Source organism: Dysosmobacter welbionis (assembly GCF_005121165.3).
In the GTDB taxonomy this organism is placed as follows: domain Bacteria; phylum Bacillota; class Clostridia; order Oscillospirales; family Oscillospiraceae; genus Oscillibacter; species Oscillibacter welbionis.
The window spans coordinates 1132741-1574874 of sequence record NZ_CP034413.3 but is presented as its reverse complement, the minus strand read 5'-3'; the positions used below and the strand labels follow the sequence as shown (position 1 = coordinate 1574874).

Sequence of the window (442134 nt, the reverse complement as noted above, 5' to 3'; positions counted from 1 at the left end):
GCTGGATGGCCCGCTGGGATTTTTCCAGCTGCAGCTGCCGCAGCCGGCCCGCGTAGTAGACGCCCGCCGCAGCCAGCAACGCCACCAGCAGGCTCACCGCCACCCCCAGCCACAGGCTGATCTGGAGATACCAGGGCCGCAGGGGCGCCAGGGAGACGGTCCAGACAGAGTTGAACAGCTCCTGCGCGTGGTCCACAGTCCGCACACCCTCCGGCAGCGGGTCCGCCGTCTCGAGAATCACCTGTTTCTGTCCGTCGTCCGGATTGATGCGCCAAATTTGGCAGGCGAAGCCCTGGGCATTTACCCGCTCCACGGAGCTTCCGGACAGGGCGGCCGGAAAGTCCAGCGTCACGGAGACAATGCCCCAGAAATACCGCTGGCCCTGTTCGTCCGTCAGAAAGACCGGCAGCCGCCCGGCGATGCCCAGGCCGCCCTGGATCAGCTGGAAGGGGCCGGCGATATACAGCGCCTCTTTTTCGATGGCAGCTTGAGCCTCCAGATTGCCGGCCCCGTCCCCGTACATGTTCAGCCCGACGACATCCTCGTTTCCCTCCAGGGGAAAGACACCGTCCACGATCCCGTCCGGCGCGAAGAGGACGTTTCGCACATAGTCCTCCCGCAGCAGGACATGGGCGACCCTGCCGAAGTCCGAATAGTCCCCGCTGGTCTGGATGAGATAGGCCTCCAGAACGCGGGTTTTGCTCATCTCGGAGAGCATAAACTCATACGTCTCCGCCCCGATGGCGCTGGCGACATAGCCCATGCGGTCCCGCTCCTGGTTCCGGCGGCTCCACTCCATGCAGCCAACAAGCACCAGTCCGGCCGCCAGGGCCAGTACAAAAGCCCGTCCGGCGTGAATCAGAGGCGTCCGCTTTGCGGTCCGCACCAAGGCGATCCCTCCCTTTTTTTGGCACCTGCCTTTTTTATTAAAGAATACGTCAAATCGGCCCGCAATGCAAGCAGAGGGCCGGGGCCTATCCGTCGGTGTCAGAGCAGTGTTCTGCCGCGCAAAATCCATTGGATACATAGACAGCCGGCCGGAAGGTAAAATATAGAGGATAATTGTACGGGAGGCGATATGCAGTGCAAGACTATACCATCACAGGAGAACAGCTCCAGGCGTTCAGGCAGCGCCTGGTGTGGGAGGAAAAGAGCCCCGCCACCATCGAGAAATACCTGCGGGATGCGGCGGATTTTACCGCCTGGCTGGACGGCCGGGCGGCGTCCAAGGCGGCGGCGGGGGCCTGGAAGGCCGCCTTGCTGGAGGCGAAGCTGGCGCCGGCCACCATCAACGTCAAGCTGGCGGCGGTCAACCGGTTCCTTGTATTTCTGGGCTGGCCGGCGTTTCGGGTGAAGCCCCTGCGCATCCAGCGGCGGCTGTTCCGGGACGACAGCCGGGAGCTGACGAGGCCGGAGTACCTCCGCCTGCTGGAGACCGCCCGCACCCAGGGCCGGGAACGGCTGGCGCTGCTGCTGGAAACCATTTGCGGCACCGGAATCCGGGTGTCCGAGGTGCGCTATGTCACCGTGGAGGCCGTGTACCGGGGAAGGGCCGAAATCTCCTTGAAGGGCAAGATCCGGACCATCCTGCTGCCGGGCAAGCTCTGCCGCAAGCTCCTCAAATACGCCAGGAAACAAAAAATCGCTTCCGGCGAGATTTTTCTCACTAGAAACGAAAAAGGCATCTCCCGCCGGCAGATCTGGGCGGAGATGAAAGCGCTGTGCGACAAGGCGGGCGTGGCACCTAGCAAGGTGTTTCCCCACAATCTGCGGCACCTGTTCGCCAAGACGTTCTACCGTGTCTGCCGGGACGTGGCCAGGCTGGCGGACGTTCTGGGCCACTCCAGTATTGAGACGACCCGGATTTACCTGATCTCCACGGGCACCGAGCACGCCGGGACTCTGGCACGGCTGGGGCTGATCTGTTAGAAATAGGACAGAATCGCCATTCCGATGCGGATGGCTGCAAAAAAATAACTAGACATACATAATTGATTTTAACAGTAACCAAATTCTAGCACAAAGCACCGCCAGCCGCAAGAGCTTTTACCGATTTGGGCAGCATAAAATGGCCGGAAAAGCGTCGAATTTTGTCCGGCTGCTGTCTTTGCGCCATTTTTGAGCCCGCGCAGGCTGCGCGGGCTTTTTTGCGCACATTTGCCCCTGGTCTGCAGGCCCTGTTTCGGTCCCTTACAGGAGGAAATGGCGATTCTGTTGACAGGAGGCGGGGAGATGAGGAGTCCAGAGGCTCTGAAGCCGCGGGAGACACACCGCACACCGGACTGGCCCGGCGCCGAGCTCAGCATGGAGACCATCCGGGCTTATCTGGCGGACCTGTCCGGCAGGGGACGCCGCAAGGGCACGGTGCAGATGTACAGTGCCAAGCTGCGGGCCCTCTATGACTACCTGCCCCCGGACAAGCAGATCTCCCGGGGAACGCTGGCTGCTTGGCGAGCATTCCTGCTGGAGGCAGGGTATTCCCCCAGCACCGTGAATACCCACCTGTCTGCCGCCAACGGGCTGATGGAGTACATGGGGCGGCGGGACCTGCAGTTGGTGGGGCAGCTGGAGGCGGACAAGGGCCTCCAGCCGGAACTGAGCCGGGTGGAGTATCTGCGGCTGCTGCAGGCTGCCAGGATACTGGAAAAGGAGCGGACCTACCTGCTGGTGAAAATATTCGCCCTGGCGGGCATCCGGGTGGGGGAGCTGCCTCAGGTGACCGTTGAGCGGGTGCGGGCCGGGCGCCTGCCGGTCCGTACCGGCAGGGAGCGGCGATACGTCCCGTTGCCCGCCTGTCTGCAGGGGGAGCTGCTGGACTACGCCCGGCGGCAGGGCCTGACGGCGGGGCCGGTGTTCTGCACCCGGAACGGGAAAGGCATGAGCCGGACCCAGGTGACGGAGGAGATCCAGACCCTGTGTCATGACGCCCGGGTAGAGGAGGAAAAGGGAACGCCCCGGTGCCTGCGGAAGCTGTATCTGGCTACCCGGGCGGAGGTGGAGCGCGGCGTGCGCCTGTTGGCGGAGCAGTCCTACGAGCGGATGCTGGACACGGAGCAGCTGGCCGCCGGGTGGGCGGAGGGAACCGGTCATTCCATCCATAAGGATGTTTACATATAAGATCACTGAAATATAAAAGGAGGAGAAGTGATGAAGAAACGGATCTTGTCAGCATTTCTGGTCCTCTGTATGATGCTGACAATGGTTCCCACTGCTGCCTTGGCGGCAGAAGACCCTGGCGGCGGCAACGGGAGCGACCGGGTCCACACAGAGAGCAACGACGGCGTCGTGGTGGACAAGACGGTCAACTATGATGAGGACGGAAATTATTCCCTGACCCTGGAGGCCTATGTCACCAACGAGGTGACCAAGGGAAGCAAGACCACACCGCTGGATATTGTGCTGGTGCTGGATGTCTCCGGGTCGATGGATGATGACCTGGGAGAGAGCACGTGGGAATATACCCCCACTGATGAACAGAGATGGTCGTATAGCGACATCAACGGGTCTCGGTGGACGACGTATTATTTCCGCGATGATGACGGCAACTACTACGAAGTGGAAGCTGAAAGTGATGGTTCTTGGGGGAACCGGCAATATTCCATCGGGTATTATACCGGCAGCGGGGTTTACCGGGACTGGAATCAGCTCGGTACTACCAGCAGGAACCAGAATGCCAACCTTTGGACAGGTACTCTTTACACGCGCCAAGAGATAACGACTTCCAAGATGGAGGCCATGCAGAGCGCTGTAAACGGCTTCATTGATCAAGTGGCCGAAAACGCGGCGGGTGCAGACAATGACGTGACCCACCGAATCAGCATTGTCAAGTTTGCGGATGACTCCTACGCGGACAGCGTCGGAAACGACCGCCAAGACGACTATTATGCCTACAACTATACACAGATCGTCAAGGACTTTACCACCGTCGATGCGGCGGGCGTTCAGCAGCTGACCGGCGCAATCGAAGCGCTGGAGCCCGCCGGCGCCACCAGCGTAGACTACGGCCTGACCCTTGCGCAGGACGTCCTGGACGGACAGTGGAGACACGACGGCGGCGAGTGGTGGGTCGAGGATCCGACGCTGACCGGCGCCCGGCAGGACGCCAAGCAGGTCGTGGTGGTCTTTACCGATGGTGAGCCCAACCACGGCAACGACTTTGATGACGATGTCGCAGCAACCGCTGTCAATCTGGCCCACGATTTGAAAAACAACGGCGTGACCGTGTACACCATCGGTATGTTTGAGGATGCGGATCCCGATGATATACGGGACAACTTCAACAAGTACATGAACGGTGTGTCTTCCAACTATCCCAATGCCACGGCAACAAATCGGTTCGGACAAGCAAGCTGGAATTTTTGCAATCTTGGCACCCGCGTGACGGAAGGCAACTACTACTTCGCGGCGGACGATGCCGAGGAGCTGGAAAACGCTTTCAGCACCATCGCCGATAACGTGAGCACCTCCAAGGTGGCGGCCGGCGCGAACACGGTGCTGTCCGACACGCTGTCGGACTTCTTCACCTTCCCGGAGGGGCTGACAGGCAGTTCCGATGCGGTGACGGTCCAGTATGCGAAGGTCACTGGGCAGGACCAATACGGCAAATATACCTGGGATTCTCTGCAGACGCTTGATGGCGTTACCCCTGTGGTAAATGCCGACAGCAAGACCATCACTGTGGAGGGCTTTGACTATACAGACCATGCGGTGACGAAGACTACTGAGAACGGCAACGTCACTTGGTCCGGCGGCAAGCTGGTCCTGACGTTCCCCATCCAGCCCGATGTAAACGGCAGCTGGAGCGACGCCGATACCTATGTGACAAATGACACGGGCGAACACAAGGCCGGTCTGAGCGGCTACATGGTGGATGAGAAGCCGAATCAGTCTCTGGAGCTGACGGAGTCCCCCGAAGCGCCGGTGGAGACGTATCAGGTGTTGTATGTTGCCAACGCCGATGATGCCGACGGTACGGTCACGGACCCCAAGTACTACATCACCGGCGGCGAGGCCATGGTGCTCCAAAACATGTTCACCCGGCCGGGGTATGAGTTTACCGGGTGGAACACCGAGAAGAACGGCGCCGGAACGCCTTATGCGGCGGGGAGTGCCATCACTATCAAAAACACCGATGTGACCCTGTACGCCCAGTGGAAGTCCTCCACGGCCAGCTATCGGGTAGAGTACTATCAGCAGAATTTGAAAGATGATAACTACTCGATCGTTGCAGCTGATACATTGACACCCTCTGGTACTGTCGGAGATACTGCCACTGCTGAAATCAAGGAATACGAAGGCTTCACTTATAATGAAAGCCGTTCGAATTCCTCCGGTATCATCGCCGAGGACGGCACGCTGGTGCTGAAGCTGTACTACGACCGGAACGAGTACACAGTGACGTATGAGTATGAAGGTACAGTCCCTGCGGGTGCGCCGGAAGTGCCGGGTGAACAGACCTGCAAGTACGGTGAGACTGTGGAACTGGCAAAGATGCCGGATGTCACAGATTACCGCTTCAGCGGCTGGTATTCTGAAGATGTTGCGCTGAGTGGAGGTTCATTTACAATGCCCGATCATGCTGTTGCGCAAATGTCAATAGGTAAGCGTAACAAAAAGTAAAAAAATTTTCAAACGGCCTCGATCAGTGCCCGGAACATGTCCGCGCTGCTGTACCATCCCAGGATCTTGCGGGGGTATCTGTTCAGCCAGTCCTCCACCATTTTTACCTCCTTTGGGGAAACTTTATCAAAGTTTGTCCCCTTTGGAAACTTCCGCCGGATCATCTGGTTTTGCTTTTCGTTGCTTCCTCTTTCGCTGCTACAATATGGGTGACAGTAGTACATTTTCGTGCGCTTCGCCCGCTTTTTTAATACGGATTGCTCCAGGCCGGCGCAGTCCGCGAACTCTGACCCATTGTCCACGGTGATTGACTTAAAAACAGCCGGGAACAGTTTCCCATATTTCCGCTCTATTGTGTTCAAGGCCCGCACCACGCTGCCGGCGGTCTTGTCCGGGATCAGCCGCATAATCTCCTGGCGCGTTACCCGCTCGGTCAGCACCAGGAGGCACTTGTGGCCGCCGCGGCAGGACACCACCAGATCCATCTCCCAGTGTCCCGGCTCCTGGCGTGTGTTGACTTCCTCCGGCCTTTTCTCTATGCTGTCCCCCTTGGAGGCGGATTTCATGCGGTGGATGTGCTTGGTTTTCGTCTTTCTCCTGGACCCCTTAAAGGGCAGATCCTTGTTGGTCAGTCGCGCAAAGATCCTCTTGTCCACATAGGAATACAGAGTTTGACGGCATACCCGGATCCCAAAATCCCCGTAAATCTCCGGGTGGTTTTCAATTTCATGCAGGGCGGCGGAGGGGCTAAAATCTTGATCCACGATCAGCTCCTCCAATTTCTCCGCATAATCCCTGTGATTTCCGATTTTCAGGCCCGGCCCTTTCGCTTCCATATTGGCCCGGTATCTCTGGTGTGACCGCTCCGGGATGTACTCGGTTACCTCGATGTAATCCGCGTTCATGTATGTATATGTCCCGCGCTTTATCTCCCGGCATACGGTGGCCGCGCTCACATGGAGGGCCGCCCCTATCTCCCGCAGGGTGGCCCCCTCTTTTTTCATCTTTGCAATTTTGTTCCGGTCATGCTCTGTCAGGTGTTTATATCCTTTCATGGGGCGGCCTCTCTTTCTCTGTAATATGGCAATAGGCCGGCGTGGTTCTCTCTACCACGCCGGCCTATTCTTTGCCCAGCAGCCACAGCACGGGGACCTCCAGGACCTCCGCAATGGCCACAGCTTCAAAGTCCGTCACAATTCTGCTCCCGCTCTCCATGCGGCTGATCACATCCCGCTCCACCATGATCCCCCGCAGTTGCAGCAGCTTGCATAGGTCTGACTGGGAAAGCCTCCGTTTCTGCCTGGCCTCCCGGATCCTGTCCCCGCACAAATTCCTTTTTCCGTTGATCTCGTAAAACTTCACCGGCGCCCCTCCGTTGTGGTTATGGCCCACATTTTTCTTGATATTACCACGGGATCGGCGTCAAACCCGTGGTAATAATCAGCAGAATAAAATATAGGCCCCACAGAGGGGAATTATCCATGTGATTGCCCCGGCGGTATTATTCCCCCAGGATTTCGTCCGCCAGTTTATCCATTGCCTTTTCCATAAACTCGTTCAGGCTACACCCGGCGGCCTCCGCCGCTCTTTGGTATTTCTCTTTCTTCCCCCGCTTTACATAGGGATAAAGCCGATCATAATTTTCGGCGTTATATTTGTTTTTCGCCCTCGTTGCGGCTGTTCCTTTTCTCTGTTCCATGCGATCGCCTCCTTGATGGCATTTTACCACCGTTTGTTATCTCACGCAAGTATATAACTTTCACAAACTCGCGTGAGTATATTTGTACAACATTCCATCTTGTTTTGATACTCACGCGAGTATATAATAATAATCAGAAAGGGGGTGGTTGATATGGGCAAGAAAAAACGCCGCAGGCGAAAGCCTACGGCGCGGCCCTCCAGAAAGGTTGACTTGCTGGCCGACATTCTGGCGGGCACGATCTCCGGCCTGATAACAGCGGCAATCCTCAAATTGCTTGACTGGTAAAGGCCAGGGGTGCGGGGCCTCAACCCCGCACCCCAAATATAAAACAAATCATCCAGCTTTGTCAATAGGAGGGCAAACGATGAAATTTATAATTTCTCTGGTGATCTTTGTGGCGGTGTTCGTCCCGCTCCGGCGGCTATTCCGCAGAATTTTGAAAGGTGGTAAAGATCATGTTGATTAAGCAGAACGGGAAATATGGTGCCATGGTTGGCAATATCCGGGTTTTCACCATGGAGCGGGCCGTGGAGGTCTATAAGATGTTCGCCGCTCTTTGCTATGCGGATCTCACCATGGAGGCCAGCGTGGTCCTTTCCAATGTTGGGGACGATATGCACCGCCTGGGATTTACTTGGGCCGAAATTGAAGATATGGAGCTGGAGGCAATCGCCTGATCCGGTGGATCAGGCGCCCTCTGGCGGAAAGGGGCCTTTTATGAAAATTAGAGAATACGCCAAATCGGTTGGCTTTGAAGTGGTCGGAAAACTGACCCGTCACCCTGAATGGGAATACGAAACAAACATGTATGATGGAAGTAAGCGACACAGCGGCGTGAAATCCTACTCTGATGACGGTGGCAATGTGTTCCATGTTGGAAATGGAGGTATTTGCATTGTCTCCGCTGATGATAGTGTAATTTAATCTATAATATAGCCCCCGGCACCATGTAGGTGCCGGGGGTCCTCTTTATTCCGTCTTGTCTTTTCCCCAGTTGGTGATCTGCTCCAGGGCCTCCCGGAGCTTATCAAATCCGAACATGGCCGCATAGCTGACGAACAGGCCCAGGGCCACCGCGCCGGCCACCATGTACCAGGTGACAGCCCAGCCCATGATCTGGCAGGCCGCAAAGAACGCCACCAGCGTGACGGCCATGGCCACCACCACCGCCAGGATATTTGTTGGGATCTTATCCCATGTGATTTTCTTGACCACCTGGGTGATGATGTTGGTGATCACGGTCAGGATCAGGGCCGCCAGCAGGATGGCGGACACCGCCAGGGGAATGTACTGCATAATGGTTTCCATGTGTATGTCCTCCTCTGATTATTTCACAGCCCCGCCCAGGGCGCACAGCAGCAGGTCCAGGGAGGGGAATGTGTTGTAATTGGCCAGCCAGAACTCCGGCGTATTGATCACGCCGGCGGCCACCAGGGCGGCCACGCCCTCCTCCGGCGTATTGGTGCGCGTCCCGGCCTTTGTGATAGTCTGCGCCGCCTTTTTCAGCAGGATCCCCAGGTATTGGACTTTCCCGGCCTCCGCCGCGTCTGCCCAGTAGTCCGGGGAATTGATCACGCCCAGCGCCTCCAGCTTGTCGGCAGCTGCCTGGGCCGTGTCCTGGAGCATGATCACCTGTCCCACCCGGATCAGGTTTTTGTTTTTGATGGCGTTGATCTCCGCCAGGGTGTCCACCGTCGTGCCGTATGTATTGGCGATCTTGGAAAGGGTGTCCCCGGACTTCACCGTGTAGATCGTGGCGCCTCCCGTTGTGTCGGAGGATCCGCCGCCCATTTTCTTTGCAATGGCGGCAAAGTCCGGGCAGATAAAGCCGCGGATGTATTTTCCATTCACCGCCATGGTGCGCTTTCCCACTTTTCCGCCGGACATGTTCCCCTCTGTCACCACGAAAGTGGAGGCTCCCGCCTGGGTGACAATCCCGATGTGGTCCCCGGATCCGGTGTTGTCGCCGGTTCCGCTATCGTCCCAATCGTACACGCAGGCGTCCCCGATCTTTGGCGTGTGTGCGTCGTTCTCAACCCAAATTCCCTTGTTCTTGGCCACCACGGTGAACTTTTCCACGCCGCACTCTGTCCCGGTGTACTCCGCAATCCCCGCCTTGATATACGCCGCGCTGACGGTTGCCGCACAATAGGCGTCTTTCACCTGCATTTTGTAGCCGCGGGCCAGCGGCTCGTGCCCGTTGTAGATCTCCAGGATCTCCAGGTGCTTGGCGCTTCCCTTTGTTGCGCCCACCCATGCGTTGATAATGTTGGCCACATTCTGCCGCAGTTGGTTCTCTGTCATTGGTAAACCCTCCTTAAATCCCCACATCGGACGGTTCCGCCCGCTCCGTGGGTGGTTCTTCCTGGTCGGCCTTTTGGCCGTTCCCGCTCGTTCTGGCGGCCTCCGCCGCCTTGTCCTTGTTGGTCTTGATCCATCCCATTACGCCGTTTTCAAGGCCGCACACGCCGAACACGCAGCCCGTCAGGGTGTACGGCTCGGCCCCTGTATGCCAGAACACCGCCAGATCCGCCACGGTGTAGGCAATCAGGATCACGGCCTCAAAAATCAGCACCTTGTCCATGACGCCCATCTTTTTGGGCGGTCCGGTCTTTGTCTGCCTCCGCAGGGTCCGCACCCTTTGGCGCAGGTGCCGGACGGTGGCGCCGCAGATCAGAAACCCCAGGGCGGTGCCCAGGGCCATGGCGGCAGCTGCCACAATCAGGCTTTTCACGGCGTTTCCTCCTTTAGAAAATCGTGCTTGATCAGCCGGTCATCATATACCCGGCTGATATTGGCCACGGCATGGGTGGTCCGGTTGTTCTGGTAGTCCGGGTTTTCCTTGCAATATTTTTCGTATTGGTCGATCTCCGCAAGAATTTCAATAAATTCCTCCCGCGTGTGTGGAATGTCCCGCAACAGTTCATTGTTAAATTGCAGGATCCTGGCCCGGTGCGCGTCCGCCGTCCTGGCTCCGTCCATTTTTATGTGGGCGTCCAGGATCTCGCGGGTTTCATCCAGCTTTTCGATCACATCCTTGTTGATGGCCCGCCCGATGGCCCGCGCAACAGCGGACCACGGATCCAGCTTAATGGGGGCAATCTGGATCAGCGTCATGGCCACCAGGATGATCCCGCCGCCGGTCAGCACCTCCGCCGCCGTCATGGGGCCACCTCCCCAATGGCCCGCGCATAGTCCCGGCGGACTGCCGCGATCTCCTCCTCGTGGTGGAGCGCGTGGAGCTGCGCCAGCTCCATGGCTTGGGCCTGTAAAATCACATTCATTCTGTCAATGATGGCGCACAGCTCCGTCACCAGCCGTGTGTTATCCATGGCGGTCACCCCCTTGCGCCGATCAGCGCGGCAATGTGCCGCAGGTCATCCACCGGGGCCTCGAAAAATGCGTGGCCCCACAGAAAATGATCCTCATGCTCCGGGTGCCGGTATTTCTGGCACACGGGATCCTCCCATACCAGATCCCAGCGCCGTTGATGGTCCTTGTCCCGCTTCTCCAGCCGTTTTGTGATGGCCAGCGTCAGGGCGCCCCGCTCCTGGCCCTGCCCGTCATCATTCCTGGCAAAATACAGGTGCGCCTTTCGGCTCGTTACTGCGCACAGCTGGCGCCCTTGATAGGTCAGGCGATCCTCCACGGCCTCCACCTCGGTGCCATAGGGTAGATTGACCGGCCCGGTGATGGTGTCGATCCTCGCCCGCCGCTTGACAATATAGGCTTTCCCCATGGGTTACGCCTCCGTTTCTGTTTCGGTTTCCTCTGCCTCTGTCCACCCGTACACACCAGGCTCCCATACATTTGCCGCCACATTACTGATCCAATGTTTCCCGTTGTGGCTCACTTTTGCGCCCTGGTCGTAGGCATCGTGTGCCCCCAACGGCTGTGACCACTCCGGCCATTCCTCTGCCGGATCCGAAATGCTCACCCACAGGCTCACCGCCGTGTCCGGTGTCCAGTCAGCTTGACTTGTGTGCGCCTGGAGGCATTTGTATAGTTTCCCGTCCGTGTAGCGCCGGATCTGTCCCGCCGTATAGTTGACTGGGTAAGCCCACGGGGAAAACAGGTCCGCGTGTTCTGCCGCTGTCACATTGTCGATGGATCCGGCCTCCGCCATGGTGGTGAATACGATCCCGTTTGTGGTGGCCGTCCGCTCGATCTCCTCCCCAGCGTCCGTTTCCTCCAGGATCACGCTCTCGGCTCCCTCCACGGCCTCCCGGCCCAGCAGGTGGTACACGGTCCCGCCGTAGGCAATCCCCGTCGCCTGGTCCTCCTGGCACAGCACAAAACACCCGTTTCCTGCCTGCCGTACATAGGTGGGGGCCTCGATCAGCGCCAGGGCCGCCCCGTCTTTTACGATCCGATACATGGTTTTACCTCCTCGGTTTTCCTGCCCTTGATGAACAGGGCATAATACAGGCGGCGCAGTTTCAGCACCCGCCCATGGTCGTTGAATTGCTCATAGTAGGCGATTGGGCCTTTCAGCCATTCCGCCACCTGCTCCACGATCTTTTCCCCAGTGTCCACCTGCTGGCGGAAATACCGCAGCTTGCGCCGCGCCCGCTTCATGCCGTCCCGGCACCCGTGTGTGATGATCCTCCCGCTGGGCAAAATCTGAAACTTGGCTTTACAAAAACGAAAGGGCTTGTCCAGGTCAATCACATGGCATTTGTTCCGGTTCACTTGCAGCCCCTTGGCCTCGGCCCGGCGGATCGCTTCCGCTTTCACCCGCTCCGCCCGCTCCCGGCTCTCCAGCACCGCGTCGTAATCGTCCATGTAGTGGCTCATTCCGTGGATCGAAAGCTGGCATTTCATCCAGTTGTCCAGGAAAGAGGGAAGCGCCACCATTTCCTGCTGGCTCGGCTCCACGCCCAGCGGCATACCCACACCGCCCGGCACCGCTGCCACCACCAGATCCGCCAGCGCCCGCAGGTTTGGATCCAGGATCAGCTCCCGGTGTCGTTCGTATATCAGCGCATGGGGCGCCTCCGGGAAAAAGTGGTGAAAATCCATCAGGAACATGGCCCCTGTTCTCCCGTACCTCCGGCAATGCCAGCGCAGGTGTTCCTTTAGCCTCTTGTAATGAAAATGCAGGCCCTTGCCCTTTTGGCTGGCGCCGTTGTCGTAGATCATGCCGGGGCAGTAGAGCGGCGCCAGTACCTCCTTGGTCAGCACCTTGTGGATCTGCCGGTCCGTGATGTGCGGCGCGTCGATGATCCGAAACTTTCCCCGCTCACACAGCGGGAATGATACGGTTTTTCCCGGCTTCCATTTGCCGGTTAGCACCTCGCGCCGGCGTTTCGCCGTGCCGGAAAACAAGTGCAGTTCAAAGTTCTGTGTGGACGCTTTCCAGCGCACCCCATTGCAGCACTTTTTCCCATGCTTAAACATGGTGTGGTAACTGAAAACGCCCTCCAGGCCGCCCAGCCTGTCGCTGCGGGTTTGCCTGTTCCGCCGCCGTCGTTCCTGGCGGCGTTTGTAACGCGCCTCCCGGCGCTCCTCGCTGGTCATAATAAAAAGTATTCGCCCTCCGCATAGTTGTCTTGTAGGTGCGCGTATAAACTACTTTGGCCCGACACATGAAACGGGGATAGCGCAATACCCCGCCATGCAAGCAGCGTCCGTGTTTGGCCGTCAGTGGGCAGTTTTAGGCATGACTGCCAGGGAAGTATTCCTCCTTTTATACGGGTTCGGGACGCGCACCGCGTCCGCTTTCAACCCATTCTATAAAATCCGGGGGCCACGGCCCTTGAATTGTCGGCGTTGTTGTTGTTGGCCGTGCCGTCCGTATTGACAAGGCAGAAATTGTTGCTGTTCGACGCATTGACGGACCGGCACCACGCATTGACCGCCGCCGCCTGCCGCCCTGCCACACGGCACTTGTTCAGAAATACACCCGTGTATGACCTATTTCCGCTTTTTATCGCTCTCCATAACTCCCTTTAGGAGATCGGCTTCCTGGTTAATCAGATCCCCCAGGTCCTGGCTCATATTGTCCAGTCGCTCCATGGCCTCCTTGGCCGGCACCTTGTGGCCCTTTCCGTCCGTGAAAGCGCCCTGCGGATTGCAGTACAAAATTTGATAGCAATGGGACAGGCGCACATCCAGGGCCGAAAGGTGGGCCATGGCCTCCAGGTGGTGGCTTTTCCGCAGATCCTTGCGCAGCTGGTCCGACGGATAGATCTTGTTTGCTTCCTCCGCGTGATCCATGACCTGCCCGGCCAGGTGTGCGGTGTCCGCCGCAATCAGCCGGGAATATCGCGGGGACACCCTCGAAAGAAAATCCACGGTTTTCACATAAATCTGGTTGGCCACATTCACATATTCCGCTTTGCTTGTGGTCCTCTTATCTTTCAGAACGGACACGGTGGTGTCCTCCTCTCACAGTGTTTGCGGCCCCGTTTCCCGCCCGCTTTCGCGGACGGGATAGGGGCGGGATCCGCTGCGGCGGATTAGGCGGCAAAGCCGGGAGCCACGGCCCATGAATCGTCGGCGCCGCCGGTGGCGGCCGTGCCGTCCGTATTGACAAGGCAGAAATAGTTGCTGTTCGACGCATCGACGGACCGGCACCACGCATAGACCGCCGTTCCCGTGTTGTCGTGCCTGTAATGCACCTTGCTGTTGCCCGCCTGGTAATAGGCATACTGCTGTTGGTAATTCTGCTCCGCGCTGTTTGCGTAGCTCCGGCTTCCGTGGTATTCAAACTCCGCCAGCAGGAAAAGCCAGTCGGTGGTGGCCGTCACATAGCTGGCCGTGTTGGATCCGCCGCCGGTGTTGTCGCTGTACTTGGTCACAGACTTCATAACGGCTCGGAGATCCGCAGGCAGGGCCGCCAGCAGCGTGTTTGCCGGCGGGCTGGAGGGTGTCCCGGTGTTGCCCAGGATATTCCGCCGCATGTTGGAGCTGTTCCAGCCTCCGGTATTGGTCCGGCTGGTGTTCATGTTGAAGTACCCGGACCCGCTCGGATAGCTTCCGTATTGGCTATCACACAGGCCCACCAGCTTGTTGGAGATTTTCCCGATCTGGAAGTGGATCCGGTTGCTCCCCTCCCGGCTGCTGTTGTGGTTGAAACCCAGGATAAAGACGGCAATGGACAGGTTGGAAAAAGTGAAATTCCCCACTTTCCCGTTGATGGTGATGGTCTTTGTGTCGCCCACATCCCAATAGTTGTCCCCCTGGCCTGCGTCGGAAACCGCCTTGATGGTGGCCCACGAATTGCTGTTCAGGGTGGAGCTGATCGTGGTCACGGTGATGGCCTGGGTGGTGGTCTTGGTCACGCCTCCCTCGCTGTACGAAATGGTGATCGTATTGTTTCCCGCCGCCAGGGCGCCAGTGGGGGAATAGGTGTACCCGCTCACCGCCGCGCTGCTGTCATCGGTGTAATAGGCGGTCACCACCATGCCGGCGGTGCTGAAATTCTCCCCGGAGAAATAGCTGGTCCGGCTGGGCGGCGTGGTTACGGCGATATGGTCCAGCACCTTGGCCACCGTGATGGTCTGCGTGTCCGTTTTGGTTACATCGCCCTCCGTGTAAGAGATCGTAATGGTGGTGTTGCTCATGCCCAGGGCGGTGTTTGGGGAAAAGGCGTACCCGGTCACCGTCCGGCTTTGCCCGTCGGTGTAGTGGGCGGTTACCACCATTCCGGTGGGGTCGAATATTTCCCCATATTTGTACGCCGTTTTTGTGGGCGGCGTGGTGATCTCAATGCTGGACAGCACCCGTACAGTCACTGGGACGCTGGTGGTTTTCTGGATCCCTGCCCTCTGATAGTTCACGGTGATGGCCGTGGTGTCCTTGGAAATGCTGGTGGGGGAGAATGTGCAATCGTTGGTCACATTTTCGGTTGTGTCATCCGCAAATGTCGCCGTTACCACCATTCCGGTGGGGTCAAACGCTTCTCCGATGTAATAGGTGGTCTTTGTGGGCTGCGTGGTCACCGCCACCCCGCTTGTGATCATCAGGTCCACCTCATACAGCAGGGCGCCGGTTACCTCCACCTCCTGGCTGGCGCTCTCTCCGTCCAGTGTTGCGGTTACGGTCCATTCCCCGATGTGTGGCAGCTCAAACTCCGTTGTCCCCGTCCCTTGCAGGGTGGTTTCCCCGTCCGAACAGGTAACGGCGGCACCCGCGCAGGTGGTTACCTTAATACTGGGGCTTTGTACGCCTATGGCCTCTTTCAAACTCTGGAGGGTGGCCCTCATGTGCTGGCCGCTGGTGTGGTCATAGAACGGGATGTAATCCTGCGTGGTCATGGCCTCCGCCGGCGTCAGGGTGTTGGTGGGCGGCTGGTAATCGGTGCCCGGTGTGGCCGCCCCTACGCTGTATGTGTCCCCGCCCTCTCCGGTGGCCTTGGTCCCTTTCAGCAGGCCCTCCACCTTGATGGCGTCCTGCTTGTCTTTCAGGGCGCCGTTGTGGGCCTCCGGGTCCTCGTTGTGATCGTCGATCAGATCATCCAGACTTGCCTCCAGCTGCGGCTTTAGGGTGTCGTTGAACAGCTCCGCCACATCCTCGGCGGTCATCCATGCCTCCGCCGGATAGGACACATCAACCTCCACGCCGGCGGTCACGGTGATGGAAACGGGGTATCGGCGCACATCCGGGGCGGTCCCCTCCACATAGGCGCTCACATACTGCTTTTGATCTCCCAGGGATCCGTAATAGACCATTGTTTCCGCCACGGTTTCGGTCTTTGCGTACACGCAGAAACCGCCGATCCAGAAACCCTCTTGCAGCCCTCCGTTCAGGTCGCTGCGGTATTCCACCACCATGTTGACGGCGGCTCCGTCCACCGTCGGCGTGATGCTGGTTCCGTTCGGGCCTGGGTCAATGGGGGCGGTAAGCTGCCTGGCCGCGTTTGCGCTTTCCGCGGTCCCCTTGTCCATGACCACCTTGGTGATGGTCAGCTTATCGCCGGCCACCATGTTGGCCAGCATGTTGTTGCCGGCCTCCGTGATTACAAATCCGTAAAACATTTTTTCCTCCTTAATCCGCCGCCGGGATGGCGGTCTGCATAATGGACCCGAAAACCCCGCCCGCTCGGATCGGTGCCTCCAGGTTGTAGTCCATGGGCGCCGCCGGCAGGGCGGTGGACATGTAGCCCCGCCCCATGGCCCCCGTGATGGTCAGGACCGCGGGATCCATGACCGCAATGGTGATAATGTCATCCAGCCAGGAGGAAAGGCGCTTGACAGAGGACAGGACCCGCCGGAACTCCTCCAGCTCTCCCGGCCCCACCTCGCCGCCGTCCCCGACATAGGCTCGGAAATGATGCGGCTCTCCGTCGTACTCGTACCACTCCTCGATGTACCCGGTTTCAAAAATGGTTTCAATGATCCGATTGACCGCCGCGGGGGTGCCCATCTGCGTGTAAAACAACAGGGACCCCTCGATCAGCGCCCGCTTGGTTTTGATGGAATAGTTTTCATCATAGGACGGGGTGCGCAGCTCCACCGCCATGTAATCCAGTAGCCACTCCGGCATGGTGGCAATGGCCGCATAGGTCCGCGCTGCGTCAGAGTATGCGCACAGTTTTTCCACCTGCCGCCCTACCGCGTAGGCAATCGCCTGGACTTCTACCTGGCTTGCCAGGTTCTCCGGCGCAATATCGGTAAACCGGCTCCCGGAAAGTTTAATCATCTTCCAGCCCCCGTAACTGATCACGGCCTCGCCCTGGAGGGCGGACACTTTGGTGGCGGCCACGGCGGTGTATGTTGGGGCCGTCACGGTCACCCGCTTGGCGCCCGCCTCCATAATAAGCGCCACCAGCTTGGACGGGTTTATATCTCGCCCAATGGTCCGCTGCCATGTCTTATAATCTTCCACGGCCTGGGCCACCGCCGCTTGAATGGTCACGGCCTTGGCGCTGTCGCTCCGGTTTATGTAGTATGTCAGGTTGATGGTGTATTGGACCTCCTCCGGGGCCGACACATTGACCAGATCCGTCATGGGGCGGATCGTTTTGTCGTTCAGGTAGCCTTTCAGACCGTTGATCATTTCCGGCCCCGGTGTGGATCCGTCCGCCATGATGAAAACAATGTCCACGGTTCCCGCTTCCTGGTCGCTGGTGGCCACCACATCCCCTATGGCGGGGTTGTACGCTTTGGAGTGGTACAGATAGCCGTCCTCCGGTCCTGCCGTAGAATAGGCGCCAGGCGCCAGATAGACCCGCTCCGCCAGGTCTGCGTCGCTCTCAATCTCCGCGCCGCCCTCCGTGGTGGTGGTGTTGGTTACGCTGGCCACATAGGGGACAGGATCCACAATGGTGGACAGCTCTCCGGCGGTCAGCCCGTTTCCTGCGCTTCCTGTTTCCGTGCAGGTGGCCGGCACATCCACGGTGGTGCTGCCCGCCGGGATCTCTGCATATTCATCCGTGGCAAAGTACACCGCCCCGGAGGAGGCCACCCTGGTGCCCTGCGGGATTGCCGTGGCCGTTTCCCGCTCCGCCGAAAGGGTAAAGCGCAGGGTGCATGTTGCCGCCGTTGCCTGGTTTCTGGTCACGCCCTTAAAGATCGCCAGATTGTCCAGAAAGTCGGAATAGCTGTATTTCAGCAGGCTTTGTTTGCCCTGGCGGTCTATGTACTGCATGGCCTGGTAAATCTGCGCCGCTGCGGCGTATAGGATCATACGGTGGACGCTGGCCCGGTCCAGGGAAACAGCCACGCCCTGGGCGTTTGTCATGTATTCCTCATAGTCCGCCACCATTTCGCTGCGTACATCTTCCACAGTCTTATTGTCAATGAAACTGATCTCTGGCGTGTTTTCGATTGCCGACATATCAGGCACTTGTGATCACCACCTTGGGAAAAAATTGTCCCTCGCCTCCGTGGGTCCACTCCACGGATTGCACCCGCACCTCCGGGATAAATTGGGCCGTCTTTTTTGTGATCTCCGCCACATACAGGCTTTTTGCTACCTCCGGCGGCATGTCCACAAAATCCATGTTGATCCCAAACTCCCGATCCAGCGGCATGGTTCCCTCCCTGGTGGAATACAGCAGGGCCAGTTTTCGGTCCAGCTCCGCCAGCTTGTCGGAGGCGAAAGTGAATTGTAGTTGAAAATCGTATGGTGAAATATTCATGCGTACTCCTCCAGGGTGATGGACAGTGTGGCTTTCGCCAGCTCCCCGCGGTTAAATATGGTGTTCCATGTTTCGCTGGATCCGGTCAGGCGGAACGGGTTCCCGCCCACCGGCCTGTTTCCGATCACCAGATATTCCGCCGTCCCTGCCTCCACCATGCCCTCCACCCGCTCCAGCACGGTCCTGGGGCGTACCCCCAGGCCGGCGGACAGGTAAATGGGCAGGGTTACACTTTGGAGGCCAGGCCCCAAAAACTCCGCTTTCGGCTTTGCTCCCATGGTTTCATGGATTGCCCAGCGCCCGGAGATCTCCCTGGTCATTTCCTGGAGGATCAGGGCCGTTTCGTCGCTCACCTCGAACACGATACGGCTCCCCAGTGTTCCAATGGTCACAGTTTATCCCCCTATCCGAACATTAGAGCTGCCGCCCGTCACGGTCCCGCTCCCGCTATGTGCCGCCAGGGCGTCGCCCATGCGGGCCGCCGCTTTCCCGTTGATCCGTACGGTCCCGCTCCCAGCTCCCACGGTGCCCTCGCTGGATCCACAGCACCCGTCCCGCTCGGTGGTAATGCTTCCCACCGTAGCGGCAGCCAGCCCGTTGATCCGCACGGTCCCGGAGCATGCCCCGGAGATCTCCCCGCTGAACTGCTCCGGGGAATGTGGCGGCACATGCCCCGTGTGTTCCCCCGCGGTGGTCCCTGCCACCGCGTCGGTTATCCTTGCCGCCTGCGGCATGGCTGTTCCTCCTCTAATTCAGGTCAATGGTGGCCCCGTTGATGGTTACGGCGCCGCCCGCCTCTATGTTGATGGCTCCGGCACATTTGATGGTTAGTGTGCTTCCGTCGTACCGGATCATGGCTTTCCCCGGCGTCCGGTCCAGATCCTTGCGGAACAGGCCCGCCGCACCCTCCGGGGCTTGTTGTTGTTTGACCAATACCGGCCCAGCACCAGCCCCGCCTCGGTTCCGTTGGACAGGTGCAGCACCATGACTGGATCGCCCACCTGGGGCATGTTGTACTCCGTGCAAAGCATTGGCAGGGGTGCGGTTACGCTATCGTCTTTGTCGTGATATGCCACCCGCACCAGGCCGGCGGCGTAGTCGATGGACGAAACCTTTCCCACTCGGAAAATATCGTTTGCCATGTGTCCCTCCTCTCAATCCGCCGTCAGTGCGTTGGCCGCGCTGATCAGCAGGGTGTCCAGCCACGCCAGGGAGGTGTAAGCGGTTGCCCAGTAGTCGGGGGAGTTGATCACGCCGGTTTTTGTCAGCACATCCAGCGCCGCGTCCACCGTTGTGATACTTGTCCCACCCTGGTTTACCTTGATCCTGGTGGCCATGTTCAGGATCAGGCCGTCCAGGTTCTTCACATCCTTGTAATGGGCCACCCAATATTCCGGGGAGGCCATGACGCCCACGGCAGCCAGCCTCTCGGTGGCGTCCTTGATCACTTCCTCGGTCATGGCTTCCACCAGTGACAGCTCCAGGTCCATGGTGTAGCCGTTCCCGACATGGTGGGTGATACTGTCGATGTAATACTTTCCAGACAGGCGCCCCAGGCCCACCACCGTGACGCATTGGGTGGCCACCAGCGTGGCATTTCCGGTGATGGTCATGGAAATGGTGGTGTGTCCGTGGTTCGCGCTGTCCACCGCCGCCTGGATCTTTCTCTCTGCGTCTGCCAGGTTGTCGGCCTTTCCGGATTGTTTCAGGATCCTTGTGCCCGTTCCCACCGTGGCCTTGATCTCCTCCTCGGTGATCGGGTCCGTGTAGGTGTATTCCCCGCCGGTGTAGGTCCCGGCCAGGGTCTTTTTCCAGCTCCAGCTTTCAATGTCGCTCTCCCGGATTGTCAGCACCGGGTCCTTTTTCTTGTATGCCTCGCGGTCAAATACCACGATTTTTGAGCATACACTTTCATGGCGTAGCCGTAGCTCTCGCACACCTGCATGTAAAAGTCACAATCTGTCTGGCTTGACTGCTCAATGGATTGGATCGTGAATGGCGTCCCCTCCACATCCCAGGCCAGAGTAATTCCGGCCCGGCTTGCAATCTCTTTCCCGATCTCCTGGACCGTGACTTTCTCCCATGTCTTTGTCCGTTCGGTTTCCCGAAATGCACCGTCCGCCGGTACAGACACGGCGGATATGGTCCCGGTGATCGGCCACCCCGCAAACTCGAAATTGTCCAGGATGAAAAACCCGCAGGGGAGGGTGCGGTTGTCGCCCTCCCGGTCCCAGTTGGAAATTTTGATGGCGGCCTCCAGCGTGTCGCCCTCCAGCGGCAGCCACGCCACCGTCCATTGGCGGTCCCTGTCGTGGATCGAAATATCCAGGCTGTCCGCTTCTCCGCTTGCTGGATCCGTGTATGTGATCTCTGTTGTTTGGCCCAGCATTTTGCTTTTGACTGCCGCGCCGTTCCAGGTTAGATCCACCTCCGCGCTGCGTGTTTTCATGCCTGCGTCCTCCAGATCGGCAGATTGGCCGTTTCGTCATCCTCCGGCGGGTCCGGCGTTTGCAGGACCGTTCCCGCCCCAAACACGAAAATGTCCAGCAGGGGAAAATTGTTCTGCATAAGCCAGCCGGTATATTTTTCACTTCCATATACCTTGTGCGCGATAGCGTCCCAGGCGTCCCCCTGTTGGGTGGTATAGGTTCCTGCCATGCGTGGCCCTCCTTATGCCGGGGAAAAACTCTTGCGCCGTTCCTCGGCTTTCATCTGCTTATACATTTTCTTGAACTCCGCAAAACTCATTCTTGCGGCGGCCACAGCTTCCTCCTTGGTCGTGTTCCCGTAGAAGTTGAACACGGGGGACCATACGATGTGATCCCCGCCGGCGTCCTCCTGGCCTCCTCCGCCGCCCTGCGGTTTCGGTTTGGTCCACTCGTCCAGCAGCTCCGCCAGCTTGGACAGCGGCATGACCGCCTCCGGCTCCCCGCCCTCGCCGATCATGGCCAGTGTTGGGGCGGTTGCAACGCCGCCGGCGGCCAGCGCCGGGATCGTCGGAATGTTGAAACCCAGCGTCGTTCCGCCCACGCCCGGCACCCAGTCAGGGATCGTCACGGATATGCTGTTGATCTTGGAAATAACCCAGTTGATGGCGGAGATCACCGCGTTAATGGGAACTTTTGCCAAATTCACGATCATCCCGAAAACGGATCCGAAAATATTTACCACATTCTGCCATGCGGCGGACCAGTTGCCGGAAAATACATTCGTGATAAACTCGATCAAATTCGTCAGAATTGTGATCACATTTTCGATGTACGGGGCCATGGCCACAAACGCCGCCTCCAGGCCGCCCAGCACGACGGTGCCCAAATTGGCCAGGACGGGGGCCAGACTGGTGGCGATCAGGCTCACCAGGTTTCCAAATGCCTGAATGAGCGGTTGCACCCTCTGCCAGATCCCCATAACGGAATTTCGGAATTTTTCGCTCCGGTTCCACAGGATCACAAAAGCGCCTGCTACCGCCGCAATTATGGCAATCACCACAGTGAACTGGCCGCCCAGCAGGCCCACCACCGTTTTCAGTAGTCCGCCTTGCTTAATTGCCGTTCCCAGCACCGTGCCGATCCCCTTAATGGCTCCCGCCGCCTGCCCTGCGGTTTTCAGGGCCATATAGGCCCCCACCGCGGTGGCAATGGCTCCGGCCAGGGTCAGCAGCATGTCCTTGTTTTCTCCGATCCATTGGGCCGCGGTCTTGGCCGCCGGGATCACATTGCTTTCCACATATCCGCCCAGCTTTTCCACAGCGGCCTGCACATTGGGGATAACTGTTGCTGATAGGAAATTTAGGCCGTCTAATATGTACGGCTCCAGCTGTTCCCCGATGGTCCACAGGATCTCCTCCGCCTGTCGTTTCACGCCCCGCATGGCGCTTTCCAGGTCGTTGTACCGCACAGAATTGATCTGATCCAGTGCCCCTTGGGTGTCATAGGCCGCCGTGGAGGCGTCCGCCATGGCCTGCATGGCCTCCGCCCCCAGGTCCTCCCACATGGTCCCGAACAGGGAAACGCCGATGGCGTCCCGCTGCACCTGATCGTCCACATCCATTAGTGTGTTCAGCACATCGTAAAACGCCTTGTTTGCCGCCTCTCCGCCGCCGGCAAAGGTTTCCATCATGTCGCTGGCGTTGTAGCCCAGGGCTTGGAACGCCGCCACCGTGGTGTCGCTCCCGTCAATGGACCGGATTGAAAACTCTTTGATGGCGTCGCCCACTTTGTCCAGGTTCCAGGCCGTGCTATCCGCGCCAGATTGCAGCAGTTGGAACATGCTGTCTGCCGTAAATCCCAGCTTGGAGAATTGGCTGGAATATTCGTTGATGGTGTCGATCAGTTCCCCGGAGTAGTCAAGGCCGTTTTGCGCACCCGCCGCAATCAGGCTAAATGCTTCTTTCGCGGATCCACCAAAATTCTTTTGGATGGCCGCCGCGGCGCGTGTGCTTTCCTCCACGCCATACTCGAAAGTGTCCTGGAGGGCCAGGGCCGCCTCCGTTGCCTCCACAATTTCGTCCGGCGAGATATTTTTCATGTTGCGGTCCACCAGGGACACGGCGTCCGCCACATCTTGCAGGCTTTCCCCGTAGTTGTCGGTGTACACCGTGTCCATGGCGTCCTGCAAATACTCCAGTTGCTCACCGGCGGCTCCGGTGGCCGCCGCCATGCTGTTGGCTGCCTGCTGGTGTTCCGTGTAGGCTTTCACGGAGGCTACGCCCACCGCGCCGATGGCCGCCGTTGTCACTCCGGCGGCCACCTTTGCGGCTTTGCCGATCTTTTCCGCTGTCTTGGCCAGTTCTCCCAGCTGTTCGTCTGCGTCCAGGCAGGCTTTTTTCAGGGAGCTGTCCACCCGTCCGGCGATTTTGATTGCCAGATCATAGACTTTTCCTCTTGCCATACAGTTTGATCGCCTCCTCCGCTATGTCCTGTAATTCCTGCACGGACAGGTGCATGAAATAGTCCACACCTGTCCGCAGCAGGAACGAAAGCCCCACGCAGGCTTTTCTAATTTCTGGCGGGGTTAGTCCTCTCCATCCCCGCCGTAGAGAAAACCCGTGACCATGTTTTTCAGCTTAATGCCCTCCTTGGGGGGCAGGCCCTTGAAAAACTCCACCGGCTTGCCGGAGGCGCGGGCCGCCATGTAAATGGCATAATCCACGGTCATTTCCGCCACAGGGTTCACAATGCCCAGTTTGGTCATGATCTTGCCCATGGCGCACAGGTCCTCCGCCGTCATGTCCTCCATGGCAGACAGGTCCACCTCGGTGTACTCCTTGCCCTCGAACATATACGGCTTTCTGAATTTCAGGATCAGGCTCTCCTCCTGGTCCTCCGCCGGCTCCTGGGCGGCGTTGGTCTTAATTTCGTCCATTTAGCACATCTCCTTATACTCTGCCAGCAGGTCCACGCCGTTGACCTTGTATGTGGGGTTCATCTTGTCCAGCTCCAGGACGCTTTCCCCGTCCACCTCAATCAAGATGTAAAGGATGTTCAGGGTCACACCGCTGTCCATAGTGCTGGCCCGTTTCAGTTTGCCGCCGGTCAGCTTTGCGGCCCGCCCGCTGACCACCACGCGGATGGACTTGGGCACGATGTTGCCGGAGCTGTCGATCTCCTGGGCGGCGCCCCGGATCGTCAGCTGGACCGCTCTGGTCTGGTCCATCATGTTGGTGGCCTCTTTGTCCAGAGTTCGGAAAGGGATCTCCAGCTGCATGTTTCCGAAATAGCCGATTGTGGGATCTTCGATCTCTCCCAGGATCCCGGCTCCGCTCACCGTTTCGCTTGTGGCCTCGAAGTCGGGCAGGGTCAATTCATCCCCCACGCCCAGCAGCTTGTCCCCGGCGTTGTACACATTGTAGTTGTTGATTTTGGTGGGGATATTCTTGCTCATGGTTTAGTCACTCCCTCCTGTCAGTGCGGCCTCCAGGGCCGCGGTGTCATATTCGCGGATGTTTACGATCTTCTCCGCGGGGATGTAGGGCGCCAGGTAGGTGTGTGTGGTCAGCTTTCCGTCCAGCAGGTCGGTGATCGGGTTTTCATCGTCCCGGAACTCAATGCGATACCCGGCGCAGTAGTCGCGGGCCACATACCCGTTTCCGATGATGTTCTGGCTGTCCACGATGGACTGGATCAGGCGCTTATTGCCCGGCTTGTCCACTTTCTGCCAGTAGGTGAGGATGAAATTATTTCCATCCCAGTCAAAGAAGCGGCGCACCGCCAGCCAGCGGTCTTTCGGATCCGTGGTAGAGGGGTAGGCCGCCGTGTTGTTTCCCCACAGTTTGAAGCCGTTGGAGTTGATGGCGGTGATCACGCCCTGGCCGTTTAGCAGGTTGGCCTGCTCCTGATCCAGCGCCACCTCGGTGCCGTCATCCAGCACGGTGGCGGTAATGTTCAGGGCCTTATTGGACGGGCTTTCAAACGGCACATCTCCGTTGGTTGCGTCGGTGTTGGCGGTTTCCGCCGCCGCCAGCGCGGACAGGCAATAGATCTTTTCGCCCACCGCGCCCTTGGGCCAGAAAACCGCCGCATGGTTGGAACTTGCGCCCAGTTTTTCCTTTGCCGTTTTCACATCGGTGTACACGGTTGCACCGGAGCTGTTGGCGGCAATATCCAGATATGTGTTGCAGTCGAAATTCCCGTTGATTTTGGTGGTCTTTGCCTGGAGGGCCGCCGCCACCACGGGATCGTCGGACCAGCCAGGGGCCAGCAGAATACCAGGGACCAGTCCCAGCTTGGGGTAAATCTGGCGCACCAGCTCCAGGCCGGTTTCCGCCCCGGTGGAACTGCTCACGCCACCCACAATATCCTCCTTGGTTACGCCGGCTGGGTTCAGGCTCGTGGAGGAAATGGACAGGCTTTCCGCTTCCTGCGCACTCTCGGAGATCAGTGTGATCACCACATTTCCGTCATCGTCGTGAGCCGCCGTGTAGTCGGTATCTTTCACCAGTGCGGCGTCCCCGTTCTTGACCTCCATGGTGCTGATCAGGGCATAGGGCACAGTGTAGACCGCCTGCCCGTCAGTCACATTAACGCTGGTCGCCTCGTTCTGCTTGATGTGCTTGGAATTGTTCGGATCCAGCACATTCACCAGAACGATGGGGGCATTGTTGAAAACCCGGAAATTCACATCAATGCTCTGACAAAGCGTGAAATTCTCGAAGTCGTCGGAATACCCCACGGCGGCCTGGCACTCCGCAAAGCTGTAACACAGTTTCGGTGTGTTTGCCGCCTTGGCCGGATCGTCCGCCAGGTGAATGGGGGCCGTTCCGAAAATCACCTGGAGGGCGGCGCTGCTCTGGATCGGCGTGGTCAGGCTCGTGGCCTGTTCCTGGTTGTACACGCCATGCTGATAGGTTGCCATTTGCTTTACCTCCTGTTATTTCTGCCTCTGCGCCTCGCGGTACAGTGCGTAAATGCGGCCATGTTTCATTTCCAGCTGCTTCATGGCCTCCGGCAGCTGATCCAGCGGTATGGTTAGGGCGCGCAGCACCGGCCTGCGCTCCTGGGCCGCTTTCAGCCCCGCGGTGACGCCGCCCCGGTAAAATGTGAACTGCTTGGCCACGCCGGGAATGGTTGGACCGCAGTACACCAGGGTTCCGGCCTCCTCCGCCGCCTTTGCTTGCTTCTTTGTTGTCATGCCTCTGGCACCTCCTTGTGGACCGCCGGCGCCTGGATCCGCAGGGACATTGCTGTGAGATAAAGCGGGTGGGTGTCCTCCTCTTGGGTGACCCACTCCATGGGGTAAAGGATCTCCCAGCGATTGCCGATCACGGCGCAAGCGGAATAGTGATGGTAAATTTTGTTGATGATGTGCAAGGCGTCCCGGTAGCCTTGGCGCCCCGGATCCGGGTCATAGACACAGGCCACCAAAACCGCGTCGATGATCTGCGGATCATCGTCGCTTTCTGTCTTTCCGCCCCGGAGACGCACCACCACATACGGCTCCGGCGGCGCCTCCTTGTCTATGGCTTCATCGTCCCCCCGGCGGATCGGAACATCCTGGGGGTAAATCTGGATCTCCCGCTCCACGCCCAGGGAATTTTTCAGCCGTTCATGGCTGAAAAGCTCTTTTAGATCCGCCACCATGGCGTCCTGTAAAAATTCTTGCGTCACGCTGCCGCGCCTCCTTGACTTGTTACCGATTGTGCCTTATAATCACCTTTGTGGTAATAATCAGCATATCGGCGTATGAAAAGGGTGGATGAAATGAAAGGGAAAGGGTTGTACATTGCTGCCGGCGTGGTTTTGGTCTTGGCGCTTGTGTGCCTGTTCACCGGCGAAATTCAAGCGTTTGGTGGCGGCGTTGTAATTGCCGCCGCCTTGGCCGCGTATGGCCAATGGAAAAAGGGGCACCCGGAAACAAGCGAACTCCGCACAATAGAGGGGCGGGAGGGGAGCGAAACGATCCGGGAAACTGTTTCGTATTCGCTTGTGTTTCCGGTCAGAAAAACAGAATTGGTTTCCATCCGCAGCAGGCGGTGCCCGGTTGGCCACTCGTTTGGGGAATGGAACGAAAAGGTACACCGCGGTGCGGCGCAGTCGGACCGCTTTGAAAAGGCGTCCCATGAATGTCTTGGGTTGATCAGCTATGATGTGGACACCGGGACCGCAGAGGTCAGCGGATCCACCGGCACCAAATACACCACAACGCTGGATTATTGTTCATGCCCTGATTTTGAAAAGCGCAGTAAACCGTGCAAGCACATATATTTCCTTGCTTTGCAAATGGGATATACCAGCGAAGATTTTTATAATAACTGACCTCCCGGCGGCCCTGCAAAATGGGGCCGCCTTTTTATGCCGCATTTCCGAAACTGCCCAGCGCCCGCTCTACTTCTCGCTGGATGTGCCGTTGCAGGATGGCGTAATAATCCAGTTCCGCCTCCTCATAGCTCTTTCCATACAGCATTGGGACCGCCGGGGCCATAAGGGATCTTACGGGCAATCTGCTGCGGCCTACGCGCTGCACAATGGCCGTATGCCCGCTTTGGAATGTGGTTTGAAACGCTTTCCTCCCGTCTACCTCCAGCGCGGTCATGGCGCTTTCGTTCAGGACTTTCAGCATGGCCGCCGTTGTTTCGGTGTTCTTCCTGGTCATGTAGGCCATGGCCTCCACCATGCCACCCCTGGAGATCAGCGTGGCGGTACTGGAGGATCCGGTGGCCCGCTCCAGGTACATCCCGCCGCGGTCCTTTTTGGTTAGGATCTTCTTGTCGCTGATTGCATAGCGTTTCCTTGCTCGTTGGCCAATTTTCTTTTTCATCTCGTTGGCCGTCGCGTTGATGGCGCTGGCCAGTACGCTGGGGGCTTTCAGCTTATTGGGCAGGGTGTCCAGCTGCCGGATGATTTTTTCAATCTCCGCCTGGGTGTCGATCTGCAAAATTGTCTGCGTATCGCTCACGATCTCACCGCCTCCAGCGTGATGGCCAGCATGCCGGCCTCCTCTGTGCAATCAGCCACCCGGAACAATCGCCCGTCAAAGTCGATCTGTTTCCCGTAGGCGGGGCGCGGTCCATATTCATCTTTGGCCACATAGATCAGGCGGCGGCTTTTATATGTCCCATCCACTTGGATCCCCATTTTCGATTTGTCCCGCTCCAGCAGTTCGTTTTCATCTACCACCACGGTCATGGGCTTTCCGTCTATGGTGTGGGTGTCCGCATGCTCCTGTTTATTCAGGAACACATCGAAAATGTCAGCCGCCACAAGATCCTTGAAACTGGGGGCGCCCATCAGTGGGCGCTCCCGGTTTCGGTTTCAGGGACCTGGACGGTGGCTGACGCGATCAGCTCCGCCCGCTCCTTGTTGTTCTTGGCGTCGGAAATATCAATTCCCAGCTGTTCGGCCAGCTTCTCCAGGCCGGACTTTTTCATGGTGGACAGTTGGTCGGGATCCAGGTGTCCCTCCACCATTTTGGCCTCCTGGCCGTTTTCCTTGCCCTCCTGGCTCTCGTTCTGTCCCTGGCTATCCTGGGACCCGTCCGTTTTCGCCGCGTCCTCCTGGGCGCTCTGCTGCGGCTCTGCGGCCTCTCCGGTCCACTTTGCGCTCTTTGCTCTCAGCCAGGCCGCCACCATGATCCCGTCGCTGGCGGGGAGGGCGTCACCTGGGGCGTACATGCGCCCCAGGTAAAGCACGGACCGCTCTGCAATCAGTCTTTTCATGGCCCGTTACCTCCTTACTCCCTCGCGGTTGCGGTCAGTGTGCCGGATGTGCTCACGGTAATGTCATACACTTTCCCGCTCGTATCTTTCAGCGCCAGGCTGTCATGCACGGCGGCCACCTCCGCGGCTGCTCCGTTGGGATCCCCGATATTGACCAGCACGGTGGCGTCACTTGCCCCCGCGTCTGCGGCGGCATAGCCGGCAGGGACATTTCCCGCCGCCACCGTGGTGATCTTCTCCTCGCTTTCGTCGAAGTAGAGGGCGGCGCCCATGGTCACGGTCACAGAGGCGGCCTTTTCCATGATAAACACGCCGGTAACATGCAGGGCGCCGGTTTCGCCCTTGGCAATGTCATTTCCCGCTACGCCGATCCGGCCTCCCAGGCTCACCACCTGGCCGTTGGTCACGGCCTCCTTGGTGGCGGTGTAGTCCAGGGTTTCGCCTTTCTGCCAATATCTCGCGTTCATTGATCTTTACCTCCTTACTCGGTGATGGCCACACCGTTGTTGCGGACGATTCCGCGGTGGTCCATGACGGTGATACCCCAATCAAGCCAAATGTCCCACACAAAGCCCAGGTAACCGGCCTTTTCACTCCGGCGGAAACTCGGTGTATCAACGCCGTTCAGATAGTCCACCTGGACGCTCTTGGCCGTGGACTTGTCGCCTACGATGTACCAGGGCACCGCACTGGTTCCGGCCAGGGCATTGATTGTGCCCTCCTCCACCACCTGGAGCTGGGTCCGGTACTTGTACAGCGCGTTTGCGGTGTGGCTGCCAATTCCGTCCACATCAACCTGCGCGGTTTCAAGCAGCTGGGACATAAGGAAGCCGTACCCCACAGGCACCAGAATGAATTTGGGCTGTACCATAATGCTTTCGCCGAAAGGATCCGTCTGGCGCAGCAGCTTCATCATCATTTTCTGGACACTCTCAATGGTGGGGGCCGTTCCGGTGGAGATCAGGTTCTTGTGGGCGTCATCAAACAGGGCCACACCGTCATATACGGCCGGGTTCTTCACGATGACCTCATACACCTGCTTGTTGATCTTCCGCTTTGCCACGCGGGCATACTGGCCCGGCATTTCGGACAAAAAGCCAATGTCATCATTGATGAACGCCTCGCGGGTCATGGTGAACTGCGTCCCGTAGGTGTCCAGCTTGCGCAGCGGGTTCATGCTGGTGTCCAGGCTGCTATGCTTCAGCTCTCCGCCCTCGGTCACCTTGTCGAACTCCCCGCCGCCGATGGTGTATTCATGGGCCTTGCTGGGCTTGAAGTCCGGCAGGCTCCCCTTGCTGGTCCACAGGTCAAAGGTGGTGAGCACATTCTGGTACTGGTGAACGATGGATTTCTGGATCGCCTGGTCCAGAATGGCAGGGAAAGAGGCCGTGGGGGAAAGGAACTGGCGCACCGCCATGTCCCACAGGTCATTCTTTCCCATGCGCAGCAGGGAAGTGGTGGTTCCCTCGCCGCTCCGGGCCATGCACTCGATCATAAGATCCCGCACAGACATACCGCGCAGGCTCTCCGCCTCTCTGGCCGGATTGCTCACGGGAACGCCGGCCCGCAGCAGCAGGGCGTCCACGGCTGCGTTTCGGAACTCATTCCCCTGGCCGTCATCGGTCCGGGTTGCTACGGGGCCGCCGTTTGCGATCATGAAGTCCACCGCCGCCTGGCGCACCTGGTCCATGGTGTGGCCGCTGCGGATATGCTCTGCGGGGTCCATGCCCACCTGGCGGCACAGTGCCACAATGTCGCTGTTGCGCTGGCGCTCCGCCTCGACGGCCTGTCTGGTTGCGTCGCTTCCGCCGTCCTGGCCCTCTGCGCCGGCAGGATCCCCGGCGCCGCGGCTGCCGTCTGCGGGAGACTCCGCGCCGCCCTGGGTTCCCTCCTGGCCGCCTGCGGCGCGGGCAGCGTCAATCTTGCCCTGGAGCTGGTCAAACTCCGTCTGCTCCTCGCGGGACAGGCCCCGGCCCTCGTTCCGGGCCTGGGTCACAATCGCCTGCTGTCTGGCGATCATTTCCTGAATGGTCATTGCTCTTTACCTCCTAAAAGTGTTTTGATTGACTTGGATCTGCCGCTCGTATGCGGACAGGTCCGGTGCCGTGTCTGCGTCGGAACGGCCTACGCCCACGGTGGCGTCTGCCGGCACGGAAACAATGGACACCTCCAGGGGCGTCCACCGCCTGGCGATCTGGCACGGTCCCTGAAACCGTCCATCGGCGGATGTGGCGCCGGGGCGCACCTCCTCCCAGCTGTCCACGCTGTATCGGACAGAGGTGGTTTTCAGGGTTCCGCTCTGCACCTTTCCGAAAACTTTTTCTGCGTCGGCGTCGGTGTCAAATTCCACCTCCGCCATGCCGCGGTTATTTTCGATCCAGGCACGGATCACCCGTCCCACCACTTTGTCCACATCGTGGTTGAACAGGAGAACGCCCACGCTGTTCAGGCGCTCCAGGTTTACGGCTCCGGCTGCATGGTCCAGGATCTCCATGCCAAAATAGCGCCGGTATGGCTCCTCGCTGGAAAAGCTAATTGTCCGTCTGCGGCTGTCCTGCCCCTCCTCCTGTCGGGTTAGAATTTGCCCCATGCACCTGGTCCCCTGGTTCCTGTCCTGCGTTCTGCTGTTCTGCTGCTGTTCCTTGGCCATAAATTACACCCCCCATCTCAATGCCGGCTTTACGGCCATATTTCAGGACCTCGGCCATTTCGTTTATGGCGTCTTTCCAGTCCTTGCCCTGTTCGGCTGCGACATCCTGGAATGTCTTTTGCCCCGTGGCCAGGGCGGTTTTTGTGGCGGTGGTTTCCTTTGTGGGGTCGATCCACTTTTTCGGTGCTTGCACCCACTTGTGCGCCATGTAATCCGCCTTTTTATCCCAAAATCCGGGCGGGTTGATCAGCCCGGTGAGATAACAGGAAATAACAAAGGTTTCGTAGATCTCGCTCATGATCTCGGTCAGCAGCTCGATCTCCTCGGCAAATGTAGCTTCGTCCTCATTCGCCCCTTGCCTTGCGCTGGAATAGTTACTTTCCGACATATCCCGGCTGGTGGCCTCGTAGCTCATGCCTTGGCCGGCGCCGATCAGGCGCCATTGCATTTTCAAGAATTGGGAGGCGTCCGATCCTGCGCTCTTTGGTTCCACAGTTTCGATACTGTCCCCACATTCATTTCTTTGATCATGCCAGGAGTTAGGCTCTTTCCCTCGTATGTCACACGGTCACCGTTGCTCACCACGCCGCCGCGTCCAAAACCTCCCGTTGGGGTTGCGCGTTTGATGAATACGGCCAGGCATGCGGCGATCCGTTCCTTGACGGAAACGGCTGTAATAAATTCGTTGGTGTCCCGCACCCTCGTAATGGTTGGGGCCAGGTCCGACACCTCCCGCAGTTGGCTGGGGCGCCGCTTTGTCCAGTATGGGATCACATATTTTGCCTCTATGTACACCGGGGTGGTCAGTTTCCAGCCCTCCACATCGTATTGCTGGATAAAATACCCCACCGCCCGACGGGCCGGATCGTACTCGATCCCACCCACCACCGTGTTTCCCTTGTGCCTCGGTATGGAGGCGGTGGTGTCCAATTCGTCTACCTCGATCATTTGGAGTTTGAACGGCACCAGGCCGCCCCGCGTGTATCTCTTAACGAACAGGATCCCGCCGTCCACCTGCTTTCTTGTGGCTGCCATGCGCATGATCTGGTTGAAAGACTGGGACGCGGTTATGTCGCAGTTTTCTTTGCGGCACCATTGTTTCCACAGTTTCCCCAGCTGATCGTTCAGCAGTTCGCTTTCTGTTTTCGGTTGGAGTTTGTACCCCTTTCCAAATACATTCCGCCGGAACGCTCGGATCACAGACTGGCCTATGTCGCTGTTTCTCTCCAGGTCGCGGGCACGGGCGCGGATCACATCCCGGCTGTAACGGTCCGTCAGCTCCGCGCTCTCGTTGAAAACCCTCCACCCGGAATTTAAGCGCCCATGGCTTGCTGCGTCATACCCCCGCAGCTCCTCCAGGGCTTGCCGCCACGCTTCCCGCTTATAGCCAGCTTCCGGCGAAATGGCGGTTATGATGTTGTCCAGAAACCCCATTGGCTGCCGTCACCTCCCGTCAAAGTAGGCCACAAAGGTCCGATCCAGCAGGTGGGAGGGGGTGCCCGCTGCCACCTGGGCCTCCAGATCGTCCCGCATGGATTTCAGCATGGACAGGTCCGCCCGTGTCAGGGACCGGCTGCCGATCTTGTATGACTGGCCTCCCACCAGCACCGCCGCAATGGCTTTATTTACCTGCTCCAGCATTTCCGCCGGCTTCATCTGCGTGTTTTCCATTTTGTCCTCCCGTTTTATACCCAGCTTTCATTTTGCCGGATCCAATTTTCCTCCGGTGTCGGCGCAGGCTCCGGCTTTTTTGGCTTCTCCGGCTCTTGGCTTTGCAGGTAGAGGGATCGGACGCCCTGCATGTCCGCCGCCGCCGCCGCGTACACCTCGCAGTCCAGATAGTGGTTATCTGCATGGGTAGTTTTTGGCACCCATTTCTGCACCACTTTCCCGTTTACTCGCTCGGTCACTTTATGCTCCGCGGTAACCTGCTCCGCATAGTCCAGATCGCAGTCCTTGTAGACCATCCATGATCCGCGCCCGTTTGGCTTCCTCATGCGGGCGGCGATCATGTCCTTGTATTTTCCCCCGTCCACCAGTACCAGTGTCATTCCGTTGGCATTGCTTCCTGCCTTGTTGATCGTGGATAGGCGATAGTTAGACAGCATGGTGCTGGTTCCTTTGCTTGGCAACACCCAATCTGAATTTAGTAGGCAAAAGTCGTAAACTTCATCCGTCTGGTCTCCGCTGTCCATCAAGGCCAGGGACACCACAAGCCGCTGTCCGTCCGGGTGTATAAACTCGGTGTTCATGATCTGCGCCACCTCGTTCATGGAAAGCGCCTGTCCGTGTGCAATGTTCTGGCTGGTCATGTAATCTCCCCAGGCCCGGATTGTCCAGTAAAGGCAGTTTTCCTGCACATCAATGCCGGCGGTGATCAGCTTTGTCCATTTCGGCAGGTCGTATGCCTCCACCTCGGTCTGCCGTTCCAGCACCAGCTCCGCATTGGTGCGCAGTTTGGTGTCCTCCCACGGCTCCGCCAGCCAGCTGTTGACAAAGTTTTGCAGCAGCTCCGGGTCATCTTTGCAACGCAGGAACTCCTTGGCGATCTCTGAAAACCGCGTGAAAGGGGAGTACAGGGTGTTCAGCCAATAGGCCACGCTGGAGGGCCTGGCGGCGGTCTGCCGGACCGTCTGCCACCTGCCGGCGGCCAGCATTTTCCCCTTGTCCTGGTCTGTGATCACGGCCCCGCAGGCTTGGCAGGAATACGCTGCCATTTCTGCCCGCTCGGCGCTGTCCGGCACATCGTCCTTGCTCGGCCATTTCAGCTGTGCAAAAACAAATTCGATGTACTCACCGCAATGGGGGCATGGTACGAAATAATGCTTCTCCGCTTCTGCCTCCTCCTTGGCTTTCCAGATATGGCCGGATTTTAGCGTCGGGGTGGAGGCCATGAAGATCTTGCGGTTTGTGGTGTAGGTCTTGGTGCGCTCTATGGCCAGGGAAACCGGATCCGCCTCTTTTTTGGAGGCTCCCGGAAATTTGTCCACTTCGTCAAGAAACAGATACCGGATCGGGGTGGAGGACAGGGATGCCGGACTGTTTGCTCCCGAAAGAAAAACGAACATGGTTTCAAATTTCAGCTTTAGCTTTTGACTTTCCGCCTCCCGGTACTTGGCTGCCAGCGGTTTGCATTGCCGGATCATCGGCTCCAGTTTCGCCTCCACCGTCCGCCCTGCCAGTTCCTTGGAGGGGTAGACGATCATAGTCGGTGCTGGGTCTTGGTCAATGGCGCTTGCCAGCATATTCTCCAGGGCCGTGGTGCCTCCCACCTGGGTGGGCTTTACAAATACGATCCGCTCCACATCCTCGTTGGAAAAGGCGTCCATGATCTCCGCCAGATACGGGGTCACGCTGTTGCGGAATGGCCCCGGTATGGCGTTGGTGTCGGGCAGGACCCGCCATTTCTCCGCCCATTTGGAAACCGGCAGGCGTTCCGCTGGCCGCAGGGACAGGAGCGCCCGGTGGATCCACGATGGCACCGTGTACGGCTTTACCCTGTACGGCCTCATGGCTCTGCCTCCTCCGGTCCGATCTCCGCCGCGTCAACGAATACGGCCAGCATATCCTCCAGCTCCTTGCGCATTGCCCTTTCCATGGCCCTGGCCGTTTGCGGGTCCGCATATCCGGCTATGGATTTCACGGCGCGGGGTGGGATGTTCATGGCGAATTTCTTAAACATGGCCATGAAGTCCGCCAGATCCCTGGTGGCCTCCTCTGCCTTGATATATTTCCCCTCGGCAATGGCGGTTTTCAGCTTGTGGAGCTGGCCCTGGCTTTCTTTCAGTTCTACCTCCGCCTCCAGCTTCCGCAGGTTCAGCTCCGCGGTGGAGCTGGCCGCCGCCGTTTCCTGGGCCTTTTGCTCGATGTGGGCAATATAACGCTGGATCGTTTCGCAGGTTTTATATTTTCGGGCGCCGCCGCCGGGCGGCACCTCGGTTTCCAGCACACCGTCCTGGGTGAGCTGCTGGATCCGCCGGGTGGTTTTCCCCAGCAGTTTGGCCACCGCCGTGGTGCTTGCCCATTCCGGGACAGCAGTTAGGGCCGCCGGCGCTTTTTCCGCCTTGCTGTCCGCTCCTGTTTTGGCCGTTCCGGCCCTCTTTTTCCCCGCCACCGGCTGCACCTCCTTTTGTGCCGCTGGCCCGGATCGTCCCGCTCCGTCGGTTTGTCATCCTCCGCCGCGGACGATTTCGCGTTTTTTACCGCTCCTTTTCCTGCCCATACCCCCTAAAGGGGGTATGCTTTCCCCGCTTTTAGTAAATGCGTAACGAAACACCCCTGAAAATTTTGGATTTTTTGCGGAAAATAATCGGGCTTCACTTGCCCCGCAAAGATTTATTTTCCAGAAAGGACCCAAACGGGGGAGGTGGTTGTGATTTTCCGGTGCGCCCAGGGCCACCCCATCGGCATAGGAGGCCCTGGGCACCACCCGGATCGGGCCGGCCCGCCGCACTCTGGTACAATGCGGCAGGACAGGGTGAAAGGAGAAAAGCCCCTGCGGTTCTGCTCCCCGGCCCATGGTGTGAAAAAACACAGAGGCCGCCAGGTTCTTCACGCCCTGGCGGCCTCTCTCTATGTTGCGGGGGTTCTGCTCTCTTGCCCCTGCCGTTTTTCCACGATACCAGCATAACACAGGCGAATGTCCGATAGTGTCCGAACTTTTCAAATTGGCCCACTTTTTTCTCCGCCGGTTCCGTGTCCCCTGTCCTGCTCAAAATCCTGCACCAATTTCTGCGCCCGCTTATTGGACAGGATCGTGTCCAGGGCTGCGTTGTAGTAGTCGTTCACCCTGGACCTGCTCATGTGTACCTCTTTGCAGATCCGTTCCCATTTCTTGCAGTCGATGTGTCGCAACTCCACCACGGTGCGCTCCATGCTGTTCTCCGGCAGCAGGTCAATGAGATCCATTACCATGGTGACGGCCCGTCCCATGGCGGTCCGCTGGGCTTCTATGCGGTCCTCCACCTCCGCAAGCCGAAAGACAACGGACACGGCCCCCTCGCTGTCCGCTGCGGGGTGTGAGGCCGGCATGGTCATGTATGTGGATCCAGGTGCCGGCGCCCGCAGCTCCCGCGCCAGCACATCATGGCGGCGCTCCAGCATGCGGCGGCGCTCTCTCGCCATGTGGTACTGCTGCAAGTATTCTTTTACGGCCTCGCGGGTAGCCCCGCCCGTTGTCTGCTGGTTCATGCTCACACCTCTGTTATGTCAATTCCGCGCTGTTCTTTCATCAGTTTGCGCTTGATCAGGTATTCCCGCGTCCTGGTTGGCCGGCTTTTCACATCCTCCACCACCAGGCGCCCGTCCCGCTCCCTGTATGTAAAATCCGCCCTGTATCTGATAGCGCGGATCCTCCGCCCCTCCTGGTCCGTGTATGCCTCTTGCAAAGTAAAATCCACCTGGAGGCGCAGATCCCGGATTTCTCCGGCCTGCTGGCGGAGGATCAGGTGGTCGTATCTCCTGGCCTCTTTCTGGCTGTCAAAGCGTATGACGGCCCCGGAGGAGGTGACCCGCTCGGTGGGGTTGTTTCGATACTTCATCGGCTTCCCCGGATCCTGCACATCGGCGGCGGAGGGCATAGGCCCCCGCCGCGTCTGTTGCTTCCTGTATTTTTCCATGGCCTGCTGCTGATACTTTGGCGGCAGGTCTGAAAGACTGATTGCCATTTATTCGTCCCCCTATTCCTCCTTATCGTCCGGGATCTCTATGTACTGCCACGACATGGGCGGGCGGGTCAGCCCGAACTCCGCCAGCGGACTGGGCATTTCGTATTCCTCCGCCTCTCCCACGATCCAGCCATACAGGGATTTTCCGCCGGCGTATTTCTCCAGGTCCTCCGCCGGCACACAGGAGCGGGAGGCCAAATAGCGAAAACAGTTGCTTTTTACCCACCCCATGCAAAGGAACTGCCCCAGCACCGCCCCGGTCCCGCTCACATAGGCCAGGACCAGCAGCGGCCACGGCTCCGGCCCTCCGGCTCCGGCCCGCGGGGCCGTTTTTCGGATCTCCAGATCTTTCTCGCCGGCCAGGATCTTCTCCCACCATTCCGGCTTTATGCTCAAAAGCACCGCCCGCATGATCAGCTCCCCTTTCTCTCCGGCGGCCACGGCCCGATTTCGTCCATTATGACCAGGCCGGTTTTCAGGAGGCCGGCGGGGTAGTAGTACGGGCATTTCATCTGCTTTTCTGCTGTCCGCCGCAGCAGCGGGACCGCCTTTTTCAGTTCATTCACGGCATAGGACAGGCGCCAGCGGGCGCAAATATATGCGTCGTGATCACCCAGGGCGCAATACTCGCAGATCTCCGGCCTTTTCTGTTCACTCATTTCTGACCACCTCCCGGCATAGGGATAAACCGGCATTGATCCACGGCAAACTCCGCCACATAGCCGATTGCTGTACAGGCCAGCATAATGTCCGCCATAAGATCGTCCGCGTCCTCCTGTCCGCGTCCGTCCCGGTTCATGTTCCGCAGGTTCCGCGCCATGATCTGGCCAAACTCATGCAGATTTTCGGCGGCCTCCAGCCACCGCTCTTTTTCCACGGTGTAGCCGATTTCTATTTTGTCCACGGTTCACACCTGCCTTTCAAAGCGCCCCATGAAGTTGGCGGCCCACTTTGCCGTTTTACTCTCTCGGTCATCCCATGGGAAAGTGGATGGCGGGAGATCCGGGAAGTGCGCCCGGAGGTTGTCCTTGAAAAACACGGGGATCTCATTCTCCGCGCAAAACTGCACGATCTGATCCACCCATTCCCGCCGCGGCACCACTTTTTCCCGGCGGTTCCCGGTTTCAGCTCCCAGGATCACCCATTGCGGCAGTCCCTCCGCCTTGCTCATGTCCACCGGCCCCAGCAGCGGCTCCATGGACCAAAAGCTGTTTATTGCCACCCCCTGCATGGTGTACATGGCTTCTGCGTCCTCGTTTGCCACGGTGCTGCCATACCAAAAATTGCTCTCATGTGGAAGCAGGGCCATGTGGTCCAGCTCCAGGTATCTGGCCGGGTTCTTGGTCAGAAACAAATAGCGGTGCTGCGGGGCGCGCCTGCATGCGTCCAGGACCTCCACGATCCAGGAGGTGGGCACCCATCTGCCAAACAGGTCCGCCATGCTGCACACAAAAACCGTCTGCGGCTCCTCCTGGCGCTCCGGCTGGTTCAGCCGGTAGCGGTGCATGGTAGGCTCAAACCCGTATGGGTAGGGCGTGGCCTTGATTTTCTCCGTCAGCACATGGAGGCCGCCAGGCAGCGGGGCAGGATCCGCACACCCGGCGTCAAAGCGGCGGGCGGTCCGTCTGGCGTAGCAGTATGGGCACCCATGGCGGCACCCAGTTACGGGGTTCCAGCTCATGGTGGCCCAGTCAATTTTCGTTTTGTTCATGTCGCTTTCCTCCGTTCAGTTGCAGCATTTTTTCTCTCACCAGCTTGTCGATCACATGGCCCCGCTCCCGGTAGCCGCACATGGCCGCCAGTTTGTCCAGGTTATATGCCGTCTGCGCGGTCACCAGGACGCTGATCCGGCGCATGTTTTTCTTTCCGTTCATGGCTCCACCTCATTCCGCCGTCCGTTCAAAACGGATTTTCATTTGTGCTGGGTACAGGTCTACCTCCGGCCTCCGGCGTCCGGTCCATCGTAGGCCGCCGGCCTGTCCTACGCATTTCCACCCAGCTGCCCGCAGGCTTGCTCCGTTTTCGCTCTCCAGGATGTATGTCACCAGGCGCTTATACCCCATTGCCCGCGCCGCCCTCCACGCTGCGGCATACAGCATGGAACAGGCGTTGCGGCTTCCGTCAGTACAAAGGCGGTTTACCTCCAGGGTCCACCCATCATCCAGGTGGCGTGATACCGGGCGCCCTATAATGGCAACGCCCACGATCCGCTCTCCGTCCGAAAGCCCTATGGAGAATTTATGCCCGGCCACCGGGCCATGATGGCGGTGGTTTTGCTCCACAAAGGCGTTGGCCTCCCGCAATGTCATGGGGACGATTTCCAGCATTACACCGCCACCGCCCTTTCCAGTTCCTCCATGGTGCTGATCTCCACCCCTGCGCACCACTCCGGCAGGTTGGCCCGCACCAGCGCCGTGGCAAAGGGAGGGGGCACGGCGTTGCCACATCTGGCCACCTGCTTGCTTTTCCCGTAGGTTTGGCCGGTATAGTCCCGCTCGATCTTGTAATCATCCGGGAAACCGTTGGCTCGGTACAGTTCCCGCGGCGTCAGCATGCGCAGGCCAATGTCCGCCATGAAATACCATACGCCGCCGATCTGGAGTAGGATCACATCCTCCGGCCCCAGGTCATAGCCGCAATATGTATTCAGCAGCTCCCGGATCTCCGGCCAGTGTTTGAGATCCGCGCCCGGCTCCGCTCTTGTGATCCGCGTGGTGACCACTCCATGATGGCCTCCTCCGGCGGTGATGGTCTGCACTGGCTCCGTGGCAGGCCCTCCCAGGTTGGTGCCTTTCATCTTGACCAGGTGCGCAGTTGTCAGGCCCTCGTGGTCCTTGGATATTACCGTGTGGAGCGGGTCTCGGATGTTCTGGCCGTGCTGGTCGTTCCCGTAGTATTTGACCAGGCTTGCCGCCGTCAGGCCGTAGCGGTTGGCTGCGTCAATGGTCATGATCGGCCCGGTGATCTCCTGGCCTCTCACATGTTCTGACTGCTCCGTGTGATACTGGATCAGGGAGGCCCCCAAAAACATTTGACCGCCTCCGCCGCCGGTCCGTGCCGTGTCTATCGGCTCATTGACGGGGTGCCCCGTGGAGTTGGTGGTGTTTGTCACCGTCCACGGCACCATGGCCGGGCCGCAAACTCCATGCTTGCCTTTCCCCACCGCCGTGGGTGCTGGGTCTGCGATATTGTGAACTCGCGGGGCCTGTCCGTCCCGCTCCCCGTAGCCCATTGGTACGATAAACGGGGCAGCGGATTTGATCACAAACTTGTCCACGCCTCTGGCTACCCGGCGCATGGTGTTTGGGCGGAGGGGCCGCTGGGCGGAAAGGCCGTATTTCTCCCGGATTTCCTCCCGCGTGTCGAAAATGGAGGGGCATGGGAGGCTCCAGTCTATGATCTCCGCCGCGCTCCTCCACGGCTTTTTCCGCCCCTCCAGCACCTCCCGGCTGCCCGCTGGCGCGTGGGTTGGTTCCGGCCACACAATGGGCCGCCCGTCGCAGCGGGCGATCAGGAAAAACCTCTTGCGCGTTGTCGGCGCTCCATAGTCCGCCGCCACCAGTTCCCGCCACTCCGCGGCATAGCCCAGGCCCTCCAGTTGGGAAATAAACTGCTTGAATGTCTGCCCGGCCTTTGACTTCACCGGGCGCCCGCGGCGTACCGGCCCCCAGGTCTGGAACTCCTCGACATTCTCCAGGATGATCACGCGGGGGCGGACCGTCCCAGCCCAGCGGAGGACGATCCAGGCCAGCCCCCGGATCCGTTTGTTCACGGGCTTCCCGCCCTTGGCCTTGCTGAAATGCTTGCAGTCAGGGGAGGCCCACAACAGGCCCACCGGGCTGCCGCCGGTGACTTCGAGCGGGTCCACATCCCACACGCTGGCCTGATAGTGTACGGTGTGCGGGTGGTTGGTCTTGTGCATTAAAATGGCGTCTGGATCGTGGTTGATCGCTATGTCCACCACCCGGCCCGTGGCCAGTTCAATTCCCGTGGAAGCTCCACCGCCGCCGGCGAAACTGTCCACAATCTTTTCCTCCCACATGCTGATCTGCGCTTTGCTCACTGTCTGCCGCCCCCTGTCATGTCCATGTATAGGGCGCAGTCTTTCCCAATCCTCTGGCAGTACGCCCATTCCACCATGGCGCCGCGGCTCTCCCGGTAGTCCGGCAGGAACACGGCCAGATCCGCCGCGTTCAGCATGGCCATGCAGATCTGCATATAGTCCGCGTCTGTCAGTCCGTCCGGCAGGGTGGCAGGGTTTAGGACTACATGCCCCATTCCCTCCAGCGCCTTGGCGGCCTCCCGGAACTTTGCCCGGTATTTTCTATCCCCGGCGATCCTGCCGGCAAGGTAAATTTTCATGGCGTCCTCCTATTCGTTGAAAACCTCAAAATATTCCTGGTATGGGTAACCGCTGATTTCATGCCACCCGCTCCGCGTGGTGGATCCGTCATCGAACATGTACAGCACGGCGCCCTTGCTTGGCTTCGGCTCCTTGCGCCAGGAGGAAGCGGCCACGGTGGTGTATGTAATCACGGGCTTGGCCATGTTTTGTGTTTTGCTGTACCTCTTGCCCCGCTTCCCGATCTCCCGGTACTTCTCCATGGTTGACCGGCTTTCTTTGACCAGATAGGCCGCCAGCTTTGCATGGTTCCCGCGGCGGTCCAGCGGTTTGAAGCTGACGCCCCCGCCGCCCCTCGGCACAAACTCCCACGCCTCCGTGATGATCTCCGGGTCCATGTGCGTTATTACCACATGAATGTGCGGATTTGTCATCCTTTTGGTTTCGATGACCACCACGGCCTTGTACTTGATCCCGCGTTTTTTGCAGATCTTCCGCAGGTTCCGCAGGAAAACGGCTTTGTGTTCCAGGATTTCCTCAAAGCTGGTGTCCTTGGCGTAGTAGTGGAGGACGGCGTGGAGATCTCGGTGGCCAAAATTGGCGTTGAGGTCCCAGCGCAGGTGCTCCTCTGCCACCCGCTCGTTGATCTTGGCCTGCTTTGCCGATGTGGTCCCGTGGTTCGGCCCCCTCTGGACCCCCTTGGTGTGGATCCGGTATGACTGCATTTTCCTGTGTTCGATGGTGCGGCCAGCTTTCACCCGCCTATGGACATAGGCCATGGTGTTCTCCTCCTTTTGGTCTGCTGGTCACTTTACTAATTGCTCTTACCGGAGCTATACGGGGCCGCAGCCCCGTCAAATTTTGCGGCTTGCAGGCCGTCCGGGAGTATGCTATAATACAGCTATCCAGGACGGCCTCCGCGCCGCCTCGTATCTGTCCACCTGCGCCGTGTTATCAGCACCAGGCGCAGGTGGTTTTCATTTCCCTAAAAATGTATATTGTGATCAGATACTCCCTCGCCAAATATGGACAGTTGCGCGGTGTGTTGTTGGAACCGCTTTTCCTGGGCCTCGAAATACTCCCGGTCGATCTCGTATCCGATAAAATCAAGCCCGGCGTCCCACGCGGCGATCCGGCTTGACCCGCTCCCCAGGTGTGTGTCCAGGATCCGGTCCCCGTGATTTGCGTAGTGTTGAAAAATCCAGGCATACAGGGCCACCGGCTTTTGGGTCGGATGTATCTTAAACCCTTCTTTTTGAAACTGTGCTCGATTTATAATCACCACCCTTGTCGGTGTGTCGAATGTGGAATACGCCAGTTCGCAGTCGCTCATTGTTAGCCCTTGTTGCCCCTTATACCAAACAATCCATCCTCTATGTGCTTGTTCAAGAAATGGTGTGAAGTAATTCCCTCCAAAAATGACTTGTCTTTTCGATACCCGTTCTAATTCTCGAAAGTATTTTTCTGGAGGAATATTTTTATCCCAGCCCTTTTTCCCGAAATTTCGGTTTTGAATTTTTGAACATTTCTTTGTTTTCCCTAGCCCTAAATTCATATTGGCTGCATCTATCCCATACGGGGGATCTACCACGGCCAGGTCGAAACATTGATCCGGCATGGAGCGCATGGCCTCCATGCAATCCATATTAAAAGCCCGGTTCTCCATTGGCCTGCACCTCCAGCTCCAGCCACCACGCTGGGCTGTTCCGCTCCGCTTCATGCGGGCATACCTGCGGGCAGTCCGTTGTTTGGCAGTTGTCGCAGAAAACCCGGTGGAAAGCGTCATCCCACGGGGCTTCCAGGCAGGGGAGGGAGGCCAGGAAAGCGGCCAGCACCTCCGGGGAGGCGGTGATCCGGTCAAAATTCGTCTGTGGCATTGTCACGCCTCCTCTTTATGGAGATCCACGCCCTCCATGGCGTTCCATACGGCCCGCTCCCATTCCTTTGCCCAGCTTGACCGGGCCTTTCTCACGGTGTCCAGGGCCACCACTTCGTTGTCCCCGCACCATAGCAGGCGGTCCCCGTCTACCACAGTTGCCTGCCCATGCTCTGCAATTTCCCGCTCCATGATCTCCAGGTCGGACAGGCTCACGCCGTAGCAGGCGCCGCCGCCCTCCGGCTGGAATATCTGGTAACCCTGCATGATCACGGTGGCCATGGTCACCGTGTCTGTGCGTTCCCCGGTTCTCCAGTGTGAAGTTTCGTCCCTGGCCACATCCGGCATGATCAGCTGCGGATCCCCGTCCTTTATGATGGACATGGGCGCCGTGTCCGGTATCATGCCCATGTGTTCCACGATTGTGGCCAGCACCTTGCGGGGCAGGGCCGCCCGCTTGCACTGGACATACCATTGCTCCGTGTAGATTGCCATGCTATCGTCCTGGGTCACCACCGCGTACCCGGCGGACCTATACGCCCGCTTGATACAGCGCACCAGGCCGCTTTCGTTGATCAGCATTTCGCTCCGCCTCCTTATTTATATAATGTAGGCATTGGGACCGCCTTTTCTCCAGGTGCCGCCCACACCTTTGCGTCCCGGATCTCCGTCCAGTCGCAGCCCCATACCTCCGCCGCGTTCAGGATCGCCGCCAGGTTTGAACTGTGCGGGACCACTACGGACCCGCGGGCCGGGTGTACCACTCTGGCGCGGCCCGGTGCCTGCCAGCGGTGGATCCGTGCCCTCCGCTCTGCCGCGGCCCGTATTCCTGCCCGGCTTATATCCCATTCCATGCGTTCACTGTGACCTCCCACCGCTCCATGGCTTCCACCACGGCGGTGGAGTAGTCGGTGGAGGTGATACCCTCCGCCCAGGCATTTTCCGCTCCGCTCACTCCCATGTTGTACGCCATAGCCGCCTTGTTTGCGTCCCCGTATTCCTGCATGTACATTCCCAGCAGGTAGCACCCGGCGGCAATGTTCCCGGAGGGGGTGGTGGGGTCCAGCTCGGTTTCTGCCTCCAGGTTGATCCAGTATGTATTCTCCGGGCCTGGGTTCAGCTGCATGATCCCCACCTCGCCGGCGGCGCCCACCGCGCCCATATCAAAGTGGCTTTCAACCTCTGCCACGGCCAGGGCCAGGGGATAGGGGCACTCATAGGCCGCGCAGTAGGTCCGCATGTAGTCCTGGTATTCGTAGCACATAGGCACCGCCACGGAGAAATACCCGGAGGCCAGCAGGGCCTCCTCGATTTTCTCCGCCTCCAGCGGATCCTCTCCCTCGCCGTCCCACATGTCCGGCTCTGCGGTCACCAGGGCGACCGGCGTGGAAGTAACGGCGGCGCCGGTGATCTCTGCCTCTGCGGCTTCCGCCGCCGGCTTGGCCGTGATGGTCATGATCACGGAGGCCAGGAGCATGACCACCGCAAGCGCGCCCAGGGCCAGGGTGATCAGCCTCCGCCTTGCGATCCGCCGCCGGCGTTCCTCTGCCCGTGCTTTTCGCTCATGCTCCGCTTTTTTCATGGTTCTTGCCTTTACCGTTTCCTCCCACTTTTTTGCCGCCGCACGGCGCTGGATCATGTCCACCGCCTTGTCGCGGTCCTCCCGGTAGTGCCTTGCCTCCAACGCTCCGACACGGCGTTTCAGATCGTCCACATCCTCGGCCACCCCGTTGTACTGCTCCATGGCGCGGCGGTATTCTTTGGCCTTTCTCTGGCTCATGTCAGCATGTCCTCCTTTTTCCTGCGGTGTGGCCAGCCGGTCACCTCGTAGGTGTACCCGAAACGCCGGCGGCCACATTCCGCGCAGGTGATTTTCTCACACCGCCCTCCGGCGGCCTTTACGGTCTTTCCGCGGTTCTCCAGGGCAATGGCACATGGCTTGCAAAGCTCCTTTTTCATTGCCCGGCCTCCCGTTCGTCGATCCAGGCGGCGCACATGTCCGCTTCCTGCAAACGCCACACCCACGGGGAGGCCGCCATAGCCGCCGCCATGGCGCGGCTGTCTGCCTTGGCCGCGTCATCGTATGCGCCCATGTGCCACCGGATGGCCAGCGCCTCCTCCGGCAGCAGGACCATGTGGCGCTGGATCAGGTACAGGCTTTTCTCTCCGTGGCCCAGGGGAGGGGGTCCTTGTATGTATATCCCTCATAATCCTCTCAGCGGCCAGTTTCCGGGTTCTTCCGCCGCTTGGTTTCCATGTGATAGCAGCCCACCTTGCACACATCATGCAGCAGGGCAATGACCGCCACCGTTTCCTCCTGTTCTTCCGAAAGGCGGCATTTCCCCGGATCCTCCTTGTCCGCCAGATCGCGGATCGCAATATTCCGCAGGCGGTAGTACACATTAAGGCTATGGACAAGCAGGCCGCCGGGGTGTGCCCCGTGGTACTTCGTGGAGGACGGGGCCGTGAAAAAGTCTGTTTCCTGCTCCAGCCAGTCCAGCATGGCGTCCGCATAGTCCCGGTGGATATTGTTTTGAAAAATGTCCTTGAAATGGGTCTGCGCCGTTTGCAGTCCGTTCATTTCCAAAAAATTCATTGTGATACCTCCACACCCTGAAAGGTTTCCTTGATGATTTTCCCGCGAACACGAAAGGCCACAATGTGAAACCGGCCCAATGGGTGGATATAGTCCACCTGCCCCTGCCTGGGCCGCCGGATCTCCTTTCCGTGCTCCTCCTCGAATATTGTCTGCGGCGTCCGCACCACCACCATTCCGATCTCCAGCCTGGCCGGGCGCCCCTGTCTTTTGTCCATGGTCTGCTCCTATTCTGCGGCCTCCAGGGCCTTGTGTCGCGTGTGCCGGTCCATCCCGTTCATCATGGAGTGGATCTTCCACATCCGTTCCATATCTTCCCATTCCTCTTTTTCCGCCTCTGTTGGTTCCGCGGCCAGCTCCGGCGGCGGGAAAAGCCTGTTTTTCTGGAGAAACGCGCTGTAAAACAGTTCCATTTCCTCTTTCATGGCCTCGTTATAAAAGGCAAAATCTGCCTCGATCTCGATGTATTGGGCCGCTGTACACTTGATCCCCACTTTTTTCCGGGATCTTCCCGTGTATTGACCCATGCACCCGAAAGAATGGCCCGTACCCAGGTGCATATAAGCCAGCTGTCCCAGCAGTCTGCGCTCCCAGTCCGTTTTGTAGCGGATCCAGTGAATGGTGGCCTTTGTGTCCTCCAGGTCCTCCTCGGTGATCCCGTACCTTTTCATAAGGGCGGCCAGGGTGCGCTCCGCGCTCTCTTTCTCCCCGCCCTCGCCGCGATCCGCCATGGCCTTGACCTTTCCCAGCTTCTCCAGCAGTCTTTCCCGCTCGGTCATTTATTTGATCGTCCTTTCTTCCGGCGGCACCTCGTTTCCCCAGGCGTCCCAGCCCTCCGCCCTCTGGCGGGCGAACATTTCCAGGCGGGGCACATCCCCCAGCAGTTCCACGATCCGCCGTCGCGTTTCATCCGGCTTTTTGCTGTGCCCCTCGAAAGGGGCCTCAATGATCTGGTGTACCTTGTGGCTGCGGATCCGCTCTTTTGCCTTAAACCCAGGCGATACCCCCAGCAGGCACACCTCTGCATTGGCGCGGGTGTAGGCTCCCATGCCCCAAAAGTTGGTCCCGCTCCTGGCGTATTTTTTCACCCACACAAAAGCCGCGGTCTTATACTGAAACCCCCATGCCTCCAGGACCTTGATCCCCTCGGCAATGTTCGGGAAAGTTGCCCATAGAAAACAGGCTGCCCCCCCCCCGCAGATTTTCCGCACCGGCAGATTGCATATATCCTCGGTTGCCATGGTTGGGTACTGTTTCAGTGCCGTGCCCCGGCTCTTTTCCGTGGTCCCGTGCTGCCGATACTGCCACGGGGGATCCGCATAAATCACGCTGTATTCCTTATCAGGTAGCGGGAGAAAGTCCACCATTGTCGGCACTCCTTTCTACCCGCCGGCGCTCTGCCGCCGTGATGAACTCCTCCACCATGCCCCGCTCCCGGAGATCCCGGAGGTTCAGGGCGTGTGTGGTTCGGTTCACCGTCTTTCCGGTTTCTCCGCTCCTGATCTCAATGGACAGGAGCGGGCGGCCCATGCAGGTGGAGAAAAAGGCATGTGCCGTGTCCCATTCCTGCGTGATCCAGTCCAGGGCATAGTCCGGGGTTCTCGGATATTTGGTGAAGCTGGTCCCGCTCCGCATGGGAGGCAGGTTCGGCACAAATTCCGCCACCAGCTTGTACAAACTGGTTTTTGTGGCTTTCAGTCGCAGCATTACAGGATCTCCTCCCGATACCAGGCCAGGATCCGCTTTGCGTACTTCTTGCGGATCCGCTTCTTTTTGGTGTGGTGGTAGCGGGCGGCCAGCGGCCTGTTGGCCGCCTCCGCCCACCGCAGGGCCTTGCGGAACTCCTCTGCCGCCCGGATCGCCTCCCATGCGTCTACCATCGCTCTGGTGGCCTCCGCCAGCTTGTCGCAGAAAATGCCGAACGCTTCCGCCATAAAGCGGGCCGCTTCATTGAACTGCTCCACCGTAAAGCCCATTGACGCAAGGAGCGGCGGTGCCTCCGTGCTCTCCATCTGTTCCGGCGCTGCGGTGATCTCCGGTAGCGTGATTTCTCCGGCGTATTGCACCGGCTGCCCGTCTATGTAGACCGCTGCCTGGGCGGTGCCTTTCCCGTCAGGTCCCATCCGGCCAGCCCTCCCCGCGTTCAAATCCCAGGAGCGCGTTGTGTCCCAGGCTTCCCAGGTTTCCCCGCAGCGCCTCCAGTTCCAGCAGGGTGTTGTATGAAATTCCCGCCGCCTCCAGGTGGCCCCGGAACTCCTTGGCCTCTTCCACGGCTTTGCGGAGCGCCTGCCGTTCCCGTTCTGCCTCTATCGCGGCAAACTCCGCCCGCAGGTCCTCCAGGTCAATCTCTCCGGCTGCGATTGCCTGGCAGAACTCCACGGCCTCCTCCCAGGTGAATTTTCTGTAACCCGCCGTGCTGATCGTTCTTGCGGATCCCTTTGTGTCGTAGCAGCTTACGGTGTGTTCCCGCTCCGGCATGTCCCACGGGTGATAAATCCGAAAAATGATCCCGTTCTGCCGTCCGATCATGGTGCCGCGGGCTTCCCACCGCCACTTGATTTCCTTTCGTTTTGCCATGTCCGGCTCCTTTCTCCGCCCCTTGCGGGGCTTGATTTTTCTGGATTGTTCGATTAGATCCAAAAGCCGGGGGCCACGGCCCTCGAACCGTCGGCGTTGTCGGTGGTGGCCGTGCCGTCCGTATAGACACGGCAGAAACTGTTGCTGTACGACGCATAGACGGACCGGGTGTAATGCGGCCATGTCCGCCCGTTCCACATCTTCACGCGGTCCCGCTCGGTCTTGTAGACCGGCAGTTGCTCCTCCGTGGGATCGTCGCCAGAGGCCCATGTCCGACGCCCGAAAAACTCCGTTGCGCTATGCAGCCACAGCAGATCCGTGGTTACCAGCTCCTTGTCCTCTACCGTCTGCCGAATGGTCCGGGGTGTAATGATGGACACCAGGTCCTCCGGGAGATCCTGGACCAGATCGGTGTTGCACCACTTCCGTGCGTCGCTCTCTTTCCAGGACACCGGGCGCACCAGCAGGCTCTCATACATGGGACGCTCTGCCACGCCGTCCACAAAGCCCATCCACACCCGGCCCGGTTCCACCTTTTCCACCATGATGGCCACCTCGGTGCCGCTCCGCAGGTTGAAACGGATCACATCCCGCTCCGCCAGCAGCTTGTCCAGCACACCCATCTCTCTGGCCCTGGCGATCTCCGCCCAGCTGATTTCCTCTTTCGTCTGTTTGATCATGGTTGCCATTGCTTTTTCCTCCTTTGCATTTACCCGCCCCCAGGGCGGTGGGGTCCCTCATTCACTGGCGGCCCGCGCCCTGTTCAGGGGCTTTCCGCGCCGGCGGAGGCTTTCCTGGAAACGACGCTGGGCCAGATCGGGGTTGTATGACTGGCGGCTGTTCTTGTCCAGGGTGCCATTGTTCCCGCGACGCAATTCCTGATAGATTGTTTTAGGCGCCACGCCCACCAGGGCCGCGATCTCCCGCACCGACGCATAAGCGGCCCACTTCTCTGCAATCAGCTGCCGATCCGCGGGTCCCAAATATTTGTTGCTCATGGTCCTTTCACCTCCGTTTTTTCATAAAAAATAAGAGTAACAAGGGGTTTACCCTTTGTTACTCTTATTAGTAGCATTTTCACCGATCATGCTGTTGTGATCGAGGGCAGCTTCTCTCAGCTCAACAGCTATACGGTGACTTACGACTTGAATGGCGGCACAACAACAAGTCCCCAGACCGTATTTCCCGGGCTGGCTTACGGCGATAAGACACCGAGAATTGAGGATCCGACTAAAGAACCCAGCGAACTTTATTCGTATGAGTTTACCGGATGGTCTCCTGAAATAGCGGATACTGTAACCGGGGACATTACGTATAGAGCGGAGTATACGCGCACAGAACGGGAATTTACCGTAACCTATTATCTGGACGGGACTCTCTACGCTGAACCAGAGTCCTACACCTACGGGGAAACCGTTGTAATCAAGAAGCAGGCAGAAGACGCTACTGAATGGACTACAAATGACCTTCAGGAAAGCGACATTATTGAAGGCCTGTTCTACATGCCTGAGCACAACGTTGTCTTCACCGCAACCACCGACGGCACGGTGACGCCCGACGAGTGCACATACACTGTCGTGTACCATTATGTGGACCGAGATGGGAATGAAGAAACAGAGACCGATCCCAAGGATAGGCCGTCCACGGCAGGCACGCCGGTCAGCGGGCTGTATAACACTGACCGTACGTCTTATAACGGTAGCACATACATCTTTGACCGGGCGGAACTGAACGATGTCGAGATTGTAGACGGTGAGACTCTCCAAGCAGGCCATAACTCCATCGACGTCTACTATGACATCGACGAGCTGGGTCCCGACGACGAACCCGACGGGACCCCCGACAAGGACCAGATTGTCTTCACCTATGTCAGTGCCGATCACGCTATGGGCTTTGTAAGCCTGGAGAAAGAAGTCGTCACCAGAGACCAGACGACCGGCATGGCCTCTCCGACGGGAGCTGTGGCGACAGCAGAAGAGGGCTGTGAGTTCGTGGAGTGGACCGATGACTACTATCATAGAACTGACACGAACGCGGGAATGAAGTCCCTGGCAGGCTTGCCCTACGACGAGGACACCACCTTCACAGCGAAGTTCCAGAAAGCTGGAGAGGAGCCGGGGAATACCATCTCGGTGATTTTCCTTGCGGAAAACGGCACGTTCAGCAATGAGCAGACCACCTACACGGCAATCGTGGAGGTTAATGCAGATGGCAAGTATCGCCTGGCCGAAGGCGATATCTTGGAGGCAACACCTGATACAGGCTATGGGGATCCCAGCTGGACCTGCAACTATGAGGACTGTGATGCTCCGAAGATCGGAGACCCGGTAGAGGATTGGGATCTCTTTGTTGTGACCTTCCACCCCGCAGGGGTCGTGCCGACCCAGGTCACGGTTACCTATGCGTGGGCCGGCGATCACCCGGAGGGCGTGGAACTGCCTGAAACGGAAACACTGGCTGCCGGCAGCAATTACACCATTCAGCCGCCCAGTGAATTGCAGGTTTCAGACGAGCAGGGGACCTGGTATTTTATCGGCTGGTATGACAAAGTCGGTGTCCCTTACGGCGGAACGATTTCTGCCATCGATGCCGACACCACTTTGTACGGGCGCTGGGATTTCCAGGCGACTCCCGAAGAGCCCGAGCCCGATCCCGGAGACGGCCGTTTTATGGTGATCAAAGAGCCGGATCAGACCTCTGTCACCGTGGGCGATCCCATCACTTGGACCATCACCATTGCCAGCATGACGGATGAGACGTTGACCCTGGATGTGACTGACAAGTTGGAAGGTGTGACGCTGACAGATGAGGAGGGCAATACGGTCACCAATCCGGTTATTGTCGAAGGCTGGACCTATGCAACGCTGTACGCCAGCTATCAGACCTCACTGGACGATGTGAACCAGAAGATCGTGAACACCGTGGTAGTCACGGACACGGAACATCCGGAGGATCCCCGGTGGAGGTCCCGGCGGACCCCGTGGAGGTGAAGCCCTATGCCATCACCATCACGCCGGCGGACATTGTGATCTACACCGGCGGAACCGGATACAGCGGTGTGCTGGACGATGCGGGCGATTTTGTCGGCAGCACGGAACAGGGCCTGCCGGAGCCGGGTTATCACATCGATCTGCCCGACTCTGTGGAAGCGTGGCTCACCAGCCATGGCGTGGACCTGACGCAGGCTGCAAACCTGGCGGACTACCTGAGCTTCTACTATTATGACCAGGAGACTGGTGCGGCGATCCGCCGCTGGGATCTGATGGACCAGGGCGTCTACTCGAGAGATGCAACCGGCAACGTGAGCCGCTATGTATATAGCCTGAGCCCGAACCAAATCGAGGGTGAAAATGAAGGCGTCAAGGTCCGGCTCCAGTTCACAGATGACGGCAACATCATCACTACCGACAACATCCGAATGGAAGAGGGCGTTGTTTCTGCCAACTATGAGATGACCATCTACGACGGCGGTCTGAACCAGAGCGAGATTCAGGCGGTGTTCTCCGCCGGCGGTGATACGCTCGTCTGCAGCGTTGATATCGGTACCGGCCATCTCTTGGTCAAGAGCGTCACAGACGAGGGCACTTCCACCAACGAGATCGTGACCAGCGCCGACACTGTGGACGCGAACCAGATCACTGCCGTTGACAACGGCAATGTGACCTATTATGTCAATGACAGTGAGGTCCAGGTGGATCCCGGCCGCGTGCAGCTGCTAGTGGACAGCGTCTCCAACAGCGACGCGTTCGACGCCGCCATGGGCGCTGACGCCCTTGCAAAAGTCGCGGCCACGGACAACACGCTATCCGCCCCCCAGTACGAGATGGCCTATCTGGACCTGGTGGACACCCAGAACGGCAACACCGTGGTAACCCTGGGCAACCAGCAGGCGCTGACCATCTACTGGCCCATGCCCGCCGACGCCGACGAGGACGGCGCGTTCTACCTGGTACACTATACCGGCATGGACCGTGAGAGCGCCAGCGACACAGGCGACTTGGCTGGTACCGCGCATACTGTGGAAAAGATCCAAGCTACCCGCGACGGCGACCATCTGGTCTTCACTGCCGGCAGCTTCTCTCCCTTCGTGCTGGTGTACGAGAAGGAGAGCAGCGGGGGCGGCGGCAGCACCGGAGGCGGCGGTGGAGGCGGCAGCCGGCCCACCCTGAACACGGAGGACCATTACTCCTATATCATCGGCTACTCCGACGGCACGCTGCAGCCCTACGGCACCATCACCCGGGGCGAAGTGGCCACCATCTTCTTCCGCCTGCTGACGGACGACACCCGGGAGGAGTACTGGAGCCAGGTCAACGACTACACGGACTGCAGCTCCGACCTGTGGTGCAACAACGCCATCTCCACCCTGACCAACATGGGCATCATCGACGGGTTCTCGGACGGGACCTTCCGGCCCTATGCCAAGATCACCCGCGCCCAATTTGCCAAGATCGCGGTGGGCTTTTTCGAGACCACCCGGGAGGACTACCAGGGATACTTCACCGATGTGGATATTAACGCCTGGTACACCGAGTACGTAGAGGCGGCAGCCCGCGTGGGCCTGATCGAGGGCTTTAATGACGGGACCTTCCGCCCCAACACCAACATCACCCGGGCACAGGCCTGCGTGATCGTGAACCGCGCCCTGGGCCGCAGCCCGGATGAGGATCGGCTGCTGGACGAGGACGAGATGATCACCTGGCCCGACAACAATCCGGAGGACTGGTTCTATGCCGACATGCAGGAGGCGACCAACAGCCACGACTACACCTGGGTGACCGTCAGCGGTGACAAGGTCGAGAAGTGGACGGAGAAGCTGGAACAGCGCGACTGGGCGGCTCTGGAGCACGCCTGGTCTACGGCTCACTCTGCCCCCGGCGGCGAGGTGACCAAGTAAGCGCGTACTCTGGCAGAATTTGATTCCCCAAAGGCCGTGGGAGAGGCATTTGCCTCTCCCACGGCCTTTTGACGGCCTCCGATGGCGCATCGGGACTCTTCGTGGCCAGCGGTCGCGCCGGCGACATTCCGGAGGCGTGATCCTCCGGAGGTGGAAGAGGAAAAGCGGCCGCCAAAACTTTTTTGCCCTTTGGGGCGTCTTATAAGACAGCCGGAGTCCCACAGAGGATGACGCCGGCAAACATCTTGAGGAAAGGATCATAAACGATGCAGAAGAAGCTCATTTTCTTGGCATTAACAGGGCTCCTGTGCCTGTCCCTCGCAGGCTGCGGCCAGAGCGGCAGTACCTCGCCGGAGGGGGGCAGCTCTCCGCAGGCGGAGCAGCCCGCGGAGGAGACCGCTGGAGAAGATGGGGGCCGGACCCCTGAGGAGGACGGTGCGGATACGGAAGCGCCCCAGTATACAGATAATTTTTCCATAGATACGGAGGCTGTTACAGCATTTGCAGAGCAGATCCAGGCCGCAGTGGCGGAAAAGAATCTGGAGGCGCTGGCGGACCTGGCGTCGTATCCGCTGTACATCGGCTTTTCCGATGGAGGGGAATCTGTGGAGTCCCGGGAGGACCTGATCGCACTGGAAGCGGACCGGATCTTCTCAGAAGAGCTGGTCTCTGAGATCGCCGGGGCGGACCCCGGGGGGCTGGCCCCCAGCAAGGCAGGATTTGCCCTGTCCGCCAGCGGCAGGCCCAATGTGGTGTTCAGTGTTGTCGATGGCAGACTGGCCATTGTGGGAATAAATTACTGACCTGCTCTTCCGCAGGGGACAAAAGGCGGCTGGCGGCGGGGGAGGCGTCGCTGCCGGAAAAGCTGGAGCTGCTGGGCAGGACCATCCGGTATCCGGAGCTGGACGTCTATTCCGCCACCCAACTGCTGGAACAGACGGAGGAGCATAGCAAGGCCTAGGCGGAGGCGGCGTGGTGTATATCCAGGCCGACGGCAGTCTGGCCGCCGGTATGCTGTATTTGCGGGGCGGCCCGGAGCACCGGGATGACCATTGGATGATGGTGGACAAGGGCACGGGGCTGCCGGTGTGGATCGACTCCACACTCCGCTCGGCAAGGGGTTCCCTGGGCACGGCGGAAGCGCTTGGACAGGCCTTCCGCAGAGGTCTCAGGCTGGAGATCTGACAGTACGGCCCGGCCCCAGATGGAAGGTGGAGGGCCGCAGCGGGCGCGTCAGTGTGGAGCTGATGGGATTTGTGTGGGACCTCTCCGGGAAGGAACCGGCCTCCCGTGCCGCAGAAGGGAAATGATGCAACAATGATGCCTTTTTGCGGCTGCTTTGCCGGAAACAGGGCTTATGGTATCGGTATCAAAAGGGAACAGGCGCCCGGACGGGTGCTGCGGATGAATATGGAATGGAGGAATTCATCATGAAAAAGAATCGGATGCAGATTTCCACGCTCCTCACACTGCTGCTCTGTATGCTGCTTCTCACTGCCTGCGGCGCGTCTGCCGCGGAGAGTGAGGGGACGGATCCGGAGACTCCGCCGCAGGAATCGGCGGCTGCGCCGGAGACGGAAGAACCGTCTGCCCAGCAGGAGGACGTCACGCTGGAGGAGCTCCTGGGAGAGGACTATGTGAATTACCTGACGGAGACGATCACGATGCAGATGGCCAACCGCATGGACAAGGACCCGGAGGTCCGCTACTTCCCGATTGAGGACAACACGCCGTTGAGCGACTATGTGACCATCGGCGGGACCACGAAGTTCGAGGTGGACGAGGAGGGAAATCCGGTGATTTACTTCCCGGCCGGAACCGTGACGGATGAGGCAAATGGCGAGCAGAGCTTTCGGATCCCGAAGCTGTATCAATAACCGGAGAAACTGAAAACAGGCCGCCGGCTGCAGCCGACGGCCTGTTTCATTATTTCTGGGCAGAAAAGAACTGCCGTCCTGAAAGGGGGGGCTGCATTGCCGCCATCAGAGCAGGAATACTTTTGCAGACTCCAGCCAGAGTGGGCACAAGATCAAAAGGCGCCGGTTTACACTCCGGCGCACCCTGGTGGCAGGCGCCAACATCGCCGGCTTCAAGCGGGTGGCTGAGGCCATGATGGAGCAGGGCGTATTCTGAGGCAAAGCATCCCACGGCTCTTCAGCCGCATAGCAAGGCGGAGCGTGAATAATGGCGGACATGAGCAGATGGCTGATGTGAGAGATGGCATACCATCAGATATGTACCAGAAATGGGAACGGGCATCCGATAAGAGCACTCTGGTGAAGACCCGGGCGAAAGGCCCTGAAAAAGCCGGGCAGAGCTGCTGCGGACAGACAACATGGTTCTGACAGACCCACCTCAAGCAGAGATAGTAAAGAAGCACAAAAGCCAGCACCGGGCAAGATATTTCCTGTCCGGTGCTGGCTTTTGCTGTACGGATCACGCTGTAAGCTGGAGGAGCTGCTTCTATGCACCCATCTGAGCGTTTCTTGTTCTAAGGAATTCTATGTTTCAGCATTCTGTGTAAGGAAGCGTTTGTAAAGAGCGGCTGGCCGATGGGATATACTTCCGGACTGATGATCTCCGGGGGGCATAACACCGGAGAATGGCTCCCGGTCTTATCTTGACAGGCCAACGGCCATAGACTTTGCAGCCGGCCTGTGAACTTCATGCAGCGGTGCTGCGGGGAAGGCGATGCGTCTATCAATTCCTCCATATTGGAGGGAGAGGAGCTCATTCGTCACCGCTCTCCTTCATTTGCAGCAATTTGATTAGATCGCTGGTCATTCGGTCAACCAGAAGCAGCTGGGCAGGGGAGAGCCCGGAGAGCTTTTCCATAACGGAGGCTGCCAGCAGATTGGAGTCCGGAAGGAGGGCCCTGCCCCGCAGGATCCACTCTGTGGAGGTTCCAAGAACTTCACAAAGATGAATCACAGTTTCCAGAGAGGGGCCGGCCAACCCCCGCTCGATTGTGGAGATGAACTGCGTGGAACGGTCAATCCGCTCTGCCAGTTCCTCCTGCGTCAGCCCAGCTTGCTCCCGGGACTGCTGGATCCGTCTTCCGATTGCGATGTTCAGCGGCTTCTTTCCCTGCATGATGATATACTCCTCAATATAATATCATCAGTTTACGCATAATAATGCTTGACTTAAACGAAATGTTATGCTTATAATTCTAAGTGTAATATACTTAGTTTTTGCGGAAGCGGTGAAGGATGATAAAAGGTAGCTGCCCTTTTCCAGCCATTGGCTGGGAGAGGGCAGCGTTTGCGTTATCCGGAAATCCAAATCATTCTTCTGATTTGTTACATAAGGATAACCTTTTGCCGCCGCCCGCCAAGAGAGGCATTATGCGAAACGAGTTCCGCCAGCCGGATGAACAGAATATGCGCCAGCTCCTGCACCAGCATCCGGAGGACCTGCCGGGGCTCATCCTCCGCCTGGCCTGGCTTCAGGGGCTCAGCCGGGAGGAGATCGTCGCCCTGAAATGGGCCCAAGTGGATTTCCAGGAGAGGAGTCTGTTTCTGGAGGACCGGACGGTCCCGCTGGAGGAAGAGACTGCCGGATGCCTCGCTGCCCGCTTCGAAAATGGCGGCGCGGTGTCTCCTTATGTGGTGATCTCCGATAAGTTCCGGGAACCTCTGCGGCCGGAGTCCGTCTCCCGCATTGCCAGAAATGCCCTGACTGCGGGAGGCCTGCCTCAGCTCCAATTGAAAGATCTGCGGCGGGACTACTTTTTCCGCCAGCTGGAGCAGCACGACTGGCCCTATGCCGTCCGGGTCAGCGGTCTGTCGGTCTCCACCTTCCAAGCCTGCTTTGCCGGAGACACCCCGCACAAAAAGCGTTCAACACAGGCAGGGCAGCAATTCGATGAATTCCGTCTGTGGCAGGTCCTTCAAAAGGAGGACAGCTCCGCCGCGGGCATTGCTCTGTGGATGAGCTGGCAAATGGGCGTGCAGGGCAAGGAGCTGGTGAATCTCACCTGGGACCAGGTGGATTTAGAGCGGGGGCTGCTGCATCTGCCGGAGCGGGACATGCTGCTGACCAATGCCGTGCGGCGGCTGCTGGAAAAAGTGCAGAAGGTCCGCTCCCCTGGGGAGGATCCCCATGTGCTGCTCTCCCCCCAGTCCCGGCGGCCTATGGATTTGGCCCGGCTGTCCAAGGTGGTGCAGACGGCGCTGATCCGGGGAGGTCTGGAAAATATCACGCTCCGGGACATCCGGGCGGCAGGCGGACAGCGGGAGGACGACCAGACCCTGCTGGAGTGGACCCGGGCCCATGGCAGCATCACCCGGCGGGATGTGATGGCGCTGCTGAATCTGTCGGACACTGCGGCATATCTCCGCCTTCGCCGGCTGGTTGGCCGGCGGGAGCTGGAGCAGGTGGGCAAGAAATACTATCTCCCCGGAACAGTGGTGCCGGAGGAAAAGCAGTGGGAGGTGATCTCAGCCTATCTGCAGGAGGCGGGGTTTGCCTACTGCCAGGATGTAGCGGAGCTCCTGCACGTCGGAAAGCGCAAGACGGCAGGTATCCTGCGGCGGATGGTGAGGGACGGCCAGCTGCTGCAGTTTGAAAAGCGGTATTATCTGGCGAAGCAGCCTGGGCAGAAGCAGATTCAATGAGGGGCGGCGAAGGGCTTCGCCGCCTCTTTTATTCTCCGCGCCAAGGTTACAAAATATAACAAATTCAAAACGTATTGCGTCCATAAGTTTTCGTTTGGATTAAAAACGGGCTGAAACTGTGGACTTTTTAGAGAAGTTTGGATAGAGTTGCCTCAGCGGGGACGCCGGGGCGGATGCGACTCTTCGGCGAATGCGCCGGCAGGGCTAGCGCCGGCGGAGGCATCGAATGGGCCCGGAGGCCGCGGCGGACCACCGCAAATTTCAAAAGGAGGAGAAATCCCAATGAAGAAGTTCCTTTCTCTGGTGCTTGCTCTGGTGATGACCATGTCTCTGGTCACTGTCAGCGCCGGTGCCAAGGACTTCACAGACAGCGAAGACCTCAGCGGCGAAGCCTATGCGGAAGCTGTCAACGTGATGTCCGAAATGGGAATCATCGACGGCTATGCCGGCGGTGCTTTCCAGCCCCAGGGAACCCTGACCCGTGGCGCTGCCGCCAAGATCATCGCCTGCATGATGCTTGGCAAGACCACGGCTGAGGCCCTGGGCACCCAGGCCGCGCCCTTTAAGGACGTGCCCGTGGGTTCCACCTTTGCCGGCTACATCGCCTACTGCGTGGAGTCCGGCCTGATCGACGGCTACGCCGATGGCACCTTCCGGCCCTCTGCGCAGCTGACCGGCTTTGCCTTCCTGAAAATGCTGCTGACCGCTCTGGGTTATGACAGCGCCATCGAGGGCTTCACCGGCACCAACTGGACCGTCAATGTGGCCTCCCGCGCCATCGAGGCCGGTCTGACTAAGGGCAATGAGAACTTTGTTGGCACCCGTGCCGCCACCCGTGAGGAGGCCTGCCTGTATGCCGTCAACGCTCTGAAAGCCACCCTGGTGGAGTATGAAAACAAGGGCACCGACGTCACCGTCAACGGCGCCACTGTTGCTATCGGCGCTTCCAAGCCCACCTACGTGACCAGCAACATCCACGACGCTGCCACTTCTATCAACGACGCCACCGACAACGTGAAGAACGGCTGGACGGTTGAGTTCGCTGAGAAGTATCAGCCCGACCTGGCTCTGAAGGACACCGCCGACGACTTCGGCCGTCCGGCCCACACCTGGACCTGGAAGAAGGCCGAGATCGGCACCTATGTGGACTTCGACAAGATGGTGGCCGAGTACACCACCAAGGTCACCGGCGAGGACCTGTACAACCTGCTGGGCAAGACCGCCATTGATGACAACACCCTGTTCGTCTATGTGGACGGCGAGGATGAGAATCTGGGTGATGCCGCCTTCGGCAAGGCCGACATGGTGAAGAAGAACGACGAGACCATCGGCCGGACCGGCAACGGCGTGCTGACCCAGGTGTTCCTGGACACCCAGGACGACGAGATCACCGTGGCCATCATCAACACCTATCTGGCCAAGGCCGCCGAGGACTACGACGAGAAGAACGACGACGTGGACCTGGATGTCTACTATGTGGACAACAACGGCACCAGCCGCAAGCCCGTCTACATGAAGACCGCTGACGAGGATAAGCCCCAGAAGCAGACCATCTCTGTGGACGGCGAGGACTTCGCCATCGAGGAAGTGGCTGAGAACGACCTGTTCCTGGTGACCATCGCCCAGGGCGTGATCCAGACCATGGACGCTCCCGAGGTCCTGTCCGACACCAGCATCTCCAACTTCCGCCTGGAGAAGTATGTTACCGCCGGTGGTACCCAGTATGACTACGCTGACACCGTCATGTATGATGAGGAAGTGCTGGATCAGTATGACGACGCCAATATGAAGGACGTCACCTACAATGTGATCCTGGACGCCTACGGCTACATGATCGGCATTGAGCAGAACGAGGATCCCGACCAGTACGTGTTCCTGACCGGCATCGACGGCAAGAACAGCAACCTGTCTGTGCGGAACGCTGACGCCAACGTCATCTTCATGGACGGCAACATGGATACCGTCACCGTGAACATGACCAAGAGCGACATCGACACCACTGGCAAGAACCTGTCTCAGCTGAACACCTGGTGCACCTACACGGTCAACAACGACAACGTGTACACCCTGAAGGAAGTGGCCGTGTCCACCTCCAAGAACGTCATCGACGATGACACCGATGTGGCCCAGTATGCCCAGGATGTGGGCAGCAATGGCGCTACCATCGATAAGAAGCACGTGTCCCTGAAGGCCGCCAACAACAGCAGCTACGTCTACGGCAACGACGACTCCGTCTACCTGAACGTGGAACTGAAGAACGTTGAGGTCGAGGATACCACTGGCGGCGATCAGCGCCAGATCGTGGACGACGTGGAGTCCGTCACCACCGGCGTGAAGAACGTCAACCTGGTGATGGAGGACCTCAAGAAGGATGGCAACTACATCGCTCCTGCCGCCGAGATCTACACCCTTTACAATGATGACGGCTATGTGATCGCCGCTGTCACCATCGGCGAGAACGAGGGCACCTCCTCCAACTACGTCTATGTCACCAGCAGCAACGTGAACCGCGAGGCTTACGACGATGAGACCGAGTGGACCTGGACCCGCGAGGTGGTCGTCAACGGCGAGCTCGTGGAGATCTCCGAGGTCGGCGACTCCCTGGAGTGGATCGGCAACGCCTCCAAGAACCAGGGTGAGATGGCTCAGGGCGAGTGGTTCGAGGTCAAGTATGACGCTGACGGCAATGTCCGTAAGGTCGAGGCCATCGACTTCTCCAAGGCTGCTGACAAGTTCGTCGACGAGGTCGAGGACGTGGAGGACGCCGTGGAGGACTTCGACACCGTCCTGCTGTCCGACACCAACACTGTTGAGAAGCTGACCTTCAAGAACGGCACCCTGTACACCGACCGGAACGCCACCAAGGGCTTCTCCGTGTCTCCCGAGGTGAAGGTGGTTCTGTCCCTGGCCGACAAGAAGGGCAACGAGTTTGATGATGTGGATGACTCCTACACCGGCTACAACGGCCTGGAGAAGGCTCTGCGCGACATGAATGCCCAGGGCACCTTCGGCACCGGCGTGGTCGAGGTGAGCGCGATCCTGGATAACGGCGTGGCCACCAGCATCGTGATCAACGACAAAGCCAAGGCTGGCTCTGATGTGAGCAATCCCACGGTTCCCGAGGGTGAGTTCCTGCCCGCTTCCTGGAATCCGACTACGAAGGGGATCGAGCTGCGCTACTATGAGAAGTCCATGAGCGACAGCGAGATCAAGGCCGCCATCGAGGACCTGCTGGGCGCTCCCGTGGATCGCCTGAACAAGTTCATGGGCTATGTCACCCTGGAGAACGGCGACATGTACCGCGTGAACTTCACTCAGATCGAGGTCGTGGCCATCAGCATTGACGGCGAGGTTGTCAGCTATCCCGACAAGGGTGATGCCGCCAATCTGACCAACATTCCCGCTGGCAACTACTTCGACATCAATGAGAATCCCGATGGCTTCATTGGAGGCAGCAACAGAGGTCTGCTGACCGTTCCCAGCACCGGCAAGGTGACTGTGAGCAACACCAACAAGGACCGTGAGTTTGTCACCGCCTACGAGCTGGATATTGACGGCACGATCACCTCCGATGTGTCCGCCGAGGTCAACGGCAAGACCGTTTCCGACGGCGACTACATTGCCGACGGTGAGGTTGTGGAGCTGACCTTCACCACCGCTGGCGACTACACCGTGAACGGTGAGCTGGTCCGCGCGGCTGCCAACGACACCTATGAGATCGAGGCGACCGAGGCCATCATGGTGAGGAGTGTTTCCAACTACATGACTGAGGAAGATATCGCGGACATTGTGGATGCCTATAATCCTGGTACTCCCACTGGTGCGACCATCACTCGGAGCGGCGACACTCTGAACATTGTTCTCAACAATACCGTATCTGATTGGACCGATGTAAGCGGCACTGGCTTGTTTGTTCTGGCAGAAGATCTGCTGGAGGATAACTCCATCCTGATTACTTTCCCGGATGGATCTGCCGAGCGGATTGATAAGGGTACTAATGCAGCTGCGGCAGCTGCTCAGCTGACTCCGAAGCTGGGTAATGTGAGCGATCTGACGCCTACTCCCATCGTGATTACTGTCACGGTTGAGAACGCTGGCAGTGGCGCTTCTGTGGAGTATACTGTAAATCTCAGCCAGGCTGACTAAGCAGTATAGCTTCAAAAGTTTCTCAAGCAAAGCGGAGCCCCCCGGATTTCCGGGGGGCTTCCCTTTTATTCGTCCACTTCCAGAATCGTCACCAGACTGTAGGTCTGCCCGCTGGTGTTGCAGATGTAAATGGCGTTGGGGTAGTCTGGCGTGGCGGTAAATTTGACGCTGTTTTTGACCCATTTGACGGGCACAATTTCTCCTCTGCATCGACCTGCTGTATGCTGCGGACTCTTTCGGCACCCATGCAGGGAGGAATCTGCGCCATACAGGAGGATATCCTGCGGGGACGGAACGTGGAGCACGAGGGGAGGCCCTTTTCCAGCACGGAGAATCTGGAAGCCACGATGCGGAAGGGGGCGTGGTTCAACCTGTTCTGTCTGGACATCTGTATGGCTGGCAAGAGCGGCATGGAGTTTGCCTGGGAGCTGCGGTCCTGGGACGAGAGGGCGGGAGTCTTTTTTATCACCACCGCAGCAACGCATATTTGAAGGCGGGCTATCAGGCCACCCCATTCAATATCTCTTTAAACCAGTGCAGCGGGAGGAGCTGGCCGAGGCCCCGGAGGCGGATCTGCGCCAGCGGCAAGTACCCCGGACATTGACGCTGCGCGGCAGCGGCCGTGCTCTGCGGAATGGAATTGATGGCGGAATGGCCCGTGTAAACTTGAGGGGCCAGCCAGGCCAGCCGTTCCCCATCTCCTCCCGCTGGCGCTGCTGCCCCCGGCCTACGCCGCGGTGGAGGCTGATTGATGCGCAACCGCATGCTGGAGTTCCATGGACTGGTGGACAGCCGGGGCAATCTCATTACAGATAAGAAGATCACCGTGGATGGGGGAACTACACTCCGGAGGAGCTGAAACTGGTCCTGGACATCGAAAAATACTTGGCCCATGTCCAGGCTGCCTACTTTACAGAGCGGGACATCGCAGAGAAACAGCGGGACAGCTTTTATAATCCGGCCGACCCCTGGGACAATGGTGACATCTCCTTCACCGGCGGCATCCAGCCGCTGATGGTGAACGCCCTGACGGACGAGGGGCCTTCCGGCATCGACTACAGGGAGCGCGGGCCGATGTGGAGGTGGAGCAGACCGGAGCGAAAAGCAAAGCTCTCCATATCCATCAATCACCATCACACTGAACCGGCACAGAACGCGGACGTGGGATGTATGCCAGGGCTGCTCCTCCCGGCCGTGCCGGCATTGCCCTGGTGGCTCTCAACGGTGGCCAGAATGTGGAAAACGCGAATGGCCTTACCGTGGCGCGCCTTCCCGACGCAGAGAGCACCGCCCTCCGGTTTAACTTTGCTGTGGGACAGGCTCCCTTCCTGGTGATCCCACAGAGCGGTCGGACCATCACGCTCCGTCAGGGCGGCGCTGTGGCGGTGAACTGGTCCAACAACCGGCGCCAGAAGAACGAGGGCACTGCGCCAAAGTACGCGGGCTTCAGGCCCCCACATCCCATGTGGCGGTATTGTATCCGGATCTCACTGGCGGAGGGATAAAAATGTGGATCTGCTCCCATGGGACCGGACACACTGACCACCACCAGGGAGAACCAGACCTTTTCCTCTGTCACTCCGCCCTGGGAGATGGTGCGGGCGCCCATCTATGAGAGCGGCGCCTGCAGCTTCCGGGTGGCAGGTGTACGCAGTGTGCTGGGAGCAGTATTACGGCAGCTGCAATCCGCCCTGCTGGTCTTTGGGAAGGTGGTTCTGGGAACGATTTCTCACCCGCTTGGGGAAAAAGAAAAGCGTCCGGCTTGCCGCAAGGCAGCTAAACGCTTTTCGGCGGGTATCTGAAATGGGGATAAAACCCATGAATAGCGCTGCATGGCGGGCCGGGGCACCGCCAACGGGCATGTGCCGACACCGGCGGGCAACTGCCGCGCCATGCAAAATTCTGCGGATGCCTTTCGTCCTGCAGCAAAAAATGCTGGATGGAGGAAAAAGGAGGTCTTTGTGCCACAAGTCTGCCGCCGGTTTTCCATGGAAGTCAGTTGATGGTTCGCAGGCGCTGGAGAAATTCCTGGTTTTCCGTCTTTTCGCAGATCGCGTCAATGTTGGAGGAGATGACCCAAACCGCCATCCCGCGTTCTGCGCAGGCAACCAGCAGGTCGATAATCAGTTCATGATGCGCCGTCTCCTGCCCGGAAAAGGGAAAAAAGCAGACCAGCAGCTGCGGATTCAGCAGATACCATTTGAAATAGGAGAACCGGAGGCGCGCCGGTAAGGACCAAGTGCGCAGAGGCCGCAGCAGATCCTCTCGGGGAAACCATCTGGAGGCCTCCTCCAAAATATTCTCCGCGACCCGCCGGCGAACCAGACGGTATCCGGCCTTGGGAAGCAGGCAGGTCGTCAGGTTGTCCAGCGCGGTGAGGTTGTCAAACAATACACCGCCGGGACGGTCCGGCCGTTCGGTCTGAATCCCGATCTCCGTGCCGATCTGCTTTGTCATCTCTTCATGTGTCTGTGCCTGCCCGTTCAGCCACAGCATCCCACTCAGCCAGTTCCTGCCGCCCAGAAAGCACTCCCGGAGTCTGGCAGCAGCCGTGTAGTTCTCGTCCCGGAAGTAGGCGATCTCTCCGCTGTGAATCTGGCAGGTCAGCGGCGCCATTCCCGGAAAAGTGAGACCCTCCAGCCGCAGCACCTGCTTGTCTTCCCAGCGGCACTCTGTATGCTCCGCTCCGCGGTCCCGGGGCTTCCAGCCCAGAACTGCATAGAGCTGCTCCCCGTACTCCTCCGGGTAAAGCCGATAGCAGGTCCTGCGGTCCCGGATGACGTCGATCCGGTCACAGTAGCGGTACATGAATGTCTCGTCCAGATCCAGCAGGAATACCGCCGTCCCTTGGCGCAGCAGCAGCTGTACGCACTCCATCAGTTTTTCCACATCCCGCCGCCGCAGGATTTCTGTGATCCGGTCCAGGACCAGCAACTCTCCCCGCCAGAACCACACCCGAAATACACAGAGGCGGTAATAATCCAGCAGGGAGAGGTCGGCAAGCCGGCTCTCCAGCGGCACACGCAGTTCCATCCGCTGCCGGATCTCCTGGCTCTCCGGACTGTGCAGGCGCCGGACCGCGCCCCATCTCTGCGGCCAGCCGGCCGGACGGTCCAGCGCCAGCAGGAAGTCCCGCACCGTCAGCTCCTGCGAATGGAACCGGTGCCAGTTCACGATCCTGGCGTTTTGCAGGATCCAGCGTTCCAGTTCCAGCGGGCCCACCCGACGGCCGCAGGAAAAGGCCCGTCCCCGCTCCAGGTGTGTGCCGCCCTTGAACAGGTCCAGATATGCGGTGCCGGAGGTAAAATGGTCGTCCACATAGACCCCGATGCACTCCCCCCGGGAAATGGAGATTTCAAAACGGTAGAATTCGTCCTCCCTGCGGAAGCAGCCGTTCTCCACCCGGATCAATTCCTCTCTCACGGTTCTACGCCTCCCGGAAACGCAGCGGCAACGTCACGCAGCACTCCGTGCCAACGCCCGCGGCGCTGAACAAATGCAGGCCGTAGTCCTCTCCGAACATGAGCCGGATGCGGCTGTTGACATTCCGCAGGGCGATTCCTCCGCACGGCTGGGTCATATCCGCGCCCCCAACTCCGCCGAACTGCGCGTTGAGCCGCTCCACCTGTTCGTCCGGCATCCCTACGCCGTCGTCCCGCACCCGCAGGAAAAATGTCCGGTCGCTGTTTTCCACAATGATGCGGACCGTGCCGTGGCCCAGTTTGCCCTCCAGCCCATGTGATACTGCGTTCTCCACCAGAGGCTGCAGGATGAGCTTCGGCATCCGCACTTCCAAAAGCCGCTCGTTCTCCAGCTCCAGTTCCAGAGAGATTTTGTCACCGAATCGGCAGCGCTGGATGGTAAAGTAGTTTTCCGCATTGTCCAGCTCATCTGAAAAGGTCACATACTCCTGGACATTGGAGATGGTGTATCGGAAAAAGGTCGCCAGAGCCTCCGTGGTCTCGGCAATATCCGGACAGTTCGCCAGCAGGGCGTCTGTGCGGATGGCCTCCAGGGCGTTATAGAGGAAGTGGGGGTTGATCTGGTTTTGCAGCGCCAGATATTCCGCCTGTTTCTGCCGCAGTCTGGTGATCTCCTCTCCGTGAAGCCGCTCTTCCACATCTGTGAAAAATGCGCTCAGATCCAAATCCCGGTGCCAGTCCATCTGCAAAACGGCCTCCAGGTCCCGCTCCCGCCGGTAGCGCCGCAGCGCCCGCCGCAGTTTCCAGTCCGTCCACGGCCACATGGTATCACCTACTTATAAAGTTTCTTATAATCTGACGGGCTCACACCGGTAAGCTTTTTGAACAATCTGGAAAAGTATTTGAGATCCCGGTACCCCACCTGCTCTGCCACATCCTGCACAGACAGCTCCTCACCGCACAGCAGCTCCTTAGCTTTGCTGATGCGCAGCTCCGTCAGATAGTCCATGAAGTTCTGCCCGGTCTCTTTTTTGAACAGTGTGGAAAAATAGGTGGCGTTGAAGCCCACGGCGGTGCTGACATCCTCCAGCCGCAGGGCCTCCTGATAGTGCTGCTGGATATAGTGCTTTGCCTCTGTGATCGGCCGCATCTCCCGCAGGGCTTTCGCCTCCTTCAGCCGCTGGATCTCTGCCTGGATGCCCTGCCGCAGCAGCCGGTATACTGCCGCCATGTCCGTGCAGTGCCAGAACCGCTTATCCATCTCCTCCTCCAGGGGCGCTTCCGTTTCACCGCTTTGGCGCATTCCGTAGAGGCATGCCTCCAGAACCTGGCGGAACCAGTCCTCCACCATCTGCCCGTTCAGGTCCGGCAGCGCCTCCACCGTCCGGCAGCTCTCCTCCAGCTCCTGCACAAAGCGCACCTCATCCAGGCACTCGGCCGCCACCTGAAAGCTCTTTTTCCGGGACGCGTCCATCTGATACCGCCGGGCCAGATCCGGCATCTCCAGCGCGGCATCCCGCCAGGACTGCGGCCGGCACAGCCGATCCCTGCACAGCCAGAGCGCCTCCCGCATGGATTCCCCCACCTGCTCCAGAGAGTCCCTCCGGCTGCCCAGGCAGACGGTGGCCTGGACATTCCAGAACAAGTCCCGCTGATTTTCGATCTCCTTGCGGATTTTGGTGAAGCACTGCGTCACTTCCACCGCATGATAGGCCCGCAGGTACAGCAACACTGCGATCCCGGCATGGCCCAGCGAGGCCGCGAACTCCTCCGTCAGCAGGCCGCTCTCCCGCCGCACGATTTCCAGCGCATGGCGCAGCAGGATCCGGTAGCCGTCCTGATAGGATTCCGCATCGGGCACATCCACCCGGATCACTGCGGCGGCGTAAGTGCCGCTCCCAAAGTGAAATCCATACTCCCCGTTGGCCTGCCCGGCGCTCAAAAAGGAGGTGCCACGCTCCGCCGTTCCCAGCAGGGCGTCCAGCAGCAGCTCCTGCTGGTGTTCTCCGCTCCTTTTCAGCTGGAATTCCAGCGCGGCTTCCTGCCCCATCTTCTCCTTGAGGCGCAGCAAAATGCCGGTGAGCTCCTCCTGCTTGAGGGGCTTGAGCAGATAGTCCTCCACGCCGTATTTCAGCGCGTTCTGGGCATATTCAAATTTCCGGTATCCGCTGATGACGATGAAATGCAGCTTGGGCTGGAGGGCCTTGGCCCTCTGGATCAGTTCGATGCCGTCGCAGCCGGGCATCCGGACGTCCGTGATCAGCAGATGCGGCTGCTTTTCCCGCACCAGCTCCAATGCCCGCAGTCCATCGTTGGCGGTGCCTGCGATCTCGTAGCCAAGCGCCTCCCAGTCGATCAGCTTCTGCATCAGCAGGATCACCTTGTTTTCGTCATCGGCCAAAACGACCCGCAGCATCCGCAGCACCTCCCACGCAGATTCTGATAAGGAAAGGGAAAACGAACCCGTTTTCCCTTTCCCTGTCATTATACGCTATTTCTCGGTATTTGCCAAGAATTTTTGGAGAATCAGCGGATCAATTTGTCGCTTTTGGCAGCTTACTCGTAATCCGCCACGTTGGAGGAGTCAATCCACACGCTGTCCGCGATGATGAGATTGTTCTCCAGCGTGCCGCCGTCCAGCAGGGTGACAGCAGCTTCCACGCCGCTGGAAGCCATCAGACCGCCGTCCTGCGCCACGGTGCCGGTGATGCGGCCGTCCTTGATGGCCTCATAGCCGTCGGGGGTGCCGTCCAGGCCGGTGATGACGATGCCGCTGTTGGCACCGGCGGCGTTGCCCGCGCCCACGGCCATGCCGTCGTTCTGGCAGACGATGGCGTCCAGATCATAGGCAGACAGCCAGCTCTCCACGGTGGACTGGGCCTTGGCGGTGTCCCATGCGCAGTCCGCGGGAGCAATCACTTCCGTCATGTCCGGATAGTTGGCCAGAATATTGCGATAGCCCTCCAGGCGTGCGGTCGTGTCGGTGGTGGAGGAGGGGCCGGTCAGGATGGCGATGTTGCCCTTGCCGCCCAGCAGATCCGCTACATGCTGCATCTCATTCTCGCCGGCCTTGACGTTGTCGCCGCAGGACACGGCAGAGATGCCGGCGGACTCCCAGTCGGTGCAGGCGGATACGATGTTTATCATGATGACGCCGGCGTCGGCAGCGGCCTTAGCGGCGTCGCGCAGGCCATCGGGATCCACGGGCTCGAACAGGATGGCGTCATAGCCCTCGGACACGCACTGCTCGATCTGGCTGATCTGCTTGGCAGCGTCCTGATCGGCGCTCAGAATGTTCAACTCCACACCCAGCTCATCGGCCTTCGCCTGTGCGCCCTCGGTGACGCCGATCTGGAACGCGTTGGTCTGGTGCTGCTGGATGAGGGCAATCTTATAGGCGCCGTCTCCGCTCTCGGCGGACGCATCCCCACCAGTGCTCTCCTCGGTGGTCTCGGTGCCGCTGCTGCAGCCGGTGAGGGCGGCCAGCGCCATGGCGCCGGTCAGCAGCAGAGCCAGAAACTTCTTCTTTTTCATGTTCTTTCCTCCTTGAAATGTTTGGTTCATTTCGATATATATCAAGAGCAGGACGGGGAACGCCCCTCTCTCAATACCGTTCAGCGTTTCTTGCTCTTGCCCTTCACGTCGATCAGCACAGCCAGTACGATGATGGCGCCCTTGACGATCTTCTGCCAGTGGGAAGACACGCCCATGATGTCCAGACCGTTGGCAATGACCGTGATCAACAGACAGCCAATCACCACGCCCCAAGGCTTGCCCACGCCGCCGGTCATAGAGACGCCGCCCACCACGCAGGCCGTGATGGCATCCATCTCATAGCTCTCAGCCGCTGTGGGCTGGGCAATGGTAACACGGGAGGTCATTAAAAAGCCGCTCAGGCCTGCCAGAAGCCCCGCGATGGCAAAGGTGGAGATGCGGATCTTGGTGGTGTTGATGCCGGAGACCTGCGCTGCCAGCAGATTTCCGCCGCAGGCATATACCCGGCGGCCGTAGACTGTCTTCGACAGCACGAAGGAGCAGAGCAGAATGGTAATCACCAGAAAGACCGCCAGCATGGGAATGCCGAAGATCGAAGACGCCGCCACAGCCTTGTACGATTCGCTGATTCCGATGATGGGTTTGCCGTCGGAGATCAGGAGGGCAAGACCACGGACCGCCGTCATGGTTCCCAGTGTCATGATGAACGGAGGCAGGTTGCCCACGGCAACGCCCACGCCGTTGACAACGCCCACGGCCAGGCCGCCCAGCATGGCTACGATCAGCGGCACGAAGATCGGATACTGTCCCTGGCCCAGCATGGCGGCCAGGATGCCGGTGAACGCGACCGTTGAGCCCACTGACATATCAAAGCCGCCCGCGATGATGACGAACATCATGCCGAATGCCAGAATGCCGTTGATAGAGGCCTGCTTCAGAATATTGACCAGGTTGGCAGGCTGGATGAAGCTGGGCTTCAGGCAGGTCAGCACCACCACCAGCGCAATAAAAATCACGAAGATGAAGTATTCGCTGATCAGCGATTTTGCACGACTCTTTTCTTTCATAGTTCTTCCTCCCTTTACACCTTGATGGCAGAGGCCAGCGTCATGATCCGCTCCTGGGAGAATTCCTCCCGGCTGACCTCTCCGGAATAGTTGCCCTCGCACATGACCATAATCCGATCACAAATACCCATCAGTTCCGGGATCTCCGAAGAGATCATGATGACCGCCTTGCCCTGGCGCACCAGATTGCCCAGCAGCAGGTAGATATCCCGCTTGGCACCCACGTCGATGCCGCGGGTGGGCTCGTCCAGAATGATGATGTCCGGATCGTTCAAAAGCCACTTTGCAATGACGATTTTCTGCTGATTGCCGCCGGAGAGGTTTCCAACGATCTGGTCTGCGGAAGGAGTCTTGATGTTGAGCTTTTCGATATACTCCTCAGACGCGCGGCGGGCTTTTCCCTTGTTGTAGAGTCCGTGGGTCAGGAGCTTTTTGATGGCCACCATGGCAATGTTGTCGTTGACCGTGCCGCTGAGATTCAGTCCCGTGACCTTTCGGTCCTCGGTGATAAGCGCAACACCCTGTTTGATGATGTCCTCCGGAGAGGAGATCTTCACCCGCTTGCCGTGGACAAAAATCTCTCCCTGTGAAAGGGCGTGCATGCCAAAGATGCCTTCCACCAGCTCGCTGCGCCCAGCGCCCACCAGCCCGCCGATTCCCAGAATTTCACCGCGGCGGACGGACAGGCTCACGCCCTTGACCTTGTTGTCGGCCCGGACGATGTTTTTTGCCTCAAAGACGACCTCGCCGATGTCCGCCTCCAGCTTTGGATACACATCCGTGATCTCCCGTCCCACCATCATTTTAATGAGCTGGCCTTCGTCCAGCTCCGTTGTGGTGCCTGTCCCGATGTACTGTCCATCCCGGTAGACGCTGACCCGGTCGCAGATGGAAAAGATCTCCGCCATACGATGGGAGATGTAGATGATGGCAACGCCCTTCTCCTTCAGGCGGCGGATATGTCCAAACAGCAGCTCCACTTCCCGGTCGGTGATGGCGGCAGTGGGCTCATCCATGATGATAACCTTGGCGTTGACGGAGATCGCCTTGATGATCTCGATGAGCTGGCACTGGGCAACTGTCAGGTTCCGCAGCGTCTCCTTGGGCGAGACGTGCAGTCCGCACTCCTCAATCAGCTTCTGAGCCTGTTCAATCTCGGCCTTTTTGTCCACCAGACCGTTCTTGCGCAGTTCCCGTCCTACGAAGATGTTTTCGTATACGGTCATATCCAAGATGGGATTGAGCTCCTGGTGGATCATGGCCACGCCCATGTCCATGGCTTCCTTGGGGTTGGAAACCATATAGGGCTTGCCATCAAACAGGATCTCACCACCGGCATCCCTGGTGTAAATCCCCATCAGGATTTTCATCAGGGTCGATTTACCGGCTCCGTTTTCTCCCATCAACGCATGGACCTCTCCCGGCCGTACCTGCAGCTGGACATGGTCCAGCGCCTTGACGCCTGGGAAGGTTTTGCTGATATCCTTCATTTCCAAGATATACTCCATGCAGTTCTCCCCCCTCACATATACCTCTTTGTGATTATTTTATCGAACACCCGGCATTTTTGGAACGCCTGTTTTTCACATGACAGGGGAGGATTTTTGGCTTTTTTTCAAAAACGTCATTTTGTGTAAATGTGTAAGTGCTTTTTTGTTATATGTTTACAAAAACCTTCTGCATCTGCAGAGCAGGCGGCACTTATGCACGGTCAGACATTTTCACTGAACGTCTGGAAGTCCCTGTGACATATAAAAATAGCCACACCTAAGGGTGTGGCTATTTTAGTGTGGCTATTTTATATCAGGCGCTGAGAAAAGGTACATATCTCAAAGTCCTGCGGCATGGGGGTGTAGACAATGTGCGTGCTTTTTTAAAAGGCTGACACGCTGACAACGGAATCTGGTATATGAGGCATTGCATCCTTGATACCGGTACGGCAAAGCTCCAATAAAAATTTTTTGTTTTTATTTTCGGGTAACCTTATATAAAAGGCCAATAGTCTCTCATACATCCATCTGGCTTCACTTTTCTCCTGCACGCTATGAAATCCAGAAAGCGCAGGATTGCTGGAGACTGACGGACGCAGGCCGGCGGCCCCGTGCGTGAAAAAGGGGCCTGCGCTCATACCCGTTCCCGCTCTGTTGTGTGCTGTTGTGTCGGGAAGGTACTGGCTCGGTATTCCGCCTGCCTCGTGACTTCTGCCTGTGACGTTTCTGTTCTGTGTCCGCCTGAAAGCGGAACGGCACATGTCAGGCTGAAACTATGCCGCATCGATCAAAGAAAGGTGCTCCTCAGCACAAAAAACCATGTGTACAGTGAGAGGATTGTAAAAGCACCAGGGATAGATCTTTTGCGGGATACCGTTTCGGCCTTCCGTCCAAAAGCTGCCCGACTGTTTGGAGCCGGGGACCCGGATATCCAGACAGCTTTTAAAATGCTCCTAAATGGGTTCATGATTATCCCCGGGCTAGGCTGAACACATGAAACGGGACTGGTTTGCCGCATGTTTTGCGCGGGAAAATCAGATTGTTCCCCGCCTCACACTGCCGAAAGGCAATGAAAATCAAATATAATTTGTCATAAATCTGTCATCAGAGAGGCACAAATCCCTTAGAAAACAGACGTTTTTCATGACATCTTATTGGAAAGGAGGGGAAATTCCGTAACAGAGAAGGAACGGCTCCAGCTTCGTCTGCAGCCGAAGACCCGGGAGAAAATCGAGCGCTGGCAGAGCGATGCCAGCTGCTGCAGCATGAGCAAGTCCGTGGAAAAGGCGGCGAACTTCTACACGGCCTACTTGACATCAGACGATAGTAGCGTGCTGCTCTCACCAGCGATCCAGTCAGCCATCGACGGTCAGCTGCAGGTGCTCAAAAAGCAGATCAGCTACAAGAGGTATATTGTGACGGAGATCATTCCGAATGACCGTCGGCCTACCCGCAAGCAGGACCAGCTTATCACAAAGCCGACGAAAGACTTCATGGATGTGAAAGAGCTGCTGGAGTATGAGGACTATGTGCAGAAGCCAACAAAAGCTCATGCGTCGTCACTCATCACCCTGATACTGGAGGAATACTGGAAACAGGTGCAGCAAACGGACGGCTATCTGAAGTACATCGCAATGCAGCCTCGCGCGGAGCGTCTCGGCTATAACAACGCACAGGCATGGCGGGCTTTGCTCCGTGCTCACCACAATGACATCGCAGCGGCTATGCACTTTCACGTGAGCTATATCTTCCAGCACAATGCGGCTGCCGTGACTGCACAGCCGAGGCTGCACATCGACTGCAAGCAGATGCAAGAGCTCCAGAAGCTGCGGATCGCTCTGGGCCATCAGCCAGACAACCACGAAGAAGAACAAACCCGGTCCCGGGGCGGCATGACCATGAAGGGGTGGTAAGGTTCTGCACTGCATAAAACTCAGATGCGAATTCTGAAAATTGTTTCTGCTTTGAATAATTACAGATTCTTTCGTGATACTCCGTCTTTTTATTGCTGATTTAAAATTGCTCATGTTGCGGCGCGAAACTGTATAACTTTTTCCAATCGGGAGCCTGTATGTAGGAGGACTTATTCCTTACTTCACACAGGAGGCCTATTTATGACCGAAGAAAATTACAATTACCGAACCAGTCAGGCGCTGCTTCGCAATCAGTTTCCCGGCAACGGAAAGTTGAAAATCCCCATCATTCCCATGTTCCAAGAAAAGCCCGGAGACTTTGACGACCTTTTGTTGATAGGCTTCGACAAGACCCATTTGGAGGATCAGAATCATCTTGACCGGATGGTTCACTTCTTCCTATATGACTATCGTTTTGAGCGGGTTTGGAAGCACCCAGATAATGACGTCGAAAAACTGTCCCGCTACCGTGCGGTGCTATCGCCGGATTTCAGTATGTACCTGGAGATGGCGCCTGTCATGCAGATTTACAATGTATTTCGTAATCGCTGGTGCGGTGCATATTGGGCATCCAAAGGAATCCGGGTGATTCCTGCCGTCAACTGGGGAGACGAATCTACGTTTGATTTCTGCTTTGAGGGGATTGAAAAAGGAAGCGTTGTTGCTGTCTCAACTTATATGGCCACAGAGCATGACAACTGCTGTGACCAGAAAGAATGGTTCATAGCAGGATATGACGAGATGCTGCGGCGCATTGAGCCGGAAAAAATCATCTGTTACAATACACCGTTTCCTGAAATGCAGGGCAATATCATCTACGTGGATTACGAGCGTAGTTTCCGTGGTGAAGATTTGGACGCCTTTAAAATCGGCAGCACATCGAGTGGTGATCGTGATACAATAGAGCCGTACCTGATTGGCAAAGGCGGCGGCAGTGCTTATGGCGCAGACTGGAAACCAAACCCTAAAAAACCAAACGATTGGAAGTTCTTAGGGAATCCGGGCGATATCAATCAGACATATAATAAACACGGAGAGCTTTATGAGACCCATATTGGCCCAGATGGTAAAGCCGATTATGAGATTCATCATTCAGACCATGGTAACCCGGGGGAGCATGTAAATCCCCACGCCCATGAAATTATATGGACACCAACAGGTCCAAGCTTTAATCCTATGGATATGCCATTGAAGCGATTCATACAAAGAAAGGAGATTGTTTCCATGACTCCTTTGATTCCCGCTAATACACCCGAACAGAATCAATTTGTTTCAATCAGTGATTTTAAATGGTGTGTGGACAAAGGCGGTGAAATCGACTTTATTTGGGATGGGAAAGAATACGGGATCAGCCATTCCAGGGGACGAATCATTGCCTACCTGTGGGGGCAGCCTGATACTACACAATACTTCGCAACAGCTGACGATGTCCTGAACTATATGGTAGGATCTGACCGCCTGCGCGATGTGATCACGCAGGTTACTGTGCTTGACCGGACTATCTAAGATAAAAGTGTCTTGTCTGCTGCTTATAAACCACCGGTATTACCGGATTTCACAGGCCGTTTCATGACACGCGGACGATTGGAGTATCCTTCGGGGTACTCCGATTTTTTATTGTTAATTGGAAAGCGGAGCCGATTGCTCTGGCCATCGGCGTGGATGCCAAGACCCGCTCCGGCATCCTGGACCACACCAAGGCCAGCTTCCCCTTGGACACCTACGCCAACGTCACCGACGATATACAGCGGCAGGCGGCCCAGGTGATGGACACCTTCATGACCGAGATCTTCGGAAAGGGGCTGATACCATGGCAAAGCGGCGAAAGCCCGGCAGCGGCAATCAGATCGGCGACCACCTCTGGGAAGGGCGGTATTCACCCGGAGGGCCGGACGGCAAGCAGAGCTCCCGGAATGTCTGCGGCCATACCCCGGAAGAGTGCGAGGAGAAGCTGAGAGTTCTGATTGCCGCCATGAAAGCGAAAAAGAAACTCCCGCGGATGCGGGAGTTTTCCTGTCTGTGGTATTTCTGTAGTCAATCAAAAACACCAAAAAAATCGGGGCACTGCAAATACGCAAAAAGCAAAGAAAAGAACCTGATTTCTCGTGAAATCAGGTTCTTTTTGGCAAAGACTACTGGACTCGAACCAGCGAGCTTCTGCGTGTGAATCGTACGCTTTTCAGTTGAACTGTATGGCTATATTGGTCGCTTTTTGCTGAAGAAGTTGCATGGGATGAATTTTTTAGATGTTTGATTCTGAGGGGGAACCCGAAAATCGGACGAGAAATTGGAAAGGACAACCGGGCCTACGATGGAAGTCCATATAGATGCGAAGATAAACTAGGTGCGGAAAGAACGGGTTGTCCTGTCCTTTTCGCTCTATTTGTTGTTTTTAGCTGTTAACGAGGGTAATTATCATCCGATCTACTCCACTGCCTCTATCTGCGTTTTTCCTGTTAGGGGCCGATGCTTGGGGCAAGTTCCCATCGCAGCGGATTTGAAGCTGCCATGCTCGGCACGGTCTGTATCTCAAAAAATTGGTTACCTTATCGGACCTCGATATGTCCCAGCGATTCCGCCATGGCCTTGTCAGAAAGCTCCTGCCCTAGGCCAGGCAGATCCGGCACAGTCAAATAACCGTTTTCCGGTACGTAAGCGTACTTTCCGTAGGACACACAGTCAGGATGCGCTGCCATATGGTAGGTTTCGTGGATGTAAAAATTGGGGATGGCGGCTTCCAGCTGAATGGCAGCGGCCTCCGCGATAGGAGTTCCGGCTACATGGCACTGGACGCGGACATCATAAATGTGTGCCAGGTCGCAGATCTTCTTGGCCTCGGATAGGCCTCCGCAGTTGGTGATATCCGGCTGAATCACAGAAATAGCTCCCTGTTTGAGCAGCTGTTCAAAGCCCCAGCGGGTGTGGAAACGCTCACCAGTGGCCAACGGTGTCTCGACTCTCCGGGCGATCTCTCCGTAAAGGGCGGGATTGAAGTTAGAGGTGGCCTCTTCGATCATCAGCACGCCGTACTTGCGGGCGATCCGCTCCAGCTGCACGGCCGCGGTCACATCGGTCCCGCAGAGATTTTCCAGGATGATGCCCAGCTGGTCACCGCACCGCTCCCGCACTGCTGCCAGGCGGGATTCTGCAAGATCCAAAATCGTTTTCTCCAAGGGACCGGTGGTCATCTCCCGGGGCAGGGGCTTTGCCTGCTCGTCAAAAGCCACGGCATTGAATTTGACGGCAGGATACCCGTCCTTCTGGATCTTGGCGCAGGTATCGGCCAGCTGCTGTATAGTGGCCTGTAGGCGGTAATCATCCAGATAACCCAAATGGCACTGGGAGAGATAACACTTGAGTTTGTCACGATGCTTGCCGCCCAGCAGAACATAGATGGGGACCCCCAGCTTTTTGCCCTTGATATCCATCATGGCGGTGTCCAAGGCACTCATGGCGGAGTAGACCGTCACACCGCCTCCGCTGAGGTGTCCCCGGAGCACATTATGGATGTCCTCCCAGATGACCTCGTTGTTCATGGGGTCCTTCCCCAAGACCAGCTGAGAGAGGTCCTTGAGCATATAGGCCACGCCGTTTTCACCGGTTCCTACGGAAATGCCGGCTTCACCATACCCGCAGATCCCTCGTCCGTATTGACACGGCACACCGCCGGACGAAAAGGGAAGGGGGAAAACTCCTCACCGACATGGCGCAGGAGGAAAATGTCGACGCTTGTAATCTTCATGGTTCAATCCTTTCTTGGAGTGCCAAAAATTTATCCCTCCGGTTTTGTGCGTGGGCCCCCATCACATTTTTGGCAGATACCGCGTCATGCGCACAAAAGGCCTGTATCAGTCGCTCATGGTATGGAATACCTTCCTCCGCGCCCAGGGTCACATAGGTGCGATGCATGACCGGCTGGAGAAACTCCAGTAAAAGCGCGTAAGTCTGAACCACCAGGGAATTCTGCGTGATCATCGCGATTTTCGAGTGAAATTCCACGTCCACATTGGTCAGCGCCTCCAGATCGTTTTGATCCTTGGCGGCAATCAGGCGCTTATGGATCGCTTGCAGTTCCGCCAGCTCCTCCTGGGTGCAGCGCTGGACAGCCATGGCTGCCACACTGTCCTCAATGAGGCATAGAAAATCCAGCACTTCCACAATATCTTCAAACTGCAAATCGCCGATAGGCACGATATTGAGCATGTAATTGCCGGAAATCTGCCGCTTGACATAGGTTCCGGTGCCATTTCGGGTCTCTACCATCCCATAATCAGCCAGTGTACGGATGGCCTGGCGGACAGAGCTCCGACTGACGCCTAACGTTTCAGTCAACTCCTGTTCAGAGGGCAGCTTTTCGCCTTCCTTCCAGGTCCCCTGGAGGATCTGGTCCCGCAGCTGTTCAAAAACCTTCTCTGCAATATTCACTCGCGTAATCTGTTTGAGAGCCATAAAGTCCACCGTACCTTTTGTCAAAGTTTGGTATGTATGGAAAATGCATACAATCCTTTACAAAATTATCCTAACAAATACAAGCATTGTCAAGGCTGGGTTTCGCCCAAAATCCAGAGTCTTCTGCACAGGACCAAGGAAATCGATTCACAGCTCTCTGAACACTCTGCCTCATATTCTCTTTCTGCTGTCCAGAGAAGACCAATCCGGAAACAGTGCGATCCGCACCGCCAGTCTCATCACCGGCTCCGGCTCATCGGTCAGGTGGGACAGTAGCCAAACATTCGGGGCCAAAATGATTTTGAAAGAGGCAGGGGGGCTTTTCACACCCCCTGCCCTCTCTATATTGCTTATTCCGCAACGGAAGCAGTTTCCACCTGTGCCAGCAGGCTGTCCACCAGATCGGTGCCGATTTGTTCGCGGACCAGATCGTAGACGTTGGCGGAGACATCAGCCATCTCCTGAATCATGGCGGGCTCCAGAGTGATGATCTCCAGGCCGGCATCCTGAATGGTGGACTTCTGTCCTTCGATGCGCTCGTCGGCCATTTGACGGGCATACTGATGGGCCTCAGCAGCGCACTCACTGACCAACTGCTGGATATCAGCGGGCAGGGCGTCATAGGTGGCCTTGCTGCCCACCATGTTCAGAGTGTGCAGCAGATGATTGGTCTCAATGACATAGGCCTGGGGCTCATACAGCTTGTTGGCCACGATCAGGTCATAGGGGTTCTCCTGAGCGTCCAGAGTACCTTGCTCCAGGGACATATACAACTCGCTGAAGTCAGCGGGAGTGGGGTTGGCGCCCAGAGCCTGCCAGTAGGCGATGTGGTTGGGATTCTCCATGGTACGGATCTTGATGCCGGAGAAATCAGACATCTGGCGGACCGCCTTGCTGCTGGTCATGACGCGGAAACCGGAATCGGCATAGCCGAACAGCTTCAGTCCGCCGGCTTCATAGGCGGCCTGCAGCTCCGCCAGAATGGGGCCGTCCAGCACTTCCCGGGCGGTTTCCAGGTCGGGGAACACGTTGGGCAGGTCGAACAGGGCGGCCTCAGGGATATAGTTCACCAGAGAGCCGGTCATGCCCACGATGAAGTCCACGGAACCGGCAATGCAGGACTCCGTCAGCTCCGCGTCGCCGCCCAGGGCGCCGTTTTCATACAGTGTCACGGTGACAGCACCATCAGAGCGATCTTCGATCAACTCCTTAAACTTGGCTGCCAGCAAATGGTTGACGGAATCCTCCGCAGTGTTGGTGCCTACAGAGAAGCTGTAAGTTTCCCCGGCGGCATCCCCGCCAGGCTCCTGCTGTGCAGTCTCTCCGCCGCCGCAGGCGGCCAGAGACAATGCCATTGCCAGGGATAAAAGCAGAGCCAATAACTTTTTCATGGGAATATCCTCCTTAAAAATAATTAGAACTATGAACGGGCAGCTGCCCGGAGCTCTTACTGCAGCAAGAACATGCTGATCTGGGGCACGAAAGTGATCAGCAGCAAGGCGATCAGGAACGCCAGGATAAAGGGAACTGCCTTTCTGGCGATATCGAACACAGATACTTTTGAGAGGTTGCTGGCCACAAACAGGTTGGCGCCCATGGGCGGGGTCACAAAGCCGATGGCCAAGTTCACGCACATGATGATGCCGAAGTGGATGGGATCGACCCCGATGGCCTCCGCCACCGGCAGCAGCACGGGGGTAAACACCAGGATTGCCGGACCGGTATCCATGATCATGCCCACAAACAGCAACAGTACGTTGATCAGCAGCAGGATAACCACCTTGGAGGAGATGGCACTGAGCACCGCCTCGCTGACGATGGTGGCTACATTCATCAGCGTGATTACACGGGCAAAGGCCACGGCCGCGGATAGAATGATGAGGATAGGGGCATAGGAATGAATGCCTTCCAGCATGATTTTCGGAAGATCCCGGATCTTGATGGTGCGATAGATAAACAAGCTGACGATCAGAGAGTAGAAGATGGAGATGGTAGCCGCCTCTGTGGGGGAGCAGATGCCGCCGTAGATGCCGCCCAGAATGATGACGGGGGACATCAGCGCCCAGAAGCCCTCTTTGAGCACTGTGCCCAGGCCTTTTGCCCGCAGTTCCATGCATTTGGCGTTGAGCTTGTCCTTATCCTCTCCATGGATCTTACAGTAGATGTAAGAATAGACCATCAGGCACAGGGCGATCAGCACACCAGGCAGGAAACCGGCCAGGAACAGCTCGGAAATGGAGGCGCCGGAGGCGTTGCAGTACATGATGTAGGGGATACTGGGGGAATGATGATGCCCAGACTGCCGGACACGGCCACCAGTGCGGTGGCAAAGGTCAGGTCATAGCCCACACTGGTCAGCAGGGGGATGCACATAGAACCCACGGCCGCGGTAGTAGCGGGGCCGGAACCGGAGATGGCACCGTAGAACAGGCATGTAATGGTCACCGCGCAGGGGAGACCCGCTGTTCTGTTGCCGACAAAATACGAGAACACATTGAACAGCCGCTCAGAAATCTGCCCCTTCGCCATGATCACGCCAGCGATGATAAACAGGGGAATCGCAAGCAGGGGGAAGTTGTTTAAACCACTCACCATGGAGCGGACCGCAGCGTCCGCCGTATAGGGGAAACTGGCGTCCACAATGGAGGGAAGCAACGTCACAAACGCGAAAGATACACAGATGGGTACCGTCAGTACCAGCAGAAGGACCAATACTCCGAAAAACAACGCCAGAGACATTTAGGGCGCCTCCTTTCCGATTACGATTTTGGTTTCCGCCACGATCCGGCCCAAAGACCGGAAAATGGAGAGAGTCAGACCCAACAGGGGACCCGCATAGACGATCGCCAGGGGTAATCCCAGAGCAGGGCTGGTCTGTCCGGCGGAGGACGTCACCATGTGCCAGGCGTTGACCGACAGCATAGCAAACACCACGGAGCAGAACAGGTACACCACCATATTCAATCCCGCCCGAACGCGCCGCGGCATCCACAATACGAAAGCGTCAATGGAGATGATGGAGCGGCACTTGATGGAAAGACTCAGTGTGAGAAAGCCCGTCCACACAAATAAATATCTGCTCACTTCTTCGCTCCAGGTCAGGGAGTTGTTGAACAAATAACGGCAAACTACCTGCAATCCTGATACTAGCGTGATGACCGTAATGATGATGCACAGCAGAACTTCCTCAAAATTGTCCCAAGTCCATCGAAGTTTTTTCATATTGCCCTCCTTAAAAAGTTCTCCCTAATAACTAATCGATAGGACGTCATCTGTCTGACAGCTGATAGTTAAATAATAAATTTCATTTTATCTTTTGTCAATAATTTTACCTTTTGTTTCTCTGATTTGGCTGACTAACCAAAAAACGGAGAGATCTTTTGTCTCTTATACCAGTCGACCTGGATATAGACCCTATTCGATCTGGGGCGGCAGTTGGTTGCAGGGCTCTTTGATCTCAAAGAGGTTAGAATAAACATGCAGTTTTCTTCATACGTAAGCCTGTATTTGAGAAAACTCTCAGGAAGGAAACCTATGAGCAAGGAGGCAACTGGTGAAAACGGCGCTGTTCTGGGGAGCGGTGAATATTGGAACCGCGTAAACCGCGCCGCTTTTTTTGGCACGCTGATGCAAAGACCGTCAGAAACGAATTACCACGAAACATTACGGGAGATGGGGAACCGTGCCGGCGCCGCAGTGGAAGAGATCTACGACGACTTGCAGGAACACATAAACGTCATTCGCAATATATCCTCTGATCGAAGGAGCGCACTTGCCAAGCAGGTACAATCACTAATATGATGTATGCAGGATGTCCCGCAGTTTTTGCAGCCATAGCAGTGACTGCATAGAAATCCTGAATCTATCCTCTTTTTATCTCCCAGGCAGTTCTTTTCGTGATGATCGGGCTATCCAAACAGCAATTCAAAAAATTAAGAGCGGTTCGGACTTCTTTACCAGTGAGTGTCTTGATTTACTTCAAAAGGCTGTGGATTGGAGTATTTCCTTTGCGGCGGGAGGGATGCAAGAAAGACTGCATTTCCGCAGGATATTTCACAGGGAAAGGATAAAGAATTCTTACGGGATGTACTGAACACATACCGCAGCAACAATAAATCGGCAGATCTGCGGGGGCGTTGTGGGTATTCCATTGGCAGCAGAGAATATCTGAACTATGCGGAACGGAAAGTCCCTTTGCAGGATCTTCCTGCCATATGCAGCGATGACTACGATGGAGGCATAAAGGGCTCCTTGGAAGATATCGTGCGCCAATTACAGCGGGATTTATCGCAAAACGAACGAGAGAACAACTATATCACAGACGATACAGCCCGCAACCTGCATGCCGCTGTTAGCGAACTGGAACACTGCGGGATCAGCACAGGCATTTCTGACAGCATGATCGAGCGGCTGGCATGGTTTGTGGGTGGCAATGCAGCAAGAACTCGACGAATTGAATTTAGGCGAGCGGCTGCTGGAGGACGGAGTTTGCGGAAAAAAGACTGACGGTGCTCGTGAGAGCTTTCTGGCTGAATTAGCGCGAGGCACCTTTCCAACTCTGGCATGGCTTGACCCGCTCCAAAGCAGTTGGACGAGGATTCTGGCTGCAACAAAAATCGCACGGAATGGACGGGATTTTCCATATTTTGTATTCTTTGGAAGTAATATGCCGCTTTTCGGTGCCGATTTGCACTCCCATAGAGGGAATACAAGCTATTACCTTATCAATGTGGATCCTCTCACAAATGCTTCGGCGTGGCAGAAAAGGCTTCCATCCGGACTGGATCATACCGAGATTTCCAAAGTAGTCAGGATCGCAGGGAGAGTGCTGTTGGTCGCGGGTGCAGCACTGGATGCTTTGGGGCTATGTGATGTCATTGACGGAGATCTGCATGACGCCCATCAGAAAATTGGCAAAAAGACTTATAGTACAGCTGCAAGTATTGGCGGCAGTTGGGCAGGAGGTGCACTCGGCGCCAAAGGCGGCGCTCTGGCAGGTGCTGCAATCGGTACGGCAATTTTGCCGGGACTTGGCACTGCTGTGGGCGGGATTGCCGGCGGATTGCTCCTTGGTGTTGCAGGTTCCTCTTTGAGAAAATGGGTAATTGATATCACAGATGTGGGAGAGTAACTATGGTTTTCCGAAAACGAAAAGAAAGAACTGACAGGTTGCTTAACGAACTGCACCTAGGGGAGTTTTGGCTGATGCCCGGAGCGTTCCGGGCAGAGGAAGCAACTGCCGGTATGATGGGATCATACGGACTACCCGGAGGATATGGGGCGCTGGCGGCCTCGGCCGAACAGGAGGAAGCACTGCGCCCCTTCCATACGATTGTACAGCCACTGTGGAAGAGGTCAGTGCCGGGCTACCTGTGGCGCTGACCGTGTCGGACTATACCGGACATACCTGTGCCCTGTGGGAGGCGCGCTTTCCAGAACTGCGCCAAATGGCGTTGGAACAGTGCCGTTGGTTCAAAGAAGAGGAGGTGGGCAAAGGGGAAAGGCATATATTTCTCTTTGACCGGCTGCCGGCTGCCCAAAGGATTGTATACATCGCTCTATCAGTGTATCCAACCAGAGATTCCCCGGGCGGATGTCTATCTGAATTGTTCTATTCTGAAAAAAGAGTTTCCTCTTCATTTTGATGAAGGTTCGACTCCGGAGAAGAGCGCTCTTCTAAACCTGCATGTGGATTGGGGACATTTGGTACTCATTATACAAACCGCACCAGACTTTCCGATCAAAAAGCTCGCCAAAGAGCTTGCAGACGCGTGTGAGATGGAAGGCCGGATTTTTTCTGGCCATACAAAAAGACTGTAACCATTACGGCAGCACCGGGCAGGGATTTCCTGCCCGACACTGTCCAGCTCTATCAGATACTATCGCCGTATTGGTCGGAGAAGAAGCTAAAAGTTTAAGCATGTTTTTTGAGACGAATAAAAGAAAAGTCCCTGATTTTACATAAATCAGGAACTTTTCGACGGAGACTACTGGACTCGAACCAGTAACCTCCTGCGTGTGAACAGCTTTATGAAACTTTTTTGATTGTTTCCGGCGGTTTTTAATCATTTCTGCTCCATTTCAATTGTTTCCCGGGCGTGATTTACTGTGCAAAATCCGCTTGTTCCACAAACTCCTGTGGTACAAGCTGTGGTCTGACTCTGTTATGTCGGCTAAAGTTCCGATTACTTATTAGTGAAAAAAGAACATCCCAATCCCCAGGGGCAAGCGGACAAAAAGATGGACTGGAAAAAGGCGGAAGAGATGTATTCTTACGAAGAAAGGAAAAGCAATGGTACAGTTTAGTCCGGAAGAAAAAGCGGAGGTATCATTTCTATATGGGTGAGATCTGCTCAGCCGTGGAAAATACCCTTTGGCGGGATTTTCATGCGGGCTTGCTCATCGTCAAATGGGTTATTGACATTAGGAGTTCCTTATCCCCGCTGGCTGAGAAGCGGCGAGTATCCGATCGCCAGTTTAGACTGGGAAGGGCGTTACCGCTGGTAGGGCTAAATTCAAAGCTTGGAGCAGGCTGAACTCACTTGCTCCATGTCTCAAAGGAGGTCACTTCCCCGACAATGCAGTCTGCGTAGGAAGGACGGTTGAAGAACGAGCTGTTTTACGGGAGTTTCTAGGAAAGCACATCTGTTTTCTAGTTCATTAGCAGTGTAGATCCCTGCATGAATATGGTATAACGATGGCAGAATCAAGCTATCCTTGGGGGCGATGAGATCTGCCACATACAGGCGCACCTTGAAACTCCCCATTTAGGTCCAACTTCTTGTTCGCATCTCCCTGGGCTCCAATACTCAAAATTTGTACCGCAGTAAAGTGTATAGGAGGTGAGTAAACCAACTGGAGTGGGCTTTTATCTTTGCTCGGGATTGTTATAAAGCCTATATCTAACCCACGCGGTACGCAAGACTGTCAGGAAAAGCTGTTCATATCTGAAATTCCCAGATTTCAATACAAGGCCTAGTTCCAGCTGTTCGATGGGCTACAGTTCCAGCACGCCAGGAGCGATATCTTGCCACGCCTGATTTTTGCCGCCAACTACTGCAATGTCTACCATAAACTTCCATACGGCTTATTAACCCTTGGATATACGTTCCGCGCCAGATCGCTGGCAGTCACTTAATTCAACAGGATTTACAGCGGAATGCCTCCTGTTTGCAGATTTTATAGCTTCTTGCAGTACGGTTTCCGTCTGTTCACCAGACAGCAGTTGTTCGGGATCAATACGAACGGCACTTACTCTGCTTTCCAGGTAAGCCTACACTTACCTTTGTACCATGGCGGAATAGCTTCCAGAGAGAATTAGGTGAGGTAAAGTCTCATTAGCCGCCAGTTCTTTCAGATTCAGCTTGCTTTTCGCACCTTTTCTGATGAGGCATCTAAGATATACCAGTAGTCCGGAACCACCAGTCAGCAGCGGTAAATGTCAAAATTTTCTGCAGCCTGTACCCCGTTTCCATAGTGCGCCCATTGACCAGCTATGACGGATACAACACCGTACACCAGCTGCTGGTCAGTTCCAGCGCTACTTTTCCGTTTCCAGTACCATCCAACAAAAAGCCTGTAGTCCGGCTTTGCAAAAATGACGCGGCTTTACTGCCGGTAAAATTATTGGCAATGCAGCCTATCCAGAGCTGGTTGTCATTCCAATCCGCAATTTTCCTTTAGTAATGGTGTCGCCAGCGACTTTAAGCCGGCAGCTGCACGCCCGTATTTAAGCATGGAGCTTACGCCAAATCGTATTTCTGCTAATTCCCAGCCGCCTTGCCGCAGCGGACTGGTTCATGTTTTCCTCCATCAGTACATGCTGAATAATATCCCGCTCAATTTCCTCCAGCGGTTTTGTGATATCAATTCCACTGTAATTCAAGTATTCCGTCTCCTCCGGGGGAATAGTATTGTCATTTAAAAGCAGGGTCTGTGCCTCTTTCAGAGTAATCTGTGCTCCCTGTGCGGTCAACACTAATTGCTGAATAAACGTTTTTAACTGGGATAAATTGGTATTCCAATGCTGCTGTTCCAGCAGAGCCACGACCCCTTCTTCAAATCCCCGGATACTCTTTTGATATTCTTGATTTGCCGCAGTTAAAAAAATCTGTGAGAAGTCCGTAATGGAATCAGGAAATTCCCGTAGAGGTGCCAGGATTACATGGAGAGACGAAATCTTCTGGTACAACGGATACAAGAACTGGTCATTGGACAGAAGATGGTGGATCCTATTCGTTGCCGAAGCGATAATAAAGTGCCGCTGATCCGCAGCAGAATCAACTATGTAGGCGCTCAACTCCTGCTGCAGTTCTATTGGAAGTAAGTGAATGTTCTCCAGATATAATGTGCATCCGTTTTCATTCAAAGGTGATGCAGTTTTATCCAAAAATGCATTCCAGCGTTTCCTGGTCAGTAGGTTGCAGCGCACAAAGATGAACGGAGCCATTGGCTCCTTGCGCAGGCCATGCAAATAATAGGCCAGACTGCTTTTTCCGGTACCATATTCTCCCAAAATCAACACAGGCGGCGGAGACACGGATGCGGTGACAATCTCCGCCACCGCTTGTACCCGTGGGTTATTCTTTTGAAGAGTATTGATAAATTCCGGGGACAGTGTCACTGAAAGCGGTTTTTCGATGGTAATGTCTGCCTGGGAGGCATATCCCTTATGCATCAGTGAAATGAAGAACAGGAAGCAGTCCTGATTGCGATAAGAAACCCTTTTGCCGATAATTTCGATTCCCTGTGTTCCGATTTTTTTACAGCCCCTATCGGTGGACTGCTGCAAAAGCACCGGAATAAATAGCAACAACTCTTTTTTAAAGGTTTGATGATCGGTAATCTCAAACGCGCGATTGTCAACAATTACGTTGCCTATCTGGTCCATCAGGATAATCCGGAATTTTAAATTATCAATAACTGTCTGAAAAATCTGAGTGATCTCCTGCCCCTTTTCCATCAACTCCGAATAATAGATGGCTGCAATAACGGACTGGCGGATACAATCCTCTGATGACAGAATTAGGAGTCCCCGAAGTCCGTTTGCCATAGCAGCATTTACGGAAGGCACATCCCCAATAATCAAAGAAAATCCCCGGTCAGCCAGTTCCGCCACCCGTTCCTTAACTTCTGCGTAGCGCACCTCGTAAATCTCCGTGTTTTTCAGTTGAAGCACTTCAAATACTTTTTTGACGGAATTAATAATGCTGGAATATCCGACCACCGCCACACGCTGATCGCTGAATCCCGGTTGGTTAATAGCCCGCAGGATATCCAATAAGGATACATCCACTTCCACCACCGGCACAGAGGTAAACTGCCGAAGAATCGCCGCAATTGCACCACGAGTAATGATTGCGTCAAAGGCGTTAGGTGGATAGGAGTTAAAAATAGAGATTGCCGTAAACTCATCTCCGGTATGCATCTCAAAATCCACCGTAGGAAACTCTTGGATGACGGGCGCGGCAGTCTCTTGGAAGGACAAATATGGGGCAATGATTAATATACGGAATCGTTTCATGGGCCTCCTCCCTCCATTTTTATTCGATTCAAATTGTAGCATATAGCAGGTTTTGTGGCAAGTAAAATCTTATTTGAGTTAATATTGCTACAAAATATAGCATTATTTTGCAACACATACCTTGATGAATGCTATTTCTCTCTGTAAAATTACGGTATAAAGCAATCTGCACAGCATCATTTTTGTGCATTTTGCTCACTCGAATACAATACCATTTAAAAAAATGGAGGAGGGCCAAGATGGACTTGAGCTGTGATTATCTGAAAATGAAACACCCGATCGCCCAAAAGGCGCTATATGCGCTGCTGGAAGTCAAGGATTCGGACCTTCGTTTGGATACGGTATATCAGGGAAACCACGCTGTAGACCAGGGAATCCACATCGGTGGCACCTTCTCAGAACTGATTCCACTGATCGCGCTTTTTTACGGAGGTTTCATTCATGTAAATGTGGAAGACCCCACTGCTCGTGAAAGTGACATCTACGTACAGAGCAAGGGACACGGTATAGCCGGTATGGCATCGGTCTTTTCGGATTTTGGTTTCTTTGACAGAGCGCTTTTGGAGAATTCCCGCGGAAGTGACAGCGATCTGAATGGACATCCTGGCCCTATCCTGCCAGGAGTACATATCGCGACGGGACCTTTAGGGCAGGGCATCAGTGCCGCTGTCGGCTTTGCCATGGCGCAGAAAATAGAGGGTGTTGGGCGGACATTCTGCCTGATGGGAGACGGGGAACTGCAGGAGGGCATTCCATGGGAGGCATTCATGTTTGCCTCTGCCAAAAATCTGAACAATCTGTGCATTCTCATCGATCACAACTATGGACAAAACGATGACTCTCACCGTCTCATGCTTTCCATGGGTAGCTTGCGAGAAAAATTGGAGAGCTTTGGTTTTGATGTTTTGGATGTCAACGGTCAGGAGTACGAGCCGATTTACCATGCGTTGGAGCACTTCCAACATCGGATCGACAGCCGCCCCATGGCCATCATCTCTGAATGCCGCAAGGGTGAAGGTGGTTTCTCCAAAGCCACCGAGAGCCACAAGACCACCGTGGGGCAGGATCTGGCGGAATGGGAAATCCATCAGCAGACGCTCCGCAGGGAAACCCGCATTAAAAACTTGTGTCATTTTCTACAGGCTGCAAAGGTGCGTGCGCCGGAGGAATATGAGCAACTCCTGCACTGGGCTTCCAAGATGGGGATTGATGTACAGCAGGATGAAAATGGCCCTGTGGGTGTTATACGCCGCTATTCTCAACGCCGCACCAAACGGGCTGCTCCCCGAGACAAGACTCTGCATTACCAGGAGCGCGACCTACCCGATCCCAAAATCGGAGATAAGCTGCAGTGCAGCAAAATTGCCGCGGATATGGTAGCAGCCTTTTCCAGAGACCCGAAAATGATTACTTTGGACGCGGATATGGGCCTGATCTCTGGTCTTCAGCCCGGTATGCTGAAACATGCTGGAAACCGCGGCATCAATGTAGGCATTGCTGAATCCAACATGAGTGGCATCGCCGAGGCCTTTGCCGCAAAAGGCTATAACGTCTGGCACTCCACTTTTGGCGTCTTTTTTGACTGGCGAGTTTTGCGCCGGATTACGGTCAGTCAGCAAGAGCGAATGGAATCAATTTCCAAAAGTGACGGCTGGCTGTCCGAGGGCCATCAGCTGGATATTACATTGTTCTCTACCGCTAGCAACATTGACACCGGTGTTAACGGCGCCACCCATATGAGCATCGACGATGTTACCGCGCTTATGCAGCTGCCTCACTTGCGGGTAATCGATGTAGCCTGTCCCCGAATGATGGTGGCGGTCATGAAATGGATTGCCAAGGGTAGCAAGGGGCTGGTGCTACTTCGGCTCACACGAGCCGCTTCTGAAACCATTTACCCTGAATCCCTGCAATTTGAATACGGAAAGGGCTATGTCCACGGAGATCCTCATGCGGACACCGTCATCATCACTAGTGGCCGAGGCATTTATGAGGGACTCAACGCCCAGAAGGCGTTACGGGAACAGGGACGCGAGATCGCCGTGGTGGACATGCCTTCCTTTGATGCAGATCTGGCTGCGCAGCTGACCCAACAAGGCAAACGAATCCTATTTGCCGAACAGAATAACGGTTTCCTGTTTGCCTCTTATCTGGACGAAATGTACCGGCGAGGAATCGCTTGGTCGCCGGAAAAGATTACCACCCTCAGCACCCGCACCAGAGAGCGAAAAGCACGGCATCTGCACTCCGGAACCTATACACAGCTGGCAAAACTCTGTGGCCTGTCTGCAGAGGATCTTGTAAATACGATCACATTTGAAATGTAAAGGAGGGCGCATATGGGCTTTGACATGAATGCTTTTTCCCTGGCAGGGAAAAAAGCCATTGTTACAGGTGGCGCAAAAAAGACCGGCCTGTGTTATGGTATGGCTGTCGCACTTCATGACGCCGGTGCAGAGATTGTCATTCTGGACGCAAATTCACAGGTTGAAAACACGGTGGCAGAATTGGGTGGCGCCAAATCTGGATACCACGCCGTGGTAGCAAATCTATTGGACCTCAACGATCTCAGCAACGGGTTTCAGCAAGCGATTTCAGCTCTGGGTGGACGGCTGGATATTCTGGTCAACGGTGCCGGACTTCAGTATCGCTGCCCCTCCGAGGAGTTCCCCGAGGACGCTTGGGATCGCATTATGGGGGTCAACATCAAGGGCGTTTTCTTTATGAGCCAGCTGGCTGGCAAGGTGATGCTGAAACAGGGCAAGGGAAAAATTATCAACATCGCCTCCACCAATTCTTTCATCGGCCTGCGGAACATGCCGGCGTATGTCTCCAGCAAGGGCGGCGTCAAACAATTGACCATGGCGCTCTCCTCTGAGTGGAGCGGTCGCGGCATCAATGTCAACGCCATTGCTCCCGGCTACATGGACACCGAAATGAGCAAGGATCTGCAGCAGATGGAACAGGGCAAACAGCTCACTAAGCGGATCCCTATGGGAAGATGGGGGCATCCCGAGGATCTGATGGGTACTGTCGTATTTCTGGCCTCATCTGCTTCCGACTACATTAGTGGTGTGACGCTCCCGGTGGACGGAGGTCATTTGGCAAGTTAAGGAGGTGGGTAAATGGCCATTCGTAAGCGCAACGATTTCATTTTAAGCATTCTCTCTTTTGCAATTGGATTGTTCCTGTTCGCATCAGAATCAACTGTTAGTGGTGTCATGCTGTTTGTCGGACTTCCCTTTCTGGCGGAACCCCGCACCTTTATTCAAGGCATCGGTATTCTGCTGATGGTATTCAGCATCCCTCTGTTTCTCAAATCAATCAGTCTGAAGGGTGAGCGGGACTCTGGCAAATTCAGGTTGAAAAAGGAAACGATCATTACTCTGATTGCGCTGCTCCTTTTCGTTCCCGCCTATGAACTAATCGGTTTTCCCATTGCTTCTTTCCTGCTCACTTTCTGTCTGAGCGTTGTGTATGGTCTTTGTGAAGAATCGCAGCGGGAGGAGCATGAACGTACCAGCAAAAAAAAGTTCTATCTTATCCGGTTTGTCTATTCTCTTGTTGTCGTAACCGTTCTGGTCCTCGTATTTACACAGATCCTGCATGTCAAGTTCTTCTGAGTCCGTTCTTTCCTACATTTCGTTATTTTGCTTAGGAGGAAAATTATATGAAAAAGAAAAATATCTTGGCACTGGCCTGCGTATTTCTTATGATGATCGGCATTCTGTCGGGCTGCGGTGGCGGTGAAGAAGCCGCTTACCCGGCGGAAGACATCTCGTGTCTGGTCCCCTACGCCGCTGGCGGCGGCACCGACAACATCGCCCGTGCTGTGGCGGCCAACATTGATCTACCTGTGTCCATCGCCTGCTCCGTTATGACCGGTGCCGGCGGTTATACCGGTTCACAAGAATTTTCCACACAGCCCGGCGACGGCTATCACATTATGTCTCAGAGTCCCCTGGACCTGATTTGCTACTATCTGACCGGTGTCAGTGAGGAAAAACTCTGGGAGAAGATGGAGCCGCTTCCCTGCATGGTAATCGATCCCGGCATCGTGGTTACCAATCCCAACAGCGGGATCAACAGTGTGGAGGATCTAAAAGCAATGGATCCCGCTGAACTGACTTGGGGATTCATCGGTGCCCGTCAGCAGATGGTCACCATCCAACTGCTCCAGGGGCTCGGCCTGGAAGGTGCCACCCAGGTTCCCTACGACAGCGGTGCTGACGCCATTACTGCCATCATGGGCAACCATGTTGATGTCAGTTTCATGCAGGTGGGCGATCTGGGCTCCGCCGTGGAATCCGGCAATGTGAAACCCCTGCTGATTGTGGACGAAAAGCGCTGTGAAATTTATCCCGATATTCCCTGCACAGAGGAACTGGGAATTGAAGCCACCGGCGCCCAGTATCGTGCCTTCTTCGCCACCAAGGATACCACTCCCGAGCAGATTCAGTATCTGAACGATAAGATGGCAGACCTTCAAGATGACCCCGATTATCTGGAGGCTCTGGAAGGCTTTGGCTTCCTGCCTGGCTTTATCCCGGCCGATGAGATGGGGGCGAAAATTGAAGAGTGGTACAACATCTTTGCTCCGATTTATGAGGAGTACCTCAAGTGACTCGCTTCTCACCCGCGCAAAGCAACGTCAAATCGCTCTCGCTGCTTGAAATATAGGAGGTGTCGTGAATGCAGCTATTTGCAGAGGGCTGGGCTTACCTCATGGCGAACCCAATGTCGTTTGTCTATATGACTGGAGGCATCCTGATGGGTATCATCTTTGGATGCATCCCTGGCTTGACGGCTGTTTTAGGCGTTACGTTGATGATTCCTTTTACCTACGCCATGTCTGCTGCGGAAGGCCTTTCCACTCTTATCGGCATTTATGTTGGCGGCATCAGCGGCGGCCTAATCTCTGCGTGCCTGCTGAAAATTCCCGGGACCTCAGCATCTCTTGTCACCACCTGGGACGGCTATCCCATGGTCAAGCGTGGCAAGCCGGAGGCTGCACTGTCTCTTGGTGTGTTTGCCTCCTTGATTGGTGGCACATTTTCTGCTATTGTCCTGGCGACCATAGCGCCGCAGCTATCCAAGGTCACATTAAAGTTCGGGCATTGGGAGTATTTTGCACTGATTTTTTTCAGTATCTGCGTAGTGCTCTCCATGGTCAGTTCTAGCGGAGCCAAAGGCGGAATCGGATTGTTTTTCGGCATGGCTATCGGCTCTGTGGGAATTGACCAGGTCACCGGCGTAAACCGGTTGATGTTTGGCCAGTGGCAGCTCAGTTCCGGCATTGGCCTGACCGCTTTTCTGATGGGGCTGTTTGCCATCAGTGAGGTTCTCAGCCAATCCGGTGAATTGTCCGGACTGCGGATAACAACCCGGGTGCGGCGTGTCCCCTTTATCCCCCCAAAGGATGAGCGGGATGAAATGTGGAAAGGCATCACCATCGGCTCTCTGTTAGGTACCTTCACCGGTATTTTACCGGCCGTGGGTCAGGATACTGCCACAGTGCTGGCCTATAACCAAACCAAAACCATGTCCAAGCACCCGGAAAAATTCGGAACCGGATATGCTGCCGGTATCGCAGCATCTGAGAGCTCCAATAACGCTGTCAACGGCGGAGCCCTGATCCCCTTGTGCTGCCTGGGGATCCCAGGCGACAACGTGACAGCTGCTCTGATTGGCGGTCTTATGATCCACGGTCTGCAGCCTGGACCCATGCTGGCGGTGGACGCCCCGGAGGTGATTGGATGCATTATGCTGGTGTATTTTCTGGCAAATATTGTAATGTATCTGATGGAAACCGGCCTGATGAACATTTTTGTTCAAATGATCCGGATTCCCAAGTCCCTTCTTTTTCCTGCTATTTTGGTCTGCTGTGTTTTGGGCGTCTACGCCATCAACAACCGCATTTTTGAAGTGTTGGTAATGGTAGTTTCTGGAATCGTTGCCTATTTTCTGTTGAACTATTTCAAACTGGATCTGATTGCAATTCTGCTGGGATACCTGTTGGGGCCACTTCTGGAAACCTACTTGCGGACAGCCATGATCGCCGACCAGGGAAACTTGTTGGCTTTCACACAGCACCCCATTGCGCTGGGTCTCATTGTTGCGGCTGTTATTGTCTTAGCGGGACAGGCCTTCTTCCGAAAGTCCCGTAGAAAAAAGCTGTTGCGTTAGCAGGCAATACCTCCGCGCAGGAATAAGGCAACAGGCCGGCCCGTCTTTCCGGCGGGCCGGTCCTTCCTTTCATCTGACATTCAATTTGAAAGGAGCATATTTGACATGAAAGCAGCTGTTCTAACAGCACCGTATGAGATTACCGTTGAGAAGCGGGGAATGCCTCAAATTCAGGGGCCACAGGACGTTTTATTTAAGATTTTGCAAACTGGTATCTGCGGCTCTGATATGTTGGCATTCCGTGGAGGGCATAAAACCGTGCAATATCCCCGAGTCCTGGGGCACGAGTGTGTAGGTGAAGTTGTCGCAGTTGGCTACGAGGCGGAAAAGAAATTTCTCCCCGGCGATCTCGTTACAGTACAGCCTCAGTTGATCTGCGGTACCTGCTATCCGTGCCGGCACGGCAGAATCAACGTCTGCACCCACAAGAAATTTATGGGTATTAACGAAGACGGTTTTTTCACGGAATATTATAAATGTAACCAATTTAACATCGTGAAGCTGCCGCAGGGAGTAACCCATGACATGGGTATGCTGGTAGAACCCTTTGCCGTAGGAGCTAATGCAGCGGAACGGGCCGGAGCTGAACAGGGGAAAAATATTGTAATCGTGGGCGCAGGTACCATCGGCAACTGCACAGCACAAATAGCTGTGGCTAGAGGCGCTAACGTTTTAATTACAGACATTAAAGACGGACGGCTTCAATACGCACAGGACTGCGGCATAAAAAACTGCTGCAACACCAATCGGGTTTCTCTTGCGCAAGCCATCGATGGGGCATTTGGTTCTGCAGGAGCAGATGTATTGATTGACTGCTGCGGAATCCCAGAAATGCTGCAAAACATGGTGTGTTGCGCACAAAATGCTTCTCGCATTGTTTTGGTAGGCACATATGGGCGGGATATTCTGATGAATATGACACACCTGCAACGAGGAGAAATCGATATTATCAGCGTCATGCAATATGTCCGACGGCACTACCTACAAGTATTTGACCTCATGCAACGGGGAAAGCTGCATCTGGAGGGCTTTATTGGGGCCCGCTTTCCTCTGTCAGGCCTTCAGCAAGCTTTTGACTATCTTCATGAACCAAATACGGATGTAATGAAAGTTGCAATTATGGTGCAGTAGGATTGACTGCTGCCTCCACCACGCGGCACGGAGAGGCGTACCATTCAAAGGCCACTGTTTGTTTCCTGGACCCCACGGATATAATGAACCTGATTCAGCATTTACAGTTTGCATTACATAGTAGTGCGTTTGCTGAAGTGGGAAGATGAAATTAGTTTTGGCTGAAATAAGTACTTTGACATTTCAAAGCTTGCGCCGCAGTAAACAGTACAGAAGTCCGGAACTGGCCCATATCACCAGCTCCGGGCTTTTCTCTTTCTGAAGATCACAAAAACCTCTCCCATTCGACACGGTTCGACCGACAAAAAATTCCAGCATGATATAATCAAACCAGGCGCAAGCCTAAACTCGTAGCTTTCCGGTGAGGTCCACACCCCGGTGGGACCTCAGACGTTCATGGGCCTCGTAGGGCACCATCACCATCCCTGTACGAAGGAAACTTCCATGAAGGTCTTCAGTTTTTGGCGCTGTGCCGGCAGCGCGGGTGTGTGACTTTCCGTCGAAAGCGGAAAGGACACAAATGAACGACTTTGTCGTGATTCCTTATAGTGGGCAGCAAGTATCAGTGCCAAAGGAGGTCGCAGACTTCCTGGAGCAGGATCGGAAACGGGAACAGGCGCAGGAAAAGCAGGACGAAAGGCATCTGAGTAAAAGTGAGTTTGAAACGGTGCTGCCCGGCTCGGAATGCGTCAGGCGTCCCGTGGAGGATCCTGTACTCTGGACCCTCCGCCTTGAAAGTCTGCAAAAAGCCATGGAGGTTCTGGATCACCAGAGCCGCGAGTTCATCGATTTCCGCTATGACAGGGGTCTGACCATGGAGGAGATCGGAAAGTTCTACGGCGTGTCCAAAATGGCGGTATCAAAGCGGCTGAGAAAGCTCCACCAAAAGCTGAAGGGCTCTGTCATCTGACAGAGCCCTTCAACTTTTTTTGTTTTCCGGTTTACAAATGCCCTTTGAGTGTCCTAGTAAGTGAGGGGCAATGGTTTCCGCGTTGTGAGAACGCAGCGAGTTGACGTGAGACACACATTGTAAACAAATTGAAAATCTCGCAAAAATAGGTTGTAAAAAACCGTGATTTTATCCCTACCCCTTATGAGGGGATTTTTTCTCCTGCGCTCATGTCTCTGATGGATCTGAGAAAACCATCGTGCCCCAAACGACGCTTCCACACATCGGAGATATGGCTGAAGGCCGCAGCCATGAATGACAATTGAAGGAAGAGGTACAGGATTATGGATGGAACCAAATTCAACCGCAGGTTTTTGAAAATGCTTCTGAAGATGCAATGTGAGAAAGAAACGCTGGACTGTGTGATCCATGAGATGAGAGCTGTGCTGGGAGAGAAGATGCCGGAGGAAGATGCCGTGCGGGCGTATCTGAAAGACCCCGGCAAAAAAACAACCCTCACAGTGGGCCAGCAGGTCCTTGCCATGGACAAGCTGCTGGAAGACGCGGAGGTAAACTTCCACATGATTTGCGACATGGTGCGCTACCAGAACATGAAGGAAGCGGGGATGGTCCACTCTGTGGATGAGTTCCTGCAGCTCCTTCGTTCAGGCAGAACACAAAACGAGTAAAGGAGGTGCACAAGCATGAAGCTGTCGGAGTACAAAAGCTATGACGACCTGCCGCTGTTCCTCAACGCGGAGATGGTGGCGAAGGTGCTGGGCGTGTCTCCGTCATCCGGATACGAACTCCTGCATGAGGACGGCTTCCCGGTGCTGCGGGTAGGCAACCGTATGGTGGTGCCAAAAGACGCGTTCATCCGGTGGGTGGAGTCACACACAGGAGGTGGCGGATGAGAACACAGAACAACTACTTCACGATGCCCAACGAAGTGTTCCAGCTGGGACTCAGCGCTGGGGAGCTGGCGGTATACAGTTACCTGCGCCGCTGCGAGGATCGCAGGACACACCAGTGCTGGCCCAGCTACCGGACCATCGGCAGCGCGGTGGGCATGAGTGAAAACACGGTGCGAAAGTACGTACTGGCCCTGGAAGAGCGCGGCCTGATCGTCACCGAGCCCACAGACGTGCGGCTGAAAAGCGGACGGCGCCGAAACGGAAATCTCAAATACACCCTGCCGTCTATCCAGGAGGTATTGCGGGACTACTACGCCCGGCAGCGGAGTACGCTTGAGGCCCAGACAGAGCGGCAGCGGGTGCAGAAGATGCTGGCAGAGCAGCAGGCAGAAGACTCCCTGTGAGCCCCCTGTGAGGCCCTGTGTGGAGTGGCTTGGGACTCAGCAGGGTCCCAGCCCCTCCCGGGGATTTTGGACGAATTTGGGCCGGTTTCGAGGCTCTGCGGAGGACGAAAGAAAATGCTGGATAAAGAACAGGCGTCACAAGCGCCGCTCTGTTCGGTCATTTCTGCCCGTAGCGCGGGCAATTACGGGAGTTTCTGTGGCTTCAAAAATGGAGTCAATATCCGGGCCGTGATATCATCTCTGCGGTCGTTATCCCCCAACGCATACTCCCACAAAGAAAAAACAGGGGTCACACCCAGAAAGAAGACCATTATGGGAAAAAAAGAGAAGTTTCCCCTCTACCTGTCACCGGAGAAAAGACCATTCTGGAGCGCCGGTATCAGGAGGACAGGAGCCGGAGCATCACCGACTTCATTGAGCGGGCGGTGGACTTTTATCTGGACTACCTCAGCGCCAACAACGCTGGATTGTTTCTCCCTACCTCCATCAAGTCCTATCTGGACGGCCTGTTGGACCAGCTCGAAGGCCGGATGTCCTCTCTGCTGTACAAGCAAGCGGTGGAGCAGGATCTGGTGGCTGGTATCCTCGCCGACGCATATCAGTTCAGCGGCGAGGAGCTGCGCCGACGGCGGACGGAGAGCGTCCAAAATGTGCGGAAGACCAATGGCTGCATCTCGCTGGAGCAGCGGGTGCGGGAGACTTGGGAGGATGGGGATGAATGGCAAGACTGATCGTCAAAAGTCCGTATATCAAGTGCGGAGGTAACCAGGGCGCAGACGGTTACATGCGCTACATCGCGACACGGGAGCGGGTGGAGATCATCCCGGATGACCGTCCGCCAACCCGCAAGCAGGAGCAGCTCATCACAAAGCTGACAAAAGACTTCCCGGATGTGAAAGAGCTGCTGGAGTATGATGACTATGTACAGAAGCCTACAAAAGCCAATGCCTCGTCGCTCATCACCCTGGCGCTGGAGGAACACTGGAAGCAGGTGCAGCAGACGGATGGTTACATGAAATACATCGCAACACGTCCTCGTGCAGAACGACTGGGTGACCATGGCCTGTTCGGTGACGCGGATCGTGTGGACCTGGACACCGCCATATCGGAACTGGAGCACTACACCGGCAACGTCTGGACGTACATCCTCTCTCCGCACCGGGAGGACACCACACGCCTTGGCTGCGACAATGCCAAAGCATGGCGGAACCTGCTCCGCGTCAATCGCAATGGCATCGCCGCCGCCATGAACATTCAGCTGAACCACTTCCGCTGGTATGCCGCCTTCCGCGACGAGGGAAAGCATCCCCATATGCACATGATAGCGTGGTCAACACAGCCAGGAGAAGCGGACCTGACGTGGGATGGTTACCCGCAATATCAAATCCGCGCTCACCAATCAGATCTTCAAACAGGAGATGCTCCACACCTACGAACAAAAGTCGCAGTCCCGGGACGAGCTGGTGCGGGGAGCCCGCCGCATGATCCGGCAGCTTACGCAGGAGATGGCGCAAAGTCTCTGCGCGGCTCCTGAGATTGAGCAGAAGATGGAGCAGCTGGTCGGACAGTTGGAAACGGTCAAGGGCAAAAAGTCCTACGGATACCTTCCCGAGTCCGTGAAGAAAACTGTGGACGAGGCGGTGGACAAGCTGGAGGAACTGCTGGTGGTCCGTGAGTGTTATGACCAGTGGTGCATCCTCCAAAATGAGGTGGAGAACTACTGCCACGATAAGCCCAGAGAACGAAAAAAGCTGGCCCAGGAGAAAAAGTTTCGGCAGATCAAGAACGCTATCATCCAAGAGGCGGAGAATATCCGCCTGGGTGTGATGACATTCGAAGATGAAAAGGTGGAAGATCGAGACGAGTGGGTGGAAAATTGGGAGGTCTCCTACGAGTGCCTGCGGCTACGGGCCAAGATCGAAGACCGCAAGCTGCCGCTCGATCAGCGGGACGAGGCGGTGGGAGATCTGGAGTAGCTGGCAGAGTACGGCGATATCCATGCCAAATACTTCCTGGGACTGCTGTATCGGGACGGCGGGCTGCTCATCCCGGACGCTGAGAAAGTCAGGCATTGGCTGGAACAGGCGGCAAAACAGAATCTTCCGGACGCGCAATACCCCCTGGGCCACCGGCCTGATGACCACGAAGATCCGGAGATGGATCGTGTCAGCATGGGCGGCATGACCATGAAAGGATGGTGATTGTCCGCAATCTTTACGGAGTCCATTGATTATAGAGCACTCCCTTCACCAGATGGTGGGGAAATAAATCAACAAGACGAAGTATAACAAATAAAAACCTCTCCTACGGCTGGAGAGGAGAAATGATATCCAGTGAAAAAAGGAACATTCAAATCTTACGAAGATCTGCCGCTGATGCTCTCGGTTCCTGAGATGGGAGCGGCGCTGGGAATCTCCCGTGCCGGGGCTTATGAGTTGGCACGGTCCGAGGGTTTTCCCGCACTGAGGATCGGCACCCGCATTGTGATACCCAAGGACAAACTTCAGGAATGGGTAGACAAACAGACCGAAAAGATATGATATGAGGGCAATCGTTGATTTGCGGCGAGGCAATGTGGTAAAATACAACATACAAATCAAAGAAAGGGGTGTTCCTATGAAGGATATGTCGGCACAAAAGCAGGTCTGCTCAATAGGGACAGGCGGGGAGCCGGCGGAAGCCATGCGGGAACGCTCATGGGAATATGGGCTCCCACCTTACCTCCAGCATGATCTGGACGCATACAAAGAAGGCCTTGCGGAGGGGTCCTCTCTGCTGGACTGTCTGTGGGGAGAGCTGTACGGAAGCATCAACATCGCGGAGATCAACGATGGCGCGATCACACATGAACATGCCAATTATCTGCGTCAGAAGTTTCTGTGGGGTGAATGAAGTGCCTGATTTTACAAACTGCAAGCGTGTGCCCGGACGTGCTTATAACGGTGCCAACGGAAAGAAGATCGCAATCGAACATCAGGGCGAGCAATATATGCTGAAATTTCCTCCTTCCGGTCAGGGAAAGAGAACGGAGCTGTCCTACACGAATAGCTGTATCAGCGAACACATCGCCAGCACCATCTTCAACATGGTTGGGATCCCCGCGCAGGAAACCATCCTGGGAACGTATGATGTGGGGGGAAAGACGAAGATCGTCTGCGCCTGCAAAGATTTTACCGCAGACGGAAGTAAGCTGTTTGACTTCTGCTCCATCAAGAATACCGTCATCGATTCTGAATATGGCGGCACCGGAACGGAGCTGGAGGACATTCTGGATACCATTGAAAAACAGCAGTACGTGAATCCTGTGGAAGTGCTACAACACTTTTGGAATGTCTTTGTGGTGGATGCGCTTCTGGGGAATTTTGACCGACACAACGGAAACTGGGGATTCCTGTATCACGATGACACCCAGACCGCAACGCTGGCCCCAATCTATGATTGCGGCAGCTGTCTGCTGCCGCAGGCAGATGCCCAGGTGATGCGGGCGGTCTTGTCAAATCAGGATGAGCTGAATGCCCGGATTTACCGCTTCCCGACTTCTGCCATCAAACAGAATGACCGGAAAATCAACTACTATGATTTCTTGATGGCAACTGGAAACAAGGACTGCAATGCGGCGGTCATGCGCATGATGCCGCGATTCCATCTGGATAAGATGCTGGCTTTCATCAGAGAAGTTCCTTTTCTGGATGAACTGCAGCGGCAGTTTTACCAGACTTATCTGTCTGCCCGAATGGAAAGAATCATGGTCCCTGTGCATCGGCGGATTATGGAGCAACAGCAGCATCTATCACCGAGACTTCATATGTGAGTGTAAAGTTCAGGACCGCTTCCGAATTTTCGGAAGCGGTCCTGAATTTGCTAACAATTTGATAACTCTGCCCGGTTGGAGTAGCTATTGAGGTCAGGTCATAGTATTGTGTGTCGCTGATAGGAGGCGATTCATGATGCGTGACTATATGAAGGCCCTCTGCTGCAGGTTCGAGACGACATCCCGGAGGGCGGAGTATCTGGACAGGAAAGTCGAACGGACCTACAGGCAGCTCACCCGTCTGCTGGATGAGCCGGAGCGGAAACTGCTCCTGAAGATGGCGGATCTGGAAGACGCTCTGCGGGAGGAAGCGTGTCTCAACAGCTTCATCTCCGGTTACCGTCTGGCCCAGGGTATCCAACAGGAGCTGCTGGCAGACCCAGTCGCCGTACAACTTTGAAAACGAGGACGAACAACGGGCGTGTGAGCTGGCGAGAAAGGAGAGATGATGAATGGGGAAGAAACGCGCCAACAGCGAGGGCAGTATCCGCAAACGGAAAGATAGTAGATGGGAGGGATTCTACACGGCCTCCTATGACCCGGCGCCCGGGAAGCAGAAAATTAAGAATGTCCTGGGAAAGACTCAGGCGGAGATCAAGGAGAAACTGAAAAAGGCCATCGCGGACAGTCAGCGACTGGATATGAACCGTAGCGGCACCCACACGGTGAAAAGCTGGGTGACGATGTGGTACGAGGTCTATGCCGAGCCCCGGCTTCGGGAGAACACCAAGGACTACTATCTGAATTACATCAATAACCACATCATCCCCAACTGGGGGACATCAAGCTGGACAAGCTCACCACGATCCAGATCCAGAAGTTCTACAACGATCTCCAGAAGAACGGGCGGGTGCAGCGGTACCAGCACATCCAGCTGAAGAACAAGGGACTGAGCGTCCGGGTGGTCCATGGCATCCATACCTTGCTGAACAACTGCTTGGAGCAAGCTGTGGCGGAGCGGCTGATCCTGGTGAACCCCGCGAGAGGCCGCAAGCTGCCAAAGATGGAGAAGCGGGAGATGAAGGTACTGCCGGAAGAGAAGATCCGCCCCTATCTGATGGAAGCGGACAAGCGGGGACTGCTGGCACCCTTCTACCTGGAGCTGACCACAGGACTGCGGCGGGGAGAACTGCTGGCCCTCCTCTGGACGGACCTGGACGTGGAGAAGCGAACCATCTCCATCACGAAGCAGGTGACTCGCACCAAGGGAGAATTGGTGGTGAGCCAGCCCAAGACCCACAATTCCATCCGTGTCCTGCCGGTCTCGCAGCAGGCGGTGGAGCTGCTGGTGGAGGAGCACAAGAAGCACCCGGGAAATCCCTACATGTTCCCGTCGCCCAAGACGGGAGGAATGTTCGATCCGGATTCCTTCCGGCATACCCACGAGAAGATCCTGAAAGCCATCGGCACCGAGCATATTCGGTTTCACGATCTCCGGCACACCTTCGCAACGCTGTCTCTCAAGAATGGGGTGGATGTGAAGACCCTGTCCAGCACCCTGGGGCATTACAGCGCGGGCTTCACCCTCAGCACCTACACCCACGCCACGCCGGATATGATGCGAGAAGCAGCGGATACCATGGGCGATGTGATAGGGAAGGCAATATGAAAATACACCTTTGTGAGCACATACACTCACAAAGGTGCATTTTTAGAAATTAAAACGGCAATTCATCATCTTGAACAGAAGAGGCATCTTCTGTTTCCCACTGAATCAGGGTTTTAACCCGAGACATTGGCAATCGTAATAATTTATAATTATCATCAAATAGATCCAAATCAAGCGTAATTGTTTCTTTCATACCATCATGTACTCTGGTGTATCTCCAATATGACTCATCCGGAGCTGCAATATCATCGGAAAATCCAACTACTTGCAGAAATTCTTCCAACCCAGATTGGTCTAAAACAATAAAGGTGGAACTTTTCATACCCAACAGAGATCGAATATAGTAAATGGTATTGTTGGTTGTAAAAAAGGTTCCGTCCAAAACTGAAACATTCTTTCGGTTTCTTTATGAAAAGAAGATAGGAGGTCTTTAAATTGTTCAGTGGTTTCCTGTAAATCATAAGCTGTTTTAGCTTCTGTCAAAGAAGCATCCCTAGCCAAAAAGTTCTGAAATAATCCAGCAAATTGGCTTTTTAGGGAATTAACAATATCGGTTGTAGTTTCGAAAGATTCAATCGGGTTATTTTTAATTGCGAGACGCAGTTCCTCAATAAACTGATGAATTTTAATGTTATCCGCATATGCGGGCCTAAAGGTGCCCGAATCCTTGTTTTGCATGTATGTCCGGTTTTCTATATATACATCTTTAGCGATGAAAATATAAATTTTCTTTTTATTCTTGATAGCTGTGCGAAGTTCCTCCATGGTGATTGAAAAATCGCCTGTGGAAGCCTGAGTCCCAAAATGATTTCCAATAATACAGATTACAATATCGCAAGTGGTCAATTCACTATAACAACTATTTTCAATAGTGTCTGTTTGCGTATAAGCTACACCGCCCCTATCATGCATAACTGGCGTATACCCAAGTGATCTAATAAAATCTCCGATATCATTCCGGACATGCTTCAAATCATAATATGTTGAACTAATAAAAACACGCGGCGCAGCCATGATGGATACTCCTCTCTGTTTTTGAAATTATTTTTAGTATAACATTTCGACTTGTTATCTACAAGAAACTTTTGCGCAGAAAGTCCGATTTTAGAACATAAAACAACAAAATACGACACCACTAGGCAAAATCATTTCGCCCGGAGCTGTGTCCCTTCTGAAACTATCCCCGAATTGGTCAGTGTATTGGTCGGAGAAAAAGTAGAAAATTTGGAGAAAACTTTTAGAGCCTGAGGCAAAAGAAAAGTTCCTGATTTCTTGCGAAATCAGGAACTTTTTGGTGGAGACTACTGGACTCGAACCAGTGACCTCCTGCGTGTGAAATATAGTATTATACTTTCTCAAAACATTGTAGAATGGTTAAACCGAGTAATTTCAAGGAAAATCGAAACTTAAATCGAGGAAAATTTTTAAAAACTTTTTTCGGTTACTAACAAATTTCTAACAATTTTCGACTGCCTGTATCAATTCATCTGCGTCTGTATGCACATAGATATTTGCTGTGGTACTGTAATCCGCATGGCCCAGGATTTTTTGCAAGGTCTCCGGAGCCATTCCCTGTTTTCTTGCCCAGCTGGCATAGGTGTGCCGGGTGCAATGCGGGTTTTTCTGCGGAATGCCCAGTTTCTTCAACAGAGGGTAGTAATCCCGTTTGCGGTAGTTTTCCGGGCGGCGCTGGCCGGTATATCCAGACAGGAGTAGTGGCCCGGTTGCCTGTTGGGCGAAATAGGCAAAATAGCCGCGCCCTTCTAGACGGATAGGAATGATGCGATTGCGTCCGGCCTCTGTTTTTTCTCCGCCTATAACATAGGCACCGTGGTAGTCCGCAAGAGGCAGTGAGAACAACTCCCCAATACGCATACCTGTATAAATCAGCATAAGAACGATTTTTGCCGTTTCGCTGTTATCAGCTTCCAGTTTTGCGATTTCTTGGTCTGTAAAGATGTCTTTTTCTTTTTTGACGTTTTCCGGGAGCCGGACGAATTTGGCAAAGTTGGTGGTGCAGATTTCCTCCCGGATGGCCCATTGTGACATCTGCGTAATCAACTGCTTGTACTTTGACACGGTGGAGTGCGATTTCTGCATGTGTGGGTCTAGGGCCAACTGAAAATCTGCTGTGCGGAGGTCCCTGAATTTCTTCTCGTGGAGCGGGGTAAACACAGCAAAGGCCCGATTGTATCCCTCAATTCCTTTTTCGCCGATCTCCTGATAATGCTCAGCTTTCCACACCTCAAATACCTCGGCAAATGTCATGTTGTACCGCTCAGACAAGTCCCGACCAGACAGTTTTTCCAGAGCCTCTGTAGCGTCTGTTTTGCGCTCATAATACCCGATGATTACTTTATTTTTGGCAGCTACCCAAGGACGGCGCCGCCGGCCGGACAGCTTATAAACTGTTCCGGTGCCATTCGCACGTTTCAAGGCCTTCCGTGGGGGAGTGCCAGTCTGTTTCTTTCCGCAGGCAGGACAGTATGTCGCCCCTTTAGGCAACTCCGCTTTGCAACGTATACAGTTCAAAAAGACACCCCCTTATAAGTACGCCGCCAGGGGAGACCTGACGGCGGTTTTTTATGCTTCCCAATGATACCCGCAATTTTGGCAAACACACACAGATTTTTGCTTTTGTTTCAGTTTTTGTTTTTTGGGCGCAAAAATTTTTACAATTAAAGCGGGAAGTGTAAACACAAGCCATTTAATAAAAATCCACCACCAACCAATGCAAATCCACCATATAATCCCGTGATGTTTGTCTACTAACTGCGTTTCGGTTACCATTTGAACGCTGACGTTTTCGCTTCCACATTTAGGGCATTGCATAGTTTTCCCTCTCTCTAAAAAATTTTATTTTTGTTGCACGCTTCTGTGCAATTTCGACACAACGTTAAGCATATATTGTAAACAAAAAGGAGGAATGTCGGATGAACCTTGAAAAAGACCTGATCCAGATTATCAGCAAAAGCACAAACAAGGAGGCCGCTATTCTGACTGCGATGGAAGTAATCCACGCTGAACTAGAACGGCTTTTATCTGAGCCAGAATTCCCGCTTTCAGATCATCAGGCAACAAGCGGAAAATCTGAATAAGTTCTTCTTCCATCCCGTCTACCTTTTCGGTGGGCGGGATTTCTTTTTGCCCAGTCAGAAAAGAAACTTCAACTCCGAACAAATCTGCAATTCTTTGGATGGTCGTTTCTGCTGGAACAGTTTTCTCGTTTCTCCATTGGGAGACCGCTGATGCTGTTACGTCAGCCTTTTCATAAAATTCTGCTTTTGTCATTTTTCGCTCTTTACGGAGCCTATCAATCTGAGCGAGAAAATAAATAATGTCCATAAAGTCCCTTTCAAAATCACTTAATAAAATTAAGAATAAGGGCTTGACATTAAGAGGCCAATGCTATATACTTAATATTGTTAAGTGATTAAGCCACAAAAAACCAGGCCCACTTAATATTGGGCTTGCACCGTTTTCTATTGTCCTGACAATCCAATATTAAGCGGTGCAGCCCAAGATGTCAAGTAATATTAAGCGTTTTGGGGGTGAAATTTTGAGATTTAAGGAATGCAGGGAAAAAGCGGGTCTTTCACAAAGGGAAGTTGGGGACAGACTTGGTATTTCCGATTCTGCTGTTTGCCTTTGGGAGAGAGAACAGGGCGGATCACTTCCTAGAGCTAGTATGCTCCCTGCAATCGCAAAGCTCTACGGCGTCACCGTAGACAAGCTTCTTTCGGATCAGGGCGAAGGGTGAGGGGAGGTGAGAGAGATGGACAATCAGCAGATATTAGAGACGCTCGAAAAGCAGCTGCAACTACTTTCCGAGCGTTCCAAGAAGTGCATATCAGATAGCGACTTGGTAGCACTTTCTAATGCAATGCTTAGCATTAGTCAGTTGCTTTTAAATCCTTGAACCATCCAGATTTAGCTTTAATTCGGTGGTCTTTAAGGATTTCATAGTACGCTTCTTGATACATAGTATGAATTTCTGACGGTGTTTTTTCTCTAAGGTCTTGATTTTGCAGATAAAGCATCGCAAGTGCCTCTGCATAGCTATCAGGAAACGTCTTGAGAGTTTCATTAGACATAAGGCTCACCCCCTTTCTCCCCTCATCCTATCACATTCAGGGAGAAAGGACAATAAAGATGCCCCCGCCAGTGCTAGCGACACCGACGAGGGCTGCGGAACCTATTGAGTAGACCAACAGGCCCGCGAGGTTATTATACACGCCTCCGGGTCAAATGACAAGGAGGTTTTTATGAACGAAAAAGACAGCATCAAAGACCTGGAAGCCCAGGCGCGCAACACCAAACATCTGATGGACAAGCTTAACCGGGCGGCCTACGGCATGACCTTTGACGAGGCTCTGCGCCTTCGCCCGTCAGACCCGAACAGCAACCACGACCATCAAGAAAAGGAGGACCCGAATGTCTGAGTCAAGATACTACCGCGACAACCTCGCGGACATTCTAGAATTCACCGAAGGGCGGCACCTGCTGTCCCTGGAGGATGTCCGGCGATTCACCGGCATCAAGAAATACAGCACTTTGAAGAACCGCTTCCCCTTCAACGGCTCCAAAATCTCCGCCGCCACCCTGGCCCGGAGTCTTTCGGAGGTGTCGAAATGATCCTTCAAATCATCGTTCTGACCGCTGGAGCCATCTCCCTGACAAACGGTCTCTTCTGGATACTGGACAGACTGGAGGGCCACAGATGAACATTGGAGACAAGCTGTGCCTGGAACCCACCATCCCCACCAGCGCCTTTGTGACCGCAAGGACAGGCCCGCATCCCTGCCGGGTAGTCTCCATCAACGAGCGGCACCATCATTTCACCGTGGAGTTCGATTTCCCCGAAGGCAGCTTCCGGGAGACCTACAAGGAGGAATAACGCATGGACGAACAAGAGTTGAAAAATATTTTGGACAAGCACTTTAAATGGCTACGAGGCGAAAATGGCGGAAAACGGGCCAACCTGTTCGGGGCCAACCTGTCCAGGGCCGACCTGTCCGGGGCCAACCTGTCCAGGGCCAACCTGTTCGGGGCCAACCTGTTCGGGGCCAACCTGTCCAGGGCCGACCTGTCCGGGGCCGACCTGTCCGGGGCCAACCTGTCCAGGGCCAACCTGTTCGGGGCCAACCTGTCCAGGGCCGACCTGTCCAGGGCCGACCTGTCCAGGGCCGACCTGTTCGGGGCCAACCTGTTCGGGGCCAACCTGTTCGGGGCCAACCTGTTCGGGGCCAACCTGTCCAGGGCCGACCTGTCCGGGGCCGACCTGTCCGGGGCCGACCTGTCCGGGGCCAACCTGTCCAGGGCCAACCTGTTCGGGGCCAACCTGTCCAGGGCCGACCTGTCCGGGGCCGACCTGTCCGGGGCCAACCTGTCCAGGGCCAACCTGTTCGGGGCCAACCTGTCCAGGGCCGACCTGTCCAGGGCCGACTACATTGAAAAGGCAAAAAATTTATTTTATCCCATTGCCTGCCCGGAAATCGGCGCTTTTGTCGGCTGGAAAAAGGCAAGGGTCAAAACCAGCGGTCATGAGTGCATTGTAAAGCTGGAAATTACCGAAGATGCCGTGCGCAGTTCCGGAACAGGCCGGAAGTGCCGCTGCTCAAAGGCAACCGTTTTGGAGATTCAGGATTTAGAGGGGATTGTATTGGAGCAGGTCGCCGTCAGTGATAGAGATGAGAACTTCCATTACATTCCCGGAACTGTGGTCTCCGTTTCGGATTTCGACGAAAACCGCTGGAACGAGTGCAGCACGGGCATCCATTTCTATATTACCCGAGAAGAAGCGGTGAGGCATATCCTATGAAAAAGCTGACCCGCGAAGAGCGGCGGCGCCGGAGCCAGAGGCGGCAGCTGATTACATATCTCCTATTTCTGATCTTGCTGCTGGCGTGGCTGGGAAGCTACCTGATTATGACGGTGAAAGCAGATCGGCCCGCCATGCACAAGCCGGAGCCCGCCACGCAGGACGGCAGCCTACCCGGCGACGATACCCCGGCCCTGGTCCGCTGTTATCTCACCGAAGAGGAGCAGGAGGCCGCGGAAAACGAGCTGATCGAGGCGGCGCTGCTGTCCCATGCCGTCCGCCTGGATGATGTCACCGTCACCCACTACTGCACCTGCTCCCGCTGCTGCGGCAAGTCCGACGGCATCACCGCCAGCGGCAGAAGGGCCACGCCCGGCGTCTCTGTGGCCGTGGACCCGTCCATCATCCCATTGGGTTCTGATGTCCTGGTGGACTACGGAGACGGAGAACTCCACTATTACCGGGCGGACGATACCGGAAGCGCCGTGAAAGGCGCCCACATCGACCTCTGCATGGAGAGCCACGAGGCCGCCATCCAGGCCGGAGTCCGTACCGCTACAATCTATTTCATCGAGGAGGGAGCTATTTGACAAGAGAAAAACGTATCAAGGCATTCACGATGCGGATCGACGGCCACAACTGGCAGGAGATCGCCCGGGAAATCGGATACGCGGACTGCACCATCAAGAATGACCTATCGGCCTGCATCCGAATCCCGCCCCGGCCCCCGTCCGTGCTGTATCCGGTCATCCGAAGGTACATTGTAGAAAACTATGGCGGCGTGGTCAAGAGCTTCATTCAGGACGTGGGCAGCGTCTCATACGCCCAGGCATACCAGATGCTCTCCGGGCGGTTGGCTGCCTCCAAGCCATTCCGGGACAGTGTGGCTCGTCTCATGGGTATTCCCGCGGAAGATGCGTTCCGGATCGGGGGCGAGTCATGAAGCACTGCCAAATCTGCAATGCCTACTTTGACGCCCCTATGGTCCGGGAGGGCACGGACCCCACCGTATTCCCCGGCTACCGCTACCGGGAGGAGCTGTGTCCCGTCTGCGGCCAGTCCTATATCGAGGACGCCGCCGTCTGCCCCATCTGCAAAGACTATATGCCCGCTGGGGTCATCCTCTGCAAATCCTGCCGCCGCTCCCTTCTATCCCGTTTCCGGGGCTTCGCCGACACTCTCCGGGAAGAGGAAGAGGACCAGCTGGACGAGTGGCTGGACGGCCGCAGCATCAAGGAAAGGAGCGAGTTCCGGTGATCCAGTTTGATGAAAAGTCCCATACCTATACCCTGGACGGCGTGGAACTCCCCAGCGTTACCCACATCTGCCGCTTTCTGGCATACGACTACAAATCGGATAAGCCGTGGCTGGCGGAGACCGCCGCCCGCCGGGGGACCGCCGTCCATGAAGCCTGCGCCCTGATCGACTATGGCGAGACACCGGAGGAAACGCCGGAGATCGCCGGGTATCTGAAAGCCTACCGCCGCTTCCTGAAAGACTACCGCCCGGACTGGGAGCTGATCGAGCACCCCATGGGGAATCTGGAATTTGGTTACGCAGGAACGCTGGACCGATACGGGACGCTCTATGATGGCCGCAGCTGTATCCTGGACATCAAGACTGGCCAACTCCACGGCCCATCTCTCCGGGCCCAGCTGACAGCCTACCAAGAATTGATGCCCCCATGGCATAGTACCCCGGATTATCTCTATGCTCTGAAACTCTCCAAGGATGGGACCTATGAGCTCACGGAAGTCCGCTATGACCTGGAACTGCTGAAAATCTGTCTGTTCATGAATCAGGCAGTGGAAAGGAAGAACCACGCATGAGTGAAGAAATAATGCTCTACAGCTATAACGCCGCGCCCCTGACGGTGCAGCGCAAGCCCCATACCGGGGACTATGAAATCTCCGTGTTTGGCTGCCAGCCGGAGACCCTACGCCGTGGCATCGACTTCGGCGTGATCCGCAAGAAGAACGGGGAGGCCATGACGAAGCACCCCACCCTGTTCAAGGCAGGCGCCGAAAAAGTTGCTGTAGCCTACGGCCTCTGCCAGCGATACCACATGGAGAGCAAGATCGAAAACCAGGAGACTGGATTCTTCTTCTATGCCGTCCGCTGTGACCTGGTGAAGATCGTGGATGGCAAAGAGTACATCATTACCAGCTCCTACGGCTCCGCCAACACCCGGGAGGGCCGCACCGGCAGCCAGTCCCCCTACGACGGCGCCAACAGCGCCCTGAAGATGGCACAGAAGCGGGCCCTGGTGTCCGCCGCCCTGTCCCTGGGATGCATGTCCGACAGCTTCACTCAGGACATTGAGAGCGACACAGAGGATGCCGGGGCCTACTTCGCGGACAAAGACCCGGAAAAGCCCATTACCCCCGCCCAGGTCAAGTTCTTCTACACCTGCGCCAGCCGCCACGGATTTACCAAACAGGAGGCCAAGGACTTCCTGCGCTCCCACGGCTACGACAGCGCCAGCAAGATCAAGTCCGGCGACTTCGACGCCCTGGTGGACGCTCTGCAAAAGGAGGACTCCTGATGTTTATCAATGGCATTACGGACTATGACCGCAGCGGCAACGAGGTCAAGACCGGACTCGTCATCGCAAAGGCCACCTGTGACGGCGATATCCGCATCACCAGCAACGGCAAGGAGGTCGGCTCCATCTCCGTCCGGGCCTATGGCCGCAAGGACGGAACCGCCGCTTTCCTGACTGTCAAGGGCTGGGGGCATCTGGCCCGCCAGCTGTCCGTTATGGTGAAGGGCGACCGGGTCATCGCCGCCGGGCGGCTGGAGAGCCGGGAGTACAACGGCAAAACCTATACAGACCTGATAGCGGACTATGTGTGGCCCACAGAAAAGGAGTCCCACTTCCCCATCCAGAGCGGCGGCGTCAATGTCTCAGCCGCAGACTTCGCCGAGATCGGCGAAGAGGACGGCAAACTGCCGTTTTAAGGCGGGTGAACTGCTTGGAACGTGACCAATTTACCTTTTACCGCAGCTTCTGGGAGGCGTTAAAAGTGCTTCCGAAGAAGGACCAGCTTCCCTTTGTGACGGCGATTTGTACTTATGTGTTCGAGGGAGAAAGCAAGCCATTAACAGGACAGGCATCCGCTTCCTTTTTGCTTGTAAAACCGATACTTGACAAAGCAAGCAAAAAGGCAGCAAACGGGAAGCGAGGCGGAAGCAAACCGAAAGCAAACCGGAAGCAAACGGAAAGCAATATAGAGGGAGAGATAGAGGTAGAGGGTGAGGTAGAGAGAGAGGAAGAGAATGAGAACGATAGTTATACTCCCCCTACCCCCTCTTCCAGGGGGAAACGCTTTTCACCTCCGACAGTCGATGAAGTCAGGGCATATTGTCAGGAGCGGAACAACGGGGTAGACCCAGAGTCGTTTGTTGCTTTCTACGCCTCCAAGGGCTGGAAGATCGGTCAGTCTCCCATGAAGGACTGGAAACAGGCTGTAATCACCTGGGAAAAGCGCAGGAAGCAGGAAGGGAAGGAAAAACCTACTGCCCAAAGCATGAACGACGAGACGTGGAAGTACATCCGGGAAATGTATCACCACAAGGAGGAACCATGAACAGCAAACAAAAAGGCAAGCGCGGAGAGCTGGAATGGGCCAGCTATTGCCGTGGGCAGGGCTATGACTGCCGCCGCACGGCTCAGTATTGCGGGAACACCGGGGACGCCTCTGACGTTGTAGGGCTGCCCGGCATCCATCAGGAAGTCAAGCGTGTGGAGCGGCTGGATTTGGAGGCAGCCATGGCCCAGGCCAAGCACGATGCGCCTCCTTGGGAATATCCCATTGTAGCCCACCGGCGGAGCCGCTGCGAGTGGCTGGTGACGATGCGGGCGGAGGACTGGTTTTCCCTGTACCGGGAATGGGAGGCAAGTCATGACAACTAAGAAGCTGCAAACCATTCTGGAGATGGTGGACCGGGGATGCCTCCAGAAGGACATTGCCAAAGCGGTCAATGTGTCCGTTTCGACCGTCAGCATCTGGGCCCGGAAATATGGGCGTGTGCGGATACCGCGTCGCTACTGCCTGAAGATGTACACCATCTACGGCAAGGACGGGCAATACGCCTTTGAGGGCACCGCCCGAGAGTGTGCGGAATATCTGGGCATCCAATACCAGTCCTTCCGGCGGATGGCGTCCCAATACCAGCGTTACGGCAAGGGCCAGTACGCAGTCTATCCGTCGGAGGTGGAAGCATGAGAGCCGCCCGCTGGAAAGGAAGAGAGCATGACTGAGCATTTTGCATCATGGTCCGGCGGCGCAGACAGTACGGCAACAGCCCTGCTTGCTCTCGAGCACGGGGAGCCTTTGACAGCCTTGGTATACTGTGAGGTCATGTTTGATGCGCATACCAGCGGAGAGGTCCCGGAACATGCAGATTTTATCCACGGGATAGCAATCCCGTGGTTTGAGGAACATGGCGTGCGCGTGGAGGTTCTGCGATCTCAAAAGACGTTTATGGACGTGTTTTGGCACCAGATCAAAAAGGGGTTGCGGGCCGGAAAGTATCAAGGATTCCCGTCGCCGGGGTTTTGCAAGGTGCAAGATCGCTGTAAGACACCTCCGCTGGGCCGGTTTCGCCGGGCGCATAAAGGAGCAGTACAGTATATCGGATATGCAGCAGACGAGGACGAAAGACTGCTGCGCCTGGGCGGGCAGAAAATATCCCTGCTGCAGAAATACGGATACACCCAGAAGGATGCGCGCGAACTCTGCCGGAAATACGGGCTCCTCTCTCCAGCCTATGAGTTCTGTAAGCGTGGCGGGTGCTTCTTCTGCCCAAATACCAGTGACAATGAGTTCCGACATTTGCGGGCACACCATAGGGAGCTATGGGATAAGCTCTTAGAGCTCCAACACGTGGAAAACGTTGCTTTCCCTGGGCGGTTCCGGACAGATGACAACATCATTTACATGGGGTCCAGGTTTGACCTGGAAGAACGGCAGATCACATGGGAGGATTTAGGACTATGACGGATGAAAAGCGCGCCCTGCTGGGCGACAAAGAGGCGGCGAAGCTATGAGAGTGCTGGTGGCTTGTGAAGAGTCTCAGGAAGTGTGCAAAGCATTCAGGGCGCTGGGGCATGAAGCATACAGCTGCGACATTGAGCCGTGCAGCGGAGGCCATCCTGAGTGGCACATCCAATGTGACGCGTTGGAGATGCTGAAAATGCAGTGGGACATGATTCTGGCGTTTCCGCCTTGTACATATCTGTCGAACGCCGGAGCAAAACACCTGTTCAAGGGGGGCGTTCTCAATCAGGAGCGCTATCGGACAGGGCTTGAGGCAAAAGCATTTTTCTTGAGGTTTCTGAATGCCGACTGCCCGCACATCTGTGTGGAGAACCCAGTATCCAGCAAGATTTATGAAATGCCGCCGCACACCCAGGAGGTCCAGCCGTGGATGTTCGGACACCCGGTTCAGAAAAAGACCCGCCTGTGGTTGAAAGGACTTCCTCCTTTGGAGCCAACTAACATTGTTGACCCGAAATGCAGCTGTCACGAAGCTGGAACATGGTTCATGCGAGGTGGGAAAGACCGACAGAAGAATCGGGCCAAGACCTTTCCAGGCATAGCTCAGGCAATGGCAGAACAATGGGGAGGAATTTGTAATGGATGACGTCAAATTAGCCATGCTCGGAAATAAAGATGCTGCGAAGCGGCTGACGGATGCGGGGGTGCTGGTGCCATGTCCTATGTGCAGAGGACAGGCAAGGGTGCGGAACGAACGTTACTATCAGCCAAATGTCCGCAGAAATGTGATCTGCATGAAATGTTTTACGAACAGCGGATGGTATAAGACGGAACACGAAGCCCGCCTGGCCTGGAACACCCGCGCGCCGATTCTGAGCGCGGAGGAAATGGAGATGCTGGAGGGGATCAAGATGGAAGTGGAGATGGTGATGAAAAGGATGGAGGTCCTGAACGATGCGGATTGAGCGCAAGCGCTATGTGGTCATGCGGAAAAACAGAACAGAGGTCTGGTGCGGTCTAGCAAAGGCTTTTAGTTTTCGTCCCATATCCGAAATAAAAGACGTATCCGTCAAGACATATCGTTCTGAGGCGCAGGCTAGAAGCGGCTGTTCTTCGTGGGACAGAGACTTTGAAGTTGTTCCGGTAATCGAGATGATTGCGACTGAGGAGGCGCTGAAAGATGGAAGAGTTTGATTGCAAGAAGTGCCTGCACGAAAAGGTATGTGCGCTGTGGGCGAGCCGAGAATCGCAGAACGCAAGCTGTTTCTGTACGGATGGGTGTGATTACTTCACGCCCACCCTCACCCCGCCGAACGAGCCGCTGACGCTGGAGGAACTGCGGGAGATGGACGAGCCTGTGTGGGTTGCCTGCAAACCCATCGAGGGCGGGAACGGGTACTGGTGTCTGTGCCAGCATGGGCATATCATCACACCTGCAGGTAGCATTTACAATGTAAAGGAAATCCCGCATTGGGTGTTTTACCGCCGCCCGCCGGAGGGAGAGGATGAAACATGACAAACGCAGATAAAATCCGGGCCATGAGCGACGAGGAACTGGCGGACATTTTTCTCAGAGCCGACTTTTGTAAGTGTTGTGAGCATGAAAAAGGCGGAGTATGCAATTTCATCTGTGCTTATCCAAACATTCCGATTTATGAAGGGTGCAGGCAAGCTGCATTGAAGTGGATGAAGCAACCAGTGGAGGTGGACACCTGATGGACATTGAGAAGCTGATTGAGCAGCTAAACGGATATTTTGAAGGGAAGGACCTGAAAAGAGGCGTTGCACTTGATGGCGCCACCACCCTCTCCACGCTCCGGGCCGAAAACGAGCAGCTGCGGGCCGAGCTGGAACAGGTGAAGCGGTGTATTGAAATTGTAGAAAATCAGAGAGATCAGATGAAGCGGGAGAGGGATGCGGCAGTAGAGGACCTGCACAAACTTTGCCCCGCATGGAAGTGGGACGGCGAGGAGGGCTGACATGAAAAAGCGTAAATACTACCGAAAGTGCGGTATCTGTGGGGAACGGTATGAGCAGAGCGAGATGGTGAGAGATGAATGTTCTCCCACTGGCTGGATTTGCTTTGACTGTTGCATGGGCGTACACCCGGAGTATGAGGAGGACTGACATGAAGCGGCTGACATACTTTGACGGCGGGAAATGGCGGCTCAAAATTGGCAACACCGAATATAGCGGTAAAACCGTTTTCCTGACCCGCGAGGAGGCCGCACTACGGAGGGAGCAGGATGGTTGATTGGGCAGTCATTAGGAGACTTGGGCTTTCCTTCCCTGGATGGTTCATCAACGCCCAGGGGGAGTTTATCGCCCACCAAAAGGCAAATGTGTATTTCAATATCAGCACTTGCAAGAGCGAACTGGATGTAAAGTGCAAGGTGTTGGAGTGGTTTTCCCGCGCGGCTTGTAAGTCCACGCCGTTTCGCCGTGCAGTAGATAATACAGCCCTTCATATTTTCTTCCTGAATGGTATAAATCAATATCTTGACACTAGGTTCAGTGTGGAGGATATGCGAGAGATTTACACTTATCTCGGGAACGCTTGCGACCATCAAAAAACGATCCGATTTATAGAGAGCGGCTATGATATGACCGTATTGGAGGAGCAGGATGGAGAATAAAACTATACCGCCGATGTATCCCGCTGAATTTGTCGAACGGGAATTAGGGATTAGAACTGACTGCTATAACCACAGCTGCCCATTCAGGGTGAATGATACCAGCAACGCCAACCGCTGCGAGTGTACGGCCTGCCCGAATCGGTGTACGGGCGATTTTTCCATTGCGTGGAACCGGACGCTGACGGATGAAGAGCTGGAAATCATTAAACGGATTGCAGACGACCACGAACAGAGGTGGAGAGAATGAAGGAGTACATCGAGAGGGCGGAAGCACTCGACATCTGCCAGAAAGAATATGAAGATCGGCTTAGAATGGCAGACTATTGCGGCGATACCGTGGCTTGGAATATTGGCGGAGCAATCAAAGGCATCCCCGCCGCTGACGTTGCCCCGGTGCGACACGGGAGATGGAATCCAGAAATCCATCATACATATATTCCAGTTGAATATGACCAGAATGGGGATCCTATTCTCCATGAATACACATCATTTCGTTGTAGCTTATGCGGAAGAGAGGAGCTAAAAGAAGAACCATATTGTCATTGTGGTGCCCGCATGGGCAAGGAGGCCGACCATGAAGTTTCGGAGTAAGACGGGCGAAGTCGCACTTACCATTGAACAGGCATTAGCGCAGTTTTGCGATAGCAAAGAAGATTGCGACTATTGCGAGATTCGGGAACCCGTGCAGCAATACGCAGGGACAAAGAGGCCGTGTCATGAATACGTAAGAGCCAACCCTCACGAAGCCGCTCGCCTGATGGGCTATGAGGTGGTGGAAGATGGAAATGTACTTACAAAAAATGATAGCAAAGGTGAAAGTTTGGAGGCCAACATGGACAAACCGAGAATTTGCGAGGTGCTGGGGTTGAGGTAAACCAGAACTTCCAGTTTAATGACTTCCCATTTGATGAGCCGAAAAGTTATTTTGTCGGTACAGATGGAGAGATCAGAAATGCACATGGTGGAGAAGTGACCTCCGGAGAACTTTGTTACATTATCAATAACGCTGATTGCATCATCTGCAAGCCCCGCTTCACCGAGCAGGAGGTGGAGAGGGCGAAGGCAATCAAAGTTTTGCTCCCGGAGATCAATGCAATAAAATACGATGGTGCATGGACGCAGTGCCTGGAAATTGTAGACGGCACATATTTTCAGAGAGAAGTAATCACCAGACATCTGTTCCCGTCTGTTGAAAAGGGTCATGTATATACCCTTGACGAGATCATCGGAGGTGCTGGAAATGCCTGACTGGACCCGCATCTCCGCCCCCATCGAAGCGGAGCAGGACGGTGGTGGATTAAGAAGGAGGATATGGATGGTTCGTAGATACCATTTCCCTGGTGATATGTATTCTGATGCGCAATGGGAGTGGATATCGCTCAAACGCGCAGAGGGGTACTCCATGCGGCAGCTATCAACTTTCTTGGGGCTTAACACGGATGCGATTTTAACGGCGTTGCGGGTCCGAGGATTAGCACCGCAGGAAAGACCGACAGAGCCGCTTAACAGAGACGAGTTTAACGCATTGGCGGAGGTGGACGATGCCAGCTAAGCCGGTGGTATCTGTCAGCAATGATGGGACCGTTACTGAATACCCGTCTGAAAAAGCCGCCGCAGAGGCCCTTGGAGTTGCCAGGAGTCAAATATCCGTGGCCTGCAATACATCTTGGCGATGCGCCGGCATGAAGTGGTACAGGAAAGGAGAGATGCCCGGTGAATGAGTTCCCGGAACGGCTTAGGCGGTTAAGGGAAAGAAACAGGCTGAGCAGATACAAGCTTTCCGAGCTGTGCGGGATATCGTCTGACCAAATCAGAAGGTATGAACTTGGGAACAGAAAACCAGGGACGGACGCTCTGGAGGCAATAGCTGATTATTTTGAAGTGTCAACAGATTACTTACTTGGACGAACAGACTATCCATGCGTAGTTAAACCTTTATCGTCTCATAAGAAAATTTGAAAATTCCTCCTTTTTGAGGAATTGCCAGTTGAACTTATGCGACAATGGAGCATGAGGGAGTGACTTCCCCATGCTCCTTCTTTTTCCTCCCCTTTCGGGCTGTGACCAACCACGGCCCAAAGGACAACCCACTCCCCCGGCAGGGTATCTAGTGAGCAGATATTAAACGGAAAGGAGTACCTCTCTTGTACGTTTCCTGCCGGGGGACTCCCTTCAAATATGCCGCACGAGCGTATCAGCCCACGATCAGGGCCGGAGGGTCGCGCCCTCCATGCGGCGCCAAATAGGGCGTGCCTGTCTCGCTGAAAAGATGGGAGGGACGGGATCGGGGATGCAAACAAAGATAAAGCGTCATCGTATTGGAGAAGTGTCCAGCAAGTACGGATACAATCCGGGACAGTTTGACCAAGACCTGGAAGCCCGTAAAGCCCGCTCAGACGCGCTGTGGGCGGATTTTCTGGGATGGATGAAAGGACACGAGATAACCCTGACGAGGCCAGAGTGCTGTTCAGGAGGCTGTTTGAAGAGTATTTGAAGTAGGTGAGGTGATATGCCGAATGAACAGAACCTTATACCGATGGACCAGAGAAGCCAGAAGGAAGCCAGAGAGCTGGGCCGAGAAGGCGGTCGTGCATCCGGCGAAGCCCGCCGACGCAAGAAAAGCCTGAGAGAAGCGGCGGAATTATACCTGTCTCTGCCGGTTTCCGACAAAAGAGCATGGAACAAATTAGCCAAAGATGGCGTTGCCCCAGAGGATGTGGACAACCAAATGGCGATCATCGCCGGGCTGTCCATCAAGGCCGCTAAAGGAGACGCCAAGGCGGCAAAGGTGCTGTTTGACCTGCTGGGAGACCAAAGTAAAACGGAGGACGAGGTTAAGGTGGTAATCGATGTCTGAAATCAGATTGTCAACAGTCCTTGGCCCAGCGTTCCACTTGCTTGCTCGAGATGTGTTCCAACATGGCCACACTCATTATGATCTGTCTGGTGGGCGCGGCTCTCTGAAGTCATCTTGCGTTTCGCTCCTTGTTCCGTTGATTCTACTGACCAATAAAGGGACACATGCGCTGGTCCTGCGCAAGGTTGCAAACACCATTCGAGACAGCGTATATGCTCAATATCTGTGGGCCATTGGCGAACTTGGAATGGCGGACTATTGGGAAGCTAAGGTCCAGCCGATGGAACTGATTTATAAGCCGACAGGACAGAAGATTATGTTTCGTGGCGCTGATGACCCCATGAAGATCAAGTCTATCAAGGTGCCTTTCGGATATATCGCCGTCACCCACTTTGAGGAAAAGGATCAGTTTGCAGGGCGGGCGGAAATCCGAACCATTCTTCAATCCACAATGCGTGGCGGCTCTAAGTTCTGGAACTTCGAGAGCTACAACCCGCCGATCAGCCGGGACAACTGGGCAAACAAAGATAGCCTTGAAGAGAGAGCGGACAGGCTGTGTCATAAATCCACATACTTGGAAGCCCCGCCAGAGTGGTTGGGGGAACAGTTCCTGCGAGAAGCGGAATACCTCAAAGAAACGGACGAGCGGGCATATCAGCATGAATATCTCGGGATTCCGGTTGGTACGGGCGGGAATGTCTTTGAAAATATCGACGTTCGAGAGCTGACAGACGAAGAAGTTTCCGCATTTGACCGGATTTGCAACGGCGTGGACTGGGGATATTTCCCGGACCCGTGGGCATTCAATCGCTGCCATTATGACGCGGCACGGCGTGTGCTGTATATCTTCGATGAGCTGACTCGAAACAAGATGGGCAACCAAGAAACGGCAAATCTACTCCTTGAAAAGGGCTTGACCAGAGAGGACCGCATTGTTGCAGACAGCGCGGAGCCGAAAAGTGTAGCGGACTATAAGAAATTCGGCCTGCACTGCACGGGTGCTATTAAAGGGCCTGGAAGTGTGGAGTATTCCATGAAGTGGCTGCAATCCCTGAAATCTATTGTGATTGACCCAAAGCGCTGTCCGGATACCTGCGAGGAGTTTATGGAATACGAATACGAGCGGACGAAAGACGGCGACATTATCAGCGGATATCCTGATAGAGACAACCACCATATTGACGCCGTCCGCTATGCTACGGAGCCAATCTGGAGACGGCCTGGGCAACAGGCAAAAAATACTTACATACCTCTTTATGCACGGAGGTGAGATGTTGAGGACATATCAAGACCTGCTGGCGGTGGGTGAGAACGAAAAAGACCGCATGGAATTCGTGCGGGGAGCCGTTCAGGACCATACTTCCAGCGATGATTATAAGATTGCCGCTGCTGCGGAGGCGTACTATGCAAAGCACAACCTGACCATTGAGAAGTTCCAGAAATTCCTGTACAAAGCCAACGGGCAGGCTTATCCTGATCTGTTTTCTGCGAACTACAAGCTAAAAACCCTGTTTTTTCGGCGGTTTGTCATTCAGCAGGTGCAGTATGTGCTTTCTAATGGCGTTACCTTCGAGCAGGATGGCACGAAAGAGCGGCTTGGAGAGACATTTGATAGCAGACTGTCCCAAATGGCTAAGAAAGCCATGGTGGACAAGGTGGCGTTTGGCTTCTGGAACTATGACCATCTTGAAGTTTTTAGCTACGCTGATACTCCGAATGAGCCAGGATTTGTACCGCTGTACGACCAGGACGATGGTTTTCTAAAGGCCGGAATTCGCTATTGGAGCCTGGAAGAGACACAAACGAAACGTTATACCCTCTATGAGCTGGACGGATACACAGAGTACATCCAGCGTAAAGGCGAAGACATACAGGTAAGCCAAGACAAGCGCCCCTATCGGCAGACGATCCGCCGGTCAGAAGTGGACGGGGAAACTGTGGAGAGCGGCGACAATTACCCTGGATTTCCGATCATTCCCATGTATGCCAATGATCTTCGTCAAAGTGAGTTGGTTGGAATTCGGGAGTCCATTGACTGTTACGATTTCGTTAAGTCTGGGCTTGCCAACGAAATTGACGATTCCAGCGGCATTTACTGGGTTTTGAAAAACTCCGGCGGCATGGATGACGTAGACATCGCCCGGTTCCTCGATAGGATGCGGACATTGAGAGCCGCAACGGTGGACAGCGACGACGGAGGCGGGGCAGAGGCTCATACACTGGACGTTCCATACCAGGCGCGGGAGGCCATGCTTACAAGGCTGCGGAGTGACCTGTACGAGGATTTCCAGCTTGTGGACATGGATAAGATCATGAGCGGGAACCTGACCGCCACGGCCATCCGAATGGGATATCAAAGCCAAGACGATAAATGCGGAGATTTTGAGTATTACATCCGGGACTTTATCGGGAAGCTGCTGGCTTTGCTTGACATTGACGACACGCCGTCTTTCCAGTGGAACCGCATTGCAAACCAACTTGAAGAAACGCAGATGGTCATGACTGCGGCTACTTATTTGGACTCTGAAGCCATTCTCCGTCATTTGCCTTGGCTGACAAACGATGAGGTAGATGACATTTTGGAGCGGAAAGATGCCGAAGCAATGGACAGGCTGGGGGTGACGAATAATGCCAACAGACCTGGGGCACCAGTGGACGGATCAGGAACTGGAACGGCTGGAACGGAGAATAGCGAGGGTCTACTGGGAAGCCTGGGATGACCTTGAAAAAACAGTCATCGACTACTTTGAACGCTTCCAAGAACGGGACGAACAGATGAAAAAGCTGATCGGAACCGTTCAAAATGGTAAGGAATGGACAGAAGAAGATTATAAACAGTGGCGCTTAAACCAGATCGGACGTGGAGAACGGTTTGATGATCTAGCCACAAAGGTTGCGGAGCGGTACACAAAGGCAAACGAAACCGCAATAGCTTATGTCAATGATGATACGCCTGGGATCTACTCCTTGAACCGAAATTATGCCGCATACACGATTGAACAAGCGGCGGGTGATGTGGGGTTTACACTATGGGACGAACAGACCGTAAAGCGATTGATCATCGAAGAACCAGACTTGATGCCATACTATCCGCCGGAAAAGGCTGTCAAGCGTGGTATCGACTTGGCCTATGGGAAACAGCAGATCACCGCAAGCGTCACAAGCAGTATCTTACAGGGCAGCAGTATCAAGAAGATAGCTGATGACCTGCAAAACCGGATATCTGACATGAACCGGACAAGCGCCGTGAGAGCGGCTAGAACCGCCGTCACAGGCGCGGAAAACGCCGGGAGGATGGACAGCTATGTGGCGGCGGCTAAGATGGGGATCAAGGTTAGAAAACGGTGGATAGCGACTAAGGATAACAGGACCCGTCACAGTCACGCCATGCTGGACGGGAAAACCGTTGACTATGACAAGCCCTTTGTGTCTGACCTGGGGAGCGAAATGATGTTCCCGGGAGACCCGCAAGGCGCAAAGCCCGGTGATCTGTATAACTGCCGGTGCAGCATGAGAACCGTCGAAAAAGAGGGAATAGAGGCAGAACCTCGTCAAATGCGAGTAAAAGGGCCGGATGGGCGCTATGTGTTGGTGAACGAAATGACCTATTCCGAATGGGAAGAGTGGGTGAAAAGCCGTGGCGAATAACAGCGAAATGCGAATTGACGTTGTAAACAACTCCGCCCAGGTGGGAGAAGCGTTTCGCGCGGCTTGCCTGCGGGCCTTGGAGCGCTGCGGGATGGAGGCGGAAGGGTATGCAAAGGACCTTGCCCCGGTTGACACTGGGCGGCTTAGAAACGGCATTTCACACGCAGTTTCTGAAGATGAAATGGCCGCTTACGTCGGGACGAACGTCGAATACGGCGTTTACCAGGAATTAGGCACCGGCATTTATGCGGAGGGCGGAGGCGGACGGCCCACGCCGTGGGTGTACCAGGACGCACAGGGCAACTGGCATTGGACAAGGGGCAATCAAGCACACCCGTTTTTGAAACCGGCGGTGGCAGACCACCCGCAGACCTACCGGAATATCATAGAGGATGAACTGAAAAATGGATGAAAAAGCATGGGCCATTATCAAGGCCATCATTACCAAAGGAAACGACGCCGTAGTCCGAAAAAAAGGAGATGGGTACATCGTTCTGGAGGACAAGCGGGAAATCAAGTTCCAGGCAAAAGAAAACCGCCCCGGTTAGGGGCGGAAGAAAGGCATTAGTCAACTAATATTTCACGAAATCTTTCTTTGTCATAGTGCACAAGAACCGTGCTTCCACCAGAGCGCAGAGAAACTTCATACCCATATCTGGATGGGACGAGCGATAGCGAGAGAGATTCGTTGCAATCAGCGAACTTGACTTCCCCGGACTTGTGCAATAAATCCCACAACTTGTTAAATCTCGTGTTGTTCATCTTTTTCCCTTTCTGCCCTCGTGACCTCCGGGGCGGGTGGTGTGGTTCAGTATTTGTAATATACAGCGGGTTGCCCCTCGTCGTTTGTGAAATGATACCAACGGGTAACACCATCTTTACAAAAGCCCATGTTCTCAACATCAACCAATGTGCATATGCCGGCGGATTTGTCATGTGTCTCTATGTAGTATGTAGACTCGGCACGAATTTCATCAAGCGTCATGCGCACTCTTTTCATTTTCTTTCCCTCCCGGCCTGTGGCCTGTCGTGGTTTGTTCCTTGTGAGTATAATATAACATGGTTTAACCATATATTCAAGCGGCAAATTTCGCAAAGTTTAACCATATATATTGTGCGGATTGTACATTGTTAAACCATATAAAATCATGTAAAATGATTTTGGAGGTGGTACAATGGCACTCACAGAGGCACAGAAAAGAGCGAATAACAAATACATTGCTGAACACATGACTGTTTTAGGGTGTAAGGTCCGAAAGGAATATGCGGACAAGGTGAGAGAAAAAGCAAAGGAAGAAGGGACCAGCGTCAATTCAATATTGAAAAGGGTGCTTGATGAATTTTTAGAAAAGTAAACACTGAACCCTGCTCTAATTGGTGAGCGGGAAGGACCGTTGGGGTCAACTTGTAAGGGTTTCTTGCAGGTTGGCTCCTTTTTTATTTGGTAAAACCCGCAAAGTACAGCGGTTTTTATATCACAGTCGCCCCCGAAGTACTGGGGCCGAAGAAAAGGAGACTGATTATGGCACTGACCAGACGTGCCCTGAAAGCGATGGGCATCGACGAGGAAAAGATCGACGAGATCATTTCCATGCACAGCGAGACCGTGGACGGCCTGAAAGCGGACGTTGCGAAGTATAAGGCCGACGCAGAAGCCCTGCCCGAAGTACAGAAGCAGTTGGAAAAGGCGCAGGCGGATCTGGAAGCGGGAAAGAAAGACAGCTACAAGGTCAAGTATGAGGCCCTGAAAGAGGAATTCGAGGGCTACAAGACCGAGCAGACCAAAAAGGAGAGCCGCGCGGCCAAGGAAAAGGCATATCGGGCGCTCCTGCAAGAAGCCGGGGTAAGCGAGAAGCGCCTGGAATCCGTGTTGAAGGTCTCCGACGTGGACAGCGTGGAGCTGGACGACAAGGGGGCCATCAAGGGCGCTGACAAGCTCACAGAGAGCATCAAGAGCGAGTGGGCGGACTTTATTACTACCACGGAGACCAGGGGCGCGCAGACCTCCAATCCCCCGGCAAACAACAACAGCGGTGCAATGACAAAGGCCGACATCTACAAAAAGGATGACCATGGACGGTATGTTTTGTCCGCCGCAGAGCGTCAAAAGGCGCTCATGGAAAATCAAATTACTTGAAAGGACTGAATTGAATGGCAGCTACCAATGTTGAGAGCTTTACTACCCCTCGCGATTCGCTCCCCAATGTATATACCACCGTGACCGCCCGCGAGGTGGACTTTGTTACCCGGTTCAATGACAACTGGGAGGCCCTGCGGAACATCTTGGGCATTATGCGGCCTATCCGCAAGACGCCCGGCACTCAGCTGATCTCTTACACCGCAAGCGTGGATCTAGAGGATGGCGAAGTGGGCCCCGGCGAGGTAATCCCCTATTCCAAGACCACCATCGTACAGGCCAAGAAGGATGACATCACCATCCAGAAGTACGCCAAGGCTGTGCCCATTGAGGATGTGGACAAGTACGGCGCGGAGATCGCCGTGGAGAAGTCCGACGATGCGTTCCTGACTAAGCTCCAGAACGTGGTGCTGGGTGACTTCTACACCTTCCTGAACACCGGTTCTCTGGCCGGCACCGCTACCACCTGGCAGGCCGCTCTTGCCCAGGCTCAGGGCAAGGTGCTGGACAAGTTCGCTGGAATGGCAAAGGACGTGACTCAGGTCGTTGGCTTTGCCAATATTCTTGATGCTTACGACTACCTGGGCACTGCTGACATCACGGTGCAGACCCAGTTTGGAATCAACTACATCCAGAATTTCATGGGTTACTCCACGCTGTTCCTGCTGCCCGCCACGATCTCCGGCGGCTCTGGCATTGCCCGGAATACGGTTCTGGCGACTCCTGTGGAGAATATCGACCTGTACTACATCGATCCCGGCGACAGCGAGTTTGCCCGGCTGGGCCTGAACTACACCACTCAGGGTGAGACCAACCTGATCGGGTTCCACGCCCAGGGCAACTACTCCACCGCTGTGGGCGAGAGCTACGCCATTATGGGCATGAAGCTTTGGGCTGAATATCTGGATGGCATTGCCAAGATTACCGTATCGGCGGGGGGTTAATCGGGTCTGACACTTTAACGCTCTTCCCCAGCAGTCAGACCCTATTGGGGAAACAGGTATCTGAATTGGTCGGTGATGATCTGACAGTAAAAGCCGATGGTTCTGTAACTGGTACATTTCACTATGTGACTGGGTATTCCGAGTTCAGCAGTTTGCCAGGTGAAGATAGCGGCTATTACTTCCCCTTCCACCTGACCAAAACCGGGACCAATATGACCTTCAAGAAAAACGGAGAGACCACAAAGGACAAGATTGCCTTTGACCCGGACATTGTATTCCGGGTGACAAAGAATGACACCTTTGAGGTGCTTGTGGACGATGCCAGCGTTGTGACATTCAAATTCTCTGGGGTAACATTTGAACCGCAGGCAAAAGCAAAAACCAGATCGAGAAAGTGATAGGAGGGCGGCGTGATGCTTGAAACCGTTTTGATGTATCTGAACAACTGGTTCGCCGTGGGCCGGTATGACGATACATACATCATCGAGGACGGCGGCATTACGCTGCCTTTCCTCGCAAATGGGCAGTATTTTCGAATTGTGGGGAGCCTGTTCAACGATGGGGTTTATCAGTATCCGGCGGAGCTGACCGATGAGACGTTTACCGGCTCTGTGTGGGCGCTGGCCATTCCAAAAGCATTGTTATCCACGGTAGAGGAAATTACCGCCTGGACGGCCAAAAACGGGGATGGCGGGGCGTACACGTCGGAGAGTTTCGGCGGGTACAGCTATTCCAAGGCCACAAACTCAAAGGGCGTTGCCGTGGGCTGGAGGGACGTGTTTGCCGCCCAGCTTGCCCCCTGGAAGAAACCGGCGGGAAGCTGGCAGTATGCAAACCCGAACCCGCATATGACTCCGCCGGAGCCGCACAAAGACAACCCGTGGAGGTGAGAACGTGTCTTTGCTTGATGATTTTGCACGCACCTGCGTGCTGATGGAAAAAAAGCGTGTGCCAGATGGAGCAGGCGGCTACATGGTGCAATGGGAAGAAGGGGCGGAGTTCACTAACTATCAGGCGCTGGACACCTCCATGGAGGCCAGAATCGCGGAAAAGCAGGGTGTCACAAGCCTATATTCCGCGCTGGTGGACAAGGATTTCCCCATCGAGTACAACGATGTGTTCAAAGACACGGAGACCGGCCAGACCTACCGTGTGACCTCCAACCCGGAGGAAAAGCCTGCTCCTAAATCGTCCACGCTGCCTCTGAAATACTTCACGGCGGAGAAATGGGGCCTGACCACATGACCAAGAACAAAGCCCTTTATGCCTGGTTCAACGAGGGGGAAATCCCGTTTTACCGTGCGTCCTCTGTTCCGGACGATGTGATCATGCCCTATGGCACATACGAGTATATCGAGTCCGCATTTGACGCCGGAGAAGTTGGCCTGACTGCCAATCTGTTCTTTCGGACGGAGAGTGAGGCGATACCGGACGAGGCAGCACAAGAGCTGTCCAAGCGCATCGGATACGGCGGCGTGACAATCCCTTGCGATGAAGGTTATATCTGGCTGAAACGCGGTTCTCCGTTTGCACAAAGCGTTGTTTACGAAGAAGATCCGGCCATTAAGCGCCGGTACATCAACATTACCGCTGAATATCTGACATTCAGCTGAAAGGAGGCCCAAAATGGGCAAATTTACTGTCATCCCGCAGAGCACATTTGAGGAACTGCAGATGGACGCCGGTGTAATTCTAACAAGTTTTGATCCGTCCACACCGGACGCACCGTCTGATGAAGACATTGTGTGCGCTACTACCGGCGGTATCAATATTTCGTGTGTTCCCACTTACTCCGATATGGGCGAGGATGTGGACAACTGCCCCGTGAACATGATGGAACTGAAGCACCTGGACTCTTGGGAATGCACTATGAGTTTTACGGCGCTTGGCACGTCCCCGGAAGCAATCAAACTGGCCCTCGGAGCGGCGGACATCGGCTCTCCCGATACCACAAAAGTTACTCCACGCCGGGATCTGCTGCAGACCGATTTCAAGGATATCTGGTGGGTTGGTGACCGGGCAGACGGCGGCATGGTTGCTGTTTGCCTGAAAAACGCTCTTTCCACCGGCGGATTTTCGCTCCAGACCACCAAAAATGGCAAGGGCCAGGTCTCTGTGGAGCTGACCGGCCATGTGTCCATGGACGCACAGGACACCATGCCTATGGAATTTTACTCTGCAGCACCGGAGGAAAGCACCTGATGAGACTGTCTGATATCAAGGGCGAGCGGACATTGGACGTGATCGCCGACATTATCGATCCGATAGCCAACATTGCAGAAGACGAAGTGGCATCGGAGCTGTTCAAACGGGAGAAGCTCCCAGAGGGCATGACGGCCAATAAATTCCTGTTGCAGAGGGCAAGAAAGGCCGCTCCTGCCCTCCTGAAGGGCCACAAGGGCGACATTATCTCCATCTTGTCCACCATCGAAGGGACCACTCCAGAGGCATACACAGGCACGCTAAACCTCGTCAAGCTCATCAAGGACACGATTGATCTGCTGACCGACGAAGCATTTACGACGCTTTTTATCTCGGCGCAGAGCGGGGATTTCTCTGGCTCTGCGCGGGAGAGTACCGAGGCCGGAGTGTAAAAGCATTTTCCAGGTATGTCTTTGCACGGTTTGAACAAGACGCAAGAGAAAAGGCGTACCGGGTCTATGTAACTGACGTGCTGAAAATCCTTGCGGAGAATACTGCAAAATACTCCGGCGGCAGTTATATGAAGATCAGGTATTACGACCTTATTCGACCGAAGCCGGAGGAAAACCGCACCCCGGAAGAGATCATCGGGAACATGAAAGAAAAAATCGCACGGATAGGGGGTGGAGACGCTGAACCTGTTTGAATTATTTGCCCGGATTATTCTGGATACAAGTGATTATGATGATAACCTAGACGAAGCCAGCAGAAATACAGAGTCGTTTGCTGACAAACTGAAAAACGGCCTGTCTACGGCAGCAAAGGTAGGCGCAGCGGCTTTGACTGCGGCTGCTTCTGGAGTAGCGGCACTCACAAAATCCTCTATTGACCAGTATGCGGAGTATGAGCAGCTTGTGGGCGGCGTAGATACTCTGTTTAAGGATGCGTCCGATACGATCCAGCAATATGCGTCGAACGCATATAAAACTGCTGGCGTATCTGCAAACACATACATGGAGCAGGCGACAGCGTTTTCCGCCTCTCTGATCCAATCTCTGGGCGGGGATACACAGGCGGCGGCTGAGTACGCCAATCAGGCCATCATGGATATGTCTGACAATGCTAACAAGATGGGCACGGACATTGAGAGCATCCAGCAGACTTACCAATCCCTCATGCGCGGAAACTACGCTATGCTGGACAACCTGAAACTGGGGTACGGTGGCACAAAGTCCGAACTGGAACGCCTGGTTGCGGATGCAGAGGAATTGACCGGACAGGCATTAGACCCATCTAAATTCTCCGATGTGATTACTGCTATCCATGCGGTGCAAGAGAACATGGGAATCACTGGCACTACTGCTAAAGAGGCCGCAACAACCATTGAAGGCTCTGTCGGGATGATGAGAGCAGCGTGGGATAATCTGCTTGTCGGCATTGCAAATGATAACGGAGACCTAGGAAGCCTTACATATGAATTTGCGGACACTGTCGAAACTGCGCTAAGTAATATTCTTCCAAGAGTAAAAATAATTTTGGGCGGAATTGGGCAAGTTATTGCAGATATGGGCACAATAATTGCTCAGACGCTTCCTGAAATGATTTCCACAGTTTTACCATCGCTTATCAGCGCCGGGGCGCAGCTTCTTGTGGGTCTGGTGGCGGGCATTATCAGCGCTCTTCCCCAACTGGCGGCGTCTGTTCCGGAAATTGTTTCTGCCCTATACACAAGCATTGTTTCCGCTGGGCCGCAGTTGGCAACAGCAGGCACACAGCTGCTCTCTATGTTCACAAGTGGAATCGAAACCGGAATTCCGGATTTAATTTCCAGATTGCCGCAGATCATAGAAGGAATCCTGAATTTCATTGCAGAAAATCTCCCATCTATCTTGGACATGGGCGTTCAGATTTTGACTTCTCTGCAAGATGGAATTATAAACTCCATTTCGTCTCTTGTTTCGTCTCTGCCGCAGGTTATCTCCGCCATTACTGGGTTTATAGCAGATAATCTCCCAGCCATTGTGAACGCCGGAATTAGCGTGCTTGTAAACCTTGCATCCGGCATTGTATCTGCTATCCCACAGTTGGTTGCTGTATTGCCACAGATTATCTCTGCCATTGTGAACGGTATTGGAAATCTAATGGGAAGTATTGTAGATATCGGTGAAAACATTGTGCAGGGAATTTGGGAAGGCATCCAGAACATGGCAACCTGGATTAAAAACAAAGTAACAGGATTTTTCTCCGGGATTGTCGATGGAGTAAAGGGATTGCTTGGCATCCACTCCCCGTCCACGGTCTTTGCAGACATGGGCAAAAACATGGCCCTTGGACTAGGGGATGGCTGGGACAATGAGTATAGTCATATTCGGCGCGACATTGAGAATGGCTTGAATTTCGGAACCGCTAATGTTGACTACTCCTCTTCCATGTTGGGCCGGTCGCAGTCTGGCTTATCCAATGCATTTAATAACATAGCGGCCACAATGGGCCAGAACTTTACAATCACGGTGCAGTCGGTCCTTGACGGTAAAGTTATCGGCGAAACTGCTTATCAGTATAGCCGCAATAAACAGCGGGCTTACGGAACGTAGGTGATGATATGGATGTAACATTCAAGATCGGGACGCTGGATTTGGCATCGAAGCTGTCCACATACAAGGTAATGTGGGAAGTTTCCTATCAGAAGATCATTACAACCCTCGACAATGTGGAGCATCCGTTTTCTGCACCCAAAAGAGCGATTGTGGATTTCTCTCTTTTGCCCCTTGACGATGACTTGGCCTCGTCTGTTTACGATGCGCTGGCGGAACAAACGCAGACAGTGATATTTACTGATCCATACACCGCTTCTGATCTGGTGCGAACCATGCGCCTGACTAGCAATTTAGAGGCATCCTTTGGGTTAAAATCTGTCAACGGAAAGCGGTATTACAAAGGCGGCGAGTTGCAGATGAGGGCAAACTGATGCAGCTTACAAGTGATCTCTATAAAGAAATACTATCTAACCCGAACCACCACAAGGAAACAAAGCTGGACGTTGCTGGTGTGGAATATGGGCAGGAAAGCATTGTCTCTGTTCGGACGTCAGGCGGACTTTTTACCACCCCAGGAATCGGAAATTGCGCCGCCCGGCAGATTGACCTTGAAATACTACCGACCGGAGCTATCCCGAGACAGGCTCAAATAAAAGTTTTTGTTCGGTTGGCCTTGGGGGAACAGCGGTCCGAATGGTTGGAAAAAGGCGTATTTTTTATCTCCACCAGGACGAAAGACAAGCGAACGGGAAGCCTGACTATTACTGGATATGACGCTATGTTGAAAGCAGAGTCGGTATGGCTCAACTCCGATTATGATACTGAAAACTGGCCCATGTCACAGCAGGAAGCGGCAGAAGATATTGCCTACCGGATGGGGGTAGAGGTAGACCCTAGAACGGTTCTGACAACATCATTCCCTGTGGATTATCCCGTGGACGAAAACGGTGACTTGACCATGCGGGAGGTACTGGGCTATATCGCCGTATCCAACGCCGGGAATTGGATTATCACCGATGAAGGGAAATTGCTGCTAGTGAAGTATGGCGACATTCCTCCAGAAACGTATTATCTGGTTGAGGAAAACGGCTTTGCAATCACGTTTGGGGGTGACAGAATCCTTGTCTGACAAATTTTTTTTGGGGCCCCACGTCGGGGAGCTAGAGACAGGAGACATACCCGCCAACATCAGCAGAGTCAACTTGTCCGTAGACAGCGACCATTACTATACCGCTGGAGACGATACCGGCCGGGCTATCGAAGTAACCTGCCCATGGGGCACGCAGGAGATGGCGAACAGTATCCTGGCCGCTATCAGCGGGAAAACATATCAGCCTTATACAGCGACGGATGCACTTTTGGACCCTGCAGCAGAAATCGGGGACGCGGTGACGGTAGGCGGATATTATTCGGTAATCGCCTCTATCAACAACTTATTTGACCGAGCCTGCGCTCCAACCATTTCCGCCCCTGAATCGGACGAAATTGACGATGAATACCCTTATGAATCCAAAGAACGCCGTGAAACAAACCGACAGCTCGCCCAAACCCACTCCCTAATCACCAAAACCGCCGAAGAAATCCGCCTGGAAGTCGCAAATGAGATCGACGGGTTGTCTGCATCTATCAGTGTCCAGCTTGACAGTATTACCAGCACTGTACAGGGACTTGGAAATCAGGTATCTCAGATTCAGCAGACAGTCAACTCTATTACGCTTGACGTCACAAACGGAACCGCATCGTCTCAAATCCGGTTAGAAATCAATGGAATCACAGTCGCGTCTCAGACTATCAGGTTCACAGGAGATGTAGTGTTTGAATCCGATCTTTCAGATGGGACAACCCTAATTTCTGGGGGTTGTATTCGAACTGGTGAAATTAGTGCCAACTATATCCATTTGGGCGGAAAAATGGACGTGTACCGGACAGCCAGTGGAAGTTCATTTGGCGGATATATTGGATATATGTCTGGCATGACAGCATCCGGCAGCTCAACGGCGGGAATCGCCATTGCCAGCAGCAACGAGGCGGCAGTGGTGATCTGCACCACCAACGGCGCCCGGATGGGATACGACGGCGTTTCCACGGTGGTGTGCACCAGTACGCAGGTCTCCATCACCGGGGACACGGTATTCATCAATGGGGAGCCGGCCACAACCTCCGACGCGCGGCTGAAAACAGAAAAGCAATATGACGTGGAGAAATACCTGGGTGTATTTGACCGGCTGAAGCCCTGCACCTTTGTCTATGATGGGCACAAACGCCGCCACTTTGGCCTGATCGCCCAGGAAGTGCAGGAGGCCCTGGCGGACGAAGGTATCCCGGAGAGCGACTTCGCGGCGCTCTGCACGGAACTACCCAGCGAGGAGCATCCGGACGGCCTGTACACCCTGCGATATGGAGAAATCCAGATTATGGCGATTGCCAAAATTCAGCAGCTCGAAAAAAAGATTAAAGATTTGGAGGGAAAATTGAATGGCCGATTTGACTAAAATCCATGAAGAGGCATCCAGTGCCTATGCAATCTTGTCCTCACTGACTGTTAGCGGAGACGCCGTGGATGCCATTGCAGCTATTAGAGCTAAACTGCGCCGCGTGGTGGAACTATCCGCTCCGGAGGAAACGGAGAAGAAGCATGGCTGACAAAACGATAGGTTCTCTTCCCGTAGCTTCCCAACTTGATAATGATAGCCTGCTAGTTGTAGAGCAACAATCACAGGCGCGTAGTATCAAGGGAGAGCTAATCAAAAAGTTTGCGCAAGCTGCGGCTGCAGAGTCAGTTTCGGCGGCTCAAAAAGCGGCAGAAGAAGCGCAGCTTGCAAAACAGGGAGCTGACGTAGCCAAAGAAGCGGCAGAGGAAGCAAGGACAGGCGCGGAAAACGCGAAAGATGCCGCTGAGACCGCCAAAAACGCCATTGAGAATATGACCGTATCGGCAGAAACTCTACCGCCTGAAAGCAACGCCACAGCCACCAAAACAGCGGTTGCAGAATCTTTCCACATTGCTTTCGGGATTCCGCGAGGCAAACAGGGGGAGCCTGGACCACAAGGCCAGCAGGGAATTCAGGGTCCGCCCGGCCCTCAAGGCCCCAGCGGCGTAGCTGTTGCGGCTGAAGGGCAATATGCTTTCAACATAGACGAAAATGGGCATTTGATCTTGTACTATACCGGAGATTCCGCGCCCGACTTTGAGATTGGAGAGGACGGGCATCTCTACCTAAATATTGCTTAAAGGAGGGCTGTATCATGCCGCAGATTGATTTGGGCCAGGTTGTAGGCCCACAGGGAGCACAAGGGGAACCTGGACCGCAGGGCGCACAGGGTATCCAAGGGCCTGCTGGACCAGCAGCTACTATTAATGGTGTCAATGCATTAACCATTGAAGCAGGAGACAATATCGAGTTGTCTCAAAGTGGCTCCACAACTACATTATCAGTCCCGACGGATGCTGTACCAACAGAAGACAGTACAAAACCTGTCCAGTCTGGAGGTGTACTGGCGGCTTTGTCCAATAAGGCACCCGCGGGGTTTGGCTTTGGGGATGCGGTGCAGAGCATTGAAACCACCAGCGCAGGAGAATCCTATGAGACATACTGCGCCAAGGTAGACGCCGTACTGGACGGGATGCCTGACAAGACCGCAAAACTGGTGCTGGCCTATCCGCCTGCGGTGTACGGCAAAGCGGGTACTACGATATCGCTCTTATATAAGGGTGACGCCAACTATGCAGTGCTATCCAATATCGGCAGTGCAGACACGGCGCTGTGCGGATGGCGGATGATAAAATTAAAAAAATCATCGTCAGACCCGTCTGCTTGGCAGCCGTTTGAGTGGGAGCATCCCCCCATGCAGTTGGGCGTCGAGTACCGCACCGTGGAGCGGTACAACGGCAAGCCGATACACATCAAGGCGGTGAGTCTCGGGCTGCTAGAAAATAATACTTCTAAAAGTGTGGAGCATGGTATATCTGATTTTGAGTCATGCGTTGAATGCAGCGGATTTAGTGGACCTATAAATCTTGTCGGGAGCGGTGGTGTTGATTCAATATATGCAACAACTTCTCGTGTCGGGATTGATACAAATGGAAGTTTTAGTAGTGCAGCAACATCATCTAAATTAAATACTGTTGCGATTATCAAGTACACCAAAACCACGGATTAAGGAGGGCACCATGAAGATCATCAAATATCAGTTGGCAACAGAGATCAACCACGGCACCCCTGAGGAACCGGACATCGAGACGGTGTTAACTGCTGTTGTTGTGTCCTATACAGAGGAGGCTTACGCCATCGCCCAGGCGGAGGCATACCAAGGGCAGATTACCGTGGAGGACGATGGACAGCCGGAGCCGGAACCGGGAGCCGAGGACATTACTCTTGATATGCTGGCAGACCATGAGGAACGCCTGTGTATGTTGGAACTCACCACAACCACTGTATGACAGGAAAGGAGCAGGACCATGACAACTGTATACAATCTTTGCAAGCTGCTGATTGACCGGGGCCGCACTGACGGCCTTCAGGAGAAGATGGACGTGTATCTCGCCGCCGACAGGCTGACCCCGGAGGAATACAGCGCCCTCAGTAAGATGCTGACTGCGGAGGCGGCAGAGTAAAATGGACGAGAAGTGCATCCTGGACCCGCAAAGGGATTGCCTGGGCCTCCAGAAAGCCAACATGCTGGAAAAGCAGATGTCGGAATGGCGGGAGGCGTCCCGCAACACCCACAAAGAACTCTTTAACCGGATGCGGGAACTGGAAAAGGCGGAGGCCGCCCGGAATGAGCAGTACGACAATATCATGGAGAAGCTGGACCGGCTGATCTCATGGCAGGAGGCCGAGCAGGCCAAGCCGAAAAAGCGGTGGGAGGCCATCGTGGACAAGTCCGTGTGGGCGGTGCTGGCGGCGGTAATTGCGTTTGTTTTGGCCCGCATTGGGCTGTAAAAAAGCGACGCCCCCGAAGGAGCGCCGCGAGTGCCCCGATATGGAAAAAAGTAAAACCACATCAATAAGGAGGGGGGCACACCTGCATCTTACATCATCATCAACCGGCGGTCAAGCCGGAAATTTGAAAGGAGCTACCAATCATGAACAAGACCATCAATAACATCATCGATGACTTCAAGAGCGGCAAGATTACTGTGGAGGATGCCAACAAGCTGCTGGTTGAGGCTGGCGCCGGATTCTCCCTGAACCCCGAAAAGAACCCCGATGGCGGATGGACCGAGGCAGAGATGGCGGAGGGATTCCTTCCCGGCGAGGAAAAGGAGCCTCTTCCGGACAAGGTAGACATGGGCCGAAATCAGGCGCTTGCCGGACAAGTGGTTCGCCAGAATACCAAGCGCGGAAAGTTTGATGTGACCTATGATGCAGACGGTTATGCCGTCAAGGCCATCCGAGTGTAATCGGGAGGTCTGATATGGACATTTCCTCTCTTGGCATCACCGGAGTGGCGGCTATCACCGTCATCTGCCTGCTGATTGGGCAGGGCGTGAAAGCGTCCTCTCTGGACAGCAAGTTCATCCCTATCATTTGCGGTGTCTGCGGTGCTGTGCTGGGTGTGGTAGGTATGTTCCTTATGCCGGACTTCCCGGCCACGGACTACATCACTGCGGCGGCTGTGGGCATTGTGAGCGGTCTGGCTGCTACCGGAGCCAACCAGGTAATCAAGCAGCTGGGAAGTGACAGTAAATGAGCTACACGATAAAGGAGCAGCTGGCGAACTCCGGGAACTATGGCGGTTCCCGGAATGCCAGCCAAATCCGGTATCTGGTGTACCACTACACCGGGAATGACGGGGACAAGGCGGCAAACAACGCCGCGTACTTCCAGCGGAACATCGTCAAGGCCAGTGCCCATTACTTTGTGGACGATACCACCGTATATCTGTCCGTCCCCGATCTGAAGATTGCGTGGTCCGTCGGCGGCAGCAAGTACGCCAACGCCGACAAGACTGGCGGCGGCACCATGTACGGCGTCATCACCAATACCAACTCTATCAGCATTGAGATGTGTGACACCATCCGGAACGGTGTCTATCAGGCCAGCGAGGCAACCCTTGCCAACGCTGCCGCTCTGGGCCGGGAGCTGATGGAGAAGTATCACATCCCCATTGAGAACGTGTACCGTCACTTTGACGTGACTGGGAAGCACTGCCCGTCGTACTTGGTGAACGCCCAGAAGTGGGCAGAGTTCAAGAAGAGACTGGAGGTCAAGATCATGGACAATACACCCAGCGGCGCCCACAAGGAGGGCGTGGAATGGGCCGTAAAGAACGGCATCCTGACGGGCAACAGCGAGGGAGACCTGATGCTCTCCCAGCCCGTTACCCGGCAGCAGATGTGCACGATGTTGCATCGGCTTTGGGAGCTGATCGAAAGGACGTGAAACTGTGGCAACTGCCCGTGTCAGATTACCGGATAGCCTGGATGGCCTTATGCGCTCCGAGATGGAGACGGCCATCCGGGAAGCTAATCTTGGGAACGACGATACGGACATTGCCCGGCGCTACCTGATCGACCAAGTCCCGCAGATCGACATTGCAGCGGAGTTCGGCTGGGAGCGGTCAACCATCTCTTATCGACTCAAACGGATTCTCCGCAAAGTTGAAAGCACAGCTCAAAAACTACATTTCACATAATTTCACCTAAACCCCGCTTGGGAACCACCCAGGCGGGGGCTTTTTTTGCGAAAATATCATCAGGAGGACGTAAGGAACAAGGGCTGGTACACGTCGCCGCCCTCCTTGCGGCCTCCTGATTTCAATGATAAGGACGTGTTTTAAGTTGATTCTGAATGGTTCAGAACTGGTGGCCCGGTTGGTGGCCTGTGGCTTCACGGAGTCCACAGCAAGAGACACCTGCGAGAAGTATGCGGCGGAGGGAGATTTCTCCGGATTGGAACGGTTTATCCGGCAGAATGAGCTTTTGTATGACGACCGAAAGCAATATGTTTGAATTTTACAATCCGAACCCCTACGAGAAAAATGTGGGGGATTGCACCGTCCGGGCCATCTCGAAGGCGCTGGAGCAGGACTGGTACAGGACATATCTTGGCCTCTGCATTGAGGGCGCTGTGAGGGGTGATATGCCAAGCGCCAACGCCACATGGGGCGCTTACCTCCGGCGGCATGGCTTCCGGCGGGACATGGCGCCCGAGGATATGACCGTGGCGGAGTTTGCGATGGGGCATCCAAACGGGACTTACATTCTGGCCCTGTCCGGCCATGTGGTATGCCTGCAGGATGGTGTGATCTACGATACATGGCACAGTGAACACGAAACTGTGCTGTACTACTGGCAGAAAGGATGACGTGAGATGCCGAACTATCCCTATTACTATCAGCCGTACCAACCGTATCAGCCGCCTATGGCGGACCAGCTGACGCAGCTGCGGCAGTCCTATCAACCCATGCAGCAGCCGCAGCAAGCCCCGGCATCTCCGTCTATTGTGTGGGTGCAGAGCGAGATGGAGGCGGCAAATTATCTGGTGGCGCCTAACTCTGCCGTTACCTTGTGGGACAGTAACGCCCCAGTGGTCTATCTCAAACAGGCGGACGCAAGCGGCAAGCCCAGCATGAAGATATATGACCTTGTAGAGCGCAATCAGAGGCCCGTACAGGCCCCGCAGGCTCCAACGGTAGAGTATGCGCCCCTGTCCCGCTTGGAAGCGTTGGAGGCCCGCCTGGATGCGCTGGCGGCAAAAGATAAGGAGGATGCAGAATGAACCCGTTTTATCAGGCTATGGGCGGCAACAGACAGCCCAACATGATGCAGCAGTTTCAATCCTTCATGCAGCAGATGCGGGGCAAAGACCCCAACGCCATGATACAAGAGATGGTATCCTCTGGACGCATTTCCCAAGATCAGCTCAACCAAGTCCAAAAGCAGGCCCAGCAGATGCAGGGCATGTTTGAGGGGATGCGGGGTATGTTTGGGAAATAAACAGCAGGGGCATTAAGCCCCCGCCGTTCGGTCAGGTTTTGTGTGGACTGGCTCTGTCATCATTCTCTCAATGCTCCAGCCACGCACATATCGGTTGTGAAATGTGACCCAGTTAATTCCTAATTCTTTTGCCCATTCCACAAGCGTTTGAGTCCGTCCATTGTACTCAATCACAATGTTATCGGACTTGTTTATATTCTGCGTTTTCATCGTTGCCCAGCGGCAGTTCTCAGGACAATAGGGGCCGTCATTATCCCTTCTGTCCAGCGTATAACCCTCCGGCCTACCGCCAATAGAATCAGACCACTCAACAAACTTGAAAAATCATGCCATTCTTCGCAAACATAAATCCCACGGCCACCATAACGGCGATAGATTTTTGACTTCTCATTGTAACACCGTTGCATCATCTGTCGCCAGATTCCATACAAGGGATGCTTACTGCGGCCGTCTTGTTTGGTGTAGATGGTATTTCTGAGACAACCGCAACTTTTTACGGCTCCGTTTTTGAATTGATAAGGCAATACATCAATTGTCCCACCGCAATCACATCGGCATCGCAACCTCCAACTGGTATCGTCTGGCTTTCTTTCAGCCAGTCCAATTACAGTCAAGTAATTGCTCCGTTTTCCGATGTACTCGTTCACATCGAAATATGGTTTATAGATTCTTTTTTGTTCCATCGCATTTACCCTTTCATGCGCCCTGATTGTCAGATTGCGTGGAAACCGTCAGGGTAACGGCTTGTCGGGAGCGACCCTATCCACGCATAACAATTATAGCACAAAAACATCAAAAAGTATATAGATGCGGCCGCATTTATAAATATTTTTACAAAGGAGAAAGTTATATGTCTCTTAGTAATGACGCAACTCTGACTATGCCGGTAGCTCCTGCGTATTCCGCTGGTGGCTATGGCGGCAATGGTTCCATGTGGGGTGGAGACTGGTCTGCCTGGATTATTTTGTTTCTCATTTGGGGGGCCTTTGGAGGCGGCTGGGGTAATGGCTTCGGCGGAGGTTTTGGCGGAGCAAACGGGCCTGGATTCCAGGGTTACGCTACACGCTCCGACATCAACGAGGGCTTCGCCCTGAACGGTCTCCAGAACGGCCAGACCTCCATCCGGGATGCCGTGAGCAACGGCTTCCATGGCGTGGATACCGCTGTGTGCAACCTGGGCTATCAGACGCAGGCGGGCTTTAACGCCCTCGGCGCCCAGCTGGCGCAGTGCTGCTGCGATACTCAGCGGAGCATTGACGGTGTCCGCTATGACATGGCTACCCAGGCTTGCGATACCCGCAACACCATCCAGTCCAGCACCCGCGACATCATCGACAACGCCAATGCCAACAGCCGCGCGATCCTGGACTTCCTGACCCAGGACAAGATCGCTACTCTGACGGCTGAAAACCAGAGCCTGAAGTTCCAGGCTTCTCAGGCGGCGCAGAATGCTTTTATTACCGCTAACCAGGAAGCGCAGACTGCCGAGCTGATCCGCCGCATCAATCCCATGCCTGTCCCGGCCTATCAGGTGCCCAATCCTTATGCCGGATGCGGCTGCAATCCCTGTGGCTGCGGCTGCTAAAACCCAATACATCAACTTGTAAGAAAGGCTTACATGTTCGGCCCCGTGCCGATTTTGAACCATGCGGCGGGGCAACAGCCTCGCCGCTATCTTTTTGAAAGGAATGAAGTTTATGGCTGAATACAGCAACAGCGCAATCGTAACCGTTGCCGCTGGTCAGAACGTGCCTTTTACTGAGGAGGCCAACACGGGCAAGCCCTGCATTGTGCATCGGGAAGGCGCTGGGCTGGTGACTCTTCGCGGGCTTACGAACCAGTGCCGCGCGAAATTCAAAGTCTCCTTTGGAGCGAATATTGCTATCCCTACTGGTGGGACCGTGGAGGCCATCACGGCAGCGATCTCCATCAATGGTGAGGCGCTGAACGCTTCCACCGCTACCATCACCCCGGCTGCCGCAGAGGATTTCTTCAATATTTATGTTTCCGCTGTGGTAGATGTCCCTCGCGGCTGCTGCGTCACTGTCGCCGCAAAGAACACCAGCACACAGCCCATCCTCGTTGCCAACAGTAATTTTATTGTTGAGCGCATCGCGTGAAAGGAGAACCGATATGGAATATCTGTATGACCTGAAAGAAAAGCTCTGCAAGGAGCTGGAGGAATATGCCCAGAAAAGCAACATGAACGCCGGGGACCTGGAGATGGTCCACAAGCTGACGGATACCATCAAGAACGTGGACAAGATCATGATGCTAGAGGAGGGCGGTTACAGTCAGGCAGCCGACATGGACTCTCCTTCCAGCTATGCCAGAGGCTCCAGCTATGCCAACCGTGGCAAGCACTATGTCCGGGGCCACTACAGCCGGGACGGCGGCTACTCCCGTGACGGGCGCGGCGGATACAGCCGCCACGACTCCAAAGAGGCTATGATGGAGCAGGCTCAGGAGATGATGGATAACGCTACTACTGAGAGGGAGCGCGACGCCATTCGCCGCTTTATGTCCGAACTGGGTCGGGATTGATAGGGGGTGCCCCCTATGCTAGACCCCAAAGAGATCGACATTGAGATTGCACGTCTCGAATATGGAGAAAGCAGCTATCCCGCATACGCTAAATTGGCAACCTTGTACACCATCAAGAACCAGATGCAGAAGCAAGAACCGGAAATGCAAAATCGCACCTATGAGCAAGCCTATTCTGCGGCTCCGGCTGAAATACCTGTAGAGGTCGGGAGATACGGAGACAGCGAATTTCTCCGCGAGGTTGAAGGGAGAAACGAGGAGCAGGTATGGGGCATTATGGATGACTTGATGGACACGCTACAAGTTGCTAACCCCCGTGTGTATAACGGGGTAATGCGGAAGATTAGAGGATTGTAATGTTACTTACACGTTACTAACAAACATAAAATCTTTTGAATAAAGAGAAACCCTAGAACCTTTGCGGCTCTAGGGTTTTCTTTGGTGGAGACTACTGGACTCGAACCAGTGACCTCCTGCGTGTGAAGCAGGCGCTCTAACCAGCTGAGCTAAGCCTCCATACGGATATGTAATTTTTTTCTGCCCATAAGACGCCGTGCACAACGGCGTCCTATGGGATGGTGACCCGTACGGGATTCGAACCCATGTTACAGCCGTGAAAGGGCCGTGTCTTAACCACTTGACCAACGGGCCATTTGGAAGTCCATGAAGCGCCGGGGCGCTTCATGGATCTGGTAGCGGCACCTGGATTTGAACCGGGGACACTGCGGGTATGAACCGCATGCTCTAGCCAACTGAGCTATGCCGCCAAATGTCTAACCCGAACGGGCATCAATTACTATACCAGAAGGCGGCGGCGTTTGTCAAGTGTTTCTTCGAAAAAAATGAAAAATTTCAAAAAACCGGAAGCAGAGGAGAGACTCGCTGCCGCTGGCAGGGTGCCCCGAGGCCGGCAGCCCGGATACGGTGGGAATGAGGCCGGGCGGCTCCTACCGCCCGGCACCGTCTTTTCAAAAATCCACTCATGTCATCGGGCGGACCGGAACGCATTGTAGAGCCGGAAGAGATCCTCCAGGGCGGCGCACAGATCTGCCCGGGCGGACTGGCGGGCTACCTCCCAGGGCACGGCGCGACGGTTGGTGGACACGATAGCGGTGACGCCCTCTTGATAGGCGTCCTCCGCGCCGGGGGCCACGTCGCCCACTACGGCCACCACCGGGATCCGTGTCTGCCGGGCCCGGTGGGCGATGCCGATGACCACCTTGCCCCGAAGGCTCTGACAGTCGATACGGCCCTCGCCGGTCAGGACCGCGGTGGCACCAGGCAGCAGGGCATCGAAGCCCACGGTGTCCAGGACTGTCTCGATCCCCATCTGCAGGCGACTGCCCAGGAAAGCCATCACACCGGCTCCCATGCCGCCGGCGGCGCCAGCACCGGGAAGGTCTGCGATCTCCCGGCCCAGGTCCTGGCGGATCACCTCCGACAGGTGGCGCAGATTCCGGTCCAGACGGGTCACCATATCAGGGTCGGCCCCCTTCTGGGGGCCGAAGACGGCGCTGGCGCCATTGGGACCGCAGAGGGGGTTGTCCACATCGCACATGGTCACGATCTCCACACCGTTCAGCAGGGGGAAGCGATGGGACATGTCGATCCGGCACAACCGGTCCAGCGTGCCGCCTACAGGGACGTACTCCGCCCCGGTGCCGTCCAGAAAGCGGACGCCCAGAGCGGCGGCACAGCCGCAGCCGCCGTCGTTGGTGGCACTGCCGCCCAGGCCCAGAATGATGCGCCTGGCGCCGTCCCGGATCGCCGCCAGAATCAGCTCTCCCACGCCGTAGGTGGTGGCTCCCTCAGCACAGAGACGGCCTTCCATCAGGGGCAGGCCTGCGGCGGCGGCCATCTCGATCACGGCGGTGTAGCCATCGGCCAGCAGACCGTAAAAACCAGAGATCTTACGAAAATCCGGACCGGTGCAGGGCACCTCTACCCGGTGGCCGCCCATGGCGGCCAGAAACGCCTCCACGCTCCCCTCGCCGCCATCCGCCACGGGAATGGAGACCACCTCTGCATCCGGCACGTGGCGCAGAAGGGCCTCCCGCATCAGCTGGCAGATCTCCAGGGAGGACATGGTCCCCTTGAAGGAGTCCGGCATGAGAATCCACTTTGACATGAGTTTCCTCCTCTCTGGATGCGCGGGGCGGGCGGAAGGCCCGCCCCGGTCCGGTCACGGGTTGACCACGTTGATGGGGGCGCCCTGAAGGTAGGCCCGCACGTTGTCCACGGTGCAGTCCATGATGCGCTGGCGGCTCTCCCTGGGGGCCCAGGAGATATGGGGGGTGAGGATGCAGTTCTTGGCGGTCAGCAGGGGGTTGTCGCCCCGGATGGGCTCTGTGGACACCACATCCAGCCCGGCGGCCGCCACCTTGCCGGAGTTCAGGGCGTCCGCCAGGTCCTGCTCCACCACCATCTGGCCCCGGCTGTTATTGATAATGATGACCCCGTCCTTCATCTTGGCGATGTTCTCCCGGTTGATGATGCCGGTGTTGAAGGGGAACAGGGGCATTTGGAGGCCCAGAACGTCGGACCGGGCGAACAGTTCGTCCAGGGAGACGTACTCCACCCCCAGCTGCAGAGCTTCGTCCCGCTGGCGCATGTCGTAGGCGATGACATGCATCCCCAGGGCCGATGCGATGGCGGCAGTGTGGATGCCGATGTTCCCGCAGCCAAGCAGGCCGTATGTCTTTCCCGCCAGCTCGATCAGGGGGTAGTCCCAGTAGCACCAGTCCGGGCACTGTTCCCATTTCCCGCTCTTTACCGTATCATTATGATAACCGATGTGATGGCAGATTTCAAGCAGCAGGGCGATGGCAAACTGGCTGACGGAATGGGTGCCGTAGACCGGCACGTTGGAGACAGGGATGCCCTTCTCTTTTGCGCAGGCTATGTCGACCACGTTATAGCCGGTGGCCAGCATGGCGATGAAGCGCATGGAGGGACAGGCGTCCATCACTCGGCGGGAGATGGGGGTCTTGTTGGTGAGGACCACCTCCGCACCGCCGATCCGGGAGATGATCTCGTCCTCATCGGTGAGGCTGGTGCGGTCGTAAACCGTCAGGTCTCCCAGCTTCTCCAATTCTCCCCAGCTGAGATCGCCGGGGTTTTCCGTGTATCCGTCCAAAATGACGATGTGCATTTCATTCCTCCTGTCTGTGTGTCCCCCGGCCCGCAGGGGCCGGGGGACAGCCGATTCCACTGGAAAGTCAGCAGGATTGCAGCAGTTCCAGCGGGACGCCGTACCTGACGGCCAGATCCGCGAAGTCCTGCTCAATGGCGGGGCTGATGTCGATACCCTCCCGCTCCGCCTGCCGGGTCAGATGGAACTCGATCTCCCCGGGGATCATGATCTCCCGGAAGCCCGGTGCCGTGGGGGCGGCCTTCAACTCATCATACATGGCGTCGGTCCGCACGACCACGGCCTCGCCGGAACTCTTTCCCACCACAGCCACGGTCTCAAATGCCTCGGAACCGTAGTCGGCAATGCCGGTGGCCTGGTTGATATTCAGGCAGGTGTGATAAAACAGGCAGGTATAACCGTCGGGAGAGGCGTTCTTGACTTCCTCGGAACCCAGCGCTCCGCCATTGCCGGTGATATTGGTGACGACTACGGTCTCACCCAACACATCCTCCAGATATTTTGCATATGTGCGGGCATTAAAGTCAGTGTCGCCCCCGGCGCCCATGGGAACGATCATGTTGATGGATTTGGTGGGCCAGTCAGTGCCGCCATCCTCCGAAGAGGCGTCATCGGCCGGGGTATCCGGGCTGTTGCCGCAGTGGCCGGACTGCGACGCCATGATCGCTCGGGGTGCCATCTATCTGGACCTGTGCTGCCGCTCCCTCTCTATCCGGGTGATCGAACTGATTATCAACGGAACGGACATTGTCAATATCCTGCTGTAGCTGCGGCAGAAATACGGCCCGGTTCCAGCTGCCATCCAGGTTTTGCAGCTCTCCCGCCGGGAACAGTATCTGGGAAAGCCGGCATCCTCCGTGTTCTCCACCCCGGCGTTGAGCCGCATCGTGTCCGCGACGGAGAACACGGACGAGATTATCGCTTACAAAAACACCCACCTGTCCGTCAAAACGAAAAACATGATGATGCACGGCCTCCGGGCTGGAACTGTGGTTTCCCTGCTGAACGCCGCGCAGATCCAGACCACGGAGGACCAGCTGCGCAAAAAGCTCCACTACAAGGGACACAAGGCCAAGTACACCTTCGGGGATATCATCACCCGCAGCCCGCGGATGATAGCCTGTATCCAGGAGGCCAAGGCCTTTGCCCAGACGGACTCCAATATCGTGGTGGTGGGGGAGACCGGTACCGGAAAGGAGCTGTTGAGCCAGAGCATCCACGCCTGGAGCCGTCGGTCACAGAACAACTTCGTAGCCATCAACTGCGCCGCCCTGCCGGAGAACCTGCTGGAGAGCGAGCTGTTCGGCTATGTGGAGGGCGCCTTCACCGGCGCCACCAGGGGCGGTAAGCCGGGCCTGTTTGAGATCGCCCACAACGGCACCATCTTTTTGGACGAGATCTCGGAGATCCCCCTGGGACTTCAGGGGCGGCTGCTGCGGGTCCTGCAGGAGCGGGAGATCATGCGGCTGGGGGACAGTCAGGTGACTCCCATCAATATCCGGGTGATCGCGGCCACCAACAAGAACCTGGAGTCGCTGGTCCGGGCAGGTAAATTCCGCAGCGATCTCTATTACCGCCTGTATGTCCTGTAGCTGAATCTGCCCCCGCTGCGGGAGCGGCAGGAGGACATCCCGCTGCTGACGCAGAGCTTCCTTCGGAACTTCCAGGCTCGGGAGGGCGACGGCTGTCCGCTGGAACTGAGCGATGGCGACTGCCGTCTGCTGCAGAGCTGCCCCTGGCGGGGAAACATCCGGGAGCTGCAGAATTTCTGTGAGCGGCTGGCGGTGCTTTACCGGCCTGGCGTCTCTGTATCTGGCCTGATCGCCCATCTGCTGGAGAGTGCCGCCTCTCCCGAGACGCCGCCCCCGTGCCCGCCGCCGATGCCGAAGGCCGCCCATACCAGGATCGACCTGTCCTATGAGGAGTTGCTGGCCGTTCTTCAGGAATGCGGCGGGAACCGGACGCAGACGGCGGCAAAACTGGGGATCAGCCGGGGGACACTGTGGCGGCTGCTGAAGAAGTATCAGGTCGGACAGACATGAGCAGAGGCATAGCCCATGACGCATGCCGACTGCGGTTTCCAGAGTATGGGCAGGGGAGGGCAACGCTGATGGAACCCCAGCGTACGAGAAAAAGCCCTGTGGCTGTAAAGCCAAAGGGCTTAATGGTTGCTGGTACTCAGTATGTGCAGCATCTGTGCCGCTGGTGGAAGCGGGGCGCCGCTGCAAAGCCTGTCACCCCCACTTTCCTGCCATCACAAGCTTCGTATCCTGTATTCCGGCGTTATAGCCGGAACGCAAGCGATTCCCGACTCCGGCTCACCCCGCTCGAAGGCGCAGTGGAGGACTCAATGCTTGATGCTTGTGCTCCGCCGACAAGCCGAGTCTCCACGAGAAAAGCCCCCTGGCGAAAGCCAGGGGGCTTGATGTTTTTTGCACTTAGTACATGCCGCCCATCTCGCCGCCGGCGGGGGCAGCGGGAGCGGGGGCTCGGGCTTATCGGCCACCAGAGACTCGGTGGTCAGCACCATGGCGGAGACGCTGGCGGCGTTCTCCAGGGCGCTGCGGGTCACCTTGGCGGGATCGATGATGCCGGCGGAGACCATGTCGCAGTACTCCTCCTTGTAGGCATCAAAGCCGTAGCCGGTCTTGCCGGAGGTGCGGACCTTCTCCAGGATCACGGAGCCATCCAGACCGGCGTTGGCAGCGATCTGACGGATGGGAGCCTCCAGGGCCTTGGCCACGATGCGGACACCGGTCTTTTCGTCGCCCTCCACGCTGGAAAGCAGAGCCTCCACGGCGGGGATCACGTTCACGAAGATGGTGCCGCCGCCGGCCACAACGCCTTCCTCAACAGCGGCGCGGGTGGCGTTCAGGGCGTCCTCGATGCGGAGCTTCTTCTCCTTCATCTCGGTCTCGGTGGCAGCGCCGACCTTGATGACGGCCACGCCGCCAGCCAGCTTAGCCAGCCGCTCCTGCAGCTTCTCCTTGTCATAGTCGCTGGTGGTGGTGGAGATCTGCGTGCGGATCTGGCCCACGCGATCCTTGATGGCCTGGCTGTCGCCGGCACCGTCCACGATGGTGGTGTTCTCCTTGGTGACCTTCACCTGGCGGGCGCGGCCCAGCATATCCATGGTGGCGCTCTTCAGCTCCAGACCGACCTCCTCGGAAATCACGGTGCCGCCGGTCAGAATGGCGATATCCTGCAGCATCTCCTTGCGGCGGTCGCCAAAGCCGGGAGCCTTGACACACACCACGTTCAGGGTGCCGCGCAGACGGTTCACGATCAGGGTGGACAGAGCCTCGCCCTCCACGTCCTCCGCGATGATCAGCAGCTTCTTGCCGGACTGGACGATCTGCTCCAGGATGGGCAGGATGTCAGCGATGACGGAGATCTTCTTGTCGGTAATCAGGATATAGGGATCGTCCAGGTTGGCCTCCATCTTCTCCATGTCGGTGGCCATGTAGGGGGTGATATAGCCCCGGTCAAACTGCATGCCCTCCACGACCTCGGAATAGGTGTCGGCGGTCTTGGACTCCTCAATGGTGATGACGCCGTCGGCAGAGACCTTCTCCATGGCGTCGGCGATCAGCTTGCCGATCTCCTCGTCGCCGGAGGACACAGCACCGACACGGGCGATGTCCTTGGAGCCGTCCACGGTCTTGGCCTGCTTCTTGACCTCGGCCACCGCGGCTTCCACGGCCTTGGCCATGCCCTTCTTCACCACGATGGGATTGGCGCCGGCGGCCAGATTCTTCAGACCCTCATGGATCATGGCCTGGGCCAGCAGGGTGGCGGTGGTGGTACCGTCGCCGGCCACGTCGTTGGTCTTGGTGGAGACCTCCTTCACCAGCTGGGCGCCCATGTTCTCAAAGGGATCGTCCAGTTCGATCTCCTTGGCGATGGTCACGCCGTCATTGGTGATGAGGGGAGCGCCGTACTTCTTGTCCAGAACCACGTTCCGGCCCTTGGGACCCAGGGTGATCTTGACAGTATCGGCCAGAGAGTTGACGCCGGCTTCCAGGGCCTTCCGGGCCTCGTCGCCGCGCTTGATGAGCTTAGACATAGTAATCAAACCTCCTGTAATAGAGCTTCATGTTTCATAAATTAGGGATGGGGAGTTAGGAATTGGGAATTTTGGCGTCCGGCAGAGCCAAACGATTTGAAATTGGCCGTTGCAGGCGGCTCCACAATTTCCGATTCCTGATTGCAAGCGGGAGCGGGAGATTTATTCCACGATCGCCAGAATGTCGTTCTGACGGACAACCACGTACTCCACGTCCTCCAGGGTGACCTTGGTGCCGGCGTACTGGCTGGTGATGACCTTGTCGCCGGGCTTCACGGTCATGACAACGTCCTTGCCGTCCACGTTGCCGCCGGGACCCACGGAGATGACTTCCGCCACGGAGGGCTTCTCCTTGGCGCTGCCGGTGAGGATAATGCCGCCCTTGGTGGTCTCCTCGGTCTCCACCATCTTCAGAATGACACGGTCTGCGAGCGGAGTGAGTTTCATAATGGGGTTCCTCCTTATAGAAATAAAAATTTGAAAAACAAGTTCAGCGTTAGCACTCATATCATTCGAGTGCTAACGCTGCTATCATAGCGCAATGTTTTCCATTTGTAAAGGGGGTATCTATGAAGAATTTGTGAATTCCGAAAAAATCTCCCTCTCAGAAGGGGAGCGCATGGGAGCCGTCCTGCTGGACAGGAGAATTCAACTGTCATGACCAGCTTTCTGCCCAAACGGCTGCCTCAGGCGGACTGACGGCTTCACATCTCACTGTGCCGCATGAAACAGCTCTGCTTGGGGTTACGCATTCTTCACGGATACGATTTTCACCGGCGCAAATACTGTACAATTCACGGGAAAAAGTTTCCAAATATAAAGAAATTTTTGATTTTTATCAAGTGTTCCGTATAATACGAGGTTTCTTTATATGCTGTTGTTGCGGGTTATCCCATACCTCCCTGAAAAATTTTTCAACACAGCATCCGGCCTCGGTCAATGGTCGAGATGAACGGCAAGCCGCCATGGACAGGAGCGGAGGCTGACGCGCCTTTAATGCAATATTTTTATGGCTTTTTCACTGTTCAATAGGAAGTAAGCTTCTTAAAATTTCTCTTGACATTTTCGCTGCCCTAATTTAATATGAAGTCAGCTTCCTAAGAAGTTAACTTCCTATTTGAGGAGTGAGGAGCGTGAAAACGATTATCAAGGATTTGCGAACTGCCGCAGGATTGACGCAGCAGCAGCTTGCGAACCGGGTTCGTGTGACAGTAAGAACGATCAATTCCATAGAAAGAGGCGAATACAATCCATCGCTTGTTCTGGCCTACAAGATCGCACAGGTATTTCATACGACCGTTGAAGAGTTGTGCTGCTTGAAAGAAAATGTAGAATGTGAGGAAAATCAGGATGAAGATCACAAATAAGAAAATGTTTATCCGGGGGATTTTATTATTACTGCTTGCCGTTGGTATTGGAATATCAAGATTTTGTATATTTACCGAGGCTACGCATGGTATTCCAAAGGCGGTTATCGGCATAGGTATCTGCTTACTTGCAGCTCTTTATCACATGGTAATGGCCCTGCATATTGACGGCGAGGACGAGGGAGCGGAGGAAAAATAACTATGCAATTATTTGGCGGAAAGGGTAAGATGCTGGGCCTGCTCTTGGTATTGGCTGCCTTCGGCAGCTTTTATCTGGGTGATATTACCGCGTTCACAACCTCGCAAAAAGCTATCGCAGGGGTTGCTCTCTTTATTATTGTTCTGCTGGCCGGCATTTCCCTTCTGAAACCTAAAAAAACGGAAGAGGATATGATTGCGGAACAGGATGAGAGAAATCAGTATATCGAATTGAAATGCGCTGAAAAAGCATTTCGGGTCGCACTGTACGCTTCATTTATGACCATTATAGCCGGCATGATTGCCTTTGGCCTGACAAGGGAATATGCCTTTATCTGGTTGGTTATGGGGGGATTGTGCCTTACGGAACATCAAGAATTGCCTATATCGTTTCTGCATTCCGATACGACAAGCCATAAATGGAAGCAGGAAAGCACTGAATGAAAAATTAAGAGGCCAGGACACCTCCTTCGGGTGTGTCCTGGCCTCTATTTATCAATTATTCTAGTTGACTATTATACCGTGCCGAGGCGCAGCGGTTGAATGATCGTAGGATGCCTATAATAGCAGAAAAGCTGTGGAATATCGACGCTTCCTTGGCTTTCGGTCAAATCCTGCCGTGGCATTGGGACTGCACCCCTTCGGCCCGAAGAAGTTCACCCGCTTCTCCGCGAGTACCAGCCGCACCTCCCGGCTCCGGAGGCTCTCCCCGTCCAGACAGGTGACGATGTCCGCCTCCCCGGGGCTGGCGGTGATCACCACCTGCCGGGACGTCACCATTCGGGCGATGTGGGGAAATTTCCAATACTCCCCGGCGGAGTAGGCCGGGAACAACCGGGCGAAGGTGCGCTTCGGCACGTTTTTCACCAGGATGGTCTCCAGCACTCCGTCGTCCATCCGGGCCTCCGGCACCGGCATGGAGCCGCCGCCGTAGTACCGGCCGTTGCACATGGACACCAGAGCGAAGTCATCCTCCAGGACCTCCCCGTCCAGCTCCACCCGCCACCGGCGGCCGATGGGCTTGAAGAGAAAATTCACCGCCACGGACAGCAGGTAACTCCCCCGGCCGGAGAGGCCCGGCACATTTCCGTACCGGTGGACGGTGTCAGCAATGCGGGCGTCAATGCCGCTGCAGGCGATGGTGAGGCACAGGCGGCCGTTGCAGTCGATGAGATCCAGGGGGAATTCCGGCCCGTCCCACAGATGTTCCGGGTCGGAGAATTTTGCAGCGTCCGGGCCGAAGTTCTTCAGAAAGTCGTTGCCTGTGCCGGCGGGGATTACCGTCATGGCGGCGTTGGGAAACCCGGCGATGCCGTTGGCCGCCTCGTGGACGGTGCCGTCCCCGCCGCAGGCGTAGATGCGCACCGGCTCCCCGGTCTCTGCCAAGGCGCGGGAGAGGACCTCCGCTCCGCCGGGGCGGTCCGTCAGCAGGCACCGGCAGTCCAGATTGTGGGCCGCGGCCAGACGGTCCGCCAGGGCGCGGATGCGGGCAGTCTGGTCCTGCTTCCCGGCATGGGGGTTGATCAAAAAGACATGGCGCATGACAGGCCCCCTTGGCGAAATATGAGATAAGAGTGAAGAGATGAAAGATGAGGACTGTCAGCGGCGATCTCTCCTGTCTTTTAACCTTTGTCTGGCTCTGTCTTTGCGCCTCCGTGGTAGAAGAAGGCGTCGCATTTGAGCATGCCGTTGTAGAGCTTGCGTTTCTTCTCCGCGCTGCGGCCGAAGGCGCGCTCAAACTCTGTGTGGGAGGAGAGCACCAGCACGCGCCAGCCCGCCGGCAATGTCCGGGCAGCTTTGCCGAAGGAGCGGTACAGGGCCTCCGCCTCTCTCTTTTCCAGCAGCCGCTCACCGTAGGGCGGATTGGTCACCAGCTGGCCGTAGTCGCTGTCCCGGTGGAACTTTCCGGCATCCGCCACCTCGAAGCGCACGCAGTCGTCCACCCCCGCCAGCTCCGCGTTGTGGCGGCTCAACTCCACCGCACTGGGGTCGATGTCCCCGCCCCAGATGTCGTACTGGCCGTGGAATTCTTGATCCATGGCCTCTTCGGCCGCGTCCAGCCACAGCTTGGCGGGGAGGCTCTGCCACTTTTGGGCGGCAAAGCGCCGGTCCAGGCCTGGGGCCCGGTTTTTGGCGATCAGCGCCGCCTCGATGGGAATGGTGCCGCTGCCGCAGAAGGGGTCGCAGAACGGATCCCTCCCCCGGTAGCGGGAGAGCAGCACCAGGGCGGCGGCCAGCGTCTCCCGCAGGGGGGCGCCGTTGTTGTGGGCCCGGTAGCCCCGCTTGTAGAGTCCGTCGCCGGAGGTGTCCAGGTACACGGCTGCGGTGTCCTTGATGAGGGCGAACTGGATCTGATAGCGGTCCCCGGTCTCCGGCAGGGTCTCGCAGCCGTAGGCCTGGCCAAGCCGCTTGGCAGCGGCCTTTTTCACAATGGCCTGGCAGGCGGGGACGGAGTGGAGCTGGGAGGAGATGGAGTAGCCCTTCACCGGGAACTCCCCGTCCCGGGGGATGCAATCCTCCCAGGGGATGGCGGCCACGCCCTGAAACAGCGCCTCGAAATCCGGGGCCGGGAAGCTGGCCAGCTCCACCAGCACCCGGGCGCCGCAGCGCAGGTTGATGTTCAGCCGGGGGATGTCCGCCGGGCCGCCGTCGCAGTGGACCCGGCCGTTTTCGGCCCGGACGTTTTTCAGGTCCAGCCGCCGCAGCTCGTCGGCCACCAGGGCCTCCAGCCCGAAGAGGCAGGGAATGGTGTATTTCATGGGGTTCCTCCTTGGCGGGGCATACAGATGCCCGTGGATTTTCATTGGAGCCGGTGGAAGAGAGGCTCTCAGGGGGCGGCGTGGCCCAGCGTTCTGCGCTCCACGCGAATGGTGTAGACCTCCGACCCGTCGGCGCTGCCATGGCATCCCGGTACCGTGGAAGTCGCCACATTCCAACCCATCTGGCGGCGCATGTCGTTGGCGAACTTTTTGATGTTCTGCTTGCTCAGCGTACAGCCGCAGCGGAAGACAACATTCACATTCGCATAGCGGGATGTTCCGTCATCCATCGGGCTGAGCGTCCACGCCAGATCGTGGACATGGGGGTCCGGCCGCTCCACGCCAAAAGCGTCTGCAAATGCATTCAGATCGTCAATCTCGAAGAGGTCGCTGCTGTATTCCCCGGGCCAGACGGCATAGAGCCGGATCTCTCCGGCAGCGGCCCGGCGGTAGGCCTCTGCGGCAGAGGAGAAATCGTGGCCCACCTGCGTGAGACTGCCCGCAGCATCCAGAGACAGGTAGCAGACCAGGCTGCCTCTGTATGGAAAGGGATTGGCCTTCGCACTTCTTGGCTGACGCATGGAACATCCTCCTTGCTGCCTCCGCCTCAGCGGGGCGTTTTTCCTATTATAATGCAGACTGCGGAAAATGTCGAGATGCCCGCCGGCTCTTGCCGCAACTGCCGCCGGCGGGCCGGGAGGTTTTGTAACCAAAATGAAATGGTATTTGCAAAATGGGCATGATACAATAACGATAAACGCCGCCGGAGCCGCACTTCCCGGACGGAAACCTGAAGTTGCACGGGATTTTGCCGGATGCAAAGCAGAGTTGGTGGAAACGGCGGGGCGGTTCTGCTAAAATGACAGACAGAGAGGAGAGGCGTATGGCATTTGGAGAGCGGTTGCAGGAGCTCCGCCGGGCCCGGGGCATGACCCAGGAGGACTTTGCGGCCCAGCTGAAGGTCTCCCGGCAGGCGGTGAGCAAGTGGGAGTCCTGCCGGGGATACCCGGAGCTTGAGAAGATCATCTATATCTGCAACCGCTACGGCGTCACCATGAATGACCTGTTCTGCGAGGAGGTCCCCCTGGGCGGCCAAGAGACGCCGGCGGCGCCGGAGCGGATGGAGTCCCGGACACTGAAAACGGCGCTGGGAGATTTTGTGAGCAACCTGTCCCCGGCCAACAAATGGGCCGGAGTGGGGGGCTGGCGGCAGTGACTGCCCTGGTGGCCCTGTGTATGCTGTATTTGAAAGGAGGCGGAGACAGCGAAATGACGGCATTGTGGATTGCGGCCATCGTGGTCTTTGGCGTGGTGGAGGCGGTGACCGCCGGGCTGGTCTCCATCTGGTTTGTGCCCGGCGCCGTGGCGGGTCTGATCGCCGCCATGGCGGGGGCGGGGCTCCTGATCCAGCTGGTGCTGTTCCTGGCGGTGTCGGCGGCGGCCCTGGCGGCCACCCGGCCCCTGGTGAAAAAGCTCTCCGCCGGGCGGGCTGTGCCTACCAACGCGGACCGGGTGCTGGGCCGCACCGCCAGAGTCACGGAGACCATCGACAACGACAGCGCCTCCGGCGCCGTCTATGTGGACGGCAAGACCTGGACCGCCCGCAGCGCCGACGGATCGGTGCTCCCGGCGGGCAGCCGGGTGGAGATCCGGCGGATGGAGGGTGTGAAGCTCATTGTGGAAGCGGCGCAGAAAGCGCCTGATAAAAAAGAGGAGGTTGTGTGAATATGATGGATGTGCTCAAGTGGGTTCCGCTGTTGATCCTGGTGGTGCTGATCCTGATCCTGCTGATCGGGAACATCGTCATCGTCCAGCAGTCCAAGGCCTATGTGGTGGAGCGGCTGGGAGCGTTCCGGACCGTGTGGGGCGTGGGACTGCACCTGAAGGTGCCCTTTGTGGAGCGGGTGGCCAAGAAGGTGTCCCTGAAGGAGCAGGTGGCGGATTTCGCGCCCCAGCCCGTCATCACCAAGGACAATGTCACCATGCAGATCGATACGGTGATCTACTTCCAGATCACGGACCCGAAGCTGTATACCTACGGCGTGGAACGGCCCATGAACGCCATTGAGAACCTGACCGCCACCACCCTGCGGAACATCATCGGCGAGATGGAACTGGACCAGTCCCTGACAAGCCGGGACACCATCAACGCCAAGATGCGCGCCATTCTGGACGAGGCCACGGACCCCTGGGGCATCAAGGTCAACCGGGTGGAGCTGAAAAACATTATCCCGCCCAAGGAGATCCAGAACGCCATGGAGAAGCAGATGAAGGCGGAGCGGGAGCGCCGGGAGTCCATCCTCCAGGCGGAGGGGCAGAAGCAGTCCCAGATCCTGGTGGCGGAGGGCGAGAAGCAGTCCCTGATTCTCAAGGCGGATGCCGCCAAGCAGGCCGCCATCCTGAAGGCCGAGGGCGAGAAGGAGGCCCGCATCATGGCCGCCGAGGCGGAGGCCCAGGCCATCATGCAGGTGCAGACCGCCCTGGCGGACTCCCTGAAGCTGCTGAATGCCGCCGCCCCCAATGACCAGGTGGTGAAGCTGAAGGCTCTGGAAGCCATGCAGAAGGTGGCGGACGGCAAGGCCACCAAGATCATCATTCCCAGTGAGCTCCAGGGGCTGGCAGGACTCGCTGCCAGCGCCAAGACGGTGTTCGACACAGAGGACCCCAAGGGGGAGTGAGGGAAAAGCAGTACAGGCGCACAGCAAAAGCTGTGCGCCTGTATTTTGCAAATTGGGGCAGAGGGCGCAGCCCTTCATGTCCATTGCCGGGACGATGGGAGCCGGTGCCGGAAGAGCGTATTCCCATGATCCCATACAGACCCGCGCCGTAAGGGCTTCGGTCGGGACCTGCTGCGGCCGGGAGGGTCAGGTGCAGTCTGCGTCCCGCTGAATTGCCCGCGGCGGTCTGGAGTTCTGCCCTGTCTACGCGGGGAGGTTCGCCCAATGAGAGGCGCACCCCGGAAGCCCGGTTTGGGGCACAGTGATTACAGCGATTTTTACCCATTAACCGCCGGTTAAAAGATCGTCAGAAAAATTGAACACCTGTCGATTGCAGCGCACCGCCGGAGATGGTATTCTGGGGACAGATCACAAGAGGGGGCTTTGCCATGCAGATCCACGAGATTATCCGCACCCGGCGGACGGCACTGGGGCTGACACAGGAGCAGCTGGCGGGGAAGCTGGGGGTATCAGCCCCGGCGGTGAACAAATGGGAAAGGGGAAACTCCTACCCGGACATCACCCTGCTGCCGGTGCTGGCCCGGACGCTGCGGGTGGACCTGAACACACTGTTGTCCTTTCGGGAGGACTTGACGGAGACGGAGATCGCGGAGTTTTTGAACCGGCTGTACGAGGTGTCCCGGACCGATGGGTGCGGCGCGGCCTTTTCCCTGGCAGAGGAGAAGCTGCGCCAGTTCCCCAACAGCGACGCGCTGGCATACAGCGCTGCGGGGCTGCTGGAGGGGCTTCTGACCCTGTTCCCCGGCACCGATGAGACAGCCCGGCCCGGCCGGGAGGACTTTGTCGCGGGCCTGTACGAGCAGGCCGCCCAGAGCGCGGACCCCAAAATCCGGGAGTGGGCGACCTATACCGTGGCGAGCCGCTGCATCGCCCGGGGGGATCTGGACCGGGCGGAGGCGCTGCTGGACCAGATCTCCAACACCCATCGGGACAAGCGGGAAGTGCTGTCCGCCCTGCGGCGGAAGCAGGGGCGGACCGAGGAGGCCTGGACCCTGCTGGAGCGGGAGCTGTTCGACCGGGCCCACGGCATCCAGACCACGCTGCTGTCCCTGATCGAGATGGCCCAGGCAGAGGGAGACCGGCAGCGGGCCCAGGGCTTTTGCGACGCCGCCCGGCGGGCGGGAGAGGCCCTGGACCTGAGCGATTACGCAGTGCTGTCCGCCCCCTTCCAGCTGGCGGCGGCGGAGCAGGACGGCCCGGCGGCGCTGGACCTGCTGGACCGGCTGCTGCATAGCCTGACAGTGCCTTGGGATCTGAGCGCCTCGCCCCTGTACCGGCATCTGGCCACCAAGGAGGCCGCCGGAGAGGCCCAGTCGGTGCTGCTGGAGCCCCTTCTGGACCAGGTGGAGGCGGACCCGGACTGCGCCTTCCTCCGGGAGATTCCGGAGTATGGGACGATGGTGGAGAAGTACCGGCGCGCCGCAGATGGGGCATGAGCTGGCGGGACCCGCCGGGCGGCGGATGAGACTGTCCGGTTCCGCCGGTGCCAGGGCGCGGCGTGCCGCAGTTCTGCATTCCCCGCGGGCCGTGCAGGAAAAAGAAAAAGCGGAAGGACGAAAGTCCTTCCGCTTTCATGCGTCTCAGCCGAACAGGGCATCGCCGCTCTTGAAGCCCAGGCCGGGGTGGAAGTCGAACTTCACCGCGCCCACGGCCACGTCGGGACCCACGGCCCGCTGGATGCGGGCGATGCCCTCGTTGCCGAAGCCAGCGCACAGCTCCATAGCGGTGACGCCTACGGCGGCCAGCTCCTTCGCGGCAGCCTCCGCCTCAGCGTAGGTCTTGCAGCCCACCACGTTCAAATGGATGCTAGGGGTGGATACCACGGTGCGGGTGGTCTCATCGGCATCGCCGATAAGAAAGAGAAATGCGGCTTGCAGTGCCATTGTTATGTAGACCTCCCTGAAAATCAAGAATCAGAGCGAACAGATAAGAGATGCCGCTTTCCCTGCGGCTCTCTTATCTGCACACCCGTTATCTGGTATGTCACAGTCTGGTGACCACGGGGATAACCATGGGATTGCGCTTGGTGGTTTTGAACAGGTAGCTGCTGACGGCGGACTTGACGGAACCCTTCAGTTCCCCGTCATCCCGGCCCCGCTTGCGGGAGACGTTCTCCGCCGCGTCCCGGGCCACGCTCTGCAGTTCCTTCATCAAGTCCCCGGACTCCTTCACGTAGATGAAGCCCCGGGTGATGATCTCCGGCTCGCTGAGGAGGTTGCCGTCATGGGCGGAGATGGGCAGAACCACCACCACCATGCCGTCTTCTGCCAGGCGCTTGCGGTCCCGCATGACCACGGCGCCCACGTCGCCCACGCCGGAGCCGTCCACATATACCTCACCGGAGGGAACGGTGCCGCCCAACTTAATGGTCTTGGCCGTGATCTCGATGACGGAGCCATTGTCGGCAATGGCGATATGGTTGCGGTCCATGCCCATGTCCTGGGCCAGCTGGGAGTGGATCTGGAGCATCCGCTGCTCGCCGTGGAGGGGGATGAAGAACCGGGGCTTCGTCAGGGCGTGGATGATCTTCAGCTCCTCCTGGCAGGCGTGGCCGGACACGTGAAGCATGTCGGCCCGATCATAGACCACCTTGACGCCCTTGCGGAACAGCTCGTTGATGACCCGGGACACCGTCACCTCGTTGCCGGGGATGGCGCTGGCGGAGATGATGACCTTGTCCCCGGCGCCGATCTCCACCTGCTTGTGCTGAGAGAAGGCCATGCGATACAAGGCGCTCATCTCCTCGCCCTGGGAACCGGTGGTGACGATGACCTGCTTGTTCTTGGGCAGGCCCTTGATCCGGTTGATGTCCACCAGGGTGTTCTTGGGCACCTTCATATAGCCCAGCTCTGTGGAGACCTTCATGATATTTTCCATGGACCGGCCCGTCACGGCCACCTTCCGGCCGAAGGCCGCGGCGGCATCCAGCACCTGCTGGATCCGGTGGACGTTGGAGGCGAAGGTGGTGACGATGATCCGGTCCTCGCATCCCTGGAACTGGCGCTTGAAGGTGGCGCCCACCGTCTTTTCAGAGGGGGTAAAGCCCGGACGCTCCACATTGGTGGAGTCCGCCAGCAGTGCCAGGACGCCCTCCTTCCCCAGCTCGCCGAAGCGGGCAAGGTCGATGACCTCCCCGTCGATGGGGGTGGAGTCGATCTTGAAGTCGCCGGTGTGGACGATGGTGCCCATGTGGGTGTGGATGGCAAAGGCCACGGAGTCGGCGATGGAGTGGTTCACATGGATGAACTCCACAGTGAACTTGCCGGCCCGGACGCTCTTGCCCGGCTCCACCGTGATGAGCTTGGTGCTTTTCACCAGCCCATGCTCCTCCAGCTTCAGCTTGATGAGCCCCGCGGTGAACCGGGTGCAGTAGATGGGCATGTTCAACTGCTTGAGCACATAGGGAATGGCACCCACGTGATCCTCGTGCCCGTGGGTGATGAACAGACCCCGGATGCGGGCCCGGTTCTTGATGAGGTAGCTGACGTCGGGAATGATGAGGTCGATGCCGTACATGTCGTCCCCGGGGAAGGCCATGCCGCAGTCCACCACGATGATCTCGCCGCCGTACTCATAGGCGGTCATGTTCTTGCCGATCTCATTGAGACCGCCCAGGGGGATGATTTTCAATTTTTCTGCCATAGATCGATGATACTCCTTTGAAAAAATATGTAAAATACCCCCATAACAGCGGAAATGGCGCAAAATGAGCGCACGCAAACAAGAGACGCCCGTAGCCTGCGCGGCCCCGTTTCGCCGGCAGGGGTTCGGTCACGTCATTCCGTTGAAACCGTATGGGGTTTTATTTGACTGAGGCGGAGCGGCGCTCCGCACCAGTGAAATACTGTGGAACTGTGTAAAAAAGGGCGGAAAAGCAGTTGCTTCTCGACGCGCACTTTGTTATACTGAAACGAAGGCGCGGCCCAGGCAGAGGCACGCCCCGCGGCGCTCCGACAGCCGGCGGCCTGCCGCCGGCGGACACGGAAGGCCGCACCATTCTGCCCCTAGTATAGCACAGGTCAAGCGTTTTGTATACATTTTTTTCAAGAAAACCAAGATGACCGGCGGAAGGGCCGGAGAAAGGGAGTGAAGGGACATGCGGGCAACGATCAAGATGATCGCAGAACGGGCGGGCGTCTCCATCGGCACGGTGGACCGGGTGCTCCACGACCGGCCGTATGTGAAGGAGGAGGTCCGGCGGCGGGTGCTGGAGGTGATGGAGGAGCTGGATTACCAGCCAAACCGGGTGGCCAGCGCCCTGGCCACCAGCGGCATGGCCCGGCATTTCGCTATCATCCAGCCCACGTGGGAGAGCTATGTGGGCGAGGCCATGGCCGCTGGCGTGGCGAAGTTCCGGCAGGACCGTCAGGACTACAATGTGAGCGTCACCATCCACCCGTACCGCCAGGGGCGGATGGAGGACTGCCTGCACCTGCTGGACACGCTGGCGGAGGAGGTCCAGGGGATCGCCCTGTGCGCCGCGGACTGCCCCCAGGTGCGCCAGAAGCTGGAGCTCCTGGCGGAGCGGCGGATGCCGGTGGTGACCTTCAACTCCGACATTGCAGGCGCCCGGCGGCTGTGCTACGTGGGGGAGGACGCCCACCACGCCGGCCGGGTGGCCGGGGACATCGCCGCCAAGTTCCTCAGGCCCGGAGACCGGATCCTGCTGGTGTACGCCGACCACGGCTACGCCGGACACAAGGGCCGGGCAGACGGCTTTCTGGAGCGGCTTGCGGAGCGGGGGCTCCGGCAGGAGGACTGCCGGGTGGCAGAAACCCACGACAACTATGATGAGACACTGGCAGCGGTGACCGCCGCTTTGGCGGAAGAGCCGGACCTGAAGTATATCTACATGGCCAACCGCTCCGTGCCTGCGTGCATGGAAGCCCTGCGCGGGGCCGGCCGGATGGGGCAGGTGCGGGTTCTGGCCCACGACAACAGCCCGGAGACGCGGACCTTCCTGCGGGAGGGACTGCTGGACTTCATCATTGACCAGAACCTGACCTACCAGAGCCGCAAGGCCCTGTCGCTGCTGTTCGACGCAGTGGTGGAGCACCGGACGCCGGAGCGGGACTGTTTCTATCCGGAGAGCCCCATCCTCACGGCGGAGAACTGCTGAAAGACTTTCTCCGGCGCCGGCTTCCCGCGGAGGCCGACTCTGGGGGAAGCTGTTTTTGGGAAAAGCTGTGTACGCAAACAGAAGGAGAACCGTGTCATGGAACAGACGAAAAAGCCGCTGCCTGGAGCGGTACTGCTGCTGGCGGCCCTGGGATTTGTGCTGGGGACCTGCGAATTTGTGATTGTGGGCATTCTGCCGGAGATCGCGGAGGGGCTGAACACCTCTCTGGCGGCAGTGGGAAAGCTGGTATCGGTGTTCGCCGCCTGCTACGCGGTGGGGACGCCTGTGATCACTGCAGCTACCGGCGGAATCTCCCGCCGGAAGCTGCTGGCGGTGCTGATGGGGGTGTTCCTCCTCACCAGCGCGGCAAGCTTTGCCGCTCCTAATGTGGCGGTGCTGTATGCCACCCGGGTAGTGGCGGCGCTGGTGTCCGGTACGCTGACGGCGGTGGCCATGCTCTATGCCAAGGAGGTCGCCGCCCCGGAGCAGACCGCCCGGGCCATCTCGCTGGTATACGGTGGCTTTTCCGTGGCAGCGGTGCTGGGAGTGCCCCTGGGCACTGCCGTGTGCCAGATCCTGGGCTGGCGGTGGACCTTCGCCGTGATCCTGGCTATGGGCGCAGCGCTGCTGCCGCTGCTGCTGCGCTCCCTGCCCGCGGTGCCGGCACAGGCGGACAGCGGGCTTCTGAAGTCCTTTTCCATCCTGTGGGACCCCCGATGCTCCCTGTGTGTGGGGATGATCCTGTGCAGCGCCTCCGCCACCTATATCGTGTACACCTATCTCTCGCCGATCCTGACAGAGACACTGGGGCTTCCAGCGGGGGCGGTGAGCCCGCTGCTGCTGGTGATGGGAGCGTGCAGCGCCGCCAGCAATCTCCTCTCCGGCCGGCTGGGGGAGCGGGGCGGCCTCCGGACCCTGCCCATGGCCTTCGCCGCCCAGACGGTGCTGTTTGCCCTGCTGCCGCTGCTGCTGGGAAACCGGTGGGCGGGCCTTGCGGGGGTCTTTGCCATGGGGCTGCTCATGTACCTGCTGAACACCCCGGCCCAGATGCACGCGCTGTCCCTAGCAGAGCAGGATTACCCTTTCGCTTCCAGCCTGTGCGCCTCCGTACAGCCGGTATCCTACAACTTCGGCATTGCTATCGGCTCTTTCATCGGCAGCGCCGTGCAGGAGGGGTGGGGATTCCGCCCCTGGGCCTGCCGGCGGCAATGTTCGCCCTGGCGGCACTGGGGCTGAACCTGCTGCTTCTGCGCGCCAACGGCCGCCGGACGGCCGCGGCGGCATCCTGAGGACCATCAAAACAGGCTCGGGCCGGATCAGCCCGGGCCTGTTTTAACAGTTGCTTCTTGTGGGAAAAACTGCTATACTATTCTTCAATATGGGTATGTATGCGTCCCTTTCAAAAGGAGACCTGATCGAGATGAACAACAAGAAGCTCTCCCGCCTGCTGGAGCCCAATCTCAAGCTCTACTTCCTCTGCATGATCGTCTTCGCGGCGGCCACCGCCACGGTGAGCCTGCCTCTGGGACTGGTGGAGATCGCCTGCACCGTGGGCCTGTATGCCTATTTCACCAACCGTAACCAGAAGCGGCGGCAAAACATCCTCCAGTACATTGATAACGTTACCGGCAGCGTGGATACCGCCAGCAAATCCACCCTCATCAACTCTCCGCTGCCCATCATGGTGTTCCGGCCGGACACCGGCGAGGTGATCTGGAGCAATGAGAACTTCCTGCAGCTGGCCGGCGTGCGGGAGCACCTGTTCGAGATGAAGGTGGAGGATGCAGTACCGGATTTCCCCGTTCAGTGGATGCTGGAGGGAAAGCAGGAGTGCCCGGACCGGGTGGTGATGAACAGCCGGCGGTTCCGGGTGTACGGCAGCCTGGTGCGGGCCAAGGGCCGGGGGGCCGAGCAGAACCTGGTGGCCACTACCTACTGGGTGGATACCACAGAGGCCGACGACCTGCGGGAGCGGTACACCGCCACCCGGCCGGTGCTGGCCATTTTGATGGTAGACAACTACGAGGACCTGATGAAGGCATGCGCCGATACCCAGCGCAGCGCCGTGCTGGCCCAGATCGACGAGAAGCTGAACAACTGGGCCGCCTGCGCCGACGGCCTGCTGCTGAAGACGGAGCGGGACCACTACCTCTTCATCTTTGAGGAATGCCACTACGACCACTTTGTGGAGGAGAAGTTCTCCATCCTGGATGCCATTCGGGAGATCAAGGTGGGGGATGTGTGCCCTACCCTCTCCATCGGCATTGGCAAGGATGCCGACGCTATGGCGGAGCTGTACCGCAACGCCCGTCTCAGCCTGGAGATGGCCCTCAGCCGGGGCGGAGACCAGGCGGTGGTCCGGGGAAAGGTGGACTTCCAGTTCTACGGCGGCCGCAGCAAGTCCACGGAAAAGCGCACCAAGGTGAAGTCCCGGGTCATGGCCAGCGCCCTGAACGAGCTGATGGCCGACGCGTCCGAGATCTATATCATGGGCCACAGCTTTGCGGACATGGATGCCGTAGGCGCCGAGGCGGGGCTCTACTGCATTGCCCGCAAGCACGGCAAGCGGGCCCAGATGGTCATTGATCTGGAGCACAACGCCGCCGGAGCGGTTTTGGCCAAGCTCCAGGCGTTGCCGGAGTATGCGGGGGCGTTCACCTCCGGGGCGGAGGCATTTTTGAAAATGAGGCCGGGCGCTCTGGTCATTGTGGTGGACACCAACCGCCCCGACATGGTGGAGAGCCCCCAGCTGCTGGAGTCCAGCAACCGGGTGGCGGTGATCGACCACCACCGCCGGGCGGCCAGCTACATCGAAAACGCTGCCTTCAGCTTCCACGAACCCTATGCCTCCTCCGCCAGTGAGCTGGTGACGGAACTCTTGCAGTATCTGGTGGAGCCCGCCGATCTGCTGCGGGAGGAGGCGGAGGCGCTGCTGGCCGGCATCGTGCTGGACACGAAGCACTTCACCCTGCGCACCGGCGGCCGGACTTTTGAGGCGGCGGCCTTCCTCCGCCGGGCGGGGGCCGACACCACCGACGTCCAGCGGTTGTTCCAGAGCGATCTGAGCGAGATGGTGTCCCGCTACGACATCATCCGCCGGGCGGAGCTGTACCGGGAGGACATCGCCGTGGCGGCCATCGACCAGGAGGGCGTGGACCGGGTGACGGCGGCCCAGGCGGCGGACGAGCTGCTGAGCCTCAAGGGCGTGAAGGCGTCCTTTGTGGTATTCCCCAGTGGGGAGAACGTGCAGATGTCCGCCCGTTCTCTGGGAGAGGTGAACGTCCAGGTGATCCTGGAGGCCCTGGGCGGCGGCGGCAACTCCACCACTGCCGGCGGCCGTGTGGAGAACACAGATGTGGAGACGGTGAAGAGTCGTCTGCTGGAGGCCATCGACGCGTATTTTGAAAAGTGAGGAGGAGCGCGGCCATGAAGCGATTTCTTTCCACATTTGGCATCTGCTTGGCGCTGGTGGAGGCATTCATCTTTTTCGGAGGATACCAGCTCTTTGATTTCAGCCGGCGCTGGTATTTGGCAGGCGCGTCCATCGCCCTGGTTCTGGCGGTGCTGGTGTGCATTCTGGTTCATCAGAATGACCGGCTGGAGGCGCTGGAAAAACGGACCCGGCAGCTGGAGGAACAAATTCAGAAACAGAACGACTAAAAGGAGACGTTATCATGAAAGTGATTTTACAGCAGGATGTGAAGGGCCAGGGAAAAAAGGGCCAGATGGTGGAGGTGTCCGAGGGCTATGCCCGGAACTTCCTCCTGCCCCGGAAGCTGGCCATCGCCGCCACGGCGGACGCCATCAACACCATGAACCTGAAGGAGAAGGCCCGCAAGGCTGAGGAGGCCCGGCAGAAGGCGGAGGCGGAGGCCACCGCCGAGAAGCTGAAGGAGTGCATGGTGAAGCTCACCGCCAAGGCCGGCAACGGCGGGCGGCTGTTCGGCGCCGTCACCACCAAGGAGATCTCCGACGGGCTTAGGCAGCAGTTCGGCATCGACATCCCCAAGCAGAAGCTGGTGCTGGACGAGCCCATCAAGGCGTTCGGATCCTATCAGGTGAAGGCCAAGCTGGGGTTTGAGGTCAACGGGACGGTGTACGTCTCCGTGTTTGAGGAAAAATAAAGGGAGTTCCTCTGTTTGGGGGCACGCTCTGGGGGAGAGGAATGGGCCGCCATTGCGGCAGTCTCGGGGGCTCCTGCGCCCGCAGGGGTGCGCCCCCGCTCTCTTTTTTGGCTGTGCCAAAAAGAGAGTGCGCCGCGCCCGGTGGAAGAGAAAAGGCGCTTGGCGCGCTCTGGTACAATGGCCCTTCGCGCTTTCCTAACCCAAACAGGTGGACTCCTATTCACGGCGAGGTGACAGTAAGATGGCAAACGAAGACCTTCTCCTGCGGCAGATGCCCCACTCTCTGGAGGGGGAGCAAGCCGTCCTGGGCTCCATGCTCATCGACGCGGACTGCGTCAAGGATGTGATGGACAAGCTCCGGCCGTCAGATTTTTACCTCCGGCAGAACCGGGAGATTTTTGAGACCATCTACTCCATGTTCACCTATGCCAAGCCCATCGACGGCATTACCGTCTGTGAGGAGATGCAGAAGGCGGGCACCTACGACGAGAACACCACCCGTTCCTATCTGGCCCAGCTGATGGAGATCACCCCCACCAGCGCCAACGTGATGGAGTACGCGGCCATCGTCCGGGACAAGGCGTTGCTGCGGGGCGTGGCCCAGGCCGCCGCCGAGATCACCGCCATGGTGCAGGAGGGCGTGGGCGAGGCCTCCGAAATTCTGGAGGCGGCGGAGCAGAAGGTTTACGCCGTCCGCCGGGGCCAGAGCGCCCAGGACATGGTGCCCCTGCGGCAGGTGCTGCCGGAGGTGCTGGACCGGCTGGGAGAGATGAGCGAGAGCGAGAATCACCTGCCGGGGCTCTCCACGGGTATGTCCGCGGTGGACCAGAAGATCACGGGCCTGAACAAATCGGACCTGATCCTGCTGGCCGCCCGGCCCGGCATGGGCAAGACCTCCTTTGCGCTGAACGTGGCCCTGAACGTGGCCAAGGCCGTCCACAAGACAGTGGCCGTCTTCTCTCTGGAGATGAGCCGGGAACAGCTGGCCACCCGCTTGCTGGCCTCCGAGGCATTGGTGGAGAACAACCGCCTCAAGACCGGCGCCCTGCGGGAGACCGACTGGGAGAAGATCGCCGGGGCCGCCACCATCCTGAATAAGGTGGATATCCGGATCGACGACAATCCCATGCTGTCGGTGGCGGACATGAACGCCAAGTGCCGCCGGCTGGATGATCTGGGCCTGGTGGTGATCGACTACCTGCAATTGATGACCTCTGCCGGCGGCAAGGGCTACGCGGGGGAGAACCGCCAGCAGGTGGTGTCCGACATCTCCCGGATGCTGAAGATCATGGCCAAGGAGCTGAACGTGCCGGTGATCTGCCTGAGCCAGCTGTCCCGCGCCAGTGAGAAGCGGGACGACAAGCGGCCCATGCTGTCGGACCTGCGGGAGTCCGGCGCTATCGAGCAGGACGCAGACATCGTGCTGTTCCTGTACCGGGATGACTATTATAATGAGGATTCGGAGAAGCACAACATCGCTGAGTGCATTGTGGCGAAAAACCGCCACGGTGAGACCGGCAAAGTAGAGCTGCGGTGGATGCCGGAATACACCCAGTTCTCGACCTTGGATACGAGGTACGACGAGGACTGAGGTCTGTGCTCTGCTTTGCAAAGCCGCACGGACGTGCGTCAAGTGTTTTGGCGGGGCCAAAACCTTGCAGGGGGCGGACTTTGTCTGCCCCCGGTCAGTGGCCGCCGGGGTCCCCCGGCGCGTTCAGACGTGCCGGGGGAGGAGCTGCGGTGGATGCCGGAATACACCCAGTTCTCGACCTTGGATACGAGGTACGACGAGGACTGAGGTCTGTTTTGGGAGAGGTGAGGTACGGACATGGAGGAACTGCTGTCCCACTGTCCCCGGTGGGTGCTGCCCGGTCGGGGGCGTCCGGCCCTGTGTGCCGTGTCCGGCGGGCTGGACTCCATGTGCCTGCTGGACCTGCTGGACCGGTGGTGTCGGGAGCGGGATGGCCGGGTAGTGGCTGCCCACTTCAACCACCGGCTGCGGGGCGCGGAAGCCGACCGGGATGAGACCTTCGTCCGGGACTGGTGTGCCGCCCATGACATCGCATTCGTCTCCAGCTCCGGGGACGTCCGGGGCCTTATGGAGCGGGAGGGCCTCTCCCTGGAGGAGGCGGCCCGGAAGCTCCGGTACGATTTTCTTCGCCAAGAGGCGGAGAAGCTGGGGCAGCATATCAAAATCTACACAGCCCACCACGCCGATGACAACGCGGAGACCATTCTTTTCAACCTGATCCGGGGCACCGGCGTGGCGGGCCTTACCGGCATGGCCTACCAGCAAAACGGCATTTGCCGGCCACTGCTGGACGTGACAAGGGAAGAGCTGGCGGCCTACGCCGCCGCCCGCCACATCCCCCACGTGGAGGACACCACCAACGCCGACCCCGGCGCCGCGGCCCGAAACTTCCTCCGGCTGGAGGTCATGCCCCGCTTGAGGCAGATCAACCCCAGAGCTGTGGAGCACATCAACGACGCCGGACGCCGCCTGCGGGTGGCGGACCAATCACTGGAGGAAGAGGCCGCCCGCCGTACTGCCCATGTGGAGGTGCAGGAGGGGCGGGTGACCTTATCCCGGCAGGCATTGGCAGAGGCCACGGACGCCGTGCGACCCCGGATGCTGCTGCGGCTCTTCGACCTTTTGGGCGTGGGGCGGAGGGATATCACAGCCGCCCATCTGCAGGACATCCTGCACCTGACCCGGGATACCCTCTGGGGCCGGGAGAGCCGGGTGGACCTGCCCCAGGGCGTCACCGCCCGGTACTGCCGGGAGTGGCTGATCCTGGAGACCCGGCCCCAGCTTTTGACGGAGGTCCAGCTGTTGCAGGAGTGCCCCGTCGCCTGGGGCGATTACCGGATCACCCTGCTGGATCACCGGGAGGGGGAGGGACTTGCCCTTCGGCCCTGGCGGCAGGGGGAGCGGATGGGCCTGACGGTGGGCCCTGCGGCGCCGGGAGACCGTCTGGTTCTGCCGGAGACCCACGGGGGCGGCCGCAGCATCAAACGGCTGTGCATGGACCGCCGGATCTCCCTCTCGGAGCGGGACCGGCTGCCGGCCGTCTACGCGGGAGGATGCCTGGCGGCGGTGTGGCGGCTGGGCGTGGATATGGCGTTTGCAGCACCGGAGGGGGAGCCCTGCCGGTTCATTCAGATTACCGAAGCGGCAAAGGAGAGAGATTTGATATGAAAAGCGAGATGGAAAGGGATATCCTGAAGGTCCTGGTGACAGAGGAGGAGCTGAAGGCCCGCATCACCGAAATGGGCGCGGAGCTGTATGAGCAGTTTCATGGCAAGAACCCGCTGTTTCTGGGCGTGTTGAAGGGGTCTTTCGTATTCATGGCGGACCTGGTCCGGGCTTGCCAGGTGAAGAGCGACGTGGAGTTCATCGCCGTCAGCTCCTACCAGAACGCCACTGTGTCCTCCGGCCGGGTGCAGATCACCCACGACCTGCAGCAGGACATCACCGGACGGCACCTGATCATCGTGGAGGACATTCTGGACTCCGGCAACACCTTGGCGTTTTTGAAGGACTACTTCATGACCAAGGGAGCGGCTTCCATTACCATCGTGACGCTGCTGGACAAGCCCTCCCGCCGGACTAAGGCCATCACCGCCGACCTGGCGGGGTTCGTGGTGCCGGACGAGTTTGTGGTGGGGTATGGGCTGGACTACTGCCAGCAGTACCGGAACGTGCCGTACATCGGGGTTTTGAAGCCGGAGGTATACTCCGGGGAGTGAGGCGATACGCCCTGTTTTGGGCGGACTCCGCCCAATCGTAACATGAAAACAGTCTCCCATTGCGTCCCAGGCAATGGGAAAGGAGGCTTCTGCTCGTGACAAAACAAAGACGGCTATCCAATCTGAGCTTCGTACTGCTGGCCCTCGTGATCCTGCTGTGTGTCAACTGGCTCTGGCAGAACGACAACCATGTGGACCAGCTGGAATACTCCCAGGTCCGCCAGCTGTTCCTGCAGGAAAAAGTGACGGGGCTGACCATTGACAGCGGCGGCACACTGACCCTGGAGCTGCGGGAGCCGGTGAACGGCAGCGAGACCGTGCGGTATGAGCTGTACAGCTTCCAGCTGTTTTATGACGACTTCAATGACCTGGTTCAACAGCAGTATGCGGAGGGTATCATCCAGCACTATGATTACCCGGAGCCGGTGCGCACCAACTGGCTGCTGGAGCTGCTGCCCTTCCTGCTGACGGCGGTGATCCTGGGGCTGATGTGGTACTTCCTGGTGATTCGGCCCCAGGGAGGTGGCATGGGACCGGACAAGATGGCCAAATTCGGCTCCGCCCGGACCCGGATGCTGACGGACAAGGACAAAAAGGTCACTTTCGACGACGTGGCCGGCGCCGATGAGGAGAAGGAGGAGCTCCGGGAGATCGTGGAGTTCCTGAAGGACCCCAAGAAGTACCTGTCTCTGGGGGCCCGGATTCCCAAGGGCGTGCTGCTGGTGGGCCCTCCCGGCACCGGCAAGACCCTGCTGGCCAAGGCCGTGGCAGGGGAGGCCGGCGTGGGCTTCCTGTCCATCTCCGGCTCCGATTTCGTGGAGCTGTACGTGGGCGTGGGCGCCAGCCGCGTCCGGGACCTGTTCGAGCAGGCCAAGAAGAACGCCCCGGCTATCGTGTTTATTGACGAGATCGACGCTGTGGGCCGCCAGCGGGGCACGGGCCTGGGCGGCGGCCATGACGAGCGGGAGCAGACCCTGAATCAGCTGCTGGTGGAGATGGACGGCTTTACCGCTAACGAAGGTGTGGTGGTCCTGGCGGCCACCAACCGGGCGGATGTGCTGGACCCGGCGTTGCTGCGGCCCGGTCGGTTCGACCGGCAGGTGTACGTGGGCCTGCCCGACATCCGGGGCCGGAAGGAGATCCTGGAGGTCCACGCCAAGGGCAAGCCCCTGGCGGAGGATGTGGACCTGGGCCAGCTGGCCCGGGGCACTCCGGGTTTCACCGGCGCGGACCTGGAGAACCTCATCAACGAGGGAGCCCTGCTGGCCGCCCGGAAAAATCAGAAGTTCATCACCATGCAGGATCTGAAGGACGCGGAGATCAAGGTCATCGCCGGACCGGAGAAGAAAAGCCGGGTGATCCCCCAGCACGAGCGTGAGCTGACCGCCTATCACGAGGCGGGCCACGCTGTGGTGATGCACGCTCTGCCAGATCAGGACCCGGTGGCCCAGATCACCATCGTGCCCCGGGGCCAGGCGGGCGGCATGACCATCTCCCTGCCGGAGGAGGACCGGTCCTATCTCTCCCGGCGGTATATGGAGGATCAGATCGTGGGTCTCTTGGGCGGCCGGGTGGCGGAGAAGCTGTGCCTGGGAGACATCTCCACCGGTGCCAGCAACGACATCCAGCGGGCCAGCCAGATCGCCCGGAAGATGGTGGCCACCTATGGCATGAGCGACAAGATCGGCACCGTAGCCTTCGAGTCCGGCCACGACGAGGTGTTCATCGGCCGCACCATGACCCAGGGCCGCAGCTATTCCGAGGCGGTGGCCGCCCAGATCGACCAGGAGGTCCAGCGCCTGGTGGCGGATGCCTATGACCGCTGCGAACGGATCCTGAACGACAACCGCGACAAGCTGGAGGCCGTGGCGTCCTATCTGCTGGAGCATGAGACCATGGAGCGGGAGGCGTTTCTGGCCGTGTTCGGCGAACAGCCGTTGTCCCTGAAAAAAGAAGAGGTCTGAGAAAAGGCCGCCGTCCGGAGAACCGGACGGCGGCCTTTTTACAAAAAGCGGGGAATAAAGCCGCCGCAACCCTCCAAAACTGTTGGAGTGACGGGAAAATGCATCAACGCAGTCACTGGAGTTTGGCAAAATTACCAATTCGCCTGTCTCTCTATCGAGGACAAATGACCGCATTTTTCTCTGCGATTTTTTTGAAACGTCCACAACAGAGGGACAAATGACCGGAATATGCGGAAAAATCTTGAACTTTTTTGAAAGAGAGCGGAAAACTTTCTGTGGATTATTCATCTTGCAAAGCCTGGAAAAAACCTGTAAAATGCCTTTCATACATGAGGGAACAGCGATCCTTAACCATTGATAGGAGGAAAAGAAGCATGAAGAGAGTTCTTGCACTGGCTCTGGCTATGGTCATGGCTCTGAGTCTGGCCGCCTGCGGCGGCAGCGGCGACACATCCACCGGCGACTCCGGCAGCAGCGGGGGAATGTGGTCCGCATCGGTGTGTTCGAGCCCGCCACCGGCGACTCCGGTCCCGGCGGCAAGCAGGAGATGCTGGGTATGCAGTATGCCAATAAGGAGACCCCCACGGTGGACATCGGTGGCACCACCTACAACGTGGAGCTGGTCTACGCGGACAACGGTTCCACTACCGACAAGGCGCCCACCGCCGCGGCGGAGCTGGTGAGCAAGGATGTCAGCCTGGTGCTGGGTTCCTACGGTTCCAGCGTGGCTATGGCCGGCGGTCCGGTGTTTGACGAGGCGGGCCTGGCCGCCATCGGCGTCACCTGCACCAACCCCAATATCACCGCAGGCAACGACTATTACTTCCGGATTTGCTTCCTGGACAACTTCCAGGCCCAGGTGCTGGTGAATTTCGCAAAAGACAAGTTCAGCGCACAGAAGGCCTACTGCCTGGGTGAGTTGGGCAACGAGTACGACCAGGGCCTGATCGCCTTCTTCGAGCAGAACTTTGACGGTGAGGTCATCAAGGACTCCTTCCCCACCAACACCTCCGACTTCACCACCTACCTGAACAAGGCCGTGGCAGAGGATGTGGATGTGATCTTCTGCCCCGTCTCCATCGCCTACGCCACGCAGATCGTGGGTCTGGCCGCCTCCATGGGCCTGGATATCCCCCTGCTGGGCTCCGACACACTGGACAGCAACGTGGTGCTGGAGGCCGCGCAGGGCAGCAACGTACAGCTGTACGTGTCCACCTTCTACCAGGAGGGCGGCTCTCCCAAGTTCGATGACGGCATCAAGGCATGGCTGAACGAGGACTCCACCGCCATGACCAACAACGGCGGCAACGATACCATCGCCGCTGTCACTGCCATGGGCTATGACGCCTACTATGTGGCGCTGGAGGCCCTGAAGGCCGCCGGCTCTACCGACAAGGCCGCCGTGAAGGCCGCGCTGCCTGACGTGACCTACACCGGCGTGTCCGGCTCCATCGCCTTTGACGAGCAGGGCGACGCCATCCGGGACACCGCCTATATCAAGACCGCAGACACCGCCAACAACGCCTGGACGCTGGAGACGGTCCAGACTGTGGAATAAGCCTGCCATCCGGCCAGCCTGGCGGGGTATCCCCCGCCAGGCGGCTTGTTCTTGCGCGAGATGGGACCGCCTCGAAAGGGGCCGCAGCCCGGCCTTTTTGGAGACGGTCCTTCCCGCTCGCCAACTCTGAAAGAAAAGGGGGTATCCCTGTGCAATACGGAATTTCCATCCTGCTCTCCGGCATCTCGCTGGGCGGGCAGTACGCCCTGATCGCCATCGGATACACCATGGTTTACGGCATCCTGCGCCTGATCAACTTCGCCCACGGCGACGTGTTCATGGCGGCGGGATTAATCATGGTCTATCTCAGCGCAAGCCTGCCCATCGGCGTGGCGCTGCCGCTGATGATCCTGCTGACGGTGCTGCTGGGCTTTGTCATCGAACGGGCAGCCTACAAGCCGCTGCGCAGCGCGCCCCGGATGAGCGTCATGATCTCCGCCATCGGCGTCAGCTATCTGCTGCAGAATTTGGCCACCTATATCACCGGCGGACTGCCGCAGATGTACCCCAGCCTGCCCGGCCTGTCCAGTCAGATCACCATTGCCGGCACCTCCACCAAAATGGTGACGGTGATTACGCCATTCCTGGTGGTGGCGCTGGTAGTGGTGCTGACCCAGCTCATCAACCACACCAAGATCGGCATGGCCATGCGGGCCGCCTCCCGGGATTTTGAGACCGCGCAGCTGATGGGCATCAAGATCAACAACATCATCAGCTTCACCTTTGTCATCGGTTCCTTCCTGGCGGCGGTGGGGTCTGCGCTGTACTTCACCAACTATCCCTCCATCGTGCCGCTGTCCGGCTCCCTGCCGGGCCTGCGGGCCTTCGTGGCGGCAGTGTTCGGCGGCATCGGCTCCATTCCCGGGGCCGTGGTGGGGGCATTCCTCATCGGTCTCAGCGAGACGGTGATCAAGAGCTCCAACTGGAGTGTGTTTTCCGACGCGTTCACCTTCGCGCTGCTCATCATCATCCTGGTGGTGAAGCCCACCGGCCTGTTCGGTGAGAAGTCCACCGACAAAGTGTAAAGGGGGCGTCACGATGCTGCAAGAAAAAAAGAGCAAACGGGGCGCGTGGATCGCCCTGGGCTGCGTGGCGGCCCTGCTGGTCCTGGTGATTGTGCTGGAGAACACCATGCAGCCCACCAGTATGCTGTTCACCGTGCTGAAGAAGGGGGCTGTGTACGCGCTGGTGGCGGCCTCCCTGAACCTGCTGAACGGCTTTACGGGCCTGTTCTCCCTGGGGCAGGCGGGCTTCATGCTGCTGGGCGCCTACACCTACGCCATTCTGACCATTCCCTCTGCCGACCGGGAGAGCGTCTACTACCTCTACGGCGGCTCGGCAGTGAATTTCTCCCTGCCGGAGCTGTTCGGCGGCGGCGCCCTGGGTCTGATCCTGGGTGTGCTGGCGGCGCTGATCCTGGCGGGCTGTGTGGCGGCGGTGATCGCCTGGCTTATCGGCCTGCCGGTGCTGCGGCTGAAGAGCGACTACCTGGCCATCGCCACCCTGGGCTTTGCGGAGATCATCCGGGCCATCTTCCAGTGGGACCGGCTGGGCCCTGTCACCAACGGCGCCAACGCGCTGAAGAGCTTTCCCACCTTCTCCAGCTTCAACATCGAGAACGCCAATGGGGAGGTGGTGCTGCGCCTTTCCACCTTTGTGCCCTTCCTGCTGGTGGCAGTGTGCATCGGGATCATGGTGTTGTTGATCAACTCCACCTATGGCCGGGCCTTCAAGGCCATCCGGGAGGATGAGGTGGCCGCCGAGGCCATGGGCATCAACCTGGCCAAGCACAAGCGGATGGCCTTCTGCATCAGCTCCTTCTTCGCCGGCGTGGGCGGCGGCCTGTTCGCCATGTTCGCCAACCAGGCCCAAGCCAAGACCTTCACCACCTCCATGACCTACGAGATCCTGCTGATCGTGGTGATCGGCGGCATCGGGTCCATCTCCGGCAGCTGCATCGCCTCGTTCCTGTACGTGGCGGCCAGCGAGTGGTGGCTGCGGTTCCTGGACACGGAGACGTATATCGGCGCCTTCAAGGTGCCCTTCCTGCGGACCGGCTTCCGGATGGTGGTGTTCTCCATCATCATCATGATCGTGGTGCTGTTCTTCCGCCGCGGCCTCATGGGGGACCGGGAGCTCTCTGATGTGGCCCGGAGCCTGCGGGCCCGCCTCTCCGGAAAATCGAAAAAGAAGGAGGCGGCGAAATGAGTGAGAAGATCCTTCGTTTGGAGAATATCACCATGCAGTTCGGCGGCGTCATCGCCGTGAACAACATGAATCTGGAGGTAGGCGAGGGGGAGATCGTCTCCCTGATCGGCCCCAACGGCGCGGGCAAGACTACGGCCTTCAACGTCATCACCGGCGTGTACCAGCCCACCAACGGCGCGGTGTGGTACCGGGGGAGAAGATCGTGGAAAACTACCCCCAGGGCAAGATGCGCAAGCTCTACAAGGGCGAGCACGCCGGGGAGTACACCCACGCCCTGGCCCCCACCCCGGACAAGATTACCCGGATGGGCATGGCCCGGACCTTCCAGAATATCCGTCTGTGGAAGGACCAGACGGTGTTCGACAACGTGCTGACGGCCATGCACTGCCGTGCGACGTGCAATCTCCTCACTGCGACCTTCCATCTGAACCGGCAGGAGGAGGCGCGGCAGCGCCAGCGGGTGGAAGAGCTGCTGGCGGAGGTGAACCTCAGCGACGTTTCCGGGGAGAAGGCGAACTCCCTGCCCTACGGCAAGCAGCGGCGGCTGGAGATCGCCCGGGCCCTGGCCACGGATCCGCAGCTGCTGCTGCTGGACGAACCGGCTGCGGGCATGAACCCCCAGGAGACCGACGAGCTGACGGCCTTCATCGGGGAGATCCGCACGAAGTTCGGCCTGACGGTGTTTCTGATCGAGCACCACATGGACCTGGTCATGGACATCTCCGACCGGATCTATGTGCTGGACTTCGGCAAGCTGATTGCCGACGGCACACCGGCGGAGATCCAGAACAATCAGCGCGTCATCGACGCGTACCTGGGGGTGGCGGAAGATGCTTAAAATCCAACAGCTGCGGGTGTCCTACGGCGGCATCCAGGCTCTCCGGGGCATCGACCTGGAGGTGCCGGACGGCAAGATCGTCACCCTGATCGGCGCCAACGGCGCGGGCAAGTCCACCACCCTGCGGACCATCTCCGGCCTGGTGAAGGCGGAGTCCGGCTCCATCCAGTGGAACGGGGAGGAGCTGCTGGGCAAGCCCATCGACAAGATCATCTCCGCGGGCATCGCCATGAGCCCGGAGGGGCGGCGGGTGTTTGCGGACCTGACGGTGCTGGAGAACCTGAAGCTGGGAGCCTACCTCCGCAAGGACAAAGCGGAGATCGAAAAGGACCTGAAATGGGTCTATGAGCTGTTCCCCCGGCTGGAGGAACGGAACTGGCAGTCCGCCGGCACCCTCTCCGGCGGCGAACAGCAGATGCTGGCGGTGGGCCGGGCCCTGATGTCACGGCCGAAGCTGATGATGCTGGATGAGCCGTCCCTGGGCCTGGCGCCGCTGGTGGTGCAGGACATCTTCTCCATCATCCGGGAGATCAACCGCCAGGGCGTGACGGTACTGCTGATCGAACAGAACGCCAACATGGCCTTGAAGATCGCGGACCTGGCCTATGTGCTGGAGACGGGGAACATCACCATGTCCGGCACCGGCGCGGAGCTGCTGGCCAATGAGAAGATCAAAGAGGCGTATCTCGGCAAGCACAGATAACAGCAGGAGAGAGGCGGAAGCCTCTCTCCTGTTTTTGCGTTTCCACTGCCGATGCCGCGGGACCCCGGAGGCGGCGGGGAGACGCCGCGGCCCGAAGGAGGGACGGGCGGCCTTTGCGGAGAACATGTGGGGAGAACGGACGATTCGTCCGTTCTTTTTTTGCGCGGATTTTTCGGAACGGCGCATGAAATGCCAAAATCCAGAGACCCTAAACCAGAGCGATTTCCCTGTACCTTTCCGATGAACAAAGGAGTGAGCTTTTTGGAAACCGGAATTCACAATACCTCCGAGATCGGGCGGCTGAAAAAGGTCCTTCTCCACCGCCCTGGCGGTGAGCTGGAAAATCTGATGCCGGAGTATTTGGAGCGGCTGCTCTTTGATGACATCCCCTATCTGAAGGAGGCCCAGCGGGAGCACGACGCCTTTGCCGACTGCCTCCGGCAGCAAGGAGTGGAGGTGGTCTACCTGCGGGATCTGGTGGCGGAGTCCATCACGGACGCCGACGTGCGGGCCGACTTGATCCGCCAGTTCCTGGAGGAGTCCGGCGTCAAGGACGACCGGCTCCGGGAGAGCCTGGAGGACTTCCTCTCTGCCCTGCCGGACAAGGAGATGGTGTCTGCCATGATGGCGGGCGTCCGCAAGTCCCAGCTCCGGGCAAACAGCGCCCGGCTGGGGGACTATCTCTCTGCCGCCGGGGATGATTACCCCTTCGCCGTAGATCCCCTGCCCAACCTCTATTTTACCCGGGACCCCTTCGCCACCATCGGTACCGGCGTGTCCATCCACAAAATGCACACCGCCACGAGAAACCGGGAGACCCTGTTCGGCAAGTTCATTTTCGAGCACCACCCGGACTACCGCAACGCCCCCAGGTGGTACGACCGGGGCGAGACCTCCTCCCTGGAGGGGGGCGATATCCTGATCCTGTCCCCTCAGGTGTTGGCGGTGGGCATCTCTCAGCGGACGGAGGAGGACTCCATCGACGCCTTGGCGGAGACGGTGCTCTCCGAGAGCAAGACCTTCCGCAAGCTGCTGGCCTTTGACATTCCCAAGAGCCGGTCCTTCATGCACCTGGATACGGTGTTCACCATGGTGGACCGGGACAAGTTCACCGTCCATCCCAACATCCTCCAGCAGATTACGGTGTTCGTCATGGAGCTGGACGAAAACCGGAAGATGAAAATCCGTCAGGAGGACGGCCGGCTGGAGGACATCCTGAAGGAGCACCTGGAGCTGGATAAGGTGACACTGATCCCCTGCGGCCAGGGCAGCGAGATCGACGCCGCCCGGGAGCAGTGGAGCGACGGCTCCAATACCCTGGCCATCGGCCCCGGCGAGGTGGTGGTGTACTCCCGGAACTATGTCACCAACCGGGCCCTGGAGGAGGCGGGCATCCGGCTCCACACCATTCCCAGCGCAGAACTCTCCCGCGGGCGGGGCGGACCCCGGTGCATGTCCATGCCGCTGTGGCGGGAGGATCCGTAAGCATTCGCGGAGCGTGAATGGGCCGCCCCGGCCAGGGAGGGCTTGTCCAGCGGGATGCACCCCCATGTCGTCGTCGCAAAGTCCGCTCAGCCCCGTTTCCGTGTACGGCGAAAACTGCGCCCGCTCCCTTGCACCCCAAGGGCACTTCCGCGCCCACTCCGTGGGCTTGGGCGCTCCTCCTCTCCCCACCGTGCGGGGCGCGGCGGGACCCCTTATCGGTCTTGCCAAAAGAGAAACGGGCCGTGCACGGTCCAAAGAGAAAGGCGCCTGGATGCGCTCTGGTGCAGTGGCCCTCCGCGCTGAAGGGGGGGCGGCGAATCGGTGCCTGCTCCGATTTGGCCTTGCCTTCGGGCACGCTAGGCCCTTCTGCAATTCCCTCGACTGCCGTCCCGTGGCGGATGGTGCGGAAGTTGCCGGGATGCAAGGACGCATTTGAACTGCTTCGCTTTTCCTGTCTCGCGCTACGGCGCTCCGGGGATTTCCGTCATCAGTGTTCCACTGGTTCCTCCTTCCGCGCGTTCGGCTTCGCTACGCACTGCCCTGGCGGTCATAGAAGCTGCAGCTTGGCCCTATGCTGAAACTCTCATTAACCACCGGCCAGCGGCAGCGAAAATCAGCGCAGCGTGTATCCCGGACTTCCCCGGGCTGGAGGGGTTCACAAGGGCCGGACGTTTCCCTCTCTGACCGCCGCAAGGGATCGCCAACCTTCCCCCGCCGAAACATGTTTTCTTTTCCGCCGGGAGCAGTATCCCCCACAGCCCCTGTTCGGCGGTCCACATCTGTCCCCTCAAAAAGTCCTCATCATGAACAAGATAAAAAGGAGTGCATTTTATGGCAATCAATTTGAAAGGCCGGAGTTTTCTGACTCTGGAAGACTTCACCCCCGCGGAGATCCGTTATCTCCTGGACCTGGGCCACGACCTGAAGGCCAAGCGCCGGGCCGGCATCTGCGACCCAACCCTTCAGGGCAAGCACATCGTGCTGCTGTTTGAAAAGACCTCCACCCGCACCCGCTGCTCCTTCGAGGTGGCTGCTACCCAGGAGGGGGGCCACGTCACCTATCTGGACGCCGGCAGCAGCCAGATGGGCAAGAAGGAGTCTCTGGAGGACACCGCCAAAGTGCTGGGCCGGTTTTTCGACGGCATCGAGTACCGGGGCTACGACCAGAAGGTGGTGGAGGATCTGGCGAAGTACGCCGGTGTGCCCGTCTGGAACGGTCTCACCGACGCAGACCACCCCACCCAGATCCTGGCGGACATGATGACCATTGAGGAGCACTGCCACAAGCCCCTGAACCAGGTGAAGGTGGTGTTCCCCGGCGACGTGCGGAACAATATGTGCTACGCCTGGATGATCGGCGCCGCCAAGATGGGTATGCATTTTGTGGGCCTGGGGCCCCAGGAGCTGGCCAAGGAGATGGACGGCACACTGGTGAAGCGGGTATTCGCCACCGCACGGGAGAACGGCGGCCTCATCGAGATCACCGACAACATGAACTCCCTGAAGGATGCGGACGTGATCTACGGCGACATCTGGGCTTCCATGGGCGAGGAGGACCTGATCCCCGAGCGGGCCAAGCTGCTGACTCCCTACCGGGTGACGGAGGAGACACTGAAGGCCACCGGCAACTCCAACGTGCTGTATCTGCACTGCCTGCCCTCCTTCCATGACTTTGAGACCAAGCTGGCCAAGGAGTGGCAGGACAAGGGCGTGGACATCCGGGAGGTCACCGACGAGGTGTTCCGCAGCCGCCACAGTGTGGTATTCGACGAGGCGGAGAACCGGATGCACTCCATCAAAGCTGTGCTGGTGGCCACCATCGGAAGATAATTCATGGAAAAGGCGCCGCCTTTTTCGTGAGAGCGTTTACAGCTATCTGCATGTACTCGCTTCGCTTGCACACTTGATAGCTGGGAAGGATGTTTGCCGACACGCGTGCTGCCGGCAAACATGATGGAAATGATGTTGACGCCGCGGCGTCAAAACAGAAGCGGGGTAGATATCTTGAATCAAAAAAAATTCCACATGCCCACAGCCTATACGATCCTGTTCCTGCTGCTGATCCTGGTGGCTGCCGCCACCTGGATCATCCCGGCGGGCAGCTATGACTACGTGGACGGCGTGCCGGTGGCGGGGACGTACCACACGGTGGAGCAGAATCCCCAGGGAGTGGGCGACGTTCTGAAGGCAGCTTTTTCTGGCTTTTACGACGCGGTGGACGTGTGCATCTTCATCCTGATGGTGGGCGGCTTTCTGGGCGTGGTGATGAAGACCGGTGCCGTGGACGCCGGCGTGGGCAACGTCATCCGCCTGCTGGGCGGCCGGGAGAAGTGGCTGATCCCCATTCTGATGCTGCTGTTCGGCTTGGGCGGCACCACCTACGGCATGTGGGAGGAGACCATGGCCTTTTATCCCCTGCTGATCCCGGTGTTCCTGGCGGCCGGGTACGACGCGGTAGTGGGCATCAGCGTGATCCTGCTGGGGGCCGGGGCCGGCGTCATCGCCTCCACGGTAAACCCCTTTGCCACCGGCATCGCCGCGGGCTTTGCCGGGGTCTCTCTGGGAGAGGGTATCGTGCTGCGGCTGCTGGAGTGGGTGGCCTTTGAGGCGGCGGCCATCTGGTTTGTGATGGCCTACGCCGCGAAGGTCAAGAAGAACCCCTCCAAATCCGTGGTGGGCGTGGGCGCGGGCAAGATCCAGGTAAGCATGGACCAGCAGGTGCCCTTTACCGCCAAGCGGAAGGTCATCATGGCCCTCTTTACGCTGACATTCCTCATCATGGTCTATGCTGTGGTGCCCTTTGACGAGATGGGCCTGTCCCTGCCCGCTCTGGGCTGGTGGTTTCCGGAGCTCTCCGCCCTGTTCTTGGTGGCAGGTGTCGTCATCGGCCTCATTGACCGGATGAGTGAGGAGGAGCTGGTAGAGACCTACGTGGCCGGCTGCGCGGACCTTTTAGGCGTGGCCTTTATCATCGGCATCAGCCGGGGCATCACTGTGCTGATGAACGACGGCGCCATCACCGACACGGTCCTCCACTGGGGAGAGCAGGCCCTTTCCGGCGCCGGGGCCATCAGCTTCACGCTGCTGGTGTTCGCCCTGTACCTGCCCCTCACCATCCTGATCCCGTCCTCGTCGGGCCTGGCGACACTGTCCATCCCCATTGTGGCGCCCCTGGGCAAATTCGCCGGGGTGGGCGGCGATCTGGTGGTGACAGCGTTCCAGTCCGCCTCCGGCCTGGTGAACATCATCACCCCTACTGCGGCGGTGGTGATGGGCGCCCTGGCCCTGGGCCATGTGCCCTACGACCGCTGGGTGAAGTATGTGTGGAAGCTGATACTCTGGTTTTTGCTGCTGGCCCTGGCGTTCCTGGTGGCGGGTGTGCTGCTGGGATAGAAAAAGCAAAGCGCGCACGGTTTTCCGTGCGCGCTTTTTTGCCATATCCAAATGCCGGAAGATGGCGGTTCCGGCGGCTGACTGCTGTTCCGGAAGCGGCCTTCCGCGGAGGCGCCTGATGGGGAAGGACGTACCTCAGTACCCCACGATGAGGCCCTTTTCCATGGCATAGAAGCTGGTGAGTCCCCGGCAGGACAGCAGGTCCACCTGTTTCACCGGCAGGTCTGCCAGGATCTGCCGCTTCAGGGCCATAGCACCCTCCAGGTTCTCACAGTGGGAGATTACCACCTCTGCGTCGGTGCAGTCCTTGCTGGCCTTCATCAGGGCGGTGATGGCCCGGTAGGTCTTACCCACGCCCCGGGCCTTATCCGCCACATGAATGGTGCCCTCGGCTGTGGCGTCCGCAATGATGTGGATGCCCAGGGAGCGGAGCAACGTGCCCACAATGGGCCGCATCCGGCCATTTTTGATAAGGTTGTCGAAATTCTCCAGGGTGAAGCAGGTCCGCAGGGTGGCCTGATAGCGGTGGAGCTGCTGGCAGAGAGCGTCGAAGTCCCCATCATCCCCCGCTGCCTCCATCAGGGCCTGGGCCCGGCGGATCAGCAGCACCATGGTCCCGGCGGCGGCGCGGGAGTCGATGACGCAGATCTGCTTTTCCGGGTGCTCCTCCAGCACCATCTCCCGGGCGATGCAGGCCGCGTGATACGTGCCGGAGAGCTGGGAGGAAAGCGTGAAGCAGACGGTACGGTCCCCCCGCTCAAAGGCCCCGGCAAAGTCGGCGGGGGAGGGGCAGGCGGACGAGGAGGCAGCCTTCTCCACCGCCATGGCGGAGAGCAGGGCGGGAACCGACAGGGCGTCATCGTCCACAAATTCCCGGCCGCCCACCTGGATGCGCAGAGGCACGGTCTCAAACCGGACGCAGCTGCTGTGGAAGGAAGCTGTCCGCAGGTCGCAGCTGCTGTCGCTCACAATATTCCATGTCATAAAGAACACCCCGAAATCTGATTTTAAAAACGATATCTTCTGCCACCATCATACTGGAGGAAGGGAGAATTGTCAAGGATGGATTCGGAAATCTTGACAGGCGGAAAAAATAGTGCTATGCTGGAACAGTTCTTATAAGAACTGTTTTAAATAAAATGAAAGGGGGCGGGCGCTGTGGCAGTGAGCAGTACGCAGCTGCTGCGGGTTATCCAGCAGTTCCGCCGGTATTACGATAGGCATTTCTCAGAGCTTCTGTCCCGCACCGGGCTCTCCATGCGGGAGATTCATGTGGTGCTGTTTCTGGCCAATCATCCGGCACATGACACTGCCCGGGACGTGACAGAGCTCCGGGGACTGGCCAAGAGCCAGGTGTCCGCCGCGGTGGACCTGCTGGCGGCGCGGGAGCTGCTCCGCCGTCAGCCGGACAAGGCAGACCGCCGGGTGATCCATCTGGCGCTGACAGATGCGGGCGCGGCCCTGGCCCGGGAGGGGCAGAAGCTCCAGAGTACCTGCCTGGACGCGCTGTTTGCCGGTCTGACACAGTCGGAGGCGGAGCGATTTCAGGAACTGCTGGAAAAGGTTCTGACCAGCGCGGAAGTGCGGTTGAAGGAAGGAGGCAATACATGAGCCGTCGAAATGTGGACCTGGGCAGCGGGAGCGTGGGAAAGCTGCTGTTTTCCCTGGCCGTTCCTACCATCACCTCCCAGATCGTCAACATGCTGTACAATCTGGTGGACCGGGTGTACATCGGCCACATGCAGCCGGTGGAGACTGTGGGCAAGCTGGCCCTCACCGGCGTGGGGGTGTGCCTGCCCATCATCATGGTGATCTCCGCCTTCGCGGCCCTGATGGCCTTCGGCGGCGCACCCCGGGCCTCCATCGCCGAAGGGCGGGGAGACCTGAAAGAGTCGGAGCGGATCATGGGCAACAGCTTCACCATGCTGGTGGCGGTGTCCGTGGTGCTGACTGTGGTCTTTCTGGTGTTTGCGGAGCCCATGCTCCGCATCTTCGGCGCCAGCGACAACACCATCGGCTACGCCCTGAACTATATGCGCATTTATGCCCTGGGCACCATCTTCGTCCAGGTGACCCTGGGCATGAACGCCTATATCACCGCCCAGGGCTTCACGGTGGTGGGCATGAAGACTGTGCTGATCGGCGCGATCCTCAATACGGTGCTGGACCCCATCTTCATCTTCGCCTTCGGCATGGGGGTCCGGGGCGCGGCCTTGGCCACCATTCTATCCCAAGCGGTCTCCGCGGTGTGGGTGCTGAAGTTCCTTACGGGCAGCAAGACCAAGTGGCACCTGCGGCGGGAGCACCTGCGGCCCCAAGCCAAGGTGGTGCTGCCGGCCCTGGCCCTGGGCGCTTCCCCCTTCATCATGCAGTCTACGGAGAGCCTCATTACCGTGTGCTTCAACTCCTCACTGCTGAAATACGGCGGGGACATCGCTGTGGGTGCTATGACCGTGCTCTCCAGCATCATGCAGTTCGCCATGATGCCCCTCCAGGGCCTGACCCAAGGGGCCCAGCCCATCATCAGCTACAACTACGGCGCCCGGAATCCGGGGCGGGTACGGCGTGCCTTCCAGGTGCTGCTGATGGCCTGCCTGGCCTACTCCCTGCTGCTGTGGGCGCTGGTGCAGCTGTTCCCCCAGCTGTTCGCCCTGATGTTCACCTCGGACAGCGAGCTGGTGAGCTATGCCTCCTGGGCCCTGCGGATCTACATGGCGGCCACCGGGATCTTCGGCATCCAGATCGCCTGTCAGCAGACTTTCGTGGCCCTGGGCAACGCCAAGATCTCCTTGTTCCTGGCAGTGCTGCGGAAGATCATCCTGCTGATTCCCTTCATTTATATTCTGCCCAACTTTTTTGCGGATAAGGCTTTTGCGGTCTTTCTGGCGGAGCCGGTGGCGGATTTCCTGGCGGTGTGTACCACAGCCACCATGTTCGCTGTCCATTTCAAAAAGAGCATGACCGCGCTGGAGGGAAAGCCCGGCGTGTGAACTGAAAACCCGATGCAGAGAGCCGGCCGCCCTTGGGGCGGCCGGCTTTTTTGCGCGGGGGAGTGGACGGCAGGCATCAGGCCCCGAAGATCTCCGCCAGCAGGTCCATGGCCTCTGGCAGCGCCGCCGGGCTGAGGCCGGCATAGTTCACCACCAGCGTGTGGGCGTAGGCAGGGGAGGGGATGGCGGCGTACTCCGAGAGAAAGCCCAGCCGGACGCCCAGGGCCGCAGCCCGGTCCCGCAGGGCCCCGTCGCTCTCCCGGGTGTCCAGCCGCAGGAGAAAGTGGAGCCCCGCCCCCTGCTCCGAGATCGTGATCCGGTTCCGGAAGGGGCTGGACCGGAAGGAGGCCAGAACCGCGTCGTGACGGGTGCGGTACTCCTTGCGCATCCGAGCCAGGTGCTGCTCGTAGTGGCCCTGGTCCAGGAACCGGGCCAGCACGTGCTGGTCCAGGGCGGGCACCGTGCAGGAATAAAAATCCAGCTCCCGGCGGTACTGCTCCAGCAGGCGGGGCGGCAGCACCATGAATCCCACCCGCATGGAGGGGGAGATGGTCTGGGAGAAGGTGTTCATGTATACCACCCGCCCGGCGGTGTCGATACTCTGGAGGGTGGGAATGGGACGGCCTGTAAAGCGGAACTCGCTGTCATAGTCATCCTCGATGATGATGCCTCCAGCCTTCTCAGCCCAGCGGAGCAGGGCCTGCCGCCGGCCGATGGGTGTCACCAGTCCGGTGGGATAGTGGTGGGCGGGAGAGAGATGGACCACACTGGCTCCCGCCGCCTCCAGGGCCTCCGGGGGAACGCCCTGGCCGTCCAGGGGCACCGGGCGGCAAGCCGCGCCGCACTTGCCGTACACCTGGCGGATTTTGGGATAGCCCGGATCCTCCACGGCAAAGACGGCCTCCCGTCCCAGCAGCTGAGCCAGCAGCAGATACAGGTACTCCGCCCCGGCCCCCACCACGATCTGCTCCGGCGGCACAGCCATGCCCTTATACTCCCGCAGGTCCCGGGCGATGGCCTGCCGCAGGGCGGGCAGCCCCTGGTGGGGCACTGGGCGCAGCAGGGCTTCCCCGTCCTCGGACAGCACCTGCCGGGTCAGACGGGCCCAGGCCGCCGCGGGGAAGCGGCTGGCGTCCACCTGGTTGCTCTTCAGATCCAGCCGCCAGACCGGGGCCTCCGGCGGCGCCTCAGGAGCCGGAGGAGCGGGGACGGCAGGCCGGGGCCGCTCCACCTCCGCCACAAAAAAGCCCCGTTTGGGCTGGGTGTACACATAGCCCTCCGCCTCCAGCTGCTGGTAGGCCCCCTCCACCGTCATGACGGAGATGTGCAGGTGCTCCGCCAGGGCCCGCTTGGAGGGCAGCCGCTCCCCGGCCGTCAGGGTGCCGTCCAGGATGTCCCCCCGGATGCAGCGGTACAGGTATTCATACAGCGGCGCTCTGCCGCGGTTTTCCAGGGCGTAGGTACGCATGGGCTTCCTCCATCTGACCTGATAAAAAATTCAGAAATTGACGCTTTTAATCATATCATATTTGTTCTATGATGGCAACAGCAAATGGGGCGCGAGACGGCCCCGCCGGAAGGAGAAGAGGATATGGAGAAGACAGCGGAGCAGGAGACGGCCAAGACCTTCCAGCGGACACGGATGGTCGTGATGGCGGCGGCCTTTGCGGCGCTGGCCTGCGTGGCCACTATGGTGGTGAAGGTGCCGTCCCCCACCGGCGGCTACATGAACCTGGGGGACACGGTGGTGCTGCTGGGCGGATATCTGCTGGGGCCAGCCTGGGGCGCCCTGGCGGGCAGCATCGGCCCGGCCCTGGCGGATGTGCTGCTGGGCTCGCCCATCTACGCACCCGCTACCCTGGTCATCAAGGCAGGGATGGCGGCTTTGGCGGCCGCGTGCCATCAGGCGTTCGGAAAGGGACGGGGTCCCCTGGGCCTTGCGGCCTGCGGCATCATGGGAGAGCTGCCCATGGTGGTGGGCTACTGGCTGTACGACGCCCTGCTGCTGGGGAGCGCGGCTGGTGCCGCGGCAGGTATCCCCAGCAATCTGGTGCAGGCTGCCTTCGGCATCGCCGCCTCCACACTGCTGGCGGCGGCTCTGGGCCGCAGCGCCTACGTCCGGCGGGAGTTCCCCCGGCTGTGATCCCCGCAACATGGAAGAAAGCTCCCCCGGCGGGCCTTTGGCCCGCCGGGGGAGCTTTGCGTCTGAGGGAGAATCTGAAAGATGCTTGTGGAGGGGGCCCTTGGCGCGGAGGCGGACCCCGGAAGGAGGCCGGATGGCGCAGAGCCCCCGGCCCGGCCCGCAGGCGAGGTCTCCTGAAAGAGAGGCCCCCAGCGGGTTCTAAAACCCGCCGGGGGCTTGTAGGCTTAATGGGGCGCTCAGAAGCCTCCCCAGCCGCTGTCAAAGCTGCCGGGATCCTTGGGGGCCGCGCCCTCTCCCACGCCGGAAGTGTGCTTGGCGGTGTCAAAATAGCCAAGCTCCGTGCACTGGTAGACCGGTAGGTAGAACAACGCCACCAGCAGCGGCCAGACACAGCCCAGCACCACCTGCAATCCTACGGGCATGGGCAGGGTGATGGCATAGACCTGGGCGGGGTTCGCCAAATAGTAGCCGGGGTCCTGGAAAATGCAGGCGTAGATATAGCCCGTCTGCACGACGGAGGTGAGGGACGCCAGGAGGAGCCAGCCGATATAGCTCAGATCCAGCATGAACAGCTGCCCCTTGTAGCCAAGAGTCTGCTGCTTGCTCATGTTCAGGGCCTCCATCACCCCGATGCCGGGGTTCTCATAGAGGTTGTACAGGGCGAAGCGGTAGCGGTAGGCGGCGATGATGCCTGGAATGACGAACAGCAGTGACCAGAAGAACGTGAAGAGGTAGATCACGATGTTCAGCAGGATGACCTTGCCCACAAAGGAGAACCCGTCGAACAGCGTCAGGTATTCCGCCCGCTCGCCCCGGCGGATGGCCATGCAGTACATCACGAAGCCGGAGGCCAGGACCATGCTCATCAGGCCGGTGAGGATGGAGATGAAGGTGCCCAGCAGGCCCGGATTCATAAGACCCATGAAGCTGTCCGCCAGGTTCAGCACCAGCACCAGGGCCAGGTACAGGCAGGTCATCCCGCGGGGGCTGACCTGGGCGGAGCGCAGCAGCTCCTTCATCTCCTGCTTCAGATGCTTTCGGTCGATCAGTTGTGCCATCATAATATGTCTTGGCCTCCAGATAATTTGAAAATGGGGCGGCCGGAGCCGGACCCGTATCACCAAGCATATCATGTTTCTTCTGAAATAACAAGAGACGGCGTAAAAATGGGAGGGAATGACAGAACTGGATAAAACGTGTGAAAAGTTGCAAAGATTCTGTATAAAGAAGCATATTTTTTTCAAAAGTTGTCGTTCACAGTCTGGACATTTTTCAAAAATAGGTGTAGAATGAGGCGCAGTATGTGATAGTGTCGCCTGCCTGGAGACCCCCTCTCTTGGGAAGGGGAGGGGCCGTGCCCTCCTGCCCGGGCCGACTATCAAGGAGTAAAAATGAGGTGAAGACAATGGCACAAGCTTTCTTTGGCGGCGTTCATCCCCATGATATGAAGGCCGCAACCAATGAAAAGGCCATCGAGCAGCTGGCTCCGCCGGCTGTTGTGGTCATCCCCATGTCGATGCACTTTGGCGCGCCCTGCACGCCCCTGGTCAAGGCCGGGGACCACGTGAAGGTGGGCCAGAAGATCGGCGAATTCCACGGATTGGGCGCCCCGATCCACGCCAGCGTTTCCGGCACGGTGAAGGCAGTGGAACCCCGCCCCTATTCCATGGGCGGCAACATCACGTCTGTGGTCATTGAAAACGACATGCAGGACGAGGTGAGCGAAGAGGTCCAGGCCCCCGCGGATCCCAATGCCCTCAGCGTGGAGGAGATGGTGGAGATCGTCAAGAACGCCGGCATCGTCGGCATGGGCGGCGCTACGTTCCCCACCCACGTGAAGATCACCAGCGGCATCGGCAAGGTGAACACCGTCATCATCAATGGCGCGGAGTGCGAGCCCTACATCACGGGCGACCACCGCACCATGCTGGAGCGGCCCGAGGAGATCATTGGCGGCGCCAAGTTCCTGGCCAAGATGTTCGGCGTGGACAAGGTCGTCATCGGCGTGGAGGACAACAAGCGCAACGGCATCGACGCCATGAACAAGGTCATTGCCGAGCAGAAGGCCCCCGTGGTGGTGGAGCCCCTGCGCTGCCGCTACCCCCAGGGCGGTGAGAAACAGCTCTGCCAGGCCATCACCGGCCGCCAGGTGCCCCCGGCGGACTGCCCGCCGATATCGGCTGCGCCGTATTCAACATCAACACCACATGCGCCATCTACCGGGCCCTGACCACCGGTATGCCCGTGGTGCGCAAGATCGTCACCGTCTCCGGCTCCGGCGTGGTGGAGCCCAAGAACTTGGAGTGCCCCATCGGCACCCCCGTCTCCAGCCTGTTGGACGCCTGCGGCGGCCTGAAGGACGGTACATACAAACTGATCGCCGGCGGCCCCATGATGGGCATGGCCCAGTACACCGCGGACATCTCCGTGGCCAAGGGCACCGGCGCCATCCTGGCCTTCTGCGAGAACGAGGAGAAGACCGTGGAGAATCCCCAGTGCATCCGCTGCGGCAAGTGCGTGTCCGTCTGCCCGATGCACCTGGAGCCCCTGTTCATGTACCAGTATGCCTCCAAGGGCATGGTGGAGGAGCTGAATGACGCCCACATCATGGACTGCATGGAGTGCGGCGCCTGCTCCTACATCTGCCCGGCCCGGATGCACCTGACCCATATGTTCAAAACCGGCAAGCAGCTGGTGAAGGACAAGGCGGCCGCTGACCGGGCTGCCGCCGAGGCAAAGAAAAAGGCCGAAGAAGCAAAGGAGGCCGCTGCGAAATGACTGACTACAAGAATCTCAAACTGATTGCCACTTCTTCTCCCCACATCCGGGCGGCGGAGAACACCCGCTCCATCATGCTGGATGTTATCATCGCCATGATGCCCGCCCTGATCTGGGCCATTGTGAAGTTCGGCTTCCGGGCCCTGACTCTGACTGCCGTGTCCGTGGTGGGCTGCATGTTCTTTGAGTGGGGCTATCGCAAGCTCATGAAGAAGCCCCAGTCCGTGAACGATCTCTCCGCCGCGGTTACCGGCATCCTGCTGGCGTTCGTGTGCCCGGTGAACATGCCCTACTGGATGATCCTGGTGGGCGACTTCTTCGCCATCGTGGTGGTCAAGCAGCTGTTCGGCGGCATCGGCAAGAACTTCGTCAACCCCGCGCTGGCGGGCCGTGCCGCCCTGGTGGCCAGCTATGCCGGCACCATGAGCGGCGCCTGGGCGGATCCCCAGGCCGGCTGGGTGCCCCTGGCCGGCACTGCCGACGTGGTTACCGCTGCCACGCCTCTGGCCTATATGAAGACCGGCGACATGGCCGGCCTCACCAGCCAGTACAGCGTGACGGATATGTTCCTGGGCAATATCGGCGGCTCCCTGGGCGAGATCTCCGCCCTGCTGCTGATCGTGGGCGGAGCGTATCTGATCTGGCGCAAGGTCATCAGCTGGCAGACCCCCGCGGCCTACATCGCCACCGTGGCCGTGCTGACCTTCCTGTTCCCCAAGGGCGGCGCCGACAATCTGCAGTTCATGCTGTACAGCATCTTCGGCGGCGGCCTGATGCTGGGTGCCTTCTTCATGGCCACTGACTACACCACCTCCCCCGTCACCAAGACCGGCCAGCTGATCTTCGGCCTGGGCTGCGGCCTGCTGACGGTGTTCATCCGCTACTTCGGCTCCTATCCCGAGGGCGTGTGCTACTCCATCATGATTATGAACCTGGTAGTGGCGCTGATCGACAAGGCTGTGAAGCCCTCTCGCTTCGGCGTTGTGAAATCCGCTAACAAGGAGGCGGCTGCGAAATGAGCAACGAAGTCAAGACCAAAGAAAAGATTGATATGGACCCCAAGTACATCGTAAAGCTGACTGTGACCCTGCTGGGGACCTGCCTGATCGTGGCACTGCTGCTGGGTCTGGTCAACGGTGTGACGGCCGGCCCCATCGCTGAGATCAACCAGCAGAAGACTGAAGCGGCCATGCTGGCCGTGGTGTCCGATCCGGACAACACCACCTTCTCCGACGCGCTGGAACTGTCTGGCGACATGACCGCTGCGGCCACAGCTGCCGGCGGCACCCTGAACGAGATGTACGAGGTCCAGGTGAACGGCGAGGCCGCCGGCTATGCCGTAAAGGTCACCGCCTCCGGCTCCCAGGGCAGCATTGAAATGATGGTGGGCGTGGACGCGGAAGGCGCCGTCACTGGCGTTTCTGTCGTCAACCACTCTGAGACCTCCGGCATCGGCACGAAGGTCGTGGGCAACGAACCCACCGCCTCCGGCGTGGGTGTGCTGGACCAGTTTATCGGCAAGAGCGCGGCGGACGGCACTCTGACGGTGGGCACTAACGTGGACGCCATCACCGGCGCCACCGTCTCCACCAAGGGTGTGACTGCCGGCGTGAATGCGGCGCTGGCTGCCGTGGCTGCCATGGGCTGAGAAGGGAGGAGCAATTCATGAATTTAGGCAAACAGTTCAAAGAGGGACTGATCACCAACAACCCTGTGCTGGTGCAGGTGCTGGGCATGTGTTCCACCATGGCCATCACCACCTCGTTCTTCAACGGCCTGGGCATGGGCGTGGCGGTCACCGTCATCCTGACCCTTTCCAATGTCATCATCGCGGCTATCCGCAAGATCGTGCCGGACAAGATCCGTATCGCCATGTTCATTGTGGTGATCGCTGGCTTCGTGACCTGCGTGGATCTGCTGATCCAGGCATTCGTTCCGGCCCTGTCCGAGTCGCTGGGCGTGTTCATCCCCCTGATCGTGGTGAACTGCATCATCCTGGGCCGGGCGGAGTCCTTCTCCTACAAGAACGGTGTGGCCGCTTCCTTCTGGGACGGTATCTTCCAGGGCTTTGGCTACACTGTGGTGCTGATGGTTATGTGCATCATCCGTGAGTTTCTGGGCGCCGGCACCTTCGGCGGCGGTATCCTCAACGGCGGCGATGGTATTCAGATCCTGCCGGAGCAGTTCCCCATCGGCATGCTGACCCTGCCCGTCGGCGGCTTCCTGGTGCTGGGCTGCCTCATTGCCCTGATGCAGTGGGCGCTGTCCAGACCTAAGAAAAATAAGGAGGAGAGCAAATAATGGATCAAATCTATGAACTCCTGGCAATTACGCTGGGTGCCATTCTGGCAAACAACTTCATCTTCTCCCAGTTCTTAGGCATCTGCCCCTTCCTGGGTGTTTCCAAGAAGGTGGACACCGCTGTGGGCATGGGCATCGCTGTGACGTTCGTCATGGGACTGGCTTCCGCCGTGTGCTATGCGGTCAACGAGTTCGTCCTGGTTCGCTTTGGACTGGAGTATATGCAGACCGTGACCTTCATTCTGGTCATCGCATCCCTGGTCCAGTTCGTGGAGATGTTTTTACAGAAATCCATGCCGTCTCTGTACACGGCTCTGGGTGTGTATCTGCCCCTGATTACCACCAACTGCGCCGTACTGGGTGTGGTGCTGCTGAACGTGCAGAACAACTATAACTTCATCTCCTCCGTAGTTTACGGCATCACCGGCGGCCTGGGCTTCCTGCTGGCCATCGTGCTGTTCGCCAGCATTCGGGAGCGGCTGGTGTTTGCGGACTATCCCAAGGCGTTTGAGGGCTTTCCCATCGCCCTGGTCACCGCTGGTCTGATGGCCCTGGCGTTTATGGGCTTCTCCGGTTTGAAGGTCTGGTAAGAGGAGGCAAGAGGAAAATGGATATCGGAAATGTCATTGCTGCCGTTGTGGTGCTGGCTGTCCTCGGCGCCGTGTTCGGCTTCATCTTGGCAGTAGCCTCCAAGGTCTTTGAGGTAAAGAAGGACCCCCGGGAAGAGGAAATCCTCAGCCATCTGGCCGGCGCCAACTGCGGCGGCTGCGGCTTCCCCGGCTGCGCCGGCTGTGCCGCCGCCATCCTGGCGGGCACGGCTCCGGTGAATGCGTGCGCCCCTGCCGGCGCGGAGAATGCTGCCGCCATCGCAAAGATCATGGGCCAGGAGGCTCCCTCCGGTGAGCGGAAGGTGGCTTTTGTCCGCTGCAACGGCGGCACCAACGCCGCCAAGCGTTATGAGTACGTCGGTGTGAAGGACTGCCTGTCCGCCACCAAGGTGGCCGGTGGTCCCCTGGAGTGCCAGTTCGGCTGTCTGGGCTTCGGCTCCTGCGTGTCCGCCTGCCAGTTCGGCGCCATGTCCATCGGTCCCAACGGCGCCGCCGTGGTGGACCCGGACAAGTGCACCGACTGCATGGCCTGCGCCAAGGCCTGCCCCCGCCATCTGATCACGGAGGTCCCTGTGTCCAAGAAGGTCCACGTGGCCTGCGCCAACCAGGACAAGGGCAAGGCTGCCATGAGCGTCTGCACTCACTCCTGCATCGGCTGCGGCCTGTGCCAGAAGGAGTGCAAGAAGGACGCCATTCATGTGGTGAACGGCGTGGCTGTCATCGACTACGACAAGTGCGTGGGCTGCAAGCTCTGCACCAAGGTCTGCCCGCGGGACGCCATCCTTCCCATCGCCACCGCGGAGGAGAAGGAGAAGTACAAGGCCATCAAGAAGGCCCAGGCGGAGAAGGCCGCTGCCGCGAAGGCTGCGGAGACCGCTGGCGCTGCCCAGTAACGTAGAGTAAGTGAAAAAACGATCCCGGCCGAAAGGGCCGGGATCGTTTTTTCACAGGGGGATATCCACCTCGTACGCCTGATCGATCAGAATACAGGGATACCCCCAGGTCTCGCACATCTGCTGATAGTGCGCGTTATCCAGGAGGAGAGTCTCTTTCGTACAGGTGGAATCGTCAATGCGCCGCTCTGCCGCACAGGCATATTTTTGTATGTCTGCAAAATGGGTCTCGATATATGCCTTGGTCATCACAAGGCAGCAAAAGCGGATTTCCCGGAGATAGGACGGCGTAAAGTCCTGACTCCAGCGTGGGGGGACATAACAGCCCTCCACGATCAGATCCTGGCGGTTTTCAATGGCGGTTTTGATGATCTCCCGCACAATCGGCCACAGATAGGACTCCAGCTCCTGGTCATCCTCCGGCGTGAGGCGGGTGTTGCCGCTTCGGATAAGTCCCATTTTCAGAAGATCCATGGAGAGACAGGGACAGCGGTATGTCTGAAGAAGTCTCTGGGCCAGCAGGGTTTTGCCTGTGTGCGAGGCGCCGGTAATCAAAAGAACCATCTGCGGATCGCCTCCTCTCCTATTCGGGTTGCGGTCATCTTAACACATGGACCGGATTGCCGCAAGGTGTGCTGGAAAAACGGCGGAAACCCTTGCTTTTTTCCGCGAAAGTCCTATAATGGACAATATCTAACAGGCAGAGTAGGGACATACGTGTACATCCAGTGCTGGAGAGACGGGGAGTTGCTCTTCGGACGAAAGGACCGCGAGTCCGCAGTGTGTGTCCCGCATCCCGCTGCCGCATACAGGGACCCTTTCGGCCTTCCTCTGTGCGGCATCTCCGAATTTCGGACTGCCAAAACAGAAGGAGGTTTTTTATGTACGCACATCCCTTTTCCGCCGACTACTGGCGGGACGCGTCCCGGGAGGTCCGGGACCTTCGGAAGCTGCTGTTCTCCGCCCTGATGATCGCCCTGTGCATTGTGCTGGCCCAAGTGCCCTCGGTGCCGCTGTTCGGCGGGGCCAAGGTCACCTGGGGCTTCCTGGCCCGGTCCGTCTGTGCCTGGGTCTGCGGCCCGGTGCTGGGCCTGCTGTTCGCCTTTGCGGAGGACATCCTCAGCTTCTTCCTCACTGGAGGAGGCGGCTATCCCTTTTTCCCCGGCTATACTCTGACCACTATGCTGGGTGTGCTGACCTACGCTCTGTTCCTGTACCGGGCGCCCCTGCGGGTCTGGCGGATCTTCTGCGCCAAGCTGGTCACCAATGTGCAGAACGTGGTGCTGGGGGCGCTGTGGATCGCCATTCTCAACAGCAACGGCCGCTTCAGCCTGGAGGCCTGGTATGCCAGCGCGTCTCTCAGCGCGGTGAAAAACCTCATCATGCTGCCGGTGCAGACGGTGCTGCTGGTGCTTCTGCTGCGGGCGCTGCAGCCGGCCCTTCAGCGGACGGGGATGCTGCCCCGGCAGGGGGCGGGGGCCAGGCCGGACTGAGCGGACAGGGGGACCATGTGAGACGAAAAACCGGCCGCGGCAGGCGGCCGGTTTTTGATTTGCGGAGCCGCGGAAAATGTTCAAAAATCCGATGGCATTTGTTTACAATTTGTTTATATCCATCCGTTGACAATGAAGGCGCGTGGTGGTAAACTCGTTTTAGCACTCCGGAGAAAGGAGTGCTAAAACCAGCGTGAGACAGCTTGGACCAGAGGTGCTTTTTGTGGAACTCACGGACCGGAAAAAGCAAATACTGAAAGTGGTGGTGGAGGACTATGTCCGTACTGCAGAGCCGGTGGGTTCCAAGGCCATTGCCGCGGAGATGGGCGGCGTCAGCTCCGCCACCATTCGCAACGAGCTGTCGGATCTGACGGAGCTGGGCTATCTGGAACAGCCCCACACCTCCGCCGGGCGGGTGCCCTCTCCCAAGGGTTACCGGCTGTATGTCAACGAACTGATGGAGCGCCAGCGGCTCTCCATCGCAGAGACGGAGCGGATCAACCAGTCCCTCCAGATGCGGATGGAGGAGCTGGACCGGGTGATCTCCCAGGCGGGCCGGGCGGTGAGTTCTCTGATGAACTACCCCGCCTATGTGGCCGCCACCGGCAAGAAGCAGATGACCGCCCGGCGGTTTGAGCTGTTGCCCGTGGATGAGCACAGCTGCATCGTGGTCATGATGATGGGCGACAACCGGGTGAAGAGCCAGCTGCTGCGGATGCAGCTGAAGGTGGACACCGAGCAGATGCCCACCCTGGTGAACCTGCTGAACAGCAACTTCACCGGGATCTCCGCAGACGAGATGAACCGGCGGCTGATGGATGTGTCCGAACAGGTGACGCCCCAGATGTTCCTGCTGTTGAGCCAGACCATCGCCTACGCGGCGGATGTGCTGCAGGAGGCGGGGCAGAAAGAGGTGTTTACCGTGGGCACCAGCCAACTGCTGAAGCTGCCGGAGTTCCGGGACGCAGACAAGGCCCACCAGCTGATGAGCTTTTTGTCCGACAGCAAGGAGAATCTCCCTGTGCCGGACGAGGGGCCCATGAAGATCCTGATCGGTCCGGAGAATGTCAGCGAGGCCCTGCAGGACACCAGTGTGGTGGTGGCCAGCTATGACATCGGCAACGACATGCGGGGCCTGATCGGCGTGGTGGGACCCACACGAATGGATTACGGAACCGTGGCCGCCCGGCTCTCCGGCTTTGCGGAGGGATTGACGCGGCTGTTCGGCAAACAGGAATTACCCCCGAAGGAGGATGCAAAAGAATGAGCGAAGAGACGAAGCAGCCGGCGGAGGAGACGCCGGAAGAGCCGCAGGAGGCTCCTCAGGAAGAGGCTCCCCCGCGGAGGAGAAGGTGCCCGATGAGAAGGCGGAGAAGGCCGCCAGGGGCAAGAAGAAAAAGGAAAAGACCTACACCCTGACCCGGGAGCAGATGGAGGCGGCGGAGCTGGCCGCCCGGCAGCTGGAGTCCGTGAAGGATCAGTTCGTCCGGCTGACGGCAGAGTACGACAACTACCGCAAGCGCACCGCTAAGGAGAAAGACAATCTCTACCAGGACGCCAAGGCGGACACCATCAAGGAGTTCCTGGCGGTGTACGACAACCTGGAGCGGGCTGTGGCCACTGAGGGCGATGAGGACTCTCCCCACAAGAAGGGGCTGGAGATGATCTTCCACCAGTACCAGGAGATCCTGAAGAAGCTGGGAGTCACGGAGATCGAGGCCCAGGGCCAGCCATTTGACCCGGAAAAGCACAACGCCGTTATGCACATCGATGATGAGAACCTTGGGGAGAACGTGGTATCCCAGGTGTTCCAGGCGGGGTTCCTGCTGGGTGACAAGGTGATCCGACACGCTATTGTGCAGGTGGCAAACTGAGCGAATTCGAGAGGGGGACTGTGTCCCCCCTCGACCTTCCCCCGCACCAGGGACATCGGCCACTGGCGTGTGCGCCCAAGGCGCACGAGCCAACGTGTTTTTGTCAGGCATATATCCTGACAAATCATTGCAATGGATTCGCCTGGCGTGAATGAAAACAACAATCGCAAATTTTTATTTGTTGAGATAGAATTATTTGATCATAAATTGGAGGCAATCATTATGTCTAAGGTTATCGGTATCGACTTAGGTACGACAAATAGCTGTGTGGCCGTCATGGAGGGCGGCGAGGCTGTGGTCATCCCCAATGCGGAGGGCAACCGGACCACCCCGTCCGTGGTGGCTTTCTCCAAGACCGGCGAGCGCATGGTGGGTCAAGTGGCTAAACGCCAGGCCATTACCAATCCGGACCGCACCATCTCTTCCATCAAGCGGGAGATGGGCAGCGATTATAAAGTGACCATTGACAGCAAGAGCTACACCCCCAGGAGATCAGCGCCATGATCCTCCAGAAGCTGAAGGCGGACGCTGAGGCCTATCTGGGTAGCACAGTCACCGAGGCGGTCATCACGGTTCCCGCCTACTTCACTGACTCCCAGCGCCAGGCCACCAAGGACGCCGGCAGGATCGCCGGCCTGGACGTGAAACGCATCATCAACGAACCTACCGCCGCGGCCCTGGCCTACGGCGTGGATAAGGAACAGAGCCAGAAGATCATGGTGTACGACCTGGGCGGCGGCACGTTCGATGTGTCCATCCTGGACATCGACGACGGCGTGATCGAGGTCCTGGCCACCGCCGGTAACAACCGCCTGGGCGGCGATGACTTCGACGAGTGCATCATGAAGTGGCTGGTCAGCGAGTTCAAGCGCACCGACGGCGTGGACCTGTCCACCGACCGAGTGGCTATGCAGCGGCTGAAGGAGGCCGCCGAGAAGGCCAAGATCGAGCTCTCCGGCGTCACCACCAGCAACATCAACCTGCCCTATATCACCGCCGACGCCAACGGCCCCAAGCACCTGGACGTGACCCTGTCCCGGGCCAAGTTCAACGAGCTGACCGCCCATCTGGTGGACGCCACCATGGGCCCCGTGCGCCAGGCCATGTCCGACGCGGGCCTGAAGCCCAGTGACCTGAGCAAGGTCCTGCTGGTGGGCGGCTCCAGCCGGATCCCCGCCGTGCAGGAGGCCGTGAAGAACTTCACCGGCAACGAGCCCTTCAAGGGCATCAACCCCGACGAGTGCGTGGCCATGGGCGCCGCCCTGCAGGCGGGCGTCCTCACCGGCGACGTGAAGGGGCTGCTGCTGCTGGATGTCACACCCCTGTCCCTGGGCATTGAGACCATGGGCGGCGTGTTCACCAAGCTGATCGACCGGAACACCACCATCCCCGTGAAGAAGAGCCAGATCTTCTCCACCGCCGCTGACAACCAGACCAGCGTGGAGGTCAACGTCCTCCAGGGCGAGCGGGAGATGGCCGCGGCCAACAAGTCTCTGGGCCGCTTCCACCTGGACGGCATCGCTCCGGCCCGCCGCGGCGTGCCCCAGATCGAGGTGACTTTCGACATCGACGCCAACGGCATCGTCAACGTCTCCGCCAAGGACCTGGGCACCGGCAAGGAGCAGCATATCACCATCACTTCCTCCTCCAACATGAGCAAGGAGGACATTGAGAAGGCCGTCAAGGAGGCCGAGCAGTATGCTGCCCAGGACAAGAAGCTGAAGGAGGAGGTCGAGGTCCGCAACCAGGCCGACCAGATGGTCTACCAGAGCGAGAAGACCCTCTCCGAGATGGGCGACAAGATCCCTGCCGATGACAAGAGCAAGGTCCAGGCCGGAATCGACAAACTGAAGGAGGTTCTGAAAGGCACGGATACCGCTGCCATCAAGACCGCTACCGACGAGTTGACCCAGGCCTTCTACGCCGTCAGCGAGAAGCTGTATCAGCAGGCCAATCCCCAGGGGGCCCAGGGCGGCGCCCAGCAGCAGGCCGGCCCCGACGCCGGCGCCCAGCAGGGCCAGTATTATGACGCCGACTACAAGGTGGTCGACGATGACGAGAATAACAAGAAGTGATCAGATGCCATGCGGCCGCGCGGGCGGGGACACCCCCGCCTGCGCGGCACGCTCTCATGAATTAGGAATTAGAAATCAGGAATAAGGAATTGAGGTGTCCGGCGGAGCCGGACGGATTTCAATTCATCCGCCGGGAGCGGATTCCACAATTCCTAATTCCTAACTCCCCATTCCTAATTGAAAAGTTGGTGATTCTATGGCAGAACAGAAACGCGATTATTACGAGGTCCTGGGGGTTTCCCGGGAGCCTCTGAGGATGAGATCAAAAAGGCCTATAAAAAAATGGCCCGGAAGTATCACCCGGACCTGAATCCGGGGACAAGACGGCGGAGGAGAAGTTCAAGGAGGTCAACGAGGCCTATGAGGTCCTCTCCGACGCGGACAAGAAGGCCCGGTACGACCAGTACGGCCATGCGGGCGTTGACCCCAACTTCGGCGCCGGGGGCTTCGGCGGCGGATTCGACGGGAGCTTCGACTTCGGCGACCTGGGGGACATCTTCGGCAGCTTTTTCGGCGGCGGCTTCGGCGGCGGGCGGCGCACCAATCCCAACGCCCCCCAGCGGGGCGAGAGCATCCGCATGTCCATCGCCATCAGCTTCGAGGAGGCGGCCTTCGGCTGTGAGAAGGCAGTCACCGTGGAGCGGTATGAGACCTGCGACACCTGCCACGGCAACGGCTGTGCCCCCGGCACGTCGCCGGAGGTGTGCCCGGACTGCCACGGCACCGGGACGGTCCAGGTCCGGCGGCAGACGCCCATGGGCGTGTTCGCCACCTCCTCCCCCTGCCCCAAGTGCGGCGGCAAGGGGCGGATTATCCACCAGCCCTGCAAGGACTGCCGGGGCAGTGGTATGGTGCGCAAGAAAAAGACCATTCAGGCCAGCATTCCCGCCGGCATCGACAACGGGCAGACCATCTCCATCCGTGGACAGGGCAACGCCGGCAAGAACGGCGGCCCGGCAGGCGACCTGCTGATTACCATTACGGTCCGGCCTCACGAGCTGTTCCGGCGGGAGGGCACCTCCGTCCTGTGCGAGGCGCCCATCACCTTCACCCAGGCGGTGCTGGGTGCGGAGCTGGAGATCCCCACCATCGACGGCAAAGTGAAGTATACCCTGCCGGAGGGCACCCAGTCCGGCACCACCTTCCGCCTGAAGGGCAAGGGCATCCCCTCCATCAACGGCCGGGGCGGGGCGACCAGTATGTCACCGTCTACATTGAAACCCCCAAAAATCTGAACAAGGAGCAGAAGGAAGCGCTGAAGAAGTTCGCCGAGACCATGGGCGAGAGCAATTACGAGGAGCAGAAGAAGTTCTTCAAGAAGTTCAAAAAGTGAGGCACGTATGTATTTAGCCGACTACCACGTCCACTCCCGCATCTCACCGGACGCCTCCGCCTCCATGCAGGAGATGGCGGAGGCGGCCATCCGGCTGGGGTTCCAGGAGATCTGCTTCACAGACCATGTGGAGCCCATCCGGTTCGGCACCACCGAACCCCGGGGGCCTATGACTGGGATCCCATGATTGCGGAGTTCCGCGCCGCCCGGACGGCGGTGGGGGACCGGATCACGTTGCGCCTGGGCGCGGAGCTGGGAGACGCCGTGTGGGGCATCAGGCGGATGGAGTCCATGCTGGCGGAGGCCCCGCCGCTGGACTTTCTCATCGGCTCCATCCACACCCTGTCGGAGAAGATGGAGGGCCGGGACCTGTATTTCCTTACCCCGCGGGATGAACAGGAAGCGCGGGACTGCCTTGCCGACTACCTGGGCCAGGTGCGGAAGCTCGCGGAGTGGGGGCGATTCCAGGTACTGGGCCATCTGACGCTGCCCCTGCGGTATTTGAACGAGAACCGGGGGATGCATGTCAGCTTCGACGGGTTCGAGGAGGAGATCGCGGAGATCTTCCGCCTCATCATCCCCAAGGGCATCGGGATCGAGCTCAACACCAACCGGGGCAACACCCCGCTGCCGGACGAAAAGTGGCTGCGGCTGTACCGCTCCCTGGGCGGCGAGATCGTCACCCTGGGGACGGATGCCCACACGCCGGGGTTTGTGGGCTGTGCCGTCCGGGAGGGGCAGGCGCTGCTGCGGGCCTGCGGATTCCGCCGTTTTGCCGCCTTCCGGCAGGGGAAACCGGTGTGGCATGAATTGTGATTTGCTTTTCAGGGGAAAACTGGCTATAATAAATCCATTCCAGCCCCATTCCTCTCCGAATGGGATGACTTGATTTGAAAAGGAGAACGATCACCATGAAAATCGCTCTGGGTTCTGATCACGGCGGCTACGCGCTGAAATGCGACATCATCCAGCTTCTGGAGAAGCTGGGCCATGAATACAAGGACTTCGGCTGCTACTCGACGGAGAGCTGCGACTACCCCGACTTCGGCGAGGCGGCGGCCCGGGCTGTGGCCTCCGGCGAGTATGATCGGGGCATCGTCATCTGCACCACCGGCATCGGCATCTCCATTGCCGCCAACAAGGTGCAGGGTATCCGCTGCGCCCACTGTGCCGACTCCCTGGAGGCGGAGATGACCCGCCGCCACAACGACGCCAATATGCTGGCCATCGGCGCGGGGTTCACCGGCAAGAACCTGGCGGAGCGGATGGTGGAGGTGTTCCTCTCCACGGACTTTGAGGGTGGCCGGCATGAGCGGCGCGTGAACAAGCTCAACGCCATCCAGCCCTGACGGGCAGGGGCAATCTCCTGGAGAAGAGGTGACGGACATGGGAGGCACCAAGGGCTACCGGAGCTACCGGGGCAGGACCTCCAAGGGGAAGATCGCGCTGGCAGTGCTGCTGGTGCTCATCATCCTGGCGGCGGTGGGCTTTCTATGGCTGCAGGAGTATATCGTCTACGATAGGGACGGCAGCTTCCACCTGGAGTTGCCATGGAAGACGGAGACGCCCCCCGCGGAAGAGGAAGTGCCCCCAGAGGACGTAGAGATTACCATTCAGGAGCCGGAGAAGCCGAAGGCTCTGGCTGCCTTCTCTGCTTCCGCCGCGCCGCTGACCCAGGCGGGCTGGAAAGATGCCTGGCTGGGAGCCTCTGTGATGTCTGCTCCCGCCTATAACGCTGCTGCCGTCACGCTGAAAGACAGCACCGGACACATCTACTTTGCTGCCACTGGCGCCGCGGCCGGCACCGTGAGCACGGCGGAGGACACGGCGGCGGCTCTGGCGGAGGTGACGGAAAGCAGTTACCACTCCATCGCCCGGATGAGCTGCTTCCTGGACCCCATTGCCGCCCGCGCGGACGTGGAGGGCATGGGACTGAAGAACACCGGCGGCTATATCTTCTACGACGGGAACAACGGAAACTGGCTGGATCCCAGCAAGCCGGCGGCCCGGCAGTACCTGTGCACCCTGGCGGCGGAGCTGGCACAACAGGGTTTTGATGAAATCCTGCTAACGGATGTGGGCTATCCCACAGTAGGGAAGCTGGACAAGATCGACTACAACGGCGCCGACCGGGCGGCCAGCATCCGGCTGTTCCTGGAGGAGCTGCGCAGCGCTCTGGGTGAGTATGGTGTGGCTGTCTCCATTGAGCTGCCGCCGGAGGTCATCACCTCCGGCGCCGACGACACTGCCGGCCTGGTACTCTCGGATATCGCCCCGCTGGTGGACCGAGTCTACGCCGTCACCACGGTTGACCAGATCCCCGCGCTGGAAGCGGCGGTCAGTGCCGCCGGTGAGGACACGGACTTCGTGGCGGAGCTAACGGGCCACAGCCCTGATGTGACCGGCAGCTGCCTGATCCTTGCAGATTGAAGACAGATGAAGAGGAGAGCGCCCGTGCCGATTGGCACGGGCGCTTTTCTGGAGCTTCCTCAGCGGTGCGCCTCCTCATAGGACCGCAGGGTCCCCTCTGTCAATCGGGAGAGCTTATGGAGCCGTTCATTCACCATATCCCACATACACATGGGCAAGTGATCCCGGTGACCACGGTGCAGCGTCACGCACTCAAAGCAGTTGCCGTGGTGAGGGCAGGCCTGCTTGCAGGGGCAGTGGTCACCGCTCTCCCGCACCTGCTTCAGAAATTCCCGCTTGATGGCCATGGCTTCCGCATGGCGGCCCTCCCGGTCCAGCTCGTTTTGCTCAATTGCAAGTTCATTGCCATCGATCTTCATGTGTCCGCTTCCTCCTCAAATGTAAAGACTTGACCGACTCTGTTAACGTACACAGTTCGGGATGTGAAAGAAGTATAGCATGACAGGAATTGATTTGTAAAGTTAAAATTTCCCCACTGGTGCATGGGCAGAAAGCGGCGGATATCCGCCAGCTCCAGGAAGTACCGGGGGCCACGGAAGCCGTCCTCCCCCAGACGGGGATCCAGAGGCAGCATGGCCAGATCGATCTTCCGGCCCCGGAGAGGTTCCGCATACCGCCGGAAGTCCGCTTCCATGTTCCGGTTCCAGACGGGGTCCTCGCCCTCCCAGTGCCACCAGTTCAGATCCCCGGCATGAAAGACCGTCCGGCCTTCCGCCGTCACCAGAAAGGCCACGCCCTCGTCGGTGGAGGGCAGTGCCTCCACGGTGACGCCGGGCAGGGGAGAGGCGCTCTCCCCGCCGGAAAGCACCCGGCAGTCCGCGGCGGCTTTTTCCGAGAGTCCCCATTTCTTCCGGTTCCGGTCTGTCAGATGGATGCCCTTGCCAAGAAGGAATCGGACATCCCGCTGCCCGTCATCCAGAGCAAAAATCCGGGGATCAAAGTGGTCTGGATGGCGATGGCTGGCAAAGACCAGCAGGGGGCCTGATGGCAGGGGGGGCAGGTCCCCCTTCCACCAGTCAAAGAGCAGCGTGAGACCGGGCAGCTCCACCAGAAAGCCGCTGTGGTCCAGAAAGGTGACGTGCATCATTTGAACTTTACAGCCGTTCCGTAGGCAATGACCTCCGCCGCCCCTGCATCACGGAGGCAGAGGCGTACCGCAGGCCCACCACTGCGTCGGCTCCCAGAGCCTCTGCCGCGTCCACCATGCGCTTGGTGGCGATCTGCCGGGCCTCCACCAGCATCTCGGTGTAGCCGGTGATCTCTCCGCCCACCAGGGTCTTCATACCGGCCATGAAATCGCGGCCGAAGTTTTTGCTGTACACCACCGTGCCCCGCACGATGTCCAGGGCCTCAAATTCCTGGCCGGGAATGGTCTCAATACTGACGAGCTTCATATAATTCTCCTCCTTTGATCTCTTTCAAGCGGTCCCGCAGGGCCAGCCCCAGCGGGATCAGCCCTGCTGCCTGGACAGCGGCCAGAACCGCCAGCAGAACGGATGCCGCACCGCTGGGGAAAAAGGCCTGCCGCACCCACAGCAACACCGCGGCCGCAGCCAGCAGCCATACGGCCGTCCCTGCGGCGGACACCGCTGCTTGTCGACAATCCCGCCGCTCAGTAGTTCCGCGCATCGTCTTCCTCTCCCCGCTCAATCTCCCGGACCCGCTGGACCAGGGCGATGACCACACCGACCACCACTGCCGCCGGGATGGCCACAAAGAGCGCCAGCACCGGCAGGGGCGGCGCACCGGCCGGATCCACCTCGAAAGCCCAGAGGAAGAGCCAGATCAGCCCCGCCATCAGGACTGACATGACGATGGCGACCACGATGGGCGCCACGAAGCGGCGGCGCCTGGTGTCCTGCTTCTGCTTGTTCATAAAGGTCGTTCCCTCCTGTTCCATCTGGGCCATCCGATCCAGCAGGGACTGGGCGTCCAGCTCCTCCAGCCGCTCCCTGCGGTCTGTGAGCGTCCCGCAGAAGCGGATGGCCGCTTCCAGATTCTGCCGCTCCCGCTCCAGGGACACCAGATGGCGGCGCATACCGTCCCCCACGGTGTAGGCGCCGTGCTGCATCTGCCGGATCTCCTCCAGCGGAAGGCCCAGCTTCCGAAGCAGCTTGATCCGCCGCAGGACCTCCACCTCAGTCTCCCCATAGTCCCGGTAACCGTTCTGGCTGTTCCGCCGGGGGAGAGCAGTCCCTCCGCCTCATAAAAGCGGATGTTCTTCCGCGTGATGCCCACCAGGGCTTCCACTTCATTGATTTTCAAGGGATTACACCTCATCTCTGGGGACAGGGTACACCTTCCACCCGGGGGAAAGTCAAGAGACTTTCAAAATTTTTGTACAGGGGGTGGGAAGTTGGCGCCGGATGTGGTACAATAACCGCAATGCGGCGATTGTGCGGCTGGACAGGCTGATACAGCGGCGCAAGTTCGGAAAGGGTGCCATATCCATTCTGCGGATATGGTACAATCATACCATGTGCGGTGAGAATTTGACAACCAAAACTGTTTTACAAGATTTGCCGGGGCCGCTGTTGGCGTGGTATCGGGCCAATGCCCGGGACCTGCCCTGGCGGCGGACCACAGACCCGTATCAGATCTGGGTCTCGGAGATCATGCTGCAGCAGACCCGGGTAGCGGCGGTGCTGGGGTATTATGCCCGCTTTCTGGAGACATTCCCCACGGTGGAGGCTTTGGCAGCCGCCCCGGAGGAGCGGCTGATGAAGCTGTGGGAGGGCCTGGGCTATTACAGCCGGGCCAGGAACCTGCAGAAGGCCGCCAGGATCGTGGCGGAGCAGGGCGGCCGGTTTCCGGACACCTACCAGGACCTGCTGGCCCTGCCGGGGGTGGGGGACTACACCGCCAGCGCCATTGCCTCCGCCGCCTTCGGCCGACGGGAAGCGGCGGTGGACGGCAACGTGCTGCGGGTGGTCATGCGGCTGACGGACTGCCGGGACGATATTGCCGATCCCAAGGTAAAAAAGGCCGTGCGGGCACAGATCCAGGCCGTCATGCCGGAGGCTGAGGCGGATATCCGCGTCTTCAATCAGGCCACCATGGAGCTGGGGGCCACGGTCTGCGCACCCAACGGCCCGCCCCGGTGTCTGGAGTGTCCGGCCATGGCCTTCTGCAAGGGCCGCCTTCGGGGCACGGCAGAGGATCTGCCAGTGAAGGGGGCCAAAAAGCCCGCCGGGTGGAGGAGAAGACGGTGTTCCTGCTGGTGCGGGACGGAAAGATCGCCCTGCGGAAGCGGCCGGGGACCGGGTTGCTGGCGGGCCTGTGGGAGTTTCCCAACGTGGAGGGAGCCCTGGACGAGGCTGCCGCCGGAGCGGCGGTGTCCGTCTGGGGCCTGGAGCCCAGGCGGTGGGAGAGCCGACTGACGGCGAAGCACATCTTTACCCATGTGGAGTGGCACATGACCGGTTACACCCTGGAGGTGGCGGGAGACGGCCCGGCGGACTTCGTCTGGGCAGATGCCGGAGCCCTGTCGGACCGGGCGGTGCCCTCCGCCTTTGGGCGGTATTACACGGAAGCGGCAGCACGCTTGAAGGAGGAGTGACGAATGGGCTGGCTGGTGGGACTGCCCCTGGGGCTGTTTCGGCTGCTGGGGAGTATTTTGCTGGTGGCGCTGCGGTTTGCGGTGCCCATTCTCATTCTCGTGGCGGTGATCTTGGTGGTGCGGCATGTGCGGAGGCGGTCCGCCCGGTACCGGGCGGAGGACGAGGACAGGCAGGAGCCGAAATTTCACGGCCCTGTGTATACGGTGGATTATGAGGAGGTCCCGGACTCCGAGGACCAGAAGAAGGACGAGGGCAACTGAATGGAACTCATCAACCTGGCGGGCATCGCCCTGCTGGCCCTGCTGATCCGCAAGCTGGTCTGGTGCCTCCGGTGGCTGTGGTGCTATTACCATGGGAAGGAGACGCCGGAGCCCGTCTCCTTCCTGCCCCGGCGGACGGGGGAGACCTTTGAGGAACGCATCCGGCAGGCGAGAGAGCAAAACGAGGAGGATTCGTGATGCCCTTCTGGAGGAAAAGCGAGGATCCCTGGGATATGGAGCCGGAGAAACGGCGCACCTGGACAGCGGGGGAGCCCCAGCCCCCGGCCGCCGACGGGGAGGCGTGGAAGGTCCCAGGGGAGAAGGAGACAGCGGAGGAGCAGACGCCGTCTGCCATGACCTGCCCCTGGTGCGGGCAGGAGATGCGGATGGGGTATCTGGTGGGCGGAAGGGACGCTGTCCGCCTGGTGTGGGAGCGTCCCGGCGCGTTTCGCCTGGCGGATGCCGACGGAACCCTCTACCTCCGGGGGGACGGTTCCTTCTGGAGCGATTACAAGCTGGCCTGGCACTGCGGGGCGTGCCGCAAGCTGGTCCTTGACACGGCCAACTGCACCCGGGCGGAGCATCTGACCTCCGAGGAGATCAACCGCCGCATCATCTACGGGGCTGATGCAGAGCATTTATCCGAAAGCCGAGAGGAGGAGTGACCGTGCCCTTCTGGAAGAAAAGCGAGGATCCCTGGGACTATGAGCCGGAAAAGCCGTCCCGTCCGGCGGAGCCGGGGCAGGAGGAGAAGGACTGCGCTCCCAGCCTGATGGACGAGCTCCGGGACTGGAACGAGGAGCGGAAGGAGAAGAAGGCCCTGCGGGAGACCCCGCCCCCGCCCATGATCTGTCCTTGGTGCGGGCAGGAGATGGAGGTGGGGACGATCACTGGGGGACGGGACAGTGTCCAGTGGTGGCCCGGCTGGCCCAACCGGTTCTTTGGTGCCAGCGGCCCGGAGATCGATATCCTCCATGAGGGGAGCCTTTTCAACAGGTACAAGACCGCCTGGCTCTGCCGCAGCTGCCGCAGGATGGTGATGGAAATTCCGGAGGAGGAGATCCCCAAGCCCCTGACGTCGGAGAAAGCGGCGGAGCAGCTGGAGGAACAGCGGCGGCGGGAGGCCCAGCGGAAGATCGACCGTGGGCTGCAGGGCTGAGGATCCCTCCCGGCGGAGGGGACCGGCACCAAAGAGAAGGCGGCGGAGTGCCGCATAAGAAGATACATAGAGAGGGAGAAAACAGACAAATGGCACAGCTCTATTTCAAATACGGGGCCATGGGTTCCAGCAAGACCGCAAACGCCCTGATGACCCGGTTCAACTACGAGGAGCGGGGGCAGAAGACCCTGCTGGTCAAGCCCCGGCTGGACACCCGGGACGGGGACCACATGGTGGTTTCCCGCATCGGCCTCACCTATCCCTGCATCTACTTTGACGAGATGCAGCAGCTCTCTGTCATGGAACTGCAGCAGAACGCCTGCGTCATCGTGGACGAGGCCCAGTTTTTGACCCGGGAGGAGGTCATGTACCTGGTGGGTCTGGTGGATGACCTGGGCATCCCCGTCATCTGCTACGGCCTGCGGGCGGACTTCAAGGGGGACCTGTTCCCCGGCAGCGAGGCCCTGCTGGTGATGGCCGACAAGATCGAGGAGGTCAAGACCATCTGCTGGTGCGGCAAGAAAGCTACCTTCAACGCCCGGTTCGATGCTGCCGGCAAGGTGCTGAAGGAGGGTGAGCAGGTGGTGCTGGGGGCCAACGACCAGTACATCGGGCTGTGCCGCAAGCACTGGATGGCCGGGGACCTGGGCCCGGACTTCCGCCCCGAGGACCTGCTGTGATCTGCCGCCTGTGCCCCAGAAACTGCGGCGAGGAGCGGACGGAGACGAGGCGGGGCGGCGTGTGCGGGATGCCCAGCGTGCCCGTGGCGGCCCGGGCCATGCTCCACCTCTGGGAGGAGCCGTGCCTGGTGGGGGAGCGCGGCGCCGGGTGCGTGTTCTTCTCCGGCTGCAATCTCCGGTGCTGCTTCTGCCAGAACAAGCCCATCTCCCAGGGGGAGGTGGGAAAGGTCCTGACGGCGGAGCGGCTGCGGGAGATCTTTCACGAGCTGATCGGACAGGAGGCCGCCTGCCTGGACCTGGTGACCCCCACCCACTTCACCGACGCGGTTCTGGAGGCCCTGGGGGACGAGGAATGGCCCGTGCCGGTGGTGTGGAACTGCGGCGGCTATGAGAAACCGGAGACCCTCCGCCGTCTGGAGGGGAAGGTACAGGTGTATCTGCCGGACTTGAAGTATGGCCTCTCCGAACCTGCCCGCAAATACTCTGGCGCGGCGGACTACTTTGACTGGGCCAAGCGGGCCATTCTGGAGATGTTCCGCCAGACCGGGCCTTACCGGATGGAAAACGGCCTTTTAAAGCAGGGTGTGTTGATCCGACATCTTCTGTTGCCGGGAGAACTGGAGAACACCCGAAGAGTCATCGACTGGGTGGCGGAGAGCTTCCGCCCGGGGAGGTGCTGTTTTCCCTCATGAGCCAGTATACGCCCCAGCCAGGGGCAGAAGGGAAACTGGCCCGCCACGTGACCAAGGCGGAGTACCGGGCGGCAGTGGAGTACATGGAAAACTGCGGGATCACCGACGGCTACACCCAGGAGCGGACGTCGGCCAGGGAGGAGTACACCCCGGCCTTTGACCTGCGGGGAATTTGAGTGCCTGCCTTCAGACGCGGTATGGACAAATTCCATGGCCTATGTTATGTTGGAAAAAACAAGACCGAGGGGGCGGAGAGATGATCCGCGGCAAGTGGAAGTGGCTGTTGATCCTGCTGGCGGCGCTGGCTGTGCTGGTGGGGCTGATGGCTTTGGAGACCCTGCTGGGCAGCGTCCGCAAGTGCGGCTGAGCCCCGGCGGCCCTATTTGCAGAGGAGGGATTTCATGGCCCGAAGCGTGAAGCGAGTGGTACTGGTCCTACTGGCGGCGGCCGTCCTGGCCTTTGCAGCCTGGATGCTGTGGCCCCGCTCCATCGGGGATGCGGTGGATCTGGAGGGCGAGGATTTTTACGGCTTTTTGGTCACCCTCGATGTGCGAGACGGGCAGAGCCAGACAGACTCTGAGAGCTATACTGTCTCTGCGGACAGCGAACAGGCAGAGGCAATCCTGGAGCTGTTGGATCAGTACACCTATCATTTCTGCTGGGATACACTGACAGTCGCAGACGTTATTTCGGAGATCGGCGACATCATCGTGGATCTGGATGCCAGCGGGGACCTTGAGCGGAAGTTTTCCGTCTCCAACGGCACCGGCAAAGCCAGGGTCAACGGCCGGGTGGTCCGTATCGGCTATTTTGGCAGTGGGCAGGCCGCCGCACTGTGCGAACAGCTCTCCGCTATCCTCCGGGGCGAATCGGGGGTTGCAAACTGAATCCCGTGTCTTTATAATGAGAGGGCTGTCCGGTGCGGACAGCCCGATTTTTGTGTGTTTTGGGAGAGACCTGCTATGAAGCTGGAGAACAATCTGGGCACGGACGCCATCCGGCCCCTGGTGCTGCGGATCGCCATACCCAGTATGCTGGCCCAGTTCGTCAGCGTGCTGTACAGCATCGTGGACCGCATCTACATCAGCAACATCCCCTTGGTGGGGGAGACCGCTCTCGCGGGCGTGGGGGTCTGCGGGCCGGTGGTGACGCTGATCGGCGCATTCGCCTCTCTTATCGGCGTGGGCGGCGCGCCGCTCATGAGCATCCGCATGGGGGCGGGTAAAACGGAGGAGGCCCGGCGGATCCTCTCCAACAGCTTTCTGATGCTGTGTGTCTGCTCCGTGGCGCTGATGGCGGGGGTGTTCCCCCTGCGCCAGCCCATGCTGATGGCCTTCGGCGCAAGCGATGCCACCTACGGCTACGCCAATACCTATTTCACCGTCTATCTCTGCGGGACGGTGTTCAACCTGCTGGCTCTGGGGCTGAACCAGTTCATCATCTGCCAGGGCTACGCCCGGAAGGGCATGATCTCCGTCATGCTGGGGGCGGCACTGAACATCGTGCTGGACCCGGTGTTCATCTTTCTCTTTGACATGGGGGTGGCTGGGGCTGCCGTGGCCACGGTCCTCTCTCAGCTGGTTAGCTGCCTCTATGTACTGCGGTTCCTCTTCGGCAAGTCTGTGCCCATCGCCATCACTTTCGGCGGTTACGACGGGCGGCTGATGCTCCGCATCCTGGCGGTGGGCATGACGCCCTTCCTCATCATCGGCGTGGACAACATCATGATTATCTCCATGAACGCCATCCTCCAGTCCTATGGCGGGGCGGAGCTGGGAGACCGTCTGGTGACCTGCGCCACCATCGCCCAGAGCTTCATGCTGGTGGTGACCATGCCCCTGGGAGGCATTTCCGCCGGCACAGGCACCATCCTGGCGTACAACTACGGCGCCCGGCGGCGGGACCGGATCCTGAAGGCCCAGGCATTCATCGCCGGACTGTGCGTGGCCTATGTGACGGCCCTGTTTCTGCTGGCCCGTCTGGGGGGAGCTCTCTTCGTGCGCCTCTTCACCACGGAGCCGGAGCTGGCAGCGGAGGCCCTCTCCGCCATCCACATCTGCACCCTGGCCCTGATCCCCCTGGGGCTGCAGTACGCCATTGTGGACGGATTCACCGGCATGGGAAAGGTACAGCTGGCCCTGCCCCTGTCCGCCTTCCGGAAGGCGGTGTACTTTATCGCCCTGTTTGCCCTGCCGGCGGTATTCGGCGCCCGGGCCGCATTCTATGCGGAACCCATCTCCGACATCGCGGGGCCGGTGGTGAGCATCGCAGTCTATGCCCTGTGCATCCGGCGGATTCTGGATTTCCCCGCGGACCCGCCCGCTGCGGAGAACAAGTCCACGCTGCCATCCTGATCGACAAAGCGGCACAGCCGAAGGCTGTGCCGCTTTGTTTGTATAAGATCGTCGGTTCAGACAGAGATGGAGAATTGCTATAAGGGGACACGAAAAGAAGGGACGTCCGCTCCGTATGGAACCAACGACCGCTCTGCAGAGCAGGGGCTGCTGCGCCGGCTTTCCTCATTCGCCGTCCTCCCCTCCCGGCGATCCCCCAGCTTCCGCAGGGACTCCAGGGCCTCGGCAAAGGCTTTGGCGCTGGCGGAGGGGTTGCCCCGCAGGATGCGCAGGGACTGGCGATAACGCCTGGCGGTGCGGGCGCGGATGGAAGCTTCCCGGTCCCGGAGTCGGTCCAAAAGCTGCTGGACTTCCGCCCGGCGGGCCTCCAGAGACTCCTCTGTCAGGTCCCTGGCAACTGCCAGCCGGTCCCGGTAGGCCTCCAGAGCCTCCTGGATGTTGGCAAGGGCCGTCAGCTTGGCATCGGTCCGGCGGCGCAGGGACTCCTCCAGCTGGGCCTGGCGGCGTCGGGCGCCCTTGGCATAGGCCTCCTGAATCTGGCGGCGGGTGTCCTCCCAGCGCTCCTGCCGGAGCAGCCGCTCCACCTCCGTGCGCTCCCGGAAGCGGCGCAGGTCCTCCTCCGCAAAGGCGGAGATCACCTCCACCCGCTTGGCAAGGCGGCGCAGGTCCTCGTTCTCCTCCGTGAGGCGGGTGAGGACCTCCCGCAGGTCCATGGCGGCCTGGAAGGACCGGACTGCGTCTACGGTGACGGCGATGGTCAGCAGGAACGCCAGAGGATCCACCAGGAAGGCGGGCAGCCGCAGCACCAGATCCTCCACAGGCGGGTGCAGAAACCGCACCAGCAGGATGGAGAAGGCGCCCCAGGCCAGGGAGCTGGTGAGGCAGATATAGCCGTTGAGGTTGAAGGGCTGCTTGGAGTAATCCCAGTAACGGACTTTGAAGAGGGCCTCCATGGCGGCACCGGTGACATACTCCAGCGCCGTGGCGGCCAGCATGCCCAGCAGGAAAACCAGCCACAGGCTGTCCCGCACGGGGATGGTGGCCAGCAGGATGATGACGGCGCCGGTGCCATAGATGGGCAGCATGGGGCCGTGAAGAAAGCCACGGTTCACCCACTGGCGCCGCTTGGCGGAGACGTAGCAGGATTCCCACACCCAGCCGAGAAAGCAGTAGAGAAAGAAGAACAGCAGCCACTGTCCCAGGGAATAGACGTACATAAGACCTCCGGTTTCAAATGAGGGAGCCGCCCGTCCCGCCGGGGCTCTGGCGGGACGGGCGGCGGGTTCGTCCGGTCAGTGCTGTGCCGCGCCCTCCGCGGTCTCCGGCGCCTCCGCCGCCACGGCCACCCGAACCTCCAGCACCCGGCGGTGGTCCACCATGGTCACAGTGACGTCCAGGCCCTCCGCCTGGAAGTGGTCCCCCACCAGGGGCAGGCGGCCCAGCTGGTCGATCACCCAGCCGGAGACGGTGCTGGCGTCGCAGTCCCCCTTGATGGAGAACAGATCGTACAAGTCGGAGAGGTCGGCGCCGGCGGCCACCAGGAAGCTGCCGTCGCTCTGCTTGCGGAAGGACTCCACCACTTCATCGTGCTCGTCCCAGATCTCGCCCACCAGCTCCTCCAGGATGTCCTCCATGGTCAGCAGGCCCTCGGTGCCGCCGTACTCATCCACCACGATGGCCATGTGGGTCTTTTTTTTCTGCAGCGTCCGCAGCAGCAGGCCCAGGTCCGCATTGGCGGTGGTATAGTGGACCGGCGTGATGCAGCCGGAGATGTTGCCCTGGCCCCGGTAGCGGGCGGCGTTGAAGTCCTTCTCATGGATCACGCCCACGATGTCATCCACGTCCTTGTGGTACACCGGCAGGCGGGAGTAGCCGCTCTCAGCGAACACGGCGGCGATCTCCTCCATGGAGGCAGAGTCCTCCACCGCCACGATGTCCACCCGGGGCGTCAGGATGTCCCCGGCCTCCAGGTCGCCGAACTCGATGGCGGAGCGGATCAGCTGGCTCTCGTGCTGGTCCAGACCTCCCTCGTTCTCCGCCTCGGATACCATGGTGATTAGTTCCTCTTCCGTGATGCCCTGGTCCTCAGAGGGGTGGAAGATCATGTTCAGCAGCCGCTTCCACTGGGAGAACAGGAAGTTCAGTGGCCGCAGGACCAGCAGAAACACCCGCAGGATGGGCGCGGAGAACATGGCGAAGCTCTCCGCGTGCTCCTTGGCCAGGCTCTTGGGGGAAATCTCGCCGAAGATCAGCACCACCAGCGTCAACACCACCGTAGAGACGGTGGGGCCGTAAGCCGCATACAGCTTGGTGAACAGCACTGTGCCCACAGTGGAGGCGGTGATGTTCACGATGTTGTTGCCGATGAGGATGGTGGAGATCAGCCGGTCATAGTCCTCCACCAGGTCCATGGCAAGAGCAGCCCGGTGGTCGCCGGACTCCGCCCGGCTCTTCATCCGGATCTTGTTCAGGCAGGAGAAGGCGGTCTCCGTGGCGGAGAAATAGGCCGACATCATCACCAGCAGGACGATGGCCACGGTCATTGATATAGTGGAACTGTCCATGGGAAAAATCATCACTCCTCAAAAAAATCAGCGGATCCCTGAGGCCCAAAACGCGAAAAGGGCAGTCTCACCCCTTGGGGCAGACTGTCCTTCTGAAAGACACCTCGGTATGTATGGGTGGGCAACGGAGGTTCGTCCACGCGGGTTCACAGATCCTTCCTGGCCGGCAGGCCAACTTACTTATCTGCTAATATACCATAACAACGGAAGGGATGCAACACTGATTTTTCAGGTTCTTGCACCCAGGGCGGAGATGCGGGAGATCAGCGGCAGTCTCCGGTTATAGAGGTTCACGAACCGGCCAACCGCCAGTGCGGAAAAAATGGTGCCGATCTCCAGGCCCTGGAGCTGATGGAAGAAGAGCAGGGAGAGGAGCAGGGCTGTGGACACCAGCGTGGCGTCGAAAGCCGTCTTTACATTGCCGAACTGTCGGCCGGTGACGACTGCGATGGCCTGGACGATCCCCTCGCCGGGGACCATCAGCACCCGGGGCGCCACCTCGACGCTGATGCCGAAGCCCAGCACGGCGCAGCCCACGGCCAGCGCCAGCAGCCGCATGGGCAGCACACCGACCTCCATCCAGGAGAGGAGTCCCATGCTCACATCAATGAACAGGCTGAACACCACATTCACAGCAACCTGTAGGAGCTGAACGGGACGGAAGTCCTTCCGCAGCAGCAGGACCTGCGCCAGAATGAACAGCATATTCATCAAAAAAGTGAACTGTCCCAGCGTGACGGGAAAGCGGAGGCTCAGCACATAGGGCAGGCTGGAGATGGGGGAGGTCCCCAGCGCGGCCTTGGTAATCAGGGCCACGCCGAAGGCGTTCAGCAGGACCCCGGCAGTGAACCAGCCATAGCGGGAGAGAGCGATTTTTATGGAGTGCATCTTGTTGGATCCGTCCTTTTTCGCAGAATACAGGGGGTACCGGTCAACGTGTCAGCCGGCGTCCAGAATGGCCTTTACAGCCTCCCGGGTGGAGCGGGCGGGAAACAGCTCATAGCCCACCAGCCCTGTGTAGCCGGCGGCCTCCAGCGCCTTGTAGACCCGGGGGAAGGCGATCTCCCCGGTACCGGGCTCACGGCGGCCAGGGGCGTCTGCCGCGTGGACATGGCCGAAGGTATCGGCGTACTGCCGGATGGTGTCGCAGAGGCGGCCCTCGTTCAGCTGCATGTGGTAGATGTCATACAGGACCTTCAGGCGGGGAGAGCCGATCAGGCGTACCAGCTCCGCCGCCGTCTGCGTGTCCCGCAGAAAATTACCGGGGTGGTCTGTGGAGATGTTCAGCGGTTCCAGATAGAGGGTGACGCCTGCCTCCTCCGCCAGGCGGGCGCTGGCGGCAAGGCCCGCGTACAGGGAGCAGAGCTTCACCGTGTGGGAGAGGTCCTCCCGGGGCGCCAGCACCACGCCCCCCAGCCCCAGACCGTTGGAGTGGACGGTGACGCCGGAGGCGCCCAGGAACCGGGCCGCCTCCAGAGAGCGGTGCAGAAAGGCCAGATACGCCTCCCGCTGGGCAGGGTCGATCAGAGAGAGGTCCGCGTCCCCGTTGAAGCCGCAGACAGGGATCCCGGCCCGATCTGATGCCGATTTGACGGCAGAGAGGTCCCGGTCCGCCCAGCTCCAGAACTCCACGGCGTCAAAGCCGTCCTCCTTTGCCGCCTGGAACCGGTCCAGGAAGGGCAGCTCCAGGTACAGCGTGTCAATGCAGGCGGAACGTCTCAGCTTCATGGGGGGCCTCCTCGCAAAGAGACATCCTGTCCGCGGACAGGATGTGGAATATGATTACTTTACACCCTGGGGCAGGAGCTGTCAACAGGCACCGTTTCCATCTTCCGGCTTCACCGGACAGCCCTGGCCGCCTGAATAGAGGCCGACCGGGAAGGGCTGTGCCCGGCGGCATTTGCCTGGACGGGCCCCGGGGGAGACCCTTTCCTGAAATCACAGGGGATTGGAGTCGATAGCGCTTTGCAGCACCCGGCAGATTCCGAAAAGACGCTCTCCATAAGGAGAGGCCGGCGCGGATGCGCCGGCCTCTGAAAGGCGAAACTCACATCAGGTTGTAGAGGATCTTGGCCATCTGACCCCGGGTGATGTTGGCTCCGGGCTGGAACGTGCCGTCCGCATAGCCGCTGATGACGCCCTGGGCCGCCATGGTCTGGATGTAGTAGGTGGCGTAGGCAGGGATGGAGGCGGTGTCGGAGAAGGTCAGATCGACAATGGCGTAGCCCTTCTCCTGGGTACGGCCGATCATGGCGGCGGCCTGGGCCCGGGTCAGGGACCCGCCGGGATTGAAGTACAGCCGTCCGTCGCTGCCGGTGGAGCCGTTGATGATGCCCTCGGTGTACAGGGCCTTCACCGCCGTCAGGGCGTAATCCCCGATGGAGGCGTTGTCCGCGAAGGGCAGCGTCACGCTCTCATACTGGGTGCCGTCCAGCCCCAGGTAGCGATACAGCATCACCGCGAACTGCTGGCGGGAGATGTTGTCGTTGGGCCGGAAGGTGCCGTCGGCATAGCCGGTGGTGATATTGGCGTTGTACAGGAAGTCCACATAGGTGGCCGCCCAGTAGTCGTTGATGTCCGTGAACTTGTGGTCCACGCCGTAGGGCTCCACATCCACGGAGGCCCGGCCGATGTTGCCGGAGAGGTCCCGGGCGGTGATGGTGATCCGCATGGCCTCGTGGCTCTCCCCGGGGCCGGGCAGGGCCACGGTCACAAGACCGGTGGCGGGATCATAGCTGCCGTAGGGGGCGCCGTTGTAGGTGACGGTGACGCTGCCCGCTGGCAGGATGCCATCCACCGCGTCGGCGACCGAGGCGGTCACCTGCCAGAGGGAATTGTCGAGGGAGGCGGAGACCACAGGCGCCGCGTTGTCCGGCGTGCCGGAGGCGGTGGCGGTGATGTGGTCGATATAGATGGTGCCGGAGAGCTTGTCGCCGACAGAAACCGTACCGTCTGCGGCGGTGGTGGCGCTGACCTGCAGACCCTGAATCTCGAAGTGTGCGCCGGGGAGGGTGACGGTGACCTGTTTCCAGCCGGTGAAGTCCAGCGGGGTTACCTGGAGGGACTGATAGCCTGCGGCGCCATCGTTGTACAGCAGGGACAGGATGTTGCCGGAGCCGTCGCCGTAGACCCACAGGTGCAGGGCAGTATAGGTGCTGCAGTCGATGCCCGTGGACTTGGAGGCCCGCCACTCGGCGGTGTAGGCGCCTTGGGATGCGCCGGTTTCGGTAAGAGTGTAATCCACCTTGGCGGAGCCGCTGCCCATCCGCACGGTGTCGGCGCTGTGGTTCAGACTGAAGTCCATGTTGCTGCCGCTGCCCCGGAAGATGGTGGTGCTGCCCTCAAAGGACTCCACCTCCATGACGCCGCCGGCGGAGACCGTGCCGGAGCTGGAGACGGTGACGGGGATGGAGACTCTGGCCCGGCCGGCGGAGACCGTGATGGTGCCGGTGCCGGGCGCGGCGGCAGTAAAGAGGCCGTGCTCATCCACCGTGCCGATGTCGCCGGTGACCTCCCAGGTGAAGGCTTCTGGATCCGCCTTCAGGGAGATGTGGTTGTAGGCGGCGGTGGCGGCCAGCTGGGTGGTGGTGCCGGTGGCGGCATTCAGCGTGGTGAGCGCGGTGCCGCTGCTGTCCCGGATCACCACGTCCGTGGGATCCTCGATGGCGTAGACGGTGGTAGAGCCTTCTCTGCGGCCGCTGGAGGCGGTGACGGTGATCTCACCGCCCCGTTTCGGGGTGGTGAGGATATTGCCGTCCAGCTCCCCGTCGGAGGCCTCCAGGTCGTAGTCATAGTCCTCGTCCATGGGGATGTAGTTGGTGTCTACGGCGGCGGCGGAGATCTCTACCTTGCTGCCCGCCAGAACGTAGGCGTTGTCCGCCTGGACGTAGAAGTGGCCCAGTTCGCCGGTGGGCTCATTGGTGGCCACCAGGAACAGGTGGTTGGCCACCGCCCGCTCACTGCCGTCGGAGGGACGGTTGATGGTAGCGGCGGTGGTGTCGTCGGGCTGCGTCACGGTGATGGTGGTGGAGCCGCCGCCGTCCAGGCCGATGGCGGCCACGCAGCCCAGCTCGATCATCCGCTGGGCCACCTGGCTCAGGCTGGCGCCGATGGAGTGGCCGGACCGGCGGCCGTCGATGGTATAGAACACCACGGTGCCGTCAGCTGTCACACCCACCGCCGTGCGGGGGTTCACCCCGGAGGGCAGACCGGAGACCACGGCGCCGTCCTGCACCAGGGAGTATAAGGCACCCACGGCGTACTGCACATCGTTCCACGCCTCATTGGCGGCGGAGACGGTGACGGTCACCGTGGCGCCCACAGGGATGTTCCGCAGGGCGTCGGTGTAGTAGGTGTTGGAGAGGGCGTTGGCGGAGAGGACAATCTGGTCCGGCCCGATGGCCGTTGCGGAGGTGGCCTCGATCACCTGGTCCACCACCAGCGTCATGGTGCCGCCGATGGAGAGGGAGCCGTCCACGATGGTGCACAGCACGTCCACGCCGGCCTCGGTATTGCCGGTGGTGTGCCGGTTGTTGAAGTCGTATGTATAGAGGTAGATGCCGCCGGTGGAGACCCGGGCCTTGTTGATGCCGGCCACCGTGCGGATGATGTCCGTGAAGTACCCGCTGCTGTCCGAACCCTGATAGCCCAGGTTGGCGGAGATGGAGAGTCCGGGCTTGCCGATGACAGCAGAGCCATCCTCCCGGAAACCCATGGCGTAGTAGCCGCCGTCGCTGCTGAGGACCTCTCCCTCCGACACCAGGATGCCGATGGGCAGGCCGTTGGAGGTGTTGAAGAAGTCGCCGTTGATGCCCGCCGCCACCCGGTAGCCCTGGCTCTCCAGTGCCCGGGCCGCAGAGGTGACCGTGGTGCGGGTGGTCAGGGAGTCCCCGAAGGTGACGATGGGCGTCACATCTGCATTGGGCTCGTATGTGACGACGTTCTCCGTCCGCAGGTCGGAGTACGCAGTACTCCAAAACACATTGGTGGAGAGCTGGGTCTTCTGGTTCAAAAGAGTGCCCTTGGAGGTCAGGTCCTCGCCCATGGCCTCGGACGCGGCGGCGGTGAGGCCCAGGGAGCAAAGAAGCGTGAACGCCAAAAACAGGGACAGGGTTTTGCGCAGGGTGTTTTTCATGTCATACCTCCATAAGCTGCAGCTGAGATGGTCTACATAATCCTCTTCAGAATAGCATAAACAGGCGGAAAAGTAAATGGGAATGGGGCAACAAAATCCACCAGATTGCACAGAGTCTCCCAAATACAAGACGGCGTCTGCGGGAAAAAAGTTCCGCCCGCCGCAGAAAAGACTTGGAGAAACCGGCGCGGTGTATTACAATAAAAGGGAACAGCGGGCGCAGCCCGCGGAAAAGGAGGAAGCGCATGACAGTCAATGTGGACGCCTCCCGGTGTATCGGCTGCGGGATGTGCGCGGCGGCGGTGCCGGCCGTGTTTCAGATCCAGGGGCGGGTGTCCGTGGTGCAGGCCCAGCCCCGGACCCCGGCGGAGGAGGCGGGGGCCTTCGACGCGGCCAACGGCTGCCCGGTCAATGCCATCCGGGCCCGGAAGGCATGAGAAAGAACCGCCCGCCGGAGCATTCCAGCGGGCGGCTTTTTTCATTCAATCCAGGTTCACCCGGAAATCTCCCCGGGCGGCGGCATCGGCCCGCCGCTGTTTGTCCGCGGCCAGGGCATCCAGCATCCCACCGATGATCTGGTTGGACACCAGAAAGCCCCGGGGCGTCAGGTGCCAGCGGCCGTCCTCCTCCACCGCATAGCCGGCCCTGGCGCACTGGTCCAGGAAGGGCAGAAAGCAGGTGAACCGGCGGCGGAAGCGGCGCTCAAATGCCTTGGGGTCCAAACCCGCCGTGGTCCGCAGGCCCAGCATTACCCATTCGGTGTCCCGGTCCAGGGGTGGGATGCGGTCGCTCTCCGACAGCATGGGGGCGTGGTCCCGCACGCCCCGGATATAGCCCTCCAGATCCTTTGTGTAGGCGTACCGCACGCCGCCGAAGTCCGAGTGGGCGCCGGGGCCGAAGCCGGCGTACTCCCCCAGGGTCCAGTATTTCAGATTGTGCCGGGAGGCGCAGCCCGGCTTTGCGAAGTTGGAGATCTCATACTGCTCATAGCCCTGGGCCTTCAGGAACTCCACCGTGTAGAGATACATGTCCGCCTGGGCGTCGTCCCCCGGCAGACCCGCGGTCCCCCGCCGGGCAAAAAGGGGCGTACCCTCCTCTACCTTCAACCCATAGCAGGAGAGATGCTCCGGCGTCAGGTCCAAGGCAGCGGAAAGGTTTTTCTGCCACCCCTCCAGCGTCTGATGGGGCAGGCCGTAAATCAAATCCAGGGAGAGATTCTGGAACTTGGCCTTCCGGGCGGCCTCCACGGCGGCTTCCGTCTGAGCCATGGTGTGCACCCGGCCGATCTCCGAGAGCTCTTCGTCATCGGCGGACTGCATTCCCAGGGAGAGGCGGTTGAACCCGCACCGGCGCAGGGTGCGCAGCTCTTTCCAGTCCCCGGCGGAGTCGGGATTGGCCTCCAGGGTGATCTCCGCCTGCTTGTCCACCTTGTATTTTTTCAGAATGGTCTTCAGGATCTTCACCAGCCGCTTGGTCCCCAGATAGCTGGGGGTGCCGCCGCCGAAGTACACGGTGTCGACCAGATGGCCCGCCGCGAAGGGGGCGGTCTCCGCCAGATGGGCGCACAGGGCATCCGTGTAGTCGTCCATCCGGCTCTCGGACCGGGGCAGGGAGTAGAAGTCGCAGTAGACGCACTTGCTCTTGCAGAAGGGAATGTGGATATACAGGCCCAGCGGGGCGGGCATGGGTCTCATGGGGATTCCTCCAAACACACAAATCTTCGGGCAACAGTGTACTCCCTTCCGCGCAGGTTTGCAAGTGCGTATAGTTTCCGAACAAGCAGGAGACCCTATGGGAAAATGGCCTGGAGGGGATTTTCAATGAATATGACGCCGCAGGAATACCAGCAGTATGTGAAGCAGAAGGCCCCAAGTCGCCGCTGCTGAAGGATACGGTCCTGGCCTTTGTAGTGGGCGGGGCCATCTGCGTGGTGGGCCAGCTGATCCTGAACGGCTGGACTGCCGCCGGCCTGGAGGAAAAGACGGCGGGCACCGCCACCTCCTGCACGCTGGTGTTTCTCTCCGCCCTGCTGACGGGGCTGAACCTGTACAACAAGCTGGCCCGCTTTGGCGGCGCCGGGACGCTGGTGCCCATCACCGGCTTTGCCAACGCGGTGGTCTCACCGGCCATCGACTTCCGCAGCGAGGGATTCGTCACCGGCATGGCGGCCAAGATGTTCCTGATCGCCGGGCCGGTGATCGTGTTCGGCACCCTGGCCTCGGTGATTTACGGCGTGGTCCTGGTGCTGCTCGGCTGAAGCGGGAATGCCATGCCGTCCCGCTTTGGGGATGCTGCACCCACAGAGGCTTCCTATATCCTAAATATATCCGATCTCAAAAGTCAGAAGACCGCCCCGGCGCTGTGCAGCGCCGGGGCGGTCTGGTGTCTCGCAGCTTACAGGTCCTTCTTCCAAAGACCGTGGAGGTTGCAGTAGGCATAAACGGCCTTGGCAGTCTGGCCCTCCGCCAGGGCGAACACGACCTCCGGCGTCTCCTCCGGGTGGAACCAGTGGATCAGGGCGTCCCGCTCAGTCTCCACCACCACCCACTGGATAAAGTGCTCGGCGGTCATGGGATGGGTGACAGAGCCCACGTCCACCTTCACCAGACTGCCCTCCACCGTGACGGCAGGCACGTGCTTCTCCTGGGCGGCGTCGGTGACACCGGCCTCCAGCACATGCATCTCCTCGCCGCAGCACTTCACGGGCACCTGGGCGGAGGTGAGCTTGGTGATGACATTGCCGCAATGTTTGCAGATATAGAACTTCATATAGAATTCTCCTTTTTCCGTTTTTTGAAATACTTTCAAGGGGAGAGGGATTTCTTCTGGCAATATATTAGCATATCCAAATGTGCGCATATATTGCATTTGCAACTACAAAAAAATTCCGGGTATCCGGCTGGCTGAAAAGGCGCTCTGTAAAAGCATCTGATCCGAAAAACGGAGCGTCCGGCCGGGGTGTGCGCGGCGCGGTATTTTTTTCGTATTTCAAAAGTTGACATAACGGTGTGGAAAACTCTGTGGAGAATGTGCAAAACCCCGATGAAAAGGGCATTGAGCTGGGTGACGGCCAGGTTATGAGAAATTTTACGCAATAACATTTTTGTAAAATTTGTGTGAAGCGTCGGGAAGCGGGCGGGATCACGGCGTCTTTTGGGGGAGCACTTGAAGGACAGCGCCGGGTGTGCTACAATAAATTTATGAATTTTACGGCAGACACTGCCTTTGGAGGAACTTAATGGCAACCAAGAAGCAGGACTATGGCAACGACAGCATTTCGGCATTAAAGGGCGCAGACCGGGTCCGGAAGCGGCCCGGCGTCATTTTCGGCTCTGACGGACTGGAGGGCTGCGAGCACGCGGTGTTCGAGATTCTCTCCAACTCCATCGATGAGGCCCGGGAGGGCCACGGCCGGACCATCACTGTCACCCGGTTTGCAGACCGGTCCATCCAGGTGGAGGACGCGGGCCGGGGCTGCCCGGTGGACTGGAATGAGAAGGAGCAGCGGTACAACTGGGAGCTGGTGTACTGCGAGCTGTACGCCGGCGGCAAGTACGACAACGTCTCCGGCGACAACTACGAATATTCCTTAGGGCTCAACGGATTGGGTGCCTGCGCCACCCAGTACGCCTCCCGGTACATGGACGTCACCGTCTGGCGGGACGGCTTTGAATACACCCTGCACTTTCAGCGGGGCGAGATCGTGGGGGAGCTGGGGAAGGCGCCCCTGCTCAAGAGCCAGGCCAGAAAAACCGGCACCCGCACCCGCTGGCTTCCCGACTTGGACGTGTTCACGGACATCGCCATCCCGGCGGAGTACTTCACCGACGTGATGAAGCGCCAGGCGGTGGTGAACGCCGGGGTCACCTTCCGGTTCCGGAACGAGACAGAGCCGGGTCGGTTCGAAGAGGCGGAGTTCCTCTACGAAAACGGCATCATGGACTATGTGACGGAGCTTGCGGGAGAGGGGAGCCTGACGGCGCCGGTGTTCTGGCAGACGGAGAAGAAGGGCCGGGACCGGGCGGACAAGCCGGAGTACAAGGTGAAGCTCAGCGTGGCCTGCTGCTTTTCCAATAAGGTGAACGTCATCGAGCACTACCACAACTCCTCCTGGCTGGAGCACGGCGGCTCTCCGGAGAAGGCGGCCAAGTCCGCCTTTGTCTCCGCCATCGACAAGTACCTGCGGGACCAGGGGAAGTACCAGAAGAGCGAGGGCAAGATCACCTGGGCGGATATCGAGGACTGCCTGGTGCTGGTCAGCAACAACTTCTCCACCCAGACCAGCTACGAGAACCAGACCAAGAAGGCCATCACCAACAAATTCGTCCAGGAGGCCATGACGGAGTTCCTCCGCAGCAACCTGGAGATCTACTTCATTGAAAACCCCTTTGACGCAGAGAAGATCGGCGAGCAGGTGCTGCTGAACAAGCGCAGCCGGGAGAAGGCGGAGGAGACCCGCCTGAACGTGAAGAAGAAGCTCTCCGGCTCGGTGGACATCGCCAACCGGGTCCAGAAGTTCGTGGACTGCCGCACCAAGGACGTGGACAAGCGGGAGATCTACATCGTGGAGGGCGACAGCGCCCTGGGCAGCGTGAAGCTGGCCCGGGACTCCGAGTATCAGGGCATCATGCCGGTGCGGGGCAAGATCCTGAACTGCCTGAAGGCGGACTATGCCCGGATTTTCAAGAGCGAGATCATCACGGACCTCATCAAGGTCCTGGGCTGCGGCGTGGAGGTCCAGAACAAGCACGTGAAGAACGTGGCGCCCTTTGACTTGGGCAACCTGCGGTGGAGCAAGGTGGTCATCTGCACCGACGGCGACGTGGACGGCTTCCAGATCCGGACGCTGATCCTCACCATGCTGTACCGGCTGACCCCCACCCTGATCCGGGAGGGGTACGTGTATATCGCGGAGACGCCCCTGTTTGAGATCAACAGCGGCGACAAGACGTGGTTCGCCTACTCCGACAAGGAGAAGAACGACATCGTGAAATCCCTGGAGGGGAAGAAGTACAAGATCGACCGGTCCAAGGGCCTGGGCGAGAACGACCCGGACATGATGTGGCTGACCACCATGAACCCGGAGACCCGGCGGCTGATCCGGGTGATGCCGGAGGACGTGGAGCAGACGGCGGCGGTGTTCGACCTGCTGCTGGGGGACAACCTCCAGGGCCGGAAGGACCATATTGCGGAGAACGGGTACAAGTACCTGGAGATGGCGGATATTTCGTGAGAGTTTTATGAGATCAGCAGCCCGTCCGCCCGCTGGCCCGCCATGAGCCGCAGGCCCAGTTGGAGCCCGATGGCAAAGGACTCCGTGCCCCACAGCAGGCACAGGTCTTCCAGCCGGTCCCACAGGAACAGCGCGTCCGCAGGGCTGCCGTGGGAGACGATCCGCTCTTTGAGCGCATCCGCCTGTTTGCCGACTTTCATCAACGGCAGGGCGTAGTAGTCATACAGCCATTTATAGGTCTCATTCATGGAGCAGCCTCCTTTGAATTTTATGAATACAGCATACTAGAGTTTCGGAAAATGCGCAATACGTGAATTATTTCAAGTATTTTGGCTGTTTGGGTTAATAAATGCGTAGCCGTTGGGACAGAAAGCACCCTCTGTTTCGACAACGGAAAATACACTCCCAATCAACGGATAGCGGAGAGGATGCCATGGAACGCCCCCAGCGGAAGCGCCTGCGGCTGGAGTCCTATGATTACAGCCAGCCGGGATCTTATTTCATCACCATCTGCACCAGGGAGCGGAATCAGGAGGTCCTGTGTTCCATCGAACCCGCCGTAGGGGCGATTATCAATCGCCCGCCTCGAATCTCCCTGACACCTCTGGGGCGGATCGTGGATGAAACCATCCGAGCGATCCCGGATCACTACCCCGGCATATCGGTAGATCAATATATCATCATGCCGGACCATGTGCATTTGATTTTGGCACTCCGGCACATCGGGCCGGACGAGCGGCAGATTGCCGCCCCTACGCCGCTGTCGAACGTCATCCAGCAGATGAAGCGGATCACCAGCAAGTAAGCGGGCATTTCTCTTTGGCAGAAGGGCTTTTATGACCATGTGATCCGCAATGACGAGGACCTAGCCAATGTTCGCCAGTACATCCGCAACAACCCCTTGAAATGGATACAAGATAAGGACTGATTACACTTGCCCAAAAAGAAAAAAACCGACGACAACAAGCATAAGGTAGACGCGTCCAACGTCATCGGCCTTCACGCGGCGGTGGTGGAACAGCCCATCACCGACACGCTGGAGACCAACTACATGCCCTACGCCATGAGCGTCATTGTCTCCCGGGCCATTCCGGAGATCGACGGGTTCAAGCCCTCCCACCGCAAGCTGCTGTACACCATGTACAAGATGGGTCTGCTGACGGGAGCCCGGACCAAGTCCGCCAACATCGTGGGCCAGACCATGCGCCTCAACCCCCACGGCGACGCCGCCATCTACGACACCATGGTGCGCCTCTCCCGGGGCTACGGCGCCCTGCTGACGCCTTTTGTGGATTCCAAAGGCAACTTCGGCAAGGTCTACTCCCGGGACATGGCCTGGGCCGCCCCCCGGTACACAGAGGCCAAGCTGACGCCCATCTGCGCCGAGCTGTTCCGGGATATCGACAGCGACACCGTGGACTTTGTGGACAACTACGACAACACCATGAAGGAGCCGGCCCTGCTGCCCACCACCTTCCCCAACATTCTGGTGTCCGCCAACAGCGGCATCGCCGTGGGCATGGCCTCCCAGTTCTGTGGGTTCAATCTGAAGGAGGTCTGCGACACCACCATCGCCTATCTGAAGAACCCGGACTGCGACCTGATGGAGACCCTGCTGGCGCCGGATTTCCCCACCGGCGGAGAGCTGATCTTCGACCGGAACACCATCCGGGAGATCTATGAGACCGGCCGGGGCAGCGTCCGGGTCCGGGCCAAGTACCGCTACGTCAAAGAGGAGAATCTCATCGAGATCTACGAGATCCCCTACTCCACCACCGTGGAGGCCATCCTGGACAAGGTGGCGGAGCTCATCAAGGCGGGCCGGGCGAAAGAGATCGCCGACATGCGGGACGAGACGGACCTCTCCGGCCTGAAACTGGCCATCGACCTGAAGCGGGGCGTGGACCCGGACAAGCTGATGACCAAGCTCTACAAGCTGACACCCCTGGAGGACGCCTTTGCCTGCAACTTCAACGTGCTGATCGCCGGTACTCCCAAGGTGCTGGGGGTGCGGCAGATCCTGGAGGAGTGGACTGCCTGGCGGACCGGGTCCGTCCGGCGGCGGGTCTACTTCGTGATGAAGAAGAAACAGGACAAGCTGCACCTCTTAAAGGGCCTCAAGCGGATCCTGCTGGACATCGATAAGGCCATCCAAATCATCCGGGAGACAGAGGAGGAGGCCGAGGTCATCCCCAACCTGATGATCGGCTTCGGCATCGACCAGATCCAGGCGGAGTACGTGGCGGAGATCAAGCTCCGCAACATCAACAAGGAGTATATCCTCAAGCGTGTCAACGAGACCGACGCCCTCCAGGACGAGATCGCCGACCTGGAGGACACCCTGAACTCCCCCCGGCGGCTGAAGCAGATCCTGGTGGACGAGCTGACGGAGGCGGCCAGGAAATACGGCGAGCCCCGCCGAACCTCCATCGTGTACAGCCACGAGATCGAGACCTATGTGGAGGAGGCTCAGGTGGAGGACTACTCCGTCCATGTGTTCCTCTCCAGGGAGGGGTACTTCAAGAAGATCACCCCCGCCTCTTTGCGAATGGCGGCGGACCAGAAGTACAAGGACGGGGACGGATTGTCCCAGACCTTTGAGACCACCAACGGCGCGGAGATCATGTTCTTCACGGACCGGTGCCAGGTGTACAAGACCCGCCTCAGCGAGTTTGAAGACACCAAGGCCAGCGCCTTGGGGGACTATCTGCCCGCGAAACTCTCCATGGACAGCGGCGAGAATGTGATCTACGCCGTCCTGCCGGGACCGGACTACGCCGGGGCCCTGCTGTTCTTCTTTGCAAACGGCAAGGCGGCCCGGGTGGACCTGACCGCCTACAAGACCACCTCCAACCGCCGCAAGCTGACGGGGGCCTACTCCGACAAGGCGCCCCTGGCCTGTATCCGCAGGCTGGATACAGACTGCGAGCTGGCGGTGTACTCCACGGAGCCCCGGGCGCTGATTTTCCACACCGCTCTGCTGGCTCCCAAGACCACCCGCACCACCCAGGGGGTGGCGGTGATGACCCTGAAGCCAAAGTACCAGCTGGAGACGGTGAAGGCGCTGGAGGACACGCCCATCACCAACCAGAGCCGCTACCGGGTGCGCAGTCTCCCGGCGGCGGGCGCCCTGCTGCGGGAGGAGGACTCCGAGGAGCGGCAGATGGATCTGCTGGACTGAATCAGATAGAAAAGGAGTAGATCTATGGCGCAGAAGGTGAGGAGCTGCGGTATCATCACGCTGGGGGCAGTGATCTACGCCCTGGCATTTGACTGGTTCGTAGCCCCCAACCAGATCGCCATGGGCGGCGTGACGGGTCTGGCCCAGATCGTGAACGCCCTGGTGCCGGTCCTGCCGGTGGGAGTGCTGTCCATCCTTGTCAATGTGCCGCTGTTTCTGGCGGGCTGGCGGCTGCTGGGAGGCCGCCTGCTGGTGAGCAGCCTGTACGCCATGGCAGTCAGTTCCTTGGCCATTGACGTGATTGCATGGATGCATACCTTCCCCCGATGGACCCGATCCTGGCGACCCTGTACGGCGGCGCCGGGATGGGGGTAGGGCTGGGATTGGTATTCTCCCAGGGGGCCACGACGGGCGGCACGGATATCATCGGCAAGCTGCTGAAGCTGAAATTCCCCTGGCTGCCCATCGGTAAGCTGGTGATGATCCCGGACATGGTGGTGGTGATCCTGGCTGCAGTGGTGTTCGGCACCGTCAACGCGGCACTTTATGGCTTGATTCAGATGTATCTGCTGTCCAAGGTCATGGATATGATCCTGTACGGGTGGGATACCTCTCGTGTGGCCTACATCATCACCGACCGGTGGGAGGAGACGGTCCAGGGACTGCTGGATATGAACCGGGGCGTGACGCTGCTTCAGGGAAAAGGCGCATACACCGGCGCGGAGAAGCAGGTACTGCTGGTGGCCTTCAGGCAGCGGGAGATCGTGCCCATCAAGCGGATGCTGCGGGAGATCGACCCGAAGGCTTTTTTCATCGTGTGCGACGCCCATGAGATCCTGGGCGAGGGATTTGGGGATTATCAGAAGGAGGAAATTTGACATGACAGATTTCACGAAGGTTCAGCAGGCCCTGGAGCGCCGGGGCTACACCGTACGCACCTTTGCGGCGGCGGCGGAGGCCGCGGCCTACCTGGACGGCGCCATCGACGGCAAGACCGTGGGCTTCGGCGGCTCCGCCACCCTGGACGCTCTGGGGGTGTACGACAAGCTGGCGGCCCACAACACCGTCATCTGGCACTGGAAGCAGGAGGCGAACGCCGCCCGGAAGGCGGCCATGCAGACCCAGGTGTACCTGTCCTCTGCCAATGGCCTGGCGGAGTCGGGGGAGATCGTCAACATCGACGGCACCGGCAACCGGGTGTCCGCTACGCTGTTCGGCCATGAGAAGGTGTACTTTGTCATCGGCCGGAACAAGCTGGCCCCCACCTACGAGGCGGCGGTGTACCGGGCCCGGAACGTGGCTGCACCCCAGCGCGCCCGGCAGCTGGGGAAGAAGACGCCCTGCGCCGTGAAGGCGGACCGCTGCTACGACTGCCGGAGTCCTGAGCGGGTCTGCCGCGCCTTGGTGACTCTCTGGGGGCCTATGCTGGGCATGGAGACGGAGGTCCTGCTGGTGGACGAGGACCTGGGGCTGTAAGCGCGCCCCTGCCCGTCCCTGGGCCATTCTGACCGGAAAGGAGGCGCCGAGCCGTGAAGATGCGCCATCTCACCCTGCTCCTGTGCGTCAGCCTGTCCCTGACGGGGTGCAGCGCCCTGCTGGAGCGGAACTATGCCACCGTGGAGCCCCACAGCAGCAAGTTCTGGGAGAGCGAGGCCGCCGGGACTCTCCGGGCGGAGAACTACCAGGACATCGTGAACGACCTGCTGATCCTCATCGGCCAGCACACGGAGAGCGCCACGGTCCGCCTCTACAACTACGAGGACGATCTGACGGTGGCGGACACACTGGAGCAGGCCACTACGGAGGTCCAGCAGGAGACGCCTATGGGCGCCTATGCCGTGGAGTATATCACCGCCTCCAGCCGGTCCCAGCGGGGGTACTATGAGATCAGCATCCAGGTCAGCTACCGCCGGACGGCGGAGCAGATCCAGGCGGTGGTGAACGCCACCAGTACGGAGGCGCTGTCCGCCCTGCTGGAGGCGGCGCTGGACGAGGGCCGCACGGAGCTGGCGGTCCGGGTCGGCTATTGGGGAGAGGACGGCCAGGCCCGGGTGGAGGAGACGGTGGCACAGCTCCGGGAGGCGCGAGGTCTGGCAGAGACGCCGCCCTGGACGATCTCCTATTATCCGGCACAGGGTCCGGTGGGGCTGATCGAGTTTGTGATGGGCGGAGACGCCGCGGCTGCTGCGGAAGAAAATTCGGAAAATCTTGCAGAAGAGTCTTGACAAGCGGGTGTTTCTCTGGTAGAATACCTCTTGTTCCGCGGGCATAGCTCATCTGGTAGAGCGCCACCTTGCCAAGGTGGAGGTAGCGAGTTCGAGCCTCGTTGCCCGCTCCAGAGTGAAACAGGACACCCAATTTTGGGTGTTCTGTTTTTTCATCAGAAAGCGAACTCGCTGCCTCCGCCCCGCGCCGAAGGCGCGATTGGATCAGAGGTGAGGCAGGGGTCCTGCGAATGGCGGTCAGCCATTCGCGGGATGCCGGGAAGCGAGCTCGAGCCTCGTTGCCCGCTCCAGAGTGAAACAGGACACCCAGCTTTGGGTGTCCTGTTTTTTCATCAGAAAGCGAACTCGCTGCCTCCGCCCCGCGCCGGAGGGCATTGTTGACTTCCGGCCAAAGAGTGTGTATCATAGTGGAAAAGGGGGAGCCGATATGAAGCTGTTTCTGGTGGAAGCACTGACGTATCTGCCGCTGTCGTTACCCTGCGGCATTCTCTGCTTTGCCGCCGCCCGCTGGGGACTGGAGCGGAAAGGGCCGCGAATTCGGCAGATCGTCAGGGTGTGCCTTCTGATCGGGCTGGCCCTTCTGGCCGCAGGAATGATCTATGGACTGCTACGGTACTGCGGTGTTCTGGTGTTTCCGGATGACGATTTTTCCTCTGTCCACTTTTTTGATTCCAGCGGCGGCGATGAGGGATTTCAGTATCTCTATGTGTGCGGGATCATATCCTTGGGGATCCTGGCGGCCCTGCGGCAGGATCGGGCGGCGCGTCGTGCAGCCCCGCAGAAAGATGCTACTCAAGATGTCCTTTCCGTCGAAATCAATCATGAATGAAGCCACCCGCTGCCTTTGCAGCGGGTGGCTTGCGTTTTCCTGTTTACTTCTCCATCCCGCAGGGCCAGGCCTCCTGTGCGGCGGTCCGGTCCCGCACCACCGTCTCATACAGCCGCCAGCCGCCGGAGAGGTTATAGCATTTGAACCCCTGCTGGGCCAGAATACGGCACGCGATATAGCTCCGCAGGCCGCTCTGGCAGATAACGTACACCGGCTTGCCTACCGGGACTTCCCGCAGCCGCTCCCGCAGGTCATCCACCGGGAGGTTAACAAAGCCCTCCGCGTGGCCGTCGGCGTACTCGCCGGGGGTCCGCACGTCCAGCAGCGTCACACTGCCGTCCCGGGGCAGGGCGTCCACATCCTCCGGGAAGAACTGCTCCACCAGCCCATGGGACAGGTTCTCGATCATAAAGCCTGCCATGTTCACCGGATCCTTGGCGGAGGAGTAGGGCGGCGCGTAGGCCAGATCCAGATCCTTCAGCTGGAGGGCGGAGAGTCCCGCATGGATGGCCGTGGCCAGCACGTCGATCCGCTTGTCCACACCCTCGTAACCCACGATCTGCGCGCCCAGCAGGCGGTATGTGCCCTTCTCGAACACCACCTTCAAGGTCATGACTTTGCCGCCGGGATAGTATCCGGCGTGACTCATGGGGGAGAGGTAGACCTTGTCGCAGTCGATGCCCGCCTGTTTTGCCGTCTTCTCATTGACGCCGGTGGTGGCGATGGTCATATCGAATACCTTGATGACGGAGCTGCCCTGGGAGCCGGGATACCGGCTGTCTCCGCCGCAGATGTTGTCCGCCGCGATGCGCCCCTGCTTGTTGGCGGGGCCCGCCAGGGAGAGGAGGGTGTCCTGCCCGGTGACGAAGTGCTTCACCTGTACCGCATCCCCCACAGCGTAGATGTCCGGCGCGGAGGTCTCCATCCGGTCGTTCACCAGGATGCTGCCCTTGATCCCCAGCTCCAGCCCGGCCGCCTTGGCGAGGCCGGTGTCCGGCGTGACGCCGATGGCCAGCACCACCATGTCGGCGGTGAGGGGCGCCTCGTTCTTCAGCAGCACATTGACCCGGTCACCGTTGGCGGCAAAGCCCTCCACAGTGCAGCCCAGATGCAGCCGCACCCCTTTTTGCCGCAGCTTGGCGTGGAGGAAGGCGGCCATGTCCGCGTCCAGGGGATTCAGCAGCTGGCGGGGCCGCTGGACCACGGTGACGTCGATGCCCAGCTCCCGCAGGTTTTCCATCAGCTCCACGCCGATGAAGCCGCCGCCGGCCAGCACCGCGGACCGGGGATGGTGCTGTTCGATGAATTCCCGGATCTTCAGGGTGTCCTCTACCGTGCGGAGGGTGAACAGGCGGTCGATCCCTACGCCGGGCAGCGCCGGCTGGGTGGGCCGGGCACCGGGGGAGAGGACCAGTTTGTCATAGGATTCGGTAAAGGTCTCGCCGGTAGCGAGATTCCGCACGTCCACGGTCTTCTCTGCCGGGTGGATGGCTGTGACTTCGTGGCGCACCCGCATGTCCACCCGGAAACGCTGCCAGAAGCTCTCCGGCGTCTGAAGCGTCAGCTCCTCTTTGTCGGTGATGACGCCGCCGATGTAATAGGGCAGACCACAGTTGGCGTAGGATACATATCCGGACCGCTCAAATACCACGATTTCCGCGGTCTCGTCCAGCCGGCGGAGCCGGGCCGCGGCGGTGGCGCCTCCGGCCACGCCGCCTACAATGATGACTTTCATCTCACTTGACCACCTTTCCACGATAGTTGCAGATGCCGCCCAGATCCGTCACATCAGTATACCCCATGCGCCGCAGCAGGCCGGCCGCCTGACGGCTCCTGACGCCGCTGAGACAGTAGACGAAGAGGGGCGTCTCCCGGGCGGGGGGCAGAAGCTCTGTCCGCCCCAACGTCTGCAGCGGCAGATTCCGGCTCTCCGGAATATGACCGTCCGCATATTCCTCCTGTGTGCGCACGTCCAGCAGCAGGGCGTTCGGCGTGGCGGCAAACCGCTCCAGCCCCTGTCCCAGGTCCGGCCGCTGCAGAAATCCAAAGAATCCCATCATACGCATCCTTTCTGTCCGCGCCGCTGCTGCGGCGGGGCTCCCGGCACCGGGAGCCGGGCCGTCCGGCGGCTCTTTTAAAAAGAGTATACCACACGCCGACCGGGATTTCTGTGACAAAAGCACAGAAGTGTCCGGCGCTTGCAATCCCGTCTGGGTGGTATATAATGAATAACAATGCAGACCGGGGCCTGCGGGGGACCGGACAGGAGGCGTGCGGATGGAGTTTTTCTGGGAGATGCTGTCCCTGCAGGAGACGATGTTCCTTCTGATCCTGACGGGCGTACTCATCAAAAAGCTGAAGATCATCGACGCGGCGGGGCGGAAGATGCTCTCCGACCTGCTGATCGATGTGATCCTGCCCTGCAATATCGTCGAGTCCTTTTTAGGCGGGATGGTGTTCCCAGACGGCTTCGCCCGGAACTGCCTGCTGGCGGTTGGACTTTCCGCAGTCATCCAGCTGATGTCCATATACGGCAGCAAGCTGCTCTTCCGAAAGTACCCTCGGGAGCAGAGGAGCGTTCTCTCCTACGGCATCATCTGTTCCAACTCCAGCTTTGTGGGGTTGCCGGTGGCCCGCCTGCTGTTTGGGGATCTGGGCGTGATCTACACGTCCATGTTCCAGATCCCGCTCCGCTTCACCATGTGGACGGCGGGGCTGTCCCTCTTCACCAGCGTCAGCAGGAAGGACGCCTTCCGCAAGCTGGTCCGCCACCCCTGCATCATCGCCGTTTTCGCGGGGCTGCTCCTGATGGCCGCTCCGGTGTCCCTGCCGGGCTTCCTGGACAGCGCCGTCGCCTCGGTCAGCAGCTGCACCGTCCCGGTCTCCATGTTCGTCATCGGGACAATCCTGGCGGACGCCCCCATCCGCTCCATGTTCTCAAAGCCTGTTCTGTGGTACACCTGCCTGCGGCTGGTCCTGTACCCGCTTCTGCTGTGCGTACTGCTCAAACCGCTCCACCTGGACACGACGCTGACCAATGTCTGTATCCTGATGACGGGGATGCCCGCCGGCAGCACGGGCTCTATTCTGGCGGACAAGTATGACTGCGACGCCGTCTTTGCCTCGCAGATCGCGTTTGCCTCCACCCTGTGTTCGATCCTGACGATCCCGCTCCTGACTCTGGTAATGGAGTCGTTTCCCCTTTGAGGAAGCCTGCACCCTTGCGGGCCCTGCCGCTGCGGGACGGCGGGATCCAAAAAACAGACTGCACGAGCAGTCTGTTTTTTGCTGGGTCGGGGCTCTTTCGGGACCGCCCCGCAAAGGCTGCCAAAGCAGGCGGCTTGACGCTGAGGGAGGGCTACCCCTGTTTTTGGGCCTTATACGCCTCGCCCCAGTTCCTCATGGCGTCCAGAATGGGTTTCAGGCTGTACCCCAGGTCGGTCAGCGTGTATTCCACGCGGGGCGGGACCTCCGGATAGACCGTACGGGTCAGCAGGCCGCTCCGCTCCATCTCCCGGAGCTGGGCCGTCAGCACTTTCTGGCTGACCGAGCCGATGGACTTCTTCAATTCTCCAAAACGCTTTGTCCCCGGCATCAGATCCCGGAGAATGAGCACCTTCCACTTGTCACTGATCAGCGTCAGCGTGGTTTCCACCGGACAGGCCGGAAGTTCTTTTGCCGCGGCTGCCATCTGCAGGTCCCTCCTGTATACCGATCACTTCAAATCCTCTGATATCATCCATATTTTATGGTACCTGCAGAGCGATTGTCAAGCTCCCATGGGGCGGCGATGAAAAATTTCGCCCCGTGGAAAGCCCCGCAGCCCCTTGGTTACCTCCCGGTGCCTATGTCACAGCATTGTGCGTACTTTACGAGTGGTGAATCCCGCCGTACAATAGAAAGCGAGGGGTGAAGCAGCCTGCGCTTTCCCGCAGAAGGGGACGCCCTCTGCAAGTGCCGGGAAGCGGGCTCTGTGCCGATCTCCGCTCTGGCATTTCCGGTATCAGACCGTACAATGAATCTTTCCTTTGGAGGAGACCCATGGATCGCAGGGAACAGGTACAATATTTGAATCAAACCCTTCTGGCGGAAATGCCTCAGTACCGGGAGCAGGCGGAAGCATTTCCGGTGGATGCATTCTCACAGCGGCGGCTGCTCCGCTCCCTGATGAATGTCCGGCCGCCCATGCCCCTGGCCCCCAAATTTCTGGAAGTCCAGGATGCCCTGCTCTCCGCCGAGCGGGAGGAAAAGGGCGTGGTGAACGGGGATGCCCTGCCTCCCACTGCAGGAGATCCCCGCCTGGTGCTCTGGCAGGGGGACATCACCCGGCTGCGGGCGGACGCCATTGTGGATGCAGATAATTCCGCTCTGCTGGGCTGCTTCGCCCCCTGCCACGGCTGCATCGACAACGCCATCCACTCGGCGGCGGGGCTCCAGCTCCGGGACGCGTGCGCAGAAATCATGCGGGCCCAGGGGCATCCTGAGCCCGCCGGCCGGGCCAAGCTGACACGTGCCTATAACCTGCCGGCCCGGTATGTGCTCCACACTGTGGGGCCCATCGTGGGCAGATGGGTGACCTGGAAGGACCGGCGGGAGCTGGCCGCCTGCTACCGCTCCTGCCTGGCGCTGGCCGCGGAGCATGGTCTCCGCAGTGTGGCCTTCTGCTGCATCTCCACCGGGGAGTTCCACTTTCCAAACCAGGAGGCCGCCGAGATCGCCGTGAGAACGGTCCGGGAATTTCTGGAGCAGCAGACAACTTCCGTAGAAAGGGTGATCTTCAATGTTTTCAAAGACCTGGACGCAGCCATCTACCGCCGTCTCCTCGGACCCGATTGAGCAGCTGAAGGGGGCCCTGGCCTCTGCGGACGCAGTGGTGGTCGGGGCGGGGGCGGGTCTGTCCGCCTCTGCGGGGATGACCTACTCCGGCGAACGGTTCCGGCGGTATTTCAGCGACTTTCAGTCCAGGTACGACATCCAGGACATGTACTCCGGCGGATTCTATCCTTTTGAAAGCCTGGAGGAGTACTGGGCCTGGTGGAGCCGGCAGATCCTGGTAAACCGCTATGAAAAGGCGCCGAAGCCTGTATATGGCGATCTGCTGAAGCTGATAAAGGACAAGGACTACTTTGTCCTGACCACCAATGTGGACCACCAGTTCCAGCTGGCGGGCTTCGACAAGCAGCGGCTGTTCTACACCCAGGGGACTATGGCCTGTGGCAGTGCTCCAAGCCCTGCCATCAGGAGACCTATGACAACGAGGAGACCGTCCGCAAAATGTTTGCAGAACAGAGGGACATGCGGATCCCCACGGAGCTGGTGCCACGCTGCCCCAGGTGCGGCCGTCCCATGGCCATGAACCTGCGGTGCGACGATACCTTCGTCCAGGATGCGGGCTGGTATGCCGCCGCCCGGCGGTACGAGGACTTCCTACGGCGGCACAGGGGACGGCGGCTGCTGTTCCTGGAGCTGGGGGTGGGCGGCAACACCCCGGGCATCATCAAGTATCCCTTCTGGAAGATGACCCTGGAGAACCGGAGCGCTGCCTATGCCTGTATCAATCAGAAGGAGTCCTATATTCCCCCGGAGATTCGGGGGCGGTCTGTCTGCATCCCTGCGGACATCGGACATATTCTGAAACGACTCACCCTGCTGGAGCACTGAGACCTTCCCCACCCGGGGAGGCGCATTGAAATCCCTGCTTGCCGGTGATCCCTGTGTAAATGGGACAGAGGTGCGGAAGACTCGGTGGGGTCTCCACGGGAAAATGGACTACCATCCCCAAATGCCTGCCGGCAGCTGAAACGGCTTGCGTCAAAGCCGCGTTTGCAACGGTATTGACAAGAACACACAGCTTGCGGGATCACGTTGCCGCCCAATCCTTCGCTGCGGTCCGATGTTTTCACAGCTCACGGCAGTTCTCGGGGATATGAAAAAGGCCTCCGGCATCTTGCCGGAGGCCCTTGTTTTTTAGCGATGGAGGGTTTTTCAGGCGGCTTCGGCCTTCCGGTGCTCCGCATACAACCGGTACCGGAACGGATAGTCCGGGCTTGCAGAACAGCTGGACTGTACCGGCGAACCGATCCACGCAGCTCGCTGCCCTGCCGTATGGGAACCCCGACCGCAGTTTTAAATCCCAATACTCATCAGAATCTGTGCAGCAAGCCACAGCAGCAGCGCGGACACCACAGCCATGCTCCTGGGGTACTTGCCCGCGGCACCGGAGGAGATCCGGTCCAGGATGGAGTGGAGCAGTACCTCACAGATCAGGAACACAGCGCCGCCCAGGATCCCGACCCGCAGCGCGTCCAGCACCGTCGGCACACTGCCGGCGCACAGAGAGAGCACGCCGAACGCCACAGTGCCCACGATCAGCGAGGTTGCCCAAAACCGGTGGTTCTCCCCAAAGAGGATCACCTCCAGGACCAGCGCGAGGAGAGAGAGGGCCGCCAGCGTGGGAATGTCCAGCGCGGGCAGGATGATGTTGGGGACCAGCGCCGCTGCAATCTGGGCGGCAAGACCCGCTGCCAGCAAGGTCACGGAAAGGCAGATGGACGCCGTGCACAGCGGCGATACAATGATCTTTTTCAAGCAGCATCAACCTCCCCACTCTGTCGCAGACGTGCTGACATCTGCACCGGTGACATACGCGCAGGCGGAACTGACGCCACGGGCAACCGCCCGCGAGGTGACGGTGGCGCCGGTGATCGCGTCCACACCACCGCCCACCTCCGCCTCTCCGGAGGTGCCGACGAACTGCACCAGAAAATCAATGTCCGTCAATGCGTTCCGGCCCAGGCCGAAGGTCTCCTCCATGTCCCGGACCACCAGACCTGTTACATGGCCATTGCTGTCCACACCGGTCCACTGGCGGATGGGGCCGGCATAGCCGTCCACAGTGGTCTCTATGATCCAGCCGCCTTCCCCTTTCCAGACGGCCGTAATATTGGCATCGGTCCCCGTGTCCTCTTCCGGGGTGAAGACCGTGCTTCCGGGAAGCAGGGTCTCCATCATCTCCTGTTGCTCCGCTGCGGCGTTTGCGGCCGCGGCGGGAGCCACGGCATTCCCAGCCACTACCAGGATCAGGCCGGCAAGCAGCAGGGAACCGGCACTGACAAGCAGCTCTTTTGCCTTCATCGAAGGCCTCCTTTCCGTTGCGGCGCGCCGAACAGGCGGGTGGGCGTGAAGCGCTCCAGCAGCCAGGACGCGGCATTCATCAGTAAAATCGCGTAGGTGACGCCCTCCGGGTAGAGACCGACGGAGCGGAAGAGCACGGTCAGCACGCCGCAGCCGATCCCATAGAGCACCTGCCCGCCGGGCGTGGCGGGGGAGGTGGCGTAGTCCGATGCCATGAAGAGGGCCCCCAGCAGGACCCCGCCGCCCAGAAGACTGTACAGCATCCACCGAAGCGGTTCCATCGGTGCGAAGGCGAAGCTCAGGACCGCCATCGTTCCGAGATAGCTGACGGGGATCCGCAGCTTGATGACCCCGCGGACCACCAGATATCCGCCCCCGATCAGCAGCGCCAGCGCGGAGACCTCACCGATACACCCACCGATGCTGCCCAGGAACATCTCCGAAAGCGGGACGTCCGGCAGCGCGGGCATCACCATGCTGTGGAGGGGCGTGGCGGCTGTGACCACGTCTGCGGAGCCCAGGTCCAGGGGAACGGATGCCCCAGGGGCCGCGAAACGGGTCATGGACGCGGGAAACAGCAACAGCAGCAGGGCGCGGGCCGCTAGCGCGGGATTGAAAATGTTCTGGCCCAGGCCACCGAAGGCAGCCTTCACTACAATGACGGCAAACACCGCACCCACCGCCGCCATCCAATAGGGCACGGTGGCCGGGAGCGTCAGCGCCAGCAGCAGCCCCGTGACGGCGGCCGAGAGATCTTCCACGGTCTGGTACCGGCGGGTAAGCTTGTTCCAGAGCGCCTCGGCCAATCCTGCGGCCGCAATGGATACCGCCGCAAGCAGCAGGCAGCGGAGCCCGAAGAAGATCGTTCCCGCCAGGAGGGTGGGCAGCAGCGCGATCAAAACGTCCAGCATGATCCGCCGGGTGTTGTCGCCGCAGCGGATATGCGGGGATGAAGACATGGCAAACCTCATGATGGTTCCTCCCTTACCCGCTGTTTTCCCTCCCGGATCGCCGCCACGATGGGCAGCTTCCCCGGGCAAGTGTAGGCGCAGCAGCCGCACTCCACGCAGTCCAGAATGCTGTATTGCCGAAGCATTCCCACATCCCGGCAGCGGGAGAAGCGATAGAGGTACAGCGGCTGGAGCCCCATCGGGCAGACGGACACGCACCTGCCGCAGCGGATGCAGGAGGGGTGGGGAGACTCCAGGTCATCGGCGCTGGTCAGCGCCACAATGGCGTTGGTGCCCTTGATTACCGGCGTGGAGAGATCCGCCTGGGAACGGCCCATCATGGGGCCTCCGGCGATGACCTTCCACACATCCCCCTGCAGGCCGCCCGCCGCCTCGATAGCGTGGGCGAAAGGCGTCCCGATGGGGACGATCAGGTTTTTCGGCTCCTTGATCCCGTGGCCGGTGATCGTGACGATCCGGCGGAGGATGGGCTCCCCGTCCGCCACGGCCCGGCATACGCTGGCGCAGGTGGCGATGTTGAAGACCGCACACCCCACATCCTTGGGAAATCCGCCGGAGGGGACCTGGCGGCCGGTGACTGCCTGGATGAGCTGCTTCTCCGCCCCCTGGGGGTAGCGGGTGGGCAGCACGACCAGTTCCACCTCGTCCTGCTGCTTCAGCTTGTCCGTCAGGATCGAAACGGCCCGCTCCTTGTTGTCCTCAATGGCGATCACTGTCCGCCGGGGCTTCAGCAGCTGCCGCAGCAGCCGCAGTCCGCGAATCGCCTGGTCCGCATCCGTGCAGAGTAGGGCGTCATCCGCCGTGATATAGGGCTCACACTCACAGGCGTTGGCGATCAGGGTCTCCACCTTCCCGATGTTCGCCTTGATATCGGTGGGGAACGTGGCGCCGCCCATGCCCACCAGCCCGGCCTCCCGAATGCGGCGGATCAAGGCGTCGGCGTCCAGGGCATCCGTGTCGGCGCAGGGCGGGACCGCGCTGTGGTAGGTGTTCTGAAAGTCGTTCTCGATCACCACAGCCAGATGGGGCTGGCCGCTGGGGTGGCTCCGGGGCTCCACGGCCTTCACGGTGCCTGACACCGAGGCGTGAACAGGGACGCACAGTCCCTCGCCGTCACCGATCTTCTGCCCCATGTCCACATGGTCCCCGGCCTTTACCAGGGGCGTGCAGGGCTTTCCGATATGCTGGAGCAGCGGAATGACCACCTCCCGCGGCGGCGGGCAGTCCTCCAGCGGTGCTCCGCTGGACAGCTCCTTGCGCCCCGCGGGGTGGACGCCACCCCAGAAGGTTTGCTTTCGCAGCATATGATCTCACCTCTCCTCATGTTCCGTTTATGAATGAAAATAGGCGTCACAGCCCCCCGTCCAGGAGGCGGAGCCGTCTGCGTAGACCCACAACGCCTCTGCGCCATACGTCTCCAGCAGGATCCGGCCGCTCTCCTCATCCATGATGAATGCCGCCGTGGAGAGGGCGTCTGCCAGCCCCGAGTCCGCGCAGATGACCGTCACGGACCGGTAATGCCGGGCGGGCCAGCCGGTATCCGGGTCTATGATATGGTGGTAGGCGACGCCGTCCACCGTGTAATACCGTTGATAGTCCCCGCTGGTGACCACCGCGCCGCTGGTGATATCCAGGCGCTGGACATACTCCGTGTCGTCCCCATCAGGGTTCTGGACGCCGATCACCCAGGGGCTGCCGTCGGGTTTGGGGCCCGTAACGCAGACGTTGCCGCCCAAACTCAGTACCATGCCCGTCGGCAGTGCGGCGGCCACGGCACCGGCGGCGTACCCCTTGGCGACAGCCCCCACGTCCAGGCGCTGTGCCGGGTCCGTCAGATACACCGTGGAGGCCGCTTCATCCAGCACGACATTGTCAAAGGAGGTATGCTCCAACGCGGCCTGGATAGCATCCTCCTCTGGGAGATAGGCATGCTCCGGGTCGTTGACGGACGCCTCACGGGCCTCGTGCCACAGCAGAAGGACGCTCCCCATGGCGGCATTCACCTTGCCGCCGCTGTCCGCATACAGGTCCCGGCACAGGAGCAGCAGATCCAGGATCCGCGCATCCACCGTCACCGGGGCGATCCCCGCCTGGTCATTGACGGTCTTGAGGTTGTGGATCCCCTCATAGTCGTTGTAAATGTCGTAGAGCTGGTGGTATTCCAGCAGCAGATCGTGAGCCATCTCCGCCGTCTCTGTAAAGACCTCCTGGCTCTCCGCATAGCCCATGACCGTGGTCACTGTATCGAACACGTCCAGAAAGGTCGCCTGATATTGCTTGGGCCTCGTCTCCACCTCCTCCGGAGCGGCGCAGGCGGTCAGAAGGAGGCAGGGGAGCAGCAGGGACAGCAGCCGGAGCCTCACCGGAGTTTTTCCAGCAGGGCCTGGAAGCCGCCGATGGAGATGGTGACGCTGGAGGCCAGGTCCGCCTCTGCGGGCTTGGTGGCCTCATCCACCGCGATGCCCGCCACCTCGTCCAGGGTCTTGCCGGTGACATAGGCGGCAAAGGCCGCCGCCTGTTCATTCCACTCCTTGCCGATGCTGCTGACGGCGCCCATGCCGTAGTCCGCTCCCCGGTCATTCTTGCTGGGCACCGGGGCGGAGAGATCCGTGAGGAGCTGTCCCTGGCCGTCAAAGCTGACCTGGGCCTGCACGGCGTCGATCACGCAGGAGGTGATGGCATCTCCGTTCATGGTCACGGCGGCGATGTTCACATTGGTCTCCACCATGCCGGCGGCGCCCTCTGGTGCATTGCCGGCGGCCATGGAATTGCTGGTCACCAGCCGCAGCTCATCTCCGGCCTGAGCGCCCAGCGGCTGGGCGCGGTCCACCGCCTCCGCGATGGCGTTCTGGAAGCCGCCGATGGAGATGGTGACGCTGGAGGCCAGGTCCGCCTCTGCGGGCTTGGTGGCCTCATCCACGGCAATGCCCAGCACCTCATCGGCCGTCTTGCCCACTACATAGTCCGCCAGAGCCTGGGCCTGCTCGTTCCACTCTTTTCCGATGCCGCTGATGCTGCCCATGCCGTAATCAGCGCCCAGTTCATTTTTGCTGGGCACCGGGACGGTGAGATCCGTGAGGAGCTGGCCCTGGCTGTCAAAATTTGCCTTTGCCTGTACGGCGTCGATCACGCAGTCAGTGATGACGCCCGTCTCATCCACGGTGACGGCGACGATCGTCACATCCGTTTGGATCAGACCGTCCTCCTCTCCCGCACTGGCGCTGGAGGATAGGGAGCCCACCGCATAGAGGCCGGTGCGGAGGCTGCCCTGGCTGTCATGGGACGAACCTTCCTCCGCATCCGCGGAACTCTGGAGAACATCCGCTGTCGTGGCGGGCCGGCCGCTGCAGCCGACAGTTGTGAAAAGAGCTGCTGCGACTAAAATCGCTGTTAAAAATTTTTTCATCCGATTTTCCTCCGATCCTGGGATTGATGCGGCGTAGAGATGAGCTCCCAGAAATGAGCATAGTACTTCTGATTTGTTACTTTTTTATCATATCAAAAAAGCGTGTATCCTGTAAAGTATTTTCAACGAATTCTATAAAAAGTGGAAAAGATATCCGAATTCTTGGAAAGAAGCTGTGAAAATTGAAAGCCTTTCACAAAAGAAACCGTCAAGAAACAATCGCTCCACTCAAAAGGAAAAAGCATTCCGCGTTTTCGGGGGCTTTTCCGGCTTTGTCGCTGTCCGGTGCGGCGATTTTCTGCAATAGAACCGGGAAAAACGATTCAAATTTCTGCGGTATGATATTGCCATTGCCTTTGCGGCGCAACATCCGCCGGGCCTTGACAGTATGTTTCTCAGGGGAATCAAGGGCTCCCGAAGCGAGCTGCCGGGACTCGGAGTGGTCATCAAAGAATGGGACGCCATCACCATGGCGAACCCCAGTAGTGTTCGCATGGAAATCAATGAGGCAAAGAGCGGTGGCGTCTTCGATTCCCGCAATGGGACGATACTGAAAATATGCAGCCTCATTGATGTCGGCGAACATGCCGGCAGTGGCATCGCAATATCTTTTACGTATGGCGCCTGTAATCACAGAGCGGTTTGAGCCGGAGTGGACTCTGCTGGAGCTCTTCCTTAAGAAAAACAGCGATAAGAGTAAGGGTGGAAGAGACCATCATGACATACCTGGCCGATCATTCCGAAGCAAAGCATCGGAAACTGCAGAGTCTATTGGCCTGAAGCCGCCCTGTACAAGAGATTATCTGAATGATCTGATTTCAGGGGGCCATCGTGACCAGGGGCGGGAATCGAAGCTATCAGCTAAAAATGGGACAGTTTAGAGAATATCATCGGAAATGAGACCCTGACAGAAAAAGAGAAGTATTTTTAGAACGACAGCGGTATGGAATTCCATGCCGCTGTTCCGGAAGGAATACAGACATGCACTATCTGAGCCGTTTGAGATGGTATTGAAAGATAGAACCTTTGCGGAATCAAGAACTTGCATATACGTTTTTCTACATACCGACTTCCGGTACGGCCTCTGGTATCATGTTCGCCGTAAAACGGGAGGAGGCGCGTCCCTTCATAGAAAAACTGGCAGATCCGCGTATAGCTTTTTGGAACTGGAGAAAATCTTACGATTACGGCACTAAAATAACAAGGCCCACAGCGGCAGCTGCCGCTGTGGGCCTTGTTATATTTGCACATCCGGTAAAATATCGTTGTGAAATCACAAAAGGAGGCATCTTATGACCGAAGACAGACTGACTCCCCTGCAAATCCAGGCATTTGCCCGCCACCTCCGGCTGGAGGAGAAGAGCGAAGCCACTATGGAGAAGTATCTCCGGGACATCCGGGCCTTCGCACGCTGGCTGGACGGGCGGGAGATCAGCAAAGGGTTGAGCGCGGCGTGGAAGGCTCATCTGGTGGAGCGGGGCTACGCCCCCGCCAGCATCAACGCCAAGCTCTCCGCACTGAACAGCCTGCTGGAGTTCCTGGGCCTCGGCGGCTGCCGGGTGAAATTCCTGAGGGTCCAGCGGCGACTGTTCCGGGACGCCGGCCGGGAACTGACGAAGGCGGAGTACCAGCGCCTGCTGGACACGGCGCACCGGCTGGGACAGGAGCGGCTGGGCCTGCTGGTGGAAGCCATGGGGGCCACGGGCATCCGGGTCAGCGAGGTGCGGTATCTCACGGTGGAGGCCGCCCGGCAGGGCAAGGCCGAGATCTCCCTCAAGGGCAAGATCCGCACCATCCTATTGCCGGAAAAGCTCTGCCGGAAGCTGCTCCAATACGCCCAAAAACAAAAAACCGCCTCCGGTGCAATCTTTCGCACCAAAAGCGGAAAAGAGCTGGGCCGCCGGCAGATCTGGGCGGAGATGAAGCGGCTGTGCGGGCGCGCCGGGGTGGACCCGCGCAAGGTGTTCCCCCACAATCTGCGGCACCTGTTTGCTATGGTGTTCTACCGGACCAGCCGGGACATCGTCAAGCTGGCGGACCTGCTGGGCCACAGCAGCATCGAGACCACCCGCATCTACCTGGTGACCTCTGGCGCAGAACACCAGCGGACGCTGGACCGGCTGGGACTGATCTCCTAATCACGGAATTCGCATTCCGACACAAATGATCGTGAAAAAATAGTTCGTCCTACATATCAATAGACAAATTTTAGCACAAAGGACAGCTAACCGCAAGGGATTTTGCCGCTTTGGGCAGCAGAAAAAAGCCGGAAAAATGTCAAATTTTGTCCGGCCTTGGTCCCTGCGCCATTTTTTACGCCCGTGCCAGCCGCACGGGCTTTTTTCGCACTTGTTCTGCGGAGCTTCTTGCGCCAGCTTGGTCGGGCGCGGGATGGAATGCGAATTCCGTTGACAGGGGGTGTGAATATGCAGTGCGCGGAGGCAGCCAGGCTGCCAGAGACTGGGGAGCAGACTGGCGCTGTCATCACATCAGAGATGATCCGGTCCTATCTGGAGACACTCTCCCGCCGGGGGAGGAGCCGGAACACGGTGCAGATGTACGGTGCCAAGCTGCGGGCCTTCTATCACTACCTGCCGTCTGACAAGCGGGTGGAGGAGGCCAAGTGCAACCCCTGGTGCCTGCGGAAGTTGTATCTGGCCACCCGGTCGGAGATCGAGCGGAACGTGCGGCTCCCGGCGGAGCAAGCCTATGAGCAGATTCTGGATACGGAGCAGTTGGCTGCCGGATGGACGGAGAATGAGAGCAATTCCATCCAAAAGGATGTTTGCGATAGATATTTTCTCGCCGAGAGGTGTAAAGGAGGAGAAGAGATGAAGAAACGGATCTTATCAGCTTTGATGGTGCTGTGCCTGCTGCTGACACTGCTGCCGGTTTCGACACTGGCGGCAGAGGAGGGGACTGGCGAGTCGGATCCTGCGATCAATCAGGATGGATCGGACTTGCGGAAAGACCCCGCAGAGGAAGGCGGGAAACAGGAGGCCGTGGAAAGTGGGACCGCCGATGAACCGGATGGCCCCAGTGCGCCAAATGAGCCGGGGACTTCAGGGGATCCAGAGGAAAATGAGCCGACAGAGGTTCCGGGAGATCCCCCTCAGGGTCCGGATCCCACGGCCCCCACGGAGCCTGCGGGAGAGCTGGATCCCATAGAGCCTGCTGAGGATCCGGGGACAGTGGTAGAAGAGCCTGTGGCTGAGAACGCGGTGTATGTGTCGGCAGCAGGCGATGATGCGGACGGCACTGGCACAGCAGACGCTCCATATGCCACCTTGGCAAAGGCGGCGGAAGCAGCCCCGGATGGTGCGACGATTTATGTCATGTCAGATGTGGAAATGAACCAAATGGCATGGGTCTGGGAGAAAGAGCTGACCATCACCAGCTATGGTGTTGATCCTGTGACGCTCTCCCGCGGAGAAAATTTTCATACCAACGCAGATCCCGCCAGACAGCACTACAACCCCGCGATGATCGAAGTAGGCGGGGAAACGGAACAAGGGACCGTTTCGTCTCTTATTTTGACCCACATCATTTTGGATGATATGGGCAAATACGAAGGTGAATACTTTGTGCAGGCCGATTCCGAAGGCGATGGGGAGACCACCGTTAGCAGGAGTGAGGTCCCAAATACAAGCATTGTGCAAGACGCCATAATCGCAACTTACAACGGTATGGGTACGATTACTTTGGGGGATGGTGCGGAACTTCGCAACTACGGCGGTATGAGTGCCGTGCGCCTGTCCGGTGGCGAGCTGATCATGGAAGAAGGCAGCGCCATTTTGGATACAACCGAAAACGAACGTGAGAAAGGTGCGTCCGGCAGCTTTGGCCCCGCTGGTGCGGTCTGGCTCCAGGGCGGCATCTTGACCATGAACGGCGGCACGATAGGCGGCGATAAAGGTGTCATGATGAATGGGCGTGCACTCTATGCAGACGGCGGCACCGCTAACATCGGCGGCACCATTCAAAATATTCATGGTACCGATGCGGCCTGGCAGGGGCAGAACGGTGTTGCTGTCCATCTGCGGTCTCACGGTGAAGCTACCCTTGCCAGCACTGGAGAGATCACCAATGTGACCGGCACCAACGCAGGCAATAACTGCGCCATCTGGACCCAATTTTGCAACTTTACCACTAAAGCGGGATCTAAGATTTCTCATGTGGACGGTTTCCAGCTGCTCTATTTTGACGACCTCGACAACAACAACTACAGCCATGAGGTGTACCTCAACGGTACGATCTCAGAATGCGCTTCGGGTTCGGCGAGTCTTTTGCGGTCCTGGTACGGCCAGATCACATTTGGCCCGAACAGCGTGATTGAAAACTGTAGTTCCAGCAGTGCGGGCGGCCTGATCTATTCCAATAACGGCTCCCACTACACATTTGCGGGCACCATCCGCGACAATACCGCCTCTAAAGGCATGATTTATCTTGCCAACCAGGGTGGCGGCGGTGTCATCGCCACGATTGAGGAGACTGCCCATATTGTGGACAACAAGGGTCTTGCCGTTCGTGTGAACAACAGCTCCAATCTCACCATGAACGGCGGTGAGATTGCCCGCAACTCGAGCTACGGTATCCAGATCAGCGGCAAGACCGACTGGACGGGTGTCAGGTTCATTATGAACGGCGGCAAAATCTGCGACAACGGCAGCTATGGTATCTACCATACCGTTGCAGGGAAGTCCCTCGTCGAGATCAATGGCGGCACCATTTCCGGCAATAAGGGATCGAGTGGCAGACAAATCTCCTCCTCCGGCGGTTATGCTGTTGCTGAAACGGAGGAAGGCGCCGGATATGAGTACACCCATGTAAGCGCTGATGTGATGGGGGAACCCCGTACCATATACGTCAGCGCCGGGAAGGTGGAACTTCCTGAGGGCTATGCGGATGTGAACCTGGGCCGCGCCACGAATGAGGCAGTCAACACGCTGAAAGCTGGCGTTGCTAACGAGCACGCCGACTGGACCCCCGTGGGCAGCAGCGCCCTGTGGGTTCAGCCGTCTGCGACTGAGTACAGCTTCGAGCTCGATCCTACTTCCTCCCCTAAGAAGACCGACCTCTATGTGGCCTATGTACAGGTCAATCCGGACGGTTCACCCATTGATGGGGCTGAAGTGGCGGTCGAAGAGGTGGAGAATGCGGAGAAGGTGCCCATCGCTTTGAAGGATCTGACGGCAGGTGCTCCGTATGCGGTGATGCTCTTCAACAACAAGGAGTATACCCTGGCCCCCGATGACATCACCATCTACACCGGCGGCGGTCAGGGCGAGGAGAACTATGACGACGGCGGTTTCCCCAAGCTCACCATCAATGGCAGTGTTGACGTAAAATACACCGGCGACATTACAAGTTTGGAAATCAAGGGTGTGACTATCCCGGCAACGGACGACAAGACCATGCTCGATCAGCTCCTTGAAAACATTGAGGCGGTCTATACCTATGAGGACGGCACTGTCGCCACAGATGATTCCAAGCCGGGCGTGTACACAGTTACCCTCAAATGGAAGAACGGACTTACCAATGAGGACGTTCGGGTGAATGGCAACAATGTAAACCTTGACGGTGCGGGTACACTAATCGTCCGCCATACGCAGGATATTGAGGAAGCGCAGGACGGCGCCAATACATATGTGTTGTTGACCGCAGAGCCCACCAAGGCTGTGATCCACGCCGAGGCGATTGCAAAGACACAAACCAGCTCATGGGGAACCGTGTATCAGCCGTCTTTCTACACCAACGATAACGAAGACTTTGAGATCGAGGATATCGCCGGTATCCAACTCCTGGATGACTCGCTGCTGATTGATGATGACGGCACGGACCGCCAGGCTCTGCTGGAACAAAAGGCAGAGGATTCTGATCTTCTGAATGAGTTGTCCGATGGCAAAACCTACCGCTACGACTTTCACTACCTGGATCTGGTGGACGCCTACAACGGCAACGCCTGGGTTTCTGCCAGCTATGGCACCACAATCTATTTGCCATATCCCGACGGTGTGACAATGGATAACGCAAATGACCTGGATGTACAGGTCATCCACTTTCCGGGCCTGCACCGGGAATATGGCATTGCCGGTCAGGCCGAGGTGACGGATGCCATTGAAGCCTGTGAGCCGGAGGTTATAACCGCTGAATTTGACGCCAATGGTATCGAATTTGATGTGGACCGTTCCGGATTCTCTCCTTTCGCTGTTGTCTGGCAGGAGAACGCGCAGACCTTCACTATCACCGCCTCCGCCGGTGACGGCGGCTCCATCAGCCCCCGCGGCAGCGTTGCTGTGGCCGAGGGTGCGGACAAGATTTTCACCATCACGCCGAACGGCGGCTATACCATCGCCAATGTGAAAGTGGATGAAAAGAGCGTAGGAGCAGTCGATAGCTATACATTTACGGATGTTAATGCAAACCACACCATTTCTGCAACCTTTGCCCGCGATAGCTCCGGAGACGGTGGCGGCCATGACAGCGATCCCTATCTGAGGTTCGACTCCAATGGCGGCACCCGCTTCGACCCCATCGATGAAGACGGAAGGAGCTTCTCCCTCAATGTGTACGATGATGAGGAGTACGGCGCCCACATCCCCACCCGGCCCGGCTACCGTTTTACCGGTTGGTACAAGGACAGCCGCCTGACCATACGGGTGGACGAGGATGAGACTCTGCGGGTGACCTCCTCCGTGACGCTGTTCGCCGGCTGGACGGAGACCTCCGTGCCCGGCATGCTGAACGGCGACGACCACTACGCCTACATCCAGGGCTATTCTGACGGCTCTGTGCGGCCCAACGCCAATATCACCCGGGCCCAGGTGGCCACCATCTTCTTCCGCCTGCTGGACGAGAATGTGCGGGACGACAATCTCACCACGTCCAACGCCTTCCCGGATGTGAACGAGGACTACTGGGCCAACACGGCCATCTCCACCATGGCCCGGCTGGGCGTCATCAACGGCCGCAACTCCGGCCTGTTCGACCCCGACGCTAACATCACCCGCGCCGAATTCGCGGCCATCTGCGCCCGGTTCGACGACAGCGGCGTCGCCGGCGTCACCACCTTTACGGACACCGCCGACCACTGGGCGGAGGACGAGATCAGCCGCGCCGCGGCGCTGGGCTGGATCCAGGGATACAGCGACGACTCCTTCCGGCCCGACCAGTACATCTCCCGCGCCCAGGCGGTGACCATGATCAACCGGGTGCTGTGCCGCCTGCCGGAGGACACGGACGATCTGCTCTCCGGCATGAACACCTGGACCGACTGCCACGAGAGCGACTGGTTCTACCTAGCCATCCAGGAGGCCACCAACTCCCACGACTTTGTCACCAAGGACCGGGTCTATGAGAGCTGGACCGACCTGAACCGTGCTCCCGACTGGAGCCGGTACGAGTAAGGAACTCAAAAATCAATTTGACAGAAAGCCCGGGCAGATTTTTTCCGCCCGGGCTTTCTGTATTACGATAGAAAAGTGGATATCGCTACGGCTTCTAAGCGCCATAAAAACAAGTGCCAAATAGAAAAGCGGATTGCCCAGGCGCAATATAATAAAGAAGGACGGATAAACAGAAGTAGGTGAATCAAATGGCAATGAGAGCAGCCTGACATGAGGCGCGGCTTGAAACGTGGAAGAAGCAGATAGAAGGTTGCCGAAACAGGGGGAGACGAGTAAGTGAATGGTGCTTGGAACACGGTGTCGGCCCAAAGATATACCAGCGGTGAGAGCGGGAGCTGTACGGCATAAACAGCGAAAACCAAAACAGGCAGAAAGAGGGGCGGATGCCGGAAGCAGCGCCGGTATTCGCGGAAATTACCGCCTCGGAATTGCGTGGGAGCCGAGGCAAGGTGATTGCCGGGATTAAAACCGGAGCAGTTGAAGTGGGGATTTACATCCGAGCAGACAGCGCGGCCGAGGCAGCGTTGTGCTGGGGGCTGAGGGATGCTGAATGACCTTGCGGGAGCAGGGCAGATTTATATTGCCTGTGGGTATGCGGCTTTGCGACATTGGTACAGCAGAAGTTCCGTTTAGCTCCGTTCAGCGGTACGCTGTTTTTGTTCTGTGGTTATAGGCAGGACTGGAACAAGAGGCTTTATTGGGAAGAGGATGGATTTGTACTGGTCACGAAGCGGTTGGAGGCTGGAAGCTTCCAGTGGCCTCGGAACAGCGCAGAGGCTCGGAGGTTAAGTTACCAGCAGTATCCTTAATTGTCAAAAGCATTGAAAATGACAACTTTCCAGGTAATTTTTAGCCACCAAATTTGCAAAAACAAGACCAATACACAGATGAACAGCACGGAGATGGTAACGCTCTCCCGTGCGGAATAGGATGAACTGCTTCGAAAGAGCGCGGGGTATACGGAACGAAACCGGAAGCCGGAATGGCTGATGGAACAGGTGCGTCTTGCCAAAAGAAAGCCTGTGGGCATTCTCTGAACAGATGAAAGAGGAATTGGCGGGTCAACTGAGCCCGATGCTTGATGAGACGGAGGCATGGTTGTCTGTCAGAGCTGCTATAAGGGGAACCGCGGCAGAGCCCCATATCCGGCAGGAGCGGTCCCTACAAGTGGAGGAGCTTCCGCCCGAAAATGTCACTATTGAGATGATGGAGCACCGGCTTTCTGAATCTGGGCGTGTATGCTCCGGATCGCCCATGGAGGGGATTGGCAGAAAAGTCCGGCGGACATGAGTCATGATCCCCACACAGGTGAGGATTCGGGCATACATACGCTTGTCAAAATTGCACACGGCAGAAACGGAAATGCCCATCTTGAAAGCTGAAAAGAAGACTGCCCGAATCCCTGGCAGCTCCGCAAGTTTTGAAGCTGGAGGGCCGGACTATCCGGAGCAAATGCTATATGCGGCTGTACCGGACCGCAGGGATGTGGAACACCCTGTCGTGCTGTATGAATACCAGCCGAACTGGAGGACAAAGAGGAGGCGGAGAAACTTCTGCCGGAGAGTGCACCGGATACTCACAGAACATTGAAGGGAGAATGGTTCCATTAAGCGAGCCTGCTGAAAAGCGGGCTCGTTTTTCAGCCCTGGACAGGCAGATGTCTCTCTTTGCCCCGAAATGCCGAATTTTCCAGCAGTTAGATTGCCATGGAAATGCCGTTTAGAGTGATGGACGACTATATGCAGACGAATTTCCCTGAAGCAAAACCACACACTTCAGCCCCACCATGTGCATAGCATACCATGAGCATAGGCCTTATGAGAAAGGAACGATTGTAATGTCTGCTCTCTTGAAGAAATTCAGCAACCTTCTGTGTGTTAAAAGCATTGTAACGCTTGTCTTGACGGTAGTATTTGCCTATCTCGCTGTTTTGGATCGAATTTCCAACCAAGATTTTTTAACAATTTTTTCAGTTGTCATCGCATTCTATTTCGGCACACAGAGTCAGCGCCTGAATGAAAAGATCGAGAAGGACACAGACAAGAAGCAACTTTAGCTATAACCACAGTTCCCTTACTTTGGATGAGAGGTCAATGAGATGAATTATTTTCCCAACAACAATTTAAATAAAGAACGTCATTGCGGCTCTGCACCTGACAGAGACTCCTCCTGTCAGTGTTTTTGCCCCATTCTCTCCGGTGAACGCGGCCCCCAAGGTGAACGTGGGCCGCAGGGCGAACGCGGGCCCCAGGGTGAACGCGGCCCCCGCGGAGAGCGTGGTCCCCAGGGGCCAAAGGGTGAGCAGGGCTGTCCCGGTCCCATGGGCCCAAAAGGAATGGTGGGCCCTCAGGGACTCCCGGGGCCTCAGGGTATTCGGGGCGATATGGGGCCAAAAGGAGACACAGGAGATATCGGACCGCAGGGTGTCCGCGGGGATCCCGGCCCCATGGGCCCCAAAGGCGACCGCGGCCCCGTAGGGCCTAAGGGTGATCCGGGACCGGCTGGCCCAGTCGGCCCCAGGGGGAAAGAGGCATTCCGGGCGACCGCGGCCCTCAAGGAGAACAGGGACCTCAGGGTGAGCAAGGGCTTCCTGGTGAGACCGGCCCTCAAGGACTCCAAGGAGATCGCGGCTGTCCCGGACCACAGGGAGAACAGGGCCCCATCGGTCCGGCAGGGCCCCAAGGCGAGCGTGGCGAAAGCGGCCCTCAAGGTCCGGCAGGACCCCAGGGTGAGCGGGGTGAAACCGGCCCTCAGGGTGAACCTGGCCCTCAGGGACCCGCGGGCACGACACCTACCGTCACTGTGGGAACTGTCTCCTCCGGTACTGCCGCAACCGTCACCGCCAATCCGACGGACACCGGGATCTCCCTGGACTTCGTGGTTCCCGTCGGCCCTGCAGGCCCTCAGGGAGAATCCGGCCCGACAGGTCCCCAGGGCCCGGAAGGGCCTCAGGGCGAGCGGGGCGAAACCGGCCCTCAGGGACCTGCGGGCACGACACCTACCGTCACTGTGGGAACTGTCTCCTCCGGTACTGCCGCAGCCGTCACCGCCAATCCGACGGACACCGGGATCTCCCTGGACTTCGTGGTTCCCGTCGGCCCTGCAGGCCCTCAGGGAGAATCCGGCCTGACAGGTCCCCAAGGTCCGGCAGGACCCCAGGGTGAGCGGGGTGAAACCGGCCCTCAGGGTGAACTTGGCCCTCAGGGACCCGCGGGCACAACGCCTACCGTCACTGTAGGAACTGTCTCCTCCGGTACTACCGCAGCCGTCACCGCCAATCCGACGGACACCGGGATCTCCCTGGACTTCGTGGTTCCCGTCGGTCCTGCAGGCCCTCAGGGAGAATCCGGCCCGACAGGTCCTCAGGGCCCGGAAGGGCCTCAGGGTGAACTTGGCCCTCAGGGACCCGCGGGCACAACGCCTACCGTCACTGTAGGAACTGTCTCCTCCGGTACTACCGCAGCCGTCACCGCCAATCCGACGGACACCGGGATCTCCCTGGACTTCGTGGTTCCCGTCGGTCCTGCAGGCCCTCAGGGAGAATCCGGCCCGACAGGTCCCCAGGGCCCGGAAGGGCCTCAGGGCGAGCGGGGCGAAACCGGGCCTCAGGGTGAACTTGGCCCTCAGGGACCCGCGGGCACGACACCTACCGTCACTGTGGGAACTGTCTCCTCTGGTACTGCCGCAGCCGTCACCGCCAATCCGACAGACACCGGGATCTCCCTGGACTTTGTGGTTCCCGTTGGCCCCGAGGGGCCGAAAGGTGAACCTGGTGAAGTTGGACCCGAAGGACCGCAGGGCATCCCTGGGTAGACTCCTGAAATTACAGTGGAGCAAAATATACCTACTGTCTACAAGGTTCGGTTTAAAACTGCGGAGACAGATTTCCTGACTCCCAATCTAAAAGCTGTTCCGGAGGTTTACAACGCAAATCTGTCCTCTGCTGGAAGTGTCTTGACGGTTCCTCTGGAGGCGCTGAACATGACCTTGCAGAACACTTCGGCCACTTCACTCCGCTTTTCCCTCCAGCCTGCGGTAACAGGAACGTCTATTGTGGCCGATATTCGCCGCGCAAGTATTTACGATGGAGCTTCTATTGACAGCCAGACCAATGACAACCTGACAATCTCAGGTGTGTTCGTAGTGGATGATCTGATCTACAGCCAGTCTCAGGAGATGCACTGGACACGAATCCGGCAACAAGAGCCCTCTACCGGTCTTTGGTCCATGTGTGAGATCCGAATCTTTTCTTCCCGAGGCGGTGCCCGTACGTCTGTATGCGTCAACTGGCTATACACGGGAGCCAGTTTCCTGACACCATAAGTTTTCTTTCTCAGGACTGCAAGTTGCTCTGTGGGGCACTATAAATATTCATCAGAAGTGCAGTAATGTAAACGTGAAACAGAGGGGCAGCCAAACGGTCGCCCCTCTGCTCACACTTACCCATAAAATCAGATGATGAGATGTGAATGCTTTGCAGATGCTCCTTACCCCACTATACTGAAAGCAGAACATGGAATGGGAGAGGGTATGCTGGGCGGGCGGGACTATACCGGGTACTACCAGCGGTGCGATGGAAAACTATCGATGGGATTCCTGCGGCCATGGATGCCGACACCGGCGAGGAGACTGCCATCCGGATTCTGTTTCTGTTCTTGGACCCGCCCAAGTATTACACGATAAGCAAGCAGTCCCTCTGCGCATTTCTGGAGGTGAGTGGGGGAGCGGAGAGCCGAGTGCAGGCGTCTGAGAAATAAGACGATTACGGGTTCCGCTATTAGTCTCCTGGAAGAAAGCGGAGTCCGCGGGCCGGTGCGCCGGAGCCCTGGCTATTCTCTGTTTCTGTGATATGTTGTGTTGCTGAACAAGGGAGGCGACACGTATGAACGACTACATGAAGGCCCTGCACCAGCGGTTCTTCTGGGAACTGGAGCGTCCCAGCCTCTCTACTCCCCGAAAGTGAACGGGAAACGAATGGCACCAACGTCTCCGTCCATACAGAGGCGGTGTGCAAGGAGAAGTTGGCCCGGCTGATCGCGGAGATCGCCGCCGAGAAAAAGCGGCGGAAGCAGGCAGAACTGGCAGGTTGAACAAACGGGCCTCCCAGGGCGAACTGCTCTCGGAGGCCCGTATTTTTCCTGACTGTGGCTGGTTGAGTGGTCAGGGATAAAATAAGGTTACATAACACGCATGAAAATTGTGAAAAAATTATAAAAAAGTTCCGCTTTCAACAGAAAGCGGAACTTTCGATGGTGGACGATACAGGACTCGAACCTGTGACCCCCTGCACGTCAACCGACATTTGAAACTTTTTATAATATTTTTCGTTCGTTTATGGTCATTTCCGTTCCGTTTCATTTGATTTCCAGCACCTTTTAAGTCCACCGTTTCCACATATTCCACGCAGGTCTGTGGCTGTTTGTGTGGTCATTCATCTCTACATCCTAATAAAAAGCAGTAATAGTTAAGTCACACCGTCACAAACCGCTATTTAGGACTGTGTGGCTTATCCAGCATAGTCAACCAAATGGCGACACTCTCCACTAACGGGCCAAGATAACACAAGCCAAGCAAAAAGTAAAGAAGAATCGCAAGGCATTTCTTAACTTTCTTTTAAATTCTCTTATGTTGTCCAAGAAACGCAAGAATCTCTCTTGCGTTTCTAAACGAACTTTAGTTTGTGTCGCTTCTCCAGATTTCACCGCTTGCGTATTTTACTTTTGTGAATTCCACATTTTGATACGCTGTTATCAAAGAGAAGTGGGCTCAATATCTGATTAGAGACATAGCACAACACTTTATATGTCATCCAAAAATTTCAAGCCTCTATTCCGACCCGAGTGCTGCCATCGGCATCATTCCGGATACTTTTGCAGCCGGGTACATTTCAAAGGCGATCCCAAGAACTACGGAAAACAAAAACGCTCCAACCATGAGTGGTGTAAGATACTTCGCCGGTGCAGGTGATTATTGAGTGTACTTACGCTTTTTCTATTATTCAGGATACATTAACAAGTTCTATTACAAACGAGAGACTTGCACGAACCGGATGCTATAATCTATCCAGCAGGTACGAGTCTCTGCACTATACGATTGAACTGCCGTATAGGGAGCCCTTCGTACAGCGGTGTGAGAGGACGGGGCTAACCGCCCTTATCTCGATTAGGAAGCCCTTTCGGGTTCCTATCCGCAATGTTAGGCACTATTTTGCAACGTGCCCTTTTGGGAATATTGCAAAGTTGCGAGATTATACAGGCAGAGAATTAGCGCACCATTTTTCCAGCGCAGAAGCCGCCGTCAATGGGCAGATTCACACCAGTAATAAAGGCAGATTCATCCTCAAAGAAGAAGCACACACCATGTGCAATTTCCTCCGGCATACCAAATCTGCCGATAGGCATGTTATTACTATATGACTTATACTCCTCTGCATGCGTATATTTGATGGACTGAACCAACTCCGTTTCAATGGCACCAGGAGAAATACTGTTCACAGTGATGCCGTCCCTGACCACGTCAAAGCATGCATTTTTTGTTACACCAACAACGCCTGCCTTGGATGCTGCCAAAACAGCCATGCCGGGAGCGCCAATATTTGCTGCACCGGAAGCAATATTGACGATGCGACCGAAGCTATGCTCCCGCATAATCTTGATTTCTTCAATCATGCAGTAAATCAGGCCCTTCAAATTGATATCGATCATCATATCAATCTGATCGTCTGTGGTATCGTCAATTTGGGTGGAGGGAATCCCCGTACCGGCAACATTGCCTGCAAAGTCAAGCTTTCCGTATCTTTCTCGAATATACCCGAAAACATCAATCACATTTTGATGCTTTGTAATATCGCAGTTCTTATATTCAGCCTCGCCGCCCAGTTCTTTGCATTTGTTGATAACTTCCTGAGCCTTGGCATCATCTCTGCCGACAAAAATGACCCGTGCGCCACGCTTGACCAATTCATATACGGTAGCCTTACCGAGGCCGCTGGTTCCGCCAGAAATAAATGCAACCTTACCTTCAAACTGTTTGTTCATCTGATTTACCTCGATCCATTTAATTTGTATAGTATTCGAATTTGCAATCTTTTCTCATGAAAATCTGGTGAAACAAAATGCTTTTATATGTTATTTGCTTTCAGTTCCTCGCCGACATTCCAATTCTTTCACAATTTCCGCATGCTTTTTGCTGTCCATATCATAAAAAATCAGAAAGTTTAATGCAACAAGGAGAAGCAAGACTGCAGGGATGAAAGAAATACCCATATTCAGCGCATTGAGTACACTGGCATTCTGAGCCTGATTAGCTACATAGCCCAGGGAATCCAGCCAAACCAGCAACACAGCAGGACCTACGGCACCGCCAGCCTTCAGCATCATAGAGATAAAGGCGGAAAGAAACCCATCCACACGGATACCGTACTTATACTCGGCATAGTCAGCGTTATCGCCGTCACAGCCATACCGCAGGCCAAATGCCGCAGTACCAAGTGCTGTGGAAACAGCGTAGAAGACCCAGAACAGGACACCTTTTGCAGAAAGCCAGAACATAGGGATGGAGAGAATACCGGAGAGGCCAAATGCGGTACCCACAGCTCTGCCCTTATGCTGAATGACTTTGTACAGCCAAGGGCCGAGTAGTCCAGAACCAGCAATGCCGGTAAACAAGCCGATGATGCCGGTTATGGAATACAGGTTAAAATCACCTTCATAATAGGTGAAGTAGTAAGCCATAATTGTGTATCGGCCGTAGGTATAAAAACCGGCTACAAACTGACCGAACATACACCCCAGTGCATATTTATTCCCCAACAAGCACTTCATCTGAAGTCCTAGAGAAATTTTGCTTTTCTTTTCCATTTGCTGAGGTGGCGGTTGCACGCGTTCCTTGGACTTGACCGCACTCCAGAGGATAAACGGAAGACTGATCACAACACTGCATACCGCAGCTCCAAAATAACCCTGAGCGGTATTGCTGGTCCGGTTTGTACCAGATAACAGAAGAATTAGCGTTGCAGCAATCAGGTTGGTAAAGTTTGAACCTAGGCTAGAACACACCATTCGGGTATTTGACAGTTTAACGCGCCCTTCGTCATTTGATGTAATAACGCCACCAAGGGCATTAAAAGGCATAGCATAGCAGGTAGCTGCTACAGTGACCACAATGTAAACGATCCACATCCAGGCAATTTTAACACCCATAGACCAGGTCGGCTGCACGGCAAACATCAGTGCAATCATAAGACACATGACTGTTCCGCCAACGGCAACCCATGGTCTATAACGTCCGTATTTCGACTTAGTACGATCTGCAATGGAACCAATGATTGGATCATTAATTGCATCAAAAATGCGCACCACCAACAGCAATGCCGAAACAGACGCAGCTGGAACACCGACATAATCGGTAAAAAAGATGGTCATGAACGAGCTGACCCACATATAAGCGGAAGCATATCCAAAATCTGCAACACCATAACTGATCCGTTCACCAAGAGACGGCATTACATTGGAGGATTCATAAGTGTGTTCTTGCTGTTTGTTTTCCATACACTCCACCCTGATTAAAAAATGTTTCTAAGAAAAGAGCTTCCAGTGTTCTGCTTTTATTGTGCTTTTACCTGTCAGCATTCATTTTATAATGCGTAGATTTCATGAAGAACTTTCTGCAAAACATCCATCTTCGGCGGACAGGGATTATAAGCCAGGTTTTTGTCAGCTTTCAGGTTTTCGATGATTTCATCAACGTAGGACTCTTCTGCACCTAATTCCTTGATGTTCTTCATGCCGCACAGTTTGCGCAGATCGTCGTAAGCCTTCACGACCTGAACGGCAACTTCATCATAGGAAAGGCCATCCTGCTGGATGCCAAGACACTCTGCGTTCAGCCGGATCCATTCGGGATTCTCAGTAACATTGTAGTGTACGAAAGCAGTCATGCCAATGCTGCATCCAGCGCCATGAGGGGTATGGAACGTGTTGGAAATCTGGTTAGCGATTGGGTGGCCAAACGAGATCATGCGCAGGCAAAGTGCGAAACCACCCATCGTTGCCGCATAGGACATCCACTTACGGGCTTCCTTATTGGAGCCGTCCTGATAGGCAATTGGCAACCATTTGAATATGGTGCGGATGACCTCCATACAAACAAGGTCTGCAAAAGGATTCGGTATACTGGTACAGTTGCACAGCACCTCTGAAGCGTGGCACAGTGCATCAATACCGGTGTTGGCCGTAACGACGGGGGGTAGCTTATAAGTCAACACAGGGTCGACGATCGCACAGGTAACAGGCGTATTGGCAACACCGCCTTTTTTCCCGTCTTCTGTTGCACAGGTCAGGTAGGGCGTCAACTCAGCTCCGGTACCGGCAGTGGACGGAAGTGCAATGAGCGGACGAAATACAGTGTTTCCAATGCATGGATTATTCTGATAATCCCGCGTCTTACCGCCGTTCGCCAAGAGTTTTCCCACCATTTTGCCGGTGTCCATGGTGCTGCCCCCGCCGATGGCGACGATTGCATCAACAGACTTGTCCTTTGCGAAATCATAAGCCCGGTCAGACTTCTGGGCGGTGGGTTCACCTTCCTCAACCTGATAACAAACTACTTTGATATTAGCGTCATTGATAACTTTTTCGATCTCTCTTTGATAGCCAAACTGATCCATGGCCATATCGTAGAGAAGCAGCGCGGTGGTGGCTCCGTAGCTTTTCAACTTTTCCCCAACTGTCAAGCGAGAGTCTTCTCCAAATGTAATTCCACAGTTCACATTTAAATTCCAAATACTCATATTCAATTCTCCTTTAATACAAATATTGTTTCGTTCAGCTGAGGATTGGGGAATACGACACAAAGGCCCTGCACATATGAAACAGAGCCTTTGTGCCTGCGTGGCATACCGTGCCATCAAACAGATGGGAACCAAGTATACACTTGTCTCTCAACCGGGATGATATGCCACCAGCTTAAGTGTCTTTAATCAGTTTTCCTCATTCTTGACCAGGAACTGAGAAATGACCAGCACGATGATCGCAGCGACCATGGCAATCACAAAGGCAACCTTCAAGCCATCCACAATACCCTTGGCAGCAATCACCATGGAGTAAACTGCAGAGCCGATGGAGGAACCCAGTGCCATGGTTACTTGGATCATCGCATTGCCATAAGTGCGCTTGTCCGCTGCAAGCTGGATCTGCGGCGCAGTGGTCATCGTACAAACATGGGCGCTCTGGTAGAACCCGGCGATAATCATCAGCGCATAGATCACCATCAGGTCGGTACTGGGACTGAGGATGAAGATGAATGCGGCATGAACCACAACGCGAAGAATCATGCCAATTGTCAGAACACCCCTTGCACTGCCCTTATTGGCAATCATTCTGGAGTAAATGGGCCCCATGAACAGGCCGGGAATAGAGAGCAGTGTAGTGGTCAGGCCGGACTGCGTAGCGGAACCATTCAGCACATAAAGGATGTAAGAAGGAATAAAGAAGAAAATGGCAATCAGAGAGAAATTCATCAAGAAACTATTGATCGTCAGAATCAGGGTATTCCGATCCTTCAACACCGGCACAGGGATGATGCAATTGTTACCCTTCTTACGAATGGTGAGAATCAGCCCAACCAGACCAACCAGGCTTACAACCAAAAGGATATTGCTGGTGGTGCTGCCAAAGGGAATCAGAGAGGAGCCCAGTGCCAGGAAGAGGCTGATCGCACCCAGGAAAACGCTCAGAGAAATCGTACCGCTAAGATCAAAGGAACCCGTTTCAACAGCCAATTCCGCAGCATCTTCCTTGGTGACCTTCACGCCGGCCATGCCGAGCAATGCGCTGACCAGAGCAATGATCCAGATGATATGGCAAACAATTCTCCAACCCAGCATATCAATCATAACACCGGAAACAATAGGGCCGATCAAAGTGCCCAGGCTGTTCATGGTAACGACAAAGCCCAGATACTTTGCTGCAGTCTTTTGGTCATAAATATCTCGGATGATAGAATAGCCAATGACATAGAGACCGGAAGAAAACATACCGTGCAGAATGCCAGCTGCCACAATAATTGCCATATGCGTCGCAATTGCACGAAGGAAGATGCAAACCGCACCGGCTAAAGCAGACCAAATAAACAGGCTTCTCTTGCGAGAAGGATCCTTTGCGCCCAAATAGGCAAACATAGGCATCAGGACAGCCGCAGACACGGATGAAAAGGATTTTGCCAAAGCATAGTATTCGGTGCCACCGATCTCTGCGGCTGCCAGCGCCAGAATCACAGAGTCAGTACCGGACTGGAGCACAGAAGCAAACAGCATTACGAAGACAGCAATCAGGGTCAGGCGCTTCTTATTAGCGGGGGCTCTTTCAAAACAAGTCATACACGAAGCTCCTTTATTTATGAACGTGAATTCTCTTTGGTTCATTTACTTTTCCCAGCAGGCACTCTCCATAGTAGAGTGCCTGCTGGTTGCTTGAAACTTGCAAGAATCACTTCATATAATCGGGAATCTCAAGACCACGCTGTTTCATGTACTTGGGATACAGCTCTTCATCCACCCACTTGCGGATCTTGGGGGCGTTTTCGAAGAGTTCCTCTGCTGCAGAACGAGAGCAATTCAGGAAGCCGAAGCTGCCATCGTAGAGGACGACCTTATCGGAGCCGGCAATCTCTGCTGCCTTCTTGATTGCATCAGGCAAGGTGTCTTCCAGCATGGTATACTTCCAGTTTTCGATACCTCTGTTGTTGGGGTCCTCAATCCACATGTCCAGCTGATCCTTGCCCACAAAAATGGTAGGAAGGGTCATCGGCCAGGTAACATTGATACCAACCCAGGTCTGGTTATACACAATGGCCTTCAAGCCTTCATTGGTGGGCAGCGCTCTGAGATCCAGCGCGCTGAATCGCTTATCAATATCGTAGTGGTCCTGCCAGCCAGCAGTATTGACACCGGCGATGATACCGGCAGCAGCGGTATAGTAGGGCCACCGGGAGCCGTCGCAAACAATGGAGTAATCCTTGAGGGAGATCAGCAGCTGATGCATGTAAGGATACCATTTCAGATTTTCGATCATCATGCGGTCATCGATGGCATACAGGTTATTATCTGCATCAATGCCGGAAACACCAGCGGGCGTTGTCCGCAAAATAGTGCCAAACACCCACTTGCTCTGAACGTAGTCAGAGTCATAGATCGCGGTGGGGACAATATTGGAAATAGGACCATGGCCGATAGCGGTACCGAAAGCATGATGATACAAGTTGCGGGTCTCAAAGCGGGCCATATCCATGGTAAATGCCTTGAATACGCGGCGGTAATACATACTGCAGTAGACCTCGCGGGGGTCGTCGTAGGCCGCAAAAATCATCTTGTCGGCATCGTAGCACTTCTCCAGGCCGTAAACCGTACCAACTCTGGTCTTGATGGGGACTGCCTTGTCATATGCAGCTACATACTCGACGTTGCCCTCAAATTCCTCCATCAGATTGTAGTATTCGACAACTTCTTTGCCTTCCATGGGGGTGCGGTACATCACGCATCTGAGGCGAACATTGTAGTTGCCGGTCCGCTCTTCCACGACCTTCTTGATGGTTTTCAGCATCTGGATATAGGGTCTGCCGCCAAAGATGTAGAAACCGTGCTCGCAGCCAATCAGGTTGACGGTGTCATCATGATGGATTTTGGACATGTCGACATTTTCAAGAGCCTTACGGGTAGCCAGTTCAACCAGTTTGGGATCGCTGTCATCACCTTCGTAAATGGCCTCAGGCATGTTGGGAAATAAGTCGCGCACATTGACAGAGACCATGCCCGGCAGTTCATATCCACGCATAGCAGGGGTATTGCCATACACGGAAGGCATACACTTGGGCGTTACTCTGGCAGGGTACATTTTTGCATTAGCCATTTTTCTTCTCGCTCCTTTCCTTTACCACTTTTCTGTAGGCATCTGCAGCCGCATTAAACACTTCGTCGCTGTACAGAGTGGTCTGCATTTCTCTCATTTTGAAGATCGGGTCAAAGTCCAGTGCTTCATCGGAGAAGTCCCACAGAGTCTGGGTGATAGGATGGTAGTTATCATCTTCGCGGGATTCCAGAGGACGTCCGCATGCCTCAAAAAGTCGGCTGATCTGGCCAACGCAATACATCGTGCAACCAGCTCTGGTACCGCTCTTGAGTGTCAGATCTGTCATGTCGCGTGCGCCATCCAGAATAGCGTTGACGATTTCCTCCGTGTTGGTAGGGCCGCACTTGCAGATGATCTGCATGGGCAGCAAGTGTGCCTTTCGGCAGATAGCGAGAATTTCTTCAGCACGCTCCATGGTATCAGGCAGAGGATACTGCAACGTTCTGCCCTCAGGCAGAGGCTCCATGGTAATGGCACCCTGGTCGCAATACTCCCAGCACATACCGCAGTCATAGCAGATGCTTTCGTCTACGGTTGCCTTACCCACGCAGCGGTAGCAGCGCTGGCTCTCTGTCTTGACCTGCTCCTCAGTAAGGCCCAAAGCGACCTCTTTGTTATTCTTAATGCGCTCTTCCCGGGGCAGATTGTGCATTCTGCTGACCAGCGCATTGCTCCAGCCAAATTCCTCTCTGGGAGGCAGTTCGATCTCCGCACCCTGATTGATGCCGGTGGGAGCCTTAAGATAGTTATTGATGTTAATTGCAGCCTGCTTACCGTCTGCAATGGCTTCAATAGCAGTGGCGGAACCACGGCTCACATCACCGCCGGCAAATACGCCGGGCAGGGTGGTCATGCGCTCCTCATCCAGAACCAGCTTGCCAAACTCTGTGAGCTCAACTTCGTCCTTATCGATGAAGGGGAAATCGGCGTACTGACTGACTGCCATGATAACAGTGTCTGCTTCCAGTTCAAATTCGGATCCCTCGATTGCGTGGGTGCTGAGGCGGCCGCGCTCGTCGGGCTCACCGATCTTCATACGGGAACACTTGATCTTTTCGACCTTGCCGTCGCCAACGATTTCGACAGGAGACACCAGCGTCTGCAGCTGAACGCCTTCTTCCAAAGCTTCAATGACCTCGCGCCGCTCTGCGGGCATATCACCCTCACGGCGTCTGTAAACAATGGTCACATTTTCGGCGCCCATACGAACAGCAGTGCGGGAAACATCGATTGCGGTGTTGCCGCCGCCAACGACCACCACGTTCTTTCCGATTTTGGGGGCATTCCCGTGGCTGATCTCTTTCAGGAAGTCCAGACCGTGATAAACACCAGCCTTATCCTCGCCGATGACACCTGCGGTTTTGCAGAACTGGGTGCCGGTAGCAATGTAGACAGCGTCATAATCACGGGTCAGATCCTCAAACTTGACATCCTCGCCAACCTTCGTGTTCAGATGAATCTTCACACCGGCCTCTTCAATGGCCTTGATATCTCGAGCCAGAACTTCCTTGGGCAGGCGATATTCCGGAATACCGAACAGCAGCACGCCGCCGGCAGTGCTCTCAGACTCAAACACATCAACCTCATAGCCGGTAAGTGCCAGATAATAACCGCAGGTCAGTCCGCTGGGACCGGCACCGATGATAGCGACACGCTTGCCGTTCTTGGGCCATACAGGCTCCTTTACAAACTTGCCGTCATATGCTTTATCCGCAACGAAGCGCTTCACATCGCGGATCGCCACCGAATCATCGTAACCGCCGCGGTTACAGGCGGACTCGCAAGGATGCGTGCAGACTCTGCCGCAAACAGAAGGGAAAGGATTGTCTCTGCGGATGAGACGATATGCACCTTCGTAGTCACCCTTTCCCGCAAGGGCTACGTAGCCAGGAACATTGATGCCAGCAGGGCAGGTGTTTTGGCAGGGGGCAACATACTTACAGTCACCCGCAGGTTTTACCTTGATGGCACCTGTGGGACAACGCCGCTCGCATCGTTTACAGCCGACACACTTGGACTTGTCCACTTTTGCTACTCTGTAGATATGGGTCAATTTAATTCCTCCTCCTTTTTCCTTTGGAACATTTGCAATACAATATCAATTACGCATTATGATGATAATGCATCATAACCCCAATCTTTTCCTTCAGTCGGGTCCTTAGAATTCTCGCCAGTTCACCTGCAAGAATCTCTTTACTCCAACCTTCGGAAATTCCCCGTACAACCGTGTCAATACAAACGGAAACCTCGTCATTGGGGCCAGGTAGGGCAATGAAGGTTGTTAACCCTAACTGTCCGACCGCTATGCGAATTCCGTCTTTGCTGTGGCGGCCATGTCCAACCTGGAACTTCGCTATGTAAGGTGTGCAAGCTTGTGGATCCAGCCGCAGAACCGCCTCTACACTGTGGTCCTTGTTTTCAGCACCGACACCGCCAGTGGTGATCGAAACGCTGTATCCCTTTTCTGCAGCACGCCACAGCTTCCGGGAAAACAGCTCTACATCGTCTTTCAGAATTTCACCCTTGTCAACCGAAAAGCCTGCCGCAGCGAATTTTCCCATGATAAGAGGGGTGTTGGTGTCTTCAATCTCTCCACGTTCCACTTCAGTTCCGGTTGGGAACACGATCACACGGTTGGAAATGCTTTCTTTGATTTGAGTCACCAGACTCTGCGACATTTCCATCGCCTGGAGGCCTTCTTCGATATCTGCATCATTGCCGACGATCCAGCCCAACATGCCATTGGAACTGATGTGGGCCTCTTCAGAAAGCGTAATTCCCTTCAAATCACGCAGGCGGCGAAGAATCCGTTCTTCTTTGGCAATAAACTTGGATGGATCCAGACGCTTTTGCAGAATATCCAACGCAACTGTGCCGTCGCGAACATCAATGACCAATACATCTTCGGCATTGATTCCGATTTCTTCTGCAACAACAACTGCCAGTTCCGTCAGATTTGTCTGGTTCAAGAAAATGCCCTCGATTTTTAATTCGCTTTTATCCAGCAAATCGTAGTCACCGTGGGCGTACAAAGGGTCTTCTGCCTTCGTTACTTCCAGACGCAGATCCATCAGGGGAGCATCTACGATGCTTCGTCCGACGCCAACAATATCCGCGCCGGCCTCTTTCAGTGCATCCAGATCGCCGTAGCGAACGCCTCCGCCAAAAGCGAATTCGACTTTCCGGTAATCGGCGGTTGCTTCCATCTCCTGAAGGACGGGCTTGAGGCTCTGGGTAATGCGCCTCAAATCATCAATTCTTCCGGTGTCCACATAGACGATATCCGCGCCGGCTGTAATTGCCGTCCATGCTTCACGAACAATATCGCCATTCTCAAAACGCCCTCTGACCTGAATGCACTTTTTGCGGTCATTGAACTGTGCGGCAGCAGTGAGACTTGCTTGAATTCCGCCAAACATAGCCACATAATTCTTATCAAGATAGACCATTGGATCGTCTGATATACGCACATGCGCTCCACCAGTTTCTATGGCCGTGCGCAGTTCGTTTTTTATGTTGGAGGACATTTTCTTCCAGGAACCGCAAACGATCCGCATATGATGGCCCGCCTTTTGAACAAAAGCCTTTGCTGCTGTTGCGACGCCGGAAAACTTAGAAATGTGACCGATGATCATATCCTCTGCAACTGCAATTTGCTTGGGTGTGCCGGAGATCTGCATAAGCAGATCTCCAGCCAGCACATCGGTTCCCTCAGAGACAGAAAAATCCACAATGAGGCCTATACGTTCTGCTTCGTTCAGAGCACTGGAGATGCCGGAGACAACACCGTCCATGTCTGTATACAGACATGCTGTGATTTTTTTGTGTTCTATTTTTTGAAACAGTTCATCTCTCAAATCTTTCATGTCCTTCACCTGATATGCGCACTTGGCGCCGATTGCTCCTGACCCAAATGATATGCAACCTCGAATGCCTGACATACCGGATTATAGAAATCGTCAGAATTCTGAATGGAATTGACTTCGTACACCGCAATATCCTTGCCGTAGTCAACCGGAACATGAGGCTTGCTTTGCTTCGAACCAAAAGACATCACAACACTGTCAGCGCGAATAAAATCTTTTTCCCCGGAATCGTCACAGGGTGCAAGGATCACCCCCTCATCTGTAATTTCGATCACCCTGCTGTTGGTGATGATCTCAATGTTCAGATGCTCTATGAAATCGCTTATCACCGTTTTGTAAGCCTGGGAGATAAAATTGCAGTCCAGGATCTTAGGAAGCGCTTCCAGGACCGTGACCTTCCGACCGGCCTGTGTCAGGCACGCGGCGGTTTCAAGCCCCATGATGCTGCCGCCAACAACAATCACTTTTTTGCCGATGTTTGAAATGTCTTTGATGGCACTCGCCGCGGGAATTGCCTTATCAGCACCTTTGATAGGGTCAGACACCGTGCTGCCCGCTCCGGTTGCAAGAATGACAGTATCAAATCCCGAAGACCGGATCTCCTCGACAGATATCTCTCGATTGAGATGGACGGAAATTCCCTGTTTCTCCAGTCTGCACAGCATCCATTCCTGAAGTTTGCGAATTTCACCATTCGAATCACATGCGCCAGATGGGATCATTTCCCCCCCAGAGAGCTTTGCCGTTCAAACAGTTCAACCGTATGTCCGCATTCCGCAGCAGTAGAAGCCGCCTCCATGCCGGCGATACCGCCGCCAATCACTGCTATCTTCCTGTGGGAAGAAGCTTTTAGAGGATAAGTGAGCGATGTAACAGGATGATTCTTCATGTCACTCATATACAGACTGCTAATCAATTTTTTGCCATAGCCTGCTTCCACTTCTCCTGAAGCTCGTCGATCTGCTCGGGAGTATATCCCAATTCCCCGATGATCTCATGGTTCCATGCGCCAAAACCCTTGGTGGGAATATACTCAGGAGACATCTCGGAGAAACCAAAGGGACTGCTTACGATCCTACGGGCCTTTAGATCGGTCATTTCTTCGGGCATAGGAATATCAGTAAACCAACCAGCCTCATGATAATGTGGATCCTTGTCCACATCTTCATAACTGTATACCCGCGAACAAGGAACTCCGCCCTCCAGAAGCGCCTTCTCGATGTTGTCGATCGTACCCATTTTGTCGAACCATTCGTACATAATGGGTGCCAGGATCTTCTGGTGTTCAACACGTTTTACGTTGGTTTCAAAGCGGGGGTCGGAGATCAGATCCTCTCGGCCAATGACCCGGAAGAACTGGAATGCCAAAGCGTTATTGGACGCGGCTATAATGATCCAATTGCCATCCGGACATTTAAAGACACCGTAAGGGCACAGAAGGGGGGAACCCTGATTGCCCTGTTTCTCTGTCTTTTTGTGGAGGATACGCAGATCGTCCAGTTTTACAGACATAGATGCCAGGACTCTGACCAGAGAGATATCCACATGCTGCCCCAGGCCGGTTCTTTCGCGGTAGTACAGTGCGGCATTGACTGCAGCGAAGCCTGCCAAACCGCCGCACTGATCGCCAATTTCTGTAAAAATCTTTACAGGGCCAGTTTCTTCGTCACCGTTGTAATACATAATACTGGATGCACCCTGCGCAATGAGGTCATAACCAGGGCGGTGTGCATAGGGGCCGGTCTGCCCCCATGCCGAGACGGAGCAGTAAATCAGTCTGGGATTCAACTCATGCATAGCCTCATACCCCAGTCCCAATCGGTCCATGACACCGGGACGGGTGCTTTCCAGTACGATATCGGCGTCCTTGCAGAGCTCGCGGGCAATTTTGTTTCCATCCGGGTCTTTTAAATCAAGGATAACGGACTTTTTTCCGTGGTTCAGAGTACAATACTTGATGCTGATGCCGTTGACCAATGGCGGATATGCTCTGCTGTCATCACCGATGACGGGCCTTTCGATGTGGATAACCTCCGCACCGTATTCGGCAAGCCACTGTCCCACAGTCGGACCGGCAATATTGGTAGTAAATTCGACTACCTTCAGTCCCTCATACAGTTTCATAGTCATACTCCGGTCAGTTTCCCATGTCGAACGGTTCGAAGCTGTCCCATCCCTCATTCCACCAGGGCTTGGGGTTCTTGAGTTCCACAGACACTCTGGTCTTATTCATCAGGTGATAATACTGCAGATTCTCAGAGGGGAAACCGCCGCCCCAGGTACCGCAGCCAATGGTAATCGTCTTGCTGACACCATTGTTGTAGCCAGCAGTGGGCTGGTTGATGTGGAAGCGTCCCACCGGAATTCGTTTGGCAGTATACTCGATATGCTCCTGGTCGTGGCTCCAGATGCAGCTGCTATGACCTTTTCCCTCGACTTCCAGATTCTCGATTGCTCTGTCGACAGCGTCTTCGAACTTCTGATAAGTGGTATAGCGAATGATAGGGAACAGAATCTCACGGCAGAGAACGTCCCGAGTGCCCCAGGCCTGGTTCTTCACAAGCAGAATTTTTGTGTCTTCTGGAACCTCAATGCCCGCCATTACGCCAACTTCATGGGGCTGCTTACCGACAACCTTTCTGTTGATGCTGGTGCCTCCGCCGGGGAAAATCGCATCGCGCAGCTTGGCAATATCATCGTCATTGTCGACCAGGAAGCAGCCGTTCTTCTGCATGAAGCCGAGATACTTATCCAGAAGTTCTTCAGGAACATGAGCAGTCTGTTCACCGCCGCAGGGAACGCCATTGTCGACGGTTCTGTTCATAATAGCCAGTTTAACCAGGCGCTCATATTCTTCGTCTGTCATGCCGCGGTCGATGATCTCCTGGCAGTTACCCTGGCCGACGCCAAAAGCGGGCTTGCCGACAGAATAAACGGATTTCACCATTGCGGCACCGCCAGTTGCGACATTGCAGTCACACATGGACAAAGTTTGCATCGTCGCTTCAATACTTGCGTATTCACCGTCGATACACTGAACCAGGTCAGCTGGGGCACCGATTTCCTCCAGTGCCGCTCTCATAATGTCTACTGTCTTCATAGAGACCTTCACAGAAGCGGGGTGAGGCAAAATGATAATAGAGTTTCGGCACTTCAGAGCCATCATGGCATTGCCGATGATAGTAGCAATCGGATTTGTGCTGGGCATTACGGCACCAATTACACCCATGGGCTTGGGCAGATACTTGACGCCGGGTTCGCCGGGACAATCCTCGTACTCCACTGAATTTTTCCCGCGCATCTGGACCCACTGGAGCAGGGCCACATTCGTCAGCTTGGCAATCTTGCTTTCCACATTGCCCATACCGGTTTCGGCAAATGCCTCTTCACCTAAGGTTTTGCCATTGTCACACACAGCTTTGCCGATTGCTCTAACGACCTCATCGATCGGCCGCTGCTTGGTATAATCGCGTTCGAACTGTTTTTGTGCAACCTTGCTCTTTTCTACGAGCGTTTTCAGATATGCCTGCAGATCCTCATTGGACACTTTTTCGCGAACTTCCATCATTTTACCTCCTTGCATTTTGAAGCTGGATATGCGGTTTTATCCAATTTGCTTACATTTTCACTCTATCACACTGCCTCTTTTATGTGAAATGCCGGCTAATTATCAAAATGCGTGCCTTATCATTCGCTTTCGACATAGGGTGTCTGTCTTTTACAGCAAAAAAATGCTCGCCATCCAAGTTGGACAGCGAGCATGAATGCCTATTATTTATTTCTGCTTTTCAGAATTCTCTATCATACAGTTCACAAAGCGTTCCGCATTTCCGTTGGATGGATGATACACCGCGCAATAATCAGCAAAGTTAAAATCCATATCCGCGCAAGGGATCGCACGAATGCAATCCGCATAATAATCGAAATATTTAGATGAATATACTCCGTCCATGCCGATATATCTTCCAGTTGCGATTTGAAAGATCCTGGTGTTTGCAGATTCGCATTGTAGGGCGTTTTCAAGGAATACTCCTTTGGCTTCAAAGCTCTCACGTATGGAATCCGAAACCTGGCTTTTGGTTTTTGATATTGCAAACCGTTCTCCCACCAGATCAGAGCATGTTACATATTGCCTGTCCCATAGTTTGTGGCCTTTGGGAATTAAAATGACAGACTGGGCCTTTGCAATTACCTCAATAACAGAATCGTTTGTTTGAGGAATATCACCCCGGCAAAGGTAAGCGATATCTATTTGCCCATGTAAAAAGCTGTAAATCGCATATCGGGGAGACATAGACTGGAAGTCTGGCTCAATGTTGGGATAGGTTTCTCCCAACATATGCGCAGCATGCATGAGAGGTTCCATAAAACAATAAGAACTATATCCGATACGTACCTCGCCGTAAAAGCCATCACGGTGCTTTTCCATCTTCTGCTTTAAAGCTGCTTCTACATTGATGAGCTTTTTGGCATCCGAATAAAACAGTTTACCGCCTTCTGTGAGCTGCAAGCCACCGTTTGCGCGATCCAATAGTTTTACGCCCAGTTCATCTTCTAACGCGAGGATGCGTCGGCTCAGCGCCGGTTGAGAAATATAGAGGTCTTCTGCGGCCTTAGTAAAGCTGTGCAGTTCACAAACGCGCAGAAAGCAGACAATACTTTTATAGTCCATAAAAGCCCTCCCACACAATGATCGCGGCAATTCAATCAGGTTTTATGCTGTTAATTTCAGGTTATTACAAAAAACTATGCTTGGCAAGAGGAAATTTGAAAACCAGCCCCTTGTTAATACTCCACAAAGTCATAAGGCACATGCCATATCTCTATGCAAAAAAAGTATAAACAAACCTTCAAAACAATCAGAAACCGGTATTTCACAACATTTCTTGCGAAAGATATAATTGAAATAACCCATCACGTAATAAACACAGCGCAACTGGATGCCCTATCATTACAAAAGACATTTTACTGGGAGGCGGAAGTATGTACGAGAATCATCATCCTAATACACCGGAAGTGACACAGGAAGACATGAACCAACTGTTTACCCCATTCAACATTGGCAAGGTCCAAATCAAAAATCGCTTCTGCATGGGGCCAATGGGCATTTCCGGTATTCAGGGTTCCTTGCAAGATTGGAATGATGTTGTCCAAGAGTATTTTTTGGAGCGGGCCAAAGGCGGCTTTGGCCTCATTACCACTGGCGTTCTCTTCACGGATACGGAGATCGATTATTTTGACCCCAAAAGCATGAAGAGCCCACTGTATAATCCGACTGTTTTTCGCAGGGGTGCAGAACGGTTGGTAGAGCGCCTGGGGGCGTATGATACAAAACTGTTTTGCCAGGCATCGATGGGTGTAGGAAGAACAGCGCCAGGATTTAAGACCCCTTCTCCGCTGCCTATTTACAGCATCCCATCTATGACTTCTACCGCGCTTACAACAGATGAAGTCAAGAGGAAAATTGAACTGATGGTCAAGACTGCTGAACTTTATAAAAAGTCAGGTGTTCACGGCATTGAACTGCATGCTGTGCACTGGGGCTATCTGCTGGATCAGTTTGTCATGGCCATGACCAATCAGCGCACGGATGAATATGGCGGCACATTGGAAAACCGTATGCGTGTTGTCAAAGAAATTATCGAGGGAATTCATCAAACCTGTGGTGATGATTATCCGATTTCTGTTCGCCTGGGCTTGAAGAGCTACGTTAAGGCGTTCAACAAGGCTTCTCTGACGGGAGAAAACGAGGCGGGGCGTACATTGGAAGAGGGCATCGAAATCTGCAAGATGTTGGAGTCCTATGGAGTTAATGCGCTGAGTGTAGATGTCGGTACATACGATTCCTTTTATTATGCATGCCCCCCGCCTATATGCCGAAGGGGCATGGATTGGAACTGTATGCTAAGGCGAAAGAAGCTGTCAAGATCCCCATTCTGGCTGGTTCTCGTATGGGTGATCCCTGGATTTGTGCCAAAGCACTGAGAGACGGACAAGCGGATGCCTTCGTTCTTTCCCGCCCTTCTTTGGCTGATCCTGAATTCCCCAAGAAGACAGAGTTGGGCATGCCTGAAAAGATTCGCCCGTGCATCGGCTGTAACTTTGGCTGTATTGGCCGCGTTGAAGACCAGGGCCTCCCTCCCGCATGCGCTGTGAATCCCAGAGCAATGAGAGAATCGTTCTATCCGCCCCGGAAGGCAACGACTCCCAAGAACATTATGGTTGTAGGCGGAGGCGTGGCAGGTATGGAAGCGACTCGTGCGGCGATTCAAGCGGGACATACAGTCACACTGTATGAGAAGTCTGACCACCTTGGCGGCGAACTGCTGGCGGCAGGCAACCGTCCCTTAAAGGGCGAGGTCACAGATTTGAATCTGTGGTATCAGCGTGAACTTAAGGAACTGAATGCGAATATTGTCCTGAATAAGGAAATTACCCATAGGGATATTATTTCCGCGCATCCCGATGTAGTTATCTTGACTGTTGGTGCATCTTCTGTTATGCCGCGCAGCATTCCCGGAATTGATCATCCCAAGAGCGTTTCCGCTATCGATGCGTTGGAAGGGCATAAACCTGTTGGTGAAACGGTGGTTGTTGTTGGCGGCGGTGAGATTGGCTGTGAGACTGCTATGCATTTTGCATTGCAGGGGAAAAAGGTTTCAGTTGTGGAAGCCATGCCCAATCTCATGAGCCTGGAATTTGTCCCCAACCAGTGCAAGTCCATGCTTGAAGATCTGATGGAGCACTACCATGTTCCCGTCTATACTGGAAATCGGCTGTTGGAGATCAATGATGCGGGAGCAGTGATTCAGTCTGCGGATGGGGAAAGTAAAACACTTGAGGCGGATACGGTCGTGATGTCCATTGGTATGCGTTCCAATCTGTCCATGAAAGAAGCTCTGATTGGCACTGGTATCGAGGTATATGAGATCGGCTCTTGCAAGAAACCTGCAAATATTTTTAAGGCTGTGCATGACGCCTTTGAACTTATTTACAACATGTAATAGAATTTTTAGAAATGACAGGACCGCATGAAAGCATATGGTCCTGTCATTTCCCTGACCGAGAAACCCACGGGTTCGGGTGGAGCTAAGGAACTTGTGGAGATGAAAATACGTGGAATAAATTATAGATCATGAAAAGAAAGCATGCAATTCCTCCCTTTTTACAATTACTTTCGACTTGATTAATGTATGCGTATTTAGAATTGCTTTTCCGAAATTTCTATAAAAAAGGAGAATTTCACATTTTTGCGTAATTATGTTATGCTTTTTGCGTAGAAAAAAATGATTGTTGCAGATATTCAAACTATAGGTGTATTCGCTAAAACTGCGATAATTTGCGTAATACTGGCTTTGTAAAAGTTTGGGTTTCTACATATCTCACTGAAGATAATCTTTTCAAAATAGACGGGATAGCCTGTAGAGAAAAGGAGAACGCTCGTTGCCATATCCTGTTGGTTTCACCTCCCAATGGGATATACTCTCTCCCAGTATGGGTAGCAATTTTACAATTGCTACCCATACTGCATATTCAATCTGAGAGGGAACGTAGCCGCACGAAACTACATGCGTCCATATTGTGAGAAATTCTGACATTCCTGATTTATTGGGAAATCAAAGCGAAAGAAAAGAAAATGTATATATCTGCCGAATGGAAACAGAAAGGGATGAAGAAAGGTTTATGAGCAGATTAGAAGTCAAGATGCCTGGTCAGGCACAGGCTGTGGTGGAGCAGCTGTACCGGAACATGGAACGGCGGATCGCCGCCAGCCCTCCGGGCCTGTGCCCTGTGGATATGGCGCTGAATTTCCTGAACCTGTGCCAGGCCCAGACCTGCGGCAAGTGCGTGCCCTGCCGCATCGGACTGACCCAGCTTTCCAACATGATCCGGGAGGTGCTGGAGGGCGAGCCCGAGCTGAAGATCCTGGACCGGATCGAGGCCACTGCCCAGGTCATCGTGGACACGGCGGACTGCGCCATCGGCATTGACGCCGCCAATCTGGTGCTGATGGGCCTGAAGGGTTTCCGGGATGACTATGAGGAGCACATTCTCCACCACCGCTGCCTGGGCAGCCTGAAGAACCCGGTGCCCTGCGTGGCTCTGTGCCCCGCCGGCGTGGATATCCCCGGTTACATCTCCCTGGTGAACGAGGGCCGCTGCGCCGATGCCGTGCGGCTTATCCGGAAGGACAATCCCTTCCCCACCGCCTGCGCCTACATCTGCGAGCATCCCTGCGAGGCCCGCTGCCGCCGGAACATGGTGGACGACGCCCTGAACATCCGTGGGCTGAAGCGCTACGCTGTGGACCACGCCGGCAATGTGCCCCAGCCCAAGAAGGCTCCCGCTACCGGCAAGTCCGTTGCCATCATCGGCGGCGGTCCCGGCGGTCTCTCCGCCGCCTACTACCTGGCCCTCATGGGCCACAAGGTCACGGTCTACGAGCAGCAGACCAAGCTGGGCGGCATGATGCGCTACGGCATCCCCAGCTACCGCTTCCCCCGGGAGAAGCTGGACGCGGAGATCGACTCCATCCTGTCCCTGGGCATTGAAGTCAAGACCGGCGTGAAGGTAGGCCAGGATGTCACCTTCGACCAGCTCCGGAAGGAGCATGACTGCCTGTACATCTCCATCGGCGCCCATACCGACAAAAAGACCGGCATTGAGGGCGAGGACAGCCAGGGCGTCATCTCCGCCGTGGAGATGCTGCGCCGCATCGGCGACGAGGAGATGCCTGACTTCACCGGCCAGAACGTGGCAGTTATCGGCGGCGGCAACGTGGCCATGGACGTGACCCGCAGCGCCATCCGCCTGGGTGCCGCCAAGGTCACCTGTGTCTACCGCCGCCGCCAGGAGGATATGACGGCTCAGCAGGAGGAAGTGGAGGGCGCCATTGCCGAGGGCGCCGAGGTCCTGACCCTCCAGGCGCCGCTGAAGATCGAGGCGGACGAGAACGGCCACGTGACGGCCCTCTGGACCCAGCCCCAGATCATCGGCGAGATGGACAAGGCCGGCCGTCCCCGGCCCAACACCGCCTCCGTGGAGCCTCTGCGGATCCCCGCCGACACGGTCATCGTGGCCATCGGCCAGGGCATCGAGTCCCGGGGCCTGGAGGAGAGCGGCATCAAGATCCAGCGCGGCGGCAACGTGGACGCTAACACCAGCACCCAAATCCCCGATATGGAGGGCGTGTTCGCCGGCGGCGACTGCGTCACCGGTCCTGCCACCGTTATTCGTGCCATTGCGGCTGGCAAGGCGGCGGCTGCCAACATCGACGAATATCTGGGCTTCAACCATGAGATCAAGGTGGATGTCACGGTGCCCGCAGCCTGGAGCAAGGGAATCCATCCCCATGGCCGCGTGAATTCCAGTGAGCGCGACGCCAGTGAGCGCAAGTGCGACTTCCAGTGCATTGAGTGCGGCATGACGGACGAAGAGGCCGCCCAGGAGTCTGCCCGCTGCCTGCGGTGCGATCACTTTGGCTACGGAAACTTCAAGGGAGGACGTGTGGAGAAATGGTAAACTTCAAGATCAATGACCGGGAGATGTCCGTCGCGGCGGGCACCACCATCCTGGAAGCCGCCGAGAAGGCCGGCATCCCCATTCCTCACCTGTGTTTTCTGAAGGAGATCAACGAGATCGCCGCCTGCCGTATGTGTATGGTGGAGATCGAGGGCGTCAACCGCCTGGTCCCCGCCTGCAACACCGAGGTGGCGGAGGGCATGGTGATCCAGACCAACTCTCCCCGGGTCCGGCAGGCCCGGAAGACCAATCTGCGGCTGATCCTCAGCCAGCACAACTCCAATTGCACGGTCTGCGTCCGCAGCGGCAACTGCCAGCTGCAGAAGCTTTCCAATGACCTGAATATCCACTACCAGCCCTATGCGGTGCAGCCAGAGCGCTCCAATGTGGACCTGAGCGTTCCCATCGTCCGGGAGGCCAGCAAATGCATCAAGTGCATGCGCTGCATCCAGGTCTGCGACAAGATCCAGGGCATGCACATCTGGGACGTGGCGGGCACCGGCTCCCGCACCACCGTGGATGTCAGCTACAACCGCTATCTGAAAAACACCGCCTGCGTGTTCTGCGGCCAGTGCGTCACCCACTGTCCCACCGGCGCCCTGACAGCCCGGGATGACACCAACAAGGTTCTGTGGGCCCTGGCGGACCCGGAGATCACCACCGTGGTCCAGGTGGCCCCGGCGGTCCGGGTGGCTTGGGCAGAGGAATTCGGCATGAGCCCCCGGCAGGGGACTACAGGCCGTATGGTGGCCGCCCTGAAGCGCCTGGGCTTCGACTATGTGTTCGACACCAACTTCTCTGCCGACCTGACCATCATGGAGGAGGGCAGTGAGTTCATCGAGCGCTTCACCCACCGTGGGAAGTACCGCTGGCCCATGTTCACATCCTGCTGCCCCGGCTGGGTGCGGTTCCTGAAGACGGAGTTCCCCGACTATACGGAGAACCTGTCCACCGCCAAGTCCCCCAGCAGATGTTCGGTGCCGTGGCCAAGAGCTACTTCGCGGAGAAGAAGGGCATCGACCCCCACAAGCTGTTTGTGGTGTCCATCATGCCCTGCTCTGCCAAGAAGGCGGAGAGCGAGCTGCCCACCATGAAGGACGCCTGCGGCGACCCGGATGTGGACATGGTGTTGACCACCCGGGAGATGGTGCGCCTGTTCCGCAGTGACTGCATCGTGCCCGCTGAGCTGGAGGAGGCGGAGTTCGACAGCCCCCTGGGCAGCGGCACCGGCGCGGCGGTGGTCTTCGGCGCCACCGGCGGCGTCATGGACGCGGCCCTGCGCAGCGCCTACTATCTGGTGACCGGCAAGAACCCCGACCCGGATACGTTCGAGCAGGTGCGGGGCAGCAAGCCCTGGAAGGAAGCCGCCTTTGAGATCCCCGGCGCCGGAAAGGTCCGGGTGGCGGTGGTCAGCGGATTGGCCAACACCCGCAGGCTGATGGAGGCCGTGGACAGCGGCGAGGTGGACTACGACTTCGTGGAAGTTATGGCCTGCCCCGGCGGCTGCGCCGGCGGCGGCGGTCAGCCCATCCACGAGGGTGTGGAGATGGCGGCCTCCCGCGGCAGTCAGCTGTGGAAGCTGGATTCCAAGGCCGATATCCGCTTCTCTCACGAGAACCCAGATATCCAGGAGCTGTACCGGACTTACCTGAAAAAGCCCCTGGGGGAGAAGGCCCATCATCTGCTGCACACAGACTACCAAATTTAGCATATTAAATCTGCGTTATAGGAGCTGTTTTTGCTTATGCATTTTTAGCGCAGAAGTCGTACGAGTCTTATCGTTCCGTTATCAAATAAAAGAACTGATGAAGCAAAAATACCAGGAAGATATTTGCCCTCTCGAAGGGGGCAGATATCTTCCTGTTGTCTTTTTAGGGGTGCAATATACAGTTATCGGTTTTTTTGAACAAAATCCATGATGGACAGTGCCTTTTCCAGCGGGGTGGATTCATCCCTTCTGGTCTGGGCGGCTATGAAATATGGCCGGGACTGGTGTGCCTGCTACATCCATCCTGCATTTCAACCCACATGTGAATTGGAGGACTGCCAAGAACGTCGCCATTCAATGCAAAATGCCCCCAACCGTGATTGAGGCAGACATATTTCAGTATCCGGAAGTAGTAGTCAATCTCGCAAACCGATGTTATTACTACTGTTTTGGTGTGGTTCAGAACAATACTGGTAGCTGTGGAGGGCAGGTAAACGAATTCCTGAATATGTGCGGGTAGGGGATAGGCGTTTTCTATGAATCTCAGCTTGGAAAAAACGATTTTGCTGATAGATTCCTGCGTTGCATGAGATCGGGTAATTCTCATTCATAATGAGAATTGTCCAAAATTAGCTGCCTGCTTATAATATAAAATGACCAAATTGTCTGGTATTGGAGGTTGAGGATGAACAAGGACATCGATCAGAGTATTTTTGAGGATATGCCTGTGCCAAAGGCTCTGGCAGCTATGGCCCTGCCTACGATTTTGAGCCAGCTAATCACCACGGTCTACAATCTGGCAGATGCCTTTTTCATCGGAAAAACAAACGACCCATATAAAGTAGCGGCACTATCACTGGCGTTTGTTCTCCACTTATTCTTGACGGCAATCGCAAACCTATTTGGCATTGGCGGCGGGAGCCTGATATCCAGATTGCTTGGAAAGTTCGAGAAAGAAAGTGCCAGGCATATTTGTGCGTTTAGTGTGTATGGGGCTCTCTTGCTGTCACTTGTGTATTCTGCGGGGGTATTCATGTTCATGGAGCCATTGCTGAGAATTATGGGGGCCAGTAATGATACTTTGCCATATGCACAGCAATACGCCGTATGGGCAATTATTGTAGGTGGCGTCCCTACGGTACTCAGCATAACTGCCGCCCATATTCTTCGGAGCGTAGGCTATGCGAGGCAAGCAAGTCTTGGGATCGGTCTGGGTGGAATTCTGAATATCATTCTGGACCCTGTTTTTATGTTTGGACTTTTGCCTCCCGGAATGGAAGTGACAGGTGCGGCGGTTGCCACGATGCTGTCAAATGTGTTTTCAACGCTTTTTTTAATGATCTGCTTTTTCCACCTGAAAAACAGGACAGTTCTTTGCCTTTCGCTGAAAGGAATATTCCAAAGCAAGAAACATATCCTCTCGGTTTTGGTAGTAGGCATTCCAACTGCATTGGGCACGATGCTGACCTGTGTATCGAATACTATTGTGAACCGGATGGCAGCTGACTATGGGGATATTCCGTTGGCAGCAGCGGGTATTATAAAGCGCGTATATCAATTTCCATACAGCGCGGCCATTGGAATAGGTCAAGGAATGTTGCCGCTTGTGGCTTATAATTATGCGTCAGGAAATTATTCGCGCATGAGACAAACAATTCGGTGTGCAATGATTTTCAGCATGGCTTTTGCCAGTGTATTAATCACTGTTTATGAATTGTTACCATCGCAGATTATTCGACTATTCATTAATGAACGCACTACCATAGTACTTGCGGCGGATTTTTTAAGGATCGTTTGCACTGCGATGCCTTTTGTTATTTTCAATTTTCAGATATGTTATGTGTTTCAGGCTATGGGTATGGGAAAAGAAGCTCTGATTATTTCTGCCTGTCGGCAGGGTATCATTTATATTCCAATGATTCTTCTCATGAATGCAGTTTTTAAAATGTATGGTGTTATTTGGGCACAGACTATTACAGATATGCTTGCCCTTCTTATTTCTGTAGTACTTTATATGAAAACAAACAGGAATCTGAGAATGCAGGAGAGCAGTAAAATTGGGTAGGACTTGGAATAAATGACATTCCTATGCGGAATTAAAAACTGTAAAATCCATGCAAAATCAGCATTTTGTTTTTGTTTTATCCCATGCTATACTTAACATATCAAGAAACTTTGACGATATTCTACGAAACAGGAAGCGTGGTGCAACTGCATGAAAATACTTGTCATTGATGGACAGGGGGTGGACTTGGGCGTCAACTGGTGTCTGCATTAAAAGCTGCTTTCCCAGAGTCTGAGATTATTGCGGTTGGCACGAATGCATTAGCAACGAGTGCTATGCTCAAAGCCGGTGCAGAACATGCCGCCACTGGTGAAAATGCTGTTGTTGTGAATTGCCGCAAGGCGGATATTATTGTCGGCGCTTCTGGCATCGCCATCGCGGATTCCATGTACGGAGAGATTACGCCAACGATGGCGCTTGCTGTTGGACAAAGTTCCGCAAAGCGCATTTTTGTTCCCGTGAATCTTTGCGACAACTATATTGCCGGCGTTCCTGAACAGTCGATGTCCAAATTGGTGGAAAGCGCTGTGTTAGTGGTGCGATCCATTGTTCAGTTACATCCTTACAGACTTAGAATCCGGCAGAAGCCGGATGAATCGGCAGAAGCTGTATAAGTCTTACCGTTCCATTATCAAATAAAAGAACTGACGAAACTAAATGCCAGGAAGGTATTTGCCCTCTCAAAGGGGGCAGATACCTTCCTATTGTCTTTTTTAGGGGTGCAATATGCAGTTATCAGATTTTTTTGAGCAAAATCCGCGCGGGGCAGTGGCCTATTCCGGCGGAGTGGATTCGTCCCTTCTGGTCTGGGCGGCCATGAAATATGGCCGGGACTGGCGTGCCTATTATGTCCATTCCGCATTCCAGCCCGCATTTGAACTGGAAGACGCCAAGCAGGTCGCTGCACAATGCGGCATGCCACTGACTGTGATTGAGGCAGACATCTTTCAGCATCCGGAAGTGATAGCTAACCCTGCGAACCGATGCTATTACTGCAAGCACAGGATATTTGCTGCCATCCTCCGGCAGGGCGCGTCCGATGGGTATTCCCTGGTCATTGATGGCACCAATGCCTCGGATGACGCGGGTGACCGCCCCGGCATGAAGGCCCTGCGGGAGTTAGAGGTCCGCTCTCCCCTTCGGGAGTGCGGCCTGACCAAAGGCGATGTCCGTGCGCTGTGCAGGGAGGCCGGCCTGTTCGTCTGGAACAAGCCCTCCTACGCCTGCCTTGCCACCCGCATCCCCGCCGGGACTCCCATCACAGAGGAAGCTCTGCGGAAGGTGGAGCAGGGAGAGGACCTTCTTGCCTCCATGGGCTTCCGGGATTTCCGCATCAGGCTCCGCGGAGGCGCGGCAGTTATTCAGGTAACGGAAGACCAGCAGGATGATGCCTGGGCAATGCGCCATGAGATCCGCTCCGGGCTGGGCCCCATCTTCCCGTTGTTCTCTCTGGATCTAACGGCCCGAAAAAACAGCGACTGAAAGGAGTGACAGACGTGGCAAGCAAGCACGATATTCTCTCTGTCCTACAGGATGTGCAGTCCGGTGCGCTGACGCCGGAGGATGCCCTTCTGCACCTGAAGCTGGCCCCCTTTGAGGACCTGGGTTACGCCAAGGTGGATTACCACCGCGCCGTCCGTCAGGGCGTGCCGGAGGTGATCTACGGCCAGTCCAAGACCAAAGAGCAGATCGGCGGCATACTGGCCGCCATGGAGAAACGGGGAAGCCGCAATATTCTGGTGACCCGCATTGGGCAGGAGGTGGCGGACTACCTGGCGGAGCAGTTCCCGCTGCGGTATGAGCCTCTCGCCAAATTGGCGGTGGCCCTTCCAGAGCCGGTGAAAGGACATGGTTCCATCGTAGTGGCCACCGGCGGTACCAGTGACATGGGCGTGGCTGAGGAGGCCGCCATTACCGCCGAGACACTGGGTAACCGAGTCACCCGGCTTTACGATGTGGGCGTGGCAGGCCTGCACAGGCTGCTGGGCAACTTGGAGCCGCTGATGAGCGCCCGGGTGGTCATCGCCGTGGCGGGCATGGAAGGCGCCCTCGCCAGCGTGGTGGGCGGCCTTGTAGACTGCCCCGTCATCGCGGTCCCCACCAGTGTGGGCTACGGCGCGTCCCTGGGCGGCATCTCCGCCCTGCTGTCCATGCTGAACTCCTGCGCCAGCGGGACCAGCGTGGTGAATATCGACAACGGCTTCGGCGCGGGCTTCTTGGCCGGCCGGATCAATCAGATGGAGAGTGCGAAAGAATGAAGACATTATATCTGGAATGCAACATGGGCGCCGCCGGCGATATGCTGATGGCGGCGCTGTATGAGCTGATGAGCGAATCCGAAAAGCAGGATTTTCTGGAGACCATGAACCGCCTGTTCCCCGGCGTGGAGATTCAGCCCCGGCAGGCTGTTACCTGCGGCATCACCGGCACCCACATGGACGTCACCGTCCGCGGCGAGGAGGAGCACAGCCACGATGTGGCTCTGGGCTGCGGCCATGACCACGACCATATCCATGAACACCATCATGAGCACGACCACAGCCATGCGCATGACCATCATCACGACCATGACCATGACCATGGCCATACCCACCATCACACCGCTCCGGCGGACATCGCCGCCCTGCTGGATGCCCTGGATGCCCCGGCGGAGGTAAAGGATGCCGCCAAGTCCATCTATGCCCGCATTGCGGACGCCGAGGCCAAGGCCCACGGGATGCCGGTGGAGAAGATCCACTTCCATGAGGTGGGCGCTCTGGACGCGGTGGCGGACGTCACCGGCGCCTGCCTGGCGGTCCATATGCTGCGCCCCGACCACATCACGGCATCCCCCGTCCATCTGGGCAGCGGCCAAGTCCGCTGCGCCCACGGCATCGTTCCGGTGCCCGCTCCCGCCACCGCCCACCTGCTGGAGGGCGTCCTCTGCTACACCGGGGACATCCGGGGAGAGCTGTGTACCCCCACCGGCGCCGCCCTGCTGACCCACTTTGCTGAGAGCTTCGGCCCCATGCCTGTCATGTCTCTGGAGAAGACCGGCTACGGCGTGGGCAAAAAGGAATTCCCCGCCGCCAACTGTGTCCGGGCCTTTTGGGGTGAAAGCGGCGCCCCCCAGCAGGCGGAGATCGTGGAGCTGTGCTGCCATATCGACGACATGACGGCGGAGGCCCTGGCCTTTGCCGGAGAGCAACTGCTGGCCCAGGGCGCTCTGGACATCTCCTGCGCGCCCCTGACCATGAAAAAGGGTCGGGCCGGCGTCAGCTTCACCGTGCTCTGCAAGCCCAGGGACGAAGGGCGCATCGCCCACGCCATCCTGCGGGAGACCACCACCAACGGCGTCCGCACCCGCCGTTGCGGAAAGTACATTCTGACGCCCTCTGTCAAAACCGTGGAGACCGCCTACGGCCCCATCCGCGTCAAGTGCGCCGACGGCGAGGGCATCCACCGGAAAAAGCCGGAATACGAGGATGTGGCCTCTGCCGCCAGAACTGCCGGGCTGCCCTTCCAGAAGGTCTGGGAGGACGTGCTGTCCGCCATCCGCGGGGAGGTATCGCAGAATGGATAAGGCTATGTGGGAAAAGGCGGTGGCATTCCATGGCCATGAATGTCCTGGTCTGGCTTTGGGCGTCCGCCTGTGCGAGTTTGTACGGCTACGTCTGGGCCGGACGTCCGCCCACGATGAGGAGTTGGTCTGCATCGCTGAGACTGACGCCTGCCCCGGCGATGCAATTCAGGCTCTGCTGGGCTGTACTCTGGGCAAGGGGAATTTTATCTACCACTGCACTGGAAAAACCGCCTATACCTTCTTTGACCGTGCCACTGGTGAAGGTTTCCGGGTAATTGCCAAGCGGAATCAGACACCCCTTAGCCGTGAGGAACGTAAGCAGCAGATTTATACTGCACCATTAGAAGAGCTATTCAGCGTGACTGTGCCCAAAGAGCCTCTGCCTGAAAAAGCCCGCATCTTCACCACACTCACTTGTGCCTGCTGTGGTGAGGGCGTAGCAGAGCACATGGCCCGTCTGCAGGACGGCAAGGTGGTCTGCCTGCACTGTTTCCATCCCTACGACCGATAAAGGAGAATCACTTTTATGAAAAAAATAGTTTCCGCCCTATTATTCTGCGCCCTGCTGCTGTCTCTGGCCGCCTGCAGCCAAAAATCCCCCACCGCCCAAGAAACCGAGCCAGAGTCTTCTGCTGCCCGCACTGTCACTGACAGTTTCGGCCGTGAGGTTACCATTCCCGCTGAAGTTAAAGCAATCGTGTGCACCGGCTCCGGTGCCCTGCGTATGGTGACCTATCTGCAATGCACTGACCGGCTGGTGGGCGTAGAAGACTGTGACAAGGAATATGCGGATTCCACCCTCCGGGATTATGCCTACGTTTATCACGATACCTTTGACGCCTTGCCCTCCATCGGCAAGGGCGGCGGCACCGCCAACACCGCCTACGTGGAGGAGTTGATCCGCCTGCAGCCGGACGTCATTCTGTCCGGCTATACCCAGGAGGCGCTGGAAGATCTGGCGCAGTCCACCGGGATTCCCTGCGTGTCCATCCGGGCCAAGAGCATCAACTTCATCGACGACAGCTTTTACACCGCCATGCGGGTGGCCGCCGAGGTGCTGGGGGTTCAGGAGCGGTGCGAGGAAGTCCTGCAGTACATCGACGGCTGCAAGGCTGACCTGGACGCCCGGACGGCGGACATCCCTGACGAAGGCAAGCCTGCCGTTTACGCCGGCGCCGTGACCTTCTCCGGCGCTCACGGCTTTACCGGGACTTACTCCAACTTCGGCCCCCTTATGGCCATCCACGCTAACAACGTGGCGGACGAGATGGGCGAGACCGGCTACTTTGACGCTGACCCGGAGCAGGTGGTGGCTTGGGACCCGGAGCTGATTTTCCTGGACCCCGGCAACATGAGCCTTGTTCGGGACGAATACCAGACCAATCCCGGCTTCTTTGACTCCCTGACTGCGGTCCGGGAGGGCAACCTTTACGCCTGCGTCTCCTTCAACAACTATTCCACCAACGTGGGTTACGCCCTGGCTGACGCCTACTATGCCGGCAGCGTCATCTATCCTGAGCGCTTTGATGACGTGAATATTGCCGAAAAGGCCGACGATATCCTGGAATTCCTGCTGGGACGCCGCTATTACAACGACATGAAGGCCAACGGCCTCACCTTTGGAGTGATTGAACTTGGATCTGCACAGTGAACAGCTTCATACGGCGACACCTGACAGCTACCGCCTGTTTCTCCGGCGGAAGCGGCTTGTGACCCTTGTTCTGCTGGCGGCGGTATTGGCGGCAGCCCTGCTGTCCCTGACCACAGGCTCCGCCGGGCTTTCCCTTGCGGAGCTGGCGGACACTCTGGCAGGCGGCGGCACAGCCCAGAGCCGAGCCATCGTATTCCACGTCCGTCTGCCTCGCATCACTGTGGCTATCGTGGTGGGCGCCGCCCTAGCGTTGTCCGGTTGCGTGATGCAGAACGTTCTTCGCAATCCACTGGCCGCTGCTTCCACGCTGGGCGTATCCCAGGGCGCCGCCTTCGGCGCGGCCCTCGCCATCATCGCCCTGGATGCCGGCGCCCAAAATGCCGCCAACGCGGGTACTGCCGTCACCATCAGCTCCCCCGGCACCGTGACCCTCTGTGCTTTTCTGGGGGGGCTTGCCACAACGGCGGTCATTCTTATCCTGTGCCGCCTGCGGTCTGCCTCTCCCTCCTCCATGATTTTGGCAGGCGTGGCCCTCAGTTCTCTCTTTTCCGGGGCCACCACCCTGCTGCAATACTTCGCCGATGACGTGCAGCTGTCCACCGTGGTCTACTGGACCTTCGGCGACCTGGGCCGTCCTGGCTGGTCGGAAATTCGGCTGATGTACGCGGTCACCTTGGCGGCTCTGGTCTACTTCCTCTGGAACCGCTGGAATTACAACGCGCTGAGCAGCGGCGTCCAAACCGCCAAGAGTCTGGGAGTAAGCGTGGATCTTTTGAGCTATATCAGCATGGGCCTTTGCACCCTGATCGCCTCGGTGGCGGTGGCTTTCGTGGGCATTGTCAGCTTTGTGGGCCTCATCGCCCCCCACATCGTCCGCCGGTTCGTGGGCAGCGATTATCGGTTTCTCCTGCCCTGTTCCGCTCTGGCAGGCAGCACCTTGCTCCTCCTGGGCGACCTGGCAGCGAAGGTCATCCTGCCGCCCGCCATTCTGCCCATCGGCGCCATCACGTCCCTCCTGGGGGCGCCGCTGTTCCTGCTGCTGATTTTCAGAGGGGAGGCGCTACGATGATAGAAGTTCAAAACCTCTCCTTTGCCTATGGCTCCCGCCCCATTTTGCAGAACGTGAGTTTTTCTCTGGAGCAGGGCGAGTGCGTGGCGGTGCTGGGCAACAACGGTGCGGGAAAGTCCACGCTGATCTCCTGTATCAGCCGTCTCCGCCGCCCCTCGTCAGGCAGCGTCCTGATTGACGGCACCCCTGTCACTCAAATGACCCGAGGCCAGCAGGCACAGCAGATCTCCTATGTAGCCCAGAAAAATGAGCTGGCCCATACCACGGTGTTCGACGCGGTGCTGCTGGGCCGCAAGCCCCACATGAAATGGGGCCCCTCCGACATTGACTATGATGTGGCGGAGCACGCCCTGCGGGCCGTTGGAATGGAAAACTGCCGCCTGCGGTATGTAAACCAGCTCTCCGGCGGCGAACAGCAGAAGGTGATGCTGGCCCGGGCCATCGCCCAGGAGCCGAAGCTGATGCTGCTGGACGAGCCCACAAGCAGCCTGGACCCCCGCAACCAATACGAGTCCATGGAGCTCATCCGCCACTGCGCCCACGGCCACCATATCGCCGTGCTGGTTGTTATCCACGACCTGAACCTGGCCCTGCGGTTCTGCGACCGTTTCCTGTTTTTGAAGGACGGCACCGTGTATGCCTCCGGTGGCCGGGAAGCGGTGACGTCCGAGAACATCCGGGCCGTCTACGGTATGGATGCCGCTGTGGAGCAGTTTGACGGGATTCCCATGGTCATTCCACACTTTCACGCGCATAGTTCTCCCTATTAGTATCCTCCGGATAAGGAATTTCTGTTCTTCCGGAGGTTTTGATCCCCGTAAACCATCGACTTGTAAAAATCCCGATCAAGGGGGTCAATCCAACTTCTTTTGGCATCTACTATAAATCCATACAAGACAACCCTTCATTGAAAGCGTTCATCACCGAGGCAAAATCTGTATTCTCACACTAAAACTTTCCAAAATTATTATCAGCAGTGCTAAGTGCGCCAGATCTTCATGATATCGAAAATCATGTGGAGTGCTTGTCTGAGCCGCAATATTTCGATTTCAGAGCAAATGAATTTGGGGAAAGCCGAGCTTTTTATTTCAGAGACCCGGATGGCATTATCCTTGAAATGATGCAGCCGCTCTGATAATTCGGGGAGAACCGTATGGAGAAAACACAAGAAAAAATCCAGTTGCTGTTGCGAATCGTACATCGACTGAACGAGGCAGGTGTCGAATGGGCCTTGGGTGCATCCATGCTGCTGTATTTCAAGGGCATCACCTCCGACTTCCACGACATTGATTTAATGGTCACTGACTGTGATGCGGAATGCGTCCGCACAATTTTATCGGAAATGGGTGAAAGTTTTCCATCTGCTTCAATTCCAAACCCTATGTACCGGGCAAAAACCTTTATGGAGTTCTTTATTGATTCTGTCGAGGTCGATGTGATGGCTGGTTTTGCAATCGTGAAGGATGGAAAGGTTTATGATTGTGCTCTACGCAAAGAGTAAATCGTGGAGAAAATGCCGCTGGAAACAGAAGTTATCCCGCTACAATCACCGTCGTTATGGTGCAAATACTATCTCGGCTGATGGGAAGGGCTGAAAAAACTGAGATGATTGAGAAGGCAATAGAAAGATAACAATTCCAGTTTGTCGGGCAACAGAAAGGGATTCACTAACTTACAAGCGAATCCCTTTCCGTTATTTTGACGAACGATTTTCCGAAAGCTTAACACCAACACATGAAAAGGAATCTTTTATTGTCTCAACCAACTTGAACGCATTTTTACGAGCCTATGCTGAACCTGCTCAGGATCGCGGCCACCTGTGCGCGGGTAGCTGTTCCGTGTGGGAGCAGGCAGCCGCCGCTCCCCGTCAGAATCTGATTTTCCACCGCCCAGCTCATAGCCTTCTTCGCATAGGAGGAAACCTGTGCCGCATCCGAAAAACCGGAAAGGTCTTGGACAGACGTCGGCTCCCCAGCGAAACGCCAGAGAAGCATGACCAGCTGCTGTCGGGAAAGCGTACCTGTGGGATCAGAACCGTCAGACACCCCGGCCCGGATCGCCCAGGATCTGGCGGCGCTGTATACGCCGCTTCCGGACAATTTCTCCCCCGCCATACGGCCCAGCACCGTCCAAAGCTGCTGCCGGGTCATATTCTGATAGGGTGAAAAAGTCGTGGCAGAAGTACCGGAGAATATCCCGTTTTGATACACATACAGGAGAGAATCATAGTACCACGCCCCTTCCGGCACATCGGAAAAAGGCAGCGATTCCGGCTGAAACAGCTCCATTGTCAGCGGCAGCATCTCAGAATACCAGCGTTTTTCCACTCTGTCGTAGAATTTTGTATCCGAGTTTACCGCAAAGGGGATACTGGCATCTTCCAGTGCCTGCGCCACGAAGGAGGCGAATGCCAGCTGTTCATCCAGCGTATAGTCATTTCCGTCGTTGTAATTTCCCGGCATCCAGGCGCCCACCCAGGTGGGGATGCCCGTTTCCCTCTGCCATTGGAGCGCCTTGTCGATCTTACTCTGTACCAACTGCCGTTCTGCCGGAGTGCCTGTGGTCCACAGTTTTTTCTCATTGGTCTTGGACGGACCTGCCGCATAGAAATGCCATTCCGCCATCAGGTATCCGTTGGCATCAGATGGGATCTCCAAATCAGATAGATAGGCCGAATCGGACCGCAGGCGGGGGGAGATCATCAGGATGCGGTCATGATTGGATTTCCGGACCACGGACACCAACTGCTCGTAAATATCATTCAGAAGTTCGGGCTTATCGTTCAGAGCGTTCGTCACCTCAATGACGAGGTCGAAGGACAACCGATAGGACTTATCCCGATACCGTTCGGCCACGGTCTGCCACCAGTCGGCCACCCGGTCGATGTTTTTCTGTGTGGGCTGGTTTTTCATGTCATCCGCCTGATAAGCCAGCACCGGAATGACGCCGCAGTCCAGGCAGTCATCGATTACCCGGTCCAGAACGGAAAAGAGCTGTTCGTCGGCATCATCCTTCACGCGGATGCGCACATGGGAGAGCCCCATATCCCGGAAATTCTCCACAATCTGCCGGTCATACGTCTCCATGCCCTGTCTGGTCTTGCACCAGTCTACATCCATTCCACGGCCCAGAAGACTTTGATACGTCCAAGGGTCGATGGGGTTATTTCTTTCTGCCGCAAACGCAGAACTGGACAGGCAGGCCAGCAGCATCGCCGTCAGCAATAAACTTAGTATCCGCTTTATCAAAATTCCTCCTCGCAGTCGATTTACTTTAATCCGCCTTGGCAGCATCCGCCAGCGTCAGATAGTCGCCGGACTGCATATCCACAGTCAGGTCATTGGAGATAATGGCCTTTCCGGTAACAGCGGCCAAATCTTCCACCACTTCGGCATCAGCGGGATTGCTGTAAACGCCGTCCGAGCAGACCAGCCGCACATATTCCGTCTCCGCTCCACCGCCGCTGCGCTGGAGGATGGGCTCATGGGCACCGTTGGTCGTGGTATCGCTGACGATGATGGGAGTTCTGATCAGCGTGAAGGACTGGGAGACCGTCATACCCGCGTAAGGGATCAGCCACATTCCGGAATCGCCGCCGCTGCCGCTGGTGTAAGGCCCCACAGCTACGGCGAAGATTTCGTTGCTGCCGTCGCCATTCAGGTCCACATAGTTGTAGTAGGTCAATTGTTTTCGCTATCTTAATAATGCGATACTGTTGACAAAGAAAGCTCTTTTCTGGTCTCAACTCCATTCAATGCATTGGCACCAGTGAAATCGCACGGTCCACCATGTGTCTGGCTCGGCGGAGCTTCCATGCCATGCTGTCCAGACACCATTCCCGCAGTTTTTTCAGCGCTTGTTTCTTCGCCTTCTCCACGCCGTCCTCCCGCAGTCTGTTTCGGATGGCGATCTCCCGCAGGTCTGTCTTTGAGTAACCAAAAACGCCGAAGCTCCTGCCCAGAATATCCTGTTCCCGCTTGGATAGGCTTTGGAACTGCTCATGCAGAGACTTCATCGTAAGCGCCCGAAGGACAATCTCCTCCGCAGATGCAGACAGCAGATCAGACATGAGGTACTCAAAAATATCTCCGTCCTCCTCCGGGATTGGCAAGTCATAAACAGAGAAGAAATGCGTGGGATAGGCTACCGCCCTGGCTACTTCCGCTAAAGAAACACCCAACTCCCCTGCGATTTCGCTCATCTCTTTTCCATCCCGGTGATAGAGCATCTGCGCCTTGCGTACCAGCCCCATGCTGTCCCGGTCCAGGGAAAGGGTACCCATGCTGGCTTCCAGGTGCCGCCGCATCGCGCCGTCCAGAAATGGTACGTTGTATGTTCCGAAAACTCCCTTGGAGCTATCATAGCCGCCATTCATGGCGCATTCGATCAGCGTCAGCATCCCAACGCTCTCCAATTCGGAGAGCGTTTCTTTCGTATAGTCGCTCCAACCTCCGTGACTGCCGGGGCGCAGACAATTGTATTGTCGGGCGATCCACTGCGCACGTTTCCGAATCAATTCAGCATACCTATCACACAGTTCCGTCAGCGCGGCCTGATCTCCCTGCGCGATTCGATCCAGCAATTCTTGGTCGCTCATGCGTCCCCACCACCCTTTCGGGGACGCCCTCTGGGTTTCGCCTTCCGGGTAACACCGCAGTATGGGTAAAGTCTCTCACTGGAGATGGACCGCTCAAAGTCCGCGTTAGAGACATCTGCCTTGTTGAGCGCATTGAACAGCATGTCCCGGACCGTATCCTTCAGCCGCCGTGCTTCCTCCGCCGTGATAACGTCGCGCTTTTGGTCCTGCCGTATCCGTTCAAAAGCGGCGAGCTTCGCTTGGAGCTTCGGCACATCCCGAGCCAGTTCCTTCTGCACTTCGTAGGTTCCGAACTGTCGGCAGGTATACTGGGGCGCATGGGGACATGCTCCCTCACAATATAGTGCATGAGCGCCGCCCTTCACCAGAAAGTATTTTTTGCAGACAACACACTGGCGGATGTTGTGTCCGGCATTCAGTGCCGTCATGTAATCCGCCTTCAGCAGCATCTGCAAGCTGTCGGTGGTGTGCTCCTGGCAAATGGCGAAGCGCTTGTCCGGCAGCTCCCGCGGCACATAGCTCACGACGCAGTGGTCATATTTCTGATAAAACGGCTGCTCCAGGCTTCTGGGATTGACGATCAGCTTCTCCACCAGCCGCTCATCGTTGTAGAGCTGATAGAGGGAGGCGGCATAGTTCTCCGGGGAGTTATGCTCCAGCTTGGCGAGGAGGAAGTGGATGAAGTTATGGATGGTAGGATTGAAGCACGCGACGTCGCCCAGATAGCGTTCATAGCGCTTCATCTGCTTCCGATAATAACTCCACTTCGTTTTCCGCCCTCCGGGAATAATCAGAAGCGGAACTGGGATCTGGCCGGTTGTCTCCGCCTGCTCCGCCATGTCTCCCCATTGCTCTATGGAAAAATCCTCATAGTCCAGATCTTCTTCCGGCAGCAAGGAGCGGAACTCGGTGTACTGCTGGGTCTCGTCGAAAAATTTGCTGTCATCCCGAAGCAGGATCTGAAACACCCGGAACTCCATCATCCGCTTACGCAAAGCCACGAACTGGTGGTTGAGCTTCCACCAAAATTCCCGGTCCTGGGTTCGCTCGTACTGCTCCGCAAGGTCCTTCATGCACTGGACGTTTTTATGGATGCACTGATAGTCCTTCAGTGACAGGTTCAAAATATCCGCTGTCAGTTCGCCTGTGGAAAATAATTCCCCACCGTACTCGATCGTATCACCGTGGATATAGAAAACGATATCCCCATCCATGCGCTCGCCTCCCTCGAAATAAATTGTCCCCCCTGGAAAATAATTCGTCCCAACTTTTTATTATCTTATCAAAATCTCCGACACAATACAAGCAGAAGGGCATCAGCGTCGCCGCTGATGCCTTTACTTTCTGCAAAGGAGAAATCGAAAATGAAACAGTCACAGTACAACTCTTACGATGACCTGCCTCTGTTCCTCAACGCCGACATAGTGGCGAAGGTGCTGGGGGTATCGTCCTCCACCAGCTATGAGCTGATGCATGAGCCGGACTTCCCGGTGCTGAATGTCGGCAGCAGGATGGTGGTTCCCAAGGAAGCGTTCATCCAGTGGGTCACCAAGCACACGGAAGGAGGTGTCCGCGAATGACTGCGCTCACCTATCAGAAAGACGCGAAAGCGTATCGGTTCTCGCTGCCCAACAAAATTTGGGGGCTGAAACTTCCGCCCCCCGCCTTCAGTATCCTCGCCTATCTCTGCTATCTCAACAGCCACCATAGGGGTGGCGCCGTTCCAAGTGTGGATGAGATTGCAGCGCTGCTCCACATGAGTCCAGACATGGCAGAAAAGCAGTTGGATACTCTGGTCAAACGAAATCTGATCTCGCCGCAGATGGTTCCGGTATTCAGTCGCAAACACGCAGGAAAGTTTTTCTCCCTCCCTAACGAAATCTTTTCCCTGGACCTGGGGCATGGCGCGATCACCGTCTACGCCTACCTGCTCTACTGCGAAGACCGCAGCAGCCATCAATGCCATCCCAGTTACAACACCATCTCCGCCACTGTGGGGCTGGCCGTGAACACGGTGATGAAACACATCGCCAAACTGGAGGACAGGCAGTTTATCACAGTAGAGCGCACCAGCTATTTCGACCGCCAGGGAATGAAGTGGAACGGCAACAACTGCTACACCATCCTGCCGATCCAGGAAGCCGTCGACCATTCCTACGAGCGGCAGATGGTGAAACTGGAGGAAGTCACGGAGCGTCAGCGGGTAGCAGAGGAACTGCAAAAACAAGGCCGTGTTCGCCCCTGTGAGCCGCTGTGTGCGGCTTTGCCGGGAGCAGCGAGAACAGATACCGGCCAGGCCTATTCGAACGGATTTGGGTCGCCTTTCGAGAGCTGACGGAGGACAAAATAAGGGCTCCCGCCGAAACCCAGCGAAGCGGGTTCGGTGGGAAAAGGAGGAGCAGCGAAATGAACGAGTTTTCGCCCATTTGGGTGGAAGCGAGGGATATGGAGACAGCGATGACGTGAAGCAGGATAAACACCAGGCGTCAAGTGCGACGCTCTGTTCGGTCACTTCTGCCCGCAGTGCGGGCAGTTACGGGGTTTTCAGGGAGTTCCAAAGTGGGGTCAAAATCGAAGGGGTGCTATCACTTCTGCGGTCGTTATCCCTGAAAGCCTACACCCACAAGAAAAAAGTAGGGGTCATACCCCGGAAAGGAGCTCATTTTGAGCAAGAAAGAAAAATTTGCCCTCTATCTCACTCCTGAGAAAAAGGCACGCTTGGAGCGACGATATCAGGAGGATGGCAGCCGCAGCATCACCGGATTCATTGAGCGGGCCATCGATTTCTACCTGGACTATCTCAGTGCCAACAACGCTGGGCTGTTCCTCCCCACCTCCATCCAGTCCTATCTGGACGGTCGGGTGGGGCAAACGGAAAACAAAATGGCATCGCTGGCTTACAAGCAGGCGGTGGAGTTGGATATGCTGTCCGGGATCATTGCGGACAGTTTTCAGTTCAGTGAAGAGGACCTGCGCCGACGCCGTGCGGAGAGCGTCCGAAATGTGAAACAGACCAATGGCCGCATCTCGTTCGAAAGACGGGTGCGGGAATCCTGGGAGGACGATGACGGATGGCAAGACTGATCGTCAAAAGCCCGTACATCAAGTGCGGAGGCGGCAACTCAGCAGGCGGATACATGAGATACATCGCCACCCGTGAGCGGGTCGAGTTGATCCAGAATGACCGTCCGCCAACAAGGAAGCAGGAACAGCTTATCGCAAAACTGGTGAAGGATTTTCCTGACGCAAAGGAGATGGGTGAGTACGGTGACTACCAAGAACACCCCACCAAGGCCAACGCTTCGGCGTTCATCTCTCAGGCGTTGGAGGAAAACTGGAGCGATGTTCAGAAATCGGATGGCTACATGAAGTACATCGCAACACGGCCAAGGGCAGAACGGCTGGGCTCCCATGGTCTCTTCGGTGACAAAGATGGCGTGGAGCTGGACAAGGCCATGGCGGAACTGGAGAGCTACACAGGTAACGTGTGGACACACATCATCTCCCTGAAGCGAGAGGACGCAGAACGGTTGGGCTACGACAATGCCAGGGCGTGGAGGAATCTCCTCCGCGCCCACCGCAACGACATCGCCGCCGCTATGAATATCCCGCCCCAGGACTTCCGCTGGTATGCTGCCTTCCATGATGAGGGCGACCATCCCCATGTGCACATGATGGCATGGTCCGTAAAGCCGGGACAGGCGTATCTATCTCAGGACGGCATCCGCCAAATCAAATCCAAGCTCACCAACGATATCTTCCAGCAAGAAATGCTCCACCTCTATGAGCAGAAAACGGTTTCCCGTGACCAGTTGGTGCGGGAAGTGCGGCAGGCCATGCGGGAGTTGGTCCAGCAGATGCGAACCAGGATCTGCGACCACCCCGAGGCGGAGCGGCTCATGCAAGAGCTTGCACTTCAATTGGAAACGGTCAAGGGAAAGAAGTCCTATGGCTATCTTCCGAAGAAGCAAAAGGCGCTGGTAGATGAGATTGTGGACCAGATGGAGCAGCTCCCGACCGTGGCCGAATGCTACGAACAGTGGTGGCAGCTGCAAGGTCAGGTGGAAGATTTCTATTCTGAGAAGGAGCGGCACCGCCCGCCGCTGTCCCGGCAGAAGGAGTTTCGCCAAATCAAGAATGCGGTCATCCAAGAGGCGGAGACGATCCGGCTGGGGAAAATCACCTTTGAGGACGAAACCTTGGACCTGCGTCAGGGCGATGAGGTGGACAACGGCAAAGATGTGTCTTGGGACTTCCGGACGCTTCGTATGGACGTTCAGGATGAATACTCGTCACTGGCAGAACGGGATGATGCCGTGGAAAGTATGCGGGAACTTGCGGAGAACGGTGACATCCATGCGCAGTATTTTATGGGAGAACTGTATCGGGACGGCCCGCTGCTGCCGCCGGACTGGGTGATGGCCCGATACTGGTTTGACAAAGCGGCAAAGCAGGGATATGTAGCGGCTCAGTATGCTTTGGGAAAATTATATCTCTCTGATGATGCCAGCGTCCATGATCCCGAGCTTGGCATCCAGTGGCTGGAGTACGCTGCCTACAACGGAAACCACGATGCATCCTACCGCCTTGGCAAGGAATATCTGAAGGGAGAATCAGTAAGAAGAGATACCCGCAAGGCTATGGATCACATCTATACCTCCGCTCAGGCCGGCAATCTCCATGCGCAGTATCTGTTGGGAAAGCTGCTGCTCCAAGGGAAGGCGGTCGAGCGTGACAAAGAGGCGGGCATCCAATGGCTGTCTCAGGCGGCGGAGCAAGGACACAGTTACGCGCAGTGCCTTCTGGAAAGGCAGAGTGCTTCGACAGCGCCGGAGGTGTTCCTTGCAGTGACGAGACTGCTCCATCACATGGCAAATATCTTCCAGGACAACTCCCTGCCGCAGAGCGGCACGGGGCTCACCCACATCGACCGCAAGCGCCGTCAAGAGCTGCGGGAGAAGCGTCTCGTCCATGGCCACAAAGAGGACGATCATGAGGAGCAGCAGTATGGCAGTTGGAATATGACGATGCATTAGAGCTGCGTGCTTTCGCAAAAGTCTGAAAACGTCGAATCCTTTAGTGCCTTTCTTTCTGGGTCCTTTACATGTTGTGTTTGCAAAAAATCATCAAAGCAACTCAACAATCATGAAAGGAGGAAGCCTGATAAGGCAAAAAAGATAGCTCTCCTGCTGGGAGAGCTATCTACAATTTCAGTTGATTAAAAACGCCATTCTCAAAAGAGCTTTCTTGCTGAGCGAAGAGCACGGTCAGTCCATCACATCATCGTGTTGAACGTAAGTCCAGGGCCTATAGCCGCCTCTTGCACCCTTCGTTCTAACTCGTCGATAGACGGGCTTTGCTTCAGCTGACAGGCCTCCTCCTTAAGGCGCAGTCGAAGGATAGATCGTTGCATATCCTGAAGTTCCTCATCAGGCCAAGGTCTGTTCCAATATTGACGTAATACTTCGGATGGACACTCCGCAGTCCCACAGCTATCGTAAATTTTTGTCGGTGTTCTATCCCAAATGGTAATTCCGGAAATCACAGGATGCCCATTTTGCTCACGCCTCAATACCAGCGTAAAATTTACGAGCAAAATCAAACTGCGTTTCGATCTGATCCAATTCGGCCTCAGTATCCGCACCCAGGATGCTGCTCTTGGCGTTCCATACCAAACCGTAAACAACATTAACTGGATCTTTTTTGTCAGAGGGAGAAATATGGTTATTCCTTGCAAAATGAAAAAGTGACCCGAGAATGTCGGCCCCCTTTTCAAGCAGGACTTCCTGTCTGAGGGAAAACTCATAATTGCTCACACGAAAGACCTCCCCGCTCGATCTGTAAATACAGTATATGCACTATACGATAGCATCGTACTGGAAATCAGCGTTCCTATCTTTGGAGATCATTGTAGCATACCACAAACAGAGTTGCAAATCAAAATGGGAATCGACCGTTGCGGCGCAAAACAATCGTGAAAGCACCCCTTCCGAATTGTCAGCTGGGTACGGATATACCCCCACGGCTTCGGCTCCAACCTGACGGTGTTCACCGTCACGACCCCCGATAGAATTCCCGAAAAGGCTGTATCGAACTGGGAGAACTCTCCCGGCCATCTGGCAACGATGATTGACCCGAATTGCGATACCGTTGGCGTCGGCGTTACCATCGATAACGGTAGAGCCTTCTGTTACATGTTCGTAGGCAATCCGACAGCGCATAATCCCTATGCATAAGAGGAGTTCAGATGGGCCGCATCCGAAATTGGATGCGGCCCATTGCAGTTCACTCTGAACTTGATAATTTTCTGATAATTGTTGTCATTTGGGATGGCTATTCAGCAGTGGTTGCGGTATTGTGTGTCGTTGACAGGAGGTGGCACACCATGCATGACTACATGAAAGCCCTTTACCACAGGTTTGAGGCAGAAGACGAGTCAGGCCTGCGAAAAGTTTTCACAGAGAAAAAGCAGCTAACAATACCGTCAAAAACTGCGATGGTGTAAACAAAGAAGAGTTCCTACAGAGGAGGCGATTCAAATGAGTAAACGCAGGCCGTCCGGTGACGGCATGGTGCGCAAAAAGGACGATGGCCGTTGGGAGGGCCGCATCGTGATCGGCCATAAGGAAAACGGCGACAGCATCTTCCGCTACATCTACGCACCCACGCAAAAAGAGTTGACCGCAAAGCTCCGCCAGGAGATCATCGCCTACCAGGGCGTTGACCTGACCGAGGACAGCAAGCTCACCCTGAACGAATGGATGGACTACTGGCTGGATGCGATCATGGCCGGAACCATCCGGCCCAGCACACTGAACGGATACCGCAGGTACGCGGATCTCTATATCAAGCCATACCTCGGAGATAAGCAGATTTCAAAAATCACCCCGACGGATGTACAGAAGATGTACGAAGTTCTGAAAGCACGGGGGCGTGTCAAGGAACACGCTCAATACGGTCACCAGCTATCCGGCAGTATGGTACACAGCATCCACACCATGTTCCACGAAGCCATGAAAGCGGCGAAGGAATCCCATATCATTGCCAAAAATCCCACCGAGAATATCCCGGTTCCTAAAGCAAATCCCAAACCCAAGCAGATCCTGAATGATGACCAGCTGGAACAGTTCATGGAGGCAATCAAACACGACGCCGTCTGGCACGACTTCTTCTACACAGAGCTGACCACCGGTCTGCGGCGGGGTGAGCTCTGCGGACTCATGTGGGCGGACTTCGATGAAGCAGCCGGAACACTGGCAGTAAGGCGGACCATCCACACGGAGAAAGGCGGCAGGCTGGTGGCCGGTGCCACCAAGACCGGGCGAGGGACCCGAAATATCCTGCTGCCGGCAAGTACTGCCCAGCTTCTGTCGGAACGCAAAAAGCATTCCTGGTCAGAGTGGATCTTCCCGAATCCGCTGAAGCCCGAATCCCCTACCAATCCCCGCTCCGCATACGGCCACCTGAAGGCCTTGCTGGACTCCGCTGGCCTGCCCAACATTCGGTTCCACGACTTGCGGCATACCTTCGCCACCCATGCCCTGGCCTCCGGCGTGGACGCCAAGACGTTGTCCGGCATTCTGGGCCATACAAAGGCATCCTTCACGCTGGATACCTACACCCATGTCACTGGAGATATGCAGCGCACCGCCGCCGAAATCGTCGGAGATTTTATGACAGAAATCCTGGGAGAGGAGATGAAACCTTGGCAAAACGCAGAAAACGAGGGGACGGGAGCGTCCATCTGAGAAAAGACGGCCGCTGGGAGGGCCGGGTAGTCATTGGCTATGATGACAACGGCTATCCCAAGACAAAGAATGTGCTGGCAAAAAACAAGAAAGAGTGCCTACAAAAGCTGAAAGTCCTGAAAGACAGCCTGAAGAAAGTAGAGCTGGAACGACTGTCATCCGATATGTGTTTTGGAGCATGGCTGGATCACTGGTACCAGAACCAATGCAAGCCTACGATTGGAGCAAAGACACAAACGGACTACGAGAACCGCATCTACCGGCACATCATCCCGGAAATCGGCCAAATCCCGCTGAACAGGCTTACCGCAGCAGACCTTCAACAGTTCTACCGCCAACTCAAGCAGGGTGGCCGCCTCCAGGCTGTGGAGCAATATGGCTCCGGACTCTCTGACCGTATGGTGAAGTGCTGCCATGTGACCTGCCGGGCGGCGCTGGATCAGGCGGTAAAACAGGGCCTCATCCTGAAAAATCCCGCCGATGCCTGTAAGACGCCGACGCTCCGTCCGAAGGAGATGCAGGTATTGTCTCCGGAGGAGATTCGGCGTCTGCTGATACAGGCCCGTGAGAACGACTGCTATGAGCTTCTGCTATTAGAACTCTCTACTGGTCTGCGCCGGGGCGAGATCCTGGCCCTCCAATGGGATGACTTGGATCTCTGCACAGGAGTACTGCGGATCGAACGGCAGGTCCAGCGGGTACGCAGGGAACTGGTGATCTCCGCCCCTAAGACAAAGAGCTCTTGTCGGAGCATCATCCTGCCAGCCCCCATTCTGGGTGTCCTGCGAGACTACCGGCAGAGCATCCGTTCCAGGTGGATGTTCCCTTCTCCGAAAAAGGAGGACTCCCCACTGGACCCGGCCGCCGTCCGGAAGAAGCTGGCCAAGGTTCTGAATCGGGCGGACTGCAAGCACATCCGCTTTCACGACTTGCGGCATACCTTCGCCACCAACGCGCTGGAACATGGCATGGACATCAAGACGCTGTCCACCATCATCGGCCATGTGACGTCCGCCACCACACTGAACGTCTATGCCCATGTCACCGACACCATGCGGGAGAATGCCGCCGCCAGCATCGATCGGGGGATCGCCGGGATCGAACCACCGCGTCGGGCATCCTCCCCGGCTAAGCCAAAAGTCGCAAAAACGGACTTCCAGCCGGTGAAGAGGAAATACCGGAAGCCGGGAACGGGTTGTGTCAGTCAAATCAGCGAACACCTCTGGGAGGGCCGCTACTCCCCGAAAATCAACGGGAAACGAATGGCACGCAACGTCTACGCCCATACAGAGGCGGAGTGCGAAGAGAAGCTGGCCCATATGATCCGGGAGATGAAAGCAGAAATCGCCTCTAAGAAAGAGCGGCGGAAGCAGGCAGGACTGACAGGTTGAACAAACGGGTCCCCGAGGGCGAATCGCCCTTGGAGGCCTAAATTTTTTCTGACTGTGGCTGGCCGTGTGGTCAGGGGCGCAGCAAGGTTACATAACTCTCGAGTAAATTGCATAAAAAGTTACGAAAAAGCACCGTTTTCATCAGAAAACGGTGCTTTTTGTGGTGGACGATACAGGACTCGAACCTGTGACCCCCTGCACGTCAAGCAGGTGCTCTAGCCAGCTGAGCTAATCGTCCAAAACGGAACGTATATAGGATACACGAAAACGCACCTTTTGTCAACACTTTTCTTGCGCGATCCTGTTTTTTTTGTTATACTGCTGACAGCACTATGACAGGAGGATCACTATGAATCGTGTGGCATTGGTCACTGGGGCTTCCCGGGGGATCGGGAGAGCGATTGCGGCAGAGCTGGCGGAGGCGGGACATGCTGTCTGTATCAATTACCTGACGCACCGGCAGGAGGCGGAGACGCTGGCAGAAAAAATCCGGAACCATGGTGGAAATGCCATTGCAGTTCAGGCGGATGTGGCGGACCGGGCGGCTGTGGAGACGATGGTTCGCACTGCGGAAGCGGAGCTGGGACCCGTGAGCCTGCTGGTGAACAACGCCGGCATTGCGGGGCAGATCCAATTTCAGGATATCACAGATGCCCAGTGGAATCGCTATCTGGGCGTGAACCTGGGCGGCGCCCGGAACACCATCCAGGCAGTACTGCCCCACATGCTCCATGAGAAGGCGGGCTGCATCGTCAACATCTCATCCATCTGGGGACTGCGGGGAGCCTCCTGCGAGGTGGCGTATGCCTGCACCAAAGCCGCTCTCGTGGGGCTGACCCGGTCCCTGGCGCTGGAGCTGGCGCCCTCCCACATCCGGGTCAACTGCGTGGCTCCCGGCGTCATCAACACCGACATGGTTCAGGTTCTGGGACAGGAGACCCTGCGGGATCTGGCGGAGCAGACGCCTCTGGGACGGCTGGGGACGCCGGAGGACGTGGCCCACGCCGTTGCCTTTCTGGCCTCCGACAAGGCATCCTTCCTCACGGGGCAAATCCTCGCCGCCGACGGCGGGTTCATCGTTTGAAGACTGCCGAACAAGAGAGCCGGGCGCCGCATAGGCGGCGCCCGGCTCTCCGTTACGTCCGCCCCGGCAGCGGCAGCGCGTGGAGGATCACCCGGCCGAAGCAGGCGAGCGTCCGGCCGCTGCCGGCGGTGAGTACCACGTCCGCATCGGCCCGCGCCCGGTTTAGGGAGAAAAGATACACCGTTCCGGCGGGATCCTTGTAATACTGCTTGCAGAAGATATCCCCGTCCACGCAGAAGATCCCCACGTCCCCGGCCTTCAGGGGATCGCGATTCACATAGACCACGGAGCCGTCCGGGATGTAGGGGACCATGGAGTCCCCCTGGATACGCACAGCAAACTCTGCGGCCTGAGGCACGCCGTCTGTGACCTGGAGGTAGTCGAAATCCTCGCCGAACACTGGCGCCGCATAACCGGCCGCCGCAGGGGTCCGGTACAGGGGAATGACCCGGGGCTCCTGCTCCGGGGCTGCGGATTCCTGCTGACAGGCCCGCAGCGCCTCCACCATCGTCTGGACGCTCTCCCGCCCCAGGGGAGAGAGGGAGCGATACTGCTCCAGCAGCTGCCGCTCCCGCTCAGTCAGGACGTCCGCGCCGCGGCGAAAGCTGTCCTGAAACAAGGTGTTGGGGTCCGTCTCCAGACAGTCGAACAGCCGGAGCATCATCTCCTCCTTAGGGAAGCTGACACCGGTCTCGTAGTTGCTGACAGTGGACGGTGTGACGCCCAGCCGATCCGCCAGCTGGGGGCGGGAGAGAGCCAGCTCCTCCCGACGGGCTTTGATCCGGTCTCCAAATGCCATGGATCCCATCCTTTCCGATGTTCTTGACAGTATCCTATCGGATTTCAAGGAAGCTGTCAATCCAATTTTACAAGAAACTTGTAAAATTATACTTGACTTTCAAAAAAACTTGTGCTACTGTATAGCTGTAAACAAGATACTTGTAAAATAAATAAAAATTTACAAGTATCTTGTTTATCAAAATGAAAAAAGCGCCCGCGATTGCAGGCACCTTTTTGGTGGGGGAAGGTGGATTCGAACCACCGAAGCCGAAGGCAACAGATTTACAGTCTGCCCCATTTGACCGCTCTGGAATTCCCCCATATTAAAACTGGAGCTGGTGGACGGATTCGAACCCCCGACCTGCTGATTACAAATCAGCTGCTCTACCAGCTGAGCTACACCAGCAGTTCCAACAGCAGAATTTATCTTACCAGATAAGCGCCTGTTTGTCAACAGAAAATTTTTGCTTTTCCACCCGTTTTTTTCATTTTGCCGGCGGGGCACATGAGACTTGCCGGGATCTGTATACAGGAAAGGAGCATCGCATTTGGAAACAAAGGAACATACCCGCCGACGGCGGACGCTGCGCTGCTCGCTCTGCGGGCTGGAGATCACAGAGGGAGAGGACTACTGGTACTGCAACGGCAGCAGCGTATGTGGGGCCTGCCTCCCGGTGTTCGCCCGGGCGGAGCTGGCTCCCTTCCGCCAGGTGCGGGGAAGGGAGGCGGCGCCATGACGCTGCTGGAGATGTCCGCCCTCTACGCGGAGAGCGCGGCCGCCCTGCGGCGGCGGATCGGCGAGCTGCGGCAGGCGGCGCGGGAGCTGAAGGACGAGGAGGACCGCCGCCTTCTGCGGCGGCGGATCACAGAGCTGACGCCGCTGCTGCAGGAGACCCGGGAGCTGGCGGCGCTGACGGCCCATTATTACGACAGGAGCTATCACAGACATGAGAGATACACGCTTTGACGCCCGCAGCAGCGAGTGGATCGGGGACATGACCGTCTGGCTGCGGGACCATGCGGAGGATAACAGTGAGCAGCTGGAGCGGCTGCGGCGCGGCCTGCGCCGGGCCCGGGAGCAGGAGCTGACGCCCCGGCAGCGGGAGATGGTGTTCCTCTATTACGACCGGGGACTGAAAATGTCCCAGATTGCTCAAAAGCTGGGGGTGAACCGCTCCACCGTCTCCCGCACGGTGAAGCGGGCTAAACAGCGGCTGTACCGCTGCCTGCGGTACGCCCTGTAATTTTCCCTCTTGAGGTTTTGCGGGATACACCGTATAATCGGTATCAAAGAGGGACCATGGATATCCGCAGAAGGGAGCTGCACTCCCAAGGGAGGTTTTACCCATGCTGTACACTACCCTGCACAACCGAATCCTGCGGCTGGTGCTCGCCGTGCTGGGCGAGCTGATCGCGGCCGCGGCGCTGAATCTCTTCATTGTCCCCCTGAGCCTGTACACCGGCGGCCTGCTGGGCTTCTGCCAACTGGTGCGAACGCTGCTGCAGGACTTCCTGGGCGTGAGCTTCGGGGCCTACGACATCGCAGGCGTCCTCTATTTTCTGCTGAACATCCCGCTGCTCATGATCGGGTATCGGAACCTGGGCAGGGGACTGGCGGTGCGGACCATCATCTGTACGGTATCCTACTCTGTTTTTTACAGCATCATTCCCATTCCCACGCAGCCCATTGTGGACGATTATCTGACGGCCTGCCTGCTGGGCGGCATCCTCACCGGGATCGGCAGCGGAATCGTCCTCACCTGCGGCGGCAGCGGCGGCGGACTGGACGTGCTGGGACTCATCATGAGCAAGCGGGACAGTGCTTTTACGGTGGGTAAATTTGCGCTGGGCTTCAATGCCCTGCTTTATACGGCCATCCTGATCCTGTTTGACCCGGAGGTCGCCATTTACTCCGTGATTTACAACTTCGCAAACTCCATGATCCTGGACAGGATGCACCAGCAGAATGTTACCGTTCAGGCTCTGATTTTCACGCGGGAGGACGAGAGCGTCCTGGCGGACTTCATTATCAAACAGCTGGGGCGGAGCGTGACCTACTGGGACGGCGTGGGCGCCTACACCAAGGACGATGTCCGTGTGTTGTGCGTGTGCCTCTCCAAATATGAGATCGAGGAGCTGCTCCACATGGTGCACTCTGTGGACCCCCACGCGTTTTTGACTGTGCAGGAGGGCGTCCGGGTATTCGGCAACTTTCCGCGGAAGCTGGGATGAGGAGAGGAGGATCGCCATGAACGGACCCATTGCTGTATTGGCCGGCACACCGGTGGACACCCGGATGGGCGTGGCATATCTGGAGGAACGGGGGCTGCCGGGCGTGCCGTTTCCCCTCTCCCGGGGACCCAGGGAGCAGACTGCCTTTCAGCACGCCCCGGCAGCGGACAAGCGCCGCCAGGCCCTGGCGGTGCTGAGGGGCGCCATGGCCCAGGGCTGTCGGCGGGCTTTCGTCTACTGCAACTCCCTGTCTGCGGCAGTGGATTTCCCGGGGCTTGCGGAGGAGACGGGGATGCGGATCGTGACGCCGCTGGACGTGTACCGGCGGCTGGCGCTCCGCTACCGGGCGCTGGGAGTCATCGCCGCCAACGCCCAGGGACTCTCCGGCATCGAGAAGGTATTGCTGGAGGCCAATCCCGCCCTGGATCTGCTGGGGGCCTGTGCGCTGCCGGTGGTGCTGGCCGTGGAGGCGGGGATGCCGCCGGAGGAGCTGGTGGAACGCTACCGTCTGGCGGCGCTGGCAGCGTGGTTTGCCGACGGCGGGATGGAGGCGCTGGTGCTGGGCTGCACGCACTTCCCCTATTTTAAGGAGGCCCTGGCGGCCCGGACAAGGCTGCCGCTGGTGGACCCGGCGGAGGAGATGCTCCGCCTGCTGACCCAATGAAGAAAGCGGACCGTGGTTTTCCACGGTCCGCTCTATTTGGCGTGGGAAAGATCACCGACGGCGCCGGGAGCGGTGCGCCGGCCGGGGTCTGCGGGGAGCGCGGCGGCGCTTTGCCAGCCGCTCCCGGCGGCGGTCCAGGGCCGTGGTGCAGCGGTCAAAGCACCACTCCAGGCCCATCTGGATGGGCACCACCAGCAGCACCAGCACGATCAGCACCAGCCAGGCTGCAAAGGACAGGGAGGAGAGAGAGAAGAACGCCCCATAGAACACCACCGCCACGAACATGGCCGCACTCATGGCCACCAGCAGCACCAGCCGCTTGGCATCCAGGGGTCGGGCAGCGTAGTAGATCACCATGAGACCGTTTACCGCCATCAGGATCACGCAGATGGTGGAGAGCTCTGCCAGCGTCAGGTCGAAGGTGTAGACGAACAGCTCCGCAAAGAGGATGACGAAGATGGCTGTGAGACCGCCGGGAAAAGCCCGCCGCAGCACATTGTGGAGGAACTTGCCCTTCACCAGGTCGTGGTTGGGCTCCAGCGCCAGGAAGAAGGAGGGCACGCCGATGGTCAGGGCGGAGATCAGCGTCAGCTGGATGGGAACAAAGGGATAGGGGAAGGCGGCGAACAGGGTGATGAGGGCCAGAAAGAAGGACAGAATGTTCTTCACCAGGTACAATGCCGAGGCCCGCTGGATATTGTTGATGACCCGGCGGCCCTCCGCCACCACCTTGGGCATGGCGGCAAAGTCACTGTCCAGCAGCACCAGCTGGGCCACCTGGCAGGCGGCATCCGCGCCGGAGGCCATGGCCACGCCGCAGTCGGCGTCCTTCAATGCCAGCACGTCATTCACACCGTCGCCGGTCATGGCCACCGTGTGGCCCTGGCTCTGGAGGGCCCGGACGATCTTCCGCTTCTGGTTGGGGACCACTCGGCCAAACACAGTGTACTCCCGCACGGCCGCGGCGATGTCTTGATCCGTCTGGAGCTCCCGGGCGTCCACCCACTGCTCTGCGTTCCGGATGCCTGCCTGGGCCGCCACAGCGGAGACGGTCACCGGGTTGTCGCCGGAGATGACCTTCACATCCACGCCCTGGGTGTGGAAGTAATCGAAGACTTTGGGAGCGTTGGGGCGGATGGGATTCTCCAGCACCAGCAGGGCCAGGGGGATCACCACGCCGTGGAGGCGCCCGATCTCCGCCCCGTCGCACTGGGCCAGCAGCAGTACCCGGCAGCCCTGGGCGGCGTAGGGGGCAGTACGCTTTTCCAGGGCGGCGAAGTCCTGCCCCAGGATATACTCCGGTGCGCCCACCACATAAGCCCCCCGGTCCAGGAAATTCACGGCGCTCCACTTGGTGGCGGAGGTGAAGGGCACGGCTCCCCGGTCCGGCCAGCCGGGCCCCCGGGGAAACTTGTCCGCGATGGCCTTCGCCGTGTCGTTATCCGGATCCAGCACCCGGTAAAAGGCACCCAGAATGTCGGTGATGTCCGTGTCGGAACAGGACTCCGGGTCCAGGGGCACCACCTCCCGCACCTGCATTTGAGGACTGGTGACGGTGCCGGTCTTGTCCACGCACAGCACGTCCACCCGGGCCAGGGTCTCGATGGCGTTCATCTCGTGGATCAGCGTCCGATTCTGGGCCAGCCGCACCACGCTGACCGCCAGGGCCACGGAAGTCAGCAGGAACAGCCCCTCCGGGATCATGCCGATCAGGGCCGCCACCGTGCTGACCACGGACTGCTGCAGGCCCAGATCCTGATTGATGAACTGGTTGTAGAACAACGCTGCGCCGATGGGAATCAACACGATGCCGATGAAGCGGATCAGGCTGTCCAGGGAGCGCATCATCTCGCTTTTGCCGGGGCCGTCATCTTTCTTGGCCGCCAGCGTCAGCTTGGAGGCGTAGGAGTCTGCTCCCACCTGGTCCATCCGGGCCCGGCACTTGCCGGAGATGACGAAGCTGCCGGACAGCAGCTGGTCCCCAGGCTCCTTGGTGACGGCGTCCGCCTCGCCGGTGATGAGGGCCTCGTTCACCTGCACCTGCCCGGTGAGGACCGGTCCGTCCGCAGGGATCTGGCAGCCGGCGGTGAGCTCTACTACGTCCTCCCGCACCAGCTGGTCCACCGGCAGCTCCCGGACCTTTCCGTCCCGAATGATCCGCACCTTCGCGGCGGAGAGGAGGGACAGCTTCTCAATGGTGCGTTTGGAGCGCAGCTGCTGGACGATGCCGATGACGGCATTGGCTGCCACGATGAGGAGGAAGGTCATGTCCTTCCAGTCCCCTACCAGCAGCAGGCACACCGCCAGAACCACGAAAATCAGGTTGAAGTAGGTGAAGATATTCTCCCGGATGATCTGCTTATCGCTTTTGGTGGGAGACTCCACCGGGCGGTTGTCCCAGCCGGCCTCCGCCAGGGCCTGAGCCTGGGCGGAGGAGAGGCCGCTGTCCGCCTTGGGGGCACAGCGGGGCATCTCCTGGCGGCCAGCGGCCGCGGCCTCCGCGGGGGCCGCTTTCCGGTGCGGTTTCACGGACACTCCTCCTTCGACAAAATTTGATTCATTATAGCAATTTTCGGAAGATTTGTATAGAGATGAATTGAAAACTTTCCGTGCCGCAGCAGGCGGAGGAACGCCTTGCTGCCCGCGGAGAGAATATGGATATCCTTTGTATAAAGACAAACTGTAAAAACGATGTCATTGAATGAAAAACATTGGAGGAGTTGTGCATTGTATTCTGCCGGGCACGCCGATATAATGAAGCATAAGAAAGACGTGGGAGGGGAGTCCATGCTGACTTTGGATATGGTCCGGGAGGCCCAGGAGGCCCTGCGGGGCATCGCCCGGCGGACACCGCTGGACAGGGCCCCGAAATTTGGGGAGAACGTGTACATCAAGGCGGAAAACCTGCAGCTGACCGGGGCCTTCAAGCTCCGGGGCGCCTACAACAAGATCCGCAGCCTGACGCCGGAGGAGGCGGCCCGGGGCGTCATCGCCTGCTCTGCGGGGAACCACGCCCAGGGCATTGCCCTGTCCGCATCCCGGCTGGGGATCAAGGCGGTGATCTGCATGCCCGCCGGGGCGCCCATCAGCAAGGTGGAGGCCACCCGTGGCTACGGCGCAGAGGTGGTGCTGGTGCCCGGCGTCTATGACGACGCGGCGGCGGAGGCGGAGCGGCTGACGAAGGAGCAGGGCTACACCTTCGCCCACCCTTTCAACGACCCGCTGGTGATCGCCGGCCAGGGCACCATCGGCCTGGAGATCCTGGAGCAGCTGCCGGACGTGGAGCAGATCGTGGTGCCCATCGGGGGCGGCGGCCTCATCGGCGGCATCGCCTTTGCGGTGAAGCAGCTGAAGCCGGACTGCCGGATCGTGGGCGTCCAGGCGGCGGGCGCGGCGTCCATGTACCTGTCCCGCCACGCCGGGGGCCCCACGGAGCTGCGGAGCGTGTCCACCATTGCGGACGGCATCGCGGTGAAGAAGCCAGGTGATCTGACCTTTGCCCTGTGCCAGCAGTATGTGGATGAGGTGGTCACTGTCAGCGAGGACGAGATCGCCTCCGCCATCCTGGCGCTGATGGAGGGGCAGAAGACCGTGGCGGAGGGCGCCGGCGCCGTGCCGGTGGCGGCGGTGATGTTTGGCAAGGTGGACACGTCGGAGAAGAAAACCGTGTGCGTGGTCTCCGGCGGCAATGTGGACGTGACCACGCTGTCCCGGATCATCACCAAGGGCCTGTCCAAGGCCGGGCGGATCGCAGAGATCAGCACGAAGGTGGCGGATAAGCCCGGCAGCCTGCTGCAGCTTTTGAAGGTGGTGGCGGACAGCGGCGCCAACATCCTCAGCATCAACCATGCCCGGGAGGATCAGCATTCCGACGTGGGAGCCTGCATGGTCTCCATGGTGCTGGAGACCCGGGACGCCGCCCATGTGGAGCAGATCCGACGGGAGCTGACGGCCATGGGCTATGAGCTGGAAAAGGAGTAAAAAGGCGGGCATCCAAAGGATGCCCGCTTTCTTTTCCCTCAATTCCCGGTCTCCAGAGAGATCTGATTGAACATGGTCAGGATATCGTCCATAGAGGTGGCCCGCTTTTCCGCTCCGGCCCGGTCCAGCACCACCCGGCCCCGGTTCATCATCAGGATCCGGTCTCCATACTCCACCGCGTAGCGGAGGTTATGGGTGACCATCATGGCCGTCAAATGCTTTTCACGGATGACTCTGTCCGTCAGGGCCATGATGACCTCAGCGGTCTTGGGGTCCAGGGCCGCCGTGTGCTCGTCCAGAATCAGGAATTTCAGGGGCGTCATGGTGGCCATCAGCAGCGCCACCGCCTGCCGCTGGCCGCCGGAGAGAGCCCCCATCCGCACATCCAGCTTATCCTCCAGTCCCAGGCCCAGGGAGGCCAGCTGCTGGCGATAGAAGTCGATACGCTTTTTATTGACGCCCCGGCCCAGGCCGTAGGACCCGCCCTTGTTATCCGCCAGGGACAGATTTTCCAGCATGGTGAGGTTGGGGCAGGTGCCGGCGGCGGGGTCCTGGTAGACCCGGCCCATGGTGGCGTACCGCTGGTAGTCCTTCAGCTTGGAGATGCTCCGGCTGCCCACCAACACGTCACCGCCCTCGATGGGGATAGAGCCGCAGATGATGTTCAGCAGGGAGGTCTTGCCGCTGCCATTGCTGCCCACGATGGCCACGAACTGGCCCTCCTCCACTGTCAGGGAGAAGTGCTCGAACAGCCGCTGCTCCGTCAGGGTGCCGGGGTTGTAGATCTTCGTGATGTCCCGTACTTCAAGCATGGATGATCGCCTCCCCCTTCCGGCCGGACAGCACCAGCACCAGCAGGAACAGTGCAGCCGTAATCAGCTTCATCATATTGGTGGGCAGTCCCAGGCTCATGGCTACCTGGATGCACAGCTTGTAGAGCACACTGCCCAGCACTACCGCCGTGGTGCCCTGGGGGGAACCCAGGAAGCGGAGGGGCCCGGACTTCCGCAGTCCCCGGGCCAGCCGGGTGCCGGTGTAGAAGTGTATGATGGACACACCGATAATCACCGCCGCCAGGCCGTACACCAGCTGGCCGGTACCCATGGTGGCGGAGAAGCTGCGGGTTTCGTGGCAGACGATGCAGCCGCCGAAGGCCACCAGGGCGTTGGAGATCACCAGCCCCAGGATCTTTACTGTGCCTCGGTCCTTGGCCAAGGTGGTCACCAGGGTGGCGTTGTCGCCCACAGCCCGCAGCAGCAGGCCGGACTTCGTGTGGAAATAGGCGTCCAGCAGCAGCTTGATGACGATGACCAGCGCCAGGGACACAATCAGCTTCCGCCCGGAGAGGGAGAGATCCCCAAACAGGGCCATCACCGGGGCAGAGGTGAAAATGGTGTCCGTACCCCGGTCGATGGTCAGGTTGGACCCGGCGATCTGCAGGTTCACAGAGAACAGGGCGGTCATGGTGATGATGCCCGCCAGCAGGTTCCGCACCTTCAGCTTCACGTGGACCAGACCGGTGAAAAGTCCCGCCAGACCGCCCACTATCAGGGAGGCGGGCAGGGTCAGCCAGGGATCGACGCCCTTGGTCATCAGCACCGCCGTGACAGCGGCCCCCAGGGGAAACGTGCCATCCACCCCCAGATCCGGAAAGTCCAGAATGGAATAGGTGATATACACGCCGTAGGAGATCAGGGCGTAGATCAGCCCCTGGATCAGAGTGCTGGTCAGCAGTTCCATCACATCCATGAGATGAGAAGCCTCCTTGTGAAAAGATCAGATCACGGTGCTGCAGAGGGTGCCGATGCCCTCGATGGCGCATTCCACCGTGTCGCCGGACTGGAGGAATCTGGGCGGATCGAAGCCCATGCCCACTCCCGCCGGGGTGCCGGTGGCGATGATGGTGCCCGGCAGCAGCGTCATTCCCCCGGTCAGCTCCTCCAGGATCTGCCCGATGGAGGTAATCAGCAGAGCGGTATTGGACTTCTGCCGCAGCTCGCCGTTGACCCGGCTGGTGATCTCCAGCGCCGGGGGATAGGCGATCTCGTCGGCGGTGACCAGTACGGGGCCCATGGGCGTGAAGCCGTCCAGACTCTTGCCGAAATACCACTGCTTATGGCCCGTCTGCAGGTCCCGGGCGGATACGTCGTTGAGGACGGTGTAGCCGAAGATGCAGTCTGCCGCATCGACGGCTTTCACGTCCCGGGCGGCTTTGCCCAGCACCACCGCCAGCTCCGCCTCATAGTCCAGCCGGTCCGTAAGGCCCGCGTGACGGGGGATGACGCCGTCGGGCTTCCCGGCCTCGCTGACCCGCTTGGAGAAGTAGACCGCCGCTGTACTGTTCTTGGTGAAGGCATCGGCGCTGTACCGGGCGGATTCCTCCGCGTGGTCCCGGTAGTTCATGCCCAGGCAGACCACATCCTGCCGGGGGCGGGGGATGGGAGCCAGCAGCTCCACATCTGACAGCGGGACCGCACCGCCCCGCTCTGCCGCCGCGGCGGCAGAGCGAAGGTCGGCAAGGGTCATGGTTTCGATCAAGGTGTTCATATCGGCGGCGGGGAGGGGCAGCACGCCCTTTCCATCGGCGGTGAGGGCGCCCACATGCTCGGCGCCGCTGAGACGATAGGTGACAAGCTTCATGAAGAGTTCTCCTTGGTAATGGATGTTACAGATGTTATTCCGCGCACTCCTGGGCCTCCTGGGCGATGTCGTCGGGAATGGTGATGCCCAGCTCGGCCGCCGCGTCGGAGTTGATATACAGGCCATAGTTTTCGATGGTCTCGTAGGGCAGGTCTTCACAGGCGGCCTCGCCGGTGAGGACTTTGGCGGCCATCAGGCCGGTCTGGATGCCCAGCTGGATGTAGTCCAGGCCCGCGCCGCCCACGCAGCCCAGCTTTACCTGCTCCACCTCGGAACCGTAGACAGGGATACCCGCCTCGTCCGTCTTCTCCAGAATGGCGCCCAGCACGCCCACCACATTGTTGTCCGTCAGGTTGGACAGGCAGTCCACCCCATGGGACAGCAAGGTATCCACCGCCTGGGTGACCTCTGCCTGGGAGGTGACGCCCACCGCGTCAATGGTGAAGCCGTAGTCCGTTGCCAGCTCCTCATAGACGCTGATGGAGTAGACGGAGTTGGCCTCGCTGGTGGTGTAGACGATGCCGATGGTGTCGGCATCCGGCTGCAGGGCCCGGATCAGCTGGAGCTGGCCCTCCACCGGCAGGGCATCGGAAGTGCCGGTGATGTTGCCCGCGTCCAGGTGGGCGCCCACCGGGTCGGTGATGGCGGTGAAGATCACGGGGATGTCCTTGTCCTCCGCGGCATTGAAGCAGGCGATGGCGGAGTTGGTGGCGATGCCCACCATCAGGTCCGCGTCCTCGGCGGAAAACATCTGGCCGATTTGGGTAGCCTGGTTGTCGTCGAAGTTGGCGTTCTGGTAGTCCACCTCAAAGTCCGTGCCCTCCACCAGACCGGCCTGCTCCAGGCCCTGGAGGAAACCCTCCCGGCAGTTGTCCAGGGAGCCGTGCTGGCCGTACTGGCTGATGCCGATCAGATACTTGACGGGCTCACCGCCGCTTTCGCCGGAGGAGGTGTCATCGGTGCCGCCGCAGGCGGCCAGGGACAGGATCATGGTCAGGGACAGGCCGCAGGCGGCCAGCTTCTTCAGCAGATTCATCATAATAGATTCTCCAATCTTTGATACAGAATATTTGAAAGGGGTCCGTTCAGGGAATTGATATTGCAGCACAGGCCGCGCCATCGTCTGGTATTGTGTTTCATATCTCCATACTCCTTTCCCGGACCGATCAGGGGAATCAAAAAAAGCCCTGCCCCATATTTGGGACAAGACTTGAAACCATCCTGCGGTACCACCCAAGTTGACGCAAAGCGCCCGCTCGTTCCACGTACATTCATACGCGCCGCCCGGATAACGGGTGCGGGCCCCGTCAGACGCTACTGAGCATTTTGCCGTTTGCGCTGCCCTCGCAAGTCCATTCGCTGGAAAGTTCTCTGCCGTGATCCCACCATCCACGGCTCTCTGAAAGGTGACCTGACCAGGTACTCCTCTTGCTCATCGGTTTTGCTTGATTGCTTTGCATTATACGAAGCGGCGGCGGAAATGTCAACCGTGATTTTGCACAAATCTTTTTTGCTGCTTTAAAGAGATAAAATCCGGGGCAAGAACTACCCCGGCAGGATGGCCCTGCCGGGGAGTAACATGCAGTTTGAATCGGGTTTTCCGCGGCTCAGGAAAGCAGCAGCTTGTCGTCGGCTTCGTCAGAGCCGCTGACTTTGCTGAACAGGGCCAGCAGGTCGGGAACGGTGAGCTTCTTCTTCTCCTCGCCGGACACGTCGATGACAATACGGCCGTCGTACATCATGATGAGCCGGTTGCCGTGGACGATGGCGTCCTTCATGTTGTGAGTGACCATCATGGTGGTGAGGCCGTTTTCCTCCACGATCCGGTCGGAGAGAGCCAGAACCTTGGCGGCGGTCTTGGGGTCCAGGGCGGCAGTGTGCTCGTCCAGCAGCAAAAGCTTGGGCCGCTTCAAAGAGGCCATCAGAAGCGTCAGCGCCTGGCGCTGGCCGCCGGAGAGGAGCCCCACCTTGCTGGTCAGACGGTCCTCCAGACCCAGCCCCAGGTCCCGCAGCAGCTCCCGGTAGTCCGCCCGCTCCGTCTTGGTGATGCCCCAGCCCAGGCCGCGGGGCTGGCCCCGGCGGGCCGCCAGCGCCAGATTTTCCTCGATCTGCATGGTGGGGGCGGTGCCCATCATAGGGTCCTGAAACACCCGACCGATGAATTTGGCCCGCTTGTGCTCCGGCAGGCGGGTCACGTCCACCCCGTCGATGACGATGGCGCCGCTGTCCACAGAAAAGGTGCCGGCCACCGCATTGAGCATGGTGGACTTGCCGGCGCCATTGCCGCCGATGACCGTGCAGAAGTCACCGTCCTTCAGCGTCAGGCTGACGCCCCGGAGGGCCTGCTTTTCATTGACCGTCCCGGCGTTGAACGTCTTCCAGATCTCCTTGATCTCAAGCATCCTGATCCCCTCCTGTTTTTGCTCCGGCATTGGCGCTCCCGGCGGGCACCTTGACGTGGGCGTATTTCCCCTTCCAGTAGGGGATGGCCAGAAAGGCCGCCACGATCAGGGCGGTGATGAGCTTCATGTCATCGGTGTTCAGGCCCAGCCAGATGACCACCTGGTACACCAGGTAGTACAAAATGGCGCCGATGGCCACAGCCAGCATCTTCAGCGCAAAGTTGCGGAACACTTTGCCGAAGATCACCTCGCCGATGATGACGGCGGCAAGGCCGATGACGATGGCGCCCCGGCCCATGTTCACGTCCGCGAAACCCTGGTACTGGGCCAGCAGGGCGGAGGACAGGGCCACCAGTCCGTTGGACAGCATCAGGCCCAGCACCTTGGTGAAGTTGGTGTTGATGCCCTGGGCCCGGGACATATTGGGGTTGGAACCAGTAGCCCGCAGGGAGGCACCCAGCTCCGTGCCGAAGAACCAGTACAGCAGGGCAATGACCGCCGCCACAAAAATGGCTACCACCAGGATGGGGTTGTCCAGGCTCAGGGAGCGGACGCTCTGCTGGTCCACCAGCAGGTCATACTGTCGGGAGCTGACGGGCCGGTTGGCCTGTCCCATGATCCGCAGGTTGACGGAGTACAGGGCCAGCTGGGTGAGGATACCGGCGAGGATTGCCGGAATGCCGCAGGCGGTGTGGAACAGGCCGGTGACCAGTCCCGCCAGCACACCCGCCAGAAACGCCCCCAGCATCGCCAGCGGCACCGGCGCCCCCGCCATGGTCAGCATGATGAAGGCGGCGCCGCCGGTAGCCATGGTGCCGTCCACCGTCAGGTCGGCCACGTCCAGGATCCGGAACGTGATGTAGACGCCGATGGCCATGATGCCCCAGATCAGTCCCTGGGCGGCCACACCCGGCAGGGCGTTGACCAGATGCATGATGTTCAAGTGAAATCCCTCCAAAATCCCCCGGCTGTTTCCGGAGGCAATTTGCTGCTCTATTCTAGCAAAGTTCAGCGGAAAGGGGAAGCCCCTTTTCCGCTGAAAGTGTGTTGATAAGATTTGGATGACGGGGCGGAAGGGTGGCATACCGCAGACGCCGCCCATAGGACGGAGACCGGGCGGCGGAGAGCCCCGGAGAGGGCTCCCCGCCGGTGAAGGCGGAAGTTTTGCAGACAAGAATTTGAAAACATCCGCCGGCTCTTTATCGGTTCTCCGTCCATTCGTCCTTATTCGGCGATGGCCTCATAGCCGTCGGGCGGGGTCAGGCCCAGAGCCTCGCACATGGTGGGGTTGTACTTGGGGGTGAACTGGGGGGCGTACTCGATGGGCATGGTGGCGGGATCGGCGCCGTTCACCAGGATATCATAGGCCATCTCACCGGTTTTGTAGCCGATGTCATAGTAGCTGATGGTCAGCGTGGCCACGCCGCAGCCCTTGCAGATGCCCTCCTCACCGGCGATGATGGGAGTGCCGGTGTCCAGGGAGATGTTGCCGATCAGTTCGGCGTTGTTGGCAGCGGTGTTGTCGGTGGGAACGTACAGGACATCGCTGGCCGTGCAGGCTGAGGAGGCCACAGCGGACAGGTCGTTGGAGTCGGAGAAGGAGTATTGGGTGCAGGTATAGCCCAGATCCTCCAGGTAGCCTTGGACGGTGTCCACCTGATACTGGCTGTTGGGCTCGGCGGAGCAGTACAGCAGGCCCACAGTCTGGGCGTCGGGGAACCAGGTGTGCAGCATCTCAGCCTGCTGGTCCAGGGGCGCCAGATCGGAGGTGCCGGAGACGTTGTAGCCAGTGGTGCCGGTAAAGCCGTCAATGCCCAGAGCCACGCCGTACTCGGTGATGGAGGTGCCCAGAATGGGAATGGTGCTGGTGCCGGTGGCAGCGGCCTGGAGAGCGGTGGTGCCGTTGGCCATGATCAGGTCCACGCCCTGGGAGACAAAGTTGTTGGCAATGGTGGTGCAGTTGGCGGTATCGCCGGAGGCGTTCTGGGGGTCGATGGTGACACTGTCGCCCAGCAGTTCCGTCAGGGCGTCCTGAAAGCCCTGGGTGGCGGCGTCCAGGGCCTCGTGCTGGACCTGCTGGATAATACCCACGGTGTAGGTCTGGCTGCCGGAGGCGGACTCGTCGCCGCTGGTATCGGCATCGGTATCTGTGGACTGGGTGTCGCCGCCGCAGGCAGCCAGGCTCAGAGCCATGACGGCGGTCAGCGCAAGGGCAAGAAACTTCTTTTTCATCGCAGAGATCTCCTTTTCAAGATTGATCGCGGGGAAATTACAAAAAGCGGCTCTGTCCGAAGAGCAGAGCCGCCTTCCATACGGGGTGAGATCCACCGGCCGCCGGACCTTCACTGGCTGCTCTGCCTATGACAATATCGGCCCGCATAGCGGACCTGGCAGCCATAAAATCGAGAGAACCCCGCCACAGTGCGGAACGCTGCTGCAAACAAAACCATGGAAGAGCTCCCTTCTGCCGACCGGCCTTTGTACTTTTACACCATACTGCTTTAAACAGGCAAAGTCAATGGTGAATTTATACAAAATCTCTGGAAAATGTTTCAGAGGCAGGAGATTTCCCAAAAAACAGAGCCGCCCGGCAGCTTCCTCAGCAGAAAGCGCCGGGCGGCGGGGCCACGCGCTCCTCAGCCCCACAGGGCGGAGAGCATGGGAATGACCTGCTTTTTCCGGGACATGACCTTGGGCAGGAACACCACGTCCTCCGCATCCTCCACATTGAAGGCCTGGCGGATGCTGTCCCTGTCGCCCACGAACAGCAGCTGGGTGCCCTCCAGCAGTACATCGGTAATCATCAGGATTACCATGTCGAAGCCCTGCTTCTTCTGCAGGGAGCTCATGAGCTGCAAAAACTCTCCCTTGCGCTGGAGCAGCTGGTCGGAGTCCATGCAGGTGACCTGGCTCACCGCCAGGTTGTGGCCTGCGATGTGGAACTCCTTGTAGTCTGTGCGGAAGATCTCCTCTGCAGACTTCGCACCGCCGCCGGAGGCGGAGAAGATCACCTGTCCCAGCGCCTGGAGGGAGATGTTGGCGATCCGGGCCATGCGGTTGGCCACGTCGATGTCCCGCTGGGTGCAGGTGGGAGACTTGAACATGACCGTATCAGAGACGATGGCCGCGGCCATCAATCCCGCCATCTTGGCGGTGGGCATCAGGCCCTTGTCCTGATACATCCCCGCCACGATGGTGGTGGTGCTGCCCACGGGCTCGTTCCGGACAGTGATGGGATTCTTGGTCTGGATGTCCGCCAGCCGGTGGTGGTCGATGATCTCCAGAATCTCCGCCTGGTCCAGGCCCGGTACGGACTGGGCCTTCTCGTTGTGGTCCATCAGGATCACCTGCTTGCGGCGGGGCCGCAGCAGATGGTAGCGGGACAGGGTGCCCACCACCCGCTCCTCCTCATCCAGAATGGGATAGGCCCGGAAGCGGCTTTCCAGCACGGTGTTCTGCACGTCGTCGATATAGTCGTCCAGGTGGAAGCACACCAGATCCTTGTTCTTGCAGATGCTGCTGATGGGCATGGCATGGTAGATGAGCCGCACTGCCCGGTAGGCGTCATAGGCGGTGGAGATGATGCAGGTGTCCGTCTGCATGGCCAGCAGCTCCGGGTCCACCTCCGCCTGACAGACGATGATGCAGCTGACGCCGATCTCCAGCGCACGGCGGATCATGTCTGGCTGGTCGCCGCAGACCACGATGCTGCCCGGGTCGGAGAACACCAGGTTCTCCCGGCTGGCGGGCAGGGCGATGGTGACCTCACCGGAGATCACGTCCCGCATCTCGCCGCCCTGGTTGAGAATTTTGCCCTCCAGCACGGACAGCAGGTTGTACACCGGGATCTCGCCCACCTTAGGGTTGCGGACGGAGGACATGTCATAGTTGGCCACATCCCCGGCGGAGAGCATTCCGAACAGGGTCCCGTCCTCATTGGCCACGGGGATGGCGGAGATCTTGTCCTTCTGCATGGTCCGCCAGGCCCGGCTGATGGTGGCAGCGGCGGACAGGGTGGCGGGCGTGTCGTAATCCAGGTCCCGGACCTGGGTACGCACGTTGTTCAGCAGCTTGGGGGGCTGGAAGCCGAAGCGATCCAGCACGGTCTGGGTCTCGTCACTGATCTGGCCCAGGCGGGCGGCCTCGTACTGCCGCTGGCCAAGGGCGTTCTTCAGCGCCGCGTAGGCCATGGCGGAGACGATGGAGTCCGTGTCCGGGTTCCGGTGTCCGGTGATATAGATGGTGTCCATGAATACTCCCTCTCAAGTGGATGCGGGGCATCCAATTTTTGGCGTGTTGATAGCTTTATTATGCGTCTCCGGCGCAGGTTTGTCAACAGCCCGCAGGCCGGAAAACCGGGGGCCGGAAGGGCAAAAACTGCCTCCGCCAGCGGGGGCGGAGGCGGTTTTGCGCCGGTGCGCGACGGCGTTCACAGGGTTTCCAAATAGGCCTCGATGGCCTCGCCCATGAAGTGGGCTGTGCCGGGGCCGTAGCTGTCCAGAACCTCTGCAAAGCGGTTGTCCCAGCTGTACAGGTCCGCCAGGCGGCGGAGCTTCTCCTCGTCGCAGCTGCGGCTGAACTTCACCAGATGGGCCTGCCAGCGGAGCACCAGCTCCCGGGCCTCCGGACTGGCGGGGTCGCCCTTGGTCGCCTCAGCGGCAAAGGCCATGAGAATGGGGTCGGCGTCCTCCTGCTCGGCGGACGCGCCGATATAGCTTGCCATGGGATTTTTCCTCCTTGCGTGGGATTGAATCGGGGTCAGAGAATGACCAGCTCCTTGGGGGCCAGAGTGAGGTTTTGACAGCCCTCCGGTGTGAGGTACAGCACGTCCTCAATCCGCACACCCAGCTTCCCGGGCAGGTAGATGCCCGGCTCGGCAGAGATCACCGCCCCGGCGGGCAGGGGCTTGTCGTTGGAGGGAGTGGCGTTGGGCCCCTCGTGGATCTCCACTCCCACGCTGTGGCCGAAGCTGTGGCCGAAACAGGGACCGTAGCCCGCCTGCCGGATGATGTCCCGGGCGGCGCCGTCCACGGCCTTTCCAGTGGCCCCGGCCCGGGCGGCTGCGATACCCGCCAGTTGGGCCTGCAGCACCGTGTCGTAGACCTGGCGCATCTCATCCGTCACGGATCCCACCGCCACGGTACGGGTCATGTCGGAGCAGTAGCCGTGATAGATGCAGCCGAAGTCCATGGTGACGAACTCCCCGGCCTGGATGACCTTTTCCGAGGGTACCCCGTGGGGCAGGCTTCCGTTGGGGCCGGACACCACGATGGGATCGAAGGACTTGTCCTCCGCCCCGTAGTGGAGCATGAGATACTGGAGCCGGGCGGCGATCTCCTTCTCCGTGACGCCGGGCCGGATCTCGTTCAGGATATCCGTCAGGGCCTTCTCCGCAATCCGCTGGGCGGCAATCATGATCTCCAGCTCCTCCGGGTCCTTTACCGCCCGCAGTTCTGCCAGCAGGTCCGCCGCGGGCACCAGCTCACAGGGCAGAGCCCGGGCATAGGCGTCGTGCTCCCGGACGGTCATATAGGCGTCCTCAAACCCCAGGCGCTGGATGCTGTGGCGCTGGACGGCCTCCATCAGCAGGGCGGAATAGCCCCGGCCGTGGCCTGCCTCCTGGACCTCCGCATCCTGCACATGCCGCCGGGCGGCCTCTGTGTACCGGGAGTCGGTGAAGTAATAGAACTTCTCTCGGGTGACCAGGGCCATGCCGTCGGTTCCGGCGGAGTGGAAGCCGGAGGCGTAAAAACGGTTGGCCTCATGGGTCAGCAGCATACCGTCCAGGTCACGGGATTCCAGCTGGGCGGCGATTTTAGCAAAATGATTCATCGTGTTACCTCCTGAGCCTCTATTTTCTTCACAGAGGCCTTTACAAATCCGTAGAACAGCGGATGCGGCCGGTCGGGACGGACGGCCGCAGCGGCAGTCCGCGAGAGATGCTGGCGGGCTCGCCCCTTGCGGGGCAACCGCCCACATGGCAGATAGCCGTCCCGCCCGGGACTTATTGAGTGTCAGCTTCCATTTTCTCCACAGAGGCTTTGATAAACCCATAGAACAGCGGATGCGGCCGGTCGGGACGGCTCTTGAACTCCGGGTGAAACTGGGCACCCACGAACCAGGGGTGGTCCGGCAGCTCGATGATTTCTACCAGGCGGCCGTCCGGGGACAGGCCCGCCAGCCGCATACCGCCCACCTGCATCTCCGCCCGGAAATCGTTGTTGAACTCGTAGCGGTGGCGGTGGCGCTCGGAGATCTCTGCCGCGCCATACAGCTCCCGGCTGCGGGAGCCCTCTGCCAGCACGCAGGGGTAGCGGCCCAGCCGCATGGTGCCGCCCTTGGCGGTGACATTCACCTGGTCCGGCATCAGGTCGATGACCGGGTGGGCGGTGGAGGAAAATTCGGAGGAGCTGGCGTCTGCCCAGCCCAGCACGTGGCGGGCGAACTCGATCACCGCCATCTGCATCCCCAGGCAGATGCCGAAGTAGGGAATGCAGTGTTCCCGGGCGTACCGCACGGCCGCGATCATGCCCTCGATGCCCCGGTCGCCGAAGCCGCCGGGCACCAGGATGCCGCTGCAGCCCGCCAGCCGCTCCGCCGCACTGGCCTCCGTCAGGGTCTCAGAGTCCACCCACCGGATGTCTACTACCGCGTCGTTGGCGGTGCCCGCATGGTTCAGGGACTCCACCACGGAGAGGTAGGCGTCGTGGAGCTGGGTGTACTTGCCCACCAGGGCGATGGACACCCGCTTGCGGGCGTTCTTCTCCCGCTTCACCATGGCGCTCCACTCCCGCAGATCCGGCTGGTGAGTGATGAGGCCCAGCTTCCGGCACACCACCTCGTCCAGACCCTCCTTGGCCATCAGCAGGGGCACCTCATACAGCGTCTCCGCCGTGGCGTTCTGGATGACGCAGTCCGGCTGGACATTGCAGAACAGGGCAATCTTCCGGCGGATGTCCTCTGTGATGGGCACGTCGCACCGGCATACCAGAATATCCGGCTGGATGCCCAGGGACAAAAGCTCCTTCACGGAGTGCTGGGTGGGCTTGCTCTTCAGCTCGCCGCTGCCGGGGATCTGGACGATGAGGGGCACGTGGATGAACACCACATCCCCCTGGGGCCGCTCCGCCGCCACCTGCCGGATAGCCTCCAGGAAGGGCTGGGACTCAATGTCGCCCACGGTGCCGCCGATCTCCGTGATGACCACGTCCACGTCCTCTTCCGCCATGGCGTAGATGCGGCGCTTGATCTCGTCGGTGATGTGGGGGATGATCTGCACCGTGGCGCCCAGGTAGTCGCCCCGGCGCTCCCGGTTCAGCACGGACCAGTAGATCTTGCCGGAGGACACGGAGCTGTTGCCGGTGAGGTCCTCGTCCACGAACCGCTCGTAGTGGCCCAGGTCCAGGTCCGTCTCGGCTCCGTCCTCGGTGACGAACACCTCGCCGTGCTGATAGGGACTCATAGTCCCCGGGTCCACATTGATATAGGGGTCGAACTTCTGGTTCCGCACCCGGACGCCCCGCTGCTTCAGAAGCCGCCCCAGGGAGGCCGCGCAGATCCCCTTGCCCAAGCCGGAGACCACGCCGCCGGTAACGAATACGAATTTCGTTGACATGCCGCTCACCTTGCCTTTCCACGCAAACAGTTTTAGCAGGAAACCGAATTGTACGCCCCGGGCCGACAAACAAAAAACAAACTTCATGCGCGGTACAGTGCACCACGAATACAGGCAAATGCCGCTGCGCATGAAGTTTTGCGCATCATTTCCGGTTGCCCCAAAGGGGCGGGGAAATGGCGCATTTTCGTTTTTTGTTATGCAAAAGCATAACAAAAAACACCGCCGGACCGATTTTGCGGCTGAAAGTCCCAGTCTCTTTCGGGACGTTCGGCCGCGGTCCGCGGTGTGTCTGTTCGGTTGTCGCGTTGCGGCATCCGCCGCAAACCGCTGCCCAAAGCGTTTCCAAAAAATACTGTTTCAGTGTAGCACCGGCTTGGGAAAATGTCAACGGCCGTCAGATGGCAAAACCGGCAGAATCCGCAGGGCGATTCCAACTGGTTTTCTGTGGATTTCGGCAAAGGCCGGGCGCGGAAACTCCGCGCCCGGCCTTTGGAAGAGTCATGGAGCCCCGTAGGTCTGGTGGATCTGGACCAGCTCCATGGGGGACTCCACCCAATTCTCCACATACCCGCAGCCGCAGCTGACGTAGCGGATCACCGGGACCTTGCCCAGCAGGGTGTACCGGGTGGTGTAAATGTTGCTGCCGCTAGCGTAGCGGCTGGGGTGGTCGGGGATTCGGACGATGTCTCTGCTGCCGCACTTGGGACAGGTGTGCGAATTCTTCATTTCGGCTCCTTTCGATTCAGGAGGGCCGCCCCGCACAGGGCCAGCAACGCGGCCAGGTCCGCCGGGGCCGGCGCCGGGCAGAGCGTTTTCGGTGTATCCTCCATACCGCTCACCGGCTCCGGCGGCCGTAAAACCGGATGGCGAGAGGGATGGACACCACGGTCAGCACCACGGCGGCGATGGCGGCGGGAACCAGGGAGAGGGACAGATAGAAGCCGCCGTCCAGGGAGGACTGCTCAATGGTGGCGATGCCTCCGGCGCTGGCACACACCAGAAAGATGATGAGGAACATCGCCAGCCGCCCCTTTTCTACGCCGAACCGGAACATCATGGGCAGGGTGATGTCCAGGATGCACACGGCCACGCACACGGACAGCAGGATGACGGGGATGGAGGGACCCTCCACATCGCTGAGCCAGATGACCGACAGGATGGTCTGAAGGACAAAGGTGGCCGCCGCCGAGACGGCCACGGCGATCCAGCCGAAGAGATACTTGCTCAGCACCACGTCCCGGGCGGAATACGGCATCATGGCAGCCATCTGGTCCCAGCGGCTCCGCTCGTCATAGGCCAGGGCGGTGTAGGGCAGCATAGAGGCATACACCACGGCAAAGGTGCTGTAAAACGTGCCGGGGATGCAGGAGAACACCAGAATTAACAGCAGGAAGATCTTCATCTGCCGGAAGATCACGTAGTAGTCTTTCAAAAGCAGGGCACTCATTGCTCCTTCGCTCCTTTCACCAAAAACAGGACGATATCCTCCACTGTGGGCCGCTCCAGCGCCCAGCCCGCAGGCACCAGCGCCCGCTTCACCAGGCACCGGACGCCGCCGAAGCTGCTGTTCTCCCGGGCTACCACGGCCCCGTCCTGAAGGCTGTTCACTTGATCTGCCGTGCCCACGAAGATGCCATACTCCTCCAGCAGCCGATCCTTCTCGTCGCAGAACAGCAGCCGCCCCTGGTGGAGGAAGGCGATATAGTCGCACAGCTTCTCCAGGTCGCTCAAAATGTGGGAGGAGATCAGGATGGAGTGGTCCTCCTCCCGGGTGAACTCGTTGAAGATCTCCAGCACCTCGTCCCGGACGATGGGGTCCAGGCCGGCAGTGGCCTCGTCCAGCACCAGCAGCCTGGGGCTGTGGCTCAGGGCCACGGCGATGGCCAGCTTCATCTTCATGCCACGGGAGAAGTCCTTGAAGGGCTTTTTCTCCGGCAGGCCGAAGCGGGTGAGGTAATTCTGGTACTGTTTTCCGTCCCAACGGCGGTAGGTCTTGGCCATGACGCCTCCCACCTGAAGGGCGTTCAGGCTCTCTGGGAAATAGGCCTCGTCCAGCACCACGCCGATGTCCTCTTTCAGGGAGAGAAACTCCGGCGCGGCGGAATCCGCCCCCAGGACGGTGCAGGTGCCGCTGTCCGGCCGCAGGGCCCCCATCAGCAGGCGGATGGTGGTGGACTTGCCGGCGCCATTCTCTCCCACCAGACCGCAGATGGTGCCGCTGGGCACGGTGAGGGACAGGTCCTGTAAGGTAAAGCCGGGAAAGTGTTTCGTCACATGGCTCAATTCAATGGCGTTCATACGTGAGGTTCCTCCTCTTTCAGCAGGATGCGGAGCATTTCCATCAGCTCCAGTGCCGAGACGCCGCACTGGGCGGCCAGCTCCACGGCGGCGTCCAGGTGGTCCTCCAGCTCCTTCAGCTTCTGCTCCCGGATCAGGTCCAGATTCTTTTCCGCCACAAAGCAGCCCTTGCCGGCCACGGTGTAGAGGAAGCCGTCGGCCTCCAGCTCGTCGTAGGCCCGCTTGGTGGTGATGACGGAGATCCGCAGGTCCTTGGCCAGGGCCCGGATGGAGGGCAGCGCCTCTCCGGGGGAGAGCTTCCCGGCAATGATCTGGGCTTTGATCTGGGAGTAGATCTGATCGTAGATGGGTTGGTTGGTGGTATTGCGGATGATGAGTTCCATGGAAGTCACTCCTGTTCGTACTGTACATTTACAGTATATACAGTATGCACGGATTGTCAAGAGGGAAATGCTGGATCCCGCAAAAATTTTTGTGGTCCTTGGGGCTAGGCTCTCAACAGAAAATGTGATACACTACTAAAGCTGAGACTGACGGCTTGTCCGGAGAAAAGGAGGTGAGCGCCGTGGAGACCATCCCCGGCAGCGGAAACTGGAAGCTAACCATTCGCCGGGAGGCGGCGGGGATTACCATCCTGCGGGCGGCCACCTGCGACGCCCGGGCCCGCCTGCCGGAGACGTTATACGGCCTGCCGGTGACGGCCCTGGGGGACCACGCCCTCTCGCCCACCGCCGCTTCCGCGGAGGGGGAGGACCTGCTGGTGACCTGCGGCACCGGGACGGACCCGGGGACCTGGAGCAACCGGGACCTGGAGGACCTGACCCTGCCCCGGTCCCTGGAGCGGGTGGGGGATTACGCCCTGATGAACTGCGGCGGCCTGCGGACCCTGCGGCTTCACGACGGCATCGGTCAGTGGGGCGGCGGGGTGCTGATGAACTGCCGACGGCTGGCAGCCTTCCATCTGACCCGGGTGGGGGAGCAGGGGGACACCCTGGCCTGGTTTGCCGACGAACTGCCCTGGGAGCTGGACGTCACCGTGGAGGAGACGGACGGCACCGTGTTCCGTTTGCTCTTTCCGGAGTACCGGGAGGTTTATGAGGAGAACTGCCCGGCCCATCACTTTGATTACAACATCTTCGGCGCCGGATATCCCTATCACCACTCCTTCCGCCGGAAGCGGCTGGACCTGCGGACGTATGACGAGCTGTGGAGCGGTTTTCTGGGCATGGAGCACGATGAGGACTGCGCGGTGCGGCTGGCCTTCTGGCGGCTGCGCTACCCGGTGGAGCTGACGCCCCGGGCGGAGGGGCAGTACCTGTCCTACCTCCGGGCCCACGCCGGAGAGGCGGCAGTCTGGCTGGTGGGAGAGCGGGACATGCCGGGGCTGGCGTTTCTGCTGAGGACGGCGGAGCCGGACCGGGAGGCCCTGTCCGCCGCCTGCGCCCTGGCGAGGGAGAGCGGGGTCTCCGAGGCCCTGGCCCTGCTGCTGGAACAGCAGCGGGATGTGGCCCCCCGGGGGCTGGACAAGACTTTTGACTTATAGCAGGGAAGGAGGCGCACCATGGCGGCCAAGGACCTGACGGCCATCGGACTGGAGATTTTGCAGACGGCCCGGAATGAACTGTATCTGAATCTGCCCTATCTGGATGTGGCGCTGTGCAGCCTGGACTTCCAGCCCGGCGGCGGGGTGACGCTGTCCCTGGCCACCGACGGGGAGACGCTGTACTACGACGGCAGCTTCCTCTCGGAGCGGTATCTCCGGTCCCGGACGGCGGTGGACCGGGCCTATCTCCACGTGCTGCTCCACTGTATGCTGCGGCACCTGTGGAAGAAGCGGGGCAGGGTGGCGGAGCTGTGGGATCTGGCCTGCGATGTCGCGGTGGAGAGCATCCTGGACGAGCTGGACTACCCCTGCCTGGCCGGGGGCTTCGTCCCCGCCAAGCAGAAGTTCTACGGCGAGTGCCGGGCAGAGATGCCGGTGCTGACGGCGGAGGGCATCTACCGCCATCTCCTGCGGCTGGACCTGCCGGAGTACGAGGTGGCCCGGCTCCAGCGGACCTTTCTGGTGGACGACCATGGCCTGTGGGACCCGGACCAGCAGGACCAGGAGCAGCAGAAGCAGCGGGAGCAGAAGTGGCAGGGCGTCTCCGAAAAGACCCAGACGGGACTGGAGACCGTGCTGGCCGGCAAGGCCACCGGCGGCGAGGCGGTGCTGGAGCAGATCCAGGTGGCCAACCGGGACGACGTGGACTACCGGACCTTCCTCCGGCGGTTCGCCGTGCCCCGGGAGGTGATGGCGGTGGACGGCGACGCCTTTGACTATATCTTCTACACCTACGGCCTCCAGCTCTACGGCAACATGCCCCTGGTGGAGCCGCCGGAGACGAAGGAGGAGAAGCGGATCGAGGACTTCGTCATCGCCGTGGACACCTCCATGTCTACCTCCGGTGAGCTGGTGCGGCAGTTTCTGGCCTGCACTTACGCCATCCTCCGCAGCACGGAGACCTTCACTCGGAAGGTGAACATTCGCATTCTCCAGTGCGACGACCAGGTCCGGTCCGACACCCCCATCCGCGACCTGGAGGAATTGAAAGCCTATATGGAGAACTTCTCTCTGATGGGCGGCAGCGCCACGGACTTCCGGCCGGTGTTTGAACACGTGGCGGAGCTCCAGGTAGAGGGGGCCTTCACCTTCCTTCGGGGGCTGGTATACTTCACCGACGGCATGGGCGTCTATCCCCGGAAGCGGCCGCCCTATGACACGGCCTTCGTGCTGTTGGAGGAGCCGCCCCTGTCCGTAAAGATGCCCCCCTGGGCCATCCGGCTGGTGGTGCCCACCCCGGCCCTGGAACAGGCCGCCCGGGAGGCAGCGGAGGAGGCCAAAGCCGCCGGGCTGGACCTGATCGATTTGGACGAACTTCCCCAACTGTAAGGAGCTAACGATATGAACATCAAACAGGCAAAGCAGGAGATCACCAATACCTTGAAGGCGTATCTGGCCAAGGACCAGCTGGGGAACTACCTGATCCCCACAGTGCGCCAGCGGCCGGTGCTGCTGATGGGCCCGCCGGGCGTGGGCAAGACCCAGATCATGGAGCAGATCGCCGCCGAGACCGGCGTGGGCCTGGTGGCCTACACCATCACCCACCACACCCGACAGAGCGCCATCGGCCTGCCCTTCATCGAAAAGCGGACTTATGGCGGGGAGGAGGTCTCCGTCACCGAGTACACCATGAGCGAGATCCTCTCCTCCGTTTACCGGCTGATGGAGCGGACCGGACTGCAGGAGGGCATCCTCTTCCTGGACGAGATCAACTGCGTCAGCGAGACCCTGGCCCCCATGATGCTCCAGTTCCTCCAGTGCAAGACTTTCGGCAACCAGGCCCTTCCCGAGGGGTGGCTGATCGTGGCGGCGGGCAACCCGCCGGAGTACAACAAGTCCGTCCGGGACTTCGACGTGGTGACCCTGGACCGGGTGAAGCGCATCGACGTGGAGGAGGACTACGGCGTGTGGAAGGAGTACGCCCGCCGGAAGAACCTCCACGGGGCCATCCTCTCCTACCTGGACATCAAGAAGGACAACTTCTACCGCATCGAGAACACGGCAGACGGCCTCCAGTTTGCCACCGCCCGGGGCTGGGAGGATCTCAGCGAACTGCTGTACGCTTATGAGACCCTGGGCATCCGGGCGGACCGGGAGGTGGTGGGGCAGTACATCCAGATGCCCCGCATTGCCAAGGACTTCGCCAATTACCTGGAGATGTTCTACAAGTATCAAAAGACCTACCACGTGGAGGGGATCCTCAGCGGCACCTGGGAGAACATCACCGTGCTGGAGCTGCGGGAGGCGCCCTTTGATGAGAAGCTCTCCGTCATGGGGCTGGTGCTGTCCCGGCTCAGCGAGGAAGCCCGGAACACCCGCTGCCAGGACGCCCTGACCGACGCCCTCCACACCTCCCTGACAGAGTTTCGGGAGAAGATCGCGGACGCGCCGCCGCTGACGGTGCTGGACCAGCTGCTGTGGAAGCGGCGTACTGCCATGAAGCAGGCCAAAGAGGCCGGCCAGTTGGACAAGGAGTCCCGGGACCTCAAGCAGCGGGAGATCAACGCCCTGGAGGACTACCGCCAGCGGCTGGACCGGGAGGCCGTGGCCCCGGAAGGGGCTATGGACGCCGTCCGGGGCTGGTTCGGTGAAGAGGTGGAGCGGCGGAAGGCCGTGGCCATGGAGACGAAGGACATGTTCGACAACGCCTTCCGTTTCCTAGAGACCACCTTCGGCAACAGCCAGGAGCTGGTGATCTTCGTCACGGAGATCACCGTCGGGTACAACACCTCCTGGTTCGTGGAGCAGTTTGGCTGTGACGCCTATTTCCGCCACAACCGGGAGCTGCTGTTTGACAGCACCCGCCACCGCATCCGGGAGGAGATTGCCGCCGCCAAGGCGGCAGAACAGGAGGAAAACACATGAGGGAAGAGTGGAAGCAGATCGAAGCCGTGCTGGACGAGAAGGTGCGCCCGTCTCTCCGGGCCCACGGGGGTGAGCTGGAGATCGACCACCTGGAGGACGGCGTGCTGTATATCAAGCTGCTGGGCCAGTGTGCCGGGTGCCCCTCCGCGGACCTGACCAACGAGACGCTGATCGAGCATGAGCTGACGGCTGCCCTGCCGGAGCTGGTGCAGAAGGTCGTGGTGGTCCAGACTGTCAGCGACGAGCTGTGGGAGCAGGCCAAGCGGCTGCTGCGGGACCATCATCTTTGAAAGTCGGCAGCCCCTGAAGAGAAAAAAGCGCCCCCGGCAAAAGCCGGGGGCGCTTTTCAACAGCTTACCAGCTGTGGTGCTGCCAGGACTCTTCGGCAGTCATGGCGAAGTAGTCGTAATTGGGGGCGGGGCCGCTGTCGCCCCAGGTGGTGTCGATGTGGTAGTCTGTGCCGTCCAAGGTGGCCACGGTCCAGATGTGGGAGTTGTTGGAGAGGGCTGTGCAGTCGATGCCCTCCAGCTTCAGCAGCAGGTTGTAGGCGCCGGTGTACCCGTCGCACACGGCGGTGCCGTTTTCAAACAGGCTGTATGCAATATGGCTCAGGGAGCTGTCCCCGGCGGTGTAATCATAGACGCAGTTATCGCAGATCCAGGTGAAGTAGACCCGGGCCTTCTCATAGTCGGACATGGAGGTGGTGATCTCTCCGCTCTCCCACAGGGCATCATGGACGGCAATGGCCGCCTCCATGGCCGCGTCGCGGTAAGTCAGGATCTGATCTCCCGCGCTGGCGGCGGAGAAGGTGAGGGTGATGGACCCGTCCGCAGAATAGGTGCAGTTGACCGTGTTGTAGCATTGCTCACAATAGGTTTTCACAGCTGCCAGGGCCGCCTCCATCACCCGTCGGGCGGAGGTTACGGAGAGACTGGGGTACTGCAGGACCAGCGTGTTCTGGTTGGATGCCAGCATGTAGCGGACGCTTTCATCTATCTCCGCCGCAGTGGCGGGAGCGGCGATATACGTCCCCAAGGGCACCAGATCTCCCATGGCAGCGCCCAGGGCGCTCCAGGACTCCTTTCCCAGGTCCCAGTCCGGCGTTGCCCGCAGGCTTGGATCCACCATGCGGGTCAGCATGGCGGCGGCCGCGCCCCGGGTGATGGGCTGGTCCGGCAGGAAGGAGCCAGCGGCGTCGCTGCCTACGGACACGCCGGTGCGGTAGAGGGTCAGGATGTCCTGGTAATAGGGGGTGTACTCGGTCACGTCGGTGATGAACTGCCGGCTGGCGTAAGCCTGAGTTACCAGGTCCGCGTGAACGGGCGGCAGGGCCTCCTCCGGAAGCGTGTTCGCCAGCACATGGGCCACCTGGGCCCGGGTGGCGGGGGTGGAGAGGGACTCGTCCAGCTCCGTGCCGATGACACCCTCCGACTGGAGATAGCGCAGGTACCGGAGGGCCGCTGCCTCATTCTCGGCGGCATAGGCGCCTGGACCTGCCTCCGCGTCTCCGGTGCGGTACAGACTGCGGATGCGGCCGGCGAAAATCACCACCTGCCCAACGGTCAGCTGGTCTCGCAGGCCGAAAGTGCCGTCGGCCTTGCCTACGGAGAGACCATACGCATACAGCGCCGCCACATTGTCGTAGAACGTGGACTCCGGCGTCAGGTCGGAGAACTGGCCGGCGTAGGTTTTGCTGCGGACAAAATTGTCCGGGGTGTCCTGGGCGGCCCAGGCGGGGACAGTAAGAGCAAGCGCCAGTGCCAGCACCAGCGCGGGGACCCGTTTCTTCATGACGGCACCTCCTTATACAAAATGGAAGATCGAATTCAGGATTTCTGCCTGATGGAACAAAACGCGGACAGGGGCCTTTTCAGGAGGGGATGTCCAAATCCTCCATGGTCCGGTCCTCCACATAGGGATTCAGGTACTGGTTGACCAGCTCCAGAGTGGCGTCCGGGTCCAGATAGATGTAGGGGGAGCGCCACTCGTTGGGCAGAGTGGAGAAGGAGATCTTATCCACGCCCATGCTGATGGCCTCCTTCCCCAGCCAGGCCAGGTTCCCAAGGGACAGGTCCGTGTCCACATACTGCTGGAAGATCTTGGCGAACTCCCCCACCTTGTCCACGTTGGAGAGCGTCAGCGTCTGTTGAGCCACGGCTTTTAGGAAGTTCTGCTGGGTCTGCATCCGGCCGATGTCCTCGCTGCCGTAGCCGGAGCCGTCGTTGTTGTGGCGGAAGCGGACCACCTTCAGCGCCTCCGCACCGGAGAGATGCTGCATCCCGGCGGAGAAGTGGATGTGCAGGTCCTGGTAAGGATCGTCGTAATTCATGCTGATGGGGACTTCAAAGTCCACGCCGCCGATGGCATTCACCAGCGCGGCGAAGCCGTCCAGATCTACGGTTACCGTAAAATCCACTGGGATGCCCAGCTGCTGGGAGATGGTCTCGGCCAGCAGAGCGGTCCCGCCGGAGTTATAGGCGAAGTTGATCTTGTGGTTCTTTCCATTGATGACGGCCTTGGTGTCCCGGGGGATGCTGACACCATAGATGTAGTCGTTCTCTGCATCCACGGCCACCAGGATATTGGTGTCGCTGCCGCCATTGTGGTCATCCACGCCGGACACCAGAATGGTGTAGAAATAGGGCTTGCGCTCCAGATGGGCCGCCTGGGCCAGGACTTCTGCGTCCTGGGCGGTGTCTTCGGCGGAGACCTCCTCCGCTTCGTCGGGCCGGGTGGTTTCGGCGGGGACCTCAGGGGACGGAAGAGACAGAAGTAGCCGGCATACAGTGCGGCGGCCACAAAGACCACGAGAAGCAGCAGTCTGCTCCAGCTGCGCCGTCTCCGGCGGGTTCTCTTTGCCATATTCAAAACGCTCCTTACAGCCGCGGCGGTGCCGCGGGGGTTTCTTTGGAAAAACTGGGTGAGAAGATTTACATAATACTCGTTGCAACATTATAAAACGGGAAGCGGAAAAACACAAGAGGAAAATGGCGTGCCGGAGCGCGGCACGCCATTTTTCAGGAATTCTCCGCATCTTCCCGGGTCTCCTCCGGAACCAGCTGCTGCAAGAGAGTCTTGATGTCAGCCAGCAATTGGTTCTGATAGGAGAGGGCGCATCGTATGTAATGGAGTGCCGGATCCAGGTCCTGGATGGGCTCCACGCCCTCCACCGGGTGAGGCCAGCGGCGGACGGGAGGCTCCGGGGTGGCCGGCACTGCGGCGACCGGGGGCTCCGGTGTGGACCGGGCCACGCGGCGGCAGCGGGATTGCTTTGCCATATCGATTCCTCCGTTGCGAGCTTTCTAAGACTAGTCTATGCGCATTTTATTCCCCGCGGTACTTTTTCCGGGTGGCGATGCCGCCGCGGATGTGTCGCTGGGCCTTGTTCACCTCCAGGACTTCCTTCACCTGCTGGTACAGCACCCGATTGAACTGGGGCAGCCGTTCGGAGATGTCCTTGTGCACTGTGGATTTGCTGATGCCGAATTTCTGTGCGGCGGCGCGGACCGTGGTCCGGTTTTCGATGATGTACTGAGCCAGCCGTTCGGCCCGCTCCTCCATGTTACCCTTCAAAACACAACACTCCCCGCCTCTTGTTGCTCCATCCTATGCGGGGAGAAAAAGGGATATGCGCGGACTGGGGCGGAGGGAAGAGAACCTCTTCTGTCTTTAGACGAAAAAGGGCCCGTCCGGGTTTTCCGGACGGGCCCGAGGGGGATTATTTTTTCAGCTTCTGGATCTTCTCCAGCCGGTTCAGGGCCTCGTTGAGGGTGTCGTCATTCTTGGCGAAGTGGAGGCGGATCAGGTGGTTCACCGGCTCCCGGAAGAAGCTGGAGCCGGGCACGGCCCCCACGCCCACCTCCCGGGCCAGGTTCTTGCAGAACTGCAGATCGCTCTCATAGCCGTACTCTCTGATGTCCAGCAGCACGTAGTAGGCGCCCTCCGGGTCATTGTGGGAGATGTGCAGGTCATCCAGCCCCTTGAGAAACAGGTCCTTCTTGTGGGTGTACTTGGCCAGCAGGTCGTCATAGTAGTCCTGGCCGAACTCCAGGCCGGGGATTACCGCCTCCTGCAGCGGCGCGGCGCAGCCCACCGTCAGAAAGTCGTGGACCTTCTTGGCCCGGTCGATGATCTCCTCCGGCGCGATGATGTATCCCAGCCGCCAGCCGGTGATGGAGTAGGTCTTGGACAGGGAGGAGCAGGACAGCGTCCGGTTCCACATCCCCGGCAGGGTGGCGAAGTAGGTGTGCCGGTGGGGGGCGTAGACGATGTGCTCATACACCTCATCGGTGATGACGTAGGTGTCGTATCTGGTGGCCATCTCCGCAATGGTCAGCAGCTCCTCCCGGGTGAAGACCCGGCCGCAGGGGTTGGAGGGGTTGCACAGCACCAGGGCCTTGGGACGTTGGCGGAAGGCAGCCTCCAGCTCGTCCACGTCGAAGGTGAAGGCGGGCGGGTGCAGTGGCACATAGATGGGCTCCGCCCCGGAGAGGATGGTGTCTGCCCCATAGTTCTCATAGAAGGGGGAGAAGACGATGACCTTGTCCCCGGGGTTGGCCGCGGTCATCATGGCGCACATCATAGCCTCGGTGGAGCCGCAGGTGGCCACGATTTCCTTGTCCGGGTCGATGGTGCGGCCCATATAGCGGGACTGCTTGCGGGCCAGGGCCTCTCGGAAGTTCTGGGCCCCCCAGGTGACGGAGTACTGATGGGGGCCCTCCCGGGCCACCTGGGCCAGCCGTTCCAGGATCGCCTGGGGCGGCTCGAAGTCGGGGAAGCCCTGGGACAGGTTCACCGCGCCGTACTTCAGGGAGACGCGGGTCATCCGCCGGATCACGGAATCGGTGAAACTGGCGGTGCGTTCAGAAAGAGGCTGGGGCATGGTCAAAATCACTCCTTAATTTGGAACAGTTGGGAAAAAGTCCTGCCAAAGCGCAATATTTTTATCAGTATAGCACGTCACGGGACAGCTGTCACCTCCGGAATCCGCAAAGGGGCGATACCTGATGTGAAAAAACGTTGGGAATTCCGGGGGGATGTGCTATAATAGATGAGAAAGGGGCACGGCCATGCACGTTGCATTTTCCGCTCTGCTGGCGGAGGGGCGGCCTTTTCTGGGGACCTTCATCCAGTCCGCTGCACCGGAGTTTGTGGAGGCCGCGGGCTACGCCGGGTTCCGGTTCTTGACCGTGGATCTGGAGCACACCTATTACGGCCCGGAGAAAACTGTGGAGATGGTCCGGGCCGGGGAAGCGGCGGACCTGTGCGTCCTGGCCTGCGCGACACCATCCTGATGTACCAAAAGTGCCGGGAGATTATGGGGCAGGTGCTGGAACCCGGAGCCATTTGATTTTCAAAGCAACATAACGATAGAAAGGAAGCTGCGAACATGAACGAGACATTGAAGGTTTTGAAGGAGCGCCGGAGCGTCCGCAAGTACAAGGCGGAGCAGATCAGGGACGAGGAGCTGAACGCCATTCTGGAGGCGGGCACCTGGGCGCCTTCCGCCAAGGGACTCCAGACCTCTGTCATGGTGGTGGTCCAGGACCCGGAGACCATTGCCTGGATGTCCAAGCTGAACGCGGAGATCCAGGGCAATCCCGGCACGGATCCCTTCTACGGTGCCCCCACCGTGGTGGTGGTTCTGGGGGACGGAGAGAAGCTGAACTGGCTGCAGGACGGCTCCCTGGTGATGGGAAACCTGATGACCGCTGCCGCGGCTTTGGGACTGGGCTCCTGCTGGATCAACCGGGCCATGGAGCTTTTTGACCGGCCGGAGGGCAAGGAACTGCTGAAGAAGTGGGGGCTGCCGGAGACCTACCGTGGTGTGGGCAACTGCATCCTGGGGTATGTGGAGGGGGACCTGCCCGCCCCCAAGCCCCGGAAGGACGGCTGGATCCTCCGCGTGTGACAGATACACAGGGCGGCGGGAGCATTCCCGCCGCCCTGCTGTTTTGCTGCGGTAGCCCTTGGCGAATCGTATGCAATCGCTTCATTTGGTGAAATCAACAGAGAGGCCTGTAGATATGATCGGCTTGTGATTGCGCTCAAAAAGATGAAAGTTCCCACTTGATTGTATCCATATCCACATAGGCATGTACTGGATTGCGTGGATCAAGATAAATAACGGGCTGCTGAAAATCAGTAGCCGGCTTTATCCATGACAAGAGGCTTTTGACTGTATAAGTCCGTCCGCCATAACAGTAGGAGCATTGAACGACCCACGGAGAGCATTGCCCGGGCCAGTTTACAAATGTCTTTGTGTTCCAGTTGATCCAAACTAGATGTCGAACGGATTGAATTTTTCCGACCACTGAAATGCCGTTTGTTTTTAGGTGCTTTCTGCGCTGCTCCTGCAGACCGCACCTCGCCAAACAAACAATACTGCCCAATAAAAGGATCGCCCCAATTGGGATAAAAGACCAATTGCAGCCGCCATTCACAGGGATGTCTGTGATATAAAAGAGCATCCCGAGGAAAACAAAAATGATTCCCATCAACCCAAATATAAAAGCGCATAAGGACCAGATCGTTTGGGGCTGGCGCATACAATCCCTCCTGATACACAGGCTCACTGGAAACACCCCTATTTTATCATACAAACCCATTTTTCACAAGGTCGGTTGGTGAAAGACGGAGTTCAGGCCATCACAACGGAGCTTGAAAAGGGAACTGCTGACCTCCCCCCCTTGCGTCGGCGGGGAAATTGCGATACACTGGACGGGAGAACACGAAGGCGCTGCCCCGGGAGACCGGAGGGGCGGCCGCCGTTTGGAAAGGAAGAACCACCATGCCAGATATCACCGCGGTAACCCATGCCCAGAACATCCGCTACGACCGGAAGGCGGAGGCCCTTTACATCATCGACCAGACCCTGCTGCCGGGGGAGGAGAAGGAGATCCGCCTCCAGACCATTGACGAGATGGTGGAGGCCATCCGGGCCCTGCGGGTGCGGGGGGCCCCGGCCATCGGCATCTGCGCCGCCTACTGCATGTATGTGCTGGCCAAGTCCATCCGGACCGAGGACCGTCCCACGTTTTTGAAGCGCCTCAGCGACTATGGCCAGCAGCTGGACGCGGCCCGTCCCACGGCGGTGAATCTGGGCTGGGCCATCCGGGAGATGATGCGCACCGCCTTGGAGCATGTCCACGATACCCGGGGCCAAATGCTGGACGCTTTGTACGAGCGGGCAGTAGTCATCCATGAGGACGACATCGCCAAATGCAGGGCCATCTCCGAATACGGTCTGAGTCTGCTGAAGGAGGGCGACGGCGTCCTGACACACTGTAATGCCGGGCCCCTTGCCACCTCCCGATACGGCACGGCCCAGGGCCCCTTCCTGCTGGCGGCGGAGCGAGGGATGCACATCCGGGTATTCGCCGACGAGACCCGCCCCCTGCTCCAGGGCGCCCGGCTCACCAGCTATGAGCTCCAGCGGGCCGGGGTGGACGTGACGCTGATCTGCGACAACATGGCCTCCATTGTCATGAAGAACGGCTGGGTCCAGGCCTGCTTCGTGGGCTGCGACCGGGTGGCCGCCAACGGCGACACCGCCAACAAGATCGGTACCTCCGGCGTGGCGATTCTGGCTAAGCACTACGGCATTCCCGTCTACGTGCTGGGCCCCACCTCCACGATTGATATGGCCTGCCCCGACGGGGACCACATCCCCATCGAGGAGCGGGACGGCGAGGAGATCAAGACCATGTGGTACGAAAAGCCCATGGCTCTGCCCGAGGTGAAGTGCTACAACCCCGCCTTCGATGTGACGGACCATGAGCTGATCGCCGGCATCGTCACAGAGAAGGGCATCTGCCGCCCGCCTTATACCAAGAGCCTGAAGGCGCTGTTTGACGACAAGAAGTGACAACGAAATGGAATATCTGACATCTACATTACAAGGAGGAATCAAAAATGGCCATCAAGGAATCCCCATCCGCCTCTATCGCGGCGGAAGAGAGCCAGATTGCAAAAGCTGTGCTGATGCCCGGCGACCCCCTGCGGGCCAAGTACGTGGCGGACCACTATCTGGAGGAGGTGGTGTGCTTTAACACCGTCCGGAACATGCTGGGCTACACCGGCACCTACAAGGGCAAGCGCATCTCCGTCATGGGCCACGGTATGGGCGTGCCCTCTATGGGTATTTACAGCTATGAGCTGTACCAATTCTTCGGTGTGGATACCATCATCCGCATCGGCTCCGCCGGCGGCATCGGGGATGATGTGAAGGTCCGGGATGTGGTCATCGCCCTGGGGGCCTCTACCAACTCCCACTTCGCCGACCAGTACCGGTTCCCCGGCCAGCTGTGCGCCACCGCCGACTTCCGGCTCCTCCGGGACGCGGTGGAGACGGCGGAGGCCATGGGCGTCCGAGCAGATGTAGGTCAGGTGTTCACGGCGGACCAGTTCTACAACGACAACCCCGACGCCGGGGCCATGTACCGGAAGTTCGGCATCCTGGCGCTGGAGATGGAGACGGCTGGCCTCTACTGGACGGCCCAGCGGCTGGGGAAGCGGGCGCTGTCCCTGCTGACCATCTCCGACCACATCTTCACCGGGGAGTCCCTCTCCGCCCAGGAGCGGCAGGACTCCTTCCACGAGATGATGGAGATCGCCCTGGAGACTGCCTGGAAGTCCCTGGAGGGCTGACGTATGGCGCTGTTCGGAAAGCGTGAGAAGGCCTATGAGGTCTGGGGCGACAAACCCCGGTGGAAGGAAGCCCGGCAGCGGCTGAAGGATGCTGGCATCAAGGTCATGGAGACCGGTTTCTATGAGACGGAGGCGCCGGCGTGCGGCTGCGGCGCCAAGCTGGACCACCGGGACTTCGGCCCCAACGGGAAGATCGACCGGCTGACCTACTACATCTCCGTGAAGCCGGAGGACGTGGAGCGGGCGAAGGAGCTGCTGGCGGATCTGGTAAAGCCGGAGCACGTGGCGCCCCAGTAACCGGAACTGCAAAAGATAAGGACCCGCTGGGGCGTGTGCCCCGGCGGGTCCTTCTTCTGCAAAAAACGTTTTGACAGGACAGGCAAAGTTTTAATTTAGAGCAGTGCGGGCCCCTTCGTCTGAGAGCCATCCGATAGAGGCGGCCGCACAGTTCTCTGCGCTGCTTCCGGAACGGTTCGGCCTGCCTGGGAATGCCTCAGCTCACTCCGCTGTCAGATCGTACACCACGCCGCCCACAGAGATGGAGGCCATGTCCTCCATGGGGAGGACCTCAGAGAACACCTCGCCCTTGGAGCAGACAGTGACGCCATCCTCCGGGCCGATGCTGCCGCCGGCGTTAGACAGGTCGATCACCGTGCCGTCGGTGAGGGTCAGCAGGATTTCCACGTTTTCGAAGTACCGCTGTGTGGTGAGGCGGTCCTCTTCGCTTTGCCGGCCGCTGCCGGAGTTGCTCCACACCACCTCGCTGTCCACGGTGTAGTCCACCTTGTAGGCCACGGGAGAGAGGGTGATGGAGTCGATGGTGAAGGTCATGCCGTCCTGGGTGAAGGTCTCGCCGCCGCTCAGGGTGACGGAGCTGTCCTCGTAGGTCATCTCAAACTTGAGCCTCCACTTACCCTCGATGATGGGTACGGCCTCGCCGGCCTCCTCGTCCCACTTGTAGAGGTTCTCGAACACACCGGTGGCGGTGCAGTCGTTGATGGGCTTGTCGGCGCTGACCGTCTCCACCATCTGGATGGAGCTGGCTGCGGGATCCTCCACCACAAAATAGCTGCTGCCGTGGCTTCCGCCCAGAATGCTCAGGTCCGTGCCGTTGCCGTGGACCAGCAGCATTTCGCCTGTGATGTCCTCCGGCAGCAGGCGGGTACCGTCGTCCCGACTGATGGTGTAGACGATAACGGCATTATACGCATCGCCCATGACGGCGTCGGCGGTGACGGTGACGCCGTTGTCCGTGTCGCTGGCGCCCACGGGATAGCCGATCTTGTCGATGATCTCCGTCTGAGCGGGTGCCCCGCCAAAGAGGGGAGAGAAGACCTCCGCAGCGGACCGCAGGATGCCGGTGGCGCCGGCGGTGCCCACTGCCAGCACCAGCACCGCCGCAGCGGCGATCAGGGCTATCCGGCGGACGGGGCGGCGAGCGGGCCGGGTCTGCTTCCGCGCCGCCTCAGCGGCCCGGCGGGCGATGGCGGCCTTTTCCTCCTCTGTAAAGTGCAGGCTGTTCAGGGACTCCTGATATTCAAACGAGCTGTTCATAGCCATATCCTCCCAAAAGTTCTTTCAGCTTCGTCCGTCCCCGGGCCAGCCGGGTGTGGACGGTTGCGGTGGGGATGCCCAGGATTTGACCGATCTCGGCAGCCTGGTAACCCTCGTAATAGAACAGGTAAATGACGGCCCGGTAGTGGGGCGGCAGCTGATTTACCGCCTCCAGCACAGACCCGTCGCCCGCCTGGGGGGCGGGGACCTCCAGTCCGACATCCAGGGATTGCGACCGCTGCCGCCAGGGGCTTTTCAGCAGGTCCTTGCAGGCGTTGGCCGCCATCCGCAGGATGTAGGCCCGCTCGTGCTCCGGGCTCTTAAACTCCCGGGGCTCCATCAGCAGCTTCACGAAGACCGTCTGGCAGATATCCTGGGCATCGTGGGTGTTTTTCAGATAGGTGTAACTGAGGCGGAGGATCGCGTCGGCGTATGTGTTGGCCAGCCGCTCCGCCTGTTCCATATCGTCCATGTATCTCAACTCCTTTGGAGCGCTCTCACCCAGGATACGATCCGGCGGGGAAAAAACTTTCAGGGAGGGGAAAGTTTTTTTCAGGGCAGGAAAAAGCGGCCCCTGGGGCCGCTTGGATCCGGTTTTATTCTCCCACGATTAAAGCAATCAGCTCCACGGGTTCCGTGCCCCGGTTCTCCAGGCCGTGGACCTCGCCGTAGCCGGTGGCGCAGATGTCGCCGGGGCGGACCACGATCTCCTTGCCATTGTCGTTGAACACGCCCTCGCCCTTGATGATGTAGTAAAACTCGGTCTCATGGTCGTGGGGGTGGTCGCCGATGGAGCAGCCTGGGTCCACGGTGACGTGGGCGAACAGGCGGCCGTGGTTATAGAGGCCCTCCTTGTCCGTCAGGTCCTTCATGTGGATGAGGCCCTTGCCGTTCTGGACGCAGGCATCCCGACGGGGGCACTTGTCGGATGGGGTGAACATGGCAGTCTCTCCTTTTTATTGATCTGCCGGTGGTCTTGCAGAGCCCCGGCGAAGATGATACCATCATAGCAGAGGCAAAGGGGAATGTCCAGCCGGGAAATCTCCGGCGGCGGGCGGCTTTTTTGCGAAAAAGGCTTGACTGTCAAGTCCCTTGATACTTTATCCTGAGGCCAAAGGAGGCGGTATCATTGACCAGCAAGGAGATGGAGGCCCGGTCCGGCGTGCCCCGGGCCAATATCCGCTACTACGAGGCGGAGGGGCTGCTGGCCCCCGCCCGGTCCGGTAACGGCTACCGGGATTACAGCGAGGAGGACCTGCGGACCCTGGAGAAGATCAAGCTGCTGCGGCGGCTGGGAGTAACCATCGAGGCGCTTCGGGCCTTGCGGGACGGCAGGGCGGAACTTTCTGCCGTGCTGGACCGGCGGCTGGCGGAGGTGGGCGGCGAACAGGCCGCCCTGGGCCGGGTGGAGCGGGTCTGCGGCGACCTGCGGCGGACCGGCGCCACATTCACCGGCCTGGACCCGGGGAGGTACCTGGCGGACCTGGACGCCCCGGCCCTGCCGGGGGAGGGCGGCCCCTGGTGGGAGAAGGCATCTGCTTCGGCCCTGCCGGAGACGGACCGGCTGCCTACGGTGTGCAGCGCCTCCCGGCGGCTGTTCGCCCGAATGTTCGATGAGATGCTGGTGCGGATGCTGCTGGTGGCGGGACTATGCCTGCTGGGGTATAACCCGACTCGGGCCGCACTGGCTATCAGTTTCGCGGGGGTGGTCCTGCTGGGTGTTTTGGAACCTCTGTCCCTGCATCTCTGGGGCACCACGCCGGGCAGGCCCTGTTGGGGATGCGGCTGGCTGGAATGGATGGAAAAAACCTCCCATACAGCGAGGGCGTGACCCGCTATCTCATGATGCTATGGATGGGATTGGGCTTTTATATCCCCATACTGTCTCTTGTGATGATCCTCCGATCTGCTTGGCGGTGCTGGAAAGAGGAGCCCCAGCCCTGGGACGACGGGGTGGCCTACACCGCAAAGCCCTTCCGGCTCCGATACGCCGCATCGCTGATCCTGACGGTACTCCTGGTGCTGATAGTGGGAGAGGCTGTCAACAGCTGGTCCCAGCTGCCGCCCAACAGAGGGGATCTGACTGTGGCGGAGTTCGCGGAGAACTACAACCGCCAGGCGGAATATCTGGACTTTGGCGGCAGGGCCTATCTGGATGAAGACGGCCAGTGGCAGGAAAAGCCGGAGGATGGCAGCCAGATCATCTCCCTGGAAGACCTGATGGATGTGAACCCCTGGGACGATGCCAAGGCGTTCCACTACACGGTGGAGGACGGCCATGTCACAGCGGTCACCATGTCCGGAACCTTCCAAAATACCACAGCTATGTGGGTGGAAACACCTGACAGCTATGTGCCCCAAATCGTGACGGCCCTGGTCTGGGGGCGCAGGGAGGCGCCTTTCTGGTCTCTCTCCCGGCAGGCCCAGCTGCGGGAGCAGGAGGAGGCGGACTGGGAGCGGGGCTTCACCCTTCATCAGCCGGGGGTAATCATCACGGCAGAGGTGGAGCAGACAGGCTTTTGTTACTTCCAAGGCATGGGCTGGCAGCCGGTGGAGGAGGGCAACCGCCTCTCCTTCACCTACACCGTGGCCCTGGACAACGGATGACCGGAAGCAAAACGGCACGGCGCGGAGATCTCTCCGTACCGTGCCGTTAATCCTGGGCAAACAGGGCGTTGTAGTCCACTTTCAACGCCTCGGCCAGCTTGTCGATCTCAAAAATGGAAGTGGAGCGGTAGCCCGTCTCGATGTGGCCCAGCATGGTCTCCGTGATATCGCAGCCGTTGGTCTGCAGCTGGGCGGCCAGCTGCTTCTGGGAAAGGCCGCGGAGCTTCCGGTAGTATTTCACTTTCGCGCCGATGTTGCGGGTCAGAGGGGTACTTCTTTTCATTGCCATACTCCATAGAATCATGGGTTTTCTTTAAATGATAAAAGGAGCATTTGTCGGAAATCCTCTATCTATGAAGAAAATTTCATTTTTAGGGCTGGAAATGTCAGGGCGGGAACAGGGGAAAGGGAGATTGCAAAAACACCATCCTGGGTGTAAAATCACGTTAACTTCTGTTTTGTGCGAAGTTGAATTTGTTAAAAGCATAGAATTTTTCTTACTACCGAATTACCGCTTTACTTTGCTAATAAAATAAAGTAAAATAAATGCTGAAATCAACGCGGGCTGATAGTCCGCCGGGAGGAGAGTCCCCATGGAACTGGATCTGAACGTCCTGCGGCCCCAGGAGCGGGCATCGCTGCAGCTGCGGCTGCTGTATGAACAGGAGGGCTTCCGCAAATACCACATGGGTCGGTTCGAGGAATACGGTCTCTATCAGGAGAACCGCCGTTTTCTTTCCAGCGAGCAGGTCATCACCTTTACGGACCTGGACGGGCGGCTGCTGGCGCTGAAGCCGGACGTGACCCTCTCCATCGCCAAGAATGCCCAGGTGGGGCCCGGCGGCTGCGGCCGGTACTACTATCAGGAAAACGTCTACCGCCCCAGCCAGGAGAGCCATACCTTCCGGGAGATCAGTCAGATGGGCCTGGAGTGCATCGGTGCCGTGGATGATGCCGCTGCGGCCCAGGTGGTGTCCCTGGCCCTGCGGAGCCTGGCCCTGACCGGGCGGGACTTCGTGCTGGAGATCAGCCACATGGGCTTCGTCACCGGCCTCTTTGACGCGGTGGGCGCCCAGGAGGCTGTGCGGCCCAGGCTCCTCACCTGCATCCGGGACAAAAACGTCCATGAGCTGCGCAAAGCCGCTGAGGCCGCGGGCCTCTCCCGCCAGGGGACGGACGCACTCTGCCGCCTGGGGACTCTGGCAGGGCCCTGGCAGGAGGTTCTTGCTGCCGCGGAGGTGCTGGCCCTGAACGCCGCCATGGGGGCGGCGCTGGAAGAGCTGCGGGGCCTGTGTCGGGCGCTGGAGGACCAGGGGCAGACGGACCACTGGAAGCTGGACTTCTCCCTGGTGAACGATATGGAGTATTACAACGGCTTGGTGCTCCAGGGATATCTGGCGGGAGCGCCCCGGGCAGTGCTCCGGGGCGGGCAGTATGACCCCCTGGCGGAGCAGTTCCGCCCCGGCGCCCGGGCCATCGGCTTTGCGCTGTACTTAGACGAGCTGGACCGGCTGTCCGACGCGGCGGCGGAGCCGGCTGGCCTGGTGATGCTGAACGTGGCCCTGCCCAAGGGCCGCCTGGGAGACAAGGTTTACGACCTGCTGGCGGGCGTGGGCTACGGCTGCCCGGAAAACTACGCCGACACCCGGAAGCTGGTGGTGGAGAACCGAAAGGCGGGCATCCGCTACTTCTTGGTGAAGCCCAGCGACGTGGCCATCTACGTGGAGCACGGCGCGGCGGACATCGGCATCGTAGGCAAGGACATCCTGGCCGAGTCCGGCGCGGATGTGTATGAGCTGCTGGACACGGGCTTGGGCAGGTGCCGCATGTGCGTGGCCGGGCCGAAAGACTTTACCGAGGACCAGAGCCGGGCCCTGCGGGTGGCCACCAAATTCGGGAATATCGCCAAGCGGTACTACGCCGCCCAGGGCCGGGACATCGACATCATCCAGCTGAACGGCTCCATTGAGCTGGCCCCCATCCTGGGCCTCTCTGATGTGATTGTGGACATCGTGGAGACGGGCACCACCCTGCGGGAGAACGATCTGAAGGTGCTGACGGAGTTCATGCCCATCTCGGCCCGCTTCATCGCCAACCGGGCCAGCTACCAGTTCAAGCACCAGGAGATCGAGGCGCTTCTGGGCAGGCTGAAGGAGGTGACGGAGGCATGATTCCCATCTATGAGGCGGACCGCCTGGAGGACCTGCCCCTCTTTGACCGCCCCCCCAGGCGGAGGAGGATGTGGATGCGGCGGTGGCCGCCATTCTGGCGGACGTCCGCACCCGGGGGATGAGGCCCTGCGGGAATACACCCGCCGGTTCGACGGCGCAGATCTGGAGCGGTTTGAGGTGACGGCGGAGGAGCTGCGCGCCGCCTGGGACTGTGTGGACGGGAATTTCCGGGAGACGCTGCGGCAGGCGGCGGACAATATCCGGCACTTCCATGAGGCACAGGTCCACCGGGACTTCTGCCTGACGGACCGGCCCGGCGTGGTGCTGGGCCAGCGATACACGCCTGTCGAGCGGGTGGGCATCTGCGTACCCGGCAGCCCGGTGGCTTTTCCCTCCACCATTTTGATGAACGTCATCCCTGCCAGGATCGCCGGGGTAAAAGAGATCGCGGTGGTGACGCCGCCGAACCAAAACGGCGCCATCTCTGCAGAAGCTCTGGCAGCGGTAAAAATCGCCGGGGCGGACCGGGTGTTCAAGATCGGCGGCGCCCAGGCGGTGGCGGCCCTGGCCTACGGCACGGAGACAGTCCCCCAGGTGGACAAGATCGTGGGTCCCGGCGGCGTCTTTGTGGCTGCCGCCAAGCGGAAGGTGTTCGGACAGGTGGACATCGACATGATCGCCGGCCCCAGTGAGATCCTGGTGGTGGCGGACGGGAAGAGCGACCCCGCCTGGGTGGCGGCGGACCTGTTGAGCCAGGCGGAGCACGACGCCCACGCCGCCGCCGTGCTGGTGACGGACAGCCGCCCCCTGGCGGAGGCCGTCCAAAACGAGGTGGAGCGCCAGCTGACGGACCTGCCCCGGCGAGATATCGCTCAAAAGTCCTTGGAGGCCAACGGTAAGATCCTGGTGACAAAGGACCTGGCCGCGGCAGTGGAGGCCGCCAACCGCATCGCTCCGGAGCATCTGGAGTTGTGCGTGGACGATCCCTTTGCCCTGCTGCCCCTGGTCAAAAACGCCGGCAGCGTTTTTCTGGGCCGCCACACGCCAGAGGCGCTGGGGGACTATTTCGCGGGTCCCAACCACACCCTGCCCACCAGCGGTACGGCCCGGTTTTCCAGTCCCCTCAGCGTAGACGACTTTGTGAAGAAGACCCAGTTCATCTACTACACCCGGGAGGCGCTGGCAGACGCCGCCCCCCGGATCGCGGACTTTGCAGAGCGGGAGGGCCTCCACGGCCACGCCCGGTCTGCCCTGTCCCGCACGGAAGAGAAAGGAGAGTGATCCCATGAGCCGCTGGATTTCCCAGGAGGCGGAGCGCCTTGCCCCCTACACCCCCGGCGAGCAGCCCCAGGATCAGCAGTATGTAAAGCTGAACACCAATGAGAGCCCCTTCCCCCCGTCGCCCAAGGTTCTCAAGGCCATCAACCGGGCGGAGATCCTGAAACTGAACCTGTACTCCGACCCCACCTGTGCCGCGCTGACGGAGGCCATCGCCAGGCGCTATGAGCTGAAAGCCAAGAACGTGCTGGCGGGCAACGGCTCTGACGAGGTGCTGGCCTTTGCCTTCCGGGCCTTCTGCGGAGCGGGGCAACCCGTGGCCTTTGCGGATGTTACCTATGGGTTCTATAAGTCCCAGGCTGCCCTGTTCGATCTGGATGTGAAGATAATCCCCCTGCGGGAGGACTTCACCTTACATGTGGACGACTATATGGATTTCCCCGGCACCATTGTCATCGCCAACCCCAATGCCCCCACCGGTATTGCCGTGCCCCGGAACGACATCCAGCGGCTGCTGGAGGCGAACCCAGACCGAGTGGTGATCGTGGACGAGGCGTATGTGGACTTCGGCGCCGAGAGCTGCGTGCCCATGATCTACCGTTATGACAACCTGCTGGTGACCCAGACTATGTCCAAGAGCCGGTCCCTGGCCGGCGGTCGGGTGGGCTACGCATTGGGCAGCCCGGAGTTGATCGCGGACCTGAACCGGGTGAAATACAGCTTCCATCCCTACAATGTAAACCGGCTGTCCATCGCGGCAGGGGCCGCCGCTGTGGCGGACGAGGCGTACTTCGCCGCCTGCACCGCTGCCATCCGGCAGACCCGGGCCTGGACCGTGGGAGAGCTGGAGAATTTGGGTTTCACTGTCCTGCCCTCCCAGGCCAACTTCGTCTTTGCCCGCCACAGCCAGCTTCCCGGCGAGACCCTGTACCGGAAGCTGAAGGAGAACGGCGTCCTGGTCCGCTGGTTCGACGCGGACCGGATCCGGGACTATATCCGCATTACCATCGGATCCATGGAGCAGATGGAGACCCTGGTGGAGGAGCTGACGGCCATCCTGGAAGAGCTGTAAGGAGGCGGAGAGATGCGCACTGCTGATATCAGGCGGGACACCCGGGAGACCCGGATCCAGCTCTCTTTAAACCTGGACGGCACTGGGAAGGCGGACATCGCCACCGGCGTGGGGTTCCTGGACCACATGCTGGAGCTGTTCGCCCGGCATGGGGATTTTGACCTGACCATCCGCTGCCAGGGGGACACCCAGGTGGACGGCCACCACAGCGTGGAGGACATCGGCATCTGCCTGGGCCGGGCCTTTGCAGAGGCTCTGGGGGACAAGCGGGGTATCACGCGCTACGGCCAGTTCCTCCTGCCCATGGACGAGACGCTGGTGCTGGTGGCCTGCGACCTTTCCGGCCGGGACTATCTGGGCTGGTCCGTGGACCTGCCCGCCCAAAGGGTGGGGGACTTCGATACGGAGCTGGGCAAGGAGTTCTTCCTGGCCTTCGTCCGGGCGTGCCCCATGTCCCTCCACATCCGGCAGATGGCCGGGGAGAACACCCACCACATTCTGGAGGCCGTGTTCAAGGGCGCGGGCCGGGCCTTGAAGATGGCTGTGGCCCCGGACGAAAAACACCGGGATGAAATTCCCAGCACGAAGGGTGTGCTGTAAATGATTGCAATTGTAGACTACGGCGTGGGGAACTTGTTCTCTCTGCTCTCCAGCCTGAGGGCCCTGGACCTGGAGGCGGAGGTCACCGGCGACGCCGGCCGCCTCCGGGCGGCAGACCGGATCATCCTGCCCGGCGTGGGCGCCTTTGGGGACGCCCGCGCCAAGCTGGATGCCACCGGCTTGGTGCCGGTGATTCAGGAGGAGGCGGAGAAGAAGCCTCTCCTGGGCATCTGCCTGGGGATGCAGCTGCTGTTTGACAAGAGCTTTGAGTACGGGGAGCACCCCGGCCTGGGGCTGGTGCCCGGCCAAGTAGTGGACCTCCGCCGGGACCTGACGGACAAGACGCTGAAGGTCCCCCACATGGGCTGGAACAGCTTGCAGATTTTGAAAGATGACCCCCTGTTCCGCCACGTCCGGGACGGAGAGTATGTGTATTACGTCCACAGCTTCTATGCCCGGGACTGCGCCGCCGGCACTCTGGCCGCGTCCCGGTACGGCAATGTGGATGTCACCGGTGTGGTGCGCCGGGGAAACGTCTACGGCACCCAGTTCCACCCGGAGAAATCCGGGGACACGGGACTGCGGTTGCTGCGGGCCTTTGCAGAACTGTGAGGGAGGATGCCATGAGACCTATGAGACGACAGGACAGGGCCGTCACGGCTCCGGAGAAGGTCCGGGCGGTTATCGACGCATGTGAAGTCTGCCGCCTGGGCCTTCAGGACGGCAGAGGCGTCTACGTGGTGCCGGTGAACTTCGGCCACACGGTGGAGGGCGGCCGCCATGTCTTTTACTTCCACGGCGCCGCGGAGGGGCGGAAGGTGGACCTGGTCCGCCGAAACGGCTGGGCCGGGTTCGAGCTGGACACCGGCTACCGGCTTCAGGGGCGGAGGCGGCCTGCGGCTACACCGCCGCGTTTCAAAGCGTCATCGGCGAGGGCCCCATCCGTGTGGTAGAGACGGCGGAAGAGAGGCGGCGGGGTCTGGCGGCTATCATGCGCCAGGCTACCTGCTGCGGGGACTGGACCTTTCCGGACGCGGCGGTGGACGCCGTGTGCGTCCTGCGGCTGGATGCGGAGGAGCTCTCCTGCAAGGAGCACCTATAATTAGATTGGGAGGAGACGGCATGAGGCGGATCTGGCTGGGTTTTGCCTGGATCCTGTTCGGCATTCTGCTGGTATTGGTCGGATTTGAGCCCCCTGCGCTCACGATTCTTAGTTGGATGCGGGCCTATTGGGCCCCGGTGGGTCTGCTCTGTGGGATCATCGGTCTGGTGCTGGTGCTTCTGGACAACAAGAACAAAGATTGACAGAGGAGACGTGGTCTATGCAGATTTTTCCCGCCATTGACCTGCGGGGCGGACAGGTGGTCCGCCTGTATCAGGGAGACTATGACAAAGAGACGGTCTACGCCCAGGACCCCTGCGCCGTGGCCCGGGACTTCATCGCTGCCGGTGCCGGATACCTCCATGTGGTGGACCTGGACGGCGCCAAGGACGGCACCCTGGCCAACTTTGACACCATCGCCGCCATTGCCGGACAGGGTGGCCTCTACATCGAGGTGGGCGGCGGAATCCGGGACGAGGACCGCATCCGCCGGTACCTGGATCTGGGTGTGGGCCGGTGCATCCTGGGCACCATCGCGGTGAAGGATTTCGACTTCACGGAGCGGATGGCCCAAACATACGGCGACCGGATCGCCGTGGGGGTGGACGCCCGGGACGGCTACGTGGCCGTCAGCGGCTGGAAGGAGCTGTCTGCGGAAAAGGGCGTGGACTTTTGCCGCCGCCTCCGGGACGCGGGCGTCCAGACCGTCATCTATACGGACATCAGCCGGGATGGGGCGGAACAGGGCACCAATCTGGCGCTCTACCGGGAGCTGGCAAAAATTGAGGGCCTGGACATCACCGCCTCCGGCGGCGTCAGCAGTCTGGAGGAGCTGCGGGAGCTCCGGAAGATCGGGGCCAAAGCCGCCATTCTGGGCAAGGCCCTGTACACGGGCCGTCTGGATTTAAAAACGGTCATCCGGGAGGTGGGCGCATGTTAGCCAGGCGGATCATCCCCTGCCTGGACGTGAAGGACGGCCGGGTGGTGAAGGGGACCAACTTTGAGGGTCTGCGGGATATGGCAGACCCGGTGGAGATGGCCCGGTTCTACAACGAATCCGGGGCGGACGAGCTGGTATTCTATGACATCACCGCCTCTGCGGAGGGCCGGAACCTGTTTACGGACATCCTGCGGCGGGTTGCGGGCGAGATTTTCATTCCCCTGACGGTAGGGGGCGGCATCCGGACGCTGGAGGACTTTGACCGGGTCTTGAAATGCGGCGCCGACAAGGTGAGCGTCAACTCCGGCGCCATCGCGGACCCCACCATCATCGGCGCGGCAGCCAAGAAGTACGGCGACCAGTGCGTGGTGCTCAGTATGGACGTGAAGCGGGTGGACGGGCAGTTCCGCCTCTTCGCCAAGGGCGGCCGGGAGGACACCGGCATCGACGCTATGGAGTGGGCCGCCCGGGGCGTGGCCGACGGCGCCGGGGAGATCGTGTTGAACTCCATCGACACCGACGGCGTCAAGCAGGGCTTTGACCTGGAGATGCTGGACGCCCTGGCATCACGGGTGAGCGTGCCCATCATCGCCAGCGGCGGCGCCGGGAAAATGGAGGACTTTGCCCAGCTCTTCACCCACCCCGGCATCGATGCGGGGCTGGCGGCGTCCATCTTCCACACCCGGCAGGTGGATATCAAGGAGCTGAAGCACTATCTGCGGGCGCAAGGCGTGGAGATGCGGATCTGACAGAACGCCCGGTCCCGGACGGGAAGCGGAGTCCCAGCCGCCCACGGGCGGCATACCCAAGAAAAGGAGACAGCACCATGGATTTGAAATTTGACGCAAACGGCCTGATCCCCGCCATCGTCCAGGACCACTACACCAAGGAGGTCCTGACCCTGGCCTACATGAACGCAGAGAGCCTGGCCATCACCATTGACGAGGGCCGGACCTGCTTCTTCTCCCGCAGCCGCCAGCAGCTCTGGCGCAAGGGGGAGACCTCCGGCAACGTCCAGCATGTGGTGTCCATCACCGCGGACTGTGACAAGGACGCCCTGGTGGTGGAGGTGGTGAAGGACGGCCCCGCCTGCCACACCGGGGCGGAGAGCTGCTTCTTCCGGCCGGTCTACCTCTCCGAGGAGTTGAAGGCTTTCAGCTATGAGGGCCTGTACCGCTTGATCCAAGGGCGGAAGACCGATCCCAAGGAGGGCAGCTACACCACTTATCTTTTTGAAAAGGGCCTGGACAAGATCCTGAAGAAGGTGGGTGAGGAGTGCACCGAGGTCATCATCGGCGGCCGCAAGGAGGACAGGGAGGAGACCATCTATGAGATCGCCGACCTGACCTACCATGTGATGGTGCTGATGGTCCAGATGGGCATCACCCTGGAGGACGTGATGGCGGAGTTGGAGAAGCGCCATGTCATCGACCACAAGGTGAAGCAGGAGCGGATGCAATGAATCTGACACCGGAATGCTGCTCCGTCCACACCCACTCCGTTCTCTGCGACGGGAAGGGAACCCTGGCGGAGATGGCTGCGGCCGCGTATGCGGCAGGGGTCCGCTTCTTCGGCGCCTCCGGCCACAGCCACACGGAGATCCCCCACGACGCGGGCAACGTCCTGCCAACCGATCCGGCGGAATACCGGGAGCAGGTGCTACGCCTCCGGGAGGAATACGCCGGACAGATGGAGGTCCTGCTGGGTATCGAGCAGGACAGCCGGTCCGCACAGCCGGTTCCGGACTGGGCGGACTACTGGATCGGCTCCGTCCACAACCTCTATGACCCGAAGACCGGGAAGTACCATGGCATAGACTGGGACCGGGAGCGGCTGATCGCCTGCCGGGACCAGATGTTCGGCGGCGATATGCTGGCCCTGACAGAGGGCTACTACCGGGATGTAGCCGCCATGGCGGACCGAAGACCCGCCATTCTGGGCCACATTGACCTGGTGACCAAGCTGAATCGGGGAAATGCCCTGTTTGACGAGGACGATCCCCGCTGCCGCACGGCGGCGCTGGAGGCCCTGCACCACACGGACCCGGATGCCACGCTGCTGGAGGTCAACACCGGCGCCATCTCCCGGGGATACCGGGACACGCCCTATCCGGCGGTGTTCCTTCTGCGGGAGTGGCGGGGCATGGGAGGACAGATCATCCTCACCGCCGACGCCCACAGCCCGGAAACGGTCGTGTACGGCTACGGCCAGGCGGCGGAGCTGGCAAGAGCGGCGGGTTTCCGGGAATGTGTTCTGCTGACCGGGAGGGGTTGGAAGCCCTGCCCCCTGTGAAATGACGGGAAACTTTCATAAAAAAGGCGCGGTGAAAACCGCGCCTTTCGGTTTGAATGCCAGTTGTAGCGGTGCGGAGAAATTGATAAAATAAAAACAATCTTACCGAAGAACAAAGGAGACGGGCCATGTATCATACAGTGATCTTTGACCTGGACGGCACCCTGCTGGACACGATTCAGGACCTGACCAATGCCGGAAACTGGGTCTGCCGCCGGAACGGCTGGCCGGAGTACTCCGCAGAGGAGTTCAAGACCATGGTGGGCCATGGAATCCCCAATCTGGTGCGGCGGTTTTCTCCGGAGAAGAGCCGCAGTCCCCTGCTGCTGGCCAATACTCTCGCCCAGTTTTCCGCCTATTACGGCGCCCACAACATGGACGAGACACGGCCCTATGACGGCATCCCGGCACTGCTGGAGCGGCTGGGGAGACGGGGAGTGACCCTGGCGGTTTACTCCAACAAGGCGGACGGCTTTTGCCGGGAGATCGTGGAACACTACTTTCCCGGTGTCTTCCATCTGGTGCGGGGCCAAGTCAAGGGAGTGCCGGTGAAGCCGGACCCGGCGGGCATCCACGCTCTGCTGGCCGACCTGGCAGTGCGCCCGGAGGAGACGTTGTTTGTGGGAGACAGCGGCGTGGATATGCAAACGGCCCACAACGGCGGCCTGACGGCCTGCGGCGTCACCTGGGGATTTCGGAGCCGGCAGGAGCTGGAGGACGCCGGGGCGGACCATCTGGCGGACACGCCGGAGGCCCTGGGGACTATATCCTGGCATGAGAAGAGGCGGAGCCGCGGCTCCGCCTCTGTTTTTTATTGGACCGTGACGGTGTATGTGTCCGGCAGTGCGGCGGCAAACAGCTGCTCTACGCTGGAGACGGCTTTGGCGCGAGCCTCCGCCAGAAGCCCGCGGGACAGGGCCTTTTCCTCCATGGCTGCCTTCTGATCCGACTGGAAGGAGGTGAAATCCTCCACTGTGAAGGGATTGAAGATGGAGGTCTTCTCGTCGAACACCTCCATGCTGTCCTCATCGATCTCGTGGGAGAGGATCTCCGCCTCCGGCAGTGTGATGGTGACCGTGGTGCCGCTGACGGACACCTCCGCCCCGTCCAGGTCCACCCCGGCCTTGACGGTGCCGTCGTAGGTAAGGATGAAGGACTTGGTGGTGAAGGGGATTTTCACCCCGTAGAAGTCGTTGCTGCTCTCGAACTGGGCCATGTTGGTGTAGGCGTAGGTGACCGTGGCCAGCTCCCGGATCTCCGACAGCTGATTCTGCAGGACGACCGTGTCTATTTTCGCTGTCTCAGACCGGCCGGCGGACCACCGCCCGCCCAGAAAGCAGGCGCCGCCCACCAGGGCGCAGAGAAGGATGCCCAGCCACAGGTACCGGGCTGTCCTCAGGGGGTGGAGGGGTTCTTTCACAGTGCTCATAGCGGCTCCTTTTCCACAAAATGTATGCTTTGCCTTATTGTACCATGTTCCCTGGAAAAGGCAAGGACCTTCCCAAGCCCTTTCGGAAAAAGACAGGGCCGCAGCTGTTGCCGCGGCCCTGTGTGTTTTCTGCGCGCCGTCTTCCTGTTCAAGCAGGCAAAACGCTTCTCTGTCCGTTTTTATGCTGTGCGGCCGCTGGCGGCATTTTCGTGGTCCGTCAGAAGCCCGTCGGAATCGTGGACCCGGGCATTGCGCAGCATTTGTCCGTAGGATACGCCGGGACGGCTGTTCTGCTTGGTGACGGCATCCTCCACGGTGGTGTCGCCGCCGGTGAGGGCACTGTCACCTCTGTCGGTGGTGTTCTGGTCGTTCTTGTGATCGCCGGTCCCGTTGTCCTTGTTGCTATTGTTGTTGTCGGGGTCCAGGATGTCCTCGCCGGCATCCATGATGTCTTCGCCAGCGTTCTGGATATCCTCTCCGACCGTGTTTTGGCCGTTGTTATCTTGGTTGGTGTCTTTGTCGTTGCCGCCGCAGGCGGTCAGGGCAAACACCACCAGGACAGAGGCCAGCAAGAGCGTAAACTGTCTTTTCATGGGTTGACCTCCCTTTGCGCGGGCGTTTGTTTCGCGATACCCAGGTGTTATTGTCTCCGTGGCGTCTGGATTTAGCAGCGGAAGTTTCCGCCAGCGCCGGACAGTCGAATGTTGTCCGAATTTTGAAAAAGTGCTTGCATTTTCCAGCAGGATATGATATATAAATAATAGTAATTATTACTATTTAAGGAAGAAAGCCTATGCCGCAGCGTTTTTCCCAGCAGCGGGAGCGGATCTACCAGACTGTGCTGGAGAGCCGCGCCCATCCCACGGCGGAGATGGTCTATCAGCAGCTGAAGCCGGAGATGCCCCGGCTGAGCCTGGGGACCGTGTACCGCAATCTCCAGCAGATGGCCCGGGAGGGGCGGTTGACAGAGCTGGACGGCCCTGTGACCCGCTTTGACGCGGTGACTCGGCCCCATACCCATTTCCGCTGCCGCGCCTGCGGGGCTGTGCTGGATCTGGAGACTGTGCCCTATGACGAGAGGCTGGACCGTCTGGCTGCGGCCCGGGGCTGCGTGGTCACGGGCCACACCCTGATATTCACCGGACACTGCCCGCGCTGTGCGGGACAGGACGGCCGGCATGAGTATAGACCAGAGGAAAAAAGAGACAATTGTAAAATTTGAAAGGAGTCAGACACATGGAACTGAAGGGCAGCAAGACGGAAGCCAATCTGTGGATCGCGTTCGCCGGGGAGTCCCAGGCCCGGAACAAGTACGACTATTTTGCCAGCAAGGCCAAGAAAGAGGGCTACGAGCAGATCGCGGCCATCTTCCAGGAAACCGCTCTGAATGAGAAGGAGCACGCCAAGCTGTGGTTCAAGGCCCTGGACGGCATCGGCAGCACTGAGGAGAACCTGGTGGCTGCCGCTGCAGGCGAGAACGAGGAATGGACCAAGATGTACGCCGAGATGGCGAAGACCGCCGAGGAGGAGGGCTTCCTGGCGCTGGCCGCCCAGTTCGAGGGCGTGGCCAAGATCGAGAAGACCCACGAGGAGAGGTACTTAAAGCTGCTGGACAACCTGAAGAAGGGCGAGGTCTTCAAGAAGGGCGAGAAGGTCATGTGGTTCTGCCGCAACTGCGGCCATGTGGAGATCGCCGAGAGCGCGCCGGCGGTGTGCCCGGTGTGCAAGCACCCCCAGGCCTACTTCCAGGTGAAGGCCGAGAACTATTGATCCCACTGTCCACAGGGGACCTCCTTTTGGGAGGTCCCCTGTCTGCGTCTCCAGCCGCCCTTGTAGAAATAGATAAAAAAGAGGGGGTAACTGCCGGAAAATTGTGAAAGATAGGCTAAAAGACGAAAAGACTGTGTACGGTTTCCTGGAAATTTTAAAATGTTTGTGAAAAACGCCGTTGACTGTCTGTGTAAAACCGGGTATGATGTTATCAGAAAAATCATCGGTTATCATGTGGAGCTGTTGGAACAGACTTGGTTGACTTGGTATAGAAAAGGAGAGCTGGATCATGTATACACAGGAGATCACCGTAAATAATGAGGTAGGTCTGCACGCAAGACCGGCCACGTTCTTTATCCAGAAAGCAAATGAGTTCAAGAGCGGCATCTGGGTTGAAAAGGAGGATCGCCGCGTCAATGCCAAGAGCCTGCTGGGCGTTCTGTCCCTGGGCATCGTGAAGGGCACCACCATTACGTTGATCGCCGACGGCGCCGATGAGAAAGAGGCTGTCGAGGCGTTGGTGGAACTGGTCAAGGACAACTTCGGCGAATAACACATTCGATACAGGAAGTACGACACGGCCCTGCGGCGCGCAAGGCCGTGTATCTTTTATGCGAGGAGGCGGCGGGCGTGACAAAGGAAGAGCTGCGGGAGAAGGCCAACGACCTGCCACTGGTGCCGGGCGTCTATTTGATGATGGATAAAACAGGCAGGGTCATCTACGTGGGCAAGGCCAAGAAGCTGAAAAACCGGGTGAGCCAGTATTTCCAGGACAGCGCCTCCCACACCGCCAAGACGCGGAACATGGTGTCTCAGGTGGACCGCTTCGACACCATCTTCGTCACCAGCGAGTTCGAGGCCCTGGTGCTGGAGAACTCCCTTATCAAGCGGCACATGCCCCGCTACAACATCCTGCTGAAGGACGACAAGGGGTACCCCTTCGTCCGCCTGTCCAAAGAGGCATACCCCCGCTTCTCCCTGGTGAACAAGATGGCCAATGACTCCGCCCGGTACTTTGGGCCCTTCGGCGGTCGGTTCGAGACCCGCCAGGCCCTGGACGCGGTGTGTGTGGCCCTGCGGTTGCCTACCTGCAGCCGGAAATTCCCACGGGATATCGGGGCAGAGCGCCCCTGTCTGAACTTCCACATGGGCCGGTGCGACGGATTCTGCCGGCCGGAGATGACAGCAGAAGCGTATAACCGCCGGATCGAGCAGGCGGTGCAGCTGCTGGAGGGGAGGAGCAAGCAGCTGCTCCGGGACATGACCGCCGAGATGGAGGCGGAGGCGGAGGCCCTCCACTTCGAGCAGGCGGCGCTGCTCCGGGACCGGATTAACGCCATCGGTGCCCTCAGCAAAAAGCAGACGGTGATCGCGGGCCTCTGTGCCGATACGGACATCTGGGGACTGTACCGGGGATCCGGCAAGAGCTGTTACGCCATTCTCCACATGGAGGAGGGAAATCTGGCCGGCCGGGAGACGGAGCTGTTCTCCGCCCCCAACGAGGAGTCGGAGGCCGAGATGCTCTCCGCCCTGACGGCCCAGTACTACCTTCCCCGGGCCATCCTGCCCCACGAGATCCTGCTGCCCATGGAGACGGAGGACTGCGAAGAGCTGTCGGAGGTCCTGACGAAGCGGGCGGGCCACAAGGTATGGGTCCACGTGCCCCAGCGGGGAGAGAAGGCGGAGCTGCGGGCCATGGCCCAGCGGAACGCCCAGGAGGAGACAGAGCGAGCCACCACCGTGGAGGAGCGGACTGCCTACACCCTGGAGCTGCTGGGGAAGATGCTGAATCTGCCGGAGCCTCCGAAGCGGATGGAGTCCTTCGACATCTCCAACACGGGAAAGAGCGACATCGTGGCCTCCATGGTGGTATACAGCGGCACCCGGCCGCTGAAGTCCGCCTACCGCCGTTTCCGCATCCAGTCTTTGGAGGGACATCCGGATGACTACGCCTCCGTGCAGGAGGTGCTGCGCCGACGGCTCCAGCGGGCAGCGGATGGGGACGAGAAGTTTCTGCCCCTGCCGGACGTGTTTCTGATCGACGGCGGCGAGACCCACGCCCGGGCAGCGCAGACGGTGGCCTGGGAATTCGGTGTGGATGTGCCCATCTTCGGCATGGTGAAGGATGACCGCCACCGAACCCGGGCCCTGGTGACGCCGGAGGGCCGGGAGATCGGCATCGTCACCCAGCAGGCGGTGTTCTCCCTCATCGGCCAGATCCAGGAGGAGACCCACCGCTTTGCCATCACCTACCACCACGAGAGCCACAGCAAAAGCGCCACCCGCTCCGCCCTGGACGGTATCCCCGGTGTGGGCGAGAAGCGGCGGGCGGAGCTGCGGAAACACTTCGGCACCATCAAGGCCATCCGGGAGGCGGATGTGGAGACCCTTGCCGCCGTGGTGCCCCGGGCCGCCGCCCAGGCGGTGTGGGAACATTTTCACCCGAAAAACGAGAACGTCTGAAAGCCAGCGGCACAGCCGCTGGCTTTTTTGCGGGAGATGAGGAAAAGGATGCAGCCATTTCGTTTGATAAACAGAGCGTGAGGAAAGGACTGGTATTTTCATGAAGAAGGAACACTGTGTTTTGATCCTGATCTGCTGCTTTCTCATGGCGGCTTGCGGCCGCCTGGAAGATATTCCGGAGGATCTGTCGGCGTTTCCAGAGACAGAACGGAAAGAGACCGCCGAGACCCCGGCAGGGCCGCAGTTTGAAACCCTGACGGTTGCCGATGATCCGATCACGGCAGAATTCTCCCTGACCACCCGGCAGGAACCGGCGGCGTTTCTCTATGTCGCCGTGGAGGAGGATTGCACGACCACGGTGAACTGCACCTATGCCTCCCAGGACCAGCCGGTGACGGTGTGTCTGGCCGGTGGGGAGTCCTGGGAACTGCAGGGGGCATCGGAGGAGGCATACGGCGCCATCTGGAGCAACTGGCCGGTGACGCTGCGGCAGGGGGAAAACGTGTTCTGCATCACCGGCGGCGGGAGTTTCTGCCGGATGCGGCTGGAGCTGCTGGATGCGGTAGGCGTCTCCTATGCCGGGGCCTTCCCGGAAGGAACGGAGCTGCAACCGCTGGAGGGGATGTAGGCAAAGGAGCACGGGATTCCGGGCCGGAATTCCACACGGCCTAGCTTTCCATGGGCCGGCCAATGTCCCGATCCATCAGGGGCGGGAGCTCCACACCGAACCGCCCGGAGCCAACGGCTCCGGGCGGCTTTCTTGTCAGGAGTTGATTTTGCGAAGGAACCAGGCGACAATGGCCGCCAAGGCCACCCCAAACAGCATTCCGCTGTAGCATACCCGTAGGTAGAGCAGGTGGAAAGCGGTGGACTCATTGTTGTGATAGCCAGTAACAAGTGCCAGCAGATTGTTAGTGGCATTTATGTCTATACACAAAAGACGGAATAGACCCAGGCAGACCGCCAGAGCCAAGACCCAGGGCCAGATCCGGCGGCCTCTCCGGGCCCAGAGAAAAAACGGCCCCCCGTCACCAGGGCAGAGATACAAGCGTAGAGGAACAGAGACAAGAGCGTCCCTATGAGAGGAACTGTCCCAAGGAAAAGAGACGACAAATCCCCCAGCAAGCGGGAGGTGACATAGGGGATAGCCGGTGCGGCAAAGACCACCAGCACAGCCAGCGCCAGTTCCCGTTGAGACCAGGACTTCATGGGGCGCACATCCTTTCAAAAGATGGGGCTTTTCTCCATTGTATCAAGGGCAGTCAGACCTGTCAAGAAAAGAACGGCCCCCGGCGGACACTGTCCACCGGGGGCCGTTTTCAGTCGATCTCCTTATACATCAGCTTGTAGTAGCTCCACTGACGCCATTTGGCGATCTTCGCCGCCTGTTCCTCCGTCAGCTGGTCCGTCACTGTGCCGTCTGCCAGCTGATACGCCTGCTTCTGCACCACAGGCAGCTCCCGGCGCAGCTGGTTCAGAAAGTCGAACCAGGGGCTCTCCCCGGTCCGCCCGGTGAGCTCCAGCACCGCGGCCCCCAGGAAGCTGGCGGAGAGCCGCCCATCCTCCGGCAGGTCCAGGGACGCTACGGCGGCCTCCCAGTCCAGGGCCTGCGCGGCGGCGTCATTGGCCCAGATCACATAGGGCGTCTCGTAGGAGGTCAGTGCGTCCCACTCCGGCCGGGCCGTGAAGCCCAGTTCCGCGTAGGCCAGCTGGTTGTCGCCCAGATAGGGCAGATGGTCTCCGAAGAACACCAGCACCACCGGCTCCTCCACGGCGGAGAAGGTGTCCACCAGGCGGCCCAGCATGGCGTCCGCGTCCCGAGCCCCTTCGGTGTAGACTCTCAGCAGCGTCTCCACCTCGTCGGACACCGCCGTGTTCAGCGGCACCTCCGGATAGGCATAGCTCTCGCCGTACTTGTCCAGGGTGTAGGACATGTGGTTCTGAATGGTGGTTGTGTAGTGGAACAGCGTCTCGCCAGCGGCCACAGTGTCCGCGAATTCCTGTTCAATCAGGCCCGCCATGTAGTCATCCGTGACCCAGCGGCCCTTGTATGCAAGCGCCTCCATCTGGTCAGCAAATACGGTCTCCTCCGCCCCGAACCAGCGGTAGACGTTCTCCCGGTTGTAAAACCAGTCGTCCCCCGGGTGGAAGAAGGAGGTGTGGTAGCCATCGCCGCCAAACACCCGGAAGAGGCTGTCCAGGTTCCGGTTTACCACCCGGAAGGAGGAGGTCGTTCCGGCAGCGAGCGCGTTGGTCTGCATGCCTGTCAGCACGTCGAATTCCGTGTTGGCAGTGCCGCCGGCGAAGCCGGGCACCACGATATGGCCGGCGACGGCGTGGGGATCCTCCCGCAGGGCGTGGAGGTTGGGCAGGGGGTCGTTCTCCGCTGTGAAAGCGAAAGCGTCGCTGTCCGTGATATCGGAGAAGGCCTCATCCATCACCATAATGACGTTCACATCCTTCCCCAGACCGGTGTCGCCGCCCTGGTCCCAGCCGGCCGCCTCCGACCGACTGAAGCCCTCAGGCTTGTCCACCGGGTAGGTGGTGAACTGGTGGCAGAAGCAGTAGGGGAACCCCAGCTCGTTGAACACGGAGGGAATATAGTAGGCGTTGGATACCCGGAAGGAGTTGTACAGATCATTGGAGGCATAGACTGTCAGGATCAGTCCTGCCAGCACGGCAAAGCTGGCGGCAGCCCCCAGCAGGCTTCCCACCCAGCCGCGGAGCCGGGCGATGGGGAAGGGGCGGCTGCCTACGAAAAGCCCCAGGGCCACCAGCACCAGCGAGAACACCACGACGGCGGCGATGGACGGCACCGGGAACTGGATGTCGTAAGTCCCCACAGCGCTGCCCGCTTCTTTCAGCAGGGCAAAGTCCCGGGGAAACACCGGCTCGTCCCGTACCTCGATCTTGATGCGGTTGGCGATAGACAGGGCGCAGACGGCGAAGTTCGCCAGCGCCCCGGCGAAGAACACGTTCCGGAGCAGGCAGGTGAACACCAGCAGCAGCATCCCCACCGGCAGGCAGTTCAGGATAATCAGCAGCGGCTGCGCCCGGAAGACGGCCAGGACGCTCCGCAGGGCATTGGGCTGGCACCAGAGCGCCAGCAGAGTGATGGCGCCCGCCAGCAGCACAGCGGCCAGAAGCGTGGCCCACAGGGGCAGTCGGACTTTGGGAAAATGGTCATGGAGCTTCAAGAGCAGACGGTCCTTTCTGGTTGGATTTCCACACACACAGAATACCTCCATTATAAGGATTTTCCGGAAAAAAGCAAGGCTCCTGCGAAGTGTAGAGTGCCTTTGAGACAGTTTTGTGGTATGATATGGCTGGAAAAGGAGCGGATGGCATGGACGCAAAAGCCACCGGCGGGCTGATCGCCCGGCGCCGAAAAGAGAAGAACTGGAGCCAGGGGGAACTGACGGAACGGCTCCACGTGACGGACAAGGCCGTGAGCCGCTGGGAGACGGGCCGGGGCCTGCCCGATGAGAATCCTTGGGCGCTTGGTCTCGCATAAGACAAAAATCCCCTCCGTTCAACAACGGAGGGGATTTTTGCAGCAAGGTTATACACCCCGTATCGAATTTCGAAGAAATTCGGATCCATTTTCGGCAGGACATGCGCCTGCCGAAAATACGTTGATCCGTGCGCCTTGGGCACACACCAGTCCGCAGACTGGTGGTAGGGTGGTTAGGAGGGGAGCCCGCTCCCCTCTTAGAACGTCACGACTTCTTGCTGGGGCTTCTCACAGGGCCCGATGGAGATCACATGCATCACCGGCCCCTTGCCCTTGTAAGCGGCGTGCTTCTCCACCGCCATCCGGCCGGTGACCTCCACCCAGTCCCGGTTCTGGTACTGGTTCAGGTTCATGCCCTTGGCGATGAGACCCATGAACTGGATGTCGTTCTCACAGCAGGTCATGACAAAGCGGCCGGGGCAGTGGATGCCCGGGTACTTCTTGGAGTGGCACATGATAAGCTTCATGTGGACCATCTTGCCCGCCCAGCGGTCCGGGTGATCCATCACGTCCACATACCACACACCGAAGTCGTCGTCCGGCACGTCGATCAGGTCCTGGCTCAGGTCGAAGGGGCACTCGTCGCCGGTGAGGTAGTCCTCGCTGGTGCCGTCCTCCATCTCCAGGTAAATGTCAGCCCGACGGTTCACCATCCGAAGGTTCCGCTTCCGCAGGGCGTCCCGCAGCTCCGGCGTACAGCGGTTGAACACCAGCATGTCCGCGTTGGTGATTTTCTCCATCATCAGCTGGCCCATATTCTTGGCGTACATCTCAAAGGTGGGGGCGTAGACGAAGGTCATGATCTGGTACAGCACCCAGTTGGCGGGCAGAACCTCCCGGTACAGCCGCTCCATCTGCCACATGCCGTTGTACTCGATCAGCACCTGTTTGGGGTGGTACTCTTTCTCCAGCTCCTTCAGGTAGGAGCACTTCAGGTCCTCCTCGTCCTCAATGGTGATGACCGTCACGTTGTCCAAAGCGTTTTTCTCGTACTCCTCCTCGCCCTCTTCGCAGCAGAGCAGCAGGGTGGGATCCTGGCGGGCGAAGCCGTCCTCCAGGATGCCGTTGATGAAATTGGTCTTGCCGGCATCCAGAAAGCCGGCCACCAGATAAACAGGAATGTCTGCCATTATAATGTGCATTTCCTTTCGGGTAAAATACGCGGAACGGGCGCCCGGACAGCAGGAAATCTGACTTTCGACTCTGACAGTCCCTCACACCGGCCACCGCGGCGCGCTGAAGCTCTTTTGGCTCTTTTCCCTACTTCGGGGACGGACTCCACTTGATTTTGTGCAGCAATATCAAGTGTGGTTACAGTCTTTCAAGAAAAGAGTTCACAGACCGAAGAGCTGGGAGAGCTTGTCCTCCTGCAGCTCGGCGCCGATGACACACAGCCGGCCGGTGTAGTCGGGATGGCCTGCCCGGACCTCATGCTCCTCGGGGACGAAGTCGAACTCGATCCACTTGCCGCCCTCGCCGTTCACGATGCCCTTGGCCCGCAGGATCTTGCCGTAGTCGCCGGAGTCCAGGGCCGTGAGGATCCGCTCAATGTCCGCCTGGGCAAACACCTTGGGGGTCTCTTTGCCCCAGGAGGTGAACACCTCGTCGGCGTGGTGGTGATGGTGGTGGCAGGAGCAGTTGGGATCGTCGCACTCGTGGTCGTGGTCATGGTGATGCGCGTGTTCATCGTGATCGTGATGGTGGTCATGCTCCTCGTGGTCGTGATGGTCATGATCGTGATGGTGTTCGTGCTCCTCATGCGCATGCTCGTGGTCATGGTGGTGATGCGCATGCTCGTGCTCCGCCTCATCGGCGGCGTGCTCGGCGCGCATCTTCCCCAGCAGCTCGTCCGCCAGGGACACCTTTTCAATGGCCGCCAGGATGGTCTTGCCGTCCAGCTGGTCCCAGGGGGTGGTGAGGATGGCGGCGTCGGCGTTCTTCTCCCGCAGCATGGCCACGGCGGCCTCCAGCTTCTCCTGGCTCATCTTCTGGGTCCGGGAGAGGATGATGGTGCCGGCGGCCTCGATCTGGTTGTTGTAGAACTCGCCGAAGTTCTTCATGTAGACCTTCACCTTGGTGGCGTCCGCCACGGTGACGAAGCTGTTCAGCTTCATGTCGTCGGTCTCATCGGCGGTGTTCTGCACCGCCACGATCACGTCGGACAGCTTGCCCACGCCGGAGGGCTCGATGAGGATGCGGTCCGGGTGGAACTGAGCCTGCACGTCCTTCAACGCCTTGTGGAAGTCCCCCACCAGGGAGCAGCAGATGCACCCGGCGGACATCTCGCTGATCTGCACGCCGGACTCCTTCAGAAAGCCGCCGTCAATGCTGATCTCGCCGAACTCGTTCTCGATCAGCACCAGCTTTTCGCCGGGAAAGGCCTCCGCCAGCAACTTTTTGATAAGAGTGGTCTTGCCGGCGCCAAGGAAGCCGGAGACAATATCAATTTTGGTCATGGTATCAAGTCCTTTGTTTAAAATTTTTACCGTACTTTATCTTACCATCAAACTGGAAAAAAGCAACTCCTCCAGAAAAAAATTCACGAATTCCGCCATTTCCCATCCGAATGGGGAGACGGACCTGCACACGGTCCCGGACATGCCGGCAGGGGCAGGCGGCCCCCGTCGGTGGCACCTGAAGAAAGCGGACTCAGAGTGCCCGCCGGACGGCCCGCCTCTGCCGGAGTCTCCGCCCGCGGCGGATCTCCGGCTGGAAGGCCTCCAGCTCCCGGGCGGCGGTGCCGGAGAGGAGGAGCAGGGAGATCAGGTTGGGCACTGCCATCAGGGCGTTGAAGATGTCGGAGAGATTCCATACCACCTCCAGGCTCTGAGTGGCGCCCAGAAAGGCCGCCAGGGCGAAGAGAATTCGATAGAGAGGGATGGCCCGGCGGCCGAAGAGAAATGCAAAGGCCGTTTCCCCGCAGAACTCCCATCCCAGGATGGTGGAGAAGGCGAACAGCACGATCCCCAGGGAGACCAGCAGCCCCCCCAGGGGGCCCAGCACGGTCTTAAAGGCCAGGGCGGTGAGGGCCACGCCGTTTACCTGCCCGCCGGAAGCGTCGGCAGTCCCCAGCACGCCGGAGGCGCAGATGCACAGGCCCGTGACTGTGCAGATCACTGTGGTGTCGAAGAATACGCCGGTCATGTTCACATACCCCTGGCGGGCGGGGCTGTCTGTGGCGGCGGAGGCAGCAGGGATGGCGGCGGAGCCCATGCCCGCCTCGTGGGAAAAGCAGCCTCTGGCAATGCCCCAGCGAGCGGCGTTCAGGGCGGAGGCGGTCATAGTCCCCGCCGCGCCACCCGCAGCGGCGGCGGGAGAGAAGGCCAGGCGGAACATCTCTGCCACGGCTCCGGGCAGAGCGGACAGATGCCCCAGCAGCACTGCGGTGCCCGCCAGCAGGTAAAGGACCGCCATGAGGGGCACCACCACGGAGCAGACTCCGGCAATCCGCCGGATACCGCCCAGAATGACCACGAGAGCCAGCAGAGCCACTGCCACCCCGGTGGTCCGGGCCGGAACGGAGAAGCTGTCGGCCAGCGCCCCGGCGATGGAATTGGCCTGGGCCATGTCCCCCATGCCCAGGGAGGCCAGAACTGTGAAGAGGGCGAAGAGAAAGGCCAGGGCACCTCCCAGCCGCTTCCACCGCAGGGCGGCGCACATGGTATACATGGGGCCGCCGCGCATTTCGCCGCCGGCGTCCCGCTGGCGGTACTTGACGGCCAGCAGGCACTCCGCGCACTTGGAGGAAAGGCCGAAGAGGGCGGAGATCTCCATCCACACCAAGGCGCCGGGGCCGCCCGCCACCAAGGCCGTGGCCACGCCCACGATGTTTCCGGTACCGATGGTGGCGGCCAGCGTGGTCATCAGGGCGGAGAAGGGGGACACATCGCCGGCCCCGCCTGCCTTGGCGCGGGAGTCACGGCCGAGAACACTTTTCAGCGCCCAGCCCAGGTTCCGCCAGGGGAGAAAGCGGGTGCGCAGGGTGAGGAAGACGCCGGTGCCCATCAGCAGCACCAGCATTCCCGGGCCCCAGACCCGCTGGTCCACATACGCGATCCACTCTGAAACTGTCATGGAAGCAGCTCCTTCCGAATTGGGGGATACTTCCAGCATAGCGTCTTTCCGGCATTTCATGCCATCAAAAACGCGGACGCCTGTACAGGCGTCCGCGCGGGAGAGAGGATTCAGCTCTCCATGTGCCGGCCCAGAAAGGCGGCGATGGTCTGGGCCAGCTTGTACTCGGTGTCGCCGGTGACGGCAGCGGGATCGCTGGAGATGAACAGCACCAGGCCCAGCAGGTCGCCCTCCGCCAGGATGGGGGCCGCCACGGTGGTCAGCAGGCTGTCGATGCCCTCCGTCACCTGGAGGGGCTGGCCCTCGCCGGTGTACTGGTAGATTTTCCGACTCTCCATGATCTGCTCCAGCTCCGGGGTGATCCGCTTGCCCATAAGCTCCCGCTTGCTGCCGCCCGCCACGGCGATGACCGTGTCCCGGTCCGTGACGGCGCAGACGCTGCCGGTGGACCGGCTCATGGTCTCGCAGAGCTCCGCGGCGAAGTCCTCCACACCGCCCAGCAGCGAGTATTTCTTGAAGATGACCTCACCCTCGCGGCTGGTGTAGATTTCCAATGGATCGCCCTCCCGGATCCGCATGGTGCGCCGGATCTCCTTGGGGATTACCACCCGGCCCAGGTCGTCGATCCGCCGCACGATTCCAGTTGCCTTCATATCGAAAACTCCTTTTGTCTTTCAGATTTTTCAGGATGATTCTGCTTGGCAAAAGCTAGTATCCGCAGGATTTGTTTGGCTATGCAGGCCCGGCGGGTGGTTTCATTTGGCAATCAATCCGTCTCCGGCAGGTACTCCTGGACCACCAGCCCGTCGGTGGATACCAGATAGTTGGTGAGATAGGACAGGTGATCGCCGTCCACCAGCCAGGAGACCCGGTAGTTGTAATAGTCCACTCCGTCCAGAGTAAGCGGCCCTTCGTAGCCGTAGGACATCACATTGCCGGTGGCCTCGTCCACTGCGCCCAGTTGCTTTTCCAGAATGGCGACGCCTTCCTCCGGCGTGATGGTGTCCGTGGCGGAGAGCCCTTCCGCTGCGGCTCCGCTGGCCTCTGGTGCCGGATGACCGCAGGCGGAGAGCAGGAGCAGCAGCACGGCCAGTGCCGCACAGAACAGAGAGCGGGATTTCATGGGATTCTTCCTTTCCGTTCCGCCCAACACGGGCGGAAAATTTTTCCTCTGTTCAGACGAGATTAAAAAGCGGAAAGTTCCGGGAAAAATCCTGACCAATCCCACAAAAAGCACCAAACATTCTTGTGAAAATACGGGAAAAAACTGGGAAATCCCACCAACTTGTGCCGCCCTTTTTCGACAGGACCATCCTTGACGGTATTTTTCCCAGGAAGTATAATATAAACAATTATATGCATATCCAGATTCCGCGCAAACGCTTTACTCTAAGAATGACGAGCCTGCCGGGGATACTCCGCGGCGGGGAGAGGAGCTGCTGCCATGGCAAAACAAGGACAGGCGGACCGTTTCCACCAGGGGACGATGACGGACGGCTGGCGCTGGTTCGGCGCCCACCCTGCCAAAAAGCGGGGCAGAGATGGCTGGACGTTCCGGGTCTGGGCCCCCCATGCGGAGGCGGTGTCCGTCGTGGGCGACTTCAACGACTGGGAGGAGGGAGCGGCCCCCCTCGCCCGTAAGGGCGAGATCTGGGAGGGCTTTCTGCCGGACCTGCCGGTCTATACTTCCTATAAATATGCGGTGCGGGGGGCGGACGGCCAGGTCCGCCAGAAGGCGGACCCCTACGGCTTCCACACAGAGACCCGGCCGGCGACAGCCAGCAAGCTGTATGACATCAGCGGATTCAAGTGGACGGACGGCGCTTTCCGGGAGAAGAAGGCCAAGCACCCGGTCTATACATCACCGCTGAATATCTATGAGGTCCATCTGGGCTCCTGGAAAAAGCGGGGAAACGGGGACTTCATCGACTACAAGGACCTGGCGAAGGATCTGGCCGCCTATGTGAAGGATATGGGCTACACCGCCATCGAACTGCTGCCGGTGACGGAGCACCCCCTGGACGACTCCTGGGGCTACCAGTGCACCGGGTACTTCGCCCCAACCTCCCGGTTCGGCACGCCCAAGGACTTCATGTGGTTCGTGAACCACATGCATAAAAACGGCATCCTGGTGCTGCTGGACTGGGTGCCCTCCCACTTCTGCAAGGACGCTCAGGGCCTCTACGAATTCGACGGCACCTACTGCTATGAGTACAGCGATCCCAACAAGCGGGAGCACGCCGCCTGGGGCACCCGGGTCTTCGACTACGGCCGGCCCGAGGTGAAGAGCTTTCTCTTCTCCTCCGCCCGCTTCTGGCTGGAAGAGTACCACATCGACGGCCTGCGGGTGGACGCGGTGGCCTCCATGCTGTACCTGGACTACGACCGCCAGGGCGGAGCCTGGACCCCCAATCAGTACGGTGGACACGAGAACCTGGAGGCCATCGAGTTTCTGCGGGAGCTGAACACCATGGCCTTCCAGACGGACCCAAGCGTGCTGATGATCGCCGAGGAGTCCACCGCCTGGCCCCTGGTGACCCGCCCGCCGGACGTGGGGGGATTGGGCTTCAATCTGAAGTGGAACATGGGCTGGATGAACGACATGTGCCACTATTTGAAGCTGGATCCCTATTTCCGCCAGTACAACCACAAGGACATCACCTTCTCCATGATGTATGCCTTTTCTGAGAACTTTGTGCTGCCCATCTCCCACGATGAGGTGGTCCACATGAAGGGGTCCATCGTGGGGAAGATGCCCGGGGACTACGACAACCAGCTGCGGTGCCTGAGAGGCTTCTACGCCTATCTCCTGGCCCACCCGGGGAAGAAGCTGCTGTTTATGGGGGCGGAGATCGGCCAGTGGCACGAGTGGGACTCCGACGGGCAGCTGGACTGGTACCTGCTGGACCGACCAGAGAATCAGAAGCTCCGGAAGTTCTTCCGGGAGATCAACGCCTTTTATAAAAAGACGGCGGCTTTGTGGGAGGTCGACTTCGACTGGGCGGGCTTTGAATGGCTGGTGCCGGACGACAACCACAACAACGTGGTGGTGTTTCTGCGCAGGGACAAGAAGGGCCGCGACCTTATGTGCGCGGTGAACTTCTCGCCCAACACCTATACGAACTATCGGATGGGCGTGCCGCCCTACAGGCGGTATGTGCCCGTGTTCAATACCGATGACCCCGCATACGGCGGCGACGGTTTCGGCGATTCTGAGGCGGTGATGGTGGAGGCCGTGCCCTCCCATGGAAAGGAATGCTCCGCCGCCATCCGGATCCCGGCCTTCGGTGCGGTGTTCCTGCGGGGCGAGGGGACGTTCCCCAGACCCAGGAAGAAACAACAGGCAAAGGAGTTGGAAAAGACATGAAAAAAGAGTGCATCGCCATGCTGCTGGCCGGCGGCCAGGGCAGCCGCCTGTACGTCCTCACCGGCGACATGGCCAAGCCCGCCGTGCCCTTCGGCGGGAAATACCGCATCATCGACTTTCCCCTGTCCAACTGCACCAATTCCGGCATCGACACCGTGGGCGTGCTGACCCAGTACCGGCCCCTGGAGTTGAACAGCTACATCGGCAGCGGCGTGCCTTGGGACCTGGACGGGTCCACCGGCGGCGTCCACATCCTGCCGCCCTACATGGGCAGCAAGGGCGGCACCTGGTACAAGGGCACCGCCAACGCCATCTATCAGAACATCGGGTTCATCAACCTGTATGACCCGGAGTATGTGGTGATCCTCTCCGGCGACCACATCTACAAGATGGATTACTCCAAGATGGTGGAGCGCCATAAGGCCGTGGGCGCCGCCTGCACGATCTCCGTCATGGAGGTGCCGTGGTCGGAGGCGTCCCGCTTCGGCATCATGAGCGTGGACGAGAACGACCTCATCACGGAGTTCGCAGAGAAGCCCAAGGAGCCCAAGAGCAATCTAGCGTCCATGGGCATCTACGTCTTCACCTGGAAGACCCTGCGGCGGTATCTGGAGGCTGACGAGGCCAACCCCAACTCCGAAAATGACTTCGGCAAAAATGTGATCCCCGCCATGCTGGGGGATGGAGAACGGATGGCCGCCTACCGCTTCAGCGGTTACTGGAAGGACGTGGGGACGCTGGAGTCCCTGTGGGACGCCAACATGGATATGCTCTCCCCGGAGTCGGGCCTGGACCTGCTGGACGAGTCCTGGCCCATTTACGCCCGGTCCGTCAACGCGCCGCCGGCCTTTTTGGGCCGCCGCTGCCAGATCAGCCACAGTGCCTTCAACCGGGGCAGCGATCTGGAGGGGACGGTGGAGAACTCCGTCCTGGCTCCCAATGTCACCGTGGGGGAGGGGGCCCGGGTGTCCTACTCCGTCCTGTTCCCCGGGGTGACCGTGGAGCCCGGCGCCGTGGTGGAATACGCTATCCTGGGCGAGGGCTGCCGCATCGGCCGCAACTGCTGCCTGGGCGGCACGCCGGAGGAGACGGCGCCGGATCCCTGGGGCCTGACGGTGCTGGCGCCGGGCTGCGTCCTGGAGGATGAGAAGCGGGTGCGCCCCGGCGTGATGCTGAACAAGAACGGCGAGGAGGTGTCCAGATGAACGGCATGCACGGGATCATCTTTTCCTATGAAAAGCGCAATGACCTGCGGGAGCTGGGGGAGATCCGCTCCGCGTCGTCCATCCCCTTCGGCGGGAGGTACCGGGCGGTGGACTTCGCCCTGTCCAACCTGGTGAACGCCGGTGTCACGGACGTGGGTGTGGTGCTTCACGGCCATTATCAGAGCCTGCTGGACCACTTGGGCACCGGCAAGGACTGGGACCTGTCCCGCAAGCGGGGCGGCTTGAAGATCCTGCCCCCCTTTGCATACAAGCAGCACTGGGGCGAGGCGGCGGTCTTCCGGGGCAAGATGGAGGCCCTGGCGGGCGTCCGCTCCTATCTGGAGGAGATCCGCCGGGACTATGTGGTGCTTATGGACGGCGACCTGGTGGTGAACCTGCCCCTGTCCGACATCTATGACCAGCACATCAAGTCCGGCGCGGACATCACCGTAGTCTGCGGCAACGACAGCTTTGAGACGGAGAACGGCACCTATTTTGAGCTGGACGGCACCGGCCGCGTCACGGATGTGTTGTATCACCTCCACCGGCCCAGGGGCTACCGGGGGCTGGAAGTGTACATCCTCTCCACCAGGCTGCTGCTGGATCTGGTGGACGAGTGCGCCACCCGGGATCAGTACAGCCTGCGGCGGGACGTGCTCCAGGCCCGGAAGGACAGCCTGAAGCTCCAGGGATACATCTGGGGCGGCTTCGCGGCGCAGATCCGCTCTGTACAGGAGTATTACGACCGCAGTATGCAGCTGCTGGACCCGGCCATCCGGGCGGAGCTGTTCTGTGCCGAGCGGCCCATCCGGGCCAAGGCCACTGACAAGTCCTCCGCCTACATCGGACCCGACGGCTACTGCGAGAACTCCCTGATCGCAGACGGCTGCAACATCGAGGGCGTGGTGGAGAACTCCATCCTCTTCCCCGGCGTGGTGGTGGAGGCCGGCGCTGTGGTGCGCAACTGCGTGCTCTTCAAGGAGACGGCGGTGCGCCGGGGCGCGGCGGTGTCCCATCTGATCGCGGATAAAAATGTAGAAATCCTGCCGGACCGGACGCTGATGGGACACAGCTCGTATCCCATCGTGCTGGCCAAGGGCAGTCAGGTGTGAGTGCGGGAGGAAGGCTTCCAGGACGGCGAATAGACGGGCGGGGCTCCGGCTGACGGAGTCCCGCCGGTCCCTGACCCTGCCGGAGGGCGGGGCGCATGAGCGTGAAAGGAGAGGACTATGAAGATTTTATATGCGGCCAGCGAGGCGGTTCCGTTCTGCAAAACCGGAGGCCTTGCGGATGTGGCGGGCTCCCTGCCTGCGGCGCTGGCGGCCCAGGGCGCGGATGTGGCGGTGGTGCTGCCCCTGTACCAGAAGGTGAAGGAGAAATTCAGCGACCAGCTGCATTTTGAATGCTACGACTATGTGGACCTGGCCTGGCGCCACAGCTACTGCGGGCTGTTCTCCATGGAACGGGACGGCGTCACCTGGTACTTCCTGGACAACGAGCAGTATTTCCGGCGTCCGGAGTTGTACGGCTACATGGACGACGGCGAGCGGTTCGGATTTTTCTCCCGGGCCGTGGTGCGGATGCTGCCCCACCTGAGGTTCTGGCCGGAGGTCATCCACTGCAACGACTGGCAGACCGCCCTGGTGCCCATCTATCTGAAGGACGACAGCGTGCGGGAGGAGCGGTTCCGGAGTATCCGGACCGTGCTCTCCATTCATAATATTGAGTACCAGGGCCGCTACGGCCGCCAGACCCTGGGGGACCTGTTCGGCCTGGACCACGGCTGGGCGGATGACGGCACCATTCTGATGGACGGGGACGTGAACCTGCTGAAGGGCGCCATTTTGTGCGCCGACGCCGTCAACGCCGTCTCTCCTACTTACGCCAACGAGCTGAAGATGCCCTACTTCGCCCACCGGCTGGACGGCATCATGCGCCGTTGCGGCTACAAGCTCTCCGGCGTGCTGAACGGCATCGACGTGAAGCGGTATGACCCCGCCGCGGATCCCCACATCGCCGTCAATTACAGCGCGGCGGACATGGCGGGCAAGCAGGCGGACAAGGCGGAGCTGCAGAAGCTCATGGGCCTGCGGCAGGAGCCCTACGTTCCCATCGTGGGCATCGTCAGCCGCCTGGTGTCCCACAAGGGCCTGGATCTGGTGTGCGAGGTGCTCCACGACATGATGGAGCTGCCCCTGCAGATGGTGATCCTGGGCAAGGGGGACCGGAAGTACGAGGAGTTCTTCCAGTGGGCAGCCCAGCAGTATTCCGGCCGCATGGCCGTGCGCCTGGACTACAACGAGGAGCTGTCCATGGCCATCTATGCAGGCGCGGATCTGTTCCTGATGCCCTCCAAGAGCGAGCCCTGCGGCTTGAGTCAGATGATCGCCATGCGGTACGGCACCGTGCCCATCGTCCGGGAGACCGGCGGACTGAAGGACACCGTCAGCCCGTACGAGTCCTGGAGGGACGCCGGCAACGGATTTACCTTTGCAAATTACGCCGGCAGTGATATGCTGTATGTGATCCGGGAGGCGGTGTATCTTTACAAGGACTATCCCGACGCCTTCGCCCGGCTGCGGGCGCGGGCTATGGCCTGCGATTTCAGCTGGGCCCGGAGCGCGGGGGAGTACCTGCACATTTACAGCACCGTCACCGGCCAGCCTTGGCCCCCTGCGGAGGAGCCCGTCCGGACAGAAGAGTCCGCCCCGGCGGAGGAATCCGCTCCCGCGGAAGAGACCGCCCCCGCGGAAGAGACCGCCCCCGCGGAAGCGGCGGAGCCCGCATCTGACGAACCTGCTCCGCAGCCGACCGCGGAAGCGGCACAATCGTCCGCCGAGCCGGCGGCTGAGGAGGCCGCTCCGGCCGCACCGGAGAAGAAGCCTGCCGCCAGAAAGCGGACGGCAGCCAAGAAACCGGCCGCCAAAAAGACGGCCGCCAAAAGCGGCAGGAGGACGCCTGCCAAGAAAGAGACCAAACCCAAGAAGGGGACCGCCGGGAAACAGGAGCCGGCGGAGTAAGGAGACGCATGACACCAATTACCACACAGACCCTGGAGAACGCCCTCACCGCCAAGCTGATGGTCAGCTTCGGAAAGACGGCGGCGGAGGCAACGGATGGAGAGATGATGCGGGCCAGCGCCCTGGTCCTGCGGGACATGATGGCTCTGCGGGAGGTGGAGACCCGTCAGAAGGCCCGCCAGCAGCATGCCCGGCAGGTGCACTACCTGTCTCTGGAGTTTCTGATGGGCCGCAGCCTGATGAAGAATGCCTATAACCTAGGGCTGCTGCCCCAGCTGCGGGAGGCGCTGGAGCACCTGGGCTTCAAGGCGGCCGACATCTTTGAGATCGAGCCGGACGCCGCCCTGGGCAACGGCGGCCTGGGCCGCCTGGCCGCCTGCTATCTAGACTCCATGACTACGCTGGAGATCCCGGCCACCGGCTATTCCATCTGCTACGAGCTGGGCATCTTCAAGCAGAAGATCGTGGAGGGCCAGCAGGTAGAGCTGCCGGACAACTGGAAGGACCTGGGCGCGGCCTGGCTGATGCCAAAGCCCGCGGAGACCCAGGAGGTCCGCTTCGGCGGCACCGTGCGGGAGTTCTGGGACAACGGCCACCTGCACATCGTCAATGAGGACGCCACGGTGGTCCAGGCCGTGCCCTGCGACATGGAGATCGCCGGCTACGGCACGGAGCATGTGAATGTCCTGCGGCTGTGGGACGCCCGGTCCACCCAGCCGGTGGATATGTCCCTGTTCTCCCGGGGCGAGTACCTGAAGGCCGCGGAGGACGAGGCCATGGCAGAGACCATTGCCAAGGTCCTCTATCCGGAGGACAATCATCTGGAGGGCAAGTCTCTGCGGCTGAAACAGCAGTACTTCTTCGTGTCCGCCACCCTCCAGTCCATCGCCGCCAAGCACACCGAACTGTACGGCACCATGAAGAACTTCCATGAGAAGAACGTCATCCAGATCAACGACACCCACCCGGCCCTGGTGATCCCGGAGCTGATGCGGATCCTGATCGACGACGCCGGCATGGACTGGGATGAGGCGTGGGACATCACCACGAGATCCGTGGCCTACACCAACCACACGGTCCTTTCGGAGGCGCTGGAACGCTGGCCCCAGAGCCTGGTGGAATTCCTGCTGCCCCGGGTGTGGCAGATTATCCTGGAGATCTCCCGCCGCTGGCAGAAGAAGGTGGAGGACTTCTACCACGACCCCAAGAAGACGGAGAAAATGGCCATCGTCTGGGGCGGTCAGGTCCGCATGGCCAACCTCTGCATCGCCGGCGGCATGGCGGTCAACGGCGTCAGCGGCCTACACTCCGAGATCCTGAAAAAGGACGTTTTCAGGGACGCCTACGGCATGGAGCCCTGGAAATTCCGGAACGTCACCAACGGCATTGACCACCGCCGCTGGCTCAGTGAGATCAACCCCGGACTGGACGGCTTGATCCGGGACCTGACCGGCGGGGACGACTATCTGCTGCACCCCCAGGCCCTGAAAAAGCTGGATGACTATGCCGATGACGCCTCTGTTCTGGAGAGGCTGGGTGCCATCAAGCGGGCCAACAAGGCGGCCTTCGCCGCCCATGCCAAGAAGACCCGGGGCGTGGAGCTGAACCCGGACGCCATCTTCGACGTTCAGGTGAAGCGGCTCCACGAGTATAAGCGGCAGCTTTTGAACGTGCTGCACATCATCGCATTGTACCAGAAGCTCCAGGACGACCCCAACGCCATCACGCAGCCCCACACGTTCCTGTTCGGCGCCAAGGCGGCGCCGGGGTATGCAGTGGCCAAGCGGATCATCCGCCTCATCAACTCCCTGGCGGATCAGATCGACCACGACCCTATCTGCCGCGATAAGCTGCAGGTGGTGTTTCTGGAGAACTACCGGGTCTCCCTGGCGGAGCAGCTGATGCCCGCCAGCGAGGTGAGCCAGCAGATCTCCACCGCCGGCAAGGAGGCCAGCGGCACCGGCAACATGAAGTTCATGATGAACGGCGCCCTGACCGTTGGCACCCTGGACGGTGCCAACGTGGAGATGCACGACCTGCTGGGGGACGAGAACATGTTCCTCTTTGGCCTGCGGGCCGACGAGGTGGAGCAGCTGAAGCGGGAAGGCTATGTGCCCCAGCGGCTGTACAACCGGGACCCGGTGCTTCACCGGTGCCTGGACGCGCTGCGGACCGGCTTCCGGGACGGTGTCCGGTACGACGACCTGTACCAGCGGCTGCTGTTCGGCGCCGGGGGCAGCCCCGCGGACGAGTACTTTTTGCTGGCGGACTTCCAGGCATACTGCCAGGCGGAAAAGCGCATGGCGGAGACCTATCGGGACCAGACGGCCTGGAATCGCATGAGCCTGCACAACATCGCCCGCAGCGGCGTGTTCGCCGCCGACCGGGCTGTGGCGGAGTATGCCGACAACATCTGGCACGTGCCCCACAAGTGATCCGATCTGAGAAAAACGCAGAAAACCGGAAACGGCTCAGCCGTTTCCGGTTTTCGAGATCCCGCTCCTGCGCGGGGCGCATGATTTTTGAAAAACTTTCGGACTGGGTGAGATATTTCACCCCAGTGAGGGATATTCCCGATAGAAAGGCCTTTCCGGGCGGCGCTGCCGCCCATCCCAACAGCAAGGTGTGATGAGATTGACAGACGCGGCATTCGAGGGGGCGGTGGAGCGCTATGGCGACACCGTGTTCCGGCTGGCATACAGCTATTTGAAAAACCGCGCCGACGCGGAGGACGTGATGCAGGAGACGCTGCTGAAGCTCTATCTGGAGCGAAAGCCCTTCCGGTCGCCGGAGCATGAGCGGTACTGGGTCGTCCGGGTGGCGGTGAACGAGAGCAAGAAGCTGCTCCGCTCTCCGTGGCGCAGGCGGACCGGGCCTCTGGAGGAGGCCGGGGAGCCGGTGTTCGACACGCCGCAGCAGAGTGAGCTCTACCAGCACGTGATGGGCCTGCCGCCCAAATACCGGGCCGCGGTGTATCTCTACTACTACGAAGACTGCTCCGTACAGGAGATCGCGGCGGCCATGGGGGCCAATCCGTCCACCGTGCAGACCTGGCTCATGCGGGCCAGGGGGAAGCTGAAACTGATCTTACAGGAGGCAGAGTCATGATCGACAAGAGACTGTACCAGGAGACCTTTTCCCATCTCCGTGCCTCCGACCAAGCCAAACAGGAGGTTTTTCAGAAAATGCAGGAGATGAAGCACAGAAAGCGGATGCCCCGGGTCCTGCGGGGCGCGGCCATTGCCGCTGCCATGGTGATGGCGCTGGCCGTCACCGCCGGGGCAGTGAACGTGGCCACGGACGGGGAGTTCTTCCGGCAGTTCACCATCGTCTGGACATCCGGAAATCAGTACCTAGCCCAGGATAACCAGGGCAACGAGGTGTATGTCACCGTAGCGGCCGGGGAGCCGGTCACCAAGGAGAACGGCCGGCTGATCCTCCACGCTCAGGGTGAGGAGATTGACATCACCGAGGCCATGGAGACCGCGGGTGCCTATCACTACGCCTACGATATGGATGTGGTGCATGAGGACGGCAGCCGGGAGACCCGGACTGTCACCATTGACGTCACTGGCGACCTGGACCGGTGGACTGTGTCCCAGGACAACGGGGACGGCACCAGCTATGAGACTGTCAGCGGCGACAACGGGCTTACAGAGTTTTCCGGCACCATGACCGGGCAGGCAGCAGATCACTTTACCGCGGACCTGCCCGATGCCGACGAGAGCAGCGTGGTCGAGGCAAAAGCACAGGAGATTGCCCCGGCAGATTGAAGAAACCTGAAAAACGCGGACAGGGAGCTCTCCCTGTCCGCGTTTCAGCGTTCCTTGCTGAGACCCAGCAGGTAGTCCGTACTGACCCCGTAGTATTTGCTCAACGTGATCAGATGATGGATCGGAAGCTCGTTGGCCCCGCGCTCATAGCGGGCGTACATCGTCTGGGATGTTCCGAGCACCTCAGCGATCTGGGTCTGGGTCTTGTCAGCATCTTCCCGCAGGTCCCGCAAAATGCGTACATAATCCATTCCGCCGTTCACGTGGCACCTCCGTATCCGCTCTGGAGCTTTCTGGTTCTTACAATGTACCATAAAATTTGTGAATCTTACGGGGCACAATACAAAATTTTACTACAATTATAAGACAAATTTACTCAAAAAACGGAGGAATGCGGGGAAATGCGAACATATTCCGGGACTGCTTTTCTCCGGGAGAGCAAGGAGCGGCCGGGCGGGGCTGCTCCGCATGGACGGGCGTTTTCCTTGACAGTGCTTTACAAAAGCGTATTTTCCATATATAATAATACCCGTTTCCCCCGGCGCAGTCCATAGGAAGCCCGGAGAAAAGAAAAATTTTGACGGCAGAGCGATCTGCCTGCGGACCCCAGAAGGAGGACCCGGCTGACTATGAGCAACCGAAAAAAGAGAGAGGCCCTGCCCCGCGACCTGGAAATCCGGGGGGCTGAGATATTTGGAAAGCACCTGTCGCCGGAAAAGCAGCGGGCGCTGCTGATCGTGACGCTGACGGCCTGCGCCCTGCCAATGATCCTGGGCGTGCGGATGTGGGACCGGATCCCGGAGATTGTGGAGACCGGCCTGATCGGCCCCGGCGGCCAGGATGACTCCCTGCCCCGGTGGGCGGTGGCGCTCCTCCTGCCCGGTTTGATGTGCCTGCTGGAGGCTGTCGCGCAGTTCATGCTGCTGCAGTATCAAAAGCGGATGAAGATCCCACCGGCGTTTAACCGGCTCATGGGGCGCTGGGGCTTTCCAACCATTTCCCTGCTGTTCTGCAGCGGCGCCATTTTGGAGACTTCCGGCCAGGGGCTAAGTCTGAACTTCTACACGCCCTGCATTCTGGGTCTGGTGCTGATGCTGCTGGGCTCCCACATGTTCGACTGCACGGAGGATGCCAAGCTGGCCCTGCGGTTCTCCTTTACGGTAAACAATCCGCCGTTGTGGAAAGAGGTCCACCGGTTTGCCGGCTGGCTTTGGATGCTGGCGGGCCTGGTGGTGGCCGCCGGCGCTATGGTGACCAGCGAGACCACGTTCTTCTCAGCCCTGCTGGCACTGGTAGTCCTGGTAGTGCCCATGATCTACGGGCGCAGCCGCGCCGGCCAGGCCAACGGATAAACGAAAGAGGAAGAGAGCCATGGAATTTACGGAAGGCGTCCGGTTCGACAGCCTGCACCTGTCGCCGGAGATCATACGCGCCATTGAAAAACGCAACATTGAGGTGTCCACCCCGGTCCAGGCAGGCTGCATCCCGCCTATGATGGACTGGCAGGATGTGATCGCCAAGGCCCCCACCGGCACCGGCAAGACCTTTGCCTACGGCATCCCCATCGTGGAGCATGTGGACCCGGAGGACGAGAGCGTCCAGGCGGTAATCCTGGCCCCCACCCGGGAGCTGGCCATCCAGATCACCGACGAGATTCGGGACCTGGCAGCCTTCAAGCCCGGCGTGCGGACGGTGTGCCTCTATGGCGGCGCCCCTATCGGCCGGCAGATCGACACGCTGAAGAAGCACCCCCAGATCGTGGTGGCCACGCCGGGACGGCTTTCCGACCACATGAAGCGCCGCACCGTCCGGGTGGACACGGCGCAGACCGTGGTGCTGGACGAGGCGGACCGGATGCTGGACATGGGCTTCATCCATGACGTGACCCGCCTGCTGGACAAGATGAACAAGCGGAAGAACCTGGGACTCTTCTCCGCCACTATCTCCCGGGAGGTCATGGACATCGCCTGGGTGTACCAGCGGGACGCGGCGGAGATTACCGTCCGGGAGGATGAGCAGAACAAGCCGGACATCAAGCAGTTCCGCATGGACGTGCCCCACGACGGTAAGGCAGACGCCATTGAAAAGATTCTGAACGAGACGGGTTTCGACCGGTGCATGGCCTTCTGCAACACCAAGGGCTCCACAGAGCGGATCACCAAGTTCCTGCAGATGCGGGGCATCGACGCGGAGTGCATCCACGGCGATATTCCCCAGCGGAAGCGGGAGCAGGTGATGGAGAAGTTCCGCCGGGGCGAGCTGCGGGTGTTCGTCTCCACCGACGTGGCGGCCCGTGGCATCGACGTGGATGATGTGGACATCGTGTTCAACTGCGATGTGCCGGACGAAAACCAGGACTACGTCCACCGGATCGGCCGGACCGGCCGGGCCAGGCGGCAGGGCGTGGCAGTGACTTTCATCTCCGACTATCCTGCCAAGATGCGGATCGACGACATCGCCCAGAAGACCCGGAACGAGATCGTTCCGGTGAAGTTCGACGAGGACGGCCGCCTGACCACAGCGTGAAAACGGCTTTGAACGCCGGACGCGGAAATCCGCGCCCGGCGCTTTTCACGCCACTGGTTCCGGCTGGGAGACAGGGCATTTTCGAGTTCTTGCTGTGATTTGTGAATAAATTTTTAATTTTGTAATTATTTGTTACTTTTTGAGGGCTCGTAACTTTACAAGCTGCCTGATAATCTTTATAATAGACCAGGTCCTTTGATATGCAGGGGTGCCCGGCAGGGGTGCCCGTTTTAGACTCCAGAGCGGGAGGAACGACGATATGAAGAATTGGAAGCGCCGGTGGGCGCTGTTCTTGGCGGCGGCGCTGCTGGCTCTCAGCCTGACCGGCTGCGGCGGAAGCGGGGAGGGGCCGGCCCTCTCCGTCTGCGTGGGCGGCGCGCCGGAGGAGCTGGATCCCATCTACGCCACAGAGACGGCGGACCAGACCGTCCTGGTCCACCTGTATGAAAATCTGATGCGGAAAACAGGAGACGGCTCCGGCGGGACCACGGTGACGAACGGCGCAGCCAAGAGCGTCAGTACGGAGGAGAATGCCGACGGCACCGTGACCTGGACCTTCAAGCTGCGGAAGGCCGAGTGGTCCGACGGCCGGGCGGTCCGGGCCGGGGACTTTGTCTTTGCCTGGCAGCGGCTGGCCGATCCGGCCAACGATTCCCCCAGCGCGTCGCTGCTGTCCGTGGTAGCAGGCTACGACGCCGTGCGGGAGACCGGCGACGTGTCGCTGCTGCAGGTGACGGCGGAGGATGACAGCACCCTGGTGGTGGTGCTGAACGGAAAGTTCGACTGGTTTTTGACGGAGGTCTGCACTGCGCCCGCCACCATGCCTCTGCGGCAGGACTTGCTGCAGGAGGAGACCGCTGCCGCTGACGGGGAGACCGCCGAAGCAGCGGCGGAGCCGGCGGAGGCGGCCCCTTGGTGGAACGACCTTACGGGCCTTGTGACCAACGGGCCGTATCAGGTGAGCGGGTATGAGGCTGGTGAGGCGCTGACCCTGGAGGCCAGCGAGACCTACCGCAACAGTTTCTCCGGGCCGCAGACCCTGACGTTCCGATTTGCGGAGACCGCAGAGGCGGGACAGGACCTCTACGACGCCGGGGAGGTGGATTTCCTGGGCATCCTCCCGGCGGAGCAGCTGACGGCCTTGATCGAGGCGGAGAGCCGGACCCTGGCGCGGGAGCTGAGCGTTCAGGCGGTGGTGTTCAACTGCGCGCAGGATACGCTGATGGATGCCCGGGTCCGTCGGGCGCTGACTCTGACGGCGGACCGTTCTGCCGCTGCTGAGGCGGCGGGCGCCACGGCGTATGCCGCTGAGGGCCTGATCCCTCCCGGCGTGCCGGGGAGCGGGGAGCAGGATTTCCGTACAGATGGCGGCGTGCTGCTGGACAACGACCCCGCGCACCGGGACGAGCTGGCGGAGGAGGCCCGCGGCCTGCTGGCGGAGGCCGGATACGCCGACGCCCGGGACCTGGGGGAGCTGGAATATCTCTACGTGGACGAGGGGAACGGCGCCGCCGTGGCCCAGGCGCTGGTAGACGCCTGGCAGAGCGCCCTGGGCCTCCAGGTGACGGCCCGCGGCGTCAGCCGGGAAGAGCTGGACACCGCCCTGCAGGAGGGGACCTTCACCCTGGCAGGAACGGAGATCCGGGCTTTGGGCAACGATGCGGAGTGCTTTTTGATGCAGTGGGGCTCCGATAAGCCGGAGAACCTGGGTAAATACGCCAACAGCGCCTATGATACCCTGCTGTCGGTCATCGCCGGCGCGGAGGAGGGGGAGGCCCGGATGGGTTGCCTCCACGATGCGGAGGCCCTGCTGCTAGAGGAGGGGGCCGCGGCGCCCCTCTACACCAGCGTGACGGGCTGGACACTGCGGGACGGCTTCTCCGGTGTCCAGCGGGACGCCCGGGGGTGGTTCAGCTTCGCAGCCGCTGGCAGGACCGCCTGAGATGAGCCGGAGACGGCGCCCTGAGGGCGCCGTCTTTTTTGTGCCCCCGGCGGGCCGCAGTGCCGCTGATAGCAGACATAAGACCTGCTGAAATAGACAAAGCGCCCCATCAGCCAGGCTCAAAATATGACGGCGGGATAAAATTGACAAATCCGGGCTGGAAGCCGTTGCAACCGGCGGCGGGGTTGGTGTATACTAAGCTGAACCAAAAGATTCCCGCCTGCCGGCGGAGAGAAGGAGGAACGATATATGAGCCAAGCATTCAAGAAGGTCCTGGTCGCCAACCGGGGCGAGATCGCCATGCGGATCTTCCGGGCCTGTCACGACCTGGGCCTCCAGACCATTGCCATCTACTCCAATGAGGACGTATACAGCCTCTTCCGCACCGCCGCGGACGAGTCCTATCTGATCGGAGAGAACGAGAGCCCCCTGGGTGCCTATCTGGACATCCCCCGGATCATCGAGCTGGCTAAGAAGCACGGCGCCGATGCCATTCACCCCGGTTACGGTTTCCTCAGTGAGAACGCGGATTTTGCCCGGGCCTGCGAGGCTGCGGGCATCAAGTTCATCGGACCCTCCTCCCAGGTTCTGGACCTGATGGGCGACAAGCTGTCCGCCAAGCAGATCGCCGTGGCCTGCGGCGTACCCACCACCCCCGGCACCACAGAGCCCCTGAAGAGCCGGGAGGCTGCTCAGAAGCTGGCTATGGAGTTCGGCTTCCCCGTCATTCTCAAGGCGGCCGCCGGCGGCGGCGGCCGCGGTATGCGCCGGTGTGACACCGTGGAAGAGGTGGGCACCAACTTCGATCTGGTGAAGGCGGAGGCCAAGAAGGCCTTCGGCAATGACGACATCTTCATGGAGAAGTTCCTGGTGGAGCCCAAGCACATCGAGGTGCAGGTGCTGGGCGACGAAGAGGGCAACGTGGTCCACCTGTTCGAGCGGGATTGCTCTCTCCAGCGGCGCTATCAGAAGGTGGTGGAGTTCAGCCCCGCCTTCTCCGTGGACAAGAAGATCCGTCAGGCCCTGTATGAAGACGCGGTGAAGATCGCAAAGCACGTGGGCTATGTGAACGCCGGCACCCTGGAGTTCCTGGTGGACAGGGAAGGGCACCACTACTTCATCGAGATGAACCCCCGTATCCAGGTGGAGCACACCGTCACCGAGATGGTGACGGGCGTGGACTTGGTGCGCTCTCAGATTCTGATCGCCGAGGGCTGTCCTCTCAGCGATCCCCGCATCGGCATCAGGAAGCAGAGTGACCTGCACCTGAACGGCTACGCCATCCAGTGCCGCGTCACCACCGAGGACCCGTCCAACAACTTCGCTCCCGACACCGGCAAGATCACCTCCTACCGGTCTCCCGGTGGCTTCGGCGTCCGGCTGGACGCGGCCACCGCCGGCGTGGGCAGCGAGATCTCCCCCTACTATGACTCCCTGCTGCTGAAGGTCACCACCTGGGATAACACCTTTCAGGGCGTGTGCCTGAAGGCCGGACGGGCCATCCGGGAGATCCACATCCGGGGCGTCAAGACCAATATCGCCTTCATCTCCAACATCCTGCAGAACCCCACCTTCCTGGCGGGAGGCTGCCACACCAAGTTCATCGACGAGACGCCGGAGCTGTTTGAGCTGAACGAGGGCCAGGACCGGGCCACCAAGATGCTCAAGTACATCGGGAACATCGTGGTGAAGGAGCGGGACGGACACAAGATGTACGATCCCTGCCGGTTCCCGCCGGTCACCGGCAACCGGCCCGATGGCCTGAAGCAGATGCTGGACGCCAAGGGACCCAAGGCCGTGGCGGACTGGGTGCTGGGGCAGAAGAAGCTGCTGATCTGTGACACCACCTGCCGGGACGCCCACCAGTCCCTGCTGGCCACCCGGGTCCGCACCCGGGACATCGTCAAGGGTATGGAGGGCACCAGCGAGATCCTGGCGGATGCTTTCTCTCTGGAGTGCTGGGGCGGCGCCACCTTTGACGTGGCCTACCGTTTCCTCCACGAGTCCCCCTGGGAGCGGCTGGACCTGATCCGGGAGAAGGCCCCCAACCTGCTGCTGCAGATGCTGCTGCGGGGCGCCAACGCCGTGGGCTATACCAACTATCCCGATAACGTGATCCGGGAGTTCATCAAGGAGGCCGCCCGCAGCGGCATCGATGTGTTCCGGATCTTCGACTCTCTGAACTGGATCCCCGGCATGGAGGTGGCCATGGATGAGGTCCTCAAGCAGGACAAGATCTGCCAGGCCACCATCTGCTACACCGGCGACATTCTGGATCCCAAGCGGGACAAGTACACCTTGGACTACTATGTGAAGATGGCGAAAGAGCTGGAGCACCGGGGTGCCCACATGCTTGCCATCAAGGATATGTCCGGCCTGCTGAAGCCTTACGCCGCCAAGAAGCTGGTGTCCACCCTGAAGCAGGAGATCGGCATTCCCATCCAGCTCCACACCCATGACACCACCGGCAATCAGGTGGCGGCGCTGCTGCTGGCCGCCGAGGCCGGTGTGGACGCGGTGGACTGTGCCATCAGCTCCATGGCAGGCATGACCAGCCAGCCCTCTCTGAACGCCGTGGTGGCGGCCATGAAGGACACAGAGCGGGACACCGGGCTGGATCTGGACCGGCTCCAGACCCTCACTGATTACTGGGAGGATGTGCGTAAGCGTTACGACTCCTTTGAGGGCGGCCTGGAGTACAATACCACGGATATTTACCGCTACGAGATCCCCGGCGGTCAGTACACCAACCTGAAGCCCCAGGTGGAGTCTCTGGGCCTGGGCGACCGGTTTGTGGAGGTCAAGGAGAACTACCGTAAGGTCAATGAGATGGTGGGCGACATTGTGAAGGTGACGCCCTCCAGCAAGATGGTGGGTGACCTGGCCATCTTCATGACCCAGAACAACCTGACCCCGGAGAACATCGTGGAGAAGGGCGAGAGCCTGGCCTTCCCGGACAGTGTTGTCAGCTACTTCTCCGGTATGATGGGCCAGCCTGCAGGCGGGTTCCCCAAGGAGCTGCAGCGGGTGGTCCTGAAGGGCAAGAAGCCCATCACCTGCCGTCCCGGTGAGCTGCTGCCCCCCGTGGACTTTGAGGAGAAGAAGCGGGAGATGCAGTCCTTTGATGCAGATCCCTCCTGGCGGGCCATCCTCAGCTACTGCCTGTATCCCAAGGTAGTGGAGGATTATGTCAAGAACCAGAAGGAGTACGGCTACATCATGCGGCTGGGCAGCCATGTGTTCTTCCACGGTCTGGCGGTGGGCGAGACCAACAAGGTCAACATCGCCGACGGCAAGACCCTGGTCATCAAGTACTTAGGGTTGGGCGAAGTGGACAAAGAGGGCATGCGCACCGTCAGCTTTGAGCTCAACGGCATCCGCCGGGATGTGCAGGTGCCCGACGAGGAGGCCCAGAAGAACATTGTCAAGGTCCCCATGGCGGACCCGGAGGACAAGAGCCAGGTGGGCTCCTCTATCCCCGGCGCGGTGAGCAGGCTCAACGTCAAGGTGGGCGACACCGTGGAGAAGAACCAGACCCTGGTCACCATCGAGGCTATGAAGATGGAGACCGCCATCACCGCCCGGATGTCCGGCACGGTGTCGGAGATCCTGGTGAAGGAGGGCGAGACCGTCAAGGGCGGCCAGCTCATCTTGGTCATCAAATAAGCATACGCGGCAGAAGGCCGGCCCCGGTGGGGCCGGCCTTTCGGCATTTCAGAGAGGTGGGACGGGAAAATGAAGGTTGTGCAAATTGGACTTGCAGAAATATTAAAAAATTGTAAAAAAAACCTTGTAAAATGAATGAGGATAAGGTATGATATGCAAAGCGACATACGAGCTGTATCGACTAACAGGAAAAGAGGAATGGAAACATGAAAAAGTGCTTATCCCTGCTTCTTGCCGCGCTGATGCTGGCGGCGGTCCTGACGGGCTGCGGCGGCAATCCCTCCACGGAGGAGACGGATACCCCCGCCGACACCGGCACTGAGCAGGCTGCCCAGACCAACTGGAGCGTCTCTTCCGTCACCGGCACCGGCACGGAGCTGAAATTCCGCACCGGCGGCGACCAGGGTACTTATTACGGCTTCGGCAGCGTGCTGGCGCAGGCCATCACCACCAACGGCAACGGAACCAAGGTCACGGCCGTGGTCAGCAACGGCTCCCAGGACAACATCGAGCAGATGCAGATGAACGTGGCCCAACTGGGCTTCGTCCAGTCCGACGTGATGAGCTACGCCTATAACGGCGAGCGGCTGTTTGAGGGGTTCCCCTATGCGGATTTCTCCACTGTCGCTGCTCTGTATATGGAGCAGGTGCAGATCGTCACCTGTGACCCGGACATCAAGTCCGTGGCGGATCTGGAGGGCAAGACGGTCTCCATCGGCGCCTCTGGCTCCGGCGTGTACTACAACGCCCTGGATATCCTGGCCGCCTATGACCTGACAGAGGATGACATCAACGCCCAGTACCAGGACTTCGGCGCCAGCGCCGACGCCCTGCAGGACGGCAAGATCGACGCCGCCTTCGTGGTGGCAGGCGCCCCCACCGTGGCTATCACCACTCTGGCCACCGCCAAGGACACCTATCTGGTGGGCCTGGATGACGAGCACATTGCCAAGCTCCAGGAGTCCTCTCCCTACTACGAGGAGTACATCATCCCCGAGGGCACCTATGAGGGCGTGCCGGAGACCAAGACCGTAGCCGTGGTAGCCACCGTCATCGCCCGGGACGATGTGTCTGAGGATGATGTGTACAACATCTGCTACACCATCTTTGAGAACATGGACAATCTGGCCCATGACAAGGCAGGGGAGCTGGATGTGGAATTTGCCTCCGGCGTCACCGCGGTGCCTTATCACGCCGGCGCGGCCAAGTACTTCGCCGAAAAGGGCTTTGACGTACCCACCAAGTGATCTCAGGCGGAGCCTGATCGGGAACTACGGCGGAATCTCCGCCGTAGTTCCTTGACTTCGGGTCGGTCCCGGCCTGGAAGATATCTTGCGAAATGAGAGGGGACCCTATGGCACTGTTCAAGAAACACAAGACGGAGCCTGTGCCGCCGGAGGATACCGGCGCCCACGATACCTCCGTGGGGACCGCCGCCGATGTGGAGGCGGTCATGAAAAAATACGACCGGGAGTCCAACACCCGGGTCTGGGAGGGTCTGCCGAAGCTGGTGATCCGCTGGCTGATGGTAGCGTTCTCCGCCTACTGCATCATCGACACTGTGTTCCTTTCCACCCGGCAGGAGGTTCGGCTGCCCATGTTCGTGGGGCTGATCCTGCTGTTCGGCTTCCTGACCTTCCCGGCCAAAAAAGGGGACGAGCGGGTCAACCACATGCCCTGGTATGACATCGTGCTGCTGATTGCCGGGCCCGGCGCCTACTTTTTCTACGCCGTCAATGCCCAGAACGTGGTCCAGATGTCCGCCCGGGTCATGCAGAACGACCTGTACATGATTATCGGCCTCATCGGTATCCTGGCCCTGGTGGAGCTGTGCCGCCGGTGCGTGGGCCTGCCGATCCTGTGCGTGGCCGGTGTGCTGCTGGTGTACACCTTCTTCAACCTGGGCGGCAGTGCAGATTTCAAGATGACCCTCTATCAGGTCATCCGCACCATGTTCTACACCTTCAACGGCATCTTCGGCGGCCCCATCAGCGTGTGCGCCAAGTTCATCGTGGTGTTCATCATCTTCGGCGCCTTCCTGGAGAGGACCGGCATCGCCCAGTTCTTCATCAACCTGGCCAATGCCGTGGCCGGTGCCGCCCCCGGCGGCCCCGCCAAGGTGGCCGTCATCTCCTCCGCCCTGTGCGGCATGGTGTCCGGCTCCTCCGTGGGCAACACCGTCACCACCGGCTCCGTCACCATCCCCATGATGAAGAAGACGGGCTACAAGCCGGAGTTCGCCGGCGCCGTGGAGGCGGCTGCCTCCACCGGCGGCCAGATCATGCCCCCCATCATGGGCGCCGCAGCCTTCCTGATGGCAGAGTTCACCGGCGAGCCCTACGGCACCATCGCCATGCGGGCCATCCTGCCGGCGGTGCTGTACTTCACCGGCATCTACATCGCCGTCCATCTGGAGGCCAAGAAGCTGGGCCTGAAGGGCATTCCCAGAGAGCAGCTGCCCCGCGTGCGCCAGCTGCTGCCCAAGATCTACCTTCTGGCGCCCCTGGTGCTGTTGGTGGTCATGGTCTCCACCAATATGTACACCATGGCCTTCTCCGCTGCCATCGCAATCGTGGCGGCCGTGGCCGTAGGCCTGGTCAACAACGTGGTGGAGATCGCCAGCAAGAGCAGCAACCGGGAGGACTTCCTCACCTTCGGCAAGATCATCGACGCCCTGGAGGGCGGCGCCAAGGGCTCCATCACTGTGGCGGTGGCCTGCGGCGTGGCCGGCATTATCTCCGGCTGCATCACGGTGACGGGCCTGGCCTCCAAGCTGTTGAGCACAATCGTCAGCCTCTCCGGCGGCCACATGATTATCGCCCTGGCGCTGACCATGCTCTGCTGCATCGTGCTGGGCATGGGCGTGCCGACCACCGCCAACTACTGCATCATGGCGGCCACCTGCGCTCCCATCCTGATGGATCCCTCCATCGGTGTCACCAAGATGGCGGCCCACTTCTTCGTGTTCTACTTCGGCATTGTGGCGGACATCACGCCGCCGGTGGCCCTGGCGGCCTATGCCGGCAGCGCCATTGCCAAGGCGGATCCCATGAAGACAGGGTTCAACGCCACGAAACTGGCCATAGCGGCCTTTATCGTGCCGTACATCTTCGCTTTCAGCCCCCAGATGCTCTTTGTGGATGTGACCGGTGCCTTCCAGGTGGTGCAGATCTGCATCAGCGCCCTGCTGGGCATCTTCGGCGTGGCGGCGGCCCTCAACGGATTCCTGTACCGGCCCATCCCCGCGCTGCTGCGGGTGGCCATGGCTGTGGGCGGCCTGGGTATGATGATCCCCGGCACGGCCACCGACATCGCCGGCTTTGTGTTGGTGGTTGGCATCGTCCTCTATCAGCGCTTCAGCGCCCGGCGCGCCGCCATGGTCTGAATGACCTTGAAAGTGCTCCCCGGCTTCCGGGGAGCACTTTTTCACACATACCCGCAGGTTACAAGAGATACAGGCCGCGGGAGAAACTGTAACTGTTTTGTTATTGCTTTGCCCTACATACTGTACTATTATAAGCAATACAGTTGATGCATCTGTGAAGAACAAGAAGAGGAGTACATACCATGGCTGAAGTCAAAGACCTGGAGAATGTAGAACAGGAAGCGACCGCTCCGGCGATGGAGGAGACGGCGGCGGACAGCGCCGCCCCCGCGGAGACGCGCGTAAACCTGAAGGCCCGGTGGCAGGCGATCCCGCGGAAGAAGCGGCGCCGGATCATCCGCCTGTGCATACTGGCACTGCTGCTGGTGATCGCCGCGGTGGTGCTGCTGAAAGTGCTGGGCGGCAAGAGCAGCGATGAGGGAGAGGTGGTCACCGACATTGTGCAGTACGGTTCCATCACCTCCACGGTCCAGGGCAGCGGCCTGACCAAGGCCAAGAGCAGTGAGACAATCACCATCACCACTGTCGGCACAGTGGTGGATGTGCTGGTGGCGGAGGGTGAGACGGTGACTGCCGGCACGCCGCTGTTCACCATCGACTCTCCGGCGGCAGAGACCGCCGTGCAGAAGGCCCGGAGCAATGTGGAGGGCTATGAGAAACAGCTCTCCCAGGCCCAGAAAGACATCGCAGGACTGAATCTCTCCGCCGGCTATGCCGGCAAGCTGATGGAGACCGTGACGCTGAATCCCGGTGATTCCATCACCAAGGGCCAGAAGGTGGCGGTCCTCTCCGACGATACCCGTCTGCGGCTGGAGCAGTATTACAGCTACGCCTATGCGGGCGACCTGCAGGTGGGACAGACGGTGAATGTTTCGATCCCTGCCCTGATGACCTCCGTTCCCGGCACGGTGGAGGCGGTCCACATGGTCAGCCGCATCACGCCGGAGGGGTCCAAGCTCTTCTCCGCCGACATTATCGTGGAGAATGAGGGAGCCCTGACGGCGGATATGGTGGCCTCTGCCACCGCCACTGTGAACGGTGAGACCGTGTACCCCTATGAGGCCGGCAAGCTGGCGTACTACCGCACCGGCGACCTGGTTTCCACGGTGGATGGCACGGTGATTTCCAGCAATCTGGTGGACTACCTGCAGGTGGCGCCCGGCCAGGTGCTGGTGCGCATCGACGGGGAGGAGAGCGAGAGCCAGCTCTTCACCATCCAGCAGAACCTGGACACTGCCCGGGAGGAGCTGAAGACTGCGGAGGAGAACCTGGCCAACTGCAACGCCAAGGCTCCCATTGACGGCATGGTAATCGGCCTGACCATCCAGCCCGGCGATGAGATCGCTGCAAATACCGCAGTGGTGACCATCTCGGACACCTCCAGCGTGGTGATTACCGCCAATGTGGACGAGCGGAACATCAGCTACATCAAGCCGGGGATGCCGGTGGAGCTGAGCCAGTGGGGGACCCCGGCCTTCGGCACCGTGGAGACGGTCAGCCTCTCCAGCACGGTGAACAACGGCGTGGCGACCTATCCTATCACCATCTCGGCGGACAACAGCGAGGGCACCCTGCAGGTCAACAGCTATATCGACTACACTCTAACTGCCAGTGAGAATGACAACTGCCTGGTCCTGCCGCTCCAGTGCGTGCGTACTGTGACCCAGGAGGACGGCTCCACCGTGAACGTGGTGTTTGTAAAGGGCAGTCGGCCGGACAACGCCATTGAGACGCCCACCCTGAGCGAGGAGATCCCGGAGGGCTTCTGGGCGGTGCCGGTGGAGATCGGCATCTCCGACAACTCCAATGTGGAGATCAAGTCCGGTGTGGAAGAGGGGACCGAGGTCTTCACACAGATCCAGTCCCTGCAGGCGTGGGGTTGATGCCCATGGCGAAGAACTTAGTAGAGCTGCGGGACGTCTATAAGATCTATGGCGAAGGGCGGGAGAGCGAGGTACGGGCCCTGGACGGCGTCTCCCTGACCATCGGAAAGGGCGAGTTCGTGGCGGTGGTGGGCCAGTCCGGCTCCGGCAAGTCCACCATGATGAACGTGCTGGGCTGCCTAGACATCCCCACCCGGGGGACGTATCTCCTGGGTGGAACGGACGTCCGGGAGCTGACGGACAAGGAGCTGTCCCACATCCGCAACAAGCAGATCGGCTTTATCTTTCAGCAGTACAACCTGATCCAGAGCCTGACGGTGCTGGAAAATGTGGAACTGCCCCTGATCTACCAGGGGGTGAATGCCGATGACCGCCGGGACATGGCCCTGGAGGCCCTGGCCCGGGTGGGGCTGGCGAACCGCATCAAGCACCGGCCGGTGGAGATGTCCGGTGGCCAGCAGCAGCGGGTGGCCATTGCGCGGGCCATCGCCACCAAGCCTCCCATCATCATGGCCGACGAGCCCACCGGCGCACTGGACTCCCACACCGGGCAGGAGGTGCTGAAATTCCTCCAGGAGCTGAACAAGGAGGGCAGCACCGTCATTCTCATCACCCATGATAACGGCATCGCCGCCACGGCCCGGCGGGTCATCCGCCTGGCGGACGGCAGAATCATTGAGGACCGGGAGCAGGAGGTGGACTGGCTTTGAATATCCAACAGGCCGTGAAGATGGCGTGGAAGTCCATCTGGGGCAAAAAGGGCCGGTCCGCCCTGACCATGCTGGGCATCATCATCGGCATCGCGGCGGTGATGACCATCGTGTCCGCCATCAACGGCTATACGGAAAAGACCATGGAGCAGTACGAGGCCATGGGCAGCAACAAGCTCACCGTCAACATCTGGAACTACCTGTATGACGAAGATGGCAACAGCCTGGGTCAGGATTACTTTCCGGCGCTGTACGACTACTGCAACAGCATCAAGGAGTATGTGCTGGGCGTGACGCCCCAGGCGTACTGCAACGCCACGGTGGTATACGGGACCAAGAGCACCGCCAATATGAGCTATAATTACGATGAAAACGGCAATCTCACCGGCGACGTGCCGCCCAGCATTTACTACGGCAGCGACCAGTACAGCATCTGCAACAACCTGACGCTGGCCTCCGGCCGGGACCTGTCCGTGTTGGACATCCGGGGCTACAAGCAGGTATGTGTGCTGGGGGACCGGGCGGCAAAGATCTTCTTCGACGCCGCGGACCCCGTGGGCAAGGTGCTCCAGCTCAACGGGCAGAGCTTTGAGGTGGTGGGGGTCTATGCCCCCCGCCTTACCGGTGAAAGCGCATCCGCCAGCCAGATCGACAATGTCATCATTCTGCCCTACACCGCCCGCCGGGTGCTGGGCGGCGACGCACCGGAGCAGTTCATCGTGAAGACCCGCAGCAGCGAGGACATGATCGAGGCCAGCTCCCGCATCGGCGGCTTTTTGAAGGGAGTGGTTAATCCCAACGCAGGCGGCTTCCAGGTGGACCAGGAGAACTCCTGGCAACAGGAGCAGAACAAGCAGATGGGCATGATCTCCCTGATTCTGGGCGGTATCGCCGCCATCAGCCTGCTGGTGGGCGGCATCGGCATCATGAACATCATGCTGGTGACCGTCACCGAACGGACCCGGGAGATCGGCATCCGCCGGGCCATTGGTGCCGAGCGGAGCAGCATCGTCATCCAGTTCCTCATCGAGGCGGCCATGCTCTGCGGAATCGGCGGCATCATCGGCATCCTCATCGGCACCGGCGGCAGCCTGCTGGTGGGACGGCTGATGTTCCAGATGACCATCTACCCGGCGGCGTGGATTACCCTGTGCGCCTTTACGCTGTCGGTGGCGCTGGGAATTTTGTTCGGCATTTATCCGGCGGCAAAGGCCGCCAGGCTCCAGCCCGTGGAAGCACTGCGGGCAGAATGAGAGGGAGAGACTGATGAAGAGACGAATCATGACATTTCTGCTGGCCGTGTGCATGGCGGTTTCCCTGCTGGCGGTGCCGGCGGGGGCGGCCAATACCGCAGCAGTCACATTTTCCGATGTCGGGGACAAGAGCACGGCAGTGGCGGTGGAATCCCTGCGTCTGCTCGGTGTGCTGGACGGCTATGGGGATGGGACCTTCCGCCCCGGCACTGTCCTCACCCGGGCGCAGTTCTGCAAGATGGCGGTCTACGCCATGAACGGCAGCAATGAGCTGGGACGCTACCGGACCGTCACGGTATTTTCGGATGTGAAGCCCTCTTATTGGGCGGCGCCGTATATCAACATGGCCGCCAAGGGCAAAAACATCATCTCCGGCTACGCAGACGGGAAATTCCACCCCGACCGCACGGTGACCGTGGGCCAGGCGGTGACCATCCTGCTGCGGATGCTGGGCTACAAGGACGAAGACGTCGGCGGCGTCTGGCCGGACAGCTATATGGCGGAAGCCGCGCTCATCGGCCTGACCGACGGCGTCAGCGGAACTGGAAACGAGGGCCTGACCCGCGGACAGGCGGCCAAGCTCTTTTTGAATCTGCTTCGGGCGGACCAGAAAGAGGGCGGCAGCTATCTCGCCACACTGGGCGAGACCCGGACGGGGCAGATGCTGGTCTCCTCCACGGCTGACGGACCGCGGGGCGCCGGAACGGCGCTGCAGATGGCCTCCGGCGCAGTTTACTCCCTGGCGGACGGCAAGGTCTCCAACGGCATGCTCAACGGCACCAAGGGGACACTGCTGCTCAGCAAGAACGGTAATGAAGCCCTGACCTTTGTGCCGGATTCCGTGGGCAGCAGCAAGGTCGTGGTCCTCTCCACGGCCAAGGCCACGGAGCTGACGGATACCACCGGTACCAAGTACGTTATGGACAACGACACCGGCGTCTACTACAACGGCAAGGAGTCCGTGTGGAGCGAGGTCTACTCCTGGCTGAACGCGGGCACCTCCCTGACGCTGTATCTGGATGCAGGCGGCGGTGTGGACTATGTGTTCGTCGGCGGCGGCGGGACCACGTCCAACGAGGCGGTCATCATCTATGAGAAGGGGTCCACCTCGGGCTTCAGCTCTCTGGCCGGCGGCACCAGCGGATACGCCATCTACAAGAACGGCCTGCCCGCCACGGCCGGGGATATGCGCAAGTACGACGTGGCAACCTATTCCAGCACCACCAACTCCATCCGCGTGTGCGACACCCGGATTACCGGCTACTATGAGGAATGTTATCCCAATCCCAAGGAGCCCACGAAGATCACGGTCCTGGGCTATGAGTTCAACGTGCTGCCCACCGCTATGCAGACGGTCTCCCAGTTCAAGCCCGGCGACCAGATCACTCTGCTCCTGACCGAGGACAATCAGGTGGCCGGCGCGGTGGCGGCCAGCGGCAACACGGCCACCGGCAATGCCATCGGCATCGCCGAGGTCTCCAGCGGAAGCGCCACGGTGGACCTGCTCTGCGGCATCCAGGTGAAGGGCTCGGTCAGTCTCTCCGCCAGCGATGTGGAGCGGCTGAACGGCCAGCTGGTGCGGGTCTCCTCCAGCCGGAAGGGCGGCCTGTCCCTGACACGCCTGACGGGCGGCGTCTCCGGCGAGCTGAATGTGGCGGAGCGCAAGCTGGGCAGCCGGAATCTGGCGGACAATGTGGTTGTCTTCCAGAACGACGGCAGCGGCCTCACCGCCATCAGCCTGTCCCAGATCGCGGACGGCAGCGTGCCCGCTTCCCAGATCACCTACGCCGGCACCGACTGGGCAGGCAGGGTGAAGGTCATCGTGCTGAATTCCGCCATCGGCGGCGGCTACATCTTCGGCCGCGCCAACTATACCGCGAACTATGACGAAGAGGGCAACCGGGAGGGCAATGCCCAGCTGTCTGTGGAATACGGTGCGGGCAAGAGCACGCCCACCTTTGAGACCGGCTATGTGGTGCGCAACGGCGACATCGTGGGCATCACCATCGTCACCTCTGGAAACACCCAGCGGATCGGCAGCCTGGTCTATCCTGACGAGCTGCGGAACGTGCCCAACACCGCTTGGAGCGGCAAGGGCGCCGTCACGGTGAACGGCCGGACCTACACGGTCCCTGCCAGCGTCCCCTGCTACAACACGCAGACCAAGAGCTGGGTCACCCTCACTGAGGCCAGAGCCTATGCAGACAGCGCCACGCTGTATGTGTACCAGGGCGTGGTCCGCTTCCTGGAAGTGGGCTGAGAGAACCGGCTGAAATCCGGGACAGATCCTCCTCTGAAAACGGTATATGTCCCATAAAAAACGGGCCGCCCCTTGTGGGGCGGCCCGTTTGCGCAGGGCGGCACGTTGGGAAACGGCGGCGTCATACCACCTGGAACAGGTAGAACTTCAGATAATTCGTCTCCTCGACGCCCCAGAGGATGGGGTGGTCGCAGGCCTGCTGCCGGGCCTCGATCTGCCGCAGCTGCACTCCGGCGTCCCGGGCGGCGCTGTGGAGCATGGCTGCGAACTTCTCCTCCGTGGCGAAGTGGGAGCAGGAGCAGGTGGCGAGAAGACCGCCCCGGGGCAGCAGCTTCATGGCCCGGTAGTTGATCTCCTTATACCCGGAGATGGCGTTGGCAACGGTCCTGCGGGACTTGGTGAAGGCCGGCGGGTCCAGGATGATGAAGTCGTACCGCTTCGGCTCCTTCTCCAGCGCGGGCAGCAGGTCGAACACGTTGGCGGCCACGCAGTCCACTGCGCCGGTGAGGCCGTTGCGCGCCGCGTTGGCCCGGGCCATCTCCACGGCGGACTCCGACACATCCACGGCGGTGACGTGCTTCGCCCCGCCCATCGCGGCGTTCAGAGCGAAGGATCCGGTGTGGGTGAAGCAGTCCAGCACCGTCCTGCCCCGGGCGATGCGCCCCACCGCCCGGCGGTTGTACTTCTGGTCCAGGAAGAACCCGGTCTTCTGGCCGTTCTCCACGTCTACCAGATATTTCACGCCGTTCTCCGTGATCTCCGTCACTGCAGAATCCGGCGCCGCTTCCCCCGGCAGGGGATACCACCCCTTGCCCTGGGGCAGCCCCTCCTTCTCCCGCAGGGCCACGTCGTTCCGGAGAAGGATCCCGCGGATCGGGAACCCGTCCGCCCGGAGGAGCTCCGCCAGCGCCGGCAGCAGGATGTCCTGGATCCGCTCCATGCCCACGGACAGCACCTGGACGGACAGCAGGTCGTGGAACTTGTCCACCGTCAGTCCGGGAAAGGCATCTGCCTCCCCGAAGATGATCCGGCAGGCGTCCAGGTCCTCCGGAGACATCACGCGCTTCCGGTATTCCCAGGCCCACTGAAGCTTCCGGCGCCAGAAGGCGGCGTCGAACTGGTCATTGGCGTTGCGGGACACCAGCCGCACCCGGATCTTGGACTGTTCCGACAAAAAGCCCGTACCCAGATACCGGCCCTTTTTGCTGATCACGTCCACCAGGCCGCCGTTTTCCGCCTGTCCCTCTGTGGCTGTAATTTCTGCGTCATAGACCCAGGGGTGGCCCCGGAGGATGGCGGCCTCCGCTTTGGCCGTGACGGTGTATCTGGGGTAATTCCGTTCCGCTTTCATGGCATGATTCCTTTCCCTCTGATATTTCCAGGCCAGTGTATCACATTTTTGAGGGAAACGCCATAGACTGGGAAAAAAGGAGGGACAATTCCATGCCCAAGATCTATCTGAGCCCGTCCACTCAGGACTGGAACATGTACGTTACCGGCAGCGGGTCCGAGGAGTACAACATGAACCTGCTGGCAGACGCCCTGGTGCCCTATCTGCTCTCCAACGGCATCCAGTACCAGCGCAACCGGCCGGAGATGACTGCCGGCAGCTCCATCCGGGAGGCCAATCAGGGGGAGTATGACCTGTATCTGGCGCTCCACTCCAACGCCGCCCCAGAGGGGCGCTATGGCGAGGAACGGGGCATTATTGCCTTCTATTACCCCGGCAGCGTGGGCGGTCAGCGGGCCGCAGAGCTCATCGCCCAGGAGCTGCGGAAGATCTATCCATTGCCCAACAAGGTCACTACCCGCCCCACCACTTCACTGGGAGAGGTCCGCCAGCCCCGGTTTCCCTCTGTACTGCTGGAGATCGGCTACCACGACAATTACAGCGACGCCACCTGGCTGGAGGGCCACTGGGATGCCATCGCCCAGCAGATTGCCCGGGGCCTGACGGAGTATTTCGGCCTGCCCTTTATCTACCCCATGGACCCGATGCAGGGCACCGTGTCTGTGAGCAACGGCACGCTGAACCTGCGGGACTATCCATCCTCCTCCGGCAAGGTGATCGCCAACCTTCCCAACGGCGCCGCTGTTACGATCTACGGCGAATGGAACGGCTGGTATGTGGTGCACTACGGGGATCAGGTGGGGTATGCCGCCGCGGCATACATCAATACGTGAGAATCCGCCGGCTTCCCGCCGCGGCGGGAAGCCGGCGGGCCGGAGACAGGGGTACACCTGACAGACCTCGTAAAAAACTCCAAAAGCGTTCGGCGGAATTTGGGTAAATATACAGATTTGCCTTGACAGAAGAGGGCAGAACGATTAAACTAAAAACGGATAATTGTCGGCAGGCAACAGGGGCCTTCCGATTGTTTTCTGCCCATGCGGCCCATGCGGCCTGCATATAAAACCCAAAGCGTACAGGATACCGGACACAGGAGGAGAAGATACCGTGATTGGAAACGTCGTTGCCGCCCTGATCGGGCTGGCAGTTGGCGGCGTGATCTGCTTCTTCCTCGGTATTCGCTACCGGAAAACCGTTTCTGAAAAGGAAATCTCAAGCGCGGAAGAAGAGGGAAAGCGCATCATCAACGAGGCCATCAAGAGCGCCGAGACCAAGAAAAAAGAGGCACTGCTGGAAGCCAAAGAAGAGATTTTGAAGAACCGCAGCGAGTACGAGAAGGAAGAGAAGTCGCGCAGAGCCGACCTGCAGCGGCAGGAAAACCGCCTGCAGCAGAAGGAAGAGAACCTCGACCGCAAGACCGAGGCTCTGGAGAAGAGAGAGGAGTCCCTGGCCCAGAAGCATGCGGCCATCGACAAGGAAAACGAGGAGATCAAAGTCATCAAGCGCAGCCAGACGGAGATGCTGGAGCGGATTTCCGGCTTCACCGCCGAGGAGGCCAAGGCCTATCTGATCGCTCAGGTGGAGGCCGAGGTGACCCACGAGACCGCCCTCAAGATCAAAGAGGTCGAGTCCCGGATGAAGGAAGAGTGCGAGGCGCGCGCCCGGGAAGTGGTGGCCCAGGCCATCCAGCGGTGCGCTGCCGACCAGGTGGCCGAAATGACCGTCAGTGTGGTTCCCCTGCCCAATGACGAGATGAAGGGCCGCATCATCGGCCGCGAGGGCCGCAACATCCGCACCATCGAGACCCTGACGGGTGTGGATCTCATCATCGACGACACGCCCGAGGCCATCACCGTCTCCTGCTTCGAGCCGGTGCGGCGGGAGATCGCCCGCCTGGCCCTGGAGAAGCTGATCGCCGACGGCCGCATCCATCCCACCCACATTGAGGAGATGGTGGAGAAGGCACGCCGGGAAGTGGAGAACACCATCAAGGCAGAGGGTGAGCGCGCCGTGTTCGAGTGCGGCGTGCGGAACCTGCACCCGGAGCTGGTGAAGATGCTGGGCCGCCTCCACTACCGGACCAGCTACGGCCAGAACGTCCTGCAGCACTCCATCGAGGTCAGCCACATCGCCGGCATGATGGCCTCCGAGCTGGGTGCGGATGTCCAGGCTGCCAAGCGGGCCGGCCTGCTCCACGATCTGGGCAAGGCCGTGGACCACGAGCTGGAGGGCACCCACGTGTCCCTGGGTGTGGAGTTCGCCCGGAAGTACAAGGAGCGGGAGGACATCATCCACGCCATCGAGGCCCACCACAACGATGTGGAGCCCCGGACCGTGGTGGCCTGTCTGGTGCAGGCGGCAGACGCTATCTCCGCAGCCCGCCCCGGTGCCCGGCGGGAGAATCTGGAGAACTACATCAAGCGTCTGGAGCAGCTGGAAACCATCACCGGCTCCTATCCCGGCGTGGATAAGGCCTACGCCATCCAGGCCGGCCGCGAGGTGCGGGTCATGGTGAGGCCCGAGCAGGTCAGCGAGGACCAGATGGTCATCCTGGCCCGGGACCTGGCCAAGAAGATCGAGGAGGAAATGGAGTACCCCGGTCAGATCAAGGTCCACGTCCTGCGGGAGACCAAGGTCATCGAGTACGCGAAATAAGAATTGCAGCAAGGCGGCGGGCCATCGGCCCGCCGCCTGTTCTTGGTTTCGAAGAAGGGTACTTCCGTCAGCAGATGGGAGCCGCCGGAGCACATAGCCTGCCTATATGGACGAATCTCCTGCAGGAAAGCGCCCTGCTTTCCTCTCAAATATCAAAGAGAGCAAGCTTCGGCGCAATATCAGTTCTGCAAATGCGGAACCAGGGAGCCATAACAGTTGACTTTTTCTCCCAGAGTGGATACAATAAATGTTCAGTGTAAACTGCGCCGAAGGACGGCGCGATCATAGAGAAAAGGATGAAGACTATGGCACAGGATAAGAGACAGGTGGACGCCATCACCGCACGGGACGTAGACTTCGCCCAGTGGTACACGGACGTCTGCAAGAAGGCGGAGCTGATCGACTACACCTCCGTGAAGGGCATGTTCATCTACCGGCCCTACGGCTACGCCCTGTGGGAGAATATCCAGGCGGAGCTGGACCGGCGCTTCAAGGCCACGGGGCACGAGAACGTGTACCTGCCGGTGCTGATCCCGGAGTCCCTGCTCCAGAAGGAGAAGGACCATGTGGAGGGCTTTGCACCCGAATGTGCGTGGGTCACTGTGGGCGGCAGTGAGAAGCTGGAGGACCGCTGCGCTATCCGCCCTACTTCGGAGACGCTCTTCTGCGAACATTATGCCAACATCATCCACTCCTGGCGGGACCTGCCCAAGCTGTACAACCAGTGGTGCAGCGTGCTGCGGTGGGAAAAGACCTCCCGCCCCTTCCTGCGCCATCGGGAATTCCTGTGGCAGGAGGGCCACACCATGCACGCCACCGCCGAAGAGGCCCGGGAAGAGACCATGCAGATGCTGAACATCTACGCGGACTTCATGGAGAACGTGCTGGCTATGCCTGTCATCAAGGGCCGCAAGACCGACAAGGAGAAGTTCAACGGCGCAGAGGAGACCTACACGGTGGAGTGTATGATGCACGACCATAAGGCCCTCCAGGCGGGCACCAGCCACTACTTCGGCGACGGCTTTGCCAAGGCATTTGACATCACGTTCACTGGCAAGGACAACCAGCCCCACTATCCCCACCAGACCAGCTGGGGCGTCAGCACCCGGATGATCGGCGGCATCATTATGACCCACGGCGACGACAACGGCTTGGTGCTGCCTCCTCGGATCGCCCCCACCCAGGCGGTGGTGATCCCTGTGGCGGCCCACAAGCCCGGGGTGCTGGAGGCGGCGGCCTCTCTGCGGGACCGGCTGAACGCGGCCGGCGTGCGGAGCAAGATGGACGACTCTGATAACTCCCCCGGCTGGAAGTTCGCAGAGTATGAGATGAAGGGTGTGCCCGTCCGGGTGGAGATCGGCCCCAAAGACATGGAGAAGGAGCAGTGCGTCATTGCCCGGCGGGACACCGGCGAGAAGATCACCGTGGCCCTGGCGGAGCTGGAGAGCGCCGTGAAGGCCCTGCTGGATCACATCCATGACAATCTGTATGCCATGGCCCTGAAGAACCGGGAGGACAACACCTTCGACATCCAAACTCCCGAGGAGGCCAAGGCCATTGTGGAGGGGAAGGGCGGCTTCCTCCGGTCCAAGTGGTGCGGCAGTCTGGAGTGTGAGCTGGCCATGAAGGAGCGGGCCGGTGTCAGCTCCCGCTGTATGCCCCTGGTCCAGAGCGGCACGGAGGGCACCTGCCCCGTGTGCGGCAGGAAATGCACCACCGACATCTACTGGGGTGTGGCTTATTGAGAACGAAAAGGGAGGAGGGGAACGCCCCCTCCTCTCTTTTTCAGCAGTCCGGAAGGGCTGAAACCGACGGTTTTCCTCCAAAATTTCGGAAGAATTGGAAAAAGATCCAGCCCTCCAAAAAAATCTTCATATTTTCATAAAAAACAGAGAAAATAGGCTTGACATTAGCAAGATTTTCTTTTATGATAATAAAGCTCGCGTGGAGGGCAGAACTGCGCCCGGCGAGTACTGCGATGAACCGGGAGATTGCTCGAAAGAGGTAACTTCCGGGGAGTATGTCCGATAATCGGGCGGCTGAGAAGGATCTGTACGTTGCGTAGATCGCTGCGCCATGACAGGATACCGGCCGTATCATGCGCCGGTATTTTTCATGAGCTGGAATGATACGCACGGTTAAGCGTATAGAAAAATTCTCTCGCCGTAGGTCGTCGAGACTCGTGAAACTACCTACGAAATCAGGAGGAAACAACCATGGCTCAGAAAGAAATGATCCGCATCCGGCTGAAGGCCTATGACCATCAGGTCATCGACCAGAGCGCAGAGAAGATCGTGGAGACCGCCAAGCGCACCGGCGCTTCCGTGTCCGGCCCCATCCCTCTGCCCACCAAGAAGGAAGTCGTCACCATCCTGCGGGCCGTCCACAAGTACAAGGACAGCCGCGAGCAGTTTGAGCGCCGCACCCACAAGCGCCTCATCGACATCACCAAGTCCACCCCCAAGACGGTGGAGGCCCTGATGGCCCTGGAGCTGCCTGCCGGCGTGGAGATCGAGATCAAGCTGTAACCAATTAAAGAGGGGATGAAATCCCCCTTTAGATTCCCCCTCGCCAGTGTGCGCACTGGCGGCGCCGCCCAGGGCGGCTGAGTCAAGGTATTTTCGCCACGTACACGCCGCGGCGAAAATAGATTGAAAATTGTTTGCTGTCCATGTCTGCCGTCTTGCGAGGCAGACGGGTCATGTCGGCAGAGCAATGCGGCGGGACCCAACCCGCACGTATCTAAGCCGACCAATAACCTTTAAGGAGGAACAACCATGAAAGCGATCATCGGCAAAAAAGTGGGCATGTCCCAGATTTTTGACGAGAACGGCCATGTGATCCCCGTCACCGTGATCGAGGCGGGTCCCTGCGTGGTCGTGCAGAAGAAGACTTCCGAAAAGGAAGGCTATGAGGCGGTCCAGCTGGGCTTTGAGGACATCTCTGAGCGCAAGCTCACCAAGCCCGAGAAGGGCCACCTGGACAAGGCCGGCGTGGCTCCCAAGAAGTACCTGCGGGAGTTCGACCTGGAGAATGCCGCCGAGCTGAACGTGGGCGACATCGTGAAGGCTGATGCCTTCCAGGCGGGCGACTTCGTGGATGTCACCGGCATCAGCAAGGGCCACGGCTATCAGGGCGTCATCAAGCGCCACGGTGCCCACCGCCTGAAGGAGACCCACGGCTCCGGCCCTGTGGCCCGTCAGATCGGTTCTCTGGGCGCCACCAGCCACATGTCCAAGATCATCAAGGGCACCATCGGCGCCGGCCACATGGGCGTGGAGCAGGTGACTGTCCAGAACCTGAGCGTCGTCAAGGTCGACCCCGAGCTGAACATGCTGGTGGTCTGCGGTGCGATCCCCGGCCCCAAGGGCGGCCTCGTGACCATCAAGTCCACGGTCAAGGTCCACAAGGTCAAGCAGGCCGGCGCTGACATCAGCAAGAACCCGCAGAAGGCCTCCGGCCGCAACCCGCAGAAGGCCTCCGCCAGAAACAAGTAAGAAAGGGGTGCTTGATCAATGTCTACTATGAAAGTGTTGAACATGGCCGGCGCAGAAGTCGGCACTGTGGAACTGAACGACGCGATCTTCGGCATCGAGCCCAACCAGACCGTCGTGCACGAGGTTGTCAAGAACCACCTCGCCAACTGCAGACAGGGTACCCAGAGCGCCCTCACCCGCGCCGAAGTCTCCGGCGGCGGCAGAAAGCCCTGGCGTCAGAAGGGCACCGGCCACGCCCGGCAGGGCAGCACCCGTGCTCCCCAGTGGACCCACGGCGGCATCGTGTTTGCCCCCAAGCCCCGGGATTACAGCTATGTGCTGAATAAGAAGGTCAAGCGCCTGGCGCTGAAGTCCGTCCTCTCCGCCAAGGTGGCCGAGGGCCAGATGGTGGTCATCGACTCCATCAAGATGGACGCCATCAAGACCGCTGACTTCCGCAAGTTCCTCACCGCCGTCGGTGTGGACGGCAAGGCCATGGTGGTCACCCCCGCCGTGGATCAGACCATCGTCAAGAGCGCGCGGAACATCCCCGGCGTTGTGACCACTCCCGCTTCCATCCTGAGCGTCTATGACATCCTGAACGCCAAGTATCTGGTCGTGGACAAGGACGCCCTCGCAAAAATCGAGGAGGTGTACGCGTAATGGCTACCGCTTACGATATTATCATCCGCCCCATCATCACCGAGCGCGCCATGTCCGGTGCCGCCGACAAGAAGTACGTCTTCGAGGTGGCCAAGGACGCCGGCAAGATCGAGATCAAGAAGGCGGTGGAGGAGATCTTCGGTGTGAAGGTTGCCTCTGTCAACACCCTGACGGTGCCCGGCAAGGAGAAGCGCATGGGTGCCGGCCGTCCCGGCATGACCAAGACCTGGAAAAAGGCCTATGTCCAGCTGGCGGCGGATTCCAAGACCATCGAGTTCTTCGAAGGTATGGTCTGATAAACGGAAGGAGTGTAACGCGACATGTCTATCAAAACTTTTAAGCCGACGACTCCCTCCAGACGGCAGATGACGGTCTCCGGGTTCGACGGCATCGACAAGAAGGCGAAGCCCGAGCCCAGCCTGACTGAGCCCCTGAAGAAGAGCTCCGGCCGCAACAGCTACGGCCGCATCACCGTCCGCCACCGCGGCGGCGGCAACAAGCGCAAGTACCGTATCATTGACTTCAAGCGGGACAAGATCGGCTCCGCCACCGTGCTGCGCCTGGAGTACGATCCCAACCGCAGCGCCAACATCGCTCTGATCCAGTATGAGGACGGCGAGAAGCGCTATATCCTGGCGCCCCTGGGCCTGAAGGCCGGCCACAAGATCATGACCGGCCCCGAGGCGGACATTCTGCCCGGCAACGCCCTGCCCATCGCCAACATCCCCGTTGGTACCGTGATCCATAACATCGAGCTGCATCCCGGCAACGGCGCCCAGCTGGTGCGCTCCGCCGGCACCGCCGCTCAGCTGATGGCCAAGGAGGGCGGCGACGCCCAGATCCGTCTGCCTTCCGGCGAGGTCCGCATCGTGCGCACCAACTGCTACGCCACCATCGGTCAGGTTGGCAACATCGAGCACGAGAACATCAACATCGGCAAGGCCGGCCGCAAGCGTCACATGGGCTGGCGTCCCACCGTGCGCGGCTCCGTCATGAACCCCAATGACCACCCCCACGGCGGCGGCGAGGGCCGCGCACCCGTCGGCCGTCCCGGCCCGGTGACCCCCTGGGGCAAGCCCGCCATGGGTTACAAGACCCGCAAGGGCAAGAACCCCACCAATAAATTCATCGTCAAGCGCCGCAACGAGAAGTAAGGAGGCAAGTCAATATGAGCAGATCCATTAAAAAAGGCCCGTATGTTGCCCCGGAGCTTCTGAAGCGGGTCGAGGAAATGAACGCGAAGAACGAGAAGAAGGTCCTCAAGACCTGGAGCCGGAGCTCTACCATCTTCCCCGCCTTCGTGGGCCACACCATTGCCGTTCACGACGGCCGCAAGCACGTGCCCGTCTATATCCAGGAGGATATGGTCGGCCACAAGCTGGGTGAGTTCGCGCCCACCCGCACCTTCCGCGGCCATCGGAAAGATTCTTAATGAAGGAGGATGCAGAACATGGAAGAGATGAAGATTGCCAAAGCGTATCTGCGCTATGTCCGCATCGCTCCCCGCAAGGTCCAGATCGTGTGTGATCTGATCCGCGGCAAGGACGCCGGCACCGCCATGGCGATCCTGATGCAGACCCCCAAGGCCGCTTCCGAGCCTCTGATGAAGCTCCTGAAGTCCGCCTGTGCCAATGCCGAGAACAACTTCGGCATGGACCCCGCCAAGCTGGTGGTGTCCGAGGTGTTCGCCACTCCCGGCCCCATCCTGAAGCGGATGATGCCCCGGGCTCAGGGCCGCGCCTATCGGATCAATAAGAAGACTTCTCACGTCACCCTGGCTGTGACGGAAAAGGCATAAGAGGGAGGAGAACAGTTTTATGGGACAGAAAGTAAATCCCCACGGCCTGCGCGTGGGCGTCATCAAAGACTGGGATTCCCGTTGGTATGCCAGTGATGAGAAGGTCGGCGATCTGATCGTCGAGGATCAGAAGATCCGCAAGTACCTGAAGAAGACCCTGTACGGCGCCGGTGTTCCCAAGATCGAGATCGAGCGGAGCAACGAAGTCGTCACCATCTTCCTCCACTGCGCCCGGCCGGGCATGGTCATCGGCAAGGGCGGCGAGCAGATCGAGCAGTATCGTCTCGCTGTGGAGAAGCTGATCGGCAAGAAGGTGCGCCTGAACATCGTCGAGGTCCGCAACCCCGACATGAACGCCCAGCTGGTGGCGGAGAACATCGCCCAGCAGTTGGAGAAGCGTATCTCTCACCGCCGCGCCATGAAGAACGCCATGGCCCGCGCCATGCGCGCCGGCGCCAAGGGCATCAAGGTTTGCTGCTCCGGCCGTCTGGGCGGACGTGAGATCGCCGGCGTGGAGCACTATCACGAGGGCACCATCCCCCTGCAGACCATCCGCGCCGACATTGAGTACGGCTTCGCGGAGGCTGCCACCACCTTCGGCCGCATCGGCGTGAAGGTCTGGATCTACAAGGGAGAGGTCCTCTCTCAGACCCTGCGCACCACCCCCCGCACCATGGACACCTCCAAGCCCTACCAGGAGCGTCGTGAGCGTCGTCCCCGCCGGGATGGCGACCGCCGCGGCGGTTTCGGCGACCGGCGCCAGGGCGGCGGGTTTAACCGTGACCGTCAGGGCGGTTTCAACCGCGGCCAGGGCCGCCCCCAGGGCGGTTTCAACCGTGCCACCAATCCCAGCCGTCCGGCTGCCCCCGCGGCGCCTGCGGCACCCGCTAAGGAAGGAGGAGCCCAGTAATGCTTCTGCCGAAGAGAGTCAAGTATCGCCGCGTACACCGCGGCCGTATGACCGGCAAGGCCACCCGCGGCAACACCATTGCCTACGGTGAGTTCGGCCTGCAGGCCCTGGAGCCCGCCTGGATCACCAGCAATCAGATCGAGGCGGCCCGTATCGCCATGACCCGCTACACCAAGCGTGGCGGTCAGGTTTGGATCAAGATTTTCCCCGACAAGCCCGTGACCAAGAAGCCCGCTGAGACCCGCATGGGTTCCGGTAAGGGTTCCCCCGAGTTCTGGGTTGCCGTCGTGAAGCCCGGCCGCATCATGTTCGAGATCGCCGGCGTGTCTGAAGAAGTTGCCCGCGAGGCGCTTCGTCTGGCCAGCCACAAGCTGCCCATCAAGACGAAGATCGTCGCCCGCACCGAGGAAGCAGGTGAGTGAAGATGAAGGCAAGTGAAATTCGTAGCATGACCCCCGAGCAGCTCAACGAGAAGCTGGTGGGCCTGAAGAAGGATCTTTTCTATCTGCGTATGCAGCACGCCACCAATCAGCTGGATAATCCCCTGAAGATCCGGGAGACCAAGCATGACATTGCCCGAGTCAAGACCATGTTGCGTCAAAAGGAGCTCTCCGGAGCTTCTGACAAGCAGTAAGAAGGAGGGAATCGAACATGAACGAAGAGAAGAGAACTTCCTCCCGCAAGACCCGGGTCGGCAGAGTCGTATCCGACAAGATGGACAAGACCGTGGTCGTCGCCATTGAAGACCGTGTGGCCCATCCCCTGTACAAGAAGATCGTCGGCCGCACTTACAAGCTGAAGGCCCATGACGAGGAGAATGCCTGCGGCATCGGCGACCGGGTCAAAGTGATGGAGACCCGCCCCCTGTCCAAGGACAAGCGGTGGCGCGTGGTCGAGATCATTGAAAAAGCGAAGTAAGGAGGTGCCGTTATGATTCAGCAGGAAACATTTCTGAAGGTGGCCGATAATACCGGCGCCAAGGAGATCAAGTGCATCCGTGTCCTGGGCGGCTCCAAGCGGAAGTTCGGCAACATCGGCGATGTGATCGTCGCGTCCGTCCGCAAGTCCACCCCCGGCGGCACGGTGAAGAAGGGCGAGGTTGTCAAGGCCGTGATCGTCCGCAGCGCCAAGGGCGTCCGCCGGGCGGACGGCACCTATGTCCGTTTCGACGACAATGCCGCCGTCCTGATCAAGGATGACAAGAACCCCAGAGGCACCCGTATCTTCGGGCCGGTTGCTCGTGAGCTGCGCGACAAGGATTACATGAAGATCCTGTCCCTCGCTCCCGAAGTGATTTGAGGAGGGCAGCGAAATGGCTATGAACATTAAGAAGGGCGATACCGTTGTCGTCCTGTCCGGCAAGGACAAGGGCAAGCAGGGCAAGGTGCTGGGCACCGTTCCCGGCTCCCTGAAGGTTGTCGTGGAGGGCATCAACATGGTGACCTGCCACGTCAAGCCCCGCAAGCAGGGCGAAGAGGGCGGCATCATGAAGCGCGAGGCCGCCATTGCCGCCTGCAAGGTGCAGGTGGTGTGCCCCAAGTGCAGCAAGGGCACCCGCGTCGCCCACAAGATCGAGGGCGGCAAGAAGACCCGCGTGTGCAAGCACTGCGGCGCTGAGCTGTGAGAAAGGAGAGCTGACAAATGGCCAGACTGAAAGAAAAATACACTGCCGAAGTCGCTCCCGCCCTGATGAAGCAGTTCGGCTACAAGAGCGTCATGCAGATCCCCAAGATCGACAAGGTGGTCGTGAACGTGGGCTGCGGTGAGGCGCGTGAAAACTCCAAGGTTCTGGAGAACGTGGTGGGCGATCTGAGCCAGATTACCGGCCAGAAGCCCGTCATTACCCGGGCCCGCAAGTCCATCGCAAACTTCAAGCTGCGTGAGGATATGCCCATCGGCGCCAAGGTCACCCTGCGGGGCGACAAGATGTGGGAGTTCCTGGACCGCCTGTTCAACGTGGCCCTGCCCCGCGTCCGTGATTTCCAGGGCATCAACCCCAACTCCTTCGACGGCCGCGGCAACTATGCCCTGGGCATCAAGGAGCAGCTGATCTTCCCCGAGATCGAGTACGACAAGATCGACAAGATCCGCGGCATGGATGTGGTCATCTGCACCACCGCGCACACCGATGAAGAGGCCCGCGCCCTGCTGGAGCAGGTCGGCGCTCCCTTCGCCCGCTAAGGAGGAAGAAACGATGGCAAAGAAATCCATGATTCTCAAGCAGCAGCGGGCTCCCAAGTTCTCCTCCCGGAGATACAACCGCTGCAAGCTGTGCGGCCGCCCCCACGCCTATCTGCGTGACTACGGCGTCTGCCGTATCTGCTTCCGGGAACTGGCCTACAAGGGCGAGATCCCCGGCGTGCGGAAGGCCTCCTTCTGAGAGGCGCCCCGCGCAACCAAATTTTGTGACCACGGGCTTTTGATATGGAGCCTTTGGCAGATCGGATGGCGAAAGGTCATGACGAATTGGGCACCACGCGCGAGCGGACTGCTCCATTCGCCATGATACCTCGCTGCCGCAGCGGTCTCGAGAGAGCCGCAACTCTAAAATAGGAGGATTTATTATGCATATCACCGATCCGGTTGCGGATATGCTGACCCGCATCCGCAACGCCAACAACGCCAAGCACGACACCGTTGATGTTCCCGCCTCCAACATGAAGAAGAGCATCGCTCAGATTCTGCTGGATGAGGGCTATATCAAGAACTTCCAGGTGGTGGAGGACGGAACCCAGGGTGTCATCCACATCTCCCTGAAGTACAACGCGGGCAAGGAAAAGGTTATCACCGGCCTGCGCCGCGTCTCCAAGCCCGGCCTGCGCGTCTATGTGGGCGCCGACGAGCTGCCCCGCGTGCTCCGCGGCCTGGGCATCGCTATCATCTCTACGTCCAAGGGCGTCATGACCGACAAGAAGGCCCGCGAGCTCCATGTCGGCGGCGAGGTCCTGGCATTCGTTTGGTAAGGAGGGTATTGGACCATGTCTAGAATTGGCAGAATGCCCATTACCGTTCCCGCCGGCGTCACCGTCAATGTCGCCGAGGGTAATGTGGTGACCGTTAAGGGACCCAAGGGCGAGCTGACGAAGGCTCTGCGCCCTGAGATGATTCTTAAACAGGAAGGCAGCACGATCACCGTGGAGCGTCCTTCCGACGACAAGCTGCACCGCAGCCTCCACGGCCTGACCCGCACTCTGCTCCATAACATGATCGTCGGTGTGACCGACGGCTACAAGAAGGAGCTGGAGGTTAACGGCGTCGGCTACCGTGTGGCCAAGGAGGGTAAGAACCTGGTCATGAACCTGGGCTTCTCTCACCAGGTGATCGTTTCTGAGATCGAGGGCATCACCATCGATGTCCCCGCTCCCAATAAAATCGTCATCAACGGATGCGACAAGCAGGCTGTCGGCCAGTTTGCGGCCGAGGTCCGCGAGAAGCGTCCTCCCGAGCCTTATAAGGGCAAGGGCATCAAGTACGCCGATGAAGTCATCCGCCGCAAGGTCGGTAAGACCGGCGCCAAGAAGTAAGGAGGTGTGCCGATATGATTAAGAGACCGAATACCAACGCCCAGCGCCTGAAGCGCCACAAGAGAGTGCGCGCCAAGATCTCCGGCACCCCTGAGATGCCGCGTCTGAATGTGTTCCGCAGCGAGGCCAACATCTACGCCCAGGTCATCGATGATGTCAACGGCGTGACCCTGGCTTCCGCTTCCTCCCTGGACAAGGCCATCGAAGGTTACGGCGGCAATATCGCCGCTGCCACTGCCGTTGGCAAGCTGGTGGCCGAGCGCGCCAAGGCCAAGGGTATCGAGACTGTCGTGTTTGACCGCGGCGGCTATCTGTACCACGGCCGCGTGAAGGCTCTGGCTGAGGGTGCCCGCGAGGGCGGCCTGAAATTCTAAGGGAGGAGGAACGACAACATGCCTAGATTTGAAAGAGAACAGAGCGAGTATATCGAGAAGGTCGTTTCCCTGAACCGCGTCTCCAAGACCGTCAAGGGCGGCCGTGTGATGAAATTCTCCGCCTTGGTCGTCGTGGGCGACGGCAAGGGCAAGGTGGGCTATGGCCTGGGCAAGGCCGCTGAGGTCCCCGAGGCCATCCGCAAGGGCATCGAAGCCGCCAAGAAGAACATGATCACCGTGACCCTCTCCGGCACCACTGTGCCCCATGAGACCATCGGTGAGGCCGGTGCCGGCCGCGTGCTGATGAAGCCCGCTGCCCCCGGTACCGGCGTGATCGCCGGCGGCGCTGTGCGTGCCGTCGTCGAGGCCGCAGGCATCAAGGATATCCGGACCAAGTGCCTGCGTTCCAACAACCCCAACAACGTTGTCGCCGCCGCCTTCGAGGGCCTCAAGAGCATGCGCGGTCCCGAGGAGGTCGCCCGCATCCGCGGCAAGAGCGTCGAAGAGATCGTGGGTTAAGGAGGCGCAAAAATGGCAAACTTAAATATTAAGCTCGTCAAGAGCCTGAACGGCCGCCTGGAAAAACAGGTCGCCACCGCTCATTCCATGGGCCTGCGCAAGATCGGTGACATCACCGTGCAGCCCGACAACGACCAGACCCGCGGCAAGATCGCCAAGATCGGCTACCTGCTGCAGGTCACAGAAGTGAAATAAGGAGGCACGGAATTATGAAGTTGAGCGAACTGTCTCCCGCCGAGGGCTCCGTCCGGGCCCCGTACCGGAAGGGCCGGGGCGCCGGCTCCGGCAACGGAAAGACCGGCGGCCGCGGTCACAAGGGCCAGAAGGCCCGCTCCGGCGGCAAGATCCGTGTTGGCTTTGAAGGCGGCCAGATGCCTCTGGCCCGCCGCATCCCCAAGCGCGGCTTCAACAACATCTTCGCAAAGCCCCTGGAGATCGTGAATCTCAGCACCCTGGATCAGTTCCAGGACGGCGATACTGTCACGGTCCACGCGCTGCTGGAGAAGGGTATCCTCTCCAAGTGCCGCTACGGCTACAAGGTTCTGGGCAGCGGCAAGCTGTCCAAGAAGCTCACTGTCCAGGCTTCTGCTTTCTCCGCTTCTGCCAAGGAGGCTATCGAGGCAGCAGGCGGAAAGGCCGAGGTGATGTAACGTGATCCAAACCATTCGCAAAGCGTGGGGCATCCCCGAACTGCGGAAGAAGATCATTTTTACACTCCTCATCCTGTTGATCTTCCGGATCGGCAACGCCATCACGGTGCCTTACGTGGATGTCGGCCTGCTGGAGACCTATCTGGATCAGATGGGCGGCACCATTCTGGGCCTGTACAACGTGATGTCCGGCGGCGCCTTTGCCCAGGCAACGGTCTTCGCCCTGAGCATCCAGCCCTATATCAACGCATCCATCATCATCCAGCTGCTGACTGTGGCCATCCCGGCCCTGGAGCGGCTGGCCAAGGATGGCGGTGAAGAGGGACGGAAGAAGATCCAGTCCATCACCCGCTATACCACTGTCGGCATCGCCATCCTGCAGGCGGTCGGCTACTATTTCATGATGCGCAACTACAACCTGCTGGCATCTGATGCCACCGGCATCTGGCCCGCACTGGTCATCGTCGTGTCCTTCATCGCCGGCTCCTCCTTCGTCATGTGGATGGGCGAGCAGGTGACGGAGTTCGGCATCGGCAACGGCATTTCCATCATTCTGTTCGCCGGCATCCTGTCCCGGATCCCCACCTCTGTCAGCTCTCTGTACAGCGGCGTGGTGAGCTGGGCCAACGGCGGCGCTGCCGCGGACGGTGCGCTGCACCCGGCTCTGGTGGTGTTGCTGCTGGTGGGCGTCCTGGCGCTGGTTGTGTTCGTCGTGTTCATCAGCGACGCAGAGCGCCGCATTCCCGTCCAGTATGCCAAGCGGCAGGTGGGCCGGAAGATGTACGGCGGCCAGAGCTCTCACCTCCCCATGAAGGTGAATATGTCCGGCGTTCTGCCCATCATCTTCGCCCAGAGCATCGCGTCTCTGCCCGTGACGATCTGGACCTTCATCGGTATTCCCGAGGAGGAGACGGTTTCCCGGGCAATCTACGACGCCATCGATACCCAGTCCTTCATCTATATGATCGTGTATTTCATCATGATCATCGGTTTCAGCTATTTCTACTCCACCATCCAGTTCAATCCGGTGGAGATCGCCAACAACCTGAAGAAGCAGGGCGGCTTTATCCCGGGATTCCGTCCCGGCAAGCCCACTGTGGACTTCATCAAGAAAGTCCTGAGCAAGATCACCCTGTTCGGCGCCATTTATCTGGGCATCGTGGCGATCTGCCCGCTGCTGCTGGGTAAGGCTGTCGGCAACGCTTATCTGGCGATCGGCGGCACCTCCGTCATCATCGTGGTCGGCGTGGCTCTGGAGACTGTCAAGGCGCTGGAGGCCCAGATGCTGATGCGTCAGTACAAGGGCTTCCTGGAATAAGAGAGAAGGCGTTTCAATTGAAGCTGATCCTGTTGGGCGCCCCCGGCGCCGGTAAGGGAACACAGGCGGAAATCCTGTGCAGAGAACTGAGTATTCCCACCATTTCCACAGGCAACATCCTCCGGGCGGCCATCAAAAACGGCACGCCCACCGGCCTGAAGGCCAAGTCCTATATGGACGCCGGCCAGCTGGTGCCGGACGACGTCATCATCGGCATCGTCACGGAGCGGCTGGCAGAGGATGACTGCAAGAACGGCTATATCCTGGACGGGGTGCCCCGCACCATCGCCCAGGCCGCGGCCCTGGAAAAGGCCGGGATCACATTTGACGACGTGATCTCTATTGAGATCTCTGACGAGACCATCATGGAGCGGATGAGCGGCCGCCGTGTCTGCGAATCCTGCGGGGCCAGCTACCACATGGTAGCTGTGCCCCCCAAGCAGGAGGGCGTGTGCGACAAGTGCGGCGGTAAGCTGGTCCAGCGGAAAGATGATGCCCCCGAGACCGTCAAGGCGCGGCTCGAGGTCTATCATAAGGAGACCGAGCCGCTGAAGGACTTCTATGCCCAGCGGGGACTCCTGAAGCCTGTGGAGAATCAGCCCTCTGTGGAAGAGACCTCCCGGGCCATCCTCCACGCACTGGGGAGATGAGCGTATGATTACACTCAAATCCCCCCATGAGATCGAATTGATGCGCCGGGCCGGAAAAATTACCGCGGCTGCCCGTGCTTATGCAGGGGAATTGGTAAAGCCCGGCGTCACAACCCATGAGATCGACCGTGCAGTGGAGCATTTCATTCGCAAGCAAGGCGCAGTCCCCTCCTTCCTGCATTACAACGGCTATCCGGCCAGCGCCTGCATCAGCGTCAACGACGAGATCATCCACGGAATTCCCGGACCCCGGGTCCTCCAGGAGGGCGATATCGTCAGTGTGGATGTGGGAGCGTACATTGGAGGGTTTCACGGCGACTGTGCGGCCACCTTCCCCTGCGGCAGGATCTCCCCGGAGGCGCAGGATCTGATCGACGTGACCAGACAGAGCTTTTTTGAGGGAATCAGGTTTGCCAAGGAGGGCTACCGGCTGTTCGATATCTCGGCAGCCATCCAGCAGTACGTGGAGAGTCACGACTACTCCATCGTCCGGGAATACGTCGGCCACGGTGTCGGCGCCCAGATGCACGAGTCGCCGGAGATCCCCAATTACGGCCATCCCGGCCGGGGGCCCAGGCTCCTCCGCGGCATGACGCTTGCAATCGAACCCATGGTGAACGCCGGCTCGGCGGCCATCCAGCAGATGAGCGACGGCTGGACCGTCAAGACGCTGGACGGCAAATGGGCGGCCCACTATGAAAATTCCATTCTGATCACGGACGGCGAGCCTGAGATCCTGACGGCCCCCGCCATCTGAGAGGAAACGCATGGAAATTGCAGCATCCAACATCGTAAGATCCGTTGCCGGCCGGGACCAGGGAAAGCTCTTCATCGTTCTCGCGGTGGAGGGGGAGTACCTGCTGCTGGCGGACGGGAAATCCAGGAAGGTGGAGTCGCCCAAACGCAAAAAGCGCAGACACGTGCTGTTTGTAGCGGCGGACGAGAACCGGCTTTCTGAAAAGATCAGAGGCGAAGCCAGGATCACCAACAGCGAGCTTCGCAAAACCCTTGCGGCTTACCGCGAGGAGGTTTATCCGGACCAGGAGGGATAACGTTTGGCAAAATCCGACATGATTGAAGTGGAGGGTGTCGTGGTGGAAGCCCTGCCCAACACAACGTTCCAGGTAGACATTGGAAATGGACACAAGATTTTGGCACATATTTCCGGAAAACTCAGAATGAATTTCATCAGGATTCTGCCCGGCGACAAGGTGACGGTGGAGATGTCCCCGTATGACCTGACCCGCGGCCGGATCACCTGGCGCAGTAAGTAAGCGCCACTTGAGCTGAAAAGACACAAACCGCTGAAAGGAATGGTTAAAAACTATGAAAGTAAGACCGTCCGTAAAGCCCATGTGCGAGAAGTGCAAGGTCATTCGCCGCAAAGGCCGTGTCATGGTCATTTGCGAGAACCCCAAGCATAAGCAGAGACAGGGCTAACATTTAATTGGAGGTGCTTTGAGAGTATGGCACGTATTGCCGGTATTGACCTGCCGAAGGATAAGCGTATCGAGATCGGCCTCACTTATATCTACGGCATTGGCAGAAAGAGCGCCAAGGACATCCTGGCGCAGACAGGCGTCAACCCCGACACCCGCGTGAAGGATCTGTCCGACGCCGACGAGCAGAAGCTGCGCGACGCCATCGACAGCTATACCGTTGAGGGCGACCTGCGCCGCCAGACCGCTCTGGACATCAAGCGGCTGACCGAGATCGGCTGCTATCGCGGCATTCGCCACCGCAAGGGTCTGCCCGTGCGCGGCCAGCGCAGCAAGACCAATGCGCGGACCCGCAAAGGTCCCAAGAAGACCATTGCCAACAAGAAGAAGTAAGGAGGGAGAACCAAGATGGCAACTGCAAAGGCATCCGCCGGCAAGAAGGTCATTCGCCGCCGGCGTGAACGGAAGAACATTGAGCGGGGCCAGGTCCATATCCGCTCTTCGTTCAACAACACCATGGTAACTGTTACCGATACACAGGGCAACGCGATCTCCTGGGCTTCCTCCGGCGGCCTCGGTTTCCGCGGCAGCAAGAAGTCCACCCCCTTCGCGGCACAGACCGCGGCTGAGACGGCCGCCCGCGCCGCTATGGAGCATGGCCTGAAGACCGTCGAGGTCTTCGTCAAGGGCCCCGGCCAGGGCCGTGAGGCCGCGATCCGGGCGCTGCAGGCCGTGGGCCTGGAAGTGACCATGATCAAGGACGTCACGCCCATCCCCCACAATGGCTGCCGCCCCCCCAAGCGCCGCCGTGTCTGATTTGAAGAGGAGGTAACAAGCAAATGGCTAAGAATATGCAGCCGATCGCGAAGCGCTGCAAGGCTCTGGGCATTTCTCCTGCCGTGATGGGCTATGCGAAGAAGGAGACCAATCGCAACCCCGGCGGCCAGATGAGAAAGAAGAAGAGCGAATATGGCATCCAGCTGAATGAGAAGCAGAAGGTCAAGTTCATCTATGGCATTCTGGAGAAGCAGTTCCACGCCTATTACGAGGCGGCCGCCAAGACCCCCGGCAAGACCGGCGACAACCTGCTGATCGCTGTGGAGCGCCGTCTGGACAACGTGGTATACCGCATGGGCTTCGCCATGACCCGCCGTCAGGCCCGTCAGCTGGTGAGCCACGCCCACTTCACCGTCAACGGCCGGAAGGTCGACATTCCGTCCTATCAGGTCAAGGCCGGCGATGTGATCGAGGTTGCCGAGTCCAGCCGCTCCTCTGAGATCTTCAAGCGCCTGCTGGGCCAGGATGCCCCCGTGTTCCTGATCCCCGCCTGGATGGAGCGTGAGAAGAACGCCCTGAAGGGCACCGTGACCCGTCTGCCCGCCCGGGAGGACATCGACGTTCCCGTCGAGGAGCACCTCATCGTTGAGTTGTACTCCAAGTAAGCGGAGGATACCCTCAATAATGATAGGAACTGCCGGCGGCGCGCAATCATGCGTGCTCGCAACAAGAAGATGAAGGAGGGTACTACTGCATGATCGAAATTGAAAAGCCCCAGATTGAGTGCATCGAGACGCCGGGGGACGCCACATACGGCAAGTATGTGGTGGAACCGCTGGAGCGCGGCTACGGCACCACTTTGGGCAATGCGCTTCGCCGCATTATGCTTTCCTCTCTGCCCGGCACGGCCCCGACCACCATCAAGATCGCCGGCGTGCAGCATGAGTTCTCCACCATCCCAGGTGTCAAGGAAGACGTGACGGAGATCGTCCTGAATGTGAAGGGCCTGCTCACCAAGCTCCACTGCGAGACGGTGAAGACGGTCTACATCGAGGCGGTGGGCCCCTGCGAGGTCAAGGCCGGCGATATCAAGGCCGACGGCGAGGTGGAGGTCCTGAATCCCGACATGCACATTGCCACGCTGGACAACGGCGCGACGCTGAACATGGAGATCACCCTGTCCCACGGACGCGGCTATGTGCCTGCGGACCGCAACAAGCCGCAGCAGAACGTGATCGGCGTCATCGCCGTGGACTCCATCTACACCCCCGTGTATAAGGTCAACTACACCGTGGAGCCCACCCGTGTGGGTGCTTCCAGCGACTTCGACAAGCTGACGCTGGAGGTCTGGACCGACGGGACCATCTCTGCCCGGGACGCCGTGTCCTTGGGTGCGAAGATCCTGTGCGACCACTTCACGCTGTTTACCGACCTCTCTGAGAACGTGGGCAGCAAGCCCACCGTAGTGGAGAAGGCGGAGGCCCAGCGGGACAAGGTGCTGGAGCTGACCATCGAAGAGCTGGATCTCTCCGTCCGCAGCTTCAACTGCCTCAAGCGTGCCAACATCAACACCGTGGAGGATTTGATTTCCAAGACGGAGGACGAGATGATGAAGGTCCGCAACCTGGGCCGCAAGTCCCTGGAAGAGGTCATCAACAAGCTGGCGATGATGGGACTCCATCTGGCTGACGAAGATAACAACAACTGATTCCAATGCCGGCGGACGTTCCCCGGCTGACCAAAATCCTGATAAGGAGGAAACCAAAATGCCCGGAACTCGGAAACTTGGCAAGCCCACTGACCAGCGCATGGCGATGCTGCGTCAGCAGGTGACGGATTTCCTGGACAACGGCAAGATGGAGACCACTCTTGCCCGCGCCAAGGAGATCAAGCCTCTGGCTGAGAAGATGATTACCCTCGGCAAGAAGAGCGACCTGGCCGCTTATCGGCAGGCTATGAGCTTCATCACCCGCGAGGATGTCTGCAAGAAGCTGTTCAAGGAGATCGCTCCCAGCTATGCAGAGCGCAACGGCGGCTACACCCGCGTGATCCGCACCGGCGTGCGCCGCGGAGATGCCGCGGAGACCGCCATCATCGAGCTGGTGAAGTAAGAACCCGCAATCAAAAAAGCCCTTTGTCATGGGAACCTAGGACCTGTGACAAAGGGCTTTTGATTGTTCTTGTGGACCTGAAGGAGATGTGATACAATGGAAGCGAAGGGGGAGATCTCTATGCGCATGGTTCACTGTGAGGACTGCGGAAAGCGGTATGACTACGATGTGGATGGCTTCTGCCCCCGGTGCGGGGCCTTCAACCAGCCTGTCTGGGTCCGGAGCGGCGGGACCGCCGCGGCCGCTGAGTCCCCTGCGGCACAGCAGAAGCGGACAGGGAGGCTCCAGCGGGAACTGGGAGAAAATCTCCGTCAGGCAGAGATGGCCATGGGCCGGCTGCTGAAGGAGCAGTCCCACGGTCGACGGCTGCCCGGCGGGGACTTGTGAGCGCCCGGCAGCAGAGCAAAGGAGGGAACATCTGTGAAGAAGATTTCCTGCGCTTCGTGCGGCAAACGGTATGATTGCGATGCAGACGGCTTCTGCCCCCGGTGCGGGGCCTTCAATCAGCCTGCAGGGGACGGAGACGCGCCGCAGCTCGAGAAGAAACCGGAATTTCAGCAGAGGGAGAAGCCCGCAGCACGCGGGCGAAAGAGAGCCCATTCAGCTGCCAAGGAGGGGGGAGTGCTTCTGGGACTGGAAGTGGTGTCAGATCTGGCAGTGGACCTGGTGGGAGATGCCATTTCTGACCTGTTCTCCTGACCGTCTATGCAGAGCACCGAACGGAATATGAGATGAAGGAAGCGGGCGGGGCCCGCTTCCTTTTTTCGTGTTATGAAAAAACAGGAGAAAATTTTAACGGGTGTAAATTTTCAGCTGCCGCGCAAACTACCGCTGCATGAATGAGGAGGTGTGGGCGCGATGTGGAGAGGTCGCCTGTTTTTTCTGTGCCTTGCCCTGGCACTGCTGTCCGGCTGCGCGCCGGGCGGCCCTGTGGCGGAGGCTGGGGCAGATGCCCAGCTCCCGGCGGACAAGCTGATCGCCATTACATTTGACGACGGCCCACGCCGGAACACTACCGAGCGGCTACTGGACGGCCTGCAGGAGCGGGGGGCAAGCGCCACCTTTTTCCTGATTGGCAAGCAGATCGAAGGCAATGAGGACCTGGTCCGGCGGATGCAGGCAGAGGGCCATCAGGTGGGCAGCCACACCTGGAACCATGTACGGCTTCAGGGGATCTCCCGGGAGACGCTGCAGCGGGAGGTAGGCCGTACAGAGGAGACGCTGGAAGCGTTGCTGGGAGGGGGGCCATATTGGCTCCGCCCGCCATACGGGGCCGTGGATGCGGCGGACCGGGAGCTGCTGCAGGTGCCCATGATAAAGTGGTCCATCGATCCCAGGGACTGGGAAAAGCTCAATACAGCCCAGGTGAAGGCGGCGGTCCTGGAAAATGCGGCCCCCAATCAGATCATCCTGCTCCATGATATCTACGATACCTCTGTGGACGCGGCACTGGAGATTGTAGATACGCTTCAAGGGGAAGGCTACCGCTTCGTGACGGTGCAGGAACTGCTGGAAGCCAACGGTATCCAACCGGAGGCCGGTGTGCTGTACTGCTCCGGCGACATATAAAAAAGCGCCCGGTGTGCTGGCACACCGGGCGCTTTCAGCGCGAAATCAGCCCTGCAGGATCAGCAGGACCAGCGTCAGGATCAGGAAGATGGCCCCAACCCATTTGGTGGCGCGGGCCAGCTTGGCGTCCAGAGTCTTGGCCTTGTTGCGGGACAGGAAGGAGTCGGCCACACCGCCGATGGCACCGGAGAGGCCGGCGCTCTTGCCGGACTGGAAGAGCACGATGACAATGACTGCCAGACCGCAGAGAAGCTGCAGGATCGTGATGACGAGCGTTAAAGCGTCCATACAGGATAACCTCCAAAACTTTCAGCCATGCAGCGCATGGATCATGATTTCACAGATGTTAATGATACCATAGTTTTCTCTGTATTTCAAGGGGATTTTGCAAAAAAGCAGACAAATCAAAGCTATGCGGAAGCGTACGGACAGACGACAAAAAAGTTTGAAAATGATGGAACAAATGTTTGCTTTTCCTGCGGCGTTGTGGTATAATACAGCCAGAAATCCAGCGGAGGTGGACACGTATGCGGGAGCTCTCAAAGATGCAGCAGAAAATCTACGAGTACATTGCCGCCTGTATCCGGGAGCAGGGCTACCCCCCCTCGGTGCGGGAGATCGGGGAGGCCGTGGGGCTGAAGTCACCCTCCACAGTCCATTTTCACCTCAAACGGCTTGAGGAGGCAGGCGTCATTGAAAAGGGCGCCGGCAAGGGCCGCGCCATCACGCTGCGGGAATCTCCTAAGCCTGAAAATCAGGTCCCAGTGGTGGGCAATGTGGCGGCCGGCAGCCCCATTCTGGCGGAGGAGTGTATCGAGGACTATTTGACCTTCGATACCGCCGGTCGGCCCGGGGAGTATTTTGCCCTGCGGGTCCGGGGCGAGTCCATGCTGAACGCAGGCATCCTGCCCGGCGACCTGGTGGTGGTTCACAGCCAGCCCACTGCGCAGCACGGTGAGATTGTGGTGGCTCTGATCGATGACGAGGCGACGGTTAAGCGCCTGTCTCTGAAAAGCGGTCAGGTATGGCTGCTGCCGGAGAATGAGGCATATTCCCCCATTGACGGCACCTATGCCCAGATATTGGGCAAGGTGGCCGCCGTGGTGCGGCGCTATTGAAAGGCGCGGAAGCGCGCAAAGAAAGGGCGTGATGGAAATTTTCCATCACGCCCTCTGTTTTCCAAATCCGGCGGTCACGTCCCGGAGGAATGGGGCCTCCGCCGGACCAGCTGGGGCGCAGGGCCGTCCTGCAGCTCCTGGCGCAGCTTTTCCAGCGCCCGCTTTTCGATGCGGGATACATAGGACCGGGAAATCCCGAAGGAGGCGGCAATTTCCCTCTGGGTCAGGGGGATGGTGCCGCCCAGCCCGTACCGCAGGCGAATGATCTCCGCCTCCCGGGTGGTCAGACGCTCCCGGATGATCTGGTGGAGCCGGAGCGCGCTGTCCCGGTCGTGGATATCGTCCAGCATGGTGTCATCCACGCCCACCACATCCATCAGCTGGAGGGCATTGCCCTCCTTGTCTGTCTCAATGGAATCCGACAGAGAGACTTCTCCCTGGAGCTTTTTCTGGCTGCGGAAGTACATGAGAATTTCGTTTTCAATGCAGCGGGCGGCGTAGGTGGCCAGGCGGGCGCCCTTCTCCGGGTCGAAGCTGGAGATGCCCTTGATGAGGCCGATGGTGCCGATGGAGATCAGGTCCTCCTGATCGGCGCTCTGGGTATAGTATTTCTTGATGATGTGGGCCACCAGGCGCAGGTTCCGCTCGATGAGTACATCCCGGGCCTCCTGATCTCCCTGGGCGTAGCGGCGGAGATATTCCCGCTCCTCTGCGGCGGACAGCGGCTTTGGAAACGACCCGCCGCCGGACAGGCGGAGTGAGAAGAGCAGCGTGTTGGCGAAGAGCAGCAGTGCGGCAGACAACATAGAATCCCTCCCTGTACCATCATTCCTATGCCGGGCAGGGAAGTCCCCATGCGGAAAGCCCTTTGACGGGGCGGCGGGCTGTGGTATACTGGTCTCATCGGACAGAGGAGGGACGGTATGGGCTATCTGGTCTACATCCTGCGCTGCGGGGACGGCACACTGTACACAGGCTGCACCAACGACCTGCCCCGCCGCCTCCAGGCCCACCAAAGCGGGCGGGGCGCCAAGTACACCCGCAGCCGCCTGCCGGTGGAGCTGGTCTACCAGGAGGCGGTGCCGGACCGGTCTGCGGCCCTGCGGCGGGAGGCCGCCATCAAACGGCTGGATCGCAGGCGGAAGCTGGCCCTGATCGCGGCCTTCCGACCGGGGACGGCGGAAAAATGAACAGAACGTAAAATGCGGGAAAAATGCTGACAACCCCTACACATCAGGGAGAAAACGTGCTATCATATATAAGTTGAATTATGCGTTTTTCGGCGGGGGCAGCCCACCGGCAGAGAGGAGGAGGCCATGAGACAGCGAATACAGCGGATGCTGACGGCAGCGGTCGGCCTGCTTCTGCTTCTGTCCGCCAGCGGCTGCGGATTTTCCTTTTCCCCCACGGACCTGTACAGCCTGCCGCAGCTGCCGGAGGAGTACACGGAGCTGAACAGCTCACTCAACCAGCTGCTGGAGAGCGGGGCGGAGTACGCGGCCCCCGTCTCCGGCAGCAACATCCAGCCCGTGCAGCTGGAGGATCTGGACGGAGACGGCGAGGAGGAGGCGCTGGCCTTCTTCCGCAACTCTGCGGATGAGAAGCCCCTGAAGATCTATATCTTTACCGCCGGAAAGCAGGGATATGAGCAGGCTGCCGTCATTGAGGGCACCGGCACCAGCATTTACAGCATTGCCTACGAGGATCTGGACCAGGACGGCCGGAAGGAGCTGCTGGTGGGCTGGCGGGTCAATACGGACCTCCTGGCCCTCTCCGTCTACACCCTGCGGTCCGGGGAGCCGGAGGAGCTGGTGCAGGGCACCAGCTATGTGAAATATGCGGTCAACGATCTGAATCAGGATGGCCTGTGGGAGCTGGTGGTGCTCCGGGCCGATGAGGAGGGCAACGGCATTGCGGATTACTACTGCTGGCAGGAGGAAGAGTTCCAGCTGCGAACCTCCGCACGGATCACCAGCACCATGGCGGAGCTGAGCCAGCAGGGGCGTGTGAAGAGCGGTGTCCTACAGGACGGTACGCCGGCCCTGTTCGTCACGGGGGTGGAGGAGTCGGCCTGGATGGTCACTGACATCCTGACCGTGAAAAATGGAGAACTGGTGAACATCCTGCTGTCCGACGTGACGGGGGTGTCTTCGGAGATCGCGCCCTTCAGTTCCCTGTACCCGGAGGATATCAACGGCGACGGTATCACAGAGGTCCCCCATCCCGAGCCGATCCCGGCCTGGGGAAACGTGGGTGAGGACCCCTGCCGGCGGATCGACTGGTATACCTATACCAGCGACGGCACCAAAGCGGCTGTGGTGAGCACCTACCACAGTGTGGAGGACGGCTGGTACCTGCGCCTGCCGGACGTGTGGAAGGATCAGATCCTCATTACCCGCACGGCCGGGACGGAGGAGGTCACGGTCACATTCTCTTACCGGGGAGACAGCGGGGAGCCACCACAGGATGTCCTGCGGATCACCAAGCTCACAGGCTCCGGCCGCGAGGCCAGAGCTACCCGGGGCGGCCGGGTCATCCTGCGCCGTCTGCCGGAGATCATCTACACGGCCGAGCTTCTGGACGCAAATGGGAGCTGGGAATACGGCCTGACGGAAGACGAGGTGCGGGAGGCGTTCAGCCTGATCACCACGGAGTGGTCCGCCGGCGACAGCTGACAGAGAAGAAAGGACGGTATGCCGAATGAAAAAAGTAATGGTGCTGGAGGATGAGTCCAGCATCCGCAGCTTTATCGTCATCAACCTGCGCCGTGCCGGGTACGACGTCATTGAGGCGGAGACCGGCGAAGAGGCACTGGACAAGCTGAAGGAGAACCCCGATACCCGGGTGGCGCTGCTGGACATCATGCTGCCGGGGATCGACGGTTTTGAGGTCTGCCGCCGCATCCGGGCCACCAACACCAAAATCGGTATCATCATGCTCACCGCCCGTTCCCAGGAGATGGACAAGGTGACGGGACTGATGACCGGCGCCGACGACTATGTGACCAAGCCCTTCTCCCCGGCAGAGCTTACCGCCCGTGTGGACGCCCTGTTCCGCCGGGCCGGCGGAGAGGAGATCCCCCAGACCGGGGAGATTCGGCAGGATCCCTTCCTGCTGAACACCCGCAACCGGACGCTGGAGAAGAACGGCCAGCGAATCAAGCTGACCCAGGTGGAGTATTCCATCATGAAGGTGTTCATGGAAAATCCGGGCAAGGCCCTCTCCCGGGAGGAGATCCTGGATATGGTCTGGGGCCGGGACTACTTCGGTGAGCTGAAGATCGTGGATGTCAACATCCGCCGCCTGCGGCTGAAGATCGAGGACAACGTGCAGAATCCCACGTACATCACCACGGTGTGGGGATACGGATACAAGTGGGGGTTCTGAGCGGCTCCGGGCGTTGTCCGGGGCCCCGCGGAGCGGGGCGGGCCGATGGCCCGTACAAGCGTTTTGGCGGAAGCCAAAACCTTGGCGCAAGGTGGAATTTACTTCCGCCGCGCAAGCTGAGGAAAGGGGTCCCATCCCGCGCCGCGGGATGGGAAGCAACGTGCAGAATCCCACGTACATCACCACGGTGTGGGGATACGGATACAAGTGGGGGTTCTGAGCGGCTCCGGGCGTTGTCCGGGGCCCCGCGGAGCGGGGCGGGCCGATGGCCCGTACAAGCGTTTTGGCGGAAGCCAAAACCTTGGCGCAAGGTGGAATTTACTTCCGCCGCGCAAGCTGAGGAAAGGGGTCCCATCCCGCGCCGCGGGATGGGAAGCAACGTGCAGAATCCCACGTACATCACCACGGTGTGGGGATACGGATACAAGTGGGGGTTCTGAGCGGCTCCGGGCGTTGTCCGGGGCCCCGCGGAGCGGGGCGGGCCGATGGCCCGTACAAGCGTTTTGGCGGAAGCCAAAACCTTGGCGCAAGGTGGAATTTACTTCCGCCGCGCAAGCTGAGGAAAGGGGTCCCATCCCGCGCCGCGGGATGGGAAGCAACGTGCAGAATCCCACGTATATCACCACGGTGTGGGGATACGGATACAAGTGGGGGTTCTGAGAAAATCGGCCGGCCAGTGATGCCGGCGTAAGGAACGCAGGGAAAGGAGGAGCGGCCCATGGCAGAGGAAGAACGGGATCGGAAATGGACGGTGCTGCGCCTCCGGGGCCTGCGGAAGCGGTGGATCGTCAATACCATTCTGCCGGTGCTGGTGCTGCTGATGCTGCTGGTGACGCTGGTATCTGTGGGCGTTTCCACCTACTATTACAGCAGCATGGAAAACGGCCTGATGAAGCAGGCGGAGGCCATGTCCAGTGCTTTCAACGACTACTTCATGAACAGCTACTCCGAGTACAACCAGATGGCGACCCAGGCAGTGGACACCTATGAGGACAAGTCCCGGATTGAGCTGCAGTTCATCGGCAGCACCGGACGTATCCAGATGTCCACCTCCGGCCTGACAGCAGGCAGCTCGCCGGGTACCAGCGATATTACCAGAGCCATCACCAATCAGGAGATCACGCCCTTCCAAGGCAGAGACCCGGAGACGGGTGAGAAGATCATGGCGGTCTCAGCGCCCCTGTTGTTCAACGGCCGGGTGGCGGGCGTCATGCGGCTGGTGACGTCCATGAAGCTGGTGGACCGGCAGATTGTCCTGGTGGTCTTTATCATTCTGGCGGTGGGAGGCATCTGCATGGCCCTGGTGCTGATCTCCAGCCTGCTGTTCATCAACAACGTGGTGGAGCCGGTGGCCGTGGTGTCTGAGGCGGCCAAGCGGATCTCTGCCGGGAGCTATGGCTTCCAGATCGAAAACAAGTACACGGACGAGCTGGGGGAACTGGTGGACAACATCAACGATATGTCCCTCAAGATCGGCCAGAACGAGAAGATGAAATCCGAGTTCATCTCCTCCGTGTCCCACGAGCTGCGGACGCCCCTCACTGCCATCAACGGCTGGGGCGAGACGATTCTGGAGGACACCACAGATGACCCCGCCCAGATGCGCCGCGGCATCCGCATCATTCTGAACGAGGCCCGGCGGCTCTCTACCATGGTAGAGGAGCTGCTGGAATTCTCCAAGATGGAGGACGGCCGATTCACCCTCCGGATGGAGCAGGTGGACCTGCAGGCGGAGTTTGAGGACGCCATCTTCACCTACGGCGAGCTGTTCCGGCAGGAGGGCATCAAACTGAACTACGAGTGCGGGGATGAGGACCTGCCTCCCATCCCCGGCGACTCTGAGCGGCTGAAGCAGGTGTTCTGCAACGTGCTGGACAACGCCGCCAAGCACGGCGGCTCCGGCAAGCGGATCGACACTTCCATCAGTCGGGAGGGCGAGTTTGAGGTGGTTCGGGTCCGGGACTACGGTCCCGGCATCCCGGAAGCGGAGCTGCCCTTCATCAAGCAGAAGTTCTACAAGGGCTCCTCCAAGGCCCGGGGCAGCGGCATCGGCCTTGCGGTGTGCGATGAGATCGTCGGCCTTCACAACGGCATCTTCACCATCGGCAACGCCGATGGCGGCGGCGCGGTGGTCACCATCTGCCTGCCGGTCAAGGAATGATTTCCGAAAATCGAACAAATGTTTGCGTTTCTGCACAGAGCATGGTAGAATTCAACTGTACGGAATTAGAAAGGAAACACATGGCAAAACAACCCCAATCCTGCGCCTTCCGCACCAGCATCGGCGGACAGGCACTCATTGAAGGCATTCTGATGCGGGGCCCGGAGAAGCAGGCCATCGTGGTCCGGGACCAGGAGGGCAATCTGGTAGAGAAGGTGGAGGAGCTGCGGCTCATCAAGGACCGGCATCCTATTTTAGGCTGGCCCCTGATCCGAGGCACCGTCAACTTCCTCTCCTCCATGGTCAACGGCGTGAAGGCGCTGATGTACTCCGCGGACTTCTATCCGGAGGAGGAGACCACGGAGCCCTCCAAATTTGAACAGTGGCTGGACCGGACCTTTTCCAACAAGAAGCTGGAGGGGCTGATCGTGGGCCTCTCTGTGCTGCTGGGTATCGGCCTGTCCATCTTCCTCTTTCTGGTGCTGCCCACCTTCCTCACCGGCGGGCTGCTGCACTTCTTCCCGGACTTCCCCATGTGGGGCCGGAACCTGATCGAAGGCGTGCTGAAGGTGGCTATCTTCCTACTGTATCTGATCTTCTGCTCCAAGCAGAAGGACATCTACCGGGTGTTCCAGTACCACGGGGCGGAGCACAAGACCATCTTCTGCTACGAGGCGGGGCTGCCCCTGACGGTGGAGAACGTCCGCATTCAGCCCCGGCACCATCCCCGGTGCGGCACCAGCTTTCTGTTCGTGGTGATCTTTGTGTCCATCCTGGTGTCCAGTGTGGTGTTCGGCATCTGGCCCATCACCAATGTCTGGCTGCGGACACTGGCACATCTGATTCTGCTGCCTCTGGTGGTGGGCATTACCTATGAGTTCAACCGCTGGGTGGGCCGCCACGTGCAGGACAGTCGGCTGGCCAAAATCCTGACGGCCCCCGGAATGTGGATGCAGAACTTCACCACCAATGAGCCGGACGACTCCATGATCGAGTGCGCCATCCGGTCCCTGGAGCTGGTCTTGCCCAGTGAAAAAGGGAAAGACGAATGGTGAATTTTTGATAATGAGGCGTATTATGGCGACGACATACAACAATTTGTATTTGGATATCCGCCAGCAGCTGCGGAGGGCAGGGATCGAGGAGGCCACGCTGGAGGCCCGGGAGTTGGTTTGCTTCGGCACTAACAAGAGCCGGGAGGAGCTGGCCCGGGATGGGGGACTGTACGCCTCCCCGGAGCTGGAGCACCGGGTCCGGGACTTGGTGCGGCGGCATCTGGAGGGCGAGCCGGTGGCATACCTTATCGGTGAGTGGGAGTTCTATGGGCTCCCGCTGGACATCTCCCGGGACGTGCTGATTCCCCGGCCGGACACGGAGGTGCTGGCGGAGCAGGCCATTGGCTATATCAAGACCTTGGGGGAATGCCGGGTGCTGGACCTGTGCGCCGGCAGCGGCTGCATCGGGCTGGCGGTGGCGGCCCAAGTGCCCCAGGCCCGGGTGGTGCTGGGGGAGTGGTCTGACGGGGCCCTGAAGATCTGCCGCCAGAACGTCCGCCGCAACAGCCTTACCGCCCGGGTGGTGCCCATGCAGGCGGACGCCCGGGAAAAGCCGGAGAAATCCCTGGGAGAGTTCCAGTGCATCGTGTCCAATCCCCCCTATATCCCCCGGGCGGACATCGAGACGCTGGACACCTCCGTCAAGGACTATGAACCCCATCTGGCCCTGGACGGCGGCGAGGACGGCCTGGACTTCTACCGGAGCATCTCCGAGAAGTGGAAGGAGGCCCTGGCTCCCGGCGGCCGTCTGTATTTTGAAGTGGGCATCGGTCAAGCGGACAACGTGCTGCGGATCATGCGGACCCAGGGCTTCGGGGATATCCAGGTGGTGAAGGACCACCACGACATCCCCCGGGTGGTATTCGGAACGCTGTGTACAGAGCTCTGACGTTTAGAGAAAGGAACGGCAATGGTGGGGCTGCCGTTTTATGTGCAGGAGGCGGGAAGTCCGACCCTGCTGTGGGCCGGGCCCCTGGTGTCGGGCTGGACGCTGATGCGCCGGGGTTTCGTTAAGCACTCGCCCAAGCCGCGTTATACGGCGTATAGGGCGTCAGCCCTTTCCATGGCGGCCACAGCGGTGACCTAACCTTTTTGCAGCGGTTGAAACAGGCCCGTCCAGTTATGCGCCTGAGTATTGGGACCCTGTCCGGGAGACGCTGCCTGGCGGCCGCGCGGTGATCGTGTATGGAGGGATGCTGTTTGGATCCCTCTGCTGGGGACTCTCTCAGAGAAGTAAGGGACTTACAGATGAGTTGAAATAAAGAGTTTTTATAGAGAATCAGGAGGAGAATACAATGGCGAGAGAGAAAGCGCCGCTGCCCAACGCGGCTCCGGCGGACGATAAGAAGCGGGCCATCGACACGGCCATGGCCCAGATCGAGCGGATGTACGGCAAGGGCGCCATTATGCGCTTCGGCGACAAGGCGGAGCTGAACGTGGATTACATCCCCACCGGCTCTCTGTCCCTGGACGTGGCCTTGGGCATCGGCGGCCTGCCCAAGGGGCGGATTGTGGAGATCTACGGGCCGGAGTCCTCCGGCAAGACCACCCTGGCTCTGCACGTCGTCGCGGAGGCCCAGAAGCGGGGCGGCGAGGTGGCCTTTGTGGACGCAGAGCACGCCCTGGACCCCACCTATGCCCGGGCACTGGGCGTCCAGGTGGAGGACATGCTGATCGCCCAGCCGGACACCGGCGAGCAGGCGCTGGAGATCACCGAGGCCCTGGTCCGCTCCGGCGCCATTGACGTGGTGGTGGTGGACTCCGTGGCGGCCCTGGTGCCCCGGGCGGAGATCGAGGGCGAAATGGGCGACAGTTATGTGGGCCTGCAGGCCCGGCTGATGAGCCAGGCCCTGCGGAAGCTCACCGGCGCCATCGGCAAGACCAACTGCATCGTCATCTTCATCAACCAGCTGCGGGAAAAGGTGGGCATCATGTACGGCAACCCGGAGGTGACCACCGGCGGCCGGGCGCTGAAGTTCTACGCCTCCGTCCGCATCGATGTGCGCCGGATCGAGGCGCTGAAAAACGGTTCTGAGATCGTGGGCAACCGGACCCGTGCCAAGGTGGTGAAGAACAAGGTGGCGCCCCCCTTCCGGGAGGCGGAGTTCGACATCATGTACGGCGAGGGAATCTCCCACTTCGGTGAGCTGCTGGACCTGGGCGTGAAGCTGGAGCTGGTGCAGAAGTCCGGCTCCTGGTTCTCCATCGGGGAGACCCGCATCGGCCAGGGCCGGGACGCCGCCAAGCGGTATCTCCAGGAGAACCCGGAGACGGCGGACAAGCTGGAGGCGGACATCCGCCGGAACTTCGACAAGCTGATGAGCAACCAGTCCCGCATCGCCGCCAAGGCGGCAGGCCGGGCGGTGGATGTGAGCGCCGACGACTTCGAAGATGCGGATTGAGCGCGTCCAGGCGTCTGCCCACAAAAAGGGCCGGGTGCTGGTGTTCCTGGAGGACGGCGCCTGCCTGAAGATCACAGAGCAGGAGGCGCTGGACTTCGGCCTGCGGACTGGAGATGATTTGGACGGCAGACGTCTGGAGCAGCTGAAGAAGGCTGCCAGCGTCTCCAACGTGAAGGCCACGGCGGCGGACCTCATCGGCAAGCGGGCCATGAGCCGCCGCGACCTGGAGCGGAAGCTCCAGGAGAAGGGGGCCAGTCAGGCGGAGGCGCGGTACGCCGCTGAGTGGCTGGAGGCCATTGGTGCCATCAACGATGCAGATTACGCAGCAATCTTGGTGCGCCACTGCGCCGGCCTTGGTTATGGCCCGGCCCGCATTCGAGAGAAACTGCGGGAGAAAGGCGTACCCCGGGAGCTGTGGGACGAGGCTCTGGATCAGGCACCGGACAGCGCCTGGCAGATTGACCGATTTCTTGCGGCCAAGCTCCGGGGCCGGGCCCCAGAGGAGGCGGAGAAGCGGCGGCTCACCAGCGCACTGCTGCGGCGGGGGTTTGCTTGGGGAGACGTCCGGGAGGCATGGAGCCGTCTGGGAGCGGAGATTCTCGAAGAATGAGTCCCGTCTCGCAGGGGTATTCCCTCCGGGGAGGCATACGGGCCGCCGAATGGCGGTTATGGGGTGCCTGCTCCTACAAGTGGGCGTATCTGCCCAGCCACATCATGGCTGTCATTCCCTGTCCAATGGGACACACATGCCGGCCCCGCCGGGCCCATTTTGCAACAATCCATCGATTGGAGGACTCGATCGTGCCATATAACATTTCCTTTATCTCCCTGGGCTGCGCCAAGAATCAGGTGAACTGCGAGCAGATGATGGCCTCTGTCCAGGCCGCCGGCCATACCATCCAGGCCCAGCCGGAGGGGGCCGACGTGGTGGTGGTGAACACCTGCGGCTTCCTGCAGTCCGCCTGCGAGGAGGCCATCGACAACATTCTGGAGATGGCGGAGCTGAAGCGGGCTGGCCAGGTACAGAAGATCCTGGTCACCGGCTGCATGACCCAGCGGTACAAGCAGGACGTTCTGAACGAGCTGCCGGAGGTGGACGGCATTCTGGGCACCGGCAGCTACGGCGATATCTGCGCCGCCATCGACGAGGTGATGGGGGCCTCTGGCCTGAGGCCCTGCCACCTGGGCAGCATCCACACCGCCCCCCAGGACGGGGGACGCATCCTGTCCACGCCCCCCTGGTATGCCTACCTCCGCATCGCCGAGGGGTGCGACAACCACTGCGCCTACTGTGTGATCCCCTCCCTGCGGGGCAAATACCGCAGCCGCCCCATGGAGGGCCTTCTGGAAGAGGCCAGGGAGCTGGCGGACGCCGGCGTGAAGGAGCTGCTGGTCATCGCCCAGGATATCACCCGGTATGGAACGGACCTGAACGGCGAGCACCAGCTGGCGTCTCTCCTGCGGGAGCTGTGCAGGCTGGACTTCCACTGGGTCCGGCTCCACTATCTGTATCCGGACGAGATCACTGAGGAGCTGATCGACACCATTGCGGAGGAGCCCAAGATCGTCAAGTATCTGGACATCCCCATCCAGCACTGCAACGACGGGATCCTGAAGGCCATGAACCGCCGGGATACCAAGGCGGAGCTGCTGGACCTGCTGACAAAGCTCCGGGCCCGCATCCCCGGCCTGGTGCTGCGGACCAGCCTCATCACCGGCCTGCCCGGCGAGGGCGAGGCGGAGCTGGAAGAGCTGTGTGTCTTTCTCCGGGAGACAAAGATTGAACGGGCCGGGGTGTTCCCCTTCTCCCCGGAGGAGGGCACCCGGGCGGCCCAGATGGACCATGTGGACATGGAGGAGGCCCGCCGCCGGGCGGAGCTGGTGGTGGACGTTCAGTCCGACATCATCGACGCGTACAACGAGTCTGTTCTGGGAACGGAGCGGGAGGTGCTGTGCGAGGGCTTCGACAGCCAGGCCCAGATGCACTTCGGCCGCAGCTACGCCGAGTCCCCGGACATCGACGGCCGCATCTGGTTTGACGCGGACCGGGAGGTGGAACCGGGCACCTTTGTGACCGTCCGGCTTACCGGCGTCATGGACGGCGAACTGACCGGAGAATTGGCGGAGGAGTAAACATCCATGAATTTGCCCAATAAATTGACGCTTTTGCGCATTATTCTGATCCCGGTTTTCATGGTGGTGCTGTACTGGGGCTTCCCCGGCGCCACGTGGGTGGCGCTGGCCATCTTCATCATCGCCAGCCTCACGGACATGCTGGACGGCAAGATCGCCCGGAAGTACAACCTGGTGACGGACTTCGGCAAGTTTGCCGACCCCCTGGCGGATAAGATGCTGGTGACCGCCGCCATGCTGTGGTTCGTGGAGATCGGGCAGATGCCCGCCTGGATGCTGCTCATTGTCATTTGCCGGGAGTTCGCCGTCAGCGGCCTGCGGATGATCGCCAGCGACAAGGGACGGGTCATCGCCGCCGGATGGTCCGGCAAGGTCAAGACTGCCGCCACTATGGTGTGCGTGGTGCTGATGTTCCTGCCCATTCCACCGGTGGTGAACACGCTCTGCGTGTGGGTCATCACCCTCACCACCCTGTACTCCGGCGTAGAGTATTTCGTGAAGAACAAGGATGTCATCGCCTCGGCGTGACTCTGACAACAGACGAGCCCCCGGCGGGTCACTCCCGCCGGGGGCGTTTTGACATGTTCAGCTTCCAGGCCCCAGCCGGTCCCACACCCGCCAGAGGGACAGCAGAGCCACGCCCCCCAGCCACACCGCCAGGACATCCCGGAGGTCGCCCACGGATCGGAGCAGGTACAGAGGCGTGACCACTTCCCAGAAAAGGCCGCAGGCCAGCAGGAAAAGCGAGGCAGGCAGGGCCCGCTCCACTGGCCGCCGGCGGGTGAGACACAGCAGACCGTTCAGCAGGCACAGCATCAAGCCGCCGGCCAGGAAGTCCGCCCCGTGCCAAGCCAGCAGGCGGCAGCTGGTCAGGGGGACCAAAAGAAAGCGGTTCAGGAGATACAGCCCGGCGATGACCGCGCCGGAGGCGGCGTACCGCCGCAGAAAGGACCGGTCCATCATCAGAAGAACGAGAGGATCAGCAGGGCAACGATAACAGCACCCACCACGCCCCAGAAGCCGATGCCCTCTTGACTCTTGACGGGAGACGGTGTCTCGAAGGCTTTGGGTTTGTAAAGCAGCGCCTCCTCGGATTCCCCGCAGTCCACTACGATCTGCGGGCAGAAGAAATCCTGGTCCAGATGGGCGGCAATGTACTGGGCCGCACTGTCAACCAGTCCCCGCTGCAGCAGGATGCGGGACTGGTTGTTCACATAGTGGGCGATGGCATTGTTGGCATCCTCTTGGGTGAAGCCGCAGTATTTCACCAGCTGGGCAGACGACTCCGTGCTCTGCACAAAGCCGGGGCGGGTGGCAACGACAGCGTATTGGGGCCCACGGGGCGGATGATTGGGCAGCTGATAGCCGCATTCCGGACAGATGCTGCCGGAGACCTTCCGCCCGCAGCAGGGACAGGTGTCCGGCGGCTCATAGGCGGCGGTCTGTCCCTCCCCCGGCTCCTTTCCCAACAGCACATAGTCGGCCGACACATGGAGCTTTTCGCACAGCGCGGCGATGGTGGCGGCGTCCGGCGTGGTCTGGCCGCTCTCCCACTTGCTGACGGCCTGCCGGGTGACACCCAGCAGCTCGCCCAGCTGCTCTTGGGTCAATCCCGCCGCTTTGCGGACGGCAGCGATACGGTCCTTCAATTCCATGGAGTATCCCCTCCTTTTCTTTGGTCCCATCATACCGAAAAGGCGGGCGCTTGGCAAGCGACAGCCATTGGAATTTTGTCAACCGCCTGTTGACAGGGGGACGGTTTCCACATTCCGGCATATTCTGTATGGAGAAGCAGGTGCGCTGTCAAGGCGCAGGGCGCAGGGCCGGGATATTCCTGCGTGAAGTTGTCTCTTGACACCTCTCTCAAATCCTGTTAAGATACAAAGCGTAAATGGAATAGCGTGTTGATCGGGAAGAGTAACAGCACTTCCAAAGAACAGAGAGGGCGCGTCACCGGCTGCAAGCGCGCCTGCGGCGGGAGCTGTGAACGTGCGCCCGGGAGCGCGGGGGATGTGGAAGCCCTCCGTCTGGCCAGCGTCAACGGGCCTCCTTGAGTGATAAAAGAGAGTGGAACCGCGATCCGTCGCCTCTCGTACCTTGGTACGGGAGGCGTTTTTCATGGCCTCCCGATCCGCACAAGGAGCAATTCGATATGGCAAAACGAGTAACCCGACTGGGCGGCCTGCTGGCCGCCTACCAGCGCCGCGACCCCGCGGCCCGCAGCAAGCTTGAGATTTTTCTCCTGTACCCTGGTGTCCATGCCGTTCTGTACCACCGGGTGGCCCATTGGCTGTACCGGCATCATCGATTCTTTCTGGCCCGGTGCGTCTCCCAGTGGAGCCGGTTCTGGACCGGCATTGAAATCCACCCCGGCGCCACCATCGGCCACCGGCTGGTGATCGACCACGGCATGGGCATTGTCATCGGCGAGACTGCGGAGATCGGAGACGACTGTCTGCTCTACCAGGGGGTGACCCTGGGGGGCACCGGCAAGGACAAGGGCAAGCGCCACCCCACCCTGGGCAACAATGTGATGGTGGGTTCCGGCGCCAAGGTACTGGGCCCCTTCACCGTGGGGGACAACGCCCGCATTGCCGCGGGCGCCGTGGTCCTCAGCGCGGTGCCGGAGGACTGCACCGCCGTGGGCGTCCCCGCCCATGTGGTCCGAGTGGCCGGAAAGATCGCCACCTTCGCCGACGAGGTGGACCAGATCAGCGTCCGGGACCCCGTAGAGGAAAAGTTGAATGCAGCCTTATCCCGTCTGGAATTTTTGGAAAAACTCATGGATGAACAATATCTCAAGAGCCGGCGGGAGGAATCCGCCGGTTCGGAAACGTAAAAGGAGCAGTGTTTATGTACCTGTACAATTCGGCCACCCACAAGAAAGAGGAGTTCAAGACCCACACCCCCGGCCGCGTGGAGATGTACACCTGCGGCCCCACAGTGTATCACTTCGCCCACATCGGCAACCTGCGCAGTTATATCATGGAGGACGTGCTGGAGAAGTTCCTCCGCTGGACTGGCTATGATGTCCACCGGGTGATGAACATCACCGACGTGGGCCACCTGACCTCCGACGCCGATGAGGGCGAGGACAAGATGCTCAAGGGCGCCAAGCGGGAGCACAAGACGGTCATGGAGATCGCCCAGTTCTACACCGATGCCTTCTTTGAGGACTGCCGCAGGCTGAATATCAAGACGCCGGATGTGGTCCAGCCCGCCACCGGCTGCATCGACGAGTATATCAAGATCGTCTCCAAGCTGATGGATACCGGCTATGCCTACTTCGCCGGCGGCAACGTGTACTTCGACACCTCCAAGCTGGGGCGGTACTACGTCTTCAACGACCACGACGAGGAGGACTTGGCCGTAGGCGTCCGGGAGGGCGTGGAGGAGGATCCCAACAAGCGCAACAAGAACGACTTCGTCCTCTGGTTCACCAAGAGCAAGTTCGAGGACCAGGCCCTGAAGTGGGATTCCCCCTGGGGCGTAGGGTATCCGGGGTGGCATATCGAGTGCTCCGGCATCTCCCTGAAGTACAATGGGGAGTATCTGGATCTCCACTGCGGCGGCGTGGACAACGCCTTCCCCCACCACACCAACGAGATCGCTCAGAGCGAGAGCTACCTGGGCCATCCCTGGTGCCCCCAGTGGTTCCACGTCCATCACCTGAATACCTCGGACGGCAAGATGTCCAAGTCCAAGGGTGAGTTTCTCACTGTGTCCTTGCTGGAGCAGAAGGGCTATGACCCCCTGGCCTACCGGTACTTCTGCCTCCAGAGCCACTACCGCAAGGCGCTGGTGTTCACCTGGGAGAACCTGGACAACGCGGCGGCGGCCTACACCAAGCTGATCGCCCGCATCGCGGCCCTAGACCCGGCGGACGGTCCGGTGGACCAGGAGGCCATGAAGCCCTACCGGGAGAAGTTCGGGCAGCAGATGGGCAACGACCTGAACACCTCCATGGGCGTGACGGCCCTGTTCGACGTGCTGAAGGCAAAGACCAACGACGCCACCAAGCTGGCCCTGATCGGGGACTTTGACAGCGTGCTGTCCCTGGGCCTGCTGGAGAAGGCGGCGGCCAAGCGGGCGGAGGCCGCCCAGGCCAAGACCACCCAAACCGAGAGCGGCTACACCGTCACCGGCGAGGGGGACCCGGCCATCGATGCGCTGGTGCTGGCGCGGTACGAGGCGAAGAAGGCGAAGAACTTTGCGGAGGCGGACCGCATCCGGGATGAGTTGAAAGCCCAGGGCATCGAGATCATCGACACCAAGGGCGGCGCAAGCTGGAAGCGGGTCTAAACGCAATACAGACAGAAAAATCCTCCCCGTTTGATAACGGGGAGGATTTGTTTTCGGGGTCACCACTCCCGGTCCTGATAGGGGGTGTCCGCCACGCCCTCGTCCCGGAGTCTTGCCACCAGCCGGTCCAGGGGGCCCCGCCAGAGCTTCTGGAACCAGGCGGTCCGGCCGAACCACTTTACCAGCGTGGGGCTGACGGCGTAGTAGGCATGAAGGAAGGTCCGGCCGTACCAGGAGGCGGCCAGGGTATGATCCCGGAAACGCCGCAGGGTCCACACCTGGGGGCAGTCATAGGAGCCATACACCGCAGTGGCTATGTAGCAGCCGGGAGGATCGCCGTACTTGATGTTGGCTCCGGTGAGCTTTTCCGAGCTGCCGTCCATGTAGAGGACCTCCACCATGACCAGGTCCAGCGTTGTAATGGAATAGTTGTACCAGACATTTTCCCAACATACGTCCCGGAAAATCTTGCCCGGCTGAATCGGCCCGGTACATTTCAGTCCGGCCTTGGTCTTGCCGGAGATGGTACAGCTTTAGGCATCCTTCACCGCGTTGTAGGGGACCACATCAAAGTAGACGTATTTGATGGTTTTCTGCGTGTCATTTTGAAAGATAATCTGTACACTGACACCGCCCGCGCTGTTGGGACCTGGCTTCCATGTATCCAGATCCTTGTGACCAAGCTGCAAATCTCCCAGAATAATCATACCACCGCTCCTCCGCAATAATTTTTAGGATTCCCTTTTTCTCAAAACTGCACAGGGAAGCGGGATACCGCCTCTCCCTGTTTTTCACCGCACCGGCCCCGGGGGCTGGCGCCTCCAGGCGGCGGGTGAAAAACAAAAACGCCACGCAGGGTTTCCCCTACACGGCGTAAGAAGAGACTTCTTGTGCAACACAGGCATGAATGGATAACGAGAAAAGCCGCCCTTTACAAAAAGGCCGGAATGTCGTATCATAATTCATGCGGTGCGGCCTTTCGGCCGTTGTGTAGGTGCATCATCACCTGCATAGGTTTCCAGGTGTTGGCGCACCTGGAAACTGCCGCATTTTTGTTTTTCATATCGATGATATCACGATTGGGATTCGCTTGCAAGTCCTTTTCCAAATTTGCCCGGCGGGGCAGCAGGGCTGTCCCGCTTTCCTCTTGACAAAATCCGACAAACCGGATACTATAGAACCGCTATTGTGCAACATAGTGGCCTTTTTGGCCGAGAGAGGAGATCGCGCCATGGAGCTGACCCGGGCGGTGGGGGAGAATCTCAAGCGCATCCGCAAGAGCAAGAAGCTCAGTATGGAGCGGCTGGCGGCGGAGGCCGGCGTGTCCCGCTCCATGCTGGGGCAGATCGAGCGGGGGAGGCCAACCCCTCTGTGGGGCTGCTGGGCAAGCTGGCCGGGGCATTAAAGGTCCCGGCGGAGGTGCTGCTGGAGAACGACGACTTCGAGCCGCTGCTGCTTCTGCGGGAGCTGGACAACAAGGCCGCCCGGCTGGATGGGGGCAAGGCGCTGTTGCGGCCCTCGCTGCCCTATGACAACGTGTTGCGGCAGGAGACGTTCTTTCTGGACCTGTACATCAGCGGCCGGTACGCGCCGGAACCTATGGTGCCCGGCTGCGTGTGCCTGGCCACCAGCCTCTCCGGCACGGTGCTGCTCCACGCGGAGGGGCAGGACTTCCAGCTGCTGGAGCGGGACGCCCTGCGGTTCGCGGCGGATCAGCCCTTCTGGCTGGAAAACCAGTTCAACGGCACCGCCCGGTTGCTGCTGACTTACCGTTATTTGAAATGAGGAGGATTTTTTCATGCACATTCGGACTGCCTCTCTGGCGGACGCGGCTGCCCTGGCGGCGGTGGAGGCCGCCTGCTTCCCACCAGCGGAGGCTGCCACGGCGGCGGAGATCACAGACCGTCTGGCCTACTACGCAGACCACTTCTGGCTGCTGGAGGAGGACGACGGCACGCTGGTGAGCTTTGTGGACGGCATGACCACCGACGAGCCCACGCTCCGGGACGAGATGTATGAAAACGCCGCCCTCCACGACGAGGACGGCACCTGGCAGATGATCTTCGGCGTCAACACCCTGCCGGCCTATCGCCGCCGGGGCTGCGCCGGAGCGGTGCTGGAGCGGGTGATTGCCGACGCCCGGGCCCAGGGAAGACGCGGCTGCGTCCTCACCTGTAAGGACAAGCTGGTCCACTACTACGAAAAATTCGGCTTTGTGAACGAGGGCGTCTCCCAGTCCACCCACGGCGGCGTGGTATGGTATGACATGCGCCTGACCTTTTGAAAGAGAAAGAGAACCCGCCGGCCATCAGGCCGGCGGGCTTGTCTTTGTTATGGCGGGAACTCAGTCACCCATAGGGGCGCCGCACTGGGGGCAGAACTTGCTGTCAGAGGCCGCGCCGCAGATGGGGCAGATCTTCTGGGCGGGAGCTGCTGCCTCAACCTCGGCGCCATCGTCCTTACGGGGTTTGCTGGCCTCCAGCTCGGCGATCTTGGCCTTAGAGGTGTTGACGGCCTCTACCAGGTCCCGGACGGCGTCGGGGATCTCCCCCTCGTACTCGCTGACGAACCACTCGCCTATGGTGCGGTAGTTCTTGTCGATCTCCCGCTGCTCCCCGGCGATGGCCATGGAGATGCGGGTCAGCTCCGCCGCGTCCTTGGCTTTATCCGCTGCCACGGCGGCCACATCCTTGGCCTTGTCGGCGGCCACGTAGGCCAGGTCCTTTGTCTTTTTGGTCAGATCCTCAAAAAAAGCCATGTCGATAAACTCCTTTCACCTGCGGACGAAACGCCGCACTGATCGTCTTCATTTCCGTTTCATGCCTCTCACTTGGCTTCAGTATAGCGCACTTTTCCACTGAACGCAACAAATTCCGGATTTGTTTACACATCGTTTTCAATCCACCGCAACGCCCGGTCCACCGCCCGGCGCCACAGGCGGTACTGGGCCTCGCAGGCGGCCTGGGGCCGCTGGGGCAGAAATACGTGCTGGCTGCGGCGCAGGGCAGCCACTTCCTCCAGACTGCCCCACACTCCGGCCGCCAGCCCCGCCAGGGCTGCAGCGCCGAAGGCAGTGGTCTCCACCTGGGCGGGTCGGTCCACCGGCAGTCGCAGCAGATCCGCCTGGGTCTGCATCATGATGTCGCTGACGGAGGCACCACCGTCCACCCGTAATGTGGTGATGGGGCAAGGGGCGTCGGCGTTCATGGCCTGTACCAGATCCGTCACCTGGAAGGCGATGGCGTCCAGCACCGCCCGGGCAATGTGGGCCTTGGTGGTGCCACGGGTCAGCCCCACGATGGTGCCACGGGCGTACATGTCCCAGTAGGGGGCGCCCAGGCCGGTGAAGGCGGGCACCACGTAGACGCCTCCGGCGTCCGGCACGCTCTCCGCCAGCCGGTCGCACTCCGGGGCGGAGGAGATGAGCCCCAGTTCATCCCGCAGCCACTGGATGGTGCTGCCGGCGTTGAACACGCTGCCCTCCAGGGCATAGGTAGTCTCGCCCCCCAGGGACCAAGCCACGGAGGTTACCAATCCCGACTGGGAGGCCACCGGCTCACCGCCCACATTCATCAGCGTGAAGCAGCCGGTGCCGTAGGTGTTCTTCGCCTGGCCCGGCGTGAAGCAGGCCTGGCCGAACAGGGCCGCCGGCTGGTCCCCGGCGCTGCCGCAGATGGGGATGCCCGCCAGATCCTCCAGTCCGGGAATGTCCGGGGCCACACGGCCGTAGAGATGGCAGTTGGGCAGCGGCTCCGGCAGCAGGGAAGCGGGGATGCCCAGCGCCCGGCAAAGCGCCTCGTCCCATTGGAGGGTGTGGATGTTGAACAGCATGGTCCGGGAGGCATTGGAGTAGTCTGTCACGTGGGCTGCCCCGCCGGTGAGGTTCCAGATGAGCCAGCTGTCCACCGTGCCGGCGCACAGCTCCCCCCGCTCCGCCCGTTCCCGGGCGCCGGGGACGTGGTCCAGCAGCCACCGGATCTTGGTGCCGGAGAAGTAGGCGTCGATCAGCAGGCCCGTCCGCTCCGCCACCAGGGGGCCCAGGCCGTCGGCCTTCAGCGTGTCGCAGAGGGAAGCGGTCCGGCGGCACTGCCATACGATGGCGTTGCAGACCGGCTGCCCGGTGGAGCGGTCCCAGAGGATGGTGGTCTCCCGCTGGTTGGTGATGCCCAGGGCGGCGATCCGCTTGGGGTCGATGTGGGCGGCGCCCACGACCTCCGCCAGGGCCCGCTTCTCCGTGGCCCAGATTTCCAGCGGATCGTGCTCCACCCAGCCGGGCTGGGGGTAGATCTGGCGGAAGGGGTGCTGGGCGCGGGAGACGATCTCCCCGGCCCGGTTGAACAGGATGGCCCGGGAGCTGGTGGTTCCCTGGTCCAGGGCAGCGATGTATGTTTCCATGAATGCGGCCTCCTCTGGCGTTTGTGACGGAAGTGTGGTATCATCGACCCGGAAAGCAGGCATCCTACGCCTGATGGCACACAGTATAGCACAGAGAGGATGATTTTTCCATGGTGAGAAACGAATTTACCTTCCCCTCCGCAGACGGGCGGACCGGCATCCATGCGGTGGAGTGGACGCCGGACATGGCACCCCGGGCGGTTCTGGTGCTCTCCCATGGCGTGTCGGAGCACATCCTGCGGTATGAGCCCCTGGCGGCCTACCTGACGGAGTGGGGCTTTGCCGTGGCAGGCCACGACCACCTGGGGCACGGTCTCTCCGTGGCGGCGGGGGCGCCCCGGCTGTACTTCGGACCCAGGGGCAGCTGGGACTGGGCGGTGCAGGACCTCTATGCCCGGCGGGAGCTGGCAGGGCAGCGGTTCCCCGGCCTTCCGGTGTTCCTGCTGGGGCATTCCATGGGGTCCTTCCTGGCCCGGACGTATCTGATCCGCTACCCCGGCACCGTGGCCGGAGCCATCCTGATGGGCACGGGGCAGATGCCCCCGGCGCTGGTGGCGGCGGGCCGCGTCCTGGCCGCCCGGGAGGCCAGAAAGGTGGGGGACCGCCATTCCAGCCCCTTGGTGAACAAACTGGCCTTCGAGGCATACAATCAGAAATTTGCCCCCAACCGCACGGGATACGACTGGCTCTCCGCCAGCACGGAGAACGTGGACCAGTATCTTGCGGATCCCCTCTGCGGAGGGGACCCCACCATCGGACTCTTCCGGGAGATGCTGCGGGGGATCGCCTGCATTGAGAAGCAAGAAAACCTGAAGCGGATGAACCGGAATACCCCGGTCCTCTTCCTCTCCGGGCAGGACGACCCGGTGGGGACATGGGCAAGGGTGTCCGGCGGGCGTACCGCAGCTTCCGCCGCTCCGGTGTCCGGGACGTGGAGATCAGGCTTTATCAGGGCCTGCGGCATGAGATCCTCCAGGAGACGGGCCGGGAGAAGGTCTATGCGGACGTGGCGCACTGGCTGGAGGCCCACCTGCCGGAACAGTGACCGGCCGGACGCAAAAGGAAGCCGGGCATGGACGTTTCCCCATGCCCGGCTTCTTACGCAGCCCGCAGATTTCCCAGAGACAGCACTGCGGGATCTCCTGCCCGGCGCAGCAGCTGGAGGGAGACCACTGTGTCGGCGGTGAACACCAGCAGCGCGGCATAGGTGGCGGTTGGCGGCACGGCGGCCAGCGCCGGGGCTATCGCTGCCTGGATCACCGGCAGCCCTGCTGCCACCAGCAGGCTCCAGGCCAGGGAGAAGGGCAGGCAGACCCGGCCCCGCAGATTCCACCGGACCTGGGAGTAGTCCCAGAACCGCACACCCAGCAGACGGTCATAGAGAACGTGTACGGCATACTCCACTGCTGTGGCCGCCAGACCGCCCCACAGGGCCAGAGACCAGAAGCTGCCGCTCAATGATTCCGGCAGGGCCAGCACCGCCAGGGCCCCCAGCCCGTACACCGGGCACATGGGCAGCAGCAGAAAGCACTTCCGGGCCTGCCGGTCCGCGTGGGTGGCGATGGCGTACCCCCGTTCCAGCAGATAGCCGAGAAAGCTGTATGTCCAAAATGTCCATAGCCACAGAGACAAGCGTCCCCCTCCTCTCCCTGTCCAGTCTGTCCGGACGGAAGAGATTCATACCTCATTGCGCGGCGGAAGATTTTGTGTTACAATGGCCGCAAAGAGGCCGCTGCCATTTGGCTGGGCGGCCGAGGGGCATCCGCCGCCGGTGTGGTGCCCCGGAGAGAGGCACGAAGGAGGGGGAGGCGGATGGCGGATACCTGGGAGGCGCTGGAGCAGGCCTGCGGACAATGCCGGAACTGCGCCCTGGCGGAGACCCGGCTCCACGTGGTGTTCGGTGACGGTGCCCGGGACGCGGAGATCCTGCTGGTAGGGGAGGGCCCCGGTCAGCGGGAGGACGAGCAGGGCATCCCCTTCGTAGGGCCGGCGGGGCTGCTGCTGGATGATATGCTGGAGATCATCGGCCTGGACCGGACGAAGGTGTATGTGGCCAACATCGTCAAGTGCCGCCCGCCCAGGAATCGGGACCCGCTGAATGTGGAGCAGGACGCCTGCATCGGCTGGCTCCGGCGGCAGACGGCGCTGCTGCGGCCCAAGCTGATTGTCTGTCTGGGCCGGATCGCCGCCAAGGCTATCATCAAGGAGGACTTCAAGATCACCGCCGAGCATGGGAAGTGGTTCCAGCGGGGCGGCGTCCAGATGACGGCTATCTACCATCCCTCCGCGCTGCTGCGGGATGTGGAGAAGCGGCCGGAGACCTTTGTGGACCTGAAAGCTATTCAGGCCAAGGTGCGGGAGATCTGCACCCACACGGACTGCTGAACCGGGAGGCACTGCCTCCTGGTTTTTTATCTATATTGTAAACTTTATTTTTTTAAGGTTGACAATTATGGAAAGCCTTGCTATACTTCCTCCAGACACAGGAGAGGAGCGATCTGATTTGAAACAGACTTCCAAGACTAGGACCCGGCTGCGGACGGTGGACCTGGCGTACGCCGCCCTGTTCGCAGTGCTGCTGATGGTGTGCGCCTGGATCAACATTCCCCTGACAGTGCCGTTCACGCTCCAGACCTTTGGCGTGTTTGCAGCCCTGGGGACCCTGGGGGGCCGGCGGGGGACATTGGCTATCCTGGCATATCTGCTGCTGGGCCTGGTGGGCCTGCCGGTGTTCTCAGGCTTTCAGGGAGGCCCGGGCGTTCTGCTGGGCACCACCGGCGGGTATATCCTGGGTTTTCTGGCCTCGGCCCTGCTGTATTGGGGCATGACCGCCCGGCTGGGCGACCGTCCGGCGGTGACGGCCGCGGCCATGGTGCTGGGCCTGCTGGTGTGCTATGCCTTCGGCACCGCCTGGTTCCTGGTGGCCTATGCCCGGGCGGCGGGGCCCATCGGCCTGTGGGCAGCACTGGGAATGTGCGTGTTCCCCTTTGTGGTGCCGGACCTGGTGAAGCTGGCCTTGGCGTGGATGCTGTCCCGGCGGCTAGCGGGCTGCCTGCGGTAGAACAGCACAGCCTCCCCAAAAAGGTTTGCGTTCCCGGAAAAAGTGTGATATGGTGGAACGCGGATTTTGTCAGCCTTTGGAGGGACAGAAATGAGACTGTTGGCATTTTTCAAGCGGGAGGCGGTGCTGACCGTGGCGGCACTCTGCGCACTGGCCACCATGGTCCTGGTGCCGCCGGACGCCGCCTATCTGGGCTACATCGACCTGCGGGTGCTATGCCTGCTGCTGTGCCTGATGGCGGTGGTGGCGGGCTTCCAGTCCTGCGGGGCGTTCCAGTGGCTGGCCGGCCATCTGCTGTCCCGGGGGACCGGACCCAGGGCCCTGGCAGTGATCCTGGTGCTGCTGCCCTTTTTCTGCTCCATGGCCGTGACCAATGACGTCGCTCTTATCACCTTTGCACCCTTTGCGCTGCTGCTTCTGGACCAGATGGACTGCCGGGCCGCAGCGGTGCCGCTGCTGGTGCTGCAGACCATTGCCGCAAACCTGGGCAGCATGGCCACGCCGGTGGGCAATCCCCAGAACCTCTACCTTTACGGGGCCTATGGACTCTCTGCCGGGGATTTTTTCCCGGTGGTGCTGCCCCTGGCGGGGATCAGTCTGGCCTGCCTGACCGCGGCGGCCTTGCCGGTCCTGCCCAGGGATCTCCAGATCCCTCCGGTGCACCCGCAGCCCCTGCGGCAGCCCGGGAAGCTGGCCCTGTACGGCGCACTGTTCCTGCTGTGCCTGCTGACGGTGTTCCGCATTCTGCCCTATGGTCTGCTGACGGTTCTGGTGCTTGGGACGCTGGCCGCAGTGGAACCTGCTCTGCTGCGGAAGCTGGATGTGAGCCTGTTGTGCACCTTCATCTGCTTCTTCGTGGTATCCGGAAACCTGGGACGGCTGCCTGCCGTTCATGGGTTTCTCCAGAGTCTGCTGGAGCGCAGCACCTTGCTGACCGGCGTGCTCACTAGCCAGATCATCAGCAATGTACCGGCGGCGGTGCTGCTGTCGGGCTTCACGGACAATTGGAGGGAGCTGTTGCTGGGCGTGGATATCGGCGGTCTGGGAACCCCGGTAGCATCCCTAGCAAGTTTGATCACGCTCAAGCTGTATCTTCGCTCCCCGGGGGCCCGCCCCGCCCGGTATCTGGCGGTGTTTACCGCCTGGAATGCAGCGCTGCTGGCGGTGCTGCTGGCGGCGGTCTGGCTCACGTCGGTGGGGGCGTAATATCAGACATAAACCGGAGGCACGGCCAAGCCATGCCTCCGGTTTGTGCTTTTACACGTTATCGCAGCAGCTTCTTCCGCTCCCGCCAGTCGGGGAGTACCTGCTCCAGCAGCGCGTAGAAATCCGGCCCGTGGTTTTTCACTTGGATGTGGCACAGCTCATGGACCACCACCAGGTCCATGGCCGCATCCGGACAGTTCATGAGAAAACAGGAGAAGCACAGGCTGTTCTTTCCGCTGCAGCTGCCGTAGCGGGTGCGGGCGGAGGTGATCCTGACGCCAGTAGGGAACAGGCCCATTTTCTCACTGTAATAGGCGATTTTCGGCGGCAGGACCTGCCGTGCCTTTTCCTTCAGGGCGCCGATCTCCGCCTGGGTGGGGGCGGAGGGGGCCAGGGCAGCCCGGCGGCGCTGCTGTTCCAGGTGCCGGGCGATCCAGCCGGCGTGACTGGCCACAAAGTCGTCGATGCGGGCCTGGGACAGGCGGCGGGGGGCCCGCACCACCACGCGGCAGTCCCTTGTGATCTCCAGGGCCAGGGTCTTCCGGCCGGAGCGGATGAGTTCATACGTTTCCATGCCGTTACAGTAGCACATCCGGCGGAAAAACGCAAGCGCGGCGGAAGGGATAGAATAAGGGTAAAACGCCTAAAAGAGGAATGCTAAAATGAAATAATTGTAAATTAAGATAAAATTATTTTCAATTTCGCTTGCCTTTTTTCAAATAAGAGATATACTAATTGCGAAAGGAACAAGAAAAAGGAGGTAATAATATGCCACGGACTTCTCAAAAGACAATTGCAGCAAAGCCTAAAACCAATACACGCCTGTCTAAAAAGCCGCCGTTGACGCCGGCGCAGCTGAAACAGGTCGACGCCTGGTGGCGGGCGTCCAACTACCTCTCCGCCTGCCAGCTGTATCTGTTGGACAATCCCCTGCTGAAGCGCCCACTGGCCGCCTCCGACCTGAAGCAGACCATCGTGGGCCACTGGGGCACCGTGCCGGGGCAGAACTTCATCTACACCCACCTGAACCGGGTCATTCAGAAGGACGATCTGGACATGATCTACCTCTCCGGCCCCGGCCACGGCGGCAACGCCATGGTGGCCCAGGACTGGCTGGACGGCACCTATACGGAGGTCTATCCCAACATTACCCAGGATGAGGACGGCATGCGGAAACTGTTCAAGCAGTTCTCCTTCCCCGGCGGCGTGCCCAGCCACGTGGCGCCGGAGACACCTGGCTCCATCAACGAGGGCGGCGAGCTTGGGTATTCTCTGGCCCACGCCTTCGGCGCTGTGGCGGATAACCCGGATCTCATCGCCGCCTGCGTGGTGGGCGATGGTGAGGCGGAGACCGGGCCCCTGGCCACATCTTGGCACTCCAACAAATTCCTGAACCCCATCACTGACGGCGCGGTGCTGCCCATCCTGCACTTGAACGGCTTCAAGATCGCCAACCCCACCATCTTCTCCCGGATCTCCCATGAGGAGGTGGAGCAGTTCTTCCGCGGCTGCGGCTGGGAACCCCGCTTTGTGGAGGGCAGTGAGCCGGAGAAGATGCACCAGCAGATGGCTGCCACCCTGGACTGGGCCATCCGGGAGATCAAGCGCATCCAGCAGCACGCCCGCACCACGGGAGACACCACCCGCCCCCGCTGGCCCATGATCGTGTTCCGCTCCCCCAAGGGCTGGACCGGCCCCAAGGAGGTGGACGGAAACCCCGTGGAGGACTGCTTCCGGGCCCACCAGGTACCCATCTCCATGGGCCCTGACACGGAAAAGCACCTGCCCATCCTGGAGCAGTGGCTCCGCAGCTATCACCCGGAGGAGCTGTTCGACGAGGAGGGACGGCCGGTGGATCTGCTGCGCTCCTTCGCCCCCAAGGGGGACCGGCGCATGGGTGCCAACCCTCACGCCAACGGCGGCCTGCTGCTGCGGGACCTGCGGACGCCGGACTTCCGGGACTACGGGGTGGAGGTTCCCGCCCCCGGCGAGGTGGAGGCCCAGGACATGCTGGTGCTGGGCGGCTACGTCCGGGATGTGATGAAGCTGAACCTGGAATCCCGGAATTTCCGCATCTTCGCCCCGGACGAGACGGCCTCCAACCGGCTCCATCCGGTGTTTGAGGTCACCGGCCGCCGCTTCCTGGGGGAGCGGTACGAGAATGAGGACCCGGATGAGCACCTGGACCCGGACGGTCGGGTGATGGACTCCATGCTGTCCGAGCACATGTGCGAGGGCTGGCTGGAGGGCTACCTGCTCACCGGCCGCCACGGCTTCTTCAACAGCTACGAGGCATTCATCCGCATCGTGGACTCCATGTTCGCCCAGCATGCCAAGTGGCTGAAGACCTGCAACGAGCTGCCCTGGCGGCAGGATATCGCCTCTTTGAACTATATCCTCTCCTCCAATGTGTGGCAGCAGGACCATAACGGCTTCACCCACCAGGACCCCGGCTTCCTGGACCACGTGGCAAACAAGAAGGCGGACGTGGTGCGCATCTATTTGCCCCCGGACGCCAACTGCCTGCTGAGCGTGTTCGACCACTGCATCAAGAGCCGGAACTATGTAAACGTCATGGTGGCCAGCAAGCATCCCCGCCCCCAGTGGCTCACCATGGACCAGGCGGTGAAGCACTGCACCCAGGGCATCGGTATCTGGGACTGGGCCTCCAACGACCAGGGGGAGGAGCCGGACGTGGTCATGGCCTGCTGCGGCGACACGCCCACTCTGGAGACGCTGGCGGCGGTGACGATCCTGCGGAAGGAGCTGCCAGAGCTGAAGATCCGGGTGGTGAACGTGGTGGA

The 442134-nt window shown here is 59.0% G+C and carries 498 protein-coding genes, 7 tRNA genes, 14 pseudogenes, 1 riboswitch and 1 other annotated feature (2 of these 521 cut by a window edge); of the genes and pseudogenes, 324 read left to right on the top strand and 195 right to left on the bottom strand.

All coding sequences use genetic code 11. From position 1 onward, the window contains the following. On the bottom strand, nt 1-886 hold the 5' portion of the coding sequence (locus EIO64_RS08565) for a histidine kinase (protein ID WP_249390900.1). 629 nt of this gene lie to the left of the window's left edge; only the first 886 of its 1515 coding nucleotides appear in the window; its start codon is at nt 884-886; its stop codon lies off the left edge, out of view. Between the two features lie 197 nt (nt 887-1083). Between EIO64_RS08565 and EIO64_RS08560 the strand changes: the two genes are divergently transcribed. From EIO64_RS08560 to EIO64_RS08550, 3 genes are all read left to right on the top strand, one after another. Continuing rightward, the gene (locus EIO64_RS08560; RefSeq protein ID WP_136891220.1) at nt 1084-1929 is read left to right on the top strand and encodes a tyrosine-type recombinase/integrase; all 846 of its coding nucleotides are present in this window, start codon (nt 1084-1086) and stop codon (nt 1927-1929) included. Nucleotides 1930-2232: 303 nt separating this feature from the next. Continuing rightward, entirely contained in the window at nt 2233-3117 is an 885-nt protein-coding gene (locus EIO64_RS08555) for a tyrosine-type recombinase/integrase (protein WP_158629747.1), read from the top strand. Between the two features lie 30 nt (nt 3118-3147). Next, nucleotides 3148-5619 carry an InlB B-repeat-containing protein gene (locus tag EIO64_RS08550; protein WP_136891218.1) on the top strand — a complete coding sequence of 824 codons (2472 nt, stop codon included), beginning with the start codon at nt 3148-3150 and terminating at the stop codon, nt 5617-5619. 8 nt (nt 5620-5627) lie between these two features. Here the strand turns inward: EIO64_RS08550 and EIO64_RS08545 are convergent, their stop codons facing one another. The 3 genes from EIO64_RS08545 to EIO64_RS08535 all read right to left on the bottom strand — a co-directional run bounded on the left by EIO64_RS08545 (nt 5628) and on the right by EIO64_RS08535 (nt 7318). Beyond that, nucleotides 5628-6674: an IS30 family transposase gene (locus EIO64_RS08545; RefSeq protein WP_136891217.1), complete on the bottom strand. Its 1047-nt coding sequence runs from the start codon at nt 6672-6674 to the stop codon at nt 5628-5630. Nucleotides 6675-6738: 64 nt separating this feature from the next. Continuing rightward, the gene (locus tag EIO64_RS08540) at nt 6739-6981 is read right to left on the bottom strand and encodes a helix-turn-helix domain-containing protein (protein ID WP_118427884.1); all 243 of its coding nucleotides are present in this window, start codon (nt 6979-6981) and stop codon (nt 6739-6741) included. Nucleotides 6982-7120: 139 nt separating this feature from the next. Beyond that, complete coding sequence (locus EIO64_RS08535) at nt 7121-7318, bottom strand: antitoxin (protein WP_118427883.1); 198 nt, start codon at nt 7316-7318, stop codon at nt 7121-7123. Nucleotides 7319-7471: 153 nt separating this feature from the next. Between EIO64_RS08535 and EIO64_RS18785 the strand changes: the two genes are divergently transcribed. The 3 genes from EIO64_RS18785 (at nt 7472) to EIO64_RS08525 (ending at nt 8245) form a co-directional block, all read left to right on the top strand. Then, nucleotides 7472-7606, top strand: a complete 135-nt coding sequence (locus tag EIO64_RS18785) for a hypothetical protein (RefSeq protein WP_283251958.1) — start codon at nt 7472-7474, stop codon at nt 7604-7606. 170 nt (nt 7607-7776) lie between these two features. After that, nucleotides 7777-7998: a hypothetical protein gene (locus tag EIO64_RS08530; protein ID WP_118427882.1), complete on the top strand. Its 222-nt coding sequence runs from the start codon at nt 7777-7779 to the stop codon at nt 7996-7998. A 40-nt stretch (nt 7999-8038) separates the two neighbouring features. Further along, nucleotides 8039-8245: a hypothetical protein gene (locus EIO64_RS08525; protein ID WP_136891216.1), complete on the top strand. Its 207-nt coding sequence runs from the start codon at nt 8039-8041 to the stop codon at nt 8243-8245. Between the two features lie 45 nt (nt 8246-8290). Here the strand turns inward: EIO64_RS08525 and EIO64_RS08520 are convergent, their stop codons facing one another. From EIO64_RS08520 to EIO64_RS08405, 24 genes are all read right to left on the bottom strand, one after another. Continuing rightward, entirely contained in the window at nt 8291-8629 is a 339-nt protein-coding gene (locus EIO64_RS08520) for a hypothetical protein (RefSeq protein ID WP_136891215.1), read from the bottom strand. Nucleotides 8630-8647: 18 nt separating this feature from the next. Beyond that, on the bottom strand, nt 8648-9625 hold the full coding sequence (locus EIO64_RS08515; protein WP_136891214.1) for a LysM peptidoglycan-binding domain-containing protein: 978 nt from the start codon (nt 9623-9625) through the stop codon (nt 8648-8650). 13 nt (nt 9626-9638) lie between these two features. Next, on the bottom strand, nt 9639-10055 hold the full coding sequence (locus EIO64_RS08510; RefSeq protein ID WP_136891213.1) for a hypothetical protein: 417 nt from the start codon (nt 10053-10055) through the stop codon (nt 9639-9641). Further along, a complete protein-coding gene (locus EIO64_RS08505; protein ID WP_136891212.1) occupies nt 10052-10486 on the bottom strand; it encodes a hypothetical protein in 435 nt (144 codons plus the stop codon). The genes EIO64_RS08510 and EIO64_RS08505 overlap by 4 nt, the downstream gene beginning before the upstream one ends. After that, the gene (locus EIO64_RS08500; protein ID WP_158629746.1) at nt 10483-10653 is read right to left on the bottom strand and encodes a hypothetical protein; all 171 of its coding nucleotides are present in this window, start codon (nt 10651-10653) and stop codon (nt 10483-10485) included. The genes EIO64_RS08505 and EIO64_RS08500 overlap by 4 nt, the downstream gene beginning before the upstream one ends. A 5-nt stretch (nt 10654-10658) precedes the next feature. Beyond that, nucleotides 10659-11060: an isoaspartyl peptidase gene (locus EIO64_RS08495; protein WP_136891211.1), complete on the bottom strand. Its 402-nt coding sequence runs from the start codon at nt 11058-11060 to the stop codon at nt 10659-10661. A gap of 3 nt (nt 11061-11063) precedes the next feature. Then, a complete protein-coding gene (locus EIO64_RS08490) occupies nt 11064-11699 on the bottom strand; it encodes a carbohydrate-binding protein (protein ID WP_136891210.1) in 636 nt (211 codons plus the stop codon). Further along, complete coding sequence (locus EIO64_RS08485) at nt 11684-12841, bottom strand: reverse transcriptase family protein (RefSeq protein ID WP_136891209.1); 1158 nt, start codon at nt 12839-12841, stop codon at nt 11684-11686. Before EIO64_RS08485 ends, EIO64_RS08490 begins: the two co-directional genes overlap by 16 nt. A 396-nt stretch (nt 12842-13237) precedes the next feature. Next, entirely contained in the window at nt 13238-13696 is a 459-nt protein-coding gene (locus tag EIO64_RS08480; protein ID WP_136891208.1) for a hypothetical protein, read from the bottom strand. Between the two features lie 86 nt (nt 13697-13782). After that, complete coding sequence (locus EIO64_RS08475) at nt 13783-16302, bottom strand: bacterial Ig-like domain-containing protein (RefSeq protein WP_136891207.1); 2520 nt, start codon at nt 16300-16302, stop codon at nt 13783-13785. Nucleotides 16303-16312: 10 nt separating this feature from the next. Beyond that, on the bottom strand, nt 16313-18103 hold the full coding sequence (locus EIO64_RS08470; RefSeq protein ID WP_158629745.1) for a phage tail protein I: 1791 nt from the start codon (nt 18101-18103) through the stop codon (nt 16313-16315). Nucleotide 18104: 1 nt separating this feature from the next. Beyond that, entirely contained in the window at nt 18105-18407 is a 303-nt protein-coding gene (locus tag EIO64_RS08465) for a hypothetical protein (RefSeq protein ID WP_136891206.1), read from the bottom strand. Continuing rightward, a complete protein-coding gene (locus tag EIO64_RS08460; protein WP_249390857.1) occupies nt 18404-18799 on the bottom strand; it encodes a phage tail protein in 396 nt (131 codons plus the stop codon). Before EIO64_RS08460 ends, EIO64_RS08465 begins: the two co-directional genes overlap by 4 nt. Before the next feature lie 3 nt (nt 18800-18802). Beyond that, a complete protein-coding gene (locus EIO64_RS08455; protein WP_136891205.1) occupies nt 18803-19141 on the bottom strand; it encodes a PAAR domain-containing protein in 339 nt (112 codons plus the stop codon). Nucleotides 19142-19258: 117 nt separating this feature from the next. Next, nucleotides 19259-19549 (bottom strand): hypothetical protein, encoded by a 291-nt coding sequence (locus EIO64_RS08450; RefSeq protein WP_136891204.1) that lies wholly within the window; start codon nt 19547-19549, stop codon nt 19259-19261. Nucleotides 19550-19561: 12 nt separating this feature from the next. Continuing rightward, nucleotides 19562-20299 (bottom strand): hypothetical protein, encoded by a 738-nt coding sequence (locus EIO64_RS08445; protein ID WP_136891203.1) that lies wholly within the window; start codon nt 20297-20299, stop codon nt 19562-19564. Further along, a complete protein-coding gene (locus EIO64_RS08440) occupies nt 20254-20856 on the bottom strand; it encodes a phage late control D family protein (protein WP_136891202.1) in 603 nt (200 codons plus the stop codon). Before EIO64_RS08440 ends, EIO64_RS08445 begins: the two co-directional genes overlap by 46 nt. Next, the gene (locus tag EIO64_RS08435; protein WP_136891201.1) at nt 20853-21065 is read right to left on the bottom strand and encodes a tail protein X; all 213 of its coding nucleotides are present in this window, start codon (nt 21063-21065) and stop codon (nt 20853-20855) included. The genes EIO64_RS08440 and EIO64_RS08435 overlap by 4 nt, the downstream gene beginning before the upstream one ends. 12 nt (nt 21066-21077) lie before the next feature. Beyond that, nucleotides 21078-23297, bottom strand: coding sequence for a phage tail tape measure protein (locus EIO64_RS08430; RefSeq protein ID WP_136891200.1), 2220 nt, complete (start codon nt 23295-23297; stop codon nt 21078-21080). A gap of 123 nt (nt 23298-23420) precedes the next feature. Then, on the bottom strand, nt 23421-23771 hold the full coding sequence (locus EIO64_RS08425) for a phage tail assembly protein (protein ID WP_136891199.1): 351 nt from the start codon (nt 23769-23771) through the stop codon (nt 23421-23423). Continuing rightward, nucleotides 23772-24290 (bottom strand): phage major tail tube protein, encoded by a 519-nt coding sequence (locus tag EIO64_RS08420; protein WP_136891198.1) that lies wholly within the window; start codon nt 24288-24290, stop codon nt 23772-23774. A gap of 3 nt (nt 24291-24293) precedes the next feature. Beyond that, the gene (locus EIO64_RS08415) at nt 24294-25760 is read right to left on the bottom strand and encodes a phage tail sheath family protein (protein WP_136891197.1); all 1467 of its coding nucleotides are present in this window, start codon (nt 25758-25760) and stop codon (nt 24294-24296) included. 15 nt (nt 25761-25775) lie between these two features. Continuing rightward, on the bottom strand, nt 25776-26036 hold the full coding sequence (locus EIO64_RS08410; RefSeq protein ID WP_136891196.1) for a hypothetical protein: 261 nt from the start codon (nt 26034-26036) through the stop codon (nt 25776-25778). Beyond that, a complete protein-coding gene (locus EIO64_RS08405; RefSeq protein WP_136891195.1) occupies nt 26033-26512 on the bottom strand; it encodes a hypothetical protein in 480 nt (159 codons plus the stop codon). Before EIO64_RS08405 ends, EIO64_RS08410 begins: the two co-directional genes overlap by 4 nt. A 75-nt stretch (nt 26513-26587) precedes the next feature. Between EIO64_RS08405 and EIO64_RS08400 the strand changes: the two genes are divergently transcribed. Further along, the gene (locus tag EIO64_RS08400; RefSeq protein ID WP_136891194.1) at nt 26588-27160 is read left to right on the top strand and encodes an SWIM zinc finger family protein; all 573 of its coding nucleotides are present in this window, start codon (nt 26588-26590) and stop codon (nt 27158-27160) included. 34 nt (nt 27161-27194) lie between these two features. On the opposite strand, the gene EIO64_RS08395 is transcribed toward EIO64_RS08400, so the two are convergent. The 37 genes and pseudogenes from EIO64_RS08395 to EIO64_RS08215 form a co-directional block, all read right to left on the bottom strand. Then, entirely contained in the window at nt 27195-27800 is a 606-nt protein-coding gene (locus EIO64_RS08395) for a hypothetical protein (RefSeq protein WP_136891193.1), read from the bottom strand. Beyond that, complete coding sequence (locus EIO64_RS08390) at nt 27797-28132, bottom strand: hypothetical protein (RefSeq protein WP_136891192.1); 336 nt, start codon at nt 28130-28132, stop codon at nt 27797-27799. The genes EIO64_RS08395 and EIO64_RS08390 overlap by 4 nt, the downstream gene beginning before the upstream one ends. Then, entirely contained in the window at nt 28132-28560 is a 429-nt protein-coding gene (locus tag EIO64_RS08385) for a hypothetical protein (RefSeq protein ID WP_136891191.1), read from the bottom strand. Before EIO64_RS08385 ends, EIO64_RS08390 begins: the two co-directional genes overlap by 1 nt. Before the next feature lie 14 nt (nt 28561-28574). Beyond that, entirely contained in the window at nt 28575-29027 is a 453-nt protein-coding gene (locus tag EIO64_RS08380; RefSeq protein ID WP_136891190.1) for a DUF2190 family protein, read from the bottom strand. A gap of 14 nt (nt 29028-29041) precedes the next feature. Further along, nucleotides 29042-30595 carry a phage major capsid protein gene (locus EIO64_RS08375; protein WP_136891189.1) on the bottom strand — a complete coding sequence of 518 codons (1554 nt, stop codon included), beginning with the start codon at nt 30593-30595 and terminating at the stop codon, nt 29042-29044. A 6-nt stretch (nt 30596-30601) separates the two neighbouring features. Next, nucleotides 30602-31150 carry an HK97 family phage prohead protease gene (locus EIO64_RS08370; protein ID WP_136891188.1) on the bottom strand — a complete coding sequence of 183 codons (549 nt, stop codon included), beginning with the start codon at nt 31148-31150 and terminating at the stop codon, nt 30602-30604. Continuing rightward, nucleotides 31092-32644: pseudogene (locus EIO64_RS08365) on the bottom strand (phage portal protein). The gene EIO64_RS08370 and the pseudogene EIO64_RS08365 overlap by 59 nt, the downstream one beginning before the upstream one ends. Nucleotides 32645-32653: 9 nt before the next feature. Further along, nucleotides 32654-32881, bottom strand: coding sequence for a DUF6148 family protein (locus EIO64_RS08360; RefSeq protein ID WP_136891187.1), 228 nt, complete (start codon nt 32879-32881; stop codon nt 32654-32656). 14 nt (nt 32882-32895) lie between these two features. Beyond that, nucleotides 32896-34722: a terminase gpA endonuclease subunit gene (locus EIO64_RS08355; protein WP_136891186.1), complete on the bottom strand. Its 1827-nt coding sequence runs from the start codon at nt 34720-34722 to the stop codon at nt 32896-32898. Further along, nucleotides 34719-35324, bottom strand: coding sequence for a hypothetical protein (locus EIO64_RS08350; RefSeq protein WP_249390856.1), 606 nt, complete (start codon nt 35322-35324; stop codon nt 34719-34721). Before EIO64_RS08350 ends, EIO64_RS08355 begins: the two co-directional genes overlap by 4 nt. Before the next feature lie 54 nt (nt 35325-35378). Further along, nucleotides 35379-35765 (bottom strand): hypothetical protein, encoded by a 387-nt coding sequence (locus tag EIO64_RS08345; protein WP_136891185.1) that lies wholly within the window; start codon nt 35763-35765, stop codon nt 35379-35381. Nucleotides 35766-35872: 107 nt separating this feature from the next. Next, the gene (locus EIO64_RS08340) at nt 35873-36400 is read right to left on the bottom strand and encodes an RNA polymerase sigma factor sigma-70 region 4 domain-containing protein (protein ID WP_136891184.1); all 528 of its coding nucleotides are present in this window, start codon (nt 36398-36400) and stop codon (nt 35873-35875) included. 2 nt (nt 36401-36402) lie between these two features. Next, complete coding sequence (locus EIO64_RS08335; protein WP_249390855.1) at nt 36403-36876, bottom strand: DUF1064 domain-containing protein; 474 nt, start codon at nt 36874-36876, stop codon at nt 36403-36405. Nucleotides 36877-36888: 12 nt separating this feature from the next. Next, complete coding sequence (locus EIO64_RS08330) at nt 36889-37287, bottom strand: hypothetical protein (RefSeq protein WP_136891183.1); 399 nt, start codon at nt 37285-37287, stop codon at nt 36889-36891. 2 nt (nt 37288-37289) lie between these two features. Beyond that, the gene (locus EIO64_RS08325; RefSeq protein WP_136891182.1) at nt 37290-37535 is read right to left on the bottom strand and encodes a hypothetical protein; all 246 of its coding nucleotides are present in this window, start codon (nt 37533-37535) and stop codon (nt 37290-37292) included. Then, a complete protein-coding gene (locus EIO64_RS08320) occupies nt 37532-37780 on the bottom strand; it encodes a hypothetical protein (protein WP_136891181.1) in 249 nt (82 codons plus the stop codon). Before EIO64_RS08320 ends, EIO64_RS08325 begins: the two co-directional genes overlap by 4 nt. Nucleotides 37781-37783: 3 nt before the next feature. Then, entirely contained in the window at nt 37784-38587 is an 804-nt protein-coding gene (locus tag EIO64_RS08315; protein WP_136891180.1) for a DUF5131 family protein, read from the bottom strand. Then, a complete protein-coding gene (locus EIO64_RS08310; protein WP_118427841.1) occupies nt 38568-38750 on the bottom strand; it encodes a hypothetical protein in 183 nt (60 codons plus the stop codon). The genes EIO64_RS08315 and EIO64_RS08310 overlap by 20 nt, the downstream gene beginning before the upstream one ends. Before the next feature lie 9 nt (nt 38751-38759). Beyond that, on the bottom strand, nt 38760-39203 hold the full coding sequence (locus tag EIO64_RS08305; protein WP_136891179.1) for an XF1762 family protein: 444 nt from the start codon (nt 39201-39203) through the stop codon (nt 38760-38762). After that, nucleotides 39203-40939: a DNA cytosine methyltransferase gene (locus EIO64_RS08300; protein ID WP_249390854.1), complete on the bottom strand. Its 1737-nt coding sequence runs from the start codon at nt 40937-40939 to the stop codon at nt 39203-39205. The genes EIO64_RS08305 and EIO64_RS08300 overlap by 1 nt, the downstream gene beginning before the upstream one ends. Then, the gene (locus EIO64_RS08295) at nt 40936-41238 is read right to left on the bottom strand and encodes a DUF4406 domain-containing protein (protein ID WP_136891177.1); all 303 of its coding nucleotides are present in this window, start codon (nt 41236-41238) and stop codon (nt 40936-40938) included. The genes EIO64_RS08300 and EIO64_RS08295 overlap by 4 nt, the downstream gene beginning before the upstream one ends. 9 nt (nt 41239-41247) lie before the next feature. Continuing rightward, a complete protein-coding gene (locus EIO64_RS08290; protein ID WP_136891176.1) occupies nt 41248-41997 on the bottom strand; it encodes a rolling circle replication-associated protein in 750 nt (249 codons plus the stop codon). 206 nt (nt 41998-42203) lie between these two features. After that, a complete protein-coding gene (locus EIO64_RS08285; RefSeq protein ID WP_136891175.1) occupies nt 42204-42884 on the bottom strand; it encodes a DNA methyltransferase in 681 nt (226 codons plus the stop codon). After that, nucleotides 42865-43095 (bottom strand): hypothetical protein, encoded by a 231-nt coding sequence (locus tag EIO64_RS08280; protein ID WP_136891174.1) that lies wholly within the window; start codon nt 43093-43095, stop codon nt 42865-42867. Before EIO64_RS08280 ends, EIO64_RS08285 begins: the two co-directional genes overlap by 20 nt. 2 nt (nt 43096-43097) lie before the next feature. Next, nucleotides 43098-43676 (bottom strand): hypothetical protein, encoded by a 579-nt coding sequence (locus EIO64_RS08275; RefSeq protein ID WP_136891173.1) that lies wholly within the window; start codon nt 43674-43676, stop codon nt 43098-43100. 256 nt (nt 43677-43932) lie between these two features. Beyond that, nucleotides 43933-44874, bottom strand: a complete 942-nt coding sequence (locus tag EIO64_RS08270) for a transglycosylase SLT domain-containing protein (RefSeq protein WP_158629744.1) — start codon at nt 44872-44874, stop codon at nt 43933-43935. Then, complete coding sequence (locus tag EIO64_RS08265) at nt 44871-45053, bottom strand: hypothetical protein (protein WP_136891171.1); 183 nt, start codon at nt 45051-45053, stop codon at nt 44871-44873. The genes EIO64_RS08270 and EIO64_RS08265 overlap by 4 nt, the downstream gene beginning before the upstream one ends. Beyond that, nucleotides 45050-45229 carry a hypothetical protein gene (locus EIO64_RS08260; RefSeq protein ID WP_136891170.1) on the bottom strand — a complete coding sequence of 60 codons (180 nt, stop codon included), beginning with the start codon at nt 45227-45229 and terminating at the stop codon, nt 45050-45052. The genes EIO64_RS08265 and EIO64_RS08260 overlap by 4 nt, the downstream gene beginning before the upstream one ends. An 80-nt stretch (nt 45230-45309) precedes the next feature. Then, the gene (locus EIO64_RS08255; protein WP_158629743.1) at nt 45310-45690 is read right to left on the bottom strand and encodes an HD domain-containing protein; all 381 of its coding nucleotides are present in this window, start codon (nt 45688-45690) and stop codon (nt 45310-45312) included. Then, nucleotides 45687-45908: a hypothetical protein gene (locus EIO64_RS08250; protein ID WP_158629742.1), complete on the bottom strand. Its 222-nt coding sequence runs from the start codon at nt 45906-45908 to the stop codon at nt 45687-45689. Before EIO64_RS08250 ends, EIO64_RS08255 begins: the two co-directional genes overlap by 4 nt. 9 nt (nt 45909-45917) lie before the next feature. Then, nucleotides 45918-46469: a hypothetical protein gene (locus EIO64_RS08245; protein WP_136891168.1), complete on the bottom strand. Its 552-nt coding sequence runs from the start codon at nt 46467-46469 to the stop codon at nt 45918-45920. Further along, the gene (locus tag EIO64_RS08240; protein WP_136891167.1) at nt 46470-47057 is read right to left on the bottom strand and encodes an MT-A70 family methyltransferase; all 588 of its coding nucleotides are present in this window, start codon (nt 47055-47057) and stop codon (nt 46470-46472) included. Beyond that, complete coding sequence (locus tag EIO64_RS08235; protein ID WP_136891166.1) at nt 47032-47397, bottom strand: hypothetical protein; 366 nt, start codon at nt 47395-47397, stop codon at nt 47032-47034. Before EIO64_RS08235 ends, EIO64_RS08240 begins: the two co-directional genes overlap by 26 nt. Continuing rightward, complete coding sequence (locus tag EIO64_RS08230) at nt 47397-47813, bottom strand: hypothetical protein (RefSeq protein ID WP_136891165.1); 417 nt, start codon at nt 47811-47813, stop codon at nt 47397-47399. Before EIO64_RS08230 ends, EIO64_RS08235 begins: the two co-directional genes overlap by 1 nt. Further along, nucleotides 47803-48267 carry a hypothetical protein gene (locus EIO64_RS08225; protein ID WP_136891164.1) on the bottom strand — a complete coding sequence of 155 codons (465 nt, stop codon included), beginning with the start codon at nt 48265-48267 and terminating at the stop codon, nt 47803-47805. The genes EIO64_RS08230 and EIO64_RS08225 overlap by 11 nt, the downstream gene beginning before the upstream one ends. 53 nt (nt 48268-48320) lie before the next feature. Then, nucleotides 48321-48956, bottom strand: coding sequence for a DUF6273 domain-containing protein (locus EIO64_RS08220; protein ID WP_136891163.1), 636 nt, complete (start codon nt 48954-48956; stop codon nt 48321-48323). A gap of 48 nt (nt 48957-49004) precedes the next feature. Further along, nucleotides 49005-49265, bottom strand: coding sequence for a helix-turn-helix domain-containing protein (locus EIO64_RS08215; protein ID WP_136891162.1), 261 nt, complete (start codon nt 49263-49265; stop codon nt 49005-49007). Nucleotides 49266-49361: 96 nt separating this feature from the next. Here EIO64_RS08215 and EIO64_RS08210 point away from each other — a divergent pair, with 96 nt between their 5' ends. The 5 genes from EIO64_RS08210 to EIO64_RS08190 all read left to right on the top strand — a co-directional run bounded on the left by EIO64_RS08210 (nt 49362) and on the right by EIO64_RS08190 (nt 55041). Next, complete coding sequence (locus tag EIO64_RS08210; RefSeq protein ID WP_158629741.1) at nt 49362-51257, top strand: SHIRT domain-containing protein; 1896 nt, start codon at nt 49362-49364, stop codon at nt 51255-51257. After that, a complete protein-coding gene (locus tag EIO64_RS08205) occupies nt 51227-53164 on the top strand; it encodes an S-layer homology domain-containing protein (RefSeq protein WP_249390853.1) in 1938 nt (645 codons plus the stop codon). Before EIO64_RS08210 ends, EIO64_RS08205 begins: the two co-directional genes overlap by 31 nt. A 266-nt stretch (nt 53165-53430) precedes the next feature. Next, nucleotides 53431-53967, top strand: a complete 537-nt coding sequence (locus EIO64_RS08200; RefSeq protein ID WP_136891160.1) for an LptM family lipoprotein — start codon at nt 53431-53433, stop codon at nt 53965-53967. 169 nt (nt 53968-54136) lie between these two features. Then, nucleotides 54137-54349 carry a hypothetical protein gene (locus tag EIO64_RS08195; RefSeq protein ID WP_136891159.1) on the top strand — a complete coding sequence of 71 codons (213 nt, stop codon included), beginning with the start codon at nt 54137-54139 and terminating at the stop codon, nt 54347-54349. Nucleotides 54350-54594: 245 nt separating this feature from the next. Continuing rightward, the gene (locus EIO64_RS08190) at nt 54595-55041 is read left to right on the top strand and encodes an RsiV family protein (protein WP_158629740.1); all 447 of its coding nucleotides are present in this window, start codon (nt 54595-54597) and stop codon (nt 55039-55041) included. Nucleotides 55042-55894: 853 nt separating this feature from the next. On the opposite strand, the gene EIO64_RS08185 is transcribed toward EIO64_RS08190, so the two are convergent. Beyond that, a complete protein-coding gene (locus EIO64_RS08185) occupies nt 55895-56257 on the bottom strand; it encodes a helix-turn-helix domain-containing protein (RefSeq protein ID WP_021750345.1) in 363 nt (120 codons plus the stop codon). Nucleotides 56258-56511: 254 nt separating this feature from the next. Here EIO64_RS08185 and EIO64_RS08180 point away from each other — a divergent pair, with 254 nt between their 5' ends. Beyond that, entirely contained in the window at nt 56512-57783 is a 1272-nt protein-coding gene (locus tag EIO64_RS08180) for a site-specific integrase (RefSeq protein ID WP_119311695.1), read from the top strand. A gap of 282 nt (nt 57784-58065) precedes the next feature. After that, nucleotides 58066-61929 (top strand): S-layer homology domain-containing protein, encoded by a 3864-nt coding sequence (locus tag EIO64_RS08175; protein WP_136891157.1) that lies wholly within the window; start codon nt 58066-58068, stop codon nt 61927-61929. Nucleotides 61930-61994: 65 nt separating this feature from the next. Here EIO64_RS08175 and EIO64_RS18780 read toward each other — a convergent pair whose 3' ends face one another. Beyond that, on the bottom strand, nt 61995-62123 hold the full coding sequence (locus EIO64_RS18780; protein WP_256264649.1) for a hypothetical protein: 129 nt from the start codon (nt 62121-62123) through the stop codon (nt 61995-61997). A gap of 27 nt (nt 62124-62150) precedes the next feature. On the opposite strand from EIO64_RS18780, the gene EIO64_RS08170 reads away from it, so the two are divergent. The 3 genes from EIO64_RS08170 to EIO64_RS08160 all read left to right on the top strand — a co-directional run bounded on the left by EIO64_RS08170 (nt 62151) and on the right by EIO64_RS08160 (nt 63731). Continuing rightward, on the top strand, nt 62151-62420 hold the full coding sequence (locus EIO64_RS08170; protein ID WP_158629739.1) for a response regulator: 270 nt from the start codon (nt 62151-62153) through the stop codon (nt 62418-62420). 744 nt (nt 62421-63164) lie between these two features. Further along, nucleotides 63165-63434, top strand: a complete 270-nt coding sequence (locus EIO64_RS08165; RefSeq protein ID WP_136891156.1) for a hypothetical protein — start codon at nt 63165-63167, stop codon at nt 63432-63434. Between the two features lie 18 nt (nt 63435-63452). Further along, complete coding sequence (locus EIO64_RS08160; RefSeq protein ID WP_021750353.1) at nt 63453-63731, top strand: hypothetical protein; 279 nt, start codon at nt 63453-63455, stop codon at nt 63729-63731. A gap of 193 nt (nt 63732-63924) precedes the next feature. On the opposite strand, the gene EIO64_RS08155 is transcribed toward EIO64_RS08160, so the two are convergent. The 7 genes from EIO64_RS08155 to EIO64_RS08125 all read right to left on the bottom strand — a co-directional run bounded on the left by EIO64_RS08155 (nt 63925) and on the right by EIO64_RS08125 (nt 72041). After that, nucleotides 63925-65352, bottom strand: a complete 1428-nt coding sequence (locus tag EIO64_RS08155; protein ID WP_025544383.1) for a sugar ABC transporter ATP-binding protein — start codon at nt 65350-65352, stop codon at nt 63925-63927. A gap of 4 nt (nt 65353-65356) precedes the next feature. Continuing rightward, nucleotides 65357-66175 (bottom strand): sensor histidine kinase, encoded by an 819-nt coding sequence (locus EIO64_RS08150; protein ID WP_021750356.1) that lies wholly within the window; start codon nt 66173-66175, stop codon nt 65357-65359. Nucleotides 66176-66183: 8 nt separating this feature from the next. Further along, entirely contained in the window at nt 66184-67767 is a 1584-nt protein-coding gene (locus EIO64_RS08145) for a response regulator transcription factor (RefSeq protein WP_021750357.1), read from the bottom strand. 140 nt (nt 67768-67907) lie between these two features. Next, entirely contained in the window at nt 67908-68885 is a 978-nt protein-coding gene (locus EIO64_RS08140) for a sugar ABC transporter substrate-binding protein (protein ID WP_158629738.1), read from the bottom strand. An 80-nt stretch (nt 68886-68965) separates the two neighbouring features. Beyond that, nucleotides 68966-69913 (bottom strand): ABC transporter permease, encoded by a 948-nt coding sequence (locus tag EIO64_RS08135; RefSeq protein ID WP_021750359.1) that lies wholly within the window; start codon nt 69911-69913, stop codon nt 68966-68968. Between the two features lie 14 nt (nt 69914-69927). Next, a complete protein-coding gene (locus tag EIO64_RS08130) occupies nt 69928-71421 on the bottom strand; it encodes a sugar ABC transporter ATP-binding protein (RefSeq protein WP_021750360.1) in 1494 nt (497 codons plus the stop codon). A gap of 365 nt (nt 71422-71786) precedes the next feature. Then, nucleotides 71787-72041 (bottom strand): hypothetical protein, encoded by a 255-nt coding sequence (locus EIO64_RS08125; RefSeq protein WP_136891155.1) that lies wholly within the window; start codon nt 72039-72041, stop codon nt 71787-71789. A gap of 516 nt (nt 72042-72557) precedes the next feature. On the opposite strand from EIO64_RS08125, the gene EIO64_RS08120 reads away from it, so the two are divergent. The 4 genes from EIO64_RS08120 to EIO64_RS08105 all read left to right on the top strand — a co-directional run bounded on the left by EIO64_RS08120 (nt 72558) and on the right by EIO64_RS08105 (nt 75483). After that, a complete protein-coding gene (locus EIO64_RS08120; protein ID WP_207754073.1) occupies nt 72558-73316 on the top strand; it encodes a hypothetical protein in 759 nt (252 codons plus the stop codon). 201 nt (nt 73317-73517) lie between these two features. Beyond that, entirely contained in the window at nt 73518-74822 is a 1305-nt protein-coding gene (locus EIO64_RS08115; protein ID WP_136891154.1) for a DUF4417 domain-containing protein, read from the top strand. Between the two features lie 152 nt (nt 74823-74974). Next, nucleotides 74975-75271: a hypothetical protein gene (locus EIO64_RS08110; RefSeq protein WP_136891153.1), complete on the top strand. Its 297-nt coding sequence runs from the start codon at nt 74975-74977 to the stop codon at nt 75269-75271. Between the two features lie 17 nt (nt 75272-75288). Then, entirely contained in the window at nt 75289-75483 is a 195-nt protein-coding gene (locus EIO64_RS08105; RefSeq protein ID WP_158629737.1) for a hypothetical protein, read from the top strand. Nucleotides 75484-75862: 379 nt separating this feature from the next. Here the strand turns inward: EIO64_RS08105 and EIO64_RS08100 are convergent, their stop codons facing one another. From EIO64_RS08100 to EIO64_RS08080, 5 genes and pseudogenes are all read right to left on the bottom strand, one after another. After that, nucleotides 75863-76978, bottom strand: coding sequence for a mandelate racemase/muconate lactonizing enzyme family protein (locus EIO64_RS08100; protein ID WP_136891152.1), 1116 nt, complete (start codon nt 76976-76978; stop codon nt 75863-75865). A 76-nt stretch (nt 76979-77054) separates the two neighbouring features. Beyond that, nucleotides 77055-77741, bottom strand: coding sequence for a FadR/GntR family transcriptional regulator (locus EIO64_RS08095; protein WP_207754072.1), 687 nt, complete (start codon nt 77739-77741; stop codon nt 77055-77057). A 374-nt stretch (nt 77742-78115) separates the two neighbouring features. Beyond that, nucleotides 78116-79156, bottom strand: a complete 1041-nt coding sequence (locus tag EIO64_RS08090; protein WP_136891151.1) for a TRAP transporter substrate-binding protein — start codon at nt 79154-79156, stop codon at nt 78116-78118. A gap of 56 nt (nt 79157-79212) precedes the next feature. Further along, nucleotides 79213-80504: pseudogene (locus EIO64_RS08085) on the bottom strand (TRAP transporter large permease). Beyond that, nucleotides 80505-80987, bottom strand: a complete 483-nt coding sequence (locus EIO64_RS08080; RefSeq protein ID WP_025543651.1) for a TRAP transporter small permease — start codon at nt 80985-80987, stop codon at nt 80505-80507. Nucleotides 80988-81299: 312 nt separating this feature from the next. Between EIO64_RS08080 and EIO64_RS08075 the strand changes: the two genes are divergently transcribed. The 4 genes from EIO64_RS08075 (at nt 81300) to EIO64_RS08060 (ending at nt 83410) form a co-directional block, all read left to right on the top strand. Next, nucleotides 81300-81566, top strand: coding sequence for a hypothetical protein (locus EIO64_RS08075; RefSeq protein ID WP_119311685.1), 267 nt, complete (start codon nt 81300-81302; stop codon nt 81564-81566). A 192-nt stretch (nt 81567-81758) separates the two neighbouring features. Next, entirely contained in the window at nt 81759-82271 is a 513-nt protein-coding gene (locus EIO64_RS08070) for a hypothetical protein (RefSeq protein ID WP_197714232.1), read from the top strand. Further along, nucleotides 82198-82896, top strand: coding sequence for a hypothetical protein (locus EIO64_RS08065; protein ID WP_036626848.1), 699 nt, complete (start codon nt 82198-82200; stop codon nt 82894-82896). Before EIO64_RS08070 ends, EIO64_RS08065 begins: the two co-directional genes overlap by 74 nt. Before the next feature lie 214 nt (nt 82897-83110). Further along, nucleotides 83111-83410 carry a hypothetical protein gene (locus EIO64_RS08060; protein ID WP_158629736.1) on the top strand — a complete coding sequence of 100 codons (300 nt, stop codon included), beginning with the start codon at nt 83111-83113 and terminating at the stop codon, nt 83408-83410. Nucleotides 83411-85494: 2084 nt separating this feature from the next. On the opposite strand, the gene EIO64_RS08055 is transcribed toward EIO64_RS08060, so the two are convergent. Further along, on the bottom strand, nt 85495-87288 hold the full coding sequence (locus EIO64_RS08055; RefSeq protein WP_158629735.1) for a PrpR N-terminal domain-containing protein: 1794 nt from the start codon (nt 87286-87288) through the stop codon (nt 85495-85497). Nucleotides 87289-87527: 239 nt separating this feature from the next. On the opposite strand from EIO64_RS08055, the gene EIO64_RS08050 reads away from it, so the two are divergent. The 19 genes and pseudogenes from EIO64_RS08050 (at nt 87528) to EIO64_RS07965 (ending at nt 102232) form a co-directional block, all read left to right on the top strand. After that, the gene (locus EIO64_RS08050; protein WP_051319940.1) at nt 87528-89615 is read left to right on the top strand and encodes a transketolase C-terminal domain-containing protein; all 2088 of its coding nucleotides are present in this window, start codon (nt 87528-87530) and stop codon (nt 89613-89615) included. A 12-nt stretch (nt 89616-89627) separates the two neighbouring features. Further along, a complete protein-coding gene (locus EIO64_RS08045) occupies nt 89628-90401 on the top strand; it encodes an SDR family oxidoreductase (RefSeq protein ID WP_021750610.1) in 774 nt (257 codons plus the stop codon). A gap of 12 nt (nt 90402-90413) precedes the next feature. Beyond that, the gene (locus EIO64_RS08040) at nt 90414-90911 is read left to right on the top strand and encodes a tripartite tricarboxylate transporter TctB family protein (RefSeq protein ID WP_021750609.1); all 498 of its coding nucleotides are present in this window, start codon (nt 90414-90416) and stop codon (nt 90909-90911) included. A 47-nt stretch (nt 90912-90958) separates the two neighbouring features. Next, on the top strand, nt 90959-91912 hold the full coding sequence (locus EIO64_RS08035) for a Bug family tripartite tricarboxylate transporter substrate binding protein (protein ID WP_021750608.1): 954 nt from the start codon (nt 90959-90961) through the stop codon (nt 91910-91912). A gap of 68 nt (nt 91913-91980) precedes the next feature. Then, nucleotides 91981-93474 (top strand): tripartite tricarboxylate transporter permease, encoded by a 1494-nt coding sequence (locus EIO64_RS08030; RefSeq protein ID WP_021750607.1) that lies wholly within the window; start codon nt 91981-91983, stop codon nt 93472-93474. Nucleotides 93475-93579: 105 nt separating this feature from the next. Then, nucleotides 93580-94605 carry a zinc-dependent alcohol dehydrogenase gene (locus tag EIO64_RS08025; RefSeq protein WP_021750606.1) on the top strand — a complete coding sequence of 342 codons (1026 nt, stop codon included), beginning with the start codon at nt 93580-93582 and terminating at the stop codon, nt 94603-94605. A gap of 520 nt (nt 94606-95125) precedes the next feature. Next, entirely contained in the window at nt 95126-95515 is a 390-nt protein-coding gene (locus EIO64_RS08020; protein ID WP_081692033.1) for a sigma-70 family RNA polymerase sigma factor, read from the top strand. Between the two features lie 323 nt (nt 95516-95838). Continuing rightward, a complete protein-coding gene (locus tag EIO64_RS08015; RefSeq protein WP_021750604.1) occupies nt 95839-96183 on the top strand; it encodes a hypothetical protein in 345 nt (114 codons plus the stop codon). Nucleotides 96184-96198: 15 nt separating this feature from the next. Then, complete coding sequence (locus EIO64_RS08010) at nt 96199-96408, top strand: helix-turn-helix domain-containing protein (RefSeq protein WP_021750603.1); 210 nt, start codon at nt 96199-96201, stop codon at nt 96406-96408. Next, nucleotides 96405-96812 (top strand): helix-turn-helix domain-containing protein, encoded by a 408-nt coding sequence (locus EIO64_RS08005; protein ID WP_021750602.1) that lies wholly within the window; start codon nt 96405-96407, stop codon nt 96810-96812. Before EIO64_RS08010 ends, EIO64_RS08005 begins: the two co-directional genes overlap by 4 nt. Before the next feature lie 425 nt (nt 96813-97237). Further along, on the top strand, nt 97238-97543 hold the full coding sequence (locus EIO64_RS08000; protein WP_249390852.1) for a hypothetical protein: 306 nt from the start codon (nt 97238-97240) through the stop codon (nt 97541-97543). Then, a complete protein-coding gene (gene mobP3, locus EIO64_RS18775; protein WP_025543661.1) occupies nt 97531-98346 on the top strand; it encodes a MobP3 family relaxase in 816 nt (271 codons plus the stop codon). Before EIO64_RS08000 ends, mobP3 (EIO64_RS18775) begins: the two co-directional genes overlap by 13 nt. Then, nucleotides 98231-98788, top strand: a complete 558-nt coding sequence (mobL, locus tag EIO64_RS18770; RefSeq protein ID WP_256264647.1) for a relaxase MobL — start codon at nt 98231-98233, stop codon at nt 98786-98788. The genes mobP3 (EIO64_RS18775) and mobL overlap by 116 nt, the downstream gene beginning before the upstream one ends. Nucleotides 98789-99145: 357 nt before the next feature. Beyond that, nucleotides 99146-99352 (top strand): helix-turn-helix domain-containing protein, encoded by a 207-nt coding sequence (locus EIO64_RS07990; protein WP_025543663.1) that lies wholly within the window; start codon nt 99146-99148, stop codon nt 99350-99352. Nucleotides 99353-99494: 142 nt separating this feature from the next. Next, nucleotides 99495-99704, top strand: a complete 210-nt coding sequence (locus EIO64_RS07985; RefSeq protein WP_025543664.1) for a hypothetical protein — start codon at nt 99495-99497, stop codon at nt 99702-99704. A gap of 97 nt (nt 99705-99801) precedes the next feature. Next, nucleotides 99802-100623, top strand: coding sequence for a HipA domain-containing protein (locus EIO64_RS07980; protein WP_249390851.1), 822 nt, complete (start codon nt 99802-99804; stop codon nt 100621-100623). A 133-nt stretch (nt 100624-100756) separates the two neighbouring features. Further along, nucleotides 100757-101023 (top strand): DUF6809 family protein, encoded by a 267-nt coding sequence (locus EIO64_RS07975; RefSeq protein WP_119311680.1) that lies wholly within the window; start codon nt 100757-100759, stop codon nt 101021-101023. A gap of 52 nt (nt 101024-101075) precedes the next feature. Beyond that, nucleotides 101076-101398 (top strand): annotated as a pseudogene (locus tag EIO64_RS07970) (tyrosine-type recombinase/integrase); the annotation flags it as partial. Nucleotides 101399-101473: 75 nt separating this feature from the next. Continuing rightward, a complete protein-coding gene (locus tag EIO64_RS07965) occupies nt 101474-102232 on the top strand; it encodes a tyrosine-type recombinase/integrase (RefSeq protein WP_249390849.1) in 759 nt (252 codons plus the stop codon). A 49-nt stretch (nt 102233-102281) separates the two neighbouring features. On the opposite strand, the gene EIO64_RS07960 is transcribed toward EIO64_RS07965, so the two are convergent. The 5 genes from EIO64_RS07960 to EIO64_RS07940 all read right to left on the bottom strand — a co-directional run bounded on the left by EIO64_RS07960 (nt 102282) and on the right by EIO64_RS07940 (nt 105577). Continuing rightward, nucleotides 102282-102515 (bottom strand): hypothetical protein, encoded by a 234-nt coding sequence (locus EIO64_RS07960; RefSeq protein WP_207754071.1) that lies wholly within the window; start codon nt 102513-102515, stop codon nt 102282-102284. Nucleotides 102516-102550: 35 nt separating this feature from the next. Beyond that, a complete protein-coding gene (locus EIO64_RS07955; protein WP_136891148.1) occupies nt 102551-103246 on the bottom strand; it encodes a DUF4062 domain-containing protein in 696 nt (231 codons plus the stop codon). A 441-nt stretch (nt 103247-103687) separates the two neighbouring features. Further along, nucleotides 103688-104668: a tyrosine-type recombinase/integrase gene (locus tag EIO64_RS07950; RefSeq protein ID WP_136891147.1), complete on the bottom strand. Its 981-nt coding sequence runs from the start codon at nt 104666-104668 to the stop codon at nt 103688-103690. Between the two features lie 147 nt (nt 104669-104815). Then, on the bottom strand, nt 104816-105022 hold the full coding sequence (locus tag EIO64_RS07945; RefSeq protein ID WP_249390848.1) for a hypothetical protein: 207 nt from the start codon (nt 105020-105022) through the stop codon (nt 104816-104818). Between the two features lie 201 nt (nt 105023-105223). Next, the gene (locus EIO64_RS07940) at nt 105224-105577 is read right to left on the bottom strand and encodes a helix-turn-helix domain-containing protein (RefSeq protein WP_136891145.1); all 354 of its coding nucleotides are present in this window, start codon (nt 105575-105577) and stop codon (nt 105224-105226) included. Between the two features lie 178 nt (nt 105578-105755). Here EIO64_RS07940 and EIO64_RS19195 point away from each other — a divergent pair, with 178 nt between their 5' ends. Further along, the gene (locus tag EIO64_RS19195) at nt 105756-105992 is read left to right on the top strand and encodes a helix-turn-helix domain-containing protein (RefSeq protein ID WP_136891144.1); all 237 of its coding nucleotides are present in this window, start codon (nt 105756-105758) and stop codon (nt 105990-105992) included. Nucleotides 105993-106125: 133 nt separating this feature from the next. Here the strand turns inward: EIO64_RS19195 and EIO64_RS07935 are convergent, their stop codons facing one another. Then, on the bottom strand, nt 106126-106326 hold the full coding sequence (locus tag EIO64_RS07935) for a hypothetical protein (protein ID WP_136891143.1): 201 nt from the start codon (nt 106324-106326) through the stop codon (nt 106126-106128). 171 nt (nt 106327-106497) lie between these two features. Here EIO64_RS07935 and EIO64_RS07930 point away from each other — a divergent pair, with 171 nt between their 5' ends. From EIO64_RS07930 to EIO64_RS07765, 35 genes are all read left to right on the top strand, one after another. Beyond that, complete coding sequence (locus EIO64_RS07930; RefSeq protein ID WP_158629733.1) at nt 106498-106674, top strand: hypothetical protein; 177 nt, start codon at nt 106498-106500, stop codon at nt 106672-106674. Then, the gene (locus EIO64_RS07925; protein ID WP_136891142.1) at nt 106667-106867 is read left to right on the top strand and encodes a hypothetical protein; all 201 of its coding nucleotides are present in this window, start codon (nt 106667-106669) and stop codon (nt 106865-106867) included. Before EIO64_RS07930 ends, EIO64_RS07925 begins: the two co-directional genes overlap by 8 nt. Nucleotides 106868-106952: 85 nt before the next feature. Continuing rightward, nucleotides 106953-107129 (top strand): hypothetical protein, encoded by a 177-nt coding sequence (locus EIO64_RS07920; RefSeq protein WP_158629732.1) that lies wholly within the window; start codon nt 106953-106955, stop codon nt 107127-107129. Between the two features lie 3 nt (nt 107130-107132). Beyond that, a complete protein-coding gene (locus tag EIO64_RS07915; RefSeq protein WP_136891141.1) occupies nt 107133-108053 on the top strand; it encodes a pentapeptide repeat-containing protein in 921 nt (306 codons plus the stop codon). Then, on the top strand, nt 108050-108643 hold the full coding sequence (locus EIO64_RS18765; protein ID WP_136891140.1) for a 3D domain-containing protein: 594 nt from the start codon (nt 108050-108052) through the stop codon (nt 108641-108643). Before EIO64_RS07915 ends, EIO64_RS18765 begins: the two co-directional genes overlap by 4 nt. Beyond that, nucleotides 108640-108996: a hypothetical protein gene (locus tag EIO64_RS07905; protein ID WP_136891139.1), complete on the top strand. Its 357-nt coding sequence runs from the start codon at nt 108640-108642 to the stop codon at nt 108994-108996. The genes EIO64_RS18765 and EIO64_RS07905 overlap by 4 nt, the downstream gene beginning before the upstream one ends. Continuing rightward, on the top strand, nt 108993-109310 hold the full coding sequence (locus EIO64_RS07900; RefSeq protein WP_136891138.1) for a hypothetical protein: 318 nt from the start codon (nt 108993-108995) through the stop codon (nt 109308-109310). The genes EIO64_RS07905 and EIO64_RS07900 overlap by 4 nt, the downstream gene beginning before the upstream one ends. Beyond that, nucleotides 109307-109882, top strand: a complete 576-nt coding sequence (locus tag EIO64_RS07895) for a metallophosphoesterase family protein (protein ID WP_136891137.1) — start codon at nt 109307-109309, stop codon at nt 109880-109882. Before EIO64_RS07900 ends, EIO64_RS07895 begins: the two co-directional genes overlap by 4 nt. After that, a complete protein-coding gene (locus tag EIO64_RS07890) occupies nt 109879-110598 on the top strand; it encodes a hypothetical protein (RefSeq protein ID WP_136891136.1) in 720 nt (239 codons plus the stop codon). The genes EIO64_RS07895 and EIO64_RS07890 overlap by 4 nt, the downstream gene beginning before the upstream one ends. Next, on the top strand, nt 110598-111014 hold the full coding sequence (locus EIO64_RS07885) for a single-stranded DNA-binding protein (RefSeq protein WP_136891135.1): 417 nt from the start codon (nt 110598-110600) through the stop codon (nt 111012-111014). Before EIO64_RS07890 ends, EIO64_RS07885 begins: the two co-directional genes overlap by 1 nt. Nucleotides 111015-111028: 14 nt before the next feature. Then, nucleotides 111029-111643, top strand: a complete 615-nt coding sequence (locus EIO64_RS07880) for a DUF6291 domain-containing protein (protein WP_136891134.1) — start codon at nt 111029-111031, stop codon at nt 111641-111643. Continuing rightward, on the top strand, nt 111640-111969 hold the full coding sequence (locus tag EIO64_RS07875) for a hypothetical protein (RefSeq protein WP_136891133.1): 330 nt from the start codon (nt 111640-111642) through the stop codon (nt 111967-111969). Before EIO64_RS07880 ends, EIO64_RS07875 begins: the two co-directional genes overlap by 4 nt. After that, on the top strand, nt 111959-112282 hold the full coding sequence (locus tag EIO64_RS07870) for a helix-turn-helix domain-containing protein (RefSeq protein WP_136891132.1): 324 nt from the start codon (nt 111959-111961) through the stop codon (nt 112280-112282). Before EIO64_RS07875 ends, EIO64_RS07870 begins: the two co-directional genes overlap by 11 nt. Nucleotides 112283-112309: 27 nt before the next feature. Then, nucleotides 112310-113056, top strand: coding sequence for a phosphoadenosine phosphosulfate reductase (locus tag EIO64_RS07865; protein ID WP_136891131.1), 747 nt, complete (start codon nt 112310-112312; stop codon nt 113054-113056). Nucleotides 113057-113102: 46 nt separating this feature from the next. Further along, entirely contained in the window at nt 113103-113702 is a 600-nt protein-coding gene (locus tag EIO64_RS07860; protein WP_136891130.1) for a DNA cytosine methyltransferase, read from the top strand. Next, on the top strand, nt 113695-114021 hold the full coding sequence (locus tag EIO64_RS07855) for a Lar family restriction alleviation protein (RefSeq protein ID WP_136891129.1): 327 nt from the start codon (nt 113695-113697) through the stop codon (nt 114019-114021). Before EIO64_RS07860 ends, EIO64_RS07855 begins: the two co-directional genes overlap by 8 nt. Beyond that, nucleotides 114011-114250, top strand: coding sequence for a hypothetical protein (locus tag EIO64_RS07850; protein ID WP_136891128.1), 240 nt, complete (start codon nt 114011-114013; stop codon nt 114248-114250). The genes EIO64_RS07855 and EIO64_RS07850 overlap by 11 nt, the downstream gene beginning before the upstream one ends. Then, entirely contained in the window at nt 114237-114572 is a 336-nt protein-coding gene (locus EIO64_RS07845) for a hypothetical protein (RefSeq protein WP_136891127.1), read from the top strand. Before EIO64_RS07850 ends, EIO64_RS07845 begins: the two co-directional genes overlap by 14 nt. Further along, the gene (locus tag EIO64_RS07840) at nt 114569-114772 is read left to right on the top strand and encodes a hypothetical protein (RefSeq protein ID WP_136891126.1); all 204 of its coding nucleotides are present in this window, start codon (nt 114569-114571) and stop codon (nt 114770-114772) included. Before EIO64_RS07845 ends, EIO64_RS07840 begins: the two co-directional genes overlap by 4 nt. Next, entirely contained in the window at nt 114772-115035 is a 264-nt protein-coding gene (locus tag EIO64_RS07835; RefSeq protein WP_136891125.1) for a hypothetical protein, read from the top strand. Before EIO64_RS07840 ends, EIO64_RS07835 begins: the two co-directional genes overlap by 1 nt. Before the next feature lies 1 nt (nt 115036). After that, on the top strand, nt 115037-115183 hold the full coding sequence (locus EIO64_RS07830; protein ID WP_158629731.1) for a YlxR family protein: 147 nt from the start codon (nt 115037-115039) through the stop codon (nt 115181-115183). Nucleotide 115184: 1 nt separating this feature from the next. Next, nucleotides 115185-115310 (top strand): hypothetical protein, encoded by a 126-nt coding sequence (locus EIO64_RS18760; protein ID WP_283251950.1) that lies wholly within the window; start codon nt 115185-115187, stop codon nt 115308-115310. After that, the gene (locus EIO64_RS07825) at nt 115303-115692 is read left to right on the top strand and encodes a hypothetical protein (protein WP_136891124.1); all 390 of its coding nucleotides are present in this window, start codon (nt 115303-115305) and stop codon (nt 115690-115692) included. Before EIO64_RS18760 ends, EIO64_RS07825 begins: the two co-directional genes overlap by 8 nt. 88 nt (nt 115693-115780) lie before the next feature. After that, a complete protein-coding gene (locus EIO64_RS07820; RefSeq protein ID WP_207754059.1) occupies nt 115781-115939 on the top strand; it encodes a hypothetical protein in 159 nt (52 codons plus the stop codon). Continuing rightward, entirely contained in the window at nt 115936-116283 is a 348-nt protein-coding gene (locus EIO64_RS07815; RefSeq protein ID WP_136891122.1) for a hypothetical protein, read from the top strand. Before EIO64_RS07820 ends, EIO64_RS07815 begins: the two co-directional genes overlap by 4 nt. Beyond that, the gene (locus tag EIO64_RS07810; protein ID WP_136891121.1) at nt 116267-116566 is read left to right on the top strand and encodes a hypothetical protein; all 300 of its coding nucleotides are present in this window, start codon (nt 116267-116269) and stop codon (nt 116564-116566) included. Before EIO64_RS07815 ends, EIO64_RS07810 begins: the two co-directional genes overlap by 17 nt. Beyond that, nucleotides 116542-116940 carry a hypothetical protein gene (locus EIO64_RS07805; RefSeq protein ID WP_136891120.1) on the top strand — a complete coding sequence of 133 codons (399 nt, stop codon included), beginning with the start codon at nt 116542-116544 and terminating at the stop codon, nt 116938-116940. Before EIO64_RS07810 ends, EIO64_RS07805 begins: the two co-directional genes overlap by 25 nt. Next, nucleotides 116933-117244 (top strand): hypothetical protein, encoded by a 312-nt coding sequence (locus tag EIO64_RS07800; protein WP_136891119.1) that lies wholly within the window; start codon nt 116933-116935, stop codon nt 117242-117244. The genes EIO64_RS07805 and EIO64_RS07800 overlap by 8 nt, the downstream gene beginning before the upstream one ends. A gap of 161 nt (nt 117245-117405) precedes the next feature. Continuing rightward, nucleotides 117406-117651 (top strand): helix-turn-helix domain-containing protein, encoded by a 246-nt coding sequence (locus EIO64_RS07795; protein ID WP_136891118.1) that lies wholly within the window; start codon nt 117406-117408, stop codon nt 117649-117651. Between the two features lie 550 nt (nt 117652-118201). Beyond that, nucleotides 118202-118549 carry a hypothetical protein gene (locus EIO64_RS07790; RefSeq protein ID WP_136891117.1) on the top strand — a complete coding sequence of 116 codons (348 nt, stop codon included), beginning with the start codon at nt 118202-118204 and terminating at the stop codon, nt 118547-118549. Continuing rightward, nucleotides 118542-119819, top strand: coding sequence for a PBSX family phage terminase large subunit (locus tag EIO64_RS07785; protein WP_136891116.1), 1278 nt, complete (start codon nt 118542-118544; stop codon nt 119817-119819). The genes EIO64_RS07790 and EIO64_RS07785 overlap by 8 nt, the downstream gene beginning before the upstream one ends. Before the next feature lies 1 nt (nt 119820). Then, nucleotides 119821-121269, top strand: coding sequence for a phage portal protein (locus tag EIO64_RS07780; RefSeq protein ID WP_158629730.1), 1449 nt, complete (start codon nt 119821-119823; stop codon nt 121267-121269). Then, on the top strand, nt 121178-122197 hold the full coding sequence (locus tag EIO64_RS07775; protein ID WP_136891114.1) for a phage head morphogenesis protein: 1020 nt from the start codon (nt 121178-121180) through the stop codon (nt 122195-122197). The genes EIO64_RS07780 and EIO64_RS07775 overlap by 92 nt, the downstream gene beginning before the upstream one ends. Before the next feature lie 7 nt (nt 122198-122204). After that, the gene (locus tag EIO64_RS07770) at nt 122205-122609 is read left to right on the top strand and encodes an HK97 gp10 family phage protein (protein ID WP_136891113.1); all 405 of its coding nucleotides are present in this window, start codon (nt 122205-122207) and stop codon (nt 122607-122609) included. Continuing rightward, nucleotides 122602-122745: a hypothetical protein gene (locus tag EIO64_RS07765; RefSeq protein WP_158629729.1), complete on the top strand. Its 144-nt coding sequence runs from the start codon at nt 122602-122604 to the stop codon at nt 122743-122745. Before EIO64_RS07770 ends, EIO64_RS07765 begins: the two co-directional genes overlap by 8 nt. A gap of 260 nt (nt 122746-123005) precedes the next feature. On the opposite strand, the gene EIO64_RS07760 is transcribed toward EIO64_RS07765, so the two are convergent. Then, complete coding sequence (locus tag EIO64_RS07760; protein WP_136891112.1) at nt 123006-123197, bottom strand: hypothetical protein; 192 nt, start codon at nt 123195-123197, stop codon at nt 123006-123008. 175 nt (nt 123198-123372) lie between these two features. On the opposite strand from EIO64_RS07760, the gene EIO64_RS07755 reads away from it, so the two are divergent. The 32 genes from EIO64_RS07755 (at nt 123373) to EIO64_RS07600 (ending at nt 140800) form a co-directional block, all read left to right on the top strand. Continuing rightward, nucleotides 123373-123552 carry a hypothetical protein gene (locus tag EIO64_RS07755; RefSeq protein ID WP_136891111.1) on the top strand — a complete coding sequence of 60 codons (180 nt, stop codon included), beginning with the start codon at nt 123373-123375 and terminating at the stop codon, nt 123550-123552. Nucleotides 123553-123719: 167 nt separating this feature from the next. Then, the gene (locus EIO64_RS07750; protein ID WP_136891110.1) at nt 123720-124334 is read left to right on the top strand and encodes a phage scaffolding protein; all 615 of its coding nucleotides are present in this window, start codon (nt 123720-123722) and stop codon (nt 124332-124334) included. A gap of 14 nt (nt 124335-124348) precedes the next feature. Then, nucleotides 124349-125278: a hypothetical protein gene (locus tag EIO64_RS07745; protein ID WP_249390847.1), complete on the top strand. Its 930-nt coding sequence runs from the start codon at nt 124349-124351 to the stop codon at nt 125276-125278. Between the two features lie 44 nt (nt 125279-125322). After that, the gene (locus EIO64_RS07740; RefSeq protein ID WP_249390846.1) at nt 125323-125676 is read left to right on the top strand and encodes a hypothetical protein; all 354 of its coding nucleotides are present in this window, start codon (nt 125323-125325) and stop codon (nt 125674-125676) included. A gap of 15 nt (nt 125677-125691) precedes the next feature. Further along, a complete protein-coding gene (locus EIO64_RS07735) occupies nt 125692-126168 on the top strand; it encodes a hypothetical protein (protein ID WP_136891108.1) in 477 nt (158 codons plus the stop codon). 4 nt (nt 126169-126172) lie between these two features. Next, entirely contained in the window at nt 126173-126523 is a 351-nt protein-coding gene (locus EIO64_RS07730; RefSeq protein WP_136891107.1) for a hypothetical protein, read from the top strand. Continuing rightward, a complete protein-coding gene (locus tag EIO64_RS07725; protein WP_136891106.1) occupies nt 126520-126891 on the top strand; it encodes a hypothetical protein in 372 nt (123 codons plus the stop codon). Before EIO64_RS07730 ends, EIO64_RS07725 begins: the two co-directional genes overlap by 4 nt. Before the next feature lie 13 nt (nt 126892-126904). After that, complete coding sequence (locus EIO64_RS07720; protein ID WP_136891105.1) at nt 126905-127480, top strand: hypothetical protein; 576 nt, start codon at nt 126905-126907, stop codon at nt 127478-127480. Continuing rightward, nucleotides 127480-127872 (top strand): hypothetical protein, encoded by a 393-nt coding sequence (locus EIO64_RS07715; RefSeq protein WP_136891104.1) that lies wholly within the window; start codon nt 127480-127482, stop codon nt 127870-127872. Before EIO64_RS07720 ends, EIO64_RS07715 begins: the two co-directional genes overlap by 1 nt. Before the next feature lie 77 nt (nt 127873-127949). Beyond that, complete coding sequence (locus EIO64_RS07710; RefSeq protein WP_158629728.1) at nt 127950-128126, top strand: hypothetical protein; 177 nt, start codon at nt 127950-127952, stop codon at nt 128124-128126. Continuing rightward, nucleotides 128104-130014: a phage tail protein gene (locus EIO64_RS07705; RefSeq protein WP_136891103.1), complete on the top strand. Its 1911-nt coding sequence runs from the start codon at nt 128104-128106 to the stop codon at nt 130012-130014. The genes EIO64_RS07710 and EIO64_RS07705 overlap by 23 nt, the downstream gene beginning before the upstream one ends. An 8-nt stretch (nt 130015-130022) precedes the next feature. Next, complete coding sequence (locus EIO64_RS07700) at nt 130023-130388, top strand: hypothetical protein (protein ID WP_136891102.1); 366 nt, start codon at nt 130023-130025, stop codon at nt 130386-130388. After that, entirely contained in the window at nt 130388-131086 is a 699-nt protein-coding gene (locus EIO64_RS07695) for a hypothetical protein (protein ID WP_136891101.1), read from the top strand. The genes EIO64_RS07700 and EIO64_RS07695 overlap by 1 nt, the downstream gene beginning before the upstream one ends. Then, the gene (locus tag EIO64_RS07690) at nt 131079-132449 is read left to right on the top strand and encodes a tail fiber domain-containing protein (protein WP_158629727.1); all 1371 of its coding nucleotides are present in this window, start codon (nt 131079-131081) and stop codon (nt 132447-132449) included. Before EIO64_RS07695 ends, EIO64_RS07690 begins: the two co-directional genes overlap by 8 nt. Then, nucleotides 132433-132600 (top strand): hypothetical protein, encoded by a 168-nt coding sequence (locus tag EIO64_RS07685; protein WP_158629726.1) that lies wholly within the window; start codon nt 132433-132435, stop codon nt 132598-132600. The genes EIO64_RS07690 and EIO64_RS07685 overlap by 17 nt, the downstream gene beginning before the upstream one ends. Beyond that, entirely contained in the window at nt 132593-133189 is a 597-nt protein-coding gene (locus tag EIO64_RS07680; protein ID WP_136891099.1) for a hypothetical protein, read from the top strand. The genes EIO64_RS07685 and EIO64_RS07680 overlap by 8 nt, the downstream gene beginning before the upstream one ends. Before the next feature lie 14 nt (nt 133190-133203). Beyond that, on the top strand, nt 133204-134118 hold the full coding sequence (locus tag EIO64_RS07675) for a collagen-like triple helix repeat-containing protein (protein WP_136891098.1): 915 nt from the start codon (nt 133204-133206) through the stop codon (nt 134116-134118). Nucleotides 134119-134128: 10 nt separating this feature from the next. Next, nucleotides 134129-134398: a hypothetical protein gene (locus EIO64_RS07670; RefSeq protein ID WP_249390725.1), complete on the top strand. Its 270-nt coding sequence runs from the start codon at nt 134129-134131 to the stop codon at nt 134396-134398. 18 nt (nt 134399-134416) lie between these two features. Further along, nucleotides 134417-134572, top strand: coding sequence for a hypothetical protein (locus EIO64_RS07665; protein WP_170180090.1), 156 nt, complete (start codon nt 134417-134419; stop codon nt 134570-134572). Between the two features lies 1 nt (nt 134573). Continuing rightward, nucleotides 134574-134900, top strand: a complete 327-nt coding sequence (locus EIO64_RS07660; RefSeq protein WP_136891097.1) for a hypothetical protein — start codon at nt 134574-134576, stop codon at nt 134898-134900. Between the two features lie 143 nt (nt 134901-135043). Beyond that, entirely contained in the window at nt 135044-135361 is a 318-nt protein-coding gene (locus tag EIO64_RS07655) for a hypothetical protein (RefSeq protein WP_136891096.1), read from the top strand. 14 nt (nt 135362-135375) lie between these two features. Then, nucleotides 135376-135651 carry a phage holin family protein gene (locus EIO64_RS07650; RefSeq protein WP_136891095.1) on the top strand — a complete coding sequence of 92 codons (276 nt, stop codon included), beginning with the start codon at nt 135376-135378 and terminating at the stop codon, nt 135649-135651. Next, nucleotides 135648-136343 (top strand): peptidoglycan recognition protein family protein, encoded by a 696-nt coding sequence (locus EIO64_RS07645; RefSeq protein ID WP_136891094.1) that lies wholly within the window; start codon nt 135648-135650, stop codon nt 136341-136343. The genes EIO64_RS07650 and EIO64_RS07645 overlap by 4 nt, the downstream gene beginning before the upstream one ends. Before the next feature lie 49 nt (nt 136344-136392). Further along, nucleotides 136393-136596 carry a hypothetical protein gene (locus EIO64_RS07640; RefSeq protein ID WP_136891093.1) on the top strand — a complete coding sequence of 68 codons (204 nt, stop codon included), beginning with the start codon at nt 136393-136395 and terminating at the stop codon, nt 136594-136596. 145 nt (nt 136597-136741) lie between these two features. Then, nucleotides 136742-136912, top strand: coding sequence for a hypothetical protein (locus EIO64_RS07635; RefSeq protein WP_158629725.1), 171 nt, complete (start codon nt 136742-136744; stop codon nt 136910-136912). Beyond that, complete coding sequence (locus tag EIO64_RS07630) at nt 136887-137267, top strand: hypothetical protein (protein WP_136891092.1); 381 nt, start codon at nt 136887-136889, stop codon at nt 137265-137267. The genes EIO64_RS07635 and EIO64_RS07630 overlap by 26 nt, the downstream gene beginning before the upstream one ends. 6 nt (nt 137268-137273) lie before the next feature. After that, nucleotides 137274-137681 (top strand): hypothetical protein, encoded by a 408-nt coding sequence (locus EIO64_RS07625; RefSeq protein WP_136891091.1) that lies wholly within the window; start codon nt 137274-137276, stop codon nt 137679-137681. Continuing rightward, nucleotides 137678-137899, top strand: coding sequence for a hypothetical protein (locus tag EIO64_RS07620; RefSeq protein WP_136891090.1), 222 nt, complete (start codon nt 137678-137680; stop codon nt 137897-137899). Before EIO64_RS07625 ends, EIO64_RS07620 begins: the two co-directional genes overlap by 4 nt. Before the next feature lie 850 nt (nt 137900-138749). Next, nucleotides 138750-139484 carry a hypothetical protein gene (locus EIO64_RS07615; RefSeq protein WP_249390726.1) on the top strand — a complete coding sequence of 245 codons (735 nt, stop codon included), beginning with the start codon at nt 138750-138752 and terminating at the stop codon, nt 139482-139484. Nucleotides 139485-139545: 61 nt separating this feature from the next. Continuing rightward, nucleotides 139546-140019, top strand: coding sequence for a hypothetical protein (locus tag EIO64_RS07610; RefSeq protein ID WP_158629724.1), 474 nt, complete (start codon nt 139546-139548; stop codon nt 140017-140019). A gap of 13 nt (nt 140020-140032) precedes the next feature. Further along, entirely contained in the window at nt 140033-140443 is a 411-nt protein-coding gene (locus EIO64_RS07605) for a hypothetical protein (protein WP_136891088.1), read from the top strand. 15 nt (nt 140444-140458) lie between these two features. Then, nucleotides 140459-140800, top strand: coding sequence for a hypothetical protein (locus EIO64_RS07600; RefSeq protein ID WP_136891087.1), 342 nt, complete (start codon nt 140459-140461; stop codon nt 140798-140800). Between the two features lie 82 nt (nt 140801-140882). Here EIO64_RS07600 and EIO64_RS07595 read toward each other — a convergent pair. The 6 genes from EIO64_RS07595 to EIO64_RS07570 all read right to left on the bottom strand — a co-directional run bounded on the left by EIO64_RS07595 (nt 140883) and on the right by EIO64_RS07570 (nt 144255). Then, nucleotides 140883-140959 (bottom strand) — tRNA-Val (locus EIO64_RS07595). Nucleotides 140960-141019: 60 nt separating this feature from the next. Continuing rightward, nucleotides 141020-141094, bottom strand: a tRNA-Glu gene (locus EIO64_RS07590). Between the two features lie 39 nt (nt 141095-141133). After that, nucleotides 141134-141210, bottom strand: a tRNA-Met gene (locus EIO64_RS07585). Nucleotides 141211-141428: 218 nt separating this feature from the next. Further along, the gene (locus EIO64_RS07580; protein ID WP_119311662.1) at nt 141429-142571 is read right to left on the bottom strand and encodes a glycerate kinase family protein; all 1143 of its coding nucleotides are present in this window, start codon (nt 142569-142571) and stop codon (nt 141429-141431) included. A 54-nt stretch (nt 142572-142625) separates the two neighbouring features. Next, nucleotides 142626-143594: a D-2-hydroxyacid dehydrogenase gene (locus EIO64_RS07575; protein WP_021750299.1), complete on the bottom strand. Its 969-nt coding sequence runs from the start codon at nt 143592-143594 to the stop codon at nt 142626-142628. A gap of 67 nt (nt 143595-143661) precedes the next feature. After that, entirely contained in the window at nt 143662-144255 is a 594-nt protein-coding gene (locus EIO64_RS07570) for a tripartite tricarboxylate transporter substrate-binding protein (RefSeq protein ID WP_158629723.1), read from the bottom strand. Between the two features lie 148 nt (nt 144256-144403). Here EIO64_RS07570 and EIO64_RS07565 point away from each other — a divergent pair, with 148 nt between their 5' ends. Both EIO64_RS07565 and EIO64_RS19340 read left to right on the top strand, forming a co-directional pair. Then, nucleotides 144404-145186, top strand: a complete 783-nt coding sequence (locus EIO64_RS07565; protein WP_136891086.1) for a sigma 54-interacting transcriptional regulator — start codon at nt 144404-144406, stop codon at nt 145184-145186. Continuing rightward, nucleotides 145187-145636 (top strand): AAA-type ATPase lid domain-containing protein, encoded by a 450-nt coding sequence (locus EIO64_RS19340; protein ID WP_443664912.1) that lies wholly within the window; start codon nt 145187-145189, stop codon nt 145634-145636. It abuts the gene before it with no gap. Between the two features lie 396 nt (nt 145637-146032). Here EIO64_RS19340 and groL read toward each other — a convergent pair. After that, nucleotides 146033-147660, bottom strand: a pseudogene (gene groL, locus EIO64_RS07555) (chaperonin GroEL). A 162-nt stretch (nt 147661-147822) separates the two neighbouring features. Next, nucleotides 147823-148107 (bottom strand): co-chaperone GroES, encoded by a 285-nt coding sequence (locus EIO64_RS07550; protein ID WP_025544992.1) that lies wholly within the window; start codon nt 148105-148107, stop codon nt 147823-147825. 686 nt (nt 148108-148793) lie between these two features. Between EIO64_RS07550 and EIO64_RS07545 the strand changes: the two genes are divergently transcribed. The 3 genes from EIO64_RS07545 to EIO64_RS07535 are packed head-to-tail and all read left to right on the top strand — an operon-like array spanning nt 148794 to nt 149669. Further along, entirely contained in the window at nt 148794-149027 is a 234-nt protein-coding gene (locus EIO64_RS07545; protein WP_021750286.1) for a helix-turn-helix transcriptional regulator, read from the top strand. Further along, a complete protein-coding gene (locus tag EIO64_RS07540) occupies nt 149011-149226 on the top strand; it encodes a hypothetical protein (RefSeq protein WP_025544993.1) in 216 nt (71 codons plus the stop codon). Before EIO64_RS07545 ends, EIO64_RS07540 begins: the two co-directional genes overlap by 17 nt. Before the next feature lie 2 nt (nt 149227-149228). Further along, nucleotides 149229-149669, top strand: a complete 441-nt coding sequence (locus tag EIO64_RS07535) for a hypothetical protein (protein ID WP_136891084.1) — start codon at nt 149229-149231, stop codon at nt 149667-149669. A gap of 114 nt (nt 149670-149783) precedes the next feature. Here EIO64_RS07535 and EIO64_RS07530 read toward each other — a convergent pair whose 3' ends face one another. From EIO64_RS07530 to EIO64_RS07520, 3 genes are all read right to left on the bottom strand, one after another. Continuing rightward, on the bottom strand, nt 149784-150767 hold the full coding sequence (locus EIO64_RS07530; protein ID WP_119311658.1) for a diacylglycerol/lipid kinase family protein: 984 nt from the start codon (nt 150765-150767) through the stop codon (nt 149784-149786). A gap of 80 nt (nt 150768-150847) precedes the next feature. Further along, nucleotides 150848-151984, bottom strand: a complete 1137-nt coding sequence (locus EIO64_RS07525; RefSeq protein WP_021750282.1) for a THUMP domain-containing class I SAM-dependent RNA methyltransferase — start codon at nt 151982-151984, stop codon at nt 150848-150850. Between the two features lie 68 nt (nt 151985-152052). Beyond that, the gene (locus tag EIO64_RS07520) at nt 152053-152565 is read right to left on the bottom strand and encodes a hypothetical protein (RefSeq protein ID WP_021750281.1); all 513 of its coding nucleotides are present in this window, start codon (nt 152563-152565) and stop codon (nt 152053-152055) included. A 302-nt stretch (nt 152566-152867) separates the two neighbouring features. Here EIO64_RS07520 and EIO64_RS07515 point away from each other — a divergent pair, with 302 nt between their 5' ends. The 4 genes from EIO64_RS07515 to EIO64_RS07500 all read left to right on the top strand — a co-directional run bounded on the left by EIO64_RS07515 (nt 152868) and on the right by EIO64_RS07500 (nt 156158). Continuing rightward, complete coding sequence (locus tag EIO64_RS07515; RefSeq protein WP_136891083.1) at nt 152868-153200, top strand: helix-turn-helix transcriptional regulator; 333 nt, start codon at nt 152868-152870, stop codon at nt 153198-153200. Beyond that, a complete protein-coding gene (locus EIO64_RS07510; RefSeq protein WP_249390845.1) occupies nt 153170-153709 on the top strand; it encodes an NfeD family protein in 540 nt (179 codons plus the stop codon). The genes EIO64_RS07515 and EIO64_RS07510 overlap by 31 nt, the downstream gene beginning before the upstream one ends. A 2-nt stretch (nt 153710-153711) precedes the next feature. Beyond that, the gene (locus EIO64_RS07505) at nt 153712-154662 is read left to right on the top strand and encodes an SPFH domain-containing protein (RefSeq protein ID WP_021750278.1); all 951 of its coding nucleotides are present in this window, start codon (nt 153712-153714) and stop codon (nt 154660-154662) included. Nucleotides 154663-155090: 428 nt separating this feature from the next. Beyond that, entirely contained in the window at nt 155091-156158 is a 1068-nt protein-coding gene (locus EIO64_RS07500) for a helix-turn-helix domain-containing protein (RefSeq protein ID WP_158629722.1), read from the top strand. Between the two features lie 144 nt (nt 156159-156302). Here EIO64_RS07500 and EIO64_RS07495 read toward each other — a convergent pair whose 3' ends face one another. Together EIO64_RS07495 and EIO64_RS07490 are read right to left on the bottom strand one after the other, a co-directional pair. After that, nucleotides 156303-156605 (bottom strand): DUF6506 family protein, encoded by a 303-nt coding sequence (locus tag EIO64_RS07495; RefSeq protein ID WP_136891081.1) that lies wholly within the window; start codon nt 156603-156605, stop codon nt 156303-156305. 100 nt (nt 156606-156705) lie between these two features. Beyond that, entirely contained in the window at nt 156706-158364 is a 1659-nt protein-coding gene (locus tag EIO64_RS07490; protein ID WP_021750274.1) for a ribonuclease J, read from the bottom strand. A gap of 454 nt (nt 158365-158818) precedes the next feature. On the opposite strand from EIO64_RS07490, the gene EIO64_RS07480 reads away from it, so the two are divergent. The 17 genes and pseudogenes from EIO64_RS07480 (at nt 158819) to EIO64_RS07400 (ending at nt 179864) form a co-directional block, all read left to right on the top strand. Further along, nucleotides 158819-159841, top strand: coding sequence for a LacI family DNA-binding transcriptional regulator (locus tag EIO64_RS07480; RefSeq protein WP_119311656.1), 1023 nt, complete (start codon nt 158819-158821; stop codon nt 159839-159841). A gap of 96 nt (nt 159842-159937) precedes the next feature. Continuing rightward, complete coding sequence (locus tag EIO64_RS07475; RefSeq protein ID WP_136891080.1) at nt 159938-161077, top strand: MFS transporter; 1140 nt, start codon at nt 159938-159940, stop codon at nt 161075-161077. A gap of 184 nt (nt 161078-161261) precedes the next feature. Then, nucleotides 161262-163253, top strand: a complete 1992-nt coding sequence (locus tag EIO64_RS07470) for a DHH family phosphoesterase (protein ID WP_119311655.1) — start codon at nt 161262-161264, stop codon at nt 163251-163253. Nucleotides 163254-163267: 14 nt separating this feature from the next. Next, nucleotides 163268-163501, top strand: coding sequence for a hypothetical protein (locus EIO64_RS07465; protein WP_021750269.1), 234 nt, complete (start codon nt 163268-163270; stop codon nt 163499-163501). Nucleotides 163502-163515: 14 nt separating this feature from the next. After that, nucleotides 163516-163965: a 50S ribosomal protein L9 gene (gene rplI, locus EIO64_RS07460; protein ID WP_021750268.1), complete on the top strand. Its 450-nt coding sequence runs from the start codon at nt 163516-163518 to the stop codon at nt 163963-163965. A gap of 241 nt (nt 163966-164206) precedes the next feature. Then, nucleotides 164207-165556, top strand: a complete 1350-nt coding sequence (dnaB, locus tag EIO64_RS07455) for a replicative DNA helicase (protein ID WP_021750267.1) — start codon at nt 164207-164209, stop codon at nt 165554-165556. Nucleotides 165557-165793: 237 nt separating this feature from the next. Further along, nucleotides 165794-167164 carry a tRNA lysidine(34) synthetase TilS gene (gene tilS, locus EIO64_RS07450; protein ID WP_136891079.1) on the top strand — a complete coding sequence of 457 codons (1371 nt, stop codon included), beginning with the start codon at nt 165794-165796 and terminating at the stop codon, nt 167162-167164. Next, a complete protein-coding gene (gene hpt, locus EIO64_RS07445) occupies nt 167161-167715 on the top strand; it encodes a hypoxanthine phosphoribosyltransferase (RefSeq protein ID WP_021750265.1) in 555 nt (184 codons plus the stop codon). The genes tilS and hpt overlap by 4 nt, the downstream gene beginning before the upstream one ends. A 95-nt stretch (nt 167716-167810) precedes the next feature. Continuing rightward, on the top strand, nt 167811-169679 hold the full coding sequence (ftsH, locus tag EIO64_RS07440; protein ID WP_136891078.1) for an ATP-dependent zinc metalloprotease FtsH: 1869 nt from the start codon (nt 167811-167813) through the stop codon (nt 169677-169679). Nucleotides 169680-170163: 484 nt separating this feature from the next. After that, nucleotides 170164-171237, top strand: a complete 1074-nt coding sequence (locus tag EIO64_RS07435) for an ABC transporter substrate-binding protein (RefSeq protein WP_346730090.1) — start codon at nt 170164-170166, stop codon at nt 171235-171237. A 143-nt stretch (nt 171238-171380) separates the two neighbouring features. Further along, a complete protein-coding gene (locus EIO64_RS07430) occupies nt 171381-172262 on the top strand; it encodes a branched-chain amino acid ABC transporter permease (RefSeq protein ID WP_337542176.1) in 882 nt (293 codons plus the stop codon). Nucleotides 172263-172275: 13 nt separating this feature from the next. Beyond that, nucleotides 172276-173445, top strand: a complete 1170-nt coding sequence (locus EIO64_RS07425; RefSeq protein ID WP_119311652.1) for a branched-chain amino acid ABC transporter permease — start codon at nt 172276-172278, stop codon at nt 173443-173445. Beyond that, nucleotides 173442-174283 (top strand): annotated as a pseudogene (locus EIO64_RS07420) (ABC transporter ATP-binding protein). The gene EIO64_RS07425 and the pseudogene EIO64_RS07420 overlap by 4 nt, the downstream one beginning before the upstream one ends. Continuing rightward, nucleotides 174276-174986: an ABC transporter ATP-binding protein gene (locus tag EIO64_RS07415; protein ID WP_021750258.1), complete on the top strand. Its 711-nt coding sequence runs from the start codon at nt 174276-174278 to the stop codon at nt 174984-174986. The pseudogene EIO64_RS07420 and the gene EIO64_RS07415 overlap by 8 nt, the downstream one beginning before the upstream one ends. A 240-nt stretch (nt 174987-175226) precedes the next feature. Further along, nucleotides 175227-176471 carry an arginine deiminase gene (gene arcA, locus EIO64_RS07410; protein ID WP_021750257.1) on the top strand — a complete coding sequence of 415 codons (1245 nt, stop codon included), beginning with the start codon at nt 175227-175229 and terminating at the stop codon, nt 176469-176471. A gap of 831 nt (nt 176472-177302) precedes the next feature. Beyond that, nucleotides 177303-178301, top strand: coding sequence for an ornithine carbamoyltransferase (gene argF / locus EIO64_RS07405; RefSeq protein WP_119311651.1), 999 nt, complete (start codon nt 177303-177305; stop codon nt 178299-178301). A gap of 195 nt (nt 178302-178496) precedes the next feature. Next, nucleotides 178497-179864: a YfcC family protein gene (locus tag EIO64_RS07400; protein ID WP_249390844.1), complete on the top strand. Its 1368-nt coding sequence runs from the start codon at nt 178497-178499 to the stop codon at nt 179862-179864. A 135-nt stretch (nt 179865-179999) separates the two neighbouring features. Here the strand turns inward: EIO64_RS07400 and EIO64_RS07395 are convergent, their stop codons facing one another. Beyond that, nucleotides 180000-180848: a DegV family protein gene (locus EIO64_RS07395; protein ID WP_021750253.1), complete on the bottom strand. Its 849-nt coding sequence runs from the start codon at nt 180846-180848 to the stop codon at nt 180000-180002. 174 nt (nt 180849-181022) lie between these two features. Between EIO64_RS07395 and EIO64_RS07390 the strand changes: the two genes are divergently transcribed. Both EIO64_RS07390 and EIO64_RS07385 read left to right on the top strand, forming a co-directional pair. Then, nucleotides 181023-181475 (top strand): MarR family winged helix-turn-helix transcriptional regulator, encoded by a 453-nt coding sequence (locus EIO64_RS07390; protein WP_119311650.1) that lies wholly within the window; start codon nt 181023-181025, stop codon nt 181473-181475. Continuing rightward, the gene (locus tag EIO64_RS07385; RefSeq protein ID WP_136891077.1) at nt 181472-182854 is read left to right on the top strand and encodes an MATE family efflux transporter; all 1383 of its coding nucleotides are present in this window, start codon (nt 181472-181474) and stop codon (nt 182852-182854) included. Before EIO64_RS07390 ends, EIO64_RS07385 begins: the two co-directional genes overlap by 4 nt. Nucleotides 182855-182930: 76 nt before the next feature. Here the strand turns inward: EIO64_RS07385 and pdxR are convergent, their stop codons facing one another. Then, a complete protein-coding gene (gene pdxR / locus EIO64_RS07380) occupies nt 182931-184322 on the bottom strand; it encodes a MocR-like pyridoxine biosynthesis transcription factor PdxR (RefSeq protein ID WP_136891076.1) in 1392 nt (463 codons plus the stop codon). 123 nt (nt 184323-184445) lie between these two features. Here pdxR and EIO64_RS07370 point away from each other — a divergent pair, with 123 nt between their 5' ends. Beyond that, nucleotides 184446-184997 (top strand): ECF transporter S component, encoded by a 552-nt coding sequence (locus EIO64_RS07370; RefSeq protein WP_025545367.1) that lies wholly within the window; start codon nt 184446-184448, stop codon nt 184995-184997. A 236-nt stretch (nt 184998-185233) separates the two neighbouring features. Here the strand turns inward: EIO64_RS07370 and EIO64_RS07365 are convergent, their stop codons facing one another. Next, nucleotides 185234-186058 carry a DUF975 family protein gene (locus EIO64_RS07365; RefSeq protein ID WP_021748238.1) on the bottom strand — a complete coding sequence of 275 codons (825 nt, stop codon included), beginning with the start codon at nt 186056-186058 and terminating at the stop codon, nt 185234-185236. 344 nt (nt 186059-186402) lie between these two features. Between EIO64_RS07365 and EIO64_RS07360 the strand changes: the two genes are divergently transcribed. From EIO64_RS07360 to EIO64_RS07330, 7 genes are read left to right on the top strand one after another with little or no spacing between them, the layout of a single operon-like run. Beyond that, the gene (locus EIO64_RS07360) at nt 186403-187227 is read left to right on the top strand and encodes an RnfABCDGE type electron transport complex subunit C (RefSeq protein ID WP_249390843.1); all 825 of its coding nucleotides are present in this window, start codon (nt 186403-186405) and stop codon (nt 187225-187227) included. Nucleotides 187228-187235: 8 nt separating this feature from the next. Then, on the top strand, nt 187236-187775 hold the full coding sequence (locus tag EIO64_RS07355) for an SLBB domain-containing protein (RefSeq protein WP_249390842.1): 540 nt from the start codon (nt 187236-187238) through the stop codon (nt 187773-187775). Next, nucleotides 187772-188794 carry an RnfABCDGE type electron transport complex subunit D gene (locus EIO64_RS07350; protein WP_021748241.1) on the top strand — a complete coding sequence of 341 codons (1023 nt, stop codon included), beginning with the start codon at nt 187772-187774 and terminating at the stop codon, nt 188792-188794. The genes EIO64_RS07355 and EIO64_RS07350 overlap by 4 nt, the downstream gene beginning before the upstream one ends. Further along, nucleotides 188791-189423 (top strand): RnfABCDGE type electron transport complex subunit G, encoded by a 633-nt coding sequence (locus tag EIO64_RS07345; protein WP_021748242.1) that lies wholly within the window; start codon nt 188791-188793, stop codon nt 189421-189423. The genes EIO64_RS07350 and EIO64_RS07345 overlap by 4 nt, the downstream gene beginning before the upstream one ends. 17 nt (nt 189424-189440) lie before the next feature. Next, complete coding sequence (rsxE, locus tag EIO64_RS07340) at nt 189441-190076, top strand: electron transport complex subunit RsxE (protein WP_021748243.1); 636 nt, start codon at nt 189441-189443, stop codon at nt 190074-190076. Next, a complete protein-coding gene (gene rsxA / locus EIO64_RS07335; protein WP_021748244.1) occupies nt 190076-190666 on the top strand; it encodes an electron transport complex subunit RsxA in 591 nt (196 codons plus the stop codon). Before rsxE ends, rsxA begins: the two co-directional genes overlap by 1 nt. A 17-nt stretch (nt 190667-190683) precedes the next feature. Continuing rightward, nucleotides 190684-191577, top strand: coding sequence for an RnfABCDGE type electron transport complex subunit B (locus tag EIO64_RS07330; protein WP_021748245.1), 894 nt, complete (start codon nt 190684-190686; stop codon nt 191575-191577). Between the two features lie 51 nt (nt 191578-191628). Here the strand turns inward: EIO64_RS07330 and EIO64_RS07325 are convergent, their stop codons facing one another. Continuing rightward, nucleotides 191629-192141 (bottom strand): ATP-binding protein, encoded by a 513-nt coding sequence (locus tag EIO64_RS07325; RefSeq protein WP_136891075.1) that lies wholly within the window; start codon nt 192139-192141, stop codon nt 191629-191631. Nucleotides 192142-192276: 135 nt separating this feature from the next. Then, nucleotides 192277-192381, top strand: a riboswitch (THF riboswitch). A gap of 77 nt (nt 192382-192458) precedes the next feature. Between EIO64_RS07325 and EIO64_RS07320 the strand changes: the two genes are divergently transcribed. The 9 genes and pseudogenes from EIO64_RS07320 (at nt 192459) to EIO64_RS07280 (ending at nt 200782) form a co-directional block, all read left to right on the top strand. Next, nucleotides 192459-193070, top strand: coding sequence for a folate family ECF transporter S component (locus EIO64_RS07320; RefSeq protein ID WP_021748247.1), 612 nt, complete (start codon nt 192459-192461; stop codon nt 193068-193070). A 193-nt stretch (nt 193071-193263) separates the two neighbouring features. Further along, nucleotides 193264-194337: a heat-inducible transcriptional repressor HrcA gene (gene hrcA, locus EIO64_RS07315; protein WP_249390841.1), complete on the top strand. Its 1074-nt coding sequence runs from the start codon at nt 193264-193266 to the stop codon at nt 194335-194337. 85 nt (nt 194338-194422) lie between these two features. After that, the gene (grpE, locus tag EIO64_RS07310; protein ID WP_249390840.1) at nt 194423-194944 is read left to right on the top strand and encodes a nucleotide exchange factor GrpE; all 522 of its coding nucleotides are present in this window, start codon (nt 194423-194425) and stop codon (nt 194942-194944) included. 222 nt (nt 194945-195166) lie between these two features. Then, a pseudogene (dnaK, locus tag EIO64_RS07305) lies at nt 195167-197019 on the top strand (molecular chaperone DnaK). 196 nt (nt 197020-197215) lie between these two features. Beyond that, nucleotides 197216-198352 (top strand): annotated as a pseudogene (gene dnaJ / locus EIO64_RS07300) (molecular chaperone DnaJ). Nucleotides 198353-198359: 7 nt separating this feature from the next. Next, entirely contained in the window at nt 198360-198539 is a 180-nt protein-coding gene (locus EIO64_RS07295) for a PHP domain-containing protein (RefSeq protein WP_249390839.1), read from the top strand. Further along, nucleotides 198536-199168, top strand: a complete 633-nt coding sequence (locus EIO64_RS07290) for a PHP domain-containing protein (protein ID WP_249390838.1) — start codon at nt 198536-198538, stop codon at nt 199166-199168. Before EIO64_RS07295 ends, EIO64_RS07290 begins: the two co-directional genes overlap by 4 nt. Nucleotides 199169-199263: 95 nt before the next feature. Beyond that, complete coding sequence (rpiB, locus tag EIO64_RS07285) at nt 199264-199701, top strand: ribose 5-phosphate isomerase B (RefSeq protein WP_021748254.1); 438 nt, start codon at nt 199264-199266, stop codon at nt 199699-199701. A 37-nt stretch (nt 199702-199738) separates the two neighbouring features. Continuing rightward, entirely contained in the window at nt 199739-200782 is a 1044-nt protein-coding gene (locus tag EIO64_RS07280) for a putative glycoside hydrolase (RefSeq protein WP_136891073.1), read from the top strand. Between the two features lie 59 nt (nt 200783-200841). Here the strand turns inward: EIO64_RS07280 and EIO64_RS07275 are convergent, their stop codons facing one another. The 5 genes and pseudogenes from EIO64_RS07275 to EIO64_RS07255 form a co-directional block, all read right to left on the bottom strand. Further along, nucleotides 200842-201141 (bottom strand): hypothetical protein, encoded by a 300-nt coding sequence (locus EIO64_RS07275; protein WP_021748256.1) that lies wholly within the window; start codon nt 201139-201141, stop codon nt 200842-200844. Continuing rightward, complete coding sequence (locus EIO64_RS07270) at nt 201138-201869, bottom strand: MBL fold metallo-hydrolase (protein WP_051365655.1); 732 nt, start codon at nt 201867-201869, stop codon at nt 201138-201140. The genes EIO64_RS07275 and EIO64_RS07270 overlap by 4 nt, the downstream gene beginning before the upstream one ends. Continuing rightward, nucleotides 201866-202176 (bottom strand): annotated as a pseudogene (locus tag EIO64_RS07265) (YbjQ family protein). Before EIO64_RS07265 ends, EIO64_RS07270 begins: the two are co-directional and overlap by 4 nt. Then, nucleotides 202157-202411: a hypothetical protein gene (locus EIO64_RS07260; protein ID WP_025545082.1), complete on the bottom strand. Its 255-nt coding sequence runs from the start codon at nt 202409-202411 to the stop codon at nt 202157-202159. The pseudogene EIO64_RS07265 and the gene EIO64_RS07260 overlap by 20 nt, the downstream one beginning before the upstream one ends. Then, nucleotides 202395-203062, bottom strand: a pseudogene (locus EIO64_RS07255) (MerR family transcriptional regulator). The gene EIO64_RS07260 and the pseudogene EIO64_RS07255 overlap by 17 nt, the downstream one beginning before the upstream one ends. Before the next feature lie 254 nt (nt 203063-203316). Between EIO64_RS07255 and EIO64_RS07250 the strand changes: the two are divergent. The 11 genes from EIO64_RS07250 (at nt 203317) to EIO64_RS07210 (ending at nt 209487) form a co-directional block, all read left to right on the top strand. After that, nucleotides 203317-204162, top strand: coding sequence for an A/G-specific adenine glycosylase (locus EIO64_RS07250; protein WP_346730089.1), 846 nt, complete (start codon nt 203317-203319; stop codon nt 204160-204162). After that, nucleotides 204048-204341, top strand: coding sequence for an NUDIX domain-containing protein (locus EIO64_RS19015; protein WP_346730088.1), 294 nt, complete (start codon nt 204048-204050; stop codon nt 204339-204341). The genes EIO64_RS07250 and EIO64_RS19015 overlap by 115 nt, the downstream gene beginning before the upstream one ends. A gap of 3 nt (nt 204342-204344) precedes the next feature. Then, nucleotides 204345-204602, top strand: coding sequence for a hypothetical protein (locus EIO64_RS07245; RefSeq protein ID WP_021748262.1), 258 nt, complete (start codon nt 204345-204347; stop codon nt 204600-204602). Then, the gene (locus EIO64_RS07240) at nt 204603-204800 is read left to right on the top strand and encodes a hypothetical protein (protein WP_021748263.1); all 198 of its coding nucleotides are present in this window, start codon (nt 204603-204605) and stop codon (nt 204798-204800) included. It begins immediately after the preceding gene. Continuing rightward, on the top strand, nt 204800-205267 hold the full coding sequence (locus EIO64_RS07235; protein ID WP_025545085.1) for a PF20097 family protein: 468 nt from the start codon (nt 204800-204802) through the stop codon (nt 205265-205267). The genes EIO64_RS07240 and EIO64_RS07235 overlap by 1 nt, the downstream gene beginning before the upstream one ends. 2 nt (nt 205268-205269) lie before the next feature. Continuing rightward, the gene (locus EIO64_RS07230; protein ID WP_119311643.1) at nt 205270-205761 is read left to right on the top strand and encodes a PF20097 family protein; all 492 of its coding nucleotides are present in this window, start codon (nt 205270-205272) and stop codon (nt 205759-205761) included. An 89-nt stretch (nt 205762-205850) separates the two neighbouring features. Beyond that, complete coding sequence (locus EIO64_RS07225) at nt 205851-206441, top strand: thymidine kinase (protein ID WP_021748266.1); 591 nt, start codon at nt 205851-205853, stop codon at nt 206439-206441. Continuing rightward, nucleotides 206438-207133: a radical SAM protein gene (locus EIO64_RS07220; protein WP_346730087.1), complete on the top strand. Its 696-nt coding sequence runs from the start codon at nt 206438-206440 to the stop codon at nt 207131-207133. Before EIO64_RS07225 ends, EIO64_RS07220 begins: the two co-directional genes overlap by 4 nt. Beyond that, complete coding sequence (locus EIO64_RS19010; protein ID WP_346730086.1) at nt 207130-207309, top strand: hypothetical protein; 180 nt, start codon at nt 207130-207132, stop codon at nt 207307-207309. Before EIO64_RS07220 ends, EIO64_RS19010 begins: the two co-directional genes overlap by 4 nt. A 225-nt stretch (nt 207310-207534) precedes the next feature. Next, entirely contained in the window at nt 207535-208020 is a 486-nt protein-coding gene (locus tag EIO64_RS07215; RefSeq protein ID WP_136891072.1) for a hypothetical protein, read from the top strand. Between the two features lie 75 nt (nt 208021-208095). Continuing rightward, on the top strand, nt 208096-209487 hold the full coding sequence (locus EIO64_RS07210; RefSeq protein WP_119311640.1) for an MATE family efflux transporter: 1392 nt from the start codon (nt 208096-208098) through the stop codon (nt 209485-209487). Nucleotides 209488-209564: 77 nt separating this feature from the next. On the opposite strand, the gene EIO64_RS07205 is transcribed toward EIO64_RS07210, so the two are convergent. The 5 genes from EIO64_RS07205 to EIO64_RS07185 form a co-directional block, all read right to left on the bottom strand. After that, on the bottom strand, nt 209565-210704 hold the full coding sequence (locus EIO64_RS07205) for a putative ABC transporter permease (protein ID WP_136891071.1): 1140 nt from the start codon (nt 210702-210704) through the stop codon (nt 209565-209567). A gap of 75 nt (nt 210705-210779) precedes the next feature. After that, nucleotides 210780-212051 (bottom strand): HlyC/CorC family transporter, encoded by a 1272-nt coding sequence (locus EIO64_RS07200; RefSeq protein WP_036629886.1) that lies wholly within the window; start codon nt 212049-212051, stop codon nt 210780-210782. Between the two features lie 228 nt (nt 212052-212279). Continuing rightward, the gene (locus EIO64_RS07195) at nt 212280-212939 is read right to left on the bottom strand and encodes a YczE/YyaS/YitT family protein (protein WP_249390837.1); all 660 of its coding nucleotides are present in this window, start codon (nt 212937-212939) and stop codon (nt 212280-212282) included. 51 nt (nt 212940-212990) lie between these two features. Next, nucleotides 212991-213779, bottom strand: a complete 789-nt coding sequence (locus tag EIO64_RS07190) for a hydroxypyruvate isomerase family protein (protein WP_136891070.1) — start codon at nt 213777-213779, stop codon at nt 212991-212993. A gap of 319 nt (nt 213780-214098) precedes the next feature. Further along, nucleotides 214099-217185: a phosphodiester glycosidase family protein gene (locus EIO64_RS07185; RefSeq protein WP_136891069.1), complete on the bottom strand. Its 3087-nt coding sequence runs from the start codon at nt 217183-217185 to the stop codon at nt 214099-214101. A 245-nt stretch (nt 217186-217430) separates the two neighbouring features. Between EIO64_RS07185 and EIO64_RS07180 the strand changes: the two genes are divergently transcribed. Beyond that, complete coding sequence (locus EIO64_RS07180; protein WP_021747569.1) at nt 217431-217622, top strand: ferredoxin; 192 nt, start codon at nt 217431-217433, stop codon at nt 217620-217622. Between the two features lie 45 nt (nt 217623-217667). Here the strand turns inward: EIO64_RS07180 and hemW are convergent, their stop codons facing one another. Further along, entirely contained in the window at nt 217668-218879 is a 1212-nt protein-coding gene (hemW, locus tag EIO64_RS07175; RefSeq protein ID WP_119311637.1) for a radical SAM family heme chaperone HemW, read from the bottom strand. A 215-nt stretch (nt 218880-219094) separates the two neighbouring features. Here hemW and EIO64_RS07170 point away from each other — a divergent pair, with 215 nt between their 5' ends. Continuing rightward, nucleotides 219095-219442 (top strand): SpoVA/SpoVAEb family sporulation membrane protein, encoded by a 348-nt coding sequence (locus EIO64_RS07170; RefSeq protein WP_346730085.1) that lies wholly within the window; start codon nt 219095-219097, stop codon nt 219440-219442. A gap of 137 nt (nt 219443-219579) precedes the next feature. On the opposite strand, the gene EIO64_RS07165 is transcribed toward EIO64_RS07170, so the two are convergent. Continuing rightward, nucleotides 219580-219954 carry a desulfoferrodoxin family protein gene (locus tag EIO64_RS07165; protein ID WP_119311636.1) on the bottom strand — a complete coding sequence of 125 codons (375 nt, stop codon included), beginning with the start codon at nt 219952-219954 and terminating at the stop codon, nt 219580-219582. A gap of 469 nt (nt 219955-220423) precedes the next feature. Between EIO64_RS07165 and EIO64_RS07160 the strand changes: the two genes are divergently transcribed. After that, nucleotides 220424-222418, top strand: coding sequence for a DNA gyrase/topoisomerase IV subunit B (locus EIO64_RS07160; RefSeq protein WP_119311635.1), 1995 nt, complete (start codon nt 220424-220426; stop codon nt 222416-222418). A 5-nt stretch (nt 222419-222423) separates the two neighbouring features. Here the strand turns inward: EIO64_RS07160 and EIO64_RS07155 are convergent, their stop codons facing one another. Continuing rightward, nucleotides 222424-222666: a hypothetical protein gene (locus tag EIO64_RS07155; RefSeq protein WP_119311634.1), complete on the bottom strand. Its 243-nt coding sequence runs from the start codon at nt 222664-222666 to the stop codon at nt 222424-222426. Between the two features lie 185 nt (nt 222667-222851). On the opposite strand from EIO64_RS07155, the gene EIO64_RS07150 reads away from it, so the two are divergent. From EIO64_RS07150 to EIO64_RS07115, 8 genes are all read left to right on the top strand, one after another. Continuing rightward, a complete protein-coding gene (locus EIO64_RS07150; RefSeq protein ID WP_249390836.1) occupies nt 222852-223223 on the top strand; it encodes a transposase in 372 nt (123 codons plus the stop codon). 129 nt (nt 223224-223352) lie between these two features. Then, nucleotides 223353-225599, top strand: a complete 2247-nt coding sequence (locus tag EIO64_RS07145; protein WP_119311633.1) for a DNA gyrase subunit A — start codon at nt 223353-223355, stop codon at nt 225597-225599. Between the two features lie 24 nt (nt 225600-225623). Continuing rightward, the gene (locus tag EIO64_RS18755; RefSeq protein ID WP_283251957.1) at nt 225624-225974 is read left to right on the top strand and encodes a YitT family protein; all 351 of its coding nucleotides are present in this window, start codon (nt 225624-225626) and stop codon (nt 225972-225974) included. Further along, nucleotides 225926-226477: a YitT family protein gene (locus EIO64_RS18750; RefSeq protein ID WP_283251956.1), complete on the top strand. Its 552-nt coding sequence runs from the start codon at nt 225926-225928 to the stop codon at nt 226475-226477. The genes EIO64_RS18755 and EIO64_RS18750 overlap by 49 nt, the downstream gene beginning before the upstream one ends. 1 nt (nt 226478) lies before the next feature. After that, nucleotides 226479-227075 (top strand): LUD domain-containing protein, encoded by a 597-nt coding sequence (locus tag EIO64_RS07130; RefSeq protein WP_021747732.1) that lies wholly within the window; start codon nt 226479-226481, stop codon nt 227073-227075. 59 nt (nt 227076-227134) lie between these two features. Further along, nucleotides 227135-227824, top strand: coding sequence for a hypothetical protein (locus EIO64_RS07125; protein WP_249390896.1), 690 nt, complete (start codon nt 227135-227137; stop codon nt 227822-227824). 37 nt (nt 227825-227861) lie between these two features. Further along, nucleotides 227862-227937 (top strand) — tRNA-Gly (locus EIO64_RS07120). Between the two features lie 314 nt (nt 227938-228251). Continuing rightward, on the top strand, nt 228252-228653 hold the full coding sequence (locus EIO64_RS07115) for a hypothetical protein (RefSeq protein WP_136891068.1): 402 nt from the start codon (nt 228252-228254) through the stop codon (nt 228651-228653). 43 nt (nt 228654-228696) lie between these two features. Here EIO64_RS07115 and EIO64_RS07110 read toward each other — a convergent pair whose 3' ends face one another. Then, on the bottom strand, nt 228697-230388 hold the full coding sequence (locus EIO64_RS07110) for an FAD-dependent oxidoreductase (RefSeq protein ID WP_136891067.1): 1692 nt from the start codon (nt 230386-230388) through the stop codon (nt 228697-228699). A gap of 1 nt (nt 230389) precedes the next feature. Continuing rightward, nucleotides 230390-230713 carry a rhodanese-like domain-containing protein gene (locus EIO64_RS07105; protein WP_394802903.1) on the bottom strand — a complete coding sequence of 108 codons (324 nt, stop codon included), beginning with the start codon at nt 230711-230713 and terminating at the stop codon, nt 230390-230392. A 217-nt stretch (nt 230714-230930) separates the two neighbouring features. On the opposite strand from EIO64_RS07105, the gene EIO64_RS07100 reads away from it, so the two are divergent. Beyond that, nucleotides 230931-231860 carry an AEC family transporter gene (locus EIO64_RS07100; RefSeq protein WP_021747738.1) on the top strand — a complete coding sequence of 310 codons (930 nt, stop codon included), beginning with the start codon at nt 230931-230933 and terminating at the stop codon, nt 231858-231860. A gap of 151 nt (nt 231861-232011) precedes the next feature. Here EIO64_RS07100 and EIO64_RS07095 read toward each other — a convergent pair whose 3' ends face one another. Continuing rightward, nucleotides 232012-232344: a winged helix-turn-helix transcriptional regulator gene (locus tag EIO64_RS07095; RefSeq protein WP_021747739.1), complete on the bottom strand. Its 333-nt coding sequence runs from the start codon at nt 232342-232344 to the stop codon at nt 232012-232014. A gap of 350 nt (nt 232345-232694) precedes the next feature. Here EIO64_RS07095 and EIO64_RS07090 point away from each other — a divergent pair, with 350 nt between their 5' ends. After that, nucleotides 232695-233489 carry a protein-ADP-ribose hydrolase gene (locus tag EIO64_RS07090; RefSeq protein ID WP_025544080.1) on the top strand — a complete coding sequence of 265 codons (795 nt, stop codon included), beginning with the start codon at nt 232695-232697 and terminating at the stop codon, nt 233487-233489. Then, nucleotides 233434-234314: pseudogene (locus tag EIO64_RS07085) on the top strand (SIR2 family NAD-dependent protein deacylase). Before EIO64_RS07090 ends, EIO64_RS07085 begins: the two are co-directional and overlap by 56 nt. A gap of 465 nt (nt 234315-234779) precedes the next feature. On the opposite strand, the gene EIO64_RS07080 reads toward EIO64_RS07085, so the two are convergent. From EIO64_RS07080 to EIO64_RS07050, 7 genes are all read right to left on the bottom strand, one after another. After that, on the bottom strand, nt 234780-235241 hold the full coding sequence (locus EIO64_RS07080; protein WP_025544081.1) for a hypothetical protein: 462 nt from the start codon (nt 235239-235241) through the stop codon (nt 234780-234782). A gap of 6 nt (nt 235242-235247) precedes the next feature. Next, nucleotides 235248-235787, bottom strand: coding sequence for an FMN-binding protein (locus tag EIO64_RS07075; protein ID WP_021751592.1), 540 nt, complete (start codon nt 235785-235787; stop codon nt 235248-235250). Beyond that, a complete protein-coding gene (locus tag EIO64_RS07070; protein ID WP_249390835.1) occupies nt 235784-236746 on the bottom strand; it encodes an RnfABCDGE type electron transport complex subunit D in 963 nt (320 codons plus the stop codon). The genes EIO64_RS07075 and EIO64_RS07070 overlap by 4 nt, the downstream gene beginning before the upstream one ends. A gap of 8 nt (nt 236747-236754) precedes the next feature. Continuing rightward, nucleotides 236755-238062 (bottom strand): electron transport complex subunit RsxC, encoded by a 1308-nt coding sequence (rsxC, locus tag EIO64_RS07065; protein WP_136891065.1) that lies wholly within the window; start codon nt 238060-238062, stop codon nt 236755-236757. 27 nt (nt 238063-238089) lie between these two features. Beyond that, nucleotides 238090-239121, bottom strand: a complete 1032-nt coding sequence (locus EIO64_RS07060; protein WP_136891064.1) for an FAD:protein FMN transferase — start codon at nt 239119-239121, stop codon at nt 238090-238092. Next, entirely contained in the window at nt 239118-240164 is a 1047-nt protein-coding gene (locus tag EIO64_RS07055; RefSeq protein WP_021747748.1) for a hypothetical protein, read from the bottom strand. The genes EIO64_RS07060 and EIO64_RS07055 overlap by 4 nt, the downstream gene beginning before the upstream one ends. A gap of 208 nt (nt 240165-240372) precedes the next feature. Beyond that, the gene (locus tag EIO64_RS07050; RefSeq protein WP_136891063.1) at nt 240373-240750 is read right to left on the bottom strand and encodes a hypothetical protein; all 378 of its coding nucleotides are present in this window, start codon (nt 240748-240750) and stop codon (nt 240373-240375) included. A gap of 506 nt (nt 240751-241256) precedes the next feature. Between EIO64_RS07050 and EIO64_RS07045 the strand changes: the two genes are divergently transcribed. From EIO64_RS07045 to EIO64_RS07020, 6 genes are all read left to right on the top strand, one after another. Next, nucleotides 241257-241460, top strand: coding sequence for a hypothetical protein (locus tag EIO64_RS07045; protein WP_207754070.1), 204 nt, complete (start codon nt 241257-241259; stop codon nt 241458-241460). Beyond that, nucleotides 241457-242302: a tyrosine-type recombinase/integrase gene (locus EIO64_RS07040; RefSeq protein WP_119311625.1), complete on the top strand. Its 846-nt coding sequence runs from the start codon at nt 241457-241459 to the stop codon at nt 242300-242302. Before EIO64_RS07045 ends, EIO64_RS07040 begins: the two co-directional genes overlap by 4 nt. Nucleotides 242303-242590: 288 nt before the next feature. Next, nucleotides 242591-247570, top strand: coding sequence for an S-layer homology domain-containing protein (locus tag EIO64_RS07035; protein WP_158629721.1), 4980 nt, complete (start codon nt 242591-242593; stop codon nt 247568-247570). A 608-nt stretch (nt 247571-248178) separates the two neighbouring features. After that, nucleotides 248179-248379 (top strand): IS66 family insertion sequence element accessory protein TnpB, encoded by a 201-nt coding sequence (gene tnpB / locus EIO64_RS19190; protein ID WP_158629720.1) that lies wholly within the window; start codon nt 248179-248181, stop codon nt 248377-248379. Between the two features lie 3172 nt (nt 248380-251551). Then, nucleotides 251552-251893, top strand: a complete 342-nt coding sequence (locus EIO64_RS07025; RefSeq protein WP_136891061.1) for a hypothetical protein — start codon at nt 251552-251554, stop codon at nt 251891-251893. 245 nt (nt 251894-252138) lie between these two features. Beyond that, nucleotides 252139-252327 (top strand): hypothetical protein, encoded by a 189-nt coding sequence (locus EIO64_RS07020; RefSeq protein WP_158629719.1) that lies wholly within the window; start codon nt 252139-252141, stop codon nt 252325-252327. Between the two features lie 1506 nt (nt 252328-253833). Here the strand turns inward: EIO64_RS07020 and EIO64_RS07015 are convergent. The 12 genes from EIO64_RS07015 to EIO64_RS06960 form a co-directional block, all read right to left on the bottom strand. Continuing rightward, the gene (locus EIO64_RS07015; RefSeq protein ID WP_136891060.1) at nt 253834-254607 is read right to left on the bottom strand and encodes an SDR family NAD(P)-dependent oxidoreductase; all 774 of its coding nucleotides are present in this window, start codon (nt 254605-254607) and stop codon (nt 253834-253836) included. Nucleotides 254608-254697: 90 nt separating this feature from the next. Continuing rightward, nucleotides 254698-256119 carry an MFS transporter gene (locus EIO64_RS07010; RefSeq protein WP_136891059.1) on the bottom strand — a complete coding sequence of 474 codons (1422 nt, stop codon included), beginning with the start codon at nt 256117-256119 and terminating at the stop codon, nt 254698-254700. Between the two features lie 86 nt (nt 256120-256205). Continuing rightward, on the bottom strand, nt 256206-257360 hold the full coding sequence (locus EIO64_RS07005) for an iron-containing alcohol dehydrogenase (protein ID WP_158629718.1): 1155 nt from the start codon (nt 257358-257360) through the stop codon (nt 256206-256208). Between the two features lie 189 nt (nt 257361-257549). Continuing rightward, the gene (locus EIO64_RS07000; RefSeq protein ID WP_158629717.1) at nt 257550-258947 is read right to left on the bottom strand and encodes an MFS transporter; all 1398 of its coding nucleotides are present in this window, start codon (nt 258945-258947) and stop codon (nt 257550-257552) included. Between the two features lie 109 nt (nt 258948-259056). After that, nucleotides 259057-260256 (bottom strand): hypothetical protein, encoded by a 1200-nt coding sequence (locus EIO64_RS06995; RefSeq protein ID WP_136891056.1) that lies wholly within the window; start codon nt 260254-260256, stop codon nt 259057-259059. Nucleotides 260257-260467: 211 nt separating this feature from the next. Then, entirely contained in the window at nt 260468-262528 is a 2061-nt protein-coding gene (locus tag EIO64_RS06990; RefSeq protein WP_136891055.1) for an NAD(P)-binding protein, read from the bottom strand. Between the two features lie 49 nt (nt 262529-262577). Continuing rightward, nucleotides 262578-264341 (bottom strand): molybdopterin-binding protein, encoded by a 1764-nt coding sequence (locus EIO64_RS06985; RefSeq protein ID WP_158629716.1) that lies wholly within the window; start codon nt 264339-264341, stop codon nt 262578-262580. A 5-nt stretch (nt 264342-264346) separates the two neighbouring features. Continuing rightward, the gene (locus EIO64_RS06980) at nt 264347-265063 is read right to left on the bottom strand and encodes an NAD(P)/FAD-dependent oxidoreductase (RefSeq protein WP_136891053.1); all 717 of its coding nucleotides are present in this window, start codon (nt 265061-265063) and stop codon (nt 264347-264349) included. Continuing rightward, nucleotides 265060-265239: an NAD(P)-binding protein gene (locus tag EIO64_RS06975; RefSeq protein WP_136891052.1), complete on the bottom strand. Its 180-nt coding sequence runs from the start codon at nt 265237-265239 to the stop codon at nt 265060-265062. Before EIO64_RS06975 ends, EIO64_RS06980 begins: the two co-directional genes overlap by 4 nt. A gap of 14 nt (nt 265240-265253) precedes the next feature. Further along, the gene (locus tag EIO64_RS06970) at nt 265254-266465 is read right to left on the bottom strand and encodes a CaiB/BaiF CoA transferase family protein (RefSeq protein ID WP_158629715.1); all 1212 of its coding nucleotides are present in this window, start codon (nt 266463-266465) and stop codon (nt 265254-265256) included. Between the two features lie 13 nt (nt 266466-266478). Beyond that, a complete protein-coding gene (locus tag EIO64_RS06965) occupies nt 266479-267909 on the bottom strand; it encodes an aldehyde dehydrogenase family protein (RefSeq protein ID WP_158629714.1) in 1431 nt (476 codons plus the stop codon). 207 nt (nt 267910-268116) lie between these two features. Continuing rightward, nucleotides 268117-269013 (bottom strand): LysR family transcriptional regulator, encoded by an 897-nt coding sequence (locus tag EIO64_RS06960; protein WP_136891049.1) that lies wholly within the window; start codon nt 269011-269013, stop codon nt 268117-268119. A 311-nt stretch (nt 269014-269324) separates the two neighbouring features. Between EIO64_RS06960 and EIO64_RS06955 the strand changes: the two genes are divergently transcribed. The 14 genes and pseudogenes from EIO64_RS06955 (at nt 269325) to EIO64_RS06890 (ending at nt 285419) form a co-directional block, all read left to right on the top strand. Next, complete coding sequence (locus tag EIO64_RS06955) at nt 269325-270326, top strand: oxidoreductase (RefSeq protein WP_136891048.1); 1002 nt, start codon at nt 269325-269327, stop codon at nt 270324-270326. Beyond that, nucleotides 270233-271345: an FAD-dependent oxidoreductase gene (locus EIO64_RS06950; RefSeq protein WP_158629713.1), complete on the top strand. Its 1113-nt coding sequence runs from the start codon at nt 270233-270235 to the stop codon at nt 271343-271345. Before EIO64_RS06955 ends, EIO64_RS06950 begins: the two co-directional genes overlap by 94 nt. A 679-nt stretch (nt 271346-272024) precedes the next feature. After that, nucleotides 272025-273863, top strand: a complete 1839-nt coding sequence (locus EIO64_RS06945; protein ID WP_136891046.1) for an NAD(P)-binding protein — start codon at nt 272025-272027, stop codon at nt 273861-273863. Beyond that, nucleotides 273857-275571: pseudogene (locus EIO64_RS06940) on the top strand (NADH-dependent [FeFe] hydrogenase, group A6). The gene EIO64_RS06945 and the pseudogene EIO64_RS06940 overlap by 7 nt, the downstream one beginning before the upstream one ends. Nucleotides 275572-276256: 685 nt before the next feature. Further along, nucleotides 276257-277636, top strand: a complete 1380-nt coding sequence (locus EIO64_RS06935; protein WP_136891045.1) for an MATE family efflux transporter — start codon at nt 276257-276259, stop codon at nt 277634-277636. A gap of 200 nt (nt 277637-277836) precedes the next feature. Beyond that, entirely contained in the window at nt 277837-278250 is a 414-nt protein-coding gene (locus EIO64_RS06930; RefSeq protein ID WP_346730084.1) for a DUF3842 family protein, read from the top strand. A 112-nt stretch (nt 278251-278362) separates the two neighbouring features. Next, complete coding sequence (gene larE / locus EIO64_RS06925) at nt 278363-279118, top strand: ATP-dependent sacrificial sulfur transferase LarE (protein ID WP_136891044.1); 756 nt, start codon at nt 278363-278365, stop codon at nt 279116-279118. A gap of 14 nt (nt 279119-279132) precedes the next feature. Then, entirely contained in the window at nt 279133-279894 is a 762-nt protein-coding gene (larB, locus tag EIO64_RS06920) for a nickel pincer cofactor biosynthesis protein LarB (RefSeq protein WP_136891043.1), read from the top strand. After that, nucleotides 279891-281198, top strand: a complete 1308-nt coding sequence (gene larC, locus EIO64_RS06915) for a nickel pincer cofactor biosynthesis protein LarC (RefSeq protein WP_136891042.1) — start codon at nt 279891-279893, stop codon at nt 281196-281198. The genes larB and larC overlap by 4 nt, the downstream gene beginning before the upstream one ends. After that, complete coding sequence (locus EIO64_RS06910; RefSeq protein WP_136891041.1) at nt 281191-281709, top strand: FmdE family protein; 519 nt, start codon at nt 281191-281193, stop codon at nt 281707-281709. Before larC ends, EIO64_RS06910 begins: the two co-directional genes overlap by 8 nt. A gap of 15 nt (nt 281710-281724) precedes the next feature. Beyond that, complete coding sequence (locus EIO64_RS06905) at nt 281725-282849, top strand: iron ABC transporter substrate-binding protein (RefSeq protein ID WP_136891040.1); 1125 nt, start codon at nt 281725-281727, stop codon at nt 282847-282849. Continuing rightward, complete coding sequence (locus EIO64_RS06900; protein ID WP_136891782.1) at nt 282839-283918, top strand: FecCD family ABC transporter permease; 1080 nt, start codon at nt 282839-282841, stop codon at nt 283916-283918. Before EIO64_RS06905 ends, EIO64_RS06900 begins: the two co-directional genes overlap by 11 nt. Then, nucleotides 283915-284688, top strand: a complete 774-nt coding sequence (locus tag EIO64_RS06895) for an ABC transporter ATP-binding protein (RefSeq protein ID WP_136891039.1) — start codon at nt 283915-283917, stop codon at nt 284686-284688. Before EIO64_RS06900 ends, EIO64_RS06895 begins: the two co-directional genes overlap by 4 nt. 383 nt (nt 284689-285071) lie before the next feature. Then, nucleotides 285072-285419 (top strand): nucleotidyltransferase family protein, encoded by a 348-nt coding sequence (locus EIO64_RS06890; RefSeq protein ID WP_249390833.1) that lies wholly within the window; start codon nt 285072-285074, stop codon nt 285417-285419. A 277-nt stretch (nt 285420-285696) separates the two neighbouring features. On the opposite strand, the gene EIO64_RS06885 is transcribed toward EIO64_RS06890, so the two are convergent. The 4 genes from EIO64_RS06885 to EIO64_RS06870 form a co-directional block, all read right to left on the bottom strand. Then, a complete protein-coding gene (locus EIO64_RS06885; protein ID WP_136891038.1) occupies nt 285697-287166 on the bottom strand; it encodes a cellulase family glycosylhydrolase in 1470 nt (489 codons plus the stop codon). 25 nt (nt 287167-287191) lie between these two features. After that, nucleotides 287192-287602 (bottom strand): hypothetical protein, encoded by a 411-nt coding sequence (locus tag EIO64_RS06880; RefSeq protein WP_136891037.1) that lies wholly within the window; start codon nt 287600-287602, stop codon nt 287192-287194. A gap of 67 nt (nt 287603-287669) precedes the next feature. After that, nucleotides 287670-288515: a sigma-70 family RNA polymerase sigma factor gene (locus tag EIO64_RS06875; protein ID WP_136891036.1), complete on the bottom strand. Its 846-nt coding sequence runs from the start codon at nt 288513-288515 to the stop codon at nt 287670-287672. Continuing rightward, nucleotides 288512-289729, bottom strand: a complete 1218-nt coding sequence (locus EIO64_RS06870; protein ID WP_136891035.1) for a DUF6076 domain-containing protein — start codon at nt 289727-289729, stop codon at nt 288512-288514. The genes EIO64_RS06875 and EIO64_RS06870 overlap by 4 nt, the downstream gene beginning before the upstream one ends. Before the next feature lie 150 nt (nt 289730-289879). On the opposite strand from EIO64_RS06870, the gene EIO64_RS06865 reads away from it, so the two are divergent. From EIO64_RS06865 to mobP3 (EIO64_RS06850), 4 genes are all read left to right on the top strand, one after another. Next, nucleotides 289880-290095: a helix-turn-helix transcriptional regulator gene (locus EIO64_RS06865; RefSeq protein ID WP_136891034.1), complete on the top strand. Its 216-nt coding sequence runs from the start codon at nt 289880-289882 to the stop codon at nt 290093-290095. Next, nucleotides 290092-290850 (top strand): helix-turn-helix domain-containing protein, encoded by a 759-nt coding sequence (locus EIO64_RS06860; protein ID WP_249390832.1) that lies wholly within the window; start codon nt 290092-290094, stop codon nt 290848-290850. The genes EIO64_RS06865 and EIO64_RS06860 overlap by 4 nt, the downstream gene beginning before the upstream one ends. 329 nt (nt 290851-291179) lie before the next feature. Next, nucleotides 291180-291599: a hypothetical protein gene (locus tag EIO64_RS06855; protein WP_136891033.1), complete on the top strand. Its 420-nt coding sequence runs from the start codon at nt 291180-291182 to the stop codon at nt 291597-291599. Next, nucleotides 291587-293551: a MobP3 family relaxase gene (mobP3, locus tag EIO64_RS06850; RefSeq protein WP_136891032.1), complete on the top strand. Its 1965-nt coding sequence runs from the start codon at nt 291587-291589 to the stop codon at nt 293549-293551. The genes EIO64_RS06855 and mobP3 (EIO64_RS06850) overlap by 13 nt, the downstream gene beginning before the upstream one ends. Nucleotides 293552-294076: 525 nt before the next feature. On the opposite strand, the gene EIO64_RS06845 is transcribed toward mobP3 (EIO64_RS06850), so the two are convergent. After that, nucleotides 294077-294331, bottom strand: coding sequence for a hypothetical protein (locus tag EIO64_RS06845; protein WP_136891031.1), 255 nt, complete (start codon nt 294329-294331; stop codon nt 294077-294079). 228 nt (nt 294332-294559) lie between these two features. On the opposite strand from EIO64_RS06845, the gene EIO64_RS06840 reads away from it, so the two are divergent. From EIO64_RS06840 to EIO64_RS06830, 3 genes are all read left to right on the top strand, one after another. Continuing rightward, entirely contained in the window at nt 294560-294751 is a 192-nt protein-coding gene (locus tag EIO64_RS06840; protein WP_249390831.1) for a CAP domain-containing protein, read from the top strand. A 303-nt stretch (nt 294752-295054) separates the two neighbouring features. Then, nucleotides 295055-296263 carry a tyrosine-type recombinase/integrase gene (locus EIO64_RS06835; protein ID WP_136891030.1) on the top strand — a complete coding sequence of 403 codons (1209 nt, stop codon included), beginning with the start codon at nt 295055-295057 and terminating at the stop codon, nt 296261-296263. Further along, nucleotides 296221-297654, top strand: coding sequence for a tyrosine-type recombinase/integrase (locus tag EIO64_RS06830; RefSeq protein WP_136891029.1), 1434 nt, complete (start codon nt 296221-296223; stop codon nt 297652-297654). The genes EIO64_RS06835 and EIO64_RS06830 overlap by 43 nt, the downstream gene beginning before the upstream one ends. A 161-nt stretch (nt 297655-297815) precedes the next feature. On the opposite strand, the gene EIO64_RS06825 is transcribed toward EIO64_RS06830, so the two are convergent. Beyond that, nucleotides 297816-297892: transfer RNA gene (locus EIO64_RS06825), tRNA-Val, on the bottom strand. Between the two features lie 111 nt (nt 297893-298003). On the opposite strand from EIO64_RS06825, the gene ymfI reads away from it, so the two are divergent. Next, nucleotides 298004-298738: an elongation factor P 5-aminopentanone reductase gene (gene ymfI, locus EIO64_RS06820; RefSeq protein WP_021748997.1), complete on the top strand. Its 735-nt coding sequence runs from the start codon at nt 298004-298006 to the stop codon at nt 298736-298738. Between the two features lie 52 nt (nt 298739-298790). Here ymfI and EIO64_RS06815 read toward each other — a convergent pair whose 3' ends face one another. The 3 genes from EIO64_RS06815 to EIO64_RS06805 all read right to left on the bottom strand — a co-directional run bounded on the left by EIO64_RS06815 (nt 298791) and on the right by EIO64_RS06805 (nt 299924). Then, nucleotides 298791-299537, bottom strand: coding sequence for an XRE family transcriptional regulator (locus EIO64_RS06815; RefSeq protein WP_119311619.1), 747 nt, complete (start codon nt 299535-299537; stop codon nt 298791-298793). 216 nt (nt 299538-299753) lie between these two features. Further along, nucleotides 299754-299838 (bottom strand) — tRNA-Tyr (locus EIO64_RS06810). A gap of 10 nt (nt 299839-299848) precedes the next feature. Beyond that, a tRNA-Thr gene (locus EIO64_RS06805) sits at nt 299849-299924 on the bottom strand. A 142-nt stretch (nt 299925-300066) separates the two neighbouring features. Here EIO64_RS06805 and EIO64_RS06800 point away from each other — a divergent pair. From EIO64_RS06800 to EIO64_RS06780, 5 genes are all read left to right on the top strand, one after another. Next, nucleotides 300067-300255, top strand: a complete 189-nt coding sequence (locus EIO64_RS06800; RefSeq protein WP_025544094.1) for a hypothetical protein — start codon at nt 300067-300069, stop codon at nt 300253-300255. After that, nucleotides 300252-300485 carry a hypothetical protein gene (locus EIO64_RS06795; protein WP_036631428.1) on the top strand — a complete coding sequence of 78 codons (234 nt, stop codon included), beginning with the start codon at nt 300252-300254 and terminating at the stop codon, nt 300483-300485. Before EIO64_RS06800 ends, EIO64_RS06795 begins: the two co-directional genes overlap by 4 nt. Continuing rightward, entirely contained in the window at nt 300466-300762 is a 297-nt protein-coding gene (locus EIO64_RS06790) for a sigma-70 family RNA polymerase sigma factor (RefSeq protein ID WP_021751542.1), read from the top strand. The genes EIO64_RS06795 and EIO64_RS06790 overlap by 20 nt, the downstream gene beginning before the upstream one ends. 103 nt (nt 300763-300865) lie before the next feature. After that, nucleotides 300866-301750, top strand: a complete 885-nt coding sequence (locus EIO64_RS06785; protein ID WP_021751543.1) for a YitT family protein — start codon at nt 300866-300868, stop codon at nt 301748-301750. Nucleotides 301751-301766: 16 nt separating this feature from the next. Next, nucleotides 301767-302414, top strand: coding sequence for an aspartate/glutamate racemase family protein (locus tag EIO64_RS06780; protein ID WP_136891028.1), 648 nt, complete (start codon nt 301767-301769; stop codon nt 302412-302414). A 51-nt stretch (nt 302415-302465) separates the two neighbouring features. On the opposite strand, the gene EIO64_RS06775 is transcribed toward EIO64_RS06780, so the two are convergent. Next, entirely contained in the window at nt 302466-304943 is a 2478-nt protein-coding gene (locus tag EIO64_RS06775) for a cation-translocating P-type ATPase (RefSeq protein WP_249390830.1), read from the bottom strand. 258 nt (nt 304944-305201) lie between these two features. Between EIO64_RS06775 and ilvA the strand changes: the two genes are divergently transcribed. Further along, the gene (gene ilvA, locus EIO64_RS06770; protein WP_036629692.1) at nt 305202-306395 is read left to right on the top strand and encodes a threonine ammonia-lyase; all 1194 of its coding nucleotides are present in this window, start codon (nt 305202-305204) and stop codon (nt 306393-306395) included. 38 nt (nt 306396-306433) lie between these two features. On the opposite strand, the gene EIO64_RS06765 is transcribed toward ilvA, so the two are convergent. The 15 genes from EIO64_RS06765 to EIO64_RS06695 all read right to left on the bottom strand — a co-directional run bounded on the left by EIO64_RS06765 (nt 306434) and on the right by EIO64_RS06695 (nt 321736). After that, nucleotides 306434-307207, bottom strand: a complete 774-nt coding sequence (locus EIO64_RS06765) for an ABC transporter ATP-binding protein (protein WP_136891027.1) — start codon at nt 307205-307207, stop codon at nt 306434-306436. Further along, nucleotides 307200-308144, bottom strand: a complete 945-nt coding sequence (locus EIO64_RS06760) for an ABC transporter permease (protein ID WP_021748193.1) — start codon at nt 308142-308144, stop codon at nt 307200-307202. The genes EIO64_RS06765 and EIO64_RS06760 overlap by 8 nt, the downstream gene beginning before the upstream one ends. 27 nt (nt 308145-308171) lie before the next feature. Beyond that, on the bottom strand, nt 308172-309035 hold the full coding sequence (locus tag EIO64_RS06755; protein WP_136891026.1) for a fumarylacetoacetate hydrolase family protein: 864 nt from the start codon (nt 309033-309035) through the stop codon (nt 308172-308174). A 34-nt stretch (nt 309036-309069) separates the two neighbouring features. After that, nucleotides 309070-310074, bottom strand: a complete 1005-nt coding sequence (locus EIO64_RS06750) for an ABC transporter substrate-binding protein (protein ID WP_021748191.1) — start codon at nt 310072-310074, stop codon at nt 309070-309072. A gap of 157 nt (nt 310075-310231) precedes the next feature. Beyond that, nucleotides 310232-310480, bottom strand: a binding site (T-box leader). A 162-nt stretch (nt 310481-310642) separates the two neighbouring features. Further along, a complete protein-coding gene (locus EIO64_RS06745) occupies nt 310643-311437 on the bottom strand; it encodes an ABC transporter ATP-binding protein (protein WP_119311617.1) in 795 nt (264 codons plus the stop codon). After that, nucleotides 311430-312371, bottom strand: a complete 942-nt coding sequence (locus EIO64_RS06740) for an ABC transporter permease (RefSeq protein WP_021748188.1) — start codon at nt 312369-312371, stop codon at nt 311430-311432. The genes EIO64_RS06745 and EIO64_RS06740 overlap by 8 nt, the downstream gene beginning before the upstream one ends. Before the next feature lie 290 nt (nt 312372-312661). Continuing rightward, nucleotides 312662-313669, bottom strand: coding sequence for an ABC transporter substrate-binding protein (locus EIO64_RS06735; RefSeq protein ID WP_021748186.1), 1008 nt, complete (start codon nt 313667-313669; stop codon nt 312662-312664). Nucleotides 313670-314073: 404 nt separating this feature from the next. Further along, nucleotides 314074-315687, bottom strand: a complete 1614-nt coding sequence (locus EIO64_RS06730) for a putative manganese-dependent inorganic diphosphatase (RefSeq protein ID WP_021748184.1) — start codon at nt 315685-315687, stop codon at nt 314074-314076. Between the two features lie 179 nt (nt 315688-315866). Then, nucleotides 315867-316160 carry a TipAS antibiotic-recognition domain-containing protein gene (locus EIO64_RS06725; protein ID WP_136891025.1) on the bottom strand — a complete coding sequence of 98 codons (294 nt, stop codon included), beginning with the start codon at nt 316158-316160 and terminating at the stop codon, nt 315867-315869. Nucleotides 316161-316195: 35 nt separating this feature from the next. Continuing rightward, on the bottom strand, nt 316196-317269 hold the full coding sequence (locus tag EIO64_RS06720) for a M24 family metallopeptidase (protein ID WP_136891024.1): 1074 nt from the start codon (nt 317267-317269) through the stop codon (nt 316196-316198). 172 nt (nt 317270-317441) lie between these two features. Beyond that, on the bottom strand, nt 317442-319052 hold the full coding sequence (gene pyrG, locus EIO64_RS06715; protein WP_136891023.1) for a CTP synthase: 1611 nt from the start codon (nt 319050-319052) through the stop codon (nt 317442-317444). Nucleotides 319053-319553: 501 nt separating this feature from the next. Then, entirely contained in the window at nt 319554-319781 is a 228-nt protein-coding gene (locus EIO64_RS06710) for a hypothetical protein (RefSeq protein WP_136891022.1), read from the bottom strand. Nucleotides 319782-319890: 109 nt separating this feature from the next. Further along, nucleotides 319891-320502 (bottom strand): ABC-2 transporter permease, encoded by a 612-nt coding sequence (locus EIO64_RS06705; RefSeq protein ID WP_025544970.1) that lies wholly within the window; start codon nt 320500-320502, stop codon nt 319891-319893. Beyond that, nucleotides 320499-321353 (bottom strand): ABC transporter ATP-binding protein, encoded by an 855-nt coding sequence (locus EIO64_RS06700; RefSeq protein WP_025544971.1) that lies wholly within the window; start codon nt 321351-321353, stop codon nt 320499-320501. Before EIO64_RS06700 ends, EIO64_RS06705 begins: the two co-directional genes overlap by 4 nt. Further along, a complete protein-coding gene (locus EIO64_RS06695; protein WP_025544972.1) occupies nt 321350-321736 on the bottom strand; it encodes a GntR family transcriptional regulator in 387 nt (128 codons plus the stop codon). The genes EIO64_RS06700 and EIO64_RS06695 overlap by 4 nt, the downstream gene beginning before the upstream one ends. A 182-nt stretch (nt 321737-321918) precedes the next feature. On the opposite strand from EIO64_RS06695, the gene EIO64_RS06690 reads away from it, so the two are divergent. From EIO64_RS06690 to EIO64_RS06675, 4 genes are read left to right on the top strand one after another with little or no spacing between them, the layout of a single operon-like run. Beyond that, nucleotides 321919-322896, top strand: coding sequence for a hypothetical protein (locus EIO64_RS06690; RefSeq protein WP_119311611.1), 978 nt, complete (start codon nt 321919-321921; stop codon nt 322894-322896). A gap of 18 nt (nt 322897-322914) precedes the next feature. Further along, entirely contained in the window at nt 322915-324285 is a 1371-nt protein-coding gene (locus EIO64_RS06685) for a vWA domain-containing protein (protein WP_119311610.1), read from the top strand. A 12-nt stretch (nt 324286-324297) separates the two neighbouring features. Beyond that, complete coding sequence (locus EIO64_RS06680; protein WP_119311609.1) at nt 324298-325821, top strand: ATP-binding protein; 1524 nt, start codon at nt 324298-324300, stop codon at nt 325819-325821. Beyond that, nucleotides 325818-326111: a NifU family protein gene (locus EIO64_RS06675; protein WP_021748171.1), complete on the top strand. Its 294-nt coding sequence runs from the start codon at nt 325818-325820 to the stop codon at nt 326109-326111. Before EIO64_RS06680 ends, EIO64_RS06675 begins: the two co-directional genes overlap by 4 nt. Nucleotides 326112-326175: 64 nt before the next feature. Here the strand turns inward: EIO64_RS06675 and EIO64_RS06670 are convergent, their stop codons facing one another. The 5 genes from EIO64_RS06670 to EIO64_RS06650 form a co-directional block, all read right to left on the bottom strand. Next, entirely contained in the window at nt 326176-327612 is a 1437-nt protein-coding gene (locus tag EIO64_RS06670; protein WP_119311608.1) for an S-layer homology domain-containing protein, read from the bottom strand. A 79-nt stretch (nt 327613-327691) separates the two neighbouring features. Continuing rightward, entirely contained in the window at nt 327692-328774 is a 1083-nt protein-coding gene (locus tag EIO64_RS06665; protein WP_136891021.1) for an LCP family protein, read from the bottom strand. Between the two features lie 64 nt (nt 328775-328838). Further along, complete coding sequence (locus EIO64_RS06660) at nt 328839-329099, bottom strand: hypothetical protein (protein ID WP_021748168.1); 261 nt, start codon at nt 329097-329099, stop codon at nt 328839-328841. 46 nt (nt 329100-329145) lie between these two features. Next, nucleotides 329146-329394, bottom strand: a complete 249-nt coding sequence (gene spoIIID / locus EIO64_RS06655) for a sporulation transcriptional regulator SpoIIID (RefSeq protein WP_025545171.1) — start codon at nt 329392-329394, stop codon at nt 329146-329148. A gap of 145 nt (nt 329395-329539) precedes the next feature. After that, nucleotides 329540-330703 carry a pyridoxal phosphate-dependent aminotransferase gene (locus tag EIO64_RS06650; protein WP_021748166.1) on the bottom strand — a complete coding sequence of 388 codons (1164 nt, stop codon included), beginning with the start codon at nt 330701-330703 and terminating at the stop codon, nt 329540-329542. 187 nt (nt 330704-330890) lie between these two features. On the opposite strand from EIO64_RS06650, the gene EIO64_RS06645 reads away from it, so the two are divergent. After that, a complete protein-coding gene (locus tag EIO64_RS06645) occupies nt 330891-331115 on the top strand; it encodes an HpcH/HpaI aldolase family protein (protein WP_021748165.1) in 225 nt (74 codons plus the stop codon). 95 nt (nt 331116-331210) lie between these two features. Beyond that, complete coding sequence (locus EIO64_RS06640) at nt 331211-331732, top strand: nitroreductase family protein (protein WP_021748164.1); 522 nt, start codon at nt 331211-331213, stop codon at nt 331730-331732. 136 nt (nt 331733-331868) lie between these two features. On the opposite strand, the gene EIO64_RS06635 is transcribed toward EIO64_RS06640, so the two are convergent. Beyond that, the gene (locus tag EIO64_RS06635; RefSeq protein ID WP_119311607.1) at nt 331869-332369 is read right to left on the bottom strand and encodes a hypothetical protein; all 501 of its coding nucleotides are present in this window, start codon (nt 332367-332369) and stop codon (nt 331869-331871) included. Between the two features lie 242 nt (nt 332370-332611). Here EIO64_RS06635 and mtnA point away from each other — a divergent pair, with 242 nt between their 5' ends. The 3 genes from mtnA to EIO64_RS06620 are packed head-to-tail and all read left to right on the top strand — an operon-like array spanning nt 332612 to nt 334767. Then, nucleotides 332612-333688: an S-methyl-5-thioribose-1-phosphate isomerase gene (gene mtnA / locus EIO64_RS06630; protein ID WP_136891020.1), complete on the top strand. Its 1077-nt coding sequence runs from the start codon at nt 332612-332614 to the stop codon at nt 333686-333688. Nucleotides 333689-333735: 47 nt separating this feature from the next. Then, entirely contained in the window at nt 333736-334470 is a 735-nt protein-coding gene (gene deoD, locus EIO64_RS06625) for a purine-nucleoside phosphorylase (protein ID WP_136891019.1), read from the top strand. A gap of 3 nt (nt 334471-334473) precedes the next feature. Further along, nucleotides 334474-334767, top strand: a complete 294-nt coding sequence (locus EIO64_RS06620; RefSeq protein WP_021748160.1) for a hypothetical protein — start codon at nt 334474-334476, stop codon at nt 334765-334767. A gap of 201 nt (nt 334768-334968) precedes the next feature. On the opposite strand, the gene EIO64_RS06615 is transcribed toward EIO64_RS06620, so the two are convergent. The 3 genes from EIO64_RS06615 to EIO64_RS06605 form a co-directional block, all read right to left on the bottom strand. Beyond that, entirely contained in the window at nt 334969-336024 is a 1056-nt protein-coding gene (locus tag EIO64_RS06615) for a DUF4179 domain-containing protein (RefSeq protein WP_158629712.1), read from the bottom strand. Beyond that, nucleotides 336008-336496: an RNA polymerase sigma factor gene (locus tag EIO64_RS06610; RefSeq protein ID WP_025545819.1), complete on the bottom strand. Its 489-nt coding sequence runs from the start codon at nt 336494-336496 to the stop codon at nt 336008-336010. Before EIO64_RS06610 ends, EIO64_RS06615 begins: the two co-directional genes overlap by 17 nt. 124 nt (nt 336497-336620) lie before the next feature. After that, the gene (locus tag EIO64_RS06605; RefSeq protein ID WP_021748157.1) at nt 336621-336965 is read right to left on the bottom strand and encodes a cupin domain-containing protein; all 345 of its coding nucleotides are present in this window, start codon (nt 336963-336965) and stop codon (nt 336621-336623) included. A 188-nt stretch (nt 336966-337153) separates the two neighbouring features. Between EIO64_RS06605 and EIO64_RS06600 the strand changes: the two genes are divergently transcribed. After that, on the top strand, nt 337154-337855 hold the full coding sequence (locus tag EIO64_RS06600) for a MerR family transcriptional regulator (protein WP_136891017.1): 702 nt from the start codon (nt 337154-337156) through the stop codon (nt 337853-337855). Continuing rightward, nucleotides 337819-338631, top strand: a complete 813-nt coding sequence (locus EIO64_RS06595; RefSeq protein WP_136891016.1) for a hypothetical protein — start codon at nt 337819-337821, stop codon at nt 338629-338631. The genes EIO64_RS06600 and EIO64_RS06595 overlap by 37 nt, the downstream gene beginning before the upstream one ends. Before the next feature lie 46 nt (nt 338632-338677). Here EIO64_RS06595 and EIO64_RS06590 read toward each other — a convergent pair whose 3' ends face one another. Beyond that, nucleotides 338678-338914 carry a helix-turn-helix domain-containing protein gene (locus tag EIO64_RS06590; protein WP_025544054.1) on the bottom strand — a complete coding sequence of 79 codons (237 nt, stop codon included), beginning with the start codon at nt 338912-338914 and terminating at the stop codon, nt 338678-338680. 70 nt (nt 338915-338984) lie between these two features. On the opposite strand from EIO64_RS06590, the gene EIO64_RS06585 reads away from it, so the two are divergent. The 14 genes and pseudogenes from EIO64_RS06585 to EIO64_RS06520 form a co-directional block, all read left to right on the top strand. Then, nucleotides 338985-339167 carry a hypothetical protein gene (locus EIO64_RS06585; protein WP_158629711.1) on the top strand — a complete coding sequence of 61 codons (183 nt, stop codon included), beginning with the start codon at nt 338985-338987 and terminating at the stop codon, nt 339165-339167. A 57-nt stretch (nt 339168-339224) separates the two neighbouring features. Next, nucleotides 339225-340802, top strand: a complete 1578-nt coding sequence (hisG, locus tag EIO64_RS06580) for an ATP phosphoribosyltransferase (protein ID WP_021748153.1) — start codon at nt 339225-339227, stop codon at nt 340800-340802. After that, nucleotides 340799-342083: pseudogene (hisD, locus tag EIO64_RS06575) on the top strand (histidinol dehydrogenase). The gene hisG and the pseudogene hisD overlap by 4 nt, the downstream one beginning before the upstream one ends. A gap of 4 nt (nt 342084-342087) precedes the next feature. Then, on the top strand, nt 342088-343152 hold the full coding sequence (hisC, locus tag EIO64_RS06570; RefSeq protein WP_021748150.1) for a histidinol-phosphate transaminase: 1065 nt from the start codon (nt 342088-342090) through the stop codon (nt 343150-343152). Nucleotides 343153-343164: 12 nt separating this feature from the next. Beyond that, nucleotides 343165-343752, top strand: coding sequence for an imidazoleglycerol-phosphate dehydratase HisB (hisB, locus tag EIO64_RS06565; protein ID WP_021748149.1), 588 nt, complete (start codon nt 343165-343167; stop codon nt 343750-343752). After that, nucleotides 343753-344364, top strand: a complete 612-nt coding sequence (gene hisH, locus EIO64_RS06560; protein ID WP_021748148.1) for an imidazole glycerol phosphate synthase subunit HisH — start codon at nt 343753-343755, stop codon at nt 344362-344364. 20 nt (nt 344365-344384) lie between these two features. Continuing rightward, nucleotides 344385-344705 (top strand): pyridoxamine 5'-phosphate oxidase family protein, encoded by a 321-nt coding sequence (locus EIO64_RS06555; RefSeq protein ID WP_249390829.1) that lies wholly within the window; start codon nt 344385-344387, stop codon nt 344703-344705. Then, nucleotides 344699-344854: a hypothetical protein gene (locus EIO64_RS06550; RefSeq protein WP_249390828.1), complete on the top strand. Its 156-nt coding sequence runs from the start codon at nt 344699-344701 to the stop codon at nt 344852-344854. Before EIO64_RS06555 ends, EIO64_RS06550 begins: the two co-directional genes overlap by 7 nt. A gap of 20 nt (nt 344855-344874) precedes the next feature. After that, a complete protein-coding gene (locus tag EIO64_RS06545; RefSeq protein WP_021748146.1) occupies nt 344875-345057 on the top strand; it encodes a hypothetical protein in 183 nt (60 codons plus the stop codon). A 17-nt stretch (nt 345058-345074) separates the two neighbouring features. Next, nucleotides 345075-345794 (top strand): 1-(5-phosphoribosyl)-5-[(5-phosphoribosylamino)methylideneamino]imidazole-4-carboxamide isomerase, encoded by a 720-nt coding sequence (hisA, locus tag EIO64_RS06540; protein WP_136891015.1) that lies wholly within the window; start codon nt 345075-345077, stop codon nt 345792-345794. After that, nucleotides 345788-346543, top strand: a complete 756-nt coding sequence (gene hisF, locus EIO64_RS06535; protein ID WP_136891014.1) for an imidazole glycerol phosphate synthase subunit HisF — start codon at nt 345788-345790, stop codon at nt 346541-346543. The genes hisA and hisF overlap by 7 nt, the downstream gene beginning before the upstream one ends. Nucleotides 346544-346620: 77 nt before the next feature. Continuing rightward, nucleotides 346621-347256, top strand: a complete 636-nt coding sequence (gene hisIE, locus EIO64_RS06530; protein WP_136891013.1) for a bifunctional phosphoribosyl-AMP cyclohydrolase/phosphoribosyl-ATP diphosphatase HisIE — start codon at nt 346621-346623, stop codon at nt 347254-347256. Continuing rightward, nucleotides 347253-348086 carry a PHP domain-containing protein gene (locus EIO64_RS06525; protein WP_136891012.1) on the top strand — a complete coding sequence of 278 codons (834 nt, stop codon included), beginning with the start codon at nt 347253-347255 and terminating at the stop codon, nt 348084-348086. The genes hisIE and EIO64_RS06525 overlap by 4 nt, the downstream gene beginning before the upstream one ends. A 128-nt stretch (nt 348087-348214) precedes the next feature. Further along, nucleotides 348215-348769 (top strand): annotated as a pseudogene (locus tag EIO64_RS06520) (HAD family hydrolase); the annotation flags it as partial. Between the two features lie 128 nt (nt 348770-348897). Here the strand turns inward: EIO64_RS06520 and EIO64_RS06515 are convergent. Both EIO64_RS06515 and EIO64_RS06510 read right to left on the bottom strand, forming a co-directional pair. After that, on the bottom strand, nt 348898-349515 hold the full coding sequence (locus EIO64_RS06515; protein ID WP_021748140.1) for a DUF4230 domain-containing protein: 618 nt from the start codon (nt 349513-349515) through the stop codon (nt 348898-348900). 179 nt (nt 349516-349694) lie between these two features. Further along, nucleotides 349695-350108 carry an entericidin EcnA/B family protein gene (locus tag EIO64_RS06510; protein WP_021748139.1) on the bottom strand — a complete coding sequence of 138 codons (414 nt, stop codon included), beginning with the start codon at nt 350106-350108 and terminating at the stop codon, nt 349695-349697. Nucleotides 350109-350308: 200 nt separating this feature from the next. Here EIO64_RS06510 and EIO64_RS06505 point away from each other — a divergent pair, with 200 nt between their 5' ends. The 5 genes from EIO64_RS06505 to EIO64_RS06485 all read left to right on the top strand — a co-directional run bounded on the left by EIO64_RS06505 (nt 350309) and on the right by EIO64_RS06485 (nt 354376). Continuing rightward, nucleotides 350309-350737, top strand: a complete 429-nt coding sequence (locus tag EIO64_RS06505; protein WP_025544061.1) for a Fur family transcriptional regulator — start codon at nt 350309-350311, stop codon at nt 350735-350737. Between the two features lie 14 nt (nt 350738-350751). Continuing rightward, nucleotides 350752-351285 carry a rubrerythrin gene (gene rbr, locus EIO64_RS06500; RefSeq protein ID WP_021748137.1) on the top strand — a complete coding sequence of 178 codons (534 nt, stop codon included), beginning with the start codon at nt 350752-350754 and terminating at the stop codon, nt 351283-351285. A gap of 289 nt (nt 351286-351574) precedes the next feature. Continuing rightward, complete coding sequence (locus EIO64_RS06495; RefSeq protein ID WP_021748136.1) at nt 351575-351838, top strand: HPr family phosphocarrier protein; 264 nt, start codon at nt 351575-351577, stop codon at nt 351836-351838. Nucleotides 351839-351915: 77 nt separating this feature from the next. Then, entirely contained in the window at nt 351916-353748 is a 1833-nt protein-coding gene (uvrC, locus tag EIO64_RS06490; RefSeq protein WP_136891011.1) for an excinuclease ABC subunit UvrC, read from the top strand. Between the two features lie 100 nt (nt 353749-353848). Beyond that, complete coding sequence (locus EIO64_RS06485; RefSeq protein WP_025544063.1) at nt 353849-354376, top strand: hypothetical protein; 528 nt, start codon at nt 353849-353851, stop codon at nt 354374-354376. 135 nt (nt 354377-354511) lie between these two features. Here the strand turns inward: EIO64_RS06485 and EIO64_RS06480 are convergent, their stop codons facing one another. Both EIO64_RS06480 and EIO64_RS06475 read right to left on the bottom strand, forming a co-directional pair. Then, complete coding sequence (locus EIO64_RS06480; protein ID WP_158629710.1) at nt 354512-354685, bottom strand: hypothetical protein; 174 nt, start codon at nt 354683-354685, stop codon at nt 354512-354514. 382 nt (nt 354686-355067) lie between these two features. Next, a complete protein-coding gene (locus EIO64_RS06475; RefSeq protein WP_249390827.1) occupies nt 355068-356981 on the bottom strand; it encodes an LTA synthase family protein in 1914 nt (637 codons plus the stop codon). Nucleotides 356982-357094: 113 nt separating this feature from the next. Between EIO64_RS06475 and EIO64_RS06470 the strand changes: the two genes are divergently transcribed. After that, nucleotides 357095-357262, top strand: coding sequence for a helix-turn-helix transcriptional regulator (locus EIO64_RS06470; protein ID WP_081692082.1), 168 nt, complete (start codon nt 357095-357097; stop codon nt 357260-357262). A gap of 197 nt (nt 357263-357459) precedes the next feature. Here EIO64_RS06470 and EIO64_RS06465 read toward each other — a convergent pair whose 3' ends face one another. From EIO64_RS06465 to EIO64_RS06445, 5 genes are all read right to left on the bottom strand, one after another. Continuing rightward, a complete protein-coding gene (locus EIO64_RS06465; protein WP_025544065.1) occupies nt 357460-358392 on the bottom strand; it encodes a TIGR03943 family putative permease subunit in 933 nt (310 codons plus the stop codon). 204 nt (nt 358393-358596) lie between these two features. Next, a complete protein-coding gene (locus EIO64_RS06460) occupies nt 358597-359718 on the bottom strand; it encodes a CobW family GTP-binding protein (protein ID WP_119311592.1) in 1122 nt (373 codons plus the stop codon). A 193-nt stretch (nt 359719-359911) separates the two neighbouring features. Beyond that, on the bottom strand, nt 359912-361336 hold the full coding sequence (locus EIO64_RS06455; protein WP_119311591.1) for an alanine/glycine:cation symporter family protein: 1425 nt from the start codon (nt 361334-361336) through the stop codon (nt 359912-359914). Between the two features lie 110 nt (nt 361337-361446). Continuing rightward, nucleotides 361447-361989, bottom strand: coding sequence for a stage V sporulation T C-terminal domain-containing protein (locus tag EIO64_RS06450; protein WP_021748124.1), 543 nt, complete (start codon nt 361987-361989; stop codon nt 361447-361449). 113 nt (nt 361990-362102) lie between these two features. Continuing rightward, a complete protein-coding gene (locus EIO64_RS06445) occupies nt 362103-362459 on the bottom strand; it encodes a hypothetical protein (RefSeq protein WP_021748123.1) in 357 nt (118 codons plus the stop codon). A gap of 321 nt (nt 362460-362780) precedes the next feature. On the opposite strand from EIO64_RS06445, the gene glgB reads away from it, so the two are divergent. The 7 genes from glgB (at nt 362781) to EIO64_RS06410 (ending at nt 372701) form a co-directional block, all read left to right on the top strand. Continuing rightward, entirely contained in the window at nt 362781-364703 is a 1923-nt protein-coding gene (gene glgB, locus EIO64_RS06440) for a 1,4-alpha-glucan branching protein GlgB (RefSeq protein WP_119311590.1), read from the top strand. After that, nucleotides 364700-365908, top strand: coding sequence for a glucose-1-phosphate adenylyltransferase (locus tag EIO64_RS06435; RefSeq protein ID WP_119311589.1), 1209 nt, complete (start codon nt 364700-364702; stop codon nt 365906-365908). Before glgB ends, EIO64_RS06435 begins: the two co-directional genes overlap by 4 nt. Continuing rightward, complete coding sequence (glgD, locus tag EIO64_RS06430; protein WP_021748119.1) at nt 365905-367020, top strand: glucose-1-phosphate adenylyltransferase subunit GlgD; 1116 nt, start codon at nt 365905-365907, stop codon at nt 367018-367020. The genes EIO64_RS06435 and glgD overlap by 4 nt, the downstream gene beginning before the upstream one ends. A gap of 117 nt (nt 367021-367137) precedes the next feature. After that, nucleotides 367138-368928 carry a glycogen synthase GlgA gene (glgA, locus tag EIO64_RS06425; RefSeq protein WP_119311588.1) on the top strand — a complete coding sequence of 597 codons (1791 nt, stop codon included), beginning with the start codon at nt 367138-367140 and terminating at the stop codon, nt 368926-368928. Between the two features lie 8 nt (nt 368929-368936). Further along, a complete protein-coding gene (locus tag EIO64_RS06420) occupies nt 368937-371363 on the top strand; it encodes a glycogen/starch/alpha-glucan phosphorylase (RefSeq protein WP_021748117.1) in 2427 nt (808 codons plus the stop codon). 193 nt (nt 371364-371556) lie between these two features. Next, entirely contained in the window at nt 371557-372036 is a 480-nt protein-coding gene (locus EIO64_RS06415) for an RNA polymerase sigma factor (protein WP_021748116.1), read from the top strand. Further along, a complete protein-coding gene (locus tag EIO64_RS06410; protein ID WP_025544070.1) occupies nt 372033-372701 on the top strand; it encodes a hypothetical protein in 669 nt (222 codons plus the stop codon). The genes EIO64_RS06415 and EIO64_RS06410 overlap by 4 nt, the downstream gene beginning before the upstream one ends. Before the next feature lie 44 nt (nt 372702-372745). Here the strand turns inward: EIO64_RS06410 and EIO64_RS06405 are convergent, their stop codons facing one another. Further along, nucleotides 372746-372952, bottom strand: coding sequence for a helix-turn-helix domain-containing protein (locus EIO64_RS06405; RefSeq protein ID WP_021748114.1), 207 nt, complete (start codon nt 372950-372952; stop codon nt 372746-372748). A 378-nt stretch (nt 372953-373330) separates the two neighbouring features. On the opposite strand from EIO64_RS06405, the gene EIO64_RS06400 reads away from it, so the two are divergent. The 10 genes from EIO64_RS06400 to EIO64_RS06355 all read left to right on the top strand — a co-directional run bounded on the left by EIO64_RS06400 (nt 373331) and on the right by EIO64_RS06355 (nt 390326). Continuing rightward, the gene (locus EIO64_RS06400) at nt 373331-374053 is read left to right on the top strand and encodes an SdpI family protein (RefSeq protein WP_021748112.1); all 723 of its coding nucleotides are present in this window, start codon (nt 373331-373333) and stop codon (nt 374051-374053) included. Between the two features lie 19 nt (nt 374054-374072). After that, entirely contained in the window at nt 374073-375227 is a 1155-nt protein-coding gene (locus EIO64_RS06395; RefSeq protein WP_021748111.1) for a DEAD/DEAH box helicase, read from the top strand. A 259-nt stretch (nt 375228-375486) separates the two neighbouring features. After that, nucleotides 375487-377169, top strand: coding sequence for a peptide ABC transporter substrate-binding protein (locus EIO64_RS06390; protein WP_136891010.1), 1683 nt, complete (start codon nt 375487-375489; stop codon nt 377167-377169). A gap of 249 nt (nt 377170-377418) precedes the next feature. Next, nucleotides 377419-380835: a pyruvate carboxylase gene (locus EIO64_RS06385; RefSeq protein ID WP_136891009.1), complete on the top strand. Its 3417-nt coding sequence runs from the start codon at nt 377419-377421 to the stop codon at nt 380833-380835. 206 nt (nt 380836-381041) lie between these two features. Next, nucleotides 381042-382082 (top strand): TAXI family TRAP transporter solute-binding subunit, encoded by a 1041-nt coding sequence (locus tag EIO64_RS06380; protein WP_136891008.1) that lies wholly within the window; start codon nt 381042-381044, stop codon nt 382080-382082. Between the two features lie 107 nt (nt 382083-382189). Further along, nucleotides 382190-384220, top strand: a complete 2031-nt coding sequence (locus EIO64_RS06375) for a TRAP transporter permease (protein ID WP_083490965.1) — start codon at nt 382190-382192, stop codon at nt 384218-384220. Between the two features lie 182 nt (nt 384221-384402). Continuing rightward, nucleotides 384403-386103: an RND family efflux transporter gene (locus EIO64_RS06370; RefSeq protein ID WP_021748104.1), complete on the top strand. Its 1701-nt coding sequence runs from the start codon at nt 384403-384405 to the stop codon at nt 386101-386103. Between the two features lie 5 nt (nt 386104-386108). Next, on the top strand, nt 386109-386813 hold the full coding sequence (locus EIO64_RS06365) for an ABC transporter ATP-binding protein (RefSeq protein WP_136891007.1): 705 nt from the start codon (nt 386109-386111) through the stop codon (nt 386811-386813). Further along, on the top strand, nt 386810-388066 hold the full coding sequence (locus EIO64_RS06360) for an ABC transporter permease (protein WP_025544359.1): 1257 nt from the start codon (nt 386810-386812) through the stop codon (nt 388064-388066). The genes EIO64_RS06365 and EIO64_RS06360 overlap by 4 nt, the downstream gene beginning before the upstream one ends. Before the next feature lie 13 nt (nt 388067-388079). Next, nucleotides 388080-390326: an S-layer homology domain-containing protein gene (locus EIO64_RS06355; protein ID WP_136891006.1), complete on the top strand. Its 2247-nt coding sequence runs from the start codon at nt 388080-388082 to the stop codon at nt 390324-390326. Nucleotides 390327-390447: 121 nt separating this feature from the next. On the opposite strand, the gene EIO64_RS06350 is transcribed toward EIO64_RS06355, so the two are convergent. Beyond that, nucleotides 390448-391677 (bottom strand): class I SAM-dependent rRNA methyltransferase, encoded by a 1230-nt coding sequence (locus tag EIO64_RS06350; RefSeq protein WP_021748891.1) that lies wholly within the window; start codon nt 391675-391677, stop codon nt 390448-390450. A gap of 92 nt (nt 391678-391769) precedes the next feature. On the opposite strand from EIO64_RS06350, the gene EIO64_RS06345 reads away from it, so the two are divergent. The 38 genes from EIO64_RS06345 to EIO64_RS06160 all read left to right on the top strand — a co-directional run bounded on the left by EIO64_RS06345 (nt 391770) and on the right by EIO64_RS06160 (nt 414110). Beyond that, nucleotides 391770-392510, top strand: a complete 741-nt coding sequence (locus EIO64_RS06345; RefSeq protein WP_036630068.1) for an N-acetylmuramoyl-L-alanine amidase — start codon at nt 391770-391772, stop codon at nt 392508-392510. Nucleotides 392511-392784: 274 nt separating this feature from the next. Then, nucleotides 392785-394332, top strand: coding sequence for a ribonuclease Y (gene rny, locus EIO64_RS06340; RefSeq protein ID WP_021752184.1), 1548 nt, complete (start codon nt 392785-392787; stop codon nt 394330-394332). Nucleotides 394333-394637: 305 nt separating this feature from the next. Beyond that, the gene (gene proS / locus EIO64_RS06335) at nt 394638-396077 is read left to right on the top strand and encodes a proline--tRNA ligase (protein ID WP_036630538.1); all 1440 of its coding nucleotides are present in this window, start codon (nt 394638-394640) and stop codon (nt 396075-396077) included. Between the two features lie 471 nt (nt 396078-396548). Beyond that, nucleotides 396549-396860 (top strand): 30S ribosomal protein S10, encoded by a 312-nt coding sequence (rpsJ, locus tag EIO64_RS06330; RefSeq protein ID WP_021749668.1) that lies wholly within the window; start codon nt 396549-396551, stop codon nt 396858-396860. A 249-nt stretch (nt 396861-397109) separates the two neighbouring features. Continuing rightward, nucleotides 397110-397829, top strand: a complete 720-nt coding sequence (rplC, locus tag EIO64_RS06325) for a 50S ribosomal protein L3 (protein ID WP_021749667.1) — start codon at nt 397110-397112, stop codon at nt 397827-397829. Nucleotides 397830-397847: 18 nt separating this feature from the next. Beyond that, a complete protein-coding gene (gene rplD, locus EIO64_RS06320; protein ID WP_025544363.1) occupies nt 397848-398471 on the top strand; it encodes a 50S ribosomal protein L4 in 624 nt (207 codons plus the stop codon). Then, a complete protein-coding gene (rplW, locus tag EIO64_RS06315) occupies nt 398471-398767 on the top strand; it encodes a 50S ribosomal protein L23 (protein WP_021749665.1) in 297 nt (98 codons plus the stop codon). The genes rplD and rplW overlap by 1 nt, the downstream gene beginning before the upstream one ends. Nucleotides 398768-398791: 24 nt before the next feature. Continuing rightward, nucleotides 398792-399625: a 50S ribosomal protein L2 gene (rplB, locus tag EIO64_RS06310; protein ID WP_025544366.1), complete on the top strand. Its 834-nt coding sequence runs from the start codon at nt 398792-398794 to the stop codon at nt 399623-399625. 14 nt (nt 399626-399639) lie between these two features. Next, nucleotides 399640-399903 carry a 30S ribosomal protein S19 gene (gene rpsS / locus EIO64_RS06305; protein WP_021749663.1) on the top strand — a complete coding sequence of 88 codons (264 nt, stop codon included), beginning with the start codon at nt 399640-399642 and terminating at the stop codon, nt 399901-399903. Between the two features lie 18 nt (nt 399904-399921). After that, entirely contained in the window at nt 399922-400269 is a 348-nt protein-coding gene (gene rplV / locus EIO64_RS06300; protein ID WP_025544367.1) for a 50S ribosomal protein L22, read from the top strand. A 19-nt stretch (nt 400270-400288) separates the two neighbouring features. Next, nucleotides 400289-401179, top strand: a complete 891-nt coding sequence (rpsC, locus tag EIO64_RS06295; RefSeq protein ID WP_021749661.1) for a 30S ribosomal protein S3 — start codon at nt 400289-400291, stop codon at nt 401177-401179. After that, nucleotides 401179-401601: a 50S ribosomal protein L16 gene (rplP, locus tag EIO64_RS06290; RefSeq protein WP_021749660.1), complete on the top strand. Its 423-nt coding sequence runs from the start codon at nt 401179-401181 to the stop codon at nt 401599-401601. Before rpsC ends, rplP begins: the two co-directional genes overlap by 1 nt. A 2-nt stretch (nt 401602-401603) precedes the next feature. Continuing rightward, on the top strand, nt 401604-401813 hold the full coding sequence (gene rpmC, locus EIO64_RS06285; RefSeq protein WP_025545553.1) for a 50S ribosomal protein L29: 210 nt from the start codon (nt 401604-401606) through the stop codon (nt 401811-401813). Between the two features lie 17 nt (nt 401814-401830). Continuing rightward, complete coding sequence (gene rpsQ / locus EIO64_RS06280; protein WP_021749658.1) at nt 401831-402097, top strand: 30S ribosomal protein S17; 267 nt, start codon at nt 401831-401833, stop codon at nt 402095-402097. Between the two features lie 12 nt (nt 402098-402109). Next, nucleotides 402110-402478, top strand: coding sequence for a 50S ribosomal protein L14 (gene rplN, locus EIO64_RS06275; RefSeq protein ID WP_016321001.1), 369 nt, complete (start codon nt 402110-402112; stop codon nt 402476-402478). A 13-nt stretch (nt 402479-402491) separates the two neighbouring features. Further along, a complete protein-coding gene (rplX, locus tag EIO64_RS06270; RefSeq protein ID WP_021749657.1) occupies nt 402492-402803 on the top strand; it encodes a 50S ribosomal protein L24 in 312 nt (103 codons plus the stop codon). Between the two features lie 17 nt (nt 402804-402820). Next, the gene (rplE, locus tag EIO64_RS06265; protein ID WP_021749656.1) at nt 402821-403360 is read left to right on the top strand and encodes a 50S ribosomal protein L5; all 540 of its coding nucleotides are present in this window, start codon (nt 402821-402823) and stop codon (nt 403358-403360) included. 13 nt (nt 403361-403373) lie between these two features. Beyond that, nucleotides 403374-403559 carry a type Z 30S ribosomal protein S14 gene (locus EIO64_RS06260; RefSeq protein ID WP_021749655.1) on the top strand — a complete coding sequence of 62 codons (186 nt, stop codon included), beginning with the start codon at nt 403374-403376 and terminating at the stop codon, nt 403557-403559. 184 nt (nt 403560-403743) lie between these two features. Continuing rightward, nucleotides 403744-404142 carry a 30S ribosomal protein S8 gene (gene rpsH, locus EIO64_RS06255; RefSeq protein ID WP_021749654.1) on the top strand — a complete coding sequence of 133 codons (399 nt, stop codon included), beginning with the start codon at nt 403744-403746 and terminating at the stop codon, nt 404140-404142. A gap of 15 nt (nt 404143-404157) precedes the next feature. Next, complete coding sequence (gene rplF / locus EIO64_RS06250) at nt 404158-404703, top strand: 50S ribosomal protein L6 (protein ID WP_025544558.1); 546 nt, start codon at nt 404158-404160, stop codon at nt 404701-404703. 14 nt (nt 404704-404717) lie between these two features. Then, on the top strand, nt 404718-405077 hold the full coding sequence (gene rplR / locus EIO64_RS06245; RefSeq protein WP_021749652.1) for a 50S ribosomal protein L18: 360 nt from the start codon (nt 404718-404720) through the stop codon (nt 405075-405077). Nucleotides 405078-405095: 18 nt separating this feature from the next. After that, on the top strand, nt 405096-405596 hold the full coding sequence (gene rpsE, locus EIO64_RS06240; RefSeq protein WP_021749651.1) for a 30S ribosomal protein S5: 501 nt from the start codon (nt 405096-405098) through the stop codon (nt 405594-405596). 12 nt (nt 405597-405608) lie between these two features. Then, a complete protein-coding gene (rpmD, locus tag EIO64_RS06235) occupies nt 405609-405791 on the top strand; it encodes a 50S ribosomal protein L30 (protein ID WP_021749650.1) in 183 nt (60 codons plus the stop codon). Nucleotides 405792-405805: 14 nt separating this feature from the next. Beyond that, on the top strand, nt 405806-406246 hold the full coding sequence (gene rplO / locus EIO64_RS06230) for a 50S ribosomal protein L15 (RefSeq protein WP_021749649.1): 441 nt from the start codon (nt 405806-405808) through the stop codon (nt 406244-406246). A 1-nt stretch (nt 406247) separates the two neighbouring features. Then, on the top strand, nt 406248-407564 hold the full coding sequence (secY, locus tag EIO64_RS06225; protein WP_021749648.1) for a preprotein translocase subunit SecY: 1317 nt from the start codon (nt 406248-406250) through the stop codon (nt 407562-407564). A gap of 17 nt (nt 407565-407581) precedes the next feature. Continuing rightward, a complete protein-coding gene (locus tag EIO64_RS06220) occupies nt 407582-408214 on the top strand; it encodes an adenylate kinase (RefSeq protein ID WP_119311581.1) in 633 nt (210 codons plus the stop codon). Nucleotides 408215-408218: 4 nt separating this feature from the next. Next, a complete protein-coding gene (map, locus tag EIO64_RS06215) occupies nt 408219-408971 on the top strand; it encodes a type I methionyl aminopeptidase (protein WP_119311580.1) in 753 nt (250 codons plus the stop codon). Between the two features lie 10 nt (nt 408972-408981). Next, nucleotides 408982-409266 (top strand): KOW domain-containing RNA-binding protein, encoded by a 285-nt coding sequence (locus EIO64_RS06210; protein ID WP_021749645.1) that lies wholly within the window; start codon nt 408982-408984, stop codon nt 409264-409266. Nucleotides 409267-409269: 3 nt separating this feature from the next. Next, nucleotides 409270-409488, top strand: a complete 219-nt coding sequence (infA, locus tag EIO64_RS06205) for a translation initiation factor IF-1 (protein ID WP_025544561.1) — start codon at nt 409270-409272, stop codon at nt 409486-409488. Between the two features lie 52 nt (nt 409489-409540). Beyond that, nucleotides 409541-409654: a 50S ribosomal protein L36 gene (gene rpmJ / locus EIO64_RS06200; protein WP_014116882.1), complete on the top strand. Its 114-nt coding sequence runs from the start codon at nt 409541-409543 to the stop codon at nt 409652-409654. Nucleotides 409655-409680: 26 nt separating this feature from the next. Next, nucleotides 409681-410046, top strand: a complete 366-nt coding sequence (gene rpsM / locus EIO64_RS06195; protein WP_021749643.1) for a 30S ribosomal protein S13 — start codon at nt 409681-409683, stop codon at nt 410044-410046. 15 nt (nt 410047-410061) lie between these two features. Then, nucleotides 410062-410469, top strand: a complete 408-nt coding sequence (gene rpsK / locus EIO64_RS06190; protein WP_021749642.1) for a 30S ribosomal protein S11 — start codon at nt 410062-410064, stop codon at nt 410467-410469. Nucleotides 410470-410492: 23 nt separating this feature from the next. Continuing rightward, a complete protein-coding gene (rpsD, locus tag EIO64_RS06185; protein WP_021749641.1) occupies nt 410493-411095 on the top strand; it encodes a 30S ribosomal protein S4 in 603 nt (200 codons plus the stop codon). A gap of 89 nt (nt 411096-411184) precedes the next feature. Continuing rightward, nucleotides 411185-412138 (top strand): DNA-directed RNA polymerase subunit alpha, encoded by a 954-nt coding sequence (locus tag EIO64_RS06180; RefSeq protein ID WP_021749640.1) that lies wholly within the window; start codon nt 411185-411187, stop codon nt 412136-412138. Nucleotides 412139-412196: 58 nt separating this feature from the next. Beyond that, nucleotides 412197-412541: a 50S ribosomal protein L17 gene (gene rplQ, locus EIO64_RS06175; RefSeq protein WP_021749639.1), complete on the top strand. Its 345-nt coding sequence runs from the start codon at nt 412197-412199 to the stop codon at nt 412539-412541. Nucleotides 412542-412637: 96 nt separating this feature from the next. Continuing rightward, nucleotides 412638-412928, top strand: a complete 291-nt coding sequence (locus EIO64_RS06170) for a hypothetical protein (protein ID WP_021749638.1) — start codon at nt 412638-412640, stop codon at nt 412926-412928. A 33-nt stretch (nt 412929-412961) separates the two neighbouring features. After that, on the top strand, nt 412962-413240 hold the full coding sequence (locus tag EIO64_RS06165; RefSeq protein WP_119311579.1) for a hypothetical protein: 279 nt from the start codon (nt 412962-412964) through the stop codon (nt 413238-413240). A 159-nt stretch (nt 413241-413399) separates the two neighbouring features. Beyond that, nucleotides 413400-414110, top strand: a complete 711-nt coding sequence (locus tag EIO64_RS06160; protein WP_119311578.1) for a polysaccharide deacetylase family protein — start codon at nt 413400-413402, stop codon at nt 414108-414110. A 45-nt stretch (nt 414111-414155) separates the two neighbouring features. Here EIO64_RS06160 and secG read toward each other — a convergent pair whose 3' ends face one another. Next, entirely contained in the window at nt 414156-414398 is a 243-nt protein-coding gene (secG, locus tag EIO64_RS06155) for a preprotein translocase subunit SecG (protein WP_021749635.1), read from the bottom strand. Between the two features lie 27 nt (nt 414399-414425). Here secG and EIO64_RS06150 point away from each other — a divergent pair, with 27 nt between their 5' ends. Continuing rightward, on the top strand, nt 414426-414605 hold the full coding sequence (locus EIO64_RS06150) for a hypothetical protein (protein ID WP_145985107.1): 180 nt from the start codon (nt 414426-414428) through the stop codon (nt 414603-414605). 32 nt (nt 414606-414637) lie between these two features. Beyond that, on the top strand, nt 414638-415228 hold the full coding sequence (gene lexA, locus EIO64_RS06145) for a transcriptional repressor LexA (protein WP_021749633.1): 591 nt from the start codon (nt 414638-414640) through the stop codon (nt 415226-415228). 74 nt (nt 415229-415302) lie between these two features. Here the strand turns inward: lexA and sigK are convergent, their stop codons facing one another. Further along, a complete protein-coding gene (sigK, locus tag EIO64_RS06140; protein WP_021749632.1) occupies nt 415303-416034 on the bottom strand; it encodes an RNA polymerase sporulation sigma factor SigK in 732 nt (243 codons plus the stop codon). 117 nt (nt 416035-416151) lie between these two features. On the opposite strand from sigK, the gene EIO64_RS06135 reads away from it, so the two are divergent. The 10 genes from EIO64_RS06135 to pgsA all read left to right on the top strand — a co-directional run bounded on the left by EIO64_RS06135 (nt 416152) and on the right by pgsA (nt 426894). Beyond that, entirely contained in the window at nt 416152-416418 is a 267-nt protein-coding gene (locus EIO64_RS06135) for a GIY-YIG nuclease family protein (RefSeq protein WP_021749631.1), read from the top strand. A gap of 126 nt (nt 416419-416544) precedes the next feature. Beyond that, a complete protein-coding gene (locus EIO64_RS06130) occupies nt 416545-417903 on the top strand; it encodes an FG-GAP repeat domain-containing protein (RefSeq protein ID WP_021749630.1) in 1359 nt (452 codons plus the stop codon). 25 nt (nt 417904-417928) lie between these two features. Continuing rightward, on the top strand, nt 417929-418615 hold the full coding sequence (locus EIO64_RS06125; RefSeq protein ID WP_021749629.1) for a response regulator transcription factor: 687 nt from the start codon (nt 417929-417931) through the stop codon (nt 418613-418615). Between the two features lie 718 nt (nt 418616-419333). Next, nucleotides 419334-420776, top strand: coding sequence for a sensor histidine kinase (locus EIO64_RS06120; RefSeq protein ID WP_021749627.1), 1443 nt, complete (start codon nt 419334-419336; stop codon nt 420774-420776). Nucleotides 420777-420856: 80 nt separating this feature from the next. After that, nucleotides 420857-421831 carry a DUF1385 domain-containing protein gene (locus tag EIO64_RS06115; protein ID WP_025544566.1) on the top strand — a complete coding sequence of 325 codons (975 nt, stop codon included), beginning with the start codon at nt 420857-420859 and terminating at the stop codon, nt 421829-421831. 22 nt (nt 421832-421853) lie between these two features. Continuing rightward, complete coding sequence (prmC, locus tag EIO64_RS06110; RefSeq protein ID WP_036630536.1) at nt 421854-422720, top strand: peptide chain release factor N(5)-glutamine methyltransferase; 867 nt, start codon at nt 421854-421856, stop codon at nt 422718-422720. A gap of 406 nt (nt 422721-423126) precedes the next feature. Then, nucleotides 423127-424233, top strand: a complete 1107-nt coding sequence (gene recA, locus EIO64_RS06105; protein ID WP_021749624.1) for a recombinase RecA — start codon at nt 423127-423129, stop codon at nt 424231-424233. Next, a complete protein-coding gene (locus EIO64_RS06100) occupies nt 424223-424843 on the top strand; it encodes a regulatory protein RecX (RefSeq protein WP_021749623.1) in 621 nt (206 codons plus the stop codon). The genes recA and EIO64_RS06100 overlap by 11 nt, the downstream gene beginning before the upstream one ends. Before the next feature lie 191 nt (nt 424844-425034). Then, nucleotides 425035-426366: a 30S ribosomal protein S12 methylthiotransferase RimO gene (rimO, locus tag EIO64_RS06095; protein WP_249390826.1), complete on the top strand. Its 1332-nt coding sequence runs from the start codon at nt 425035-425037 to the stop codon at nt 426364-426366. A 6-nt stretch (nt 426367-426372) separates the two neighbouring features. Beyond that, nucleotides 426373-426894 (top strand): CDP-diacylglycerol--glycerol-3-phosphate 3-phosphatidyltransferase, encoded by a 522-nt coding sequence (gene pgsA, locus EIO64_RS06090; protein ID WP_119311576.1) that lies wholly within the window; start codon nt 426373-426375, stop codon nt 426892-426894. Nucleotides 426895-426951: 57 nt separating this feature from the next. Here pgsA and EIO64_RS06085 read toward each other — a convergent pair whose 3' ends face one another. After that, nucleotides 426952-427329, bottom strand: a complete 378-nt coding sequence (locus EIO64_RS06085; protein ID WP_119311575.1) for a hypothetical protein — start codon at nt 427327-427329, stop codon at nt 426952-426954. After that, nucleotides 427329-428021, bottom strand: coding sequence for a helix-turn-helix domain-containing protein (locus tag EIO64_RS06080; RefSeq protein WP_119311574.1), 693 nt, complete (start codon nt 428019-428021; stop codon nt 427329-427331). Before EIO64_RS06080 ends, EIO64_RS06085 begins: the two co-directional genes overlap by 1 nt. Nucleotides 428022-428518: 497 nt before the next feature. Here EIO64_RS06080 and epsC point away from each other — a divergent pair, with 497 nt between their 5' ends. Together epsC and cysS are read left to right on the top strand one after the other, a co-directional pair. Next, entirely contained in the window at nt 428519-429205 is a 687-nt protein-coding gene (epsC, locus tag EIO64_RS06075) for a serine O-acetyltransferase EpsC (RefSeq protein WP_021749617.1), read from the top strand. Nucleotides 429206-429219: 14 nt separating this feature from the next. After that, entirely contained in the window at nt 429220-430668 is a 1449-nt protein-coding gene (gene cysS, locus EIO64_RS06070; protein ID WP_021749616.1) for a cysteine--tRNA ligase, read from the top strand. Nucleotides 430669-430727: 59 nt separating this feature from the next. Here the strand turns inward: cysS and EIO64_RS06065 are convergent, their stop codons facing one another. Then, nucleotides 430728-431069 (bottom strand): CFI-box-CTERM domain-containing protein, encoded by a 342-nt coding sequence (locus tag EIO64_RS06065; RefSeq protein WP_145985106.1) that lies wholly within the window; start codon nt 431067-431069, stop codon nt 430728-430730. A gap of 132 nt (nt 431070-431201) precedes the next feature. Next, on the bottom strand, nt 431202-431375 hold the full coding sequence (locus EIO64_RS06060) for a hypothetical protein (protein WP_158629708.1): 174 nt from the start codon (nt 431373-431375) through the stop codon (nt 431202-431204). Nucleotides 431376-431899: 524 nt separating this feature from the next. Between EIO64_RS06060 and EIO64_RS06055 the strand changes: the two genes are divergently transcribed. From EIO64_RS06055 to EIO64_RS06045, 3 genes are read left to right on the top strand one after another with little or no spacing between them, the layout of a single operon-like run. Beyond that, nucleotides 431900-432073, top strand: coding sequence for a helix-turn-helix domain-containing protein (locus EIO64_RS06055; protein WP_136891005.1), 174 nt, complete (start codon nt 431900-431902; stop codon nt 432071-432073). Further along, nucleotides 432040-432453 carry a cupin domain-containing protein gene (locus tag EIO64_RS06050; protein ID WP_136891004.1) on the top strand — a complete coding sequence of 138 codons (414 nt, stop codon included), beginning with the start codon at nt 432040-432042 and terminating at the stop codon, nt 432451-432453. Before EIO64_RS06055 ends, EIO64_RS06050 begins: the two co-directional genes overlap by 34 nt. 13 nt (nt 432454-432466) lie before the next feature. Beyond that, complete coding sequence (locus tag EIO64_RS06045) at nt 432467-432952, top strand: GNAT family N-acetyltransferase (protein WP_025544819.1); 486 nt, start codon at nt 432467-432469, stop codon at nt 432950-432952. A 60-nt stretch (nt 432953-433012) separates the two neighbouring features. Here the strand turns inward: EIO64_RS06045 and EIO64_RS06040 are convergent, their stop codons facing one another. Together EIO64_RS06040 and glpK are read right to left on the bottom strand one after the other, a co-directional pair. Next, a complete protein-coding gene (locus EIO64_RS06040) occupies nt 433013-433426 on the bottom strand; it encodes a zinc ribbon domain-containing protein (protein WP_021749611.1) in 414 nt (137 codons plus the stop codon). Nucleotides 433427-433551: 125 nt separating this feature from the next. Then, entirely contained in the window at nt 433552-435063 is a 1512-nt protein-coding gene (gene glpK, locus EIO64_RS06035) for a glycerol kinase GlpK (protein ID WP_136891003.1), read from the bottom strand. Nucleotides 435064-435173: 110 nt separating this feature from the next. On the opposite strand from glpK, the gene EIO64_RS06030 reads away from it, so the two are divergent. After that, nucleotides 435174-436250: an alpha/beta fold hydrolase gene (locus tag EIO64_RS06030; RefSeq protein ID WP_249390825.1), complete on the top strand. Its 1077-nt coding sequence runs from the start codon at nt 435174-435176 to the stop codon at nt 436248-436250. Here EIO64_RS06030 and EIO64_RS06025 read toward each other — a convergent pair. After that, on the bottom strand, nt 436162-436695 hold the full coding sequence (locus tag EIO64_RS06025; RefSeq protein ID WP_021749608.1) for a putative ABC transporter permease: 534 nt from the start codon (nt 436693-436695) through the stop codon (nt 436162-436164). The two genes, EIO64_RS06030 and EIO64_RS06025, sit on opposite strands and share 89 nt — an antisense overlap. Nucleotides 436696-436875: 180 nt before the next feature. On the opposite strand from EIO64_RS06025, the gene EIO64_RS06020 reads away from it, so the two are divergent. The 3 genes from EIO64_RS06020 (at nt 436876) to EIO64_RS06010 (ending at nt 439330) form a co-directional block, all read left to right on the top strand. After that, nucleotides 436876-437448, top strand: coding sequence for a uracil-DNA glycosylase (locus EIO64_RS06020; protein WP_025545513.1), 573 nt, complete (start codon nt 436876-436878; stop codon nt 437446-437448). Between the two features lie 118 nt (nt 437449-437566). Further along, nucleotides 437567-438124, top strand: coding sequence for a biotin transporter BioY (locus EIO64_RS06015; protein WP_394802904.1), 558 nt, complete (start codon nt 437567-437569; stop codon nt 438122-438124). 90 nt (nt 438125-438214) lie between these two features. After that, nucleotides 438215-439330: an SLC13 family permease gene (locus tag EIO64_RS06010; protein WP_021749605.1), complete on the top strand. Its 1116-nt coding sequence runs from the start codon at nt 438215-438217 to the stop codon at nt 439328-439330. A 58-nt stretch (nt 439331-439388) separates the two neighbouring features. Here EIO64_RS06010 and EIO64_RS06005 read toward each other — a convergent pair whose 3' ends face one another. Continuing rightward, on the bottom strand, nt 439389-439904 hold the full coding sequence (locus tag EIO64_RS06005; protein WP_021749604.1) for a M48 family metallopeptidase: 516 nt from the start codon (nt 439902-439904) through the stop codon (nt 439389-439391). Nucleotides 439905-440098: 194 nt separating this feature from the next. Here EIO64_RS06005 and EIO64_RS06000 point away from each other — a divergent pair. Continuing rightward, nucleotides 440099-442134: pseudogene (locus EIO64_RS06000) on the top strand (phosphoketolase family protein); it runs 408 nt beyond the window's last position.

Excerpts from the sequence above, each read along its gene's own strand:
- EIO64_RS06785 (WP_021751543.1), top strand. The coding sequence starts at position 300,866 with ATGCTGTACACTACCCTGCACAACCGAATCCTGCGGCTGGTGCTCGCC.
- EIO64_RS07915 (WP_136891141.1), top strand. The coding sequence starts at position 107,133 with ATGGACGAACAAGAGTTGAAAAATATTTTGGACAAGCACTTTAAATGG.
- EIO64_RS07205 (WP_136891071.1), bottom strand. The coding sequence starts at position 210,704 with ATGTACGTCTATTCCCTGGGACAGTGGCTGCTGTTCTTCTTTCTCTAC.
- EIO64_RS07945 (WP_249390848.1), bottom strand. The coding sequence starts at position 105,022 with ATGGTAACCGAAACGCAGTTAGTAGACAAACATCACGGGATTATATGG.
- glgB (WP_119311590.1), top strand. The coding sequence starts at position 362,781 with ATGGCAAAACAAGGACAGGCGGACCGTTTCCACCAGGGGACGATGACG.
- EIO64_RS07620 (WP_136891090.1), top strand. The coding sequence starts at position 137,678 with ATGAACCCGTTTTATCAGGCTATGGGCGGCAACAGACAGCCCAACATG.
- EIO64_RS07095 (WP_021747739.1), bottom strand. The coding sequence starts at position 232,344 with ATGGCAGCCGCGGCAAAAGAACTTCCGGCCTGTCCGGTGGAAACCACG.
- EIO64_RS06685 (WP_119311610.1), top strand. The coding sequence starts at position 322,915 with ATGGCGGCCAAGGACCTGACGGCCATCGGACTGGAGATTTTGCAGACG.
- EIO64_RS06695 (WP_025544972.1), bottom strand. The coding sequence starts at position 321,736 with ATGGAACTCATCATCCGCAATACCACCAACCAACCCATCTACGATCAG.
- rsxE (WP_021748243.1), top strand. The coding sequence starts at position 189,441 with ATGAATTTAGGCAAACAGTTCAAAGAGGGACTGATCACCAACAACCCT.
- EIO64_RS07575 (WP_021750299.1), bottom strand. The coding sequence starts at position 143,594 with ATGCACATCGTCATTTTGGACGGATACACGGAAAACCCCGGCGATCTC.
- EIO64_RS07000 (WP_158629717.1), bottom strand. The coding sequence starts at position 258,947 with ATGACTTGTTTTGAAAGAGCCCCCGCTAATAAGAAGCGCCTGACCCTG.
- hpt (WP_021750265.1), top strand. The coding sequence starts at position 167,161 with ATGAAAAGCGAGATGGAAAGGGATATCCTGAAGGTCCTGGTGACAGAG.
- EIO64_RS07930 (WP_158629733.1), top strand. The coding sequence starts at position 106,498 with ATGAACGAAAAAGACAGCATCAAAGACCTGGAAGCCCAGGCGCGCAAC.
- EIO64_RS06450 (WP_021748124.1), bottom strand. The coding sequence starts at position 361,989 with ATGAAGGCAACTGGAATCGTGCGGCGGATCGACGACCTGGGCCGGGTG.
- EIO64_RS08285 (WP_136891175.1), bottom strand. The coding sequence starts at position 42,884 with ATGGAGAACCGGGCTTTTAATATGGATTGCATGGAGGCCATGCGCTCC.
- EIO64_RS08465 (WP_136891206.1), bottom strand. The coding sequence starts at position 18,407 with ATGAATATTTCACCATACGATTTTCAACTACAATTCACTTTCGCCTCC.
- map (WP_119311580.1), top strand. The coding sequence starts at position 408,219 with ATGATTACACTCAAATCCCCCCATGAGATCGAATTGATGCGCCGGGCC.
- EIO64_RS18765 (WP_136891140.1), top strand. The coding sequence starts at position 108,050 with ATGAAAAAGCTGACCCGCGAAGAGCGGCGGCGCCGGAGCCAGAGGCGG.
- EIO64_RS07845 (WP_136891127.1), top strand. The coding sequence starts at position 114,237 with ATGGAAGAGTTTGATTGCAAGAAGTGCCTGCACGAAAAGGTATGTGCG.
- EIO64_RS08240 (WP_136891167.1), bottom strand. The coding sequence starts at position 47,057 with ATGGTGGACTTTCTCCCGCTACCTGATAAGGAATACAGCGTGATTTAT.
- EIO64_RS07660 (WP_136891097.1), top strand. The coding sequence starts at position 134,574 with ATGGACGAGAAGTGCATCCTGGACCCGCAAAGGGATTGCCTGGGCCTC.
- EIO64_RS06115 (WP_025544566.1), top strand. The coding sequence starts at position 420,857 with ATGGCAAAACAACCCCAATCCTGCGCCTTCCGCACCAGCATCGGCGGA.
- EIO64_RS06260 (WP_021749655.1), top strand. The coding sequence starts at position 403,374 with ATGGCAAAGAAATCCATGATTCTCAAGCAGCAGCGGGCTCCCAAGTTC.
- EIO64_RS07780 (WP_158629730.1), top strand. The coding sequence starts at position 119,821 with ATGTTGAGGACATATCAAGACCTGCTGGCGGTGGGTGAGAACGAAAAA.
- EIO64_RS06465 (WP_025544065.1), bottom strand. The coding sequence starts at position 358,392 with ATGGCAGACATTCCTGTTTATCTGGTGGCCGGCTTTCTGGATGCCGGC.
- EIO64_RS07360 (WP_249390843.1), top strand. The coding sequence starts at position 186,403 with ATGGCACAAGCTTTCTTTGGCGGCGTTCATCCCCATGATATGAAGGCC.
- EIO64_RS18755 (WP_283251957.1), top strand. The coding sequence starts at position 225,624 with ATGGCGCAGAAGGTGAGGAGCTGCGGTATCATCACGCTGGGGGCAGTG.
- EIO64_RS06610 (WP_025545819.1), bottom strand. The coding sequence starts at position 336,496 with ATGGACGATATGGAACAGGCGGAGCGGCTGGCCAACACATACGCCGAC.
- EIO64_RS08475 (WP_136891207.1), bottom strand. The coding sequence starts at position 16,302 with ATGTTTTACGGATTTGTAATCACGGAGGCCGGCAACAACATGCTGGCC.
- EIO64_RS07185 (WP_136891069.1), bottom strand. The coding sequence starts at position 217,185 with ATGAAAAACACCCTGCGCAAAACCCTGTCCCTGTTTTTGGCGTTCACG.
- EIO64_RS08030 (WP_021750607.1), top strand. The coding sequence starts at position 91,981 with ATGCAGCTATTTGCAGAGGGCTGGGCTTACCTCATGGCGAACCCAATG.
- EIO64_RS08495 (WP_136891211.1), bottom strand. The coding sequence starts at position 11,060 with ATGGGGAAAGCCTATATTGTCAAGCGGCGGGCGAGGATCGACACCATC.
- EIO64_RS07835 (WP_136891125.1), top strand. The coding sequence starts at position 114,772 with ATGGACATTGAGAAGCTGATTGAGCAGCTAAACGGATATTTTGAAGGG.
- EIO64_RS08330 (WP_136891183.1), bottom strand. The coding sequence starts at position 37,287 with ATGCGGGCGGTGCTTTTGAGCATAAAGCCGGAATGGTGGGAGAAGATC.
- EIO64_RS07490 (WP_021750274.1), bottom strand. The coding sequence starts at position 158,364 with ATGGCAGAAAAATTGAAAATCATCCCCCTGGGCGGTCTCAATGAGATC.
- EIO64_RS06680 (WP_119311609.1), top strand. The coding sequence starts at position 324,298 with ATGAACATCAAACAGGCAAAGCAGGAGATCACCAATACCTTGAAGGCG.
- EIO64_RS07500 (WP_158629722.1), top strand. The coding sequence starts at position 155,091 with ATGCAGATCCACGAGATTATCCGCACCCGGCGGACGGCACTGGGGCTG.
- EIO64_RS08160 (WP_021750353.1), top strand. The coding sequence starts at position 63,453 with ATGGGACCGGACACACTGACCACCACCAGGGAGAACCAGACCTTTTCC.
- EIO64_RS08200 (WP_136891160.1), top strand. The coding sequence starts at position 53,431 with ATGCAGAAGAAGCTCATTTTCTTGGCATTAACAGGGCTCCTGTGCCTG.
- EIO64_RS06045 (WP_025544819.1), top strand. The coding sequence starts at position 432,467 with ATGCACATTCGGACTGCCTCTCTGGCGGACGCGGCTGCCCTGGCGGCG.
- EIO64_RS07735 (WP_136891108.1), top strand. The coding sequence starts at position 125,692 with ATGCTTGAAACCGTTTTGATGTATCTGAACAACTGGTTCGCCGTGGGC.
- EIO64_RS08430 (WP_136891200.1), bottom strand. The coding sequence starts at position 23,297 with ATGGCAAGAGGAAAAGTCTATGATCTGGCAATCAAAATCGCCGGACGG.
- EIO64_RS07850 (WP_136891128.1), top strand. The coding sequence starts at position 114,011 with ATGCGGATTGAGCGCAAGCGCTATGTGGTCATGCGGAAAAACAGAACA.
- EIO64_RS07900 (WP_136891138.1), top strand. The coding sequence starts at position 108,993 with ATGAAGCACTGCCAAATCTGCAATGCCTACTTTGACGCCCCTATGGTC.
- rpsS (WP_021749663.1), top strand. The coding sequence starts at position 399,640 with ATGAGCAGATCCATTAAAAAAGGCCCGTATGTTGCCCCGGAGCTTCTG.
- EIO64_RS19010 (WP_346730086.1), top strand. The coding sequence starts at position 207,130 with ATGAGCCAGTATACGCCCCAGCCAGGGGCAGAAGGGAAACTGGCCCGC.
- EIO64_RS18760 (WP_283251950.1), top strand. The coding sequence starts at position 115,185 with ATGAAGCGGCTGACATACTTTGACGGCGGGAAATGGCGGCTCAAAATT.
- EIO64_RS08175 (WP_136891157.1), top strand. The coding sequence starts at position 58,066 with ATGAAGAAGTTCCTTTCTCTGGTGCTTGCTCTGGTGATGACCATGTCT.
- EIO64_RS07630 (WP_136891092.1), top strand. The coding sequence starts at position 136,887 with ATGACGACCGAAAGCAATATGTTTGAATTTTACAATCCGAACCCCTAC.
- EIO64_RS06970 (WP_158629715.1), bottom strand. The coding sequence starts at position 266,465 with ATGAAACTGTATGAGGGACTGAAGGTAGTCGAATTTACTACCAATATT.
- EIO64_RS07550 (WP_025544992.1), bottom strand. The coding sequence starts at position 148,107 with ATGAAACTCACTCCGCTCGCAGACCGTGTCATTCTGAAGATGGTGGAG.
- rpsE (WP_021749651.1), top strand. The coding sequence starts at position 405,096 with ATGCCTAGATTTGAAAGAGAACAGAGCGAGTATATCGAGAAGGTCGTT.
- EIO64_RS06350 (WP_021748891.1), bottom strand. The coding sequence starts at position 391,677 with ATGAAAGCGGAACGGAATTACCCCAGATACACCGTCACGGCCAAAGCG.
- rpmC (WP_025545553.1), top strand. The coding sequence starts at position 401,604 with ATGAAGGCAAGTGAAATTCGTAGCATGACCCCCGAGCAGCTCAACGAG.
- EIO64_RS06545 (WP_021748146.1), top strand. The coding sequence starts at position 344,875 with ATGAGGCGGATCTGGCTGGGTTTTGCCTGGATCCTGTTCGGCATTCTG.
- EIO64_RS08435 (WP_136891201.1), bottom strand. The coding sequence starts at position 21,065 with ATGGCAGGAACCTATACCACCCAACAGGGGGACGCCTGGGACGCTATC.
- larC (WP_136891042.1), top strand. The coding sequence starts at position 279,891 with ATGAAGACATTATATCTGGAATGCAACATGGGCGCCGCCGGCGATATG.
- EIO64_RS07725 (WP_136891106.1), top strand. The coding sequence starts at position 126,520 with ATGACCAAGAACAAAGCCCTTTATGCCTGGTTCAACGAGGGGGAAATC.
- EIO64_RS08115 (WP_136891154.1), top strand. The coding sequence starts at position 73,518 with ATGACCGAAGAAAATTACAATTACCGAACCAGTCAGGCGCTGCTTCGC.
- EIO64_RS07975 (WP_119311680.1), top strand. The coding sequence starts at position 100,757 with ATGATGCGTGACTATATGAAGGCCCTCTGCTGCAGGTTCGAGACGACA.
- EIO64_RS06030 (WP_249390825.1), top strand. The coding sequence starts at position 435,174 with ATGGTGAGAAACGAATTTACCTTCCCCTCCGCAGACGGGCGGACCGGC.
- rplP (WP_021749660.1), top strand. The coding sequence starts at position 401,179 with ATGCTTCTGCCGAAGAGAGTCAAGTATCGCCGCGTACACCGCGGCCGT.
- arcA (WP_021750257.1), top strand. The coding sequence starts at position 175,227 with ATGAACAAAGGAGTGAGCTTTTTGGAAACCGGAATTCACAATACCTCC.
- EIO64_RS08535 (WP_118427883.1), bottom strand. The coding sequence starts at position 7,318 with ATGGAACAGAGAAAAGGAACAGCCGCAACGAGGGCGAAAAACAAATAT.
- EIO64_RS07050 (WP_136891063.1), bottom strand. The coding sequence starts at position 240,750 with ATGTTCGCCGACATCAATGAGGCTGCATATTTTCAGTATCGTCCCATT.
- EIO64_RS07815 (WP_136891122.1), top strand. The coding sequence starts at position 115,936 with ATGAAGGAGTACATCGAGAGGGCGGAAGCACTCGACATCTGCCAGAAA.
- EIO64_RS07365 (WP_021748238.1), bottom strand. The coding sequence starts at position 186,058 with ATGATGGCACAACTGATCGACCGAAAGCATCTGAAGCAGGAGATGAAG.
- EIO64_RS07855 (WP_136891129.1), top strand. The coding sequence starts at position 113,695 with ATGGATGACGTCAAATTAGCCATGCTCGGAAATAAAGATGCTGCGAAG.
- EIO64_RS06120 (WP_021749627.1), top strand. The coding sequence starts at position 419,334 with ATGGCAGAGGAAGAACGGGATCGGAAATGGACGGTGCTGCGCCTCCGG.
- EIO64_RS08545 (WP_136891217.1), bottom strand. The coding sequence starts at position 6,674 with ATGAAAGGATATAAACACCTGACAGAGCATGACCGGAACAAAATTGCA.
- EIO64_RS07475 (WP_136891080.1), top strand. The coding sequence starts at position 159,938 with ATGGAACAGACGAAAAAGCCGCTGCCTGGAGCGGTACTGCTGCTGGCG.
- EIO64_RS06485 (WP_025544063.1), top strand. The coding sequence starts at position 353,849 with ATGAAGAAGGAACACTGTGTTTTGATCCTGATCTGCTGCTTTCTCATG.
- EIO64_RS07035 (WP_158629721.1), top strand. The coding sequence starts at position 242,591 with ATGCAGTGCGCGGAGGCAGCCAGGCTGCCAGAGACTGGGGAGCAGACT.
- EIO64_RS07625 (WP_136891091.1), top strand. The coding sequence starts at position 137,274 with ATGCCGAACTATCCCTATTACTATCAGCCGTACCAACCGTATCAGCCG.
- EIO64_RS06995 (WP_136891056.1), bottom strand. The coding sequence starts at position 260,256 with ATGTCCAAAATCCATCATGATGACACCGTCAACCTGATTGGCTGCGAG.
- EIO64_RS06125 (WP_021749629.1), top strand. The coding sequence starts at position 417,929 with ATGAAAAAAGTAATGGTGCTGGAGGATGAGTCCAGCATCCGCAGCTTT.
- glgD (WP_021748119.1), top strand. The coding sequence starts at position 365,905 with ATGAACGGCATGCACGGGATCATCTTTTCCTATGAAAAGCGCAATGAC.
- EIO64_RS07425 (WP_119311652.1), top strand. The coding sequence starts at position 172,276 with ATGCTGCAAGAAAAAAAGAGCAAACGGGGCGCGTGGATCGCCCTGGGC.
- EIO64_RS06615 (WP_158629712.1), bottom strand. The coding sequence starts at position 336,024 with ATGAACAGCTCGTTTGAATATCAGGAGTCCCTGAACAGCCTGCACTTT.
- larE (WP_136891044.1), top strand. The coding sequence starts at position 278,363 with ATGCAGTTATCAGATTTTTTTGAGCAAAATCCGCGCGGGGCAGTGGCC.
- pdxR (WP_136891076.1), bottom strand. The coding sequence starts at position 184,322 with ATGCGTACCTACGCCCTGGAAAACCGCGGCAGAGCGCCGCTGTATGAA.
- EIO64_RS07510 (WP_249390845.1), top strand. The coding sequence starts at position 153,170 with ATGGGCCGGAGTGGGGGGCTGGCGGCAGTGACTGCCCTGGTGGCCCTG.
- EIO64_RS06730 (WP_021748184.1), bottom strand. The coding sequence starts at position 315,687 with ATGGACACCATCTATATCACCGGACACCGGAACCCGGACACGGACTCC.
- EIO64_RS07790 (WP_136891117.1), top strand. The coding sequence starts at position 118,202 with ATGCCGAATGAACAGAACCTTATACCGATGGACCAGAGAAGCCAGAAG.
- EIO64_RS06790 (WP_021751542.1), top strand. The coding sequence starts at position 300,466 with ATGAGAGATACACGCTTTGACGCCCGCAGCAGCGAGTGGATCGGGGAC.
- EIO64_RS07680 (WP_136891099.1), top strand. The coding sequence starts at position 132,593 with ATGGCTGACAAAACGATAGGTTCTCTTCCCGTAGCTTCCCAACTTGAT.
- EIO64_RS06130 (WP_021749630.1), top strand. The coding sequence starts at position 416,545 with ATGAGACAGCGAATACAGCGGATGCTGACGGCAGCGGTCGGCCTGCTT.
- EIO64_RS07090 (WP_025544080.1), top strand. The coding sequence starts at position 232,695 with ATGGATCGCAGGGAACAGGTACAATATTTGAATCAAACCCTTCTGGCG.
- EIO64_RS08360 (WP_136891187.1), bottom strand. The coding sequence starts at position 32,881 with ATGGAAAACACGCAGATGAAGCCGGCGGAAATGCTGGAGCAGGTAAAT.
- EIO64_RS08045 (WP_021750610.1), top strand. The coding sequence starts at position 89,628 with ATGGGCTTTGACATGAATGCTTTTTCCCTGGCAGGGAAAAAAGCCATT.
- EIO64_RS07670 (WP_249390725.1), top strand. The coding sequence starts at position 134,129 with ATGAAGATCATCAAATATCAGTTGGCAACAGAGATCAACCACGGCACC.
- EIO64_RS06605 (WP_021748157.1), bottom strand. The coding sequence starts at position 336,965 with ATGTTCACCCCATCCGACAAGTGCCCCCGTCGGGATGCCTGCGTCCAG.
- EIO64_RS08090 (WP_136891151.1), bottom strand. The coding sequence starts at position 79,156 with ATGAAAAAGTTATTGGCTCTGCTTTTATCCCTGGCAATGGCATTGTCT.
- rpsH (WP_021749654.1), top strand. The coding sequence starts at position 403,744 with ATGCATATCACCGATCCGGTTGCGGATATGCTGACCCGCATCCGCAAC.
- EIO64_RS08555 (WP_158629747.1), top strand. The coding sequence starts at position 2,233 with ATGAGGAGTCCAGAGGCTCTGAAGCCGCGGGAGACACACCGCACACCG.
- EIO64_RS06895 (WP_136891039.1), top strand. The coding sequence starts at position 283,915 with ATGATAGAAGTTCAAAACCTCTCCTTTGCCTATGGCTCCCGCCCCATT.
- EIO64_RS06420 (WP_021748117.1), top strand. The coding sequence starts at position 368,937 with ATGACACCAATTACCACACAGACCCTGGAGAACGCCCTCACCGCCAAG.
- EIO64_RS06635 (WP_119311607.1), bottom strand. The coding sequence starts at position 332,369 with ATGCGCCAGCCCCAAACGATCTGGTCCTTATGCGCTTTTATATTTGGG.
- EIO64_RS07010 (WP_136891059.1), bottom strand. The coding sequence starts at position 256,119 with ATGGAAAACAAACAGCAAGAACACACTTATGAATCCTCCAATGTAATG.
- EIO64_RS08390 (WP_136891192.1), bottom strand. The coding sequence starts at position 28,132 with ATGGGCGCCCCCAGTTTCAAGGATCTTGTGGCGGCTGACATTTTCGAT.
- EIO64_RS06555 (WP_249390829.1), top strand. The coding sequence starts at position 344,385 with ATGAGACGACAGGACAGGGCCGTCACGGCTCCGGAGAAGGTCCGGGCG.
- rplB (WP_025544366.1), top strand. The coding sequence starts at position 398,792 with ATGTCTATCAAAACTTTTAAGCCGACGACTCCCTCCAGACGGCAGATG.
- EIO64_RS07355 (WP_249390842.1), top strand. The coding sequence starts at position 187,236 with ATGCCCGTGGTGCGCAAGATCGTCACCGTCTCCGGCTCCGGCGTGGTG.
- EIO64_RS06645 (WP_021748165.1), top strand. The coding sequence starts at position 330,891 with ATGCACGTTGCATTTTCCGCTCTGCTGGCGGAGGGGCGGCCTTTTCTG.
- EIO64_RS06595 (WP_136891016.1), top strand. The coding sequence starts at position 337,819 with ATGGATGGAAAAAACCTCCCATACAGCGAGGGCGTGACCCGCTATCTC.
- EIO64_RS07505 (WP_021750278.1), top strand. The coding sequence starts at position 153,712 with ATGATGGATGTGCTCAAGTGGGTTCCGCTGTTGATCCTGGTGGTGCTG.
- rplW (WP_021749665.1), top strand. The coding sequence starts at position 398,471 with ATGGCTACCGCTTACGATATTATCATCCGCCCCATCATCACCGAGCGC.
- EIO64_RS06660 (WP_021748168.1), bottom strand. The coding sequence starts at position 329,099 with ATGGCAAAGCAATCCCGCTGCCGCCGCGTGGCCCGGTCCACACCGGAG.
- EIO64_RS06955 (WP_136891048.1), top strand. The coding sequence starts at position 269,325 with ATGTACGAGAATCATCATCCTAATACACCGGAAGTGACACAGGAAGAC.
- EIO64_RS07045 (WP_207754070.1), top strand. The coding sequence starts at position 241,257 with ATGTTCGCCGTAAAACGGGAGGAGGCGCGTCCCTTCATAGAAAAACTG.
- lexA (WP_021749633.1), top strand. The coding sequence starts at position 414,638 with ATGCGGGAGCTCTCAAAGATGCAGCAGAAAATCTACGAGTACATTGCC.
- EIO64_RS07655 (WP_136891096.1), top strand. The coding sequence starts at position 135,044 with ATGAACAAGACCATCAATAACATCATCGATGACTTCAAGAGCGGCAAG.
- EIO64_RS08455 (WP_136891205.1), bottom strand. The coding sequence starts at position 19,141 with ATGCCGCAGGCGGCAAGGATAACCGACGCGGTGGCAGGGACCACCGCG.
- EIO64_RS06765 (WP_136891027.1), bottom strand. The coding sequence starts at position 307,207 with ATGCTTGAAGTACGGGACATCACGAAGATCTACAACCCCGGCACCCTG.
- EIO64_RS06865 (WP_136891034.1), top strand. The coding sequence starts at position 289,880 with ATGAAACAGTCACAGTACAACTCTTACGATGACCTGCCTCTGTTCCTC.
- EIO64_RS07940 (WP_136891145.1), bottom strand. The coding sequence starts at position 105,577 with ATGGACATTATTTATTTTCTCGCTCAGATTGATAGGCTCCGTAAAGAG.
- EIO64_RS07745 (WP_249390847.1), top strand. The coding sequence starts at position 124,349 with ATGGCAGCTACCAATGTTGAGAGCTTTACTACCCCTCGCGATTCGCTC.
- EIO64_RS06705 (WP_025544970.1), bottom strand. The coding sequence starts at position 320,502 with ATGAGTGCCCTGCTTTTGAAAGACTACTACGTGATCTTCCGGCAGATG.
- EIO64_RS06355 (WP_136891006.1), top strand. The coding sequence starts at position 388,080 with ATGAAGAGACGAATCATGACATTTCTGCTGGCCGTGTGCATGGCGGTT.
- EIO64_RS08075 (WP_119311685.1), top strand. The coding sequence starts at position 81,300 with ATGAGCAAGGAGGCAACTGGTGAAAACGGCGCTGTTCTGGGGAGCGGT.
- EIO64_RS07600 (WP_136891087.1), top strand. The coding sequence starts at position 140,459 with ATGCTAGACCCCAAAGAGATCGACATTGAGATTGCACGTCTCGAATAT.
- EIO64_RS06010 (WP_021749605.1), top strand. The coding sequence starts at position 438,215 with ATGAGACTGTTGGCATTTTTCAAGCGGGAGGCGGTGCTGACCGTGGCG.
- EIO64_RS08215 (WP_136891162.1), bottom strand. The coding sequence starts at position 49,265 with ATGAGCAACAAATATTTGGGACCCGCGGATCGGCAGCTGATTGCAGAG.
- EIO64_RS07320 (WP_021748247.1), top strand. The coding sequence starts at position 192,459 with ATGTACGCACATCCCTTTTCCGCCGACTACTGGCGGGACGCGTCCCGG.
- EIO64_RS07350 (WP_021748241.1), top strand. The coding sequence starts at position 187,772 with ATGACTGACTACAAGAATCTCAAACTGATTGCCACTTCTTCTCCCCAC.
- EIO64_RS08190 (WP_158629740.1), top strand. The coding sequence starts at position 54,595 with ATGAAAAAGAATCGGATGCAGATTTCCACGCTCCTCACACTGCTGCTC.
- rpsK (WP_021749642.1), top strand. The coding sequence starts at position 410,062 with ATGGCAACTGCAAAGGCATCCGCCGGCAAGAAGGTCATTCGCCGCCGG.
- EIO64_RS08145 (WP_021750357.1), bottom strand. The coding sequence starts at position 67,767 with ATGCTGCGGGTCGTTTTGGCCGATGACGAAAACAAGGTGATCCTGCTG.
- EIO64_RS08485 (WP_136891209.1), bottom strand. The coding sequence starts at position 12,841 with ATGACCAGCGAGGAGCGCCGGGAGGCGCGTTACAAACGCCGCCAGGAA.
- EIO64_RS06395 (WP_021748111.1), top strand. The coding sequence starts at position 374,073 with ATGGAATTTACGGAAGGCGTCCGGTTCGACAGCCTGCACCTGTCGCCG.
- rpsJ (WP_021749668.1), top strand. The coding sequence starts at position 396,549 with ATGGCTCAGAAAGAAATGATCCGCATCCGGCTGAAGGCCTATGACCAT.
- EIO64_RS08025 (WP_021750606.1), top strand. The coding sequence starts at position 93,580 with ATGAAAGCAGCTGTTCTAACAGCACCGTATGAGATTACCGTTGAGAAG.
- hisA (WP_136891015.1), top strand. The coding sequence starts at position 345,075 with ATGCAGATTTTTCCCGCCATTGACCTGCGGGGCGGACAGGTGGTCCGC.
- EIO64_RS08375 (WP_136891189.1), bottom strand. The coding sequence starts at position 30,595 with ATGACCATTCAGGAAATGATCGCCAGACAGCAGGCGATTGTGACCCAG.
- EIO64_RS18785 (WP_283251958.1), top strand. The coding sequence starts at position 7,472 with ATGGGCAAGAAAAAACGCCGCAGGCGAAAGCCTACGGCGCGGCCCTCC.
- EIO64_RS06745 (WP_119311617.1), bottom strand. The coding sequence starts at position 311,437 with ATGCTTGAGATCAAGGAGATCTGGAAGACGTTCAACGCCGGGACGGTC.
- EIO64_RS07610 (WP_158629724.1), top strand. The coding sequence starts at position 139,546 with ATGCGGCGGGGCAACAGCCTCGCCGCTATCTTTTTGAAAGGAATGAAG.
- mobL (WP_256264647.1), top strand. The coding sequence starts at position 98,231 with ATGCTCCACACCTACGAACAAAAGTCGCAGTCCCGGGACGAGCTGGTG.
- EIO64_RS07370 (WP_025545367.1), top strand. The coding sequence starts at position 184,446 with ATGGAGAAGACAGCGGAGCAGGAGACGGCCAAGACCTTCCAGCGGACA.
- EIO64_RS08530 (WP_118427882.1), top strand. The coding sequence starts at position 7,777 with ATGTTGATTAAGCAGAACGGGAAATATGGTGCCATGGTTGGCAATATC.
- EIO64_RS06620 (WP_021748160.1), top strand. The coding sequence starts at position 334,474 with ATGGCGCTGTTCGGAAAGCGTGAGAAGGCCTATGAGGTCTGGGGCGAC.
- rplC (WP_021749667.1), top strand. The coding sequence starts at position 397,110 with ATGAAAGCGATCATCGGCAAAAAAGTGGGCATGTCCCAGATTTTTGAC.
- EIO64_RS08500 (WP_158629746.1), bottom strand. The coding sequence starts at position 10,653 with ATGGATAACACACGGCTGGTGACGGAGCTGTGCGCCATCATTGACAGA.
- EIO64_RS07870 (WP_136891132.1), top strand. The coding sequence starts at position 111,959 with ATGACAACTAAGAAGCTGCAAACCATTCTGGAGATGGTGGACCGGGGA.
- EIO64_RS06735 (WP_021748186.1), bottom strand. The coding sequence starts at position 313,669 with ATGAAAAAGAAGTTTCTTGCCCTTGCGCTGACCGCCGTCATGGCTCTG.
- EIO64_RS06470 (WP_081692082.1), top strand. The coding sequence starts at position 357,095 with ATGGACGCAAAAGCCACCGGCGGGCTGATCGCCCGGCGCCGAAAAGAG.
- EIO64_RS07700 (WP_136891102.1), top strand. The coding sequence starts at position 130,023 with ATGGATGTAACATTCAAGATCGGGACGCTGGATTTGGCATCGAAGCTG.
- EIO64_RS07830 (WP_158629731.1), top strand. The coding sequence starts at position 115,037 with ATGAAAAAGCGTAAATACTACCGAAAGTGCGGTATCTGTGGGGAACGG.
- EIO64_RS07260 (WP_025545082.1), bottom strand. The coding sequence starts at position 202,411 with ATGCGCGGAACTACTGAGCGGCGGGATTGTCGACAAGCAGCGGTGTCC.
- EIO64_RS07235 (WP_025545085.1), top strand. The coding sequence starts at position 204,800 with ATGCCCTTCTGGAGGAAAAGCGAGGATCCCTGGGATATGGAGCCGGAG.
- EIO64_RS06870 (WP_136891035.1), bottom strand. The coding sequence starts at position 289,729 with ATGGATGGGGATATCGTTTTCTATATCCACGGTGATACGATCGAGTAC.
- ymfI (WP_021748997.1), top strand. The coding sequence starts at position 298,004 with ATGAATCGTGTGGCATTGGTCACTGGGGCTTCCCGGGGGATCGGGAGA.
- EIO64_RS08420 (WP_136891198.1), bottom strand. The coding sequence starts at position 24,290 with ATGAGCAAGAATATCCCCACCAAAATCAACAACTACAATGTGTACAAC.
- EIO64_RS08080 (WP_025543651.1), bottom strand. The coding sequence starts at position 80,987 with ATGAAAAAACTTCGATGGACTTGGGACAATTTTGAGGAAGTTCTGCTG.
- EIO64_RS07005 (WP_158629718.1), bottom strand. The coding sequence starts at position 257,360 with ATGAGTATTTGGAATTTAAATGTGAACTGTGGAATTACATTTGGAGAA.
- EIO64_RS08180 (WP_119311695.1), top strand. The coding sequence starts at position 56,512 with ATGCGAAACGAGTTCCGCCAGCCGGATGAACAGAATATGCGCCAGCTC.
- EIO64_RS07715 (WP_136891104.1), top strand. The coding sequence starts at position 127,480 with ATGAGACTGTCTGATATCAAGGGCGAGCGGACATTGGACGTGATCGCC.
- EIO64_RS07840 (WP_136891126.1), top strand. The coding sequence starts at position 114,569 with ATGACAAACGCAGATAAAATCCGGGCCATGAGCGACGAGGAACTGGCG.
- EIO64_RS07750 (WP_136891110.1), top strand. The coding sequence starts at position 123,720 with ATGGCACTGACCAGACGTGCCCTGAAAGCGATGGGCATCGACGAGGAA.
- EIO64_RS07015 (WP_136891060.1), bottom strand. The coding sequence starts at position 254,607 with ATGAACAAACAGTTTGAAGGTAAGGTTGCATTTATTTCTGGCGGAACC.
- secG (WP_021749635.1), bottom strand. The coding sequence starts at position 414,398 with ATGGACGCTTTAACGCTCGTCATCACGATCCTGCAGCTTCTCTGCGGT.
- EIO64_RS08400 (WP_136891194.1), top strand. The coding sequence starts at position 26,588 with ATGAAAAGGGTGGATGAAATGAAAGGGAAAGGGTTGTACATTGCTGCC.
- EIO64_RS06700 (WP_025544971.1), bottom strand. The coding sequence starts at position 321,353 with ATGAACGCCATTGAATTGAGCCATGTGACGAAACACTTTCCCGGCTTT.
- deoD (WP_136891019.1), top strand. The coding sequence starts at position 333,736 with ATGGCCATCAAGGAATCCCCATCCGCCTCTATCGCGGCGGAAGAGAGC.
- EIO64_RS06750 (WP_021748191.1), bottom strand. The coding sequence starts at position 310,074 with ATGATGAATCTGCTGAAGAAGCTGGCCGCCTGCGGCCTGTCCCTGACC.
- recA (WP_021749624.1), top strand. The coding sequence starts at position 423,127 with ATGGCGAGAGAGAAAGCGCCGCTGCCCAACGCGGCTCCGGCGGACGAT.
- EIO64_RS08425 (WP_136891199.1), bottom strand. The coding sequence starts at position 23,771 with ATGGACGAAATTAAGACCAACGCCGCCCAGGAGCCGGCGGAGGACCAG.
- rplN (WP_016321001.1), top strand. The coding sequence starts at position 402,110 with ATGATTCAGCAGGAAACATTTCTGAAGGTGGCCGATAATACCGGCGCC.
- pyrG (WP_136891023.1), bottom strand. The coding sequence starts at position 319,052 with ATGTCAACGAAATTCGTATTCGTTACCGGCGGCGTGGTCTCCGGCTTG.
- EIO64_RS08230 (WP_136891165.1), bottom strand. The coding sequence starts at position 47,813 with ATGGGACCTGACGGGAAAGGCACCGCCCAGGCAGCGGTCTACATAGAC.
- EIO64_RS06725 (WP_136891025.1), bottom strand. The coding sequence starts at position 316,160 with ATGGCAAGCTATATCGGCGCGTCCGCCGAGCAGGAGGACGCCGACCCC.
- rsxC (WP_136891065.1), bottom strand. The coding sequence starts at position 238,062 with ATGCTGCGAAAGCAAACCTTCTGGGGTGGCGTCCACCCCGCGGGGCGC.
- EIO64_RS06665 (WP_136891021.1), bottom strand. The coding sequence starts at position 328,774 with ATGTTGCAACGAGTATTATGTAAATCTTCTCACCCAGTTTTTCCAAAG.
- EIO64_RS07645 (WP_136891094.1), top strand. The coding sequence starts at position 135,648 with ATGAGCTACACGATAAAGGAGCAGCTGGCGAACTCCGGGAACTATGGC.
- EIO64_RS07755 (WP_136891111.1), top strand. The coding sequence starts at position 123,373 with ATGGCACTCACAGAGGCACAGAAAAGAGCGAATAACAAATACATTGCT.
- EIO64_RS08050 (WP_051319940.1), top strand. The coding sequence starts at position 87,528 with ATGGACTTGAGCTGTGATTATCTGAAAATGAAACACCCGATCGCCCAA.
- EIO64_RS08315 (WP_136891180.1), bottom strand. The coding sequence starts at position 38,587 with ATGAACAAAACGAAAATTGACTGGGCCACCATGAGCTGGAACCCCGTA.
- EIO64_RS07325 (WP_136891075.1), bottom strand. The coding sequence starts at position 192,141 with ATGGTTCTTTTGATTACCGGCGCCTCGCACACAGGCAAAACCCTGCTG.
- EIO64_RS06795 (WP_036631428.1), top strand. The coding sequence starts at position 300,252 with ATGACGCTGCTGGAGATGTCCGCCCTCTACGCGGAGAGCGCGGCCGCC.
- rplO (WP_021749649.1), top strand. The coding sequence starts at position 405,806 with ATGAAGTTGAGCGAACTGTCTCCCGCCGAGGGCTCCGTCCGGGCCCCG.
- EIO64_RS06100 (WP_021749623.1), top strand. The coding sequence starts at position 424,223 with ATGCGGATTGAGCGCGTCCAGGCGTCTGCCCACAAAAAGGGCCGGGTG.
- rplF (WP_025544558.1), top strand. The coding sequence starts at position 404,158 with ATGTCTAGAATTGGCAGAATGCCCATTACCGTTCCCGCCGGCGTCACC.
- rbr (WP_021748137.1), top strand. The coding sequence starts at position 350,752 with ATGGAACTGAAGGGCAGCAAGACGGAAGCCAATCTGTGGATCGCGTTC.
- rplR (WP_021749652.1), top strand. The coding sequence starts at position 404,718 with ATGATTAAGAGACCGAATACCAACGCCCAGCGCCTGAAGCGCCACAAG.
- EIO64_RS07955 (WP_136891148.1), bottom strand. The coding sequence starts at position 103,246 with ATGGCTGCGCCGCGTGTTTTTATTAGTTCAACATATTATGATTTGAAG.
- EIO64_RS07180 (WP_021747569.1), top strand. The coding sequence starts at position 217,431 with ATGACAGTCAATGTGGACGCCTCCCGGTGTATCGGCTGCGGGATGTGC.
- EIO64_RS08295 (WP_136891177.1), bottom strand. The coding sequence starts at position 41,238 with ATGAAAATTTACCTTGCCGGCAGGATCGCCGGGGATAGAAAATACCGG.
- rplE (WP_021749656.1), top strand. The coding sequence starts at position 402,821 with ATGGCCAGACTGAAAGAAAAATACACTGCCGAAGTCGCTCCCGCCCTG.
- EIO64_RS06375 (WP_083490965.1), top strand. The coding sequence starts at position 382,190 with ATGGCACTGTTCAAGAAACACAAGACGGAGCCTGTGCCGCCGGAGGAT.
- EIO64_RS07770 (WP_136891113.1), top strand. The coding sequence starts at position 122,205 with ATGCGAATTGACGTTGTAAACAACTCCGCCCAGGTGGGAGAAGCGTTT.
- EIO64_RS06980 (WP_136891053.1), bottom strand. The coding sequence starts at position 265,063 with ATGATCCCATCTGGCGCATGTGATTCGAATGGTGAAATTCGCAAACTT.
- EIO64_RS07240 (WP_021748263.1), top strand. The coding sequence starts at position 204,603 with ATGGAACTCATCAACCTGGCGGGCATCGCCCTGCTGGCCCTGCTGATC.
- EIO64_RS06720 (WP_136891024.1), bottom strand. The coding sequence starts at position 317,269 with ATGAATCATTTTGCTAAAATCGCCGCCCAGCTGGAATCCCGTGACCTG.
- EIO64_RS08040 (WP_021750609.1), top strand. The coding sequence starts at position 90,414 with ATGGCCATTCGTAAGCGCAACGATTTCATTTTAAGCATTCTCTCTTTT.
- EIO64_RS07540 (WP_025544993.1), top strand. The coding sequence starts at position 149,011 with ATGAAGATCACAAATAAGAAAATGTTTATCCGGGGGATTTTATTATTA.
- EIO64_RS08525 (WP_136891216.1), top strand. The coding sequence starts at position 8,039 with ATGAAAATTAGAGAATACGCCAAATCGGTTGGCTTTGAAGTGGTCGGA.
- EIO64_RS06345 (WP_036630068.1), top strand. The coding sequence starts at position 391,770 with ATGCCCAAGATCTATCTGAGCCCGTCCACTCAGGACTGGAACATGTAC.
- EIO64_RS07210 (WP_119311640.1), top strand. The coding sequence starts at position 208,096 with ATGAAGCTGGAGAACAATCTGGGCACGGACGCCATCCGGCCCCTGGTG.
- prmC (WP_036630536.1), top strand. The coding sequence starts at position 421,854 with ATGGCGACGACATACAACAATTTGTATTTGGATATCCGCCAGCAGCTG.
- EIO64_RS08335 (WP_249390855.1), bottom strand. The coding sequence starts at position 36,876 with ATGGCAATCAGTCTTTCAGACCTGCCGCCAAAGTATCAGCAGCAGGCC.
- EIO64_RS08305 (WP_136891179.1), bottom strand. The coding sequence starts at position 39,203 with ATGCTGGAAATCGTCCCCATGACATTGCGGGAGGCCAACGCCTTTGTG.
- EIO64_RS06180 (WP_021749640.1), top strand. The coding sequence starts at position 411,185 with ATGATCGAAATTGAAAAGCCCCAGATTGAGTGCATCGAGACGCCGGGG.
- hisB (WP_021748149.1), top strand. The coding sequence starts at position 343,165 with ATGCGCACTGCTGATATCAGGCGGGACACCCGGGAGACCCGGATCCAG.
- EIO64_RS07685 (WP_158629726.1), top strand. The coding sequence starts at position 132,433 with ATGGCCGATTTGACTAAAATCCATGAAGAGGCATCCAGTGCCTATGCA.
- epsC (WP_021749617.1), top strand. The coding sequence starts at position 428,519 with ATGGCAAAACGAGTAACCCGACTGGGCGGCCTGCTGGCCGCCTACCAG.
- EIO64_RS08260 (WP_136891170.1), bottom strand. The coding sequence starts at position 45,229 with ATGGTCCTGCTGCCGGAGGAGGCGCTGGCCATCCGGTGGCACATGGGC.
- EIO64_RS07920 (WP_158629732.1), top strand. The coding sequence starts at position 106,953 with ATGAACATTGGAGACAAGCTGTGCCTGGAACCCACCATCCCCACCAGC.
- EIO64_RS06365 (WP_136891007.1), top strand. The coding sequence starts at position 386,109 with ATGGCGAAGAACTTAGTAGAGCTGCGGGACGTCTATAAGATCTATGGC.
- EIO64_RS06710 (WP_136891022.1), bottom strand. The coding sequence starts at position 319,781 with ATGAAGAATTCGCACACCTGTCCCAAGTGCGGCAGCAGAGACATCGTC.
- EIO64_RS08340 (WP_136891184.1), bottom strand. The coding sequence starts at position 36,400 with ATGAACCAGCAGACAACGGGCGGGGCTACCCGCGAGGCCGTAAAAGAA.
- EIO64_RS08385 (WP_136891191.1), bottom strand. The coding sequence starts at position 28,560 with ATGAAAAGACTGATTGCAGAGCGGTCCGTGCTTTACCTGGGGCGCATG.
- EIO64_RS07980 (WP_249390851.1), top strand. The coding sequence starts at position 99,802 with ATGCTGAAATTTCCTCCTTCCGGTCAGGGAAAGAGAACGGAGCTGTCC.
- EIO64_RS06400 (WP_021748112.1), top strand. The coding sequence starts at position 373,331 with ATGAGCAACCGAAAAAAGAGAGAGGCCCTGCCCCGCGACCTGGAAATC.
- EIO64_RS18750 (WP_283251956.1), top strand. The coding sequence starts at position 225,926 with ATGGACCCGATCCTGGCGACCCTGTACGGCGGCGCCGGGATGGGGGTA.
- EIO64_RS07570 (WP_158629723.1), bottom strand. The coding sequence starts at position 144,255 with ATGGCGTCGCAGTCCGGCCACTGCGGCAACAGCCCGGATACCCCGGCC.
- EIO64_RS08245 (WP_136891168.1), bottom strand. The coding sequence starts at position 46,469 with ATGACCGAGCGGGAAAGACTGCTGGAGAAGCTGGGAAAGGTCAAGGCC.
- EIO64_RS07160 (WP_119311635.1), top strand. The coding sequence starts at position 220,424 with ATGGCAACCAAGAAGCAGGACTATGGCAACGACAGCATTTCGGCATTA.
- EIO64_RS06755 (WP_136891026.1), bottom strand. The coding sequence starts at position 309,035 with ATGAAGCTTGTCACCTATCGTCTCAGCGGCGCCGAGCATGTGGGCGCC.
- EIO64_RS07040 (WP_119311625.1), top strand. The coding sequence starts at position 241,457 with ATGACCGAAGACAGACTGACTCCCCTGCAAATCCAGGCATTTGCCCGC.
- glgA (WP_119311588.1), top strand. The coding sequence starts at position 367,138 with ATGAAGATTTTATATGCGGCCAGCGAGGCGGTTCCGTTCTGCAAAACC.
- EIO64_RS08065 (WP_036626848.1), top strand. The coding sequence starts at position 82,198 with ATGCAGCAAGAACTCGACGAATTGAATTTAGGCGAGCGGCTGCTGGAG.
- EIO64_RS07535 (WP_136891084.1), top strand. The coding sequence starts at position 149,229 with ATGCAATTATTTGGCGGAAAGGGTAAGATGCTGGGCCTGCTCTTGGTA.
- EIO64_RS08280 (WP_136891174.1), bottom strand. The coding sequence starts at position 43,095 with ATGCCACAGACGAATTTTGACCGGATCACCGCCTCCCCGGAGGTGCTG.
- EIO64_RS06935 (WP_136891045.1), top strand. The coding sequence starts at position 276,257 with ATGAACAAGGACATCGATCAGAGTATTTTTGAGGATATGCCTGTGCCA.
- EIO64_RS06675 (WP_021748171.1), top strand. The coding sequence starts at position 325,818 with ATGAGGGAAGAGTGGAAGCAGATCGAAGCCGTGCTGGACGAGAAGGTG.
- EIO64_RS07345 (WP_021748242.1), top strand. The coding sequence starts at position 188,791 with ATGAGCAACGAAGTCAAGACCAAAGAAAAGATTGATATGGACCCCAAG.
- EIO64_RS07760 (WP_136891112.1), bottom strand. The coding sequence starts at position 123,197 with ATGAAAAGAGTGCGCATGACGCTTGATGAAATTCGTGCCGAGTCTACA.
- argF (WP_119311651.1), top strand. The coding sequence starts at position 177,303 with ATGGCAATCAATTTGAAAGGCCGGAGTTTTCTGACTCTGGAAGACTTC.
- EIO64_RS07215 (WP_136891072.1), top strand. The coding sequence starts at position 207,535 with ATGGCCCGAAGCGTGAAGCGAGTGGTACTGGTCCTACTGGCGGCGGCC.
- EIO64_RS06505 (WP_025544061.1), top strand. The coding sequence starts at position 350,309 with ATGCCGCAGCGTTTTTCCCAGCAGCGGGAGCGGATCTACCAGACTGTG.
- cysS (WP_021749616.1), top strand. The coding sequence starts at position 429,220 with ATGTACCTGTACAATTCGGCCACCCACAAGAAAGAGGAGTTCAAGACC.
- EIO64_RS06585 (WP_158629711.1), top strand. The coding sequence starts at position 338,985 with ATGAAGAAAATTTCATTTTTAGGGCTGGAAATGTCAGGGCGGGAACAG.
- EIO64_RS08020 (WP_081692033.1), top strand. The coding sequence starts at position 95,126 with ATGAACGACTTTGTCGTGATTCCTTATAGTGGGCAGCAAGTATCAGTG.
- EIO64_RS08105 (WP_158629737.1), top strand. The coding sequence starts at position 75,289 with ATGAAAGCGAAAAAGAAACTCCCGCGGATGCGGGAGTTTTCCTGTCTG.
- rplD (WP_025544363.1), top strand. The coding sequence starts at position 397,848 with ATGTCTACTATGAAAGTGTTGAACATGGCCGGCGCAGAAGTCGGCACT.
- EIO64_RS06160 (WP_119311578.1), top strand. The coding sequence starts at position 413,400 with ATGTGGAGAGGTCGCCTGTTTTTTCTGTGCCTTGCCCTGGCACTGCTG.
- EIO64_RS06040 (WP_021749611.1), bottom strand. The coding sequence starts at position 433,426 with ATGGCTTTTTTTGAGGATCTGACCAAAAAGACAAAGGACCTGGCCTAC.
- rpmD (WP_021749650.1), top strand. The coding sequence starts at position 405,609 with ATGGCAAACTTAAATATTAAGCTCGTCAAGAGCCTGAACGGCCGCCTG.
- EIO64_RS06650 (WP_021748166.1), bottom strand. The coding sequence starts at position 330,703 with ATGCCCCAGCCTCTTTCTGAACGCACCGCCAGTTTCACCGATTCCGTG.
- EIO64_RS07765 (WP_158629729.1), top strand. The coding sequence starts at position 122,602 with ATGGATGAAAAAGCATGGGCCATTATCAAGGCCATCATTACCAAAGGA.
- EIO64_RS06380 (WP_136891008.1), top strand. The coding sequence starts at position 381,042 with ATGAAAAAGTGCTTATCCCTGCTTCTTGCCGCGCTGATGCTGGCGGCG.
- rpsD (WP_021749641.1), top strand. The coding sequence starts at position 410,493 with ATGGCTAAGAATATGCAGCCGATCGCGAAGCGCTGCAAGGCTCTGGGC.
- rplV (WP_025544367.1), top strand. The coding sequence starts at position 399,922 with ATGGAAGAGATGAAGATTGCCAAAGCGTATCTGCGCTATGTCCGCATC.
- EIO64_RS07295 (WP_249390839.1), top strand. The coding sequence starts at position 198,360 with ATGTATTTAGCCGACTACCACGTCCACTCCCGCATCTCACCGGACGCC.
- EIO64_RS08220 (WP_136891163.1), bottom strand. The coding sequence starts at position 48,956 with ATGGCAACCATGATCAAACAGACGAAAGAGGAAATCAGCTGGGCGGAG.
- EIO64_RS06060 (WP_158629708.1), bottom strand. The coding sequence starts at position 431,375 with ATGATTATTCTGGGAGATTTGCAGCTTGGTCACAAGGATCTGGATACA.
- EIO64_RS07070 (WP_249390835.1), bottom strand. The coding sequence starts at position 236,746 with ATGTCTTCATCCCCGCATATCCGCTGCGGCGACAACACCCGGCGGATC.
- EIO64_RS08005 (WP_021750602.1), top strand. The coding sequence starts at position 96,405 with ATGAGAACACAGAACAACTACTTCACGATGCCCAACGAAGTGTTCCAG.
- EIO64_RS06590 (WP_025544054.1), bottom strand. The coding sequence starts at position 338,914 with ATGAAAAGAAGTACCCCTCTGACCCGCAACATCGGCGCGAAAGTGAAA.
- EIO64_RS08135 (WP_021750359.1), bottom strand. The coding sequence starts at position 69,913 with ATGAAAGAAAAGAGTCGTGCAAAATCGCTGATCAGCGAATACTTCATC.
- EIO64_RS06515 (WP_021748140.1), bottom strand. The coding sequence starts at position 349,515 with ATGAGCACTGTGAAAGAACCCCTCCACCCCCTGAGGACAGCCCGGTAC.
- EIO64_RS08270 (WP_158629744.1), bottom strand. The coding sequence starts at position 44,874 with ATGAGCCAGAGAAAGGCCAAAGAATACCGCCGCGCCATGGAGCAGTAC.
- EIO64_RS07385 (WP_136891077.1), top strand. The coding sequence starts at position 181,472 with ATGAGCCGTCGAAATGTGGACCTGGGCAGCGGGAGCGTGGGAAAGCTG.
- EIO64_RS06370 (WP_021748104.1), top strand. The coding sequence starts at position 384,403 with ATGGCTGAAGTCAAAGACCTGGAGAATGTAGAACAGGAAGCGACCGCT.
- EIO64_RS07465 (WP_021750269.1), top strand. The coding sequence starts at position 163,268 with ATGAAGCGATTTCTTTCCACATTTGGCATCTGCTTGGCGCTGGTGGAG.
- EIO64_RS07785 (WP_136891116.1), top strand. The coding sequence starts at position 118,542 with ATGTCTGAAATCAGATTGTCAACAGTCCTTGGCCCAGCGTTCCACTTG.
- EIO64_RS07395 (WP_021750253.1), bottom strand. The coding sequence starts at position 180,848 with ATGACATGGAATATTGTGAGCGACAGCAGCTGCGACCTGCGGACAGCT.
- EIO64_RS06740 (WP_021748188.1), bottom strand. The coding sequence starts at position 312,371 with ATGCATCTGGTCAACGCCCTGCCGGGTGTGGCCGCCCAGGGACTGATC.
- hisF (WP_136891014.1), top strand. The coding sequence starts at position 345,788 with ATGTTAGCCAGGCGGATCATCCCCTGCCTGGACGTGAAGGACGGCCGG.
- EIO64_RS06975 (WP_136891052.1), bottom strand. The coding sequence starts at position 265,239 with ATGAGTGACATGAAGAATCATCCTGTTACATCGCTCACTTATCCTCTA.
- EIO64_RS08520 (WP_136891215.1), bottom strand. The coding sequence starts at position 8,629 with ATGGAAACCATTATGCAGTACATTCCCCTGGCGGTGTCCGCCATCCTG.
- EIO64_RS06910 (WP_136891041.1), top strand. The coding sequence starts at position 281,191 with ATGGATAAGGCTATGTGGGAAAAGGCGGTGGCATTCCATGGCCATGAA.
- EIO64_RS08015 (WP_021750604.1), top strand. The coding sequence starts at position 95,839 with ATGGATGGAACCAAATTCAACCGCAGGTTTTTGAAAATGCTTCTGAAG.
- EIO64_RS08170 (WP_158629739.1), top strand. The coding sequence starts at position 62,151 with ATGCTGCGGACTCTTTCGGCACCCATGCAGGGAGGAATCTGCGCCATA.
- EIO64_RS08490 (WP_136891210.1), bottom strand. The coding sequence starts at position 11,699 with ATGTATCGGATCGTAAAAGACGGGGCGGCCCTGGCGCTGATCGAGGCC.
- EIO64_RS08450 (WP_136891204.1), bottom strand. The coding sequence starts at position 19,549 with ATGGCAAACGATATTTTCCGAGTGGGAAAGGTTTCGTCCATCGACTAC.
- EIO64_RS07935 (WP_136891143.1), bottom strand. The coding sequence starts at position 106,326 with ATGTCTAATGAAACTCTCAAGACGTTTCCTGATAGCTATGCAGAGGCA.
- EIO64_RS07200 (WP_036629886.1), bottom strand. The coding sequence starts at position 212,051 with ATGGACAGTTCCACTATATCAATGACCGTGGCCATCGTCCTGCTGGTG.
- mobP3 (WP_136891032.1), top strand. The coding sequence starts at position 291,587 with ATGGCAAGACTGATCGTCAAAAGCCCGTACATCAAGTGCGGAGGCGGC.
- EIO64_RS06410 (WP_025544070.1), top strand. The coding sequence starts at position 372,033 with ATGATCGACAAGAGACTGTACCAGGAGACCTTTTCCCATCTCCGTGCC.
- EIO64_RS07800 (WP_136891119.1), top strand. The coding sequence starts at position 116,933 with ATGCCTGACTGGACCCGCATCTCCGCCCCCATCGAAGCGGAGCAGGAC.
- EIO64_RS08290 (WP_136891176.1), bottom strand. The coding sequence starts at position 41,997 with ATGGCCTATGTCCATAGGCGGGTGAAAGCTGGCCGCACCATCGAACAC.
- hisC (WP_021748150.1), top strand. The coding sequence starts at position 342,088 with ATGAGCCGCTGGATTTCCCAGGAGGCGGAGCGCCTTGCCCCCTACACC.
- pgsA (WP_119311576.1), top strand. The coding sequence starts at position 426,373 with ATGAATTTGCCCAATAAATTGACGCTTTTGCGCATTATTCTGATCCCG.
- EIO64_RS06415 (WP_021748116.1), top strand. The coding sequence starts at position 371,557 with ATGAGATTGACAGACGCGGCATTCGAGGGGGCGGTGGAGCGCTATGGC.
- EIO64_RS06445 (WP_021748123.1), bottom strand. The coding sequence starts at position 362,459 with ATGAAATCCCGCTCTCTGTTCTGTGCGGCACTGGCCGTGCTGCTGCTC.
- EIO64_RS07400 (WP_249390844.1), top strand. The coding sequence starts at position 178,497 with ATGCCCACAGCCTATACGATCCTGTTCCTGCTGCTGATCCTGGTGGCT.
- rplX (WP_021749657.1), top strand. The coding sequence starts at position 402,492 with ATGGCTATGAACATTAAGAAGGGCGATACCGTTGTCGTCCTGTCCGGC.
- mtnA (WP_136891020.1), top strand. The coding sequence starts at position 332,612 with ATGCCAGATATCACCGCGGTAACCCATGCCCAGAACATCCGCTACGAC.
- EIO64_RS06080 (WP_119311574.1), bottom strand. The coding sequence starts at position 428,021 with ATGGAATTGAAGGACCGTATCGCTGCCGTCCGCAAAGCGGCGGGATTG.
- EIO64_RS07245 (WP_021748262.1), top strand. The coding sequence starts at position 204,345 with ATGGGCTGGCTGGTGGGACTGCCCCTGGGGCTGTTTCGGCTGCTGGGG.
- dnaB (WP_021750267.1), top strand. The coding sequence starts at position 164,207 with ATGGCAAACGAAGACCTTCTCCTGCGGCAGATGCCCCACTCTCTGGAG.
- EIO64_RS07415 (WP_021750258.1), top strand. The coding sequence starts at position 174,276 with ATGCTTAAAATCCAACAGCTGCGGGTGTCCTACGGCGGCATCCAGGCT.
- EIO64_RS07640 (WP_136891093.1), top strand. The coding sequence starts at position 136,393 with ATGCGCTCCGAGATGGAGACGGCCATCCGGGAAGCTAATCTTGGGAAC.
- EIO64_RS07165 (WP_119311636.1), bottom strand. The coding sequence starts at position 219,954 with ATGAAGTTCTATATCTGCAAACATTGCGGCAATGTCATCACCAAGCTC.
- EIO64_RS06170 (WP_021749638.1), top strand. The coding sequence starts at position 412,638 with ATGGAAGCGAAGGGGGAGATCTCTATGCGCATGGTTCACTGTGAGGAC.
- glpK (WP_136891003.1), bottom strand. The coding sequence starts at position 435,063 with ATGGAAACATACATCGCTGCCCTGGACCAGGGAACCACCAGCTCCCGG.
- EIO64_RS06960 (WP_136891049.1), bottom strand. The coding sequence starts at position 269,013 with ATGGACTATAAAAGTATTGTCTGCTTTCTGCGCGTTTGTGAACTGCAC.
- EIO64_RS08325 (WP_136891182.1), bottom strand. The coding sequence starts at position 37,535 with ATGAGTGAACAGAAAAGGCCGGAGATCTGCGAGTATTGCGCCCTGGGT.
- EIO64_RS07530 (WP_119311658.1), bottom strand. The coding sequence starts at position 150,767 with ATGCGCCATGTCTTTTTGATCAACCCCCATGCCGGGAAGCAGGACCAG.
- EIO64_RS07605 (WP_136891088.1), top strand. The coding sequence starts at position 140,033 with ATGGAATATCTGTATGACCTGAAAGAAAAGCTCTGCAAGGAGCTGGAG.
- EIO64_RS19195 (WP_136891144.1), top strand. The coding sequence starts at position 105,756 with ATGTCAAGTAATATTAAGCGTTTTGGGGGTGAAATTTTGAGATTTAAG.
- EIO64_RS07280 (WP_136891073.1), top strand. The coding sequence starts at position 199,739 with ATGGGAGGCACCAAGGGCTACCGGAGCTACCGGGGCAGGACCTCCAAG.
- EIO64_RS07615 (WP_249390726.1), top strand. The coding sequence starts at position 138,750 with ATGTCTCTTAGTAATGACGCAACTCTGACTATGCCGGTAGCTCCTGCG.
- hisG (WP_021748153.1), top strand. The coding sequence starts at position 339,225 with ATGGAACTGGATCTGAACGTCCTGCGGCCCCAGGAGCGGGCATCGCTG.
- EIO64_RS07290 (WP_249390838.1), top strand. The coding sequence starts at position 198,536 with ATGATTGCGGAGTTCCGCGCCGCCCGGACGGCGGTGGGGGACCGGATC.
- EIO64_RS07125 (WP_249390896.1), top strand. The coding sequence starts at position 227,135 with ATGCGCCATCTCACCCTGCTCCTGTGCGTCAGCCTGTCCCTGACGGGG.
- EIO64_RS08035 (WP_021750608.1), top strand. The coding sequence starts at position 90,959 with ATGAAAAAGAAAAATATCTTGGCACTGGCCTGCGTATTTCTTATGATG.
- EIO64_RS08140 (WP_158629738.1), bottom strand. The coding sequence starts at position 68,885 with ATGAAAAAGAAGAAGTTTCTGGCTCTGCTGCTGACCGGCGCCATGGCG.
- EIO64_RS07925 (WP_136891142.1), top strand. The coding sequence starts at position 106,667 with ATGTCTGAGTCAAGATACTACCGCGACAACCTCGCGGACATTCTAGAA.
- EIO64_RS07115 (WP_136891068.1), top strand. The coding sequence starts at position 228,252 with ATGAAGCTGTTTCTGGTGGAAGCACTGACGTATCTGCCGCTGTCGTTA.
- EIO64_RS06945 (WP_136891046.1), top strand. The coding sequence starts at position 272,025 with ATGAGCAGATTAGAAGTCAAGATGCCTGGTCAGGCACAGGCTGTGGTG.
- EIO64_RS06385 (WP_136891009.1), top strand. The coding sequence starts at position 377,419 with ATGAGCCAAGCATTCAAGAAGGTCCTGGTCGCCAACCGGGGCGAGATC.
- EIO64_RS07865 (WP_136891131.1), top strand. The coding sequence starts at position 112,310 with ATGACTGAGCATTTTGCATCATGGTCCGGCGGCGCAGACAGTACGGCA.
- EIO64_RS07470 (WP_119311655.1), top strand. The coding sequence starts at position 161,262 with ATGAACAACAAGAAGCTCTCCCGCCTGCTGGAGCCCAATCTCAAGCTC.
- rsxA (WP_021748244.1), top strand. The coding sequence starts at position 190,076 with ATGGATCAAATCTATGAACTCCTGGCAATTACGCTGGGTGCCATTCTG.
- EIO64_RS06005 (WP_021749604.1), bottom strand. The coding sequence starts at position 439,904 with ATGGAAACGTATGAACTCATCCGCTCCGGCCGGAAGACCCTGGCCCTG.
- rplQ (WP_021749639.1), top strand. The coding sequence starts at position 412,197 with ATGCCCGGAACTCGGAAACTTGGCAAGCCCACTGACCAGCGCATGGCG.
- EIO64_RS06875 (WP_136891036.1), bottom strand. The coding sequence starts at position 288,515 with ATGAGCGACCAAGAATTGCTGGATCGAATCGCGCAGGGAGATCAGGCC.
- EIO64_RS06525 (WP_136891012.1), top strand. The coding sequence starts at position 347,253 with ATGAATCTGACACCGGAATGCTGCTCCGTCCACACCCACTCCGTTCTC.
- EIO64_RS08275 (WP_136891173.1), bottom strand. The coding sequence starts at position 43,676 with ATGCTGATCAACGAAAGCGGCCTGGTGCGCTGTATCAAGCGGGCGTAT.
- hisH (WP_021748148.1), top strand. The coding sequence starts at position 343,753 with ATGATTGCAATTGTAGACTACGGCGTGGGGAACTTGTTCTCTCTGCTC.
- EIO64_RS08250 (WP_158629742.1), bottom strand. The coding sequence starts at position 45,908 with ATGGACAAAAGACAGGGGCGCCCGGCCAGGCTGGAGATCGGAATGGTG.
- EIO64_RS07875 (WP_136891133.1), top strand. The coding sequence starts at position 111,640 with ATGAACAGCAAACAAAAAGGCAAGCGCGGAGAGCTGGAATGGGCCAGC.
- EIO64_RS06815 (WP_119311619.1), bottom strand. The coding sequence starts at position 299,537 with ATGGCATTTGGAGACCGGATCAAAGCCCGTCGGGAGGAGCTGGCTCTC.
- EIO64_RS06435 (WP_119311589.1), top strand. The coding sequence starts at position 364,700 with ATGAAAAAAGAGTGCATCGCCATGCTGCTGGCCGGCGGCCAGGGCAGC.
- proS (WP_036630538.1), top strand. The coding sequence starts at position 394,638 with ATGGCACAGGATAAGAGACAGGTGGACGCCATCACCGCACGGGACGTA.
- EIO64_RS06210 (WP_021749645.1), top strand. The coding sequence starts at position 408,982 with ATGGAAATTGCAGCATCCAACATCGTAAGATCCGTTGCCGGCCGGGAC.
- EIO64_RS08185 (WP_021750345.1), bottom strand. The coding sequence starts at position 56,257 with ATGCAGGGAAAGAAGCCGCTGAACATCGCAATCGGAAGACGGATCCAG.
- EIO64_RS07110 (WP_136891067.1), bottom strand. The coding sequence starts at position 230,388 with ATGAAAGTCATCATTGTAGGCGGCGTGGCCGGAGGCGCCACCGCCGCG.
- EIO64_RS06905 (WP_136891040.1), top strand. The coding sequence starts at position 281,725 with ATGAAAAAAATAGTTTCCGCCCTATTATTCTGCGCCCTGCTGCTGTCT.
- EIO64_RS08255 (WP_158629743.1), bottom strand. The coding sequence starts at position 45,690 with ATGAATTTTTTGGAAATGAACGGACTGCAAACGGCGCAGACCCATTTC.
- EIO64_RS06965 (WP_158629714.1), bottom strand. The coding sequence starts at position 267,909 with ATGATGGAAGTTCGCGAAAAAGTGTCCAATGAGGATCTGCAGGCATAT.
- EIO64_RS08130 (WP_021750360.1), bottom strand. The coding sequence starts at position 71,421 with ATGGAGTATATCTTGGAAATGAAGGATATCAGCAAAACCTTCCCAGGC.
- EIO64_RS08055 (WP_158629735.1), bottom strand. The coding sequence starts at position 87,288 with ATGAAACGATTCCGTATATTAATCATTGCCCCATATTTGTCCTTCCAA.
- EIO64_RS08265 (WP_136891171.1), bottom strand. The coding sequence starts at position 45,053 with ATGAAAAAGGAGCTTTGCAAGCCATGTGCCATTGCCCTGGAGAACCGC.
- EIO64_RS06135 (WP_021749631.1), top strand. The coding sequence starts at position 416,152 with ATGGGCTATCTGGTCTACATCCTGCGCTGCGGGGACGGCACACTGTAC.
- EIO64_RS08125 (WP_136891155.1), bottom strand. The coding sequence starts at position 72,041 with ATGAGCGCAGGCCCCTTTTTCACGCACGGGGCCGCCGGCCTGCGTCCG.
- EIO64_RS07520 (WP_021750281.1), bottom strand. The coding sequence starts at position 152,565 with ATGCGTCAGCCAAGAAGTGCGAAGGCCAATCCCTTTCCATACAGAGGC.
- EIO64_RS06670 (WP_119311608.1), bottom strand. The coding sequence starts at position 327,612 with ATGAAGAAACGGGTCCCCGCGCTGGTGCTGGCACTGGCGCTTGCTCTT.
- EIO64_RS06985 (WP_158629716.1), bottom strand. The coding sequence starts at position 264,341 with ATGAAAGATTTGAGAGATGAACTGTTTCAAAAAATAGAACACAAAAAA.
- EIO64_RS06640 (WP_021748164.1), top strand. The coding sequence starts at position 331,211 with ATGAACGAGACATTGAAGGTTTTGAAGGAGCGCCGGAGCGTCCGCAAG.
- EIO64_RS07150 (WP_249390836.1), top strand. The coding sequence starts at position 222,852 with ATGGAACGCCCCCAGCGGAAGCGCCTGCGGCTGGAGTCCTATGATTAC.
- EIO64_RS07515 (WP_136891083.1), top strand. The coding sequence starts at position 152,868 with ATGGCATTTGGAGAGCGGTTGCAGGAGCTCCGCCGGGCCCGGGGCATG.
- EIO64_RS07225 (WP_021748266.1), top strand. The coding sequence starts at position 205,851 with ATGGCACAGCTCTATTTCAAATACGGGGCCATGGGTTCCAGCAAGACC.
- EIO64_RS07055 (WP_021747748.1), bottom strand. The coding sequence starts at position 240,164 with ATGAAAAAATTTTTAACAGCGATTTTAGTCGCAGCAGCTCTTTTCACA.
- EIO64_RS07105 (WP_394802903.1), bottom strand. The coding sequence starts at position 230,713 with ATGATGGGATTCTTTGGATTTCTGCAGCGGCCGGACCTGGGACAGGGG.
- EIO64_RS07195 (WP_249390837.1), bottom strand. The coding sequence starts at position 212,939 with ATGCACTCCATAAAAATCGCTCTCTCCCGCTATGGCTGGTTCACTGCC.
- EIO64_RS07665 (WP_170180090.1), top strand. The coding sequence starts at position 134,417 with ATGACAACTGTATACAATCTTTGCAAGCTGCTGATTGACCGGGGCCGC.
- EIO64_RS07580 (WP_119311662.1), bottom strand. The coding sequence starts at position 142,571 with ATGTCAAAGTGGATTCTCATGCCGGACTCCTTCAAGGGGACCATGTCC.
- EIO64_RS07155 (WP_119311634.1), bottom strand. The coding sequence starts at position 222,666 with ATGAATGAGACCTATAAATGGCTGTATGACTACTACGCCCTGCCGTTG.
- hemW (WP_119311637.1), bottom strand. The coding sequence starts at position 218,879 with ATGAGACCCATGCCCGCCCCGCTGGGCCTGTATATCCACATTCCCTTC.
- EIO64_RS07825 (WP_136891124.1), top strand. The coding sequence starts at position 115,303 with ATGGTTGATTGGGCAGTCATTAGGAGACTTGGGCTTTCCTTCCCTGGA.
- EIO64_RS08150 (WP_021750356.1), bottom strand. The coding sequence starts at position 66,175 with ATGTGGCCGTGGACGGACTGGAAACTGCGGCGGGCGCTGCGGCGCTAC.
- EIO64_RS07890 (WP_136891136.1), top strand. The coding sequence starts at position 109,879 with ATGAGTGAAGAAATAATGCTCTACAGCTATAACGCCGCGCCCCTGACG.
- tilS (WP_136891079.1), top strand. The coding sequence starts at position 165,794 with ATGGAGGAACTGCTGTCCCACTGTCCCCGGTGGGTGCTGCCCGGTCGG.
- EIO64_RS08440 (WP_136891202.1), bottom strand. The coding sequence starts at position 20,856 with ATGAAAACACGCAGCGCGGAGGTGGATCTAACCTGGAACGGCGCGGCA.
- rpsC (WP_021749661.1), top strand. The coding sequence starts at position 400,289 with ATGGGACAGAAAGTAAATCCCCACGGCCTGCGCGTGGGCGTCATCAAA.
- EIO64_RS06390 (WP_136891010.1), top strand. The coding sequence starts at position 375,487 with ATGAAGAATTGGAAGCGCCGGTGGGCGCTGTTCTTGGCGGCGGCGCTG.
- EIO64_RS07810 (WP_136891121.1), top strand. The coding sequence starts at position 116,267 with ATGAAGTTTCGGAGTAAGACGGGCGAAGTCGCACTTACCATTGAACAG.
- EIO64_RS07720 (WP_136891105.1), top strand. The coding sequence starts at position 126,905 with ATGGGCAAATTTACTGTCATCCCGCAGAGCACATTTGAGGAACTGCAG.
- EIO64_RS08010 (WP_021750603.1), top strand. The coding sequence starts at position 96,199 with ATGAAGCTGTCGGAGTACAAAAGCTATGACGACCTGCCGCTGTTCCTC.
- rpsQ (WP_021749658.1), top strand. The coding sequence starts at position 401,831 with ATGAACGAAGAGAAGAGAACTTCCTCCCGCAAGACCCGGGTCGGCAGA.
- EIO64_RS07860 (WP_136891130.1), top strand. The coding sequence starts at position 113,103 with ATGAGAGTGCTGGTGGCTTGTGAAGAGTCTCAGGAAGTGTGCAAAGCA.
- EIO64_RS07495 (WP_136891081.1), bottom strand. The coding sequence starts at position 156,605 with ATGGCACTGCAAGCCGCATTTCTCTTTCTTATCGGCGATGCCGATGAG.
- EIO64_RS06085 (WP_119311575.1), bottom strand. The coding sequence starts at position 427,329 with ATGATGGACCGGTCCTTTCTGCGGCGGTACGCCGCCTCCGGCGCGGTC.
- EIO64_RS08370 (WP_136891188.1), bottom strand. The coding sequence starts at position 31,150 with ATGGGGCAAATTCTAACCCGACAGGAGGAGGGGCAGGACAGCCGCAGA.
- EIO64_RS07025 (WP_136891061.1), top strand. The coding sequence starts at position 251,552 with ATGACCTTGCAGAACACTTCGGCCACTTCACTCCGCTTTTCCCTCCAG.
- rplI (WP_021750268.1), top strand. The coding sequence starts at position 163,516 with ATGAAAGTGATTTTACAGCAGGATGTGAAGGGCCAGGGAAAAAAGGGC.
- EIO64_RS08505 (WP_136891212.1), bottom strand. The coding sequence starts at position 10,486 with ATGACGGCGGCGGAGGTGCTGACCGGCGGCGGGATCATCCTGGTGGCC.
- EIO64_RS07275 (WP_021748256.1), bottom strand. The coding sequence starts at position 201,141 with ATGAAGATCGATGGCAATGAACTTGCAATTGAGCAAAACGAGCTGGAC.
- EIO64_RS08235 (WP_136891166.1), bottom strand. The coding sequence starts at position 47,397 with ATGCTGCGACTGAAAGCCACAAAAACCAGTTTGTACAAGCTGGTGGCG.
- EIO64_RS07130 (WP_021747732.1), top strand. The coding sequence starts at position 226,479 with ATGACAGATTTCACGAAGGTTCAGCAGGCCCTGGAGCGCCGGGGCTAC.
- EIO64_RS06780 (WP_136891028.1), top strand. The coding sequence starts at position 301,767 with ATGAACGGACCCATTGCTGTATTGGCCGGCACACCGGTGGACACCCGG.
- EIO64_RS08355 (WP_136891186.1), bottom strand. The coding sequence starts at position 34,722 with ATGAGGCCGTACAGGGTAAAGCCGTACACGGTGCCATCGTGGATCCAC.
- EIO64_RS06455 (WP_119311591.1), bottom strand. The coding sequence starts at position 361,336 with ATGACAGTTTCAGAGTGGATCGCGTATGTGGACCAGCGGGTCTGGGGC.
- EIO64_RS08410 (WP_136891196.1), bottom strand. The coding sequence starts at position 26,036 with ATGACAACAAAGAAGCAAGCAAAGGCGGCGGAGGAGGCCGGAACCCTG.
- EIO64_RS06890 (WP_249390833.1), top strand. The coding sequence starts at position 285,072 with ATGGAGAAAACACAAGAAAAAATCCAGTTGCTGTTGCGAATCGTACAT.
- hisIE (WP_136891013.1), top strand. The coding sequence starts at position 346,621 with ATGGATTTGAAATTTGACGCAAACGGCCTGATCCCCGCCATCGTCCAG.
- ilvA (WP_036629692.1), top strand. The coding sequence starts at position 305,202 with ATGCTGACTTTGGATATGGTCCGGGAGGCCCAGGAGGCCCTGCGGGGC.
- EIO64_RS08225 (WP_136891164.1), bottom strand. The coding sequence starts at position 48,267 with ATGGCAAAACGAAAGGAAATCAAGTGGCGGTGGGAAGCCCGCGGCACC.
- EIO64_RS06495 (WP_021748136.1), top strand. The coding sequence starts at position 351,575 with ATGTATACACAGGAGATCACCGTAAATAATGAGGTAGGTCTGCACGCA.
- mobP3 (WP_025543661.1), top strand. The coding sequence starts at position 97,531 with ATGGCAAGACTGATCGTCAAAAGTCCGTATATCAAGTGCGGAGGTAAC.
- EIO64_RS06860 (WP_249390832.1), top strand. The coding sequence starts at position 290,092 with ATGACTGCGCTCACCTATCAGAAAGACGCGAAAGCGTATCGGTTCTCG.
- EIO64_RS06835 (WP_136891030.1), top strand. The coding sequence starts at position 295,055 with ATGAGTAAACGCAGGCCGTCCGGTGACGGCATGGTGCGCAAAAAGGAC.
- EIO64_RS07525 (WP_021750282.1), bottom strand. The coding sequence starts at position 151,984 with ATGAAATACACCATTCCCTGCCTCTTCGGGCTGGAGGCCCTGGTGGCC.
- EIO64_RS06020 (WP_025545513.1), top strand. The coding sequence starts at position 436,876 with ATGGCGGATACCTGGGAGGCGCTGGAGCAGGCCTGCGGACAATGCCGG.
- EIO64_RS06150 (WP_145985107.1), top strand. The coding sequence starts at position 414,426 with ATGCAGCGCATGGATCATGATTTCACAGATGTTAATGATACCATAGTT.
- EIO64_RS08380 (WP_136891190.1), bottom strand. The coding sequence starts at position 29,027 with ATGAACGCGAGATATTGGCAGAAAGGCGAAACCCTGGACTACACCGCC.
- EIO64_RS07675 (WP_136891098.1), top strand. The coding sequence starts at position 133,204 with ATGCCGCAGATTGATTTGGGCCAGGTTGTAGGCCCACAGGGAGCACAA.
- EIO64_RS07190 (WP_136891070.1), bottom strand. The coding sequence starts at position 213,779 with ATGAAGCTGAGACGTTCCGCCTGCATTGACACGCTGTACCTGGAGCTG.
- EIO64_RS06405 (WP_021748114.1), bottom strand. The coding sequence starts at position 372,952 with ATGGATTATGTACGCATTTTGCGGGACCTGCGGGAAGATGCTGACAAG.
- EIO64_RS07695 (WP_136891101.1), top strand. The coding sequence starts at position 130,388 with ATGCAGCTTACAAGTGATCTCTATAAAGAAATACTATCTAACCCGAAC.
- EIO64_RS08470 (WP_158629745.1), bottom strand. The coding sequence starts at position 18,103 with ATGTCGGCAATCGAAAACACGCCAGAGATCAGTTTCATTGACAATAAG.
- EIO64_RS07270 (WP_051365655.1), bottom strand. The coding sequence starts at position 201,869 with ATGATGCACGTCACCTTTCTGGACCACAGCGGCTTTCTGGTGGAGCTG.
- EIO64_RS07480 (WP_119311656.1), top strand. The coding sequence starts at position 158,819 with ATGCGGGCAACGATCAAGATGATCGCAGAACGGGCGGGCGTCTCCATC.
- EIO64_RS07775 (WP_136891114.1), top strand. The coding sequence starts at position 121,178 with ATGCCAACAGACCTGGGGCACCAGTGGACGGATCAGGAACTGGAACGG.
- rpsM (WP_021749643.1), top strand. The coding sequence starts at position 409,681 with ATGGCACGTATTGCCGGTATTGACCTGCCGAAGGATAAGCGTATCGAG.
- EIO64_RS08310 (WP_118427841.1), bottom strand. The coding sequence starts at position 38,750 with ATGAACGGAAAGAAAAACATGCGCCGGATCAGCGTCCTGGTGACCGCG.
- EIO64_RS08550 (WP_136891218.1), top strand. The coding sequence starts at position 3,148 with ATGAAGAAACGGATCTTGTCAGCATTTCTGGTCCTCTGTATGATGCTG.
- EIO64_RS07885 (WP_136891135.1), top strand. The coding sequence starts at position 110,598 with ATGTTTATCAATGGCATTACGGACTATGACCGCAGCGGCAACGAGGTC.
- rpmJ (WP_014116882.1), top strand. The coding sequence starts at position 409,541 with ATGAAAGTAAGACCGTCCGTAAAGCCCATGTGCGAGAAGTGCAAGGTC.
- EIO64_RS06460 (WP_119311592.1), bottom strand. The coding sequence starts at position 359,718 with ATGACCAAAATTGATATTGTCTCCGGCTTCCTTGGCGCCGGCAAGACC.
- sigK (WP_021749632.1), bottom strand. The coding sequence starts at position 416,034 with ATGTTGTCTGCCGCACTGCTGCTCTTCGCCAACACGCTGCTCTTCTCA.
- rpiB (WP_021748254.1), top strand. The coding sequence starts at position 199,264 with ATGAAAATCGCTCTGGGTTCTGATCACGGCGGCTACGCGCTGAAATGC.
- EIO64_RS07100 (WP_021747738.1), top strand. The coding sequence starts at position 230,931 with ATGGAGTTTTTCTGGGAGATGCTGTCCCTGCAGGAGACGATGTTCCTT.
- EIO64_RS07985 (WP_025543664.1), top strand. The coding sequence starts at position 99,495 with ATGCGGGAACGCTCATGGGAATATGGGCTCCCACCTTACCTCCAGCAT.
- EIO64_RS08415 (WP_136891197.1), bottom strand. The coding sequence starts at position 25,760 with ATGGCAACCTATCAGCATGGCGTGTACAACCAGGAACAGGCCACGAGC.
- EIO64_RS06760 (WP_021748193.1), bottom strand. The coding sequence starts at position 308,144 with ATGGATGTGATGGAACTGCTGACCAGCACTCTGATCCAGGGGCTGATC.
- EIO64_RS07075 (WP_021751592.1), bottom strand. The coding sequence starts at position 235,787 with ATGAAGGCAAAAGAGCTGCTTGTCAGTGCCGGTTCCCTGCTGCTTGCC.
- EIO64_RS06510 (WP_021748139.1), bottom strand. The coding sequence starts at position 350,108 with ATGAAAAGACAGTTTACGCTCTTGCTGGCCTCTGTCCTGGTGGTGTTT.
- EIO64_RS08515 (WP_136891214.1), bottom strand. The coding sequence starts at position 9,625 with ATGACAGAGAACCAACTGCGGCAGAATGTGGCCAACATTATCAACGCA.
- EIO64_RS07650 (WP_136891095.1), top strand. The coding sequence starts at position 135,376 with ATGGACATTTCCTCTCTTGGCATCACCGGAGTGGCGGCTATCACCGTC.
- EIO64_RS07330 (WP_021748245.1), top strand. The coding sequence starts at position 190,684 with ATGGATATCGGAAATGTCATTGCTGCCGTTGTGGTGCTGGCTGTCCTC.
- EIO64_RS06065 (WP_145985106.1), bottom strand. The coding sequence starts at position 431,069 with ATGGTGGAGGTCCTCTACATGGACGGCAGCTCGGAAAAGCTCACCGGA.
- EIO64_RS06055 (WP_136891005.1), top strand. The coding sequence starts at position 431,900 with ATGGAGCTGACCCGGGCGGTGGGGGAGAATCTCAAGCGCATCCGCAAG.